At 53.0% G+C, this 364,402-nt stretch carries 314 protein-coding genes and 6 tRNA genes (1 of these 320 running past the window's edge); 159 read left to right on the forward strand and 161 right to left on the reverse strand.

Annotated elements, in window-relative coordinates; genetic code table 11:
* Both H8B13_RS10070 and H8B13_RS10075 read left to right on the forward strand, forming a co-directional pair.
* Positions 1-271: the 3' end of a glycosyltransferase family 4 protein gene (locus H8B13_RS10070; RefSeq protein ID WP_187310668.1), read on the forward strand. It extends 866 nt beyond the left edge of the window; 271 of the gene's 1,137 nt are visible here — the last part of the coding sequence; the start codon falls outside the window, past its left edge; it ends in the stop codon at positions 269-271.
* Positions 272-339: 68 nt separating this feature from the next.
* A complete protein-coding gene (locus tag H8B13_RS10075; RefSeq protein WP_187310669.1) occupies positions 340-1,308 on the forward strand; it encodes an NAD-dependent epimerase/dehydratase family protein in 969 nt (322 codons plus the stop codon).
* 166 nt (positions 1,309-1,474) lie between these two features.
* Here H8B13_RS10075 and H8B13_RS10080 read toward each other — a convergent pair whose 3' ends face one another.
* Positions 1,475-1,864, reverse strand: a complete 390-nt coding sequence (locus H8B13_RS10080) for a hypothetical protein (protein WP_187310670.1) — start codon at positions 1,862-1,864, stop codon at positions 1,475-1,477.
* Between the two features lie 465 nt (positions 1,865-2,329).
* Between H8B13_RS10080 and H8B13_RS10085 the strand changes: the two genes are divergently transcribed.
* From H8B13_RS10085 to H8B13_RS10125, 9 genes are all read left to right on the forward strand, one after another.
* A complete protein-coding gene (locus H8B13_RS10085; RefSeq protein ID WP_187310671.1) occupies positions 2,330-3,454 on the forward strand; it encodes a glycosyltransferase family 4 protein in 1,125 nt (374 codons plus the stop codon).
* Between the two features lie 71 nt (positions 3,455-3,525).
* Positions 3,526-4,623: a glycosyltransferase gene (locus H8B13_RS10090; protein ID WP_187310672.1), complete on the forward strand. Its 1,098-nt coding sequence runs from the start codon at positions 3,526-3,528 to the stop codon at positions 4,621-4,623.
* Positions 4,624-4,729: 106 nt separating this feature from the next.
* On the forward strand, positions 4,730-5,779 hold the full coding sequence (locus H8B13_RS10095; protein ID WP_187310673.1) for a glycosyltransferase family 61 protein: 1,050 nt from the start codon (positions 4,730-4,732) through the stop codon (positions 5,777-5,779).
* 246 nt (positions 5,780-6,025) lie between these two features.
* Positions 6,026-7,138, forward strand: a complete 1,113-nt coding sequence (gmd, locus tag H8B13_RS10100) for a GDP-mannose 4,6-dehydratase (RefSeq protein WP_187310674.1) — start codon at positions 6,026-6,028, stop codon at positions 7,136-7,138.
* Between the two features lie 239 nt (positions 7,139-7,377).
* Complete coding sequence (locus tag H8B13_RS10105; RefSeq protein WP_187310675.1) at positions 7,378-8,337, forward strand: hypothetical protein; 960 nt, start codon at positions 7,378-7,380, stop codon at positions 8,335-8,337.
* A gap of 294 nt (positions 8,338-8,631) precedes the next feature.
* Complete coding sequence (locus tag H8B13_RS10110; RefSeq protein ID WP_187310676.1) at positions 8,632-9,897, forward strand: lipopolysaccharide biosynthesis protein; 1,266 nt, start codon at positions 8,632-8,634, stop codon at positions 9,895-9,897.
* A gap of 12 nt (positions 9,898-9,909) precedes the next feature.
* Positions 9,910-10,833 (forward strand): glycosyltransferase family 2 protein, encoded by a 924-nt coding sequence (locus H8B13_RS10115; RefSeq protein ID WP_187310677.1) that lies wholly within the window; start codon positions 9,910-9,912, stop codon positions 10,831-10,833.
* Positions 10,834-10,869: 36 nt separating this feature from the next.
* On the forward strand, positions 10,870-12,078 hold the full coding sequence (locus H8B13_RS10120; protein WP_187310678.1) for a glycosyltransferase: 1,209 nt from the start codon (positions 10,870-10,872) through the stop codon (positions 12,076-12,078).
* 105 nt (positions 12,079-12,183) lie between these two features.
* Positions 12,184-13,257, forward strand: a complete 1,074-nt coding sequence (locus tag H8B13_RS10125; protein ID WP_187310679.1) for a glycosyltransferase family 4 protein — start codon at positions 12,184-12,186, stop codon at positions 13,255-13,257.
* Between the two features lie 55 nt (positions 13,258-13,312).
* Here the strand turns inward: H8B13_RS10125 and H8B13_RS10130 are convergent, their stop codons facing one another.
* The gene (locus H8B13_RS10130) at positions 13,313-14,671 is read right to left on the reverse strand and encodes a hypothetical protein (RefSeq protein WP_187310680.1); all 1,359 of its coding nucleotides are present in this window, start codon (positions 14,669-14,671) and stop codon (positions 13,313-13,315) included.
* A 4-nt stretch (positions 14,672-14,675) separates the two neighbouring features.
* Positions 14,676-15,920 (reverse strand): tetratricopeptide repeat protein, encoded by a 1,245-nt coding sequence (locus H8B13_RS10135; RefSeq protein WP_222841396.1) that lies wholly within the window; start codon positions 15,918-15,920, stop codon positions 14,676-14,678.
* 343 nt (positions 15,921-16,263) lie between these two features.
* On the opposite strand from H8B13_RS10135, the gene H8B13_RS10140 reads away from it, so the two are divergent.
* From H8B13_RS10140 to H8B13_RS10200, 13 genes are all read left to right on the forward strand, one after another.
* Entirely contained in the window at positions 16,264-16,944 is a 681-nt protein-coding gene (locus H8B13_RS10140) for a M20/M25/M40 family metallo-hydrolase (protein ID WP_315985122.1), read from the forward strand.
* A gap of 249 nt (positions 16,945-17,193) precedes the next feature.
* The gene (locus H8B13_RS10145) at positions 17,194-19,449 is read left to right on the forward strand and encodes a sodium-translocating pyrophosphatase (protein WP_187310682.1); all 2,256 of its coding nucleotides are present in this window, start codon (positions 17,194-17,196) and stop codon (positions 19,447-19,449) included.
* Between the two features lie 174 nt (positions 19,450-19,623).
* Positions 19,624-20,163: a phosphoribosyltransferase gene (locus tag H8B13_RS10150; protein WP_187310683.1), complete on the forward strand. Its 540-nt coding sequence runs from the start codon at positions 19,624-19,626 to the stop codon at positions 20,161-20,163.
* Between the two features lie 109 nt (positions 20,164-20,272).
* Positions 20,273-20,899: an adenylate kinase gene (locus H8B13_RS10155; RefSeq protein ID WP_187310684.1), complete on the forward strand. Its 627-nt coding sequence runs from the start codon at positions 20,273-20,275 to the stop codon at positions 20,897-20,899.
* A gap of 175 nt (positions 20,900-21,074) precedes the next feature.
* A complete protein-coding gene (gene obgE / locus H8B13_RS10160; RefSeq protein WP_187310685.1) occupies positions 21,075-22,070 on the forward strand; it encodes a GTPase ObgE in 996 nt (331 codons plus the stop codon).
* A gap of 187 nt (positions 22,071-22,257) precedes the next feature.
* Positions 22,258-22,827 (forward strand): nucleotide exchange factor GrpE, encoded by a 570-nt coding sequence (locus H8B13_RS10165; RefSeq protein WP_187310686.1) that lies wholly within the window; start codon positions 22,258-22,260, stop codon positions 22,825-22,827.
* 21 nt (positions 22,828-22,848) lie between these two features.
* The gene (gene dnaJ, locus H8B13_RS10170) at positions 22,849-23,985 is read left to right on the forward strand and encodes a molecular chaperone DnaJ (RefSeq protein ID WP_187310687.1); all 1,137 of its coding nucleotides are present in this window, start codon (positions 22,849-22,851) and stop codon (positions 23,983-23,985) included.
* Between the two features lie 227 nt (positions 23,986-24,212).
* Positions 24,213-24,728: an RNA polymerase sigma factor gene (locus H8B13_RS10175; protein ID WP_261990307.1), complete on the forward strand. Its 516-nt coding sequence runs from the start codon at positions 24,213-24,215 to the stop codon at positions 24,726-24,728.
* Positions 24,719-25,342 carry a hypothetical protein gene (locus H8B13_RS10180; protein WP_187310688.1) on the forward strand — a complete coding sequence of 208 codons (624 nt, stop codon included), beginning with the start codon at positions 24,719-24,721 and terminating at the stop codon, positions 25,340-25,342. Before H8B13_RS10175 ends, H8B13_RS10180 begins: the two co-directional genes overlap by 10 nt.
* An 83-nt stretch (positions 25,343-25,425) precedes the next feature.
* Entirely contained in the window at positions 25,426-26,364 is a 939-nt protein-coding gene (locus H8B13_RS10185) for an ABC transporter ATP-binding protein (RefSeq protein WP_187310689.1), read from the forward strand.
* A gap of 58 nt (positions 26,365-26,422) precedes the next feature.
* Complete coding sequence (locus H8B13_RS10190; protein ID WP_187310690.1) at positions 26,423-27,763, forward strand: ABC transporter permease; 1,341 nt, start codon at positions 26,423-26,425, stop codon at positions 27,761-27,763.
* 166 nt (positions 27,764-27,929) lie between these two features.
* Positions 27,930-28,802 (forward strand): ChaN family lipoprotein, encoded by an 873-nt coding sequence (locus tag H8B13_RS10195; RefSeq protein ID WP_187310691.1) that lies wholly within the window; start codon positions 27,930-27,932, stop codon positions 28,800-28,802.
* 79 nt (positions 28,803-28,881) lie between these two features.
* On the forward strand, positions 28,882-29,292 hold the full coding sequence (locus H8B13_RS10200; protein WP_187310692.1) for a hypothetical protein: 411 nt from the start codon (positions 28,882-28,884) through the stop codon (positions 29,290-29,292).
* Between the two features lie 362 nt (positions 29,293-29,654).
* Here the strand turns inward: H8B13_RS10200 and H8B13_RS10205 are convergent, their stop codons facing one another.
* On the reverse strand, positions 29,655-30,008 hold the full coding sequence (locus H8B13_RS10205) for a HesB/IscA family protein (RefSeq protein WP_084444422.1): 354 nt from the start codon (positions 30,006-30,008) through the stop codon (positions 29,655-29,657).
* A gap of 198 nt (positions 30,009-30,206) precedes the next feature.
* Between H8B13_RS10205 and H8B13_RS10210 the strand changes: the two genes are divergently transcribed.
* Complete coding sequence (locus H8B13_RS10210; protein ID WP_133273785.1) at positions 30,207-30,743, forward strand: hypothetical protein; 537 nt, start codon at positions 30,207-30,209, stop codon at positions 30,741-30,743.
* Positions 30,744-30,812: 69 nt separating this feature from the next.
* Here H8B13_RS10210 and bshA read toward each other — a convergent pair whose 3' ends face one another.
* Positions 30,813-31,949: an N-acetyl-alpha-D-glucosaminyl L-malate synthase BshA gene (gene bshA / locus H8B13_RS10215; protein WP_187310978.1), complete on the reverse strand. Its 1,137-nt coding sequence runs from the start codon at positions 31,947-31,949 to the stop codon at positions 30,813-30,815.
* 295 nt (positions 31,950-32,244) lie between these two features.
* The gene (locus tag H8B13_RS10220) at positions 32,245-35,385 is read right to left on the reverse strand and encodes a glycoside hydrolase family 3 N-terminal domain-containing protein (protein ID WP_315985123.1); all 3,141 of its coding nucleotides are present in this window, start codon (positions 35,383-35,385) and stop codon (positions 32,245-32,247) included.
* Between the two features lie 116 nt (positions 35,386-35,501).
* On the opposite strand from H8B13_RS10220, the gene mutL reads away from it, so the two are divergent.
* The 3 genes from mutL (at position 35,502) to H8B13_RS10235 (ending at position 39,269) form a co-directional block, all read left to right on the forward strand.
* On the forward strand, positions 35,502-37,436 hold the full coding sequence (mutL, locus tag H8B13_RS10225; protein WP_187310693.1) for a DNA mismatch repair endonuclease MutL: 1,935 nt from the start codon (positions 35,502-35,504) through the stop codon (positions 37,434-37,436).
* Positions 37,437-37,574: 138 nt separating this feature from the next.
* A complete protein-coding gene (locus H8B13_RS10230; RefSeq protein WP_187310694.1) occupies positions 37,575-38,351 on the forward strand; it encodes a rhomboid family intramembrane serine protease in 777 nt (258 codons plus the stop codon).
* Between the two features lie 27 nt (positions 38,352-38,378).
* Positions 38,379-39,269, forward strand: coding sequence for a rhomboid family intramembrane serine protease (locus H8B13_RS10235; RefSeq protein ID WP_187310695.1), 891 nt, complete (start codon positions 38,379-38,381; stop codon positions 39,267-39,269).
* 125 nt (positions 39,270-39,394) lie between these two features.
* Here H8B13_RS10235 and mdh read toward each other — a convergent pair whose 3' ends face one another.
* Together mdh and tilS are read right to left on the reverse strand one after the other, a co-directional pair.
* Positions 39,395-40,333 (reverse strand): malate dehydrogenase, encoded by a 939-nt coding sequence (gene mdh, locus H8B13_RS10240; RefSeq protein WP_187310696.1) that lies wholly within the window; start codon positions 40,331-40,333, stop codon positions 39,395-39,397.
* Positions 40,334-40,451: 118 nt separating this feature from the next.
* The gene (tilS, locus tag H8B13_RS10245) at positions 40,452-41,780 is read right to left on the reverse strand and encodes a tRNA lysidine(34) synthetase TilS (protein ID WP_187310697.1); all 1,329 of its coding nucleotides are present in this window, start codon (positions 41,778-41,780) and stop codon (positions 40,452-40,454) included.
* 117 nt (positions 41,781-41,897) lie between these two features.
* Here tilS and H8B13_RS10250 point away from each other — a divergent pair, with 117 nt between their 5' ends.
* From H8B13_RS10250 to H8B13_RS10285, 8 genes are all read left to right on the forward strand, one after another.
* On the forward strand, positions 41,898-43,577 hold the full coding sequence (locus H8B13_RS10250) for an OstA-like protein (RefSeq protein WP_187310698.1): 1,680 nt from the start codon (positions 41,898-41,900) through the stop codon (positions 43,575-43,577).
* Between the two features lie 82 nt (positions 43,578-43,659).
* On the forward strand, positions 43,660-44,487 hold the full coding sequence (locus H8B13_RS10255) for an outer membrane protein assembly factor BamD (RefSeq protein WP_187310699.1): 828 nt from the start codon (positions 43,660-43,662) through the stop codon (positions 44,485-44,487).
* 115 nt (positions 44,488-44,602) lie between these two features.
* Complete coding sequence (locus H8B13_RS10260) at positions 44,603-44,944, forward strand: DNA-directed RNA polymerase subunit omega (protein WP_187310700.1); 342 nt, start codon at positions 44,603-44,605, stop codon at positions 44,942-44,944.
* A gap of 24 nt (positions 44,945-44,968) precedes the next feature.
* Positions 44,969-45,520 (forward strand): flavoprotein, encoded by a 552-nt coding sequence (locus H8B13_RS21540; RefSeq protein ID WP_187310701.1) that lies wholly within the window; start codon positions 44,969-44,971, stop codon positions 45,518-45,520.
* 52 nt (positions 45,521-45,572) lie between these two features.
* Entirely contained in the window at positions 45,573-46,232 is a 660-nt protein-coding gene (locus H8B13_RS21545) for a phosphopantothenoylcysteine decarboxylase (protein ID WP_187310702.1), read from the forward strand.
* Positions 46,225-47,136, forward strand: coding sequence for a DUF4835 family protein (locus tag H8B13_RS10275; protein WP_187310703.1), 912 nt, complete (start codon positions 46,225-46,227; stop codon positions 47,134-47,136). Before H8B13_RS21545 ends, H8B13_RS10275 begins: the two co-directional genes overlap by 8 nt.
* A 232-nt stretch (positions 47,137-47,368) precedes the next feature.
* The gene (gene recN / locus H8B13_RS10280) at positions 47,369-49,042 is read left to right on the forward strand and encodes a DNA repair protein RecN (RefSeq protein ID WP_187310704.1); all 1,674 of its coding nucleotides are present in this window, start codon (positions 47,369-47,371) and stop codon (positions 49,040-49,042) included.
* A gap of 273 nt (positions 49,043-49,315) precedes the next feature.
* Positions 49,316-50,137: an enoyl-ACP reductase gene (locus H8B13_RS10285; protein ID WP_187310705.1), complete on the forward strand. Its 822-nt coding sequence runs from the start codon at positions 49,316-49,318 to the stop codon at positions 50,135-50,137.
* Positions 50,138-50,253: 116 nt separating this feature from the next.
* Here the strand turns inward: H8B13_RS10285 and H8B13_RS21205 are convergent, their stop codons facing one another.
* Together H8B13_RS21205 and H8B13_RS21210 are read right to left on the reverse strand one after the other, a co-directional pair.
* A complete protein-coding gene (locus tag H8B13_RS21205) occupies positions 50,254-50,472 on the reverse strand; it encodes a hypothetical protein (RefSeq protein WP_261990308.1) in 219 nt (72 codons plus the stop codon).
* A gap of 51 nt (positions 50,473-50,523) precedes the next feature.
* Positions 50,524-50,799 carry a hypothetical protein gene (locus H8B13_RS21210; protein WP_261990309.1) on the reverse strand — a complete coding sequence of 92 codons (276 nt, stop codon included), beginning with the start codon at positions 50,797-50,799 and terminating at the stop codon, positions 50,524-50,526.
* Positions 50,800-51,013: 214 nt separating this feature from the next.
* Between H8B13_RS21210 and H8B13_RS10295 the strand changes: the two genes are divergently transcribed.
* Entirely contained in the window at positions 51,014-51,433 is a 420-nt protein-coding gene (locus H8B13_RS10295) for a TerB family tellurite resistance protein (RefSeq protein WP_187310706.1), read from the forward strand.
* 13 nt (positions 51,434-51,446) lie between these two features.
* Here the strand turns inward: H8B13_RS10295 and H8B13_RS10300 are convergent, their stop codons facing one another.
* Positions 51,447-52,127, reverse strand: coding sequence for a metallophosphoesterase (locus H8B13_RS10300; protein ID WP_187310707.1), 681 nt, complete (start codon positions 52,125-52,127; stop codon positions 51,447-51,449).
* Positions 52,128-52,310: 183 nt separating this feature from the next.
* Entirely contained in the window at positions 52,311-53,888 is a 1,578-nt protein-coding gene (locus H8B13_RS10305; protein WP_261990310.1) for a S8 family peptidase, read from the reverse strand.
* A 159-nt stretch (positions 53,889-54,047) separates the two neighbouring features.
* Here H8B13_RS10305 and H8B13_RS10310 point away from each other — a divergent pair, with 159 nt between their 5' ends.
* The gene (locus H8B13_RS10310; RefSeq protein WP_187310709.1) at positions 54,048-54,680 is read left to right on the forward strand and encodes a class I SAM-dependent DNA methyltransferase; all 633 of its coding nucleotides are present in this window, start codon (positions 54,048-54,050) and stop codon (positions 54,678-54,680) included.
* A gap of 296 nt (positions 54,681-54,976) precedes the next feature.
* A complete protein-coding gene (locus H8B13_RS10315; RefSeq protein WP_187310710.1) occupies positions 54,977-55,456 on the forward strand; it encodes a hypothetical protein in 480 nt (159 codons plus the stop codon).
* 110 nt (positions 55,457-55,566) lie between these two features.
* On the opposite strand, the gene H8B13_RS10320 is transcribed toward H8B13_RS10315, so the two are convergent.
* The 3 genes from H8B13_RS10320 to H8B13_RS10330 all read right to left on the reverse strand — a co-directional run bounded on the left by H8B13_RS10320 (position 55,567) and on the right by H8B13_RS10330 (position 59,110).
* The gene (locus H8B13_RS10320; RefSeq protein ID WP_187310711.1) at positions 55,567-56,265 is read right to left on the reverse strand and encodes a hypothetical protein; all 699 of its coding nucleotides are present in this window, start codon (positions 56,263-56,265) and stop codon (positions 55,567-55,569) included.
* A gap of 615 nt (positions 56,266-56,880) precedes the next feature.
* Positions 56,881-57,237: a hypothetical protein gene (locus H8B13_RS10325; RefSeq protein ID WP_187310712.1), complete on the reverse strand. Its 357-nt coding sequence runs from the start codon at positions 57,235-57,237 to the stop codon at positions 56,881-56,883.
* A 61-nt stretch (positions 57,238-57,298) separates the two neighbouring features.
* Entirely contained in the window at positions 57,299-59,110 is a 1,812-nt protein-coding gene (locus H8B13_RS10330; RefSeq protein WP_187310713.1) for an ABC transporter ATP-binding protein, read from the reverse strand.
* 312 nt (positions 59,111-59,422) lie between these two features.
* On the opposite strand from H8B13_RS10330, the gene H8B13_RS10335 reads away from it, so the two are divergent.
* Complete coding sequence (locus H8B13_RS10335) at positions 59,423-60,985, forward strand: M28 family metallopeptidase (RefSeq protein WP_187310714.1); 1,563 nt, start codon at positions 59,423-59,425, stop codon at positions 60,983-60,985.
* A gap of 432 nt (positions 60,986-61,417) precedes the next feature.
* Here the strand turns inward: H8B13_RS10335 and H8B13_RS10340 are convergent, their stop codons facing one another.
* The 3 genes from H8B13_RS10340 to H8B13_RS10350 all read right to left on the reverse strand — a co-directional run bounded on the left by H8B13_RS10340 (position 61,418) and on the right by H8B13_RS10350 (position 63,064).
* Complete coding sequence (locus H8B13_RS10340; RefSeq protein WP_187310715.1) at positions 61,418-62,275, reverse strand: dienelactone hydrolase family protein; 858 nt, start codon at positions 62,273-62,275, stop codon at positions 61,418-61,420.
* Between the two features lie 131 nt (positions 62,276-62,406).
* Positions 62,407-62,778: a cupin domain-containing protein gene (locus H8B13_RS10345; protein WP_187310716.1), complete on the reverse strand. Its 372-nt coding sequence runs from the start codon at positions 62,776-62,778 to the stop codon at positions 62,407-62,409.
* Between the two features lie 19 nt (positions 62,779-62,797).
* Entirely contained in the window at positions 62,798-63,064 is a 267-nt protein-coding gene (locus H8B13_RS10350) for a Kazal-type serine protease inhibitor domain-containing protein (protein ID WP_315985124.1), read from the reverse strand.
* A 261-nt stretch (positions 63,065-63,325) separates the two neighbouring features.
* On the opposite strand from H8B13_RS10350, the gene H8B13_RS21550 reads away from it, so the two are divergent.
* Together H8B13_RS21550 and H8B13_RS10360 are read left to right on the forward strand one after the other, a co-directional pair.
* Positions 63,326-63,760, forward strand: a complete 435-nt coding sequence (locus H8B13_RS21550; RefSeq protein ID WP_187310717.1) for a YtxH domain-containing protein — start codon at positions 63,326-63,328, stop codon at positions 63,758-63,760.
* Positions 63,761-63,935: 175 nt separating this feature from the next.
* Positions 63,936-64,370 carry a YtxH domain-containing protein gene (locus tag H8B13_RS10360; protein WP_187310718.1) on the forward strand — a complete coding sequence of 145 codons (435 nt, stop codon included), beginning with the start codon at positions 63,936-63,938 and terminating at the stop codon, positions 64,368-64,370.
* A 374-nt stretch (positions 64,371-64,744) separates the two neighbouring features.
* Here H8B13_RS10360 and lysS read toward each other — a convergent pair whose 3' ends face one another.
* The 6 genes from lysS to H8B13_RS10390 form a co-directional block, all read right to left on the reverse strand.
* Positions 64,745-66,253, reverse strand: a complete 1,509-nt coding sequence (gene lysS, locus H8B13_RS10365) for a lysine--tRNA ligase (protein ID WP_187310719.1) — start codon at positions 66,251-66,253, stop codon at positions 64,745-64,747.
* A 125-nt stretch (positions 66,254-66,378) separates the two neighbouring features.
* Positions 66,379-67,416, reverse strand: a complete 1,038-nt coding sequence (locus H8B13_RS10370; protein WP_187310720.1) for a hypothetical protein — start codon at positions 67,414-67,416, stop codon at positions 66,379-66,381.
* Positions 67,417-67,658: 242 nt separating this feature from the next.
* Positions 67,659-69,812: a carboxy terminal-processing peptidase gene (locus tag H8B13_RS10375; protein ID WP_187310721.1), complete on the reverse strand. Its 2,154-nt coding sequence runs from the start codon at positions 69,810-69,812 to the stop codon at positions 67,659-67,661.
* A 346-nt stretch (positions 69,813-70,158) separates the two neighbouring features.
* Complete coding sequence (locus H8B13_RS21555) at positions 70,159-70,980, reverse strand: hypothetical protein (RefSeq protein WP_315985125.1); 822 nt, start codon at positions 70,978-70,980, stop codon at positions 70,159-70,161.
* Positions 70,981-71,183: 203 nt separating this feature from the next.
* On the reverse strand, positions 71,184-71,552 hold the full coding sequence (locus tag H8B13_RS10385; protein ID WP_187310722.1) for a hypothetical protein: 369 nt from the start codon (positions 71,550-71,552) through the stop codon (positions 71,184-71,186).
* 123 nt (positions 71,553-71,675) lie between these two features.
* Positions 71,676-72,866 carry a proline dehydrogenase family protein gene (locus H8B13_RS10390; RefSeq protein ID WP_187310723.1) on the reverse strand — a complete coding sequence of 397 codons (1,191 nt, stop codon included), beginning with the start codon at positions 72,864-72,866 and terminating at the stop codon, positions 71,676-71,678.
* A gap of 165 nt (positions 72,867-73,031) precedes the next feature.
* On the opposite strand from H8B13_RS10390, the gene H8B13_RS10395 reads away from it, so the two are divergent.
* From H8B13_RS10395 to H8B13_RS10410, 4 genes are all read left to right on the forward strand, one after another.
* On the forward strand, positions 73,032-74,126 hold the full coding sequence (locus H8B13_RS10395; protein ID WP_187310724.1) for a chorismate mutase: 1,095 nt from the start codon (positions 73,032-73,034) through the stop codon (positions 74,124-74,126).
* A gap of 260 nt (positions 74,127-74,386) precedes the next feature.
* Complete coding sequence (locus H8B13_RS10400) at positions 74,387-76,558, forward strand: S9 family peptidase (protein ID WP_187310725.1); 2,172 nt, start codon at positions 74,387-74,389, stop codon at positions 76,556-76,558.
* Positions 76,559-76,777: 219 nt separating this feature from the next.
* Positions 76,778-77,830 carry a 3-dehydroquinate synthase gene (gene aroB, locus H8B13_RS10405; protein ID WP_315985126.1) on the forward strand — a complete coding sequence of 351 codons (1,053 nt, stop codon included), beginning with the start codon at positions 76,778-76,780 and terminating at the stop codon, positions 77,828-77,830.
* A gap of 48 nt (positions 77,831-77,878) precedes the next feature.
* Complete coding sequence (locus tag H8B13_RS10410; RefSeq protein ID WP_187310726.1) at positions 77,879-79,111, forward strand: 3-phosphoshikimate 1-carboxyvinyltransferase; 1,233 nt, start codon at positions 77,879-77,881, stop codon at positions 79,109-79,111.
* Between the two features lie 81 nt (positions 79,112-79,192).
* Here H8B13_RS10410 and H8B13_RS10415 read toward each other — a convergent pair whose 3' ends face one another.
* The 5 genes from H8B13_RS10415 to H8B13_RS10435 form a co-directional block, all read right to left on the reverse strand.
* A complete protein-coding gene (locus H8B13_RS10415; protein WP_261990311.1) occupies positions 79,193-80,011 on the reverse strand; it encodes an ABC transporter substrate-binding protein in 819 nt (272 codons plus the stop codon).
* A gap of 100 nt (positions 80,012-80,111) precedes the next feature.
* Positions 80,112-81,182, reverse strand: a complete 1,071-nt coding sequence (locus H8B13_RS10420) for a M42 family metallopeptidase (RefSeq protein WP_187310727.1) — start codon at positions 81,180-81,182, stop codon at positions 80,112-80,114.
* 159 nt (positions 81,183-81,341) lie between these two features.
* Positions 81,342-82,910 (reverse strand): acyl-CoA carboxylase subunit beta, encoded by a 1,569-nt coding sequence (locus tag H8B13_RS10425; protein WP_187310728.1) that lies wholly within the window; start codon positions 82,908-82,910, stop codon positions 81,342-81,344.
* A gap of 170 nt (positions 82,911-83,080) precedes the next feature.
* Positions 83,081-85,696, reverse strand: a complete 2,616-nt coding sequence (locus H8B13_RS10430) for an ATP-dependent Clp protease ATP-binding subunit (RefSeq protein WP_187310729.1) — start codon at positions 85,694-85,696, stop codon at positions 83,081-83,083.
* A gap of 112 nt (positions 85,697-85,808) precedes the next feature.
* A complete protein-coding gene (locus H8B13_RS10435; RefSeq protein WP_187310730.1) occupies positions 85,809-86,441 on the reverse strand; it encodes a WbqC family protein in 633 nt (210 codons plus the stop codon).
* An 87-nt stretch (positions 86,442-86,528) separates the two neighbouring features.
* On the opposite strand from H8B13_RS10435, the gene H8B13_RS10440 reads away from it, so the two are divergent.
* The gene (locus H8B13_RS10440; RefSeq protein ID WP_187310731.1) at positions 86,529-87,419 is read left to right on the forward strand and encodes a hypothetical protein; all 891 of its coding nucleotides are present in this window, start codon (positions 86,529-86,531) and stop codon (positions 87,417-87,419) included.
* Entirely contained in the window at positions 87,416-88,318 is a 903-nt protein-coding gene (locus tag H8B13_RS10445) for a lysophospholipid acyltransferase family protein (protein WP_187310732.1), read from the forward strand. Before H8B13_RS10440 ends, H8B13_RS10445 begins: the two co-directional genes overlap by 4 nt.
* A 102-nt stretch (positions 88,319-88,420) precedes the next feature.
* Here the strand turns inward: H8B13_RS10445 and H8B13_RS10450 are convergent, their stop codons facing one another.
* A complete protein-coding gene (locus H8B13_RS10450) occupies positions 88,421-89,050 on the reverse strand; it encodes an L-threonylcarbamoyladenylate synthase (RefSeq protein WP_133273742.1) in 630 nt (209 codons plus the stop codon).
* 300 nt (positions 89,051-89,350) lie between these two features.
* Between H8B13_RS10450 and mltG the strand changes: the two genes are divergently transcribed.
* From mltG to H8B13_RS10475, 5 genes are all read left to right on the forward strand, one after another.
* On the forward strand, positions 89,351-90,427 hold the full coding sequence (gene mltG, locus H8B13_RS10455) for an endolytic transglycosylase MltG (RefSeq protein ID WP_187310733.1): 1,077 nt from the start codon (positions 89,351-89,353) through the stop codon (positions 90,425-90,427).
* 16 nt (positions 90,428-90,443) lie between these two features.
* Complete coding sequence (locus tag H8B13_RS10460; RefSeq protein WP_187310734.1) at positions 90,444-90,995, forward strand: acyl-CoA thioesterase; 552 nt, start codon at positions 90,444-90,446, stop codon at positions 90,993-90,995.
* 88 nt (positions 90,996-91,083) lie between these two features.
* Positions 91,084-92,079, forward strand: a complete 996-nt coding sequence (locus H8B13_RS10465; protein WP_187310735.1) for a YihY/virulence factor BrkB family protein — start codon at positions 91,084-91,086, stop codon at positions 92,077-92,079.
* Positions 92,080-92,185: 106 nt separating this feature from the next.
* Positions 92,186-92,272: transfer RNA gene (locus H8B13_RS10470), tRNA-Ser, on the forward strand.
* A gap of 25 nt (positions 92,273-92,297) precedes the next feature.
* Positions 92,298-92,382 (forward strand) — tRNA-Ser (locus H8B13_RS10475).
* A 94-nt stretch (positions 92,383-92,476) separates the two neighbouring features.
* On the opposite strand, the gene H8B13_RS10480 is transcribed toward H8B13_RS10475, so the two are convergent.
* Both H8B13_RS10480 and H8B13_RS10485 read right to left on the reverse strand, forming a co-directional pair.
* On the reverse strand, positions 92,477-93,094 hold the full coding sequence (locus H8B13_RS10480; protein ID WP_187310736.1) for a thioredoxin family protein: 618 nt from the start codon (positions 93,092-93,094) through the stop codon (positions 92,477-92,479).
* A 48-nt stretch (positions 93,095-93,142) separates the two neighbouring features.
* Positions 93,143-93,631 carry a TlpA disulfide reductase family protein gene (locus tag H8B13_RS10485; RefSeq protein ID WP_187310737.1) on the reverse strand — a complete coding sequence of 163 codons (489 nt, stop codon included), beginning with the start codon at positions 93,629-93,631 and terminating at the stop codon, positions 93,143-93,145.
* A gap of 211 nt (positions 93,632-93,842) precedes the next feature.
* Here H8B13_RS10485 and H8B13_RS10490 point away from each other — a divergent pair, with 211 nt between their 5' ends.
* Both H8B13_RS10490 and H8B13_RS10495 read left to right on the forward strand, forming a co-directional pair.
* Complete coding sequence (locus H8B13_RS10490) at positions 93,843-95,996, forward strand: hypothetical protein (protein WP_187310738.1); 2,154 nt, start codon at positions 93,843-93,845, stop codon at positions 95,994-95,996.
* 371 nt (positions 95,997-96,367) lie between these two features.
* Positions 96,368-97,645 (forward strand): zinc dependent phospholipase C family protein, encoded by a 1,278-nt coding sequence (locus H8B13_RS10495; RefSeq protein ID WP_187310739.1) that lies wholly within the window; start codon positions 96,368-96,370, stop codon positions 97,643-97,645.
* A 265-nt stretch (positions 97,646-97,910) separates the two neighbouring features.
* Here H8B13_RS10495 and H8B13_RS10500 read toward each other — a convergent pair whose 3' ends face one another.
* The 4 genes from H8B13_RS10500 to H8B13_RS10515 all read right to left on the reverse strand — a co-directional run bounded on the left by H8B13_RS10500 (position 97,911) and on the right by H8B13_RS10515 (position 104,439).
* Positions 97,911-99,299: a TolC family protein gene (locus H8B13_RS10500; RefSeq protein ID WP_187310740.1), complete on the reverse strand. Its 1,389-nt coding sequence runs from the start codon at positions 99,297-99,299 to the stop codon at positions 97,911-97,913.
* Between the two features lie 92 nt (positions 99,300-99,391).
* Complete coding sequence (locus H8B13_RS10505) at positions 99,392-102,478, reverse strand: efflux RND transporter permease subunit (RefSeq protein ID WP_187310741.1); 3,087 nt, start codon at positions 102,476-102,478, stop codon at positions 99,392-99,394.
* Between the two features lie 51 nt (positions 102,479-102,529).
* Positions 102,530-103,684 carry an efflux RND transporter periplasmic adaptor subunit gene (locus tag H8B13_RS10510; RefSeq protein WP_187310742.1) on the reverse strand — a complete coding sequence of 385 codons (1,155 nt, stop codon included), beginning with the start codon at positions 103,682-103,684 and terminating at the stop codon, positions 102,530-102,532.
* Positions 103,685-103,944: 260 nt separating this feature from the next.
* Positions 103,945-104,439, reverse strand: a complete 495-nt coding sequence (locus tag H8B13_RS10515; protein WP_187310743.1) for a ferritin-like domain-containing protein — start codon at positions 104,437-104,439, stop codon at positions 103,945-103,947.
* A gap of 186 nt (positions 104,440-104,625) precedes the next feature.
* Here H8B13_RS10515 and H8B13_RS10520 point away from each other — a divergent pair, with 186 nt between their 5' ends.
* The gene (locus tag H8B13_RS10520; RefSeq protein ID WP_187310744.1) at positions 104,626-104,988 is read left to right on the forward strand and encodes an MGMT family protein; all 363 of its coding nucleotides are present in this window, start codon (positions 104,626-104,628) and stop codon (positions 104,986-104,988) included.
* 106 nt (positions 104,989-105,094) lie between these two features.
* On the opposite strand, the gene H8B13_RS10525 is transcribed toward H8B13_RS10520, so the two are convergent.
* The 6 genes from H8B13_RS10525 to xseA form a co-directional block, all read right to left on the reverse strand.
* A complete protein-coding gene (locus H8B13_RS10525; RefSeq protein WP_187310745.1) occupies positions 105,095-105,508 on the reverse strand; it encodes a response regulator transcription factor in 414 nt (137 codons plus the stop codon).
* Entirely contained in the window at positions 105,501-106,319 is an 819-nt protein-coding gene (locus H8B13_RS10530) for a sensor histidine kinase (RefSeq protein WP_187310746.1), read from the reverse strand. Before H8B13_RS10530 ends, H8B13_RS10525 begins: the two co-directional genes overlap by 8 nt.
* Positions 106,320-106,464: 145 nt before the next feature.
* Positions 106,465-107,256: a hypothetical protein gene (locus H8B13_RS10535; protein WP_187310747.1), complete on the reverse strand. Its 792-nt coding sequence runs from the start codon at positions 107,254-107,256 to the stop codon at positions 106,465-106,467.
* 32 nt (positions 107,257-107,288) lie between these two features.
* Positions 107,289-107,669, reverse strand: coding sequence for a hypothetical protein (locus H8B13_RS10540; protein ID WP_187310748.1), 381 nt, complete (start codon positions 107,667-107,669; stop codon positions 107,289-107,291).
* Between the two features lie 174 nt (positions 107,670-107,843).
* Positions 107,844-108,176: an exodeoxyribonuclease VII small subunit gene (xseB, locus tag H8B13_RS10545; RefSeq protein ID WP_187310749.1), complete on the reverse strand. Its 333-nt coding sequence runs from the start codon at positions 108,174-108,176 to the stop codon at positions 107,844-107,846.
* Between the two features lie 158 nt (positions 108,177-108,334).
* Positions 108,335-109,747 (reverse strand): exodeoxyribonuclease VII large subunit, encoded by a 1,413-nt coding sequence (gene xseA / locus H8B13_RS10550; RefSeq protein ID WP_187310750.1) that lies wholly within the window; start codon positions 109,745-109,747, stop codon positions 108,335-108,337.
* 157 nt (positions 109,748-109,904) lie between these two features.
* Between xseA and H8B13_RS10555 the strand changes: the two genes are divergently transcribed.
* The 3 genes from H8B13_RS10555 to H8B13_RS10565 all read left to right on the forward strand — a co-directional run bounded on the left by H8B13_RS10555 (position 109,905) and on the right by H8B13_RS10565 (position 114,814).
* Positions 109,905-112,019 (forward strand): M13 family metallopeptidase, encoded by a 2,115-nt coding sequence (locus H8B13_RS10555; RefSeq protein WP_187310751.1) that lies wholly within the window; start codon positions 109,905-109,907, stop codon positions 112,017-112,019.
* Between the two features lie 166 nt (positions 112,020-112,185).
* The gene (locus H8B13_RS10560; RefSeq protein ID WP_187310752.1) at positions 112,186-114,282 is read left to right on the forward strand and encodes a M13 family metallopeptidase; all 2,097 of its coding nucleotides are present in this window, start codon (positions 112,186-112,188) and stop codon (positions 114,280-114,282) included.
* Between the two features lie 136 nt (positions 114,283-114,418).
* On the forward strand, positions 114,419-114,814 hold the full coding sequence (locus H8B13_RS10565; RefSeq protein ID WP_187310753.1) for a hypothetical protein: 396 nt from the start codon (positions 114,419-114,421) through the stop codon (positions 114,812-114,814).
* A gap of 73 nt (positions 114,815-114,887) precedes the next feature.
* Here the strand turns inward: H8B13_RS10565 and H8B13_RS10570 are convergent, their stop codons facing one another.
* The 3 genes from H8B13_RS10570 to H8B13_RS10580 all read right to left on the reverse strand — a co-directional run bounded on the left by H8B13_RS10570 (position 114,888) and on the right by H8B13_RS10580 (position 118,223).
* Complete coding sequence (locus tag H8B13_RS10570; protein ID WP_187310754.1) at positions 114,888-115,703, reverse strand: peptidylprolyl isomerase; 816 nt, start codon at positions 115,701-115,703, stop codon at positions 114,888-114,890.
* A 95-nt stretch (positions 115,704-115,798) separates the two neighbouring features.
* The gene (locus tag H8B13_RS10575; protein WP_187310755.1) at positions 115,799-116,704 is read right to left on the reverse strand and encodes a manganese catalase family protein; all 906 of its coding nucleotides are present in this window, start codon (positions 116,702-116,704) and stop codon (positions 115,799-115,801) included.
* 319 nt (positions 116,705-117,023) lie between these two features.
* Positions 117,024-118,223, reverse strand: a complete 1,200-nt coding sequence (locus tag H8B13_RS10580) for a zinc dependent phospholipase C family protein (protein ID WP_187310756.1) — start codon at positions 118,221-118,223, stop codon at positions 117,024-117,026.
* Between the two features lie 229 nt (positions 118,224-118,452).
* Here H8B13_RS10580 and H8B13_RS10585 point away from each other — a divergent pair, with 229 nt between their 5' ends.
* On the forward strand, positions 118,453-119,487 hold the full coding sequence (locus H8B13_RS10585; protein ID WP_187310757.1) for a hypothetical protein: 1,035 nt from the start codon (positions 118,453-118,455) through the stop codon (positions 119,485-119,487).
* Between the two features lie 70 nt (positions 119,488-119,557).
* Here H8B13_RS10585 and H8B13_RS10590 read toward each other — a convergent pair whose 3' ends face one another.
* Both H8B13_RS10590 and H8B13_RS10595 read right to left on the reverse strand, forming a co-directional pair.
* Positions 119,558-120,238, reverse strand: a complete 681-nt coding sequence (locus H8B13_RS10590; RefSeq protein WP_187310758.1) for a hypothetical protein — start codon at positions 120,236-120,238, stop codon at positions 119,558-119,560.
* A 138-nt stretch (positions 120,239-120,376) separates the two neighbouring features.
* Positions 120,377-121,660 (reverse strand): metal-dependent hydrolase family protein, encoded by a 1,284-nt coding sequence (locus tag H8B13_RS10595; RefSeq protein ID WP_187310759.1) that lies wholly within the window; start codon positions 121,658-121,660, stop codon positions 120,377-120,379.
* A 150-nt stretch (positions 121,661-121,810) separates the two neighbouring features.
* Between H8B13_RS10595 and H8B13_RS10600 the strand changes: the two genes are divergently transcribed.
* Complete coding sequence (locus H8B13_RS10600) at positions 121,811-122,068, forward strand: acyl-CoA-binding protein (RefSeq protein ID WP_187310760.1); 258 nt, start codon at positions 121,811-121,813, stop codon at positions 122,066-122,068.
* Between the two features lie 77 nt (positions 122,069-122,145).
* Here H8B13_RS10600 and H8B13_RS10605 read toward each other — a convergent pair whose 3' ends face one another.
* Together H8B13_RS10605 and H8B13_RS10610 are read right to left on the reverse strand one after the other, a co-directional pair.
* Positions 122,146-122,367 (reverse strand): CDGSH iron-sulfur domain-containing protein, encoded by a 222-nt coding sequence (locus tag H8B13_RS10605; protein ID WP_187310761.1) that lies wholly within the window; start codon positions 122,365-122,367, stop codon positions 122,146-122,148.
* A 104-nt stretch (positions 122,368-122,471) separates the two neighbouring features.
* Complete coding sequence (locus H8B13_RS10610) at positions 122,472-122,993, reverse strand: GNAT family N-acetyltransferase (protein WP_187310762.1); 522 nt, start codon at positions 122,991-122,993, stop codon at positions 122,472-122,474.
* A gap of 138 nt (positions 122,994-123,131) precedes the next feature.
* Between H8B13_RS10610 and H8B13_RS10615 the strand changes: the two genes are divergently transcribed.
* Together H8B13_RS10615 and H8B13_RS10620 are read left to right on the forward strand one after the other, a co-directional pair.
* Positions 123,132-123,791: a hypothetical protein gene (locus tag H8B13_RS10615; RefSeq protein WP_187310763.1), complete on the forward strand. Its 660-nt coding sequence runs from the start codon at positions 123,132-123,134 to the stop codon at positions 123,789-123,791.
* Positions 123,792-123,894: 103 nt separating this feature from the next.
* A complete protein-coding gene (locus H8B13_RS10620; protein ID WP_187310764.1) occupies positions 123,895-124,518 on the forward strand; it encodes a deoxynucleoside kinase in 624 nt (207 codons plus the stop codon).
* Positions 124,519-124,615: 97 nt separating this feature from the next.
* Here the strand turns inward: H8B13_RS10620 and H8B13_RS10625 are convergent, their stop codons facing one another.
* From H8B13_RS10625 to H8B13_RS10650, 6 genes are all read right to left on the reverse strand, one after another.
* Positions 124,616-125,284, reverse strand: coding sequence for a DUF2461 domain-containing protein (locus H8B13_RS10625; RefSeq protein WP_187310765.1), 669 nt, complete (start codon positions 125,282-125,284; stop codon positions 124,616-124,618).
* A gap of 173 nt (positions 125,285-125,457) precedes the next feature.
* Positions 125,458-125,976, reverse strand: a complete 519-nt coding sequence (locus H8B13_RS10630) for a T9SS type A sorting domain-containing protein (RefSeq protein ID WP_187310766.1) — start codon at positions 125,974-125,976, stop codon at positions 125,458-125,460.
* Positions 125,977-126,596: 620 nt separating this feature from the next.
* Positions 126,597-126,902, reverse strand: a complete 306-nt coding sequence (locus tag H8B13_RS10635; protein ID WP_187310767.1) for a hypothetical protein — start codon at positions 126,900-126,902, stop codon at positions 126,597-126,599.
* Positions 126,903-126,904: 2 nt separating this feature from the next.
* Complete coding sequence (locus H8B13_RS10640; RefSeq protein WP_187310768.1) at positions 126,905-127,189, reverse strand: hypothetical protein; 285 nt, start codon at positions 127,187-127,189, stop codon at positions 126,905-126,907.
* A gap of 275 nt (positions 127,190-127,464) precedes the next feature.
* Positions 127,465-128,283: an MOSC domain-containing protein gene (locus tag H8B13_RS10645; RefSeq protein ID WP_187310769.1), complete on the reverse strand. Its 819-nt coding sequence runs from the start codon at positions 128,281-128,283 to the stop codon at positions 127,465-127,467.
* Between the two features lie 118 nt (positions 128,284-128,401).
* A complete protein-coding gene (locus H8B13_RS10650; protein ID WP_187310770.1) occupies positions 128,402-130,918 on the reverse strand; it encodes a T9SS type A sorting domain-containing protein in 2,517 nt (838 codons plus the stop codon).
* Positions 130,919-131,139: 221 nt separating this feature from the next.
* On the opposite strand from H8B13_RS10650, the gene H8B13_RS10655 reads away from it, so the two are divergent.
* From H8B13_RS10655 to H8B13_RS10665, 3 genes are all read left to right on the forward strand, one after another.
* Entirely contained in the window at positions 131,140-133,737 is a 2,598-nt protein-coding gene (locus tag H8B13_RS10655) for a PIG-L family deacetylase (RefSeq protein WP_187310771.1), read from the forward strand.
* A gap of 5 nt (positions 133,738-133,742) precedes the next feature.
* Positions 133,743-134,441, forward strand: coding sequence for a phosphatase PAP2 family protein (locus tag H8B13_RS10660; RefSeq protein ID WP_187310772.1), 699 nt, complete (start codon positions 133,743-133,745; stop codon positions 134,439-134,441).
* A 205-nt stretch (positions 134,442-134,646) separates the two neighbouring features.
* Positions 134,647-136,353 (forward strand): sodium:solute symporter family transporter, encoded by a 1,707-nt coding sequence (locus H8B13_RS10665; RefSeq protein WP_187310773.1) that lies wholly within the window; start codon positions 134,647-134,649, stop codon positions 136,351-136,353.
* A gap of 95 nt (positions 136,354-136,448) precedes the next feature.
* Here H8B13_RS10665 and H8B13_RS10670 read toward each other — a convergent pair whose 3' ends face one another.
* From H8B13_RS10670 to H8B13_RS10730, 13 genes are all read right to left on the reverse strand, one after another.
* Positions 136,449-137,330: a DUF2911 domain-containing protein gene (locus H8B13_RS10670; protein ID WP_187310774.1), complete on the reverse strand. Its 882-nt coding sequence runs from the start codon at positions 137,328-137,330 to the stop codon at positions 136,449-136,451.
* Positions 137,331-137,393: 63 nt separating this feature from the next.
* Positions 137,394-137,963 carry a hypothetical protein gene (locus H8B13_RS10675; RefSeq protein ID WP_187310775.1) on the reverse strand — a complete coding sequence of 190 codons (570 nt, stop codon included), beginning with the start codon at positions 137,961-137,963 and terminating at the stop codon, positions 137,394-137,396.
* 160 nt (positions 137,964-138,123) lie between these two features.
* On the reverse strand, positions 138,124-139,959 hold the full coding sequence (locus H8B13_RS10680) for an ABC transporter ATP-binding protein (protein WP_187310776.1): 1,836 nt from the start codon (positions 139,957-139,959) through the stop codon (positions 138,124-138,126).
* 117 nt (positions 139,960-140,076) lie between these two features.
* Entirely contained in the window at positions 140,077-140,553 is a 477-nt protein-coding gene (locus H8B13_RS21560) for an energy transducer TonB (protein WP_187310777.1), read from the reverse strand.
* Between the two features lie 102 nt (positions 140,554-140,655).
* Complete coding sequence (locus H8B13_RS10690; RefSeq protein ID WP_187310778.1) at positions 140,656-142,149, reverse strand: sodium:solute symporter; 1,494 nt, start codon at positions 142,147-142,149, stop codon at positions 140,656-140,658.
* A 134-nt stretch (positions 142,150-142,283) separates the two neighbouring features.
* A complete protein-coding gene (locus H8B13_RS10695; RefSeq protein ID WP_187310779.1) occupies positions 142,284-143,819 on the reverse strand; it encodes a TolC family protein in 1,536 nt (511 codons plus the stop codon).
* Positions 143,816-145,204: an HlyD family secretion protein gene (locus H8B13_RS10700; protein ID WP_187310780.1), complete on the reverse strand. Its 1,389-nt coding sequence runs from the start codon at positions 145,202-145,204 to the stop codon at positions 143,816-143,818. Before H8B13_RS10700 ends, H8B13_RS10695 begins: the two co-directional genes overlap by 4 nt.
* Positions 145,197-146,213, reverse strand: coding sequence for an ABC transporter ATP-binding protein (locus tag H8B13_RS10705; protein ID WP_166074537.1), 1,017 nt, complete (start codon positions 146,211-146,213; stop codon positions 145,197-145,199). Before H8B13_RS10705 ends, H8B13_RS10700 begins: the two co-directional genes overlap by 8 nt.
* A 186-nt stretch (positions 146,214-146,399) precedes the next feature.
* Positions 146,400-147,413 carry an MBL fold metallo-hydrolase gene (locus tag H8B13_RS10710; protein ID WP_187310781.1) on the reverse strand — a complete coding sequence of 338 codons (1,014 nt, stop codon included), beginning with the start codon at positions 147,411-147,413 and terminating at the stop codon, positions 146,400-146,402.
* A gap of 124 nt (positions 147,414-147,537) precedes the next feature.
* Positions 147,538-148,116 (reverse strand): hypothetical protein, encoded by a 579-nt coding sequence (locus tag H8B13_RS10715; RefSeq protein WP_261990312.1) that lies wholly within the window; start codon positions 148,114-148,116, stop codon positions 147,538-147,540.
* Positions 148,117-148,249: 133 nt separating this feature from the next.
* A complete protein-coding gene (locus H8B13_RS10720; protein ID WP_187310782.1) occupies positions 148,250-149,470 on the reverse strand; it encodes an MFS transporter in 1,221 nt (406 codons plus the stop codon).
* Positions 149,471-149,484: 14 nt separating this feature from the next.
* Positions 149,485-151,305, reverse strand: coding sequence for a M61 family metallopeptidase (locus tag H8B13_RS10725; RefSeq protein WP_187310783.1), 1,821 nt, complete (start codon positions 151,303-151,305; stop codon positions 149,485-149,487).
* 180 nt (positions 151,306-151,485) lie between these two features.
* Positions 151,486-152,109 carry a class I SAM-dependent methyltransferase gene (locus tag H8B13_RS10730; RefSeq protein WP_187310784.1) on the reverse strand — a complete coding sequence of 208 codons (624 nt, stop codon included), beginning with the start codon at positions 152,107-152,109 and terminating at the stop codon, positions 151,486-151,488.
* 201 nt (positions 152,110-152,310) lie between these two features.
* On the opposite strand from H8B13_RS10730, the gene H8B13_RS10735 reads away from it, so the two are divergent.
* From H8B13_RS10735 to H8B13_RS10745, 3 genes are all read left to right on the forward strand, one after another.
* A complete protein-coding gene (locus H8B13_RS10735; RefSeq protein ID WP_187310785.1) occupies positions 152,311-153,030 on the forward strand; it encodes a phosphatase PAP2 family protein in 720 nt (239 codons plus the stop codon).
* Between the two features lie 119 nt (positions 153,031-153,149).
* Positions 153,150-153,231, forward strand: a tRNA-Leu gene (locus tag H8B13_RS10740).
* A 191-nt stretch (positions 153,232-153,422) separates the two neighbouring features.
* On the forward strand, positions 153,423-154,112 hold the full coding sequence (locus H8B13_RS10745) for a phosphatase PAP2 family protein (protein WP_187310786.1): 690 nt from the start codon (positions 153,423-153,425) through the stop codon (positions 154,110-154,112).
* Positions 154,113-154,140: 28 nt separating this feature from the next.
* Here H8B13_RS10745 and H8B13_RS10750 read toward each other — a convergent pair whose 3' ends face one another.
* The 4 genes from H8B13_RS10750 to H8B13_RS10765 form a co-directional block, all read right to left on the reverse strand.
* Complete coding sequence (locus tag H8B13_RS10750; RefSeq protein WP_187310787.1) at positions 154,141-156,465, reverse strand: GAF domain-containing protein; 2,325 nt, start codon at positions 156,463-156,465, stop codon at positions 154,141-154,143.
* A 131-nt stretch (positions 156,466-156,596) separates the two neighbouring features.
* Complete coding sequence (locus H8B13_RS10755; protein ID WP_187310788.1) at positions 156,597-157,196, reverse strand: hypothetical protein; 600 nt, start codon at positions 157,194-157,196, stop codon at positions 156,597-156,599.
* 271 nt (positions 157,197-157,467) lie between these two features.
* Entirely contained in the window at positions 157,468-158,088 is a 621-nt protein-coding gene (locus H8B13_RS10760; protein WP_187310789.1) for a hypothetical protein, read from the reverse strand.
* 298 nt (positions 158,089-158,386) lie between these two features.
* Positions 158,387-159,802 carry a dicarboxylate/amino acid:cation symporter gene (locus H8B13_RS10765; protein WP_187310790.1) on the reverse strand — a complete coding sequence of 472 codons (1,416 nt, stop codon included), beginning with the start codon at positions 159,800-159,802 and terminating at the stop codon, positions 158,387-158,389.
* A 201-nt stretch (positions 159,803-160,003) separates the two neighbouring features.
* Between H8B13_RS10765 and H8B13_RS10770 the strand changes: the two genes are divergently transcribed.
* Positions 160,004-161,050: a dipeptide epimerase gene (locus tag H8B13_RS10770; RefSeq protein ID WP_187310791.1), complete on the forward strand. Its 1,047-nt coding sequence runs from the start codon at positions 160,004-160,006 to the stop codon at positions 161,048-161,050.
* A 40-nt stretch (positions 161,051-161,090) separates the two neighbouring features.
* Here the strand turns inward: H8B13_RS10770 and H8B13_RS10775 are convergent, their stop codons facing one another.
* Entirely contained in the window at positions 161,091-161,870 is a 780-nt protein-coding gene (locus H8B13_RS10775; RefSeq protein ID WP_187310792.1) for a DUF3667 domain-containing protein, read from the reverse strand.
* Between the two features lie 401 nt (positions 161,871-162,271).
* On the opposite strand from H8B13_RS10775, the gene H8B13_RS10780 reads away from it, so the two are divergent.
* On the forward strand, positions 162,272-162,721 hold the full coding sequence (locus tag H8B13_RS10780; RefSeq protein WP_187310793.1) for a MarR family winged helix-turn-helix transcriptional regulator: 450 nt from the start codon (positions 162,272-162,274) through the stop codon (positions 162,719-162,721).
* Between the two features lie 50 nt (positions 162,722-162,771).
* The gene (locus H8B13_RS10785; protein WP_187310794.1) at positions 162,772-163,443 is read left to right on the forward strand and encodes a YceI family protein; all 672 of its coding nucleotides are present in this window, start codon (positions 162,772-162,774) and stop codon (positions 163,441-163,443) included.
* A gap of 55 nt (positions 163,444-163,498) precedes the next feature.
* On the opposite strand, the gene H8B13_RS10790 is transcribed toward H8B13_RS10785, so the two are convergent.
* Positions 163,499-164,056, reverse strand: coding sequence for a hypothetical protein (locus H8B13_RS10790; RefSeq protein ID WP_187310795.1), 558 nt, complete (start codon positions 164,054-164,056; stop codon positions 163,499-163,501).
* A gap of 161 nt (positions 164,057-164,217) precedes the next feature.
* Here H8B13_RS10790 and H8B13_RS10795 point away from each other — a divergent pair, with 161 nt between their 5' ends.
* The 5 genes from H8B13_RS10795 (at position 164,218) to H8B13_RS10815 (ending at position 169,970) form a co-directional block, all read left to right on the forward strand.
* Positions 164,218-164,499, forward strand: a complete 282-nt coding sequence (locus tag H8B13_RS10795; protein ID WP_084444557.1) for an ATP-dependent Clp protease adaptor ClpS — start codon at positions 164,218-164,220, stop codon at positions 164,497-164,499.
* Between the two features lie 84 nt (positions 164,500-164,583).
* Positions 164,584-165,192, forward strand: a complete 609-nt coding sequence (gene recR, locus H8B13_RS10800; protein WP_187310796.1) for a recombination mediator RecR — start codon at positions 164,584-164,586, stop codon at positions 165,190-165,192.
* A 189-nt stretch (positions 165,193-165,381) separates the two neighbouring features.
* Positions 165,382-167,352 carry a glycosyltransferase gene (locus H8B13_RS10805; protein WP_187310797.1) on the forward strand — a complete coding sequence of 657 codons (1,971 nt, stop codon included), beginning with the start codon at positions 165,382-165,384 and terminating at the stop codon, positions 167,350-167,352.
* Between the two features lie 92 nt (positions 167,353-167,444).
* A complete protein-coding gene (locus tag H8B13_RS10810; RefSeq protein WP_187310798.1) occupies positions 167,445-168,665 on the forward strand; it encodes a pyridoxal phosphate-dependent aminotransferase in 1,221 nt (406 codons plus the stop codon).
* 249 nt (positions 168,666-168,914) lie between these two features.
* The gene (locus H8B13_RS10815; RefSeq protein ID WP_187310985.1) at positions 168,915-169,970 is read left to right on the forward strand and encodes a bifunctional heptose 7-phosphate kinase/heptose 1-phosphate adenyltransferase; all 1,056 of its coding nucleotides are present in this window, start codon (positions 168,915-168,917) and stop codon (positions 169,968-169,970) included.
* Between the two features lie 64 nt (positions 169,971-170,034).
* On the opposite strand, the gene hemE is transcribed toward H8B13_RS10815, so the two are convergent.
* Both hemE and H8B13_RS10825 read right to left on the reverse strand, forming a co-directional pair.
* Positions 170,035-171,081, reverse strand: a complete 1,047-nt coding sequence (hemE, locus tag H8B13_RS10820; RefSeq protein WP_187310799.1) for a uroporphyrinogen decarboxylase — start codon at positions 171,079-171,081, stop codon at positions 170,035-170,037.
* A 163-nt stretch (positions 171,082-171,244) separates the two neighbouring features.
* Positions 171,245-171,862: a MarC family protein gene (locus tag H8B13_RS10825; protein WP_187310800.1), complete on the reverse strand. Its 618-nt coding sequence runs from the start codon at positions 171,860-171,862 to the stop codon at positions 171,245-171,247.
* 236 nt (positions 171,863-172,098) lie between these two features.
* Here H8B13_RS10825 and purE point away from each other — a divergent pair, with 236 nt between their 5' ends.
* A complete protein-coding gene (gene purE, locus H8B13_RS10830) occupies positions 172,099-172,581 on the forward strand; it encodes a 5-(carboxyamino)imidazole ribonucleotide mutase (protein ID WP_261990334.1) in 483 nt (160 codons plus the stop codon).
* 79 nt (positions 172,582-172,660) lie between these two features.
* Positions 172,661-173,818: an endonuclease/exonuclease/phosphatase family protein gene (locus H8B13_RS10835; protein WP_187310802.1), complete on the forward strand. Its 1,158-nt coding sequence runs from the start codon at positions 172,661-172,663 to the stop codon at positions 173,816-173,818.
* Here the strand turns inward: H8B13_RS10835 and H8B13_RS10840 are convergent.
* The 6 genes from H8B13_RS10840 to H8B13_RS10865 all read right to left on the reverse strand — a co-directional run bounded on the left by H8B13_RS10840 (position 173,815) and on the right by H8B13_RS10865 (position 182,061).
* Entirely contained in the window at positions 173,815-174,960 is a 1,146-nt protein-coding gene (locus H8B13_RS10840) for an FAD-dependent monooxygenase (RefSeq protein ID WP_187310803.1), read from the reverse strand. The two genes, H8B13_RS10835 and H8B13_RS10840, sit on opposite strands and share 4 nt — an antisense overlap.
* 205 nt (positions 174,961-175,165) lie before the next feature.
* Positions 175,166-177,109: a molecular chaperone DnaK gene (gene dnaK, locus H8B13_RS10845; protein WP_187310804.1), complete on the reverse strand. Its 1,944-nt coding sequence runs from the start codon at positions 177,107-177,109 to the stop codon at positions 175,166-175,168.
* A gap of 397 nt (positions 177,110-177,506) precedes the next feature.
* Positions 177,507-178,448, reverse strand: coding sequence for an alpha/beta hydrolase (locus H8B13_RS10850; protein WP_187310805.1), 942 nt, complete (start codon positions 178,446-178,448; stop codon positions 177,507-177,509).
* Entirely contained in the window at positions 178,445-179,236 is a 792-nt protein-coding gene (locus tag H8B13_RS10855; protein WP_187310806.1) for a pseudouridine synthase, read from the reverse strand. Before H8B13_RS10855 ends, H8B13_RS10850 begins: the two co-directional genes overlap by 4 nt.
* A gap of 143 nt (positions 179,237-179,379) precedes the next feature.
* Positions 179,380-179,859: a hypothetical protein gene (locus tag H8B13_RS10860; RefSeq protein WP_187310807.1), complete on the reverse strand. Its 480-nt coding sequence runs from the start codon at positions 179,857-179,859 to the stop codon at positions 179,380-179,382.
* A gap of 123 nt (positions 179,860-179,982) precedes the next feature.
* Positions 179,983-182,061, reverse strand: coding sequence for a VWA domain-containing protein (locus H8B13_RS10865; RefSeq protein ID WP_261990313.1), 2,079 nt, complete (start codon positions 182,059-182,061; stop codon positions 179,983-179,985).
* A gap of 197 nt (positions 182,062-182,258) precedes the next feature.
* Between H8B13_RS10865 and H8B13_RS10870 the strand changes: the two genes are divergently transcribed.
* Positions 182,259-182,804 carry a hypothetical protein gene (locus tag H8B13_RS10870; protein WP_187310808.1) on the forward strand — a complete coding sequence of 182 codons (546 nt, stop codon included), beginning with the start codon at positions 182,259-182,261 and terminating at the stop codon, positions 182,802-182,804.
* Positions 182,805-182,810: 6 nt separating this feature from the next.
* Here the strand turns inward: H8B13_RS10870 and H8B13_RS10875 are convergent, their stop codons facing one another.
* The 3 genes from H8B13_RS10875 to H8B13_RS10885 form a co-directional block, all read right to left on the reverse strand.
* A complete protein-coding gene (locus H8B13_RS10875; protein WP_187310809.1) occupies positions 182,811-183,482 on the reverse strand; it encodes a YiiX family permuted papain-like enzyme in 672 nt (223 codons plus the stop codon).
* Between the two features lie 247 nt (positions 183,483-183,729).
* Entirely contained in the window at positions 183,730-184,419 is a 690-nt protein-coding gene (locus tag H8B13_RS10880; RefSeq protein ID WP_261990314.1) for a response regulator transcription factor, read from the reverse strand.
* Positions 184,391-185,896 (reverse strand): sensor histidine kinase, encoded by a 1,506-nt coding sequence (locus H8B13_RS10885; protein WP_187310810.1) that lies wholly within the window; start codon positions 185,894-185,896, stop codon positions 184,391-184,393. Before H8B13_RS10885 ends, H8B13_RS10880 begins: the two co-directional genes overlap by 29 nt.
* Positions 185,897-186,103: 207 nt before the next feature.
* On the opposite strand from H8B13_RS10885, the gene H8B13_RS10890 reads away from it, so the two are divergent.
* Entirely contained in the window at positions 186,104-186,739 is a 636-nt protein-coding gene (locus tag H8B13_RS10890) for a hypothetical protein (protein ID WP_187310811.1), read from the forward strand.
* 107 nt (positions 186,740-186,846) lie between these two features.
* On the opposite strand, the gene fabG is transcribed toward H8B13_RS10890, so the two are convergent.
* The gene (gene fabG / locus H8B13_RS10895) at positions 186,847-187,596 is read right to left on the reverse strand and encodes a 3-oxoacyl-[acyl-carrier-protein] reductase (RefSeq protein WP_187310812.1); all 750 of its coding nucleotides are present in this window, start codon (positions 187,594-187,596) and stop codon (positions 186,847-186,849) included.
* Between the two features lie 95 nt (positions 187,597-187,691).
* Here fabG and H8B13_RS10900 point away from each other — a divergent pair, with 95 nt between their 5' ends.
* Positions 187,692-188,936, forward strand: a complete 1,245-nt coding sequence (locus tag H8B13_RS10900; protein WP_187310813.1) for an NAD(P)/FAD-dependent oxidoreductase — start codon at positions 187,692-187,694, stop codon at positions 188,934-188,936.
* 150 nt (positions 188,937-189,086) lie between these two features.
* Here H8B13_RS10900 and H8B13_RS10905 read toward each other — a convergent pair whose 3' ends face one another.
* Complete coding sequence (locus H8B13_RS10905) at positions 189,087-189,281, reverse strand: hypothetical protein (RefSeq protein WP_187310814.1); 195 nt, start codon at positions 189,279-189,281, stop codon at positions 189,087-189,089.
* A 221-nt stretch (positions 189,282-189,502) separates the two neighbouring features.
* On the opposite strand from H8B13_RS10905, the gene lpdA reads away from it, so the two are divergent.
* On the forward strand, positions 189,503-190,897 hold the full coding sequence (gene lpdA, locus H8B13_RS10910; RefSeq protein WP_187310815.1) for a dihydrolipoyl dehydrogenase: 1,395 nt from the start codon (positions 189,503-189,505) through the stop codon (positions 190,895-190,897).
* Between the two features lie 61 nt (positions 190,898-190,958).
* On the opposite strand, the gene H8B13_RS10915 is transcribed toward lpdA, so the two are convergent.
* Positions 190,959-191,879: a DMT family transporter gene (locus H8B13_RS10915; RefSeq protein WP_187310816.1), complete on the reverse strand. Its 921-nt coding sequence runs from the start codon at positions 191,877-191,879 to the stop codon at positions 190,959-190,961.
* Positions 191,880-192,050: 171 nt separating this feature from the next.
* On the opposite strand from H8B13_RS10915, the gene H8B13_RS10920 reads away from it, so the two are divergent.
* The 3 genes from H8B13_RS10920 to H8B13_RS10930 all read left to right on the forward strand — a co-directional run bounded on the left by H8B13_RS10920 (position 192,051) and on the right by H8B13_RS10930 (position 196,350).
* The gene (locus tag H8B13_RS10920) at positions 192,051-193,382 is read left to right on the forward strand and encodes a replication-associated recombination protein A (protein ID WP_187310817.1); all 1,332 of its coding nucleotides are present in this window, start codon (positions 192,051-192,053) and stop codon (positions 193,380-193,382) included.
* A gap of 203 nt (positions 193,383-193,585) precedes the next feature.
* Entirely contained in the window at positions 193,586-195,346 is a 1,761-nt protein-coding gene (gene sppA / locus H8B13_RS10925; protein ID WP_187310818.1) for a signal peptide peptidase SppA, read from the forward strand.
* Between the two features lie 185 nt (positions 195,347-195,531).
* A complete protein-coding gene (locus tag H8B13_RS10930; protein ID WP_187310819.1) occupies positions 195,532-196,350 on the forward strand; it encodes a purine-nucleoside phosphorylase in 819 nt (272 codons plus the stop codon).
* Between the two features lie 84 nt (positions 196,351-196,434).
* On the opposite strand, the gene H8B13_RS10935 is transcribed toward H8B13_RS10930, so the two are convergent.
* The 4 genes from H8B13_RS10935 to H8B13_RS10950 form a co-directional block, all read right to left on the reverse strand.
* Positions 196,435-197,274 carry a DUF4249 domain-containing protein gene (locus tag H8B13_RS10935; RefSeq protein ID WP_187310820.1) on the reverse strand — a complete coding sequence of 280 codons (840 nt, stop codon included), beginning with the start codon at positions 197,272-197,274 and terminating at the stop codon, positions 196,435-196,437.
* Positions 197,275-197,307: 33 nt separating this feature from the next.
* The gene (locus H8B13_RS10940) at positions 197,308-199,659 is read right to left on the reverse strand and encodes a TonB-dependent receptor (protein ID WP_187310821.1); all 2,352 of its coding nucleotides are present in this window, start codon (positions 199,657-199,659) and stop codon (positions 197,308-197,310) included.
* 221 nt (positions 199,660-199,880) lie between these two features.
* On the reverse strand, positions 199,881-200,189 hold the full coding sequence (gene trxA, locus H8B13_RS10945; RefSeq protein ID WP_187310822.1) for a thioredoxin: 309 nt from the start codon (positions 200,187-200,189) through the stop codon (positions 199,881-199,883).
* 197 nt (positions 200,190-200,386) lie between these two features.
* Positions 200,387-200,836 (reverse strand): hypothetical protein, encoded by a 450-nt coding sequence (locus tag H8B13_RS10950; protein WP_187310823.1) that lies wholly within the window; start codon positions 200,834-200,836, stop codon positions 200,387-200,389.
* Between the two features lie 281 nt (positions 200,837-201,117).
* Between H8B13_RS10950 and H8B13_RS21680 the strand changes: the two genes are divergently transcribed.
* Positions 201,118-201,438 carry an HNH endonuclease gene (locus tag H8B13_RS21680; RefSeq protein WP_410054432.1) on the forward strand — a complete coding sequence of 107 codons (321 nt, stop codon included), beginning with the start codon at positions 201,118-201,120 and terminating at the stop codon, positions 201,436-201,438.
* 75 nt (positions 201,439-201,513) lie between these two features.
* On the forward strand, positions 201,514-202,578 hold the full coding sequence (locus H8B13_RS10955; protein ID WP_187310824.1) for a DUF6687 family protein: 1,065 nt from the start codon (positions 201,514-201,516) through the stop codon (positions 202,576-202,578).
* Positions 202,579-202,584: 6 nt separating this feature from the next.
* On the opposite strand, the gene H8B13_RS10960 is transcribed toward H8B13_RS10955, so the two are convergent.
* The 5 genes from H8B13_RS10960 to H8B13_RS10980 all read right to left on the reverse strand — a co-directional run bounded on the left by H8B13_RS10960 (position 202,585) and on the right by H8B13_RS10980 (position 210,005).
* Complete coding sequence (locus H8B13_RS10960; protein WP_187310825.1) at positions 202,585-206,022, reverse strand: AAA family ATPase; 3,438 nt, start codon at positions 206,020-206,022, stop codon at positions 202,585-202,587.
* Positions 206,023-206,026: 4 nt separating this feature from the next.
* Entirely contained in the window at positions 206,027-206,512 is a 486-nt protein-coding gene (locus H8B13_RS10965; protein ID WP_187310826.1) for a hypothetical protein, read from the reverse strand.
* Entirely contained in the window at positions 206,513-207,742 is a 1,230-nt protein-coding gene (sbcD, locus tag H8B13_RS10970) for an exonuclease subunit SbcD (protein WP_187310827.1), read from the reverse strand.
* 126 nt (positions 207,743-207,868) lie between these two features.
* Positions 207,869-209,317, reverse strand: a complete 1,449-nt coding sequence (locus tag H8B13_RS10975; protein ID WP_315985127.1) for an MBL fold metallo-hydrolase — start codon at positions 209,315-209,317, stop codon at positions 207,869-207,871.
* A gap of 265 nt (positions 209,318-209,582) precedes the next feature.
* Complete coding sequence (locus H8B13_RS10980; RefSeq protein WP_187310828.1) at positions 209,583-210,005, reverse strand: hypothetical protein; 423 nt, start codon at positions 210,003-210,005, stop codon at positions 209,583-209,585.
* A 210-nt stretch (positions 210,006-210,215) separates the two neighbouring features.
* Here H8B13_RS10980 and H8B13_RS10985 point away from each other — a divergent pair, with 210 nt between their 5' ends.
* The gene (locus H8B13_RS10985; RefSeq protein ID WP_187310829.1) at positions 210,216-211,799 is read left to right on the forward strand and encodes an amino acid permease; all 1,584 of its coding nucleotides are present in this window, start codon (positions 210,216-210,218) and stop codon (positions 211,797-211,799) included.
* A gap of 79 nt (positions 211,800-211,878) precedes the next feature.
* On the opposite strand, the gene H8B13_RS10990 is transcribed toward H8B13_RS10985, so the two are convergent.
* Positions 211,879-212,103 carry a DUF2945 domain-containing protein gene (locus H8B13_RS10990; protein WP_187310830.1) on the reverse strand — a complete coding sequence of 75 codons (225 nt, stop codon included), beginning with the start codon at positions 212,101-212,103 and terminating at the stop codon, positions 211,879-211,881.
* Between the two features lie 176 nt (positions 212,104-212,279).
* Here H8B13_RS10990 and H8B13_RS10995 point away from each other — a divergent pair, with 176 nt between their 5' ends.
* The 3 genes from H8B13_RS10995 (at position 212,280) to H8B13_RS11005 (ending at position 218,092) form a co-directional block, all read left to right on the forward strand.
* Complete coding sequence (locus tag H8B13_RS10995; RefSeq protein ID WP_187310831.1) at positions 212,280-213,548, forward strand: dipeptidase; 1,269 nt, start codon at positions 212,280-212,282, stop codon at positions 213,546-213,548.
* Positions 213,549-213,657: 109 nt separating this feature from the next.
* On the forward strand, positions 213,658-216,711 hold the full coding sequence (locus tag H8B13_RS11000) for an amidohydrolase family protein (protein ID WP_187310832.1): 3,054 nt from the start codon (positions 213,658-213,660) through the stop codon (positions 216,709-216,711).
* A 67-nt stretch (positions 216,712-216,778) separates the two neighbouring features.
* The gene (locus H8B13_RS11005) at positions 216,779-218,092 is read left to right on the forward strand and encodes an amidohydrolase family protein (protein ID WP_187310833.1); all 1,314 of its coding nucleotides are present in this window, start codon (positions 216,779-216,781) and stop codon (positions 218,090-218,092) included.
* A gap of 245 nt (positions 218,093-218,337) precedes the next feature.
* On the opposite strand, the gene H8B13_RS11010 is transcribed toward H8B13_RS11005, so the two are convergent.
* Genes H8B13_RS11010 through H8B13_RS11020 form a run of 3 tightly spaced genes read right to left on the reverse strand, consistent with a single transcriptional unit; the run spans position 218,338 to position 219,852 of the window.
* On the reverse strand, positions 218,338-218,928 hold the full coding sequence (locus tag H8B13_RS11010) for a DUF1989 domain-containing protein (RefSeq protein ID WP_187310834.1): 591 nt from the start codon (positions 218,926-218,928) through the stop codon (positions 218,338-218,340).
* Positions 218,897-219,589: a guanitoxin biosynthesis heme-dependent pre-guanitoxin N-hydroxylase GntA gene (gene gntA / locus H8B13_RS11015; protein WP_187310835.1), complete on the reverse strand. Its 693-nt coding sequence runs from the start codon at positions 219,587-219,589 to the stop codon at positions 218,897-218,899. Before gntA ends, H8B13_RS11010 begins: the two co-directional genes overlap by 32 nt.
* A gap of 14 nt (positions 219,590-219,603) precedes the next feature.
* Positions 219,604-219,852, reverse strand: coding sequence for a hypothetical protein (locus H8B13_RS11020; protein ID WP_187310836.1), 249 nt, complete (start codon positions 219,850-219,852; stop codon positions 219,604-219,606).
* Between the two features lie 141 nt (positions 219,853-219,993).
* On the opposite strand from H8B13_RS11020, the gene H8B13_RS11025 reads away from it, so the two are divergent.
* The 5 genes from H8B13_RS11025 to H8B13_RS11045 all read left to right on the forward strand — a co-directional run bounded on the left by H8B13_RS11025 (position 219,994) and on the right by H8B13_RS11045 (position 225,608).
* The gene (locus tag H8B13_RS11025) at positions 219,994-220,668 is read left to right on the forward strand and encodes a response regulator (RefSeq protein ID WP_187310837.1); all 675 of its coding nucleotides are present in this window, start codon (positions 219,994-219,996) and stop codon (positions 220,666-220,668) included.
* 404 nt (positions 220,669-221,072) lie between these two features.
* Complete coding sequence (locus H8B13_RS11030) at positions 221,073-221,276, forward strand: hypothetical protein (RefSeq protein ID WP_187310838.1); 204 nt, start codon at positions 221,073-221,075, stop codon at positions 221,274-221,276.
* A 160-nt stretch (positions 221,277-221,436) separates the two neighbouring features.
* Positions 221,437-223,479: an RICIN domain-containing protein gene (locus H8B13_RS11035; RefSeq protein WP_187310839.1), complete on the forward strand. Its 2,043-nt coding sequence runs from the start codon at positions 221,437-221,439 to the stop codon at positions 223,477-223,479.
* A gap of 151 nt (positions 223,480-223,630) precedes the next feature.
* Entirely contained in the window at positions 223,631-224,548 is a 918-nt protein-coding gene (locus H8B13_RS11040; protein WP_187310840.1) for a DUF6929 family protein, read from the forward strand.
* Positions 224,549-224,759: 211 nt separating this feature from the next.
* On the forward strand, positions 224,760-225,608 hold the full coding sequence (locus H8B13_RS11045; RefSeq protein ID WP_187310841.1) for an oxidoreductase: 849 nt from the start codon (positions 224,760-224,762) through the stop codon (positions 225,606-225,608).
* Between the two features lie 85 nt (positions 225,609-225,693).
* Here H8B13_RS11045 and H8B13_RS11050 read toward each other — a convergent pair whose 3' ends face one another.
* The 5 genes from H8B13_RS11050 to H8B13_RS11070 form a co-directional block, all read right to left on the reverse strand.
* Positions 225,694-226,416, reverse strand: coding sequence for a M48 family metallopeptidase (locus tag H8B13_RS11050; RefSeq protein ID WP_187310842.1), 723 nt, complete (start codon positions 226,414-226,416; stop codon positions 225,694-225,696).
* A gap of 99 nt (positions 226,417-226,515) precedes the next feature.
* Positions 226,516-226,597: transfer RNA gene (locus H8B13_RS11055), tRNA-Leu, on the reverse strand.
* Between the two features lie 19 nt (positions 226,598-226,616).
* Positions 226,617-227,138, reverse strand: a complete 522-nt coding sequence (locus H8B13_RS11060; RefSeq protein ID WP_187310843.1) for an iron-sulfur cluster co-chaperone HscB C-terminal domain-containing protein — start codon at positions 227,136-227,138, stop codon at positions 226,617-226,619.
* A 99-nt stretch (positions 227,139-227,237) separates the two neighbouring features.
* Entirely contained in the window at positions 227,238-227,528 is a 291-nt protein-coding gene (locus tag H8B13_RS11065) for a putative quinol monooxygenase (RefSeq protein WP_187310844.1), read from the reverse strand.
* A 177-nt stretch (positions 227,529-227,705) separates the two neighbouring features.
* Positions 227,706-228,479, reverse strand: a complete 774-nt coding sequence (locus H8B13_RS11070) for an S-adenosyl-l-methionine hydroxide adenosyltransferase family protein (protein WP_187310845.1) — start codon at positions 228,477-228,479, stop codon at positions 227,706-227,708.
* 141 nt (positions 228,480-228,620) lie between these two features.
* Here H8B13_RS11070 and H8B13_RS11075 point away from each other — a divergent pair, with 141 nt between their 5' ends.
* From H8B13_RS11075 to H8B13_RS11120, 10 genes are all read left to right on the forward strand, one after another.
* Positions 228,621-229,706, forward strand: a complete 1,086-nt coding sequence (locus H8B13_RS11075; protein ID WP_187310846.1) for a PhoH family protein — start codon at positions 228,621-228,623, stop codon at positions 229,704-229,706.
* Positions 229,707-229,784: 78 nt separating this feature from the next.
* Positions 229,785-230,312, forward strand: a complete 528-nt coding sequence (locus tag H8B13_RS11080; RefSeq protein WP_315985128.1) for a GNAT family N-acetyltransferase — start codon at positions 229,785-229,787, stop codon at positions 230,310-230,312.
* 188 nt (positions 230,313-230,500) lie between these two features.
* Positions 230,501-232,741: a ComEC/Rec2 family competence protein gene (locus H8B13_RS11085; RefSeq protein WP_187310847.1), complete on the forward strand. Its 2,241-nt coding sequence runs from the start codon at positions 230,501-230,503 to the stop codon at positions 232,739-232,741.
* 149 nt (positions 232,742-232,890) lie between these two features.
* Positions 232,891-233,724 (forward strand): enoyl-CoA hydratase/isomerase family protein, encoded by an 834-nt coding sequence (locus H8B13_RS11090; protein ID WP_187310848.1) that lies wholly within the window; start codon positions 232,891-232,893, stop codon positions 233,722-233,724.
* Between the two features lie 83 nt (positions 233,725-233,807).
* Positions 233,808-234,275: a sterol desaturase family protein gene (locus H8B13_RS11095; RefSeq protein ID WP_187310849.1), complete on the forward strand. Its 468-nt coding sequence runs from the start codon at positions 233,808-233,810 to the stop codon at positions 234,273-234,275.
* A 22-nt stretch (positions 234,276-234,297) separates the two neighbouring features.
* A complete protein-coding gene (locus H8B13_RS11100) occupies positions 234,298-235,185 on the forward strand; it encodes a MerR family transcriptional regulator (protein WP_187310850.1) in 888 nt (295 codons plus the stop codon).
* Positions 235,186-235,543: 358 nt separating this feature from the next.
* Complete coding sequence (locus H8B13_RS11105; protein WP_187310851.1) at positions 235,544-236,059, forward strand: sigma-70 family RNA polymerase sigma factor; 516 nt, start codon at positions 235,544-235,546, stop codon at positions 236,057-236,059.
* A gap of 256 nt (positions 236,060-236,315) precedes the next feature.
* Positions 236,316-237,794: a phytoene desaturase family protein gene (locus H8B13_RS11110; protein WP_187310852.1), complete on the forward strand. Its 1,479-nt coding sequence runs from the start codon at positions 236,316-236,318 to the stop codon at positions 237,792-237,794.
* Positions 237,795-237,870: 76 nt separating this feature from the next.
* Complete coding sequence (locus H8B13_RS11115) at positions 237,871-238,713, forward strand: phytoene/squalene synthase family protein (protein ID WP_187310853.1); 843 nt, start codon at positions 237,871-237,873, stop codon at positions 238,711-238,713.
* 89 nt (positions 238,714-238,802) lie between these two features.
* Positions 238,803-239,273 (forward strand): hypothetical protein, encoded by a 471-nt coding sequence (locus H8B13_RS11120; protein WP_187310854.1) that lies wholly within the window; start codon positions 238,803-238,805, stop codon positions 239,271-239,273.
* Between the two features lie 16 nt (positions 239,274-239,289).
* Here the strand turns inward: H8B13_RS11120 and H8B13_RS11125 are convergent, their stop codons facing one another.
* Positions 239,290-239,757 (reverse strand): DUF2141 domain-containing protein, encoded by a 468-nt coding sequence (locus H8B13_RS11125; RefSeq protein ID WP_187310855.1) that lies wholly within the window; start codon positions 239,755-239,757, stop codon positions 239,290-239,292.
* Positions 239,758-240,030: 273 nt separating this feature from the next.
* Between H8B13_RS11125 and H8B13_RS11130 the strand changes: the two genes are divergently transcribed.
* The 3 genes from H8B13_RS11130 (at position 240,031) to H8B13_RS11140 (ending at position 244,135) form a co-directional block, all read left to right on the forward strand.
* The gene (locus H8B13_RS11130; RefSeq protein ID WP_187310856.1) at positions 240,031-240,879 is read left to right on the forward strand and encodes a 4-hydroxy-3-methylbut-2-enyl diphosphate reductase; all 849 of its coding nucleotides are present in this window, start codon (positions 240,031-240,033) and stop codon (positions 240,877-240,879) included.
* Between the two features lie 98 nt (positions 240,880-240,977).
* Positions 240,978-241,724: a fatty acid desaturase gene (locus tag H8B13_RS11135; RefSeq protein ID WP_187310857.1), complete on the forward strand. Its 747-nt coding sequence runs from the start codon at positions 240,978-240,980 to the stop codon at positions 241,722-241,724.
* A gap of 542 nt (positions 241,725-242,266) precedes the next feature.
* Positions 242,267-244,135 (forward strand): tetratricopeptide repeat protein, encoded by a 1,869-nt coding sequence (locus H8B13_RS11140; RefSeq protein ID WP_187310858.1) that lies wholly within the window; start codon positions 242,267-242,269, stop codon positions 244,133-244,135.
* On the opposite strand, the gene H8B13_RS11145 is transcribed toward H8B13_RS11140, so the two are convergent.
* The 4 genes from H8B13_RS11145 to H8B13_RS11160 form a co-directional block, all read right to left on the reverse strand.
* The gene (locus tag H8B13_RS11145; protein ID WP_187310859.1) at positions 244,116-244,853 is read right to left on the reverse strand and encodes a LytR/AlgR family response regulator transcription factor; all 738 of its coding nucleotides are present in this window, start codon (positions 244,851-244,853) and stop codon (positions 244,116-244,118) included. The genes H8B13_RS11140 and H8B13_RS11145 overlap by 20 nt on opposite strands.
* A 361-nt stretch (positions 244,854-245,214) precedes the next feature.
* Positions 245,215-245,607: a heavy-metal-associated domain-containing protein gene (locus H8B13_RS11150; protein WP_187310860.1), complete on the reverse strand. Its 393-nt coding sequence runs from the start codon at positions 245,605-245,607 to the stop codon at positions 245,215-245,217.
* 81 nt (positions 245,608-245,688) lie between these two features.
* Positions 245,689-247,995: a TonB-dependent receptor plug domain-containing protein gene (locus tag H8B13_RS11155; RefSeq protein WP_187310861.1), complete on the reverse strand. Its 2,307-nt coding sequence runs from the start codon at positions 247,993-247,995 to the stop codon at positions 245,689-245,691.
* A gap of 102 nt (positions 247,996-248,097) precedes the next feature.
* Positions 248,098-248,652: a hypothetical protein gene (locus tag H8B13_RS11160; protein ID WP_187310862.1), complete on the reverse strand. Its 555-nt coding sequence runs from the start codon at positions 248,650-248,652 to the stop codon at positions 248,098-248,100.
* Between the two features lie 284 nt (positions 248,653-248,936).
* Here H8B13_RS11160 and mraZ point away from each other — a divergent pair, with 284 nt between their 5' ends.
* From mraZ to ftsZ, 13 genes are all read left to right on the forward strand, one after another.
* Entirely contained in the window at positions 248,937-249,410 is a 474-nt protein-coding gene (gene mraZ / locus H8B13_RS11165) for a division/cell wall cluster transcriptional repressor MraZ (RefSeq protein ID WP_166074599.1), read from the forward strand.
* Complete coding sequence (rsmH, locus tag H8B13_RS11170; RefSeq protein WP_187310863.1) at positions 249,407-250,354, forward strand: 16S rRNA (cytosine(1402)-N(4))-methyltransferase RsmH; 948 nt, start codon at positions 249,407-249,409, stop codon at positions 250,352-250,354. The genes mraZ and rsmH overlap by 4 nt, the downstream gene beginning before the upstream one ends.
* A gap of 33 nt (positions 250,355-250,387) precedes the next feature.
* Positions 250,388-250,987 (forward strand): FtsL-like putative cell division protein, encoded by a 600-nt coding sequence (locus tag H8B13_RS21040; protein ID WP_315985129.1) that lies wholly within the window; start codon positions 250,388-250,390, stop codon positions 250,985-250,987.
* A gap of 91 nt (positions 250,988-251,078) precedes the next feature.
* Positions 251,079-253,418, forward strand: coding sequence for a penicillin-binding protein (locus H8B13_RS11180; RefSeq protein WP_261990315.1), 2,340 nt, complete (start codon positions 251,079-251,081; stop codon positions 253,416-253,418).
* A 22-nt stretch (positions 253,419-253,440) separates the two neighbouring features.
* Positions 253,441-254,928, forward strand: a complete 1,488-nt coding sequence (locus tag H8B13_RS11185) for a UDP-N-acetylmuramoyl-L-alanyl-D-glutamate--2,6-diaminopimelate ligase (RefSeq protein ID WP_410054433.1) — start codon at positions 253,441-253,443, stop codon at positions 254,926-254,928.
* A gap of 110 nt (positions 254,929-255,038) precedes the next feature.
* A complete protein-coding gene (mraY, locus tag H8B13_RS11190) occupies positions 255,039-256,259 on the forward strand; it encodes a phospho-N-acetylmuramoyl-pentapeptide-transferase (protein WP_133273611.1) in 1,221 nt (406 codons plus the stop codon).
* 52 nt (positions 256,260-256,311) lie between these two features.
* Positions 256,312-257,691 (forward strand): UDP-N-acetylmuramoyl-L-alanine--D-glutamate ligase, encoded by a 1,380-nt coding sequence (gene murD, locus H8B13_RS11195; RefSeq protein WP_187310865.1) that lies wholly within the window; start codon positions 256,312-256,314, stop codon positions 257,689-257,691.
* Positions 257,692-257,701: 10 nt separating this feature from the next.
* Complete coding sequence (locus H8B13_RS11200; RefSeq protein ID WP_187310866.1) at positions 257,702-258,880, forward strand: FtsW/RodA/SpoVE family cell cycle protein; 1,179 nt, start codon at positions 257,702-257,704, stop codon at positions 258,878-258,880.
* A gap of 46 nt (positions 258,881-258,926) precedes the next feature.
* Positions 258,927-260,063 carry an undecaprenyldiphospho-muramoylpentapeptide beta-N-acetylglucosaminyltransferase gene (gene murG, locus H8B13_RS11205; protein ID WP_187310867.1) on the forward strand — a complete coding sequence of 379 codons (1,137 nt, stop codon included), beginning with the start codon at positions 258,927-258,929 and terminating at the stop codon, positions 260,061-260,063.
* Entirely contained in the window at positions 260,060-261,487 is a 1,428-nt protein-coding gene (gene murC, locus H8B13_RS11210) for a UDP-N-acetylmuramate--L-alanine ligase (RefSeq protein WP_187310868.1), read from the forward strand. The genes murG and murC overlap by 4 nt, the downstream gene beginning before the upstream one ends.
* The gene (locus tag H8B13_RS11215) at positions 261,471-262,235 is read left to right on the forward strand and encodes a cell division protein FtsQ/DivIB (protein ID WP_187310869.1); all 765 of its coding nucleotides are present in this window, start codon (positions 261,471-261,473) and stop codon (positions 262,233-262,235) included. The genes murC and H8B13_RS11215 overlap by 17 nt, the downstream gene beginning before the upstream one ends.
* Before the next feature lie 104 nt (positions 262,236-262,339).
* Positions 262,340-263,713 (forward strand): cell division protein FtsA, encoded by a 1,374-nt coding sequence (gene ftsA, locus H8B13_RS11220; RefSeq protein ID WP_187310870.1) that lies wholly within the window; start codon positions 262,340-262,342, stop codon positions 263,711-263,713.
* A 104-nt stretch (positions 263,714-263,817) separates the two neighbouring features.
* Positions 263,818-265,329 carry a cell division protein FtsZ gene (ftsZ, locus tag H8B13_RS11225; RefSeq protein WP_187310871.1) on the forward strand — a complete coding sequence of 504 codons (1,512 nt, stop codon included), beginning with the start codon at positions 263,818-263,820 and terminating at the stop codon, positions 265,327-265,329.
* A 362-nt stretch (positions 265,330-265,691) separates the two neighbouring features.
* On the opposite strand, the gene H8B13_RS11230 is transcribed toward ftsZ, so the two are convergent.
* Complete coding sequence (locus H8B13_RS11230) at positions 265,692-268,235, reverse strand: outer membrane beta-barrel family protein (protein WP_187310872.1); 2,544 nt, start codon at positions 268,233-268,235, stop codon at positions 265,692-265,694.
* Positions 268,236-268,627: 392 nt separating this feature from the next.
* On the opposite strand from H8B13_RS11230, the gene H8B13_RS11235 reads away from it, so the two are divergent.
* On the forward strand, positions 268,628-269,902 hold the full coding sequence (locus tag H8B13_RS11235; RefSeq protein ID WP_187310873.1) for a voltage-gated chloride channel family protein: 1,275 nt from the start codon (positions 268,628-268,630) through the stop codon (positions 269,900-269,902).
* A 15-nt stretch (positions 269,903-269,917) separates the two neighbouring features.
* Here the strand turns inward: H8B13_RS11235 and H8B13_RS11240 are convergent, their stop codons facing one another.
* The 4 genes from H8B13_RS11240 to H8B13_RS11255 form a co-directional block, all read right to left on the reverse strand.
* Positions 269,918-270,445, reverse strand: coding sequence for an NADPH-dependent FMN reductase (locus H8B13_RS11240; protein ID WP_187310874.1), 528 nt, complete (start codon positions 270,443-270,445; stop codon positions 269,918-269,920).
* A gap of 83 nt (positions 270,446-270,528) precedes the next feature.
* Positions 270,529-271,284 (reverse strand): succinate dehydrogenase/fumarate reductase iron-sulfur subunit, encoded by a 756-nt coding sequence (locus tag H8B13_RS11245; RefSeq protein ID WP_187310875.1) that lies wholly within the window; start codon positions 271,282-271,284, stop codon positions 270,529-270,531.
* Between the two features lie 138 nt (positions 271,285-271,422).
* On the reverse strand, positions 271,423-273,357 hold the full coding sequence (locus H8B13_RS11250; protein ID WP_187310876.1) for a fumarate reductase/succinate dehydrogenase flavoprotein subunit: 1,935 nt from the start codon (positions 273,355-273,357) through the stop codon (positions 271,423-271,425).
* An 18-nt stretch (positions 273,358-273,375) separates the two neighbouring features.
* Positions 273,376-274,047, reverse strand: coding sequence for a succinate dehydrogenase cytochrome b subunit (locus tag H8B13_RS11255; protein WP_187310877.1), 672 nt, complete (start codon positions 274,045-274,047; stop codon positions 273,376-273,378).
* Between the two features lie 234 nt (positions 274,048-274,281).
* On the opposite strand from H8B13_RS11255, the gene H8B13_RS11260 reads away from it, so the two are divergent.
* Complete coding sequence (locus H8B13_RS11260; RefSeq protein ID WP_187310878.1) at positions 274,282-277,152, forward strand: gliding motility-associated C-terminal domain-containing protein; 2,871 nt, start codon at positions 274,282-274,284, stop codon at positions 277,150-277,152.
* Positions 277,153-277,351: 199 nt separating this feature from the next.
* Positions 277,352-278,236, forward strand: coding sequence for an ACP S-malonyltransferase (fabD, locus tag H8B13_RS11265; RefSeq protein ID WP_187310879.1), 885 nt, complete (start codon positions 277,352-277,354; stop codon positions 278,234-278,236).
* Between the two features lie 87 nt (positions 278,237-278,323).
* Here fabD and folK read toward each other — a convergent pair whose 3' ends face one another.
* On the reverse strand, positions 278,324-278,830 hold the full coding sequence (folK, locus tag H8B13_RS11270; protein ID WP_261990316.1) for a 2-amino-4-hydroxy-6-hydroxymethyldihydropteridine diphosphokinase: 507 nt from the start codon (positions 278,828-278,830) through the stop codon (positions 278,324-278,326).
* A 1-nt stretch (position 278,831) separates the two neighbouring features.
* Positions 278,832-279,707, reverse strand: coding sequence for an alpha/beta hydrolase family protein (locus H8B13_RS11275; protein WP_187310880.1), 876 nt, complete (start codon positions 279,705-279,707; stop codon positions 278,832-278,834).
* 149 nt (positions 279,708-279,856) lie between these two features.
* Here H8B13_RS11275 and H8B13_RS11280 point away from each other — a divergent pair, with 149 nt between their 5' ends.
* Complete coding sequence (locus tag H8B13_RS11280) at positions 279,857-280,837, forward strand: polyprenyl synthetase family protein (RefSeq protein WP_187310992.1); 981 nt, start codon at positions 279,857-279,859, stop codon at positions 280,835-280,837.
* A 16-nt stretch (positions 280,838-280,853) separates the two neighbouring features.
* On the opposite strand, the gene H8B13_RS11285 is transcribed toward H8B13_RS11280, so the two are convergent.
* Positions 280,854-281,504, reverse strand: coding sequence for an HAD family hydrolase (locus tag H8B13_RS11285; protein ID WP_187310881.1), 651 nt, complete (start codon positions 281,502-281,504; stop codon positions 280,854-280,856).
* Between the two features lie 104 nt (positions 281,505-281,608).
* Entirely contained in the window at positions 281,609-281,920 is a 312-nt protein-coding gene (locus H8B13_RS11290) for a hypothetical protein (RefSeq protein WP_187310882.1), read from the reverse strand.
* A gap of 229 nt (positions 281,921-282,149) precedes the next feature.
* On the opposite strand from H8B13_RS11290, the gene H8B13_RS11295 reads away from it, so the two are divergent.
* A complete protein-coding gene (locus H8B13_RS11295) occupies positions 282,150-283,529 on the forward strand; it encodes a cytochrome P450 (RefSeq protein WP_187310883.1) in 1,380 nt (459 codons plus the stop codon).
* A 69-nt stretch (positions 283,530-283,598) separates the two neighbouring features.
* A complete protein-coding gene (locus H8B13_RS11300; protein WP_187310884.1) occupies positions 283,599-284,147 on the forward strand; it encodes a GNAT family N-acetyltransferase in 549 nt (182 codons plus the stop codon).
* 120 nt (positions 284,148-284,267) lie between these two features.
* Here the strand turns inward: H8B13_RS11300 and H8B13_RS11305 are convergent, their stop codons facing one another.
* On the reverse strand, positions 284,268-285,458 hold the full coding sequence (locus tag H8B13_RS11305) for a TlpA disulfide reductase family protein (protein WP_315985130.1): 1,191 nt from the start codon (positions 285,456-285,458) through the stop codon (positions 284,268-284,270).
* A gap of 270 nt (positions 285,459-285,728) precedes the next feature.
* On the opposite strand from H8B13_RS11305, the gene H8B13_RS11310 reads away from it, so the two are divergent.
* Entirely contained in the window at positions 285,729-288,023 is a 2,295-nt protein-coding gene (locus H8B13_RS11310) for an aconitate hydratase (protein WP_187310886.1), read from the forward strand.
* A gap of 121 nt (positions 288,024-288,144) precedes the next feature.
* Here H8B13_RS11310 and H8B13_RS11315 read toward each other — a convergent pair whose 3' ends face one another.
* Both H8B13_RS11315 and H8B13_RS11320 read right to left on the reverse strand, forming a co-directional pair.
* Positions 288,145-288,555, reverse strand: a complete 411-nt coding sequence (locus tag H8B13_RS11315; protein WP_222841399.1) for a hypothetical protein — start codon at positions 288,553-288,555, stop codon at positions 288,145-288,147.
* Positions 288,556-288,800: 245 nt separating this feature from the next.
* On the reverse strand, positions 288,801-289,049 hold the full coding sequence (locus tag H8B13_RS11320) for a hypothetical protein (RefSeq protein ID WP_187310887.1): 249 nt from the start codon (positions 289,047-289,049) through the stop codon (positions 288,801-288,803).
* A gap of 235 nt (positions 289,050-289,284) precedes the next feature.
* Between H8B13_RS11320 and H8B13_RS11325 the strand changes: the two genes are divergently transcribed.
* Positions 289,285-289,758, forward strand: a complete 474-nt coding sequence (locus H8B13_RS11325; protein WP_187310888.1) for a LexA family protein — start codon at positions 289,285-289,287, stop codon at positions 289,756-289,758.
* A 187-nt stretch (positions 289,759-289,945) separates the two neighbouring features.
* Here the strand turns inward: H8B13_RS11325 and H8B13_RS11330 are convergent, their stop codons facing one another.
* Positions 289,946-292,795, reverse strand: a complete 2,850-nt coding sequence (locus tag H8B13_RS11330) for a S8 family peptidase (protein WP_187310889.1) — start codon at positions 292,793-292,795, stop codon at positions 289,946-289,948.
* Between the two features lie 149 nt (positions 292,796-292,944).
* Between H8B13_RS11330 and paaN the strand changes: the two genes are divergently transcribed.
* Positions 292,945-294,621, forward strand: a complete 1,677-nt coding sequence (gene paaN / locus H8B13_RS11335; RefSeq protein WP_187310890.1) for a phenylacetic acid degradation protein PaaN — start codon at positions 292,945-292,947, stop codon at positions 294,619-294,621.
* Between the two features lie 75 nt (positions 294,622-294,696).
* Here paaN and H8B13_RS11340 read toward each other — a convergent pair whose 3' ends face one another.
* The 7 genes from H8B13_RS11340 to H8B13_RS11370 all read right to left on the reverse strand — a co-directional run bounded on the left by H8B13_RS11340 (position 294,697) and on the right by H8B13_RS11370 (position 299,935).
* Positions 294,697-295,425, reverse strand: a complete 729-nt coding sequence (locus tag H8B13_RS11340; protein ID WP_187310891.1) for a LytR/AlgR family response regulator transcription factor — start codon at positions 295,423-295,425, stop codon at positions 294,697-294,699.
* The gene (locus tag H8B13_RS11345) at positions 295,422-296,498 is read right to left on the reverse strand and encodes a sensor histidine kinase (RefSeq protein ID WP_187310892.1); all 1,077 of its coding nucleotides are present in this window, start codon (positions 296,496-296,498) and stop codon (positions 295,422-295,424) included. The genes H8B13_RS11340 and H8B13_RS11345 overlap by 4 nt, the downstream gene beginning before the upstream one ends.
* A 256-nt stretch (positions 296,499-296,754) precedes the next feature.
* A complete protein-coding gene (locus tag H8B13_RS11350) occupies positions 296,755-297,315 on the reverse strand; it encodes a DUF7010 family protein (protein WP_187310893.1) in 561 nt (186 codons plus the stop codon).
* A 98-nt stretch (positions 297,316-297,413) separates the two neighbouring features.
* A complete protein-coding gene (locus H8B13_RS11355) occupies positions 297,414-298,340 on the reverse strand; it encodes an alpha/beta fold hydrolase (protein ID WP_187310894.1) in 927 nt (308 codons plus the stop codon).
* A gap of 192 nt (positions 298,341-298,532) precedes the next feature.
* A complete protein-coding gene (locus tag H8B13_RS11360) occupies positions 298,533-298,850 on the reverse strand; it encodes an outer membrane protein assembly factor BamE (protein WP_187310895.1) in 318 nt (105 codons plus the stop codon).
* A gap of 10 nt (positions 298,851-298,860) precedes the next feature.
* Positions 298,861-299,163 (reverse strand): hypothetical protein, encoded by a 303-nt coding sequence (locus H8B13_RS11365; RefSeq protein ID WP_187310896.1) that lies wholly within the window; start codon positions 299,161-299,163, stop codon positions 298,861-298,863.
* Between the two features lie 214 nt (positions 299,164-299,377).
* A complete protein-coding gene (locus tag H8B13_RS11370) occupies positions 299,378-299,935 on the reverse strand; it encodes a hypothetical protein (protein ID WP_187310897.1) in 558 nt (185 codons plus the stop codon).
* 328 nt (positions 299,936-300,263) lie between these two features.
* On the opposite strand from H8B13_RS11370, the gene H8B13_RS11375 reads away from it, so the two are divergent.
* Positions 300,264-301,073: a DUF6503 family protein gene (locus H8B13_RS11375; RefSeq protein WP_187310898.1), complete on the forward strand. Its 810-nt coding sequence runs from the start codon at positions 300,264-300,266 to the stop codon at positions 301,071-301,073.
* A gap of 109 nt (positions 301,074-301,182) precedes the next feature.
* On the opposite strand, the gene H8B13_RS11380 is transcribed toward H8B13_RS11375, so the two are convergent.
* The gene (locus H8B13_RS11380; protein ID WP_187310899.1) at positions 301,183-302,418 is read right to left on the reverse strand and encodes a PQQ-dependent sugar dehydrogenase; all 1,236 of its coding nucleotides are present in this window, start codon (positions 302,416-302,418) and stop codon (positions 301,183-301,185) included.
* A 49-nt stretch (positions 302,419-302,467) separates the two neighbouring features.
* Positions 302,468-303,130, reverse strand: a complete 663-nt coding sequence (locus H8B13_RS11385; RefSeq protein WP_187310900.1) for a hypothetical protein — start codon at positions 303,128-303,130, stop codon at positions 302,468-302,470.
* Positions 303,131-303,508: 378 nt separating this feature from the next.
* Between H8B13_RS11385 and H8B13_RS11390 the strand changes: the two genes are divergently transcribed.
* Positions 303,509-305,641, forward strand: coding sequence for a TonB-dependent receptor (locus H8B13_RS11390; RefSeq protein ID WP_187310901.1), 2,133 nt, complete (start codon positions 303,509-303,511; stop codon positions 305,639-305,641).
* 60 nt (positions 305,642-305,701) lie between these two features.
* Here the strand turns inward: H8B13_RS11390 and H8B13_RS11395 are convergent, their stop codons facing one another.
* The 4 genes from H8B13_RS11395 to H8B13_RS11410 form a co-directional block, all read right to left on the reverse strand.
* Positions 305,702-306,520 (reverse strand): universal stress protein, encoded by an 819-nt coding sequence (locus tag H8B13_RS11395; RefSeq protein WP_187310902.1) that lies wholly within the window; start codon positions 306,518-306,520, stop codon positions 305,702-305,704.
* A 156-nt stretch (positions 306,521-306,676) separates the two neighbouring features.
* Positions 306,677-307,171: a GNAT family N-acetyltransferase gene (locus H8B13_RS11400; RefSeq protein WP_187310903.1), complete on the reverse strand. Its 495-nt coding sequence runs from the start codon at positions 307,169-307,171 to the stop codon at positions 306,677-306,679.
* A gap of 257 nt (positions 307,172-307,428) precedes the next feature.
* Positions 307,429-307,668 carry a hypothetical protein gene (locus tag H8B13_RS11405; protein ID WP_187310904.1) on the reverse strand — a complete coding sequence of 80 codons (240 nt, stop codon included), beginning with the start codon at positions 307,666-307,668 and terminating at the stop codon, positions 307,429-307,431.
* A gap of 83 nt (positions 307,669-307,751) precedes the next feature.
* Entirely contained in the window at positions 307,752-308,198 is a 447-nt protein-coding gene (locus H8B13_RS11410) for a hypothetical protein (RefSeq protein WP_187310905.1), read from the reverse strand.
* Positions 308,199-308,382: 184 nt separating this feature from the next.
* Between H8B13_RS11410 and H8B13_RS11415 the strand changes: the two genes are divergently transcribed.
* Positions 308,383-308,667, forward strand: coding sequence for a GNAT family N-acetyltransferase (locus H8B13_RS11415; RefSeq protein ID WP_187310906.1), 285 nt, complete (start codon positions 308,383-308,385; stop codon positions 308,665-308,667).
* 71 nt (positions 308,668-308,738) lie between these two features.
* Here H8B13_RS11415 and H8B13_RS11420 read toward each other — a convergent pair whose 3' ends face one another.
* Entirely contained in the window at positions 308,739-309,107 is a 369-nt protein-coding gene (locus H8B13_RS11420) for a hypothetical protein (RefSeq protein ID WP_187310907.1), read from the reverse strand.
* 239 nt (positions 309,108-309,346) lie between these two features.
* The gene (locus H8B13_RS11425) at positions 309,347-309,847 is read right to left on the reverse strand and encodes a fasciclin domain-containing protein (RefSeq protein ID WP_261990338.1); all 501 of its coding nucleotides are present in this window, start codon (positions 309,845-309,847) and stop codon (positions 309,347-309,349) included.
* Between the two features lie 526 nt (positions 309,848-310,373).
* Between H8B13_RS11425 and H8B13_RS11430 the strand changes: the two genes are divergently transcribed.
* Entirely contained in the window at positions 310,374-310,853 is a 480-nt protein-coding gene (locus H8B13_RS11430) for a hypothetical protein (protein WP_187310909.1), read from the forward strand.
* A gap of 4 nt (positions 310,854-310,857) precedes the next feature.
* Here the strand turns inward: H8B13_RS11430 and H8B13_RS11435 are convergent, their stop codons facing one another.
* A complete protein-coding gene (locus tag H8B13_RS11435; RefSeq protein ID WP_187310910.1) occupies positions 310,858-311,262 on the reverse strand; it encodes a hypothetical protein in 405 nt (134 codons plus the stop codon).
* A 241-nt stretch (positions 311,263-311,503) separates the two neighbouring features.
* Here H8B13_RS11435 and H8B13_RS11440 point away from each other — a divergent pair, with 241 nt between their 5' ends.
* Positions 311,504-312,058, forward strand: a complete 555-nt coding sequence (locus tag H8B13_RS11440) for an NUDIX hydrolase (RefSeq protein WP_187310911.1) — start codon at positions 311,504-311,506, stop codon at positions 312,056-312,058.
* A 50-nt stretch (positions 312,059-312,108) separates the two neighbouring features.
* On the opposite strand, the gene H8B13_RS11445 is transcribed toward H8B13_RS11440, so the two are convergent.
* A complete protein-coding gene (locus H8B13_RS11445) occupies positions 312,109-312,636 on the reverse strand; it encodes a phosphoribosyltransferase family protein (protein WP_187310912.1) in 528 nt (175 codons plus the stop codon).
* Positions 312,637-312,941: 305 nt separating this feature from the next.
* Here H8B13_RS11445 and H8B13_RS11450 point away from each other — a divergent pair, with 305 nt between their 5' ends.
* Together H8B13_RS11450 and H8B13_RS11455 are read left to right on the forward strand one after the other, a co-directional pair.
* A complete protein-coding gene (locus H8B13_RS11450) occupies positions 312,942-313,583 on the forward strand; it encodes a response regulator (RefSeq protein ID WP_187310913.1) in 642 nt (213 codons plus the stop codon).
* Between the two features lie 188 nt (positions 313,584-313,771).
* Positions 313,772-316,141, forward strand: a complete 2,370-nt coding sequence (locus H8B13_RS11455) for a PAS domain S-box protein (RefSeq protein WP_187310914.1) — start codon at positions 313,772-313,774, stop codon at positions 316,139-316,141.
* Between the two features lie 301 nt (positions 316,142-316,442).
* Here the strand turns inward: H8B13_RS11455 and H8B13_RS11460 are convergent, their stop codons facing one another.
* Together H8B13_RS11460 and H8B13_RS11465 are read right to left on the reverse strand one after the other, a co-directional pair.
* On the reverse strand, positions 316,443-316,682 hold the full coding sequence (locus tag H8B13_RS11460) for a hypothetical protein (RefSeq protein WP_187310915.1): 240 nt from the start codon (positions 316,680-316,682) through the stop codon (positions 316,443-316,445).
* Between the two features lie 1,551 nt (positions 316,683-318,233).
* Positions 318,234-318,305, reverse strand: a tRNA-Arg gene (locus tag H8B13_RS11465).
* 134 nt (positions 318,306-318,439) lie between these two features.
* Between H8B13_RS11465 and H8B13_RS11470 the strand changes: the two genes are divergently transcribed.
* Positions 318,440-318,922, forward strand: a complete 483-nt coding sequence (locus H8B13_RS11470) for an Ohr family peroxiredoxin (RefSeq protein WP_187310916.1) — start codon at positions 318,440-318,442, stop codon at positions 318,920-318,922.
* A 140-nt stretch (positions 318,923-319,062) separates the two neighbouring features.
* Here H8B13_RS11470 and sucC read toward each other — a convergent pair whose 3' ends face one another.
* Together sucC and H8B13_RS11480 are read right to left on the reverse strand one after the other, a co-directional pair.
* Positions 319,063-320,265, reverse strand: a complete 1,203-nt coding sequence (gene sucC / locus H8B13_RS11475; RefSeq protein ID WP_187310917.1) for an ADP-forming succinate--CoA ligase subunit beta — start codon at positions 320,263-320,265, stop codon at positions 319,063-319,065.
* Between the two features lie 86 nt (positions 320,266-320,351).
* Positions 320,352-321,476, reverse strand: coding sequence for a glycoside hydrolase family 113 (locus H8B13_RS11480; protein WP_187310918.1), 1,125 nt, complete (start codon positions 321,474-321,476; stop codon positions 320,352-320,354).
* A gap of 172 nt (positions 321,477-321,648) precedes the next feature.
* On the opposite strand from H8B13_RS11480, the gene H8B13_RS11485 reads away from it, so the two are divergent.
* Both H8B13_RS11485 and H8B13_RS11490 read left to right on the forward strand, forming a co-directional pair.
* Positions 321,649-322,302 carry an ABC transporter ATP-binding protein gene (locus H8B13_RS11485; RefSeq protein ID WP_084444691.1) on the forward strand — a complete coding sequence of 218 codons (654 nt, stop codon included), beginning with the start codon at positions 321,649-321,651 and terminating at the stop codon, positions 322,300-322,302.
* A gap of 390 nt (positions 322,303-322,692) precedes the next feature.
* A complete protein-coding gene (locus H8B13_RS11490; protein WP_261990317.1) occupies positions 322,693-323,502 on the forward strand; it encodes a hypothetical protein in 810 nt (269 codons plus the stop codon).
* Between the two features lie 103 nt (positions 323,503-323,605).
* Here the strand turns inward: H8B13_RS11490 and H8B13_RS11495 are convergent, their stop codons facing one another.
* Entirely contained in the window at positions 323,606-324,763 is a 1,158-nt protein-coding gene (locus tag H8B13_RS11495; protein WP_222841400.1) for a ScyD/ScyE family protein, read from the reverse strand.
* Positions 324,764-325,284: 521 nt separating this feature from the next.
* Between H8B13_RS11495 and H8B13_RS11500 the strand changes: the two genes are divergently transcribed.
* Positions 325,285-327,249: an ATP-dependent DNA helicase RecQ gene (locus H8B13_RS11500; RefSeq protein WP_315985131.1), complete on the forward strand. Its 1,965-nt coding sequence runs from the start codon at positions 325,285-325,287 to the stop codon at positions 327,247-327,249.
* A gap of 62 nt (positions 327,250-327,311) precedes the next feature.
* Here H8B13_RS11500 and H8B13_RS11505 read toward each other — a convergent pair whose 3' ends face one another.
* The 6 genes from H8B13_RS11505 to H8B13_RS11530 all read right to left on the reverse strand — a co-directional run bounded on the left by H8B13_RS11505 (position 327,312) and on the right by H8B13_RS11530 (position 334,377).
* A complete protein-coding gene (locus tag H8B13_RS11505; RefSeq protein WP_187310919.1) occupies positions 327,312-327,743 on the reverse strand; it encodes an organic hydroperoxide resistance protein in 432 nt (143 codons plus the stop codon).
* A 34-nt stretch (positions 327,744-327,777) separates the two neighbouring features.
* Positions 327,778-328,227, reverse strand: a complete 450-nt coding sequence (locus H8B13_RS11510) for a MarR family winged helix-turn-helix transcriptional regulator (RefSeq protein WP_187310920.1) — start codon at positions 328,225-328,227, stop codon at positions 327,778-327,780.
* 231 nt (positions 328,228-328,458) lie between these two features.
* The gene (locus tag H8B13_RS11515; protein WP_187310921.1) at positions 328,459-328,755 is read right to left on the reverse strand and encodes a rhodanese-like domain-containing protein; all 297 of its coding nucleotides are present in this window, start codon (positions 328,753-328,755) and stop codon (positions 328,459-328,461) included.
* 107 nt (positions 328,756-328,862) lie between these two features.
* Positions 328,863-330,716, reverse strand: a complete 1,854-nt coding sequence (locus tag H8B13_RS11520) for a T9SS type A sorting domain-containing protein (protein WP_187310922.1) — start codon at positions 330,714-330,716, stop codon at positions 328,863-328,865.
* 68 nt (positions 330,717-330,784) lie between these two features.
* The gene (locus tag H8B13_RS11525) at positions 330,785-331,570 is read right to left on the reverse strand and encodes a PASTA domain-containing protein (RefSeq protein WP_187310923.1); all 786 of its coding nucleotides are present in this window, start codon (positions 331,568-331,570) and stop codon (positions 330,785-330,787) included.
* 56 nt (positions 331,571-331,626) lie between these two features.
* Positions 331,627-334,377: a D-alanine--D-alanine ligase gene (locus tag H8B13_RS11530; RefSeq protein ID WP_187310924.1), complete on the reverse strand. Its 2,751-nt coding sequence runs from the start codon at positions 334,375-334,377 to the stop codon at positions 331,627-331,629.
* A gap of 108 nt (positions 334,378-334,485) precedes the next feature.
* Between H8B13_RS11530 and H8B13_RS11535 the strand changes: the two genes are divergently transcribed.
* Entirely contained in the window at positions 334,486-335,682 is a 1,197-nt protein-coding gene (locus tag H8B13_RS11535; RefSeq protein ID WP_187310925.1) for a phosphoglycerate kinase, read from the forward strand.
* 62 nt (positions 335,683-335,744) lie between these two features.
* Here the strand turns inward: H8B13_RS11535 and H8B13_RS11540 are convergent, their stop codons facing one another.
* The 3 genes from H8B13_RS11540 to H8B13_RS11550 are packed head-to-tail and all read right to left on the reverse strand — an operon-like array spanning position 335,745 to position 338,297.
* Positions 335,745-336,368, reverse strand: a complete 624-nt coding sequence (locus H8B13_RS11540) for a hypothetical protein (protein WP_187310926.1) — start codon at positions 336,366-336,368, stop codon at positions 335,745-335,747.
* A gap of 35 nt (positions 336,369-336,403) precedes the next feature.
* On the reverse strand, positions 336,404-337,651 hold the full coding sequence (locus H8B13_RS11545; RefSeq protein WP_315985132.1) for a site-2 protease family protein: 1,248 nt from the start codon (positions 337,649-337,651) through the stop codon (positions 336,404-336,406).
* Positions 337,629-338,297: an HAD family hydrolase gene (locus H8B13_RS11550; protein ID WP_187310927.1), complete on the reverse strand. Its 669-nt coding sequence runs from the start codon at positions 338,295-338,297 to the stop codon at positions 337,629-337,631. Before H8B13_RS11550 ends, H8B13_RS11545 begins: the two co-directional genes overlap by 23 nt.
* Before the next feature lie 83 nt (positions 338,298-338,380).
* Between H8B13_RS11550 and H8B13_RS11555 the strand changes: the two genes are divergently transcribed.
* A tRNA-Ile gene (locus tag H8B13_RS11555) sits at positions 338,381-338,454 on the forward strand.
* Between the two features lie 199 nt (positions 338,455-338,653).
* On the opposite strand, the gene H8B13_RS11560 is transcribed toward H8B13_RS11555, so the two are convergent.
* Together H8B13_RS11560 and H8B13_RS11565 are read right to left on the reverse strand one after the other, a co-directional pair.
* Positions 338,654-338,917, reverse strand: a complete 264-nt coding sequence (locus H8B13_RS11560; protein WP_187310928.1) for a hypothetical protein — start codon at positions 338,915-338,917, stop codon at positions 338,654-338,656.
* A 162-nt stretch (positions 338,918-339,079) separates the two neighbouring features.
* A complete protein-coding gene (locus H8B13_RS11565; RefSeq protein WP_187310929.1) occupies positions 339,080-339,490 on the reverse strand; it encodes a hypothetical protein in 411 nt (136 codons plus the stop codon).
* Between the two features lie 375 nt (positions 339,491-339,865).
* Between H8B13_RS11565 and H8B13_RS11570 the strand changes: the two genes are divergently transcribed.
* The 5 genes from H8B13_RS11570 to pgl all read left to right on the forward strand — a co-directional run bounded on the left by H8B13_RS11570 (position 339,866) and on the right by pgl (position 345,891).
* The gene (locus H8B13_RS11570; RefSeq protein WP_187310930.1) at positions 339,866-341,305 is read left to right on the forward strand and encodes a PAS domain S-box protein; all 1,440 of its coding nucleotides are present in this window, start codon (positions 339,866-339,868) and stop codon (positions 341,303-341,305) included.
* Between the two features lie 7 nt (positions 341,306-341,312).
* Positions 341,313-341,708 (forward strand): two-component system response regulator, encoded by a 396-nt coding sequence (locus tag H8B13_RS11575; RefSeq protein ID WP_187310931.1) that lies wholly within the window; start codon positions 341,313-341,315, stop codon positions 341,706-341,708.
* Positions 341,709-342,089: 381 nt separating this feature from the next.
* Positions 342,090-343,598: an NADP-dependent phosphogluconate dehydrogenase gene (gene gndA / locus H8B13_RS11580; protein ID WP_187310932.1), complete on the forward strand. Its 1,509-nt coding sequence runs from the start codon at positions 342,090-342,092 to the stop codon at positions 343,596-343,598.
* A gap of 39 nt (positions 343,599-343,637) precedes the next feature.
* A complete protein-coding gene (gene zwf / locus H8B13_RS11585) occupies positions 343,638-345,152 on the forward strand; it encodes a glucose-6-phosphate dehydrogenase (RefSeq protein WP_187310933.1) in 1,515 nt (504 codons plus the stop codon).
* Positions 345,145-345,891: a 6-phosphogluconolactonase gene (pgl, locus tag H8B13_RS11590; protein WP_187310934.1), complete on the forward strand. Its 747-nt coding sequence runs from the start codon at positions 345,145-345,147 to the stop codon at positions 345,889-345,891. Before zwf ends, pgl begins: the two co-directional genes overlap by 8 nt.
* A gap of 15 nt (positions 345,892-345,906) precedes the next feature.
* On the opposite strand, the gene rpiA is transcribed toward pgl, so the two are convergent.
* The gene (rpiA, locus tag H8B13_RS11595) at positions 345,907-346,656 is read right to left on the reverse strand and encodes a ribose-5-phosphate isomerase RpiA (RefSeq protein WP_187310935.1); all 750 of its coding nucleotides are present in this window, start codon (positions 346,654-346,656) and stop codon (positions 345,907-345,909) included.
* Positions 346,657-347,381: 725 nt separating this feature from the next.
* Between rpiA and H8B13_RS11600 the strand changes: the two genes are divergently transcribed.
* The 9 genes from H8B13_RS11600 (at position 347,382) to H8B13_RS11640 (ending at position 358,036) form a co-directional block, all read left to right on the forward strand.
* Positions 347,382-348,776 carry an exopolysaccharide biosynthesis polyprenyl glycosylphosphotransferase gene (locus H8B13_RS11600; RefSeq protein ID WP_187310936.1) on the forward strand — a complete coding sequence of 465 codons (1,395 nt, stop codon included), beginning with the start codon at positions 347,382-347,384 and terminating at the stop codon, positions 348,774-348,776.
* Between the two features lie 206 nt (positions 348,777-348,982).
* Positions 348,983-349,732: a WecB/TagA/CpsF family glycosyltransferase gene (locus H8B13_RS11605; protein ID WP_261990318.1), complete on the forward strand. Its 750-nt coding sequence runs from the start codon at positions 348,983-348,985 to the stop codon at positions 349,730-349,732.
* A gap of 176 nt (positions 349,733-349,908) precedes the next feature.
* Positions 349,909-350,751, forward strand: a complete 843-nt coding sequence (gene rfbF / locus H8B13_RS11610; RefSeq protein WP_187310938.1) for a glucose-1-phosphate cytidylyltransferase — start codon at positions 349,909-349,911, stop codon at positions 350,749-350,751.
* Between the two features lie 56 nt (positions 350,752-350,807).
* Complete coding sequence (locus tag H8B13_RS11615) at positions 350,808-351,896, forward strand: NAD-dependent epimerase/dehydratase family protein (RefSeq protein WP_187310939.1); 1,089 nt, start codon at positions 350,808-350,810, stop codon at positions 351,894-351,896.
* A gap of 64 nt (positions 351,897-351,960) precedes the next feature.
* A complete protein-coding gene (gene rfbC, locus H8B13_RS11620) occupies positions 351,961-352,503 on the forward strand; it encodes a dTDP-4-dehydrorhamnose 3,5-epimerase (RefSeq protein WP_187310940.1) in 543 nt (180 codons plus the stop codon).
* Positions 352,504-352,620: 117 nt separating this feature from the next.
* Complete coding sequence (locus H8B13_RS11625) at positions 352,621-353,943, forward strand: class I SAM-dependent methyltransferase (protein ID WP_187310941.1); 1,323 nt, start codon at positions 352,621-352,623, stop codon at positions 353,941-353,943.
* 122 nt (positions 353,944-354,065) lie between these two features.
* Entirely contained in the window at positions 354,066-355,406 is a 1,341-nt protein-coding gene (locus H8B13_RS11630; RefSeq protein ID WP_187310942.1) for a DUF4910 domain-containing protein, read from the forward strand.
* Positions 355,407-355,459: 53 nt separating this feature from the next.
* Positions 355,460-356,824, forward strand: coding sequence for a glutamate-1-semialdehyde 2,1-aminomutase (locus H8B13_RS11635; protein ID WP_187310943.1), 1,365 nt, complete (start codon positions 355,460-355,462; stop codon positions 356,822-356,824).
* A gap of 6 nt (positions 356,825-356,830) precedes the next feature.
* Positions 356,831-358,036, forward strand: a complete 1,206-nt coding sequence (locus H8B13_RS11640; protein WP_187310944.1) for a glycosyltransferase family 4 protein — start codon at positions 356,831-356,833, stop codon at positions 358,034-358,036.
* An 89-nt stretch (positions 358,037-358,125) separates the two neighbouring features.
* Here H8B13_RS11640 and H8B13_RS11645 read toward each other — a convergent pair whose 3' ends face one another.
* The 3 genes from H8B13_RS11645 to H8B13_RS11655 all read right to left on the reverse strand — a co-directional run bounded on the left by H8B13_RS11645 (position 358,126) and on the right by H8B13_RS11655 (position 363,817).
* A complete protein-coding gene (locus H8B13_RS11645; protein ID WP_187310945.1) occupies positions 358,126-359,088 on the reverse strand; it encodes a GDP-L-fucose synthase family protein in 963 nt (320 codons plus the stop codon).
* 57 nt (positions 359,089-359,145) lie between these two features.
* Positions 359,146-360,258 carry a GDP-mannose 4,6-dehydratase gene (locus tag H8B13_RS11650; protein ID WP_187310946.1) on the reverse strand — a complete coding sequence of 371 codons (1,113 nt, stop codon included), beginning with the start codon at positions 360,256-360,258 and terminating at the stop codon, positions 359,146-359,148.
* A 382-nt stretch (positions 360,259-360,640) separates the two neighbouring features.
* Entirely contained in the window at positions 360,641-363,817 is a 3,177-nt protein-coding gene (locus H8B13_RS11655; RefSeq protein ID WP_187310947.1) for an Ig-like domain-containing protein, read from the reverse strand.
* Between the last annotated feature and the right edge of the window lie 585 nt (positions 363,818-364,402).

Raw genomic sequence — 364,402 nt, forward strand, 5'->3', positions numbered from 1 at the left:
TCCATTAGTATGCTTGGAGTCAGCACTAGCCAGAACGCCTATAATTTGTTTTGAAAATTCTGGTGGAATGCCCGAGTTCGTTCGCGATGATGCAGGTTTCGTAGTAGATTATCTTAGTATTGATCAAATGGCAGAAAAAACCTTACTGCTACTAGGTGATGGTTCCTTACGTGAGCAAATGGGTGCAGTTGGCCGCGAGCGTGCTTTGAACAACCATACGATTAGTAAGCTTGGACCTAGCATTCTAGAGCTAATTGAAGAGGCTCTGTAATAGATTTAGCACTCATAGCTATCTATAACTGCAGTTGAAATAATAAGTAAAAGGTCAAAACAGGAGCTATGGGTCTAGTGACGTGCGTAATTGGGGGGGGGGGCTTCGTTGGCCAGGCAGTGGTGCAAGACCTACTACAGAACACTGATCGGAACGTAGTGATAGTAGGGCGTAAACCACTGGAGTCGCAGTTGCCGGCTCGGGTGCGCTATGTGCAAAATCCATCCGGAGCTTCGGATGAACTGCTTAGTACCATATTATCCGAAGTTGACGAGGTCATTGACCTAGCTTATGCTACAGTACCGCAAACCAGTTTTCAGAATCCGGTAAATGATATTTTAGTGAATTTGCCTGAGGCTGTACGCTTGTTCGAACATGCAACGCAGTGGTCGCTTCGCAAGTTTGTTTGGGTTTCATCAGGAGGAACTGTATACGGCCACGCCCAACAAGTGCCCTTAACCGAAGATCACCCCACGAACCCAGTATCTCCTTACGGTATCACTAAACTAGCTATCGAGAAATATGCTCATCTTTACTATTGCTCCACACAACTCCCTATTGTGTGTGTGCGTCCATCTAACGCTTACGGTGAGGGTCAGCGCGTTTATGCCGGGCAGGGGTTCATCGGCACAGCCATTGCTTCTCTACTCGACCACCGAACCTTAGATCTATTTGGAGACGAGGGTACCATTCGTGACTATTTGCACATAAAGGATATGGCCCGTGGCATAGTTGCAGCGTTAACCGATGGCCATGCAGGACAAGTGTATAACATTGGTAGCGGAATAGGGCACAGCAACCGTCAGGTATTGGAAATCTTAGAGCCATTAGCCCGCACTATAGGTGTGCCATTACGCTTACATGTACACCCTGAGCGACCATTCGATGTGAAGGTTAACGTTTTAGACAGTACCAAATTATACGCCCATACCAATTGGAAGCCATTGTTATCCTTTGAGCGGGGGATACGGCAAACGTGGGAATGGTACGTTGCAAACTATAAAGGCAGATATAGTGCTGATGGGTCAAGGCCTTAAGACGGTCTGAGTATCGTGTGAGTAAAACAGTACAGCAGACTTCTATAAACTAAAAGCCTCACCATTTCACGATGGTGAGGCTTTTAGTTTATAGAAGTCTGCTGTACTAATAGCAGTGCTATTATCGTAGACAAGTATTAGGATACTTTATCAGTAGACCGAAAGCCTATTGCTTACTAGCTAGATAAAAAGTAGTCATAGTGACTTCTCCCGTGGGTTGAGTTGTCGTGTTATAGAGAAAGGTGTATGCACCGTCAGGAGTCGTGTATTCTGCTTTGTAAATCAACTTGACCGGTGGGGGGCATGCAGCATGTCCAACCCATTTGGCAATCTGACCATCAGCTGGAGTCGCTTCTTTCACAATAGTCATCAAAACAGGGCAGCTCAAGCCAGTTACTGCTTGTCCTTGCTCCCACTGGTCGCCCACGGCGAATTGATCGGTCGGGGCTGCCTTCAGCTTAGCTGGAGCAATGGAATCGGATTCCTTGGCGCAACCTGTAAGTAACGCTACTACAGTTATTGCTGCAAGACGGGAAAATGAGTAGAAAAGTGCCATAGGTTATAAGAGAAAGATGATTAATTAATGATTTATCAAATATAAGTGCAAGTTCTGTAATATGCTAATTCAAACAAAAATTATACTTAATTCCATATAGGGCTGAAATAGTTATACAAATAGCTTGCTGAACGCATAGGTATAATCAATAGATGCATAATAGATGGGAGAGCCATTGGGGGGCTTTTTTAACTTTTATACAGCCAATAGTGAATCAATCCGAGTAAAAGAGTCAAAAGGGTCCATTTGATCCAAGGCGTATGGTTTGTTTGATAGTGCAAAGGCCATTGCTAGGAACGAAACTTGATATACGGATCCAGGTTTGGCAGCCGCAGGAAAGGGGGCAGCGTATGCTTAATTCAATAATGCTGCTTCGGTCTTACCTTTGTAGCACTACAATTCCTGTTGAAGTAGTTAACAGTACTGGAGTGCTTTGTGCATAATGCCTACTAATACAACTCGTTTATGAGAATTGCTTTCGTATCATTAATGAGAGCGTTCCCGTGGGGTGGGAGCGAAGAATTATGGTTTAGAGCTGCGAGGCTTGCTTTGGCTCAGGGGCACAGTGTCTGTACGCTTACCCAAAAATGGAACAAGACACCAGATAAAATAAAGGAGTTAGAGCGCTTAGGTGCCGAGATTACTTTCTACGACGCTACACAGTATAATATTGTCGAGAAGCTAGCTATCAAGCTACACGCGAAGAAAAACGAATCTGATATCGTTCCGAATATGAATGCCGATGTGTACATCTTATCCAATGGTTCAACATGGGATTTTCTGTATAATTATTCTCTGACGCGCAAAATTCTTAGAAAGGGAAATCCTTATATATTAATCAGTCAGCACAGCTTTGAGAATGGGCATATTGTGAAGCCCGGAAGGCGAGAGGACGCCATTTCAATTATTAAAAAAGCTGAAATAATATTTTTTGTTGCCGAGCGTAATCTGCGCGCGGCCGAGCGTCAATTAGGACATTTGATAACGAACAGCCGGGTCATCAGCAATCCTATAAATATCAAGGATGTAGCTGTGAAAGCATTTCCCGCGTCAGCCAGATTGCTGATGGCTTGTATTGCCAGATTCGACTGTGATTTTAAGGGTCAGGATATATTGCTGCAAGCCCTAAGCACGGAACAGTGGCAAAAGCGCGACTTCTGCTTGAAGCTATATGGCAATGGGCCGCACTTAAGCCACCTGAAGCAGCTGATTGAAATGTATGCTCTGCATGATAAGGTTACGATAGAAGGGCATGTAGCTGATGTTGATAATATCTGGCAAATGAATCAGGTGCTGGTGCTGCCTTCTTTAAGCGAGGGCACTCCGCTGGTAATGGTGGAAGCAATGTTATCGGGCAGAGCTGTCTTGACGACCAATGTAGGGGACAACGGCAGATACGTACTTGACAATAAGACAGGTTTTTTAGCCGCTACAGCATCGGTAGAGTGTCTTAGCCAGAGCCTTGAGGACTTGTGGGGTAATAAGAATACACTCAGCAAAATGGGCGAAGCAGCGTATGCCCACGCCGTTACCCTAGTAGACTTTCAACCGGAACAAACGCTGCTGGAATATATTCGGGGAGTACACTAAACTGCTTGCAGGCCTAAGGGAGCCAGTAACAGTCTTCCAAATAATAGCCAGCCTTTACACGTTCAACGCTTATGAACCCCACCGGAGTGTCATTCTTAGTTTGTACCTACAATGGGGCTCCACGCATTGCTGAGACATTAACTTGCCTAGCGCAACAGCAGGTACCAGCCGGGGTACTGTGGGAAGTGATTTTTGTGGATAATGCTAGCACCGATAGTGTTGCGAAGATAGCCCGGCGCTTGTGGGATGAGCTGGGATCACCCGCCCCGCTACGGATACTTCTCGAGCCCCGTCCGGGCTATAAGATTGCGATGGAGCGCGCCATTAGTCAGATCCGGTACAGCTACGCCTGCATCGTAGACGATGACAACCGGCTGGCGCCCGACTACCTTGCCGTCGGCGTTGCTGTCTTAAACAGCAACCCGACTATTGGCATCCTTGGGGGGCAAAATACGGCCACATTTGATGGCCAGGAACCCAGTTGGTTTCCGGCTTTTCAGCACTGCTATGCCGTTGGTCAGCCTCTTGATCGGGCGGCTGGTGGGTTTAGTTCACTACCCGATGGCGATGTGGGCCGCAATGTATTGTGGGGCGCTGGAATGTTTGTACGTATCGAGATATGGACTAGGCTGCAGGAAGTAGGCTTCAAAAGTTTATTTACTGGTCGGCAAGGGGAGAAAGACCTGACCGCCGGCGAGGACGATGAACTATGCTATATAGCCAGATTGCTAGGCTATCAGGTCTGGTACTCGTCTAAGCTACATTTGCGGCATCATATGACTGATTCCCGGATGACTCCCACTTATCGGGACCGTTTATTTTATGCCTCCGTCCGGTCGGCTGGCCGGTTAGGAGCTTACCGTAATGCTTTGTGGGGTAGAGCGGTGAAAAGCAGTGGTGTGCGCTCAAACTTGGTTAAAGATATCTTGTACATGAGCCTAGGCCTATCTAACCGCGTGTTGAATAAAGCGTTCGTAAAAGCGTTCCTTCAGGGCGACACCTTTTACCTTATGAATTGTAAGCATCATTTCTTAACGCTCTACAACTTTATTGGTGATTTTAATCACATAAGAAAACATTATAGCAGGGTAGTGGAATTGAAAAACGAGGTTGAGAATAAATTTAAAACAATAGACCTCGAATTACAGGATGGAGTACAGCAATCCTGATAGCTTTGATAGAATAGAATAAATACCAGATACAATGAAAGACTCTCCTCTGTATAGAGTTATCAAGTCGACGTTCGATTCTATAACGAGGAGTGCATCCTTGCTAATGCCTGCCTGGAAGAAATATCAGGTTACGGAAGTCATGCCCGCTGCGCCCTCTTATTTGCCAGCGTTGCCAGTGAATCATAAAATGCTGCCGCCGCCTTTTGCTACGGCTTTCAAAAAAGAAATAGAGTTTGAGCATCATAAGATTTATGCGGTTCAGGATGTATATGTGTCTTGGGACGGAGCAGTTTTTAAAAACCTACAGATTTTTACGCCTAGCCTGGTTAAGCCGGAGTTCAGAGGTAGGTTTCAGGATACTTTTTTGTTGCGTCAGTGGTTCGGCGAAGTAGTTACGCTGCCCGAGGCAGAGCCTGGTATAGCAGTAGCGCACAATCAGTGGTCGGCAGAGAACTATTATCACTGGATGGTTGATACTTTACCTAGGCTATTAATTCTGCGAAATAAATATCCTAATTATCTGCTGTTGGTTCCGCAGCCTTTGCCCCCCAAACAGTTCCCTGACTATATTCAGAAGAGTGCCTCGGTCTTCGGTTTTACTAAATATTATCCATTGACCACCAACCAAATATTGAAGGCGGAACACCTTGTGTTAGCTGAGCTGACTGCTGAGTCACTTTTCCAAAATCCGGAATTGATGCAGAGGGTAAGAGCAGAACTCATTGCTGCGTTGTGCCCGGAGAAAACAACTCCTACGAGGCGCATTTATGCATCACGGGCTACGCAGTCTGTTCGGCGTTTAGTTAATGAGGCTGACATAGAGGAGCTACTTCAAGCGTATGGTTTTGAAACAGTGTTTTTTGAGCAACTCTCATTCCTGGAACAGGTACAGTTGATGAGGGAAACAAAGATCTTTATGGGCACTCATGGGGCAAACATGACAAACTTGATGTTTCTGCCCCATGAGTCAACAATCATAGAGCTATTAAATAAGGAAGACGGCGACCTTTGCTACTTTCGGTTGGCTTCCTGTTTCTCGCTTCCTTACTTCTGTGTTCCTTGCGAAAGCACTGATAGTAACCTATCGAACCAAGCTGACCTTAGAGTTGATCTGGAAGAGCTGAAGCAAATCATTTCAACTGTATTAAAATGAATGTAGCAGTATATTAATTGAAGGCAGATGGTTTGGTAACGTACTTGTGTGTGGTGCAAACGAAGTACTAATGTCTTGTTTATGTAACATATACAGCAGGTCTGCAACCTTTGGGCTTGACACCAAGTAAAACGCGCCTATCTTTGTCCCTCTTATTTCGGGACCGGTGAGCAAGCCATCGCTACGCTGCTCGTAATTCAAAATAAAATTGTTGAATCAGTAAGGTCTGAGTCAAATCTACTCTCTATGAAGCGTGCACTAGTAACCGGCATTACCGGTCAGGATGGAGCTTATTTAGCTGAATTGCTGCTGAGCAAGGGCTATGAGGTTCACGGTATTAAGCGTCGGTCTTCCTTATTCAATACGGACCGTATTGACCATTTATATCAGGATCCGCACGAGTCTAATGTGCGCTTCAAGCTGCATTACGGCGACCTTTCTGACTCTACTAACCTGATTCGTATCATTCAGGAAGTTCAGCCTGATGAGATTTACAATCTGGGAGCGATGTCGCACGTGAAAGTGTCATTCGACACGCCTGAATATACAGCCAACGCTGACGGTATTGGTACCCTACGTATTCTGGAAGCTGTGCGCTTGCTGGGCTTGACAAAGAAAACCCGTATTTACCAGGCTAGCACGTCAGAACTATATGGCTTGGTACAGGAAGTGCCGCAGTCGGAGCGGACGCCCTTCTATCCCCGTTCACCTTATGCAGTAGCGAAAATGTATGCCTACTGGATCACGGTGAACTATCGTGAAGCTTACGGAATGTTTGCGTGCAATGGCATCCTGTTCAACCATGAGTCGCCCTTGCGTGGCGAGACTTTTGTTACGCGTAAAATTACCCGTGGCACAGCGCGTATCGCTATGGGCCTTCAGCAGAAAATATTCCTCGGTAACCTGGATGCCAAGCGCGATTGGGGCCATGCTAAAGACTATGTAGATGCTATGTGGCGCATCTTACAGCAAGACGAACCCGAAGACTTTGTTATTGCTACCGGCGTAACGACGACAGTGCGTGACTTTGTGAAGATGGCTTTTGAGGAGGTAGGCGTTCAGCTAGCGTTTGAAGGCGAAGGAGTAAATGAAAAAGCCGTTGTGGTGCGTTGCAGCAACCCGGAGTTTCCTCTAGATGAAGGACAAGTAGTAGTAGAAGTAGACCCAGCTTATTTCCGCCCTACGGAGGTTGAATTGCTAATTGGCGACCCTACCAAATCAAAGGAGAAGCTAGGATGGGTGCCAAAGTACGACTTACCAGCACTGGTGAAAGATATGATGCAGGCTGATATTGCTTTATTTCGCCGCGATGAATATCTGCTTAAAGGCGGACATAAAGTGTATAGCTATCATGAGTAAAGCCGGCTCGGCTCATTTCTTATTGTTCAATAAAAAGGCCGGGCACAATCCGGCCTTTTTTACTAAATAATGGAGTAAAGGCTTTTGTAGCTTTTACCAACTCGATCTGGTTTATTAGTTTGAAGCTGTTCAAGACCAGCCGAATTAGATAAACAGATGCGCTCTCATGATGATAAGCCAGATAAATAATGGATATTGTTATAAAGTCATTTAACCGACCCTACTACCTAGAAAGGTGCTTGCGCAGCATCTATAGCTTCGTTTCGGGTGAATTTAAAATTCGGGTGCTTGATGATGGAACTCCGCCTGAATATCTGGATAAGATATCCCGATTATACCCGTCAGTAATAATTGCCCGTTCGCCTTTATATGAGCAAAAAGTCGCTGCATTGAAGGCACACGTAAGCGACCAAAAGAAGTATGATCAATTCTTTATTCCTACTGCTTTCTGGATTAAGGAAATTAGTAGGTGCTCCGACATATTCCTTTTATTGGAAGATGATATCTGGTTAACAGCACCATTGTCTTTGCTTGATTTTCAGGCGGAAATGCAGGCCAAGCATATTGCTATGGTCAAGCTGAGCTGGCTTGGTAATGCTACGCTGATAGGAGGAACGAAGCGACGTATCAACGATCACATGGAAGAAATAATACCAGCTATTCCATTTGTGTCACAAGCAATATTTCTTAATAAATATCGGATACGATCGGTATTATATCGGTTAGGCATTCTGCATCTGATGAAATCAGACTTTAAATTTCAATTACCATTTTACTCACTTTACTCCGTTGCTTCTGCTTTTTTCGATAAGAAATACTGGTTATATCTGTGGGATGATGCGCTAACGAAGGTGGACGAGGGTCGACAGTTGCGTAAAGCAGCTCATTGGCTTGAGTCGACAAATAGTAGGTATGCCAAGTCTACTGAGGAGGTAACAAAAACATCATTTATCACTTCCGCAACGAACGAGTTTAAGGAGGCTAATCTGGATATTATCAGGTTTAACTATCATGTGAATGAGGCGTGGCTGCAAGGCGAATTGGATGCTATGCATAACTTCCCCGCCGATTTTGAACTAGCCTATATTGGACAGTTCTTGGATGCAGCCCATGATGCGCGTAGCACGTACGCGGAGTGGCTCAAATGGATTATACAGTTTAAACATCAGTATCAGCGTATCGGATGTGAGGTAGACTAGCACTCCTATGATGGGGGCAAAATCTGTTGTGTCTCTGTTTATCGGGAATCATTAAGAGACACCCGAGAATAAGCCCGGCAAGAGAGTGTACCTTTGTAGAGGATGATAACTGCTTTTAGCAGCTGGGGGAATTTTTACTTTGTATTACGGTTAATTTTGTATCAGAAGCTTAGCCAGAGTTTTGTTCAAGCCACGCAGTCGCTACGACAAAAGGGCTCTTTTGCACAAAATTTCTTCATTACTTTCTCCGGGTCGGCATTTGTCACGGTGCTAAGCTTTCTGCTTACTCCCATCATGTCGCGCCTATATCCTCCCGCAGCCTACGGGCAGTTTGCGGTGTTCACGTCAACGGTTAGCAACCTGGCTATGCTGACAACGCTGACCTATCAGAATACACTGCCTTTACCGAAGACAAAGGAGAAAGCGTTAGCCTTAATGCAGCTTACCATTCTACTCTCCGTTACTTCCTTCGTATTAGTAACTGGACTATTGATGGTATTTGGTGACTGGTTTATCACCTGGTTGCAGGTACAGACTTTAGGGAAGTGGTTTTATACGGTACCAGTTCTGCTGTTATTCTATAATCTGAGCTTAATGATGAGCAGTTGGTACACGCGTACCAAAGAGTTCCGGACCCGGGCCGGAGTGGATGTAGCAACTACAATAGTCGGCCGCGTCTTCACTATTAGCTACGGCTGGTTTACAAGTGGCCACCCGTCAGGGTTGGTACTTGGTGATTTTATCAGTAAGCTAACGACTTTTGTAGGACTGCTGCAAAGTGGTGTACACCGCGAAATAGGGGAACTACGTCGAACCTTCTCTTGGACCCGTATCCGTGAGGTAGCGCACGAGTATAGGGAGTTTCCATTATACGTATTGCCTAGTGGGTATGTCAGTACGTTATCAGCGCAGCTTCCTATCTTCTTTCTTACCAGCGGGTTTGGAGCTACCATAGTGGGCTTGTATTCCTTCTCCGTAACACTACTCGAAATTCCGGTGCACCTGACTGGATCGGCAATGGCGCCTGTATTTTATCAAAAAGCGTCTGAGCTATATAACACTGAGCCCGGCCGACTAAAAGAGTTGACGCTAAGTATTTATAATAAGCTGCTGTACGTAGGGGTACTGCCCTTAGGTCTGATTACCATCTATGGTGACTGGATATTTAAAATTGCATTTGGCGCTCAGTGGGAAATGGCGGGGGTGTTCACTGGCTATCTGGGTTATTACTACATATTTAAACTCACTTCCCAATCAACAAGCACCTTGTACACAATACTGGGGCGGCAGCGCTACCTATTGCTGTCTAATGTCTTGCTGTTGCTTACCCGCGCGGCCGCATTGGGTATTGGTATCTACATGAATGACGTAAATATCGCCCTGCTGTTGTTTGGTTTAGGAAGCTTAGTTTGCATTTTCATAGTCGATATGCATATACTTTATTTGGTACAGTTACCAGTGGTGCGTATTGCTCTGCGTACAATTCTCATATTACTTACTACGCTGGCCCTGTTAAAGGGATTGAGGTATGGTATTGAGTATTGGTTTCCCAACTTGTAAAAGGGTGATGTTATGACTGCTAACCTGCTGTCCACTTCAGCTCCCTTTTTCAGTGTTGTTATTCCCACTTACAACCGCGCTGGCTTTATTGCCGAAACTCTACGTTCGGTGCTGGCGCAGGAATTTCAAGCCTTTGAAATTATTATTGTAGATGATGGCAGCACTGATAATACTGCGGAGGTTGTAGCACAATTTGCCGGGCCACAGGTGCGGTATTTACCAAAACATAATGGCGAGCGGGGTGCTGCTCGCAACTATGGCTTCAAGCGGGCACACGGCGAGTATATTATTTTCCTGGACTCAGATGATAAGCTGCTATCCAGTCATTTAGCTACGCTGTACGCCAAGATCAAAGAACTGGGTACGCCAAACTTTATTGCCACTAAATATAATTTCTTTCGCGATGGTGTGCTGGCTGATAGTGACATGGCTGGTATCCAAGAAGGATGGTACACCCTTGATTTGTTTGTGGGGGGCAATGCGCTGGCCTGCAACATTTGCGTGCGCCGTCAGAATCCAGCGTTACGTTTGTTTGAAGAAGACCGCCGTTATGCTGCGGTAGAAGACTGGATGTTTATGCTCCAGAATACGCAGCAAGACCGCGTCTATATCATAGATGCCGTGACGCTTACTATGAACGACCACGATACTCGCTCTATGCGCTCAGATAATACAGCTCTGATACGTAAGCTAGGCTTAGCGTTGGACTGGATGTTAAGCCATGTTGTGCTGACAGCGGAGCAGCGCCGGGCTCTGATGGGCCGAGTGTATTATCTTTGCGCCATCCATGCTTATGCCGATAATCACTGGGCAGAAGCACTCCACTACGCCCGCCGCGCAGCACCTCACTTGCCTAAAAGGCAGGCGGTAATTTTATTAGTGCGCTGCTTAGTAGGGCTACGTGCTGTGGAATGGGTAAAGACAATCCGTCGCTAAAGCCTTTCCTGTCCATCTTCCTTGTTTTTTGCCCGCATGCGTATTCTGTTTTTGAGTTATTGGGGGCTGGATGATCCGCTTACTATTTCCACCGTTTTTCCGCACTTACAGCTACTGCAGCAGCGACCTGATGTGGAGACCGTTCTACTTGTTACAATAGAACGCAATGGAATGAAACCAGGGTTTCAACCATCCTTTCCAGCACATAAGCTGACTTATGCACCGCTCGTTTCGGCACCTGGACGCAATGTGCTAATTACTAAAACTGATGATTTTCTGCGCTTTCCAAATGAGTTAGTGAAACTCGCCGCTGAGCAACGCAGTACGTTTTTGCTGGCTCGGGGGGCACCTGCGGGAGCATTGGCTTACTTGGTTTGGAAACAGAATAAGCTTCCTTTTTACGTAGAGTCATTTGAGCCTCATGCTGACTATATGCTGGAGTCGGGGGTTTGGAAAAGCTACGATCCGCGTTATCTGTTTCAACGGCACTGGGAACGGAAGCAGAAGCAGCTTGCTCTGGGCCTGATGCCAGTAGCAGAAAATTACCGCCAACAGCTTATCCAGGAAGGGGTACCAGCTGATAAGATAGTGACAGTACCATGCTCAGTAGACGTAGCTGCATTTGGTTTTGACGAAACAAAGCGCCGCCGGGTACGCCACCAATTAAGCTTTGCTCTTGATGCTCCAGTAGGTATTTATGTAGGTAAATTCGGAGATATTTATTACGACTCCGAAGCTTTTGATTTATTCAAAGCTACAGCAAACCATTTCGGTCCTGCTTTCCGCTTGATTATTCTTACACCAAATGCACAAAGCGAGGTAAGAGCCAAATTGGCTAAAGTTGGCTTAACAGAAACACAGGTATTTGTCACAAAAGCCCCCCACACTGATGTGCCGGGGTACCTGTCAGCTGCCGACTTTGCGTTTGCCCCCATAAAGCCTGCGCCGTGTCGGCTTTTCTGCTCACCTATCAAGGTAGGGGAGTACTGGGCGGCCGGCCTGCCAGTGTTACTTACGGAGGGTGTCGGAGATGATAGTGCTATTATCCGGCAAGAGGGAGGAGGAGCAGTATTTGACCTTGATCAGCCAGCTAGTATTCCCGCAGCAATTGGGCAGGTGGCCAAGCAAATGCAGAGATCTGCTTATCGACAGCAGACAGTAGGGTTGGCGCAACGCCATCGCTCCCTCGATAGGGCCCGGCAAGCTTATGCTCATTTTTTCGCTTCTACCCGGTTCTTAGGATAAGAGATGATTCTTATGACTCATCTGCTTGTTGTGATTCTTTTCTTAGGGTAAGCCTAGCACTATGGCTAGTGCATAGCTAGTGGGCTCACCACTTTAATTTTGAGTATGCATATTTTATTTATAATGCCTTACCCACATGGTCGGGCACCCTCGCAGCGCTTTCGATTCGAGCAGTATTTGGACTTTCTAACCGAAGTAGGGCATACATATGAACTAGCTCCCTTCATTTCGGAAGCGACTTGGGCCATACTATATAAGCCTGGGCATACTCTGGCGAAAGCTATGGGAATATTGGGGGGCTTTTTACGCAGGGTGCGGCTTATGTTTTCGGTGCAGTCTTACGATTATGTCTTTATACACCGGGAGGCATCACCCATTGGACCGCCACTATTTGAGTGGTTAATAGCAAAAGGTCTGGGTAAGAGAATTATCTATGACTTTGATGATGCTATCTGGATTACTAATACCTCAGAAGCTAATAAAATAGCCGCTAGTTTCAAATGGCATCATAAGGTGGAATCCATCTGCCGCTGGTCTTATAAAGTGAGCTGTGGGAACAAGTATTTACGTGATTATGCTCAGCAGTTTACACAGCGGGCGATCATAAATCCGACCACGATTGACACAGTTAATCTACACAATCAAGTGCGGGATCAGCATGCACCAGGTCGTCTGGTCATCGGCTGGACAGGCACTCATTCTACCCTAAAATATTTAAATCAGGTAGTACCTGTATTGGCTGAGTTAGAAACTCGCTACGACTTTGAATTTAGAATAATATCTAATCAGCCACCAACTCTTCCTCTTCTTTCTCTGCGTTTTCAACCTTGGAACAAAAGCACTGAGATTCGGGATTTAGCCGGTATGCATATTGGCTTGATGCCTCTGGAGGATGACCTGTGGGCTAAGGGCAAGTGCGCTTTCAAAGCTCTGCAATACATGGCATTGGGAATTCCTGCAATTGTGTCACCCGTAGGAATGAATACGGAAGTAGTTCAGCAGGGGATAAATGGTTATGTATGTACCACCCCGGCCGAATGGCAGCAGAGCTTGGAATCTTTATTAAAGGATCCAGAGCTGCGTATTCGCTTGGGAGAGGCTGCACGAGATACCGTGGTGAAACGCTATTCAGTGTTGGCCAATAAACAAAATTTTTTAAAGCTGTTTTCCGATACTTAATTCACTCTTAGGTTAGTCAGAGGCATTTTATTTGGTAGGATTAAACGATGCTAAATCAATGCGTCGCTAGTGACTTTCGACGAAGTACAGGCTTGTTTTTTGACTTTAGTGCCTGAATTTGCAAAATATAAAGAGCTGATAGATAAAATGGCATTAAAGGAATTTTGTAACGCACGAGCGTACCAAAATTTCCGCTATTAGTACCTACGCCTATACCAAAAATAATAGTAAAAAGCAGGCAAAAAGATAAGATCGGCATTGAGCTGATTAGCTGAAGGCAACGCATCAAACCAGTGCGAAATAAAATGCGAAGGGTGAGCAACGTGAACCAAAAAGCCTCGAGCGCAGAAAGAAGCATTACTGGATTACGGGCTTCCCATAAAAAGGGCCGGTACAAAGACACTACTACAGCTTGTGGAGCTACGGCTAGAATACTGCCTATACTCCCATCAATCTCGCCAATGCTATAACCAGATCCATCTTCTTTGGTGCGGTTGTAAAGTGCCGTTTGAGTGATGCGCGTACGTTCACCAATATTGTCTACGTCAAAACGCTCATCGCCTTCTGTCAGATTTGTAGCCCCAAAATAGCCTGCTGCTGCTCCTATAACGATAAAGAAAGGCTTTAAAACATTTCGTAATAAAGCACTCTTAATGCGCTTATTGTTCTCATTAAATACCCAGAATAAAGCAGGCGCTAAAAAAGACATCAGGATATATACTTTCATCATAATAAGAAAGTATGCTCCTAAGAATCCAAGAATAGCGGATAATAATAGATTTCGTTTTTCAATTAGACCGTGATAAAAACCATAGAATACCCACCCAAGTGCCCCTAGGCATAGAGAGTCCTTCATGAGACCTGAACCCCAAAAAAATACAGAAGGAAGAAAAAAAACAGCTATAGCCAGTTGCTTATAAGCGAGGGGGTAAATACGCAAGAAAGTCTGGTACATAGCCCAGATACCAGCAAAGCTAGTGCCTGCAAAAAGTAAAGCCATAATACTATATGTATTAAAGCTTAACAGACCAAATATTGCAGCAATTCTAGCTGTGAAATACTCAGGGTTATCACCAAACCAGAACATACGACTTGTATATTTCGAAATGTTAGGGTCAGGAGAAGTAGAGGTAATTAACTTTAAACCATTGGAAAATGAATCGCTAAATGCATCGTGAATAATATTAGCATGATACATGTAATTGAATGTATCACCACCCCCATAATAAAACTGGTAAATTAAACCTAATGCAATAGCACCAATAAACTTTAAGGTGAGCGCAGGAATAAAGTATTTCTTAGTAAAAGGGTTAGTTACCTTAGGGCGCACCGTATAAGCAATAGCATAAAAAATACCTAGATACAAAGGGGTTAGAAAAAGATCTTTTAGTTCCATTTTTTTGATGTTAGCCAAGAGGCTAAATTTTATTCTTCTTTAGATAAGCCTTTGCTTCGCGGTACTGCTCTGACTTGTGGTCGGCTTTGTCTCGTACGACCTCATAATAACGACGGGCAGCGGCAACATCAGGAGTTTTGGCAGCTATGCGGGCTAAGTTGAAGTTGGCGTAGACATAAAAGCCGCCACTAGTTTCGTCGGTGCTTTCCGCAAAGACAATACAGCGCTGATAGTAATCCTGAGCCTTCTCAAGGTCCTTATATTTATTTTGCATCAGCCATCCTAGAAAATAGGTGGCGTAACGGCCGCTTATGCCTTCATAGCCAGGCATACCACGATTGAGTTTGTCCAAGATATCGCGGCTTACACGCTCGCACTCCCGAAAGTCACCTTCGTTGAAGCACAACAAGGCGTAGAAGCGTTGGAAATATCCGTTGTCAGGATAGTTGCTGGCTAAGAAACGAGCAACGGGCATTGATGCAGTTGGTTTATTTTCCTCATTATTGAGGATGCGCATCAGAAAAAATTTAGCTTCTGTACCTGTGTAGAATCCGTTGTCAGCAACATTTTTTAGCTGCTGTAGACCAAGCTCTCTATTTCCTTTAGGGAAGAATAAAAGCACGGGACGCAAAAGCGGATATTCTTCGGAAATCCAGACGGCGTAGTAGTTAAATAGGGCTTGGCCAAATAGGAATTCCGGACTCAGGCCGTTTGCTTCCTTACTTTTTTCCAGATACTCAAGAGCACGCCGACTGCTCACGGTGGCTTTGCGCCAATTAGCCCGCTCCGCGTTCAGGCGAGCATCGAAGCCATAAGCAGCGGAGAGGAAAAAGCAGGCTTCGTAGTTCTTCTTATCGGCTTTATACAGCTTTTCGCCGTAGGTAATGGCCGTGTCCATGTAGGCGAAAAACAGCTTGTCGTACTGCTTCGTCTGAACGTTGGTAGGGACAATTTTCCACCATGTACTTAGACCAAGCAGGAAGTACGGCATTGGGTGCTCGGGGTAGCGCCGACGCAACGATCGAAACTGTTTCTCCGCCTTATCATACTTGAAGTTGTACAGATTCTGTACGGCACCATCGAGCTCTAGCTGAATGTCTTTGTCTAGCAGCAGCCAGCCTTTGGTATTGGCTGTAGGTAGAACATCTACATTTTCTACTTCGATCGTGCGGATGGGAGGTGGGGTACGTGTACTGTCCTTTTTTTGTGCCTGGACACCGGTCGCCAGAAAAAGTAGTAACAGAATAAATCGAAGTTCTCGGATCATGGGATATACTACTGCAATCGTCGGCTAAGCTAGGTTTGGGGGCTGTGCAGCTGACAAGAGGGCTAAAGTATGGCTTTTATCCTAGTTTTGGACAAATAACCTACTGCATATGCATCTGCTAAAAACCTTGTGTGAGATTTCGGCACCAGCAGGCAACGAAGCGCCTCTGACAGAATTCTTACTACGCTACATTAACGAAAACCAAGCGAGTTGGCGTGTGCAACCAACAGTAATACAGGGAGAAGAGTGGCAGGATTGCATAGTTCTAGTATTTGGAAAGCCTCGGACGGCGGTGTTTGCTCATCTTGACAGTATTGGATTTACGGTTCGATACGAACGCCAGTTGATACGAATCGGTGGGCCACAAGTCGAAACAGGCTATCGTCTGGTGGGCCACGATGCGCAAGGTGACATTGCTTGTACACTCGTCGTAGACGACGAAACGGGCGAACTAAGCTATGAGTTCACTCGAGACATTGAGCGGGGTACTGAGTTAACCTTTGCCTGCGACTTCCGCGAAACTGAGGATACCGTGCAATCATGCTACCTCGATAATCGGTTGGGCGTGTGGAACGCCTTGCGGCTGGCCGAAACGCTGGAGCATGGTATTTTGGTGTTTAGCTGCTGGGAGGAGCACGGCGGGGGCTCCGTAGCCTATTTAGCCAAGCATATCTACGAGACCTACGGAGTGCGGCAAGCCCTGATTTCGGATATTACCTGGGTAACGGAGGGAGTGCATGCTGGCCAAGGGGTAGCCATTTCGCTTCGTGACTCGTTGATTCCGCGCCGCTCGTACGTGGAGCGTATTCGCCGAATTGCAAAAGCGACAGGGGTTCCCCATCAGCTGGAGGTGGAAGGCAGCGGCGGCTCTGATGCCAAGGAGCTACAACACAGCGCTCAACCCTGGGATTGGTGCTTTGTAGGAGCACCCGAAGACAATGTGCACTCACCCGACGAAATTGTGGACAAGCGCGATATTGCTAGTATGCTGGAGTTGTATCAGGTGCTTATGCGGGACCTGTAGTCTTCAGCTACTAATTAGTAAGCAAAAAAGCCCCCCAGAATATTCTGGGGGGCTTTTTTGCAATATGCTGTTTGCCTAGGTTAACGAAATAGGTAAGAATTAAGAGCTGATTGTAAAATATAAGGAAGTGTCTCGGCGCACTTTTGTAAGTTCAGAAATTGAGGATTAGGTAATAAACTCTATTTTACCAACCCAAAACCTTCATTCATCAATCTTAAACCCAAACGTTTACTTCTCACCTCCGCTTCTATGATGGAAATTCTTTACGTAGCTCCTGCGCTAGGCGTGCTGGCCCTATTGTACACGTGGTTGCGCTCGGGCTGGGTGGCCCGCCAAGATGCCGGCAACGAACGCATGCGCACGATTGCTGGCTACATCGCCGATGGCGCTATTGCCTTTCTTAAAGCTGAATACAAAGTGCTGGCTTTGTTCGCCCTTATTGCCTGCGCCTTTTTGGGCTACCTGGGCACCACGGGCGAAAAGTCGAGCCCTGTTATTGTCATTGCGTTCCTGATTGGCGCTGTGTTTTCGGCATTGGCGGGCTTTATCGGGATGAAGATTGCTACCAAAGCCAACGTGCGTACGGCTCAGGCCGCCCGCACTAGTCTGGCCAAAGCCTTGAACGTGTCCTTCTCGGGTGGCTCCGTAATGGGCATGGGTGTAGCCGGCTTGGCAGTATTAGGACTCGGCTCATTGTTCATTGTGTTCTACAATATGTTTGTGCTGAGCAAAGGCGCTGGCGCCAACGGCATTGAGATGGAAACGGCGCTGGAAGTACTCACCGGCTTTTCACTGGGAGCAGAGAGCATCGCGCTCTTCGCTCGTGTGGGTGGTGGTATTTATACAAAGGCTGCCGACGTGGGGGCCGATTTGGTGGGCAAAGTTGAAGCCGGCATCCCAGAAGATGACCCTCGCAACCCTGCGACTATTGCCGATAACGTAGGTGATAACGTGGGCGACGTAGCTGGAATGGGTGCCGACTTATTTGGCTCTTATGTAGCTACTATTTTGGCTACCATGGTGCTGGGCCGCGAGGTTGCCACCACCAATGACCAGTTCAATGGTCTTTCGCCCATTCTGCTGCCAATGGTGATTGCCGGTATTGGCATCATCTCTTCGCTGCTGGGTATTCTGACGGTACGAGTAAAAGAAGGTGGCAACGTGCAAGGTGCGCTGAACTTTGGCAACTACGTTTCGGTGGTGCTGACGGCGGTTTCGTCGTACTTTCTGGTGCGTTGGATGCTGCCCGCTGGTGAGTTGGTAATCAATCGTCCTGGCTCTGTTCCTTTTGACGCGATGGACGTGTTTTATGCCATCCTAGTTGGCTTAGTGGTAGGCACGCTGATGAGTATCATCACTGAATACTACACAGCTATGGGCAAGCGGCCCGTGATGAGCATTGTGCAGCAAAGCAGCACTGGTCATGCTACTACAGTTATCGGGGGCTTAGCAGTAGGCATGGAATCAACGGTACTGCCTATTCTGGTATTGGCGGCCGGTATTGTCCTTAGCTTCGAGTTTGCCGGGCTTTATGGCGTGGCCATAGCAGCAGCGGGCATGATGGCAACTACGGCCATGCAGCTGGCTATTGATGCCTTTGGCCCCATTGCCGATAACGCCGGCGGTATTGCCGAAATGAGCGAGCTGCCCAAGGAAGTGCGTGAGCGTACCGACATTCTGGATGCGGTGGGCAACACCACAGCAGCTACAGGTAAAGGCTTCGCCATTGCTTCGGCAGCGCTTACTTCGCTAGCGTTGTTCGCCGCCTTTATGGGTACGGCTAACATTAGCAGCATCGATATCAGCAATGCCCGCGTGCTGGCTGGCTTGTTTGTCGGCGCTATGATTCCATTTATCTTCTCGGCACTCGCTATTTCGGCGGTAGGTCGGGCGGCGATGGCGATGGTGCAGGAAGTACGTCGGCAGTTCCGCGAGATTCCGGGCATTATGGAAGGTACTGGTCGGCCTGAGTACGAGAAGTGCGTAGCCATTTCCACGCAGGCTGCCCTTCGTGAAATGATGCTGCCAGGCGCTATTGCGCTTATAGTACCTATAATCGTCGGCTTTTCTTTTGGCCCACAGGTGCTGGGGGGCTTATTGGCCGGCGTAACAGTATCGGGTGTGCTGATGGCTATGTTTCAGAGCAACGCCGGTGGTGCCTGGGACAACGCCAAGAAGTCGTTTGAGAAAGGCGTAATGGTGAATGGTAAAATGGAATTTAAAGGCTCAGATGCGCACAAGGCATCCGTAACCGGTGATACCGTAGGTGACCCTTTTAAAGACACATCGGGCCCTTCTATGAACATTCTGATCAAGCTGATGAGCATTGTGTCGCTGGTAATTGCCCCCCACATCGCTGTTACCGATGATACGGTGCGCGAAGGTGTGGCGCCAGTAGGAGTGAAGCCTTCGGAGCGCTTGATAGAGCCCAAAGCCGAGTATGCCGACGTATCCGCAGCTGCTACCAAAACGACTTACGTGCTCCCACAGCGCACTCAGAAATAAGTTAGCTCGCTGAAAACCAAGTAGTAGCCAACTCGCTTTTTGATCTACTAACGGTTCATAGCGGTCCAATTCAATTGATCAAAGTCTGAAAAGCAGCCTCCTCACACGGGAGAGGCTGCTTTTTTTTGTCCTACCTTTGGACATCCCTTCGTCCGGTTTCCAACCTTGCCCGGTATGCCTCAATCCGTTATCTCTCTGCATAACAAGCAGTTTGCCCCTTACCTCACTTCAGAGCAACTGGCAGACGCCGTGCGAGAGTTGGCCGCCCGCCTCAATGCGGATTATGCCACTAAGACCCCTCTATTCGTGGCTGTGCTCAATGGCTCGTTCATGTTTGCGTCCGATCTGCTGAAAGAGCTGAGTATCGACTGCGAAATTTCCTTCGTCAAAATGGCTTCCTACGAAGGCACCAGCAGCACTGGGGCCGTGAAGGAGCTACTAGGTCTGCGCGAAGATGTGCAGGGCCGGCATCTGGTCGTGCTAGAGGATATAGTGGATACTGGCCACACCATTCGGGCCTTGCTCGATACGCTGGGGGGCAAAAATCCGGCTTCATTGGAGGTGGCCTGCCTGCTGATCAAGCCCGATTGTTTGCAGCACAAGCTGGACATTCGCTACCCGGCTCTTAGTATTCCAAATGATTTTGTGGTGGGCTACGGCCTTGATTATGATGGCTTAGGCCGAAACTACCCCGATCTGTACAAAGCGTTGTAATCTGGAGGGTTCAGCCTACTTTTGCCGCCTGCCGTATGGGGCACTTTAGTGCCGATTCGCTATCTTTCCCAAACACCGTCTTTTCTTTCCCTGCGAAAATCCTCGCTCTATGCTCAATATCGTGCTCTTCGGCCCGCCCGGTGCCGGCAAAGGAACGCAAAGTCAGAAGTTAATTGCCCGTTATAATCTGGTACACCTCTCGACCGGCGACCTTCTTCGCTCCCAAATCACGCAAGGCACCGAACTAGGTCTGCGCGCCAAAAAACTCATGGATGAAGGCCTGCTGGTGCCCGATGAAGTGGTAATAGGTATGATTGAGAGCCAATTGGCCAACAACACCGAAGCCGCTGGCTTCATCTTCGACGGCTTTCCCCGCACTGTGCCTCAGGCCCAAAGCCTCGACGAGCTGATGGCGCGCTACGACACTGGCGTATCGTGCATGATTGCCCTAGAAGTAGCAGAAGAGGAATTGACCAAACGCCTGCTGGAGCGAGGCAAAACCAGCGGCCGACCCGACGACCAGGACGAAGCCAAAATCCGTCGCCGCGTAAACGTATACAACACCGAAACTGCTCAAGTAGCTGGCTATTATGCTGAGCAGCAGAAGTTTCACGCTTTAAATGGCATCGGTGCTATTGAGGAGATTTTTACCCAAATCTGCGATATTATTGACCAGAAGCAGCCTACACCCTCGCTGTCTGATGGTCAGCAGGCTGCTGACGAAGTAAAAGCGTAACTTTGCATTCGTAATTGCCCCATCTGTCATCCTGACGAAGGAAGGACCTTATCAATCCAGAACGATGCGCATAATAACGTCTCGTTTCAGCTTGATAAGGTCCTTCCTTCGTCAGGATGACAGCCATTTTGGGGTTGTTATCTAATTCAGTACTTCTACTTCAGAATTTCAAACAGTGGCTTCTAATAATTTCATTGATTACGTTAAAGTCTGCTGCCGTTCGGGCAAGGGCGGAGCGGGCTCCTCTCACTTCTTTAGGGCCAAAGGCCTGCCGAATGGCGGCCCCGATGGCGGCGACGGCGGCCGTGGGGGGCATATTATTCTGGAAGGCGACTCCCAACTCTGGACCCTATTACACCTGCAATATCAAAAGCACGTAATTGCCGGCCATGGGCAGGGCGGCGCTGAAAGCCTGCGTAGCGGCGCTCAGGGCGAGGATGTTATCCTGAAAGTGCCACTCGGCACGATTGCCCGCGATGCGGAAACCGGTGAGAAGAAAGTAGAAATCACGGAGCATGGCCAGCGCATTATCCTCACGCCGGGCGGGCGCGGTGGCCTCGGCAACGACCATTTTAAATCGGCTACCAACCAAGCACCTACTTACGCGCAGCCCGGCGAGCCCGGCATAGAAGAGTGGGTAGTGCTAGAGTTAAAACTGCTGGCTGACGTAGGCTTAGTGGGCTTTCCGAACGCAGGTAAAAGCACTTTACTCTCCGTGGTATCGGCGGCTCGCCCCAAGATTGCGGACTATGCTTTCACGACACTGGTCCCTAACCTGGGCGTGGTAGCTTACCGCGATTATAAGTCCTTTGTGATGGCCGATATCCCGGGTATTATCGAAGGAGCAGCTGAAGGGCGAGGGCTGGGTACGCGCTTTCTTAAGCACATTGAGCGTAACTCCATGCTGCTATTCATGATTTCGGTGGATAGCAATGACATCGCCAACGAGTACCAGATATTACTGAACGAGCTGACGCAGTTTAACCCAGAGCTTCTGGAAAAGCGCCGTTTGCTGGCCATCACCAAGGCCGATCTGATCGACGACGAGCTCGAAGCCGAAATTCGGTCCACGCTACCTACCGATTTGCCAAGCGTGTTTATCTCCAGCTTAGCAAACAAGAATATTCAGCGGCTAAAGGATATGATTTGGCAGGAGTTGAACGCTAAGTAGCGCTATCTGAGTTTGTTAATCTGGAAATAAGGTAAAACGCTCGCTTCCTTCAACAGAACAGTGAAGTACCCTATTAACTGCCGTGCCACTATGGCAGCCCTTTTGCCTTTGGCAAACTCCTTGTCTTCGCTTCTTGCCAATCGGCTAAAATCAAGTGAAAAACCCGTTTCGACGAATATTCGATAAAATGGCTGACGATAATAACGTACCGCAGGACGACAACTTGACCGTTGACCCTGACCACGTAGCTGGCGAAATGGCTGATGGTGAGGCTACCGTCTCTACGGAGACTGAAAATGCCCCCCAGGCCGAGGTGAGCAAGACAGATGCTGAGCTTACCGAGCTAAAGGATAAGTACTTGCGCCTGGCGGCTGAGTTTGATAACTACAAACGCCGCACTGCAAAAGAGCGCTCCGACCTGTTCAAATCGGCCAACCAGGAGTTGATGGCGGTGTTGCTGCCCGTGCTTGATGATTTTGAGCGGGCTCGTACCCACACCCAATCATCGGAAGACGTGCAAGTGGTGCGGGAGAGCGTAGATATTATCTACAACAAGCTGGTCAAAACCCTTCAGCAAAAAGGCTTGACGGCTATGGAGACCAAGGGCGGCGACTTTGATCCGGACTTGCACGAGGCTATCACCCAAATTCCGGCTCCGAGCGAGGAGTTGAAGGGCAAGGTGGTAGATGAAGTGGAGAAGGGATATTATTTGGGTGATAAAGTAATCCGCCACGCCAAAGTGGTGCTGGGCCAATAAAAGACGCACAGATTAAAGAAAATGGCGCAGAAGCGAGATTATTACGAGGTGTTGGACGTAGCCAAAACCGCCTCGCCCGAGGAGATCAAGAAGGCGTACCGCAAGGTGGCCATCAAGTTTCACCCCGACAAAAACCCCGACGACCCCACGGCCGAAGACAAGTTTAAAGAAGCTGCCGAGGCCTACGAAGTACTGTCGGATGAGCAGAAGCGTGCCCGCTACGACCGCTTTGGCCATCAGGGAATGGGCAGCAACGGTGGCGGTCCGAACATGGAAGATATCTTCTCGCAGTTCGGCGACATCTTTGGTGGCGGTGGCTTCGAGGGATTCTTTGGGGGCGGCCGCTCTGGTGGCGGCCGTCGGATGAAGAAGGGCTCCAACCTGCGTATCAAGCTCAAGCTTGATTTGGAGGAAGTTGCTAACGGCATCGAAAAGAAGATCAAGGTGAAGCGCTACGTGGCGTGCAACACCTGCTCGGGTACGGGCGCCAAAAACGGCACCGACCTAAAGGACTGCGGTACTTGCCACGGCCAAGGCCAGGTGAAGCGCGTGGTGAACACCATGCTGGGCCAGATGGTGAGCAGCTCAACCTGCCCTACCTGTAACGGCGAAGGCAAAGTGGTGACCAGCAAGTGCGACGTGTGCCACGGTGATGGTCGCCAGCTGCAGGAAGAGATTATCCCGATCAACATTCCGGCTGGTGTGGCTGAGGGTATGCAACTGAGCATGAACGGCAAAGGCAACTACCCTGAGCGCGGCGGCGTGCCCGGCGACCTACTCATTCAGATAGAGGAGGAACCGCACGAATTCCTTAAGCGTGATGGCAACAACATCATGTTCGACCAATACATCACATTCGTGGATGCAGCTTTGGGCGCGAGCATTGAAGTTCCGACCATCGAAGGCAAGGTGAAAATCAAAGTTGACCCTGGCACTCAGCCTGGCAAGATCCTGCGTTTGCGTGGCAAAGGCATAAAGGATCTGAATGGCTATGGCCGCGGCGACCAGTTGATTCATATCAACGTTTGGACGCCGAAAGTGGTGAACAGCCAGGAGCGCGAACTGCTAGAGAAGCTCCGCGATTCGCAAAACTTTACGCCCAATCCGGGTAAGAATGAAAAAGGCTTCTTCGAGAAAGTAAAGGAGTATTTCCAGTAAGCAGAACATCAGATAGCTCTGTCTGAGTCGAGTTACTTATAAAAAAGCCCCCCAGAAATTCTCTGGGGGGCTTTTTTAATTGAAAAGTGAGTCTGTAAGCGTCTGACCTTTACAGGTTTCACGAAAAAGAAGAGGGACATAGCACCCATAAAATATTTTTCGATGCCTCTGTAATACGTCGATAATAGCCGCGATATATGTAGTGTATCCTGGCTATCTCCTCGCTCTTGGCTCCTGATCCTAATACTGCTGAATTTCTGACGCTCGTCAATGCGCATCAGGCCATGCTCCGGCGAATCTGTCGGCTGTACTGCCCCGATGCCGATGACCAGCAGGATTTGTTTCAGGAAATCGTGCTGCAACTGTGGCGGGCCTTCCCGCGCTACGAGCCCCGGGGGGCAAAAATCAGCACCTGGATGTACCGCATCGGGCTGAACGTGGCCGTGTCAGATTTGCGCCAGCGCACCCGCAAGCCCGCTCCCGACCGCCTCAACCCGCAGATAATAGAGGTGGCCCAAGCCCCCGACCTCGGGTCTGAATCAGGGGAAACAGCCGCGCTCTACCGGGCTATTGAGTGGCTGTCGGAAGTAGAGAAGGCTTTTGTGCTGCTGTATCTGGAAGAGCACACCTACGAGGAAATGGCTGACATTCTAGGGATTACGCAGAACAATGTGCGGGTCAAAATGCACCGCATTCAAGAAAAGCTACGCAAGATTTTTAGCCGCTCAGCGCAATGGAATTAAACGAACTCCGTCAAATGTGGAACCGCCAGGCCACAGATGAGCCCATTCCGCTCAGCGCGCAGAGCGTGACGCGCATGGTGGCGCGCAAGTCAGATAATGTAGTAACGAGGCTGCGCCGCAACGCTTGGTGGGAAGTCGGGTCTATCGTCTATGTGATTATAGCCTTACCTTTTGGTATTTATTACTTCAACAACCAGTTCATTAAAGGCTATCTGCTGGCTTTTGAGCTTCTGTCGGTGGCTTTTCTGTACTACTACTACCGCAAGTTTAAGCTGCTGCGCCGAATGGACCATGTAGAAAAGGATGTGCGTGGGCATTTGCAGACGCTGATTATGGGTTTGCGCGGTCTACTGGCTATTTATTTGCGCCTCTCACTCTGGGTTACCGTTGCCGCCATTATAGCTACTACCTCTTACCGGGCATATAGACTTACGCTGAAATACGACGGTGGAGAGCTGTTTTGGAGTATCGGATTGACGGTCATTATTATGTTTTTGACCGGCTCCGTGCTGTATTGGCTGATGATCAAGTTTACCAAGTGGTACCTGCAAAAGCTCTACGGTCAGCACCTCGACCGGCTCGAAGGCTACCTGCATGAGTTGCAGTCTGAGTGAAAATTTGTCCCCCAGCTTAGCAGTAAAACTGAAGCATAGCTATAAATGAATACATTTAACGTCGAAAAACCTTACTTCCAGCCGTGAGCAACATTCTACAAGCAATTGACGTGCACAAAGCCTACGATGCGCACGTGGCCCTGAACGGCGTCAGCCTCGATATTCCTGAACGCAGCATCTTCGGTTTGCTGGGCCCAAACGGAGCGGGCAAGACCTCTCTTATCCGCATCATCACTCAGATTACGGGCGCTGATTCGGGCGAAATTCGATTTCGAGGTGAGCGGCTGAATCCCAGCCATATTGCCCAGATTGGGTATTTGCCGGAGGAGCGCGGGCTGTATAAGAAGATGAAGATAGGGGAGCAGCTGCTCTATCTGGCTCAGCTAAAAGGGCTAAGCAAAGCCGACGCCACGCAGCGCATCAAAGCCTGGATTGACCGCTTCGACCTTCGGACATGGGTAAGCAAAAACGTGGAGGACTTATCGAAGGGCATGCAGCAGAAGGTACAGTTCATTGCTACCGTGCTGCATGAGCCCAGCCTGATTATCCTCGATGAGCCGTTTTCAGGCTTCGATCCAATTAATGCTAATCTGATTAAGGACGAGATTCTGGAGCTGCGCGAAAAGGGCGCTACCATCATTTTCTCCACTCACCGCATGGAATCGGTGGAAGAAATGTGCGATTCTATTGCCTTGATTAACCGCTCGCGCAAGGTGCTCGATGGCCCCGTAAGCACGATTAAGGATACGTTCAAGACTAATACCTACGAGGTAGAAGGCAAAGGCCGCCTGATGGTCATTCATCCCGACTTTGAAGTGTTGGAGCACAAAGAGCGTGAAAACGGCTACTTCTACGACCGTATTCGTCTGCACGAAGGCGTGACGCCCAACGACTTGCTCCGCTACCTCATTGGCCAAGTAGAAATACATGCTTTCCGCGAGCAGATTCCAAGCATCAATGAAATCTTCATTCGTCGCGTGCGTGAGACGATGCCAGAGTCATTGGTAGAGGAGAACGTGTGAGTAGAAAGCCGCAACCTGCGCATTTAGTGTCTTCTAATTAGTAGTCAAAGCAATACCAATGGATAAAATCTGGCTTATCGTGCAGCGTGAATACATCACGCGAGTGCGCAAAAAGAGCTTCATCATCATGACCTTTGTGGGCCCGCTACTCATGTCGGCCCTGTTTGTGGTGCCGATATTTCTGATGCAGATGTCATCGGATGAAAAGAAAATAGTAACCGTGGCCGATGCTGGGGGGCTTTTTTCCGGCAAGTTGCCTCAGGATGAAAAAAGCAGCATTCGCTACATACACGCGCCAACTGATCTGGAAACGGCTAAAGCCGAATTTAAGAAAAGCAAGAATTCAGCGTTGCTCTATGTTCCGCCATTCGACTTGGCTAACCCAACTGGTATCAAGCTTTTTGGCCGCGAAAATCTGAGTCTGACGCTTCAAACCAGCATCGAGCGGATGGTGAACCGGCAGGTAGAGGCGGCCCGCCTGCAAAAGTCAGGTATCGATCAGCAGGTGCTCGACAATCTAAAGGCCAACGTGGATGTGGACACGGTGAACCTGAGCGATGAAGGTGAGAAATCGAGCAATTCGATGGTGACGTCGGGGGTGGCTTACTTTATGGCTTTCCTGATTTACCTTTTCATTTTCCTCTATGGCGTCCAAATTATGCGTGGGGTAATTGAGGAGAAAACCAGCCGTATTGTAGAGGTGATTATGTCGTCGGTGAAGCCGTTTCAGCTGATGATGGGCAAAGTAATCGGTATTGCCGCCGTGGGTCTTACCCAATTGCTGTTGTGGGTGGCGCTGTCGAGCATTGTTATAACCGGTGTTTCGGCTGTTGCGGGAATAGATACAGTGGCTGCCTCGCGTACACAGCAACTAGAAACCGTAGCTCAGTCGGCCGGAGCCACTCCTAAAGAGACGGAAGACAAGACAGCCGTAATGTATAAATCAGCCATGGAAGGCTTTTCTAACCTGAATTTGCCGCTTATCATCGGCAGCTTTCTGTTTTATTTCCTGGGGGGCTATTTACTCTATGGTGCTCTATTTGGGGCAATTGGCGCAGCGGTAGATAATGAAACGGACACGCAGCAGTTTATGCTGCCCATCACTATGCCTCTGATTCTTACCTTCATTGTAGCCCAAAGCGTAATGATTCGGGATCCAAACGGCCCTATAGCTTACTGGATGTCAATGATTCCATTCACGTCGCCTATTGCCATGGTCATTCGCATTCCCTTCGGTGGCGTTACGGCGGGGCAATTGCTGCTTTCTATGACGCTGCTGGTATTTGGCTTTGTGGCTACTATCTGGATAGCGGCTCGCATTTATCGTGTGGGTATTCTGCTGTATGGTAAGAAGGTGACCTACAAAGAGTTGTCGCGCTGGATGTTCTATAAAGGCTAAACACTTCAAAAAGCCCCCCCAGCACTTTGCAACTGCTGAACGAACAGTTGCAGTTACACCGAAAGCCCCGTCATTTGCTACCCGGCATTAATGACGGGGCTTTTTGCGCTTTATTAGGAACAAGAAGGCCGCTAACTGACTTGCTAATACGTTACTTACTTTACTTATGCGCCGACTCTTCTTCCTGCCAATCTTGCTTAGCCTCCTCAGCTTCCGCACCGGCGACCGTCCTGCTTACCGCCTCTACACCGCCGCTGGCAAATCTGCCAGCTACGATAAGATGCTCAAGGAGCTAGCCGAAGCTGATGTCGTGCTTTTTGGCGAGCAGCACAACGACCCCATCGCGCACTGGCTACAGCTGCAAGTAGCCCGCGACTTGGCGCAGCGCAAGGCTGGCCAGCTGGTATTAGGTCTGGAGATGTTTGAGCGTGATGTGCAGCCGCTAGTGGAGCAGTACAATACCGGCGAACTGGATGATAAAGCGTTTGAAGAGCAAAGCCGGCCCTGGCCGAACTACGCTACTGATTATAAGCCCTTGCTACAGTTGGCGCGGCAAAATAAGCTGCGCGTAGTTGGCACCAATGTGCCGCGCCGCTATGCATCTCAAGTAGCGAAAGGCAGCTTGGCTGCGCTCGAAAATTTGCCCCCCGGCGAGCGGGAATGGCTGGCGCCGCTTCCTATTACCGTCGATTACACGCTGCCCGGCTATGCAAACATGGCGAAGATGTTTGGTGGCGACGCTCACGGCGGCGCGGGAGCCCAGAATATCATTCAGGCCCAAGCGCTGAAAGACGCCACCATGGCGCATTTTATTCTGAAAAATCGTCAGCAAGGCCAGCTACTGCTTCACCTCAACGGCAGCTACCACTCCGACAACTACGACGGGATTAACTGGTATCTGCGCCAAGCTGAACCTAAGCTGCGCATTCGTACGATTTCCACTGTGTCGCAGGAGCAGCTGAAGAAACTGGAAAAAGAGCATCTGCGCAAAGCCGACTTCGTGCTAGTAGTACCAGCCGATATGACCAAGACGTATTGACCGGAGCCTGTTGCTAAAAGTGTGCTGGTAAAATCGTAACTTAAGTAGCTCATAAACAAATTATTAGCTAGTCAGGGTTATGAGAATTTGCGAATGCCTACTCGGTGTATTGCTTTGTGGTTTCGGTCTGCTGATTGGCGCCTGCAGCGACAGTAAGTCGCAAATTAGCGCCCAAGCACTAGGAGATAATAACCATCCTATTACCACTGCAGATACCTGCGACGGCCCCGATACCGCTATTGCGTGCTGCTTCGTGAATATGCCCGTTTCATTAAACTCTACGCTCAAGATGGGCGGGCCCAACGAACCAGGTGACCCGCTACTAATTACCGGTACTTTGCTGCAAGCCGATGGCAAAAGCCCCTATGCGGGCGTAATCATCTATGCGTATCAAACGGACCATACGGGGCGTTACACCAAAAAAGGTGGTGAAACAGGCGTGCAGAAGTGGCATGTGCACCTGCATGGCTGGGCAAAGTCAGATAAGTAAGGTCGCTACACCATTAGCTCCGTTCGTCCGGCATCATACCCTAGCCGCACCGACCCTGCCCATATCCACGCTGTTATTCAGGAGCCTGGGGAACGGCTTGCGTATTATATCACGGACTTTGTGTTCAAAGACGACCCGTTAGTAACCCCGAAGTACCTAGCATCGATATCATCGGTATCGGTGGGTGGTACTGGCGTAGTTGAGTTACAGCGAACAGCAACAGGCTGGAAAGGTCGCCGAGACATCGTTTTGAAAAGATGATCTTACTGATTAAGCAGCTTTAAACAGCATAAGCACAAACAAAAAGCCTTGCTTACAGAACGTAAGCAAGGCTTTTCTATAAAAGCGAAGCAGTTCGTTTATTAAGCTGAGAACGACGAGCCGCAACCGCAGGTGCTTTTAGCTTGCGGGTTATTGAAGACAAAGCCGCGAGCGTTCAGGCCATCCTGGAAGTCGACTTCCATGCCTAATACGTACATCGCGTGTTTCTTGTCCATGATAAGGCGCAGGCCATCAAGGTCATACACCTCATCGTTGTCTTTGGCTTTGTCGAAGCCGAGCAGATAGCTCATGCCCGAGCAACCACCACCCTGCACGCCAATGCGCAGGCCGTATTCGGTCGGTACTTTCTTTTCTTCAATGATATTTCTGACTTCTACCAAAGCCCGCGAGGTGAGGCTAATGGGAGCAGTTTTGGTTGAAACGGCCGTTGCCATAATGAGTTCGTGGTTAAGAGAAGACTGGTGCAAAGATACGAAGACTATAGGATTCGTATAGTGTTAGAACAGCCGGTTGGCCGCTCCGGTTCACTGGTTATCTTTGCCCAAACACCGCGCCATTTGCTAGGCGGTTACAGTCAACATTTACAGCCATTTATCCTTTACACTTCGCCAAACTTGGTCTGATACTCCCGCATGGATACTACTGCCTATATTTTTGAATTGCTCAAAATCATTCTGCCCGCCATTATTGTGGCCGGCTCGGTGTTTCTGCTTATCAAGCAGTATTTTGAGAAGGAACAGCAGCGGCGCCTGATTGAGCTGCGCTTGCAGAGCAGCAAGGAAACGCTGCCCATTCGTTTACAAGCCTACGAGCGCGTAACGCTTCTGCTGGAGCGCATTACGCCCAATAATATCTTGGTGCGTCTCAGCAGCGCCGGCCAAACGGCCCCCGAGTTTCATCGCCTGCTGCTTCAAGAGATTCGCGCCGAATTTGAGCACAACCTTTCTCAGCAGCTCTACATGAGCCCCGACGCCTGGGACCATGTAAAGCAGGCCCGCGAGAATGTGCTCACCATGATTAATAAATCATATCATGCCCTGCCAGCGCCCCAGCAAGCCCGTGGCACCGAACTCGCCAAGCGTGTGCTCGAAACCTTGATTGCCGAAGAAGTAGATCCTACGGCCCGTGCTTTGAACGTGGTGAAGCGAGAGGCAGCGAGCCTGTTTTAAATTCTGTTAGTGCTCATAAAAAAGCCCCCCAGAGAACATCTGGGGGGCTTTTTTATGAGTTAATACCAACTACACTACTGCCAACTGAGAATCAATGGCTCGCTGATAACAAGCTTCGTACAGCGGGACAATCTTTTCCACAGCAAACTCTTCGGCTCGGGCTCGGGCGGCGGCTTTAAATCGAGGCAGGTTTTCATCAGCCAGAATAAAGAGGGAATTTTTTACCATCTCCTCCACATCGCCCACGGCGCTGGTAGTACCCGTTACGCCATCCACATTCAGCTCCGGAATGCCCCCCGCATTGGTACTTACTACTGGTACTTCGCAGGCCATGGCTTCCAAGGCGGCTAAACCGAAGCTTTCCTTTTCAGAAGGCATTAGAAACAAGTCGCTGATACTGAGTACTTCTTCCACAGCCTCTAGCTTGCCCAGGAAACGAATGTCGCTGAGGTAGCCGGTTTCGCGGCAGAGCTTTTCGATGCGGGGCCGGTCGGGGCCATCTCCCACGAGTAGGAGCTTGGCCGGAATTTCTTTGCGCACGCCCGCAAAAATGCGAACCACGTCTTCCACGCGTTTTACGGATCGGAAGTTAGACGTATGAATCAGTAGCTTCTCGCCCTCCGGCGCAATGGCGGCCTTAAAGTGCGACTTATTCTGCTTTTTGAAACGCTCCAGATTAATGAAGTTAGGAATCACTTCAATGTCCTTCTCGATAGCGAAGTATTGGTAAGTCTCAGCCCGCAAATCGGCGGATACGGCCGTCACACCATCCGACTGATTAATGCTGAATGTCACCACCGGCTCGTAGCTGGCATCTTTGCCCACAAGCGTGATATCGGTGCCGTGCAAAGTCGTTATGACCGGAATCTGAATGCCTTTGGTACGCAGAATCTGCTTGGCCATATAGGCTGCCGACGCGTGCGGAATGGCGTAATGCACATGCAGCACATCCAGCTTTTCGTGCTGCACAATGTCCACCATTTTGCTTGCTAAAGCCAACTCGTAAGGGGGAAACTGGAACAACGGATACGGCGGCACATACACCTCATGATAGAAGAGGTTCTCATTAAAGAAATCGAGGCGCACGGGCTGGCTGTACGTAATAAAGTGGACACGATGCCCTTTGAGAGCCAGGGCTTTACCTAGCTCCGTAGCTACTACGCCGGAACCTCCAAAGGTGGGATAACAAACGATGCCGATATTCATGGTAGGGGAGGTTTCACCAAAATTCAGGTGGGCTGTCATTGGTTGGTGAATGGTGAGAGTGGCAGTGCAATCAGCGCTGGAGTAGTGAAATAGTTCTTAAAAAAAGCCCCGCAGCAATCTTCTTGAGTGGACACAAGCCAAGTAGTTGGCCCGAACGCGGATATGATATTGCTCAACGAGTGCCTACGCAGTAGGTTGCTCTGTGTGGGGGGCAAAAAATTGGCGGTAAGCCATCAGGTAGATGTCTTACCGCCACATACGGATCAGAGATTTTGTAAAAACGACGGACAACAGGTCATGTCTTGGAAATGCTTTTGCTGAAAGACTTATAAATAACGTCGTGGATGCGTGTGCGGACGTTATTTTGAATCAATTTGTTGTTGCCCGCATCTGGATACACCCGATTAGAAAGAAAGATGTATACGATTTTGTTTTCAGGATCGAGCCACACGCACGTACCCGTGAAACCAGTATGACCAAAGGTGGCGGGCGGTGCCATACTTGATGTTGGGCCCTGGCCTGGTCCCTTTTCAGGAGTGCCGTGGTCCCAGCCCAACCCGCGACGGTTGCCCGCAATCTGTGGGCGCGAGAATTCCGTCACAACGGGCGACTGAAAAAAGCGCATACCACCGTAGCGGCCATTCTGCAGATTCATCTGCATAAGAATGGCTAAATCGTTGGAGTTAGCAAACAAACCTGCGTGTCCACCCACGCCCCCTACAATAGCCGCTCCCTGGTCGTGCACCGTGCCGCGCAGCTGGGAGCGACGATAGTAGGTATCGTTTTCGGTAGGGGCGATGCAGGAGTTTGGAAACCGCTGCAACGGATTATAAGTCATAGTATTCAGCCCCAAAGGCTGGTAAAACTGCTTGGCCAGAAACTCCTCAATCGGCTGCTGCAATAGCTTTTCGCACAAGCGCTTCACGATTACAAAGGTTAAGTCGCTGTACTCCAAAGGGTACTTGCCTTTTATCTTAGGCAACAAACCCGAGCGCATGGTCCACAACCATACAGAATCTTCGGCAGTTTTGAGACTGTAAGTTCCGGGCACTACTTCATTGGGGAAGTCAGCGGATTGGGTGCTGGCGTAGAAAGTCGGCTTCAGGCCAGTCTTGGTGACGGTGCGCTCCCACATCGGAATACCCGCCTTCAAGCCTGCTTGGTGGAGCAGTAAGTCGCGCACAATAATGTCCTTCTTGTTGGTAGTGCGCAGCTCCGGCAAATATGTCGATACCTTTTCGTCCAGACTGAGTTTACCCTGATCTTTCAGATACATGGCAGCCTGCAACGTGCCGGCCACTTTTGTGACTGAGGCCAAGTCGTAGAGCGTACTATTATTTACTGGCTGGGTCCGATCGTAGGTATTGAAGCCGTAGCTCTTATCAAATATCACGGCGCCATTTTTGGCCACCAAAATCTGGCAGCCTGGGGCCGCAGCATAAGCCACCGTTTCGAGGGCGATATTATCTATTTGAGCTAAAATACGGGAATCCAGCCCTTCACTTTCCGGAGTTGCATAGCGCAGACGACGGAAGTCAGGCGTTGGCAGGCCAGTGCCAGCCTTAAGTGTCGGCGACACAGTGACGGGCAGCCGCCCCTTAGCGGGCAAAGCCCCAAACAATACCTGTGGAGTTACCAGTTGGGAAGGGTAGTTATCCTCATAAGCACAAACCAATGTTCGGGCCGACTCCAGGTACTTGAGAGAGTAGGCATTACCCATGGCTACCACCACCGTTTTTACCCGTGGATTGGCCTGTAGCTGCTGAATGAATTTCAAGGCCCCATCACCCATACCATACTTATGCACGGGCGTACTGTTCATGCCATGCAAGCTTACCACTATCGTATTATATGGCCCGAGGCGCGATAGAATACGCGTGTAAGTGGAGTCCGGGGCGTAGCGGTTAGGTACTGAATACACCGTTCCACCCTGATATTTATTCATCAGAGTAGCGTAAGTACCGCTGGCCGGCGTACCAATGGTGACAGAGGCAATGCGCAGCGTATCAAGCCGGTGGAAAGGCAAGAGGTTATCCTGATTCTTAACAACCGTAACGGCTTGCTCATAAATCTGCTGCTGCACCATTCGGCTCAGTGGCCGGTTGAGGCTGGCCATCAAATTAGTTAGCTCAACTGGGCGGTAGCGGTTAAGTCCAGCCCAGTATTTGGCCCGCAGAATCTTGCGTATTCTGTACTCGAGGTCAGCGGGTTGAATTTTGCCCCCCGCAATGGCTTCGCGAATTCTCTGCAGGGCAACCGGCACATCTTCAGAGAAGAGCAGCACGTCATTGCCTGCCGCCAACGCCAACGCATCTACTTCCCCTGGCTTGTACAGGTTCGAGACGCTCTTCATGTTCAAAGCATCGGTGAAAACGAGCCCTCTGTACGCCATTTTCTCCTTCAGCAAACCCGTCACTAGGTTATGCGATAAGGTAGTGGTTTGAGTGCGCAGCGTATCGAAGAGTGGCATGTAAAGGTGGGCCACCATCACGCCCATCACGCCCGCTTCGAAGGACTGCTGAAAGGGATATAGGTCGACGTTGGTAAGTCGAGCCATATCGGTATTCACCACTGGCAGAGCCACATGGGAGTCCGTGTCAGTATCGCCGTGGCCAGGGAAGTGTTTGGCTACGGCAATGATGCCATGGTCCTGCAAGCCCCGGATATACGCTACCCCGCGCTTGGAAACCTGCTCTTTATCTTCGCCGAAGGAACGGTTACCAATAACTGGATTATCAGGGTTGGAATTGACATCAATAACCGGCGAAAAGCTTACATGCACGCCAAGGGCTTTCATGTTGAGCGCAATTTCGCGGCCCATCTGGTACACATACTGATCGTCGTCCATGGCACCCAGCGTCATGGCTTTGGCGAAATGCATGGAGCTGTCGAGGCGCATATCAAGGCCCCACTCAGCATCCATAGCAATGAGCAAGGGCAACTTAGCTAGCTTTTGATAACGATTGGTAAGCGCAGCTTGCCGACGCGGGCCACCCTGTAAAAACATTAGCCCCCCAATGTGATAATTGCGCACCAACTCCTCAATCTGAAGCACATGTTTGCGGTCCTTGTTGGAGTAGGCAGCCACCATAAATAACTGACCCAAGCGCTGGTCAGGGGTGAGAGAGCTATACACGCTGTCTACCCAGTTCTGCTCGGCCGGCGACATAGGTCGTACGTCTTTGTCAATCGGAGACGACGACGAGATGATCAGACCCGTTATGGCCAGCAATAGCAGCAAGAGTCTAATCGAATAATCCTTGAGCATCGGCTCTCCTGGTGTAGTCGTAACGTTGAAAACGAGCGGAATTAGCCCTACTTTTGTCCCCTTCAGGAAGCACTGGCGAGTGGGGCTGTGGTCGTTTTGGCTGACCCAGGGCACCCGGTTTTCGCACTGCTTAGGTAGCTGATTCGGCAACCCGGGACAGGGCCGCACAAACCGAATTTGACCGCGAACTTACGGATAATTTCTCGGCCTTGGACTGTTTTGGCGGTATTTAAGGCCTTTTTACTCCTGTTAACTTCTTTCTTAACCTCCTCAGTTCCCGGTCGATGGCGGACGTGATTCAATTGCTACCCGAGTACCTCGCTAACCAGATTGCGGCCGGCGAGGTGGTCCAGCGGCCGGCATCCGTAGTGAAGGAATTGCTGGAAAATGCCGTGGACGCGGGTGCTTCGCAGGTGCAGCTAATTATCAAAGATGCCGGCAAACAACTCGTGCAAGTGGTAGACAACGGAGCCGGGATGTCGCCTACCGATGCCCGCATGAGTTTGGAACGCCACGCCACGAGCAAGATTCGTTCCACCGAAGATTTGTTTCGGATTCGTACCCTTGGCTTTCGGGGAGAGGCGCTGGCGTCTATTGCTGCCGTAGCTCAGCTGGAATTGCGCACCAAACAACGCGAATACGACACGGGTACCTTGTTATTGGTAGAAGGCTCCCAAGTGATGAGTCAACAGCCCGTGGCTTGCCCCGATGGCACCAGCATTGCGGTCAAGAATCTTTTTTACAACGTGCCGGCGCGGCGTAACTTTCTGAAAAGCAACGCGGTGGAGATGCGCCACATTCTGGATGAGTTCCAGCATGTAGCCTTGGCAAATCCGCAGACAACATTTTCGCTTTATCAGAATGAACTGGAGGTGTTTAATCTGCCCGCTGGCAAGCTAAGTCAGCGCATTGTAGCCTTGCTGGGCAATGGCTACAAGGAACAGTTGGCGGCTTGCGAGGAAGTAACGCCCTTTATTACCATCAAAGGTTTTATCGGTAAGCCCGAGTCGGCGAAGAAAAGCCGGGGCGACCAGTTCTTCTTCGTTAACAACCGTTTTATCCGCTCGGCTTATCTCAACCACGCGGTGCTGGCGGCTTACGAAGGTCTGTTACCCCGCGATACTCATCCGTTTTACGTGCTGTTTCTGGAGCTTGATCCCAAGACCATCGACATCAACGTGCACCCGACTAAGACGGAAATAAAGTTTGAGGACGAGAAAACGGTGTACGCCATTGTGCGGGCCGCCGTGAAGCAATCCTTGGGCATACATAATATGGCGCCGTCATTGGACTTCGAGGGCGATGTGAACTTCGCTCCGATTCGCCCTTTGCGCAGTTCGGGCGCCAGCCACAATTCCTTTTCCGACGAATACCGCCCCGATGCGCTGTCTGCGGCTGCCGCTCAGGCTGCCTCGCCTTCGCCGCGTGAGCGTCAACCTGACCGATTTGCCCCCCAGGATCGAAATTTGCCCCCCAGACCTACCGATCAGGCCAAACGGGATTTGGAAGACTTCTACCGTTCGCTCGGCCAGACGGCCCTGCCGGACATTGAAGCCGAAGCCACCGATACGCTGCCACCCTCAGATGATGAGCTGGCATTGGTAGAAACTGCTAACCCAGAGCTGCCCTTGCGAGAAAATCAGGCGGGGCCGGGGAGCAAGGTTATTCAGGTGCATCAACAGTACGTATTGGTGCCGGTGAAATCGGGGGTGATGCTGATTGACCAACTGGCGGCTCGTGAGCGGATTTTGTATGAGCAGTATGCCCAAGCCTTGGAGCGCGAAAGTGGCGCTTCCCAAACCCTGCTTTTCCCTCGCACCGTCACGTTTTCGCCCGCCGATTTTGCCGTGCTGCGCGAAGTCACTGATGCGCTGCACGCGCTTGGATTTCGCTTCAACGAATTCGGACCCCTTACAATTGCCGTAGAAGGCATCCCGGCCGATGTGCCGGCGCGCGACGAAAAGGAATTGTTTGAAGGCTTGATTGAGCAGTTTCGCGCGCACGCCGGACCCGTAAAGCTGGATCGACGCGAGCAAATGGCCCGGGCCTTGGCGCGCCGCGTTGCGAGTGGCGCTGGCAACGCCCGCCTTTCAGAAATAGAGATGAACGCCTTGGTCGATCGACTTTTTGCCTGCGCCGTGCCGGGCTACACGCCTGATGGTCGCAAAACGTTGGTGCTTTTGGAGCTTGACCAATTGCAAGCTTTCTTCACTCGATAAGCAAGTAAATTACGCCGCTTTCAGCCTAGTTATCGTTTCCGGCGATAATACCGTTTAAGCCGTAATAATCTGCCTGACTATAGCCGCGGTTAGCTGTTACAAGCAGCGTAACTCATTTCATTTGCCTTCCCACGCTTCATGTTCAATCTGACTCCTACAGTTCGCATTCTACTGTTTATAAATATTGGCGTGTTTCTGCTCGCTACGCAGCTTGGGCTCGGCTGGCTGGCTTTGTATCCGGTAGGCTCGCAAAGCTTTCAGCCCTGGCAGTTTCTGACCTATATGTTTATGCATGGGGGCCTGGGACACATTTTCGGCAACATGTTCGGCCTTATTTCCTTCGGGCCGCTATTGGAGCAGCGCTGGGGTCCGCAACGGTTTCTAACATTTTGGTTAATCTGTGGCATTGGGGCTGGTATTCTGTATTCAGGCGTGCGGTTTTACGAGCTGAATAAAATGAACGAAGCGCGGCTGGCGTTTCAGCAGGAGCCTTCCGGCGTAGCCTTCGCCGACTTCTTCCGTGATAATGCACCGGAAGCTCGCGGCTTCGAAATAGTAGCTGCCGCGTTGCAGCGCAACCCTAATGACCCGGGTTTGATAGCCTCCGCTAATGAGACTATCGATGCTATTTTTAGTCGCAGCTTTAACTCGCCAATGGTTGGCGCTTCGGGGGCCCTGTTCGGTATTTTATTCGCTTTTGCCTATTTATTCCCTAATACGGAGCTAATGCTCTTGTTCTTTCCCTTCCCAATCAAGGCAAAATACTTCGTCACTTTGTATGGCTTCTATGAACTGTACTCTGGCTTTAAGCGAGTGCCGGGCGACAATGTGGCGCACTTTGCCCACTTGGGTGGAATATTGATTGGCTTCATTTTGTTGAAACTCTGGGAGCGGAACCGCACCCGGATGTACTAATAACGGTTAACACCTGCTGCGTTTTTCATGAGTATTGTAAACGATATCCGTACCGCCTTCAGCCGCCGCGACAATGCCCTTAATCAGCTTCTGCTGATCAATATTCTGGTATTTGTCGTGCTAATTCTGATCAAAGCGGTAGCGTTTTTGGCTGGGGGCTCGGGCATTTATGAAAGCATCGTGCGCTTGTTCAGCCTGCCTGCCGATCTGGGTGCGCTGGTTCGCCGGCCCTGGTCAGTGCTGACGTATGCTTTTCTTCACCAGGGCTTTCTGCACATTATTTTCAATCTGCTGAACCTGTACTGGTTTGGCTCCTTGGTGCGCGAGTACCTTGGCGACCGGAAGCTAGTAAGCCTATATATCCTGGGTGCCTTGGCAGGCGCGGCGTTGTTCCTGCTGGCTTATAACTTGGTGCCAGCCTACCGCAATGGCCCGCTGGCTGAAGTCTTGGGCGCCTCCGGGGCTGTTACGGCTATTATTGTGGCTGCCGCCACCTTGCTCCCCGATTACACTTTCAGCCTAATCCTGATTGGTCCGGTTAAGATCAAGTACATCGCCATTGTAATCGTTATTATTTCCTTGGCTGGCATTGATGGTGGTAATGCGGGAGGCGAAATCGCTCATATTGGGGGCGCAATCTTTGGCTTCAGCTTCATCAAGTTGCTCCAGCGCGGTACCGATCTGGGCCGTCCGGTGCAGGCGATTGGCGATTGGCTAGGGGCGCTGTTCAGCGGCCGCCCGCGCTTGAAGGTTACACACCGAAGCCAAGCTGCTTCGCCCGCTGCGGCGCGTAAAGGCACTATCGTTAAACCCGAACAAGACGAGATTGACTTGATTCTGGACAAAATTTCCCGCTCCGGCTACGAGAGCTTGTCGAAAGATGAAAAGCAGAAGCTGTTTCGGGCAAGCCAGAAGTAACATCGCTCGGTTCGTTAGAGTTGCCATTGCAATCAAATACGCGAGATGCTTCGCTCTGCATGATAGGCGCAAAAAAGCCCCCCAGACTTAGTCTGGGGGGCTTTTTTATATGTACTGAATAAAGACTAAGCAGTCTGAGTCATTTTGTCCAGTGCTTCCATTACCTCTTTCACGTGGCCACGCGAGGTTTCGAGTAACTGCTTTTCTTCATCATTGAGTTGCAGCTCGATAACGCGCTCAATACCATTTTTACCCAGAATAACCGGAGCACCAAGGTAAACGCCGTCGATACCGTATTCGCCTTCCAACTTAATGCAGACAGGGAACACGCGGCGCTGGTCGCGCACGATGGCTTCTACCATTTGCGCAGCAGCAGCACCGGGAGCGTACCAGGCCGAAGTACCCATCAGCTTCACCAATTCGCCACCACCAACGGCAGTGCGCTGCACGATAGCATCAAGCTCGGCTTTGCCGATAAGCTCGGTTACCGGAATACCGCCCACTGTAGTGTAGCGGGGCAGGGGAACCATGGTGTCGCCGTGGCCACCCATCAGTACTGCCTGAATGTCTTTGGGGCTTACGTTCAGAGCTTCGGCTAAGAAAGCGCGGTAGCGAGCGGTATCCAAGATGCCAGCCATGCCGAATACCTTCTCGCGGGGCAAGCCGGAGGTGAGGTGGGCCTGGTAGGTCATCACGTCGAGGGGGTTAGAAACGACGATGATAATGGCGTTGGGCGAGTACTTCACCACCTGCTCCGTTACCGATTTTACGATGCCAGCGTTGGTCGAAATCAGGTCGTCGCGGCTCATGCCGGGCTTGCGGGGCAGACCGGAGGTAATAACAACTACCTCGGAGTCGGCGGTACGGCTATAGTCGCCGGTGACGCCTACGGTACGGGAGTCGTAACCGATAACGGGCGACTTCTGCCAGATGTCCAGCGCTTTGCCTTCGGCGAAGCCTTCCTTGATATCAACGAGAACAATTTCGTTGGCGATTTCGCGGGTGGCGAGTACATCAGCGCAAGTTGCGCCCACGTTGCCAGCCCCAACTACGGTAACTTTCATCGGGTGAGGAATTGGGAGTGAAATATTGGATTCGCGTGGTAAAAGTAAGCGAAAACGCTTTCCATGCCGGAGGTTTTTGCAGAGGTAAAGAAGAAAACATCCAATGGACTGCTTTGTGCTACATCCGGCGCAACAACAGTACCCGTTGGGTTTCCTCCGTCACTTTATACCGCTCATCGGGTCGGAAGCCGATAACCCAGGCAATACGCTGGTCGGCGGTTATGAGCACGCGCACGTCATCTTTGAGATTGAGCGGTACTTTTTGGTCAATGAGAAAGTCACTGATTTTTTTCTTGCCCTTCATACCGATGGGCATAAACCAGTCGCCTTCCTGCCAGCGCCGCACGGTGAGCGGGAATTGAAGACGGTCGGCATCAAGCGCCGCTTCGTTTTTCTTTCGGGTCAGGCTGAATCCTTCTGCCTCCTGCAAGTCGGCCGTGAGGTGCAAGCCCTCGGCAACTAGCTTGGTTTGGCCCGCCTGTAGCTGGTGTGTACCAAAATTTGCGAGGCTTTTGCGGGTAATAACCAACTGGTCGCGGTCCTTCACCAGCGTATGCGTCGGCGACTCGAAGCGGCGGCCCGCAGTGGCTTTAAAGGCGGCCACAATCTCTTTGGTAACCGGGAAAGAGAAATTGAATGGTCGCAGCAACTCATGCAAAACCAGTGTGATGGCTGCCGTAGCTTGTAGGGTGGCGATGTTGAAATAAATTACTTCACCCTCCTTTTTCTGGGCTTGGGCAGCGGTGTCGGCTACGTAGCGGCGCACAATCTCTTCGGCTCCACCCACGCGCTCGGCCGTGTGCTCCAGGGTCTGATCGAGGTTAGGATTGATTTCGCGCAGCACTGGCAGCACATCGTGGCGGAGGCGGTTGCGCTGGTACGTAGTGCTGTCGTTGGAGGCATCCTCGCGCCACACTAGGCGGTTTTCCATCACATACTCGAAGAGTTCTTCTTTGCCAATGCCTAAGAAGGGCCGAACGACGTAACCGTTTTTGGCTTGAATACCGTGCAAACCAGCCAGCCCAGTGCCGTGCGTCAGGTTAAGCAACATGGTTTCGGCCGCGTCGCGCTGGTGGTGAGCGGTGGCAATGTAGCTAAGCTGCTGCGTTTGGAGGATGCGCTCAAACCACTCGTAGCGCAGCGCCCGGGCCGCCATTTGAGTAGAAATACCTTCTTGGGCAGCGAATTCTTTGGTTTGAAAGAACTCGGCAAAGTAGGGGACATCATATTTCTTGGCCAGCTTGCGCACAAATTGCTCATCGGCATCGGCCTCTTCGCCGCGCAGGCCAAAGTGGCAATGCGCAATAGCAAACGGCACTTCCAAACGGTGCAATACGTCGGCCAGGGCCACGGAATCGATACCTCCACTAACGGCAACTAGAAGCTGGTCGGTGGTGGGGGAGAAGAGGTTTTTTTCCTCAATAAACTGGCGGACACGGTCGAGCATGAAATGTCAATAATTTAGCAGCGGTGAAAGCTCCTTCTGGGGGGCAAAATCTACGACGAAGGCACTACGCTGCAAAGATGGGCGTTACCACCGGGCCTTCTGTACCTTTGCGGCGAAATGCGTTTTCTACGACTCCTCTTTTTTCTGTTGTTGCTGCCCCTGGCTGTGCTGGCCCAGCAACGCCCGGCCCCCAAAGGCGGCACTCCACCCAAAGGCCAACGCATTGAGCTGCTGACGGCAGGCGAGCTGGTAGGCGGTGATTTCAACGGAGTAGAAATTCGCAAGCTGATTGGGAATGTGAGCTTTAAGCAGCAGAACACCTTTATCTACTGCGATTCGGCTTATCAATATATTGGGCGTAATGCGTTGGAGGCGTTCAGCAATGTGCGCATCGTGGAAAACGATACGCTGACGATTACCGGCGACCAAGCCTTTTACGACGGCGACACGCGCAAGGCGCGTATGACGGGCAACGTAGTGATGCGCGACCCGCGCATGACCCTCATTACGCAGGCCCTCGACTACGACCTCAACCGTAAGCAAGCATATTATACTAATAACGGTCGGCTGACCGACCCCGAAAATACACTTACCAGCCAGCGAGGGTACTATAATACGGCGACGAAAGTGTTCAGCTTTCGTCGCGACGTGCGCCTTACTACCAAAGACAACCTCATCACTACTGACTCTTTGCAGTATAATACGGTGTCGAAGATTGCTTACTTCTTTGGCCCAACGCGCATTACGGGGCAGGAGGGACGCAGCCTGTACGCCGAAAACGGCTACTACAATACAATTACGCGGGTCTCCAACTTTCAGCGCAACGCCAAGATCGAGACGCCGGACTATCTACTTGGGGGCGATAAGTTGGTGTACGACGAAGCTCGGCAGTACGGGGTGGCTACTGGCAATGTGTCGATGACTTCCAAGAAAGATAACATCGTGATTCGGGGTGATGTGGGGCGTTATTGGCGGGCATTGGGTAAAGCCAAAGTGTACGGCACGCCCGTGATGCGTAATATTTCGGATCGTGACACGCTGTTTTTGGCCGCCGATACGCTGATGAGCGTGGAAGGGCAGCCAGGGCAAACGTCGGGGGGCATTATTTACGCCTTTCCGAAAGTGCGCATCTTTCGCGCCGACTTGCAGGGCCGCTGCGACTCGCTGACCTACGACCGGCAGGACTCGATTATTTACTTAAACCGCAATCCGATTCTGTGGAGCGACAAAAATCAGCTCACCTCGGATAGCATGGAAATACAGCAGCGCCGCGGCAAAATCGACCAGATGCGCCTGTATGCCAACGCTTTCATTGTGGGCCAGGATACCCTGCTCAACTTCAACCAAGTGAAGGGGCGCAACATGGTGGCGTACTTCGGTGATAACAAAATAAAAAAAGTTGATGTGGTTGGCAACGCGGAGAGCCTCTACTTTGCTCTTGAGGGTGACACCACCACGACCGGCATGAATAAAGCAGTTAGCGCCACGATGGCGTTGCGCTTTGCCGACAACAAGCTTCAAACCATCACTTTCCAAACCAACCCCGACGCCAGCTTTATTCCGCCCCACGAGCTTAAAGAGGAAGACAAGACTCTGAAAGGTATGCAGTGGCGCATCAAGGAACGCCCAACCCGCCGCGCTACGTTAGGAAAACATTTCAACCCGCCAGCCAAAGCGAAACCGAAAAAGACGAATACCAAAACCAAAAAAAGCCCCCCAAAGGTAAAACCTAAAGTTGCTCCCAACGCCAAAAAGCCCCCCAGCCGCCCAGCACCCGTACGGGCGGCCGTCAATTAAAAGAAGCGCTCTGCTACTGCTAGCGTCGCTCGCGTTTCCTGCCGTTTGATTCGGCTCCGTATTCCGTTACCTTTGCGTCCTTATGCCCTTGTTTCGTCCTACCTTCTTTCTGTTGTTACTGAGCGCTTTGCTGCTCGGCTCGTGCAGTGGCTATCAAAAGCTGCTCAAGAGCGACGACGTGAATAAAAAATATACCGCCGCCATCAAGTACTACGATGAAGGTGACTTCTTTAAAGCCGGTACTCTGCTGGAAGAGCTAATTCCGCTGTTGCGTGGTCGGCCAGAGGCAGAGAAGGCCCAGTTTTACTTCGCCAACACGAACTTCCGTCAGCGGAATTATACCTTGGCTTCGTATTATTTCAAGTCGTTTTTCGAGACGTATCCCAATTCGACTTACGCTGAAGAGGCTTCGTTCATGTACGCCAAGTCGCTCTTTCGCGACTCACCGGAGTTTGAACTCGACCAGACTAACACCTTCACGGCGCTAGAGGCTATTCAGGATTTTCTGAACCGCTATCCCACCAGCCAGTTCCGCCCCGAGACGGAAAGCATGTCGCAGGAGCTACAGAAGAAGCTGGATATCAAAGCCTTTGAGAGCGCCCGGCTGTACTATCAGCTGCGCTACTATCAATCGGCGGTAGTTGCTTTTACAGCTTTTCAGCAGCAGTTTCCGGCCTCTGTTTACAACGAGGAAGCCGCTTATCTGAAGGTAGCTGCCCAGTATTACTACGCGAAAGAAAGTGTGGAGCAAAAGCAGCGGGAGCGCTATTTGGAGGCTATTGCCTTCTACCAGAGCTTCATTGATACCTATCCGCAAAGCAAAAACCTGAAACAGGCTGAGTCATTTTATGATGATGCCCGCGCCGAGGTAGCAAGGCTCAAGCCTGCCGCCGACGCTGCCGTCAACTAATTTTAAAGGGCTAGATACCTGAAAGGTTAAATGGTTGGTCGATCATCCGGCCCCTAAATCGTCATCTAACCTTTCAGCCATTTAGCCTTAAATCAATTTAACCATTCAGTTTAAGATGAAAACTCCGAATAACGTCCCCGCTTCCATCGTAACCCGCAACCTGTCGGAATTCGCTGACCAGACTGGCAATGTATATGAGTCGCTGGCTATTATTGCTAAGCGGGCCAACCAGATTTCGGTTACGCTGAAAGAAGAGTTGAACAGCAAACTGGCCGAGTTTGCCACTACGGTTGACAACTTGGAAGAAGTATTTGAGAACCGCGAGCAAATCGAGATTTCCAAGTACTACGAGCGCCTGCCCAAGCCCACCAACTTGGCTGTAGAAGAGTTTTTGGAAGGCAGAGTACACTTCTCGACGCCCGCTGAAGGCGAAACGCCAGCCCGCGCTGCTGAGTAAACTTCGCTTCCTAACTACCGCACAATGGCGCTGCAAGGCCGTAAAATTTTGCTGGGCGTGTGCGGGAGCATTGCCGCGTATAAGTCCGCCCTATTGGTGCGGCTCCTGGTAAAGGCCGGGGCTGAGGTGCAAGTCATTCTGACGGCCTCGGCCTCGGCCTTTGTCACGCCTCTTACGCTTGGTACGCTGTCTAAAAATCCTGTTCTGATGGGTTTTTTGAAGGATGAAGCGGCCGGTGAGTGGCATAACCACGTGGATTTGGGCTTGTGGGCTGATGCGCTAGTTATTGCTCCGGCTAGTGCCAATTCCGTGGCTCAACTAGCGAACGGTCACTGTCCCAATCTGCTGACGGCCGTTTACCTTTCGGCCCGTTGCCCGGTGTTCTTGGCGCCCGCTATGGACCTAGACATGTACGCTCACCCTGCCGTAACCGAAAACCTCGCTCGCCTCCGCCGTTTCGGCAACCATGTATTCGATTCGCCTCCTGGTGAGCTGGCTAGTGGCCTTTCAGGGCCCGGTCGGATGCTGGAGCCGGAGGACATTATGCGGAAGCTGGAGGAGTTTTTTAGTACCTAAGCAGCAACTGACCTCCGAATTTAGATTAATAGCGCCCTTCTTATAAGCATTTATGCGCGTTCTCATCACGGCTGGCCCTACCTACGAACCCATTGATCCGGTGCGCTTTATCGGCAACCGCTCAACTGGCAAGATGGGCTACGCGCTGGCCGAAGCATTTGCGGCTCAGGGGGCAAATGTGACGATGATAAGCGGCCCGACGCAGCTCCATATCCAGCATCCGCGAATTGAGGTGATTGCGGTGCAGACGGCTGACGAGATGTACGCTGCGGCTGCCAAAATTGCCCCCCAGGCAGATGTGTGGGTGTTTGCCGCCGCCGTGGCCGATTATAAGCCGCGGTCAATGGCCACGAACAAGATCAAAAAGGACGGCGATACGCTGACCTTAGAGCTGGTCAAGAACATTGACATTGCCGCCACACTGGGCAAACAGAAGCGACCTGAACAATTTTCGGTGGGTTTTGCGTTGGAGACGAATGATGAGGAAACGCACGCTCGCGCCAAGCTACAGCGCAAGAACTTCGACCTCATCGTGCTCAATTCCCTGCGCGACGCCGGTGCCGGCTTCGGCCACGATACCAATAAAGTGACGCTGCTGACCGCTGGGGGGCAAATGACTATCTTTGAATTGAAGCCGAAAGCCGAAGTGGCCCGCGACATTGTGCAAACCGTTTTGGCTTCGCTCTCTGCTATACCTACTCCCCATGCGTAACCTGCTGTTCTCACTTTGCTGTCTGTTCTTGCTGCTTGCGCGCCCGTCTCAAGCCCAGGAGCTACTGGCTGAAGTAAGCGTGACCACCGAAAACGTGACCATTGCCGATCAGCAGCTCGTGCAGCAAATGCGGACGGACATCCAGTCGTTTCTGAACACGCGCACCTGGACCAGCATCACCTATCGGCCCGAGGAGCGTATTCGTTTCCGGTTGTTTATAGGTATTACCGGGATTCCTCAAACCGGCTCTTACCAGGCTACTGCCCGCATCATTACGGAGCGCCCTGTGTATGGCACCGGGTACCAAACCAATTTGCTGTCGTTTGCTGACAGAGGGTGGGTTTTTAATTACTCGCCGCAAAATCCGCTCGATTATTCCGACAATGTATTTGTGTCAAATCTGTCGTCGCTGCTGAGCTATTACGCTTATATTGTGATCGGCATGGATCAGGACAGCTTTTCGCCATTAGGCGGCTCGCCTTACTACGACCGCGCCCGAAACATACTGACTACAGCCGCTTCCCAAACCCAGGAGGGTGACCAGGGCTGGCGCAACACAGAGCCACGCAATCGCTATTGGCTGCTCAATGATTTACAGGATCCTCAATTGTCTGCTTTCCGCAATGGGGTGTATGCCTACTACCGGCAGGGCCTGGACATTTTTGTAGAGAAGCCGGAAGATGCCCGCGCCAGTATCTTTAAGGCTCTTCAGGGCGTACAAGCTGCCACCGTTCGCCGGCCAGGTACGTTGTTGGCACGTGCTTTCTTCGATACGAAAGCCGACGAAATAGCGAACATTTTCCGTACCACCTCCGACCCTCAGCAGAAAGCGCAGGTAGTAGCCCTGCTCACGGAAGTTGACCCTACCAACACCGCCAAGTATCAGGCAATTTTGAAGCGCTAGCTCAGGAGCTATAGCTAAGTGGGTGTTGCTAAATAATTTGGCTTATTTTTGTCGAATCACCGGAATCAACTAATTTTATTAGTTGTATCAAGTGTTAATGCTTTGAACAGAAGCGAAAGGCCATCTTTTGCCTCTTTTTAGTACAGCCTTTCCTCAAAAAAAGCCCCCCAGCGCAAGCGTTTCGTGTGAAGTTTCAGACTGAGCTGCTGCTGTCTTTATTATTTAAAATTGTATGCTGGTTGATCTTCGCATTCAAAACTACGCGCTGATTGAGGCGCTGGAGTTGCGGCCGTCGGCCCTTCTCAATATAATTACCGGTGAAACAGGCGCGGGCAAGTCTATTATGCTGGGCGCCATTGGCTTGCTGCTGGGCAATCGGGCCGACTCACGTATGCTGTTCAATACAGGTAGCAAGTGCGTGATTGAAGGCCAGTTTGACATTTCAAACTATCAGTTGCAGGATATCTTCGACTCCGAAGACCTCGACTACGATGCCCAGTGCATTCTACGCCGCGAAATCAGCCCCACGGGCAAGTCGCGAGCCTTTGTGAATGACACGCCGGTGACCTTGGAAACGCTGCGAAAAATTGGTGCCAACCTCATGGACATCCACTCCCAGCACGACACGCTGCTGCTGGGTGATGCCGTGTTTCAGCTCAATTTGCTTGACCTGTACGCTGGGCTGGTGCCTACACGAGGACAGTATTCCAATGCGTATCGCCAATACCGCAAGCTTGAATCTGACTTAAAAACCCTGGAAAATCAGGTAGCGCAGGCCAATAAAGAACTGGATTACCACAGCTTTCTGCTCAGCGAACTGGAAGAAGCGCGCCTCGACCAGGAAAACCAGGAGGAGTTGGAGCAGGAAATAAAGCAGCTCGAACACGCTGAGGAGATTAAATACAAGCTCAGTCAGGCGTATCAAAGCCTGTCGGAAAGTGAATACTGCGCCACGGGCAGCATGAAGGAAGCCGCCGTAATGCTGGGCCAGATTGCCGCTTACGCCGACTCCTTCCAAACTCTGAAGGCCCGGCTCGACAGTTGCCTCATCGAGCTGCACGACATTGCCGATGAAGTAGAAGCTGCCGAGCGCCGCACCGAAGGTGACCCCGCCCGCATCGACGAGCTACAAGGCCGCCTGAACGTGCTGTATAACCTTCAGCGCAAGCACCAGGTTCGCGACTTGACGGCCCTTATCGAAGTGCGCGACCAGCTACGCCAGCAAGTCGGCTCGGTGCTGAACCTTGATAAAGAAATTGCCCGCCTGCGCAAAGATACCGACGGCGCTCTGGCCACTGTGACCAAGCAAGCCGCGCGCCTCTCAGAAAGCCGGCGGAAAGCATTTCCTAAGTTTGAGAAAGAACTGGCGGCTTTGCTTTCTGAGTTGGGAATGCCCCATTCGCGCATTGTAGTGCAGCACACCACCAGTCAGCCTAGCGCCAGCGGTACCGATGTGGTGAGCATTCTGTTCACGGCCAACAAAGGGGCTCAACCCCAAACGCTCAGTAAAGCAGCCTCGGGGGGCGAATTTTCTCGCCTTATGCTCTGCATCAAGTACATGCTGGCTGATAAGACGGCTTTGCCCACGATTGTATTTGACGAAATCGACACCGGTATTTCTGGCGAAATTGCGGTGAAAGTGGGCCGCATGATGCAGCAAATGGCTAAGAAACATCAGCTTGTAGCTATTTCTCACCTACCCCAAATGGCCGCTGCCGGCGACGCACATTACTTCGTCTACAAAGAAGACCGCGCCGACCGCACCATCAGCCGCATCCGCCAGCTGAGCACCGAAGAGCGCATCCGCGAAATCGCCCACATGATTGCTGGTGCCAAGCCAAGTGAGAATGCTTTCGAAAGCGCACGGGAGTTGCTGGCTATGCGGGGAGAGGCTATGGCCGCATAAGGCGGACCAATGTCTGATAAGGCTAAAAGAGAGAATTAAATAAGGCGGTCATGCAGAGCGGAGCGAAGCATCTCGCGTGCTGATGCTGGAGTACTATTACTACTACCGCGAGCGAGATGCTTCGCTCCGCTCTGCATGACGTTCTATCTCAAAAGGCTTCATTGCAACAGCTTTGGTTTCGCTTCTGCATGATGTTGTTGAAGAGCATAGCGGTCTTTTTTATTTTTTCGCCTCTTTTGCACTTCCATAACTACTAACTCCTACACTCTCTCCATGTCCAATAACCTACTCGCTGGCAAAGTCGGCATCATCTCCGGCGCGCTCGACCATAAATCCATTGCCTGGAAAGTAGCCCAGAAAGCGCACGCCGAAGGTGCCCGCTTTGTGCTGACCAATGCCCCGCTGGCCATGCGTATGGGCGAAATCAAGCAGCTCGCTGAGGAGTGCGGCGCTCTTATCGTGCCCGCCGATGCTACCTCCGTGGAAGAGCTGGAAAACCTGTTTTCGCAGGCTACCGAGCATCTGGGGGGCAAATTGGACTTCGTGCTGCACAGCATTGGCATGAGCCCCAACATTCGTAAGAAGAAGCACTACGGCGAGCTAGACTACAAATTCTTCCAGCAAACCCTGGACGTGTCGGCCCTGTCGTTTCATAAGATGATGGCCGTAGCCGAGCGCCAGGATGCCATGAATGAGTGGGGCAGCATTGTGGCCCTGTCGTACATTGCCGCTCAGCGTGTATTCCCCGATTACACGGATATGTCGCAGGCCAAAGCCATGCTCGAAAGCATCGCCCGCAACTACGGCTACCGCCTCGGCAAGCTCAAAAAGGTGCGCGTGAACACCATCTCGCAGTCGCCGACCAAAACCACAGCCGGTACCGGAGTAGGCGGCTTCGACGCGTTCTACGATTATGCCGATAAGATGTCGCCGCTGGGCAATGCCCCCGCTGAAGCCTGCGCCGACTACTGCATCACCCTCTTCTCTGACCTGACACGCTACGTGACCATGCAGAACCTGCTCCACGACGGTGGCTTCAGCAGCACCGGTATTTCGGAAGATGTAGTAGAAGCCTTGATGAAGATGAACAGCTAGTTTCTGGTAACCAGAAATCCTGAAAAAGCCCGCTCTGTATGCAGAGCGGGCTTTTTCATGCGTTAGTAATAAGCTGGTTTCCTTCGCATCGGCGTATGAGATTGGCTCTATACAATCTACTGGCTCAGTGGTTTCGTCAGGTCAAAATCGGCCTGAAACCGCAGTTGTCCATCGCGCTTGAGAATGTAGCTGAACGTCTTGCGGTCTTCGCTCAATACCGTTGACCACTCATTGGTGGCAGCAGCAGGTATCAGTTTTGCCGTGTAGTCATCGGCCGGATAGCTCTGGCTATACAGCGTGCCGCCGGACTTGGCGTAGCCCCCGTACATGGTCACCGAATCGGGGGTGCCGTCGGGGTGGCGGTGGTCGTGCTTGAGCAGAAGGCCCTAGTCGCTTTTGGTGAATACCCAGGTGCGGGCTTTGTCCTCGCCAACCTGAAAAGGAACTCGGATTTCGGTGGGCGAACAGCTCTGCACCCGCATCACTAACGCCTTGCCCGCAAATGGATCTTTGCCGCCTTCCGGAAATACCACTTTACCCTCATACGCCTGGTTGCATAGGGTGCTCAAACGCCCAAAGAAGTCCTGCGAAGGCGTGGGGGGCATTTTGGCGGTGGTGCAGCCAAAGGCAAAAAGGACCAGAAATAGGTAGGCGTTTTTCATAAATGCTACGTAATGTTTACTGAAAACAGGTCAGGTGCCTGTAGTGTGTATTAGTCAACTCATGCCTCACCTACACTTGCAACTCTTTTTTGGAACGGGTGGCTCCATCAACATGTGGGGCCGGTAAGGTACGCGTTCTGTGCTGGAGCTGAATTGTACATGCTCATTCACTCAAGGCTAGTCGGGATTATAAAACCACCCTATTTTATTACCTATGCAAGATTATCACAACCTCGAAACGCTGCTGAATACCCAGCAAAAGAAGCTCAGTTTTTTCCAAAACCTGGTACTGATTGCCGCCGCCGACGGCATACTCGATAAGAGCGAAGGAGAATTTCTGCTGCGAATAGGCAAGAAGCTTGGCCTGACGGCCGAAGACGTGCAGCCCATTGCCGATAACCTCAGTGTGCTCAGCTTCGTGGTGGCCTCCGAGGGCATGCAGCGCACCTTGGAACTGCAAACTCTGGTGCAGATGATGTTGCAGGACGGCCAGATTGACCCACGTGAGTACGGCCTGTGCATGGAATATGCCAACCGCATTGGCTACAGTAAAGAGATACTGGATGACATGGTAACCCAGCTTGCCGGTGGCGCACCAGCAGGCGGCAACCGCAATCCGCCAACGGTGAAGTAGCGCCAAGTTCTTGTCAGCGGCCTTTCACGCCGGGGTAAAGTGTTTGAACTACATCACTTTGCACAAATTCCTTGGTGCGCACATTCATAAGACTTAGCCGCCCGCCGTAGGCCGCGCCCTGGTCCAGGTTCCACACGTTGGCGCGCTGGCAGGGTACGGCGCTGGCGGGCCAGGTAGGTGTGTGGCCAATAAAGCATTCGTGGTAGTCTTCGGCGAACATGCCATTGCGCCACAGCGTCCGGTCCCAGATAAGGCTGTAGGGGTCCTGTTCGGCTATGGGCAGGTCAGGGTCGTAGCCGCCGTGCACGTAGAGGTTGCCTACTTCGTCCTCAAAATAAGTCAGCTGCTTGCCAAAGAAGGTGCGAAAGTGCCGTTCAATCTGCTCTTTCGGTCCCCGCTCATACGATTCAAAGGTTGCCCTTCCACCCTGCTGATACCACAGCATATTTACCTCCTCCCGTGGTGACTCGTTCGCCATCCACTCGGCCGTCCACCAGTCGTGGTTGCCTTGTAGCCAGATGCTGTTGGGGATACTGAGCAGGCGCTCTACACATTCTGCCGTGTCAGGCCAGCCGTCGGATACGTCGCCTAAGTGAATCAGGCGGTCAATTCCGGGACGAAAAGGGCTGCGTTCCAATACTTGCTCCAGCGCGCGGAAGGCACCGTGAATGTCACCAAGGGCATAAGTTTCCATCCCAGTTACTACGAGCCCAACAGGAAGTAGGCTGTGGTTGAGCTGGGGGGCTTTTTTGAAATAACTAGTAAACCTGCACGATGTAGAGACGCGATACTTCGCGTCTCAATCGTTGCGGTTGTTGTTTAATTAATTCGTTGTCGGGCGTTCAACGACGAGACGCAACTATGCGTCTCTACCTCGTTATAGCGGCAGCGCACCCACGGCCGCGGCCGCATTCACGCGGCCCCAGCCGAAACTGCTGCTGCGCGCCGTGCGGTTGGAGCTGGCCGCTATCAGGCGACTCATAATCTGGGCGCGGGTTTCGGCAGGATGTTGAGCCCAAACAAGAGCCGTAATGCCAGCCATCGTAGCCGTAGCAACCGAAGAGCCCCCCACGGTGCTCGGGGCATCGCCGCTCATGGCCAGCGACAACACGGTGCGGTCGTTGCTGGGCTTTTGCATCACTACCGCAAACTCAACCTTGGCCCCTACGTGGCAATCGTCGCAGCGGGAAGTAAGGTTGTCTTGCAGACCGGTCACGGCCACCATTTCAGACAGCGTAGCCGGATAGGTAACCCCCACAAACCCCGACGACCAGTCGAAGGAAGTGCCGGCAGCACAGAAGATGAGCTTACCCTGGTTGTAGGCGAATCGGATGGCATCAGTCATTTGTGATGAGCTGGTCAGGCGGCCCATGCTCATACTGATAATGCGCACATCATCGCGTTTACCGGCCAAAATGTAAGCATCGGATACTCCTTTTACTTCGCGGCTGGCATCGAGAAATACGTCCTGAGCGGCGCGAATTGTGATGAGGTTTGCATTGTAGGCAACACCCACGGCCGCGCCATCGGTGCCGCGCGGGGCAGCAGCTGCGCCAGCCATGCTGGTACCGTGTCCGCAGGCGTCGTTGGGCGTTTCTACCGGGCCCGTGGGAATGCCGAAGATGGAGGCACGCGGCAAGGTTACCAGCCGCTCAATGGTCCGACCCTCGCTCAACCCCTGATTGAAAGCGGAGCCTAGGTTTTCCTGGGCATCCGAGGAGCCCGAATCAATAATGACGATTTTGATGCCCTGGCCTGTACTCTGGCTCCAGCTAGCCCGAATGCCGTGAAACTGATCGGCCTGATTCCAGGATGATTTGCTACCGTTGGCAAGCACCGTATAGTCAGAGCCGGCTGCCAAATCGGGGTTTGCTACGTTGTTGTCGCAGCCGCTGCTGCTCAGAATGGCCGCGCTGCTGTTGTTTGTAACTGCCTGGCGACGGTTGGGCTCATAGCCCATTGGTTCAGCGTAGCGCACCAGCCCTGAGGCCCGCAATTTCTGAATCGTGCTCAGCTCACGCACCGTGACGTCGAGCACGGGCAGCACATTTTCCTCGAAGGCTAGTACCTGCGTCTGGGTTAAGTCGGGATTGGCTTTGCGCTCCTCGCTCAAAATCAACTCCAGCACCTGCGCACGGGCGGCTTGCCAGTCCAGCGAGGAGGCAGCATCGGGGGGCAATTCGCCCGTAAAGCCAGCCGGCTTATAACCCACCGATAGTACGTAGTCGGAGCGGGTGAGGGCGCTCCACACAAAGTGCTCCGACGCCTGATTCCAGTCGAACCGTCCGGTTTCGCGCAAGCGGCTCATAATCTGCGAGTCGAGCTGCTGAGTGCTCAGCGCCTCCGTGGGGTCAGCTTTGGGCTGGGGAGTCAGTTGGTCATCGGCTTGCTGCTGACAGTTGGTTAGGAAAAATGTGAGCAACGCCGTAGAAAGAATAGCAGTAGAAGTACGCATGGCCATAGAATAAGAGTAGGGTAGGAGGAAAGCCGTCTAAAAGAATGAATATCAGCATTAAACTCAAGGAATACTAGCATTCTAAAAGCACGAAAACGAGGGCCATTCCAGGCAAAAAACGTCCTTCAAAACCGCCAGGCTCACTAGTAATTTTCAACCATGAATATTCAAGAAGCCTACAATACCTGGGCCGACAGCTACGACAACGTCCAGAACAAAACCCGCGACTTAGAAGCGCACGCCTTTCGCTCCTTGGTTCCTGGGGGGCATTTTGATGAAGTGATAGAGCTAGGCTGCGGCACCGGCAAAAACACCGAATGGCTGGCGGCCCGCACCACTCATCTTACCGCTGTCGATTTCTCTGCCGAAATGCTGCTCAGAGCTCAGGAAAAGCTTCAGCACCCACACATAAGCTTTCATCAAGCCGATATTACTCAAACATGGCACTTCGCCAGCACTCCCGCCGACCTCATCACGTGCAGCCTCATTCTGGAGCATATCCAAGACTTGAACCACGTATTTGCCCAGGCCAGAAAGGCCCTCCAACCACAAGGCCATTTCTATATTGGTGAGCTGCATCCGGTGAAGCAATACCAAGGCAGCAAAGCCCGCTTCGATATAGCCACAGGGGGCATTTTTGAGCTGGAATGCTACGTGCACCACATCTCCGACTTCACCGAAACAGCCCGGCGCCACGGTTTCAGCTGCGTGAGCCTGCAAGAGTGGTTTGATGATGACGACCGCACCACAACCCCGCGAATCGTGTGCTTTCTTTTTCGTCGGGATGGCTAGGGAAGGCGAGTGAATTGACAATTGATAAACAGGTCGTCATGCAGCACTGCGCGAAGCATCTCGCTCGCGCTCGTTGTAATAGCCATTGCATAAGGTGTGGCCAAAAGCCGCCTGTCATCCTGACGAAGGAAGGACCTTATGCCTGTTGAACTATTCGTTCTTCGGTGAGAAGGTCCTTCCTGCGTCAGGATGACAGAATGGGAAAGCAACGATTGCGAGCAAGATGCTTCGTGCTGCGCTGCATAACGTTACAATTAAACTCAAACTTGACCTTTTAACCGCTCTAGCTGAATCCAATGAAAAAGCTCGGTTTACTGATCGTATTTCAGGTAATGGGGCTAAGGGGATTTGCACAGGATGTGGCCCTGACTAGAACCAAATTCGTGGTAGGCGTATCGGGTCCGGAACTGTTGCATCTGGGCGTTGGCGTTGATGTAACTACCTACAACCAGCTGGGTTTCACCGTCGGAGTGGGGCCTACGTGGGGTGGCGTGTGGCCTACGTTGAATGCGGAGCACCGCCTATATTTTGGAAACGTGCAAGTCGGCACCAATCGCCGAAAATTATTCTTCCGCCAAGGTGTTACTTACTTTACAGAGGGCGAAGAAGGCGCTGGCGTATTGTCGTTGGGTATCGATTTGAAATCAAAAAAAGCGAACAGAGGCTGGACCATCGACGCAGGCTATTGTCTCCTGTTTCCCCGCACCAAAGACCGATACAGAGATTCATTTCCAGCACTGCGCTTTCAGTACTTCAGCTATTTCAAAAAAGGGTAAAAAGCTGGTGTTAAACTAGTCAAAAAAGCCCCCCAGCAGAGTAGAATACTCACTGGGGGACTTTTTTGCCTTCGAATATCTTGGCGTTGGTGCCTGCTTTACTTCGTTTATTAATCTTCTTCCTCTACCAACGTGTCGGCCTGAGTCGTGGCTTCGTAGGTGTCGGCGTATTTAAAATCATCAAGCCAGTAAGCGGAACTAACCACGTCAAACACGACGGATTTTTCTTCGCGCTTCAGGGGCTTCAGCTGCCAGATGATAGCCGGGGCTTCGGGGAAGCTGGTGCCGTCGAGCTGCTCGTGAAACAGGCGCTTGAGTAGGGTGCTGTCGGGCATGCCTTGGGCTAGAAGGCGCAGGAGAGGTGCTTCTGGCTGGGTGTCGAACAGAGCTATGGCTTCAGCGTCATCGGTGGTGAGCTGCACTTGAAACTGCACGGCCTCGGCCCGCGGAAACTTGCCGTTGTAGGCGGTGTAGAGCAGTTGGGTGGCTTTAAAAAAGCCTTCGTGCTGGTCTAGCTCCGGGTTTTCTTCCCACAATTTCTCGGTGAGCATCTGGTGGGCCAGGTTTTCTATCTGGCCGGCGGTGAGCTGGTCCTGGAAAAGGTGCTCTAGTACGAGTTGGGCCGCCTCGGTGGGCTCCAGGTCGGTGAGGGACATGTGGGCCATGGCTTGCAGCTCGTCGGGGGCTATTTCGTCGGGGTTGTCGTAGCCGGTTTTGAGCAGGAGAGCTTTGTAGTCCTGGGGTTGCCAGGAGTTCGGTAGCTCCGTAAGGGAATCAAAGGAGAGGCGCTCTACGGTGAATTTTTGCATGATCAGGAATACTTGGGGTGGCCAGCGTTGACCACGAGCGGGGTTGGCCCGCGTGTATCCTGTGTACGGAAGCTGGGCAGAAGCAACTAGAAATGCTCCCCAAGTGCTTGATTTAGGTTGCCAAAAGCTAAATCAGCAAAATGCCTTTTTGATCCTATTCAGACAATCAATATTACGCCGGTTAGAGGTTATATATTCCAATGTATAGGATTACCAAAAAAACAAAAGGCAGTATGCTTATAATAACTTGGGACTGTCTGTCTATTGACGAAGAAAAAATTATTCCCACGCCAATAAGACAGATAGGAATAGAAAATACGAGTAAGTATGGCGTAAGACTTAAGAACGTGCCTATTGAATAGTAATGCCAATGATATGCCTCTTGTTTTTTGGTTTATTAGTATTATTCACGGCTTTAAGTTATTCTTTCATAATACAATTAGGATCACCGCTGGCGCGAGCTTGTAGCTCGTGACCAAATATACTGGGAGGCTACGCCTCCCCCGACAGAACATTACCATTACAACGATCCCACAACCGCCTTGCCGCTACAGCGGCAGATGAGGTGCAACCTCATCGACTATGCACGAGCTACAAGCTCGCGCCAGTGGAAAGTTATTTTTTTATATCAACTGCATCCAGTGTTAAGCTAATTGGTAAATCAACTTTCTCATTCGTATAAATAAGCCACACATTCTCAGAAACTAGATCATATACCTTATTTATACCTTGTATTTTTAGATGTGAATCAAGCAAATTAATGAATTGGTCTGAGTCCCATTGAACTCCTAATCCACGTCCAGAATCTCTTATTTCTGTTTCAAGTAATAATTTCTCACCAGCTATCTGAAGCTCTACATTATAGAAAGCAAATATGGGCGCGATTCGCTTATAATCTGTTAGACCGCCCATTATCGTTTCTATATATGGTGGCTTATCAATTTTGGTGATATTAGTTAAGGTAACTTCCATCGGGTTATAGTGAGTTCGGTAGAGCAAGCATGAGATTCAATAGCGAGTATAGCTTCCATCCTCACGCCGCCGTATCCTCCACTTCATCCCCATCATCCACCATCACCCGCGCTAGCTTCTCGATATTGAGGCTGCGGGCCGAGGCGTCGAAGATCTCGCGGTAGGCGCCGCGTTTGTCGTATAGCTCGTCGTGGGTTCCGCTTTCTACCGCGCGGCCCTGCCTCATGACGTAGATGCAGTCGGAGTCCACGATTTGGGCGAGGCTATGGGAGATGATGACCACCGTGCGGCCCTGCTTGATGGCGTCGAGCGAGTTCTTGATTTGCTCGGTGGCAATAGCGTCGAGGGAGGCGGTGGGCTCGTCGAGGAAGATGATAGGCGGGTTTTTGAGGAAAAGCCGGGCAATGGCAATGCGCTGCTGCTGCCCGCCCGACAGCTGCTGGGCATCGGACTGATACTGCTGGGGCAGGGCCATAATCTGGTCGTGGAGGTAGGCCTGCTTGGCGGCCGCCTTTATCTCGTCCAAGGTCGCCTCGAAGTTGCCGTAGCGGATGTTTTCCTCAATGCTGCCCTTGAAAATGTGGTTTTTCTGGAGCACCAGCCCGATGCGCTGGCGCAGGGCGTGGGTGTCGTAGTCGGCGAGAGGGCGGCCGTCGAGGAGCATTTCGCCGCTGTTGGGCTCGTAGAACTTGCACAGCAGATTGAGAATGGTGCTTTTGCCCGCCCCCGAGAGGCCCACCAGGGCGGTGGTTTGGCCGGCTGCAATGGTGAGGCTGACATCGTGGAGGGCCTGGGTGCCGCTGGGGTAAGTGAAGTCGACGTGGCGCAGCGAAAAAGCCCCCCGGAGCTGGTCGGGCGGGGTGAGGCCGGTGCGCTCGGTTTCGGTAGTGGCGTCGAGGATATCGAAGAAGCCTTCGGAGTAGGTGAGGGCCTCGTTCATCTCGTCGTAGATGCGGTGAAGCTGGCGGATGGGCGCCGACACGTTATTGAAGAGCAGAATGTGGAACATGATGGCCCCGATGGAAATCTGCCGGTCGAGCACCAAATAGGCCGTCAGGATGATGATGAGCACCACGCCAATCTGTTCCACGAAGGTTTTGAGGCCGTCGAAGAGGAAGTTGGTTTTGCGGGTTTCGAGCTGGGTGGTTACGAGGTTGCGCTGCATGCCGGCCTGCTTCTCGCCCTCGTAGTCCTCGCGCACAAAGCTCTTAATCACCACAATAGAGTCGATGATGTTGATGAGGCCCTGGCTGCGCTGCTCGCGTAGGCCGCGCAGGCTGCGCCGCACGCCGTTGAGCTTGTCGGCCTGCCGGTAGCTGATCCAGAAGTAGATCGGGAGGATGCCCAGCGCCACCAACCCCACGTACATATTGGCCATGAACATGATGATGAGGGCCACAATGGAGTTGGCAAACAGGGGCAGAATGTCGATAAAGAAGTTTTGGACTAGCTTCATCAGGTTCTCCACGCCGCGGTCGATGCGGGTTTGGAGCTTGCCGGTTTGGTTGCCGCTGTCGGAGTAAAAGCCGAGCTGGTAGCTCAGAATCTTATCCACCGCCGACTGGTGCAAGGTGCTCGAGACGTTGATGCGGATTTTCTCGCCGTAGAACTTCTGCCCAAACTGAATGAAGGTGTTGATTACCTCCTTGCCCAGCAGCAACGCGGTTACCGCCAGCAGCAAATTTGCCCCCTGAGCCAGACCGAGCCCTTTATCCAGCAGCCCCTGCACGGTATCCACCGTGTAACGCAGCACAAATGGATTGACCTGCGCCGCCAACGACCCCACCAGCGTCAGCAGCAACGTGCTGATTACCAGGCTGCGGTACGGCAGCACGTACGGGTACAGGCGGCGAATAATTTGCCAAAGACTCATAGAAGCAGCGGAACAGTGGAGGCTGCTTCGTTAGACGAGGGAGGCGGGGGTGGGGTTATTGTCAATAAGTTATAAGACACCCACACGACCGTCATGCAGAGCACGGCGAAGCATCTCGCTCGCTTCGTTTCATAGCTAACCTTGACGACGGCACGCGAGATGCTTCGCCGTGCTCTGCATGACGGTCTGCTTATTGAGTTCGCTACTCTGACCTACCGGGATAATCCGCTCTGCATGACCGTCTTTCTGCAACTCTTGAGCTTTTCTTGGTACTTTAACTTCCAAATTATCTTTCACCACCAACCAAACCACATGACGACACTCCGACTCTTAGCCTTGGCCGGTGGCCTGGCTCTGGCCGCGCCTACCTTGGCCCAACAAGCCGAAAAAGTTGATCAGGCCATGATTGCCAAGATCAAAGATGAGGGCATGAACCGCTCCAAGGTGATGGAAACGGCCTTTTATCTTACTGATGTGTGCGGCCCGCGCCTGGCTAATTCCGATGGCTTGAAGCGCGCCAACGAGTGGACCAAAGGCCAGCTCACCAAGTGGGGCATGAGCAACGCCAACATTGAGCCCTGGGGCGACTTCGGCCGTGGCTGGGACATCGAGAAGTCGTACGTAGCCATGACCGCGCCTTACTACCACGCCATGATTGGCGCGCCCAAAGCCTGGACGCCTTCTACCAGCGGCAACGTGAAAAAGCAGGTAGTGTATGTGAATGCTACTACCGAAGCCGACTTAGCCAAGTTTCAAGGCAAATTGCGCGACAAAATTGTGCTGACGGCCGTGGCCACGCCACCCAAAACCACCTTCGAGGCAGACGCCAAGCGCTATACTGATGATGAGCTAACCAAAATGATGGAAGCTCAGCCGGCGCGCCCAACAACTGAAGACCCAGCCATGACGGAGCGGATGAACGCCCGTCGTGCTCAAGCAGCGTTGCGCACCAAGCTCAACGAAATGCTGATGAGCGAAGGCGCCGCCGCAGTGCTAAGCACCCGTGGAGGCTCGCACGGCACGTTTTTCACCAGCAACGGCGCCCCATACGCAGCGGACGCGAAGCCTGTATTGCCCGAAATAGAAATGTCGCCCGAAGATCAGCTGCGCCTGATTCGGTTGGTGGAAGCTGGTATTCCGGTGGAAGTGGAGATGGAAACCAAGACTCGTTTCCAAAACACCGATCTGAAAGGCTACAATGTTATAGCCGAAATCCCCGGCACCGACCGCAAGCTGAAAAGCGAAGTGGTGATGCTGGGGGGGCATTTGGACTCCTGGCACGCCGCCACCGGTGCTACTGACAACGCCGCTGGCTGCGCCGTGATGATGGAAGCCATGCGCATCCTGAAAGCCACGGGTGTAAAGCCTCGCCGTACTATCCGCATCGCCCTGTGGGGCGAAGAGGAGCAAGGCCTGCATGGCTCGCGCAACTACGTGAAAAATCACTTCGCCGACCCTGCTACGATGAAGCTGCTGCCCGCCCACGAAAAGCTGGCTGGCTACTTCAACCTCGATAATGGCGGTGGAAAAATCCGCGGTATTTACTTGCAGGGCAACGAAGCCGTTGCGCCCATCTTCACCGCCTGGCTCCAGCCCTTCGCCGACCTCGGCGCCACGACAGTCACGCCCCGCAACACCGGCGGCACCGACCACCTGGCCTTCGACGCGGTAGGATTGCCCGGTTTCCAGTTCGTGCAGGACGGCCTCGACTACAACACCCGCACCCACCACACCAACCAGGACACCTTCGACCGCCTCCAGGCCGATGACCTGAAGCAGGCCTCCGTTATCGTCGCTTCTTTTGTGTACCATACCGCCATGCGCGATCAGAAGCTGCCGCGCAAGCCGATGCCACAGGCGCAGCCGAAGTCGTAAGGTTTAAGTTGTTAAGATTGATAAAAAAGCCCCCCAGAACATTTCTGGGTGGCTTTTTTTGCTGGAAAGAATATTAAAGCTTATTCATTTACTATTTTTTGATTCTCTGCTTCCTTCACATCACTGAGAGTGGCCTTTGCGAAATTGAAAAATCAAGGCAAACGCAAAGACTCCAAGTACATGGGCCAATAATGCACCTACCAACCCAGTCAGCGTACCCAGGCCATATTCATCATGGCCATAATAATATTTGAAGCCTCCACTATTAAACCAGCTTACATAGCCGACTAGAAGTAAGAAGTTGAGTAAACAGAAGCCCCAGAAATAACGCCACCGATGTAGCATGACCAAGCTAGCTATCCACAATGTAAACGGAGTTATTAATAATAGCATAAATACAAGTACGTCAACCATTTGCCCTCGCGCTTTGCGTTATCCTAACTCCTTCTTAAACAACCCTAATGTCCGATCCCAAGCCAGCTTGGCGGCTTCAGCGTTATAGCGAGCCGGGGAGGAGTCGTTGTTGAACGCGTGGTTTACGCCTTCGTACATGAATTGCTGGTACTTCACATTGGCGGCTTTGAGAGTGGCTTCATAGGCGGCCGCCCCAGCATTCACGCGCTCATCGAGGGCGGCGTAATGCAGCATCAAATGCGCCTTGATTTTGGAAACGTCCGCGTCTTTGGGTTGGGTGCCGTAGTAGGCTACAGCGGCGTTGAGCTTGGGGTCGCTGAGGGCAAGGCGGTTGGCCATTGCGCCGCCCCAGCAGAAACCGACGCAACCCGTTTTGCCGTTGCTGTCGGGGCGCTGACGCAGGTAAGTGAGGGCGGCGAGGTAGTTGTTGAGCGTCTTTTGCGCGTCGAGTTGGCCGATGAGGGTGCGGCCCTGGTCTTCGTCGGTGGGGGTGCCGCCGAACTGGGACAGCGCATCAACGCCCAGCGCCAGGTAGCCAGCCTGGGCCACGCGGCGCGTCACGTCTTTGATGTGGGGCGTGAGGCCACGGTTTTCGTGAATAACGACTACGGCGCCGCGCTTCTTTTTGCCCTTTGGGTGCACTAGATAGCCTTGCATGGTAGTGCCGTCGCCGGGCCAGTTTACGGTTTCTTCCTCTAACTTAGCATCCTGCACGGGCACGGTAGCTGCGTTAGCGTAGCCGGGCTCCAGCACCGCCAATGCGGCCGTAGCCAGAGCTGCGCCGCCAGTTATTTTCATCAGCCGCTCCATGAATTCCTTGCGGGTGAGTGGGGCGTGCGTGTATTCGTCGAAGAGGTTGATAATGCGCTGGTCCATGCAGGGAATAGGAGAAAGTGAAGCGGGACTTCGGGTGAAAAATAAGTGGTGAAAAACGGCTGGGGGGCTTTTTACCGCAATTCCGGCACTGCGTCAGCCGAAGAACAGCGCAGCTAGGCAGGAGTTTAACGCTACTCCTCCCGATTCACGGTGTCCATCGAAAAGGCCGGCACGCAGATCGACCAGTACTCGCACTCCGCATCGAATGGATTGGAATAACGAACCCGTGCGCCAGCCTTAATCAACAACGACTCGCCGGCGTTCAGCTCAATGATGTCGCCATCTACCTCAAACCGCTTGCGGCCCCGTACCACGATGGTTATTTCGTCGAACTGGGGGCGCTGGTGCGGCTCGCTCCACTGGGGCGGCGCTACCATATGAGCTACACTGTACTCACCAGTATGGGTGCTGGCTAGGCCAATGTGCTCCTCAATGAGCTTGCCGTCGGTGGTGGGCACGCGGAAGGGCGCCTGCTGGCGGAAGTACTTTTTTTCTTCAGACATAAGGGTGGGGGGCAAATTCTTAGTTTTTCGGGGTAGTGGGGCACTCGCCTTTGGTGTAGGTGAGCACGCCCGCGTTGGAAGCTACACAGTCGTTGCTGTACGTCTTGCCGTTGCAGCCGCACACGGGGTCGTATTGCATAGTACAGATACCAGCCGGGTCGATTTTGGTGGAGTCGATGCAGGCGGCGGTGGTAGCTGTCGGAGTAGTAGCGGTAGACGCGGCTGGTGGCTGGCTGCACATAGCCAGCAGGGGCAGAAAGGCAGTCGCGAAAAGTAGGTTTTTCATATGCTATTAACGAAAAATAACCTGCCTGACTAATACAGGTAGGTAAGTCAAAGTACGGACTGGGGGGGCAAAACGACCTCCTCACTAACAGTATATTTTATTTTAGCTATTTTTTATTCCTTAAATATAACCCAGCTTAACAGTGTTCGTATAGGCAATCAGCTTAACAAGCCAGGCGCTCCCTCACTTCGCTGTTTCCACCTTTCGGAGCAAACGATTTTGCCGCCTGTTTTCAAGTATTCACTTTCTCTCCTTACCAACATGTCGTATCAACAAGAAGACAACTCAGGAAAAATTCTTCTCGCCGTATTAGCTGGTGCTAGCGCTGGCATCATTGCAGGTCTGCTGATGGCTCCTGACAAGGGCGCCGCCACCCGTGGCAACCTGAAGAACGCTGCTACCAAGTACAGCGGTCAACTCGGCGAGCAGCTCTCCAAATATGGCGAAGAGCTTGATTCTAAATTCAAAGGCTATGTAGAGAAGCTCGAAGATATGGGCATCACTGGCGCAGGCAGCAGCCTGAAGCTGAAAGGTGACTGGAACGAGAGCAAAGGCAAGTTGCGTCAGCAGTATGCCCAACTCACCGACGAGGATCTGCAGTATGCTGAAGGTCAAGAAGAAGATCTGATCGGCCGCCTGCAGCAGAAGCTCGGCAAAGGCAAGCGTGAAATCACCAAAATGCTGAACGATCTGTAAGCCAACTCTGGCTTTTGACGATTACTAAAAGCCTCTCCTCTGTTATAGAGGAGGGGCTTTTTTTGTGATAACCTTCGCCGCATAATAGCGTTACAACTTGCGGATCGGTCCTCAGGCCTCAGAAGCCCTCAGGGCCGATCCGGTATTCATCATTCTATTCTTACTGCTTACGTTCATGAAAGACCAAAACGGCAAAATCATTCTTTCCCTGTTGGCTGGCGCCAGTGCCGGTATCATTGCAGGCTTGCTCCTGGCTCCCGAAACAGGCGAAGAAACGCGCACCACGCTCAAGAAATCGGCTTCCAAGTTCAGCGACGACCTGACCAAGCTTTTCCAAGACAGCCTGTCTAAAATCAATGATTTGAAAGGTGGCGCAATACCGGGCGGCGAAGAATCGGTGAACCGCGCCAACGCCGATGATATCCTCAACTCGCTCAAATCGTCGGCCGGCACGCGTGCTGACCAGAGCGGCGACTTAGCCAGCGCACCGGGAGCCGGTCGTCGCGGCGGCCAAGACATTACGGGTACTGGTTCAGTAGGTAGCAGCGCCATCGGTGGCACCGATGCCGATGATATTCTGAACCAGGAAGGTCCAAATCGCGGGCTCTAAAAAACCGAAAATATTTCAGCATTCCGTAACCTTGGCTGCGCAGTGCCGTAAAAGAAGACATAACCGGCTTGAAAGAAGATCGGAGAAGTATCGAAAGTAAAATTGCCGACAGTAGGAGCTTCTGCTAAGTATTGGTCAAACAGACTTAGTAGCAAAATCAGATTGTTCATCGCAAGCTTCTTTCTATCACCCCGATTGGAAGGGTAAGTCAGTTATAAAGGAAAGCCTCTCGTGATTTTTGCGGGAGGCTTTCTGATTTTTATATCCCCTGGAACGAAGCGTGGCAAGCTGTTAGCTGCGAATTTTTTCAAATAAAAAAAGCCTCCCAAATGTGCCTGGGGGGCTTTTTTTGTTTTAGTAAATGATCTGTGCTGTTAGTTGTTCTCGGGCTTCATCTGGGGGAAGAAAAGCACATCCTGAATAGAATTGGAGTTGGTCATAATCATGCTCAGGCGGTCGATGCCGATGCCTAAGCCAGCCGTGGGGGGCATTCCGTACTCCAAGGCACGTAGGAAGTCTTCGTCCAGCACCATAGCTTCCACGTCGCCACGCTTGCCGAGTTCCAACTGATCCTCGAAGCGCTGGCGCTGGTCGATGGGATCGTTTAGCTCAGAGAAGGCGTTGCAGATTTCTTTGCCGTTGCAGATAGCCTCAAAGCGCTCTACCAAACCGGGCTTCGAGCGGTGCTTCTTCGCCAGCGGCGACATCTCCACGGGGTAATCCGTAATGAAAGTGGGCTGAATAAGCTTAGGCTCGCATAACTCGCCGAACAGTTCATCAATGATTTTGGCTTTGCCCATGCTGGGGTCCAAATGCACGTTGAGCTTCTGGGCTGTTCCGCGTAGCGCCGCTTCATCCATATCGGTAATATCGACGCCGCTGAAATGCTGGATGGCCTCGAACATGGTGAAGCGCTTCCACGGGCGCTGGAAGTTGATAAGGTTGTCGCCAACCTGCACCTCGGTTTTGCCGTGTAGCTCGAAGGCTACGCGCTCTACCATTTCCTCCACCAAATCCATCATCCAGTAGTAGTCTTTGTAGGCTACGTACAGCTCCATCTGCGTGAACTCGGGGTTATGAAACCGCGACATGCCTTCGTTGCGGAAGTCCTTGGAGAACTCGTACACGCCATCGAAGCCGCCGACAATCAGGCGCTTGAGGTACAACTCGTTGGCAATGCGCAAATACAGCGTCATGTCCAGCGTGTTGTGGAAGGTTTTGAACGGACGCGCGGCGGCACCGCCGTACAATGGCTGTAGGATAGGCGTTTCCACCTCCAGATAGCCTTTGTCGTTCAGATAATTGCGCATGGCCTGCACCAGCAGCGTCCGCTTGATGAACGTCTCGCGCACCTGCGGATTTACCACCATGTCCACGTAGCGTTGGCGGTAACGCTGCTCGGGGTCAGTAAAGGCATCGTATATCTGACCGTCTTTTTCCTTCACCACTGGCAGTGGACGCAAGGCTTTGGAAAGCAGTTTGAACTCCGTAACGTGTACCGAAGTCTCGCCCACCTGAGTTTTGAACACGCGGCCTTTTACGCCTACGAAGTCACCTAAATCAATCAGCTTTTTGAAAACGGTGTTGTATAGCTCCTTATCCTCGCCGGGACAGATTTCGTCGCGGTTAATGTAAAGCTGAATGCGGCCGGATGAGTCCATCAACTCCGCAAAAGAAGCTTTGCCCATCACGCGCTGCGACATAATGCGGCCCGCCAGCGCTACTTCCTGAAAGTTATTCAGCTCAACGTGATAGTTGTCTACTATTTCCTGAGCAGAGAAATTTACGTCGAACAGCTCGGATGGATAAGGCTCAATGCCAAGCTTATGTAGCTCGTCGAGCTTGTGGCGGCGCTGCTGTTCCTGTTCGCTGAGATGGTGCATGGTGATAGGCTTTGAAATAAGGCCGCGAAGTTACGCCCGCCGCCCGGATTATATAGAAACAAAAAGCGCCGCTCCAGGGGAGCAGCGCTTACGTGTATCTGTAGTAAGACAGTAAATAGAGCGGATTAAGCGGCAATGTTCATCTGCGCAGGTGCCTCACCGGTTAGCAGCGGCTCAATGCGGTTGCGCAAGCGGTCAGCAACGAAGCTGTGCTGTAGGTGCTTGGGCAGATCAGCAATAAGCTGCTGGTAGCGCTCCAAGCCCATAGCCTTGGCCACATAGCTCTCGTGAATACCATTGAGGTAGCTCACAATGTTGAGCAATGACTGGTGGAAAAGCTTGAAGTCAATCTCCGCCTCCACGTAGCGCTCAATCTCGCGGCTAGTCTGCGAAATGCGCAGGCGGCTCAGCAGATCGAAAATCGTCGTGTAGCCTAAGCGCCACGTAATCTGCTGCCAATGCGCAGCCGTCCATTTGTCCAGCACTTTGCCGGTCTTTTGGCTGCGGAGCGCAGTGTTGGGGTTCGCCTGCACCTGCAAACGAGTAGCATGGGCCTTCATCTTGCGCGTAGTGCGCAGGAACTGGCCAATCTGAGCCTGAGCTTCGATCTCTTTGCCTGCAATGTGCAAGCCCGCCTTGTAGCCAGCCAGCGGCAGACGGTGAATGCTGAAGTCACCGTAAGCACCAGCGGCATAGAATGACACTGGCCGCGGATAGGCATTGCGCACAACTAAGCGACCCACCTCCCGCTGAATCAGCGAAGAGTTGTTGGAGCGTACGCCAGTGGTGTACAGGAAAGCCTGCAAACCAGATAAGATGGTATGATATGCCTGCGGGAATGTCCAGTGCAGAGCATTACGCAGATAATCTTCATCGCCTAGCTCAGCGGTAGCACGCAGCGCGTACTCCGTGCTCCAGCAGGCGTGCAGGAGCTTGGTGATATTCGGAATGTCGGCGTCGGTCAGCTCAGCTTGGTGCGCCCGGAAATAGGGCAGGTGCTGCAGGCCGCCAGTAGCGTCGTCGTTCTCCTGAATGTGGTAGTTTATGGCAAAGAAGTAATTGAGAAAAACCTGGGCAGGAATCGATTTGCGCCACGTTTCCTCCGCTTGCCGCTGCTCGTCCGTAACGAGCGGAATGATGTTGTTCTCTAATATCGTCGTCATGCTAAGTAAACAGCAGAGAGCCACTCTGAGTTGCATGTTTGCTAAAAATAATTGCTAATATTTATAGATTATAAACACTTAACAAACAATAAGTTATGTTATAAAAATATCTTTAACTCAACTGTAGTTTTAGAGGCGATTTACTAATTTAATTGTCATTAGTATTGCCGCATAAAAAAAGCCCACCAGAATAACTCTGGTGGGCTTTTTTAGAAAGGATTGTCAGGTACTGCAGAAGCTGCTTAAATCTGATCCTTTACAACAGCTACAGCTTCACGCAAGGTGATGTCCTTCTTCAGGTTACGAGTAAATCGGGTAGCGCGGTTTACTTGCACTGTGTCAGAGCCTAACTGACGCAGGTCAGCAGTCAAAGGAGCGATTTTGAGCGGCTGAGCAGCTTTCTGCACTTGCTCATACTTATCCGACTCTACTTTCGCCAACTGCTGCTCAGCACGGTAAGTATCCAGCTTCAGGCTTACCATCGTATCGTTCTTCCGCTTGATCATGCGCTGCACCATACCATTGATCAGCTTGAAGCTTTCACTAGTGTCTACGCGCTTCTTGCTGGCTTCGGTTAGCTTGGCTACGGCCGGAGCACCGCTCCAAGGACGGTAGCGAGCAGGGCTAATCTCGTCCCACTTCAAGGGGTAATCCGACTCCTTTTCACCCTGGTCGAGGTAGCTGTACAAATCAGGCAGAATAATGTCTGGCACCACACCTTTAAACTGCGTAGAGCCGCCATTGATCCGGTAGAACTTCTGCGTCGTCAGCTTCAGCGAGCCAAAAGGCTTGATATTGTTGAATTCTGCTGGCATTGCATCGTCCAAGTCGAAGATGCGCTGCACCGTGCCTTTACCATAGGTGCTGGCCGAGCCCATTACGACGCCTCGCTTATAGTCCTGAATGGCAGCAGCCAAGATCTCGGAAGCGGAGGCGCTATACTTGTTCACTAGTACTACCAGTGGACCTGAGTACTGCACACGAGGGTCACGGTCGTTTAGTACGTTGGGCGCACCTTGGCTGGAGCGAACCTGCACTACCGGGCCATTCTCAACAAAAAGACCGGCCATTTCTACGGCATCCTGCAAAGAGCCACCACCGTTGGAGCGCAAGTCGAGCACAACACCCTGTACATTCTCTTTGGTAAGCTTTTCCAACTCCTTCTTAACGTCGGTAGCGCTGCTGCGGCCACCATTGTCGTTAAAGTCAGCATAGAAGGTAGGCAGACGGATATAGCCCACTTTCTTGCCGTTATCATCAATGGTAGCTGACTTGGCAAACGTCTCTTCAATAATCACTACATCGCGAATGATGGGAATGATCTGAGTGCTGCCATCAGCTTTCTTTACCGTAAGGCGTACTTCCGTACCTTTTTTGCCTTTGATCAGGGCTACAGCCTTATCTAAGCGCAAACCTTCAACAGAAACCGGCTCAGCAGCGCCTTGCGCTACACGCAAAATAATGTCGCCGGCTTTCAAATCGCCTTGACGATAAGAGGCACTGCCAGGAATAAGATCAGATACTTTGATCTGACCATCCTTTTCCTGTAAGGAAGCACCAATACCTTCAAACTGACCTGTCATTTGCTCATCGAATTTTTCTTTGTCGCGGGGAGCAAAATATTCGGTGTGCGGGTCATACGTATTTGCAATAACGTTGGCATAAAGCGCTAAACGCTCACTGTCATCCGTCTGCATCATATCCTGAAACTGGCTGTCGAAGTACTTCAGCACGCGCTTACGGGCCTCAATTTCCATTTCTGCTGGCGTGCGGTTTGGCTCGCTGGGAGCTATTACTGCAGTTTTACTGATAGACGCCGTAGGGGCCGACGCTTTCTCCTTGCGCTTAGCCTGTTCGTCCATCATCTCCGAAACCCGCGACATCGTCTGGTATTTCAGATACTTGCGCCACTCCTCACGCTGCGCCGCTTTGTCTGCCGCGTAAGTCATTTTATCGGGCTCAGTTTCGAACGACTCTTCCTTCGAGAATTCAAAGGGCTGCGTGAGAATCTCACGGTACATGACCTGCACATCTTTCATGCGCTGGTTCATGAGCTGCGTACTCAGATCCAGAAACTCGTGAGTACCAGCCTTCACTTGATCGTCGATGGACGTTTGGTACTTGCGGAGTTGGGCTACGTCCGACTGCAACAAAAACTTCTTATTGTAATCGATACGCTTTAGGTATAAGTCGAACACCCGCTTAGAGAAAGTGTCATCCACTTTTTCCGGTTGGTAGTGAGCCACAGTCAAACCCTGAAGCATGGCTTTGATGAGGACTTCATCTTTCTGCGGCGCCCGAGCATCGGTGCGCCGGTAGAGCTTGTATGAAGCAAGCACAAAGATGGCCATCACCAGCGAGGCATAAAGCCCTATTCTTAAGCGGGGAGAAGACATGGAAATCAGCGTGAAATGGAGAAATCAAAAGGAAAAAACGCGACCCGTTTATCAGGTATCTAATTTGGGACCGGTTACGAGCACAAAACGTAAGCTATTGGCAAATAAGTGCCCAAAATCATAGGAAAGGAAGGAACTTCCCCATTCAGGTTGCACGGCTATTCACAAGCGAAACTGCCCCAGATAGCTACAGATACGCAATAGAATGCCATTTAGATAAGGAAATCAAGGCATTATAGGTAAAATAAGGCGACTGTTTTTGCCTCAATTTTCATATACAACAAAAAAGCCCCCTCCAGGTTGGAGGGGGCTTTTTATAAAAGATTAGTCAGCTATAAAATAGCTACTAGTAACGACGAACGCGGTCAGCGTTGTGACGACGGAATTCCTCTTCGAAATAACGAGCATCTTCATCGTTGCGGGGCTTCACGCCCATCACGATGCCGCCTTGCTTAATGTCTTGCTCATACTCAGCAGCATGCTCCTCAGGAATACCTGAACCTACTAGCGCACCTACTAGGCCACCAGTTAGGCCACCAGCACCAGCGCCAGCCAAAGCTGCGGCGATAGGACCAGCGATTACAAGACCTAAACCAGGAAGTGCAACTGAAGTACCAATAGCGGCGATAGCACCGATAATGGCACCAGCAGTACCACCAATGGCCGAACCTACACCAGCACCTTCCATAGCTTTGTCGCCTAGGTCAGTGTCAGGAGTGTTTTCGCCGAAGTGACGCTTACGTGTTTCGTCCGACATCAACAGGTTAACGTCATCTTTGCTGTAACCACGCGAAGAAAGGGTGCTATAAGCACGCTCAGCGCTGTCACGGTCACGGAATGAGCTAGTCATCATGCCGCTACTCTTGCTAGAATCGTAAGGCTGGCCGGTTACTGCGTGTGCAGCGTGGTCAGCAGTGTTCTGTACGGCATCAATACCACGGCCTACTACGGCACCAGGCGTACCAGCAATAGCGGCACCTTTAGCAGTAGCACTGAAGTCATCACCTTCTACATTTGAGCTTCCAGTGCTGGAGTTGCCCATGTTGCCGCTTGAAGTAGTATCTCCCGAAGTACTGTTGCTCATGCCAGTACCAGCTGAGCCAGTTCCGTAGTTAGCGCCTGAGCCTGTACCAGTATTCGTGGGATTGTTGCTGTTGTTCGTTTCCATTTGGGTAGAGTAGATTAGATTGTGGTAAAGGGAGAGTTTAGCTGGCAGCAGAAACTTTAAAACAGAAAAGCGCCCGACTAGCCAGTTGAGTAGCTAAACGGCGCGCTTCGTGTGGGGGTTACAGAAATTTATCTATAGCTCCTCTTCTATCTTCAGATTCTGCTTTATTATAGTCTACAGATGAGCTAGTTGCTCAGTCAGAATCAGCCAAATTTCTCATAATTGGCATCTATTTGCCAAAATTCCCGACACTCATGCCGGAGGTTTTTTAAAAACTCCGGATCCTGTTTTAAAGTGCGCCACTCGCCCAATCCCAACCGTTCACACAGTTTAAAGAAGGTATCACCTTGCCCTTTTGAGCCAGCCACTTTTACCAGACAGCTTAGGATGGGGCGCCCATTCTGGTATTCTTTCTCCGATATCTCACTGAGAATCTCATTCAGCCGTGACTTTTCATGCGAAATCTCCAGATTGAGGCCTAACTCGGCTTCTTGTACCAGATTCAGGTAGCTGGTAGTACCTACTTGGTTACGGGCGAATCGAATAAGGTGGCTGCGGACACGAGCATTCATTGGAGCAACGGGAGTAGTCGGGCGGGAAAGGATTGGCAATGTACTGTTCAAAACTAACATATTTGAGCAGTCATGTGAGCGCAAACCAAAACTGTGCCGACGTAAGGGCTCCTTTTGTACGTCCTATTTTTTGTTCCTACGTCGAGTCATTTCTCTTTGAATAAGCGAAAACTCCCGGCTGCTTTGGCCTGCAATGGCGGTATTCTCGTCGGCTCGGCGGAGTAAGTAGGGCATAACCGCATCTACTGGGCCGTAGGGGACATACTTAGCCGTGTTGTAGCCTGCGTTTGCTAGGTTGTAGCTCAAATTATCACTCATACCGTAGAGCTGGGCAAACCAGATGCGCGTATCCTGAGGCCGCAGATTATACTCCTGCATCAGTTCCGTGAGCAGCAAAGAGCTGGCCTCATTGTGCGTGCCAGCACAAATACTGATGCGGTCGACGTGGGCCACGCAGTAACGCAACGACTCATTATACAGCTGATCCGTGGCTTCTTTGGTCGGATTGATGGGGTTCTGGTAGCCACGCTGGGCGGCAGTACGGCTTTCTTTTTCCATGTACGCGCCACGCACCAATTTGCCCCCCAGATAGTATCCTTCGCGCTTAGCTATTTCGTAGGCTTGCTGAATGGCTTCTAAACGGTCGTGGCGGTAGAGCTGATACGTATTCCAAACGATAGCCGATTCGCGGTTGTACTTAGCCATCATTTCATACGCCAGGTTATCGACGGTTTGCTGAAACCAGCTTTCTTCCGCATCCACAAACACGCGCACACCATACTGGTGCGCGCGGCCGCAGATAGCATCGACCCGCGCCTTAGAGCGTTCAAAGCTGGCTTGTTCAGCTTGGGTCAGCGTTTGTTTAGCCTGCACTTTCTCTAAGATAACGCTGTCGGCGAGGCCTGTTACTTTAAATACGGAGAAGGGAATATGGGTGGAGCGATGAGCCAGATCAATGGTGGCCAGAATCTCATCGCGTGTATGGTCGTAGCTTTTGTCGCTGCCTTCGCCTTCCACCGAGTAGTCGAGGATAGTACCGATGTTGTAGCGGCCCAACTCCTCAATTACGGGCAGGCACTCCTGAATGGTCTCGCCGCCGCAGAACTGCTCGAAGATGGTTTTCTTGATCAGAAACTTCACTGGCAGGCCCCATTTCAGTGCCACTTTCATCATGCCGCCGCCGGCTTTCACCAACGTATTATTGTTCATAGCCGCAAACAGAGCATACATCTGGCGCAGTTCGGCGTCAGACTTGGAGGCAAAGGCAACAGCGGTATCGTTGAAGGACAGGGACGGGGCGTGGGTGGCTAGCATAGAGCGGGTGGTTTTTAAACGACGCTTTTGGGTGGGCGAAGATAGGTTTTAAACAACGTTTTGACTGGTAGAGTTACCTTGCAGCCCGCTCTTTTTCCTGCACCCTTACCTGAGGAGCTGGGGGGCTTTTTGCGCCTGCTCACTATCGAACCCGCGTTTATTTTCATGAATACGTCTTCTGCCACTACTTTTTTTACCCGTCTCCTGGCCAGCAAAGGGCTGCCGCTGCTCATTGCGGGGCCATGCAGCGCCGAAACCGAAGACCAGATACTCACCACCGCCCGCGCCCTGAAGGCGATGGGCCAGGTAGACCTGTTTCGCTCGGGTGTCTGGAAGCCGCGCACCAAGCCCGGTGGTTTTGAGGGAATGGGCAGCACCGCGCTGCCGTGGTTGCAGCGGGTACAGGAGGAAATTGGCTTGCCGGTAGCCATAGAAGTAGCCACACCCCGCCACGTAGAAGAAGCTCTGCGCCACGGCATCAATGTGCTCTGGATTGGGGCTCGTACTACGGTCAATCCCTTTGCTGTGCAGGAGTTAGCCGATGCATTGGCTGGTACTGGCGTGCCCGTGATGGTCAAAAACCCGGTGAACCCAGATGTGGCGTTGTGGGCTGGTGCTCTAGAGCGGTTGGAGCGCGTGGGCATCACCAATCTGGCCGCTATTCACCGCGGGTTCAGCACGTTTGCCCCCTCGCGCTACCGCAATGCGCCTACTTGGCAGCTGGCTTTTGAGCTGAAAGCGCGCTTTCCCGAAGTGCCTCTTATCTGCGACCCCAGCCACATTAGCGGGCGCCGCGACCTGATTCTGCCCGTCTCGCAAAAAGCCCTCGACTTAGATTACGACGGCCTAATGATTGAAACGCACCCGGACCCCGATAACGCCCTTTCGGATGCCGCCCAGCAAGTAACGCCGGCTCGATTGGCCGAAATTTTAGCAGAGCTGAAATACCGTTACCGCTCCTCCAACAATGCCGATTTCCTGAATAAAGCCGAAGAGCTTCGTCAGCAAATCGATACGGCCGACCGCGAGCTGATGGAAGCTTTGGCCGCGCGCATGGCGCTGGTAGAGCAGCTGGCCGAGTACAAGAAGGAGAACAACGTGAAGATTTTGCAGATGGACCGCTGGCAGGAAATATTCACTTCGCGGCGAGACTGGGGGGCAAAATTGCGCCTGAATGATCCGTTCGTGGCTAAACTCTACGAGCTTATTCATCTGGAAAGCATTCGCAAGCAAACCGAGATTATGAATCAGCCAGAGTAAATGACGGCCTGATAATATTTATTGCTCTCTTAATTCATACGGTTCCTGTCATTGAACAAGCTTGGTGCTGTATGCAGCCATCCGCAACGATAGGATTCCCACTGCCTTTGATGGTGAACGACCACGCCGTCTTCTATATAGAGGGTCAATTTCGGAGAAAGGCTTAAAATTGTGTAATGACCACCTCACAGCCATGTTATGTGCAGCACATTGCCACGTACCGGCACAACCCTATTTGTAAGTCCTTACTCCTTCGTTTTATGAAAAAACTTCTCTTTGGCTTGCTGTGCTGCCTAGCCACTTCAGTTAGCGCACAACAGGGCGCTGAACCGGTGAAAGTGACTGACTTGTTGAAGATCCAACAAATTGGCAATATCACACTTACCCGCGATGGGCGTAAAGCCGCTTTCACCGTGCTAGGCGCGGTGCCAGATCCAAAGAATAAGGCCGATTACAAAAACGTAAGTCAACTTTATGAAGTAGGCACTGAATCGGGTGCTACGCCCCAGCAACTCACCTCCTCGATAGAGGGCGCGTCGCAGCCTGCCTGGAGCCCCGATGGGCGGCAACTAGCCTTTGTGCGAACTGTGGAAGAAAAGCCCCAGGTGTTTGTGATGGCTGCCGCTGGCGGCGAGGGCCGACAACTTACGCGCTATAAGCACGGTGCTACTGCTCCCAGATGGTCGCCAGATGGCCGTCAGGTCCTGTTTTCATCGGCTATTCCCTTACGCGAGCTGTTAAAAGACTCGTTGCTGAATGCTGCCAAGCGCCTACCACAGTGGCCCTTCGAAAAGCCTGGTTTCGACAAAAATGACCAGCTAGCTGCTACCAAAGCTAAGCCCAAACCAGACGGCTCCCTAGACGAAATCAGGGCTTACCTCGACCAGAATGAAATCGATAAAAAAGCTAAGGTGCTCACTAAGCTTAACTTTCAGGATGAGCGCGATGTGTCGGCGGAGCAAACTTTCTCGCAATTCTTCGTGATTGATGCCGCTGCCGTTGAAGCTCAGCCAGTGGCTCTCACAAGTGGGTTTTACCGCTTCAACCAAGCTGCCTTTACTCCCGATGGTAAGCACTTGCTGCTCTCGGCCGACATCGACTCGTTGCAGCACCCCGACCGCTCGCTGGAAAATGAGATTTACCTAGCCGACCGCAATGGCCGCAACCTGCGCTTATTGTTGGGCCAGGAAAATACGGTCTATTCGAATCCCGAAATTTCACCTTCCGGTAAGTGGCTCGCTTTTCAAATGGCGCCTACAATGGGAGTGAACGTCCCCGAGCTAGCTGTAATGCCACTCAATGGTACTGCTAAGGATATTATCACCATTCCTTTTGACCGCAATAAGGCCAACCTAGTGTGGAGCGACGATGATAAGTACGTTTACTTCACTGCACAAAGCAATGGCGGGGCTCCCCTTTACCGAGCCAACATTAAGACTCGCAAGGTTGAGAAGCTCTCGGCTGATGATACGGGAATTCTGAGCTTTGACATGGCCAAAAACAAGGTCGTGTTCGCTAAAACGGGCGTTCTTAACCCATCTGAATTATTTGTGACCGATGCCGGACTGAAGAAGATGCAGCGCGCTGGTAACTTCAATGAGTGGGTAAAAACCCGGCGCCTTTCACTGCCTACCAAGCACACCTTTGTAAATGAGAAAGGCCTGACTGTTGAATATTGGGTGATGAAACCCACTGCTTATCAGGCTGGCAAGAAATACCCGATGGTGCTAGAAATTCATGGTGGCCCCTCAGCCATGTGGGGACCCGGCGAGGCCAGCATGTGGCATGAGTTTCAATATTTTGCCGCTCAGGGCTACGGAGTAGTATATGGCAACCCTCGCGGTTCGGGTGGCTACGGCCAAGAGTTCCTGCGGGCCAACATAAAAGACTGGGGCACCGGTCCTAGCAGCGACGTACTGACTGCCCTTGACAAAACCGTAGCCGAAGGCTGGGCAGATCCCGCCAAACTAACCGTGACAGGCGGCTCCTATGCAGGCTACCTTGTGGCCTGGATTGTCAGCCACGACCAGCGCTTCAAGGCAGCTTGTTCTCAGCGCGGTGTGTACGATTTAGCTACCTTCTTCGGCGAGGGCAATGCATGGCGTCTGGTACCCAACTACTTTGGTGGTCATCCTTGGGAGCCAGCCGTAAAGGAGGTGCTCACCCGCGAATCACCTATTAACTACGTACAAAATATCACCACGCCTTACATCCTGTTTCATGGCGAAAATGACCGCCGTACTGGCTTTGTGCAAAGCGAGATGATGTACCGTAGCCTTAAAGTTTTGGGCAGACCGGTGGAGTACGTGCGCCATCCTGGCGGCACCCATGAGCTCACTCGCTCCGGCGATAATCGTCAGCGCATCGACCAAATGTTGCGTACCTACGAGTTTTTTGAGCGATATATTAATGCTAGAAGCCTAGTTAACTAGCTACGTGTCTGGTCATGATCAACCACGGGCACAGGGCGACTACCAATTAATGTGGCTAGGAAAGCAATAGCGTGCCACTCCCCTGGATTAGGCGTTGCTAGGCTAACTACTTGCCTAAAATATCTTGAAAGAGTTTGGTCAATACATTTCAACCTTCCACAAGTTTCGAATCCTATCTTCTCGATTCGCAATGTCTTTTGCGATATTTCAACTTCACTCGTGATTTTACAAAATACCGTTTCTATCGGTCCCCATGCTCTGATCGAACTCGCCGACTTGCTGCGCCAACCGGCGGTAAGTCAGGTGTTTGTGTTAGCCGACGCTAATACAATACGGCTTTGCTACCCGCGTCTGCGCGAGTTCCTGCCTGAGAATCACATCACTATCGAGATTCCGGATGGGGAAGAATATAAAGTGCTAGCTACCTGCGAAACCGTGTGGGATGCGCTTACTGAGGCCCGCGCCGACCGCTTTGCAGTGCTCGTTAACCTGGGCGGCGGCGTAGTCACGGATCTGGGGGGCTTTTGCGCGGCGCTGTACAAGCGCGGCATTCGCTTCGTGCAGGTGCCCACTACGCTACTGGCGCAGGTAGATGCCAGCGTGGGGGGCAAAACCGGCATCGATTTTCAGAATTTCAAAAACCAGCTCGGCGTTTTTCAGACACCGGCTGCCGTGTTTATCGAGCCGAGATTTTTGAATACGCTCGAACCCCGCCAACTCAAATCGGGCTACGCGGAAGTGGTGAAGCACTGGCTGATTGCCGACGCAGCCGCATTTGAGCACCATCGGCGCACTGGCTTTTTTGTGGACGAGTGGGGCCCAATTATTCAGGAATCAGTCCTGACCAAAGAGCGCATTGTAGCTGCCGATCCGATGGAAAGTGGTTTGCGCAAACTGCTCAATTTCGGTCACACCGTGGGCCACGCCCTCGAAAGCTACCTGCTCAGCCAGCCCGGCCGCGAAATTCTGCACGGCGAAGCGGTTGCCGTTGGTATGATTTGCGAAAGCTGGCTTTCAATGACAAGAGGCATCTTAAGCGAAGAAGAGTTGGACAAGATTGAGACTTTCCTGTTCTCCGTATTCGAGAAAGTTCAATTTGTTACGCTCGAAACCGATGCCATTGCCGAACTGGCTTTACAGGATAAGAAAAATGCCGGCTCCACCATCAACTGCACGTTGCTGGAAGGCATCGGCAATGCCATCTACGACCAGCCCGTTAGTGTAGATGAAATAGCCAGCTCCCTGCGCTACTATCATCGCCTGTTGAGCTAAAGAAACCAAGTATGCCACGCCTTGCGTGTTCCTTATTAAGCACTTTGAATGTCCGATTCAATAACGTTAGCCTGGCCCCGCGGCCCCCTGCAGGGCACCGCCCAACTGCCAGCATCTAAGAGTGAAAGCAACCGTGCCCTGATCATTCAGGCCTTGGCCGGCAATGGCACTCTCTCGAATCTTTCCGACGCCAACGATACCCAGCTCATGCGCCGCCTGCTGGCCAGTCCCGCTGCCGATACCCTCGACGCGGAAGATGCCGGCACGGTAATGCGCTTTCTCACGGCGTATTTGTCCGTCACCGATAGGCAGGTGCTGCTCACCGGTACCGCCCGTATGCGGGAGCGGCCTATTGGCGTCCTCGTCGATGCCTTGCGCCAGCTTGGGATGCAGATTGATTATGCTGAAAGAGAAGGGTATCCGCCACTAAATATCAAGGGCTGGGGGGCAAATTTGCCCGCCGAAGAAATGGCCGAGCTAACCGTACGGGGCGACATCAGCAGCCAATACATTTCAGCTTTGCTCATGATCGGGCCCCAACTACCCGGTGGCTTGCGATTGTTTCTGACGGGCAAAGTCGGTTCGCGTCCCTACATCCGCATGACATTGGCGCTTATGCAGCACTTCGGGGCCGATTGCCGCGATTTAGGCTCCGTGCTGGAAGTTCTACCCATTTCCTACAAGCCCGCCGATTACGCCATCGAGGCCGACTGGTCGGCAGCGAGCTACTGGTATAGTATGGTGGCCTTGTCGCCTGCTGGGGGGCAAATTCATTTGCCAGGTTTGCGCCGCCACTCCTTGCAAGGCGACCAGGCAATTGTCGGCATAATGGAGAAGCTTGGCGTAGCTACTAAGTTCGTGCCCGATGGCGTACTGCTTACCCAGCAGCCGCCAACCGGCGCTTTCTCCCAGGATTTCACCGATTGCCCCGACCTAGCCCAAACCGTGGCTGTAATAGCCGCTGCCCAAGGCATAAGCGTAGAAATGACTGGCCTAGAAAGCCTGCGCATTAAGGAAACAGACCGCATCTCGGCCCTTCAAACAGAGCTTTCCAAATTTGGCGCTACCCTTACCGAGGAGAAACCAGATGTATTCCGCGTAGCTGCCACCGATTTTGAGGTGAATGGGCAAACCGTAGCCACTTACCACGACCACCGCATGGCTATGGCGTTCGCCCCACTAGCCCTACGAGGTCCGCTGACCATAAATGCCCCCCAGGTTGTTCGCAAGTCCTATCCTCGCTTCTGGGATGAATTGGAACAGGCAGGGTTCAAATTTTAGATTACAAAGCGCCTACTAACAGGCGGTCATACAGCGCGGAACACGCGAGATGCTTCGCGCTGCATGACCGCCTGTTATGTTTTATGACACAATAGCCGCCCTCAACTCAGTGAAATACGCGGCTGAATGTTGGAGTCGGCTGCCATACCAGCTGAATAGTTCTCCATCAACAATCTGGATTTGGGCTGGGGGACAAATTGCCTGAAATTCCGCAATGTGCTTATCTGCAAAAGGATAAGGCTCTGACGATAAAAGAATAACACGGGGCGCGGCCGCAGCTAACTGTTCAGTTGAAATCTCCGGATAGCGTTGCTGGGGGGCAAATACGTTGGCAAAACCTGCCCGCGCCAGCATATCATCTATGAAAGTGCCCGCAGCCGCCACCATATACGGCTTGCGCCAGATAAAATAAGCGACTGGTATGGGCTCCTGGGGAGGTGAAAGCTGCGCAAAGGCAAGCTCAATATTCGCCGCAAGTTGGTCCGCTTTGACCTTAGCACCCACCAGCACGCCCACTTGCCGAATCATGCGTAAGGCATCAGCGAGGTCACTAATGTCGCTGAGCCACACCGGATAATGCGCAGCCAACTGCTCAATGCCTTCCTGATAATTCTCCTCCTTATTGCCAATAATAAGATCGGGCTTTAGGGCGGCAATCTTCTCGAAATCAAAGTTTTTGGTGCCGCCGATTACGGTGGTCTGCTGCCGCGCTTCAGCTGGGTGAATGCAGAACTTTGTCACCCCAACTACTCTCTTCCCCAAACCTAAATCGAATAACAGCTCCGTCTGCGAAGGCACCAGCGACACAATACGATGCGGCGGATACGGCACCACCACGCGCCTTCCCATTTGGTCGGTGAGCGTGAGGGGCAGAGCAGGAGAGGGAGGAAACTGAGACATAAGAAGCCAAAAACACGATAAAGCCTTTACGAAACCAAGACGCCGACCTGACAATAGCGTGTCAAACCGGCGTCTTAGCTTTTTAGTCTACCAAATGCTGCTAGCTGAAATAACGGAAATCGTGGCCGTCCTCTATTCGCAGCAAGGTTTGGTAAATCAACCGAATTACATTCTCCACATCATCCTGATGTACCGTTTCCACGGTGGTATGCATATACTTGAGGGGCAGGGAAATAAGCGCAGCTGCTACCCCGGCATTGGAATAAGCAAAAGCATCGGTGTCGGTACCAGTGGCACGGGTTGCGGAAGCGCGCTGAAACGGAATGTCAGCGGTTTTGGCGGTTTCAATGATCAACTCGCGCAAATTGTTCTGCACAGCCGGACCATAGGTAACTACCGGGCCTTTACCGCAGTGTAGGTCACCGCTGGTTTTCTTCTCGTACATCGGCGCCTGCGTGTCATGAATCACGTCCGTGATGATGGCAACGTCCGGCTGAATGCGGTGCGCTATCATTTCTGCCCCCCGCAAGCCAATTTCTTCCTGCACTGCATTCACCACGTAGAGGCCGAAAGGTAACTTTTGATTATTTTCTTTCAGGAGTCTGGCTACTTCCGCAATCATAAAGCCGCCAATGCGGTTGTCTAGCGCCCGCCCAACATAGTATTGCTTGTTCATCACCATAAACTCGTCCTCGAAGGTGACGACCGAGCCTACATGGATACCCATGCGTTCAACCTCGTCTCTGGAGGTGGCGCCACAATCCAGAAAAATGGTTTCAATCGTAGGCGCCTTATCCTGCTCTACCTTACGCACGTGGATAGCTGGCCAGCCAAATATGGCCTTTACAATGCCCTTATCGGTATGAATATTTACGCGTTTGGATGGAGCCACCAAAGCGTCTGAACCGCCATTGCGCCGCACATAGATGTAGCCTTCTTTCGTGATGTAGTTCACGAAGTAGGAAATCTCATCGGCATGTGCCTCGATAACGACTTTATACTTGGCCCCCGGGTTGATTACCCCGACTACAGTACCGTAGGTATCCACGAAATACTCGTCGATGTACGGTCTGATATAGTTAAGCCACAGCTTTTGCCCTTCCTTCTCAAAACCAGTAGGTGAAGGGTTATTTAGGTATTTCTGAAGAAAATCGAATGATTCGTTACGCATGGGTGGATCAGATTGAAATAGCTGCCATTCGGGAAGGAATATAAAATGCCCAAAAGGATACAGGTGCTTGTTGGGTAATCATAAATACTTTGTAGTCAACGCATTCAGGATGGCTAAACTAAATGCGCTTTCAACTGAAGTAAAGAGTTGAAGGCTGACCTACAACGGAATGTTGCCGTGTTTTTTTCGCGGCAACACATCTACCTTGTTCTCGAGCATTTTGAACGCGCGAATCAATTTCTGACGCGTCTGGGCAGGCAGAATCACCTCATCTACAAAGCCCCGATGTGCAGCACGGTAAGGAGTCGCAAACTTCCGCTGATACTCGTCCACCTTTTCGGCTAGCTTAGCTTCCGGATCGTCAGCGGTGGCTATTTCACGTTTGAAAATGATTTCGGCCGCACCTTTAGCTCCCATCACCGCAATTTCGGCAGTGGGCCAGGCGTAGTTCATATCGGCCCCAATGTGCTTGGAGTTCATCACATCGTAGGCACCGCCGTACGCTTTGCGGGTAATAACCGTGATACGCGGCACCGTAGCTTCGCAAAAAGCATAGAGCAGCTTTGCACCATTTGTGATGATGCCCCGCCACTCCTGATCGGTGCCTGGCAAGAAGCCCGGTACGTCTTCCAGTACTAAGAGCGGAATGTTAAAGGAGTCACAAAAACGCACAAAACGGGCGGCTTTGGTACTGGCATTGATGTCGAGTACGCCGGCCAGCACGGCTGGTTGATTGCCTACAATCCCAATGCTACGACCGCCTAGCCGGGCAAAGCCAACGACAATGTTCTCAGCGAAATTCTGGTGAACTTCCAGAAATGAGCCGACATCGATAATGCCCTCTATTACTTCCCGAATATCATAGGGCTGATTCGGGTTCTCTGGAATAATAGTATTCAGCGCGGGACGCATTTCGTCGCCTTGAGGCTCGTAGGGGAGGCTGGGGGGCGTTTCTTCGCAGTTCTGCGGCATGTAGCTCAGCAGCTGCTTAAGGTGGGTGATGCATGCTACCTCATTGGCGCAGCTGAAGTGTGTTACACCGCTCTTGGCTGAGTGTGTGCTGGCGCCGCCCAACTCTTCGCTGGTCACATTCTCATGCGTTACCGTCTTCACTACGTTTGGCCCCGTCACGAACATATAGCTCGTGTTTTCCACCATCAGAATAAAGTCGGTGATGGCCGGCGAGTATACCGCGCCACCAGCGCAAGGCCCCATGATAGCCGAGAGTTGTGGAATGACGCCCGAAGCCAGCGTGTTTTTGTAGAAAATATCGGCGTAACCACCCAAACTCACTACGCCTTCCTGAATCCGCGCCCCGCCCGAGTCATTCAAACCAATAACCGGCGCCCCATTCTTCATGGCCAAGTCCATGATCTTCACAATTTTCTCAGCATGTGTCTCACTTAGAGAGCCACCAAAAACCGTGAAATCCTGTGAGAAAACATATACTAGGCGGCCATTTACGGTGCCGTAACCTGTCACCACACCATCTCCTAGATAATACTCTTTGTCCAAGCCAAAATCCTTGGAGCGGTGCATTACAAACTTGCCGATTTCCTCAAACGAGCCTTCGTCCATCAGTAAATCTACCCGTTCTCGAGCGGTCAGCTTACCTTTTTGGTGCTGCGCATCGATGCGAATTCGCCCCCCACCAAGCAATGCTTCCGCATTTTTTCGGTCGAGGATTTCCAGTTTGCTTAGTTGGGCGTCGGCGTGAGGATCGGACATATATGGGTGGGAATTGATGTAGCTACTTAGGTTAGGAAGTCAAAGGTAACCGAAGGGCGCAAAAATGACGCACAGAACTTGGGGGGCTTTTTTAGATCTAAGCAGAAAATGATTGAAAAGTAAAAGGGCCGACCTCTGTGAAGAAGTCGGCCCTTTCGGTAATATGAAATTTACTTGCCTTTGCCCTTGTCCGTTACGTCATCGGCGTCTGGCTCGGGCGCTTCCTCTGGCCGCTCGTCGCTGGCCAGATTCGTCTTTTCACCACTCTTACTTACTGCAAAGACTAGCTCTTCAGCACCTTCCGTGAAGTCAGCGGTGATTACGTCGCCTTGAGCAATTTCTGCTTTAAGGATTTCCTCAGCAATCGGATCTTCGATATACTTCTGGATAGCCCGGTTCAGCGGACGCGCACCATACTTCGGATCATAGCCTTTGTCAGCCACGAAATCCTTAGCAGCTTCAGTCAGCTCAACTTTGTAACCCAAGGTCTGGATACGCGACAGGAGCTTCGCCAGCGAGATGTCGATAATCTTATGAATGTCTTTCTTCTCAAGAGCATTAAAGACAATCACATCATCCAAACGGTTGAGGAACTCCGGCGAGAAGGTCTTGCGCAGAGCATTAGTGATGGTGCCCTTCATGATATCATCCATGTTATCAACTCTGGCCTTAGTGCCAAAGCCGATACCTGCACCGAAGTCCTGCAAATCGCGGGCACCAATGTTGGAAGTCATGATGATAATCGTGTTGCGGAAGTCCACCTTGCGGCCTAGGCCGTCAGTCAGAATACCGTCGTCAAGCACTTGCAAAAGCAGGTTGTACACGTCGGGGTGAGCCTTCTCAATCTCGTCGAGCAGGATAACCGAGTAAGGCTTGCGACGGATCTTCTCCGTCAACTGACCGCCTTCTTCGTAACCCACGTAGCCGGGAGGCGCGCCCACCAGGCGCGATACACTGAATTTCTCCATGTACTCACTCATGTCGATACGCACGAGTGAATCCTCTTTGTCAAACAGATAAGTAGACAGCACTTTAGCAAGCTCCGTCTTACCTACACCCGTTGGGCCGAGGAATACGAACGAGCCGATAGGCTTCTTCGGATCTTTCAAGCCTACACGCGTACGCTGAATAGCTTTCACCAATTGCTTGATCGCTTTATCCTGGCCAATTACTTTGCCTTGCAACTCCTCACCCATGTTGAGCAGCTTCTGGCTTTCGTTCTGGGCCACACGCACTACCGGAATACCAGTCATCATGGCGATTACCTCAGCCACGTTTTCCTCTTTCACAGTGTAACGCTTCTTCTTGGTCTCATCTTCCCAGCTCTTTTTAGCTGAGTCGAGTTGCTCGAGAAGCTTCTTCTCTTTATCGCGAAGCTGAGCGGCTTCCTCGTATTTCTGCGACTTCACCACACGATTTTTCTCCACTTTAATATTCTCAATCTGCTCTTCGAGCTTGAGAATATCTTCGGGAACCACGATGTTGTTGATGTGTACGCGGGCACCAGCTTCATCGAGAATATCGATGGCTTTGTCTGGCAAGAAGCGGTCGGACATGTAACGGTCTGACAACTTCACGCACGACTCAATCGCCTTATCGGTATAGATAACGTGGTGATGGTCCTGATACTTGTCCTTGATGTTGTGCAGTATTTCAATCGTTTCCTCCGGTGTGGTGGGATCCACCATTACCATCTGGAAACGACGGGCCAAAGCACCATCTTTCTCAATGTATTGACGATACTCGTCCAGCGTAGTAGCACCGATGCATTGAATTTCGCCGCGGGCTAGAGCAGGCTTAAACATGTTAGAGGCATCCAGCGAGCCGGAAGCTCCACCAGCACCAACAATTGTATGCAGCTCGTCAATGAAGAGGATGACGTCGGGCGATTTTTCCAGCTCATTCATTACGGCCTTCATGCGCTCCTCAAATTGCCCCCTGTACTTAGTGCCAGCCACCAGCGAAGCCAAATCCAGTGTCACCACGCGCTTGCCAAACAGCACACGCGAAACTTTCTTCTGGATAATACGCAAGGCCAAGCCTTCGGCAATAGCCGTTTTACCAACACCGGGCTCACCGATGAGGATAGGGTTGTTTTTCTTACGGCGCGACAGAATCTGAGCTACACGCTCAATTTCTTTCTCACGGCCTACGATGGGGTCAAGCTTGTCTTCCTCAGCCAACTTGGTCAGGTCGCGACCGAAGTTGTCGAGCACAGGGGTGCGCGACTTTTCGCCAGGCTTCTTAGCAGCCGAGCTGCTACCGGAGCTGCTGCTGCGGCTAGAGCCGCCGAAAAGCTTGTCGTTGTCGTCGTCGTCGGTATCGGGGGCGCGGTCGGTGGGGGCAGGGTTGCCGTGATAGTCCAGCGAGTCGCGTACGGATTCGTAGTTCACGTTGAATTTGCTGAGGATTTGCGAAGAAATATTGTCTTCATCGCGCAGAATCGACAGCAAGAGATGCTCGGTGCCGATAATTTCGCTCTTGAAGATTTTGGCCTCTAGATAAGTGATCTTGAGAACTTTCTCGGTTTGTTTGGTCAGCGGAATAGAGCCGGTAATGCTCGTGCCTTGTGTAGCCGTGTTGCGGGTTGCTTGTTCCAGTGCGTACTTAAGCTCTTCCACCGAAACACCCAATTTCTTGAGCAGTCCGATGGCAGTGCCTTCGCCTTCGCGGATCATGCCCAACAGCAGATGTTCGGTGCCGATATAATCGTGCCCGAGCCGGATGGCTTCTTCCCGGCTCAAAGAGATGACCTCTTTGACTCGATTTGAGAATTTAGCTTCCATGCAGATAAGGTAGTGAAGAAAATATAGATCCCCGCTAAAAAAGCGGGTTGGGCCGGATCAACCTGAAAACAGGAAAGGGCGGGCGAAGGTTCGGGGGCAGCACTAAGGAAATCTACGCGAGATAGCTGCCGGCGTTGGGGCCTTGCGAAAAAAGCAGGTCCAATATGCTTAAATGAGGAACAAATTGCAGGCCAAAGGTCTGCGAATAAGGCCGCACCCGGCCCTGTTCGGACGGAGTGTCAGGTTCGGGGTGAGCAGTTGCTTTTGGTGTCAGCCAATCGCGCCGGTCGCGCACCATAGGGTCGAGGTAGGAGGGATGATATTCAGGGGTAAATGCCACCGAAATTCGTAGCCGGAGGCATCGCAGATAGAAGTGCAGTAGGTTGAGGTTGAGGTCAAAAAGCAGCGGTGGTTTTTGTACGTAGATATCGTGCAAATAGTCGGCGTAATATTCAAAATACGGACTGCCACCATAAGCGGTTTGCAGCGTACGCCAATGCTGGTGCACCCAGTTTTGCCGATAATCTATCTCTAGCTCCGCAGTTTTGACTTTCTCGCTTCGATTACCGTCTACTACAGGCACTGTTAATGGCTTCACGCCTTGGGCCGTCAGGATAAGACACCGGTTGCGATAGGTTTGCTTGCGATAGTTTTCGTGGCTTTCTAGTAACAAGGAATCAGCCCCTACTAGTTCGGCAAAAAAGGCAATTGGTGGATTATAAGGCAATTCAAATAAAACGGGCATGATGCTGGCAAGTCGGGCGCGAAAAGCGGAAACGCTGCAATAGTAAACAGATCGGAAGTACTTTTGCCCCGCCATTAATCAGCCAAAATGACAAAATCATTTGCCCTACGGCTGCTTGCCGCCTTGCTCATGTTCAGCAATGCCCTCGCAGCCCAAGCTCAAAAAACCGGCTTATTACTCGACGTAGCCCGTTTTCGGAATGAGAATGCCGTTACGAAGGGAACTGTAGTAGAACTGTACGTTACCGTGCCGGGCAATGCCCTGATTTATCGCAAGCGGGCTCCCAAAATATTTCAGGCAGCAGCTGTCGTTACGCTGGAAGCAGTTCGGGCCGATGGCTCAGCGGCGTATCAGGAGACAATCACCCTGAAACCGCCTGTGCTGAATGACACGAGCATAGCGTTGAAAAACCCGATTAGTTTTCAGAAGCGCATCGAACTTCCTGATGGGCAGTACATGCTGCGGGCTAAAGTGCAGGACCAAACGAGCAAAAAGAACCTTGCCACCATCGAGCAACCGCTGGTGTTGGACTTTAATGAACCCAAAACACGTTTGAGCGACATTGTGCTACTGGCGCAACCAGCGGGCCGCTCTGCTGTGCCAAGCGACAACTTTACCCGCGGTGGCTACAGCCTTGCCCGCACGCCCAACGGCCTCTACGCCCGCGGGGCCGACCGTCTGGCTTGGTACGCTGAACTATATGATGCTCCTGCGCCCATTGTGCTGGCCACTCGCTGCCGCATCCGGCCAGCAGCCGGCGGCGCTGATGTGCTCACTTCCGCTGGCCTGGCCCGTTCTGTAGCTAGTGGTCCGCATTTGGTACTGGGCGATATGAATATTGCCAATTTGATGGCCGGCGATTACGACTTAATCATAGAAGTGCGCGACGCCAAAGGCAAGCTCTTAACCTCACATACCACGCGCCTACAGCGCCGCCCCGACGAATACGCGCCCGCTGCGGCTGTTCTTCCTAAATGAAAAAAGCCCCCCACACTACATATCCGTGGTATTATCGCCCGCTAGAATGGTTCCTGACCAGTTTGGCTCGCTTGCCGTTGTCGGTGCTATATGTGGTGGCCGATGGGCTTTATCTGGTAATGTTGTATGGCTTGCGCTACCGCCGGCGGGTAGTGCTGGAAAATTTGCGCAATTCATTCCCTGACAAAACCGAAGCGCAGATTGAGCAGTTGGCGAAGGACTTTTACCGGCACTTTGCGGAGTTGTTGATAGAAATTCTGAAGCTGGGGGGCATTTCTGTGGCTGAGTTGAAGCGGCGAGTGTTTATGCCCAACCCCGAAGTGCTGGAAAAGCTACTGGCTAAGGGAAAGCCAGTGTTGGCGCTCGGTTCGCACGCCGGCAACTGGGAATGGATTATTACGGCCGGTGCTGTATGGCTAGGTCCGCGGGCCGATGGGGTGTACAAGCCGCTTACCAACCCGTTTTTTGAAGATTTTGTGTACCGGCTGCGTACTCAAACGGGCGCCAAACTTGTGCCCATGCGCGATACGCTCCGTCACTTGGTGCGCCACCGCAACGAAGGCCGGGTGCTGAGTATGCTAAGCGACCAAAGCCCCAGCCGCGCCGACCAGCAATACTGGACGGCTTTCCTTCACCAAGACACCGCTTTCTACACGGGCGCCGATAAGCTGGCTGCTCAGTTTCAGTGCCCAGTGGTGTACGTAAGCATCCGGCGCTTACGGCGTGGCTACTATGAAATGCGCCTCGTTGAGCTCTACGACGGTGAAACCCCTTTGCCCAAAGACGGCCACCAGATTACGGAGGCCTTCGCCCGCCAGCTAGAGGTTGACATACAAGCTGATCCGGCTGACTACCTCTGGTCGCATCGCCGCTGGAAACATAAACGCTCCGCTTTATGATGAAGCAAGAAGTGACATGATATGAGAATATTCTTCCGCAAAAAAGCCCCCAAGCTTTCTTGGGGGCTTTTTTGCGGAAGAATATTCTCACTAAGCCAAGCATCACAAATACTGCTCAATATCACCGGCACCCTGGCGGATAATGTCGAAATCATCATTGGTGCAGTCGACTACGGTACTGGCGATGTTGTTGCCAAAGCCGCCATCAATAACCAAGTCCACCAGCGGGCGATACTTCTCGAAAATCAGGTCCGGGTCGGTGGAATATTCGATCAGCGTATCCTCGTCGTGAATAGAAGTGCTGACGATGGGATTGCCCAACTCCCGCACCATGCCTAGGCAAATGTTGTGGTCGGGAACGCGAATACCCACCGTTTTGCGTTTCACGCCGCCGTAGCGCGGAGCCTTGGGGCTGGCTTCAAAAATGAAGGTAAACGGACCGGGCAGTGCTTTCTTCAGCACTTTATATACCGGCGTAGTGATGCCGTGGGCGTAGTCGGTGATGTGGGAAAGGTCGTGGCAGATAAACGATAGATTCGCTTTTTCGGGATGAATGCCCTTAATGCGGCAGAGCTTTTCGACGGCTTTCGCGTTGTGAATGTCGCAACCCAAGCCATAAATCGTATCCGTGGGATAAATAATTACTCCTCCTTTGCGCAACACTTCCACGGCTTGCAGCAAACGATTTTGGGGCGGATTATCGGGGTGGATGCGAAGCAGGGTAGCAGACATGAGCGAGCGGATATAAGGTGAAAAACGAAGAAAACCGGCGCCGGGCCGGAATCGGGCAAGATACTGCGGGAGCTGAATACCTGTCACTCGTTCGCAATTCTTTTACTGAAGGTTACTCTTTACGCTCCTTAAATCCAAAAAAGCCCCCCAATCGAACATAATCGAACACTGGGGGGCTTTTTTCGCGTTAGCAAAACCGGAAGCATAGAACGTGTACTTTTGGCCCCGAAAAATGAAACTGGCTAAAGTCGTGCTTCGCGCCGCCGGTTCTTCCTAGTGAGCCCAATCTCTCTTCTACTCATGTCTCAAATTTCCCGCGCCGAATCCAAAGCCAAAGCTCAGAAGCGCCGCAATCGTTATGCCGCCGTGGTAGCAGTGCTCGGTGTCTTGTTCGTGTCGTTCTCCTATTATTTCTACCAGGTTTTCTACACGCCCAACGTCGAGACCAAAGGCCAGCCGACCTACCTGCTTATCCGGCAGGGGCAGAGCTACAAGGCCGTCATGGACTCGATTGACGCTAAGAATGTCATCATTGATCGGCTTTCGTTTCGCTTCGTGGCTAAGCTCATGAAGTATGACGAGCTAGTGAAGCCCGGCCGCTACGAGCTGAAAGATGGCTACACGAACCGCGAAATGGTCAACGACTTACGGCGTGGTATTCAGTCACCGCTCAGCCTGACTTTCCAGAATATTCGCCTGCGTCAGGATTTGGCGAAGAAGCTTAGCACCACCATCGACGCCCGTCCGCACGAGTTCGATAGCCTGCTCAGCAGCCCTAGCTACACCCGCTCCCTAGGCTTCGACACCACGAGTATCCTGGGCATGTTTATCCCGAATACCTACGAGCTCTACTGGAATACTTCGGCCGAAAACCTCATGCAGCGCATGAAAAAGGAGTATGAGAAGTTCTGGACGCCGGCCCGTGATGCCAAAGCCAAAGCGCTAGGCCTGACCCGGGCGCAGGTAAGTACGCTGGCCAGTATTGTAGAAGCCGAGCAGCAGCAGCACGCCGACGAGCGTCCGCGCGTGGCCGGCGTATACCTCAACCGCCTAGAGCGCGGCATGCTGCTTCAGGCCGACCCGACCGTGGTATATGCCAACGGCGACTTCGGCATCAAGCGCGTATTGAACGTACACTTGGCGAAAGATTCGCCTTATAACACGTACAAATACAAAGGTTTGCCCCCCGGGCCCATCAACTTGCCCAGCATTGCCAGCATCGATGCCGTATTGAACCCCGAGAAACACCAATACATCTATTTCTGCGCTAAGGAAGATTTCAGCGGCTACCACGCCTTCGCAACCAACGAGCGCGACCATCTGCTGAATGCCCGCCGCTACCAAGCTGCTCTCACGCGGAGCGGCATTATGAAGTAACCCCTACCTTCCGTCTATGTACACTTCCGATATCCAAATCCGCGTCCGCTATGCCGAAACCGACCAGATGGGCTACGTATACCACGGCAACTATGCCGCCTACTTCGAGGTCGCCCGGACGGAAGCTTTTCGGCAATTAGGTATCCGGTACAAAGATTTGGAAGCCGACGGCGTAGGCATGCCGGTAGGGGAGATACGCACCCGATTTCGCCGCCCCGCCCGCTACGACGACTTGCTGACGGTGAGATTGATGCTGCGCCAGCCAGCGGAAGGGTCGAGGGTGATGTTTGAGTACGAAATCTACAACGAAGGCTCAGAGCTACTCACCGAAGGCCATACGTTGATGGTGTTTGTAAGCACGGCTACGGGGCGGCCAGTTCCGATTCCGGACGCTATCCAGAATAAGCTCGCTCCCTACTTTACCGAGGACGAAACAGCTGGACCGCTTACGCCTACGTCTTCTAAATTGCCCCCCGACGCTCCAGCACCCGCGGCTTTTGCTCCCAAACTTTTGCTCCCAAAAAGGATAAGTAACAGTTCTGGATTGCAAGCAGCCTCCTGTCACTGAGTTCATGTGATTGGAAAGGAAAGCAGGAAACGATGAACACCTTCTGGGGGGCAAATTGTTATGCCGATTGTACGTTGACCGTTGATCTATGAGAAACCCCGTTCGCCGCTACCACTACTCCGAGGTGCGCCGCCGGCGTTCATACCGCAAGTTCATCGTGTGGCTCAAGCGCCTGCGGTTCAACCACGGCCAAGCATCGGTGTACGACGTGCTCGACCGCATGATTCAGGAGCTGAAGCTGGACAGCATCACCAAGCGGGCCAGCTACATGGCGTTCAACTTTACTATCGCCATTTTCCCCACTATCATCTTCCTGTTCACGCTTATTCCCTACATCCCTATTCCGCAGCTGAACATTGATATCCTTCAGTTTCTGCGCGATATCATGCCCCGCGAAATGTATGTGGCTACGGCCGATACTATTGAGGACATCATCAACATCCCGCACGGCGGGTTGCTGTCCTTCGGTTTTCTGACGGCGCTGGTACTTTCCTCCAATGGTATCATGGCCCTGCTGGATGCGTTTGAGAAGAAATATCCGTCGTTTAAGCGCCGAACCTACGTGCGCAAGCGTGTCATTGCTACCCTACTGACCATTGTGCTGTCATTCGTACTCCTGTTCGCCATTGCGGGCATTTTCTTCGGTACTTACATCATCGACACGCTGGTATTCTACGAAATAGTGCCCGCTGAGTTAACAAATCAGCTTATTAGTTTGCTGAAGTATGGGTCGGTGGCCGGTCTGTTCCTTCTCGTCACTTGCGTGATTTACTATTACGTGCCGCCAGTGCATGACAAATGGCCCTTCCTGTCGGCAGGCGCGGTGGTAGCTACGTTGCTCATCTTTTTGGTGTCCTTTCTGTTCATTCTCTATATCAAGATTTTTGACAGTTATAACCACTTTTACGGCTCTATTGGTACGCTGGTGGGCTTTATGGTGTGGCTGGATTTTGTGTGCATGACCCTGATTCTGGGCTTTGAGGTGAACGTCAGTATAGATGCCGTTACGGGACGTCTGCGGACCATTGCAAACCTGCCTGTAGCTATCAGCGGGCGGAGTCTAGCCACGGTTGAAAAAGCTTAAAAGGGACAAAGCGTAAAATTTCTACTATAATTACGCTGTAGTTATTGCTAATTGTCAATTGCCTCTTACTTTTGCCGTCCCCAAACCGCCTAATTGGGGGAACGTTAGAGAGGTGGCAGAGTGGTCGAATGCGACGGATTCGAAATCCGTTATACCGGCAACGGTATCGGGGGTTCGAATCCCCCCCTCTCTGCATTAACAGTTAGTACGCGTGACCTAGAGAGCTGGCAGAGTGGTCGATTGCGGCGGTCTTGAAAACCGTTGAGGGTTAAACCTCCGGGGGTTCGAATCCCTCGCTCTCTACTAAAAAGCCCCCCGTTTCCATTTTGAAAACGGAGGGCTTTTTTACGTTAATGCTACCACCGTAAAGCGCAGCGATTATCACTGGGGGCTTTTTCTAAGCCTTCTTCCACTTGATGGTGCAGCCAACGGCTTTCGTAGAGTTGGTAGCAGCAGGCTTGCCAGCCATAATGTCGTTGAGGGCATTCTCTACGTATTTGGTTTTCACCGCAGTAGGCTCTTCAGAGTTGTCATCAATGGCACCAATGTAAGCCACTTTCAGAGCATTGCCCTGACGGGTGAGGACGTAGAGATGAGGCGTGCGCGTAGCACCATAAGTCTGCGCTACGTTCTGCGTTTCATCGAATAAGTACGGGAAGGGGTACTTTTTGCTGGTAGCCCGGGCCTGCATCTTCTCAAACGAGTCGCCGGGAGCTACGGCGGGATCGTTGGGGTTTATGGCTACCACAGGGTAGCCTTGGGGGGCAAATTTCCTGTGCAGATCAATAATGCGGCTTTCGTAGGCCTGAGCGTACGGGCAAGTGTTACAGGTAAACACCACGATAAAGCCCTTGGCCGCCTTATTATCGGCCAGCGACATGAGCTTGCCATCCACGTTTTTGAGCTTGAAGTCGGTGGCGGTGTCACCTACCTTATAGCCGCCGGAAGGCCGAACAAAAGCGCTCAGCAACACGAGGCTGAAGCAAAGGACGAAGAAGGAGGTTAGCTTTTTCATCGTGAGCCAAACAAGTTAAGAGTGAAAAATACGCACCAGACCACCTGGCTAGCGCAAAAACTTGGTGAGTTGTGTAGTAAGCTCTGCTTGGGTAAACTCTTGCTCGAAGGCAGCGCGCTTCTGCTTTTTATTATTGAGCATCAGCGTGAAAGGGATAGACCCCGACCAGTTGTCATCTACTTTGCCGAGCCATGTATTTGGGTCTGTTTCGTTGAGCAATAGTACTTCCGATTTGAGCCCGCGCTTCTGCACAAACGGCTTTACCTTTTTATCCAGCTGGGAAGCATAGTCTAGGCTTACCAGCAGCACCTTTACTTTCTGGCCGGCGTAGGTCTTGTTGGCTTGTTCAAAATACGGTAGCTCCTTTATGCAGGGGCCGCACCACGTTGCCCAGAAGTTGACCACGTACGTTGTATCGTTGGGCTGGCGCAGGCGCTTTTCTAGGGCCGGAAACTTTACAACTTCTACTTGCTGCGCCTTACTGGGCACGGCCAGCAGCAGTAGCAAGCTGGCAAAAAGAATTCTACTAAGTAACATAGGTGCGTAACGTTGATTGGGGCGCTTTGGTACGAAAGACGCAGGAAAATGAAAGTAGTGACACTTTTGCTTTTTTCTTTCTCGACTCACCTTCTTTTCCTAAATTAATACAGGATAACAGCAACACCCTCAGTCGAATAACAGCCACTACGGAGGCATGTGCTATGTAGGGGCCCGATCCTGATTTCTTGTGCCTGATAGCGCTGCTTCTATGCCTCTCCTGACCGAAGTTCAACCTGAGAAAAAGAGGCGCAAATGGCAACTATGGCTGCTTGGAGCTACTGTAGTGATCAGCGTCGTGGTGGTCGCACTGACCAAACTCGATACTTGGCTACACCAAACTCTGGAGCAGCAAGTAACGCAGGCTTCTGAGGGTTATTATAGCCTTCGAATCAGAGAGCTGCATACCAGTCTATGGAATCGCTCGCTGACCGCGAGAGGCGTACAACTGCGGTCTAGTTCGAGGGCTAATGAGCATCTTCCACCAGTGCGGGCCGATGTAAACTTGGTGCGAGTACAAGGTATAGGGCTGCTGAGCTTGCTGCGAAAAGGAGTAGTACCGCTCAATAAATTGATGGTAGAGAATATACGTCTGGAAGTAGGCAAAATGCCCCCCAGCGCTACCAGACCGTCGAAAGCGTTGTATGAGCGACTACCCCTGCAAGTAAAAGGCATCCGCCTGAATCACCTGTTTCTGGTTAACGTAGGGGGCAATTATAGACCCGATCAGCAGCCTGTATTTTCCCTGGGCCGCGGCGACTTAGAAGCCCACGACATTCTTATCAGCGCTGCCGGTGCCGCTGATTCGCAGCGCCTAGGTTATGCCCGTCGCGCTTCCTTTCATCTGACTTATGCTCACGTGGTGGCGAAGGAATATGTAGGAAGAGTAAAAGCGCTACAGTTTTCTACCGAACGCCAGCTGCTAGCACTGGATTCTGTGCGCGTGCTGGCCGTAAAGCAAAATAAAGAACGTGCAAACAACGCTGCACGCCTCACGCTCTCGTTGCCGCAGGTGCGCCTTACGGGTATTCAGGCTTACTCATTAGCCCGTAAGATGGTGCAAGCCGACTCTCTACTTCTAACTTCCCCTGACGCGACCCTTCTCGCAAGCTCACCGACCACAAAAACGAAAACACTCCCATTACACGAGCAACTGGCTCCCTGGCTGAATCGTTGCGTGTTGCGGCATGTATCTTTATCTGGGGGGCAATTTCGTCTGCCTAATATAGCGGGCGCGCCAGTGGTTCAGGCCGTTCGGTTGCAAGCTACCGACGTGCGAATAGACTCGCTGGGCGCAAGCGACCCCGCGCGAATTTTTTATGCCCGCGCTTGGAAAGTGCGCACCGGGCCAGCTACGGCGGTAGTTGATGCCCCTTTTTACCGGGCTCACTATGAGAAGCTGCACTTAGATACTCGTACTGGCATCGCTCAGGCCGATGGTTTGACTCTGATTCCCACAATGGGACCCGCCGAATTTGCTCGTCGCAAACGCCTGTCAGCATCCCGGCTGACGGCTCGCCTGACCAAACTGCGGTTGGTGGGCTTAGATTGTGCCGCGCTAGCGCGCAATGGCATCTTAGTGGCCAAAGCGCTAGAACTGCATAACCCGCGCCTGCAGCTTACCGGCGATGAAAATTACCCGCCTTCGACTGATTTGTCCGTGGTGTCGCCGGAGCAGCTGAGGCGCTTGCCTATTCGGGTAAACCTGGGGACCGCAAAAATCATCAACTTAAGTTTCCAGAGTTCCGAAATCGCTAAAGGAAGCAAAATTCCCGTTGATTTCACTATTACCCGTCTCAATGCCAACATCAGCCCATTCACGAATATTCCTGACTCTAGAATTGCGGGTTTATCCATCGGGCGAGTGTCGGGCTGGTTGGAGGGTAAGTGCTTCATGCAAGGGGTATTTAAATTCAATTTTACTGATCCGCAGGGGCGGCACAGTTTAGTGGGTTCGTTTGGGCCAACTCCTTTCGCTATCCTGAACCCGGTAAGTGAGCCCAGCGCCCGGATTCGCTTCGAGCGAGGGCAAGTGGAATATATCCAGTGCAACTTCCAATTTGATCGGCGCGGTGCTCGTGGCACAGTCTGGACGCGCTATTCTGATTTGAAAGTTTCTTTCATCAAAAGGAGTCGTGGCCCTGATAAAAAGAATATTTTCACTCGCGCAGAGTCCTTTTTAACCAATAGGCTGGTGGTGCGCGGAAATAATCCGCGCCGTCCGGGTCAAGCGTTGGAGCCTGGTAAAGTGGAAATTGGCCGCGACCTTACGCATTCCGTGTTCTGGGTATGGCGTATGGCAATGATCGAGGGTTTGCTGAGCAGCGTTGGTGTGCCTGATGCATTTACCGACACAATGGAATAAGGAAAGCTGCTGAATTATACGTGACAGCGTGGTAGCTTAGAAAGCTAAGCTGTTTATGATAAAGTAGTTTTGAGGGGTTTTAGGCAAGAATACGACTGGCGATATTCGTATTACCGCTGTTACGCAAACAGACATCAACGTTGTGGGCAGTGCTTATAAGCGGCTGCGTGTGCCTTTCTATAAGGCTGATGAATAAGCTTCGTGGCGATGTTGTTGCTCTAAGAATGAAAAAGCCCCCAGCGTTATGGCTTCGTGAGCATTGAGGCAAAATAAATCCGTAGTTTCCTATTATAACTCCGGTTGAGCTTTCACGTACTGAGTACTCTAAAAATCCAACTTCAGCATTTCACCTTTTGCTCTCCACACCTACTATGCTGAAATGGCTTTTTCCCGCTCTGGCGGCTCTGTTGTTCTGTGCGCCATCAGCTTCTGCCTACTCCGTACTAACTCACCAGGCCAACATTGATTCGACGTTTGACGTGTGCTTGGTGCCGCTTATTAAAAGCCGCTTTGGTACTGCCACCCGCCAGGAGTGGATTGATGCCAAGTCCTACGCCTACGGGGGAGCAATTATTCAGGATATGGGCTTTTATCCATTTGGCTCTAAGCTATTTACCAATCTGACGCATTACGTACGCAGCGGCGATTTCGTGCGCAACCTGCTCGATGAGGCCCACGACCGCAATGAATATGCCTTCGCTTTGGGTGCCTTGGCTCATTATGTGGCCGATATTAAAGGCCATCCGGCAGGTACCAACGTAGCAATGGCCTCCGTGTACCCCGATCTGAAGGCTAAGTTTGGTTCAGCAATTACCTACCACGAAGCGCCCGTGCAGCATACTCAGCTGGAGTTTGCCTTCGATGTGGTGCAATTGGCCAGTGGTCGCTATCGCTCGGCCGACTACCAAAGCTTTATTGGTTTTCAGGTGAGCAAACCCGTTCTGGAGCGCGCTTTTTTAAAGACATATGGCCTGGAGTTGGGGCAGGTATTAGCCAATGTGGACCTAGCGGTGGGCAGCTACCGCTTTGCCGTGCGCCAGCTCATTCCCATTGCTGCCCGTGCAGCCTGGCACGCCGAGCGCGATGAAATCAGAAAGCTGAGCCCCCAAGCCCGGCGTCGCGACTATATGTACCGACAAAGTGAGCGGGAGTATCGCCGCCAGTATGGAACTGACTACCAGAAGCCTGGCTTTGGAGCCCGGATGTTATCGCTAGTGGTGAGGGTGCTGCCCAAAATTGGCCCCCTGCAGCCTTTTGCCTTTAAACTGCCTACTCCTGAGGCACAACAGCTGTTTAAGAAAAGCGTCCGCCTCGTGATGAGGGAGTATTGCAAACTGGCGCAGCAGGAGCAAACGGCTAAATCGCCGCCGCTGCCAAATGCCGACTTTGACACAGGGCGTCCTACACGCGCTGGCGAGTATGCCCTCGCCGACGAAACCTACGGGGAATGGGTGCGCAAGCTCGCCGACAAGAAATTCGACAATATCTCGGCCCCACAGCGGCAAAACATACTGGCTTTCTTTGGTGATATGTCGAAGCTGCCTGTGGATGAAGAGGAGAAGGAAGCCAAGAACCTGGAGAAAACCCGCGAAGCACTCAAAGAGCTGCAAAACTTGCAGGCGCCCGTAGTTGAGACAGAAAAGCCCTAGAAAGCATGCAGAAGCAGCGCGTAGCCATGTAGGGTTGCTGGTATAATGATGGTGGAGTGAGTTGTACCATTTTTCACCGTAGCCCTGCTCGGAATTCCTTTCAATTTTGCCCCCCAATAGGCCTAAATTGGAAGGAGTAGACGGAAAAGCGACGCTACACAAATCGGAGCGGCCCACACAGGTATATTTTAAGCTTGGGTTAGAACCTTGACCGTTAAGCGGCTGCTCTTATTTCTATCTGGGGGCTTTTTTAGCGACTGCTTAGTTAGGGCTGAGAAGTGGCTTCCTGTACCAAATAACCGCTGAGGCGGCGCAACGTTGTTTCGGCCTGCTTAGCTTGGTAGCGAATATCCAGCAGTCGTACTTCGGCGTCGAGTTGGCTGCGCTGTGCTACGCGCAAATCCAGTGGCGTGAGCAGGCCCAGGCGATAGCGCGCCAGGGCAATATTTACGTTCTCGCGGGCCAGCAGAATGTTCTCCTCTTCCAACTCTAGAAGTTGCAGGCGATTCTGGTAGCGGGCCAGCGCCTGCTCCGTTTCGGCATCAAGGTTGAGGCGGGTTTGGTCTAGTAGCAAGCGGCTCTGCTCTTCTACTACGCGGGCATTCTGCTCTAGGCGGCGCTGGTTGAAACCGTTGAAAATAGGGATGGTAGCTACCACGCCGTAGTTCAGTCCTTGGTTGCGGCTGACGTTGGTGGCGAGCTGAGTACCAAAGAAGGCCGCGCCGTTGATGTTGCGCGTCAGGCCGTAGCCACTCGTCAGGCTTACCTGGGGCCAGCGGTCGGCCCGAATCAGGCGGCGCTCGTAACGGGCCACATCAACGCCCAAACGAGCCTGCTGCAACCGCGGATTCTTGTCCAGTACACCCTGCACAATTTCTTCGGCCCGAAGCCCGGCAGTGACAACGATAGAGTCGGTAGGCTGAAAATCAATGACCGTAGTCCGGCCAAGCAGATTGTTTAGGTTAATTTTAGCGGCCGACAGCAGTTCCTGCTGCTGCAACAGCAGCGAGCGGTCAGCATTATAGTCAACACGCGCTGTGAGCACCTCCACCTTGGCGCTCACACCTACATCTACGCGGCCCTGCGTAAGGTCGATGCGCTGCTGACCGATGTTGAGGGCCTCTTCGAGTGAGCGGATCTTGCCCGACTCCCGCACTACGTTATAGTACGCATCGGTAATGTTGGCAATACTTTCCTCGATGGTAGCGCGGGTGATTTGCTGCTGTTGCTTCTCCAGCGCCTTCAGACGGTCGTAGGCGATGAACATGCCCAAGCCGTCGAAAATAGTCCAGTTGAGCGCTACGTTTGCGTTGAGCTGATTTGATTCTGCGCCGTTGGCAATACGCGGGTCCTGGTCGCCGAGCTGCTGCCGGACGTTGTTGCGGGTGAAGTTGCGGGTGAAATTGCCATTTACGGCGGGCAGCTGCCCGGCATTACCCCGGGTCACGTTGTTGCTGACAATCTGCTCGTCGGTGCGCGCCAGCCGAATGCCATAGTTGTTTTCCAATCCAATCTGAATGGCCTGCTGCAAGGTGAGCGGCGGGGCAGGGGCTACGGATTGGGGTTTAGCAGTCTGGTCTTGTTGCCCCCACGACAGCGGCGAAATACTGAACAGCAAAAAAGAGAAAAACAGCGAACGGGAAAACAAGGACATTCTTACCAAGAAAAGGCAGACTACTAAAAAATATGGGCCATCAGGGGTGAGTATCAACCGCTACCTCAGCTGAGCAACCTGGGGGGCAATTATTAGGCAACTAAGGCCTTCTCAGTCTCTTCCTGCTTTTTGCTGTGCTTCTTAGCCGTAGCAAAATACGAGTACATGACCGGTACCACATACAGCGTGAGGCCCGTAGCAAAAAACAGTCCGCCTACTACGCCAATACCCATGGCCCGGCGGCTAAGCGCGCCCGCGCCGGTAGCTATGGCAATAGGCAGAATACCCAGAATGGCGCATAAGCTGGTCATCAGGATGGGGCGCAAACGGGCGGTAGCACCTTCCACCAAGCCTGTCATGTAATCTGCGCCACGCTCTACGCGCTGGTTCGCAAACTCAACAATCAGAATACCGTTCTTAGTCACCAATCCAATGAGCATGATGATACCGATCTGCGAGAACAGATTCAGGGTTTGGTTGAAATACCATAAGCTTAAAAGTGCACCCGACAAAGCCAGCGGTACGGTTACCATGATAATGAAGGGGTCACGGAAGCTTTCAAACTGCGCAGCCAGCACCAGATAAATAAGAATCAGAGCTAAACCGAAAGCGAAAACCAAGGAAGAAGAGCTCTCTTGGAAGTCGCGGGACGCGCCCGAGAGTTCGGTCGAAAAGGTTTCATCCAGTTGTTTGTCGGCAATGGCTTGCATAGCCGCGATTCCGTCGCCGAGGGTTTGACCAGGCGCCAGCGAAGCGGAGAAGGTTGCCGAATTATAGCGGTTGGTCCGATACAGTTGGGGCGGCGTGCTGCTCTCCGTGAGTCGAATCACGTTGTCTAGCTGCACCAGCTTGCCGTCAGCGCTTTTTACTGATAATAAGCGCACATCCAAAGGCTGGTTGCGGTCTTCGCGGGCTACCTGCCCGATAATTTGATACTGCTTGCTGCCGCGAATGAAATAGCCATAGCGCTGTCCGCTTAGGCCTGCTTGTAGGGTTTGGCTGATGCTCTGCACTGATACGCCCAGGCTTTGAGCCTTTTCCCGATCAATGGTAATGCGCAACTCCGGCTTATTAAACTTCAGGTTAACATCTACGAACTGGAACGTTGGGTCTTGGCGGGCGGCATCCAGAAACTTAGGTACTGCCGCACGCAACTTTTCGAAGTCTTGAGTCTGAATAACAAACTGAACCGGCAACCCGCCCCCGCCATTACCAATACTCTGGTCCTGCGAAACGGAGGTACGGGCTGCTGACAAGCGCTTTACACCGGCTGACAAAGTAGCTGCGATTTGATCCTGCGTCAGGGGGCGCTTATCAGGCTCAAGGAGCATTACCTGCGTTCGGCCTGAATTGCTGCCACTACCTCCAAATCCCGGTGAAGTCACGGTGAAGACGCTACTTAAGTTTTCCTTGCTGACCGAGTCGTTAACCAGTTTGGTTATGTCGGCCATATAAGCGTCCATATACTCAAACGAGGCTCCTTCCGGTCCGGTAGAACTCATTGTGACGCGGCTACGGTCTTCAACAGGCGCTAGCTCTGAGGGAATAATTTTCATAAAGCCCCAAATGCCTATGCCTGTGCCTACCACAATCAACCAGGCCATCCAACGGTTGCGAAGGAAAGTTTTTAGGCTGCTCTCGTACCCCTCAATCATGCGCACAAAAAACGGTTCGGTTTTGCGGTAAAACCAGTTGTGCTTTTCCTCGCGCTTCAGCAGCACCGAGCACATCATGGGGGTAAGAGTGAGCGATACGAAGGCAGAAATCAGTACTGAGCCTGCTACCACTATGCCGAACTCGCGAAAAAGGCGACCCGTGATACCCGTCAGAAATACCACTGGCAGGAATACCGCTGCCAGTACCACCGTCGTACTAACTACAGCCAGCAAAATTTCTTCGGAACCCTTGATGGAGGCCGTTCTAGGGTCTTCGCCCTCCTCTATGCGGGAATAGATATTCTCTAGTACCACAATTGCGTCATCCACCACCAAACCAATAGCTAGCACGATAGCTAGCAGCGTAAGCACGTTAATAGAGAAGTTGAGCAGGTACATTACAAAGAAGATACCCACCAGCGACACCGGAATGGCCACTACTGGAATAAGGGTAGAGCGCCAGTCACGTAGAAACAGGAAGATGATAACTACTACCAGCACGAACGCTTCAATGATAGTATGTTCTACTTCGGAGATGGACTGCCGGATGAAGATAGAGTAGTCAACAGCCGTCTGCAGCTTCAGGTCATCTGGAAGGTCTTTACTGTATAATTCAATGCGCTTGTTAAATTCGTCAGCAATGTCAATCTGATTGGAGCCGGGCTGGGGCACTACGGCTAGCGCTACGCCAGGCGTGCCGTTTATCCGGAAGATCGTCTGATCGTTTTCTGGATACAGCTCAGCGTAGCCGATATCAGAGAGCCGCACCAAAGACGAAGCGTCTTTACGAATAATAAGGTTGTTGAATTCTTCGACCGAAGTAAGGCGGCCCATGGTACGTAAGGTGAGCTGAGTATTCTCTCCTGTCACAGCGCCGCTGGGTAGTTCCACATTTTCGCGGGTGAGAGCCGCCTGCACGTCCACTGGCGACACACCCAGTGCCGATAGCTTCACAGGATCCAGCCAAAGCCGCATAGAGTACTTCCGCTCGCCGTAAATGCGGATCTCGGAAACGCCCGGAATAGTCTGGAGTCGCTCTTTCAGCGTGTTGTTAGCATAGTCTGTCAGTTCTAACAGGTTGCGTCGGTTGGAGCTAACGTAAGTAAGCACAATAGGCTGAGAGTCGGCGTTAGCCTTGCTCACAACGGGCGGATCAATGTCACGCGGAAGGCGACCCTGAGCACCGGATACCTTATCGCGCACGTCGTTGGCGGCAGTTTCCAGGTCAGCATCGAGGTCAAACTCTACCGTGATCTGAGTGCGGCCATCGCGCGAGCTGGAAGTTAAGTTTTTAATACCCGCAATACCGTTCAGGGCCTCTTCCAAAGGCTCCGTTACCTGGCCCTGCATTACGTCGGCGGAGGCACCCGTGTAGGAAGCCGAAACACTAATAATAGGTGGGTCTACACTTGGGTATTCCCGAATGCTTAAATACCGGAATCCAATAACGCCAAATATCACGATGACGAGGCTCATCACGATGGCGAGAACGGGCCTGTTGATACTGGTTGAGGATAAGCTCATAATGTCTTACGGAATAAAAAGCCCCTGCTTCGAAAACAGAGGTGTGCTTACTTAGTCACGAACCACGCGCACAGCGTCACCTGGCTTTACTTGTAGAATGCCGGTTTTAATTACGCTGTCGCCAATGGCTAGGCCATCGGTTATTTGAATCACTTTATCCGAGCGAATACCGATTTTTACCTTCTTGGGGACCATTTTCCCGTTTTCCACCGTGTACACGCTGTAGCCGCTGGCTTCTGGAATTACGGCCTCAGTAGGTACCTGCAAAGCGTCTGTTGATTCGCCGAGCTGCAGGTTTACTTTCACGAAAGCGCCGGGGCGCAATTCGTTTTTAGTGTTGGCGTAGCGGGCACGCACGGGCTGGGTGCGGCTGACGGGGTCAATTTGAGGATCGATGGCGTAAACCTTAGCATCATACTGCTTATTGGTGCCTTCGTCAGTTACCTTCACCACGTCGCCAACGCGTACACTATTGGCAAAGCGGCCAGGTACAGCAAAGTCAATCTTAACGGGCCGTACACGGGAAAGCGTCGTAATTTCAAAGCCAGGGCTCACATAAGTGCCAACGGTGGCCGTCGTCAGGCCCAGCACTCCATCGAAGGGAGCACGTACGAAAGCGCGGTCGAGGGTAGCACGCAGCGCTTGTAAATCCGATTGGGCTGTGAGGTATTGGTTATTCGCCTGCTCATATTCCTGAGCACTGATATATTCTTTCTCAAGCAGAGTGCGCTGGCGCCGCTCTTGGTCGCGGTAAAGCTTAATATTGTATTCCTGCTTGCGAATTGCCGCCTGCGCTTCATCAGCATTGATGCTGAAAAGCAACTGGCCTTTCTTCACCGGCTGGCCTTCCTTAATGTTCAGGCTGGTGATTTTACCTGAAAGCTCACTTTTAATAACCACCGATTCGTCGGGGAGTACGGAGCCTGTAGCGGCCACCTGATCGGATAGATTAGTGGCTTGCACCACATATACCTGCACCGGGGCTTTAGCGCCTCCACCACCCGCGCCCCCGCCGCCCCCGCCCGGAGCACTTTTGCCCCCCGGACCTCCTTTTCCACCCGCCGTGGGGGAAGGGAAGTAGCGCATTTTAACAAAAACCGCCGCTGCAATGGCTGCTACGGTCAGGACAATCCAGAGTATTCTGCGCCCGGGGCGCGACTCTTCTATCTCTTCGGGCACAAGTACTTCTTTCTCCTTAGTTTGCATGTGGTGAGGGAGCTATTCCCAACTCAGTATCAGTGTTATAAAGACCTTTGGGGCAGCGGTGTATATCAACGCCGTGGCCCCTTAGTAAGTTTAGTTGTAGCCGCCGTTGGGGGTAAATAAGTGTTTCAAACAAAGTGTCCGCAACCCGATTTTGCCCCCCGATGGTACTAGCTGCCCTTTTAAGAATGGTTCGCTTAGCCACTTATGACACAAAAAAAGCCTGCGGGTTGCAGGCTTTTTTGTAAAAATATTCAGTAAGCTTACATCGCCTTCTGGTTCAGGTAATTCTTCGCTAGGTCGTTGAGCTTGGTATCAGTCAGTTGCTCTTCCTGCAATGACTGACGGAGCAAAGAAGCAGCTTCGCTGTGGCCGAGGCGCTCAGCGTAGTGAGCAGCTGTGCCATAGCCAGCAATTTCGTAGTGCTCGATGCGCTGGGAAGAAGCAATCAGGGCGGCGTCCATTACTTCGTCGGTTGCATTCTCCGACATGGTTTCATTGCCTTCTGCAATCAGTCCTTCCATAGCCTTACAGGTGTGGCCACTCAGCTTTAGGTCCATTGCCTTGCCAATTTGCTCCAATCGGGCTACTTGGTTTTTGGTCTCCTGCAGGTGCTTCTCAAAACCTTGGCGCAAGCGGCCGTCTTTAGCTTCAGCCGCCATTTTTGGCAGGGCCTTCACTAGCTGATTTTCGGCGCTGTAAAGGTCTTTGAGTTGCATTTCTAATAAATCGTCGAGGCTTTCTAGTTTGTCGAACATAGCAGTTTGTTAGGTTGGATGGGTTGAGGAATAAAAACGAGAAACAAAACGAGGCTTTTTCTAAGCCTCGTTCTGCTATGGTACGACTGTAAGGGGAGTCGGGTTAGTATAAAAAAACGGTTTTTTGCTACAGTGGAGCTTGTTTTGCTTGCCGATTTGGATGCGGTTTTCCATTTACTTTGCTCCATGAACACACCCAAAGAACCGACAGATAGCCAGCGCAATTTTTTTCAGGATGTGCACGAAGTCGTTCGTCTGATTCCACCCGGCCGGGTAAGTACCTATGGCGCTATCGCGCACTATTTGGGTGCTCGCCATGGGGCACGTATGGTAGGATATGCCCTCATTGCTGCCGTGCCGGCCCGAGGATTGGAGCAGGTTCCGGCCCAACGCGTCGTCAATCGAAACGGTTTGCTTACGGGGCGTCACCATTTTGCTACGCCTACCGCCATGCAGGAAGCACTGGAAGCCGAAGGCGTACGGATAGCCGACGATCAGGTGCAGGACTTTAAAAATGTCTTCTGGGATCCAGCGCAGGAGTTAATCTAGTAGGTAGCGCCAGCTGTTAACCGCGCAAAATCAGCTGAGCGATCTACTAAAAAGCCCCCCAGATACTTGCTGGGGGCTTTTTAGTAAAGCAGTAATATATCCTGAATTATTTTTTAACCAGCGAAGCAGGTCGAGCTGTTTTTTGGCGAATGACAATTTCGATAGACTTACGCACTTCCTCCGGATTCGCGTTTTTAAGTAAATAGCCATGCGCGCCCTCAGCCCGCAGATTGTCGATTAATTCGGGCTCATCATGCATAGAAATAATAATGACGCGCACATACGGGTACTGAACCCGGAGCAGCCGAACCGTTTGCAAACCGTCGAGCACGGGCATCTGTAAATCCATCAGAATCACGTCGGGCACTACTCCAAAGTCCAATCGCTCAAGAAGTTCCTGTCCGTCGCCAGCTTCGAAAAGAACCTCCATACCAGTAAAACCATTGACCAAAGCCCGTAAACCTTTACGAAATAACAAATGGTCATCGACAACCGCGACGCGAATAATATCACTATTCATGGATAGATGAATTTATATTTTCTTGATAGTTAACAAGATAAGGAATTGGGAGTGTAATCCAAACCCGAGTACCATCGCCCGGAGCAGATTCATGATGGAGGGTTCCGCGCAACACAGCCACCCGGCTTCGTAAGTTGGTAAGGCCCAGTCCGGTACGTGTGCCAGGGGCAGGCATACTTTCATTGGCAATCGGGTTAAATCCTACACCATCATCGCTGTAGTGCAGGCTAAGCTGCTGCTTTTGAAAATTAACAGCAATGCGCAACGTGTCAGCTTGTGCATGTTTGAGGCCATTACCCAATAGCTCCTGCGCAATGCGGTACACAATCAACTCCAAACCAGGATCGAGGCGACGCGGGGTACCTTCCTGCTCTATAAATACTTTAGTTTGCGCATCAGGCGGCACGGTACGAGCTAGTGCATCCAGCGCGAAGGGCAGCCCGAACTTCTGTAAAGCTGCCGGTAGCAGATTACGAGAAATACGTCGCACCTCTGTAATTACCTGATCGAGCAGGTCGGTGGCTTCTTGCGTACGGGTTGGGTCGCCGAGGGAGTGCAGGTGCATTTTGGCAATGGCCAACGTAGTGCCTACCCCATCATGCAGATCGGCGGCGATGCGCTGGCGCTCTTCTTCCTGGGCAAGCAGCGCCGCTTCAAGCGCCTGCTGCTGCGCATCTTCTCGCATCATCTGCAACTCGAGCTGTTGTCGCAAGCGCCGTCGCTGATCCCGAATCACAAACGTCACGATGCCGCCGGCTAGCAGCAGCAGAATGGGTGTGATAAGCAGGAGGGCAATAAGCTCCTTCGACATAATGGGCAGCTTCACCAAGTCTCACCATCTGCTAACAGACGCGTACTTAGTGGCAAGAAAGTATTAGATTAAAACAACAGCCAAGAATATGGAGAAATGCCCCCCATAGTACGGATAAAGGTAACTAAGAGCGAATGTTAAATACCTAACACTTTCGAAGCTCCTCATTCCGTAGCTGCTCAGAAAGTGGCTGGTGCAGCAAGCGGAAGGGGCGCGGTCGCCAACTACTGTAATGCAGCCATTTAGGTAGGGCACGTCGGGGCGCAGTGCTAAGTGGATAAAAGGCGAACATCCAAGCTAATAGCGCCATAGCAATGGCAAAAAGCAGTACATCTGGCGTAGTAAAAAGCCTGTCTAAATTCAGCGTTGTATGATAGTCATAATCAGAAGTATAGATTGTTTTGACTGCTACAAAGGAGATAATTGAGCACGAACTGTATAGTAGCACCGCCACACTTAAAAAAAAGTCTGGTTGTTTTTCCAGCGCAGTATAAGGTGATGAGTTTATTAAATGGGAAATATGAACCAATGCCAAAACGATAAGGATAGTGCAGCCGAAAGAATGCGAATAGGTATTGAGATAAGTGAACAAGCCACTTAAGAAAGCGGCGTCTATGAAGGCAACTCCTGAAAAGAGAATTAAGCTTATCGGAATAGCTGCTCGAACGCGACTAGGAGGTAGCAGGCGGCGGTATGTCTGAGCTACGAAAAAAACGAGCAGAAGCGTGCCTAAGTGATAGATATATATATTGTTACGAATTGTAAGTCGACTTATTCTATCTAAAAAAAAGAAAAATGCTTCGGCGCCAATGTAGTAGTAGACTGGCTTGAGCTTATACGGAATATTGCGCCGCCTTAGAAAAGCTACTGCAAACGGCAACAAAGGCGCGGCCTCTAAAACCCGATTAACGAGATGAAGCCGCGCCCAAGAGTCCATAGTAATTTTATTAGTAGTAAATAACGGTAGTGCTACTGCATCAGCGGACTATTGGGGTCGCAATTTTCAGGGCACCCCATAGGTGTATCGCCTACTGCGCCGTCTCCGTCGTCCGGTAAAGTACCGTCACTCATACGGTGAGGCAGCAAGTCGTTGCCTTTGTCATCGACGCCAACTACTACCACCCGGCCTACGCCCAAGTCATCGATGGCCTGATAGAAGCGCAAACCGGCACATTCAGGCTTCTCATTTAGCATACCTAGCAGAAAGTCTTTGCCGAAATAGTGCGACAAAGTGGGCTTTTCGGTAGGCTCGTTATGGTCGCGGCGAAATTTCTCAGTCCAGCGAACCGCATCTCTTAGCTTCATTCGTCTGCCGGCGCGGGGGTCGAATGGGGGAGTAGTAATGTCCATAGAAGTGAGGGTGAAATAGGTGTGTTAGGAATAGAAATGAAGCCAGATACACCATAGGCGTAATGACGGATTCAAATATAGGTAGCTCCTATTGGATTAAACTGTGCCGAATCTGTAATATTTAAAAATAAGTGCTATTCGTTATTCCCCAACTTTAGGCTTGCTCACTACTGCTTAGAAAGGTAACTGGCCTGAGGCATCAGGCGGCGGGGCCATCGGACGAGGACGCAAGACGCGGCCACTGGAAACGGGCGGGGGAGGCGTCTGATCCTCATCATCTTCGTCCGTAAAATCTTCATCCAATTCGTCTTCGTCGTCTAGGTTTTCAAATACCCGGTCGATAGCCGACTCGGCGGAGCGGAGTTTTTGCTTGCACAGTCGAATCAACTCTGCGGAGCGCTGTACGCGGGCTGTAAGGTCGTCCACATCTACCGTATCCGTTTCAAGGGCTCGCAGAATGGTTTCCAGCTCTTCAATAGCTTGGCGATAAGTAAGGTCGTTGGTCATGAGGAAAGGTGTCAGGCGGCGTTTAATAAGTTAAGCAGGCCGCGGGGTAATGGAAATATAATGCAGTGCGGGGGGGCTTTTTTGACTGGTGATAGCAAAGCGTGAGGCTGTTCATTGCGTTTGCATAACGCCATATAAGCGGTGCTGCGGCCGGAAGCTTAGCCAAAAGAAGCGCCCTGCGGTGGAGAGACTGCTGCCGCGCTCGCCAAAAAGCCCCCCAGCGCTTCAGACTGAGCTGCGGGCCGCAATTGTGCCAGTCGTAGCTCGGCCCGATGCAACAGGCGCTCAGTGGCCAACTGCAATTGGTAGCGCCGACGCAGCAGCTGCAATTGGCGTCGCTGCTGATGGCGGCGAAACCGCTGGGCTAACGCCCGGCCAAACGTGCGCAGCTGTCGTTGCTGACCAGCCAGCGCCTGTTGGGCCACCCGCTGCGCTGAATGACGGGTCCGATTTAGAAGGCGGTGCTGCTGCCGCAGCTGCGCCCGCGGAGCCGCGGCCGCCTGCCGAATGCGCTGATGCAGAAGAGTGCGCTGGTCCGTAAACTGCGTTTGAGCTGCTTGGTGCGTGTAGCGCACAAGCCGGTGCAGCTGGTCGGCGGCGGTTTGAACCTGGCCTAATGATAGCTCCCGAATACGCTCTGCGTAGCCATCGAAAGCGGCATCGAGGCGGGCCAGGCGGTCTAGGAAGAAAATAGCAACGGCCGTGGGCGTTTTCAGTGCTGTATGTGCCGTCAGATCGACTACAGCCTCGTCGCGCTCGTGGCCGATGCCGGTAATAACGGGCACTGGAAAAGCGCCGATAGCGGCGGCCAGGCCATAATCGTCGAAAGCCAGCAAATCGGTTTTGCCACCACCTCCCCGAATAATGACCACCGCATCGAAGTAGCGCCGGCGGGGCCTGATATGGTCCAGTGCCGCCCGAATGCTGGCGGGCGCCTCCGTGCCCTGCATCAGAGCAGGCACCAGCGTAACGGAGAAATCAAACACCGATTCGCTCAATTGCTGCATAAAGTCCTGAAAACCGGCCGCCGTGGGCGATGAAATGACGGCCAGCCGCTGGGGACCAATGGCGAGCGGCAGCCGCTTCTGCCTATCGAGCAAGCCTTTGGCCGTGAGTTTGCGCACGGTGTCGAGGCGCTGGCGGGCTAAGTCGCCGACGGTATAAGTCGGGTCGAGGGCCAGCACATCGAGGCTCAGACCGTACTGCTCGTGGAACTTGATCTGCACCCGCAGCATGATCTTGAGTCCGGGCTGCAGCTCTTGCCCAGTGGCTTCATAAAAAGCTGGCGCCAACGCCTGATAGCGCTGACTCCAGATGGTAGCGCGGGCCTGGGCCTTCAACTCGGCGCCTCGGCCGGTGCGGTGTTGGTCGGTGAGGGTAAGGTAGCAGTGAGCGCCGTCGTGGCGGGGCGCGGTCAGCTCCGCGATTTCGGCGAGTACCCAGTATGATTCGGCAAAGTGGTCGGTGAGGGTTTGCTTTACGCGCAGCAGCAGCTCGGCCAGGGGCAAAGCCAGCGGCGGACGGCTGGGGGGCAAATTTGCCTCGGGGCGACGATTAAAGAGCGGCGGCATAGGTAGCAAAGTACGCAATTGAGGGCGGCGGGAGCAAGGAAAAGCCGTGGAGTGTATAGCTGTCTGAATTTAAGAAAGTAGAACTTAGCCCTCATCCATTTGCACGCTTTCGCTTATCTTTCTTGCCTCAACCTACTTTTTACTCATCCAAGTTCATATGAAAAACCTGAACAGTCTGACGCTGGCCGCCGTGGCCGCGGCGAGTTTTGCCTGGGCCGGGTGTAGCTCGTCGAAGACGCCGACCACCCCGGATACCGCTTCGACCACTACTACTGCAACTACCACCACTTCGGCACCCGTTGTGAAGGGCGTGGGCTTGGACCCGGCCAATATCGATACGTCGGTAGATCCATGTGAAGACTTTTTTCAATATGCTTCAGGCACTTGGCTGAAGAATAACCCTATCCCAGCCGCCGAATCGCGCTGGAGCTCCTGGAACGGACTCATTAACCAGAATGAGGCCGTGATGCGCCAGATTCTGCAAGAAGCCGCTGCCAATACCAGCGCCACAAAAGGCAGCAACCTGCAAAAAGTAGGCGATTTCTACGCCTCCGCCATGGATTCGGCCGCTATTGATGCCGCCGGCCTGAAACCTCTGCAGCCCGAATTAAACCGCATTGCGGCCATCAAAGATCTGAAAGGTCTGCAAGCCTCTTTGGCGCGGCAGCAAATGCTCCGGACTCGTTCCGTGTTCGGTGCTGGCGTAGCCCAAGACCGCAAAATCAGTACCCAGTACGCGGTGTATTTGTCGCAGGGCGGCTTGACTTTGCCCGACCGCGACTACTACCTCAAAGAGGACGGCCGCTCCAAAACCATTCGCACGGCTTACATGACATATTTGACCAATATGTTTAAGCTGCTGGGCGATAATGAAGCTACCGCCGCCAAGAATGCGAACACCGTGATGCGTCTGGAAACGCGGTTGGCAAAGGCGTCGAAGGACCGCGTAGCAATGCGCGACCCGTATGCCAACTACAACAAAATGACGGTGGCTGAGGCCAACAAGCAATTCCCAAACATGAACGTGCCCGGCCTGTTGCAGCAGTTGGGTGTAGGTTCGGCAAAAGAAGTAATTGTAGGTCAGCCCGATTTCCTGAAAGAAGCCAGCACAGCGCTCAAGTCGGAGCCGCTGGCTGACTGGAAAACCTATCTGCGCTGGCACGTGGTATCATCGGTAGCCGATGCCTTGCCAAAGTCGTTCAACGATGAGTCGTTCCGCTTCACGCAAGTACTGACCGGTGCCAAAGAGCAGCAGCCCCGCTGGAAACGCATGTTGCGTGCGACTGACGGCGCGTTGGGCGAAGCTTTCGGCCAGCTCTACGTGGACAAGGCTTTCACGCCCGAAACCAAAGAGAAGGCCATGGAAATGGTCAACAACATCCGCGAGGCAATGTCTGAGCACATCAGCCAACTAGAATGGATGAGTGCAGCCACCAAGGCCGAAGCCCAGAAAAAGCTGGATGCCTTCGTGGTGAAAATCGGCTACCCCGATAAGTGGAAAGATTATTCCGCTCTGGACATCTCACGCGATTCGTATGTGCAAAACGTGCTGAATGCTCGCCAATGGGATTATAAGTACAACGTGAACAAGTTCGGCAAGCCGATTGATCGGGGTGAGTGGGGCATGACACCGCCCACGGTAAATGCCTACTACAACTCGTCGCTAAACGAGATTGTGTTTCCGGCCGGCATTATGCAGCCACCATTCTTCGATCCGAAGGCCGATGATGCCGTGAACTACGGTGGTATGGGTGCCGTAATTGGTCACGAAATCACGCACGGCTTTGATGACCGCGGCCGTCAGTCCGATGCTGAAGGTAACCTACGCGACTGGTGGACCAAAGAGGACGCTGAGAAGTTCACGCAGCGCGCCGACATGGTAGGCGCCCAATACAGCGCGTTCTCGCCCCTCGACTCCGTATTTGTGAATGGTAAGCTGACCATGGGCGAAAACCTGGCTGACTTCGGCGGCCTGAACATTGCCTTTACCGCTTTGCAAAAGCAGCTAAAGAAGAAGTATCCGAACGGCGATGTGCCGAAGTACGACGGCTTTACGCCCGAGCAGCGCTTCTTCCTGTCGTGGGCCCAAATCTGGCGTACCAACGCCCGGCCCGAGTATCTGCGTCAGCAAGTCCTCACCGATTCGCACTCGCCAGCGCAGTACCGTACCAACGGTCCGCTGATGAATATGCCCCAGTTCTACGAGGCTTTCGGCTGTAAAGAAGATGCTAAAATGGTACGCGCTCAGAACCAGCGCGCCCGTATTTGGTAAGAAGCAGCTTAGTTAATTAGAACTTAAAAAAAAGCCCCTCAGAAACCTCTGGGGGGCTTTTTTGCGCCCTGTTGTTGTTCGCATTACTATTGCGCTCCAGCTTTTTCTTTATCTTTCTTCACTGAATTGTCTATTTCTCCCTCTTTTTTCGCATTTCCACCCACTTATGAAAAAACAGAAAAGCCTGACCCTGGCTATGGTAGCTGCGGCCGGGTTGGCCATGGCTAGCTGTGCAACCAGCACTCCGCCCGCCACCACCGACGCAACCGCCACGACTTCTACCGCCCCGTCCGAAGAGCCTATGGTAAAAGGCGTGGGAATTGACGTAGCCAACATTGATAAGACGGTTGATCCTTGTCAGGATTTCAACCAATTCGCCAGTGGTAACTGGATGAAGAACAACCCCGTGCCAGCGGCAGAGTCGTCGTGGGGCAGCTTCAATGAGTTGTTTGATAAAAACAACGCCGTAATGCGGCAGATTCTGGACGAGGCGGCTGCTAATACCAGCGCCGCTAAGGGCTCTAACGCCCAAAAAGTAGGCGACTACTACTTCACGGCCATGGATTCGATGGCCATCGAAAAAGCGGGTATGACGCCTTTGAAGCCTGAGCTGGATCGCTTGGCGGCCGTGAAGGACCTGAAAGGATTGCAAACGCTGCTGGCTCGCCATCAGATGCTGCGCACGGGTGCCTTTTTCGGCGCTTATGTTGGTCAGGATGATAAGATTAGCACCCAGTATGCTGTTAATCTGTACCAAGGCGGCCTGAGCTTGCCCGACCGCGACTATTACCTGAAGGACGACGCTCGTTCTAAAGCTATCCGCACGGCTTATCAGACGTATTTGACCAACACGTTTAAGCTCGCTGGTGATAATGCAGCCACAGCCGCCAAAAACGCGACCACGGTGATGCGCATCGAAACGCGCCTTGCCAAAGCCAGCAAAGCCCGCGTGGATCTGCGCGACCCCTACGCCAACTACAACAAAATGACGGTGGCCGAAGCGAATAAGCAATTCCCAAATTTGGGTCTGCCTACTCTGTTGGCTAATAATAAGCTGGGTGCCGCTAAGGAAGTAATCGTAGGGCAGCCTGCATTCTTTAAGGAGGCTAGCAGCCTGATGAAGGACACGCCCCTGGCTGACCTGAAAACCTACATGCGCTGGCACTTCGTGACCTCGATGACCTCGGCGCTGCCGAAGTCGTTTGTGGATGAGTCGTTCCGCTTCAACCAGGTGTTGAGCGGCGCCAAGCAGCAGCAGCCCCGCTGGAAGCGCATGTTGCGTGCTACTGATGGGGCGTTGGGCGAAGCGTTTGGCCAGCTTTATGTTGACAAAGCATTCCCTGGCGATGCCAAAGCGAAGGCTTTGGAGATGGTGAACAACCTGCGTGCGGCCTTCTCAGAGCACATTCAGAAGAACACCTGGATGAGCGCGGCTACCAAAGCGGAAGCCCAGAAAAAGCTGGATGCCTTCACCGTGAAAATCGGCTATCCTGATCAGTGGAAAGATTATTCGGCCCTGAATATCAGCCGCGATTCCTACGCTCAGAACCTTATTAATACCCGAATTTGGGCATTTAATGACAATGTGAGCAAGTTCGGGAAGCCAATCGACCGGAAGGAGTGGGGCATGACGCCGCCTACAGTGAATGCTTATTACAACCCGTCGATGAATGAGATTGTGTTTCCGGCCGGTATCCTGCAGCCGCCGTTCTTCGACCCCAACGCTGACGACGCGGTAAACTACGGTGGTATGGGCGCGGTAATTGGCCACGAGCTAACCCACGGCTTCGACGACCAAGGCCGGCAGTATGACGCTGAGGGCAACCTGCGCGACTGGTGGACGAAGGAAGATGCAGAGAAGTTTGAAGCCCGCGCCGCTATTGTAGGGGCGCAGTACAGCGCGTTCTCGCCCCTCGACTCGGTTTTTGTGAATGGTAAGCTGACTATGGGCGAAAACCTGGCCGACCTCGGCGGCCTGAGCATTGCTTACACCGCTTTGCAGAAGCAGCTGGAAGGCAAGCCCAAAACCAAGATAGATAACTTCACGCCCGAGCAGCGCTTCTTCCTGGCCTGGGCCCAGATCTGGCGCACCAACGCCCGGCCTGAATCTCTGCGTCAGCAGGTGCTCACTGATCCGCACTCCCCAGGTCAGTTCCGTACTAATGGTCCGCTCCAGAATATGCCCCAGTTCTATGAGGCGTTCGGCTGCAAGGACGACGCTAAAATGGTGCGCGCTGAAACCAGACGTGCCGTTATCTGGTAGATCTTTTGGCTCTTGAAGTATGTAAAAAAGGCGGCCCGCATGATGCGAGCCGCCTTTTTTATTGCTGGAAGAAGCAAGCCATATTAGAGTCCGTAATAGCTAGATGTCGTCATCAAATTTTGCCCCCCAGAAGCTTATGAAAAATCAATCGTCGTCGCGGCTACGGTATTTTTTGCCCAGTATTTTCGTTTGGCTAGTGCTGCTGGCTGGCTGTCAGAGTGCAGAGGAAAAGCTGCAGGATCATCTGTCCAATCCGAAGGCCGGGGACGTGTATGTGGTCAGCTACCAGCCTGCGGGCACTACCAAGCCGAGCTACTTCTACTATCAACTCGTCCGCTTCACTGCCGACAGTTCTTTCTTTCATCCTGCCCGCCGCGAGGTGCCTTCTGCTGATATAAGCCTGGAAAAGGAGCCCAACTTATTCAACTCCGATGATATTAAAAGCTTCTCCCGCCAGGAGCTACGGGAGTTTACCCAAGCTCAACAAGGCGACGCCTACAAGATATTGCTGACTGCTATTCGCCGCGAATAAGTACAGGGACATTCTAACTCCAACCTGTCATGCATTGGGGACGCGAAGCATGCCAGGCTGAAGTCAGAATGTATTACTTCTCTACTACTTCAATTTTAATTGGTACGTCTTTCAGCGGCCATTTGTAAGGATCAACGGGCTCAGCGGCTATTTTGTCAATTACCTCTAAGCCTTCTACTACTTCTCCGAATACGGTGTATTTGCCATCTAAGGCAGGCACGCCTCCTACGCTGGCGTAGGTGCGAACCTGCTCGGGAGTGAGGGAGCGCCCCGCCATTTGCCGCGACTGATCTGGCGTGAGCTTTTCTCCCTGCACAAAGTAAAAGTCGGTGGAGGAGGAGCGGCGGTCGGGGTTCTGGTCGTCGTCGTAGCGTGCCATGCCCAGGGCGCCACGCTTATGAAAACGTTGGGGCTGAAACTCAGCTGGCAGGCGGTAGCGGGCAATCCGAATGGTGCGGTTTTCGCCCCGCCCGCCCTGAATTGCAAATCCCTTCACTACACGGTTGAAGACGGTTTCATCGAACACCCCCCGGCGCGCCAGTAGCAGAAAGTTAGCTTTATGGATGGGCGTATCGTCGTAGAGGCGCACGCGCATATTGCCATGACGGGTGCGAATGATTACTTCATCGGCGGGGTATTGCTTCAGGTAAGGAGTGAGCAAGGCGGCCACGTTACTGTCGGCGAGCGACGTGAGGTCGGGGCCGGGAAGGGTGGGTGCGGTGGGTGCTTCAGCCTCGGTGGGGGGCGTTTTTTCGGCTTGGCCGCAGGCAGTCAGCAGCCAGAAGGTGAGCCAGCATAATCGTAACCCAAATCGGCTTCCTGGGGGGCAAATTCTGGAGTCAGCAAAGAATAATCGCATACCACTACGCTGATGCACGGACCAGTTCATGTCTGTAGCCCGTTGGGTGAAGCCTAAAAAAAGGTGTTGCCCTCCCAGAGGAAGACAACACCCAAATCTAAGTAGCTGGCGCTGAAAGCGAACTACTACAGTTTCATCCCCATCTTCTTGGCGATACTATTGAACATGTCGGGGTCGTAGCCATCGGCGCCGGGTGCGTTGAGCTGGGGCTCCTCCTCCAATTTAGGATACGGCACACCGGGAACACCGCCCTGAATTACCTCCAGCGGCTGACCATCCTCAGGGTGAGGACCATTCCAGATAATACCAGCCTTCATGTAATCCTCTGGGCTGAAGGTATAAAGCTTAAGGTGAAGCTTTTGCTGCTCCTCCAGCTTGCGGGCTTCGGGGAAGGCTTTGTTGCTTAGCTCGGGCACGGGTACCAATTTGGTTACTTCCACACCCGTCAGCTTTTCGAGGGCACGGGCGTAGGCCACTACGTGAACACCGCCGCGCACCAGCAAGTAGCCAATAACGGCGCGAGCTGTGGGGTCAGATACCATTTCATAGACGCGCATTTTGTTCGCGCGGGCACCACACTCAAGGAAGAAATTGTGCAGCAAATCCAGCTTAAGGTTACCACTGCTGAATACGTTTTGGCCAGTCCAGAAGTTACCCATCGAATCGACTGGTAATGCTGCTTGTCCGCTGGCAATGAAGTGGTAGGTGTTACGAGCGTCGGTAGCGTCTTTGAGGGGCGCTGGCTCGGGGTCTGTGCCGCGCACGGTAGTACCAGTGAGCAGCAGATTGATAGCGTAGGATAGGGCCTCAATGTGGCTGTATTCTTCGGCAGCAATCGAGCAAGTCAGATCGTAGAAGGGGCGAAGCCGGTCGCGGCCCCGAAAGTTGAACGACTGAAACGTGTAGTTCATGAGGGTCGACATCTCCCCAAATTTGCCCCCCAATAGCTCCTGCACAGCGGCGGCATCGTTGGGCGAAGGATTTTTGGGCTTGGGCAATTCGATAGCCAGCCGATCATAGCGTAAGATCATAGCGGTAGTGTGGTAAAGGATGAAATGAAGTGAAGGAATAGGTGCCTCACCTGGCTCAAACCCCAGTAAAGCCTACTAACCTTACGGTTCGGCCTGTCCTTAGTTCCTCATAATTAATTGAAGCTCAACCATATAATTAGTTGATTGTTGGCGCTAACTATTTGATTATAACGGTTTCCAAGAAAGGTTAGGTCGTATTTTTAAATTCAGAAATACCATCTTTCACTCATCAGAGCTTCAAAAAAACTTCCCCCAATAACTTACGTGAGCAAGCCATTGGGGAAGTTGAGAGACAACAAACGCAGCGTGGGGGGCTTTTTTACCAACCGTCGTCCGTTTTTTTGGCTTTAGCCTTTTGCTTCACATTACCCGCCTCCGTTTTTACTTTGGTCTTTACTTTTTCAGGAGCAGCGGGCGTGATGACTGGCTCTGAAGCTGGCACGACAGCAGAAGCAGGAGCAATAGCGGGCGCTGCCTCGGCAGGCGCTGCCGGCATCTGATCAGCTGAGTTTATTTCGTCGGCCTTTTCTACTACTTTTTCCTTCTGCAAGGCTAGCAGCATATTCTGTGGTACCAGCTCGTTCTTGTCCCAAAGCTTTAGCTCGGCAGCAAGCTTGGCTTTCTCTTCCTTGCCGGGCTTGCGGCTCATGAGGACGTTAAGGTCGGGCTTGCCGGCATCCTGCCAGGCGGTGAGCCACATAGAAGCCACGGCCGTCGGCGCTTGCTTGAGCCGATAGGCCACCATACCACCTACTTTATCGTGGTAAGCATCCGCGAAAGCATCGGAGTAGGAACGGCGCGTTTTGCCGTAGCGGTGCGAGAAAGTGTATTTGGTTTCGGGCGTGAAATTGCGGGTTACGGCCTCTTCCAAATCGAAAGTAGCCCCCAGAAAGCCATACGACTCCTGCACCACGGCCCAGATTGCCGCCTGCGGATCCTTAATGTATTTGGCGGGCTTGCTGTCCAGCTTGTACTTGGCAATGTGGCGCTCCGGCAGCTTCGACTCCCAGAGGCTGTGCATACCGGCCTGGCCGCTAAGCTGACCGTCGTAGTTCATAGTGGTATGCAGCGGCACGTGCGCATCCGAAATGTAGTGGCAAAGGTCGGCGGATAGGGCAATGATTGCGGTAGTATCGCGCTGGCGAAATGCCTCGGTTAGCTTCTCTTTTACTTCCAATACCGTCCACGGCACCGTGCCGTATTTGCGCAGGGTGTCGGCAGTGTATCTGGCCGCCGCGTCATCCCAGGCTTTGGGCATGTCGCCAAACGGGTCGTCGCCGAAGTGGTCCATGTCGATAAAGTGGCGCGGGGCCTCGGCGGGGTCAGCCTCGCGCCGCTCATCCGCCGCAATCGACATTTTTACTATCTCATTCAGATGGCGAAAGTAAAATGCCTGCATAGAGCCCGGCAGGGCATATACGGCTACTTGGGCAATCGTTTTGTGGGCAAAGAAGCCCCAGCCATTGGATAGCACCGGCAACACCAGCACCAATGTAAGTGTGATAAAGAGTTTTTTCATAACGGCAGTAGAAAGCCAAATAGAAGGATGCCGCGAAGTTCGGTATTTTTCGGAGGAGGTAGACGAAAAAACGGCTGGGTAAAAAAGAACGTCATGCAGAGCAACGCGAAGCATCTCGTGGGCTGATGCTGGAGCACTAATTAGACGACCGCGAGCGAGATGCTTCGCTCCGCTCTGCATGACCGTCTTCCGCCTTTTGGTAACTTACCTCATTCAGCCTCTCCCGCCCATGACTAATATCTCTAAGAAGAAAATTTACTACCCCATCGGTGAGCCGCTGCGGCGCTACCTGCATGAATTCGACCGCGAAACCCGCTTGCCCGTCACCTACAAAGACCTGACACGCTTCAGCGGAGCTTATCCGCTGCTAGATCGTAATGGCCGCGATACGCTCTGGGAGACGGTTTTCTACGAGCCCTCGGCTTTGCAGGAACTGGCGGCGGGGCTCACGGAGGTATATGCGCTGCTGAAAACCGACGGTGACCTTTCCTTCAGCGAGCATCTGCTCACGGATAGAATCGACTACTGCCGGTTTGGCAACTCTAATCCGTTTCGGGTGCGCATCGTTAATCAGTTTAATGATAACTATGATTATTTCTACGTGAAGCGTGCCGACGCCTCGCGGGTATACGGGCTGGAACTGGAGCATATTTTGTCGCCCAACAGCATCAACTACCTGGTCTGCGGCGACTCGCTGATTGAAGAGCACATTGCCGGTATTCCGGGCGACGATTTTATTCGCGACCATTTGCAGCGGCCTCACCTCAATCAGGTGCGGATTGCGAAGGAGTTTGTCAAGTTTAATGAACGCTGCTTTGCTCGCTTGCTGGGCGATATGCGCGCTTACAACTACGTGATTGACGTGACGCCCGACTTTGAAGATGAACAGTACCGCGTCCGGGCCATCGACTTCGATCAGCAGAGCTATGAGGGCAAAAAGACCATGTATCTGCCGCAATTTTTCAAGGATAATCGGGCTGTGGTGCAGTTGTGCAGCAAGCTGCTCACCGGCGAAAGCATCCGGCAATACCAAACCGAAGAGCGCACGCTCATGGCGCGCCGGGCCCGCGCTGAGCGCTACCGTCTCAAAGACCTGATGGACTGCATGCGCACCGATGAGTTGTCAACGCCCGAAAAGACGACGATTTTGCAACAAGAGTTAAATCAACATCATCACACCACGCAGTTTAACCGCTGCCGCACCATGGGCGACATCGTGCGGCTGAATTTGCGGCTCATGCTGGGCCGTCCACGACCGGAATAGAATCTCTTCCCATAAAAAAGCCCCCCAGAAACGTTTCTGGGGGGCTTTTTTATGGGAAGCTGGTAAATACTTATTGCCCTAAGCCAATACTCATACCCAAAGAGATTTCTAAACCGCCGGGGCTAACCGCGTTAACTAGATCGCGCATTTCCTGAGAGGGGCGGTAGCCGTTTGAGTACGTAACGGGGTCGCCGGTGAAGCGCACACCGTAGCCTAGCGTGCCAATAAGCCCCACACGGCCCGGCTGCCAACGAAACCCAGTGCGTAGATTAAGCACCCCGCTCGCCGACAAATTATAATACGCTTCTTCTTCGGAAGGTGTGCCTTCATTCAGTGCAATCCGCACGTCATCTATTTTTCCCGAACGAGATAAGTTGGCGCCGATATAAGGAGAAACAGCTTTGGCCGGGCTGAAGAAATGCCGCACGCCAACACCAATTTTGCCCCCCACGCCCAAGCCAAGGCCTGCATTCACGTCCGTGCCCTCACCAACCATGTGCGCGTAGTAAAAACCGATGCCTCCATACGGCCCGCCCCAGCCCAAGTCGATGCCCAGGGAAGAAGTACGGTAACGGCTAAGCATGGGACCAGCAGCGGGCGCTGGCTGTCCGGCATAGATGGTAGACCGGGTAGCAGGAGCCATGGGTGAAGATGGCTGAGCCGGCGGCTGGGTATTCAATTGCGTTTGAGCTAGGGCAGGCACCCCGGCAGACAAGGCCAATAGCGTAGCTACGGTAGTAAAAATTTTCATGCGATAAAAAAGGTAGAGAATAGATTTAGTGCAAAAGAAAACCGAGGATGAAAGGGCTATAGTACGTGCTATAGTAGCTCGTAATGGCCGATTCATTCTCGGTTTTCAGTGCCTAATTCGGTTAGGCAAGCTTCATGCCTATTCCTGCTTAAATACCATGCCCTGCTTCATGACAAAACGTACGCGCTGCATGGTGGTAATATCCTGTAGCGGGTCACCATCTACGGCTACAATGTCGGCGACCTTGCCAGTTTCGAGGGTGCCTAGCTGGTCGCTCTGGCCGAGCAGGTCGGCGGCGTAAACAGTAGCGGCGCGCAACGCTTCAATAGGCGGCATTCCAGCCTCCTCCATGTAAGCAAACTCCAGCCCGTTGGCCCCGTGGCGAAATACACCGGCATCGGTGCCAAAGGCAATCTTGACGCCCGCCTTGTATGCCCGCCCAAACGTGGCTTGCAGCTTCGGCCCGATGCTCTGGGCTTTTGGCGTCACCAAAGCCGGATAATAGCCCGCAATCTTGGCGGAATCAGCCACTGACTTGCCGGCCGTGATGGTGGGCACGTACCAGGTACCGTATTTCTTCATCAGCTTCATGGTTTCGTCGTCCATGAGGGTGCCGTGCTCGATGCTGTTTACGCCGGCCCGGATGGCGCGCTTCATACCTTCGGCACCGTGGGCGTGGCAGGCCACTTTCAGCCCCAGGTCGCGAGCCGTTTCTACGATGGCCTTGATTTCGGCTTCCGTCATCTGGGCGCTGCTGCCGTCTTTGGCTACGCTGAGCACGCCGCCGGTAGCAGTTATCTTAATGAGGTCGGCGCCGTTCTTATACTGCTGCCGCACCGCTTGCCGGCCTTCGTCGGGGCTGTTTACCACACCGTCGCTGGGGCCAGGGTTGCCCATCAAATCCTGGCGGTAGCCGTTGGTGGGGTCGGCGTGCCCGCCGGTGCCGGAGAGCGACTTGGCGGCCGTGAAGATGCGCGGCCCGACCACCTGGCCGCGGTTGATGGAGTTGCGCAGCGCCACATTCACGCCCGAGCCGCCCAGGTCGCGGACGGTGGTGAAGCCTGCCATGAGGGTTTTGCGGGCATACTCCAGCGATTCAAAAGCTACGTCGGCGGGGTTCTTGATGAACTCATCGAGCTGATTGGTCTTGCTTGTCTGGTGTTCCAGATGCACGTGCATATCCAGCAGGCCGGGCATCACGGTTTTATTCTTCAGATCAATTACCTTGTCAGTACCGTTGCCGGCCGCATATCCGTTTTGGACACCGGCCACGCGCCCTTTCTCGACTACGATAGTCATTTCGGGTTGAATGCGGCCGGTGCGCACGTCGAGCAGACGACCACACTGCACGTAGGTTTTTTGGGCGTGAGCAGAAGAGAGGCTTAACAAAAAGCCCCCCAGGAGCGCAGTAAAAAGACGCATGAGATAGGGGTTTGGTGGTGGTAAGTGGGCTAATGCAGGCTTGCCAGATACACATCCGATTCCCGCACTATTTGCAAGGTGCAGCAGAAAACTCGTAACTCGCAACTCCTACAAGATAACCCGTTACTCCTACCTCAAAACCCGACCCTCATGGCCACTACCGAAGAGTTTGAAGCTGCCGCCCAGCGTGCCCAACAACTGCCCACCAAGCCCTCCAACTTAGTATTGCTCCAGCTCTACGCCCTCTACAAACAAGCGACTGAAGGCGACGTATCCGGCGACCGTCCGGGCGGCTTCGACTTCAAGGCCATAGCCAAATACGACGCCTGGGCCGGCATCAGCGGCAAGTCGCAGGACGATGCCCGCAAGGAGTATGTGGATCTGGTGAATTTTCTGGCTGACGCATAAACTCTTGGCACTTATTCGCTAAAAAAGCCCCCCAGAATATTTCTGGGGGGCTTTTTTAGTATTCGAAAAAGGGAGCTCTATACTTTTGGAGCGGGCAGGTCGAAAGCAACGGCATCGTGCTCAAAGTGGCCTTTGTGCGAGCCGTCGCAGAAAGGTTTGTTGCTGGAAAGCCCACAGCGGCAGATGCTGATTCGTTCGCGGCCGCCGAGGCCATAGGTATTGCCTTGGGCATCAACGAGTTCGATGTCGCCCTCCACGCGGAGTGAGCCGTTGCTTAGTACAGTGAGTTTAGTGGCCATGTCTTGTTTGGTTGATGAGTTTTTTCTGGTGATGGGTATGCTATTGGGTGCCGCTAGCTCAACTAGCCATCCCCTATACGATTGAATACTGAAAACGGAAACGCTTACTTCAGCTCCTTGCGCATCACGTAGTCATTCATCCAGTAGGGCCCGATAGGAACGTCCTCCTCGCGGTGCTGCTGGAAGCCCTGCCGCTCGTAGAAGCTAATAGCTGGGTTATAACGGTTTACGTTCAGCTCCAAAGCATGGCCACCGGCCACGCGAGCGGCTTCTTCTACGGCTAGCACGAGCTGCTGCCCCAGATGCTGGCCCTGGTGAGAAGGCAAGACGTAGATTTTGTGCAGCTTAAAGATAGCTTCTGCGGGCTCCGGCAACCGCGAAAAGGAAGCGTAGCCAGCTGGGTGTCCATCGGTGCGCAACAGCAAAAACACGTGCCCCTCAGTCGTCATCTGGCGTTCCAGCGAAGCCGGCGTATAAATGACGCGGTACATGTAATCAATCTGCTCCTTCGAAATAATGAAGCGGTAAGTGGGCTCCCAGGTGGCTTCGGCCAACTGAATAATAGTCGGAATATCAGCCAAGGTGGCCGGCTGAATGCTGACGGAAGCGGTATCGGTGGCGGGCATAAGCTGCAAAAACGCAAATTTTAGGATAACAAACGTGCATTCTTGCTAGTAGGAGGCATTTTGGGACGGAAATTGTATTGTGCCAGCAATAAATTGCCCCCTGGCGGGCGTTTTTAGGCCACTCTCTACTTACTCACCATGAAAAATATTTTGCTTTCCACCCTCTTCGGAGCTGCTAGTGTAATACTTGTTCCGCTAACTGCCACCGCCCAACAGACGCAAGAGCCTGTTTCCTCCACCAAGCCAGTTTCTGCTGTGGAGCGCGACCTGCGCCGTTTCAGTGATTGGGTAAATGAGAAAGTGACCCGTGCTGAAGAAGGAGCCCGCCGTGAGTGGCCCAGCGTAATGGCCGACTATGACCGCCAAAGCGCCCGCCTCGACCGCGCCACCGATAGCTTGTCGGTGCAGTCGCGCCGCGAATATGCCGCTCAGAAACAGCGCTATCAGACGTGGGCCGCTGAGCAGCAGCGCCTCGATAGCGCTGCCCGCCAACCCGAGACAGTTGCTCAGGTTCAGAGCCGCCTGCTGGGAGAAAACGTTAACATCAACCGGGCCCGAGCCACTGAGTTGCCTGAGTTGTACGCTCGTTTGTTAGAAACCACTCGCGAGCAGCGCCGCCGCTGGACGGCCGCCGAATGGAGCCAAGCCTCCGCTGTATTGTCTCGCCTCAATGCGCGCTATGAGGAAGTGCGCACCCAGTTGCCCACCAAAGACCGCCTAGACGTGCGGTCGTGGCAAGCTGAATTTCGGACTTTGGAAAAAGCCCGCGACGTAAAAGAAATCATCGATAACCGCTAAGCTGCTATTTGAGCAAGTTGAGGCGGTTCGGGGGAGATTATAGATGGGCTTCGGTGTTGATGCGCTACTTTTGCGCCTCACATTTTAGCTGCCCACCTCGCTCATGCACATCGCCATCGTCGGAAACATTGGAGCCGGCAAAACCACGCTAGCCAATAAGCTAGCGCATCACTTCAACTGGGAAGTATTTCTCGAAGACGTTGATCACAATCCTTATTTGAAGGATTTTTATGATGATATGCCCCGGTGGGCGTTTCATTTGCAGGTGTATTTCCTGAATAGCCGCTTCCGCCAAACGCAGCGCATTAAACAAATTCAGAAGGCGAATAAAGGCGTTATTCAGGACCGCACGATTTACGAGGATGCGCATATTTTCGCTACCAACCTGCATCAATCGGGCCTGATGGCTGAGCGCGATTACGATAACTATCGTAACCTGTTCGACTCGATGATTAGCATGGTCGATCCGCCAGACTTGCTACTCTACCTGCGCGCCGATTTACCTAAACTCATTCAGCAGATTGAGCGCCGTAACCGCGATTACGAAAACAACATCAAAATAGAATATCTCAAGCATCTCAATGAGCATTACGAGCAGTGGATCGGCAGCTATAAGGAAGGCAAGCTGCTCATCATCGATGTGAACAACCTCGATTACGTGAATAACCCTGAGGACCTAGGTGTCATCATTGACCGCATCAATAGCACTTTATTTGGTCTATTCTAATAATAATTAGCCATACACAAAAAAGCCCCCCGATATAGTTGGGGGGCTTTTTTATGTATGAACAAGCGGATAACACCCATAGAGAGCTTTTACGTGCTTAGCCTTCAGTAAGTGCCTGATTCAGAAAGCGAACCAAGGGTTGGGCAGCCTTCAGAGAGATGACTACTTCTTGCGCGAAGTTCGGCTTCAGCACCTGCGCATCGGTGAAAGAGCGCGACACAAAGAAATCCTTCAGCTTCAACCACTCTAGGTCAGGGTCGTTCTTATCGTAGCCTTTAGGCGGGCGCTGTAGCCGTTCGCCTTCCAAGCCATCGGGGTAGTAGCGAACCATATCTGCCTCTTGGCGCAGCGCATGAAACGCAGGGGCGTTATAGTGAATCTCCTGCCGAATACGGGCTACTGCTGGTGTTTCGGGGCGCCACTTGCCGGCTCCCACCCAACTAGTGCCATTCGGGCCAACCGCCAGAAAGTAGCCGGCCCACGGGGAGTGTCGCCCATCGCGGGCAAAGCCTGCGCCCATATGTTTCTTGTAAGGCTCATCGCTTTGCTGAAACCGGTCGTTTTTATTGATGCGGTACTGACTGGCCGCCGCGGCGAGGCCCGCCAACTCTGGTTCAAATTGCTGCAAACCCTGTAGTACCGTCTTTACCAACTCGGTAAACTCGGCCCGCGCCCGCTGGTATTCACCCCGATGGGCATCCATCCAAGGCTTGTTATTATTATCGGCTAACTCGCGCAGAAAACTCAGAACGGGTGCAAGATTCATGGGGGGCAAATTTCAATGAACATCTGGTTGGATACGTTTTCTTCCAGATGTGAAAGTGTGTTTACGGATTACTGTCGAGCAATCAATAGTCTGTAAAGTAGTAAGGTTCCATAAAAAAGCTTCGGCGTCCTGGAGCATCCAGAACGCCGAAGCTAAAAGAAAGCGAAGCAAACTTATTGCTTGATGAAGCGCGCTTGGCGCACGCTCCGATCGGGGCTAAGTACCCGCACCATGTATACGCCCGCTGGCAGCGTGCTCACCGTAAGCGTAATGGCCGCTTCATCCGAGAAAGTCTGGCTAATTATCCGCTGACCGCGAACATTATAGATTTCAGTTGTGTGCTTGCCGGCTCCCAGTCCATTGAGGGTCAATACATCGGTAGTAGGCACTGGGCTTACCGAGAAAGCTACCACTCCCAACTGCACCGTTACCGGCTGCGAATACACCGACTTGCCATCCAGATCGATCTGACGCAAACGATAGTAGTTGTTGCCCGCAACGACCGAGCGGTCTACATAAATATAGCTATTACGCTGGGTGGTCGTCCCATTGCCCATTACATAACCCAGGTTTTTCCACTCACTATAGTCAGTGCGGTGCTCAATTTCGAAGCCTATGTTCTGCTTCTCGGAGGCTGTAGCCCACGTCAGACGCACTGCAGTATTCTCCGCTCTGCCCGTGAAGCTGATCAACTCAACTGGGAGGGGATTACGTCCATCAGCTAGGGAAAGTACTTGTTGAGATTAAGTAAACCATTGTAGACTACAGTCCGGTTTTGATTGTCATGAACGTCTGAATCTGGGTTTACAGACGCATAACCCAAAACCCGATTAGTCGACTGGTACAAGCTTAGTGATTGAGAAGCACTACTTCCCTCTAGCTCATCTGGGTTACCCGAACAATAAGTAAAGGCGAGAATGATGGTAATAGTGTTATCGTTCGAAGCGTTAATAAAGAATCGACGACGAATGGTCTTGTTGGCGGTTGGAACATTGGTGGGAGCATCAATACCAAATCCTCCCGTGATGCGCTGAACCCGCACAGAGCCAGGAAAGCTTTGGGCACCACTTGGTCAAATCAATGATAAACCGATATCGCCAAAGCTATTGGAGCCCGGCCCATTGATAATTCTAGTAGCTTCGACGGTTCCTAATAAGTATCCATTGCCTTCCAATAAATTACCTGTTGTACCTAAATCAACGCGGTAGGAACCAGTAACCAGGGTGCTCCCATTCAAAATCAATGACCGCGCAACAGTCAGGTTGTTACTAGTTAACGTCTTGGTGCCGTTGCCGAGTATCGTTAACGCCCGTTACAAGCCGCCACTAATGGTCTGGTCTTCGTTGCCCGCCAGTCGAACAGCGGCTTTGGTATCAAATGAAGCTGGATTATCGAACTGAATGTCTCCCTTAACTTCCAAGCTTCCATCTTCATTCAAGCAACGAAGAGCACCAGTCTCCAGCACATTTACATCACCAGCTACAGTAACAAGAGCAGGTGCATCCCCAAGATTAAGAGTACTGCTGCCCACCCGAAGATTGCCCTGCACGTTCCAAGTTGAAGTGCCGCCAACCCAAGTAATTAATGCGCTAGGGGTATTCAGCGTGAAGTCATACACATTTATCCCCCAAAGTCAGTGACGTTGGCTCCAGAATGCGAATAGCTGTCTAAGCTATTTGGCACAAATGCTTTCGAAGCGCTTCCGGTTGCCGTATTCAATACAGTAAAGTAGCGAACGAAATTTGCGCTAGTACCAATAATGCCTTGTGGATTTGCTATTGGTACTTGACCATAAGCGCGGCCTCCCTGGGGGTTATTATAGGCGATATATTCCAGCCAGTTAAAGTTCGTTGGTTGTCCTCCTGCGCCATTTATTATAGCCCAATGAATAGAGAATTCTCGCATCCGCGGTTGGTCGCGTGCCTCGGTGCCAACCTGAGCATATTGCCCAGGATATACAACTGGTTCTCTCCACTGTTCCGTTTCCCGATTGTAGGTCCGAATCTCACGGTAATCACTTCTGATGAAATTATATATGAAAAAAATAATCTTTAAGTACAAAAAATGATTTTTTTCATATATAATTTCTTATAATCTTTAGCTTAATAATTTTTCGTGCGCTCACTCTTATCCTTACTACTTGGAAGGAATTAGGGTGAAAGTAGATAAGAATATAGCTTCTATTTGTAGCTGACTACTGTCAGCTCATCACCAATGTGTAGCTGGCCGTAGCCGGGGCCTGTCACGTTTTGACCAAACATAACTTTGCCCCCCAGCGTGCGGTAGGAGGCAAGTGTGCGTAGCGTTTCAGGGTTCTTCTGGCCAGTATTCTGATCGATGGTTGTCACTACGCATCTACCGCATGCCTCCACAGCCCCGAAACTAAGGTCACCAATTCGGAACTCCTGCCAAGTATCCTCGGTGTGGGCAAGGCCACCACTAAATACTAGGTTGGGCCGAAAGCGATTCATTGGTACCGGCTCCGTGAGGCGATTGTTCAACTCATCTAGTGAACCTTGCCCGATAAGTAGAAAAGGATAAGCGTCTGCAAAGCTCACCACCGCGTCGGCTGAATTAAGCTCAGGATCGACGGGCCGTATGGCCATATCCGACATATACACCAAGCGACAGGTACAGTTGAGCGCATCCGAAAGCCATTCGTCGGCTGCTCGCTCGCCGCGCCAGGCAAACACAAAATCATCCCAGATAGTGACGAATAAGCTGCGCTCTGGCGTAGCCTCAAAAGGAACGAATAGCGGTAATAGATCTGGACGGTTGCGGTGCGTAATCAGGAAACCGTTATGCGCCGGCGACACCTGAAGCAGGGCCATCTCAGCCGTCTGACGCTGCGTCATAAATTGATTATGCTCATCTACAATCAGCCAGCGACGGTCATGGCGTAATCCGCGGGCTTCGATTGTAGCTTCTTGAAGACGAATGCCCCCCAACGACTTAATCGGATAAATATAAAGGTCTTGTAGGTGTAGGGTAGTAGACATGCAGCGAGGGTAAGGCAGAGTAATTTGCCCCCTAAGTTGACGAGTGAAGGCGATTATAAAAAAGCTTCGGCGCAATGGAAGCCATTGCGCCGAAGCTAGAAAGAAAACTGAAGAAAGTTTATTGCTTTATAAAGCGGGCATTTTGTGTGCTCCGATTAGCACCTAGTACACGTATCATATACACTCCTACAGGGAGGGTGCGCACCGAAAGTGCAGCTGGCGTAGAGTCATTAAACTCTTGGCGCATTACCCGCTGGCCACGAGCATTATAGATTTCAGCTACGTGCTTGCCAGCCGACAAACCGTTGATGGTTAGAACATCAGTAGTAGGTACTGGGCTTACCGAGAAGGCCATTTGACCGTTACCACCCAGCTGCACAGTTATAGGCTGCGAATACACCGACTTGCCATCCAAATCAATCTGACGCAGGCGGTAGTAGTTGTTGCCAGCACTAGCTGAGCGGTCAACATAGGTGTAGTTATTACGCTGGCTGCTCGTACCATTACCAGCCACAAAGCCCAGAGTTGTCCATTCACCTGAAACGGTGCGGCGCTCGATCTCAAAACCTTTGTTCTGCAGCTCCGAAGCCGTAGCCCATGTTAAGCGCACAGTTTTATTTTCTGCCTTACCAGTGAAGCTGATCAGTTCAACTGGTAATGGGGCATTATTGGAGCTAAGCGAGAAGTAGTTGTTATTAAAAGTCAGAGACCCGTTGAAAATAAGGGTAGCAGTGTTCGACGTACTGGGGCCAGATGCAGGAGTAACTGTTCCAACTGATGAGTAAAATCCAGTTCGATCTACTGAGCTATACAGTTGTAGGTTAGCAGGGTTGTTTCCCTCTAACTCGCTTGGGTTAGCATTTCGATAAGTGAATTCAAGGGTCCTGTTAGGTGCGGTTTCACGTGTTGAAAGGATTCTAAAACGCCGCCGAATTGTCTTATTGGAACTTGGATTAGTTGGGTCTCCATTCACGCCGAAGCCAGCTGTTATCCGCTCAACTGTAACAGTTTCTAGCTGCCCTACATTCGATCTTAAGGTTAGACCGATACCCCCAAAGTTGGAAGGCGCGTTATTGTTAATAGTTCTTGTGGTCAGAATGCTACCTAGCAAGTAGCCGTTGTTTTCTTCCAAATTAGCAGCACCATCTAGTAGCACTTGATTGGCGCCGGTAGCTAATGTGCCGTTATCTAAAGTCAAACGCGACGAAATGGTAAGGTTGCCACCAATCAGTGTTTTAATACCCGATCCTTGTACAGTTAGCGCCCGATAAGTGTCACCACTTATTGATTGCGGACCATTGCCCGTCAAATTAACTTGTGCAGTAGTTTGAAAGGAGGCAGGATCGGTAAAAATTATATCGCCACCCACGCCTAAGATGGCTCTATCGGCTGTGTTTTGGAAAGAGAATACGCCGGTGCCAATCTCAGAAACGGTAAGTATAAGGTTACGGGATATGTAGACAGGAGCAGCAGCAGGGTCAAGATTAAGGGTACTAGTAGGACCTACAACCAAGTTACCCAGAATATTCCACTCTGCGGTGTTGGGAAATATAATGTCGCTACCGTCACGATTCTTATCAGTACGAGCAATAGTAGCTCCAGGGGTATTAACAGTGAAATCATAAGCCCGAAAACTACCAAAGTTGGCTATGCTTTCACCGGTATGCGAATAGCTGTATACAGGCGTATTATCGGGACCAAGACGTGGACCAAAAGCAGTATTATCTGAACCGACTGACGTATTTAGAACAGTAAAATAGTAAGACCAGTTATAGTCGACATATTTCAGCCCCTTTTCAGGGATATCGTTCTGACGAGCACTATTTTCATTTTCTCTTGGCACTTGACCATATATTCCACCAAGGAAATCATTCGGAATATTTGGCTCTTGTTGTGGCGTATCTGGATCATCGCTACTGATTGGATCATAAGCAAAGTGGATATGTCCAAACCAGTTGAAGTTCTCTGGGCGTTTACGCGGGCTGTTAGGATTAGCAGGATCAGTAAGAACACCGATTGCTGACCAGGGAAGAGAGAACTCTTTTACCGTACCTGAGAAGTTGGTTTCTGGCCTGCATTCACTCCAATTAACATCATCACTAACACCATTCTCACAATCCTCACTACCAGTTTCTTCGCCAGTAGCATTATCAGCATACTGACCAAGGCCGTTGTATGAATTTCCATCAGCGGCGGTAATACCCCATACCTGTCTTTCACCCCATACGCCAGCCTGCCGGTCATAGCGCCGGAATTGATGCTCAAACTTCTCCGCGTAGATAACAATGTCAGCCTCAATGGGAAGATTGCCGTTGGTACTAAGGTAGTTATTGAAGCCCTTTAATCTGCCAGTGGTATTTACTGGTGTTTGAGGATCTACATCCAAGTAAAGAATGGCTCCCTCCTGAAGGTTGGCATCTTCAATGGCAACGTAAAGATTGGTGTCATCCCAAGTGATGCGCCACTTTAAATTCGGATCGTCATTAGTGGGGCTTGCATACTCGTTACCATACTCGGCGAGACTGGAGGCTCCATCTATAGTAGGCGTGCGAAACTGAGCCTGCGCGGCCTGGGGTGTCCCCAGTGAGAAAATAACGGCCCCCAAAGCTGTTAATGCAATATGTAAAGATTTCATATAGGCAGAATTGATTTTTAATGTCCTGATACGGGCAAATGTAGGTAAGAAGTTATATTATTTTGTATAATTTTTGTGTTAAAAATTAATATATCTGATTAAAGTTCTATTTGTGAGGAGTTGTTTAATCGAATATGAGTTTTGTAAATAGGCTGGATTGTGTATTTCGACTCCTTTTTTTTATCAACTACCTTTGGCTTTCTGCTGCTAACTGTCACACAATGACTTTCGTGTTTTCGCGCACTGCGCTGCTTTTGCTGTTTCTGCCGCTGTTGGCTTCAGCTCAAACTCCTAAATCATATTCAGCTGCTGACATTGCTTTGGGCTTGCGCAAACTGAATGTGCTGGGCTCGGCACTCTACATTGCTGCTCACCCAGATGACGAGAATACCCGACTAATTGCTTACTTAGCCAACGGCCGCTTACTTGAAACAGCATACCTGAGCTGCACGCGGGGCGATGGGGGGCAAAATCTGGTGGGTCCGGAGATTCGGGAGGGACTGGGCGTCATTCGGACACAGGAATTGCTGGCGGCTCGCCGTACTGATGGAGGTCGACAGTTTTTCACCCGCGCCAACGATTTTGGCTTCTCCAAAACTCCGGAAGAAACCTTTACCATCTGGGACCGGGAGCAAGTACTCGCCGATATGGTCTGGATTATTCGACAGCGCCGCCCCGATGTATTGATCACGCGATTTTCGCCCCAGCCCAGCGGCACACATGGCCATCATACCGCTAGCGCCCAACTCGCCCTCGACGCCTTCGATGCAGCCGGCGACCCCAAGCGCTTTCCAGAGCAGCTCCAGTATGTGCAGGCGTGGCAGCCGAAGCGGCTCTTTTGGAATACTTCTACCTTTTTTATTCAGCCAGGCCAGAAGTTTGACGCTACTGGTAAGATCGTGGTGGATGCGGGTAGCTACAACTCGCTATTGGGCAAAAGCTACGGTGAAATTGCGGCTACCAGCCGTTCTCAGCATAAGAGCCAGGGCTTTGGCTCAGCCGCCACGCGGGGTGAGGCCATCGAATATTTGGAGCCACTGAAAGGAGCGAAGGCACAGAATGACCTTTTGGAAGGCGTTGATCTGAGCTGGAACCGCATAAAAGGTGGCGCGCCCGTCGGCAAACTGGTGAGCCAGACTATAAAGGAGTTTGACCCCGCCAACCCCGCCGCCAGTGTAGCCAGTTTGTTGAAAGTGCGCGAGGCTTTATTGAAGGCACCGGATGATGGGTTTTGGAAAAAGGAAAAGCAGGAGCAAGTAGAACAGTTAATAAAAGCTTGCCTGGGATTGTACCTGGAGGCTACGGCTGCCGAGGCTACCACCTCGCCCGGCCAACCCGTTACCGTGACGGTGGAAGCTATCAACCGCTCTACGGTGCCCGTGACGTGGGTGGGAACTGGTTTGATAGCTTATCAGCGTGATACTACTTTAAATAAGTCTTTGGGTGTGAGTGAACTGAACCGGGTGCGGCTGCGCTTCCAGGTCAGCTCGCAGGTAGAGGCATCGCAGCCTTATTGGCTGCGGCTGCCAGGTACGGTGGGAATGTATGCGGTGCCAGAAAAGCTGCTGATAGCCGAAAGCGGTTCCTCGGCCTTGCTTGGTCCCGTGACTGGTCAGCGCATAGTACCGGCTGGAGGGCAAAAAGAACCTGCTGCCCTGCTGATCAATCGGCAAAACCTCATTGGTACGCCCGAAAACCCCGCCAGCGCCTATGTAGGTTGCCTGTTGAACGTAACAGGCACTCCTATTTTCTATACGGTACCGGTGCAGTACAAGCGCACCGACCCGGTGGAAGGCGAGCTATATCGGCCTCTGACGGTAGTGCCGCCGGTGGCCGTAAATATTGGTGGCAAAGCCTATGTGTTTGCGGATAATCAGCCTAAGCTTGTGCCCGTTACGGTGAAGGCCGGGCGGGCCGGGGTGCGGGGCACTGTCGCGCTGAATTTGCCCCCCGGCTGGGTAGCTGAGCCTGCTTCATTGCCGTTCGTCCTGCAAAACAAGGAGCAGGAGCAAACACTGGAGTTTAGGGTGCGGCCTACGGGCACTACCGAAAGCACTGGTCAGCTGCGCGTGGTAGCTACCGTGGATGGACAGGCATACGCACGTGGCTACCAGCCGATTGTGTATACGCATATCCCCACCCAAACCCTTTTCCCTGAGGCCTCGGCCCCACTTATCAAGCTGGACCTGAAGCGCAAAGGCAACGAAATCGGCTACCTCATGGGCGCCGGCGACGAAGTGCCGGATGCGTTGCGCCAGATTGGCTACCAGGTAACGACTCTCAAGGAAACCGACCTTACGCCCGCCAACCTGCGCCGCTTCGATGCCGTGCTGCTGGGCGTGCGCGCCTATAACACCGTGGACCGACTGCGTTTTTTGCAGTCGGTGCTCCTGGAATACGTACAAGGCGGCGGCAATCTGATTGTGCAGTACACCGTGAACCGGGGTACGGTGCTGCCCGAAATCGGGCCGTATCCATTTAAGCTGTCCAACGATCGGGTAACGGTGGAAAATGCCGAAGTACGCTTCCTGAAGCCCCAACATCCGCTGCTCAACACGCCGAACAAAATTACCAGTCGCGACTTTCAAGGCTGGGTGCAGGAGCAGGGCCTGTACTACCCGAGCCAGTGGGATGCGAAGTATCAGCCCATCATTAGCAGCAACGACCCCGGCGAGTCACCCAAAGACGGCGCTATTCTGGTCGCTGACTATGGCAAGGGGCACTATATCTATACGGGGCTGTCGTTTTTCAGGGAGTTGCCGGCTGGAGTGCCCGGTGCTTATCGTCTGCTGACGAATATGATTTCGTTGGGTAAGTAAGATCAATGAGCAGAAGCTTCACCTCGATGAAGGGTATCAGTCAGTATTGGCAACTGATGGTGCGCTCAACCTTCGTTGCTATTCCTCTACTATTGCTGCTTATTTTTTTAGTAGATGAGCCATTGGCAAGAGTAGTTCGTAGCTACGGCGATAGCTTAAAGCCATTTTTTGAGCTGGTAATGCGCGGTTCGGAATGGCTGCATGAACGCTTTTTCTATCATGGTTTACCCATCGGCTGGCTAGTGCTTTTACTTGCGTCTCTGATAACGCGTTTAATGCAGTACCCTACTAGCACCGTCTGGCTCGTTGCTCTGCTCACGCTAATCGGAAGCGAAGGGCTAATGAATATTCTCAAGGTGTATTTTAATCGGCCCCGGCCGTTTGAAGTATTGAGCCCGGTAGGCCCGGATGCTGGCTTCTGGCAATCGGCTGGGCAGTTTGATGCATTTCCTTCAGGTCATACGGCTTGGATAGCGGGTTTATTGATGCCACTAGCCTTGCGCTTCCCGAAGTTGCGAGTAGCAGCTCTTAGTATTATTGCGCTGGTTGCGGTGGGACGTGTCGGGCTCGAAGTACATTGGCTCAGTGATGTAGTAGCGTCCATACATCTCAGTCTGCTGCTGACTTGTGGTTTTGAACTCGGCACTTGGTGGCTGCGCGCCCGCACAGTGTATTCTGTCTCATCCGTTCCGGATGCAACCTGAACCTTTATTCCTTCGCCCTTCTCTATACCCACCCGCCCCACGTTTCACCAGTAAAAATGCCCCCCACCCCCGAACCGTTAGCCCCGCTGCTCACTGATACGAACAAACCGCCGCTTTTTGCCACGTGGCGCGGCTGGTACACGCTGGTTATTAGCGCACTAGTGATAGAGTTGATTGGGTTCACGTTTTTAACTTACTGGTTCGCGTGAGTGCACTCGATTGGCTGGTACTCGGTGGCACACTGCTTTTTATTGTAGGCTATGGAACGTGGCGCACGCGTACCGCCGGCCGCACCCTCGACGGTTACTTATTAGGTGGACGCCAGGCTAACTGGTGGGGCATTGGTCTGAGCATTATTGCCACCCAAGCCAGCGCCATCACCTTTCTGAGTACGCCCGGCCAGGCCTACGACGATGGGATGCGCTTTATTCAGTTCTACTTCGGGCTGCCGGTGGCTATGGTACTCATTGCGGCCGTGGCTGTGCCCATTTATCATCGACTGCGGGTTTTTACGGCCTACGAATACCTCGAAACGCGCTTCGACCGACGCACCCGGACGCTGGCCGCTGGCTTGTTTCTAGTGCAGCGCGGCCTGAGCAATGGCCTGTCGCTGTACGCGCCGGCGCTAGTGCTATCAGCTATCCTGGGCTGGAACATCAACCTCACCGTCTGGCTGATTGGGGGGCTGATGATCAGCTACACCGTGGCGGGCGGCACCCGCGCGGTGGCTGTCACGCAGCAGGGGCAGGTAGCGGTAATTTTTACGGGCATGGTGGTGGCGGGCTATCTGCTCGTGCATTATTTGCCCCCCGGCGTGGGGTTTAGCGAGGCCATGCAGGTAGCGGGCAATCAGGGCAAACTCAACCTCATTGATTTTACGTTTGACCCTTCCGACCGCTATAATTTCTGGACGGGCATGACTGGGGGGCTTTTTCTGGCCTTATCGTACTTCGGTACCGATCAGAGCCAGGTGCAGCGTTACCTGGCGGGCCGCAGCATCACCGAGAGCCGGCTGGGTTTGCTCATGAATGGTTTGGTGAAAGTGCCCATGCAGTTTGGGATTTTACTGATTGGAGTATTGCTGTTCGTGTTTTATCAGTTCAACCAACCACCTCTCACCTTCAACCGGCCCGTACGCGAGCAAATTGCGAAGCAGTCCGAATTTGCCCCCCAGCTCCAGGATCTGGAGCAGCGCCACGCCACGCTTTTTGAAGGAAAGCGCGCCGCCACCGAAAAGGTAGTAGCGGCACTTCAAAAAGAGAATAACGCAGGCCAATTAGCAACTGCCCAAAACCAGTTAGAAACCGCTCAAACCGCTATTCGAGAGTTGCGCACGGAAGCGCAGACCTTCTTCAAGAAGGCAGCTCCTTTAGCTGAGGCCAAAGACACAGATTATGTCTTTCTGACCTTCGTGCTTACATATATGCCCCGCGGTTTGGTGGGTTTGCTCATTGCGGTGGTGCTGAGTGCGGCCATGAGCAGTGCCGCCGCCGGCCTCAATGCCCTAGCTTCTACCACCGTCATCGACTTGTATAAGCCCGCGCGCCCGCGCTCCGATGAGCGGCATTATGTAAGCGTTTCGCGTTGGGCCACTATTACCTGGGGCGTGCTAGGCATTGCCTTCGCCCTGTACGCCGCCCGACTAGAAAACCTGATTCAGGCTGTTAATATCCTGGGCTCCCTGTTTTACGGCACCATTCTGGGCATTTTCGTGGTGGCCTTTTTTATGAAGAAAATCGGGGGAAACGCTGTTTTCTGGGCTGCTGTAGTTACGCAAGCGTTGATTTTCCTGCTATTTCAGACCACCAACATTGCCTATCTATGGTACAACATTATTGGATGTGCTCTGGTGATGCTGCTGGCTACTATAGGGCAACAAATTCTGCCTAGAGGTCCACAGGTAGGCCGGTAGCTATTCTCTCACCTACGAAATATACCTGAACTATCAACACAAAAAAGCCCCCCAGAAACTATCTGGGGGGCTTTTTTAACTTATGAAACGCAAGTTTACTTGATTGCGCCGCCTTTCTTGGCGCTGGCAATCAACTCGTCGTTCATCTTTACATAGTCATTGTTCTTGGCTTCGGTAGCCAGTTTCTTCGACTGCTCAGCGGCGGCGGTAGCACCTTTGTAATCCTTCATTTTCATACGGATTTTGGCTTCCGTGTGCACGTTCCAGAACTTAGGATCTTTCTCGTTGGCTTTCTGCATCCAGGCTAGCGCCTGCTTCATGTCCTTGTCATTGTCGAGGTAGTAGACGGCGGCAGCGGCGTAGTCGGCGGGAGTAGCAGTGGCTGCACCTTTGATTACTTTCTCGTTGATTTGAGCCATCACCTTGGAGTCAACTTCAGTGGTGATGCGGAATTTGGCACCAATATTTTCCCACTGCATATCCACATTGGCAGTGGCAGGCGTGAGGTCGCTGAAGTTGATGGTGAAGGTTTCCACCTTGTTGGCCAAGTTGTACGTTTTGGCTGAGATGGTAGCTACGTTGTCCTCATCTTTAAAGTCATCTACATTAGCTCCTTGCTTAGTGTTCTTGCTCAACACTACTGCCCAAGTGTCCTTATTAGGGATGGTGTACAGGCCATATTCGCCAGCTGGCACTTTTTTGCCTTCCAGAATCACCTCATCTGAGAACTTGATTTTTGTGGTGGCATTAGCGCCCGTGCGCCAGCGCTTGCCCATCGGAATAAGCGTGCCGGCTACCGTACGACCTTTCGCGCTGGGGCGCGAATAGGTGATAGTGATGTCGGTCAGGCCAACGCGCTGCGTAACGGTGCTGAGGGGGCTAGGCTGCGGCGTATTGATTTGAGCTTTGGCATTGCCAGCTAATAGCATGGCGCTTAGGGCTAGAGCGGCGCTCGTAGTCTTGAAAAAATTGGTCATCGGAGGGAATTGGTGGTGGTTTGAATGCCGTAAAAGTAGGCAAAACTGCATGATGGTGCAGCTTTAGAAAAAGAGAGCCGAATCCTTCATTTCCATAATAGTTGCGAAGTTGATCCTATTCACATTGTGCTGCTGCAACAGGCAAATCACACGCTGCACTTCGTGAGACTCAAGATTAGCATCAGCCCAGATGGAAAAAAAGGGGTACAGACCATTCTTATAGTGAAGAACAGAATGAGCTGCTGCTATGTATTCAGCCAATTGGTCATCTATATGATTATCAAGTCTAGATGGGATGCCTGATAGGTCGATGTTATTACGCTGATATACAGGAAGTGATAAGTATTCTGGAAGATACCTAATATCCATAGATAGAAACGGCATCTTATCTAACTCTACTAGCTGGTCAGTAGTAAAACGAACTTTGCGTCTAGCGGCAACCCGTTTAATTATTTCTGATTGATATGGTTCATCAAACGAAAAGTACAGCCGTTTCTGCTTGTCAATACTTATAACACCTAATCTCCCTTCAGGTATTTTAAGGCACCCACTGCCACTAGAACTTGTTAGTTGCACATAAGGCTCAGGCAACTTGAAACGGGCAGTAGACAGGGGAAAAACGGCAGTAACCAAAAGAAAAGCCCCCCAGATGGGTTTACGTCGGGTGCAAAAAGGCGAATACGTGATTTTCTCCTCGCCCGAGGCTTTTCTAAAATACGGTAAGTCATAAGGAGGGCATTATAGTTGGCTTCTCTTAAATATAGAAGTTAACGACTACAACCACCCTGCTAGTTTACGACAACTCGAACTGTAGCTTTAACAAATTAGCATACAGCCCATTTTCGCTGTTTGAGAGCTCCTCGTGCCGGCCTTGCTCCACAATGCGGCCACCGTCGATAACCAGAATCTTATCGACTTTGCGGATGGTACTAAGGCGGTGAGCAATGATAATACTGGTGCGATCTTTCATCAGCTCATCCATCGCATCCTGCACCAGCTTTTCCGACTCCGAATCGAGGGAAGAAGTGGCTTCGTCGAGGATGAGAATGGCGGGATTTTTCAGGATGGCACGGGCAATAGCTACGCGCTGACGCTGCCCGCCTGAGAGCTTAATGCCCCGCTCGCCCACCACGGTATCCAAGCCTTCGGGGAAGGAAGAGATGAACTGCCAAGCGTTGGCCTTACGAGCAGCTTCCGTGATTTCGGCGTCGGTGGCGTCAGTTTTGCCGTAGGCGATATTCTCGCGAATAGAGCCGCCGAAAAGCAAAGTTTCCTGGGGTACAATGCCAATGTGGCTTCGCAGTTCCGTGAGGTCAAACAGGCGCACGTCGCGGCCATCGATCAGGATTTTGCCCGCGCTCAACTCATAAAACTGCATCAGCAGCTGTACGATAGTGCTTTTACCCGCGCCGCTAGGACCCACCAAGGCAATCTTTTCGCCGGCCTGGATATCAAAGCTGATATCCTTGAGCACCGGAAGATCGGGGCGGGTGGGGTAGCTGAACGCCACGTTTTGATAATCGATATCGCCGCGCACCTGCAAAGGAGCGATACCGGCCATGCGGGGGCGGTGCGTCGGTTCCGATGGCTCGTCGAGGATTTCGAGGATTCGCTCTGAGGCACCCAGCGTCGTTTGAACTTTGCCATAAAGCTCACCCAGGCCACCTACCGAAGCGCCAATAAAGATGGTGTAAAGCGCGAATGATGTCAAGTCACCAATGGTCATCTGACCCGCAGCTACCAGCGTAGCCGCGCGCCACAGCACCAGAATAATGCCCCCGAACAGCCCAACAATCACGAACGACACAAACCCTCCACGGTAGCGGTTACTGCGCAAAGCGGCTCTGACGGTATTGGTGAGCGACGCTGTATAGCGGTTGGTTTCGAACTGCTCATTGGTAAACGCCTTCACCGTATTAATTCCCTGAAGGGTTTCCTCTACAATGACGTTGGTCTTGGCCAGCTCATCCTGTGTTGCCTTGGCCAATACCCGTATCTTGCGCCCGAAAAACATGGCTAACAGCACAATAGGTGGAAACGTCGCCAGCATAAACAGCGACAGTTTCACCGATACCATCATGATAAAAACGGTGCCCACAACCAGCGTCGTGATTTGGCGAAAAAGCTCAGCCAGCGTAAGTGAGAAGGTGTCCTGAATCTGGCCCACATCAGAAGTGATTCGCGAGGTGATGGCGCCGACGCGGTTTTTCTCGAAGTAGGGAATGGGCAGCGTTACAAACTTCCGATACAGGGCCTGCCGAATATCGCGCACCGTAAACTCACTTACCTGCGTGAAAAACCAAATCCGCCCAAAGGAGAAGATGCCCTGAAACAGAATGATCACAAACAGGCCCACCGCGATAGTATCAATGGTAAGCGCGTCGCCATTCGGCATTACAAACGGTCTTCCATTGGCCGCATCGGTTAGTTTGCCAATAACCCAGGGAAAGGCCATCACCGTGGCGCTGGACAAAGCCAGTAATACCATCCCCACGATGAATTTGGTGCGGTAGGGCAGCACATAGCGGAAAATCCGCAAACCTTGTTTGAAGCTTTCCTTGGTTAATTTCTTCTTGGGCACATCCGGATCAAGGGTCGTGCCGCTGGTGTTCATTCCACTTCTGGCCATTCTTTATATTAGAAGTAAGTAGAGGAAGCAAGGCTAAGGTGCAGGCCAATGATAGCATTGTAGTACAACCAACCTGTGCTTCTTATCTGCCTATACTCATGTCTTAATCTTCGCTACTTATTGGTATTTCATTTTACCCTTGGGCTTCTCCACTTCAATAATTGATGAATTGCCAAATGGCACGGGCAGGCGCACCTGCACGGCTACCGGCTGCCCTTTGCGGGTAGCAGGCTTCCAGGCTGGCATCTGCGAAAGCACGCGCAGCGCTTCGGCATCGCACTCCGGTGACAGGCTGGTAATAACCGCAGGTTTGCTGACGCGCCCATCTGCCTCCACGGTGAAAGTCGTCACCACGTTGCCCGTAATAGACTTGTCGCGCGCGACGGCCGGATACTTTACTTGCTTCTGAAAAAAATCATTCATTGCCTGTGCGCCACCCGGAAACTGCGGGGGTACATCCGGCCGATTGGCGGCAGGTTTGGCCTGCGCCTGCATTTGGCCAGGCTTTAACACGACGGGAGCTTTGGTAGTCTGCTGCGCCCATACAACAGCCGGCAAACTCACAAGCAGCAACAGAAGAAGAAATGTTTTCACGTGGCGAAAGGGATAAACCAGACTGGGGGGCAAATTGCCCCAACTAGGTGCGTACGGCAAAGGTACGAACCAGTTAGCGGGCTATCCTTTTTCCAACAACTATTAGCGCGCAGGGTTCAACTCCGGCACTGCTTCTGGTACCGCCGACCGCGAAATAGCCAATAACCCCAGGAACGTAATCAATCCGTTGAGCAGCAGGATTTCAAAGCCAAACTTATACCCCCCCAGCCACGCCTCTGAGTTGGCATTGATGAGTAAGGTGAGAAGCGGCGCCGCGATGCATACCGGCAGCACAAGCGGCTCGCGCAGCATCCGGGTGGTCAGAATGCCAAAGGAAAACAAGCCCAGCAGCGGCCCATATGTGTAGCCCGCCAACTTAAACACCGCCGTGATAAGGCTCTGGTCGTTAATGGCCCGGAAAATCAGGATGATAACAATGAGCACCACTGAGAAACCCAGGTGGGTGATTTGACGCAACTGCGTCTGCTTAGCCTCGGGGTACTGGCGAATGGAGAGGAAATCGACGCAAAACGAGGTAGTAAGCGCCGTAAGGGCCGAGTCGGCAGAGGCATAGGTAACGGCTACGATGCCTAGGATGAAGATGATGCCCGCAAACAAGGTGAAGTGCTCGGTAGCCAGCAGTGGGAATACGTCATCGCCGATAATTTTGCCTGCTGCGTTGGTAGGCAATTGAATGCCCTTTATGGCGGCAAACTTATAAAGCAACACGCCCAGCGTGAGGAACAGAATATTGACGAAAACCAGCACCAGCGTAAACCAGAACATATTCTTCTGAGCGTCGCCGAGGCTACGGCAGCTCAGGTTTTTCTGCATCAGATCCTGGTCGAGGCCAGTCATTACGATGGTGATGAAGGCACCGGAGGCGAATTGCTTCCAGAAAAACTTGTCGTCTTTGACATCGGAGAAGTAGATCTGCGACATGTCGCTCTCTTTCACCGTGCGCACCAAGTCAGCGAAGCCCAAATTCAACTCCGACGACACCAGATAAATGCTCACGCCCACGCAGGTGAGCATGGCCAACGTCTGGAAAGTGTCAGTCCAGAGAATGGTTTTTAACCCCCCACGGAAGGTGTAGAGATAAATAAGCATAATGCTGACAATCACCGTGACCACAAACGGCACGCCCATATCATCGAACACGGCTAGTTGCAGCACACCCGCCACCAAATACAAGCGCAAGGCCGAGCCCGCCGCCCGCGAAATCAAAAAGAAAAGCGCTCCGGTCTTGTAGCTCCAAAACCCAAAGCGTTGCTCCAGATACCCATAAATTGACATCAGCCGCAAGCGGTAATACAACGGCATTAGTACCAAACCAATGACTAGATAACCAACCAGATACCCCATGACCACGGCCATGTAGCTCCACGATTGGGACTGCACCATGCCCGGCACCGAAATAAATGTGACGCCCGATAGCGAGGTGCCAATCATGGCGAAAGCCACCATGTACCAGGGGGCATTTCGGTTGGCAACGAAGAAACTCTCACTGGTTGCTTTGCGCGAAGTAAGCAGCGCAATGACGATAAGAATGACAAAGTAGCCTGCAATCAGGCTCAGAATAAGGGTGGGCGACATAAATTGAGTTGCCGGTTAGTGGTGGTCAGGTGCCGGTTTCGGTTTGGTAGAAACCAGCAGGTGGGCCAGTAGCTAGACGCTACGGAAAACCAAAGCTACTATCTAACGGCCAACAACCGACAACTATAATCAGCTTACTCCAGGCCTGTCAGGCGGGTACCGGCATAGTAATATAGCTCGGCCAACGATTTTTCATAGTTAGCCCGCATACTTTCCTGCTTGATGCGCAGGTCAATTAGCTTGGTTTCTCGGCTGTTAATGAGGAAGATAGTGCTTTCGCCCAAGTCGTACTTTTCCAGCTCAGCCTGTAGCAGGGTGCGCTGATTGGCGATAGTGAGCGCCTGAACCGTGAGTTGACGTTCGTAGGCCCTAAGCGTGTTGTAGGCAGCCGTAAGTTGGTTGAGAATAGTGCGCTGGCTTTGCTGCTGTTCCAGCACCGTCTCTTGTACCTGAAAGCGAACCTGCTGAAGCTGGCCGCGCTGCTGCCGTAGGAACAGCGGAAACGCGAAGTCTACTCCCAGCTTATAATTATTGCGGCCAAAATCGTACGTGGGGGGCAATTCTGTGCGGTAAAAGTCGCCTTGGCTTAGCAGCGTGCCACTCACATTGATGCGGGGTTTCAGCAACTCGCGCCGATAGCGTTCCTCTATACCCAGCTGCCGGATTTCGGCCCCCAAACGGATCAGCGTTGGATGCTGCTTTGCCGCCTGATCAGTGAGCCGGCTAAACTCCTGAGCGCTTACCCCGTCGCGGCGAGCGGGCTGGGGCACAGCGCGTTCGGGAAGCTCCACGGGCTGCGCATTCTGGTTCCAGAGATGGTTGGAGAGCACAAGACGGGCGTTTTGCAGTTCCAGCTGCAACCGTTCGGCCTCTACAAGCCGGTCCTGAGCAATAATGCGGGCCTCCACGGAATCAATAGGAGCCTCGTCGCCCAAGTCTACTTTGCGGCTAATGGCTAGGAAACGAGTTTCAGCCAAATCCAGGCCCTCTTGAATAAGCGCAGCCTGCTGATAAGCATAGTACCAGCTCCAGTAATCTTTGGCTACTTGGAGCCACACTTCGTTGATTTTCTTTACGCGGTCGGCCTCGGCGGCCGTCACCAAGATGCGTGCCTGCCGCAAAGTGCTGCGTCGGGCATCAATCAATAATCCTTGTCCTAATGGTACCGACAAACCAACTCCCGCCAGCCCCGCTACCGGAGTCTTCGTTTCGGGGTTGACGTACGTGCCTACGTACCGGTCGTAGCCGGCTGTCAGGTCGATGCCGCCGGGCCACAGTGGCACCGTGAGCTCGTTAGCCCACTTATTATAATATTCAGTGCCGCCAAATACTTTGCGATTGAAGCCTGCGCCCAGTTGCGGATCGAAGCCCCCGCGAGCTTCCAGTACTTCTGCCTGCGCCTTAGCGCTCAGGAGCGCCGCCTGCTTCACAATGGGATGATGCGCAAATACTATTTCGGCTAAGTCCTGAAGCGAAAATACTTGCGCAGTATCAACGAGTTGCGGCTCAGCTAGCAGTTTGCTTTGGCTTGGGAGTGGCTGTGAGACTGGCAACTGCTGAGCCACCGCTTGCACGATAATAGTGGGCCACGCTACGATGAGCACAATCAGGAACCGAAAAAAGCCCCCCAGCAAGCCAAATAATCGGTTCGAACAGATGAAAGACCTCATGACGAACTTACCATTTCGTCGGGTGGTCCCTGAGTAGGTGTAATGTTTTTTGGCTCAGCTTGCAGGCTGGGAGGAAACCCATTGAGCTGCCGCCAGATTTCGTACCATACCGGCACCGAATCCAGAATTACCCAACCGTATACGCCTGACCCAATTCGCAGCTGCTGGGGCCAAGCGTGGTCTTTTTGGCGCGTTCGGGAGGGGCGAATGAGGAGCCGGTAACGGCCATCGGTATTGCTGACTACGTCGATTACTGCTACTTCGCCCCCAAACGTGCCAACTGCCACGGAGGGCCAGCCCGAAAATTGAATAGCGGGCCAACCATCGAACTGTATCCTGGTTTGCCGGCCCCGCTGAATGAGCGGTACATCCATGGCCCGCACGTACAACTCAGCCGCTAGCACAGGAGCTTCAGGCTGGAGAGTAGCAATAGATTCTCCCTGCTTGATGGTTTCGCCGATGCCAGCTTTGAGCGTACGCACAACATAGCCGGTTTGGGGAGCACGCACGATGTAGAGCCCGCGTCGCACTTCCACATTGCTGATGCGGTTGCGCAAGGCCGCCACTTCGCCCTCCGAGCTAGCCCGGCTAGACACGGCCGAGCTTCGGTCGGACTGCGTCTTGGCTAATGTTTCCTGGTACTTCGCTCGAATTTCCGCCAGCTCGATGCGGGCATTGCTGAACGATTGGCGGGTATTCAGCAGCTTGTTGCGCTGGGCTACCACTTTGGCCAAATCCTCTTGAAGCTTCAAGCGCCGCGTCTCAATATCAGTGAGAGAAAATAGGCCATTCTTAAACCCTTCTTCGTAGCGTGCCAGCCGATTTTGGGCAATCTGGTAGAAGTTGGTGACAGCTACCAAATCGGCGCTGTCGATGGTAACGGTGTTCCGGGCCTGCTGTACCCGGTTTCCAGCGGCGGCTAGCTGCACCGTCAAGCCGGTTTGGAGAGCTTCGATTTGCTGGTTAGAGGCAGCAATCTGGGCGGCACTGGCGGCCACATTGCCGCGCTTGGCGGCCAGCTGCTCGCGTAGGCGCTCTGGTAGGTTAGGATCGAAGTATTCGTCCTGAATTTCGGAGATTGTCAACAACGTATCCCCCTTGTTTACAAGCTCCCCTTCGCGCACGGCCCAGCGCTCAATACGGCCCGCAATGGCATTCTGTACCGCTTGGGGGCGGTCTTGGGGTGTGAGGGCGGTGAGGCGGCCGGTACCCTGAATGGTCTGGCGCCAGGGCAGAAACAGGACAATTACAAAAGCAATACCGATCACGAGTAAGACGTGGCCCAAGCGGCGCCCACTCTTAGGGTCGAGCAGCTCCTGCCGAGTAGTAAGGGAAAACTCTTCCCACGCCTTCCGGGAGATATTCTGTTTGGATACATTAAGCATGCGTTTCCGTCGTAGCGTTGTCGAGTAAGGGTAAATCGGTTACGCCCGCAAGCTTTTCCACGCCAGTCAGCATGTCGAAGATGGTACCGATACTGGTGACCAGCTTCTCAATAGCATTGCTGACTTGCACAATGATGACCTCAGCGGCTACAAACTGCCCCAGACTCATTTGCCGCGACACCACGAACAGCGTGCCGGCGATGAGCAACCCTCCAATGAGGATAGTGCGTAGGAAAATCGCGTAGCCGAAATAGTATTTCAGCACCTTGAAATGGCCGTTGCGGGAGCGCAGATACTCGGCAGTCAGCTCGTCGGTGCGCATAATGGCCGCTCGTTGCTGCTCCTTATTATGGCGAAACTCCGGCAGCCGGCTAGCTACCTGTTCCAGCCAATCGACCACTTCGTATTTATGAGCCGATTCCTGAATGCTCGTGCGCAGTGCCCGCCGGTAGTGCATAACGTAAATCAGCACAAGCATCAGGATGGTGAACAGTCCAAAGGCAATAAAAATGGGGTGGTAAAAAGACAGAACGAGCAGCCCGAAGACTATCTGGAAGGCGCCAAATATTAGGTCGATCAGCAGCTTACTTAGTCCTTTTTGAACCGTCAGAATGTCGAAAAAGCGATTGACAAGTTCTGGTGGGTTTTGACCATTCAAGGACTCGGGCTGAATGCGTGGCAGGCGATACGCAAACTCCAGGGCTGCCTTGGCAAATAAGCGCTGCTCAATGGCTTCCACCATTGTCATCTGGCCAATTAACAGGATACCGCCCAGCAGTAAGCCTAGCACAACCACGCCAATCAGAATGTACGTGGAGCCAAAGATGGCGCCCGTCGAGACGAGGTTGAAAACGGCCTGGGTTCCGAGCGGCAGCGTAAGGCTAATCAGGCCAGTGATGATGGCATAAATAAGAATAAAGCGAATAGTCTTACGTTCAGAATCCAGCATGCCGGTCAGGCGCTGCCAAGGTGTAGGGGGAGGGGCTAAGCTGGGGGAACGTGACGCCATGTACTGGAAGAGTGAAAAAGATCGGGCCGGTGAGATGAACGCAGTCCGCGAAAAACCGCATTCTGGCCACGATATAGTGGGTCGTGCCCTACTGACGCACTCAACTCACTAGGCCGTAGCTGGTGCGCGTTAGCTCCACACAACAGTCACTCAGTCGTATCTGTTTTCGCCGCTTGTCCAGATCTGCTATTCCCAGTCCTGCCAGCGCATAATTTCACCTACGGCCGGGGCATGCAACTCGCCACGCAGCATTTGGCCGTTGGCTACTTCTTGGAGGGTGCGTAGGGGCTCAGAGGCAGGCTCATCGGAGAGGTCGAAGGTGCCATGGTGCATAGGAACAACGTGGCCGGCGCGCAGAATATTGGCGGCTTTTGCGGCCTCGTGCGGGTCCATGTGGCTGAGCTGCATCATAAAGGATGGCTTATAGGCCCCGATAGGCATTATGCAGACATCAAGGGGGCCAAATTGCTTCTCTATTTCCTCAAAATGCCCTCCGAAGCCACTGTCGCCGCAGAAGTAGAGCAGCCTGTCTGCCACGCGCAGCATAAAGCTGCCCCAAAGTATGTGGTTCATATCTGTAAGGCCGCGGCGGTGCCAATGTGAGGCGGGCAAGTAGGTAATCTCTAGCCCAGAATTGCCCCCCAGATTATATTGCTGCCACCAACCCGCTTCCTGCACTGACACGTTAGGAGCCATGCCGCGCAGCAGTTTGGTCATATTAAGTGGAGCCAGAACCTGCATGTCGGGATTTTGCCGGGCTATTGTCTTGATAGAAGCTTGGTCGAGGTGGTCACGGTGACCGTGAGAGAGCAACAAGTAATCGATGCCGGTGATATCCTCGGGGCGACAAGGCAGCGCATGCCGATGCCGCAGTCCTAAAGAAGAGTACAACACGGGGTCGAACAGCAGCGTGACGCCCGCCACCCGCCACAGAAACGTAGCGTGGCCCAACCACACCAGCATGTCTTCAGTCGAGGTGAAAGCATCGGCGCAATCCACCACAGCCGGCACCCAACTATCTGCTTTCTTCTCAGCTTTCTGTGGGTTTTCGGTTAGCTGCCAGCGGATTACGTTGCTGAATTTGGGTTCGTACAGCACTTCGCCGTTGCAGAATTCACTGCCAATCATCTTGTTGCCAGGATAATTGGGGCGAATGGTTTTCAGATTCTCGTTGCGACGATACGTAGTGCGAGCGGCCATAAAAAGGCGAAATAGAAGTTGGAAGCGAGGTGGAAAGGTAAACAAACAACCCGTTCAGAAAAGCTAAAAAAGCCCCCCAACCGTGGCTGGGGGGCTTTTTTAGCTTTCTAAATAGTGCCAAGGGCTACCAACCATACGGATAGCCGGGGCCCATACCAAGGCCGGGCGTTGCACCCGTAGAGTAGCGCACACCACCCGAAACGGAAATGTTTTCCGTGATTTTGTAGTCGGCGCGCATATTGAAGCCCGAGCCCATGTTGCCGTCACTAAAGCCGCGAATACCGGGTGCGGGGGGCAAATTTGAGAAATCGCGCCAAGCGGTGCCGGTCAGCGATACGCGCGGACTCAGCGCATATTCGGCGCCCGCCTGCACTAGGTAATGATTGGTAACCATCGGCGTTGTAGCCAAGACGTTATCGGAGGAGCGGGCATAAACCGAGCCCGGCAACACGCGCAGATAGGTGAGGCCGGTAAACAAACGCAGACGGTTGTTGACTTGGTAGCTGGCCGTAGGACTGAGGTAAGTAGCGGAGCCAAAACGCCCCGCAAACGTAGCACCAGCACTCAGATTGTAAGAAACCCGCGAGCGGAGCAAGCTAGGCGTTGTCGGGGCAACCTCTGCGTCAGTAGAAGTTTGGGCCAACACGTTGCCTGTGAGGAAAAGGCAGGCTCCAATAAGGAAAGCAGATACTTTAGATAGCATAGGTCGAAACAAGAAACGCAAATCTGGGAAGCAGCTTCAAGGTACGAAGCCGCAAACTATCAGACCCTACTTAGGCCGAATTGGTTGCTCTTTCCAGCAAAGAAAAGCCCTTGGTTGTGCTTTAGATCGACGCCTAAGTTACTGGACTCAACGTCGCCCCACGGCGTGCTTGCCACGCTACCGCGCCTAAGCACAGCGCAAACCAAGCCCAAGGTAGCCGCAAATCCAGCACCGATAAACCGGCGAATATCAGGGTGGTAGCGAAGCTAGCTAACCCCTGCAACGCCTGATTCAAGCCAAATACTTCGCCCCGGTTTGCCTCAGTTGTGCGCTGAGCCAATAAGCCCTCTAGCAAGCCCTGAATAAGGGAAAGGGTAAGACAATCTAGCGTCACGAGCACATATAAGTTCACCCGCGACGAGCCCATAAGCCCGTAGGCAGCCAATACCGGCACGCCCAACGCCGCCAACCAAAAAATGGCCCGCCGCTGATTGATATGGTCGGCGAAATAGGTGTAAAACACATAGTTGAGGCCGATGCTCAAGGCCCCAAAAAACATGAAAAAGTAGGAGATTTCTTGCGCGTTCATCTGCTGCTCGCCCAAGCTCACGAAAGGCACAAAGTAGAAATAATACCCCGTGCTCAACGTAAGCGCCACTTGCATGAGCACAATGCGGCGCAGGTCGCCATTTGGAGTATCGTTGGCGCGTAGTCGGGCCCAAAGCGTCAAGGGGTTCAGACCGCGACTTAGCTCGGCGCGTAGCTCAGCCCCGCGCACAGGCGAGCGTCGGCTATGGGTTTCGGGGAGAAGAAAGTTGAGCACCACGTTCACCGCCGCCAAACTTACCGCTAAAGCCGAGACATAGGCCGCTTCTTCAACTTGCGGCACGTCCAGCGTGGTTAGGAGCAAGCCAGCGGCCATCGGGCCCAGCACGAAGCCCAAAGAGATAATTGCCCCTTCAATTCCCAGATTTTTGAACAGGTCGTCTTTGTTCGAAATATCGGTAATGGCGGAGCGAATAGTAGAGTACATACCATTAGTGAGGCCGTCACTCAGCCGATTGACGAAGTACAGGCCCGTGCGCACCGGCAGCAGTAAAGCCGTAGCCAGCAAGGTGCCCGCCGCCGACAAAATCAGGATGGGCCGCCGCCCGTAGCCATCGGAAAGGCGGCCCAAGAGTGGAGCCGAAAACAGCTGTACACCTAAAAACAGACCCGTACCCAACGATAGCCACAGCTGCGGCTGTGGTAGCGCGCGCACATACTCCGGCAGAATCGGCCCGATAGCCGAGCCCACGATCACATCGAGCAGAATAACCGCGTAAATAAGCGCGAGACGGGGATTCTCAATCAAAACAGCAAACCTCTCTACTTCGTCTTACTGCCCAGCCATGCCGCCCGAAACGCCAGTTGCTCGGGCGTAGCTGTAGGGGCTGGTACTACTTCTACCACCGGCACCTCGGCCAGCGTAACCTGTACGGTGCGCACTCCTGCGCGGGTACGAACCTCTACTGGAACCACGTCACTGGGCTTGTGTTTTTTGAGCAGTTTCTGTAGCGCCTCCTGATCCTTAAGCTTTTTGCCGTCGATCTTTAGCAATACGTCTTCCCGATCGACGCCAGCCAGGTAAAGCGGGCTGCCAACCAAGGTGCTGCTAGCAATGGTAGCACCTTGGTTGGCAAAAGTTAAGTCGAGGAGACCCAAAGTGGGCTGGCCAGGTCGGGCACGGCGCACCAACAGGCCAGCGGGAGCCAATAGCTCTTCATAATTGGGTAATTCATGCCCCGTAATATGAGTGCGGAAAAACTGACCGGCGAAGGCCGTATCGCGGGCTACTTCCCCTAAAATTCGTTGCAAATCTGGGAGCGTGTAGGGGCGCTGGGGGGCAAAATTCTGCTGGCCTTGACCGTGTTGCTGCCATACGGCCCGCATATACGCATCCAGATCCGTCTTATAGTTCTGACGCAACATCAGATCGAGCGCCAGTGCATTTGCCCCCCCGATGGTGTAGTAAGACAGGTAAGTGTTAACACGGTTGTTAGGATCGATTGCCGCCGCCGCATCTACAAATGGCGCCTGTTGGCTCATCTGCACCGGCGAGTACAAGCGAGCGCCCGGCGAGTTTGCCATGCTGTTGACGATAGTTGTTAGCTCTTTCATGTACTGCGCCTCGGTGAGAATATTGGCCCGACGCAAAAGCAAGTCGCCGTAATACATAGTAAAGCCTTCCGCAAACCACAACGCCTCACTTTGGTTGGCGCGGTCGAACTCAAACGGCTCCAAGGACTTTGGCCGAATGCGCTCCACGTTCCAAGCATGGAAAAACTCGTGTGATACGGTGCCCAAGTTGTCGATTGCTCCTTGCCCGCGCAACGGGCGGGCACTGGTAAGCGAGGTGGAGTTGCGGTGCTCCATGCCGTCGCCGCTGGTTTGGGGCAAGTAGTTGGCAATGAAAGTGTAGCGTCCGAAATCGAAGGCAGGTAACTCACCAAAAACGGCGCTTGCCTCCCGCACAATTTTTTTCGTTTGGTCGGCGTAGGCGTCTAGCTCGGCTGGTGTGCCCTCATGTAATACGGCCAGCTCAATGGTTTTTCCTTGTTCCTGCCAGGTGCGCACCTGCTGGACACCCAAGGAAGTGGGCGAGTCCATGAGGTATTGCAGGTGGGGGGCAAAATACGTGTTAGCCGCCGCCTCCGGGCGTAGTTGTGTAGCTACCTGCCAGCCGGTGGGCAGTTCAAACCGCACCTGGGCGGGGTGCTCTTCAAGCCCGCGAGCGTAAGCCAGCGTGGCCGGAATATTCAGGTGGGCGTGGCGCTCGTCGATGCCTGCGTAGGTACCGTCGGTGCGGTCGCCGAAGAGGGTATAGCTAAAGCGCACAGTGCCATCGTGGCCGGCTACGTCCCAGCCGGATGGGTCGGGGCGGCTGATGCTCAGTGGTTTGCCTTTAGAGTCGGTGGCTTTTACGGCATACACGTTCTTAGCAAACTCATGCAAGGCATAGCGGCCCGGCGAGCTGCGCGCCATGCGTACCTGCAATGAGCCAGGTTTCAGATCAGAAAAGACCACCGTCACTTGTGCTTCGTGGTGCACTGCATTCGGAAAAGCCACGCTGTACTGCACCGGCGCCTGGGCAAGCGCAGCACTGGAAATAGCAAGAATAGCGAGCAGGGAAGTAGCAATTTTCCGCATAGTAACAGGTGTGTGAATAGGTAGGTTGGAATGGTAAAAATGGGTGATTTTTCAGACCCTTCAGCGAAATATGTTTTGAGCTACCTGAATGAAAAAGCCCCCCAGCGCAACCTATATGCGCTGGGGGGCTTTTGAGGGGAGGAATTACATGAATAAATAACTTGTTTATAATGCTGTATACTATGATTGGATTGGAAGCTTGAATACTGCTGCTTCTATCATTCCTTTGAAAAACCGCTCAGAATATACACGGCTCAATCCTAGTCGCGCCAGCTCCTCGGGCCAGGGTGGCAGGCGCCGGGCCTTGATATTAGCCATAAGGCGAAAAAAAGCATACATCACCGTCAGCAACCCGCGTTGCCACCACACTTCTGTGGGGCAAAAATCGGCGACCAACCAAGTCGCGCCGGGCTTACAAACTGCTTTTAAACGCGGAAGAAGCAGCCTCAAATCCGGCAGGATAAATAAATCGAGCAGGAAAAAGGTGATAAGCGCGTCAAATTGAGCGCCGGGGGGCAAATCTGCTTCCGTACCAAGCTTGAATTCGACCTGCGCCACATGAGCCGGCGCTTGCCGTTGCAGCAAAGCCTGCGACTTGCGCAGCATAACTGCTGATGCTTCCAGGTACAAAATACGCGCCCTTGGCCGCAATTTTAGTGTTTCTAATAGCACCCAGCCCGTGCCGCCGCCCACAATCAACACCGACGGAGTACTGGGGGGTAAATATGCCAATGCGGCTTGCTGGGCCCGCTGCAAAGCCGAGCCAAACACCAAGCGGGCCAGCGGGTCGTAGAACGCCGCCACAAAATCGAAAGAGGCTGATTTGCGTTCGATAAGTATCGCGTTTGAAGTGAATGGTGTAGTTGTTGAAAGTTAGTAGCTGAGGTTGCGCCCCTCCAGAATAGCCGTGAACTGAAGCGCTGGTGCTCAAGGCATGCTTTCCTGGATTGCGTAAACATACCAAAGTCTGCAGCGTACTCACTTCAGTACCCGTACTCATCCTCTATGACTAATGCTTTGCGCCGCTTGCTGGCGGGCTTCTTATTATTCATCACCGAATTTGCCATTATGCTCACGTTGGGGGTAGTGGGCGTGGTGGTTTTTTTAGCCGTCAGTCGGGAAGTATTCGACCAGGATGCAGCTAGCTTCGATGCGCAGGCATTTCGTTGGGCGCGCGATGTGATGGGAGCGGAGCAGCAGGTGTGGGTTGAAGCCATTACGTTTCTAGCCTCACGCAATTTCATTACCACGGTGGCCCTCGCCTTGATTGGCTGGTTTCTGTTTCTGCGCCGTCACCGATGGTATTCCCTACTTATTCCGGTGGTGGCCCTAGGCAGTATTTCACTCAATCTGGTGCTGAAGAATTTTTACAATCGCCCCCGGCCCTTGCTGCCTCTCACTTCCGCGTCGGGACTTAGCTTTCCCAGCGGCCACGCCATGATTAGTGCCTCCTTTTATGGCCTCCTGATTTACTTAGTATATACCCACGTGCGCCGCCCCGTCTGGCGCTGGCTCCTGATCAGTATTCTGGGGCTTCTCATTCTGCTTATTGGCTTCACACGCGTGTATCTGCGCGTGCACTACGCTACCGATGTGCTGGCGGGCTTTACTGCCGGTATCGTGTGGCTGCTAATTGCCATTCCGGTGCTGCGGCGCGTAGAATTTGAAACAAAAAAGCGACTCCGCCGCCCCTTGCAATCCCTTGATGAACAGCCTGCAAGCTAGGCTAGAAGGGTGTTGAATAGAAATTTTTGAGAAAAGAATTGTCGGAAAGCCTCGGCTGCTCCTATCTTTGCAGCGTTAAAAGACACCTCCAACGAGGAAAGTGCCATTTAGCTTATGCTGCGCTTGTGGCGAAATTGGTAGACGCGCTGTCTTCAGGCGGCAGTTCCGCAAGGTGTGGGAGTTCGAGTCTCCCCGAGCGCACAACAAAAAAAGCTGGTTCTTCGGGCCAGCTTTTTTTGTTTTCGGGCCAGCAAAAAGCCCCCCAGAATATGTGTTTCAGGCTTTGGCTGTCATAAGAATCCGGTATATACCAAAAGGCTAAAAAGCTGCCTTTCCTATTCTTTAGAAGAGAGAATAGTGGAAAGAAAACAGTTGAAGCGCTATTTTCCGGTATGAAAAACCTCACTGCCCGATTTTTGAAGCTCTTAGGGCTGCTGACAGCGGAAATTGTGTTGGTTAGCTTGTTGTTTATAATGGCGTTCGTGGTGTTTTTTTACCTCACGCGCATCGTCTTTGAGCAGCAATCGAAGGCGCTGGATGAGGCTGCGTTTCAGTGGATAGATGCGCACCGAACCAATTGGCCCGCACTTACGCGGCTGATGCGCGGAATTACATTTTTTGCTTCTGCGCCGTTTTTGGTGGCCACCACTATCTTGCTGCCCTCAGGATTAGCTCTGCGCAATTTCCGGCGCGAAGGTTTGGAAGTGTTCTGGGCCATTGTGGGTGCGGCGCTGCTTAATCAATTGCTGAAAACGCATTTTCAACGCCTGCGCCCCGATACTGCTCTAGTTCAGCAGTATGGGCTCAGCTTTCCCAGCGGCCACTCCATGATTGGGTTAGCACTGTACGGCTGTCTGGCCTGGCTGCTGTGGCGCCATGGCCGCCACCCAGCCTGGGCAGCGGCGCTATTATTCTGGGCCTTCGTGATTGGCCTGAGCCGGGTGTATTTGCACGTCCACTATTTTACCGATGTGCTGGCAGGTTTCGCGGCGGGTTTGGCGTGGCTTATTCTGCTGCGTGCAGGCCTGCACCTGTGGTGGCGCGAGGAAGCACGATTAGATGAAGAGGAAGTATCTAATTGAGATTACCTTCACTTTATCTAACAATATCCTAGAGCTTTACCTTCACCCGAAGGGCCAATAATCCCTTCACTCCCTGCAATTCCTCTAGCTCCAGCTCTTCTACTTCCGACTCCAAAAGGCCCCGATCCTGCAAATAATCCAGGTATTCAAGATACTCATCGGCCTCGCGCTGCTGCGCATAAACAAGGGCGATGTAGCCTGGTTGCGTTAGCCGCTCGCCAGTTCCCAGCACAGTGGCCTTATCAATCCGCTTCTTGATAATTTCGTAGCGAATGTTGTAGGCGCCATCCACATCAAACTGCCGCTCATCGAGGCGGAAACGAATGTTAAGTGGCTGACCGTGAATGAGAATCAGCTGGGTGGTTTCCAGCGATACGGGCAGCTTGTCCCGAAGCTCCGCAGTCCGACGGGTAATTTCTATCATTACCAGCAACTGCCATAAGCGCAGGTTTTTCAGAAAAACCAGATCGAAAGGCTTGTTCTCTACCAGCGAAGCACCCACGTAGATATTGTGCTCTACACCATCAGTTTTGAGACGCTGAAAGTAGTGCGGAAACATCTCCTGCGCCTTTTCCTCTTCCTCATCGAGGTAGTCGCTTACGGTATCATTGAGCAGGGTTACGCTTTGCTCAAACTCCTTGCGGCGCTTATATAGAATGCCCAGATCGGGGTCCATATTGGACCAATAGTTCGCAATAACGGGCCGCAAATCGGGAGTATTCTGAGACAAATAATCGAACAGGGGCTCTACTTCCGTCTTCAGCGACTCAAAAATGCTTACTTCGTCACCGGTCAGGATGCCTTGGCGCAAGCGGCGCAGGTGCTTGGAAACATAGAACTTGAGCTCGTCCAGAATAGGTAAGGCCTGAAATTCCGAGGCCTTTTTTAGCACCTTATTAGCAAGAGTAAGATGCTCTATCAAGTCGCCCTGAATGGCGTCGTTGCGGGCAGTGCTGCTGCTGCGAATGTCGCTGGAGCCGTGTAACGGATACACATCATGAAACACAATAGGCTCAATCTCAGCGTTTTTGTTGCCTTCCTCTACTTTGGCCAGCAGGTTCAGGGCAGCATCGGTGAAGCGCCACTCCATGGTAGGATGAATGGCCGTAAACTTCTCCTTAATGATTGCTTGCACGCGTGTCTGAATCTCCTCAGCATTGCGTTTCACCGCTACCGCGAACAGGGGCACAAACTGGTTGACTTTCTCCAGACAAAACTCATCCAGATCGTTCACATTCGGCGAGCCTAATTCGAGCAAACCCACCGTGTCATCGCCGTATGGCAGCAGGGCCAGAATTGCGCTGCGAATACCGATGCCCAGAATCTGCTGGCGCAAATCTTCGGGAATGTCGGCCTGCTCAACATCTTCCAGGACCAGCGGCTGGCGGTCTTGCCAGAGCTGGGAATAAATCTGACGGAAGCCGCTACCAGCCTCCTGGTGAGCCAGTTGCTTGGTCAGAAAGCTGTGATTGATTTTGCGCCCAAAGTCTACAAACGCCTTTTTCTTCTCGTCATACGCCGCAATGCCAAGCTGCAAGAAAGGGCGTCCAAACAGCACCCGCAGCTTTTCCTGAATCTGCTCGAGGCGGTCGGAGGCTTGCAGCACATCGCGCTCCAGCAGGTCGTACTTCAGTTCCGAGAGAATTTCCTGCTCTGTGACATCCGCCAGATTCAGGATGTTGAAACCCACTAGCTCAAAGCTGCTGGGGGGCAAAAGCTCCTGCCACAGATCGGTGCGGTGCAGGTTGTGCGTGAGCGTGTCCAACTGCGCCGACGTAAGCGCGGGGCGCTCACCAATCACGCGCACATCCAGAAACGTAGAGTCGAAATCGACGCTGTAGTGACGGTATAGGCCAATGTTATAATCGGGTACTGTAAACGTGATGGAGCCCGTAATTGGCAGCTGCACGCCGTATATCTTATCCAGAATCAGGGCGTAAGCCATTCGCGCCATGTATACTTCCATGGTGCGCGAATCCACGTTCAGCGGCTGCTTGATGTTCTGCTGTGGATTGAGCAGCACCTCCGCAAAGCGTGGCGTATGATAGAAGCTGTAGCGCTGGAAAGGCGGAATAACGCCGCTGATAGCCGTTTGGAAAGATGCGGACGGAATAACGGCCAGCATGAGCGTTTCTACTAAGTCGCAGTTGCACTCAATGGTAGCATGATCGAGGATGGGGCCGCGGGCCCAATCGGCGGCGGCCACCTGCTCACCAATGGAGCGCGCGAGCAACGCTACACCCGGATTAGGATCAGTCTCGCGGGCTTGCCAGTACGCAATCAGCGGCTCCAGACTCAGAGTCGTAGCAAACGGAAAGGCCGTGGCGACGTGGGGGGATAATTCTTTCAGCATGACAAAGCGTATAACCCCGATAATGATTTTTTTTTTACAGACAGCAGCCATTTATATCTAGCCCGGCAAGGCTAGTATACGCAAGATAAATAAGTCTGAATACCGCTGGCCGCACGTTCATTGCCAATATTTTAGCGACTAAGCACAACAGTTTTTGGCTCGTCGCCTTCGGCAGGGGTTATATCCAAAATAGTGCCTGAGGTACCAGGCTTTTCGGCCTTGGTCACGCGTAGTTTTTTGCCTTCGTTCTGATAGCAGGTGCAGCACCCGTCGCCTACGAAACGGCCCGCCAGCATAATAGAATCGAGTGAGTAGAAGACGGTTTCGGGAGGAGTAGTGCTCCCTGGGAAGCGTCGAACGACGTAGAGCTGATACTTATAAGCGTCGAGCTTGCGTGCGCCGCCCGCCGTGAATGGTGCGGCAGTATTGAGTATGATCGGCTCAGCCACCAGCCCTAGGGAGCGGATAATGCGGGCAGTATCGTTGGGCACTTTCGGCGCGTTTGGTGGTAGCTGCACCAACGGATCAACATACGGGTAGCGTACCAACACAACGGTATCTACATCGGCGGGGCGGAAGCCAGTGGCGCCTTGTGAATCTTCGAGGTTGAACTGAAAGTAGATAGCATCTTCAAAGGTGTCGTTGCACTCGCAGGATACGCTGCCGCAGCAGGCACTTAACGCTAGGGCTACAAATAGCCCCAGCAGCCAGGTAAATAATTTACGCCTCATAGCCGGTAAAGATAAGTAGGCGCGTCGAGGATATCGGGAGAAAAGCCCCCCAGCGCATATGCTTAACGAACAGCTTTGCGAGAAAGTCTGCAAACTTGTTACGCGGGCGTTTTGCTGGCCTGTTGCTGTCTTTTCTGCAACCGCAATCAGTTAAAAGTGCGGCCTGGCTTGCCTAGATTAGAAGCGGGGTGGCTGGTCTTTTGGGTGGCTGTAACCGCCTAATGCTATTTCATAAAAAAAGCCTCCCAGCTACGTTGCTGGGGGGCTTTTCTTAGTTTGGGCTGGTGGCTACGGTCTGGCCCATGATTACTTCGACAGGACCACGGTTTGCAAACTCCGTTTTTAAGGCCACGGCATCTACTTCCAACTGGGGCCGAATCTGGTCGAGGGCATGGCGAAGGGCTAGTACATCGGCTAGGCGGGGGGCGTCGCTCTGAGAATAGCCATGGTACATAGCCACCCGCACCGACGATTGGCCCGTGCCGGCATACGTGCCCAGTAGCTCACCGTGAGCATCATACAACTGCACTTCGGCCCTCACCCGGCTGCAATACCAGCCGAGTGGAACGCCTATCATAGAAGGAGTAAGCAATGTCATCATCTGGAAAACCTGCAAGGCCCGACCCGGCCGGGACACGGAGGCTTCCATTATTTGCAGCTTCACATAGCCAAACTTGGTGCTGTCGCCGGCGTCGATGATGTTTTGATTTAGCTCCTGCTCAAACATCTTGCGCGCATCATCATACTCTGTGGCCTCGGTCACCATGAGCAGGCTGTTGTCAACATCGACTTGTAGGGCCGGCAGACGGCTGGTGAGGCTAGCTGACGAAGCTTTAAACAATACCTTATCCGCCGATTTGCAGCCCGACAGGATAATTCCGGACAGAAGCAAAAGGGTTAAACACCGTAGAGCGTGTTTCATAAACATTGTCATTCAGAGCGATAGGCACATGGCTATATCAAAAATAAGACAATTTTGGCACCGATTATAAGGCATAATGTATGCTTATTCAATAAATAATACATTTAGTTGAATAAATACCAGATTGGCTATGTATGAATTGAACGACGTTTTTGTATACAGAAGAGCCCTACTTATTCATAAGTAGGGCTCTTTTACTTTTTCAATAAAGCAAGAACATGCTTGGCGTTGCTTGCAGCAGCAAATTGCAGTTAAAGGTTGTAGGTTATTAGCGCGTATGCTGAGCTAAGGCGCTGTCTTCCTCAGCGAGGTCTTCAATAGGTTCGGCTACGTAGTTGTCTACAAATTCACCTTCCCAACGGGCTACCACGGCTGTTGCCAGGCAGTTACCGATTACGTTCACAGCGGTGCGGGCCATATCCATGAGGGCATCGATGCCCAGGATGATGAATACCGGCCAGGAGGGCAGGTTGAAGGAGGCCACTGTCGCCAGCAGAATTACGAGGGAAGCGCGCGGTACGCCCGCCACGCCTTTGCTGGTAAGCATCAGCGTAAACACCATTACCAACTGCTGACCAAAGCTCAGCTCCACGCCCGCCGCCTGCGCCACGAATACGGCCGCCAGCGAAAGATAAAGTGTGGTGCCATCAAGGTTAAACGAATAGCCAGTCGGCATTACGAAGGCCACAATACGGCGCGGCACCCCGATGCTTTCCATCGCTTCCATGGCCCGTGGCAAAGCAGCCTCCGAACTGGTGGTAGCAAAAGCAATGCTCACTGGCTCGGCGATAGCCTGCACGAAGCGCTTGATTGGGATACGGGCAATAAATGCAATGGGCACCAGCACAAGCAATATAAAGGCAATGAGTGCCACATAGAGGGTGAGCAGCAGCTGGAACGCGTTGAATAGGGGCGCAAAGCCCATTTTGCCCACCGTATAAGCCAGCGCACCACCTACACCCAGGGGGGCAAATATCATAACCACGTTAGTGAATTTGAACATCACTTCCGACAAGCTTTCCATCACTTCCAGCATTGGCCGGCGATGCTTGCCGTGCACCATGGCCAAACCAATAGCAAAAATGATAGCGAACACAACTACCTGTAACACTTGCCCTTCGGCTACCGACTTGGCGATGTTTTCGGGGAAGATGTGCAGAATGATGTCGGAGGTAGACTGTTCTACGGTCTGGAGCTTCTCACTCGTATCGGCCCCGGCCTGGCTGATGCCAACACCGGCTTTGCTTATATTAATGGCTGCCAGGCCGATGAATAGCGCAAATGTGGTAACAACCTCAAAGTACACCAGGGCTTTAATACCCATTTTGCCCACTTGCTTCAAATCGGCGTGGCCGGCGATGCCTACAACCAATGTGGCGAATACGAGGGGAGCAATAATGGTTTTCACCAAGCGCAGGAACACGTCGCTGAGCACCTTCAGGCTTTGGGCGAAAACCGGGTAGTCATTACCAATTTCGGCCCCCACAAACATGCTAACTACTATCCAGAAGGTAAGCGAGCGGCGCTGATACCCATACACTACCAGCGCGGCCAGTGCCAGCCAGCGGGCTATGCGGGGCACGGCGAGTGGCAGCGCCACCATATTATAAGCTGATAGCACGGTGAGCACAATGGCCACCAGCGACAAAATTAAAATGAGCGGAACAATGCGCGAAAACTTCATGCAGGATAGGGTAGGGGTTACCGGGGATTGTCAGCAAAGATAAGTTTTCAGGCAACAGTTGAAGGGTTTGAGTACTGCGCAGTTTATTAATCGTGTTGGGGGGCTTTTTATACTGCGCTGCATCGCTGATTTTAGCGCTGTATAAAAGTAGCTTTGCGCTTGGTCGTGCCATGCTGGCGGCCTGTTCCCAATATCCTTCCTATGCTCTGGACCATCGAAACGCGTGAGCTGCCGCTGCGCTATACCTGGAAAATATCGCGCAACGCCTCCACTGCCAAAACTAACCTGCTGGTGCGGGTACAGCAGGAAGCTGGCGGAGCGGTAGGTTGGGGAGAAGCAGCGCCCAACGTGCGTTATGGCGAGTCGCCGGAAGGATTACAAGCAGAGTTTGAGCAGTTAGCCGCCAAAGGATTGAGCTACGTAACATCGCTGGATGAGCTAATAGAATTTTTAGAGCATCACTCCGTAGCGCACGCCCTGAGCTTTGCCTTGGAGTCGGCCTACATACACTGGCAGGCTGCGCACACGGGGCAGTCGGTGGCAGCGGTGTTGGGTTTGCCTGAGCCAGCCACATCAGTGCCCACTGCTCTGACATTGCCCATAATGCCCCCCGGCGAGGTTGCGGCCTTTATTCAGGAGCAGGATATGGGGCGGTTTTCTATCCTTAAAATAAAAGTAGATCAAGCTAGCGGCTACGAGCTGCTGCGCGAAGTGACGCGCGCGCTCCCAGGGCGCCAACTCATTATCGACGGCAACGAAGCCTGGACGGATGCCGACGCGCTGTTGCAGTTTCTGGAAAAAATCGCCCCCCTGCCCGGTCTCGCGGTTCGGTTGCTGGAGCAGCCCCTGCCCGCCGCCTGCACCGACCACTACCGCTACCTGCGCGCCCGCTCGCCCTATCCCGTTTTCGCCGACGAGTCGGTAACCAACGACGCTGATTTTGCAGACATCGCTCAGCAGTTTCACGGTGTGAATATGAAGCTGATGAAAGCCGGTGGCTACCGCAACGGATTGCGCCTACTCAATCAAACCCGCGCCCACGGCCTCGACACGATGATCGGCTGCATGGTTGAAACGACGCTAGGCATCTGGGGGGCAATTCAGGTAAGCAGCCAGGCGCAAGTCTGTGACTTGGATGGGTTTATCATTATCCGCGACGAGCCGTTCGGGCTGGTGCAGGAGAAAAACGGCCTGCTCAGGGCTCAAACGGCCGTGCCTGATCTAAGTAAGGCTATAGTTGCGCACTGACACATTTTTGCCTTTATATAATTATTTAACAAGTTGCCTACTAGCCAAATACATACCAGCGGAACGCTATTGTATTAACAGCATAACTGCCGGCCATGCTGAGCAAAACCGATAAGAAGGCCCGCCAAATTGCCCCTGGCCAGCTAAGCTCAAAGGCGTGCTTGCCGATAAAAATCATGTAAAGTATTCCGACGACGACCTGCAAGCTGCTATTAAGATAAGTGCTAGCGGAAGCTTTCACATCCGCTAGCCATATCACCAATAAGATCACGACGGAATAGAGGTTGGCCGCGGAGCCGATGATTACGTGGACAAAGAACGATTCAGCATAATTGACGCCGCGGCTGCGGTACACCAGCCACGTAAAAAACGAGTACATGGGCAGTGCCAGCAGCAACCACCACAGGTTGTAGTATTTGCCCAGGTAGTGAAAGTACTGCACCATGCGCGCCAGTTCGGCGGGCGGCACACGGCCGGCCAGCCGCTGCTGTATTTCGAGGCCAGTGGCTTCGTAATAATGCAAGGCTACTGCCACTACGGTAGTCAGACCCAGGACCAGCAACAAAAATTGAAACGGGTTGAAATAGCGCTTACGTCGGCCGGCCAGATAATCGTCTACCACCCGGCCCGGATGGAACAACACTTGGGGGATATACCCTATAATAGTATTGTCGGCGTGGGTGAAAACGTGAAATACTTCGTGTGCCACGTGGCCTACCGTAAGGCGGTGCGGACGGCGCTGTCCGCAGTTTGGGCAAAATGAGCCAGCGGATAGTTGCTGACGGCAGTTCAGGCAGGCTACAGCAGTATCAGTTGACATGACGGACAACGAAAGAATGCTGTGGGACTAATCGGCGTTTCGTCTGTGGCATTGCGGCGCGGCATCTGTGCTTCAGCCCCGGTGGATCAAAACTTGTTACTTAGGACAAGTAATCTATTGCTGAATAGCCTGTTAAATTATCCAGTCAGCCTCAAATAAACAAAAGCACAAGTAGACCCATTAAGCTTGTGACAGTGCAACTACAAAATGGTTGCGGAGACTTTGCCTATGCCTTACCGCTTAATAATAGGCTTTCGTCCTAGCTTACTGGACACTCAGTTGATGTGAGAATAAATAATATCCGTAATAATTAATAAAAAATATTCTTGCGAACTATGTTGCAACATTAAATGTATGTACATATATTTGTAGCATCATTCGGCAAGAGTACGCCGCCGCTCATGAAAATCGAAGACGAAATCAAGCAGCCAACATTTAAAGACGAGTACCAAAAGGCCCATATCAACCTGATATACACTACGGGCTGGATACAGTTGCGTCAGGCAGCGGCTTTCCGCGAGTTTGATGTTACGCTACCTCAGTATAATATTTTACGCATTCTGCGTGGTCAGCATCCCAAGCCCGCCACCGTGAATCTGCTCATTGAGCGCATGCTCGACAAGACCAGTAACGCCTCCCGAATTGTCGATAAGTTGGTTGCCAAAAACTACGCTACCCGCACTGTGTGCCCCAGCAACCGCCGCGCCGTCGACATTCATATAACCGACGCTGGTCTAGAGCTACTGCATAATATGGAAAGCGTGGTGAGCCACCAGAATACCGGCTTACATAATCTTACTCCCGAAGAAGCCGCTCAGCTGAGCGACTTGCTCGATAAAATCCGTGACTGACGGCTTTCAGTTAACCCAAGCTTAATTCTCCATTTTTCTCTTTCCCCATCATGAAAAAAATTGCTTTGTCAGCCCTGTTCGTTGCTGCCCTGTTTACTGCTCCTGCAATGGCTCAACAGCCAGCTGTTAAGAAAACTACTCCCGGCACTGCCAAAGCTGCTGGCAACGCTTATGCAGTTCAGCCTCAGCTAAGCACCTTGGGTTGGGTAGGTAAAAAAGTGACCGGTGAGCACAGCGGTACTGTTCAGTTCAAAGAAGGTAATGTGTTAGTGCGCGGCAACCAACTTGTAGGTGGTACTTTCACAGTAGACATGAATTCGCTGAAAGTAACCGACTTGAAGGATGCTGACAGCAATGGCAAGTTGGTAGGTCACTTAAAGGCTGATGACTTCTTTGGTGTTGAGAAAAACCCAACGGCTATCTTCAAAATCACGAACATCACGCCGATCAAAGGCGCTGCTGCTGATGCCAACAATGCCACCATCACCGGCGACCTGACCATCAAAGGCATTACCAAGCCAATCACCTTCCCTGCTAAAATTGGCGTGAAGAACGGTATGGCTGCTGCTACAGGTGTTGCTACCATCGACCGCACCAAGTACGACATCAAATACGGCTCGAAGTCGTTCTTCGAAGGCATTGGCGACAAGGCCATCTACGACGAGTTCACACTGAGCTTCAACGTAATTGCCAAGAAAGGCAATGGTGTTGCTGCTAACTAAGTAGCCCCATTTAATAAGCTAAAAAAGCCCCCCAGACCAAGTCTGGGGGGCTTTTTTAGTCTGGTATTACCAGCTCTCGCGGCAGCTCGAAGCGTAGGTTTCGGCTTTTGCTGCGGTTGTGGAGTTGGGTGAGGAAATCATCTAGTTCTGATTTGTATTCCAGCCACAAGTCCTCATGCAGGTTGGTGAGCACCAGCTGTACGGCCCGGGTTGCCATACGGGCGGTGCTGACGTAAAAACCGTTGTAAGGACTATCGAACTGGCCGGTGTAGTTGTCAAAAATCAGGCGCAGCGTATAAAGTATCAGGTCAATTTCGAGGCGCTTGTCTTTGGTAATGCGGCGGGCGCGTGCGGTTTCTTTGGTGGCTTTGCTTAGCGCTTTATTGAGGCTGCGGTTGAGCAGCCGCCCCGTAACGGCCACATTGAATAGCTCGTGAATGCGGTCGGTGGTTTGCTCATACACCTGCTCCACAGTCACGTCGGGCAGCAGCTCGTAGGCAAAAGTCTCATAGAGTTCCGCGTCGCGGCGCACCGCGCGCAGCAATAAGGCTTCTTTTTCCTTATCGGGGAGTTGCTTTAGCGCTTTTTTAAAATCGGTGGAGGGAACGGGCATAGGAGGGAGGAGGGGCAAGCGGACCGCCGTGTCTGAGGCTGTGCGCTACACTATAAATGATTGTCTAAACCCCGAAACGAATCTGTCCGCGTGGTGGTTATACTAGACCGGTGCGGGCCCAAATCTGCGCCTTTTTCCTTGATAATCCGTACTTTTGCGCTATGAACACCAAGCCGCAGATTGACTATAACGAGGACGTTTTACTGCTCGAAGAAACCATTGACGTTCGCGACCTGATCGTGTACAACGATGACGTGAATACCTTCGACCACGTGATCAAAACCCTCATCGACGTGTGCGGGCATGAGCCCGAACAGGCCGAACAGTGCACCCTGCTGATTCATTACAAAGGGCAGTGCACCGTAAAGCACGGCGCCTACGATGAGCTGGCTGGTATGTGCACCGCCATTCACGACCGTGGTATCTCGGCCGATATTCTATAAATGGCTGCAAGGGTGAGTTGGTGATTATTAGTGCAATAAACATTTACCCGCTTACTCATTCGCCCGTTCACTCATTCAATATAGATGGAGTTTCCTTCCAAACTGATAGAAAACGCCGTAGCGGAGCTTTCTAAGCTGCCCGGTATTGGCCGCAAAACGGCTCTGCGCTTGGCTCTGCACCTGCTGAAGGCGGAGAGCGACAGCACGGCTTCGCTGGCCGAGGCGCTGGCCAAAATGCGTTTTGAAATAACGTATTGCCACACCTGCCACAATATTGCCGATACGCAGGAGTGCAGCATTTGCGCCAACAAGCTGCGCGACCACGCCATGGTGTGCGTCGTGTCCGACATTCGGGATGTAATTGCCATTGAGAATACCAGCCAATACCAGGGCGTGTACCACGTGCTGGGGGGCGTTATTTCCCCTATTGAAGGTATTGGCCCTTCCGACTTACAGATTGACTCGTTATTGAAGCGCATTCCTGAGTCGGAAATTAAAGAAGTTATCCTCGCGATCAGCCCCACAATGGAAGGCGATACTACCGCTTTCTACCTCACCCGTAAGCTGCGTGAGTTCCCCGATGTACACATCAGCACAATTGCCCGTGGCATCCCGGTGGGGGGCGAATTGGAGTACGCTGATGAAATAACCCTGGGCCGCAGCATTGTTGAGCGGCAACGCCAGGCTCGGTAGACGCACCGGGGGCTTTTTCGGCCGTCAGATTCATTTGAAAAGGCTTGTCGCACGCGACAGGCCTTTTTTATTTCTGCTATTCTTGCCTAATTCCGCTGAGCAACCTCCGCGATAAGTGAAATATGAATCTGGGGATGGTGTTTAGTCCGTAACTTTCCCCGGCCCCTCTTACTCCCGCTGCCGCTCGCCGTGAAGCTCTCCGTTATCATTGTCAACTACAACGTCAGCTATTTCCTAAGCCAGACGCTGTTGTCGGTGCGGCGAGCCTTACAGAGATTGGACGCTCCCGCTGAAGTTTTTGTGGTCGATAATAACTCCGTCGATGGCTCCGTAGCAATGGTGCGGGCCCGATTTCCGGAGGTCATCTTGCTGGAAAACAAGCATAACCCCGGCTTTGCCAAAGCTAATAACCAAGCAATACGGCAAGCCCAAGGCGAATATATTCTGCTCCTCAACCCCGATACTGTAGTAGAAGAAGATACCTTCCGCGCCTGCTGCGAATTTCTGGACGAACACCCCGACGGCGGCGGACTAGGCGTGAAAATGCTGGATGGGCAAGGGAAGTTTTTGCCTGAGAGCAAGCGTGGCTTGCCTACGCCGCGGGTAGCTTTTTACAAAGTTTTTGGGCTGGCGGCGCTATTTCCCGGTTCGCGCACCTTCGGCCGCTACCACCTCGGCTACCTCGACAAAGACCAAACCCACGAAGTAGATGTGCTGAGTGGCGCCTTTATGCTGTTGCGCAAAAGTGCCCTTGATGCCGTTGGCCTACTCGATGAGGACTACTTCATGTACGGCGAGGACATTGACCTCTCATACCGGCTTACCCGGGGCGGCTGGAAAAACTATTACTTCCCCGGCACGCGCATCATTCATTACAAAGGGGAAAGCACGAAGCGTACAAGTGTCAACTACGTGTTCGTATTCTACCGGGCCATGATTGTGTTTGCTCGCAAGCATTTCGCCCCTAATCAGGCCGGGGTTTTCTCCCTGCTCATTCATTTGGCCATCTGGTTGCGCGCGGGCATGGCAGTCGGGCGCCGCGTGCTCACGAGCATAGCACCTATCGTGTTGGACGCTGGCCTACTGTATGGGGGCATGTATGTCCTGAAAAACTACTGGGAGGAGTATCAGAAGCAGGGGCCAGCCGATTATCCATCTCCGCTGATGCAGGTGGTAGTACCGGCTTACGTGCTCGTTTGGCTGGGATGCGCTTACCTCAGCGGTAGCTATGATAAGCCCTTCAGTGCTTGGCGTATCATTCGGGGCATTGTCATCGGTACTGTGCTTATCTCGGCTGGCTCCAACTTTCTGGAGTCATACCGCTATTCCAACGCCCTGATTCTGCTGGGCGGTATTTGGAGTATCATTGCGCTTATTGGTCGGCGGCTGATAAGCCATTTGGTGCAGCATCGCAACCTGCGTCTCATGCAGAGCCACCAGAAAAAAATCGCCATTGTGGGCTCGGCGGAGGAAAGCCGTCGCGTGCGCCACTTGCTTGAAACGGCTAGCGTACAGGCGCGCATTGTAGGCCACGTTACTCCTGTGCCCGACCCAACAGCTCCACCAAGTCGCTATTTGCTGGGCCAACTCCATCAACTCGATGAAATTATCCGAATTCACGACTTGGATGAGCTGATCTTCTGCGGCAAAGATTTGTCGGCTACCCGCATTATTTCCCTGATGATCCGGCTACCGCAATACCCGCCGGTGGCCTACAAGATTTTGCCCGAAGACAGCGAATACATCATCGGTAGCTCCTCGAAAGATGCGCCAGGCGAGTATTACGCCCTAGATATTGCCCTGAACCTATTTCAGCCCCAACGTGCCCGCACTAAGCGCCTGCTGGATGTGCTCACTAGCTTGAGTTTGCTGTTGGCAGCGCCGTTGCTGGTATGGTTTGCCCGCGAAAAAGCAGGTTATCTGCGCAACTGCTTACGAGTTCTCTTAGGTACGCGCACCTGGGTGGGCCTGCGCCATGCCGACGCCTCGCGCCGCACCACACCGGCCGTATTTTCTCCTGCCGACTCTGCTGATACGGTCGCCGCGCCGCTGCCTGAGGCCACTCGCCGCCGCTTGGAGCTGCTTTATGCTAAAGATTACACGCCCTCCACTGACCTCAACATCTTAGTGCGCCGCTTTCGGTGGCTGGGGCAGGAATAGCTGTATCGGCCTAACGAACAGAGTTCTATAGCATTTGAAGATCGGTTCAACTCGAATCCGTACTTTCGTATATCTACAAAGCCCGTCAGTCTATGTCAGCTTCCGCTACGCTCGCTACTACATTTCTCTCTGATCGCATCAGCGCTCTGCAAGAGTCGCAGACCATTGCGATGGCCAAAAAATCGCGTGAGCTAGCCGCTCAGGGGCACAACGTGATTAACCTGAGCTTTGGCGAACCTGATTTTCAAACGCCCCAGTACATCAAGGAGGCCGCCAAGCGCGCTCTTGATGAAGGTTACACCAAGTACACACCCGTACCCGGCTACGTAGAGCTACGCCAAGCCATTGCCGATAAGCTGCGTCGTGAAAACCGCCTGGAGTACCAGTGCGAAAACATCGTGGTGAGTACAGGCGCAAAGCAAGCCTTGGCTAATGCCGTGATGAGCATGGTAAACCCCGGTGAGGAAGTTATTGTGCTGGCTCCTTACTGGGTAAGCTACGAGGAAATGGTGCGCCTAGCCGAAGGTGTGTCGGTGCGTGTGATGGGCTCGTTGGAAAACGACTACAAAGCCACGGCTGCGCAGATAGAGGAGGCCATTACGCCCCGCACTAAACTCATCATGTACTCGTCGCCCTGCAACCCTACGGGCGCTGTATTCTCGCGCGAAGAGCTAGCCGATATTGCCGCTGTACTGGCGCGTCATCCGCAAGTATTTGCCATTGCCGACGAGATTTATGAGTACATCAACTTTGAGGGCGAGCACGTGAGCCTAGCGGAGTTTGATGAAATAAAAGACCAGGTAATTACTGTAAATGGCTTTTCCAAAGGCTATGCCATGACGGGCTGGCGCGTGGGCTACTTGGCTGCACGTAAGGAAATTGCTACTGCCTGCGAGAAAATGCAGAGCCAGATCACTTCGGGCACCTGCTCCATTGCCCAACGCGCCGCGCTGGCTGCCTTGGAAGGGGGCCGCAGTTCCGCTGATGAAATGGTAACCGCCTACCACCGCCGCCGCGACTTAGTGTTGGAGCTTGCTAAGGATATTCCGGGCTTCCAGACGCCAACACCGGCTGGTGCTTTCTATGTTTTTCCGGATGTGAGTGCATATTTCGGTAAAAATGCCCCCCAGGGCGAGACCATCGAAAATGCTACCGACTTGGCGATGTTTCTGCTAAATGACGCGCACGTAGCCGCCGTCTCGGGTGAGGCGTTTGGAGCGCCCAACTGCATGCGCTTCAGCACTGCCGCTGCCGATGAGAAGCTGCGTGAGGCCTTCATCCGCATTAAAGCAAGTTTGGAAAAGCTGCACTAAAGCCACAAGTAGCAGCTTGAGAAGTCGTTGGACTAGGTGAAGCAGTAACGCTTAATATTGGGACGTTATGCTTCAGTTCGTAGCCCGTTGCGGTTGTTCGTGAAAAGCCCCCTAGCGTGTAGTTTGGTGATTTGCGAAGCAGAAGTTGAATCCCTGAAGCAACGTCTGCAACGATTGGCCGCGTCGATGATCTACGTTACATCGGGCTAGTTTCTAACTTTGCGGCTTCCTTCGTCGAAAGTCGTCAAAATGCCCCCCACCGTACCGCCTACCTCGCTGCCCGAATTATTCGCTGCCTTCAACCGCCTGACGGTGCTCATTGTGGGCGACGTGATGCTGGATGCCTACGTTTGGGGCAAAGCCGGCCGCATTTCGCCCGAAGCGCCTGTGCCCATCGTGCACGTAAGCCGCACCGAGCAGCGCCTCGGTGGAGCCGCCAACGTAGCCCTGAATGTGCAGGCCCTGGGCGCGACTCCCTTGCTGTGCGCGGTGGTAGGTCAGGATACTGGCGGCGACCAACTGCTTGGTTTGCTGGAAGATAAAAGCTTGTCGGCGGAAGGAATTGTGCGTAGCGCCCACCGGCCAACCACCGTAAAGCAGCGCATACTGGCGGCTGGTCAGCACTTGCTGCGCATTGATTCGGAGGTAGAAACGGACCTGAACGCCACCGAAGCCGCCGATTTAATTGCACGCTATGAAGCCCTGTTGCCCCAAGCTGATGTGGTCGTGTTCGAAGACTACGACAAAGGTGTCCTCAATGAAAACCTAATTCAGAATTTCATCGCGCAGGCCCGGCAGCGCAACATCCCCACTGTTGTTGATCCTAAGCGTAAAAACTTCTTAGCCTATCGTCACTGCACGCTCTTTAAGCCAAATTTGAAAGAGCTGCGTGAGGGCTTGAAGCTCGATTTTGATGATACCGACGCCGACCGTCCGCAGTTTGAGGCCGCGGTCCAGCGCCTGCGTGAGTTGCTCACGCCCGCTATTATTCTGGTGACTCTCTCCGAGCGCGGCGTGTTCAGCGATGCTCTGGCTACTGGCCGCAACTACATTCCCGCTCACTTACGCGCCATTTCCGACGTGTCAGGCGCCGGCGACACGGTTATTAGCATTGCTGCTTTGTGCGTGGCTTTGGGGTTGGAGGCGCCAGTGTTAGCTGCTCTGGCTAACCTGGGTGGCGGGTTGGTTTGCGAGCAGGTTGGGGTAGTGCCTATTGAGAAAGATCGATTGCTGGAAGAAGCTCATGAAGCAGGCTTATTGAGCGTTACGGTACAGAAAGAAGGGTCGGTTTCAATACGCGACTAAGGCATAGGTTCATAAAAAAGCCCCCCAGGTAATAGTCTGGGGGGCTTTTTTATGGATTTGAAGACTATATCGTTCCCTCGCGGGCCAAAGCGCTGAACTCCTTCACGGTTTGAATAAACACCTTTACATTAGCCGGATCGGTGTCAGGATACACGCCGTGGCCGAGGTTGGCGATGTGGCGCTGAGGACCAAACTGGCGCAGCATCTCGATGGTAGCGGCCTGCACCTGCTCGCGAGAGCCATAAAGCGCACAAGGATCGAGGTTGCCTTGCAGTGTATAATTGTCGCCGATGATGGCGCGAGCGGCGCGTGGATCCTGGTTCCAGTCGAGGCCGATAGTCTGGCAATCAAGTTGGGCAAAGTCTTCCAGCGCGAAAAAAGCGCCTTTGGCAAATACCGTCACGGGCACATCGGGCAGCGCCTCACAGATTTGGGCAATATAGCGCGTGCTGAACTCGCGGTAGTGATTGGGGGGCAAAATTCCGGCCCAGGAGTCAAATACCTGAATGAGGTTGGCGCCCGCTTGCACCTGGGCTTGCAGGTAAGCAATGGTAGTTGCCGTAATTTTCTCTAGTAGCTGGTGCGCTAATGCCGGCTCAGCATACAGCATGCGGCGGGCTTTAGAGAAGGTTTTGGAGCCGTGGCCCTCCACCATATAGGCCAGAATAGTCCAGGGAGCGCCGGCAAAACCAATGAGTGGCACCCGGCCGTTCAGGGCGCGTTTGGTTACCCGAATGGCCTCTAGCACATAACCCAAATGCTCCTCAGGATCAGCGATGCGCAGCTTCTGGACGTCGGCGGCGGAGCGGACAGTCTCAGGAAAAAGCGGCCCGCGGGCTTCCACCATCTCGTAGGTAAGGCCCATCGCATCGGGCACTACCAGGATGTCGGAGAAAATGATGGCCGCGTCTACGTCTAGCGCATCTACTGGCTGAATAGTAACTTCGGCAGCTAGCTCGGGCGTTTCAACCAATTCCTTGAAGCCGCTGAGACGGGCACGCAGAGCGCGATATTCGGGCAAAATGCGGCCAGCCTGGCGCATCAGCCATACAGGCGTACGCTCGGTTTGTTCGCCGCGGGCGGCCCGAAGTAAGAGGTCGTTTTTAATCACAGGGTTTGCTGATTTGAGCGGATGCCATGCCGGAAGGCGGCGTGAAGGCAAAGGTACGGTTAGCAACGCAGGAATGCAGCCGTAGCCAGGGCAATAGCTGCAACAACCCAGAAACTTATTAGCTGTCCAGCTTTCCGAATCTAACAAAAGCCGCTGGTTTAAGCTACTCCTGAAATAGCGCCTTGATAGCCGTAGCCATAAAATTGACCCCAATGGCCAGGGTAATAAAGCCCATAATCCGCGCCAAGGCGGCCATGCCGGGCCGCCCCAGAAAGCGCGTGAGCCGCAATGACGACATCAGAATAATATAAGCCGCCAAGGCCACCAGCACGAAGCCCACGAAAATCAGACCCATATCAAAGTAGCTGAGGCGCTCCGTGAATAAGCTGATACACACCGCAATAGAGCCCGGCCCCGAAAGCATTGGCATGGCCAGCGGGGTGAAGGAAATGTCGTTCTTGTGCATACTCTCTTCCAGCGCGGCCGGCGACACCCGGTCGCGGTTGCCGCCGGGCGTGAGCAGATCGAAGGCCGAGCGCATCAGCAAAATGCCCCCCGCAATGCGTAAATGGTGAATATTGATGCCGAAAAAGTTGAGCACATACTGGCCCGCAAAAAACGACACGGTCAGCACAGCTACCATGTAAAGGCAGGCCCGTAGTCCAATTTGGCGACGCTCCTGAGGGGAGTCTTCCTCGGTTAGGGTCAGAAAAACGGGCATAGCCCCGAAGGGGTTGACAACCGAAAACAGCGTAGTAAACGTGGCAAGCAGAATTTCCATGAAGCGCGGGGCATGGTAGAGGCGAATAAAGGTACGAGGCGGCAGGAGAGGAGCAAGGCGGGAAAGTGCTATGTTTGACGAACCAACCGCGGAAGTAATGCCGCGTACAAGTCGCATACAGCCGTTAGAGGCTCGTATCGTTTCCTTTTGTTCCTATGACCCCCAACGCACCCACTACTCCCGCAGCCCCGAGTCCTGTTGAAGAAACCCGTGATAACCCCATTGTGGGCATCATTATGGGCAGTCAGTCTGATATCAAAGTAATGATGGCGGCCGCCGAGCTGCTCCGGCAGTTCAATATCCCGTATGAATTCACCCTGGTATCGGCTCACCGCACTCCGCACCGCCTGATTGATTATGCCGAATCGGCCCGCAAGCGCGGCTTGCGCGTGCTTATTGCCGGTGGGGGCGGGGCTGCTCACCTGCCCGGCATGGTAGCCGCATTTACTACGTTGCCCGTTATTGGCGTGCCCATCAACTCTACTACTTCCATTCGCGGACTCGATTCGGTGCTTTCCATGCTGCAAATGCCGGCCGGCGTGCCTGTGGCCACCGTGGCGATTGACGGGGCAACCAATGCTGCCATTTTAGCTACTCAGATTCTGGGCCTGACCAATGCCCGCCTGGTAGATGCGCTTGAGAAATACCGTACCTCGCTGAAGGATAAGGTGATGCGCACCATTGATGAGCTGCGAAAGGGCGGTTTTAATGAAGAATAGCTAAAAATGCCCCCCGGCAGTGGCTGGGGGTATTTTTCTTTTACCAAGTAAATTTTAAATTCCGAACATTTCCCGCCCCATGCCTGACCTCGACGCGCCACTTTGGATTTTGCTTGCGCATGGCCTCGTGCTGCTGCTCTCGGTTGCGGCGCTCGTGGCCACGCTTCTTCCTCTGCTTCGCGAGGAAGCTTGGTGGATCCGGGTTTTTGATTTTCCGCGTCTGCAAATTGTTGGCCTGGCCCTACTTACCCTTGCCGCAGGATTGGTATTGGAATGGCACAAATTGCCTGACTATTGGGGCATAGGGCTGTTGGTGGCCCTAGCCGCGGCCGTGGTGTACCAACTGATTCGTATCGTGCCCTACACTCCACTGGCTAGCAAGCAAGTGGGCGATAGTACCCAGCCCGACGACGGGCGCCATCTGAGCCTGGCTGTGATAAATGTGCTTCAATTCAACAAGAAAGGGAAAGAAGCCCTGGCTGAGCTTGAGCGCATTGATCCGGATATTATAATGGCCGTAGAAACGGATAAATGGTGGCTGGAGCAACTGCGCCCGCTGGAGAAAACTCATCCTTACACTTGCCACGAGCCGCTCGACAACACCTATGGTCTGCTGTTCTTCTCGCGGCTGCCCGTCCGCGACTGTCACGTCAAGTACCTGCTCGATGATGACGTGCCTTCCCTGCATACCCACGTGCAGCTTCCCGACGGCAAAACCTGGATTCGGCTGTATGGCCTACACCCCAAGCCACCAGCGCCGCAGGAAGCCAAAACCAGTACCAAGCGCGACGCAGAGTTGTTGCTGGTGGGCAAAGAAATAGAGAAGAAAGATGAGCCTACAGTCGTATTTGGCGATATGAACGACGTAGCATGGTCACATACGTCTGAGCTGTTTCGGCGCATCAGCGGCCTGATGGACCCACGCGTGGGCCGCGGCCTGCTCCCTACTTTCCACGCCGATTACTCTCTCTTACGCTGGCCCCTCGACCACGTATTCGTGTCGCCGGACTTCAAAGTAGACGATATTCAACGCCTGAATTACGTAGGCTCCGACCATTTTCCTATCTACATCAAGCTCAGCTACGAACCGCACGACAAGCATATCCAGAAAGAGAACGCGGAGCAAGCGGATGAAGAGGACCACGAAGAGGCCGCTGAAAAGATTAAGGAGGGCTTCCAGGAGGAGCGTGAAGAGGAATTAGAGGAAGCCGGCCAAAAGAAAGAGCTAGCGACTTAAATATCAGTTTCGTATAAAAAAGCCATTTGCCGATTGTTTACCGATGCGGGCATGCGGCGCATCACGGCATTGCGCAGCCTCACCAGCCACGGCTGTTCCATTTGGGCCACTTTGCCCAACTGCCACGATTGATTGACAATGCGAGTTGTGCGCGGCCGGCGTTGGGTATCAAAGGCTTGAAAGGCCGACTCGATGCCTTTCGCTCGGGCTATACAAGTAGCTAGTACGGCGGCATCCTCCACGGCTTGGCCTGCGCCCTGTCCCATATTGGGCGTAGTGGCGTGGGCTGCGTCCCCAAGCAATAGCAAGCGGCCATAGTTAAAGCGGTTGAGCGGTTTCAAATCGATAATATCGCCCCAGATTACTTGCTCGTCCGTTGTAAGCGTCAGCAACTCGGGAATAGGGGAATGGTAGTCGGCAAAATGCCGCTGCAAATCGGGCAGCCGGAATGCGCGGTAATGTGGGTTTTGGGCTTGGGCGCTATTGATGCAGGCAAACCAATACACTTGTCCATTGCCTAGAGGCACCACGCCAAAGCGCCCGCTACCGCCCCAGGTTTCGGTAGAGCGGCCAGCAAGCAGGTTCAACTCTTGCGCTTCTATTACGCCGCGCCAGCAAGTATACCCCGCATAGCGTGGCTGACTCATCGGCAGCAATTGTCGCCGCACGCGGGAGCGAATTCCATCAGCACCAATTAACGCTTGGCCTTCAAGGTGGCTGCCATCGGTGAAATAGGCAGTTACATGGTTGCCTTTTTCCTCAAACCGTTCCAGTGATTTGCCTAGCTGCACCACGCCGGGAGGCAAATTTGCCAACAGAATACGCTGCAAGTCGGCGCGGTGAATAGCGAGGTTTTCGTAGCCAATGCGGTAGGTGAAAGGTGTTGTATCAATATCGTTGAGGATGCAGCCGTGGCGGTCCAGTAAACTGATACGCGTGATGGGAAAACCAGCTGCTCGTACAGCATCATGCACACCCAGACGGTCCAGCGCCTGCATAGCATTGGCCCCTAATACCACGCCCGCCCCAATTTCGCGTAGCTCAGCGGCGGCCTCAACTACCTGCACATCGTGGTTTTGCTGACGCAATGCCAACGCTGTAGCTAATCCCCCAATTCCTGCCCCAACGATGATAAATTTCATGCTTAATGTCTATAACTTAAAAAGAATGGTGTAGAGACGCGTATTCGTGTCTAATCGTTGAACAAGCGGAACCGCGCAAACTAAACAATCTCAGCAACGATTAGACGCGAATACGCGTCTCTACACCGTTCTGCTTATAAGAAAAATAATATGAAAAAAGCCCCCCAGCAATACGCTGGGAGGCTTTTATATACAAGGCTACAACTTACTTATTGCCGCCTACTTCTTCGTAATCAACGTCGGTCACGTTATCGGCGGGCTGGCCCTGCTGGCCGTTGCCTTGAGGTTGACCCTCGCCACCGGGGTAGCCTTGTGGCTGACCCTGACCGTCGCCACCTTGCGTAGCAGCATACATCTCTTGCGAGGCAGCCTGCCATGCAGCATTGATAGCGGTCATTGCGGTTTCGATAGCACCGAGATCTTTGCTTTCGTGCGCCTTTTTGAGGTCAGCAAGTGCATTCTCAATGGCCGTTTTGTTGCCGCCGCTCAGCTTGTCGCCGTACTCCGAAAGCTGCTTTTCAGTCTGGAAGATCATCGAGTCGGCAGCGTTTACCTTCTCAATGCGCTCTTTCTCCTGCTTGTCAGATTCTTCGTTGGCCTTCGCTTCGTTACGCATCCGCTCGATGTCGGCATCGGTCAGGCCGCTGCTGGCTTCGATACGGATTTTCTGCTCTTTGCCGGTACCCTTGTCCTTGGCCGATACGTGCAGGATACCGTTGGCATCAATGTCGAAGGTAACTTCGATCTGCGGTACGCCGCGGGGTGCTGGCGGAATGCTATCGAGGTGGAAACGACCGATGGTACGGTTCTGCGAAGCCAACGGACGCTCGCCTTGCAGCACGTGAATCTCTACGGAAGGCTGGTTGTCAGAAGCTGTCGAGAACGTCTCCGATTTCTTAGTCGGAATGGTCGTGTTCGACTCAATAAGCTTAGTCATTACGCCGCCCATGGTCTCAATGCCCAGCGAAAGCGGAGTCACGTCGAGCAGAAGCACGTCTTTTACCTCACCCGTCAATACGCCTCCTTGAATAGCAGCACCGATGGCAACTACTTCGTCAGGGTTAACACCTTTCGAAGGCTTCTTACCAAAAAACTTTTCAACCTCTTCCTGAATGCGTGGAATACGCGTTGAGCCACCTACCAAGATCACTTCATCGATATCCGAAGTGCTCAGGCCAGCGTCCTGCAGGGCTTTTTTGCAAGGCTCCATTGAACGCTTTACCAAGCTGTCGGCAAGCTGCTCGAACTTAGCGCGGCTCAATTTCACTACCAAGTGCTTCGGACCCGAAGCGGTAGCCGTTACATAAGGCAGGTTAATTTCAGTTTCAGTTGAGCTAGAAAGCTCCACTTTGGCTTTCTCAGCTGCTTCTTTCAAACGCTGCAGAGCCATTGGGTCTTTGCGCAGATCCAGGCCTTCATTGTCATTCTTGAACTGCTCAGCCAAGAAATTAATGATTACTTGGTCGAAGTCGTCGCCACCCAAGTGAGTGTCACCATTGGTGCTCAATACTTCGAACACACCGTCGCCTAACTCCAGGATAGAAATATCGAACGTACCACCACCGAGGTCATACACTGCGATTTTCTGGTCCTTGTGCTTCTTATCGAGACCATAAGCCAATGCCGCGGCCGTTGGCTCGTTAATAATACGCTTCACATCAAGGCCCGCAATGGCACCAGCTTCTTTCGTAGCTTGGCGTTGCGCATCGTTGAAGTATGCTGGAACTGTAATAACAGCTTCCGTTACTGTCTGGCCCAGATAGTCTTCAGCGGTTTGCTTCATTTTCTGAAGCACCATAGCCGAAATCTCCTGAGGCGTGTACTGACGGTCGCCAATTTTCACGGCTACCGTGTTGTTAGAGCCACGCTCCAGCGCATACGAAATGTGCTTAGACTCCTCGGTTACTTCGCCGAAGCCACGGCCCATGAAGCGCTTAATCGACTGAATCGTGTTCTGCGGGTTAGTAATGGCCTGACGCTTAGCCGGGTCACCTACTTTACGCTCGCCTTTGCCCCCGTCAAGAAACGCTACTATGGATGGCGTCGTACGGCGGCCTTCGCTATTCGGAATAACCACCGGCTCGTTGCCTTCCATAACGGCCACACAAGAGTTCGTGGTGCCGAGGTCAATACCAATTATTTTGCCCATCTGAATGGTATAGTTAAGTAAGTGGAAATGTCAGAGTGTATAGTGCGATTTGCTCGCATGCGGTGAATGACAAGCAGCGTACCAGCAGGCAAATCAGCCCATTTCCGTGACAGATTGTCATTTTTGAATATCTCAATCGGCCATTTCCCGCCGCTCTGGCTATATATTAAGCATAGAGTTGTCGGCACCTGTCAGGTAGTTGGATTGCTGGAGTAGTTCTGAATTAAAGCTAAGCCTTGCCTTTATAGTGCCACTTGTCATGCAGAACGCAGGGAAGCATCTAGCGTGCTGAGACAGTATTAGTAACCATACTGCCGCGAGCGAGATGCTTCCCTGCGTTCTGCATAACGGGCTGGTTGCATCACTTTAGAACAGAGAAAGCGGCTGGGGGGCTTTTTTATAGCATATTTCGTTGCAAAAACCGCTGAATGGTGCTGCGCCAGGCTACTTGGTGTTTGCTGTGATAAGGCTCGTGGCCCACGTCGGCAAAGTAGCGGCGCTGCTTCGGGCCACTGAGCGCGGCGTAGATGGCGTCCGTTTCCTGGCGGGTTACGCGCGAGTCGGTGAGGCCGTAGAGTAGGAGAGTGGGCGTTTGAATACGGCTGGCGTAGGTGCGGGCATCCAGATCAAAAGCCCAGAAGCCGTTTTGCACGCCGCCCCAAAATACCAACAGGTTAGCGAGCGGGAAAGCGGGCACTTGCAGCGCATGAAAGCGATTTTTGGCGGTCTGGAGCATGCTGCCGTAGGGGCATTCCAAAATAGCTGCCGTCGGCCGCACGCCCAATTCGCTTTCCGCCCGCAGGATTGCTACCGCGCCCATCGAAACTCCATACACAAACAGAGGCACCGACGGCTGCTGCGCTTTCAGAAACGCGAAAGCGGCGGCTACGTCGTCGGCTTCGCGGTAGCCCACGGTGGTTTGCACACCTTCAGAGCCACCATTGCCCGCAAAGTCGAGCAGCAAAACCGAAAAGCCTTGGTTCCGAAAAAACTCGGCCTCTGTCAGGAGCTTTGACTTGTCGCCGGTGTAGCCATGAAAAAGTGCCACCTGTCCCAGCGCGTCGGGCACAGGGCTAAACCAGGCCTCCAGTCGCCCATTAGGACTGTTTAGCAGAACGGTTTCGTAGGGAAACGTTGGCGTGGCCTGATTAACAGGCTTCGGATTCTGGATGCCCGTAAGCAGCAGCGCCGCCTTTTCCAAAGCCGAAAGCTGCTCCGGGCTAGCTTGCTTCGTGCCGGCTTCGTCGGAGAAATGGGTGAAGCGCCAGGCGTGAAAAAACGCTACCGCGTTGACCAGTACAAAGGCCAACGCACCCGCGGTCAGCCAGCGTCGCTTCATCGGGGGCGGGAGGTTTTGGAGCCACGCTTGGGCCGGGAATTACCACCTGTTGGTGTTTTTCCAGATGCTGGAGATCCGCCAAACTTGGGACCTGCCGGCGTAAAGGGCTTGCGTTTGGGCGCGCCTTCCGCCTTAGCGCCCGGTGTCGTGTTCGGTGCCGACTTTTTGGGCGCCGAGTCTTTCGAAAGCGGGGGCCGCTCGCCGGGCATTTTGGTGGCCGAAAAAGCGGCTTTCAGCTTGGCCGCTTCGGGCGCGGTTAGCTCGCGCCACTGGCCGGGGGCCAGATTTTCGACTTCCAGGTGCCCAATCTTCACGCGCACCAGGCGCAGCGTAGGAAAGCCCACAGCAGCCGTCATCTTGCGCACCTGCCGGTTAATGCCCTGCGAAATCGTGATTTGCAGCCAGGAAGCAGGAATATTTGCCCGAAAGCGGATGGGCTTGGGTCGCTCCCAGATAGCCGGTGGCTCGGGCAGTAGCTCCACTTCGGCTGGTGCCGTAAAGCTAGTTTTGATATCAACGCCCCGCCGCAAAGTAGCTATTGCCTCTTCCGTGGGTACGCCTTCTACCTGCACCCAATACGTTTTGGGCACCTTGAAGCGTGGCTCCGACAGGCGATGCTGCAAGGGCTTATCGTCAGTGAGCAGCACGAGGCCTTCGCTGTCGAAATCGAGTCGACCGACGGGGTAAATTTTGGGGATTGGTACGAAGTCCTTGAGCGTGGCGCGGCCGTTTTCGTCCGTGAATTGGGTGAGAACTTCGAAGGGTTTGTTGAGCAGGACGTAGCGCATGAGGCGGAAAGGTAAAAGCAGAGTTGGTTTCTCTGCCCTCAATCAAGATTCGCAAAAGGCAGCGAAAAAGCAAAGGTCGGCAGAACCAGCCGCTTTAGCGCTAGAACCCAGCGGAAAGGAGAAAGTAGACGGCTGGGGGGCTTTTATTCGGCCTTTATGCGGTTGGCCGGCTGTAGCGCCACCTGGCCACTGAACAGCACCACCACATCGCGCGGCGGATAAACTACGGCGTCTACACTGTCGCGATGTGTGGTTCCGTCACCGTCTTCGCTGCGGTACACGTGGCGCACGAAAAGGCCGATGCGCGACGTGTCGGCCTGCCGCGCCAGCAACTGCTGCCGCTCCTGAGCCCGGCGAGTAAAGTCAGCCGTCGGAGCCTGCGCATTATTAGCCACAGCCGTAACAGCAGCATCGTTGCGCTGATTCACTTTCACCACGTAGGCAATCGAATCCTGGCGGGTAAAGGGTTGAATATAAAAGGTTTCAGAGCGGTAGTTGCCCGTTTTGCTCATGCCCTGCTGCACGTGTTCCGATACGGCTGCTTGCGCGTGTTCGGCCGGCGATTGCTCGCAGCTGGTTAGTAAAGCGGTTAGCGCGAAGGCGTAGAAAAAGGCAGATTTCATTGGGTAAGCAAAGTAGAAGAGACGTTATAGCTGGCCATAGAGACACTTATTCGCATCTGACCGTTCCTGGTGTAGACTTGTTAAACAACGTGTTTATGGTCCAATAATGGAATTTCAGGTTGATTAAATGCCCCCCGAATACTTGCGGGCCGCCCATTCAGTTGTTACCAACGCCATCAACAAGAAAAACAGCCACTTTAGGTTTATCAGGTCCTTGATACTTTCTTGGCTGTAAATCACGGGCTTGTAATTGGCATTCTGAATATCCTGGGTGAGCTGGTCGAACTGCTGCGGATAATACAGGCGCGAGCCGCTGCGCCGGGCGAGCTGGTAGAGCAAGTTGTGGTCGGCGCGGGCGTTGAGGGCTTCGAGCTGCTGCTCCTGCACCAGCAGCTCCCCCCGATCCTGCTGATTTTGCCCCCCAAGCGTGGCGCGAGCTACATAGCGGTACACGCCGCCAGGAAGAGTGCCGAGGCGCAGCGGCGCCCCATCTTCGCTATTTGTGAAGGAGTAATTGCGGGTGCGCTGCTGCTCGTCGGTCAGCGTCAGCTCGATTTTCTGACCATAAATACGCTCGAAAATAGCGTTATATGTTTCGGCTCCAAAGGTGATTTCGTCGGCCGTAGTGAAAGCATCTTGGGTTGGATATACGTCGAGTCGTTTTTTATTCGCGTTAGCGGTAAGTAGTTGGAGCGTGCGGGTGATGAGGCGGTCGTAGGCGTCGGGGCGGTCGGCGTGGTCGGCGGCCTCCTGTAGGCGCCACTGCCAGCCGCCGTCGGTGAGCAGGGTAGCGCGGCGCTGCTCAGGCGTGCCGCCAAACACCAGAAGGGGCTTTTGCGTTTTCAACCGGCCTACCTGCTGATACAGTGCCACTTCGGCCCCGCCGCCCAAACGGTATTCGCCAAACGGTACCGGCGCGGGCGGATATGCCGCGAAGCGCCGCAAGGCATCTTCCTCAAATGAAAACCGCGAAAACGAGGTATTCAGCACGGGCGTCACCTCATCCGTCTGCTGTCCGCGAGGCGCGATGGTAAGGCCGGCACCAAGGTTATTATAGGCGTTCAAATCGGACTGAGCGCCAATGATAAAGAGCGCCGGAATGCGACGATTTCGCACCTGAGCCAGCACCTCATTGCCCACGCCCGTGCGAGCGGGCAATTGGTGCAGAATGGCCACATCATAATCCTGGGCTTTGAGGGGCTCAATGCCGGGCAAATAAATTGTCAGGTCGAAGTTGTCGTTCTGCAAAATTGCCCCCCGGAGCGCTTTTATATCTGGGTGAGGCGCAGCGCCGGCCAGCAGCACCCGCAGCTTGCCTTTTACTACTTCGATATATGCGTTTTTGGTGTTGTTGAGGGGCGTGAATTCGCCGGATTGGGCTTGAACAGCAACTTCGTAGCGACGCTTGCCGGGGGCTGGAGCAGTTAGCAAGAAGGTGGTTTTCTGCCGACGCTGACCGCGGGGCAAATTCACCTGTTTGGTTTGCAGTACGCGGCCATTTTCGCGCAGCCGCACCGTGGCGGTGCCGCCTCCGAAACCTTCATAGCCGATTTCGGCCTCAATGGGGAAGCGGTTGCCGCTGAAAGCCACACGGTTATAGTTCAGCGTAGGCACACTCAGGTCGCGCTTAGGCACAGTGTCGCCCACGGCCACGCTATAAATCGGAAAGTTAAACTCAGAGTACACCGGTGAGCGGCCCTGGTTCACCAACCCATCCGACACGAGCACCACGCCAGCCAGATTTCGCCCGTCATAGCTCTCACGTACGTACGTCAGCAAGCCATCCAGGTCGGTGGCAGGTGCCTGAAACCGCACCGAATCGGGCCGGACAGCGCGAGCCGGGCTGGGGGGCAAAATCTGCGTCTCGACCCGAAAGCCTTTGTCCTGTAATGTAGTAGCCAATTGCTGCAAGCCGGTAGTAGCCTGGCGCAACACCGCTGGCGGCGTAAAAAGCCCCACCGACTGGGAGTTGTCCACAGCCAGCACGATGGTAGGTGCTTCGGTGGTAGTGGTGGTCGTTTTGACGAAGGGTGAAAGCAGCAGAAAGCACAAAAAGCTCACGACTATGAAGCGCAACGCGGCCAGCGCGTAGTTCAGGGCCTTGCTCCAAGGCGCCTTGGCCGAGTAAAGCAGCGCCGCGTAGCCCGCGCCTACGGCCAGGCACAACAGTATAAACCAGGGAGAAGCAGCGACGGAAATCAAAGACAACAGGTTCAGATGGAATTCCAAGAACCCCGATGCGGCCCAGTTGGTTGCGCGCCGGAGTTGATGGGGAGCGAAGGTAGGTAGTTGTTAGGTTAGCGGTTTATAAATAAGAAAGTTTTATAGTGAAGGCTTGGGGCATCTTGAGGTATTATAACTTGCCGCTTAAATACTATAAAAATAAATTTTCACTTTCTATGCTGAATAGCTCATCTGTAAATAAAAAGTATGAGATTAAAATGTTGCTACTTGGAGTTATGTCTACTTTATTAGGTCTATATAGCCTGCCATATATTTTCGTTTCTAAATCATCATTAATACCGTTGAAAGGAACCCTTAATTTTGCCAAGACCTATATAACTACAGTTGAAGATCGGAAGGGAAATAAAAGTCGTAAATCAGAGCTTATTTTCTCTTTGAAAGAATATAATAAAGTGTATTCGATTGGTGAAAATATAGGAACAGACTATCGAGATGATAACCATGAAAAGATCGCGCAAAAACTAAATCAGGCAAGTTTAGTCACTGTGTGGATTAAGAAAAGCGAAATAAACTCTTCAGAACCCGAAGTTTTTCAAATTGATGGCCCCGATGATTTAATCATATTAAGTATTGCAGAGGTTAAAAATACAAAGAGGTTTATAATAACGTTTTCATTAATTTTTGGCTTGGTATGTATAAAAGTATTTTTTTGGATGAGGTTTCCAGAAAAAATGAGATCGATTTTTCTTTCAAAGAATTAAATAAAATCACCTCACCGTCACCAACTCTTTACTCTCAAACATTCGAACCGGCGAAATAACCTTTTCTGTCAGCGGAATAAGGTTGCCGTAGCGCTCCTTTAGCTTAGCCTGCACAGCAGGATGGCTCGGATCAAATTCCCGCAGTGTCTGGAGCTGCCCGATTTCACGACCAGTTGCTTGCTGATACATTTTCCAGAGTAGTTCAGAGCAGTAAATCCGTTCATCGGACCAGCCGAAGTAGAGGTCGTAGCTTTTGCCACGGTACTGCTCGCCAGCGGCTTGCAGGCGTTGGAGCGCGGCGGGCGTGAGTATAGTTTTGGCATCGCGTAGGCGCTTCACTACAAACTTTCCTTCCTTGCCCCGTGCTATCCACACTGCTAGAGATGTTTCGCTCACTGGCTGCACGGCCTCAAATACGCGCCACTCCTTGCCCTTCCGAAACAGGATGCCGCAGTGGCTGTACGGAGAGTGAGTAGCCAACTGAATAGCTTGGCTCTGCGCAGAAAGAGAAGTTTGAAAAATCAGGTCGCCATCGTGCAGCTTCGGAGCCATTTCATTCACCGTGGCCTTGACGGTGCGGGCTTGCTGAAATCGGCTGTAGCGGTGGTGCAGACGCGGATAAGCAAGAAACGCCAATAGCAGTAGCGGTAGTAGAAACAGCAGGATACGTCTGGGCATTATGAGGTCGCTAGGTAGTTGGGTATGAGATGTATAAGGAATATCAAAGTTTACAAAAAACCTCAGCAGGAGCGACGATGAAGCATGCCGCCCGCTTTATCGCTTCGCTAACTCTCATATTGACAACCATCACATCTCTATCAATTCGTTTTAGAGCAATGCTGACAACACGGTAGAGATGCGCCCGGTTGTCAGCATGACCTTCTATTGCGACGGCCACAACGAGTCGCTAAGCGAGAGCTTGACGTCACGTAATTAGTTTGTACCCTATTCCCCGGATATTCAAAATCTCGATACCTAGATCGTGGCGCAGGTGTTTGCGTAGCTTAGAAATAAACACATCCATGGAGCGAGCGGTGAAGAAATTGTCGTCGCCCCAAAGTTGTTGCAGGCAGCGCTGCCGGTCCAGCACGCGGCCCTGGTGTTGCACAAGCAGGCGGAGTAGCTCGGCTTCTCGGTGCGATAATTTGGTGATAGGCTGACCCGGGAATACAAGCTCTTGCTTGAGGGGGAAAAAAGTATAGCCGCCTAAAGCGAGGCTGGGGGATATTTCTGCTTCCACTACTGGGGTCGAGCGGCGTAGCAACTCGCGGATGCGCAAAAGCAATTCCTCTAAGCTGAAAGGCTTTTTGAGGTAATCATTACCACCCACGGTAAAACCGCGCACTACATCGGCAGGCAGCGATTTGGCCGTGAGGAAGAGTGCGGGCGTTTGCTGGTCGGTGCGGCGAATTTCGCGCACGAAGGAAAAGCCATCGAGCACCGGCAGCATCACATCCACGATGCAGAGGGCGAATGTTGTTTGGTGGAAAGCGGCCAGGCCTTGGCGCCCATCCGTGACGTGCGTAACCTGAAAACCACTGCGACCCAGGCTCTCACTTAGGATGCGGGCTAGGGGCAACTCGTCTTCAAGCAAAAGAAGATGCGGCAGGTTCATGTTGGGCCAATGGCAGAGTGATGGTGAAGCTAGTGCCGCGTTCCTCGACGCTTTGCAGCGAAATTTGCCCCCCAAGCTGCTCCACAATGGTTCTGGCGTAATTTAGTCCCAGCCCGTACCCTTTAACAGTGTGGATGTTGCCAGTTGGCACTCGGAAAAACTTATCAAACACTTTATCCTGATAAGCCAGCGGAATACCCTGGCCATTATCCGTGACTTTTAGCTCGGCCGTGCCTGCTTGCGCAGAGCAGAAAACAGAAATGTGGGGTTGGCCAGAACAGTATTTAAGGGCATTGTCGAGAAGCGTAGTTAACACGTTGGCTAGGTGGGTTTCGTCGCCAAGAATATAGATGGGCGCTGAGGGCTGGTGATAAGTAAGGTGAGCCTGAGTGAGCTGGGGGGCATTTTGGTGCAAAACCTGAGTAACAAGCTCGGGTAAATCGAGTAGGTGATTAGCCAGCGCAGGTGTAGCCTGCTCTAGCACCACATGGCGCAGAATCTGGTCAATCAAGCCAGTAAGGCGTCCAGATTGTTGACGGATAATATGGAGGTAGTCGTTGGTGGCCTCGGGGCTTAAATCGAAGCTTTGTAGGGCTTCGGTAGCCAGACTAATGGTAGCCACAGGCGTTTTTAGCTCGTGGGTCATGTTGTTTACAAAGTCGTTTTTTAGCTCGGCCAGCCGGCGTTGGCGTAACAGCGTACGCGCCGTGAAGCCGAAGCAGCCCAACACGATGAGCAGCAAAAGAAACGAGCTACCTAGCACCCATTTCATACGTTCCAGAAACACTAGATTAGGGTCTGGGAACCAAGCCCTCACCAGCTCGTCTTTTTTCATGATTCCCGTTTGGAAAGAACGGGTGCCGTAAGCTGCGCGGGGTAATTCTGTGGGGAGCTTTTTACTTTCAGTAAGCTGAAAATCGGCGTTAATATCACGCTCGCGCAAACTCGCAGTGTACAAAGTTCGCAGGCGTTGGTGATTTACTTGGCTCTGCTCAGCAGCGAGAATAAGCTGGTCGCCGAGGCGCTTGGTATGGTAATAAATGAATCCTTGATGCAAGTTCTGAGCAACGGTGCCAGTAGAGAAACGGCGGATGAAAAACTCCCTGGCTTGGGGCGTAATGGTAGTGAGCTGCTGCCTAAAGTCATCAAAGCTGACTTTAAAAGGTTTACGCTTCTCGCCAAGAAATGGGTGCTTGTCGGCCAGGGTGAAGGTCGTTGTGTGATACACCGGGTTTAGGTAACAGCCGATTACTACCTGATTGGTGTCAGCTAGCCAACCTTGGTACTGGCGCACTAATTGGCGCCGCCGCTGCGCGACCTCCTGCTGCACGGCCGTTTCTAAGGCTGCATTGGTATCTTGGCGGAAGCTGCGTGTAGCACTTCGATACGCTTGATAATTCCAGTAGAATTGGAAACCCAGCAGGCCCACTGTACAAGCTGTCATCAACCCCAATACCAAGTGAATGCTGTGCTTCATCTGCCTAAAGATAGGCGGCGCACTGCCAGCTTATCAGACTTTTAACACTAATTAACATTACTTAACGGGACTTAACAGTAAGGCATTGGGATAGAAGCGTGCTTTGTCAAAAAAGCTCCTGCCATGAAAAATCTGCTTCTTCCAGTGCTTGTTAGCGTACTGTTTTGCCCCCCAGTGCCCACATTAAGAGTACCCTTAAGGATAGTCTTGCCCATACCGACTATTGGTAATGCACCCGACAGCACCACGCTCCGCCTTACGACTGGAGCTGAGAACCTAGAGCTGCGGCATCTTATGTTGCGGGTGCTGCAAATTGAGCAGCAACGCCTCACCATCCATGACCCGCGCTTGGTGGGCAAGCAATTTCACCTCACCTTTCAGGAGTACCGCAACGGTACCCCAACTCCAGAAAAAGAACTGGTAGGTAATAAAGCTTCTCGGCTCACGCAGTTCGATTCTACTGGTACTTTCTCAGTAGAAGTTTTTAGCCGTCAGGTAAGCGAAACGAAAGTGGAAAACCGGTTCTTATTCGTCAACGGGATGACCGTTAAGGCCTTCGATGTCGTTCCGCAGAAAGGAGATTTATACAGCATGCGAACTGATATTCGCCCGTTTCGCCGAGCGCAGGGCGCGGTGGGTGGCTCCACAAACAATCCGGTTTCAGAAGCGCGTTTGCCACTAAGCGTAAAAGTGCCCTTACTTGTGTACACGCTGCCTTATAACGGTGGCGATTACCTGCAATGGTGTACGGTAGCGCAGAGTCAAGTGCCAGTGGAGCAATGGTACAAGCGGTTCAAGATACCACACTTTGTAGTGTACAATCTGCGAATCGATTTGAAGTAACCAGTTGATAAAATTCTGATAGATAGTACTGAAACAAGAGGAGTGCGAGCTTTAAGCTCGCACTCCTCTTGTTTCACACTTTCAATTTTGTGCTTGGTGCTACAGCTCTACGTCAGCATACCGCCGTCTACCTGAAGTACTTGCCCGGTGATGTAGCTGCTGTCATCGGAAGCCAAGAAAGCCGTGGCTTTGGCCACGTCTTCGGGAGTGCCGCCGCGCTTGAGCGGTATAGCTTTGCGCCACTCGTCTACTTGTTTGGGGTCGAGGGCGTCGGTCATTTCAGTTTCGATGAAGCCGGGGGCAATAGCGTTGCAGCGAATATTGCGCGAGCCCAATTCCAGCGCCACCGACTTGGTGAAGCCGATAATTCCCGATTTGGAGGCCGCATAGTTAGCCTGACCGGCGTTGCCTTTAATGCCAACTACTGACGTCATATTTACGATGCTGCCGGCTTTTGCGCGCATCATAGGCTTGATGGCGGCTTTGGTCAGGTTGAACACTGATTTGAGGTTGACGGCCAGCACTTGGTCCCAGTTCTGTTCGCTCATGCGCATGAGCAGGCCATCCTGTGTGATGCCAGCATTATTGACCAGAATATCCAGGCGGCCAAATTCAGTCATCACATCATCGACCAGCTTCTCAGCATCAGCATACACGGAGGCGTCGGAGCGGAAACCTTTGATTTTGGTGCCGTGGGCAGCCAGTTCTTGTTCGAGCTGTTGGCCTTTCTCCACGCTGGAGAGGTAAGTGAAGGCGATGTTGGCGCCAAGTTGGGCGAAATGGGTAGCAATAGCGCGGCCGATTCCTTTGGAGGCGCCAGTGATGAGGGCGGTTTTTCCGTCGAGCAGTTTTGTCATGTGGGCGAAGGTAGCAAGGCTGGGCAATTTCCGCTAACCAATCCTGGCGGCGGGGCAGCCGGCATTCAAAAGGCATTGTACCTTCGCCCTGACTTATGCGTGAAATTGATATCTGCATTCTTGGGGCCGGGCCGGGCGGTGCGACAGCAGCCCTGCACCTTGCCAACGCCGGCCAGCGCTGCCTGCTGCTCGACCGCGCCACTTTTCCCCGCGACAAAATCTGTGGTGATGCGCTCAGCGGCAAAGTAGTAAGCGAGTTGCGCCGCATCAACGAAAATTTGCCCCCCAGACTTGCCGCCGACGCCACTCAGCTGCCCGCCTGGGGCATCGACTTCTTCGCGCCTAATGGCCGCCGGCTCGGCATTCCCTTTCGGCCCAACTTTAACAAAGCCACCGACCCAGCCGCCGGCCACATCGCCAAGCGCATCGACTTCGATAATTTCCTAGTAGAAGAAGTCCGTCAACGTCCTGAAATTGAGTTGCTGGAAGGCGTGGACATCACCCAGCACGAGCGCACTGCCGACGGCCGCTGGCACTTGCGCACTTCGGATGGCGCAATAGAAATCAAAGCCAAACTGCTGCTCGTGGCTAATGGAGCTCAGTCAGCGTTTGCGCGGCAGATTGGCGGACATCAATTGGAGCCTGATCATCATTGCGCTGGCCTGCGGGCATATTATCAGGGCGTGACGGGCTTGAGCAAAGACAACTTTATCGAGCTGCACTTTATTAAAGAGTTCTTGCCCGGCTATTTGTGGGTTTTCCCATTGCCTAATGGTCAGGCCAACGTGGGCGTAGGCATGCTGAGTAAAACCGTGTCGCAGAGGAAGATAAACCTGCGCCAGCGCCTCACCGAAATTCTGGAAACGCACCCCGCTTTGCGCGAGCGATTCAAAGACGCGGAGCGCCTGGGGCCGGTGCGCGGTTTCGGGCTGCCGCTGGGCTCGAAGCGCCGCTCCCTCTCCGGTGAGGCCTATATGCTGCTCGGCGATGCTGGCTCCCTCATCGACCCTTTCTCCGGCGAAGGTATTAGCCACGCCATGGTCAGTGGCCGCCACGCTGCCGATTGGGCCGTGCGGGCATTAGCCGCGCATGATTTCTCGGCTGACTTTCTCAAAGGGTATGATGGGGCCGTGTACAATCGTCTGTGGCAGGAGTTGCGACTGAGCCGGGCTATGCAGCGCCTGCTAGCATTTCCGTGGTTGTTCAATGTGGTAGCCAATCGCGCCGCTAATAACCCCACGCTGGCCGAAACAATCAGCAATATGTTCCTAGATCTGAATCTGCGAGAGCGGCTGCGTCAACCGAGCTTCTATGTGAAGCTTTTATTAGGTAGTAAGTAATCATTCCGCTCAAATTCCAACAGGCCGTCATGCAGAGCGGGAGCGAAGCATCTCGCCAGCGGTAGCAGGATTACTACTCTATCATCAGCACGCGAGATGCTTCGCTCCCGCTCTGCATGACCGCCTTGTGTGATAACTGAGTGAGCCTATTTAAAGGGTCGAATCAGGTGGGGCGGTGCTGAGCGAATCGAGGTTGCGGGGGGCGGCGGGCTCACGCTCTATGGCCCGGCGCGCTGATGGAGTCGACTTGTACTTGGTCGGCGCTTCCTGTTCGGGCGTGGAGGCGCACTGCGTAGTGAGCAGCAGCAAGGCGGCCCCAAATAAGCAGAGTAAGGCTGTTTTCATATTACTAGAAAGTAAGGACGAAGCCCAAACCGGACCAGTTGTCACGTGGTTATATATTGTACGGTGAGGCCACGGCTGGGGGGCAAATTCACGCGCTTTTTACTTAAAACCAGCTACCCAAAACCTTATTGTTGAGAGTAACAAACGCTGGTTATCTTTGCCCGGCTCGGGCGGCTGGCCTTCCGGACGAAATTTTTCTATCTCTTCTCAAGCACAAGAATATGGCATTGCAATATGATCTGGTCGTGGTGGGTAGTGGGCCGGGTGGCTACGTAGCCGCTATTCGGGCTTCCCAGCTGGGGCTGAAAGTAGGCGTAGTAGAGCGCGAGTCGTTGGGGGGTATTTGCCTTAACTGGGGCTGTATCCCAACCAAAGCGCTGCTTAAGAGCGCCCAGGTATTTGAGTATTTCAAACACGCCGAGGACTATGGTCTGAAGGTCGAAAACCCCAGCTACGATTTCGGTGCAGTAGTGCAGCGCAGCCGCGGCGTGGCCGATGGCATGAGCAAGGGCATCAACTTCCTGTTCAAGAAGAATAAAATTGAAACTGTATCGGGCACCGGCAAACTGCTGGCTCCCGGCAAAGTTGAGGTGACGAAAGCCGACGGCTCGAAAGAAACCGTAGAGGCCAAGCACATCATTCTGGCCACTGGCGCCCGCTCGCGCGAGCTGCCCAATCTGCCCATCGACAACAAGAAAATCATCGGCTACCGCAAGGCCATGACGCTGGAGCAAATGCCCAAGCGCCTCGTGGTAGTAGGTTCGGGCGCTATTGGCGTTGAGTTTGCGTATTTCTACCGCGCCATGGGCTCGGAGGTAACCATCGTGGAATTCATGCCCCGCATCGTGCCTGTAGAGGACGAAGAAGTGTCGCGGCAGATGGAGAAGTCCTTTAAGAAAATGGGCATGACCATTCTCACCAGCGCCGAAGTAACCAACGTGGACACCAAAGGCGAAGGCTGCAAAGTGACAGTGAAAACTGCCAAAGGCGACCAGCAAATTGAATGCGACGTGGTGCTCGCCGCTGTGGGCGTGCAAACCAACCTCGAAAACCTGGGCCTCGAAGAGCTGGGCATCAAAGTAGAGAAGGGCCGCATCATCGTGGACGAATTCTACAAAACCAACGTGGACGGCATCTACGCCATCGGCGACATCGTGCCTGGCCCAGCGCTGGCGCACGTAGCATCTGCTGAAGGCATTATCTGCGTGGAAGCCATCACTGGCCACCACCCTGAGCCGCTCAACTACCAGAACATCCCCGGCTGCACCTACGCCCAGCCCGAAATTGCCAGCGTCGGCATGACCGAAAAGGAAGCCCGCGACAAAGGCCTCGACATTCTGGTAGGTAAATTCCCTTTCTCGGCCTCAGGCAAAGCCAGCGCCGGTGGCGTAAAAGACGGCTTTGTAAAAGTTATTTTCGACGCCAAGTACGGCGAGTGGCTCGGCGCCCACATGATTGGTTCGAACGTGACCGAGATGATTGCCGAGGTAGTCGTAGCCCGCAAGCTCGAAACCACTGGCCACGAAATCATTAAGTCGGTGCACCCGCACCCAACCATGTCGGAAGCCATTATGGAAGCTGCTGCCGCTGCTTACGGTGAGGTAATTCACTTATAATTCGTCTTTCTTACTAAAAAAGCCCCCCAGCAAATTGCTGGGGGGCTTTTTTAGTTAAGGGTTAATCCTGCACCGGCTCCAGCGGAACCTGCGGCCTTGGCTTGCGGCTTACCAAGAAAACACCGCCAAAAATCAAGGTGGCTTGCAGGGCCCGGCCCCAGGTAAAGTGGTCTTTGCCTAAGCTCACGGCAATAAGTACGGCCAGTACCGGCTGCAAATAAATATACACGCCGAGCAGGGCAGGGGAGGCATATTTGAGCGCCCAGTTATTAAGCAGATACGCAATAATAGTCAGGAACAGGACCATATAAATCACTTCGGCCCAGATGTATAGCGGGAAGTGTGCATAGTCGGTAGTAAATGCGTCGCGCCAGCCGAAGGGCACTGCCACCACCGCGCCCACCAGAAAAATACGAGCCAGCACGGTGAAGGCGTTGTACTTGCGCATGAGCGGCGTCACGAGCACCAGATACACACCAAACGCTGTGGCATTCAGCAGAATAAGAATATTGCCCAGCGTAGCATTTGGGTAAATGGCGTCGGTAGGGTTGCGACTGAGAATAAGTGTAGCAGCACCTATGGCTCCCAGCAAAATACCCCCCACGCGGGCTTTCGTGATTTTTTCGCCCAGCAGCACTGCCGAAGCCAACACCACCACGATAGGCGCAATGGTTTGCAGCAACGATGCATTAATGGGCGATGTGTAGTTCAGCCCCGAAAAAAACAACAGCTGGTTGACCCCAATTCCCGTGACTCCGCAGGTGATGGAGCGCACGTTGTCGGCGCGGCCCTGAATACGGTCTTGGGGGGCAATTAGGCGGCTGAGCACGGCAAAAAATAACGCCGCGCCCACAATACGCAGTGTCACGATGCCAAATGGGCCCATATACTCGGGCATAACATCCTTGGAAAGACTATAGTTGGCAGCATAAATCAGGGCTACCAGAAACAAGGCCGCGTGCACGCGCAGGGAATTTTTCATCGCCGGCAAAGGTACGTGTAGCAGGAAGCTTCTATTGTGCCTTTTGTTCAGCTAAAGTTATCTGTCCTTAGTACTGCACCATCTGCCAGCCGAAGCAGTAGCTTACTTGAAGCATTCTTCATTCGGCCGGCCCCAACGTTACATTTGGACTTCGTTTTACGTTATCCTTCCATGACTACCGGCTCCCTCTTCGATTCTGAACCTACGCCTGTCCAAACCGCAAAGCCCAACTCAAATGCTCCGCTCGCGGAGCGTCGGCGCCCACGCACACTCGCTGAGTATGCTGGCCAGCAGCACTTAGTGGGACCGGAGGGCGTGCTGCGGCGCTATCTGGCTGGGGGGCGTTTGCCGTCTATCATTTTGTGGGGTCCGCCCGGTGTAGGCAAAACAACCCTGGCCCATTTGCTGGCCGACGAGCTGAAACAGCCTTTCGTAGCCCTGAGCGCCATCAATGCTGGCGTAAAAGACGTGCGCGATGTGATTGAGAAAGCCAAGTCGCGGCCCGGTACGGTGCTTTTTATTGACGAGATTCACCGCTTCAGCAAGTCGCAGCAGGATGCATTGCTGGGCGCGGTGGAGCGCGGCGTGGTTACGCTTATTGGCGCCACTACCGAGAATCCCTCGTTTGAAGTGATTCCGGCCTTGCTGAGTCGGGCGCAGGTGTACGTGCTGGAACCGCTGAGCAAGGAAGTACTGACGGGTTTGGTTGACAAAGCCCTGACCGAAGACGAGATTCTACAGCGCAAAAAGGTGCGCGTAGCCGAGTACAACGCCCTGCTCACCATATCCGGAGGCGACGCCCGTAAGCTGCTCAATCTGCTCGAAATAGTAGTAGAAGCCAGCCCAGCAGACGTGAAAACGGGCGAAACCGTCATCACGGATGCTTTGGTGCAGGAACTGGCGCAGCAACACCTCGCCCGCTACGACAAAGGCGGCGAGATGCACTACGATGTTATTTCGGCCTTTATTAAAAGCATCCGCGGCTCCGACCCCAATGCCGCTTTGTATTGGCTGGCCGTGATGTTGGAAGGTGGTGAAGATGTAAAATTTATTGCCCGCCGGCTGCTCATTCTGGCTTCCGAAGACATCGGCAACGCCAATCCCAATGCCCTGATGCTGGCGCAAAGCTGCTTCCAGGCTGTCACGGTAATCGGCCTGCCCGAAAGTGACATTATTCTGGGGCAAACTGTTGTGTATCTGGCTACTAGTGTGAAGAGCAATGCCAGCTACAAAGGTATCCGGGAGGCGCGGGCTCTGGTGCGTGAGCAGGGCGTGCAGTCGGTGCCTATTCCGTTGCGCAACGCACCCACGCGCCTCATGAAACAGCTCGGCTACGGCCAGCAATACCAGTATTCGCACAACTACGAAGGCAATTTTGCCCCCCAGGAGTTCTTGCCCGAAGCCCTCAGCGGCACACGCTTCTACGACCCCGGCCACAACGCCAGCGAGCAGAAGCTACGCGAGCGGCTACGACAGTGGTGGGGGGCAAAATATGAGTATTGATGGTGCAACGAAGCCTCACCCCCTAGCCCCCTCTCCTAGGGGAGAGGAGGAGCTAGCTTTTAGTTTTTCTAATTTTTAGTTGATTCTAGAAATCTAGTTTTAGAGCTAGTTCCTCCTCTTCCCTAGGAGAGGGGGCTAGGGGGTGAGGCTTCGTTGACTAAACCCTTCTACATTTGTTAAGCACTCAGATAATCCCCTTTCCAATGAGACAGTTTTTTAAATTCGTACTAGCCACGCTGGTCGGTCTGATGGCATTTGCCTTCGTCGGCTTTTTGCTGCTTGTGGGCGTTCTGGTGACGGCCGCCAGCTCCGAAGATGAGGTAGAAATTGCCCAGAATTCGGTGCTGGAGCTGAAGCTCGATCAGCCTATTTCGGAACGTGAGAACCCGGAGTCATTGGGCAGCCTGATGGGCGGCGGAAGCAGTGCCAGCAGTGGCCTGGATCAGATAAAAGGAGCCATACGGCGCGCCAAAGAAGACGACAACATCAAGGGTATTTTCCTGAATGTGGAACTGGTGCAAGCTGGTATGGCCACCTTGGAAGAGATTCGTAATGAGCTGATCGACTTTAAGAAGTCGGGCAAATTTGTGGTGGCCTACAATGATCTGGCTTCTGAGAAGAGCTACTACCTGGCCTCTGTCGCCAACCGGATTTACCTGAATCCGCAGGGCACACTGGAGTTCAATGGCTTAAGCTCGGAGACTTACTACTACAAAAATCTCTTCGAAAAGCTGGGTATCGAGCCGTATATCTTCCGGGTAGGTTCATTCAAGAGTGCCGTAGAGCCTTATTTCCGGGACAGCATGTCGGATTCGGCGCGGCTGCAAACCTCGTCGTTTCTGAATTCGATGAACGACTTTATGCTCAGCCACGTGGCGAAGTCGCGCAAAATTGCCCCCGCCCGTCTGCGCGTCATCTCCGACTCCATGCTGGTGCACAACGCCGACGATGCTAAGCGTCTCGGCTTGGTTACCAACCTCGGCTACTACGATCAGGCCCTGAGCTTCATGAAAAAGAAAGTGGGCGTGGACGAGGACGAAAAGCTTGGCCTCGTTAGCCTTGGTACTTACCAACGTGGCGAAGACGAAACCAGCGGTAGCGGCTCCAAGCGTATTGCCGTCATCTATGCCGATGGCGACATCGTGACTGGCAAGGGTGGCAACAATGATATCGGCAGCACTCGTTTTGCCGAAGCCATTCGCCAAGCCCGCCTCGACGACAAAGTGAAAGCCGTAGTGTTGCGCGTCAACTCCCCCGGCGGCTCGTCGCTGGCCTCCGATATTATTTATCGCGAAGTGGTGCTGACCAAAAAAGTGAAGCCGATTGTGTGCTCTATGTCTGATGTGGCTGCTTCGGGGGGCTATTTTATTGCCATGGCCTGCGACACCATCGTGGCTCATCCGAACACCATCACGGGTAGCATCGGCGTGTTTGGCGTGTTGCCCAATATTCAGCCCTTGCTGCGCGACAAGCTCGGTATCACCACCGACCGCGTAACTACCGGTAAGTTCTCCGATTTGCCGACTATTACGCGTCCGCTCACGGCTTTTGAACAGCAGCAGCTGCAAGCGGAAGTCAACCGCATCTATGCCGACTTCACGACTAAAGCCGCCAAGGGCCGTAACATGCCTGTAGAAAAGCTGCGCGGCTACGCCTCCGGTCGGGTGTGGTCGGGCTCAGAAGCTAAGGAGCGCGGCCTCGTGGACGTGCTTGGCTCCTTTGAAGATGCCCTGCGCATTGCCGCTCGTCGCGCCAACTTAGACGAGGGCGACTACCGCCTGCAAAGCTTGCCCCGCCAGAAAACGTTTGTCGAAAACATCTTCGAGAGCTTTGGCTTGGAAGCGCGGCAGCAACTGGTAAAGCAGGAGTTAGGCCCGCTTTACCCCATGTATGAGCAGTATCAGAAGCTTATCAAGCTAGAAGGCGTGCAGGCGCGCATGCCATTTGAAATGAACATTGAGTAAGGTAACTCAACGTTTTTTTAAGAGAACGTCATGCCGAGCAGCGCGAAGCATCTCGCGTGTTTAGTGGGAGTACTAACCTGATATCAGCACGCGAGATGCTTCGCTCCCGCTCGGCATGACGTTCACCGGATTAAGCCATCTTCTTTGCATTCGTTTTATTTTAATTCTCGTTCAAAAAGCCCCCTATGCAGCAATTGCGCGAAGCCGCTGACCACATCCGCCGCCAACTCGGCGACTTCCAACCTGAATTCGGAATTATCCTCGGCACCGGCCTAGGAGCCCTGGTAAATGAGCTGGAAATTCAGCATGAGTTCTCTTATGACGACTTGCCCCACTTCTCGGCTTCGACCGTTGAAAGCCATTCGGGGAAGCTGCTGGGGGGTATTTTTGCTGGGCGGCGGGTGTTAGTGATGCAGGGCCGCTTTCATTACTACGAGGGCTACACCATGCAGCAGGTGGTGTTTCCGGTGCGCGTGATGAAGCTGCTGGGCATTCAGAAGCTCTTCGTAAGCAATGCCGCCGGGGGGCTAAATCCCGACTTTGCGATGAGCGACCTTATGCTCATTGAAGACCACCTGAATCTGCTGCCCACCAATCCGCTCATCGGGCCGAATTTGGACGAGCTGGGGCCGCGCTTCCCCGATATGCTGGAGCCCTACGATCCGTCGCTGTTGGCCCAGGCCCAGCGCACGGCCCACGACCTAGGATTCACTAATTATGTACGCCGTGGAGTGTACGCTAGCTTGCCCGGCCCAATGCTCGAAACGCCCGCCGAGTACCGCTACCTGCGCACCATCGGGGCCGATGCCGTGGGCATGAGCACGGTACCGGAGGTCATTGCCGCGCGTCAAATGGAACTGCCTGTACTGGCTATTTCCGTCATCACCGATTTGTGCTCGCCCAGCAAGCTCAAGAAGGTTGACATTGCCGATATTCTGCGCGCCGCCGCCGCTGCCGAACCTCGCCTTACAGCCCTGATTCGGGCGGTGATAGAGCGTCAGTAGATTTCGATTTAACATTTCGAAAAAAGCCCCCTAGATAATATCTGGGGGGCTTTTTCGTATCATAAGGTTTGAATTATGCCTGCTTTACGGAATTACCAAGGAGCGCCTTTCGTAACTCAGAATCGTGAATACGCCTATACCGCCCTGCACCGTGGACTGCACGGCGGCGGGCTGGCCGAAGGGGTTGCCGTTGGCATTGCGCGCATTCTGAGTCGATTGCAGAAAGCGGTAGTATGGCTCGTCGAAGTGATAAAGCGAGACAATCAGAGAGTCGCCGGGGTCGAAGATGTAACTGGTACCTAACGTCACTTCCTTGCCTTCGTTGAGGCGATCTTCAAGAGTGTAGTCTACCTCCGGTTCTTGGGAAATACTGTCGCGGTGAATCTGGAAGCGGTAGAAGTCAAGGGTTCCCAGGGGGTCGCGGAAACGAGCCAGTACAATCGCCTCCCGCAGCTGAGCCGGCCGGTCGTTGAAGTTAAACTCCACCGTATCGAGTGGCACGGGGGTGGGCATTTTAGCAGTACCCGTCACTACTCGGCCTTTCTTATCCTTTGCTTCCAGCGTAAATACATCGCCGGGCTGAATTAGAAGCCGGTTTCTGCCGCGATGCGTGTACACTTTACCGGTCACAAAGTTGAAACCGGGGTCATAAAGGAGGGTTTCGCGCTGCCGATTTGGGCCCGCAATTACCACCGTCACATCTTCCGGCACCACTGGTATGGGCGACGACAGGTAAGGCGCCGTTTCGCTCACAGTGAGCTGCGCGCGCTGGTTGGGCTCCAGGTAACACTCAATTACTAACTGAGCAGGCCCGTTAGGAATAACCACGTCGATGTCCTGCTGCAAGTTATCGCAGCTCGCAAGCCCCACTAGCAGCACCAGCGGCAATAAGCGCTGGGTGCTGAACGCCAGTATGTTTTTCAAATACAGTCCCATAGATCGAAACACAGTCAGCGGTCAGAATTTGAAATTGTAGGTTACGGAAGGAATAATCGGAAACAGCGACACCTGCCGGGCGCGGTAGCCGGTTACCTGCTCCGTATCGGGGTCCTCTACCTGGTCGAAATACACGAAGTAAGGATTGCGCCGATTGTAGGAATTGTACACGCTAAACGTCAGGTCCGACTCATCGAACCAGCGGTTGGGCTTCATATTCCAAACCAAACCTAGATCGAGGCGATGGTATGGGGCCAAACGGTAGGAGTTGCGGTCGGGGTAAATGGGCACGGCCACGGCTTCGGCACCATATACTTCCTGAAATACAAAGCGACCCTGTGGCAGGGTAGTGGGTGCCCCGGAGCTATACACGAAAGAGCCAGTCAGGTTCAAACGCTCGTTGAGCCGATGCAGCACCACCACCGTGAGGTTGTGGCGGCGGTCGTAGGTAGGGTAGAAGTCGTCGCCGTTGTTGATGCCTGTTGTACCGCGCTGGGGGGCAAATTTGCGCTGGCTCCAGGCCAGCGTATAGCCTACCCAGCCCGTAGTGCGGCCCGTTTTCTTCTCCAGATACAATTCGTTACCGTAGCTCCAGCCTTTGCCAAACAGAAACTCTTCATCCAGGTCGGAGTTCACGAATAGCTGGGCGCCATCCTTGAAGTCAATCTGATTTTGAGCCCACTTGTAGTATACCTCGTTGGTTAGCAGAAATTGTCCCCCACCGAGCAAAAAGCTCACCCCAGTAGCCACCTGCTGGGAGCGTTGCGGCTTCACCGACTTCCGCGACGGATACCAGATATCGGTGGGCAGCGAAGCTCCCGAATTGGTGACCAGATGCACGTACTGATACATAAGGGCGTAGCTGGCTTTCAACGACGTGTTGGGCGTGAGCGAGTAGCGCGCCGCCGCCCGCGGCTCTAAGCCCGCATAACCATCAGAGCCGCTTTGGAAACCGGTTAGACGCAGGCCGTATTCCAGTTGCAGCTTGTCGGTGGGCTTGAAGTTGTCGCTGGCGTAGAGAGCAGCTTCCTGACCACGGTAACTTACGTCGGAGCCAATGTCGAGGCGGCCGTCTTCGCTGCCGGCTTGCAGGCGCCCCACGCCAAAGATGTGGTCGGTGGCGGTGGCGCCAAACTTGAGCGTGTGGCGCTCATTGGGCTGGTACTCAAAGTCCGTCCGTAGGGCGATATCGCGAATATCGGAGGCGAGATTGAAGCTGAACTGGTCGATTTTGTTGGTGACATCGTACTCATAGCGCGTAAATGACGCCGTGGTATTCACAAACAGCTTCGGCGAAAAGACGTGATTCCAGCGCAGGGCACCCACCGTATTGCCCCAGGTAAAATCGAAGTTGAAGCTGCTGGCACTGTTAAAGCCGAACACGTCGCGGCCATAGTAACCCGTCAGAAAAATCTGGTCTTTATCGCCGAGCTTATAATTGGCTTTGGCGTTGTAATCGGCGAAATAGTAGTTAGGAATGGGATTGTACTCCGGATCGTCAATGTTCATTTTATTGATCTGGCGCGTAAATACATCGAAGTAGGTGCGCCGCCCCGACAGAATAAACGAGCCTTTATCCTTCACAATGGGGCCTTCCACCGTGAGGCGTGAGGATATGAGGCCAAGACCTCCGCTCACCCCCAGCTTTTTGGTGTTGCCCTCGCGCAGCTTCACATCCACCACCGAAGATAATCGCCCCCCAAACTGCGCCGGAAAGCCGCCTTTGTATAGATCCACGCTTTGCACGGCATCTGGATTGAACACCGAAAACAGTCCAAACAAGTGTGAGGGGTTGTACACTACAGCCTCATCGAGCAAATACAAATTTTGGTCGGAAGAGCCGCCGCGCACGAACAGGCCGCTGGTGCCCTCGCCGCCGTTCTGCACTCCCGGTTTGAGCTGTAATGTTTTCAGCAAATCGACTTCCCCAAACAAAGCCGGCAGCAGCTTGGCCTCGCGGGTAGTGAGGCGCTCCACGCTCATTTGGGTGGTTTGCAGCTTTTGCTCCAAGGTACCTGAGCCTTCTACTATTACCTCTCCCAACTCATTGGCTATCTGAGGCAAAACGAAAGAAATGCGCTGCGTACGATTCACGTTTATCTCCCGCGCCACCGTTTCATACCCAATAAAGGAGATAACCACTTCGTGGCGTCCCACGGGTAGGGGCAGGGAGTAGAATCCCTTCTCATCAGCCGTTACGCCAGTATTCAGCGCTGGTACGGCCACGGAGGCACCCGGCAATACGCCCTGATCGGTGGCGTCGCGCACGTAGCCGCTCAGCGTAACGGTGGCCTGGGCCAGCGCTAATTGAGGCAACGTGCACAGAATCAGTAAGAAAAGAATTGACTGGATAAAGGGTACTACTACACGCATAGCTTGACAACGAACAGGATCATAAATGTACTATGCGGGCTGGAAGGCATTTAGAGACAAAAACAAGATAACAATTGCAAAAGACAAGTAGCTGGCTCTGCGCAGGCTTACAAACGGAACTCCTCTGTCTGAAAGTGATAGCCACAAAACAAGCTAGCCCACTTTACAGCGGGATAACAGCCGGGAAGAAAAAAAGGCGGCTGGGGGGCAAATTTGCTGTGCTACTGAATCACAGACCCGATAGCCTGGCTGAGCTGCTGGGCCGGCACCACCCCCGACTGCCGCCACACGGGCTGGCCTTTGTGGAAGAGAATAAGCGTGGGAATGCCTTGCACACGGAACTGCTGTGCTGCCGCCGGGTTTTTATCTACGTCCACTTTAATCACTTTTACCTTTCCCTGGTGCTGGTTGGCTACTTGCTCCAGAATGGGCGCCATCGTTTTGCAGGGGCCGCACCAGTCGGCATAAAAATCGACCAGCACCGGCATTCCGGGGCTGCTGATGAGTTCGGCGAAAGACTTTTTAGGCATGATCTGAGGTATAAACGACGCTGAAACTATTAAAATAGGTAACCGCCAGGCGAACAAAAAGCCCCCCAGCCCGACCTATTACTACGCAATTGCCGCCAAAAAGGGACGCGTTGCTACCACAGACGCACAAAAAAAAGCCCGGCGCTGCAACGCCGGGCTAGTACTAAGTGAGGAAAGGAGAAAACAAAAAAAGCGAATTATTTGCGGTTATCCACTACCGTCACATCGTTGGCTACCGCAGGAAGCTCAAAACGCCCCCCAACAACCCGCTTTCCAGCTACCCGACACTCCCAAGCATACTTACCTGGTACGGCACGGGCGGCCTCACCTTTCTCCGTTTTAAAGTAATCGGGCTCCGAAGGCTCCGATGGGAACAGCACATCTATACCATTCTTACCCTTCTCCACTTCCTTGGTCAGCAAATACTCTCTGCCCGATGTTTGATCTACTACAATAAACGTAGCGGAGTAAGTACCCAACTGACCAAATTTATCCATTACACCTAATTTGATGTACGCATCGGTCGAAACCAACCAGGTTTGCGCGTGGGCCTTCGTCGGCGTTAGCACGATCAAAGCCAGGAAAAAACCAGCGACCCGCAGTAAAAGTGCAAAGCGCCGAGGTAAGCGAAGAGTAAGAGTTTGCATAGGGAAAGTGGTAAAAGTGGTAAAAAAGACGAAGTTTATTTTTAGGACTATTTTTATTAATTCTTGAACTTAATTTGTTAGGCAATCGGTTAATTATAGCCAAAAAAATCGAAAAATGAGTATCAGGTCAAATCTGAGAACTCGTTTTACTGTTGAGATGCTGCAACAATTTTTAGAATTTATTCGAGTATAAGCATTTAGGATGAAACTTGTTTATTACAATACGCTTCTACTGAATCTCTCTGCTATCATCGGGCCAACTTCTTACATAATTACATTTTATGTCCCGCCGACGCTTCAAAAATGTTTCTGCAAATTCTGTGGCAAGTCCTGAGTCTCAGTGTGAGTTATGTGAGCGGCATGTGCGTTTTGTATCGCGCCACCATCTCATTCCACGTGAAGAAGGCGGTCGGCATGGGCCTACAGTGGCTCTCTGTCAACCTTGCCATAGTACCGTACACCTGCTGCTCACCAACCGGGAGTTGGCTAAAAAATATTTTTCAGTTGAGGCCTTGCGGGAAGCGGAGGAACTTCAAAAATACTTGCACTGGGTGCGTCGTAGTCGTATAGAGCATATCTCCAACCGTCGCAGGCGTCGCTAACATCCCCGCATCGTTTGATGAGAGAGTTTGTTCTTGCTCTTTTATTTCCCTTTCTCCACTCAACAGGTTCTGCTTTTGGCGCATTATTTCGTTCCCTTCGCGGAGGCTAAGCAACAGCCCACCATTTTAGTCGATAGTACGGGCCTGCAGGCGGCGCTGGTATTAGCCCACTGGCGCGGAGCCGCTACGCCCGTCGCCCTCCGCGACGATACCAGCTCTGGCTCGGTACTCAGAGCTTTGCGCGCCCTCCACACGCCAGGGATGGAAGCTCAGGCCGTGAGTGCCAACCATTTTGATGTGGATGGTTTCGTAGGCGTGTGGAGTTTGCTCAATCCCGCGTTGGCCTTGCGTCATGAGCCACTGCTGCGTCTGGTAGCCACACTCGGCGACTTCCGCGAACTGGACTGGGCTGATCCGCTGGCCGATGATGCGTTGAAGCTGGTGTGCTGGCTCAATGCCAAGGAAAAGGACTTGTTTTATCCGCCCTTCGGCGCGCCAGCTCTGCGACGCAGCGAAGCCGAAGCTTCGGCCGAGAAATTCGCCTGGTTTCTGCCTGCCTTCGGCGAAATTTTAAAAAACCCGGAGCTGGGGCGCGCCGCCTGGGAACCTGAATACGCGCGGGTACGCAGGGCCATTGAGGTGATGCAAAGCCCTGCTACGCGCCTTGTTCGTTATCCGGAGCTGGGTTTGGTGGTCGTGCACACGCCCGAACCGCTGCCGTATTACGCCTTGTTTGGCCCCACAAGTGGCTTAGACATCGTGCTGAGCTGCTACAATGGTCAGCGCTACGAGCTAGAGTATAAATATACCACTTGGATTGACTTAGAATCGCGTCCCACGCTGCCGCGCCTCCCGCTAAACGACTTAGCCTCCCGCCTGAGTAGCCTGGAAAAGCCCCCCAGCACTTGGGTTTTCGATGCTATCACCGATACGGGCCCCTTACTGCGTCTGGGGGGTAAAAAACTCAGCAAAGCCCAGCGTTACGCCGACCCCGACCAGCGACCTATCGAACAATCTTCCATTCCAGCCGAGGTGTTGGAAAAGGAGGTGGTGACGTTTTTTCGCAAAGGCTACGCAGGCATTACGCCCCGCCGTTATTGGACCTGGGCTGAAATGAAGGCCGTTGGGGGTTTAGTTTAAATAGTTTTAGTCATTCTCTCCAAACCCAACCACGCGCAGCGTACTAATGCCCCCCACACCTTTGCGGACATTAATCTGCGTAGTTACGCGCTCCTTCAAGGCTTCTACGTGCGAGATAATCCCGATCATCTTGCCCGTGCCTTGCAGAATTTCGAGGGCGGTGAGGGCCACTTCCAGCGCGTCAGCATCCAAGGTGCCAAAGCCTTCGTCGATGAACAGCGTTTCGATCTGGGTTTTGTGACCCGCTAGTTCCGATAAACCCAAGGCTAGCGCCAAACTTACCAGAAAGCTTTCGCCCCCGGAAAGCGAGCTCATGGAGCGGGTGCTGTCGGCCTGGTAATGGTCTACAACCAGCAAATCAAGATACTCCTGCGGGTTGCGGGCAATGCGGTAGCGGTCGGTGAGGCGGGTGAGGTGGCGATTGGCTAGCTCCGTGAGGCGCGTGAGGGTGAGGCCCTGGGCAAACTCGCTGAACTTTTTGCCGTCGGCCGAACCAATAAGCTCCGCCAATTGACGCCAACGCCTAGCTTCCTGTTGCTGTTTTTCCAGCGTAGCCGCCAACTCGGCGTGCCGCTCCAAGCCTTGGTGGTGGTCCTGGAGGCGCTGCCGCTGCTGTCCAAGCTGCTGATGCAAGTCGGCCAGATTTCGCTCCGCCGCGCGCAATTGCTCTCGTATTGCGTCTGCTGATTCGAAGGTTAGTTCTTTGCTCTGTTCCAACTCGAGCTGCTGAAGTGCTTCTGTGAGTGCACTTTGGGTAGTGAGCAGGGCGCGCTCGTGCGTATGCAATTGTTCAGCGAGGCGACGCGCTTCGAGGTCGGGGAGAAGGCGGGCGCGAAGCTCATCCGGGCTGGGGGGCAAATTAGCGGCTTGCAAGTCAGCTATGAGCTTAGCTTGGAGCTGGTCGCGCTCCTGCTGTTCGCGGGCTGTTTCCTGGTTTAGCTGCCGCAGCCGCTCGTCGGTGCGGGATAGCTGGCTTTCGTGCTCACAGAAGGCTTGGTGGCTGCGCTCGTACGCATCCGTCAGTGTTTTTACGGTATTCATCAGCTGCTGGCGTGCCTGCGCTACATCCACGCCCGCAAAGAACTGCTGTCGCTGCTGCCGTTGCCGCTGAATTGCCTCGTGGTGGCGCACCAGCTCAGCTTTGCGGGTAGTAAGCCATTCCTGCGTTTCGGTTAGGGCTTTTTTCAATTCTTCCCCCTGCGCCTGGGCGGCGGCGCGCTGGCTTTCGGCCCTATTTAGCGCTTCTCTTTGCTGCTCATACTCAGTGGTAAGCTGCTCTAGCTGCCCCATCAGGGCCGTGCCATTATCGCCTGTGAAGGTGAGCTGAAAATACGCCAGCATACTGGTTACCTGCTCCCGAATCTTGGGAGTCCGGTCGCGGGCATCTTCCAGCTTTTCGGTGAGTTCAGTCAGTTTTGCTTCGGCCTGTCGCTTTTGCTCCGTGGCCAGCTGCTGCTCCCCGTGGGCTTTGGTGCGAAGCACCGTGGCCGCGTGGTGTTGGTCCTGCAACTCGCGCAGACGCTGAGCCAGCGCCCGCGCCTGCTTGGGGGCCATTTCTTCCTCTTCTACTGACAGCGGGCGGTGAATTTGTAAGTTCTCCGTCGAAATTTGCCCCCCAGCATTCTCCAGCATGCCCACCGCCGTCAGCAGCTTCTGCACACGGCCATTCAGGGCTCTTACTTGTTGACCCAATAATTCTTCCCGCTCTTTGTCGCGCTGCAACGAATCAGTGGTTACTCCTAGCGCACCCAAGGCAAAGGGATGCTCAGCGGCTCCACACAAGGGGCACGGCTCGCCAGCTACCAAATAACGGCGCGCTTCCTCATGACTTAAAATCAACTGCTGGGTTTGGACCAGCGTACGCAGATCAGTCAGGTGTTTTTCCTGGACAGCGTGCTGGTCCTGCAAGCCTGCTGCAAACTGTTGCAAGCGCCCCATCCAAGTGTCTCGCTCGGCTTCTGTTTGCTGCTGAGTCGTTGCTAATTCAGTCGCTTGTTTTTCAGCATCGGCCTGCCGGGCTGTCGCCTGCGCGCCTAGTTGCTGGGCTTGTTGCAGCGCCGAAGTCTGGATTTTTTGCTGCGTTGTCAGCTCTTGCAGCTCCCGGTCTACGTCGGCCAAGTCTTCTAAGTGACTGCTAAGTTGGGGCCGAATGTTGGGCAACTCCGTTCGGCGACCATGCAACGTGAGCCAAGCGGTAAGTTCTTTTAGCTGCTCGCCCAGACGGCTCGCCTGACTAATAGCCTGCTCATACTCTGCTTTTTGCCGCTTGCACTGCTCGTTGCGCTGCTCGTATTCCTGCTTTTCTTTGGTGAGCTGGGCTTCCTCTGCCTGAAGTACCGCGTCTAGCTTCTCTGCCTCCAGCAGCTTCGGATTTTGCTCCTCCTGATTCGCTATAGCCTCGTCGCGGGCTTGCTGCGCGGTAGCTCGACTAGTCTGCACGGCGTCAAGCTGCTGTTGCAACTGTGGGCGCTGCTCCCGCGCTTGGGCAGCTTCACGATGCATCCGCTGCAACCGAGTATCAGCAGCTTGCAGCAACTCCCACGGCGTGCGGAAGGGCAGCGCTTGCTCGTGCGCAGTTAGGCGCTGACGCAAAGGAGCTAACGTTTCTGCCTCGGCAGCGAGAGTAGCGAGGGTTGTTTGGGCCCGCTGCTGGCGGGTGGCTAAGTCAGCGAGTTTGGTGAGCCAGGTTAGGGCTTCCTGTAGCTTTTGCTGGGCAGCTGTGCTGGTTTGCGCCTGCTGCTCAATAGCGGCCATTTCGGTTTCGATGGCCGATACTTCTTCATTTGATAGAAGCGTAACGCCCGCCAAACCTGTCCGCAATACCTCTACCTGTTGGGCTTCCTCTTTGGCTTTGCGGAAGGCAAAAACCGAAATATCAGAGTACTTGCGCGTATCTGTAATCTTCTCCAGCAGCTGAGCTCGCTCGCCCGCAGTTGATTTCAAAAACCGCGTAAACTCGCCCTGAGCTAGCAGCACCGAGCGCAGAAACTGTCGATACTCCAAGCCACTGAGCTCCGCCACGCGGGCCGGAACCTTGGATTTATAGCTCTCTATTATGGGCCAATTGTCCTCAGCAGCATCGGTGGGGCCGCTAGGTTCTTCACTGAGCTCCATGCGCGAATCCTGCAGTTTGCCCTCAGCTTTCTTGCGCGCCCGATATTGTCCCCACTTCGAGCGGTAGCGGCGCCCATTCACCTGAAATTCCACTTCGGCCCAGCTCTCGCCCGTACCGTGGCTCATTACCTGCTCCACGCCGCCCTCATGGCGAGGCACCTGCCCATACAAAGCCAGCGTAATAGCGTCAAGAATAGTGGTTTTGCCTGCGCCCGTGGGGCCGGTAATGGCAAAAAGGCCCGCGTCGGATAGAGGCGAGTGGCTGAAGTCAATTTCGTGCTGTCCGCGCAGCGAATTGAGATTGGAGAAACGGACGCGGAGTATTTTCATGTACTTATAAGTCGTATTCTAAGCAGTAAGCTTTCTGATTCTTAGCATCATACCAAAGGATTTGATACCACCTATTTTGCTCTCCACGCCAATACATTGGTAGAGTTTCTACATCGCTAGACTTCCACCAAGATTGTTCCGTAGCTATATTAAATGGGCGCAAATCAAGAGGCTTATTAACCATTTTATTATGACGAATGATGGCGGTAATTAAAGCGGAGTCACTAGTAAAACTAAGTTGATAGGAGTGGTCAATACCCATCTCGTCAGAGTAGGCATAAATATTACTCGCTCCTGCTGATGCTGAGATACCGAAGTGTTCCTGGAAGCGTTTTTTATTGAACTCTGTATCCGGCTGATTGGCATCATAATGCCGGATAACCTTGTCTGTAAGACGTCTCCATAAAAGGCTGCTGTATCCTTGTAGCCTACCACATGAACTAAGAAATAGTAGAGAAGTACTTAAGTAAATCAAGAGATGCTTCTTCATCTATTTTGCCTCCCGCATCAGTTCCAACAACTCATCAAAAGCGCTTAGTAGCTCCGTTCGCGCTTCTTCGGGCTCTTCCTCCAACCGTTTCTCGAACACCTCGCGTTCAGTGAAATCGTGGAGGCTGCGGGTGAGCGGTTCGGGCTCGTCGCCGAGGGGCCGAAGAGTCAGCAGGCGGAAGTGGCGGCGCGCTAGTACTTCAAGCTGAGTGCGGTCAAGTTGAGTGATAACTGCCAACAGCTGTTCAGCCACTTCTAGCTGTGAAAGCTCAGAGCGCACTTCTACATCGGCCCAGGCAGGTAGCTGATAGCCAGCATTGTCGTAGGCAGCCAGGCGCACCAGCACTTCATCAAGCGGGCCATGGAAGCGAACCAACCGTCGGGCGCTGGGAACTGGCAAGGCTTCAATACCAAGGCTCTGGGGGGCAAATTCCAGCAGCAAAACCTCTTTCGGATGGTCTATTTCGGAAAAAGACAGCGGAATAGGCGAGCCCGAATAGCGGATATGCTCCCGCCCACCCACGCGCTGAGGGCGGTGCAAATGCCCCAAAGCCACATAGTCGAATACCGTGGGGAAGTGGTCGGCGGTGACTTGGCCCAGGTTTCCGACGTGAATGGTGCGTTCCGAATCGGAGGGGGAGGCGCCGGCCGCGTAGAGATGGCCGGTCGCCAGTACGGGCACGCCGGCAGCCTTTAACTGCCACACCATTTCTACCTCCGATACGCGCAAATAATGGTCGGCAATGCCTTGGCGAATTCGCGCTTCCCGCTCCTCGGCTTCTTCGCCCGGCACCGATAGGCGCACATCACGGTCGCGGAGAAAAGGAATGGCGCATACCACCAAGCCTGGCTTTCCCTCGGCGTTATCTAACACAATGACCTGATCCTCAAAGCAGTCGGGCACGCAGCCGACCACGTGCACGCGCAGGTGGCGTAGCAGCCGGGCGGGAGCATTGAGCGTAGCTGGCGAATCGTGGTTGCCGCCCACCAGTACTATGTCGCGGCAGTCGGTGGCCTGCATTTGCAGTAGAAAGGAATAATAGAGCTCCAGGGCCGCATTGGAGGGCGAACCGGTATCGAAGATGTCGCCGGCCACTACCAACACTTCTACGCGCTGCGCCTGTATGGTTTCGACCAGCCAGCGCAGAAAATGACGGTGCTCCTCGGTGCGCTCGTGGCCGCCATTGAAGCGTTGGCCCAAGTGCCAATCGGCGGTATGTAGTACACGCATAGACTTCAAAGATAAAGCGCAATCAGGAGGTTCCCACAGCACAAAAACGCTGAGGTGCGCTAAGGATCATAAAATGACCTCAGCGCACCTCAGCGTTTTACTCTAAGAGCCTCCGGGAAAGCTCGACTAATGCACGGCCTGCGACTGAAACTCCGTCACGGCTTCGCCTAAATCGAATACCTCTGCTTGAGGCAAGGCCACTTGCAGGATGCTGCTGCCCGCCGCCGAGCGGTAGCCGCCGGCGCAGTGTACCAGAATAGGCTTGTCGGTAGGCACTTCGTGGGCTCTTTCGCGCAGCTCCGGCAGCGGAATTTTTAGCGCATCCGGAAAAATAGGATGCTGGGTTTCAGCGCGGTTACGAATGTCTACGATAGTGAAGTCTTCGGACCGCTCGCGTACCCGGGCCAGGTCGAGGTCGGAGCTGGTAACCGGGAGCTGAGAGGGAGTGAGAAGCGCGCCTTCAATATTGGTTTCGTAGCCAATCTTGGCCGATTTGCGGATCACCGTGTCCAGCGCAATCTGGGTATCGGCCAGCAGATAAAATTTCTCCTTTGGCCCAACTATGGAACCCAACCAGGTTTCAAATTTGCCGCCATCCATCAGATTGATTGCTCCCGGCAAATGACCGGCCCGGAACTGGGCAGCCGGCCGCGTATCAATAATCAGGGTGCCGGGTACCAGCTCAGTGGCCGAATGCACGCGGGGTACGGCCCGCACGCTATCCTCAAAAGGCTGGGCACCGAGGCGGTTCAGCACCACGTCATGCCCGAAATACTTGGGCACAAAGGGCTGATCCTCCAGAAGTACTTTAATAAACTCCTCCTGCGACATGGGTTGCAGGGCGTAATTGGTTTTCAGCTCTTTACCAATGCTGCTGTCCAGATCGGTGCTGGTGGTTTTGCCGCAGAGCGAGCCAGGGCCGTGGGCCGGATACACGCGCGTTGTGGGGGGCAAAGTCATCAGCTTTTGGCGGGTGCTTTGGTAAAGCTGGCCGGCTAGCTCTTCGCGCTTGTGGCCACCCACAGCCTCTTCCTCGCGCAAGTCGGGCCGCCCAACGTCGCCCACAAAAAGCGTGTCGCCAGTGAAGACGGCGCGGGTTTGGCCCAGCTCATCAATCAGCAAGACAGAAATGCTATCGGGCGAGTGGCCGGGGGTATTAATAGCGTGCAGTTCGACGTTTCCCAGCGTGATACGGTCGCCGTCGTCGAAGGGCTGATGCGGATAAAGCGCTTTTACCAGCTTGCTGCAATAAATAGTTGCGTCGGTTTCCTCGGCTATTTCGAGGTGGGAGGAAACGAAGTCGGCGTGCGGATGGGTCTCAATAATGGCTACGATGGAAGCGTCGTGCTCGTCGGCGAAATCGTAGTAAGGTTGCGGATCGCGGGCTGGGTCGATAATGGCCACTTGGCGGCCGGAGCGGATAATGTAGCTAGCGTGGGCAAGGCCCTTATCATAAAACTGTTGAATCTGTACCGACCCGGTACTACTGGGCAAGGGGCTCATGGTGGTAGGTTGTGGTGGCGAGGCGACGCACTTCGTAGCGAAGATGCGGCCGGCGGTTAGGCCAGCGCTCATTTTCAAATATAAGAAGGCGCGGCCTTCTCTAACAGAAACTGCAAAAAACCAACCTAAGTTTAAGGACTAAGCAAATGATTGTCAAGCGGATGCTTGGTTAAATTAAGTATAAGATGCTGTTTGGATGAGCTTGCTTACTGGCTCAATCAGCATGTTGCCACACATCAAATGTTCTGCTTGTATTACCTTGGTACTGTTCTGGCCCGACACAAAAAAGCCCCCCAGCCAACTGACTGGGGGGCTTTTTTACTGCTATGATGCGGGCCTAGCCGCGAGCCTTCATTCTGGCTCCTCTGCGATTGGCCATGCGCTCAGTTCGCTGCTGCTCGTACTTGGCGTATTGGTCAGCCGTCAGAATAGCTTTGAGCTGGGTATCATGACGGTCGCGGGTGGCTTTGGCTTTCTGACGGTTTTCGGCATTCTTGGCTCGAATAGCATCCATTTCCTTGGCCTGGGCTAGGTTCAGCTGCCGTACTTTTTCCGTTTGCTCAGCACTCAGGCCCAACGATTTGGATAAGTTGGCGGCCCGTGCTTCGGCGCGCTGCTCGGGCGTTTTTTTAGTGCGCTGCTCCCCCAACTTTTTAGCGCGTTGGATTTGGGCTTGGTCAGGCTTGGCAGGTTGAGTTTGAGCAGAAACTACGCCGGCAGTTAAAGTGAAAGCGGCGAGCAGGATGAGCATCTTTTTCATTAGAAGAGAGTCTGTGGGTGAAATTCTGCTGCTTGGATACATGTGCCGCACTAGGGTTTAATTGGGGATAAGCGAGGAGGTATTATGCCTTCTTGCGCTACCTGAACCGGAATATCGCCTATATTCGGGCCACGCAGCCGCTATTTAAGTGCTGCTATTGCCTCTTTTCACTCCAATTCTCACCTTCTACCTCCCCTCTTTTCTTTTTCTATGGCAAACATTTTCGCCAAAAAACCCCTGGCTCAGTTGCTGGGAGAAGCCAATACTTCCGGCGAAGGCACGCTGAAGCGTACGCTGGGCGCCCTGAACCTGATGGCGCTGGGCATCGGAGCTATCATCGGAGCCGGATTATTTGTGCGCACGGCAGCAGCAGCAGCCCAGACTTCGGGTCCGGGGGTTACGCTGGCCTTCATTGTGGCCGCTATTGGCTGCGCCTTTGCGGGCCTGTGCTACGCCGAATTTGCGGCGATGATTCCGATTGCTGGCTCGGCCTACACCTACGCTTACACCACCATGGGCGAGTTTGTGGCTTGGGTTATCGGTTGGGCTCTGATTATGGAATACGCGCTGGGAGCGGCCACCGTGGCCATTGCCTGGAGCGAATACCTGAATAAGCTCTTAGAAGTCTTTGGCACCAGTATACCTTACAGCCTAAGTCACTCGCCATTAGAGAGTTCTGTGGTAAACGGTGTAACCGAGCACGGCATTATCAATCTGCCTGCTTTGCTGGTGATTGTAGCCTTGTCGCTGCTACTCATTAAAGGCACCCAGGAGTCGGCGGTGTTCAACGCCGTTATTGTAGTAGTGAAAGTAGCTATCGTTCTGATTTTTATTGCCGTAGGCTGGCAGTTTATTGACCCAGCTAACCACACTCCTTACCTGATTCCTGACAACGCTGAGCCAGTGAAAAACGCTGCTGGTACAATTGTACGGAGCTACGAAGGCTGGAATAAGCACGGTTGGGGCGGTATTTTGGGTGGTGCAGGCATTGTGTTCTTTGCCTTCATCGGTTTTGATGCGGTGAGCACGGCCGCACAAGAGGCTAAGAACCCTAAGCGGGACATGCCCATCGGTATCCTCGGCTCGTTGGCTATCTGTACTGTTCTTTATATTCTCTTCGGTCACGTGCTGACGGGTGTGGCCAACTGGCGCGAGTTTGCCGATCCAGCTTTGGGCGGCGAAGCTTCTGTAACCTATGCTATTTCGGCCCACATGCCTGGCTTCGAATGGTTGGCTACGGCTGTAACCATTGCTATTCTGGCTGGTTTCTCTTCGGTTATTCTGGTAATGCTTATGGGCCAAAGCCGCGTGTTCTTCTCGATGGCGAACGACGGTTTGATGCCGAAAGCCTTCTCCGAACTGCACCCGAAGTTCCGTACACCTTATAAGTCTAACCTAGCGCTGCTGGTGTTTGTAGGCGCTTTTGCAGCTTTCGTACCCGGCTCTTTGGCCGGCGACTTGACCTCATTTGGTACGCTGCTGGCTTTCGTGCTGGTGTCGGCTGGTGTTTGGATTATGCGCAAGTCTGATCCCGAGCAGCCTCGTCCGTTCCGTGCGCCGCTGTCGTCGCCTTCGTTCCCTTTCGTGCCATTGATGGGTATCTTGGTTTGCCTAGCCATGATTGTGGGCCTCGACGCCGATACTCTGAAGCTGGCTGTTGGATGGATGTTGATCGGGTTTATTGTGTACTTCATCTATGGCAAGCGCAACAGCAAGCTGCAGCAAGGCATTGTAGTGGTGCCCGTTGAGATGGAAGAGCAAGCGTTTATCGAGCCTGATAAGGACAACTTGTAGAAGTAGTTTTCCTGGCATAAAAAAGCCCCCCAGACCAAGTCTGGGGGGCTTTTTTTGTAGATAGGCTACGTGGGCAAACTTACTTCTTTTTTGTAGCCGTGGCGGCCGTCACCTCGCTTTGCAGCTTCACGACTTTGTCGCCGTTCTCCTGCACAATCACGAAAGCCGGGTTGTCGGCGGTGCCGTTGCGGGTAATATCGCTGCCTTTGATCTTCTTGGTGATGGATTCTTTATGAACTTCCTCGATTTTGCCGCTGGCCGTGCCAGTGCCGTATTTCCAGGTAACGGTGGTGCCTTTGCGCATGGGAATTTAGGGCTTAGTGCTTGATATATAGTGCTGAGTTTGCTATAAACTATGTACTCAGGTAGTCAGCACATTGTTGCGAAGTAAGTCAGGATAAATCTGGGGTATACATGCCATCGTTGCTGCCTTCTATTGAGTACTTTAGGCCATCAGTCCTTTCTCACTAGCTCTACTCTATGCCCAATCGCTACGTTGCCACGCTGATCTTCTTAGTTACAATCGTTGCCGTTCCGGCATCCGCCCAAACCGATGCCAAGTGGCAAGCTAAGGCCCGCAAGCTGCACGAGCGGCTTTACACAGTAGATAGCCATGAGGACACTCCCAATGAAAACCTGCTGAACCCTCGCTTCGACTTAACCAAAGACAACAACCCCGATTCCGCTCAGGTCGATTTGCCCAAAATGCGCCGGGGTGGCCTCGATGCTGCTTTTTGGGTGGTGTATATGGGCCAAGGCCCGCGCACCCAAGAGGGTACGGAAGCAGCTCGGCAGCAGGCTCAGACTATGTTTTTGGGTATCGAAAAGGCCGTTAAAGCTCACCCAACCGAACTAGCTATGGCGACTACGCCGGCCGAGGCCCTATCCTTAGAAAGGGCTGGTAAGCGAGCCATCTTTATTGGAATGGAAAACGGCTTTCCCGTGGGTCGCGATCTAAGCCAAGTGCACGCTTACTACAACCAAGGCGTACGCTACCTCACGCTCTGTCACTCCTCTAACAACGAAATATGCGACTCCGCTACCGATCCCAAAGGCCCCGAATATCAGGGGCTCAGTCCGTTTGGTGAGCAGGTGGTAGCCGAGATGAACCACCTGGGGATGATGGTAGATGTGTCGCACACCTCTGACTCGACTTTCTATGATGTGCTGCGGCTGTCACGCGTGCCAGTCATTGCCTCTCACTCTAGCTGTCGGGCCCTGGCCGACATGCCTCGTAATCTTTCCGACGATATGCTCCGCGCATTGGCCCGGAATGGAGGGGTGATCCAGATTAACTTTTATAGTCCTTACGTAAAAACGGAGGCAAAATCGTCCGAGCGACTAGCGGCCGAGCAAGCTTTCTTCGCCAAATGGCAAATCAAAACGCCACTGAATGTATACGGCCTGCCAGCTGAATCGCAACAGGCGGCGCTGGCAGAGTGGGGCCAGTTGCAGAAGCAATTTCCGGTGCCGTTGGCTACGCTTCAGGACGCCGCTAACCAAATAGACTATGCAGTGAGAGTGGCCGGTATCAACCATGTAGGCATCGGCTCCGACTTTGACGGCGGCAGCGTACTCACCGGCCTGCGCAACGTGGGTGACTTGCCCGCCTTGACGGAGGAGCTAGTACGGCGAGGTTACTCGCGCCGTGACCTCGCCAAAATTTGGAGCGGCAACCTGTTTCGGGTGATGAAAGCAGTGGAAAAAGGCAAAAGCCGCTCGGCAGCGGGCTCAGCTTCCACTCTTTAGTGCCTGAAGTACAGTTCAGTAACGGGGCTTATTTTCTACATTTGACCTGATACCCTTTATAGGGATTGGCGCGTACTTTTTTTCGTTCTTTCATCAACCCAAAACCTTAATGCATACTTCTATTCCTCGATTGGGACTGGCAGGTGGGCTGCTGCTGAGTAGCCTCGGTGCCTACGCTCAAACCAGCACATTCCCGCGCAATGGCGTGTACGACCAGCGACCGGGCCTGTACGCCTTCACCCACGCCACCATTTTCACCGATTACAAAACCAAGCTCACCGACGCTACGCTCCTGATTCGGGATGGCAAGGTAGAAGCAGTGGGAAACAACGTGAAGATTCCGGCCGGCGCCGTGGTGCAGGATCTGAAAGGCAAGTACATCTATCCTGGCTTCGTGGATTTGGCTGCCAGCTATGGCCTGCCTGAAGTAAAGCCAGCGGAGCGCACTGCCCGCCGGCCCCCGCCGCAGTTTGATAGTAAAAAAGGCGGCGCCTACGACTGGAACCAAGCCGTTCACCCCGAAACCGATGCGGCTAGCGACTTCCGGCTAAATGAAGAGCAAGCCGATGCTTATCGGAAGATGGGCTTCGGGGCGGTGCTCACCCAGCAGCCCGACGGTATTGCCCGCGGCACCGCCGCCCTCGTGACGTTGGCCACCACCGGCCGGCGCGAAAACGAGGTTATTCTGACGGATCGGGCCGCTGCTGGCTTTTCCTTTAATAAAGGCACCAGCACCCAGAATTATCCTGGCTCATTGATGGGTAGCATCGCGCTGCTGCGCCAAACGTATCTGGACGCCGAATGGAACCAGCGCAACCCCACCAAAGAGCAAAACCTGTCGTTGCGCGCTTTCCAAGAGCAGCGCCGCTTGCCCCAGCTTTTTGAGGTGAGCGACAAGCTGAATGCCCTGCGGGCTGACAAACTGGGCGATGAGTTCAAAACGCAATTCATCATCAAAGGCCGCGGCGACGAGTACCAGCGTATCGCCGATATCAAGGCTACCGGCGCACCGTTTATCCTCAACCTTAACTTCCCGGATGCCTACAACGTGGACGACGTGTACGACGCCTCGCGCATTCCGCTGGAAGATCTGAAGCATTGGGAAATGGCCCCCGCCAACGCAGCCTTGCTTGCAAAAGCCGGCGTACCTATTGCGCTGTCAGCCACCGATCTAAAAGACAAAAAGAAATTTCTGCCCAACCTGCGCAAGGCCATTCAGTACGGTCTGAGCGAGGAGCAAGCCCTGCGTGCCCTCACTGCTACACCCGCTGAGTTAATCAAGGCCCAAGACAAAGTAGGCAGTCTGAAGCCTGGCCTGACCGCCAATTTTCTGGTTTGCTCGAATCGGTTGTTTGCCGAGGATAACGTGATGCTTGACAACTGGGTGCAGGGCGAGCGTTATCAGCTTAGCAACCTGCCCGCCGATTACCGCGGCGTGTATATGTTGCAGGTAGGCAACCGCCCCGCCGTGCAAATGCGGGTGGCGGGCAAGCCCGAAGCACCTGAGTTGAAAATAGCGCTGGCACCTAAAGACACGGTTCGTGGGTCCATTGCGGTGCAGGGAGAGTTGGCGACCATTGTCTACAACCCCACGCCCAAAGACAAAACCACTACGGTGCGCCTCAGTGGCTACTTCACCCCCGAAACTCGCCAGTTTCAAGGCGATGGTCAGCTGCCTGATGCTACACTCGTAAAGTGGTCAGCTAAGCGCCAGGAAGTAGCCAGCCAGGCTGCTAAGCGCGACTCGGCTAAAGCGCCTGAAGCCATTCAACTGGGCTCTATGCTGTATCCGTTTGTTGCCTATGGGCGCGCTGCCATGCCCCAGCAGGAGACAGTACTGATTAAAAACGCTACCGTGTGGACCAGCGAAGCCGCCGGCAAGCTAGAGGGCACCGACGTGTTGCTGGTGGGGGGCAAAATTTCGAAAGTAGGCAAGAACCTATCGGCTAAAGATGCCCGCGTAATTGATGGCACAGGTAAGCACCTCACGCCCGGCATTATCGATGAGCACTCGCACATTGCTGTTATCGGTGGTGTAAATGAGGGCACGCAGGCCGTTACCTCGGAAGTACGCATTGGCGATGTGCTTGACCCCGAAGATGTAGGTCTGTATCGTGACTTGGCGGGCGGCGTGACGGCGGCTCAATTGCTGCACGGCTCAGCCAACCCCATTGGGGGCCAGTCACAACTCATTAAGATGCGCTGGGGAGGTGCTCCCGAAGATTTGAAAGTGGCGGGCGCTGATGGGTTCATCAAGTTTGCTTTGGGCGAAAACGTGAAGCAGTCGAATGCGGGCGAGGCCAACGTGCTGCGCTTCCCGCAGTCGCGCATGGGCGTGGAGCAAGTGTTTGTAGACGCCTTTACGCGGGCCAGGGAATACGAAAAAGAGTGGTCAGCTTTCAATAAGCTCAGCAAAGGCAAGCAGAAAAAAGCCGAAGCCCCGCGCCGCGACCTGGAACTGGATGCGCTGGTCGAAATTCTGAATAACAAACGCTTCATCACCTGCCACAGCTACGTGCAGAGCGAAATTAACATGCTCATCAACGTGGCCGACCGCCTGGGTTTCAAAGTGAATACCTTCACCCACATTCTGGAAGGCTACAAAGTGGCCGACAAAATGAAGGCGCACGGTGCCGCTGCCAGCACCTTCGCCGACTGGTGGGGCTACAAAAACGAGGTGCGCGACGCCATTCCCTACAACGCCGCCATCATGCACGACGCCGGCCTGACGGTGGCTATCAACTCGGACGATGCTGAGATGAGCCGCCGCCTCAACCAAGAGGCTGCCAAAACGGTGAAATATGGTGGCTTGTCGGAAGAGGAAGCCATGAAGCTGGTCACGATTAACCCAGCCAAAATGCTGCATGTCGACAACAAAATGGGTAGCATTAAGGAAGGCAAAGACGCCGACGTAGTGCTATGGAGCGCGCATCCGCTCAGCATTTATGCCCACGCTGAGCGCACCTTCGTTGATGGTCGCCAGTTCTTCGACATCGAATCAGACAAAGTGATGCGCCAGGAAATGGAGAAAGAGCGCCTGCGCATCGTGCAGAAAATGATGGCCGCTAAAAAGGGCGGCGCCCCGACGCAAACGCCGGTGACTAAAGCAACCGGCCACTTTCACTGCGATACGGTAGGGGAGGAGAAGGAAATTGATAAGTAAAAAGTAAAGCTAATTCTGTCCTCGCAAGTGGAGGAGAACTGCATTACTAACTCATAGAAACTCAATCATGAAGCATATACTTCTTTCTTTAAGCCTGCTCACTGCCGTATCAGCGGCGGCGCAGGTTCCTATGCCCGCTCCGGCGCAGGGGCGTCCCATTTTGCTGGTGGGGGGCAATTTGCACGTAGGTAACGGCACAGTGGTGCCCAACGCAGCCGTGGCCTTCGATAAAGGCCGCATAACATATGCTGGTGCGCAAAATGGCTTCACCCAACGCGAAGGCTACGAAGTAGTTGACATCAAGGGTCAAGAAGTTTATCCGGGCTTGATTTTGCCTAATACTACTCTTGGCCTTACCGAAACCGAATCGATTCGGGCGACGGTAGATGAGCAGGAAGTGGGCACGATGAACCCCAACGTGCGCTCGATCATTGCCTACAACACAGACTCCGACATCATCCCGACGGTGCGCACGAATGGCGTGCTGCTGGCCCAGGTGACGCCCCGTGGCGGTATGCTTTCCGGGCAAAGCAGCATTGTGCAGTTGGATGCCTGGAACTGGCAGGATGCCGCCGTGCGCGCCGACGATGGCATGCATCTCAACTGGCCTCAGATGGTGCTGAAGCTGAGCCCCGCTGAAGACGAAAAAGCGGTGGAAAAGCGCATCAAAGACCGTCAGACGCAGTTGCGCGAGCTGGAAGTGATGTTCACGGAAGCAGCGGCTTATAAAAATTTGCCCCCCAGCCGCCGTGAAAACCTCCGTCTATCCGCTCTGGGGGGTATTTTCGATGGCTCCAAAACTTTGTTTATTCACGCCGACTATGGCAAGGAAATCATTGAAGCGGTAAGCTTTGCCAAACGCCTGGGTGTGCAGAAAGTTGCCGTTATCGGTGCCCGCGACGCCTGGATGATGCTAGACTTTCTGAAGCAGCACGATATTGCCGTAGTCCTGTCGCGCACGCACGCGCTGCCTCGCCGCCCCGGCGACGACTACGACCTGCCCTACAAGTTGCCGAATATGTTGCAGCAGGCCGGCATCCGCTTTTGCCTCGATTATGAAGGCAGCATGGAAACAGCCGGCTCCCGCAACCTGGCCTTTATTGCCGGTACTGCCGCTGGCCACGGGCTCACGCAAGAGCAGGCCATTACAGCGGTTACGCTGAGCCCCGCTCGCATCTTAGGCATCGACAAAGACTATGGCAGCCTGGAAAACGGTAAAAGCGCCACACTAGTCGTGAGTAGCGGCGACTTGCTGGACATGCGCACCAATAATATTACCCGCGCCTACATCGATGGCCGCGCGTTCAGCCCGGAGAACAAGCAAGTGTATCTGAACCGAAAGTTCCGGGGGAAGTACGGCATGCCAATAGGAGTGAAGTAGGAGTTAAGAAGCCGACGAAAAAGCCCCCCAGATTTGTCTGGGGGGCTTTTTCTATGCGCGTCATTTAGAGGCGCAAAGCATCTCGAGCGTGCTGAAGTTGCTTTAATAAAAGCGGTCATGCAGGGCGCAGCGAAGCATCTCGCGTGCTGACACAGGATTAGTAATCTCACTTCAGCGAGCGAGATGCTTCACTGCGTTCTGCATGACGTTCGTGAGATTATACTTACTAGCAGTAAGCAGCCGAGCTAACCCTCAATTTGATAGCCAATCGGCTTGAATGCGTAGTTATTAGACATTTCTGCCGAACAAGCCGTTAGCCCTACCAGCAAGTCCATTTTCGCTTCAAGCACTACATAATCCCCGGCTTTGCTTTTAGGCGGGAGCACATCCACCTTGCCAGTATTGCCATCCACGGTTACGTGCATGAAGATATTGAAGCAGATAGGAATGGCGTCGGGGCTGATGCCGTGCTCCGCGAGGGCAGCGCTAAGGTTGCCGAAGCAGCCCCAGTGCGGCTGTTGGTGCCCGTAGATAATACGAAATGTATCGGCGCTACAGGGCGTGAGCAGAAAGTCGTGGCGACCCACCGTGTCCTCCACCATGTCGAACATGATGTTGCTGCGGTTGGAGTAGAAAGGATGGCCTTTAGTCAGGAAGATGGTTTCGGCATAATCAATAGTGCGGCCCGATGATAGATATTCGGCCTTGTCCTCCAGATTATAGCACACGAAATCAGCCACTTGTTCGCCCTGAATGTCGACTACCCGTAGGCGCTGGCCCTTTTTTACTAGGAAGGAAGTGCCGCTACGCGGCGGAATGATGGTTAGCTGCTGCATGTTGACTTAAAAATGGGCATTTCCAGGCTTGGTCGTACACCTTGCCACTGTATTGGTACACTTCCGATGCCTGGCCATAATCCTCCAGCATCGGGTTGATAGAGCCGGAAAAAGCCACATCGCGGGTGCGGATAGTGTTGCGCAATCCATCATAGCGACTATTCGCCCGAATCTGCTCAAACTGAGCGTGAGCATTGAACACCAGCGTAGGATATTTAAACCGTCGTGCCAGCCGGCTACTGCCAGGGTGCAAACCGATGATGAAAAATGCTTCCTCCTTCAGGCTAAAGCTAAAATCGGGAGAGTTGGGGTCGGACACTACACGCTTGTCGTAGCCGTAGCGCTGCGCATCCAGGTTGGATAAGGCTTGCAAACGCTGCCACAGAAACTCTTCAAACTGGGCTTCATTAGGGTCTTCCGGACCTTTAAAGATTATGGCTACGCTGTGATAAAGCTTAGTCGATTGCCGGTATTCATCCACAAAATCGTAGATGAATTGCAGAATGGCCGCATCATCTTTAGGGCAGGCCATATGATCAACCACCAAGCATTTTACCTGATTCCAGGTAAGGGCTGTTTTGGCAGCAACACATGGGAATTCTTTGGTATTTATAAAATCAAAATATTCTGATGTTATAATATTGTGCTCAGCATCAGCCATATAAACTACTTAGGTCAAACAAGACAAGCGGAATAATTAAACTCCAGGGTTTGGTTAACGGGCAGCTTATTTGAAAGGTTGAGGTTTTTAACAGAAAAAGTTAAACAGAACAGTAGCGCTTGTTTTATAAAAAAAGCCATTTGGACGGTGAGAAAGGCTTTTTTTAAAGAAAGTTTAGGTAAGTTTAGGCTTCTTAGAAAACCAGGAACGTTGCCAGTCCCTATTCCAAGTGAGGTCAAATACATGCCATTGAGGCGAGGCATATGGGCTCGTGGAATAGTATCACACTAGAAGATTTATCGTATATTTCTATCTACTGTTGCAGGCAACTTATCCGGGCATGTTGCAATCTATTAGGTGTGGTAACTGCGTAGATTGTTTCTCTGCCCGACCATTTGCGCCATATGAACGAGCTAGTATCCGAAGATTTCATTGCTGTTTTGGTGCTTGATGATCACCAGATGGTGATAGAGGGTGTCAAGACCTTGCTGAAATCCAGACCCAATATCCGGGTAGTGGCCGAAGCAAATCGGGGCGCCGATGCGCTGCAGTTGCTGGTCAAGCATCCGGAAGTGCAGGTAGTACTCACTGACCTGAATATGCCTCAAATGTCGGGGCTGGAGTTCATTCGGGCGGCGCGCGAAGTCAATAGCAAGCTGCGTATTGTGGCGCTCAGCATGTTTTATGATCAAGCTTCCGTAACTGATGTGCTTAGTGCCGGTGGCTGTGGCTACATGCTAAAAAGTCTGGGCCCGGAAGAGTTGATACAAGCCATTGAGCAAGTGGCAGCGGGCCGCACATACTTCAGCTCAGAAGTAGGCTCGATGCTGCTGCAAAATCTGGAGCTCACTGCTCTAAGGCCAGCCCCCGCCGCCGATGCTCCCGTGCCGCTGACTGTGCGTGAGCGGGAAGTGCTGGAGCTAATCAGTAAAGAGTACTCCAACCATCACATTGCCGAAAAGCTGTTTATCAGCGAGCGAACAGTGGAGACGCACCGTAAGAATATCTTAACCAAGACTAACTCAAAGTCAATTATCGGCCTGATTCGCTACGCCTTGCGTCACAGACTTATTCAGTAAATGCAACCTCTTTTAACTGCGTAGCCTCTACAGATTGTAGGGGCTTTTTTTATGCTTTTTGGTGTAAGAATTGGCCGCTACGCCGAATCGTTATTTTAGGTTACACACTAACTACCTACTTAGTCGGCGACAATAAAGGCCTTAATTAAGCTTTAAATGCACTATTCGTAGGAGGCATCCGGGCTAGTACGTAGACAGGGTTACGTACTGCCCCAGACACAAAATTACGGGCTTATACGCATTTACATTTGCCTATTAAATGATCTACCTTAGCATCGTTCAAAAAGATGTATCAATCTTCATAGTTACTAAACACAAAAGGTTAACTCATCAGTCTTCACTCTGGTAGTACTTTCCCGACAATTTCTACACACAAAATTTTCACACTATAAAGCAAACTTACCATGCCGTCCAAGATCCTCTCCTTCATTTGCCACGCGCCGGGTATGATGCCTGGGTCGTATCCATCGGTTCCGACCATGCCTAGCTCTCGCTCGGTGGATCGTAAGCCAGAGGCCAAGAGCACTGCTCCAACTGGCCACTTCGCTGCTATTTATGAGAACGACCGGTTTGTTCGCTTCAAGTACATTAACAATGCTATTAGCTAACTACTGCTTTATGGTTATGCAAGCTTAACCTTATAGATATTCATTATAGCTACTTATTATTAACCGCCGCTTTTGCCCTAGGCAAGAGCGGCGGTTCTCGTTTGGGGCTAACCAGTTCAGATTTACGCTAACTTGCGGCCCAGTCCATTCATTTGCGTGCATGCTTCCTTCGCCGCTTCGCTTTCTGCTCTTCTTATTAGCCTTCGTTACGGCTGGCCCACTTTTCGCCCAAAACGCGCCTTTTATTCCCGATGAGAAGGCCTACTACGGCATTGCCGCCCGCAGTAGCGGCCGGTCGCTGGACGTAGCCAATTCCTCGCTTGAGTCGGGAGCGGCTATGGTGCAATGGGAATTTACCCACGCCCCTAGCCAGCAGTGGCGCTTTGTGCGCGTGATGCCTGGCAGCGACTATTTCCGGATTGAAGGACGCCAAAGCGGCAAGTGCCTGACAGTAGATAAACCCGATGAAAATGCCCCCCTGGTGCAGCGGCCCTATACGGGCAGTCTGTATCAGCAGTGGCGCCTGGTGCCGGGTGGCCCGGCGGGCAGCTTACAGCTTATCAGCAAGGGCAACGACCGCTGTATTTCCGTAGCCTCCGCCGATAAGGCCAACGGAACGCCCGTTGTTTCACAGAAGCCTGCTAATCGGGCTACGCAGCAATGGCGCTTATTCAAGCTGCGCCTGAACGTGGATGCCAGCCTGCCCGGCTTTGGGCCGCCTAAGGCCTTGAATACACTGAATACATCTGGCAATGAGTTGCAACCCGTGCTGGCGCCCGACAACTCGACCTTGTTTTTTGTGCGCACCAAGTTTGCCGGCAATATGGAAGGCAACGCCGAATCGGGTGATATCTGGATGAGCCGCTCCGTGGATCAGGGCCGTACCTGGAACCCAGCCATACGCTTCGATGGCCTCAATACGCCCCAGCACAACGGCGTGATGGCTGTGGTAAAGGATGGTTACTACTTATTGGTGCGCGGCTACTATGAGCGCGACGGTACCTTCCACGATGATGGTATTTCGCGGGCTGCTCGTAATGTGGGGGGCAAAAATGGCAACCGTACTGAGCAGCTGGACATAATTAACTATTACTCCACCGGTACAGCCACTACTTTTTTTCAAACGAACGACGAGAAGGTTCTGCTGCTTTCCTTGGAGCGGGCCGAAGGCTATGGCGGCAATGATATATATATCAGCCAGCCGGCGGGCAAAGGCTCGTGGTCGGAGCCGCGTAACCTGGGCGAGGTAGTGAACTCACCGGGCTTTGAATTTGCCCCTTGGCTTTCGCCCGACGGCAAAACGCTGTATTTCTCCTCCTACGGCCACGGCGGCTACGGCAGCGCCGACATCTTCGCCAGCACCCGCCTCGACGACTCCTGGACCAAGTGGAGCGAGCCGCGCAACCTCGGACCAACTCTTAATGGTCCGGGCTTCGATGCCTACTTCAGCCTCACGCCCGATGGTAAGCAGGCTTACTACGCCGCGTCCCGCACGGCTAACGGCCCCGCTGACCTGTTTCGGGTGGACGTAGGCGTGGTGCCTCCCGACTCGGTGGTGGAAACAGTGCCGGCTCCCACCTTCGCCGTGGCCCCACCGCGGGCGCTGCTAACGGGCCGCGTTATTAATGCCAAAACCCAACAGGCGGTGGCCGCCGAAGTGAAAATTGCGAGTCTGGGGGGCAATTTCTCGTACAACGCTACCTCCCGCGTAGAGGCCGGCACGGGGACCTACCAGTTTACGTTGCCGCCCGGCCGCTACCGGCTATCAGCGGTAAGCGGAGGATTTCTGACGGCCACCGATACACTTACCGTTACGGTGCCGCTCACCCGCAACCTCCTTCTGGTGCCCGCTGGAGTCGGCTCACGACTGGAGTTGCCAACGCTGATTTTTGCCCAAGGCAAATACAATCTGCTCGGGGCATCTTACGCGGAACTGAATCGCTTGGCTGGCACTCTCACCGATAATCCCACGGTAAATATTCGTCTGGAAGGCCACACCGATAACCAAGGTAATGCGGCTCTTAACCAGAAGCTGTCGGAGGATAGGGTGACGGAGGTGAAGCGCTACCTCGTAAGTCGCGGCGTAGCCGAAGACAGGATCAGCACCGTAGGCTACGGCGGCACGAAACCTCGCGCCAGCAATGAGCGCGAAGAAACCCGTCGCCTGAATCGGCGCGTGGAGTTTACCATCACTAAAGAGTAAACCCTATTCCAACTAGATTTCTACCTCATTCTATTGGCACGTATCCGTCGGTAGAATAGGGGATGCGTTCTGTTGCGTACCAAAAATGCCCCCCAGAGGCGTATGTACGTATGCTAGCGTGAGAATAACGTTAGCCAGTGTAGCTTATCACATGAAAGCAACCATTCTGCGCCAGTTTGATTTGCCCGACCTGCCCTCGGCGTCAGGGGTAGAAGTAGTTGGCGACACAGCCTATATCATCGGCGACGACTCGCCTTTTCTCTATTGTTTCGATGCGCGGGCCCTCAAGCCCAACGGCCGCATCACCCTCTTCGAAACGGTGCATTTTAGCTCCGGTCGCTTGCCCAAAAACCTCAAGCCAGACCTAGAGTGCCTAACGGCCGTACCCGCAGCCAGCGGCGCCAAGGCCCTGCTCGTGTGCGGATCGGGAGCTACCGCGGAGCGGGAAAAGGGATTCTGGGTGACGCTACCAAAGCAAGCGGGTGCCGGAGCGGCGGTGTATCCGCTATCGTTGAGTACATTATATACTGCACTTCGTAAGGCCTTGCCTAAGAGCGTAGTGCTAAATCTGGAGGCTGCGGCCGCCACCACTACGGAGCTGCTGCTTTTTCAACGCACCGTGGGCTCGGGCGCGGGCAATCTGTTGTTTCGGCTGCCTCTGAAAGAGGCATTAGACTTCATTCAGCATCGCTCTGCCCAACTGCCGGGTATTCAAACGCAGTTTTATCAATTGCCTACCATCGCGAAGATACCGGCTGGTTTCTCTGGGGCTACCACGTACAAGGGCAAGCTGTTTGTAACGGCCTCCGTAGAAGATACCAGCGACCCCGTAGCCGATGGTGAAGTGCTAGGCAGCTTCGTAGGCGTACTGGACCTAGCGCAGCGTTCGGACCGACCTCTACAGACGCGTTTTACCCAACTAGTATTGCCCAGCGGACAACCCTACCGCGGCAAGGTAGAAAGCATTACCGTACGCCGAGAAATAGCCCCCCAGCGCTATGAGTTGCTACTCGTCACCGACGACGATGCCGGCGGCTCCACGGCGGTGCTGGTAGAACTGGCGGTATAATGGGACAGCTTGTTGAGACGCGTATTCGCGTCTCAATCGTCGCAGTTGTTGGGTATGATGGCGCGGACGATTATTGTTCAACGATTAGACGCGAATACGCGTCTCTACAACTCAAACACAATTCTCAAAACTTCAAGCCGCCTCTATTGGTTAAAGAAACCGGTCCTACTTTTTACGGTCGTTACTTATCCATTCCTAGTCTATCTGAACAATGCCAAATAACACCAAAAACTGGTTTATCACGGGCGTAAGTACTGGCTTCGGCGCTTCCCTGGCCGAATTGCTTTTACAAAAAGGCGACAAAGTAGCCGCCACCTTCCGCCAACAGCAACAAGCCGACGAATTCACCCAAAAAGCCGGCAACAATGGCCATGGCTTCGTCTGCGACGTGACGAATGAAGCCGAGGTAAAACAGGCTGTCGCTGACGCTATTCAGGCTCTTGGCCACCTCGATGTAATTGTTAATAATGCTGGCTATGGCTCACTGGGCAGCATCGAGGAAATTACCGCTGAGGAAGTCCACCGCCAATTCGACGTGAATGTATTCGGCCCGCTGCATGTCCTGCGAGCCGTGTTGCCTCATCTGCGCGAACGCAAAAGCGGCCACGTAATCAATATTACCAGCATTGGGGGGCTAAAAACCTTCCCTGGGGTAGGGGTTTATAATGCCTCGAAGTTTGCGCTTGAAGCTATTGGCGAAAGCCTGACTCAGCAGGTAGGGCCGTTGGGAATAAAAGTGACCAACATTGAGCCCAGCGGCTTCCGCACCGACTGGGCCGGCCGGTCCGCCAGCTTCGTCGATACTCAGATTGAGGACTACCGGGCCACGGTTGGTGAAAATCTCAAAGGCATCCAAAGCTATAGCGGCCGCCAACCCGGCGACCCCGACCGCGCTGCTCAAATAATGTATGACCTTGTGCGCCAAGAGAACCCGCCGCTGCACCTGCCCCTAGGCAAAGCCGCCGTGAAAGGTGCCCGCGATAAGTTTACGAGCTTAGTAAAAGAACTGGAAGGAGTTGCTGAAATCGGCAACTCGGCTGACTTTCCAGAAGGCGCTTAGTACGTTAGCCGAATACCAGAAAATGGCCCAGAAGTGTTTCGCTTCTGGGCCATTTTGGTGTTTAAGCTATAGAGGCATTGCTATGCTAATCCGCATCTGAACCCACAGCAGGGCCCGGTGTTACTTGGCTCAACTCTGCCTTATAGGTCCGCCAATCGGGCATAAACTGGTCCATGAATCCCCAGAAGCGGGCGTTGTGGTAGCGCTCATGCAGGTGCACCAACTCGTGCACTACCACATATTCCAAGCAGAGTGGGGGGCGTTTTATCAGCTCCAGATTGAGCCAGATGCGCTTTGCCTGAACATTACAGGTGCCCCAGCGCGTTTTCATTTGCTTTACGCCCCAAGTTGTGGCTTGCTTTCCTACAACTGGCTCCCACTTAGCAAGCAACGCTGGCAACTGCTCTTTCAAGCGCGCCCGATACCAAGCTGTTAGCACGCTTTCGCGCTGCTCCTTAGAAGCGTCTTGTGGTATGTATAACTCCAGAAATTGCTCATCCCGAATGGCCACGCGTGGCCGCCCCTTCGCTTCAAGTACTTGCAGTTGATATACCTTACCTTGAAAAAAATGCGCCTCGCCCGATACGTAGGCAAACGCCACGGGCCGCTCACGCGCCGCAAATTTTGCCTGATGCTTCAGAATCCAGACTCGCCGGGCTACTACAAATTCTTCGATGTTGCTGGCAGCCATGCGCATTGGAGCTGCCACGCGCACTTTGCCATCGGGGGCATATACCGTCAAGCGTAGTGTGCGGATGTTTTTTCGCACTACTTCTATTTGTAGGCCGTCGATGTGTATATGTGCCATTCGGAGTGAATGCTTTAAATCACTGAATGCAAAAAGCCTGAAAAATCGCATCCGTTTCCAGATTCTCGATTTCTCAGGCTTTTCGTTTCTGCTACTCTGTACCCAGAGCCGGAGTCGAACCGGCACACCTTGCGGTATTGGTGTTTGAGACCAACGCGTCTACCGGTTCCGCCATCTGGGCTTCACTACGTTCCCACGACTCAGGAACGGGTGGCAAACTTAGCCAGACTTTCCCGAATACGCAACAAGTATCGGCGTTTCAAATAATAGGTGCGCACTTGTTGTAGGGCTTGGGGGCGTACATCGGGGGGCAAACCGGGGTAGCCAATGAGTACTGGTTCGATGCCCGCGTCGAGGGTTGCAGCTATGGCATTCACCTCATTCTCAACACTTGCCACCACATTAGGATCGGGCTCCATCAGCTGTTCGTTCAGCTCCATTACCTCCATTAAAAAATCGGAAGGAATTTCCTGTTTGCCTTCTTCCAGCAGATTATGGCGGCCAAGAATGTAGGCCATGCGCTGATCGGGGTCGGAGAGAGTGCGGTAGGCGTTGGTGTTTTGAGTGGCCAGATGCAGAATTTCCTGCTGGCGCTCCGCTGGTGCAGTAGCGTGAAAATCGGGGTGAAACTCGCGGCTGAAGGCGTAATACTTCTGTTTTAAAGTAGCTTCATCCAGCTGAAAGGATTCGGGTAAGTCGTAGAATTCAAAGTAATCAGTCATGAATTACGGAGTTGGGAAATGGCCTGAACCCACTAGTTTAGGGTGCCTAGCTCATTCAGTAGAAACAAAAAGAAGCCATAATTGGCCCACCCAAGCTGGCTAAGGGGCAACGGGGTTTACGGAGAATGCTTGTGCTGGGGCTGCAAACAAGGCCTTAGTAGCTGGCCAAACTTCACCGAATAGCGCTGACTTACGATAAGCGTTAAGCGCTTCTTCTGATTCCCAATGGCTATAGGTGCAATAGATATGAGGCGTACTAGCATCCTGCCACAACTCTAAATGCTGGCAACCCGGCATCTGGCGAATTCGGGTTTCGGTGGCCTGAAAAAGATGTAAAAAGGCAGGGATGTTTTCTGCCGCAAACGTCATGCGCACGATTCGGATAAGCATAAATGAGGATGACTTTTTAAAAACAAGAAATGACCCCCAAAGGAAGGCATTTTGTAGTATGACACGTTGGCCGATTCAATTTAACATAACATATAAACAAAATATTGTGTGCCTTAGGAGGCTCAAATTGCCCTTTTGCTAGGTGATACTATTAGCTTTTAGTGGCTTAAATATTACTCAATTTGAGTCGAGCGCAAAGCGTATATCCACCTGCGAATCGAAATAGAGTCCCAGTAATTCGGCTGCATTACCCTGGTTAATGCCAATGCAAAGTACTTCTTGGCTGTTATAAATGCATACTGCTTCGCCAGGCGCGGTAGCTTGAAAATGGGGGGCAATTTCGCGCACGGTTTCGCGGGCGAAATGCACGGCGCAGGCTCGGCCGTGGCCTACTGCTTCAATAGCGGTGCGGGTGATATTGGTAATCAGATTGCCGTAATGATCCACATGCACCACGTGGCCCGTGATGCGGTGATCTTGGATGCGCAGCTGACGGTTGAGCAGCTGATAGAACTCTGTAGTCAGAGGACCAAGATCCTCGAGCGAACCACCCTGCGCCAAATGAACAGCGGCAGGGGCTAGAATATCGCGGGTAGGAGAGGGGGTATCCTGGGCGGGCAGGCGCACTACATCGGCTGGGCGGCCATCGGTAAGCAGTGTGAGCAGGCCGTTGTCGGCGGCCAGAAAGTAATGACCTTCAAACTGTACGGCATGCCACCGCCCCTGCGCTCCACCGTAATCATTAACTCCTAGGAGATGCACCGTGCCCAGCGGAAAATCACGAAACACCGCATTTAGAACGTGTAAGGCGTGCGCGATGTTAAAGGGTTCGATAGCATGAGTAATGTCCAGAACAGCCTGTGTGGGGGCCAATTGCAGTAGGCGTGCCTTCACCGCAGCCACGTAATGGTCGCGGTAGCCAAAATCTGACAGAAACGTAATCAACCCCATTGCCGGAAATCCTGAGTTCTTCGTACTATTGTTTGACCCCGGTATAAGCTGGGGTGGGGGCGGCAAAAGTAGGCATTTGCTCCTACCAACGCCCTATTGCTTGTTTTTTTATCAACTTCTTCGCCTTAAAGCACTCATAATTTGGTCGAGAAAATCATCACCCTCGAAAATGTCTCCCTCGTCGAGTTCCTCGGACCCGACAACCAGAACATACGCCAGCTGGCGGCTGCCTTCCCCGGCAGCAAAATCATCAGCCGCGGTAACGAAATAAAAATCCAGGGCCAGACGCCTGTCATTGCCCGCATCAACGAAATTTTATCATCGCTCATTGAGCACTACCACCAGTACGGCGCCATTACCGACCGCAACGTGACCGAGTACATTGCTGCGGCCGATGATGAGCAACAGGAGCGCATTATTGCCACGGCCTCAATAGCCGACGTTATTGTGTTCGGGGCCAAAGGCGGCGTTATCAAGGCCAAAACGCCTAATCAGCAGAAGCTGGTGGATACGGTCATGAAGCACGATTTGACCTTCGCGCTAGGGCCGGCTGGTACCGGTAAAACCTATGTGTCGGTGGCGCTGGCCGTGCGGGCGCTCAAGAACAAAGAGGTCAAGAAAATCATCATCTCGCGGCCCGTAGTAGAGGCCGGCGAAAGTCTGGGTTTCCTGCCCGGCGATATGAAGGAAAAGGTTGACCCATATCTGCGCCCGATTTATGACGCCTTGGAGGACATGATTCCGGCCGAAAAGCTGAAGTTTTATCAGGAGAATAAGATCATTGAAATTGCTCCCTTGGCCTACATGCGCGGCCGGACGCTGAACAATGCGTTCGTGCTGCTGGATGAAGCCCAGAATACCACGCCATCTCAACTCAAGATGTTCTTGACCCGTATGGGCCCGACCGCGAAGGTGATGGTAAACGGCGACCGTAGCCAGATCGACTTGCCCACCAAGCAGAAATCAGGCTTGCTGCAAGCGCTTGATATTCTGCGCGATGTGCGTGGTATTGGCTTCGTGGAGATGACAGCGGAGGACGTAGTGCGTCACCGCCTAGTGAAGGAGATTGTGTATGCCTACGACCGCTACGACATACAGACGCAGCGCGACCAGGCTACCCGCCCCGCGCGCGACTTATATCGCCCGCACCCCGATTCTCGTCCTGAGTCGGATTTTCCGCCTGTCAACAATACGCCTCTGCCCGTCAACCACGAGCAGCAGATGTAGAGCATAGTTTTTGAGCTCTATCAGCGTGAATGCTTTTAAAAAAAGCTGCTTCCCTATGGAGGCAGCTTTTTTTGTTCCGTGTACCTTCGCTTACGAAGCAGTGGTGCCCAAACTGCCATTTACTCGCACCAGCGAAAACAGCTTAAAACCGCCACCCACGTGATTACCGCCGAAAGAATTACTGACCTGCGCGACCTTGATGACGCTTTTACTATCCGCGAAACCGTGTTCGTTCACGAGCAAGGCGTGCCCCTGAACGACGAATACGACGAGCACGACCGCACCGACGCTACCCATTACTTAGCCCGTGCTGCCGATGGCACACCCTGCGGCGCTGCCCGCTGGCGCCCTACTGAGAAAGGCGTGAAACTGGAGCGGTTCGCCGTGCTCGCCGACTACCGTAACCAGCAAGTAGGCGCCGCACTGTTGCACCGCGTGCTGGAAGATGCTCACGCTGCTTATCCTGAGGCCACTCTGTATTTGCACGCTCAATTACGAGCCATTCCTTTTTATGAGCGCCACGGGTTTGAGAAAGTGGGCGAGCAGTTTACGGAATGTGATATTGAGCACTATAAGATGATTTGGCGCGGTACACCAAAGGCGTAAACCGCCGCACCGTTGCTTGCATACATTTATGAAAAGTCCTTCCCACGTAAAGTCGGAAGGACTTTTGCTTTCTGAAAAAGCCCCCCGAATGCTATAGATAATTTCAGTGGGAGATTTAAATTTTTATCAGTTATCAGTGGCCGCGGCTATCAAAATTTCTTCGTGGATTACTGCTCAATTATCTGGTCATGAAGCGACAGCTTAAGTGGGCTCCTTTGGCTTTTGTGCGGCTGGTTGTTGCGTTAGCGGCGGGCATTCTGACTTATTTGTATGTCGGACAAACGCTGCCTGAACTGCTGCCCTGGCTTCTGGGGGGCTTTTTTCTAATCGTTATTGGGCAATGGTTGGCTGCACGACGTGGTTTAGCCGGAGCAAACGATGCGGTGGGTATGCTGTCGTTGGCTGTCGTGTTTCTGGCGGGGCTTACCAGCGCCCAACTCGCTACTGAATCGCGGAGGGCCGGTCATTTAAGTCAACTGCATGGACCCGTAGAGTTTTATCGGGCAGTAGTTGATGAGAACCCAGTGGTGCGGCCGGCTACGTACGCTACTACATTGCGCGTGTCGGCAGTACGGGTAAAGGGGAAGTGGCAAGCGGCGGTGGGCGGCATTCGTGTTTCGGTGCCGCGCGAGGTGGGCATAGCCGCGCCCCGCTACGGGGAAGTGTGGCTGGTGCGCGGGCAGCCGGCGCCGGCCAAAGCGCCCCTCAATCCCGGTGAGTTCGATTATCGGCGCTATCTGGCTTACCATCAGATCTATCATCAGCAGTTTATTCATCCCGACCAATACCGTTGTATCGAATTTTTGCCTCCCAGCTATGTGCGCGCCGTTAGTTTGCGGGTGGCGCAGGTGCTCGATGGCGTTTTTAGGCGATATATCACGGCCAGACGCGAATATGCGCTTGCCTCGGCGCTGATCTTGGGCTTAAAAGATGATATTGATCAGGAAACCAAGCGGGCCTACGCCAACACCGGCACCACGCACATTATGGCCGTGTCGGGTTTGCAGGTAGGGCTTTTATTTGGGTTGATTACCTGGGCGTTACGCCGTTTGTTTGGCGCTACGCCAGGTTTTCGGTATTGGTCGGCGGGCGTAGGTTTGGCGGTTATCTGGAGCTACGCATTTGTTACGGGCTGCTCGGCATCGGTGCTGCGGGCGGCCGTGATGTTTAGCTTCATCATTGTGGCGCGGGTGTCGGAGCGACAAAGCACGATGTATAACACGTTGGCGGTAGCCGCTTTTGTGCTGCTCTGCTACGATCCTTATTTGCTGGCTGATGTTGGCTTTCAGCTCTCCTTTCTGGCCGTGCTCAGCATCGTGTATCTACAGCCGCGTATCGCTGGCTGGATAGACTTTCGGGAGTGGGCCGCCCGCCGGCAGCGCCCCTGGCAGCCCTACTTGGTTCGGCAGATGTGGCACACCAGCGGCTGGGCAGCCGAATGGATATGGCAGGCAACCGCCCTGACCTTAGCGGCGCAGGTAGCTACGTTTCCGTTGGGGTTATATTATTTCCATCAGTTTCCGCTCAGCTTTTTGCTGTCTAATCTGGTAGCTGTGCCACTGTCGTCGGGGGCGCTGTATGTGGGTCTGGGGCTGCTGACAATCACTGGCATTACACACGGCATTGGCGCACTGGTTCCGGCATTCGCTTCGGGGCTGGAAGTTGTACCGCGGGTAATCGCAGTTCTGCTGGAAAATATTATCTGGGCTTTCAACGAATACATCTTCTGGATTGGGCGACAACTACCAAACGCCCTCATCAGTGGCATTCAGCTTACGGCGCCCCAAACCTGGCTAGTATTCGGCGTTATTTCTTTAGTGCTCGTGTTTTTGGCCGCCAAACGCCTTGCCTGGCTAGGTTTGGCCTGCGCGCTGCTGGGTGTCTTTGCTGGCAGCCGCGTATGGGCCGCCCACCGCATAAGCACCGACGAGGAGCTAATAATTTACAGCATTCCGCGCCGCTCAGTGTGTGGCTTCTGGCAAGGAGCCTCCGCCGACATTGTGACTGTCGATTCGCTGCCGCTTTCTGAAACCGAGCGCACTTACCGCATTGTGCCAGGTGCTATTCAGCGGGCTGCTCGCCGCGTAAGCTATCATCAAGGCTGGCAGGCGGCACCCATGCCGGCTACTTTGCAGGCTGATGATGGACTGGTACTGGTAGTGTGGCGGGGCCTGCGGCTTGCTTTCGTGACGGGATATCTGAGCCCCGCCCGCCAACCCTGGACCGTAGACGTGGTCATACTGCGCCGCAATGCCCGCGTCCGGCCGGCTGAGCTGGCGGCGGTGTTCGGCAAAAAGCCCCCCATCGTCTTCGATTCTTCGTGCCGGAGCTGGTATGTCGCCCGCCAGGATTCGGTACTGCGTGCGGCCGGATTCCGTACTCACGATGTGACCGCGCAGGGGGCTTTTCGGCAGCAGTCGAGGCAGTAAATTCCGGAAAGCCAGCGGCGGCTTCGCTCGGTTCCGTTTCTTTTACCGCACCATTTTTGTTAGGTTTGACTACCGCGCCGGCTCTTTGGCGTCTGGGGGGCTTTTCTCAACTCCCCGGCGCCGTCCGTACACTGCTAAGCCCAACGACCATGGAAAACACACCAACCGAGGACCTGCAAGCCCTGCGCTACATTCGTTATGAGTGCCAGGAAGCTATAGGATACATCACGCTCAACCGCCCTGAAAAGCGCAATGCCCTCAACTCTGATATGGTATCGGAGCTGAAGCTGGCTTTTGAATACGCCGAAGACGACGAGAGCTGCAAAGTAGTGGTGCTGCGCGCCAACGGCGACGCATTCTGCGCCGGCGCCGACCTAGCTTATATTCAGGATCTACAAGGGTTCAGCTACACCGATAATCTGTCGGACTCTACGCATCTAATGCAGCTTTTCCATCAGATTTATACGCTCAAAAAGGTTGTCGTTGCTCAGGTTCAGGGCCATGCCTTGGCCGGAGGCTGCGGTCTGGCCAGCATTTGCGACTTTGCATTTGCGGTGCCCGAAGCCAAGTTTGGCTATACCGAGGTCAAGATTGGCTTCCTGCCCGCTATTGTGAGTGTGTTTCTGCTGCGTAAAATCGGGGAGGCACGTACCAAGCATTTACTGCTCACCGGCGACGTTGTTTCGGCCCAGGCGGCGGTTGAGTTTGGTCTGATCAATTTCCTGGCTCCCAAAGAAGAGCTGGCCGAAAAGGTGCGCACGTTTGCCCGCCGACTTTGTGTCGAGAACTCAGCGCAAAGCATGGAAATGACAAAAGAGATGCTGGCTCGCATTCCGGAAATGCCCTTGGAGGATAGCTTGCGCTACGCTGCCCAAATGAACGCTGAAGCACGCGGCTCCAACGACTGCCGCCGGGGTATTGCGGCTTTTTTGAATAAAGAGAAAATTACCTGGGAGGATGCCGATACTGATGTGAATCGTTGAAAGCATGCGAAGGTCCTCAAGCTCATCAGTTGAGGTTCAAAAGCACGTTTTAAACATCCATCCGGGTCCTCGGTTAACTCCACATGACACCACTGGCAGCCGCTGCCGTAACGACGGCCACCTTTCTGGGAATGGAATTTGTCGCTTGGTTTATGCACAAGTACGTGCTACATGGCGCATTGTGGTTTTTACACCGTTCGCACCATGTGCGCCATCCGCACCGCTTTGAGCGCAATGATCTGTTCTTTCTGTTTTATGGCTCCTTGTCCATGGGCTTTATCATGTACAGCTCCGAAACCAAAGACTGGCCTTTTTGGGTAGGTATTGGTATAGCAGCTTACGGTACCGTTTACTTCTTTGTGCACGATGTCCTGATTCATGGTCGTCTGCGATTCTGGCGCAAATCGCGCAGTGAATACCTCCGTGCTCTCAATATGGCCCATAAGATGCATCACAAAACCAGCGCCCGCGACGGTTCCGAGGAGTTTGGAATGCTATGGGTATCACCAAAGTATTTTGCATTGGCCCGCCGGAAAAAAATTAATAATTGACCGCTAATTATTAATTACTGCTGTGGGACAATTCTCAATAAGTGACCTGGAAAATCTTTCAGGTATTAAGGCGCCCACTATTCGCATGTGGGAGCAGCGCTATAATGTGCTGCGTCCTGAACGAACTGCTACCAACATTCGGACCTACTGCGACGCCGATTTGCGTCGCCTGCTCAACGTGGCTACCTTATGTAGCCGTGGCCAGCGCATTTCGCAAGTTGCCCGCCTTAGCGAAGAACAGTTGACCCAGGCCGTGCTGGCCGGCTCCGATGATCCGCATGATTATGCCCGCCAAGTAAATGCGCTCTTAGCCGCTATGCTCGAAATGAACGAGCACCAGCTAACCAAAGTGCTTACCAGCACCATTCGGCAGCTGGGCTTCGAGACGGCCATCATGTACGTGGTGTATCCTTTTTTGCAGCGGATTGGTCTTTTGTGGCAGGCAGGTAGCGTCAATCCGGCGCAGGAGCACTTAGTAACCAACCTCTTGCGGCAGAAAATGCTGGTTGCTACGGATGGCTTGCCGCTGGTAGCACCGGCCACCACGAAGCGCTGGGTGCTGTTTTTGCCCGAAGGCGAGTTGCATGAGTTGGCGCTACTGTTTATGAACCATGCCCTGCGCTTCCGGGGCCACCACGTGTTGTATCTGGGGCAGAACATGCCGCTTAACGACTTGGAGTTGGTTTATAATACGTATAAGCCTCATGCTGTATGCTGTGTAATGACAGCGCTGCCTGAGCGCGACCATGTGCAGGCGTACGTAGATGAGCTCGCTAGGCTTTGCCCCGAGAGCGAATTGTTCCTATATGGGAGTCAAGCGCAGCATCAGGAAATAAACTTGCCCCCCAGAGCAACTCGGATTCGTCTAATGACCGACTTTCTAGCTTTGGCTGATGAGCGACGTCACTAAGCGCCGACGTAGAACTTAGGCTGTACAGTACAGCTTGAAGGCGTGCAGTTTAGAAAATTTATTGCCTCAAATACACAAAAAATGCCCCGCTTTTACGGGGCATTTTTTGTGTATTCTGGTTTGAAATCTCCAACGTGAGAAAACGGGAGTTGATCCGGCAAAGTGTACAGTTCATCAGCCAAATACAGGCGAAGAGCGATTTTAGCTTTTGTAATTACCCCTGATTATCAGCGCATTCGTACATTAGGTTAATCAAAACAAGTACAGGAGACGCAGAAAAATAATTGCTTCCAAGCTATCCTACTTTCAAAACTTCTCGTATATTTGTTTAACTTTTTGCCACGAAAAGCTAAACAACATGACCTCTCTGGAATTCACAAATCAAGTACAGAAGATTTCCTATTCGCTGAAGCCCGTGGCGATGAACCTGACCCGCGACGCTGACGATGCAAAGGACTTGGTACAAGAAACTTTACTCAAGGCGTTGTTGAACAAGGACAAGTTCAAGGCTGGTACCAATTTGAAGGCATGGTTGTACACTATCATGCGCAACACCTTCATCAACAACTATAACAAGATCACCAAGCGCAATAGCAATATTGACAGCACGGAGTATTTCCAATACTTTAACACCGACGAGAACTACATCACGCACAACGGCGCTTCGAGCGACTTCGTAGTAACCGACATCAACGAGGCTATTGCAACGCTCTCGCCCGATTATCGGACGCCGTTTATGATGTACTACATCGGCTACAAGTACTTAGAGATTGCTGAGAAGCTTCAAATTCCGATTGGTACCGTTAAAAACCGTATCCACATTGCCCGCAAAGAGCTAAAGCAGGCATTGAAAGTATACGCCCCCGGTGTGTAGAGTATAGGGAGAGATAATACCGCCGCCTGGGCGTACAGCGGGCCGCAGAGTACAAAACCGAAAGGTGGCGTGTCTGCGGCCCGCTTTTTTTATCGCATATTTCGCAGAATGTCGCCGCTTTCTGGATTTAAGGGGCAATCTGATAAACCTCTGCTCAACTCAACGGTATGATAAGGCAGTCAGGAAATCTGACTTGCTTGGATGGCGAAGATTTATGGTTTGAGAATTCTCATTTGATCTGCATAATTGATAATTTGTGAGTAAACACGTTTTAGTTATTGGGGCAGGCTTCGCGGGGCTGTCGGCGGCTACTTCCCTGGCTCAGCGCGGCTACCAGGTCACGGTGCTCGAAAAAAACGAAGGCCCCGGTGGCCGGGCACGTGTATTTCGGGCCGAGGGTTTCACCTTCGATATGGGGCCGAGCTGGTATTGGATGCCCGACGTGTTTGAGCAGTACTTCGCCCGGTTCGGGCACCGGGTCGCTGATTTCTACGACTTGGTGCGCCTAGATCCTTCGTACGCCGTCATTTTCGGTGAGAACGATTTTCTGGATATTCCGGCGGCCATGCCCGCTATTCGGACCATGTTTGAGCAGCTGGAGCCCGGCAGCGCCGTGCAGCTCGACGAGTTTTTGCGGCAGGCGGCTTACAAGTATGAAGTTGGTATAAATAAATTTGTGCATATGCCCGGCCGCTCGCTGCTGGAGTTTGCCGATCCGCGCTTACTCGTTGATGCGGTGCGCCTGGATGTGCTGCAAAGTATGAGCCGGCACGTGCGTCGCTTTTTTAAGCATGAGAAGCTTATTAAGCTTATGGAATTCCCGGTCCTTTTTCTGGGTGCTACGCCCGAAAACACGCCGGCACTGTACTCGCTGATGAACTACGCTGACCTAGCGTTGGGCACTTGGTACCCGCGGGGCGGTATGCACAAAATAGTAGAAGGCATGGTGCAGGTAGCCCAGCAGCAAGGAGTGAAGCTGGAGTACAACCAGGAAGTGCAGGAGATACGCGTGGAAAATGGCCGCGCGACGGGCTTACAAACCGCTGCCGGTTTCCGCTCCGCCGACATTGTAGTGGCCGGCGCCGATTACCATCACGCTGAGCAACAACTATTAGCCCCCCAGCACCGGCACTACGACCAGAAATATTGGGATTCGCGTACAATGGCGCCTTCGTCGTTGCTGTTTTATCTGGGAGTAAATAAGCGCCTGAAAAACCTGCGCCATCACAACCTCTTCTTTGATGAGGATTTCGGACGCCATGCACAGGAAATATATGAACAGCCGCAGTGGCCGAGCAAGCCACTTTTTTACGCCTCACTGCCTTCTCAAACCGATCCCACGGTAGCGCCCGAAGGCTGCGAAAACCTGTTTCTATTGGTACCCGTAGCCCCAGACTTGGCTGATCCGGAGGAAACCCGCGAGCGGTATTATCACCTGATTATGGACCGCTTGGAGCGCCTTACCGGCCAAAGCATCCGCGACGCGGTGATTTACAAACGCAGTTACGCCCACCGCGACTTCGTGGCCGACTACCATAGCTACAAAGGCAATGCGTATGGTTTGGCCAATACACTCAAGCAGACAGCCATTCTCAAGCCTACGCTGAAAAGTAAAAAGGTAAGTAATCTGTATTTTACGGGACAGCTTACGGTGCCCGGTCCCGGCGTGCCGCCCTCCTTGATATCGGGGCAGGTAGTAGCGGGAGAAATATTTAAGGAATTCTCAATCGACTAGCCGCCCGAACAAATTGCCCCCCAGCCAACTTATAGGAGGTAATTATTCCATTTCACCTCTTCGCCTTTCAATAGCCTTGGACCACGTAGCTCTTTTTGATCAAACCAGCTTGGCGTGTAGTAAGCTGATTACGAAGCGCTACAGTACGTCGTTTACGTTGGGCATCCGTACGCTCGACCCGCGGTTTCACTTGCCGGTGTATGCCGTGTATGGCTTTGTGCGCTGGGCCGACGAAATCGTGGATACTTTCCACGACCACGACAAAGCTGCTCTGTTTGCTGACTTCCGGCGTCAGACCTACGAGGCCCTCGATACGCGCTTCAGTCTGAGCCCGGTGCTGCACGCCTTTCAGCTGATGGTGCACCGCTACGGTATTGACCGGGAGTTTATTGAGGCCTTTCTGCGGAGCATGGAAATGGACTTGGAGGATCGCAACTACAACCAGTCGCTCTACAGCGATTATATCTATGGTTCGGCGGAAGTAGTTGGGCTGATGTGTCTGCGCATATTTTGTGAGGGCGATACTGCTTTGTTTGACCGCCTGCGCGAACCCGCTCGCCGCCTGGGAGCTGCTTTTCAGAAAATCAATTTTCTGCGCGACATCCGGTCTGACTATGAGGAACGAGGCCGCGTGTACTTCCCCGGCGTGAGCTATGAGCATTTCAACGATACCGTGAAGCGCGCCATTGAGGCCGACATTCGCACTGATTTCGAAGCTGGCTACGCGGGTATCGTGCAGCTGCCGCGGGCGGCGCGCCTGGGCGTATACCTCGCGTACGTGTACTACCTGAAGCTTTTTCACAAAATCCGCCAGCTTCCAGCCACCCAAATTCTCGGCGGCCGCGTGCGCGTGCCCGACAACACGAAACTATTGCTGCTGGTCGGTTCGTACTTCCGCTACCGGCTTCGCGCCATATAGCCTTAAAAAAAGCCCCCCAGCCAGGTGTTGGGGGGCTTTTTCAGACACTTCTAAATCAGAACCCAAACCCAGCACCCCACCTACACTCTATGGATTCTTCTTACGACCTCGCTACCCTACGCAGCCATTATGAGCAAGCCGCCGCCGATAAATCGGCTGGCGAGAAGTTTTATAAGCTCATGAGCAATTACCAAGGCAACGAAGCCTTGCCGCTGGCTTATAAAGCTGCCTCCGAGGCCATTAGAGCCCGCGACGCGTCGATGTTTAACAAGCTGACTTATGCCCAGGCTGCTGCCCGCATCTTCGAGCAAGCCGCCGCTGCCAACTCAAACAATGCTGAAGTACGGTTTCTGCGTTTCAGTGTGGAAAGCAATATTCCCGCTTTTCTGGGTTTGAGCCCACACGTAGAAGAAGATAGGCAGTATCTGCTGGATGCGCTAAGGCAGCATCCGCAGTCGGGCCTAGATGCCGAGGCGTTCAATACGGTGCGTAATTTCCTGATAGGCAGGGGCCACGTGAGTGCGGAGCAGGCCCAGGAGCTAGAGCAATTAACGGCTTAATAACCAGGTATCAAGCTTAATACTTCATCGTTAGCTGCACCTTCACGCGGCTGCCGTGTACCACCACTTTTGCCTCGGCAAAAGATGGTGGACCCATAGCGGCAGGAGGATTATTGGAGAAGGCAAATCCTTCGGTAGGAATACCGATAAAGTTGGTGTCGAGGCGGCCGTTGTTGTTCTCGTCGTGGTAGGCGGCTATGGCGTAGTCGCCTTTGGGCAGCTTATCAAAGACGAAAACACATTCCTTCGCTGATAACTGTACTTTTTGGGTCGCTATCGACTTCTTGCCCGGAAATCCTTCTTTGCGATTGTAAAGTGACACATAGCAGGTGCCGCGAGCATTGCGCAGGTTGGTAACGCTGCCGCTAATGGCATGGCTGGCTGGTACATCGGGGTCGGAAGTGCCGGTACAGCAGAGCGCGGAGGCCGCCGAAACGAAAGCTATAACTTGTAGCAGCGTGATGGAAAGGAAGGAGCGAACCAAGAGGCAGTAGGAGGTAAGGAAGGTCAGTTGGATGGCAAGGGCTCACCTAAATCGGCTCCCAAAGCTACATCACCCACGGCCTTTTAACGTGCACAACCGCTTAATCTTGTTATTTTCCTTTTGAAGAAAAGCTAGGATTTTCGAAATTGTAGAACACAGATAATCAGCTTCTACGGGCCGTAAGCTGAACTACAAGCCTAACTTATTGCGTACCTTATCAGCATGACACGTTTTGGCCAATAACCTTCAGGCTATTTTCTTGGTTACCGATTTATGCCGCACCATCTGAGCGTCCGTATCGACCCTAACTCTGGCTTTTGCTTCGGCGTTATCTATGCCATTCAAATGGCCGAGGATATTCTGGAAGAGCAGGGCTACCTGTACTGCCTCGGCGACATTGTGCACAATGACGAGGAAGTAGAGCGCCTGGAAGAGCGCGGCCTGCGCATCATCGACTACGATACCTTAGCGCAACTGCGCGACGAGAAAGTGCTGATTCGGGCCCATGGCGAGCCGCCCAGCACCTACCAAACTGGTTTACAGAATAATTTGACTTTGATTGATGCCTCGTGCCCGGTGGTGCTCAAGCTGCAAAACCGCATCAAAACCAGCTACGACAAGCAGGAGAAAATATTCATTTACGGCAAGCACGGTCATGCTGAGGTGCGCGGCTTACTGGGGCAGACCAGTGGTAACGCAGTAGTTTTTGAGAACCTGGACGAGCTTCTAGGGCACGAATTGCCCCCCAACATCACGCTTTACAGCCAAACTACGAAAAGCACCAACAGCTTTTACCGCATCAAGAGCGAGCTGGAGGAGCGAGGCTACGCCATTAACGCCAATGACACCATTTGCCGGCAGGTAAGCAATCGGGATAAGGACCTGCGCAAATTTGCCGCTCAGTTCGACCAGATTGTGTTTGTGTCGGGCACCAAGAGCAGCAACGGCAAAGTGCTGTATCAGGTCTGCAAGGATACCAACCCCCAAACCCACTTTATTTCGAAGGTGGAAGAAATCTGCGCCAGTTGGTTTGAGCCAGGCCAATCGGTCGGCATTTGCGGAGCTACCAGCACGCCCATGTGGCTAATGGAAGATGTGCGCGACGCTCTGTTGGCGCTTTAAATCTATTGTGAAAGGAATTATAAACTAGTATTTGGTCTTTAACAAGCTCTGTGATTGCAGGAGCAAACATCAGGTCTACATAAATTTAGCATTGCTTAATGCATACCACCGCTACTGCTCAACCTTCCGTTACTCGTCTCAAGCCTGCTCCGGTCGGTAATAAGGGCGTACTCGTAGCGGGGGTAATTATGCTGAGCTGGGGGGCTTTATTGACGTTTCTGCTGGCTTTGTATGAGCCAGACTGGCGTACGCCGTGGCCCTATATGCTGCTGCTGCTCCAAACGCACTTGTACACGGGCCTATTTATCACCGCTCACGACGCTATGCACGGCGTGGTAAGCGCTGACAAGCGTTTGAATAACGGCTTAGGCACCGTAGCTGCGTTGCTATTTGCCTTCAACTGGTTTCCCGGAATGCTGCCTAAGCACCACCAGCATCATCGCCACGTGGGCACCCCCAATGACCCTGATTTTCATGATGGTCACCACCCTGGCTTTTTGCCTTGGCTGGCGCGCTTTGCCTGGAACTACGTCACGTGGTGGCAGGTGGCACTCATGGCGGCAACATATAATGCGCTGAAACTATTCTTCCCGCAGGCGAACGTCATTGCTTTCTGGATGATACCGGCTATCCTGGCTACGGTACAGTTATTCTTTTTCGGTACGTATCTGCCCCACCGCGGCGAGCACGCCGAGCATAATGCGCACAAGTCGCGCAGCCAGTTTCGTCATCATGTGTGGGCCTTTGTGAGTTGCTACTTCTTCGGCTACCACTACGAGCATCACGACCAACCTTATCTGCCTTGGTGGCGGCTATGGCAGGCGAAAGAAGCCGCCACGCAGTAGGTCTTAGCAAGAAATTATATGCAGAATTCATGCTTTGGCTATGATATGAAAGACGTAATCAATATTTATTTTAATAAGAATAATCACATTTTATTTTAGAATATTTTTATTGTTAATCTACTGTTTTTGTGGCTTGATTTAGTTGCAGAGCCTTTTTCCTGCAAACGGAATTTCATTAATATTTTTTTCTAACTTAAAAAATACCAACTTAGCGCTATATAGTGTTCTGAGTTGGTATTTTGATAGTTACGAACGTTTTCAGCGCTCTGATAACGACCAGCGTCCGCCAAGGACGGCTGGTGTGGGCGTGCCTGAAAATGGTGGATTTACTATCGGTAAAGAGTAAACCGAATAACTTATCGAGTCAATCTCTTAAATCTTGGGCTGCTTTATTTATTGGGGTAGTAACATGCGTTAGCGCAGCTTCAGCTGCGCCCGCCGCCAGTCCACGGTCGCTCACCTTTGCGCACCAGCACCAGCAAGCCAGCCACCCAGTTGCTATAGCTGATCCACAGAATTCATTAAAGCAAGCCAGACTTGCTTTGAAAGCTGCCACTAACGCCAAAAATGCCCCCCAGGCTGCTGCCGCGCAACTTCAGATGGGTCGCGCCTATGAAGCACTACGACGCTACGATGAAGCAGTGCCACACTTTGCCGCCGCACTGCGCTACCACGTAAGAACGCGCGATGCCTATAAAGTTGCTAGTGTCCGTTACGCTTTAGGTAGTGCCCAGTTTAGCCAAGGCGACACCGGTAAAGCACGCGAAACATATCTGCTGGCTTTAAAGTCATTCACTGTGCTCCAGAACTTGGCGGGTATGGCCCAGGGATATGAGTTGCTGGGCCATTTGTATACCAGCGAGGCTAAATGGCCCCAAGCCCTGAAAAGCCATGATCAGGCGCTGGTAACTTGGCAAAAGGCCGGCAATGAGTACCAGACGGTAGTAGCCATGAACAACATGGCGCATGTGCACCGCCAACAGCGCCATTACAGCCGCGCTCTGTATCATCTGCAACGTGCTTACCGTAAGGCATTAGAGTATCAGGATAGTGCTTGCACCGGCCAGACGCTTACCAGCATTGGGCAGGTATATCAGGCCATGAACAACCAGGAGGTGGCAATGGGCTTTTATACGCAGGCGCTCACCAATTTGCCCCCCACCACAGCCCCAGGCTATGTAGCTGACTTACTGCACTCCTTGGCCATTGCCCACGATTCTATTGGTAATCATGAGCAAGCCAGCGCTTATCTGCAGCAAGCTTTGCCCTTAGCCCGGAAGGCGCGCGCACTTGGCCGGGTCAGTAGCATTTATCAATCGTTATCCAATCTCTATCAGCGCGACAATCGCTATTCGTTGAGTCTGGAGGCGTTGCACCACTATGCGGACTTGCAGGACAGCGTGTTTGCGGAGCAGCGTTCGGCGCAGGTAGCTGAACTGCAGACTCGCTACGAAACCGAAAAAAAAGAGCGCGAGATTCAACTCTTGACTAAAGATCGGCAGATTCAGGCCAGCCAGCTGCGCCGTCAGCAACTGTTGCGTGATGTGCTCTTGACAGGAACAGTGGTACTAATAGGGCTGGCTATAGTATTGTATCGCAGTCGGCGGCGCCATCGCCGCCTCAATGGTTTGCTTCAGCAGCAGAACGTAGATATTCAGGCCCAGCGGGATGAACTTGGACGTTTGAATCGTACTAAAAATACGCTCTTCTCCGTGATTTCGCATGATTTGCGCAGTCCGCTGGGGTCTTTGTATTCCATGCTTTCCCTGCTGAATATGGGCGCGCTACCACCCGAACGGCTCGCCGTTCACTCCGAACGACTCAGTCGTATGCTGGATACTACTTTAAGCTTGCTTGACAACCTATTGAATTGGTCAGCGGCACAGATGGGAGGAGAAGCAACACGACCTGAGCCAGTATACCTCGATGAGGCCGTGGAGGAAACTCTGTCTTTGCTGCTCAGTGATGCCGAACGAAAAGGAATCTACTTGCTAAACCACGTCGAGGAGCCCTGTGTCGTGCACGCCGATTTGAACATGATTCGGCTGGTGCTGCGCAATCTGGTAGCGAATGCCATTAAGTTTACGCCCGCCGCTGGTACCGTAACCGTAGCGGCGCAGCCCTTGGGTACTATGTGGGAAATTACGGTCACCGACTCAGGAATGGGGATTTCTACTGCCGACCGGGAGAAGATCTTTGGGCAGGGCGGACCTCATACCACGCTCGGTACAGCCCGTGAGAAAGGTACTGGTCTGGGCCTGTTGCTCTGCAAAGACTTTGTGGAGCGCAACGGTGGCAAACTTAGCTTCGAGAGCGAGGTAGGGCAGGGCAGTACGTTCCGGTTTACCTTACCCGCCGCCGCAACTCAGATTCTCGGAATCAGTCGGAATACTAGTGTTGCCGCCGGATAAGCGAGCGGCCAATAACACCTTCCGTCAGGCGCTCCCGGTACGTTTGCCCTACAGGTAGGCAATGGCTGCCAACCCGCACTTCGTGAGTGCTTACCGACTCGATATGGTTGGCATTGACTAGATAAGAGCGATGGGTGCGCACGAACATGCCAGTGGGTAATTGTTCTTCCAAATTCTTGAGGTTAACCAGTGTCAAATGAGTACGTCCGTCAGCAGTATTAATCTTAGTGAAGTCCTTGAGGGCCTCCATGTACAGCACGTCGCGGTAGTGTAGGCGGACAAACTGGGAATCTGTGCGGATGAAGAAGGAGCCTGGGCGCAGAATCTGGTCGTATATCTCCGCTTCGCTCGACGAAGAGTTGCGAATTAAGCTTACTGCTTTGCTTACAGAGCGCAAAAAACGATCGAGGGAAATAGGCTTTAATAAGAAGTCAATGACGTCAAGGTTGAAAGCTTCCATCGCGTACTGCGGAAAGGAAGTCATCAGGACTACCAGCGGCGGCTGACGCAGGGCACGTACCAGATCGAGGCCACTGAGGTGGGGCATCGTAACATCGGAGAACAGCACCTGCACTTCGTGGCTGGTAAGGTAGCTGTGGGCTTCCAACGGATCGGTAAATACGGCCTTGACTTCTAGTATATCCGTCATGGCTATATACGCCTGCAACAACTCCAGCACCAGCGGGTCATCGTCGAGAAGCAGACAACTGATCTTCATAAATGGAAATTTGATAATTAGTAGGGTGTGAATATAATAAGATTTAGATAATTGGGAATAGCATTGGTATACATCATTGAGGGTTCAACCAGAAAAAGTGCTTGCTTATCTACTCTGACCCCTTCTTGATCTATTAAAGCTTGAATAAAAAAACGATAAGCATTATTTAGATATATTCTCGTTTTGTAAGTATTGCCGGAAAAGTTTCAACGTTCCCAGAGCATATATTCTGAGCCTTTTTCTATGATGGCTTATATATGAAGCTGAGATAATAAAAAGCTTATGAAGTGATTCAAAAACTCAAAGCCAGCAAAAAGCCCGGACCATTATTAGTCCGGGCTTTTTGCTGGCTCATATGTGACTAGTGCTTGGCTCCGTCGCTGTGAACAGGGTTGGTTTTTTTGCAGCAGTCCGGCAGCTTATCGTAGGCTCGGGCGTCGGCGGGCTGGGCGTCGGCGTCATATCCGGTTCGCTGTACGGCTGTGCGGAGGGCAGCGGGATTAGTCTTATCAGGACGATACGTGACTGTGAGCATCTGGGTAGGTACGTCGAGGTTGGCAGCCTGAACACCTTTCTCGTAAGCCAGCGACTTCTCAAGTCGGGTCTTGCACATGTCGCATACGGCGGAGGTTTTGAGCGCTATCTGCGCCGTAGCATCAGCTTTTGCTTTGGCAGTTGCCTTTGTTTGGGCGTGGGCCAGCGGTGCTAAGGCTACCAATAGGAAGGTGAATAGGATGGACTTAAGGCGATTCATATGAAGAGTGTTTTTTGAGTGAAAAACGAAAGTATAAGATGCTGGGGGGCTTTTTATCTGCAACAGTATTTAGCTGGGAAACTACTCCAGCCGAAAGCGAAAACCAAAGTAAGTCATTCGACCATACACTGGCCCCCAGACCATTGCTGCGTCAAAATTCGGCCCAAATGGGTCGTTGGCTCCCATGATGGGGTCGCGCTGGCGATAGTTCGTTAGGTTCTCAACCCCAATATATGCTTCCCAGTGCTTGAAGGCGCGTGTAACCTGGGTGTTGAATAAGGCGAAGCGTGGCGCTGTAGGCAGTGGCTGGCCCGGTACGTGCCCTCCATGCTGCCCACTCTCGCCGGGGCTCATAGCCAGGGGGCGTTTGCCAAAACCCTGCATCGTCAGGTCGGCGCGCCATTTATCGAAAGCGGTAGCGTAGGCTACATTGGCAAAAATACGATGGGGTGACGTGAGCGGCCTAGGCAGCAACTGGCCCGTATAATCGGTGCGAACATCCAGGTATTTATAGGCGGCTTTAGCCTCCAAGCCCTTTACTGGCTCTACCTGCACTTCGGCCTGGAAGCTGCGCGAGTAGGAGCGGCCGCCCGGCAGCAAATTGCTGATATTAAGCTGATAGGGAGAGTAATAGGCATCAGCTACTACCTGGTTCTGAAACTCAGTGTGGTAGTAGTCGGTTACGAAGGTAGCGGGCTTGCCTAGCAGCGTAAAGTATTGGGTAAAACTGCCCCCCACGTTCCAGGCTTGCTCCGCCCGCAGGTTATTCGACACTACAAAGTCGCGGGAGCTAACGAGCATGCCCGTATTTTCGGCAATGGGATTGGCCGTGCGGAAACCCGACCCGCCGGCCAGGCGCAGTACCGTATTCTTGGTAGCGTCGTACTTGATATTGAGGCGGGGCGTCAGAAACCAGCCGTACAGGTTGTGGCGGTCGAGGCGCAGGCCCCCGACTACCGTCAGGTTACGAGCGTTCTGGTACGTGTACTCGGCGAAGGCGCCCGGTACCCGTTCCTGGCGGATGCGGTTTTCGCGCTGGTAGCGCTGGGCGGGCGTTTCGGAGGGCGCGGAGGCGTAGTCAGGCTGTAGTAAAACCTCGCGGTAATTATCGTGCAGATAGCTAAGGCCCACTCGGTAGGTATGGGCGGTGTTGCCCAGTACACTTTGAAACAGCAAGGTGGCTAGACCCGTGCGTTGCCGCCCATCATAAGTGCGGCGGCCGTACTGAGAGTCAAACGCGTGGTCGGTGGCGGTTAGCATCAGGCCCAGGCTTTGATAGGGGCGGCCGGGCCAGGTGTAGGAGGTTTTGGAGTAGCCTGTGTAGCGGTCAGTCTCGAGCGAGGTGCCGTAGTACGGGTTGCCAGCTTCTTCCCGAAACCCTACTTGCCCACCCTGGCGGGTTTCGCGCAGAGCACCAAGTCCTAGTTCGCTCACAATGCCGTTGCCCGACTGGTATTTCCACTTATTGAACACGTTGTACTGGGTGGCGAGGGGCAAATCCAGAAAGCCGTCCTTATTGCGGTCGACGCGGTGGCCAAGGTGGTCGGAGTGCAGGAGCAGGGCTGTGCTGAGCTTCTTGCTGACGGGCGCTGAGAGGTTGAGGTTGAGGTCGAATTTGCCGAGGTCGTTGACGTAAGCATTGAAGAGCAGGCGGTCGGTTTTGGCGGGATCTTGCAGGCGCACATTCACTTGGCCAGCCATGCTTTCGTAGCCATTCACCACGGAGCCCATGCCCTTTATAATGTCGATACTCTCGATCCAGGGACCCGCCAGATAGCTCAGCCGGTAAGGCGTGGCCAAGCCGCGCAGAGCCGGCAGATTATCCACGGTAAGTAGAGAGTAAGCGCCATCTAGCCCCAGCAGCTGAATCTGCTTAGCGCCTGACACCGCATCGGTGGTCGACACCTCCACGGCAGCGTTGGTCTCGAAGCTCTCCGCGAGGTTACAGCAAGCCGACTTGGTCAAATCGCGGCTGGTAATGACTTGGGTATTAGTAGGTGTAAGACCGGAATAGGAGGGCGCACGCTCTTCCACGCGCACCTCGCCTAGCTCGGCCGAGCGGCGGAGCGCGATGCGCACAAAGGATTGCTCGGCGGCCCCAACAATAACAGTGTCAGGCCGATAGCCTAGTGCTTGAATGATGAGGCGATGAGAAGCCCCGCGGGCGGGCCGCAGGATGCTAAAAATGCCCCCCGCGTCGGTGTTTGTAGCGCCCGATTGATCTTCGAGCCAGCGCACTACGGCACCGGGCAGCGGCCCAGAGGCGGCAGCATCGGTCACTTGCCCACGTACGGGCAAACTGGCCGGAGTTTGAGCGGCGGCTGGTTCGCTGAGGAGTAGCAAAAAGCCCCCCAGCGCCAATAGCTTGCGCCCTGAAAAAGAATTCATAACAGTAAGAGTAGAAGTATTTCCAAAGACAATGACGGAGCCAAATGCCCCGCACGCCTGAGCCGATACAATTCAGCCAGGCCAAGTGACCAGGAGATATTTCTATACCACCAAAATGCAGCCGAAAGCGAGCAGCACGCGACCCGCGCGGGAAGGAGGCGAAGCGTCGGAGGCGAACCAGCGGCAAGCAGCTTGCGCCAGTAGGGGAGCAGCCGGAATGGGCGGCCAAACCGTGGTTGCTGGCCAAGGGCTGATAGCCGGACCAGCAAGAAATTTGCCCCCCAGCGAAGCGGGAGCAGGCGCACTCAGCTTGTGAAAATCGGTGGCAAGGTCGCAGCAGGCTTGCCTTAGCTGCGAGGCAACAGAAGCGCCACAATCAAGCGCTTCGTTGCTTGGCTGGCACGCATCAACAGCAGCACGGAAGGTGACGTTGGCCGTGCTGCGCCCACTCACGTTGCAGGTGCGCCGCTGCACCGTCAGCCCCACCGAAGCGGTGAGGATGAGCAAGGCCAGCAGACCGCTGAAAATCCGATGTGTAAGTGGGCGCTTCACGGGTGCAAAGATACGATACTGCGCTTGCAAAATGCGGCCGGAAAGGTGCAGGATATAGGGCACAAAGCCCGCGGAATTGTAAGTTGTTGTATCCAGCCGGAGCATTAGATGGGCAGCCTGAGAGCCAAGCCTTATTGAAGCAACTAAGTGCAGCAAGAAAGCTTACAATGCGCCCTAAAACAGATACTGACATTTTGGCAAAGGCTCTACCACCGCTTACCACTTTACTTACCAACACCAACATAATTCTATAAAAAAGCCTCCCAGTATCTTAAAAAATGCGTTTTTAGCTTGTGGTAGAAAATGGTAAATAGTGGTTGCCTTTTCATAGGCAATCTGTACTTTTGCTAACCTCCCTTTTTCGTGGCCTGTCGGCCTGATCTCTCCCTATGAATCTTCTCTCTGGCGAATATGAGTGCAAGCTTGACCCGAAAGGGCGCTTGGTGCTGCCCGCTAAAGTGAAGGGAAATCTGCCGGAAGCATCAGGCAACCAGCTGGTGCTGGTGCGCGGCTTTGAGCCTTGTCTGGTGCTGTACCCGCGTGCTGCCTGGCGCATCATCCACGATAAAGTGATGGCTCTCGATGAGTTCAACGAGGAGTACCGGCAGTTTCAGCGCAACTTCTTTCGCGGCATGACGGAAGTCGATTTCGACAGCATCGGCCGCTTTATGCTGCCGCGCACTATGCTGCGCTACGCCGGCATCGAGAAGGAAGCCATCATTGTGGGATTGGGCAACCGTTGCGAAATCTGGGACCCGGAGCGCTATGATGAGTTCCTGATTAAAGACCAGCAAAGCTTCTCTAAGCTGGCCCAGAAATTTTTGTCCACCGAAACGCCCCCCGGTGGGCAACTGGCCGCATGAGTACCGCGCAGCCCACAAACGGCTCGGTATATCACCGCCCCGTGATGCTGGCCGAGTGCCTGCGAGCGCTGGATATCAAGCCCGAAGGCCGCTACGTAGATGTTACGTTTGGCGGCGGCGGGCACTCCAAGCCTATTCTGGAAAAGCTCACCACCGGTCACCTCTACAGCTTCGATCAGGACGCGGATGCTGAGCACGAAGCCGCTGCTCTGGCCGGCCCCAACTTTACTTTCATCCGCGCCAACTTCCGCGACTTGCAGCAGGAGCTAGCTGCCCACGGTGCCCTACCCGTAGATGGAATACTAGCCGATTTGGGAGTTTCCTCGCATCAGTTTGATACCGCCGAGCGCGGCTTCAGCACCCGCTTCGATGGCCCGCTGGATATGCGCATGGACCCGGAAGCCGACCGCACCGCCGCCGAGGTAGTCGCTGAGTATTCGGAGGCCGAGCTGCACCGCATCTTCGGGATGTACGGCGAGGTGACCAACGCCCGTACCTTAGCCAATACGCTCGTGACGGCGCGGCGCGGCCAAGCTGTGCGGACTATCGGCGAGCTGAAAAAAGCAATTGCTCCCTGTACGCCCCGCGGCAAGGAGAATAAGTATTTAGCTCAAGTATTTCAGGCCCTGCGCATTGAGGTAAACGATGAGCTGGCGGCTTTGCAGGAAATGCTGTTGCAAACGGCTCAGGTACTGCGGCCCGGCGGTCGGCTGGTGGTCATGTCCTACCACTCTTTGGAGGATAGGCTGGTAAAGAACTTCATGGCCAAGGGGAAGTTTTTCGGCGAGGTCGAGAAGGACTTTTATGGCCACCAGCATACGCCCTTCACGGTGCTCACGCGCCGTCCGGTGGAAGCGTCGGCGGAAGAGGTAGCTGAGAATAGCCGTGCCCGCAGTGCCAAGCTGCGCATCGCGGAGCGGAGTCAGGAAAAAGCTAAGAGTTGAGTTGATATGGCTATAAATACGATCAAACCACCTGTGGCGACACCCCGCGCCAACGTGCCTCGGCCTGTAATTGCCCCCCCGGCACCCGAGCCCGAGCTACTGCCGGTGCATGAGCCGGAGCCAGAACCGGCGGAGGAAGCCCCCCGCGCCCCGCGCCCGACAAAGCCGCGCAGCTCCTGGAGCGTGTTTACGCTGCTTGAGCGCATTACGCGCATGGATGGTCTGTTTCGGGAAGGCTTGCCGGTGCGCTACCTGCCGCACGTGCTGTTCATCATGTTCCTGACCTTGCTTTACATCGGCAACACGCACTACGGCTACCGCATGAACCGCAACATCCAGAAGCTGAAGTTGGAAACTGAAGATTTGCGCGCTGACTATACAACCCTGAAATCTGACTACATGGAGGCCAGCAAGCAGAGTGAGGTAGCTCGCAAGGTGGCCGCTTATGGCTTGGTCGAAAGCTCCTCGCCACCGTTCCGCATCACTGTGCCTGCTGGTCGTCTCGACGAAGCAGAGCTTGATAAACTGCCCATCATCACAGCCGATTCATTGATGGCGCGGGCTGTGCGCGATTCATTGGCTACCGTCGCTGCTGACTCAGTAGCGCTGGCGGAGGGCGAAATCGAGGAGTAGGCAACGGCTTCGGGCTCTAGCCCAACTTATGGTTTTCGGGAGTCAAAAAATCCCCCCAGGTATTTATTCAACGCAATACACACGGAATACTTTGAAAGGCAACGTTAAAAAATCCATCGTTACCCGCGTACGGCTGGCGTTTTTGGGTGTCTGCCTATTTTCGGCGGCCATCGTGTGGAAGGTGACGCGGATTCAGTTTAAGGAAGGTGACCGGTGGCGGGCATTGGAGCAGGAGCGCCGGGTGGTATACCAGCCCGTATTTGCCACCCGCGGCACTATTCTGTCGGACAACGGCAGCATCATGGCCACCTCGTTACCTTTTTACCGCGTGGCCTGGGACCCAAGTGTGGTCGATAAGCAACTGTTAAATCGAAACGTAGACTCGCTGGCTTTGCTCCTGTCGCAATTCTTCGGTGACCGTTCGGCCAAGGAATATAAGCGCAAGCTGATGAACGCCAAAAACTCGAAAGAGACGGTGCGCTACCTGCGGCTGAATTCACGGCAAATCAATTATCAGGACAAAAAGAAGCTGGCCCAGTGGCCTATTTTCCGGTCTGGCAAGAACAAAGGCGGCGTAATTTTCGAGAAGGTTGACAAGCGTTTTCGGCCTTTCGGTGGCTTGGCCCAGCGGACTGTGGGCTTCCTGAATGAAGATAAAAATGGCGCGGGGCTGGAGTTTACTTACAACAGCCAGCTAGCCGGCAAAGACGGCGAAGCACTGTTTGAGCGGCTGCCAGGAGGCAACAAACCCATCTATGATGGTACCGAAATAAAGCCCCTGCCCGGCTACGATATCAAGACGACCATTGACATCAACTTGCAGGATGTGGCCGAAAATGCCCTCTACAAGTCGTTGGTGGATAATGATGCGCAATACGGCTGCGTGATTCTGATGGAAGTGCAGTCGGGGGAAATCAAGGCTGTGGCCAACCTGGGCAAGGCGGCCGATGGCGTGTACCGCGAGGACTACAACTACGCTATTGCTGACCAGGGCCGCACCGAGCCAGGTTCAACCTTCAAGCTGGCGTCGATGATGGCCTTGTTTGAGGACAACCCTGATTTGGAACTAACGGACATGGTGGATACCGGCAACGGTCGCATGTACATCGGCGGGGCCGTGAAAACCGACTCGCACGCCAACGGTAAGATTTCAGTGCAGAAAGTGGTGGAGCAATCCTCCAATATTGGGGTTGCCAAGCTAATAAATGACCATTTTCAGCAGAAGCCCGACAAGTACACTGATTATCTCAAGCGGTTTGGACTTGATAAGCCATTGGGTTTTCAGATGCACGGCGAGGCTCGGCCTTACGTGAAAGACCCCACCGACCGGAGTTGGAGTCGCACCTCGCTCACCACCATGAGCATCGGGTACGAGCTGAAATTAGCCCCCCTGCAAACGCTGGCTTTCTACAATGCCATTGCCAACGATGGCGTGAAAATCCAGCCTATCATCGTAAAGGAAATCAGACAGGCTGATAAGGTGATTGAGCAGTTTGAGCCCAAAATTCTAAATCCTAAAATCTGCTCGGAAGAAACCTTGCGTAAAGTGCGCGCGATGCTGGAAGGCGTAGTGCTGCAAGGCACGGCCAAAGCTATCAAATCCAACGACTTCAGCATTGCGGGCAAAACGGGCACTGCCTGGAAGTTTAAGAATGGCCAGTACACGCGCACGTATTCCACCAGCTTCTGCGGCTACTTCCCGGCCGATAAGCCTAAGTACAGCTGCATCGTAGTGGTCGATTCGCCGAAGCGGGGCCGTATTTATGGCTCTGACGTGGCGGCGCCAGTTTTCCGCGAAGTGGCCGACAAAGCCATGGCCCGCGACATTGCCAGCCAGCGCCCCTTGCTGGCTCGGGTGCCACTGAATAAAACCCAGGTGCCCGTGGTGAAAGCAGGTTTGCAGGATGAGTTGACGCTGGTATGCGAAAAGCTTGGTGTGAACCAACAGTCGCAAGCGACGGGGGAAGAATGGGTTCGGGCCGATACCAATACTCGCTCGTTGGCCTGGCATGCGCAGCCCGTGCGCCGCGGCCAAGTGCCCGACGTAAGTGGCATGACGCTACGCGACGCGCTGTTTTTGCTTGAAAACCGTGGGTTGCGCGTGCGGGCCTTGGGCAGCGGACGTGTGCACCGGCAGTCAGTAGCAGCTGGTACGCCCTTGCGGCGTGGCACTTTGGTGACTTTAGAGTTGCAGCCTATCGGCGCCATGGCGGGCACCAAGCCACAGCCCCCGCCGGCCCCCACCAAACTGGTTGAAAACAAGTTGCTTACCCCCGCCGATCCGGACCCAGCCAAAGCACGAGCTAAGCTACTGCTGCGCCAAGAGCAACTGAAAAAGAAGTTGCGAGAAGAAGAATCAGAGCCAGTAGAAGCCAAAAAGCCGGAAGTCGGCAAGAATAAAAAGAAGGTGTTAATAAGCAGCCTTCACTAGTACAAACTGCACCCAGAATACATTGACCAATTCAGCTCCCATAACGCACCAGTTAGTTGACCTGCTGCCCGCCGTAAAGGTGATAGCGCAGCATGGCCCTACCGATGTAGTGGTGCAAGGCCTTACGCTAGACTCGCGGCAAGCTGGCCCCAGTATGGTGTTTTTTGCTCTGCGCGGCGCCCAAACCGACGGCCACCAGTTCATCGACAAAGCCGTAACCCAGGGTACGGCGGTCGTGGTGTGCGAAAATTTGCCCCCCAGCCTCGACCCGGCCACCGCTTACGTGCAGGTGCCCGATAGCGCTGAAGCTATGGCCCATATTGCAGCGGCATTTTACGGCCATCCTTCGCGCCAACTACAGCTGATAGGCGTGACGGGCACCAACGGCAAAACCACCTGCGCTACGCTGCTGCATAAGCTGTTCCGGGAGTTAGGCTACCACGTAGGCTTGCTCTCTACGGTGCAAAATCAGATTGACGATGAAGTCATTCCGGCTACCCACACCACCCCCGATGCCATTCGGCTGAATGAATTGCTGGCCCGGATGCTGCGCGCTGGCTGCACTTACGTGTTTATGGAGGTCAGCTCACATGCCGTTGTGCAGCATCGAACGACCGCTTTGCGCTTTGTGGGGGGCATTTTTACCAATCTCACCCACGACCACCTCGATTATCACGGCACTTTCGATGAATACCTGAAGGCCAAGAAGGGCTTCTTCGATCAGCTCGGTAAAGAGGCCTTTGCATTAACCAATGCCGACGACAAGCGCGGTCCGGTGATGCTCCAAAACACTGCCGCCCGCCGCGAAACCTATTCGTTGCGCAGCATGGCTACGTTCCGAGCAAAGCTGCTGGAAAATGCGGTACATGGCCTGCATCTGGAAGTAGATGGGCGCGAGGTTCAGTTTCGCCTGATTGGGGTTTTCAACGCCTATAACCTGCTGGCCGTGTATGGAGCAGCCGTATTGTTAGGTGAAGACCCGACGGAAGTGCTTACCGTGCTGTCGGGCCTGACGTCGGCGCCAGGCCGCTTCGAACCTATTGTAGCTGCGCGCACCCGCATTACTGGCATTGTAGATTATGCCCATACGCCAGACGCGCTGGAAAATGTACTCTCAACGATTGCCCAGATTCGCCAGCCCAGTCAGCAGGTAATTACGGTGGTGGGCTGCGGTGGCAACCGCGACGCGGCCAAGCGCCCTGTGATGGCCAACCTGGCGGTCAAAGGCTCCAACCGCGTGGTACTCACCTCCGATAATCCTCGCTTTGAAGATCCTAATGCCATTCTAACTCAAATGCAGGCCGGCGTGCAAGCGCAGGATTTGGGTAAAGTTTTGACGATTCCAGATCGGCGCGAGGCCATCAAAACGGCCGTTGCATTGGCGCAGCCCGGCGATATTGTGCTGGTAGCCGGCAAGGGCCATGAGACCTACCAGGAGGTACAAGGCGTGCGGGGGGCATTTGATGATAAGCAGGTCTTGCAAGAGATGTTCGATTTGCTCAATAAATGACCCATGCGCTACAGTAAAAATCCTGAAAACACAACGTTTGACCTCAACCTAAAAAACTAAACCTTTGCATCTTGGCCTAATTCCACTTTCTATCCGCTGACCCCTCGCCCATGCTTTATTACCTCTTTACGTACCTCAGTGAGCACTACAATCTGCCTGGGGCGGGCGTGTTTCAATTTATCTCGTTTCGGGCGGCTATGGCCGTTATTACTTCCCTGCTTATTGCGCAGGTTTTTGGTAAAAGTCTGATCCGAATTTTGCAGAAAAAGCAGGTGGGCGAAAGCATCCGTGACTTGGGATTGCAAGGGCAACTAGAGAAGAAAGGTACCCCAACTATGGGTGGCCTGATTATCATTCTGGCGATTCTGGTGCCCGTGTTGCTGTTTGCCAAGCTCGACAATATCTATATCGTGCTGATGCTGCTGAGTACGGTATGGTTGGGGCTGATCGGGTTTCTGGACGACTATATAAAAGTGTTCCAGAAAAATAAAGAAGGCTTGAGCGGACGCTTCAAAGTACTGGGACAAATCGGTTTGGGAATTACAGTGGGATGGGTGCTGTTTTTCAGCAATGATGTAACAGTCCGCCAATACTTGCTGCCCAATGGGCAGCTTTCTGCCGTTGATGCCAGCACCGTGTATCAGGACGTGAAGCTGATGATTACCACTATTCCTTTTGCCAAGAACAATGAGCTGAACTACGGCAACCTGTTTGCATACGCCGGCCCGTACTTCAATGGCCTCTACAGCTTCCTCTACATTCCCATTGTTATCCTCATCATCACGGCCGTAAGCAACGGTGCCAACATTACGGACGGGCTCGACGGTCTGGCGGCGGGCACTTCCGCTATTATCGGTATTACACTGGCCATTTTCGCTTTCGTGAGTGGCAACGCGCTGCTGGCTGACTATCTGGACATTATGTTCATTCCGAACTCGGGTGAGCTGGTGATATTCTGTACGGCTTTCGTGGGAGCCTGCGTGGGTTTCTTGTGGTATAACAGCTATCCAGCCCAGGTTTTTATGGGCGACACGGGTTCTTTAGCCATCGGTGGCATCATTGCGGTGCTGGCTCTTATCATTCGCAAAGAATTGTTGATTCCGGTGCTGTGCGGAGTGTTTTTGATTGAAAACCTCTCGGTAATCGTGCAGGTAAGCTACTTCAAATACACGCGCCGCAAGTATGGGGAAGGTCGCCGCTTGCTGCGCATGTCGCCCTTACATCACCACTACCAAAAGCTTGGCTACCACGAATCCAAAATTGTGTCGCGCTTCTGGATTGTGGGCATTATGCTGGCTGTCTTCACCCTGGTAACCCTCAAACTTCGCTAAAGGCTACCCCGCGGTGTAAGACTACATCGCCAGATACTCAAGTTTATAAGTCATGCAAATAGTCATTCTCGGAGCAGCAGAAAGTGGGGTAGGGGCGGCGCTGTTGGCGCAAGCCAAAGGCCACGCTGTCTTCGTGTCCGACGGTGGCTCTATTAAGCCCGCTTATAAGGAGAAGCTGACCCAGGCCGGTATTCGCTTCGAGGAAAACCAGCATACGCTGGATGAAATCCTGCGCGCCGACGAAGTAGTGAAAAGCCCCGGTATTCCGGAAAAAGCGCCCATCATTCAAGCTCTACGCGCGAAAGGCACCCCTATCATTTCCGAAATCGAGCTGGCGGGCCGCTATACGCAGGCTAAATGCATCTGCATTACCGGCACGAATGGCAAGACAACGACCACGCTGCTCACGTATCATTTGCTAAAGGAAGCTGGCCTGAGTGTGGGGCTAGCTGGCAATGTGGGCCACAGTCTCGCCGAGCAGGTCATTGACGATAAGCACGACTACTATGTGGTGGAACTGAGCAGCTTTCAACTCGACGACACCCACGATTTTGCCCCCTGGCTGGCCATCCTGCTCAATATTACGCCCGACCACCTCGACCGCTATGGCTACAGCCTCGAAAACTATGCGGCGGCCAAAATGCGGGTTGCCCACAACGTAAGCCGTTATTTTATCTATAATGCCGGTGACCCAGAAACGCGGAAAGCAGTAGCAGCCTCGGGGGCTGAAAAAAATGCCTTGGCATTTGATCAGCAATTCGATGGTCATACGGGCAAAAAATTAGCTGCTTGGTACGGACAAGATGGAACGCTGCGGCTGCATTTGCCCGAATGGGCGGAAAGTCGGTTTGATAGCGTCAAGGTTGCCAACTCGCCGCTCATTGGTCAGCACAATCAACAGAACATGGCGGCCGCTATCCTCGTGGCTCGAGTCGTTGGGCTGTCGCCGGAGCAAATTGAGAAGGGCTTGGTTTCCTTCAAAAATGCTCCCCACCGTCTGCAATTAGTGGGAGAAGTCAACGGTGTTAAGTTTATCAACGATAGCAAAGCTACCAACGTGGAGGCAGCATGGTTTGCCCTTGATGGCGTGCAGCAGTCCATCGTCTGGATTGCCGGCGGTACGGATAAGGGCAACGACTACACTTCCTTACTGCCGCTGGCAAAGCAAAAAGCGAAAGCATTGATCTGTCTCGGCGTTGATAATGAAAAGCTGAAGGCCAGCTTCAGTACTGTTGTCCCACACTTGGAGGAAACCCAAAGCATAGAAACGGCCGTGCGTCGTGCCGCTGAGTTGGCCGCGCCCGGCGACGTAGTGCTGCTTTCACCCGCCTGCGCCAGCTTTGATCTATTCAAAAACTACGAAGACCGCGGGCAGCAATTCACCGCCGCTGTGGAAAAATTGACCCTAGAAAAATCAGTGCCATCAGCCTAATCTGCGATTTATGGAACCCGTAAAACTCTGGCTGCAACGCAACCTCAAAGGCGACCCCATTTTGTGGGGCATTGTGCTGTTGTTCTCCTTTATCAGCATCGCGGTTGTGTACTCAGCTACGGGTACGCTGGCCTACAAGAAAATGGAGGGCAATACGGAATATTTCTTGGTGAAGCACACGGGTTTGATCTTAGTTGGGTTGGGCTTCATGTGGCTGGCGCATCGCATCGACTATAGGTACTACTCGCGCCTGTCACTGTATGCGTTATTGCTGTCGGTGCCGCTGTTGCTGTTTACCTATTTCATGGGCTCGAACATCAACGAAGCCTCGCGGTGGCTTACGATTCCGGTCATCAACCAAACATTCCAGCCTTCCGACCTAGCCAAGCTGGCGCTGATTTCGCACTTGGCGAGTATGCTCAGCCGTCGGCAGCAGCATGTGCAGGATTTCAAAACGACGCTGCTACCGGTAATGCTGTGGGTGGGTTTGATCTGCGGCATTATCATCATGAGTAATGCCTCTACGGCGCTGCTGTTATTTGCTACCTGCTTACTGCTCATGTTTATTGGTCGGGTGCCACTCAAGCAAATGGCGGTAATGGTGCTTATTGGCGCGGTGGTAGGCGGCATTGGTCTTTCCTCCGGGCAGCGCTACAAAACGGTACTTACCCGCATTGAGAGCTTTACCGACAAGACCAAGCCGGTACCTTTTCAGCTGGAGCACAGCTACATCGCCATTGCTACGGGCGGCATTAGTGGGAAAGGCCCCGGCAAAAGCACCGAGCGCAACATTCTGCCCCACCCGTATTCCGACTTTATCTACGCCGTTATAATTGAGGAATATGGCCTCATCGGAGGCGTGGTAGTCCTGTTCCTGTATCTGGCTTTCCTCTATCGTGGGCTGAACACCGTTATTCATAGCTACGGCGCCTTTGGGGGGCTTTTATCGGCAGGGCTAACCTTTAGTTTGGTCTTACAGGCGATGGTAAATATGGGCGTGGCCGTAGGTCTAGGCCCCATCACTGGTCTGCCGCTGCCGCTGCTTAGCATGGGCGGTACCTCCCTAATTTTCACGGGTATCAGCATTGGTATTATTCTGAGCGTCAGTCGTGGCGAGCGTGAAATTCGCCCCATGACGGGCGAGCCCGAGGACACCGCTCGCATTCCGAAGAAAACCGCCTACGCTTAAAAAAACAGACTTTAACCACCCAACAGTTCGCACAGTTCAAGCTTACATGCCCAAGTCGAATCTCCAGTTTATTTCTTCGCATCCCGAGCCTTACCGCATTATTATCAGCGGTGGGGGCACGGGTGGGCATATTTTTCCAGCGGTGGCTATCGCCAACGAGCTTCGCCGTCGTCAGCCAGAAGCCGAAATCCTGTTCGTAGGCGCCAACGGTCGGATGGAGATGACCCGGGTGCCTGAGGCTGGCTACGACATTGTAGGCCTTGATATTAGTGGCTTGCAGCGCCGCCTGACTCCGCAGAATCTGCTGTTTCCGTTGCGCGTGTTTCGGAGCGTGCAGAAGGCGGGCAAAATCATTGAGAAATTTCGCCCCGAAGCCGTTGTGGGCGTAGGTGGCTACGCTTCGGCTCCTATTCTATTGGCTGCCGCTTCGCGAGGAATTCCTGCCCTTATTCAGGAACAGAATTCCTACGCTGGGCTAGTAAATAAGCTGCTGAGTAGGCGCGTAAATCGTATTTGTGTGGCTTATGACGGCATGGAAAAGTTTTTCCCCAAGGATAAGCTCGTCCTTACTGGCAACCCAGTCCGCACCGAAATAGCTTCCGGCGACCGTGCCGAAGCACTGAAGTTTTTTGGGCTTTCGCCTGACAAGAAAACCCTGCTCGTGATCGGTGGCAGCCTCGGAGCCCGCACCTTGAACGAAGCTACTGCTGCGGCACTTTCGCGCCTGAAAGCGGCTGGCGTTCAGTTGCTGTGGCAAACAGGCAAGCTTTACTACCCAAAAGCGCAGGAGGAAGCTGCTCCATTTGCCGCGGATGGCATCCGAGCATTAGAATTCGTACAGCGCATGGACCTTGCCTATGCCGCCGCCGATGTAGTGGTTTCGCGGGCCGGTGCTTTGTCCGTTTCAGAGCTGTGCCTGACCGGTAAGCCTAGTTTACTGGTGCCCTCGCCCAACGTGGCCGAAGATCATCAGACCAAAAACGCCTTATCCTTAGTTCGCCATAAAGCCGCCTTACTCGTTCCGGATGCGGAGGCGCCTGCTCGTCTATACGACGAGGCCCTGAGCCTACTAGCCGATGAGTCGCGCCAAATGAAGCTAAGCACTAACGTGCGCCAGCTTGCCCGCCCCGACGCTACGGCCGCCATCGTAGATGAACTGCTCACTATTATGGACCGCCGATGAATCCTGTAGCCGCATTTCCTTACGTCTATTTTCTGGGCATCGGTGGCATTGGTATGTCGGCGCTAGCTCGGTGGTTTCAAGCCAATGGTCACCAGGTGAGCGGCTACGACCGCACGCCAACGCCGCTAACGGAAGCTTTAGCCGCTGAAGGTATTGCCGTGCATTACGCAGATGCCATAGAGAATATTCCGGCTGAGGTACGCGAAAATGCCCCCCAGACGCTGGTAGTGCTCACGCCGGCTATTCCAGCTGGCCATCAGGAGTGGGCCTGGCTGCGCGAGAAAGGCTATGATATACGCAAGCGCAGTCAAGTGCTGGGTCTTCTTACCCAAGGTCAACGCACCATTGCTGTGGCCGGTACTCACGGCAAAACCACCACGTCGTCCATGGTGGCGCACTTGCTCCACCACGCGGGCGTCGATTGCTCGGCCTTTCTGGGGGGCATTTCTGTGAACCTTGGGTCAAATCTTCTTTTAAGTAACGGAACGGACGCAGGGACTAAGCCTGTAGTAGTAGAGGCTGATGAGTACGACCGCAGCTTCCTGACATTGCACCCTGATGTAGCCATCGTGACCAGCACCGATGCCGACCACCTTGATATATATGGCACTCAGGATGCTCTGATAGAGTCTTTCCGGCATTTTGTAGGCCAGATAAAGCCCGGCGGCACGCTGTTGCTCAACCACACTGCCGATGCGAGCGTGGCCGCTGCGGTGCCCGCTGGTGTGCAGGTCATTCATTATGGCTTGGAAGCGGAGCAGGGAGCAAATCTGTATGCTTCCAACGTGACGGCCCACGGCCACGAGTTTCGCTTCGATGTGCATAGCCCCCTTGGTAACCTGACTCACTTGCAGCTGACTGTACCCGGCTTTCACAATGTGGAAAATATGCTGGGGGCCATTTTTGCGGCTCAATTAGAAGGAGTAGGAGCGGAGAAGCTGGCGGCGGCAGTGGCGGCTTATCGGGGCGTAAAGCGCCGCTTTGAGTTTATTGTTACCACAAATAATAAGGTGTATGTTGACGATTATGCCCACCACCCACGCGAAATAGAGGCTTTCCTTCGTTCCCTACGTGCGTTGTACCCGCAGAAACGTCTGCGCGTCATCTTCCAGCCCCACCTTTTTACCCGCACCCGCGACTTTGCTCCTGGCTTTGCCGAGAGCCTGAGCCTGGCCGATGAGGTGGTGCTTCTCGATATATATCCCGCTCGTGAGTTGCCGATTAGCGGAGTTACTTCTGAGTTGATTCTGTCTCAAATAACAGCTCCAAAGAAGTCTTTGCAAACCAAGGAGCAAGTCGTAGCGGCCGCCGCTATCGATGATGATTTCGATGTGCTGGCTACCGTTGGGGCCGGTGATATTGATCAATTGGTGCCTCAGCTACGAACCATTTTAACCAGCCGCTGGCATGAAACTCAAGCCTAACGCCAAAAATTATCTGTTTGCAGCGGCTTGCCTGTTGCTGCTCACCGGCTTGGCCGTGTTTGCTGGTGTGCGCCAAGCCAACCGGCCAGTGGGTGAGGTTATCGTGACCATCAGTAATGAATTCAACAACTATTTTATCAGCGAGCAAGAGGTAACCGCCTTGCTTACGCGCAATGGCTACCAGCGCTTGGAAGGTGCCCGGCCCGAAGACTTAAACCTGAAAGCCCTCGAAGCCCGACTGAAAGCGCACAGCTTTGTGCGCGAAGCAGAAGTGTACCGCGACTTGGCCGGCAACCTGCATGCCGACGTGCGGCAGAATCGTCCCATCGCCCGCCTGATACACGCCGATACGCGCCGCGACAGCTACCTCGACGCCGAGGGCCATGAGTTGCCGCTTTCGCCTTTGTTCACAGCCCGCGTTGTGCCTGTAGCTCGTCAGGGCGGAGCCCCCATTCCGGCTACGTTTTTTCGTGACTCCACGGGGCGTCGCTACCTCGAAGTGTTGCGCTACATCGACGAGCACCCCTTTTGGCGGGCTCAAGTGGCCGAAGTATTTATTGGGCAAAACGGCAAGCTCGCTTTTACCCAGCAAATAGGAGATCAACGAGTAGAATTTGGGTTTCCAGAGAATATTTCAGAAAAATTCGCGAAACTAATGGTATTTTACCGGCAAATTCCCCCAGTTTTAGGATGGGATACATACCACCGCGTCAATGTCGAGTTTAAAGACCAGATCATTTGCGAATAACTATACAATCTCTGTAACGCCTAAAAAGGCCCTTTAAGCGCCCGAAATAGCGTTTTTTTAGATACACACTGCAACTTCCCGCAAACCCTGCCAGTACCTACCCCATGCAAAACGATAAAATTGTAGTCGGCCTCGACATCGGCACCACCAAAATCTGCGTCCTGGTAGGACGCAAAAATGAGTTTGGCAAACTTGAAATCCTTGGCATGGGTAAAGCCGTGTCGGAGGGTGTGGTGCGCGGTATTGTGTCCAATATTGACAAAACTGTAGACGCGATCAAGAAGGCAATTCGGCAGGCAGAAGAGCAGTCTGGTATCAATATCGGCGTAGTGAACGTCGGTATTGCCGGTCAGCACATCAAGAGCTTGCAGCACAATGGCAGCATCACGCGCGCCTCGCAGGATAGCGAGATTACCGTTGATGACGTGAACCGCCTGACCAACGATATGTACCGTCTGGTAACTCCGCCCGGCTCCGAGATCATCCACGTAATGCCCCAAGACTACAAGGTGGATTACGAAGAAGGTATCATGGATCCAGTAGGCATGTCGGGGGTGCGCCTGGAAGGAAATTTCCACATTATTACTGCCCAGAGCACGGCCATCAACAACATCAATAAATGTGTTACCAAAGCCGGACTTGAAATCGATAATCTGATTCTGGAGCCACTGGCGTCGAGCATGTCAGTGTTAAGCGACGAGGAAAAGGAAGCCGGTGTAGCCCTGATTGATATTGGTGGCGGTACTACCGACTTAGCTATTTTCAAGGATGGCATTATCCGTCACGCTGCGGTGCTGCCTTTCGGTGGCAACATCGTGACCTCTGATATCAAGCAAGGCTGCTTAGTGATGCAGAACCAGGCTGAGCAGTTGAAAGTGAAATTCGGGAAGGCCATTGCAGAGGAAGCTTCCGATTACGAAATCGTAAGTATCCCAGGCTTGCGTGACCGAGCTCCCAAGGAGATTTCTTTGAAAAACCTCGCCCACATCATTGAGGCGCGGATGGAGGAAATCGTGGAGTTGGTGTACGCCGAGATTCAACGCACCGGCCACGCCGATAAGCTGGCCGCTGGTATCGTACTGACGGGTGGCGGCTCACAACTCCAAAACTTAGTGCAGCTCACCGAATACGTAACTGGTCTGGATACCCGCATTGGCTATCCCAATGAACACTTAGGCAAGAGCCGTATTGAGGCCGTAAAGTCGCCAATGTATGCTACTACCGTCGGCTTGGTGTTGGCTGGCTACCGTTCGATTGATGAGCGCGTGAGCCGCAGCTACGAGCCCGAAGAGCAAACCTATCGCCCCGCTGCTCCTGAGCCGCGCATGGAAGCGCCTGTTGTTGCTGCCGTTCCACAAAAAGCCCCCCAGGCGCCTGCACCACCCAAAAAGCCATCTGGTGCCGGCAAGTTCTTTCAGGATATCATCAGCCGCACCAAAGGCCTGTTGATCGACGATTTTGACGATAAGCAATACTAAATGGGTGGATGGGTGAATGAGCGAATGGCTGATTGTTCTCATTAAACAACCGCCTATTCCCTTGTTCACCCATTCGCCCATTCACCCATTTAGCCATTCACCTCATGAATTATAAATTCGATATTCCTTCCACTTCAAAGTCTATCATCAAGGTAATTGGTGTGGGCGGCGGTGGTTCCAACGCCGTGAACCACATGTTCAGCCAGGGCATAAAGGACGTAGAGTTCATTATTTGCAATACGGATAAGCAGGCGCTGCACAGCAGCACCGTGCCTACCAAACTGCAGATCGGCGTCGACCTTACCGAAGGCCTTGGCGCTGGCGCTAACCCCGAGCGCGGTAAGCAAGCTGCCATCGAGAGCCGCGAGCAGATTCGGGAGCTACTTAGCAACGGCACCCGCATGGTGTTCATCACGGCCGGTATGGGCGGTGGTACCGGCACCGGCGCTGCACCTGTTATTGCCAAAGTGGCTAAGGAGCTAGGCATTCTGACCGTAGGCATCGTGACCGCTCCGTTCCTGTTTGAGGGCAAAAAGAAGCGTCAGCAGGCCGAGCATGGCATCAAAGAGCTAAGCGAGAACTGCGACACCGTGCTCGTGATTCTTAACGATAAGCTGCGCGAAATCTTTGGTAATCTGCCTATCCGGGCGGCTTTCGCGAAAGCGGATAACGTGCTGAGCACGGCAGCGAAGAGTATTGCGGAGATCATCACGGTAACCAGCGAGGTGAACGTGGACTTTGAAGACGTGAAAACCGTCATGAAGGACTCGGGTGCGGCCGTTATGGGCAGCAGCATCACCGATGGCGAAAATCGCGCTCAGCGCGCCGCTGAGGAGGCTTTGGCTTCGCCGCTGCTCAACAACACCGATATTCATGGCGCGCAGAAAATTCTGCTCAGCATTATGTCGGGTGACCAGGCTGAGCTGGAAATGGATGAGCTGACCGAAATTACGGAGTACATCCAGGACAAAGCCGGCCAGGATGCTGAGGTTATCTTCGGCCACGGTATCGATTCGACTTTGGGCCAGAGCATCCGCGTAACGGTTATTGCTACGGGTTTTGCCCGTGATGCACACACCATCAACACGGGTTTTGTTAATAACAAGGTTGCTGAAGAGCAAGAGCCTGATCCGCAGATCAACTTGTTTGACAAAGATCGTCAGGAAGCGCCTACTGCGCCGATGGTGCCTACGTTTGGCACGCCGGCTCCTGCGCCCGCACCGGCGCCTGCTCCGGTTGAACCGCCCAAGGTCACTTTTGATCTGGAAACGTCGGTTTCAAACTATGTGCCGCCCGTAGCTGCGCCCTCGTCGCCGGCTCCGGAACTGATAGCTGTGCAGCAGCCTGCACCGCAGCCCCAGCATCAGCAACATGCTGCGCCGCGCCCGACACTGGATGCCCGCGCCGAAGAACGTCGTCGCCGCCTTCAGGACTTAAGCAACGGGTTGACTAATGATGCTATCAAGGATCAGCTGGAAACACCTGCTTATTTGCGCCGCCACGTGAAGCTGGAAAATGTAACACCATCGAATGAGCGCGACATTTCCCGCTTCAACCTTTCCGACGATAATGAGCTGTTAGGCGACAATCGGTTTCTGCATGACAACGTAGATTAGGTTTTACTTGATACACATAAAAGACAGAAGCCGCTGGAGATTCTCCGGCGGTTTCTGTCTTTTATGTTTACCGCTTTACCTAGGGCGAGCAAGGGTGTCAACTACGGCCGAATCTTGCCGGACTGGATCTGCTTGCTCCCTATCAGGACTGAGCGTACGTGAGCCAGACGAACTTGTCGTGCTGCACGCTCCTAGTACGGATATAGTGGCCCACATAAGAAGGATAAACGGCTTTTTCATGGCTGGGGGGCTTTTTGCGCCGCCGGAAGTTAAGCTGAAACGGGAGCTACTTGTTTGCTGTGAACACAATATCGCTAACAAAAGAAGCCGTTGGTTATACGTAACCAACGGCTTCTTTTTGCTTACTGTTGGCCCTGGCCCTGGCCGTCGCCGCCCGACTTCTGGTCATCATTGCGGATGCTCTTTTTGGGGCGGCTAGCGCGGTTGTCCATTTTACCAAATTGATAGTTAAAGCTCACGCGCACCCCACGGTTGTATACGTAGTTGTTGCTGCGGGAGGTAAAGCGGGCCGCATCCAGTTCATTGCGGAAGCGAATGGTGCGGTTGAAAGGGTTATCCAGCCCCACGCTCAGGCTGCCTTTTTTCTTGAACAGTTCCTTTTTGGCCGCAATGCTGTAGTACTGATAAGCGGAGGTACGACCCTGCAACTGCACACGGGGCGAGTTCAGGAAGCCCGAGAACTGTGCACTGTAGCCCTTGTCAAATTGATATGACGAAGAGATGTTTGCGTTATACATGAAGCCATCATTGGTGGTGTTCAGGCTAGCGCTTTTGAGCGTCACATAGTACGCATTCACGTTGCCGTTTATAGTCCACTTGTCGGTCAGCTTCGTTGAGCCAAACACGCTCATGCCGTAAGTAGCATTGCGCGCCACGTTCTGGAATGTGGTGTAAATCACTCGCGCTTCCTTATCGTCAGTCGTAATCAATGAGTCGAGTGGCACCAAGCTCGACACGCTCTCAATGGCATTGTTGGTGCGACGAGAGTAAAGCGAGAAATTCAGGTTGCTCTTCTTGATAAAGGTGCTGTAGCCTAGCTCGTATGAATCGGTTAGCTCAGCGTCAAGCTCGGGATTCCCGCGGGAAAAAATGCGCGGGTCGCTGGTGTTCAGAAAAGGATTAAGGAAGTAGATGTTTGGACGCTGCACGCGTTGGGTGTAGCTGAGCTTTAGCTTCTGGTTATTGTCTTTGCCAAAATCGCGGGAGGCAACAACGCTCGGAATAAAGTTGGTGTACTGCTGGCTGATCTGGGTATCGTTAGAGAAAAAGTCACCGCCGATGCGAGTGTGTTCTACGCGGGCACCCAATTTAAACGTGTACACTTTCAGTAAGCTAAACCCATAGGTTGCGTAGCCTGAGTACACGTCTTGGTCGTAGCGAAATTGGTTGGTGCGGTCGGGAAGGAGCAGGAAACCGCGGCCATCCACGCTATCCGCTTCGATTTGGAAATCTGTGTTTACTTGGCGTAAAATGGTTTTGGCCCCCAGTTCTAATGTGCTGGTGCTGTCGATGGGCTGCACAAGGTCGGCCTGGAAAGTGGCCTCACGGTTGCGGCTGTCGTTGAAGCTTTGCTCGCGGTAATCGGGTCCGGTAAGCTCAGGCCGGAATTGGTCGAGGTCGTATTCGTTTAGGCCTTTATTTACGCTGTAAAGAGCCAAAACGCTGAATTCCTGTCGGGGCTTAGCCAGCGTTCTGGTGTAGCCGAAGTTCAGATCGAGGTTGCGATTTTGGTTGTCGACCTCAATATCCCGGCTGTAAATGTCTGGGCCAGCGCTGGTGATGTACTCCGAACTGAGCGTGCGGGGGGCATTAAAGCGAAACAGGTTGCCGCGGGCACTAATGTTAAGAGCGTCTTTGGGCGTGAGGTCGAAGTCGGCTCCCACCTGGCTGTAAATTCCGCCGCCGAGGGTACGATTGGTGCTAAGCTGAGTCAGGGTCGCTATCGTTGTGGCGCCTTCAAAGTCGCGGCGAAAAGTTTCACCCCGGCCGCGGTTATAAAAGCCAAAGGAGCCCAAGTTCGCATTCACGCCCACTTTGCCTTTGCGTGCATTCAGGCTGGTGTTCAGGTTGCTGGAGCGCGTGCCGGCCGATACGTTCACGGAGCCGTTTACGCCGGCCAGGTCATTTTTCTTTAAAATGATGTTGACAATGCCCCCTGTGCCTTCCGCATCATACTTAGCCGAAGGCGAGGTAATAACTTCTACAGTTTTGATCTGATCGGCCGGAATCTGACGGAGCGCATCGGCTACGGATGAGGCTACGATGGTGCTGGGCTTGTTGTTGATGAGCACGCGCACGTTGGACGAGCCGCGCAGCTCCACGTTGCCATCCAGGTCTACGGCCAGCAACGGTACTTTCTTGAGCACATCAGCTGCCGTACCACCGCTGTTTGTGATGTCCTTATCGGCGTTGTAAACAATGCGGTCGACTTTGTTTTCCACTAACTCCCGCTCGCCCGTCACTTTCACTTCACCGAGCTGCTGCGTGGTAGCAGCCAGCGAAATGCCCCCCAGGTTCACTTCGCCGTCAGCCAAGCGCACATTATCCAGCACCTTTGTCTGGTAACCGACAAAGCTGATGCTGATCTTATAGGTGCCGGGAGCCACTTTGCTGAAAACAAACTTGCCTTTCTCGTCACAGATACCGCCATCCACCGCTTTGTCGGTGTTCTGATCGAGCAGCGCGACGGTCGCATATTCCACTGGCTGACCGGTTTTGCTATCCATTACAGTACCGCTGAGGCCGGCGGTACCGCGTGGGGCAGTTGGCGGCGTAACCAACGCAGGCCGCGAGGTAGGAGTGGAAGGTGTAGCTGGAGTCGTTTGGGCAAGCGTGTGAAAGGACAGGCCGAGCCCGGCCAGCAACAACGGTAATGTGTGTTTCATGAAGTAAAGGTAGAAGGGCCGGAAGGCGCTTATCTTGTTTTTCGACTAATGGAGGCCGGATGGGGCCAAAACCCAGAATTTCCGGGTGGCTAGCATAAAGTACCTTGGAGATAAAGGTAAAAAGTGAGATAACGCAGCTTGGAAGAGAGGCGATTAGCGAAGAAAAAGCCCTCCAGTCGCTATCGGTAATTATCAGATTTGCCCTACAGACAAGTATTCAAGCGTGGAGTTGCTTGTTCTGTTTATGGACGAGCTAAAATTTATAAAATAAGCGTCCGAAGCTTAGAAAAAGCCCCCCAACATCAAGCCTTGGGCGTGCTAACGCGAACACGCAGGAGCTTATTGCTGGATATGTATCTTCGTCCGACTTCCCGCTCGGCCATCGCTTATTCATGTATCGTTACTTCACTGCCCTCCGCGCCGAGTACACGCCCTTGCTGCTGTTTGCAGGCCGTTGGCTGCTGATCTGTACCGTCGTCGGTGGACTTGCGGGCACGGCATCGGCGGGCTTTCTGGTAGCGCTGGATTATGTGACGAACTGGCGCGAAGCCCACCGCTGGATTATTGCCCTATTGCCGCTGGGGGGCTTTTTGGTGGGGCTACTGTACTATTATTTCGGCCGAAGTGTGGAAGGCGGCAACAACCTGCTGCTCGACGAAATCCATTCTCCCCAAGCCACCTTGCCCTTGCGCATGGTGCCGCTGGTGCTGATTGGTACGCTGCTCTCGCATCTGTTTGGGGGCTCGGCTGGCCGTGAGGGTACTGCTGTGCAAATGGGCGCCGCCCTGGCCGACCAACTCCGCGGTCTGCTGCGCCTACCCCCCCGCGACCGGACATTGCTGCTGATTACTGGCGTCAGCGCAGGTTTTGCCTCCGTGTTCGGCACACCGTTAGCGGGCGCCGTTTTTGGACTGGAAGTATTCCTCATTGGCCGGCTGCGCTACGATGCCATCCTGCCCAGCTTTCTGGGGGCCATTCTTGCCGATTATGTCACGCGTCTCTGGGGAGTGGGGCACACCGCTTATCCGCTGCTGGCGGTGCCGGCGCCGTCACCGCTCGGGCTGCTTAGCGCCGCTTGTGCAGGTATTGTCTTTGGGCTGGCTGCCCGAAGCTTTAGTTGCCTTACGCACCTGTTGGGGGGCTTTTTTAAAAAGCTGATTGCCTGGCCACCACTTCGGCCGGTAGTTGGTGGCGTGCTAGTAGCCTTGGCCGTATGGGCTTTGGGCACCACGCGCTATATCGGCCTGGGTGTTCCGGTCATTGAGGAAGCGCTTAAAATACCGGTGCCGCCCTACGATTTTTTGCTTAAGCTTGTGCTCACAGCCCTCACTTTGGGAGCCAGTTTTAAGGGTGGCGAAGTGACGCCCTTATTTTTTATTGGTGTTACGCTGGGTAATGCATTGGCGCCGGGCTTGGCCTTGCCCATGCCGCTACTGGCGGGGATGGGTTTCGTAGCGGTATTTGCCGGCGCGGCCAACACGCCATTAGCCTGTACGCTTATGGCTATGGAGCTATTTGGCCACGAATGCGGACTGTATGCGGGCTTGGCCTGCGTGGTCAGTTACCTGTTTTCGGGCCATCAGGGTATTTATGGGGGGCAAATGATTGGGCAATCCAAACACGGTTTGTGGGCCCGTCAGCAAGGAAAGCGCCTGCGTGATTTGTAGCCGATACGCTACCGCCTAAAACGCCAGCAACTGCGTCACCTGTTCTTCCAGCAACTGCTGATATAGCGGATTCGTCAGCTTTCCATCCTCACCCAAATGCTTGTCGATAGCCGGCAAGCGGACGCGTGCCGGCAGCACCGCCGTGCCCAAATACATCAGGATATCGGTCAGATGGCTAAGTGCTAAAATGCCGCCCTGCACCCCGGTTGAAACTCCAATCAACGCCGCCTTCTTGCCACGAATACCGCCAGGATAAGGTAGGCCATCAATAAATGCTTTCAACACGCCGGGGAAAGAGCCATTGTATTCCGGCACCACGAACACCAGCTTATCGGCGTTATTAGTCAGCTCGAAAAGCTCATTGAAGCCATCGTGCCGACCTGTATTCGCATACAGAGCCGAGGTAATAAAGTCGGAGGGCAAGTCGGTGAGGTCCAGAAGCTGGCAGTCGGCGCCCTGGCTCTTAAGCAAGTCAGCGTATAAAACGGCCACCCGACGGGCCCTGGAATTCGGACGATTTGTCCCGATGATAATAGTAATCATGATGTGTGAGAGCGGAAAGTAGGGGGCAAAAAAGAGGGCGAAACGGAACCCGTTTCGCCCTCTTCCACTATAACTGCACAACCCTACGCTAGGTTTTCAGAAGTAGCTTTTGCGCTAATAAACTCGCGGTTCATTAGAGCAATATTTTCGAGCGAGATGCCTACTGGGCACTCCGCAGCGCACTGACCTATGTTGGTGCAGGCACCAAAACCTTCTTTGTCCATTTGAGCTACCATGTTCTCCACACGGGTTTTACGCTCTACCTGCCCCTGCGGCAACAAGGCTAACTGAGAAATCTTAGCCGAAACAAACAGCATAGCCGACGCATTTTTGCAGGCTGCTACGCAAGCGCCACACGAGATGCAGGTCGCTGCCTCAAATGCCTTATCGGCAATGTTCTTCGGAATCGGAATCTCGTTGCCATCAGGTACACCGCCCGTGTTCACACTGATGTAGCCACCAGCCTGAATAATGCGGTCGAAGGCCGAGCGGTCTACGCTCAGGTCGCGGTTTACGGGGAAAGCGTTGGCGCGCCAAGGCTCAATCGTAATCGTGTCGCCGTCGCTGAACTTGCGCATATGAAGCTGACACGTGGTGGTGCCTTTCTCCGGGCCGTGCGCACGGCCATTAATAAAGAGGTCGCAGGAGCCACAAATACCTTCGCGGCAGTCGTGGTCGAATGCTACGGGCTCATCGCCTTTGAGCAATAAGTCCTCGTTGAGCACATCCAGCATTTCCAGGAAAGACATTTCGGGCGAAATATCCTTCACTTGGTACTCTACTATTTTGCCCTCGCTATTACGGTTGCGCTGCCGCCATACCTTAAGCGTAAGGTTCATCGGTTTTGCATTAGGGTTATTACCGGCCATCTTATATAGTAAACTGAGAGTTGAGAGGAGAGAAGTGAGAGGGAGTAGAAAGGTGAAGAAGTATCGGACTAATGTCTCACTTTCCTCATCTTACTCCCACTTCCGGGCTTACTTGTAGCTACGCTGCGTGAGTTTTACGTTTTCGAACTGTAGCTCTTCTTTATGTAGAGTTTCAGGCTGATTATCACCCGTCCATTCCCAGGCGGCTACGTAAGCGAAGTTTTCGTCGTCGCGAAGGGCTTCGTTTTCGGGCGTCTGATATTCCTCGCGGAAATGCCCCCCGCAGCTTTCTTTGCGGTTCAACGCGTCGTCTACCATTAGCTCACCGAGCTCCAGGAAGTCAGCCACACGGCCAGCAATTTCCAGCATCTGGTTCAACTCTTCGTTGGTGCCCGTCAGTTTCAGGTCAGACCAGAACTCACGGCGCAGCTTTTGAATTTCCTGCTTGGCAAACTGTAAGCCCTCGGCGTTACGGCTCATGCCGCAATGGTCCCACATAATGTGACCAAGTGCTTTGTGAAACTCGTTCGGCGTACGGGTACCCTTGATGCTGAGCAGCTTCTGAGTACGAGCGTGCACCGCCTCCTCAGCCTCTTTAAAGGCTGCGTGCTGTGTAGTAACGGGCGTGGGGGGCATTTGTGCCAAGTAATCACCAATTGTATAAGGGATTACAAAGTAGCCATCCGCCAAGCCTTGCATGAGGGCAGAAGCACCCAGACGGTTAGCACCGTGGTCAGAGAAGTTGCACTCACCGGTAGCATACAAACCTGGGATGGAAGTCATCAGGTTGTAATCCACCCACAGGCCGCCCATGGTGTAGTGCACCGCTGGGTAGATGCGCATCGGCAGTTCGTAAGGATTTTCGGCGGTGATTTTCTCGTACATAGCAAACAGGTTGCCGTACTTCTGACTCACCTTATCTACGCCTTCGCGCTTGATAGCATCGGCAAAGTCAAGGTAAACAGCCAGGCCCGTCGAGCCCACACCACGACCTTCGTCGCAGGCCTGCTTGGCGTTGCGCGAGGCCACATCGCGGGGAACGAGGTTACCGAAAGAAGGATACTTACGCTCCAGGAAATAGTCGCGCTCTTCTTCAGGAATATCTGCCACTCGAATTTGCCCCCCACGGAGGCGCTCAGCCATTTCTTTGGTCTTCGGAACCCAAACCCGTCCGTCGTTACGCAGCGACTCCGACATCAGGGTCAGCTTCGACTGGTAGTCACCGGATACAGGAATACAAGTAGGGTGAATCTGTGTAAAGCAAGGGTTAGCGAAGTAAGCGCCTTTCTTGTGCGCACGCCATGGCGCCGTTACGTTGCAATACTTAGCGTTGGTACTCAGATAGAATACGTTACCGTAACCACCCGTGGCCAAGACTACCGCGTGAGCCGCGTGCGTTTCAATCTCACCAGTAATCAGGTTACGCGTTACGATGCCGCGAGCTTTGCCATCCACTACTACCAACTCCAACATTTCGGAGCGGGTGTACATCTTTACTTTTCCGTAAGCAATTTGCCGGCTGAGGGCAGAATAGGCCCCCAATAGTAGCTGCTGACCAGTTTGGCCCCGAGCGTAGAAGGTTCGGCTTACCTGAGCACCACCGAAGGAACGGTTAGCCAGCAAGCCACCGTATTCGCGGGCGAAGGGCACACCTTGCGCCACGCACTGGTCGATAATATTAACCGAGACCTGAGCTAAACGATATACGTTTGCTTCGCGGGAACGGTAATCACCACCTTTAATGGTATCGTAGAACAGGCGGAATACGGAGTCGCCGTCGTTCTGATAGTTTTTTGCAGCATTAATACCGCCCTGCGCCGCAATAGAGTGAGCGCGACGAGGCGAATCGTGGTAGGTAAAAGCCTTTACGTTGTAGCCCAGCTCAGCCAGCGACGCGGCCGCAGAAGCGCCTGCCAGACCCGTACCCACAATAATTACGTCGTACTTCCGCTTGTTGGCGGGATTCACAAGCTTCACATTGAACTTGTGCTTCTCCCACTTTTCGGCGAGAGGCCCCTCAGGAATTTTGGAATCCAGATTCATCGTAATACGAGGTTAGGACTATTTAAAAAAGTAGAAGTACAGCGGCATTGAGGCAAAGCCAGCACACACGACGATGGCGAAAATATAGCCGATGACGCGAATGATAGGTGTATACTTGCGGTGATTCAGGCCTAAGGTCTGGAAGCCGCTACGGAAGCCATGGATGAGGTGATAGCATAAGGCTATTTGGGCGCCCACATACAGCAACACATACCACCACTGTTTGAAAGAGGTAACAACCAAAGTATATAGGTCGTCATTGTTGTTGATATCTGGATCGAGGTCACCGAAGCGGGCCCGATAGAAGAAGTTGTACATGTGCACAATCAGGAAAATGAGGATCAAAGTGCCGAGCAGCGCCATGCTGCGCGAGTACCAAGGGCTGTTTTCCGAAGGGCGGCTGTCTACGTAGCCTACTTTGCGGGCGGCACGGTTGCGCACGGCCAGGGTGTACGACTCATATATGTGAAAACCAAAGCCTAGCACCAATACCCACTCCAAGGTTCTGATGACAGGATTGGTACCCATAAAATGGGAATAAATATTGAAGGCCGCTCCACCGTCATCCTTAAATAACTGGAGGTTACCTACTAAGTGCACAACAAGGAAAGTGCAAAGAAAAAGGCCCGTGATGGCCACAATTACCTTGCGGCCAATACTGCTAGTAAACGTCTTCGTAATCCAACTCATAGGAGTTATTGGTGATTTTGGAAAGGTCGGTTGTATATGGTCAAAGGTAAGGGCCGACCAAGTACGAAACAATCGACATCCGACGTTTAGAAAAGACATGAATCAATCTAATAGCGGGGCCGTTAGAGCTTCATAGCGAATATGTAACACCATGCGCGCGTTGTTTGTTAGGTAAACAGCGCATTTTTGCTGACCTTCTGCTCTTCTAAAAATTGTCTTTAATCGCCCTTTAATATGAAGCTTCCGCTACCTCGACGCGTTAGTTGGTTATTGTTGGGGTTGGTACTAACCATACTAGCCTCTTTGGGAGTAACGCCCACTGCTGAAGCCTCCCACATCAGGGCCGGCGATATACAGGCTAAGTCAGATACCACGCTGCCTGTTAGCGCCCGCAACCCGCGGCGCATTTTCTTCAAGATGGTACTCTTCACCGACAATGAGACCTCTAAGGTCGATGAAGATAAAGTCGCTATATTTTTTGGCGATGGGAGCTGTACGGGGGTTCGTGAAATACCGCGCACCACGCTACGTCAGGTAATTCCGGGCACCCAAATCAATGTCTATTACTTTGAGCACACTTATAATGCTCCTGGCAGCTATTTGGTCAGCTACATTGGAGAATTACGCAATGGCGGAGTACGCAACATGTCGGACTCCAACACGCAAACCTTCTATATATCTACCCGAGTTACTATTGCCCCTGAGCTTAATATAAACAGGTCACCGGTACTTAATGCGCCGGCTTATGATAAAGCCGGTGTCAATCAGGTATGGCTGCATAACCCCGCCGCTTTTGATGCCGATGGTGATTCCTTGGTATTTGAGCTGCGCCCCAGCCAGCAAGTAGCCAATGGTGTAGAGGGATCTATTAACATAGATAATTGCCGTCCCAAGCCAGTTGTTACCACTAATTATATTTTTCCTAACCTAACGGAGCCGCGTGGAGTACAGGTGCCGTATCTGAATTTTCCAGGGGGCGGAGAATCCATATTTACCCAAGATCGACGAACGGGGCAGATTGTATGGAATGCACCGAATCGGGTGGGTATTTATAATTTCGCTTTCGCCGTTCTGGAGTACCGACGAAGTGGGACCGGACCAGCTCGCCTGATAGGAGAGGTGATCCGTGATATGCAGATTCTGGTAGAGCCCACGAACAACCTGCGGCCTATCATTAACATTCCGCAAGACCTTTGCGTGATAGCCGGTACGCCCATCACCCAGACGGTTACGGCTACTGACCCGAATAATGATAAGGTAACCTTATCTGCTTTCGGGGGTGTTTTCCCGCCTGCCACCTTCGTGCAGAATTCAACCGGACCACCGCAAGCTAGCGGTACTTTCCGCTGGACGCCCCAATGCACAGATGTTGCTTCCGATCCATATACCGTTGTCTTCAAGGCAGACGACCAACCGCCATCTGGTACAGTTTTAATTGACGAGAAGGCGTGGCGTATCACAGTAGTAGGGCCGCCCCCACAAAACCTCGGTGTACGTGGTGAAGGCAACAGCGCTATTCTGACCTGGGACCGGTATACATGCAGCAATGCCAGCCGCATTCTGATTTATCGGAAAGAAGGTCCATCAAACTTTACTCCTGGCCCTTGCGAAACAGGTATTCCGGCTAGTTCGGGCTTTGTGCAGGTTGGGTCGGTGCCAGTCGGGACAGATATTTTCCGTGATGACCGAGGCGGTTTAGGCCTTGAGCGGGGCAAAAACTATTGCTATCGCATCTACGCAGAGTTTCCGCGGCCAAAAGGTGGCGCCAGCATTGCCTCCGCGGAGGTATGCTTGAATCTGCAAGGCCGGAGCGCGGTATTGACCAACGTGACCGTAGATCGTACGGATGCCACCAACGGTGCTATTACGGTGCGCTGGACCAAGCCTTTCAGCCAAAGCGGTTTCATTCCACCAGTAGGCTATCGCCTGCTGCGTTCGGTCGGTACGGCTGCGCCTACCGTGGTTTTCACGACGAATAATCTGGACGAGCTGTCGTTTGTGGATACTGGCATTAACACGCTGGCTAATACTTTTACATATCGACTAGAATTCTTCAGCAATGCAGTAACTGGACCCGGCTCAGCCGTACTAACGGAAACTTCAACGGCATCCAGCGTACGATTGGAAGGCACCGCTGACGTTTCGAACCCGAGTCTTAACCGCATCACGCTGAACTGGACGTATACGGTACCGTGGAATAATGCGCTCCGGCCCACGACTATTTATAGGCGCGATGCAACACCGGGCAGTCCGTTTGTGCAGGTAGGCACCGCGACGGGCACCGCCACGGGGGGCACATTTGTCGATCAGGGCACTACGGTCGTACCCTTGCGCAAAGGGCAGGTGTACTGTTATTATGTGGAGACAAACGGCACGTACAGCAACCCCGATATACCCGATCCGTTGTTGAACAAGAGCCAGGAAAAGTGTATCGCGTTGAATGCTGTGCCGTGTCCGCCGGTGCTAACACTGGTGCAAACCAACTGCGACAGCTTGGCCGCGCTGCCCAATTTCCCGGCACCCAACCAGGTGTATAGCAACAAGCTGCGCTGGACGCTGGGCAACACCCCCGTCGATTGCAGCCGCGAGATTGCTTACTACCGGATTCTGTATCGGGAAACGCCCGAAGGACCTCTCGTTGCCATCGACTCGGTGACGCAGCAGAGCTATGTGGATCGATTGGATCGGGATCGGCCCAACCGGCCCGGCAAGGCGACTTTTGCTGGTTGCTACGCCATTCAGGCCGTAGATGCGGTAGGCAACCGGAGTGCGCTGAGCAACATTGAGTGTAAAGACAACTGCCTGTTCTTTGTGCTGCCGAATATCTTTACCCCCAACGCTGACCAGCGCAACGATACGTTCCGGCCAAAAGTAGCGAGCCCCATCCGGCGCACGCGTTTCCAAGCCTTTAACCGCTGGGGGGTGAAAGTGTACGAAAGCGACCAAAAACCCTTAATTGAGTGGGAAGGCACCAGCAACGCAACCGAAGGCAAAGGGGGCGTGAAACTCACCGAAGGCGTGTACTACTACATTGCGGAGGTTGAATTTGCCGATTTCAATAGCACGAAGCGTACCTATAAAGGCTGGGTGGAAATCACGCGCTGATTTTCCTTTCTATAATATGTTTATCAACGGGGCGAGCCAGAAGGTTCGCCCTGTTTTTTTCTAATAGGCAGTAAAAACATAGCTGGGGGGCTTTTTTGGGCTTACCGCTCAATTTGTGCAGCTTGCGCGACCGTTGAGTTGGTTGCCAAACCGCTCATTAAACCCAACCTATTCCAAATCTCGCTTCACTTCGCGCTTTATGAAAGCAGTCATTTTTCCCGGCCAGGGCAGTCAGTTTAGCGGTATGGGCCGCGACCTTTATGAGCAGCAACCAGCCGTACGCCAGTTATTCGACCAAGCCAATGACATCTTAGGCTTTCGCCTCACTGATATCATGTTCACTGGCTCCGACGAAGATCTTCGCCAAACTAATGTCACCCAGCCGGCCATCTTTCTGCACTCGGTAGCGTTGGCCGCGAGCCTTCCAGAACTAGTTCCCGATATGGTAGCCGGGCATTCGTTGGGTGAGTTTTCGGCGTTAGTGGCAGCTAAGGTGCTGAAGTTTGAAGACGCTCTTCAGCTGGTGGCGCAGCGGGCGCAGGCCATGCAGGCTGCCTGTGAAGAACAACCTGGCACCATGGCCGCGATTCTGGGTTTGGATGATGACGTAGTAGTGCGCATCTGTCAGGAAATCAGCCAAAAAGGCGACATCGTGGTTGCTGCCAACTTTAACTGCCCCGGTCAGCTGGTTATTTCGGGTACCCAACAGGGAATTACGATTGCCTGCGAGCAGATGAAGGCGGCTGGTGCTAAGCGTGCGCTGCCTTTAAGCGTCGGGGGGGCTTTTCACTCTCCGCTTATGCAATCGGCAGAGGCGGCATTAGCCCGTGCTATCGAAACGACACCTTTTGCCGCCGGCATTTGCCCCGTGTACCAAAACGTAGATGCCGCCCCGCACCGTGACCCCAACGAAATCCGCGAAAACCTTGTGCGCCAATTAACAGCCCCCGTGCGCTGGACCCAACTTATTCAGCAGATGGCGCAAGACGGCGCTACAGAGTTCGTAGAGTGCGGACCGGGCAAAGTCTTGCAGGGATTAGTGAAGAAAATTGCCCCCCAAGCGGCGGCTAGCTCGGCAGTTTAGCCGGTTTGAACTCATGATACAAAAGCGAGGACAGAAACGTGTATTCACATTTCTGTCCTCGCTTTTTAAAGATAGCAAGCCGCCGAGCTAAGCATCAGTCCACTGCTTCACTGCCAGTTTATCGGGGCAAGCTACCAGCAGCTCAGATACCGTTTGGCCCGACACTGGATGCACTGCATCAGCCGCAATTTCAGCTAAGGGCACCAAAGCAAAGCGCCGCTGGGGCAGGGCCGGATGCGGTACTACAAGCCGGGGCGAATCCAGCACCAGCGCGTCATATAGCAGAATATCAACATCCAATGTGCGCGCATCCCAGCGCACGCGCCGCTCGCGGCCGGCCAGATGCTCCACATGCAGACAGACATCCAGCAGCGCTTCGGGGGGCAAATTTGTGCGAAGCCGCACGGCTTGGTTCAGAAAGGCGGGCTGCTGCTCTAAGCCCCAGGCAGCGGTTTCGTAAAGTGATGATGTGCTAGAAACCACGCCTGCCAACTCGCTTAGCTGCTGCACAGCGGTGCGTAGCGTGTCAACTCGGTCGCCGAGGTTGCTGCCGAGCAGCAGGTAAGCCGTGTGGGTAGTCAAGTTGGCGGCCAAGCTATTTGATGCCTTGGAAAAAGGCGATGGTGCGGTCGGCTACTTCCTGCGCCAGCCTCGGTAGCTGGTCCTCATCCCAGGGGTGCTTGCCGCCAAACATATGGCCGGCGCCCGGCAGAATAACCAGCTCAGCATCAGGCTTCCAGCTTTTTAGGTCGTGGGCCATGGCTACAGGTAAGGTTTCATCTTCGTCGCCGTGCAGGATAAGCAGGGGCTGACGCAGCTTTTCGCGCACATTCGTTGGTATATCGAGGCGCTCTTTATTCGCTTGAAAGTCTTCGACGAGTTGGTAATAAAGCGGCATGCGCTGGCCGGTGCGCGTATTATCAATGTACTGCACGCCCTCGGCCTGCCACCGCTTCATTACTTCCTCCGACCAGCGCTGGTCTATGTCGCTGATAGGCGCCCAGGCGGCCACGGCCCGCACGCGCGCGTCTTCGGCCGCTTTCAGCATGGCCAGCCCGCCGCCCCGGCTATGACCCACCAGAAACAGGCGACTCAAATCCATCTCAGGGGCTGGAATAGGCGCTTCGCCGGGCCAGTAGAGACTGTCGAGCAGGGTACCCAGGTCGTCCAGTTCCAGGCTGAAGTTGTTGTTGCCAAAGGCCTCCATGTCTTCCAGATCACCGGTGCCGCCCGGCACGATGCCGTTGTGCGAGAGGTCGAGCTTGATGAATACAAAGCCCTGACGCGCAAAGTAATCGGCCAGCACATTGAAATGACCCCAATCCTTAAAGCCTTTAAAACCATGCACAAACACGACTACCGGTTTGGGCTGGCCATCGGGCAGAAAGCGGGCATCAGCGGCAAAAGGCCGGGTGTGGCGGGAGCAGGTTAATAGGAACTCAACGGCGGTAGGAGAGAGGCTGGGGGGCATTTTGTTACCGATTAAGTAGTGTAGCAAAAGTAAGCTACGAAATTTGCCCCCCACACAGTTGAAATGAACAAAGCGCAAGAACAGCCCCGTGGTAGCCAGTTAGGAAACCGGGCGGCGGCCGCGTATCATTGCAGCGCCCAATGCCCCGCATGAAAGGAACGCTCGACGTGATACAGGCCCCGATAGCGGCCGAAATGGAGGAATTTGAACGCAAATTCCGGGCTTCGATGCAGACCAAAGTACTGCTGCTTGACAAGATAATGGGCTACATCATTAAGCGCAAAGGCAAGCAGCTGCGCCCGATGTTCGTGTTTTTCACGGCCAAAATCAGTGGCGGCGATCCGCTGCCCGAAGCTACGTTTCGCGGCGCGGCCCTCATTGAGCTGCTACACACGGCCACGCTCGTGCACGATGATGTGGTAGACGAAAGCAACTACCGCCGCGGCTTCTTTTCGATTAATGCGCTCTGGAAAAACAAGATTGCGGTGCTCGTGGGCGATTATCTGCTTTCCCGCGGCTTGCAGCTAGCGCTTGAGCACGACGATTTCGATTTGTTGAAAATCGTGAACAATGCCGTGCGGGAGTTGAGCGAAGGTGAGCTGCTGCAAATTGAGAAAGCCCGCCGCCTCGACATTACGGAGGACGTGTACTTTGATATTATTCGCCAGAAAACGGCCTCTCTCATTGCCTCTTGCTGCGCTGTGGGAGCCGCTTCGGCCGGGGCGGATAAAGAAACGATTGAGCGGGCCAGGCTTTTCGGCGAAAAAGTAGGCATGGCTTTCCAGATCAAAGACGACCTTTTCGACTTCGGTACCGACGAAATCGGCAAGCCCGTGGGCATCGACATCAAGGAGAAAAAGATGACGCTGCCGCTCATATACTCCCTGCAGCAAGCCGATTGGCTGACCAAGCGCCGCGTCATTTTCAATGTCAAAAACAATGATGGCCGCAAAGACCGGGTGCAGGCTGTAATTGAGTTTGTGAAGAAAACCGGCGGCCTCGAATACGCGGTGCAGGTGATGGAGCGCTACCGCGACGAGGCGCTCACCATTTTGCGCACCTTCCCCGATTCGCCCTCGCGCGTGTCGCTGGAGCAACTCATCAATTATACTATTGAGCGGGAGAAATAAGCCTTCGGTGCTTGTCTTATAGCAGCGTTTGCATAAACGGATCGTGGAAGTCGGCAGCGAAATGGAGCACGTTATATAGCGCGTCGAACTCCGCTTTCTGATGTGTCGTGGTCAGAATCACGGTTTTCATGCCGGCATTCTGAGCGGCTTCGGCGCCCTTCGGCACGTCTTCAAACACGATGCAGTCGGCGGGCGCAACGTGCAGCTGCTGGGCAGCTTCCAGAAATGTTTCGGGGTGGGGCTTGCTCAGCGTTACATCATCGGCGCTCACAATGGCCTGGAAGTAATGCCGAATGTTCAGATTGTTGAGCACAAAGTCGATGTTGAACATAATAGCCGCCGAGCCGATGGCCATCGGAATACCCCGCTGATGGGCGGCTTCCAGAAACTCCGGCAAGCCGGGCAACAGCTGCAAATGCGGCTGATACTCTTGCTGATAGCGCTTCTCTTTTTCCAAGGATAAGCTTTCCATCTCGGCGGCCGAAAACTTGTTGGGGCCAAACATGCGCACGAGCAGCTCCTGATTTTTGCCATACATCTGCTGCTTCACCTCAGCCCACGAAAAATTGCCCCCCAGGTCGTTATTGAGGATGGATTGCCACGCACGGGTGTGAAATTCCATGTCATGGATCATGGTGCCATTGAGGTCGAAAATAAATGCTTTCATCAGCGAAGAATGGGCCGGTAAGCACCAAGCCTGACAACCGCCTTTTAAAGGCAGCCGCCAGGCTTGGTGGTATAAAAAAGTATGGTCAGATCAACAACGAGTGTTTACGCTTCGGGCTCCGCTACCTGGTAGCTTACGCTTTCGGGCTTCACTTCCGACACATCAAACTGCACACCTTCGAAGGTGCTGCGCACGGTGATAGCATGCGTCATATCGCAGCCGGGGCACTTGATTTCCTCGGTTTCAAACTGGCCGTCATCTTCCATGGAGTTGGCCAGCAAATCGGGGGCAGGTACGCCGATCAGATCGGTGAAAACTTCGGTATTGCAGTGGTTACACTCAAATTTGAGGCCTACGGTGCGGCCCTGTAATTCGTCGAGGGGGGCAGGAGTGCCGGGTTTTTGCTGAATCCACATAGGGAGGAAGTGTTTGGTTTTGGAGATAAATGGGGAGCGGTAACGGTGGCGCCACGAAGAGGGAGGCGCTAGCAAGGTGTACGCACGTTCGGGTGTTTTGTGTTGCCATTCCCCAAAAAGCCCCCCAGAACGATAATTCCAACACCTGCAAGACTGAGCGTTTTAGCTCATTTTTCTACACGTAAAAAGCCGAGGCAGATGTAATTTGAGGCCCGCTTAATTTTCTCGTATGCCACCTCCTCACGCTGCATCGTTGCCCGTAGTGCCCCGCTGGAAGTCCTTGCGTAACTCGATTACGCTGGCAGCTAATCCTATTCCGTTACTGAATAACTACCTCGATACCTATGGCGACACAATTGTGGTGTATCTGGGGGGCATTCGGCGCACCGTGCTCACCCGTGACCCTGGCCTGGTGCAGCATATTTTGCAAAAAAACCACCGCAACTACCCCAAGTCCGACTTATCACACGGCATTGCGCGCTACCTCGGCCACGGCCTGCTCACCAGCGAAGGCATCTACTGGCTACAGCAGCGCCGCCTGATTCAGCCCGGCTTTCATCGGCAGCGAATAAGCAGCTTGGTTACGCTGATGCAAGCCGAAATCAATGACTGCCTGGAGCCGCTGGAGCGTGAAGCAGCCCAGCAGGGGGGTGCGATGGAAGTAGCGGTGCACGAGCTAATGACGACCACGGCGTTTCGGATCATCGCGCGGTCCGTGTTTAGCAACAGTTTGGGCGAGGCGCAGTTGCAGCGTATGGCCGAACTGCTGACGGCTATTCAGGCCTTTTATGTGCGCACGGTGCGCCAACCGTATTTGCGGCCCTGGCAGCACGCCAGGGGGCAATTTCGGCGCCACGACCAGCTGGCAGCAGAGCTGCGCGACATCGTGCGCCAATACATCCGGCAGCGCCAGCAGTCTAGCGGCCCCGCCCCCGACGACCTGCTGCAAATGCTGCTCGATGCCCGCTACGAGGACAACGGCGAACCCATGACCGAGGAGCAAGTGCTGGATGAAACTGCCATCATTCTGGTAGCCGGCCACGAAACATCGGCCAATGCGTTGTCGTGGCTGTGGTATCTGCTGGCTCAGCATCCGGAGGTGGTGGCCAAGCTGCGCGCTGAAATGGACCAGGTGCTTGGCGACCGGCCCGCCACTTTCGCTGATTTGCCCGGTCTGGGTTATTCTCTCCAAGTCATTCAGGAAACCATGCGCCTGTACCCGCCCGCCTGGATTCTGGACCGCGTGGCCGCCGCCGATGACAGCTACAATGGCCTTGCCTTGCCCAAAGGCACGCTTATTTCGGGGTATTTGTATGGCATTCATCACTCTGCGAAGCTCTGGGATGAGCCCGAAGCTTTTCGCCCGGAGCGTTTTGGCCCTGATCAGCTGCGCCAACAGGCACCGTATGCCTACATTCCGTTTGGCGGCGGCCCGCGTCTGTGCATCGGCAATCAGTTTGCCCTCACCGAAATGCAGCTGGTGCTGCTGGAAATGCTGCGCCGCTTCGAGGTAGAGTGGGTTCAGCAGCCGCCCGTTGACTTGATGCCGCTTATTACGCTCCGGCCACGCCAGGAAATCCGGGTGCGCTTTCGGCGGCGCAAGGCGTAGTAGCTATCCCAAGGTATTTTCAACTCTATATTTACCTGCTCGCCACTATAATAATCCAGCCCCGTGTCTATGCTAACTTTACGTGATGCGCCCGCGCCGCTGGTGCCCTCGCTCGAAACGCCGGACTTACTGCTGCGCGGCCCGCAGCCCGACGATCTGCCAGCGGCCGCAGCCCTACACCAGCAACCCGACTTCTACCGCTTTCTGGGCGGCAAGCCGCACACGGAGGAAGATGTGTGGCGGCGCATGCTGGGCCAGCTAGGACACTGGGCGATGTTTGGGTACGGGAGCTGGACCATTGAGGAAAAAGCAACGGGCCAGTACGTCGGCTCGGTGGGTTTCTTTGATTTTCAGCGCGACCTGACGCCTTCGCTCAAAGGCACCCTGGAAGGCGGCTGGGTTCTCGATCCGCGCCTGCACGGCCGGGGCTACGCCTCCCAAGCCGTGCAAGCCGCTCTGGATTGGATTGAGCCCCGCTTCTCCGCCGCCCGCCTGACCTGTATTATCGACCCCGACAATGTTGCTTCCCTGAGCCTGGCCCGCAAATTCGGTTTTAAGGAGTTTGCTCGCACTATCTATCACGACGCGCCAATTGTGCTGCTGGAGCGGCAGCGGTAGTCAGCTCAGGTAACAGCAGATTACTAGCTGGCATGTTCAGCGTGATAAGTTCTTTAAAACAGTAAGAAGCCCGTTTCCAGACTAGGAAACGGGCTTCTTACTGTTCAGGCACAGCCAATTCTACTCTTTGACCAGCTGATCGATAGTCTTGTTGAAATCGGCTACAAACTCATCGTAATACTTGCCGGTGCCGGGGCCGGAAAAGCCAGTGTGAATCTTCCGCACGTCGCCTTTTTTGTCCAGAATGATGGTAGTGGGGAAGGCCAGCACTTTATTGATTTGGGGCAGCGCTTTGCCAGCCGCGTCTTTGTCGGCGATGCCGGCCACGGCCAGGTCGTAGCCTACGTCGAGGCGTTCCTTCATTTTGATGAGGCGTTGGGCGGCTTTTTTCTGGTCGGGGCTGCGCTCGAAGCCAAGGCCGATTACTTCCACGCCGCGGCTTTTGTTTTTCTCGTACCAAGGAGCCAGGAAGTTGGTTTCGTCCATGCAGTTGGGGCACCATGAGCCGAGCAGCTGCACCACTACCACTTTGCCTTTGTACTTAGGGTCGGAAGGGGAGATGGAGCCGCCTTCGTAGATGTTGGGGAATTTAAAGTCGAGCTTTTTCTCGCCGGGCTTCAAGAACGTGAGCGAGTTGGCGTCAGGGAGTTTGGCGTTCGCGTCGAGCTTGGCCGTCCAGGTTTCGTGGCCGCTTTTGCCGCTGTAGAAATCGCCGTTGATGATAGTGTTCGTGTCGCTGTTGCGCGTGGCCGTAAACAAGTAGCCGTGGTTGCCATCGAATGTGGAAAGCTGGAGCTTATTGCCGTCAACTTGCCCATCTAAGTAGCGATAATCGCCGGTAGTTGTCAGGAAAGTGCCTTTTACGTCGTTGCCATTTTGCTTGAACACGCCCACGGCAGGATACGTCTGGCCCTCATCATCTTTAAACGTCACGCTCCAGGTACCATCGAATGACTGTGGCTGGCCCGACGCGGCAGGGAATAATTTTTGCCTCCCAAGCGTGGCCGTGAACGGCACGCGATACGGCTCCGGCGCGTCGTACTTCACCCAGGCGCCTTTCAGCTTGCCTTCTCCATCGGCCCGCACGACTAAGGCCGCATCAAATACGCCCAGGGTTATGGTAGTCGAGTCGCCGGCCGTGGTGATTTCGTCGAGCTTCAGGCGCTCCTCGCCGTTGCGCAGATACACCACAGATTTGCCCCCCACGGCTTCTACGTCAAACAAAAACGGGATTTCCTGGCCCTGCGTGGAGAGCACCGCGCGCCACGTGCCGGGCTTGAGGGCGGAAGCAGCGCCGGATTCGTTTTGCACAGCAGCGGTTTTTTCAGACGAGGAATTGGATTGGCAAGCCCCCAGGCTCAACAGCAAGGCAGTAGCTAAAGCTGGGGGGCAAATTTTGAAGCGCAGCGACATAAAGAGGAGGAAATACGAAGGAAACACAGACTGAAACTGTGGGGGGCAATTTTAGGTTTTAGCAAGATAGGTTCGCAAAGATAAAATGTATGCACCGCAACGTCGGCCGCCTATATTTGCGTACTGCTTCTAAGAAGCCTACCACTTTACCCTTTTTCCCTCCCGACTATGGCGTTTGACTTAGAAATGATTCAGGCCGTGTACGCTGGCATGGGCGAGCGCATCGAAGCCGCCCGCACTGCCGTTGGCCGTCCGCTTACTCTGACCGAGAAAATCCTGTACGCTCACCTCTATGGTGGCAAAGTGCAGCAAGCCTACGAGCGTGGCGTTTCCTACGTCGATTTCGCCCCCGACCGCGTGGCTATGCAAGATGCCACCGCCCAAATGGCCTTGCTCCAGTTTATGCAGGCCGGTAAAGACAAAACCGCTGTGCCCAGCACTGTGCACTGCGACCACCTCATTCAGGCCCGCGTAGGCGCCGATGCCGATTTGGCTCAGGCCAACGAGGAAAACCGTGAGGTGTATGACTTCCTTGCTTCTGTTTCCAATAAATACGGTATCGGCTTCTGGAAGCCCGGTGCCGGTATTATTCACCAGGTAGTACTCGAAAACTACGCCTTCCCCGGCGGTATGATGATCGGGACGGACTCGCACACGCCGAATGCTGGCGGTCTGGGAATGATTGCCATTGGCGTTGGCGGTGCCGATGCCGTGGACGTAATGGCCGGCATGGCTTGGGAGTTGAAGTTCCCGAAAGTGATTGGCGTGAAGCTGACAGGCAAGCTCAGCGGCTGGACTTCGGCCAAAGACGTAATTTTGCGCGTAGCCGGCATCCTAACCGTTAAAGGCGGTACGGGTGCTATTGTCGAGTATTTCGGGGAAGGCGCCAACAGCCTCTCAGCTACCGGCAAAGGCACCATTTGCAATATGGGAGCCGAAATCGGCGCTACCACTTCGGTGTTTAGCTACGATGAGAAGATGGCGGATTATCTGCGCGGCACCAGCCGGGCCGAAATCGCGGACCTCGCCAACGGCGTGGCCCAGCACCTGCGCGCCGACGACGAGGTGTATGCCAACCCTGAGAACTTCTACGATCAGCTGATCGAAATTGACTTGAACACGCTGGAGCCCTATGTGAACGGTCCGTTCACGCCGGACGCCGCTTGGCCCATTTCGCAGTTTGCTGCTGCTGTTCGCGAGAACGGCTGGCCTGCAAAGCTGGAAGTAGGCTTGATCGGTTCGTGCACCAACTCATCGTACGAAGATATTACCCGCGCTGCCTCCATCGCTGGCCAAGCAGTGCAGAAGGGTTTGACCGTGAATGCCGAGTTCACTGTAACCCCCGGCTCAGAGCTAGTACGCTATACGGTGGAGCGCGACGGTTTGCTGGATACCTTCGCCCAAATGGGTGGCGTGGTACTGGCTAATGCTTGCGGTCCGTGCATTGGCCAATGGGCACGTCACTCCGACGACCCAAAGCGTAAAAACTCCATCATTACGAGCTTCAACCGCAACTTCGCCAAGCGCAACGACGGCAACCCCAACACCCACGCGTTTGTGGCCTCGCCCGAAATCGTGACGGCCTTCGCCATTGCCGGTGACCTTACGTTCAACCCACTCACCGACACGCTGGCTACCAAAGATGGCCAGCAGGTGAAGCTGGATGAGCCAACTGGTGTAGAAATGCCCCCCCAGGGCTACGACGTTGAAGATGCTGGCTACCAGGCTCCCGCCGAGAATGGCTTAGGTGTACAGGTAATCGTTGATCCGGAGTCGGACCGCTTGGAGTTGCTGGAGCCCTTCAAGCCATGGGAAGGCACCGATCTGAAAGGGTTGCGTCTGCTCATCAAAGCTCAGGGCAAGTGCACCACCGACCACATTTCCATGGCTGGCCCGTGGCTGAAGTATCGTGGTCACCTGGACAATATCTCCAACAACATGCTCATCGGGGCTACCAACGCTTTCAACGGCGAGGCCAATTCTGTAAGAGATCAGGTAACCCAGGGCAACCCGTATAACACGGTGCCACAGGTAGCTCGTACCTATAAGTCGATGGGTATTGGCTCGGTGGTCGTGGGTGATGAGAACTACGGTGAAGGCTCTTCGCGTGAGCACGCTGCCATGGAACCCCGTCACTTAGGCGTTCGAGCAGTTATCGTGAAATCGTTTGCTCGTATTCACGAAACCAACTTGAAGAAGCAGGGTATGCTAGCACTCACCTTCGCTAACAAGGCCGACTACGATCTGATCGAAGAAAACGACGTTATCGACATCATCGGCCTCACCACATTTGCGCCCGGTAGCCAGATTCAGGCTCGTCTGCATCACGCCGATGGCGACACGGACCTTATCAACCTCAACCATACCTACAATCAAGGTCAGATTGAGTGGTTCAAGGCTGGCTCGGCACTGAACCTGATTCGCTTGAAAGAATCGGGTGCTGCTGAACTGTCGCAGAAGTAGATTTTACGTTTAAGTTAAAAAAGGCCGCCTTTCCATTTGGAGAGGCGGCCTTTTTTGTGTCCTACAATGAGGCTCTGCTTATGATTAGGAGGATGCAGAAATTGCAAAGTTGTAGCCCGAGCTAAGTAGCGACTACTGGCTTCAAACGAGTCTCCCGTGGCTTCTGCACCAGATAGTAATACAGCAAAACCAATAGGCCTAACAGAAAAGGAATAAGCGCCAGGTGTTTGCCGGTAACGTTGCCCCACACCCGAACGGCTTCGAAGTTGAAAAACTCACTTATCATCCAATAGGAATTGGCGCTAATCCAGAACACAATAGCGAGGTTGTGAGCCAGCTCAGCCTTGATTGTGCGGGTGCGCCAGGTAATAATCAGGGCGATGCTCAGTGTTGGTACAATCATGCTGAGCGCCAATGGCTTCCAGATGATGCACCAGCCAATATCCTTGAGCAGCCAGAAAAGAATGTGCATGTTTTCCATGCGGCGGTAGGGAGCCGGAATGCTATAAACCTGATCGTTGGGTTGTTCCATGAGGGGAAATTATTCCCAAATATATTCTCAGAATGAATGCCGAAAACGCTGGCTGCAAAATGGTGTGCAAGCGAAGACGGTCTTCTGAACAAAGCAAGTTTGGTATTTAGGGATAAAAGCCCCCCAGTAAATAAACTGAGTCCGATCTGACCATCAAGTAGCACGCGAGTACAAACAAAAACGGCTGCCCCCGAGACACGGAAACAGCCGAAAGGCTAAGGTGAGTTAACGAAAATGTTGACTGATTAATTAAGCCACACCTGCGCCACCATTTCGAAGCGGTGGGGGGCAAATGCACCATAAGGACGCTCGGCGTAGAAGCCTAAAACATGGACCTGCGGCTGCTTAGTACGGGCGTTTGGAAGCACACGTACCGGATACACTTGCTGGGCCATGGGCCAGTCGCCGATGTAGTCGGCGGGGCGGCGGCTGTCATCTACGCACCGTGCGTATTGCTGAACAGGAAGCGGAGTAGGGAGCTTTACTTTCGACATATACAAAGATACTGATTTTCTTGATAAGCTAAAAATATTAGTCAATTTTGATACCTATTATCAGTACATATATAGATTCTAAATATATCTCAGAGTTTAATTTAGGCTTATCTAAATATATAAGCCTTATGCTAATCAAATTGTTTAATCAAGGTTTTAAACAAGATAGACGTAACTATTTACTAATTTATTTAGTAAATAGCAGCCCGGGCAGGTACAAGCCGCCCCCTAGCTGATGAGTGCTGTTCTGATCTATGATTTTCCGCTGGAGAGCCTGAATCTCGAGTTGCCATTTTATGCCTGTCCGGTGCCGGCTGGCTTTCCCGCGCCCGCCGATGACCATCAGGAAGCGGCCCTCGATTTGTCCCGCCATCTGTTTACCAACCCCGCTTCCACCTTCCTGGCCCGCGTCACGGGCGACTCTATGGTGGGGGCTGGTATCTATCCGGGCGACCTGATTGCTGTCGACCGTGCTATCTCGCCCACCGATGGGCATATTGTGGTGGCGGTAGTCGACGGTGAGCATACGCTGAAGCGTCTGCGCCTGCGCGACGACCGTATCTGGCTCGAAGCCGAAAATGAGGACTATGCAGCATTGGAGCTGCTGGCCGGGGCGCGCCTGGATGTGTGGGGCGTCGTGACGCACGTCATCCATGCATTGGTGAACAAGAAGTCAGCTCTGGTTAGGTCACTGCCACCGCGCTTGTAGTAGGTAGTTGGATGACGTCTTGTTGCGAGCTTAAATACCGTAAGGAGACTATTAAATGAACCCTACACAACTCCTGCCTCACGTTATAGCACATAAAAACGCCCGGTTGTGCCGGGCGTTTTATCGATGGATAGTATAAGGAACCAAACGTGATTTGAGGCTAATTATATTGCCTGTGCGGCAAAGCTTAGCGCCGCACTATTACTCGTCGCTGCAAATTGCCCCCCAGGCCACTGATTTGAACCACGTAAAAGCCGTTGGGCAGATCAGCCATATTCAGGTCTGTCACAGATTGGGTGGGAGATAGAGTTTGGTGCATAAGCTCCTGGCCGAGCGCATTGTGCACGGTCAGCTTATTGGCCCCAAAATCAGCAGGCATTTCCAAGCGCACCTTGCCGCTGGTCGGGTTTGGGTAGAGCTGCCACGCCGTAGTGGCGGCCGCCGTGCGGGTAGGCAGCACCACCATCCGATATCGGCTCTGGGCAGCCGCAGCGGCTGCTTGTATATCCCGCAAAGAATTGCCCCCCAGCAACGCAAACGTGACCTTAATGGAATCGCCGGGAGCCAGGATACCTAAGCTGGCGCCCGCAACCTGCGATACGTCGCTGCCAGCTATGGCACCGGCCGTGCGCTTGGTGGTGCCGCTGCTGAGGGCGGCATATTTTTCGGCCGTGCTGAAGCCATTAGCCATCGTTACAGGCTCATTAGTTACCACCTCGTTGTCGATAGCGTAATAAGTTGGCGTGCCACCCCCCAGATGCTTCACGCCGGTATACTGGGAAGCGGGACCAGTGGCACGTACGTACCCGAAGCTACCCGCGGCATCCCACTCCGCCAGATTGTTGCTAATGGTTGGCGGCAGGTCCCAATCAAGGTAAAGGCCGGCGTGCAGCGATTTTAACGTATCTGGCGTTATGTTGGTAAGCTTATATTCGAGCATCACATAGTCGCGGTGCGGGGCATCAGTCCAAGCCGCAGTCCGTTGCCGAATGCGCACCCCCACTGATGAAGCGCCCAATTCGCCGGTCGAGGGCAAATTTTGAAAGTTGGCCTCCGCCTCCTGCGTAGCGCGCACCGACTGAGTGCGCATGGCTATCTGATTCAGGGATTGAAAGTCTTCATCGATCCGCCACCGGCCGCCACTGCTCTGGTCATTATGAATCCGGTCGGCAACGCGGGTAGGGGAGGTGCCCACTAATAGGCCGCCTTCTGCCAACAGCGATGGGCCTTCCTGATACGTTACGCCCGCGCCCACACTGGAATACAGCGCATCGAAGGCCAGATTGCCGCGACTATTCATCGAGACATGCAGGTTGCCAGCATCGAGCACCATATAATCGGGATTGAGCACTACTTCTAATAATTGTTCATCGGTGTAGCCATCGGTGCTGGTGAAATTGTACCGCAGCGTAGCGCGGGTGTTCGGTGGCACCGAGGCCGCCACCGTCAGCAAAAAAGGCGAAGTAGTATTGATAGCGCGGCCCAGCGTGACGAGTGAGCCTACCGAAAACGTTCCGCTTTGCACGCTCAAGTAAGGCGAAAGCGACGTGAGCGTGACCGTAAGCCCTGATATTGCCCGAAGCTGGTTTTGTAGCTCTGTGGTCAGGCGCACGGCTTCGCCGGGGCGGAAATACGTGCGCTGGGGGGCAAATCGGCTGGCCACAACGCGCACTTGGCGCCGGTCGGTGAGGGCTACGGCGCGGTGCACATTCAGGCGGCCCGTGCCCAGCTTCCCACGAAAAGGCGCATTGGCCGCCAAACCATAGATGTCATCCGTGGTCTGGCGCAGCTGCGCGGCCACCTGCACCGCCGAGTATTGCGGAAAGCGCGCCCGCACCAAGGCCGCCGCGCCCGCCACAATAGGGGCAGCAAACGAGGAGCCGCGCACGGCCGCGTAAGCGCTGTCGGTCACGTAGCGGGTGGTCAGAATGTCGCGGCCTGGGGCCGATAGGGTAACGTGGTTGCTGTAGGTCGCGTCCTGAGTGTCCTGGGCAGTAAGAGCGGCGACCGAGACTACATTCTCGTAGCTGGCCGGGTAATAGTCCAGCTCACGGCCGTCGTTGCCGGCCGCGGCCACAATCACGGCGTCGCGGTTGATGGCGGCGTAGTTAATCACGTCCTGTTCGTATTGCGACTGGCCCCCCACCGAGCCCCAGGATACGTTGATAACCCGGCAGCCGTGGTCGGCGGCATACACGATTGCCTCAAACCCACCGCCAAAAGGCCCCCCAGGTCGATTCGAGAATACTTTAATCGGCATCAGCTTGCTTTTAAAGCCTACCCCCGCAATTCCTCGCTTATTATCAACCCGCCCCGTGGCAGGCCCAGCCACCAGCAAACCATGGTCGCGGGTACCGCTGATCGATGGGTTGTTGTCCTGATCGGCAAAGTCCCAGCCGCGAAAGTTGTCGATGTAGCCGTCGCCGTCGTTATCGATTCCATCAATAGGATCGGCATAATTGTACTTTATCTGGCCTTTCATGTCCTCGTGCGAAAACACAATGCCCGTATCCAGCACCCCGATCACGACGCTGGTATCGCCCTGCGTCACATCCCAGGCACGATAAGCCCGAATGTTTTTGAGGTAAAACTGACCATCGGTGCGCGTTGAATCGGCAAAGGGGTCGTTGGGTTGGCGCAGGAGGCCACGGTCGTTAAGCGGCTCGACGTATTCCAAAGTGCCCGTCTGAAGCAGGGCAAAGCGGGCTTTTTGAAGCGAAGCAGAAGGCGCAAACCAGACCTGATATACGCCTCGCAGCTCCACAGAACCAGGTTGGTAAGCAGTAGGCGGAACTGCCCGCGGAAACTTTTGCTCAACCCGTGTAGCTCCTAGCGCACGCAAGGCCGCCGCGAGCTGGGGGGCAATTTCGGGCGGCTGGGCGCCGGTAACGTTGGCCGATTTAAGTTTGAAAACCAGGGTGCCCGGCTGGGTAGCCGGCTCCCGTGTCTGGGCTCCGCCTGTTTGCGCGTTAGCCGTCAGCGTTAGCCCCAGGCTGGTATTTAGTAAAAAGATAAAAGCAAGTAATCGTGGCTTCATACGCGGGATGCAATAGGGGCTGTTCGGGGCGGATTCTGTAAATTTAGGCTCTGTAAAGTGAAAACACTTTTCATGCCGTGGTTTCACTTTTCAAGGAAACACGGCACCCAGCACCCATCTACAAGCTACGTTACTTTTTTGACCCCACAATGACTGAAACCACCCAAAAACACCAGTCCACCCTCGACACGGCCATCAAAGCCTTACACGGCCGTACCTTCTTCGCTCATTTCCCCGAAAACCCCTCGCCTGAGATTTACGGCGCCGATGCCGACCGCCTCGGCCGCGAAGCTTTCGAAGCCCGCCGCAATCAGCATTATACCGAACTTCTGCAAGGCGAGCCCGAAGCTTGGGCTGGACAGGAAGAGTCGCCTTACGAGCAGCAGTCGCTAGGCATCAAATACCCCTATTTTGCCCCCCAGACCCTGATTGAGCGGGCTGAAAAGGCTTTTGGTGAGTGGCGCAAAGTAAAACCCGCCCAACGTGCCGCCTTACTTACCGAAGTGTTGGACGGCATGAAGGAGCGGTTTTTTGAAATTGCTTACGCCACCATGCACACCACCGGGCAGGCTTACATGATGTCTTTTCAAGCTTCGGGCCCGCATGCTGCGGATCGTGCTTTGGAGGCCATTGCCGCTGGCTACGAAGAGCAGACGCGCTTCCCAGAAGAGACGACCTGGGAGAAGCCTATGGGCAAGTACAATATCACGCTTCAAAAAACCTGGCGCGCCGTGCCTAAAGGTGTTGCGCTGGTTATTGGCTGCTCTACTTTCCCAACCTGGAACACAGTGCCCGGCATGTTCGCCTCGTTGGTAACCGGCAATCCCGTCATTATCAAGCCGCACCCCAAAGCGGTGCTGCCTATCGCCATTGTGGTAGCGGAAGTGCAGAAGGTGCTGGTTGAGAATGGCCTAGATCCGAACATCTGCCAGCTAGCCGTAGACGCAGAAGACCGTCTCATCACCAAAGACCTCTGCGAAAGCCCTGCCGTGAAGCTCATCGACTACACCGGCGGCACTCAGTTTGGCGACTACGTGGAAAGCTTGAAAGGCAAAACCGTATTCACCGAGAAAACCGGCGTTAACAGCATCATCCTGGACTCCTGCGACGACCTGGATAAGGTGGCCCAAAACCTGGCCTTCTCGGTAAGTCTGTATTCGGGGCAGATGTGCACGGCTCCCCAAAACTTCTTTATCCCTGAAACCGGCGTAACCGTGAATGGCACGCAGGTTCCTTATGAAGAAGTAGTGCAGAAGCTGGCCGCCGCGGTTATGGGCTTAGCTACCAATCCGAAAGCTGGTCCGCACGTGCTGGGCGCTATTCAGAACCCTGACACGCAGAAGCGGGTAGAGCAGATGGCCCTCAATGGTGGCCGCAGCATCCTGGCTCATGGCACCGTCAACAATCCAACGTTCCAGAACGCCCGCACCTGCTCGCCGAGCATCTATGAGGTGCAGTCGAGCCAGGTGGAACAGTATAGCAAGGAGCTGTTCGGGCCGATTATGCTGGTTATCAAGACTAAGGACACCCAGGAAAGCATCCGTTTGGCGGCCCAGCTGGCGCGGGAGCACGGCGCAATCAGCTGCGGCGCTTATACCACCAGCCAGGAAATAAAGGAGCAAATTATGGATGAGATGAGCCTGGCTGGCACGCCGGTAAGCTTTAATCTCACGGGGGGCATTTATGTGAACCAGAACGCTGGCTTCTCCGATTTCCACGTGACGGGCGGCAATCCGGCCGGTAACGCTTCGTTTACGAACCCTGAGTTTGTAATCAAGCGTTTTACCTGGGTGGGCTTCCGCGAGCCTGCGCAGGCGGCGGTTTAATCCTATTCGGAAGCAAAAAGCGCCTGCTCTCGCTATAGAGAGCAGGCGCTTTTTGTGGCCGAGAATAACGTAACATCACAAGCTCATTACCTCCCGAAACCGCACCGACTGTTGGCGCGAAACCTCTACCTCTGGCCCATCTTTTAGCTTGATCTTAAGCGTGTTGCTAAACCACGGTTCAATGGTCTCAATCCATTTCAGGTTAATGATCTGTTGGCGGTTGGCGCGGAAGAAAACCTTAGGGTCAAGGCGGGCTTCGAGGTGCTGGAGCGTGCGTGGGATGAGCGGTCGGCAGTCGTTGAAATAAATCTGGGTGTAGCTGCCGTTTATTTCGAAAAGCCGGATGTCGGAGAGGCGCACAAACCAGCACCGCTCGCCATCTCTCACAAATACCTGGTCGTTGGCGGTAAGCGGAGTACTGGCGGGCTCGGTGGGGGGCAAAATGGGCGGCGCTATGCTCTGCGTGCGGGCTTTGTCCAGAGCGGCAGCCAGGCGATTTTCCTGCACCGGCTTGAGCAGATAATCCAGGGCATTTACCTCAAAAGCGCGCAGTGCGTACTCGTCGTAGGCGGTGGTGAAGATGACCTGGGGGGCAATTTCCAGGGAAGCCAACAGGTCGAAGCCGCTGCCGCCGGGCATGTGAATGTCCAGAAAGAGAAGATCAGGATCGAGCGCCTGGATTTGGGTGCGGGCTTCGGCAGCGTTTTTGGCTTCGCCTACCACAGCTACGTCAGGAAAGGCTTGCAGGAGGTGGCGTAGTTCGGTGCGGGCCAGGCGGGAATCGTCGATGAGAAGGACGTTCATGCCGGGTGCAGTTGGGTGGTGAGCGGAAGTTGGAGCTGGGCGGTTACGATATCGGGTGTTGCGGCATCGTTACTAATGGTGAGTGCGGCCTTCTGGCCAAATAAGAGTTGCAGCCGTTCGCGTGCGTTGCGCAGCCCTACGCCTTCGTGGCCGGGGATGGGCTGATAGCGGCCTGTGTTTCGCACTGTTACTAGTAGAAGTTCGTGGGCATCGTCAAGGCGGGCACTGATGGTAATTTGCCCCCCAGCGGGCCGGGGCGCGATGCCGTGCTTGATGCTGTTCTCCACCAAAAGCTGCAAGGTCATGGGCGGAATAAGCACGTCCAAAGCGGCAGGATCCACATCGAGGGAATACGTCAGGCGCTCTTCCAGTTGCACCGCTTCCAACTCTAGGTAATGCTCCACAATTTCGATTTCGCGGGCCAACGTTACCTGCTCCGTACTGTTTAGCTGAATAGAATAGCGCAATAAATCCGACAGGTGCGTAATCATCTCGCGGGCGCGCAATGGGTCTTCCGTCACCAGAGCCCGGATATTATTCAGGCCATTGAACATGAAGTGTGGATTGATCTGGGCCTTGAGCGTACGCATCTCAGCCTCGCGCACGGCGGCGGTTAGTCTCCACTTGTCAATGTCGGCCTGCTTGTAATTGTCGAGGTAATGAAAGCTGAAATACAGCCCCGACCAAAGCCAGAACACGAAGTTCATATTCAGGGTGTACAGGAGCAGATAGCTCCACCGAAACTGCTCCAAAGTGAAAACCTTCAGCCCATAAATCATCAGCACACAAACCACACATTGCGTGACCAAAGCCAGCGTTAAGTTGAGAGGCAGCAGGCGCAACAACACTTTCGGGACCGATAGCTTCAGCCAGCCGCCCCGCCGAATAAGTGCCCGCAACCCATGCGTGGTGGCGATGTAAAGGCCCATCATAAACGCCTGCGTCGCCAGCATGCCGGGCGTAATCTTCTGCCCCGTGAGCACAATAATCAAGGTGCCCAAGGCCCCAAACAGCCCCCAGCAAACAATCTGCAAGGTCCAGTAAAGCCGGCGTGGGGAGAAGGAAAAGGACATAGGAATGACATTTAAACCAAGGGCAAAGCAAGCATAACTTCTAAGTTATAGCTATTACCCGAGCAGGGTAGAGACGCGTATTGGCTTTGCCGACCTTCGGTTCGCGTCTGTCGTTGAACAACCGGTACCGCGCCGTTCGAAAAGTTTGGCTAAACATCAACCGCGACGATTAGACGCGAGTACGCGTCTCTACACCGGTTGGAAGAATGCTGTGAGCAAATTGCTCCTGTGCCACCTGATCCATTGGCGTGGAGTGCTAATATATAGCTTTGTTTTTCCGGTAAGAAACAGAAATCATAAGGCTCAGCACCACAAGTGAAACGGTGATAAAAAGCGGAATTAGATACAGGTCTTCGACAGTAACATTTAAGCCGATAAACATGCAGCCAAAGGCAATGACGCCAGCCATAACCGCGTACGCATTTACATTATAAAACCAGGCGTAAGGAAAAAAGTGAGCACCGGTTATAATGCCGTAAGTCATGATAAAGTATTGAGGCTGTTTTATGTAAACAAAAAATAGAAAAGGGAAATAAAAGAGCTGAGCAAAATTCAACCACAAGCCCAGCGGCTGCAGCGGATTGCTTTTTACCTTCCAATTGGTCTTGAATATTTTAGAAAAAGTAAGCGCCAAAGGAAGCATCGCGCCCCCAACGATTAGCGTGAATAGCGCATTGCGACCCGGCGGGTTAGGCTGCATCCAGATAACGGTAATAACTGACCACAGTATGCTGGCCGCCACAATAAAATCAATACCGTTTTTTGCCTTCACCGACAGTTCTAATCTCAGCGCTATGAAGTCTTTTTCGAGTACCATTGGCAGTTGATGTTTAGGGCTTTCTCAGTGAATAATATTATCTTCTGCCCCAGCACTCCGATACACTTCGGAGTGCCGGGGCAGAAGGAGGAAAACAGCTATTTTTTGGCAATACCGTTTTGCTTCAAAAATGCATCGGTTTGGGCAAAAAACCACGCCGTGTCGTCCCACATCAGGAAGTGCTTGCCGGCCTCCGACATTTCGATGCGATGCTGGGGCAACTTCGTGTATTGCTGGGCAAAAATGGCGCGGGTGCTCTCTTTGGTCGAGCCGTAGGCTTTGTAGGCAGTCCAGGCGCCGAGCACCAGCGCGGGTTGTTGTATGCGGCCCAAGTCGGCGCGCAGATCGGTGGTATACATATCATACATGGCCTGGGCCACGGTGCGGGCGTCGGAGGTCTGGCCCCAGCGCGTGGCCTGAGTGATGCGGGCCGTGTCGGTTATCAGGCCGGCTACCATCTGGCGCTGCGCGGCCACCGGCATTTTGCCCCCCATCATTTGCTGGCGCATTCCTTCGGCCATCGGCTTGGCGGCTTCGGCAGTAAGGGTCGGATTCTGAACGGCCGCCAGGAAAGGCAGCGAATCCACAATAACCAGCGGGCCAATGGCGTCCGGCGCGGTAGTGCTCATCCAAAGACCCAAAAAGCCCCCCAGACTGTGCCCCAGCACTATTGGCCGGTTTAATTTTTGGGTTTTGATGTAGGTGAGCAGCTCGTCGCGGACGGTTTGGAGCAGATGCTCCGGCACGGCTGCCTGTGCCGGCTGGCCCCCAAAGCCCGCCAACGATACCACATGGCACTGGTACTGCTTCTGGTAGCGCGCCACCGTTTCGTCCCACACGGCGCCGGGGCAGGTGAGACCTGGAATTAGAAGCATCGGCCGACCTTTGCCCGTTACTTTCACCGAGAATGATGGATGCGCGGCCGGATTGTCGGCGGCAAAAAGGAGAACCGGCAGGCAGAAGCTCAGCAGCAAAAGCAGAATGAGCGAGTAGCAATACTGGCGGAAGGAGGAAAAGTGGTTCACAGCTGAAAGGGTTGAGATGAATAACTGACTCAAACCTAGTCGTGGATTTGCCCCCCGAAAACGAAATTTCAGCGAACGGTAACTGCGGCGGGTTAGTGGTGAATAAATCGGCTGAATGGAAAAAGCGTATTTCACGAAAAAGCCCCCCAAGCGACTTGGGAGGCTTTTCTATAATGCTGAAACTGGCTGAGCTTAATTGCCCGTCGGGCGCTCGGAACCGGATGCTTCGGGCGCGCACTGCTTGGCTTTAACTTTACCATCGTCGCCAAACTCGATGCGGATGGGAGTAGTGTCGGTAGCGCTGCCGAAGAGGTAAGACCACGTTTGGCCCGGTTCAGTGGTGGTGTCGCGGCCCGTGGGCTCACCCATGATGCGGCGCACCTGCTCCTGCGTCATACCGATTTCTACTTCGGCACAGCTGGCAGCATTCTGATAGCTTTCCTGTGCTGTGCAGGCTGGCAACAGCAGTAGTAGGGCGGCCAAAGCAGCCAGGGAGAAGAAATTTCTCATGAATAGCAGCTTAAATCAGGTTGCGCAAATCGTCGCGCAGCGTATCAATGCCGCGCCGGATTTCATCCCAGGTGCTGGATTCGCGCTTTGTGCTGTCGGTATCCCGGCCCAGCATTTCAGCTAGCTTGGCCCGCTTTACTTCCAGGGCCGCCACATGCTCATGATAGGTGTGGTGGGAGCTGGCTGTGGTGGCGTGGGCGCGGTTTTGCAGCGTCTTGATTTTGCTATCCAACTCATCCAATGCCTGTTGCAGTTCGGCATCGGAAAGGTGGTTGGGCACGCGCACGTTTTCGGGTTTGGGAGTGTAGGACATACAGGTTCGGCAAAAGCGGCAGCCCGCGCGGGCTCACCACCGGATAATAGATTGAGGAACTGTTCCTATGTACTGTTTTTGCCAACTAAAGGATGCCCGCCAACGCCTACAACCACCCCAAATTTCGCTTAGCAAAAATATCTTCTTCTTGGTAAGGAGGGGAGTTGGGCGTCCTCCTTAGTTCTTCGTTCTTAATTTCTGATGAAGCGAAGCTTCAATTTGCCCCCCAGCGGGGCGGCAGGCCCAACTCCCGCGCCAGCGGCGCCGCACCCGATGCCCACAGGCCCGTGAGCAGCAGGTTAACGTCTTCGGCCAGCTCCAGGTGATAGTCGGGGTGGAGCTTCTCTGCTTGCCGCAACGCTTCCTGGGCGCGGCGGGCCAGGTGCTGAAGCAGCGGTTGTGTGGGGCCGTGCAGGCGAGCCACGGCGGCGGGCTGATGTTCCAGAACGCGGTTGAGAAGACGCACCGTCAGCTCTACTTCGCCAAAAGTGTCGCCCGTAATTTTGGCGTGGTAGCCAATTCGTGCCTGCAACTGCCGCACAATCACCAGCAGATCGTTGGGCGTTTGATGGTAGCCGCGAATGGGATCGTCGATCTGGGTGCGCAGAAAGGTGCGGCGGTCTTCCAGTGCCTCCGGGCCTTCCAGCAGGCGGAAAGCCAGCTGCTCAGTAAGTACCGCGTCCTGACTCACGAGGCGGGCGAGGAGCTGATCTTTCTCCTTTTGTGGCAAACTCAGCAGCGCTTTGCGCAGGTCGGGTGGGAGGGCGGCCATAGAATCCAAAGCTACAAAAGCCACTCATTTAGTGTTACGTTATACCAGTGAGCTATTTGAAGAAATAAGGCCGTCATGCAGCGCGGCGTTTATACTATACTATTGACCGTCATGCAGAGCAAAGCGAAGCATCTCGCGTGTTTAGCGGAATTACTAATCCTGTGTCAGCACGCGAGATGCTTCGCTTTGCTCTGCATGACGGCCTGGTGATATGACCAGGTCTGCATCCATAGCTTCTGCACTTTCAGCGCCGTACTAAAGGAGGAAACTTGGCTGTATCTTGCAGCATAGCCGCGCTCGGCAACCACTCCCTCTTATCTACTTTTCTATGCGTCCGTTCTCCAAATTGCTGCGCCTGGCCGCAGCTGCCGTTTTTAGTCTGCTGCTACTGGTGGGTCCGGTTCAGGCTCAGAAAGCATCGGCCAAAAAAGGCACTTACCCAGCCGCCGAGGGCTTCGACCAAGCCGGCTCCGATCCGAAAGCCATTGCCATTGCCGACAAGGTAATGACCGCCATGGGTGGCTACGACGCCTGGCGCAATACCCGCTACCTGGGCTGGAGCTTCTTTGGGGGGCAATATCAGATCTGGGACAAGTACACCGGCGATTTTCACTGGGAACGCGACACGCTGGTAGCCAACTACAACCTGAACACGAAGAAAGGCGAAGTGTACAGCCGCGGCCAGGATATTTCGGCCACGCCCGCCGGCCAAAAAGTGCTCGACCGCCTCATGCCCATCTGGATAAATAACTCCTACTGGCTTGTAATGCCCTTTAAGCTCAAAGACTCCGGCGTGACACTCACGTACAAAGGCGAAGGCAAAACCATGGACGGCGCCGCGGCCGATGTCCTGCAAATGACCTTCAAAAATGTGGGCGTGACGCCCCAAAACCGCTACGAAGTGCTGGTAAATAAAGCCACCAACCTAGTAGAGGAATGGGCCTACTTCCCGAAGGCCACCGACGAGCAGCCCGCCTTCCGCCGCCGCTGGAACGACTACAGCAAGCACGGTCAGCTCATGCTAGCCGCCGGCCGCGACGAAGCCACCAAACCCAGCCGCCTCGACAACATCGCCGCCGCCCAAACGATACCCGCCGGCGTGATGACCAGTAAAACGCCCGTTGAGAAGCTCAAGTAAGAGCAGTAACAGCAACGCCGCCGGGCAGCGGCAGAGTGGCCAGAGTAATCCGACCATTCTGCCGCTGCCCGACGGCGTTGCGTTTGAGTACACCAAGATTTGTCTGCTACTAGCGGCCTGTCTGCGTTTTCTTCGGGGATTTGCCCCCCGGCGCGGCCCCGGCATACGCCACGCGGTAAATCACGCCGTTCGCGTCGTCGGACACTAGCAGGGAGCCGTCGGCGTGCTGGGCGATGCCGCAGACACGGCCGAATTGCTCCTTGTTGTTATTCACCAGCCAGCCCGTCACGAAGTCCTCGAACTTATCGGGTTGGCCCTCGTCGTTGAAGTGTACGCGCACGATTTTGTAGCCGCTGGGCTCGGCGCGGTTCCAGGAGCCGTGCATGGTTACGAAGGCATCATTCTGATACTCCTTCGGAAATTGCCCCCCAGTGTTGAAAATCATGCCCAGCGGAGCCGAGTGAGCCGTGTAGAGCAGCTTGGGCTTCTCGGTTTTGGCCGCGTACTGCTCGTGGGTCAGGCCGCCCGGCGGCTCATCGGCGGGGTTGGCTTTGCCGTCGGCAAACACGAAGGGCCAGCCGTAATCGGCGCCTTCTTTTATCTCGTTTAGCTCCTCGCGCTGGTCTTCGTCGCCGAGCCAGTCAATGCCGTGGTCGAAGCCGTAGAGGACTTTGGTAGTGGGGTGCCAGCCGAAGCCGATGGTGTTGCGCAGCCCTTTGGCTACCACGCGCCGCCCCGAGCCGTCGGGCTTGATTTCCAGCAGCGTCGCATTCTCTTTGTTGGGCTCGTCGCAGGCGTTGCAGGTGCTGCCCACCGAGAGATAGAGCTTGCCATCGGGCCCGAAGTTGAGTGTGCGGTTGGGGTGCTGACCGGCGTCGGGTAGGTCTTTATAAAGGGTTTTTAACTCGCTGAGCGTGCCATCGGCCTTCACATCGGCGGCGTACACTTCGCGTACGGCGGCTATGTAGAGCTTGCCGTCTTTTAGGGCCAGCCCGTGCAGATTATCGCGCTGCGCTACTTGCTTGGTGAGGTCGGCTTTACCGTCTTTGTTTGTATCGCGCAGCAGCGTGACGGTGCCTTTGTCGCGGTTGCTCACGTACACGTCGCCGTTGGGAGCTACTACCAGCATCCGGGGCTTTTCGAGCTTGTCGGCAAACTTGGTAACGGCAAAACCGGAGGGTGCTTTAAGCTGCGCCACGTTGGCGTCAGTGGCTTCCACCTGGCCGGGCTTGAAGATATTGCCTTTGTAAGAAGCTGTCACGGTTTTCTGGTAATCGTTCTGGGCAGCAGCAGTGAGAGCCGAGCAAAGCGCCGCAGCCGTAAGCGTATTTTTAAGAATGGGCATAGCTGAATAGATGAGGTCGTTCTATTCAACTCGACAATACCAGGTTGGGTTACGAAAAGACTGAAGCTGCTAGCTTTCTTGCTGACATAATTACAAGTGCTAATCCTGCGATAAACCAAGGGGAGAAGTCTGACAATTGCAGGTTGTATTTGAGTATTAATTTGTCAAACGCTTCCTTAAGCGGTACAGAAGCATCAAAATATTCTCCTGTATCAGTTCCACAAGATATTAAAACGCCTCTTTGGGGTACTTCCAATACATATAATGTTGTAACAGGCGTACGCATATCTAATGTATATTTTCTCACACCAATTTCATTTAAGTAAGAAAGTGCTTTTATCATGTATTCATACTTAGCATTCTCACCAAAATGGATTCTCGTGCCGCGAACAGAATCTGCTGAATTATGGAAACTCAATATATTCTGCCTAGCTAATTGCCAGCTATACCAATCACAAAACGTATTGCCAGTTATTTGAAAATTAGTCCACTTCCGCATGCTCACTAGTTCTTGATTAGATAACCAGTACTTTCTTTCATGTTCATCTGTTGGAGGATGAAGTTTAAGTGTTGTCATTTGTAGAACGGCCTTAGTGCGTTCCTTTACAATCGGCGCAATCACCCCACACCCCAGCAACAGCAGAAACGCCAGCGCCAGCAGGCCCGGCGGAAGCAGCAATTTGCGACGGTGGCGGCGCGGGATGTAGAGCATGATTGGCGGTGGCAAGTGGCTTGCTGTAAGGTAAGAAGAAGCAAAGATTCCTTAGCTGATTTCAATTTAGAACGTCATGCAGAGCATAGCGAAGCATCTCGCGTGGGGTCGTTGCAATACTAACTGTCATGCTGAGCGAAGTCGAAGCATATCTCCCGCTTCGTTGTGATGACATTGATTACTAACCAGTAGAGATGCTTCGACTTCGCTCAGCATGACCACCTTGTAATTACCTATGTCAGCACGCGAGATGCTTCGCTGCCGCTCAGCATGACTGCCTAGTAGGTATTAGGAGGTTTTAAAATTAGTCTGGGGGGCTTTTTTCCAACCTGCCCGGCGGCTTTCCCGTTCGGGCAAGGGTTACGCTACACTTCCTCAATGCTTACTCGTTACTGCCGGCTACTGCCGCTGCTGTTGCTGCTTCAGCTTCCCCTGCACGCCCAAACTCCTGATACGGCCCGCGCCGTGCGCCTGCCCGAGGCCACGGTGGTCGGCTACGGCCAGAACCTGCCGCTGCGGCGCACGGCGGCCGGCGTGAGCGTGCTTGATGCCACTGTTATCGACCGCTTCAACCAGACTTCACTTACCCAAGCCGTAAACACGCTGCCGGGCGTGCGGCTGGAGGAGCGGGCCACGGCCAGCTACCGGCTTAGTGTGCGCGGCAGCACGCTCCGCTCGCCGTTTGGGGTGCGCAATGTGAAGCTGTACTACAATGATATTCCCTTCACCGAAGCCAGTGGCAGCAGTCCGCTTAATCTGCTTGACCCGGCCTCAATCGGAAGAATTGAGGTGATAAAGGGCCCGGCCGGCAGCGTGTACGGGGCCGGAACCGGCGGTGCGGTGCTGCTGAGTACCCGTCGGCCCTTGCCCGGCGAGGCGCGGGTGCAGGCAGGCTTCACGGCTGGCAGCTTTGGGCTGCGGCGCTACTCGGTGGCGGCCGAAACGGGCTCGGCCACGGCTACCCTGCGTGCTCAGTACACCCGCCAAACCCTCGACGGCTACCGCCAGAACAGCGCCCTGCGCCGCGACGTGCTGACTCTGGACGGGGAATTTACTCCTTCTGATAAGCAAACGGTTTCCGTTCATGCCCTTTACACCGATCTGGACTACGAGATACCCGGCAGCCTGACCAGGGCACAGTTTGAGCAAAACCCGCGGCAGGCGCGGCCAACCATAGGCACTCAGCTCGGTACCGTGGATCAGCAGGCTGGCTACGCCTCCCGAACGGCGCTGCTGGGCGTCACGCACGACTACCGATTCAACAGCCGCTGGTCGAATAAGACCACCCTGTACACCACGGCTACAACTATCAAAACGCCGTTCTTGACGGATTTGGAGCGCAATACGTCGCTCGGCTGGGGCGGACGCTCAGTATTTGGTTACCGGGCCGCACTAGCGGGCCGCTTGCTGCGTCTGAGCGCGGGGGGCGAATTTCAGAACAGCTTCGAAGATGCGCGCAATTACCAGAACCGGCGCGGTACGCCCGGCCCCTTGCGCTACGATGACGAAATCAGTACCAGCGTGGGCTTCGGTTTCGCGCAAGCCGATTGGGAATTGCCCGCCGAGTTTCTGCTAACCGCCGGGGCCAGTCTGAATGGCCTGCGCTACCGCATTGCCCGGGTATCGGATGCGGCGGCGCGGCCGGATAGCTTCGCGTTTCGGCGCAACTTTCAGCCGGTGGTGTCGCCGCGGCTGGCATTGCTTAAGGAAATTACCCCCCAGGTGTCGGCCTACGCCAGCGTGAGTAGTGGATTTTCGTCCCCCAGCGAGGAGGAAATTCGACCTTCTGATGGTAGCCTGAACCGGGACCTGAAAGCTGAGCGTGGCACAAGCTACGAGCTAGGTACGCGGGGTAGCTTGTTCAATAACCGCCTCGTCTTCGACGTGGCTTTGTTTGATTTTCGATTGAAGGAGACCATCGTCACGCGCACCACGGAGGCAGGCGTCAACGTGTTTTTCAACTCCGGCTCCACCCGCCAGCGCGGCATCGAAGCTGCCCTCAGCGGCTGGCTTTGGCGGGTGTGGCGCCCATCCGATAGTCCGGTGGACGACCCGACCTTCGACCTGCCCATGGTGGCCCGCAACGACGAAGGCCTGCGCGTGTGGGCCAGCTACGCCTACAATCATTTTCGCTTCCGCGACTACCAGCAGGGCGACCAGGACTACAGTGGCAACCGCCTCACCGGCACAGCGCCACACACGCTCACCGCTGGGGCCAATGTGGGCTTGTGGGGCCTATACCTCACGCCCACGCTCAGTCACCAGGCCCAAATTCCCCTCAACGATGCCAACACCGTAAATGCGGCCGGCTACTGGACCTTTGCCACGCGTGCCGGCTGGCGCCGGGTGCTGGGGGGCAAATTGGAAGCCGACGTCTTCGCCGGTATCGAAAATGCCACCGACCGGCGCTACAGCCTCGGCAACGATCTGAACGCGTTTGGGCAGCGCTATTTCCAGCCCGCTCCCGGTCGAAACTGGTATAGCGGCGTGCAATTAGGCTGGCGGTGGTAAGCAACCTGGCGTAGAAGCACAGCCGCTTTTCTTGACGATAAAACCCCTTCTGGCTGAAGCTTACGGCTGAGCCGGCAATACCAGCACCGGGCCCAGACTGTCACGTACCACTCGCGCCGATACGCTTTGGTAAAACATCCGTTGCAGAATGCTGTGCTGCCTTGCAATAAGAATGAGCAAGCCCGCGCCATCCTCTTCTACCGCCGCCAAAATACCCTCCACCGGGTGTAAGTGGCGCTGCCCGCGCATCGTGACGCGCTGAAAACCAGCCGTCAGGCCGCTTCTCTCTACTTGCTGACAAGCGAGCGAGGAATTGTCGTCGTCCTCGGGCTCCACCACGTGCGTAACATTTATGGCAGCGTTGAAGGCGCTCAGCAGATTCTGACCAAACGCTACTATCTGCGGGCTCAGCGAAAATGGCTGATTATCGGCTCCAATGACTACGCGACCCAGATTTGGCCTGGCTAGGGACGTAACAGGCACCACTAGCAGCGGCACAGGCGTATGGCGCAGCAGGTTCAACGAGGTAGTGTCGATGAGCTCATCGGGCTTGTTGTAATCGGGGCGGCCCAGCACTATGAGTTGAGGCTGGTGCTGGGCTACAGCTGCCGCAACGGCGTCCTCCAGCAAATCGTTGGAAATATCTACCGTGACGGGCACCGTTAGCCCCGCCGTACGACTGCTTAGTTCGGTAGCGATTTCGCCCTCACTTCGGTGCGGAATGCGGCCGCTTAAAGCTTCCGGATCGAGCAGGGAAGTGCGGCGTACGTGCAGCAACACGATGGGCGCCTGCAACTCTACGGCAATAGCGGCGGCGTAGGTCAGGGCGAGGTCGGCGGCGGGCGTAAAATCGGTGAGCAGTAGGAGAGGAGCAGGCATAAGAAGCACGTGAGGAGGCTAATGTATCTATTGCTATACGCCGCCGCTGCCCTCAAGATGCCTTCCCGATGGCAATGGGCCAGCTGGGGGGCTTTTTGGATAAGGAAGGCGCGTTCAGCGGTAAGGCAAGTAAGAGAAAGAAATTGAAACGCGGTCTTAAGCGCCTACTATAGCGCTGCGACGCTCCAGCAGCACCGTGTCGCGCCACACGCCGGTCAGCTTCCCGATGCGCTCGCGCCGACCCATCACCCGGAAGCCGTGAGTTTCGTGCAGATGAATGCTGGCCGTATTCTCGGGAAAAATACTTGCCTGCAAGGTCCAGATACCGTTTTTCTCTGACTGGACTATCAGCGCGCCCAGCAGCTGCCGGCCCACGCCCTGCCCTCGGGCGGCATCGGCTACATACACACTCACCTCCGCCACGCCCCCATACACGCACCGCCCCGACACCGGCGACAGAGCCGCCCAGCCCAGCACGTTGCTGTCGGCATCCGTAGCCACCAGCCGACTATGCGCCAGATGTCCCGCATCCCAGGTTTCCCAGCTCGGGCTTTGGGTTTCGAACGTGGCGTTGCCGGTGGCAATTCCTTGCTTATAAATGGCTTCTACAGCAGGCCAATGAGCGGCCGTAAGGGTAGATAGTGTTGACATGAGCGTGAAAAAAAGTGCACAAATTACGCATGGTCTCAATACGCTAATTATGTTGCAGTGCATTGAGGCCATGCATAATCTGTGCAAGTATACCAGTACTTCGTCTTCATCAAAAGCCTCGATTCAGCAGGCTGGATTGTTCGTGCGGAATGGGCTAATAATAAGCTTCAGTTCCTTCGCTAAACCATTATTAAAGCGCATAAAAAAGCCCCCTAAGAATATGCTGGGGGGCTTTTATGTAATACAGACTTTAGATTTTAGTCCTCATCCTCATCCGATGCTTGTTTGGCGCCGGGGTTCATGCGCTCATCCGTCATGTCAGACGTGTCCTCATCGGGCGTGGTTCCATCCAACACCTGGCCGTAGGTGGCGGCGTCGAGCATGGCGGCCGAGCCAGCGCTTTCGTCGGAGGCGGCGTCTACGCGGGGCGCATCGGTGGGCTGAGTGGCGGCGGGATTAATCTTCTGGTTGCTGGCTTGTTCTTCGGGCGTTTTCATTGGGGCGTTAGTTTCAGAGTGAAAGATAAAGCCGGGCCTCGCACCTAGCGATACCCGGCTTTTTCCGGAAAATTGGCGTCAGCTTAATTAGCGGCCGGGCGATAGTCTTCGTCCGTATCAATGTCGGCCTGCGTGGTGCGGTTGGCGGGCTCGGCGGTTTCCCAGTTGCGGGTACCGCTGCCGTAGCGCGGATCGTCGAGCTTGGCAGCCTCGCGCCGGTCGTCCGATTCGTCGTTCATGGTAGCGCGCACAGCCTCATTGTTCAGGTTTTGAGGTGCCGAGCCCCGTTGGTCGGGGGCTGGCGTGCTCGATGCGGCGGCGCCATGGTTAGCGCCCGCGGCTACCGGACCGTTCATTTCCTCATCGGAGAGGGGAGCATGACCAAAATCGCCGTAGTTAGGCGTATCCGAATTCTGGGTTGACCGCTGACCAACGGGCTTGTTGGCCAACTTGGCACCTATTTTTTCATTTTCGGCCAACGGGCGGTTGTTATTATCGTCCGTATTTGGCTCATCTGCTTGTGTTTTCATAGAAGAGGTGGAGTGAGGTGTGAAGATGCAGCAAGATACTTGGTATCAAGCAACTAGTTGGCTAGTACGCAAAAGCGAGGTTGAAGGGTCAACAAAATTCCACCCATTTGGCCTCAGCCGCGTAGGGAGTAACAAGTTGCCATACTACTCAGACTGTCTTTTCCCGTTTTAAATTTTCAATCACATGGCCGTTTCCGTCATTCATAATCAGGAAGATCAATCTTTTTACGCCACCGTTCATGGCTACGAAGCCGAACTGGCTTACAGCCTGCCCGCTGCCGATACCATTGATTTCACGCATACGTTCGTGGATGAAAATCTGCGCGGCCAGGGAGTGGGCGAAGAAATGGCCCGCACTGCTTTGAACTACGCCCGCGACCAAAATTTCAAGGTGCTGACTAGCTGTCATTTTGTGGAAGCCTTCGTGAAGCGTAATCAGGCTGAATACGAAGACTTAATATCAAAATAAAGCCTGTGGGTGGCGCGAACGGTGTAGTTCGCGCCACCCACAGGCTTTATTTCAGTAATAAGAAAAGCGGTTTACTGGTCGCGGTTATTGTCTTCTAGGCGGCTCGACTGCGCAATAACCGGGTTGATGACGCTGTCGCTGATGCCGGATTTGCCATCCGCCGCGGGCTCATCAAGAAGCTGGCCGTGGGTTTCGCGGTCCAGCATCGATGTTTCGGCGGCTGGTTCGCTGGCCGATTTGGGCTGTGGCTCCGTTGGGTTGCGGGGCTGCGGCTCCTGCATCTCGGGCAGCGTGTAAAGGTTTTCGCCGGGTCGGTGCTCATCGCCGGTGCCTGGAAACGAGGCATTTGGGTCAGCCGCGGTAGCTGGCTGATTTTGGGTTGTCCGACGTGGATGCTGCTCGTCGGGATTCTGGGGGGCTTTTTTCGAAGAGTCTTTCATAGGTTGGTAGTGGTTGACGGCCCGTTTGGGGCACTGTTCTCTTTCTACGCAAAACGCTTACTCGACAACTGTTGCCACCCGGAAAAATATTTTGTTCCATACCAAGCCAGCACAAACGATCAGGCCAAAATCGCATTGAAAAATGGCCTGACTTGCTGCTGCATGCCACCAGCCTAACGGGTTATAAAAAAAAGCCCCCCAGACGAATCTAGGGGGCTTTTCGGCGACCGTTAGGCAGCTTATTTGGATGGCATTAATACGCTGTCGATAACATGGGTCACGCCGTTGCTGGAAATTACATCAGCGGTAGTCACGGTGGCCATGCCGCCTTTTGCATCTTTCAGCATTACGCTGGTACCGCTTTTCATCACTGTCAGGGTTTCGCCCTGCACCGTGGTTAAGGTCTGACCGTTTTGCAAGTCAGCGGCGCGCACGGCACCGGGTACTACATGGTAAGTCAGAATAGTCGTGAGCTTGGCTTTGTTTTCGGGCATTACCAGCGTGTTCACCGTGCCAGCGGGCAGCTTGTCAAAAGCGGCGTTGGTGGGTGCAAATACGGTAAATGGGCCGGCGCTTTTCAGCGTTTCTACCAAGCCAGCTGCCTTCACGGCCGCTACCAGCGTGCTGTGCTCCGACGACATGACGGCGTTGTCGACAATGTCTTTGGAGGGCACCATCATGGCGCCGCCCACCATCACGCCTTCGGCGCTGCTCATGGGCAGGTCGGCGGCATTCACCATCTTTTCAGCAGCTTTGCCGGGCTTGCCTTTGGCTTTCATTTTATCGCCGGCGGCTGTTTTGCCTTTCATTTTCATCTTTCCGTCGTCGGCCATCTTGGTCTTCGACATGTTGCCGTCTTCCTTGGTTTTGATCTTGTCGGCGTCCGACTTGGTTTTGGCGGTAGTTTGGGCCAAGGCCGGCGTGATGATGCTGATGGTAAAGGCTAAGGCGAGGGTAGTCAACAATGACTTTTTCATTACACTTGAGTTAAGAAATAGTGGGAATTACCTTGCTATACGATAACGCAGCAATATTGGATTATAAAAACAAGCTCAGCAGCTAGTTAAACCTGTAGCATACCCTGCAAACTGGCTGTGCTGATAGCCAAAAAATGCTATTAAGTAAATTTTGAGGCCGTTTTAGAATCTTATAAATCAAGTAACCAGCTATTCAGCTTGAGTGTTGTAACATTTGCAGCAACACATAAAAATTATATATTTGCCCTGGCAAGACTGTCAATCCTAGCTCAATTATCAGTTAAAAGTAATGGTGGGCAGCACGCGTTATCTTGATCAGCAGAATGGTTTCCGCGAAGACCATTTTGGACAGAAAGTAGCTGAGCTGAGTGGGTTGGTACTCGTATCGGCACTGCATGATCCGCGCGTAGCCACGTATGCCCGCGAACAGGAAGAACTGCTGTACCTAAGCTATCCACTTCGCCAGATTCACTACCGCTTTTTCGACGAGCAACTTTACCGCATCGACTTGCTGGCCACTGGTAATGAGGTAATTGCCGGCCTAAGACAGGAGTTTGTTCGGCTCTACGGCCCACCTAGCAGCGGACCGCTGGGGGAGGAGTGGGTAGGCCAGCAGGTAACGGCGTCTATTCTCTCGTTTCGCACCCGTACCGAGAATGCTTATTTTACCTTAAGCAGCCAGCTACTGATGGCCAGCGCCACCGAGTACGTTTATCATCGGGGCCTGTTGGCGAGCGAAGACAATGAGAAAAGCATAGAAGGCGAGTAGTTAGCTATTTTTTTTGGAGCCACTCAGCTGCTTCCTGCACGGTGGAGAAGTAGTTATAGCGTAATGGTTGCGTGAGGCCCGTCCCAATGGAGCGCGCCGCAAGCCGACTTAGAGGTGCTTCGGCTTCTACCACAGCACATTTGTCGTAGCTCACTTCCGCAATGGCCCGTGGCACCCATTGCGTCGTAAGCCACTCCTGCACCTGCGGCGGCATAGGTGGCCGCTGCCCATGCACACTCATTAGTCGGGTAGAGCCATAATGGCGCATGGCGCGCAGTACATGCTCATAAATCGCCTGCAAATCGGCTACTGATACGGCCGTTGGCTGCCAGGTAACACATATATACCCTGGCGCGTGATAGGTAATGGCCGCAGCGGCATTGTGGAAATATTGGGCAGAACTGTTCACTGTTGGACGAAGCTATACTTTAATATAGGTAGTAGTAAGAGCTTCGTGTTGACGTGCATAATCAGCCAAGCGAATAGCAATTGCTACAATATTTTACAAGATACCCAGATACCAGTCACTGTTCTAATCCCCAAGCCAACGCGCGTCTGCCGGATGTTGTCTGCACAGCTGTAAACGCCAGTGCTTGTTCCCACTGCGGGCGCGTTTAGTACCTTGCCTATTGGTTTCTGACAGACACAGCATGACAAAAAAAATAGAGCCCTGGAAGACGCTTAAATCTGAGTTGGTCTTTGATCATCCGTGGTATAAAGTTCGTCGCGACCATGTGGAGCTGCCCGACGGGCAACAGCTCGACGACTATTTTGTGAGCGTTCGGGCCAATGTGGTGCTGGTATTTGCTGTGACCGAAGATGAGCAAGTCGTGTTGGTGCGCCAGTACAAGCATGGCTTCGGCCAAATACTCGTTGAGCTGCCGGGCGGCGTGATAGACGAAGGCGAAAAAGCCCCCCAAGAAGCAGCCCGGCGCGAGTTATTGGAAGAAACCGGCTACACGTCCGACGAAGTAGAGTTGCTACTGGAAGTCAGTGATAACCCCACCAAAGACACGAACACTATTTCCTTTTTTCTGGCCCGCAACGCACGCCTTGTAGCCACCCAACAGCTCGACCCAACCGAAAACATTGAGGTGCTGACAGTGCCTCTCGCGCAGGTAGAAAGTATGATTCTCAGCGGCCAGATTCGGGTGGCTGGCTCCGTAGCCTTATGCCTGTTGGCGCTGCGGAAGCTACAGCGCTAGACTACTTGATAGCTGAAGTCGCTGATGAAAATAGCTGCTACGTTAGAGCTTTACGGGTTAGCTGCGCGCATTGCTTCAGCTACCTCCGCATCGGTTACCGGGGGCAGCTTTTCATAACATTCCTCCACCGCTTTGGCATGTGGGGGGCTTTGTAGGTATATCACGGCATCGGCCATGGTGCGCAGGCGAGCCGTAGTGGCGGGCAGGGCTGCGGACAGTGCTAGTACCAGCAGTGCGGGCTGACGGGAACGGGCAATACGCAAGGCCGCAGCCAGTCGCGCTTCGGCGGCCGTGCCGTCGTCTACTACAATCAGCGTCTGTCCCTTGCGGGCTGATGGTGTGCGCTCAACGATGGATGGCTCTGCCAACTCGGCGTCTTCCTCCGTTACTTCACTAATCTGACCCTCCGTTTCCGACAGGAACTCCAGTGGAAAACCCAGCAGCCGCGCCAGCACCGAGCTGATAGGTACGCCGCCCCGGTCAACGGCCATGAGCAGGGCATCATCGCCGCGCAGGTGCCAAAGCCGGTCAGTTAAGCGAAAAGCGGCTGATAATCGGTCAGGTAAAATAGCAGTCATAAGCTAAGTAGTATAAAACATATTAATACTATATAGTAGAATTCTATATAATTGTGGGGCAATGAGTCGATAACGTCGATTTTCGACTTGTACGATTTGTAGTGCCTTATACTCTGACAAAAGGAAAATGGGGGGGCTTTTTTAAATTTATTTTTAGCCCCTTCCAGCTTTTGAATGACTCTCTGCTCAGAATTGTTTTTTAGCTCATTTGCAATTACTTACATTCATATACAAATGCGGGGAGATGGGCCGCTTACCAAGCTGCTCAGTAGTGCGGTTCGAAATTTTACTTACGTTTTTCTCCCATGATTCGCTTATTCTTGGTCGATGACCACTCCCTTGTTCGCGACGGAATGAAAGCCCTGCTGACGGGCGTTTCCGGCCTGCTTATCGTGGGCGATGCCAGCAATGGGCAGGAACTCCTTGACCGTCTGCCCACTACACCCGCCGATATAGTGCTGATGGACCTGCAAATGCCGGTTCTTGATGGATTCGCCACCCTGCCTTTGCTGCGAGAGCAGTTTCCGGAAATACGCGTGCTGGTGCTCACCATGCTGGCGCACGAGCGGTACGTCGGGCAGGCGTTGGATGCCGGTGCTGCGGGCTACATTCTCAAAAGCGCGGATCAGGCCGAGATAATCGCGGCTATCCGCGCCGTCTCGTCTGGCAAGCGCTTTCTGTGCAGCGACATTGGCTTATCGCTGCTGCAAAAAGTTCTACACCCGGAATCTTCCGCAGAAACCAAAAAAGTGGACGGTCTGTCGTATCGGGAGCTGGAGGTTCTGCGGCTCATTGCGGAAGGCCTCACCAACAACGCCATTGCGGAAAAGCTGTTTGTCAGCCGGCGCACGATAGAAACACACCGCCAGAATATTCTGGAAAAAACCCAAGTAAAAAATACAGCCGCCTTAATCAAATATGCCGTCGAGCACGGCTTGTTAGACTAACTCTGGCTTGCTCAAGTATTGCTTGGCTCACAAATAACACTCAAATTGAGTGTCGCATATCTGTAGAAAGCATCACTGTATGGCAGTGCCTTACTACTTCAACCCCATCATGCGCTGGGGGGCAAATTTGCCGATACTCAAACCGTTCGGCTATCAATGGCCCCATGCTGTAGCCAGCTGATTTGATTATGTGTGAATCCATTCCTTCTCCAATAGCCGCGGAAATTAGTGCGCTGCGCCAGCAGGCCCTGCAACACCTGACCGCCACCGACGCGCCCAACCTGACTGCGGAGCCGCCTACAGAATTGATTTATCAAACCATGCTGGCCTTGCAGCAGCAGGAGTTGCACCGCGCCCAAAAGCAGATAAAAGCCCTGCAACAAGCTGCTTCGGTGGCTGCTGCCCACACCACGGCTGCTGCCGACCCCACCGCCGACAAATTTCACCGGCTGTTTGAATACAGTAGCGATGCCGTATTTCTGCTACTCGATAACCTCTTCGTTGACTGCAATGCTGCCCTGCTGGCACTGATTGGAGCCACTGACAAACAACAGCTTCTGGGTCGCCATGTCGCTGAATTTGCCCCCCAGCATCAACCTGACGGTCATCCCAGCCGCGAGCGCGCCGACGATTACTGTCGCCTGGCTGTGGCGCAGGGGCGCTCTCGCTACGAGTGGCTGGGCCAGAGCTGCACTGGTGAAGAGTTTTGGGGAGAAATTCTGCTTACGCCAGTCCAGATGGACACGCACACTCTCCTGCATGCCGTTTGGCGCGATATTACCCCGCTTAAAATGGCTGAGCAGCGTCGCCGCGAGAGCGAGGATGACAAGCAGCGGGCATTGGATGCTGCCGGTGTAGGCACCGTAATGTACACCTTGGGTAGCAAGGAAGTGGTAGTTGATGAGCGCGGCCGTGCTTTACTTGGTTTGCCCCCCGGATCAGGCCCGCTGCCGCACACCGAAGTTGTCAGGCAAGTGTACCCCGAAGATTTAACCCAAGCTGGCGAGGTTCTGAAGGAATCGCAACAAACTGGTCAATCCGTTGTGCTGGAGTTTCGAGTGATATGCGCCGACAATTCGGTTCGATATATCCGATTTCGGGGCGAGACAGAAAAAAGAGAGGGACAACCGGATCGGCTGCTGGGAGTGCTGCGTGATATCAGCGTAAAGCGTCAGGCCCAACAAGAGCTAAGTTACAAAAATCGACTTCTGGAGCACATAGTGCATAATATGCCGGTAGTGTTGACTAGGCTTGACCATACGGGAGTATTTCTGGAACTCGTAGGTTTAGGTTTGCGCCCCTTGGGCATCCAGGATAATGAGCTACAAGGAGCTAGCATTTTTGATGGGTTTCCTGATGAGGCCGAGCACATGCGCCGCCTCTTAGCCGGCCATTCTATTAGTACGATAAGCCATGTTGTTTGGGAAGGCAAAGAAGTGTATTACCAGAACTTTGGCTATTTCGATCCGGCAAAGCAGGAAGCTGTCATCTTCTCCCTTGATATTACTGAGTCGGAGCAGAGGAAGAAAATACTACATGACGAGAAGGCTTTCACCAAGCAAGTAATTGACCACAGCCTTGACTGTCTGGTATCGCTAGACCTCAACCTATGCGTGACGGCATGGAATCAGAACGCCGTCCAGTATACCTCTGTGCCGGAAGAGCAGGCGTTGGGTCGGTCGTTTTTCGAGTTGCTTCCTCATCACCTCGAAACGCCCGAGATGAGGAAAGTGTTGGAGCAGGTACTTAAGGGGAAGCCCATTACATTATTTAATCAGACCTTAAGGCTCCGACCCGGTAGCTACGACATATATTATGTGCCCCTGAAAAACACTGACAGGAGCGAAGTGACCGGTATCCTGATTACCATTCGCGACATAACCGAGCGCAACCGCATGCTTGCCGATGCTGTTCAGCTTCAGCGTCAGCACCAGCAAACCATCGTGCGGGCTGTATTTGCCGCCCAGGAGGCAGAGCGCAAGCGTATCGCTGAGGCGCTGCACAACGGAGTCGGCCAACTGCTCTACGTGACCAAGCTTAACCTGGAGAATGGGAGCCAGTGTCCTCCCGATCCGGCTGTGTTGCAAGTGCTCAACGAAGCAATTCAGGCCACACGCAATGTTTCACACCAACTGACGCCTGGTATCCTCGAAGACTTTGGTTTAGAGGTGGCGCTACAAGAGTTAGTTAAGCATATTCCGCAGAGCAAGCTTAAGGTTTACTTACATCTGACTGGTCTGGATCAGCCCCGCCCGCTACTCCTTGAGCTGGCCGTATACCGCATTGTTCAGGAATTGCTGAGCAACGTTATCAAACACGCTGATGCCCACGAAGTGCATATTCAAGTGGAGCACGAGGATGATCAGATTGTTCTTAGTGTGCAGGATGATGGCCAAGGAATACTTGAACATCCACTAGTAATTTCCGACCCAGGTATGGGTATTATCAGCATTCGCAATCGTGCTGAGCTACTTGGGGGGCGTTTTTCGCTCGACTCCCATCCCGAACGGGGAACTACAGTACGTGTGGCTCTTCCTATTCCTGCCAAAAGTGAGTAATACTGCTCACCAACGGGACGCGTAAAGTTCGCTTAGTGAATGCTTTATATTAAAAGGGAGGCAATCTATCTGATCAGGTTAATCTAAGGGCAGGAATAAATCCGGTACTGCACTTCTGATGCCACCTGCATCTCTCTATTATGTATTATGCTCCAAAATGTTTATCCAGTTATTCTGGAGTCAACCTTTCAGATTATTATAGAGCACAGGTTTACGCACAAGTGAATGCATCGCTATAGATAGCACACGCCACACAGTCCCATGAGTTATAAGGCTGGATAGAAACTTACTAAATACCGACTTACTTTATAAGCGTAATCTGCTTATGCTCAGGCATAAGAATCGGAAACTCAATTTTACTACTGACAGTATACCCATAACTATTGCTAATAAAAGGTATGGTATTCCGCTTGCCCTCTTGTTGAGGAGCTACAGGTTTATCCTTACTGCTCAAAAGCCAAAAAATAATTGCACTCATAATAGCAGTGAAAGGAATAGCAGTACCTAACCATTCTCTGTTCTCAATTAAATACTCAGTCATATATTCTGGTAAAAATCACAATTATTATAAATATAGGCCAAGTTAAGAAAGTTATAATTCAATGCCAATATTTATTGAATTTACCTTAATATATATGATAAAGTCACTGCATAAGTCGTAGTAATATTCAATAATAGAGCAGGGAGATTACTACACAAAGCTCTGATTAGTAAATATATAAATTGCAACCTGTGAGATGCTAAAGCTATCTATAATACAGTTTGAACATTCATTACTGATACTAACCATCCCTTTTATGACTCAGTTCTTTGCAGCGATGTTGGCGTTAGGAGTATATAACTAATACTCTGACGTATGAGAAGAAGTATTGTCTAAATCGAAATCCGGTCGGTTACTCCCAATTGTACTGATGCTAGTATCCTTACGATTCCTCAATACAATATCTTGCCACCTGTTCAGTACAGTATTCACTCCTACAATGGAGAGGAGTATTCCAGTTAGGGCTAGCAACCAAGATTGGTGCGCAATTATCCATGTAGCCATAATAGTATAGTTACAAATGAAAAGTAGCTGTTATGAGGCTAATATACATATATAATTTGTAGTAAATAATTTAATATCAGACTTTTAAAGGCAACTAATAATCCTTTGTGTCGTCTCAGGGTTACTTAAACGTTTGCGAAAAGTACTATAAGTGAAGTGGCAAGCAAGCAGAAGAATAACTAATCCTTGCCATGTTTTCGGGAACACTTTTATTGTCAGAGTGACTCTAACCAAGATCGCCAAACAGCCGAAACATGTTGACACTGTTTCGGCGAGGCTTAGCCTAATAAAGCAGCCGGCGTACAGGTAAATGGGAATAACTGCACACGGAGCCGTACAGAAAAGCGGTAAGCAGCGTTAGCCGACCAGAATGCTTTTACACAAAACGGCGTTGGCAGCTAAAAATAAGTAACGCCTTTATTTTGCTTTTTTTTCTGCTTTTAAAGCTTTGGAGCAAACTAATGCCTCCTTGTGGAAGAGCTTGTGTTAGCGAGGCAGTTATTAAACGCAAACGTTACCTGCCTACTGTCTGGCCTATCAACGTAAGAGCGGTCCATTAGAATCTTTGCCTCCCTTTATCTGAGTAATCAATAAGTCACCATTCGGGCGGAAAATATACTTCACTTTGCGCGCTGTCTCATTATCCGTCACTACCCAATGCTGACTAGATAGCACAGCTTTATCAGCTGATTTATTACTAAGCGGTTGAGAATCTGGAGTGGTATTAAGTAGATGTACTTCCATAAAGTTATAAAGATGAGTTAGCTCCGCGAGGGGGTAGTAGCAGAGTTAGTAAGGGAGTAAACAGAATTCAAAAATGATACCCTTTACCACCTGAGAATCTCCTAATAGAGATTATTTCGAACGAGTAATATAGCTAAATGCTTCTCGATTTACTATTCGCGGCTGTATCCTAAGCTGTGCTCAACAGGGGCTATACTAGACTGAAAATAGCGAAGCAATTATAGATTTCATATTGAAAAGGTTCCATGTGAAAAGCAAAAAGGCCCTTTGCGTAATGCAAAGGGCCTTTTAAAACATTATAAGTGGTCACGCTAGGAATCGAACCTAGATCAAGAGCTTCGGAAACTCTCATACTATCCGTTGTACGACGTGACCGGAAGGTGGGCAAAAGTAGAGAGAAAAATACGCCAAGCCAAACGTGGGGGGCTTTTTGGGTAGTTCTACGGGTCAGTATAACCTTAAAGGGCTAAAATCAGTTAATTCAAACACACAATCCGAACCCTTAGCTTATGTCAACTAACGAAAAAAAAACGCTTTATACAGCCGATGCTGCGGCTGTCGGTGGCCGTAGCGGCCACGTACGCTCTGCCACGGGCATCATTGATCTGGATATGTCGGTGCCAGAGGGCCTGGGGGGCAAAAAAGGCGCTACCAACCCTGAGGAGCTATTTGCCGCCGGTTATTCCTCCTGTTTTCAGCAGGCGTTACTAGTAATAGCCCAGCGCGCCGGCGACCGTCTCGATCCGCAGAGTGAAGTAAAATGCTCCGTAACCCTGTTTCAGGAAGGCGAAGCGTATGGTTTGAGCGCCATTCTTGATGTCGATTTGAAAAAATTCGACGAGGAGAAGACCATTGATATGGTGCGTCAGGCGCATAGAATCTGCCCTTATTCAGTGGGCACCCGCGGTAATATGGAAGTAGAGTTGCGAGTGATGGGCAAAGCTATTCCGGTAGAAGCTAGTGAAAATGCTGGTGTAGCCCAACACGGCTAAGCAGAGAGTGAAAACGAACAAGCTTCAGCTTAACTGACACTACAAGCGCAAGAGCATAGTTTCCCTCCTGTATTAATTACACGTAAAAAAGCCCCCAAGACAGAATCTGGGGGGCTTTTTTGCTGAATTTCAAAGTAGAACTATGCGTTCTGAGATTCCAATACTTCTTTTACTTTTTGAGCAGCATCCTTTAGCAATACGGCCGAGAATACCTTCAGGCCCGACTCGTCGATGATGCGGGCACCTTCTTCAGCGTTAGTGCCTTGCAGGCGTACAATGATGGGTACTTTAATATCGCCGATATTCTTGTAGGCTTCTACTACGCCATTAGCAACCCGGTCGCAGCGTACGATGCCGCCGAAGATGTTGATGAGAATGGCTTTCACGTTCGGATCCTTCAGGATGATGCGGAAGCCAGCTTCTACGGTCTGAGCGTTGGCCCCACCCCCTACGTCGAGGAAGTTGGCTGGTTCGCCGCCGCTCAGCTTGATGATGTCCATGGTAGCCATGGCCAGGCCGGCACCGTTTACCATGCAGCCTACGTTGCCGTCGAGCTTCACATAGTTTAGGTTCGACTCGGAGGCTTCTACTTCCAGCGGGTCTTCCTCGTTGGTGTCGCGCAGGGCGGCAAAGTCCTTATGGCGGTAGAGGGCGTTTTCGTCGAGGGTCACTTTGGCGTCAACCGCCAAAATCTTGTTGTCCGACGTTTTCAACACGGGGTTGATTTCGAACATAGCCGAGTCGGTTTCGTCGTAGGCCTTGTACAGAGCCGTTACAAACTTCACCATCTCCTTCTGCGCCTCACCGGTAAGGCCTAGGTTGAAAGCGATTTTGCGAGCCTGGAAGCCCTGCAAGCCGACGCGGGGATCAACATGCTCGCGGTGAATCTTCTCGGGGTGCTGCTCAGCCACCTCCTCGATGTCCATGCCGCCCTCGGTAGTGTAAATGATAACGTTCTGGCCCGTAGAGCGGTCCAGCAATACACTCATATAGTATTCCTTCGGCTCGGAGTCGCCGGGATAATAGACATCTTGAGCTACAAGCACTTTATGTACTTTGCGGCCTTCGGCACCGGTTTGCTTGGTAACGAGCTGCATGCCAATAATCTGGCCCGCCACTTCCTTCACTTGGTCAAGGTTTTTGGCCAGCTTTACGCCGCCCCCTTTACCGCGTCCGCCGGCGTGGATCTGCGCTTTGATAACGTGCCAGCTAGTGCCGGTTTCTTCAGTCAGGCGCTTGGCGGCAGCTACGGCTTCCTCGGGCGTTTCGGCCACGATTCCTTCCTGAATGCGTACGCCGTAGCTTTTGAGAATTTCTTTACCCTGATACTCGTGAATGTTCATAGAGGTCAGTTCAATGGGATGATGGGGTGGTGTTCAGTGCACGAAAGTAGGCAAAAATGCGACGCGGGTTGCTACTTATCCCCAAGCTACTTGCCAAACCACTGGGCCATTACCTGCGCAGCTTCCTTGTGCTGGGGCGTAAAATCGGCGTGGCGCCGGGCGGGGCCGTCAGCAGCTAGCTTCGGATACCATTTCCAAACAAAAAGCCCCCCAAACCACCTTTTGGACCAAAATGTCTCGAACATAGCGGCGTAGCAGGCGGCTTGCGTGCCTTCATCGAGTTGCAGGAAAGCCGTGGTTCGATCAGGCCACACCCAAGGCTCTACGGCTGCATCCGGGGTGCATTTGTAGCCCATTTCGGTGAAAACTACGGGCTTGTTGAATCGTTTCTGCACCCGCTCAATAGCTTTCAGATGCGGCTGCCAGCCGGCAAGGAGCTCCGCTTTAGTGGGCTTGCTGTTTTTGGTGAGCGGAAAATAAGCCTGAATACCAATGTAATCCAGCGCGTCCCAGAAGCGGATATGCTCATACTCCCCGCTCCAGTTGGCGGCGTAGGTAAGCGGACCGTGGTACACCTGGCGTATCTGCTGAATCAGGGCACGCCACTCAGTTTCGTGAGCGGCAGTAGTGGTTTGCTCCAACTCGGTGCCAATACATAAACCATCGAGCTTTTGCTGCTCGGCCAGCTCTGCGTAGTGCAGTATAAAGGTCGTGTAGCTTTGAAACCAAGCTTTCCAGTCGGCATCGGAAGTCATGCGGATGTCGCCGGGCCAAGTACCGTCGCCGCGCACCCAAAGGTGGGGTTTGAGCAGAATATGCTGCCCGCGCTTACGAGCTAGTTGGGCTGTTTGGATCAGACCCGCGTCGCTTTCTCCCCAGTACACGCGGCCGCGGCCCGTATTCATGCCGATGGTGGGGGAGGTGGCGCCGCGCTGCCAGCCAAAGGGCGTTTGTGCTATCCAAGTCACGTTATGCTGCTGCAACGGGGCCAACTCTACATCAGTAATGGAGTCGCTGCCCACCCAACTTACACCGCGCATCCGGTTAGCTAGGTTGGCCGGGATGCTAAACCGCGCCGTAGCAGCCCTTATTGGATACGAGGGGGCCGTGCGTGGCCACCACCAGCCGGCCGCCAGCACAGTCACCAGACCCAGAATGGTTAACAAGGGAACAAGAGCCCACCAGCGGCGGAACAGCAGAGAATTTGGCATAAACAGATTATCAATCAATTATAAGCCGCTTGAAGCTAAAACGAAAGCAGCAGAATTGAAATTCGCCCCTAGCGCTGCCTCGCAAGCTAAGGAATTGAATCCGACGCCATAATCTGCGATTGATCCGTAGCTTTGTTCGTTCCCAACTGCTCACCCCCAATTCGCTGATCGTTTGCTGCAGGCCATCAATATTCGCAAAAGCTACAACACGCTGGAAGTGCTCAAAGGCATCGACCTGACGATTGAGAAGTCGGAAATCGTGTCCATCGTTGGTTCGTCGGGGGCGGGCAAAAGTACCTTGCTGCACATTCTGGGCACATTGGACAACCCGGATACGGGCGAAGTGCTGTTTGATGGTCAGTCGGTTAGCTCCCTGGGGCGCTCCGATCTGGCGCGGTTTCGCAACCGGCATATCGGCTTCATCTTTCAATTTCATAATCTGCTGCCCGAGTTCACGGCCCTGGAAAATGTGTGTCTGCCGGCGTATTTGGCGGGCCGCTCGGAGAAGGAAGTGCGGGTGCGCGCCCGCGAATTGCTGGGTATGCTGAACCTGGAGCGCCGCGCCGACCACAAACCCTCGGAAATGTCGGGCGGGGAGCAGCAGCGCACGGCCGTAGCGCGGGCGCTTATCAACTCACCCGAAATCATCTTTGCCGACGAGCCCAGCGGCAACCTCGATTCGCAGAATGCGCAGGAACTGCACCAGATTTTCTTTCTGCTGCGCAAAGAGCTGGGGCAAACCTTTGTTATCGTTACGCACAACGACCAGCTTGCCGAAATGGCCGACCGGACCATCACCATGAAAGACGGCTATATTACGGAGTAGGGTTTCATTTGTAAGTTGTTTTCTCTAGACTGTAATGCAGAGCGCAGCGAAGCATCTCGCGTGCTGATGTTGCCAAGCTAAACAACTAAACACGCGAGATGCTTCGCTGCGCTCTGCATGACCGCCTTTTGATTATTATAAAAAAGCCCCTCAGAAAGCGTTTCTGGGGGGCTTTTTTATAGCTCGAAACTTTGCCTGATCCTCTTCAGAAATGAGTGATGAGAAGGCTACGAAAGATCATTTTTTTAGTTTTCTAAAAATTTTAGGAATTTTATTTATAACTTGCTGATAGTCAGCGGGAAAAATTACATAGAAATACTGCGCTTTTTGCACCTTTCGGGCGCCTATGTAGTTATATACCCAAATAACAAAACGTACTACAGGACACTTATGGAAACCGCCATGAACGAAGTAACCAAACCCGTTAAAGACCAGGCTCGCAAGAGCAAGATTGAGAGCTACGATATTTCGCGCTCCGATGAGACGTTGCACTTGGCTACTGATCTGGCGAAGTTCATTAAAGACAACAAGCTCACGACGACAGTGCAGGGCAAAGAGTTTGTGAACGTGGAAGGCTGGCAGTATGCTGGCTCGCGCTTAGGCATCGTGCCTATCGTTGACCACGTCATCAACGTCAGCACTGAGACGGAGTTGAAATATCAAGCAAAAGTAACCTTGTTCGACTTGCGTTCGGGTCATACGGTAGGCGCTGGCTTTGCTGTATGCTCGAATAAAGAGTCGGGTAAGAAGTTCTACCAGGAGTTTGCCATCATGAGCATGGCGCAGACGCGTGCTATTGGCAAGGCCTACCGTAATATCCTCGCATGGATTATTCGCGCTGCCGGCTACGAGCCTACGCCTGCTGAGGAAATGGAGTATGGTGGCAACCAGCCTGAGGCTAAGCCCGCGCTGACTGTAGCCCCAACTGCTGCTCCCGCCGCTGTAGCTGCTGAGGCTACGCCTATGAAGGCCGTTCCCGCTGAGCCTGCCGAGGCTCCGGCACCAGCCATTGCATATGCTACGGCTGCGCAGAAGGAGGAAATCATCCGTCTGCTCAACCACCCGGTGATTACTCGCCAGGAGAAGACCAAGATGTTACTCAACATCAACCGTCTGGACGAAGAACGTGCTAATCAGGCCGTGGCTAAGCTTCGCAAGGCTATCGAAGATCGTGAGAACGGTGAGTCGGCTGCCGCTTAAGGCTTAACTTACTTTATATACAAAAAGCCCGGTTCCATTTGGAGCCGGGCTTTTTTGTTGATTGGTCTAAGAATGAGATAAACTGTTTAGCTTGCTTTAGAGATTAAAGCGTTCTGCCAAACAAGCTATTGCAGGTAGTAATATCAATTTGAAGCACTTGGCCGCCGCCCGCTGCTGCTGGGCTAAAGCCGACATTGGAAACGTAAAGCTTATTATCTGGTCCTATCGTTAGGCCGGTAGGCAAAGTAAGCCCCGATGTGATAGTTTCCCTGCTTCCTGATGGGTTGATGCGTACAACTCTACCAGTGCCAGGCGTTGGAAAGGGATTGCCTATGGTATTCTCCAGCACATACAGCCGGCCCTGTTTATCGAAAACAATACCCAGAACTGTTGTAAACCCAGTTGCATAAACATTTATTTCGCCACTTGGGGTAACCTGATAAATACTAGAGCTACCTTGAACAATTGGGAATAGCCCCAAATTGCTGACATAAAAATTGCCTCCCCGTGATGCTACTACTGTTGGGGTAATGTGCTTATTTAACTTGGCTGAGATGTCAATGACACGACTGACGGTGCCACTGGTGGTCACCTTGAGCATCTGATCCTGGTTGGGCTCTATGACATAAAGATCACCACCGACACTGATCATACTATACGGCACTCCATCAGGTTCAAATCCACCACCCTCATGTGGAATTTGAACAGGATTGGCCATTAGAAACGCACTTATGTCGGCAATCTGTGTAAATGATCCATCGGTATTTATTCTAACAACTCCGTTCGGCATGGATGTAACGCCATGCGAACAGCCGGCTCCGGAAATGAGGGCATACATTGTATTACCAATGAAGGCCACATCCGCGACACCTTGAACGTCTCCCCCAATTTCTGCCTGGGCATTACTGGATGGGAACCTATCGGTAAGAGTTGTACGGATGCCAGCAGAGCTGATTTTAGAAACGCGCCCTCCAGTCGGGCTGCCTGTGTAAGGTCCCACTGGGCCAGTTACTTGTACACATTGACCTATCGTGGAATTGGTTCCCCCTGTACCTCCCTCAGCTACGTAAAGATTGCCATCGGGGCCAAATTTTAAACCGCGGGGATTATTCAGGCCGGTGGCGAAAGTGGTGACAGGTGCAACCGCGTGGTTTACGCACTTAGGCGTGTCCTCTAATAAATCACAGCCTGCGAAAAGTAGCGCAATGGGTACTAGAATGGGTACTAGTAGGCCCATCCGCCATGTGACAGTCTTTTTCATAAAACCTGCTTTAAATATCTGGATAACCAAAGGGCATAGATTTTCCTGCTCGCTATAAAGCAGCTCTAAATTGATTATTGAATGCAGGAAACTTCAGGGTCTTTAAGGGGGATGACTTTATCCCTCTTGCCAGCGTTGGCATTGCAGCCAAGGGTCTCTTTTAATCAGTAGAACAGGGCATTGTTGCTCTGTGATATCTGCTTACTGCCAGTGTGGAGGCAAGTTGGTATCATCTCTATATAGCGATGTGGGATGGTCAATCGACTGCTGAATATACAGAGTTATCTTTTCGATTTCAATAATATTATATTATTTATTAGAATTATATAATACCTGTTCAGATTAAAGATGATTTGTTTGTAGGCTTCGCCGTGGAGGTTTTATAGTTAATATGCTCAGCATTAAATGTGAAAATAAGAAGCTTCTTTAGCTGTTCACCAGTTCAATATAACAAGTCAACTGAGAGCAAAAGAACGATTGAATAGAAGTAAGCTCACAACTGATTTGACTCAATTTCCCACGTGCCAGCCGTATCTTCGCTCTTCTACCTGCACTTTATACCCTTGCCTTTACCCACCGACGACATCCTCCACTTGCTGCGCCAGCACTGGGGCCACACGGCTTTTCGGCCGTTGCAGGAGGGTATTATTCGGTCGGTGCTGGCGGGACAGGATACGCTGGCATTGTTGCCCACTGGAGGGGGCAAAAGCGTGTGCTTTCAGGTGCCAGCGTTGGCGCGGGAGGGAATTTGTGTGGTGGTGTCGCCGCTGATCGCCTTGATGAAGGATCAGGTGGAGCAGCTGCGGGCGCGGGGCATCAAGGCTGAAGCAGTGTACGCGGGCATGAGCCACCAGGAAATCGACCAGACCCTGGATAACTGCGTGTACGGGCCGGTAAAGTTTCTGTACGTGTCGCCGGAGCGGCTGCTGACGGAGATATTTCGGGTGCGGGTGGCCAAGATGAAGGTGAATCTGCTGGCCGTGGATGAGGCGCACTGCCTCTCGCAGTGGGGCTACGATTTCCGGCCGCCTTATTTGCAGATTGCCGAATTGCGTGAGCTGCTGCCCAACGTGCCGGTCATTGCTCTTACGGCTACGGCTACTAAGCCGGTGAAAGCAGATATCATCGAACGGTTGCGGTTTGGCACCAATCACCAGGTTTTCCAGCAAAGCTTCGCCCGGCCAAACCTTTCGTATTCCGTTTTGCAAACCGAGGACAAGCTGCGGCGCTTGCAGGAAGTGCTGCGCGGCGTAGGCTCCGACAAAACGGCCATTGTGTATGGGCGCACGCGGAGGCAAGTGGAAGATGCAGCAGCGTTTTTGCAGCACCATAAAGTGTCGGCGGCGGCCTACCACGCGGGCCTGCCCAGCGAACAGCGCCACCGCACTCAGCAGGAATGGATGCAGAATAAAACCCGCGTAATCGTGGCTACCAACGCCTTCGGGATGGGTATCGACAAGCCCGACGTGCGCCTCGTTGTGCACCTCGATGCGCCTGATACGCTGGAAGCCTATTACCAGGAAGCTGGCCGCGCCGGCCGCGACGAGAGGTATGCCTTTGCCGTGCTGCTCGCCGGCCCCAACGAAGCCGCCGACCAGCGCCGCCGCGCCGAGCTGGCTCATCCGCCCCTGGATACCGTGCGACGCGTGTATCAGGCCTTGGCTAACTTTTCGCGCACTGCCGTGGGTGGCGGTGAATTGGTGGCCTTCGACTTTGACATTCAGCAGTTTGCCGAAACCTACCGCATTAAAGCGCTTGATGCGCATAACGCATTGAAAGCATTAGCCCGCCAAGGGTTGGTGCAGATAAATGAAGCCGTCAATAACCCGGCCCGCGTGCACATTCCCATTGACCACAACGACCTGTACCGCTTTCAGGTAGCCAACGCGACCCACGATAAGCTGATCAAATCATTGCTGCGGCTAAATGGGGGCGAAATCTTTGCGGGCTTCCAGAAAATATCCGAGAACAGCCTAGCCCAGCACCTGCGCCTGAGCGTGGTGGAGGTGCGCAAAATGCTGCTGTTTTTGCATCGCTCGGGCATACTTCAGTACCAGCCCCAGCATAATGCCCCCCAGGCCCTGTTCACCACCCCACGCCACGACGTAGATAAGCTCTCACTAAATCAGCCGGCCCTGCGCGCTGCGCGCGAATTGGCTCAGCACCAGACGGAAGCCGTCATTCAGTACAGCATTGGGGGCCGGTGCCGGCAGCAGTTATTGCTGGAATATTTTGGGGAGATGGATGCGCCTGCCTGCCGCGTCTGCGACTTTTGCCTGGCCAAAAAGAAGGCTCAGCAACCCGCTGCGCCTAGTCCTGTCTTGCGCACGCAACTAGTAGAATTGTTGCAAAAAGCCCCCCAGACACCACGCGAGCTACTCACCCAATTTGCCCCCCAACAGGCTGAAACCGTAACCCAGCTGCTGCGCGAACTCGTTGATACACGCGTGCTTCAGTATGAGCCGAATGGAAAACTGCGGGCGTAACATCAGCACATGAAAAGAGGGCGCAGCCAATTGGCTGCGCCCTCTTTTCATGTAACAAGCACTTAAGCGTGCGTAGTCGTCGTCAGGTTTACTTCAATATTGCCGCGAGTAGCACGCGAGTAAGGGCAGATCTGGTGCGCTTTGGCTACCAGGTCTTCGGCGTGTGCTTGCTCTAAGCCAGGAATATTCACGTGCAGATCTACGGCAATGTCGTATTTGTCGCCTACGTGGCCGAGGCTGACATCGGCGGCTACGGAGCTGCCCGCAATAGCCTGCTTTTCGAAACGAGCCACAAGGTTGAGGGCGCTATCGAAGCAGGCTGCGTAACCGGCGGCAAATAGCTGCTCAGGGTTGGTGGCACCTTCCTTACCTGGGCCGCCCATTTCCTTGGGCGTCGTCAGGGCTAAGTCAATTACATTATCGGAGGAAATTGCGCGGCCATCGCGACCACCGGTTGCTCTCGCTTTGGCGGTGTACAGTTTTTGGTAACTCATGAGTGTATTAGAAATGGAAAATACTCACTTGCCATTAAGTGAGATCAGAAATAAGTTGTTGAAGCTGAGTGCGTAATGACTCTGCCGCACTTGGCGAAAGTTGGAGTTTGCGCAACATATGCAGCGGAACGTCACAGGATTTAGCGCGCAGATCCTGACCGGCGGGCAACAGCGCTACGCGCACCGACCGCTCATCGTGCGGGTCACGGGTACGACTGAGCAGATGGCGTTGTTCCATGCGCTTGAGTAAGGGAGTAAGAGTGCCGGAGTCAAGCAAGAGTTTATCTCCCAATGACTTAACAGTAAGCTCCTGGTGCTCCCACAGCGCGAGCAGCACAAGGTATTGCGGGTACGTGAGATCCAGAGCTTGGAGGTAAGGCTGGTAGGCCTTCGTTACCAAACGGGAAAGCGCATACAGCGGAAAGCACAACTGGTTCTCCAGCTTTAGCAAAGACTCGGGTGATACGCTTGCCTCCTTAGTCATTGATTAAGAATGATTTTGCAACTTATACGTGTACAATTAAATTGTGTACAACCAAATATCTCAAATTGTTTTTAACTATTTGATAATGAGAAATAAATATTTTAAAGTCACCTAAAATTGAAGAGCATTAGCTTCAAAAAGCCCCCCAATCGCTCATTGTCGGCTGGGGGGCTTTTTGGTACTGATGCGTATGACTAAATACAAACTCAGCCGAGATTATTCGGATTCTTGTTATTGCTGATAAGCTGTGATGCCCCCAATCAGGTTGCGCACATTGCGAAAGCCATTTTGGGCTAAGAAAGCTTTGGCTGAGTTGGCTCGGCTGCCACCCTTACAGTGTACAATGACTTCACCTTCTTTAAAGTCTTCCAACTCATCCACGCGCTGGGGTAAAGAACCCAGTGGGATGTGCTGGCTGCCTTCAATACGCGATTCTTCGTATTCCCAGCCTTCGCGTACATCCAGAATGACCAGATTTTCACCAGCGGCCTGCCGCTTCTTCAACTCTTCGGAAGTAATATCGCTCATAGTATTGGGGACTGTTTGTGGGAAAGTGGCGTGGGTTTCGGAGCGTAGTTTAGGAAGAAAATTTAACTCATCCATCGCGCAACCTTTCTTTGTAGTGTCCTAGCGTATCAATTTAGTGCTAATCGCTTCGTAACAACCTGCCCTTGAGGAAGTAAAAATCGCGCCATATATACACCAGAAGGCATATTTCGTAAATCAAGCACAAGCTGGTCAGCTTGTGCTTCCGGTTGTTCCCAAACAATTCGACCCACAGCATCGAGCACCACCACGCGCAGATAGCGGCCCTGCACCCGCACCAGTCCAGCACTCGGATTAGGATAAACGCTGATGCTGGCAGCAAAGGCCGGATTGGCACCAGCCGTAACCGTGCTACCCGCCATAACCGGCCGAATCAGGGGCGCACCCGCGGGTGTCGTTGAGGTTACTGTCCAGACGTTGGCCGCATTAGTCAGCAAGTAACCTTCCGGGGCTGTACTGTTCAGGTCAATGCCAAATGGGATAAAAAAGCCTAGTGACGCCTGACCATAGCCCACATAAAAAGTGCCGGTCACATTAACAGGCTGGGGAAAAGCAATATCAACGAATGCCTGACCAGCTGGCAAGTTGGCTGGAATAGTAAAGGTCTGAGAGGCTTTCGGTTCGGCCGTGGGCAACTTAGTTTGCGGGTCCTGGTCCCACACGTTCATGGTGATAACGCGGCTGACACCCGTTGGCGACGGATAGATACGCACGCTCCGCACCCGGTCGGGGCGGTTCAGGTCGAAGCGGTAGGCGAGATAGCTGGCGGGCCCCGTAGACAGCGCCGGCAAGCTTACGGTAGCTTCAGCTGAACCATCATCGTACGCGTAATAATCGGCTAGCTCCGTAACGCGCGAAATGGTGTCGTTTGATATAGTGAGCGGGTTGGTTTCGTTGGTTTGGATAGCAATGCGGTGCGTGATACGCTTAGCCTCCGGTGTATTCGGTAAGGGAGAAGTGCGTACATCGCCCGCAATTACGTCCTGCTGCTGCCTTGCTGATAATGACTTGTTTCCGGTTAAGAATGTAGCTCTTGGGCCAGTTGGTAGTACCTGCAAGGTGCCATTCCAAGCAATAGGCGTAGGAGCGGGGCCCACATCAAAATTATTGATGGTTGTAAACGTATTGGGGTTTAGCTCTCCTGCTGCATTGGCGTTAAACTGCTCTACGGGCATAGCCGCGAAGCGCCGCAGCAGGCTGGTGAGCGGAGCACTGGTGGCAATGTCGCGATAGGAGTTATCGGTGGCAGAACGGCCCCGGTTCAGCAGGATGTAATCGAGGCTCCAAGCATCGCGGGTGTTGGCTAGGTTGCCCGTGGCCCGAAACCGAAACTGGAAAGCCGAATGCAGATATCGGGCCTGGTCGACGGCAATAAGCTGCTGCTGAAAATGGGTGCGCGCTCCTGTGCTCAGCTGTACCCACACTTGCTGCCACAGGCCTGTGTTGTCCAGCATTTCCAATTCCAGGCGCACAGGCTGGCTCCCCGTGTTGGCCTTAGGCGGACCCACAATACTACCCGATTGCCAGAAAAAGCTTAAATACACGCCACTAGCAGCCGAAAGCCCACTCAAGTCAATGGGCTGGGAGGTGAGCGTATCAGTATCGTTGTAAGCCGAAGAGCTACCATAAGGCTGCCCAGCAGCCGAAAGCCCGTCGAAGGTGACCACGCCCCTGGAGGGTGGCGCTACCGGAAAGCGGTTATTCACCAATGTGCCCCCGCCTGGCTCCCAAAACTGCGGGTTAGGTAACGCCTCGCCCTGGGGGGCAAAATCATCAAATAAAGGCAACATTACCGCCGTGCCGCGCCAGGCTACCGGAGGCGTACGAATAGAAGACTGGCGGCTGGGATCAGCCTCAAGTGGCGTAACTCCTTGCGCCTGTCCAGTCAAAGGCACCAGCAAGCCAACCGTGAATAAGACTAGTAGAAGTTTCGGGTAGATCATAGACAGCAATTTACGCAAGGTAAACGGCTGCGGATCAGAGAAATTTTGCAAGAAGCGTCCAAAGCTTTTTACTGTACCGCCTTCAACGGCTCGTTGCCTGCCACCCACAAATCGACCAGCTGGCCCATGCGAATGGTAGCACCAGGCGCAGCTACAGGGCGTTGCCTAACAATAGTGCCTTCTACCTGACCTTCCTCAGCAGCCTGATAAAAAATTTCGCCTACCTGCAAGCCCTGACCCACGAGTAAGGTAGAGGCCTCATCAGCAGGCATATTGATGACATTGGGCACCGGAAACTCCTGATTTCCCTGACCGTCGCCTACCACTAAATCTACGCGCGTGCCTTTGGCAATGGGTGAGCCTGGCGCTATTTCCTTGCCGTTCACCAGTTGCTTCAATACCGAATTCTGAGCCAGATCGGGTACCTTTTGGATTTCGCCTACTACTAGGTCATAGCTCGCTAAAATCATCTGCGCATTCTTCACAGAGCCTTCCGTCAGCTTGGGCATTTTGATAACCGGCGGGTTTTTCATGCTCACCGAAATGTAGATCTTACGGCCTTCCTTTACCTGTTGCCCTGGGGCCGGATCTTGCGTGAGCACCGTGTAAGCGGGAATGCTAGGGCTATAACTGGAGTCGTCGACGAAGTAGCGCAGGTTGCGCTCGTCAAGGTAGTCTTCTAAGTCGCTTTGCCGCATGCCGGTCACCTTCGGTACCACGATGGTTTCGCCGTGATTGGTAGTCATGGGCAAATACACGAAGAAGAAGCCGAACAGCAGCAAGGCCACCGCCAAGCCAATTACCACCAAGTGCTTTAGAACGTCGAGTGGGGTATCGGATTTAAGAAAAGCCATTGTGGTGTGCTGATGTGCTATGTTTTTAATGTGCTGACTTGAAAGCAGGGCGCAAATTAGCTTTTCGCTTCTATCTCTAGCTTCCGCTGGCGCTCCTTGCCAAATTCCAGAATCCGGTCGATGAAATCGTAGGGCGTGTAGCCGTTCAGCGCCGTTTGGTGGAAAATGCAAGTAGCGGGTGTCATACCAGGTAACGAGTTCACCTCGATAATAATTACCTCTACGGCACCGGTTTCGCGCACCCGCACGAAGGCATCAATGCGGGCGTAACCCTGAATATTTAGCACCTCGGCTACGCGGCGCAACTCTTTCTTTACTTCCTCCGATATGCGCTGCCGCTCGGCAGGGTCGGGGGCGTAGCGAGCGGGTGTGATGTTCTGTCCTTCGCCGGCTAGGAACTTCTCTTCTAAGCTCAACACCTCGCCGGTAGCCAGAGCTTCGGACGCTTCGAACACCTCGATATTCAATGTGCCATCGGAGCGCCAGTGCGTGAGCAGGCCGCCGGTTACTTCGAGGAAGTGCTGGGCGCCGTCGCGGATAATCAGGGTTTCAACCAGGAAGGCATCCTTCTGCGGGAATTCCTCTTTAAAGCCAAGGTGCAGCGTGCGGGCCGCATCGGGCAGCAAGTCTTCTTGGTCGCGGAAGATGAGCTGGCTAAAAGCTTCCAGCTCCTGCCGGTTCTTGATTTTCTTCACAGCCGAAGAGCAGCCATCGTCGGCGGGCTTGGCGATGAAGGGGTAGTGAAACTGTGTTTCCAGTGAGCGGTAGAAGGTTTCGGCGTCGGCCTGCCACTCCAGGCGGTTGGCCATGCGGTGCTCAGCTACGCGCAAACCAGCTTCGCGCAGGCGGCGGTTCGTCTCGAACTTGTTGATGGTAACGCTGCTCGATTCAACTCCGGAGCCATTGTAGGGCAAGCCAAATTGCTCTAGCTCTCTTTGCAAAGCGCCATCCTCGCCGGGCCGGCCGTGCAAGGCAATAAATACCTCATCGACCATCTGGGCCAACTCCTCGAAGGAAATACGCCGTGGTTGCGCCGTAGGCTGACCTGCGTAGGTGCCCGTAATAGCCTCGGCTTCGCGACGAATCTTGGCCAACACTGGGTGCAGCTCGTGGCCGGCTTCAGCGTACTCGATTTTTTCGCGGATGTCGTCGGCGTTATCCTTAAGCATCACGTTGATAGGCAGCACATACAGTTTGTGCTCCTGCGCCGAGCCCGTCAGAAACACTGGGATGGGCTCGTATTTTACCGAAGAGCTAAGCTTCTCGTAAATATTGCGTCCGCTCTCCACCGAAATGTGCCGCTCAGAAGAATAGCCCCCCATAATTACGGCGACTTTGGTGCGCTGCCGTTCCTGCTGCTGGCGTGAGGCTACAGCCGCATCTAGCTGCGCTAAAATGCCCCCCAGCCGCACTGGCTGCATGCCTGCGCGGCGCCGCGCGGCCAGAGAGGTGCGAATTAGATACGTTAGAAACTGCGAAGGATTCAGACCAATTTCGGCGGCCTGATGGAAGAAGAAAGAGGCTGGCAACATGCCCGACGTGGTGTTCGGGTCATTCAGGAAAAGGCTACCATCGGTGGCTTGAATGAAGCCGTCTAGGCGGGCGTAAACCTGAAAGCCGAACGTGCGGAACATTTCCTGGCAAGCCTCGCGGATTTCCTGAATCTTGTCTTCTGGCAGGTCGATGGGCGTGATTTTACGGCTCAAGCCGGGCAGGTACTTGGAGCGGTAATCAAACATCTCCTCGCCCTTCACAATCTCGGTGGGGGGCAAAGCCAGCGGCTCACCATTTGGATCTTCTACTACGATGCACGAAAACTCGCGCCCCGCCACGAAGCTCTCCACCAATACCTGCGACTCGCCATCGACATTGGTAAGCAACACCTGCTCAACGGTTTCAAATTGCTCATTAAGCGTGTGCAGCAGCTTCTCAGGATGATAAACGAGTTGCGGCTCCTGAGGCGTGGCAGCAACATCAGTTGCGCCTTGTTCACCTTTCACTTCCAGCACCACTGGCAGCCCGATGCCTTCCCGAATATCGGTGAGCTGCTGCAGCCACAGAAGCTTCTGCTCGTCGCTCTTGCCCTGCCACTTGCTGCGCGTCAGGGTTTTACGAAAAAGGCTGCGCTCGACGGCAGCTACAAACTGGGAGGCATTTTTCTCCCGTAAAATCGAAACGCCAATGCTCGAACCCTGGCGCGGGGCTTTAAACACGAGCGGCAAGCCCAACTCGCGCACCAAGTACTCAAGCGTAGCTTCCGGATCAGCAGCGTCCCACTCTTCCGTGCTGATGATGCGGAAAGCAGGCGTGGGCCGGTTCAGGGCGTGCAGCAATTTTTTCTGGGCAATCTTATTAATACCAAACGCGGAGGGCAAAATGCCGGAGCCGGAATACGGAATGCCGTACCACTCCAGCAAGCCCTGAATAGCGCCGTCTTCGCCGCCGGGTCCGTGCAAAGCGAGGAAAGCGAAGTCCATCAGTTCGCGCAGCTCATGCGGCTGCACGCGCCGGCCGACTTCGGCAATGATGCGGTCTTGTTCTTCCTGACTTAGCTCGCCCAGGCTTTCCAAGTACACCTGCAAACGGTGCTCGGAGGGCGGCAGGGCCGATACAGGAGGGAAAAAGTCCCGGATGGTGCCTTTGTAGATGTAGTGCCAGTCGAGCAAAATGAAGTTGCCCCGGCTGTCCACGAAGATGGGCACGGCCTGAAACAAGCCTTTGTCCAGGTTATCGTACACAGTGCGGCCGCCCGCAAAGGATATTTCCCGCTCACGCGACGGGCCGCCGAAGAAGATGCCTATTTTCATACGTAGCGCAAAGGTACGGGGAAAGTAGAACGGATGCGAAACACGACCACGTCAAAGCTTCTACTACATTCGTCCCGTATAAGGCCTACCAAACCCTACAAACTACTCATGCAAACCCTCGATCAGTACAACTTCGCCGGCAAAAGAGCCTTGGTGCGCGTCGATTTCAACGTGCCCCTCGACGACGAGCTGCACATCACCGACGACACCCGCATCCGGGCCGCCACACCCACTATTCGCAAGATTTTGGCCGACGGTGGCAGTGTCATCCTGCTTTCCCACCTGGGCCGACCCAAAGGGGGTCCGGAAAAGAAATTCTCCCTGCAAAGCATCGTAGCTCGCTTGCAGGAGGAATACGGTACGCCGGTACTGTTTGCAAACGATGTGATGAGCCCCGACGCCGCTAAAATGGCCGCTGAGCTGCAACCCGGCCAGATTCTGCTCTGCGAAAACGTGCGTTTCTACAAAGAAGAAGAAGCCGGTGATACTGCCTTCGCTGAGAAATTAGCTAAACTGGGGGATGTATATGTGAATGACGCTTTCGGTGCCGCTCACCGCCGCCATGCTTCCACGGCCGTGGCCGCCCAGTATTTTGCCCCCCAAGACCGCGTTGCGGGCTACCTGATGCAGAGCGAGCTGGAGAATGCCCACCGTGTGCTCACCAAAGCCGAGCGTCCGTTCACCGCCATTATGGGCGGGGCGAAGATTTCGGATAAGATCCAACTCATTGAGCAGTTGCTGGATAAAGTAGACAACCTGCTGATCGGCGGCGGCATGGCATATACCTTCGCCAAAGCGGAAGGCGGTAACATTGGCGGCTCCTTGCTGGAAGCCGACAAGCTCGATCTGGCCCTGCACCTGATTCAAAAAGCCAAGGAGAAAGGTGTAAACCTCGTGCTACCCACCGATTCGCTCATCGCCGACCGGTTCGCCAACGACGCCAACGTAGAAACGGCCCCAAATCACCACATTCCCAACGGCTGGATGGGCTTGGATATCGGTCCAGAGTCGCGCGAAAACTTCGCCAACATCATTCGCCAGTCCCGCACTATCCTTTGGAATGGCCCAATGGGTGTGTTTGAGATGTCAAACTTCTCGGCCGGTACTGAGTTCGTAGCCGCAGCTATTGCTGATGCTACCGCCAACGGCGCCTTTAGCCTCATCGGCGGCGGCGACTCGGCCGCAGCCGTCAACCAGATGGGCTACGCCGACCGCGTGAGCTATATTTCTACTGGCGGCGGCGCGCTGCTAGAATATATGGAGGGCAAAGAGCTGCCCGGTGTCGCCGCGCTGGAAGGACGATAGTAACCTATCAATCAGCGACACAAAAAAGCCCGCCAGAAGTGCTTCTGGCGGGCTTTTTTGTGTCAATTAGCATAAGGCGCTTCCAGTTCTTGGCCCATACCCAGTAACGGCGAGTTATCCATGCGGCCGGTGAGGCGGGTGGAGAGGGCGCGGGCTTCTTTATCGGTAAGAACTTCCAGCTTGTGCAACCAGCGCAGCCGCTGTAGCTGCGGCTCAATCAAGCCCAGCGGGTTAATACTGCCATAGTTCTCACGCAGGTAATCTTTGGTGCGCTGCTCCAGGGCTTCGGTGAAGGAGAAGAGGGCTTTGCGCTCATTGGGGCGGTCGGCCAGCACCACGCGGGCGTGGGTAGTGCTAAGGATAAAGTGATTCCACCAGTTGCGGTGGCCGTACCAATACAAGGCCACCAATCCCAAGCCGACACCCAGCGCCACCAGCCCATACCATGACGCGGCCTGCTTGAGCGCGTATTGCGTACAAATTATCCAGGCATATAGTACGCTTAGCAGCTGCCACCGCGAAGGCAAGCTGCGCCGCCGCTCCACGCGCACAGGCAGCGCCTCCTCGTACGGCATCTCCACTTCCAGCGTAATCAATCCACGCCGGTCTTTCCGACAGATATATAGCCCGTGGGGGCGAAGAGCCAACTGCGTGGTTTGTGTCAGTTGACGTTGTTCAAGTAGCATAGAGTAAGAAAACAAGCAACGGTGCGCCTGCCGTTTTAACCGAAGGGCGAAGGGGTAAAGCAGAGCACAAAAATAGCCAGCATTACCCAGCCCAGCACCTTACGGCCCGCGCTCAGCGGGCTTTCGTCGGGGGCGGGTGGGTGATAAATGCCCATCACGCGGCCCAGTAGCAGTCCAAATACCAGCCAGCCCGGATTACCCTCGATGCCTAGCACCGCCAGACTCAGCGCCAATTGTGCAGCCACTACGCCCAGCACCAGCATCAGCGCCCGACGCGGCGTAGGCACGGCCCGCCGGAATACCGTGAACAGATAAAGCAGATAAATCGGTCCGCCATAGAGCAACGAGTCATTTGAGCTATCAACTGTAAACAGCCCCAGACCGGCATAAAAGATAAATCCGATAAAGAGTATTGCCGATACTTGGTTAGCGCGCTGAAAACCCAGCAAACCGTACAAAATATGCCCCCCATCGAGCTGCCCAATCGGTAACAGGTTGAGGGCCGTAAAGAACAAAGCCAGCGAGCCCGCCAGCAGTACCGGGTAATGCATCAACTCATTGGGGTGGGGCAGCAGCGCCGGATCAGCCAGCCATGATTCCAGAAACTGATAAATCAGCGACTTACCCAGCACCAATCCGCCGCCGTCAGCACCTTTGTACACATACTGCGCATAATCAGCGCCGTACACGCGGTATTCGGGATGCACCTGAAACAAATACTCCAGCGGAGGCAAATGGGTGAAGCCGTACATCAGCACGGGTATGGCCACCAAAAAACCCGCCAGCGGTCCCGCCAGCCCGATATCAAAAAACTCTTTTCGGGAGAAAATCCGGTCTTTAATGCGAATGACCGCCCCAAATGTACCGATTGTATTAAAGAAGCCCGTAAAAAACGGAATGTAATAAGGTAGCGTCGCCCGTACTTTATAGTATCGCGCCGTGAAATAATGCCCAAACTCATGCACCGTGAGCACACCCAAAAACGGCAGCGAAAACCATAATCCATTCCGTATCTCAGTCTGCGAAAGCCACACGCTAAGCGAACCAACCCGCGGGTCAAAAAAGGTACGGCCCGTCATCCACTCCGCCCCGGCCAGCGTGGTCGTTATGAGCGTGATGACGAACAGCAGCAAATGCAGGGTATACACACGCCAGCGCGGCGTGGGCGGCCGGTAGGCGTTGAACTCGCCACGGTGACGACGAAAGTAGCCACGGTAGCGCGGCCGATGTACGTTATTATCGGGCTGTGGCGCCGGGGCGTCAGGTAGAGGGAGAGAAGGCACGGATAGCGGCGGGCAAGGCTTCAGTGAGCGTGAGCGGCGGGGCCAGGAAGAGCGTGTGCAAACCCAGGCGCTGCGCCGTTTCGATATGTTGAAAACTGTCTTCAATGAAAAGAGTTTCTTCGGCCTGCCAGTTCATTTCGCGCAGCACATGCTCAAAAATCTCTGGGCCGGGCTTACGTAACCCTATATCCTGGGAATAAAACACACGGTCCAGCACATCGGCAATGCCGTGCTCAAAGCCATACGCAACCTTGAGGCGCCGATTTACTTCCTCAATATGAATCACGTTGGTGTTGCTGAGCAGCGCCATCTGGTGGCCTTGCGCGTGCAGCTCGGTCAGCAGTGCCAGCCGGTCGGCGGGCACATCCAGCAGAATAGAATTCCAGGCTGCGTCCAGCTCCTCATCGGTGGCCGTAAGCTGGTAGCCAGTGCGCAAACCTTCCCGAAACTCGGCCGGCGTGATGCGCCCCGTTTCCAGCAAATCGAACAGCTCCGACTGGTTTTTTTGGTTGTACTCAATGGTGCTGCCCGCGCTGGTCAGGCGGCGCATGGCCTCAATCGGGCGCTGGTAATCGATATTAATAAGTACGCCTCCAAAGTCGAAAAGCAAGTTTGGCAGGCGGCGCGGAGTAGGGCTGGGGGGCATTTTTGAAGAATAGCGTTGCAAATTGACGGGCAAAAGTCGTAGTTTGCACCGCCGAAACCAACCTATACGGTTGCGAACGCGCCGGGCCCATAGCTCAATCGGTTAGAGCAACTGACTCATAATCAGTAGGTCCTTGGTTCGATTCCAAGTGGGCCCACAAAAACCCTACTCACAGCTTGTGAGTAGGGTTTTTGTTTTAAGTAAATACTAAGGAATAACTGAGGCTATATCTATTCAAATCAGGCCTAAGCTAAAAGGCATTTCGAAGAGTTTTCGAGCTACATACAGAATGGAGAGCCCAGCATCTGCCTAGTCTATTTATCCATACCCAAATAGAGTTTGGGTAGGCAACACTTTTATTTCACGGCTAGAGGGCTGACAGCGCCGGTTTGTTTGTCTACGTCGAAGGCGGCCTTGTTAGGCAAGCGACCGGCCCAATCAGTGCGGGGTACCAAGATTTGCCACTGGTTGTTTACTTCAATTGCCTGGGCCGAATCCAGCCGGTAGAGAGCCGCATTGGGCTGCTGCTTTACGAAGCGGGCGACGGCCGCGCGGGCTTGCGCTTCGGTGGAAGCTGCTGCATTAGTATCGGCAGGTTGCTGAGATGGAGTAGAAGACACGGGTTGGGACGGCTCGCAACTGTTTAGCCCTGCCAGAGCCGCGGATAGTAATACAAGCGAGAAGGATTTGCGCATGGCATAAGGTAGGGAAAGGGCAGACTTAGCAAGGTTAATTAGTCAACCGCGAAGTGGCCGTAATTGCCATAGTGTTGAATTTGTACGCTATCTGCCCGTCTGGCGCAACCAGGTGGCGGCGGCCATCTCGTCCTGAAATACATGATAAAATAGGCTGCCTTCCCGGGCATCGTGCAGAAGCTGTGTGGAAGATAAGCGAGCAAATACATCATCGGGCAGCAGAATTGCCGCAATGGTTTTTCGTTGCTCGTTATGAATCCATTCCTGGTTTATCAACGCCCGCTCCTCATCGGTAAAGGGCGACATGACCCGCTGATCAGTCAGTACATGGGTCCAACCCCGACGAGTTAGTAGATTTCCTATGTGGATGAGAAACGTTTTGAAGTCGCTGAATTGACGCTTGCCTGGCTTGTACTGCACCACCGCGTACGCATCTGCGTGCTCGAAGAGGCGACCAACTGCGTTTTCGTAATAAAGCGAGTGAATAGTTAGAGGCATGAGAAGCTTGGCAAAAAACAGGGCCTATTGGGTGCAAAGGCAATAATGGGTGGGTAAAGCTAAGGGCCGGAAATCTAACTGGAAATTAAAGCCAATACAACCAAAGCGGACCGACTCGTTTGGGACCGTCGAATAAAGCAGGAATTTACCCCAAGAGTGGGTTTTCAATTAAGTAAGAGCGCAATTTTTGGGCGCCACAGGATGCATAGGTGCTGTCTTCGTGGCTTACAACTTGCCAGCCGTACCCCATGCCAGAACTTCTATGGGCTATGCGCGTACTCTAGATTCTTGTTGCGAATGCACTTGAAAGGCTTGATAGTGTCTTCAAACGGCCTTGCTCTGGCATAGAAGGGCTCACGTCATCCAAAAACCACCATGAGTGAGAGTGCGCAGTTTGTAAATAGCGAGCAGAGGTTTCGGTCGCTATTTGAGAACAATCTGGACTTTATTCTTTTCCAGGACCGCAACGGAGTTATTCTGGATGTAAATGAGCCTTTTCTGCAGCTTTGGAACTGCTCCAAAGCAGATGTATTGGGTAGGGGTATTTCTGATTTTCTTCCGCCAGAACTAATTCCTGTGTTTCGGGAGAAGCTGATCCAAGCTTTTCAGGGCACGCGTGTACAGTTCAATGTAGCAGTGCAGTTCCGTGGCGCGGAGCCTAGGGTGTTGAATATCTCGAAGGTGCCACTGCGGGTGGATGGATCAGTGAGAGGCGTACATATGGTAGCACGCGATATCACGGACTTAACTGCATCTCACCAGATGATTGAGCAGCAGGCAAAAACGCTCAATACCATTTTTGAGAGTATCACGGACGCTCTGTTTCTGGTTGATAGGGATTGGTGCCTCACTTTCGTGAACCGCGAAGTGGAGCGCCTGCTGCAAATAGACCGCCAGCAGGTACTGGGCAAAAATCTCTGGACCTTATTTCCGGATGAGGTGGGCGGCGAGTTTTACCATCAGTATCATCACGCTCTTGCTATGGGGCAGGCCGTGCATTTTGAGGCCTATTATGCTAGCCTGCAACTCTGGCTGGAAGTCAAGGCTTTCCCTTCGGAAGAAGGGCTGTCCGTGTATTTTTCGGACGTTACGCTGCGTCATGAAGCCCAAGCCAGCCAGGAAAAGCTAGCTCAGGATCTGCACCGGCAAAACCAGGATCTGCAGCAGTTTACCTATATCGTTTCGCATAACCTGCGGGGGCCTTTGGCCAATGCCATGGGCTTGTCGCAACTCCTGACGGCCCCCGATCCGGATCAGGCTACGTTGCTGAGTCATTTGCAAACCAGCCTCGTGCAGCTCGATGTGGTGCTGCAGGATATGAACACCATTCTTACCGTGCGCGACAAGCAGGACGTGGCCGATGTGCCCGCGCCCACACGCCTAGCCGATGTGCTAAACTTGGTGCTGCAGGAGATGAACGAGCCGCTGCAGCAGGCTGGGGGGCAAATTATTCGCGACTTCCCGGAGGATTTGCACACGCACGGCAACCGAGCCTATATCTACAGCATTTTTCTAAATCTGCTTTCTAATTCTATTCGGTATCGCTCGCAGCAGCGTGCGCTCGTGGTTACTATTACCGGCAGCCCACATCCCGAAGGAGGTGCCCAACTCACCTTTGCCGACAACGGTTCGGGCTTCGATCAAGAGAAAGCGGGCGCCGACGTGTTTAAGCTCTACAAGCGCTTTCATACTTCGCCTTCGGGCCGCGGCATGGGCTTGTATCTGGTGAAAGCCCACGTCGAGTCGATGGGGGGCACTATTGCGGTTGAAAGCCGGGTGGAAGTGGGTACGCAATTCTTTCTATTCTTACCTTAAACAAGCTATGCATACAGTCCTGATTGACGATGATTATATCAGCATATTTCTCACCACCAGAATATTGCAGCGAGAAAACTTTACCGATACTATTACCTCTTTTCAGTTGCCTCAGGAAGCAATTCACTACCTTCAGGATGCAATGCCAGACCAAGTGCCGGACGTCATTTTTCTGGATCTGAATATGCCAATCATGAGCGGCTGGGACTTTCTGGACACCTTAAAGCCCTTGGAAGCTCAATTAGCCGGGCGGTGCTCCATTTATATCCTCACCTCGTCTGTGGCCCCTTCGGATAAGCTTAAGGCGGAAGAGTACAGTCTCGTGGCCAGCGTCATTAACAAACCCTTGGACGGTCCGAAACTGCAAGCTATTCGCACACAGGTGCTGGAAAACCGATCCTGACTCCTCGAGTGCTACCAGAAGTGCTTTTGCCGTTGACAAGTGATGCAGTTGAGGCTGGGGGCAAAGTTAACTTGGCTTAGTAGCAGTGATCCGCGTAGGAGAAGGTTTTACAGCTATTAATCTGTCCAGCTGCTAAGTGGGTGGATGCTTTCTTTTCTGTCTGCGTTTTTTTGACGCTTACCATCACGGGTACGCTGGTGTTGGTTTAGGAATAATCGGGTAATTGATGGTTGTGTCACAACGGCTCGACGCTGTGTGCCGTTTGCTTTCTGAGGAATAGCATTTCCAACTCAAGCACCACCATAGCCCCTTACCAAGAGTAATATTTCTTTAGCTTATACTTACCTGCCCGCAGGATAAGCCTAACTACCAAAAGCACAGATGATGAGCGCAACGTCAACTAAGTATTCGTTTGGAATGATTGGCCTGGGTACCATGGGCCGTAACCTGCTCCTGAACCTTGCCGACCACAATTTTGGCGTCGCGGGCTACGACAAAGACCCCAGTAAAATAACGCTGCTGGCAGAGGAAGGCGCCGGCAAACCAGTGCAGGGCTTCACCGATCTAACGCAGTTTATCGACAGCATTCAGACGCCCCGCTCCATTATGCTGTTGGTGCCTGCAGGCAAAATTGTGGATAGCGTTATCGAAGAACTGTGGCCCCTGCTGGCGCCCGGCGACATTATCATTGATGGTGGAAACTCCCATTTTTCGGATACGACGCGCCGCGCTGCTACTTTAAAAGAGGCTGGGTTTCACTTCTTCGGCATGGGAATCTCGGGTGGGGAAGAGGGCGCTCGGTTTGGCCCCAGCATGATGCCCGGCGGCGACAAACAGGCTTACCAGGTAATGCAGCCCATGTTTGAAGCCATTGCGGCCCGCGTGAATGATGAGCCCTGCGTGACGTACATCGGACCCGGTGCTGCTGGTCACTTCGTGAAGATGGTGCACAACGGCATCGAGTACGGCTTGATGCAGCTAATTGCCGAGACCTACGAAGTAATGAAACGCGGCGCTGGTCTTGATAATGCCGCCATTGGTCAGGTATTCGCGCAGTGGAATGCGGGCCGGTTGCAGTCCTTTCTCCTAGATATTACTAAGGATATCTTCGTCTTCCGCGCGCCTCACACAAATCATCTGTTGCTCGACGATATCAAGGACGAAGCGCGTTCCAAAGGCACCGGCATGTGGACCTCGCAGGTAGCTATGGAGCTGGAAGTGCCCATTCCGACCATCGATACGGCCGTTGCCATGCGCAACTTATCCAAATACAAAGGCCTGCGCGAGCAACTGGCTACGTTATACAACAATCCGGCGCCAACAACATCGGCAGCTATCGATCGGGGGGCTTTTCTTAGCAACCTGGAGCAGGCGTTTTACTTCAGCATGGTGGTTACGTATGCCCAAGGCATGCATCTGCTGGCCAAGGCATCTGCTGCCTATGACTACGGATTGCAGCTAGCTGACATCGCTAGGATATGGCGTGGCGGCTGCATCATTCGCTCGAGTTTTTTAAACGACATATTCAACGCGTATCAGCAAACCCCAGCGCTGGAGCATCTGCTGCTCGATGCGCAGGTTGCTGCTGTTGTAAATCAAGCGGTGCCTGGCACCCGCCAAATAGTAGCGGCGGCAGTGGCAGGGGGTATTTCTTTGCCAGCTTATGCTGCTTCGCTGAGTTACTTTGAGTCTTTCCGCAGCGCCCGTCTGCCCTCAAATCTGATTCAGGCCCAGCGCGATTATTTCGGCGCCCACACGTACGAGCTCATTGGGCATAAAGGCGTGTTCCATACCCAGTGGACGCCGGTGCACGAGGACGCGGCCAACAAGCAATCGGTTCAAGAGGACCCGGAAAAGAAGGCCGAGGAGCCAGTCATTCCAAACAAGTAGGCTGCGGCCATTTATCAACCCATTCGCTACACCCTACGCATGAGCTCCAGCAAAGAAACTCAGCCTACCATCTTCGTCATCTTTGGTGGCACCGGAGATTTGAATGCCCGCAAGCTGACGCCGGCGCTTTATCATCTGTATCTGGATGGCTGGCTGCCCAAGCACTTTGCCATTATCGGCAGTGGCCGCACGCCCTTATCGGATGACGAGTTTCGCACGAAGCTGTTGGACGACATCAACCAGTTTTCGCGCACAGGCAAGGCCGATAAGGATACGTGGAAGGAGTTTGCCCAGCACATCGTCTACCAGGCGGCCGATGTTAAGGATGCCACTACCTATAAGAAATTCGGCCAGCGCATTGCGGACTATGAGAAGGAGTGGAGCGTGCAGCCTAACGTGATTTATTACCTGGCCGTGGCTCCCGAGTTTTTTCCAATCATCGCCTCAAACCTGGCCAAAAGCAAGCTCGCCTCCGATACCAAATGCACGCGTATTGTTATTGAAAAGCCCTTTGGTCACGATCTGGAGTCGTCGCGGGAGCTGAACAGGCTGCTGTCCGATATTTTTGACGAGCGGCAGATTTACCGTATCGACCATTATCTGGGTAAGGAAACCGTGCAGAACATCATGGCTTTCCGCTTTGCCAATGCGCTGTTTGAACCGCTTTGGAATCGCAACTACATCGAGCACGTTCAGATTTCCGTGACCGAGCAACTGGGTGTAGGCGAGCGCAGCGGTTACTACGACGGCGCGGGCGCCATGCGCGATATGATTCAGAACCATCTGCTGCAGCTGCTTTGCCTGGTAGCCATGGAGCCCCCCGTCAACTTTACGGCCGACGAGGTACGCAACCGCAAAGTAGATGTGCTGCGGGCCATGCGCCGGTTTACGCCCGAAGACATTCGCGAGTCGGCGGTGCGCGGGCAGTATGCGGCGGGCTGGATGAAGGGCGAGCAAGTGCCCGGCTATCGGGAAGAGCCTGGTGCCAACCCCAAGTCGAACACCGAAACCTTCGCTGCGGTAAAGTTCTTCGTGGACAACTGGCGGTGGCAGGATGTGCCCTTTTATGTGCGTACGGGCAAGCGCATGCACCGCTCAGCGTCCAGCATCACAATCCAGTTCAGGGACGTTCCGCACTTTGTTTTTCCGCCCGAAACCGCGGAAAGCTGGCAGCAGAATCGGTTGGTGATCAGTATTCAGCCCGAAATGAGCATTCGCTTGCAGGTTCAGGCCAAGCGCCCCGGCCTCGACATGATGCTCAATACCGTGGATATGGTGTTCGACTACAAAGGCACCTACACCAGCCAAGCGCCGGAAGCCTACGAAACCTTATTGCTGGATACAATGCTAGGCGACCAGACCTTATTCATGCGCGGCGACCAAGTAGAAGCCGCCTGGGATTTGCTTATGCCTATCCTAAACTCGTGGCAAGGACGTGCCAGCCAGAGCTTCCCCAACTACTCAGCCGACTCGTGGGGCCCGGAAGTAGCCGAAGCCCTCATTGCCCGTGATGGATTCCATTGGTTTACACTCCCGCTCAATGGCAATGAATAAAGCCTCCCAACTCCATATTTACCCCACGCCCGAGGAGGTGCTGACTAGTTTGGCTGACTACTTTATTGAGTTGGCCAATCAGGCTATATCGGAGCACGGGCGATTCTCTGTGGCGTTGTCGGGGGGCAATTCTCCTAAGAAATTCTATGAGCTTTTAGCATCACCGTCGTATCGGCAGCGAGTAGCTTGGGAGAAGGTAGATTTCTTCTTCGGCGATGAGCGCTACGTGCCTCACACCGATCCGGAAAGCAATTACCTGCTCGCGGAGAAGGCCCTTTTTGATCCTTTGCAGATAGCGTCCGCCCAGGTTTTTGCTGTTGATACTGCACTTGCCCCCGCTGAGGCAGCTCAGCAGTACACCCAAACCATTGAGCGCTATTTCGGCCAAAAGGAAGTGCGCTTTGATCTGGTTTTATTGGGCTTGGGAGATAATTCGCACACCGCGTCCTTATTCCCACACACTGCGGTTTTGCAGGAAACCGGAGCAAGGGCGAAGGAGGTTTTTGTGGAGGAGAAGCAAGCTTATCGGATAACGCTGACTGCGCCACTAATCAATCAGGCTCAGGCTGTTGCCTTTCTGGTGTATGGGGCCGATAAAGCTGCCGCTGTGCAACGAGTTTTAACTGCGGAACGCAACATAGAGGAGTTTCCAGCCCAGCTTATTGCCCCTGCCTCAGGCGAGCTGCATTGGTTTTTAGATGCTGCCGCAGCGGCACAGCTTCCTGATAAGCGGAGGTAAAAACAGCTCAAGTATTTAAGGAAGCTCTTCAAATCCTGCTGCATCTACTGGCTCAGCGCCGAGCCGATGCACAACCAGTTTTTCGTCCTGAGCTACTATTGCAGCGCGTGCTAAACCCAGGAATAAGCCGTGCTCTACGATACCCGGAATGGCCTGAAGTTGGAGCGCAAGCTCCGCCGGATCGGGTAATGATTTGAAATGACAATCAATCAGCAAGTTGCCTTGGTCGGAAAGAGCAGGCTGGGGGGCTTTTTTCTTGTCTAGGCGCACTGTTGGATCACCTCCGAGTTGCGCTATGGCATCCAGTACCCACGGCAGCGCAAAGGGCACTACTTCGAGGGGGAGCGGAAAGTGGCCCAGCTGCGGCACTAGCTTCGAGGAGTCAGCAATAATCAACAGATAATCCGATGCTGTTGCCAGCACCTTCTCGCGCAGCAAGGCACCGCCTCCACCTTTTATAAGGGCGAGCTGTGGGCCAATCTCATCGGCTCCATCTACAGTCAGGTCGAAACGCAAGCCACGCCGGGGCTCTACCAAGGGAATGCCCACGCTCCGAGCTAAGACTTCACTGGCCAGAGAGGTAGCCGTAGCCTGAACCTGAAACTGGCCGGCCCGAAGCGCATCACCGAGCAATTGAATGAAATAAGCCGCCGTGCTACCACTGCCTAATCCTACCAGCATACCATCGCGCACCCAGCGTAGGGCCTGCGCAGCCGCACGTTGTTTTTCCTTATCTATTCGTCCCTGGTTTTCGGATGATGCCATAACAACTAGTGGCTCAAAAGCGCACGTTATAATCCACAACTGTCTGAGAAGTGAGGTCGCTGAGAAGGAATTCGGAAGTAATACATAGCAGCTAGGAAGGACGAATGTGTTTGAGCACAAGCATAGGTAGTCGTTCAGCTAAGACTACAAAGGGGATCCAACCAAACTTTCCCTTTAGTAGTCTCGGCTCAAGCTGAACATAATAGGGGCCAAAGCAGCAAAAGAGAAAATATTTTGAGCTTTTGCTACACTATTTCCAGATTCTTAAAATTTCTTTTAGCCCATCATTTCCTTAGTTACTTGATTCTTAACATCGTATATTTAATATGTTACTAATAACTATAAATGAGGGCTTTGCAAGAGAAAATATCTCCTGTATAGCCTATGTATTCCTTTTAGGTACACAACCGATCAACTCTTATAGCACTAAGATTAAGGCTTACTAACCTTGGTGGTATCAATTTTGACAGAAATAGTATGAAACCTTATAGGGAGTTGTGAGTAAAAGGACATAAAATCACTAAATAGTATAGAAACATGTGCTTTTTACTGGATTTACTAAAGTTGTGTACCGGAATATTATTGTTGTATTAACAAAATATTATCTTTTTACAACTAAAAGTTATAAAAAATATTGTTTTAACTACAGAATGATTTTACTTTGCATGCGTACAAGACCATTAAACACCACTTCCTCATTGCCTACTGCCTACTTGTACTAACTCATGGAACGCTACAAACACTACACTGATGCTTCGCGCATCATCTTGCCCGTGGTGGACGTGCTCATCATCTTTGGTGCTTTCCGTCTTACTGGCTTCTTCTTATTTGATAGCTGGGAATTCACCAGCTATTACCCTTTCTTCTTTGCTATTTTTGGGCTGCTGTGGTGGATTCTGTCGAAGGAGTATGCTAATATCTATCGGATAGATCGGCTGATTACCTATCCCGAAAAGCTCCTGTACCTGATTCGTACCTTCCTGATTCATGCTAGCCTTGTACTAGCTGGTGCAATGCTTTTTGACACGATGTGGTTGACGGTGCGCTACCTAGTATTAGTGTACAGCTTATCGGTAGTAGGTGTAGCTCTTGGTCGTTTCCTGCTGGCTTTTGGCTACCGCGTATACTGCACTCATATTGCCCGGGCTCATACCCACTTCATCATTGTAGGCACTGGCAACAGTGGTCAGGAATTACAACGCTTTCTTGAGTCTCATGACCCTAGTAACAAGTTCATGGGTTTCTTTACCGATGAGAAGGTTGCTGACAATCTGAAATCACTTGTAAAAGGCTCCATTGCAGACCTGAAGGAGTTTTGCTCTAAAACGCAGGTAGATGAGATCTACTTTGCGATGCCACTCGATCAGCGCGATCTTATCGAAGACTTATCGCGCTTCGCCGACGACCACTTCCTTTCCTTCCGTATTGTTCCCGACTTTAGTGGCACAGTTCGTCAGGATGTGAATGTGTATTTCTACGATCACATGCCCATTCTCACTATTCGGAATGAGCCCTTGGGAATGCGCACCAATCAGGCAATGAAGCGCCTGTTTGATATCTTCTTCTCCTTGACAGTTATCGTAACTGTGTTCCCTGTAGTGATGGGAATTCTGGGATTGTTGATCAAACTTGATTCTCCAGGCCCAATTTTCTTCAAGCAGCTGCGGCCTGGCAAGCGTAACCAGCTTTTCCCTTGCTACAAGCTGCGCACGATGCAGGCCAACCACGGCCAGACAGAGTTGCAGGCTACAAAAAACGACATGCGTATCACTCGCGTTGGCAAGTATCTGCGCAAGTACAATCTTGATGAGTTGCCTCAGTTCTTCAACGTATTAATGGGACAGATGTCAGTGGTAGGTCCTCGCCCTAACATGCTCTCCCAACTGGAAGAGTACTCCAAGCACATCCGTACTTATCAGATGCGTCATGCTGTAACTCCAGGTATTACAGGCTATGCTCAGGTAAATGGCTACCGCGGCGAAACCCGCGAAGCTGGTACCATGGAGAAGCGTGTTGAGTATGATCTGAAATACGTGCAGAACTGGTCATTCGGGTTGGACATGAAGATCATCTTCCAGACTGTTTGGAATATGGTTCGCGGCGAGAAAAACGCTTATTAAACCACCGCTGGGGGGCAAATTATGCCCATGTATCCAACTACTATCACTTTGCGTAAAGGCCCCTGCCACAGTTCGTACGACTATCGTCGGCAACCGTGCTAGGGGCCTTTTCTTTTAACCTTTGATCTTCGTTCCCGCCGGCCGTTGTCACTTACTAATCACAAATTACCCCATTGCCACTTCCCGCTCTACCACGCCAACTGGTCTTGGACACTCGTATTACGACGGGCAACCGGACTGACTTTATAGATACAATACTGCGGCTTGGTGCTGCACGTACATCCGCTTATGTATGCTTCGCTAACGTGCATATGTTAGTGGAAGCTCACAACGATCCTGGGTTCCGTAAGATATTGGATGGCGCTGCCATCGTATCACCCGATGGTAGCCCCGTGGCTGCGGCCGTGAGTTGGTTTCATGGGCAACAGCAGGAACGTGTAGCTGGAATGGATTTGCTGCCTGCTTTACTTGCCGAGGCCGCCCAGCGCAATCAGTCCGTTTATTTTTATGGTACCACCGAGGAGGTGTTGGCAGCCATGGTAGCCCGTGCCCGGCGCGAGTTGCCTACCCTGCGCATTGCTGGCACTCATTCGCCGCCCTTTCGTCCGCTGACCCCTGATGAAGATAATGCTGAAGTAGCCGCTATCAATGCTGTAGATCCTGACTTGGTTTTCGTGGCCTTGGGCTGCCCACGCCAGGAGCGCTGGATGGCTGCGCACCAAGGGCAGATTCGTGCTTGTATGCTGGGAGTTGGTCAGGCGTTTCCGGTATATGCGGGCATGGAGCAGCGCTTGCCCGTGTGGGCACGCAAGCTCTGGCTGGAGTGGGCTTATCGGCTGTGGTTGGAGCCAAAACGGCTATGGCGGCGCTACTTGATTACCAATTCACATTTTCTGTACCTGATGGCGCAGCGCACTGTGTTTCGAAATAATGCTACCATCAAGACTGTATCATAGCCAAAGTTGAAATGCGCCAATTTACGTACTTTGATTTGGTCAACAAATCAAAATGCAAATCGCACGTGCAATAATATAATTATATGGGAAGAAGATTAGTAAATTGGCACAGTTGATCTGTGATGGAGTAATATTTGCTGATTTCTCACTTTATCTTCCTTCTTACTTTATTTCTCATGCAAGCAGTTATACTCGCAGGTGGTTATGGGACTCGTATCAGCGAGGAAAGTGGCGTCCGACCAAAGCCGATGGTTGAAGTGGGCGGTAAGCCAATCCTATGGCATATAATGAAGATCTATGCTCACCATGGCATTACTGATTTCGTAGTGTGCTGTGGCTATAAAGGTCATCTGATCAAACAATATTTCGCTGACTATTTCCTGCATAATGCCGACGTGACATTTCGTTTGGACCGCAACGAGATGACCGTGCACCGCAACCGCGCTGAGCCTTGGACCGTGACTTTGGTTGATACCGGGGAGGAAACCATGACTGGGGGGCGTTTGCGAAGAGTCCGCGACTATCTGGATGGCAATACTTTTTGCCTTACTTATGGTGATGGAGTAAGTGATGTGAATGTTCGCGAATCTATTGCCTATCATCAGAAGCAGGGTGCTTTAGCTACGCTCACGGCTGTGCGCCCACCCGGCCGTTTTGGTGTCTTCAACCTTACGGATGATAGTAGTCTGATCTCAAACTTCACTGAGAAGCCTGAGGGTGGCGAGTCTCCGTGGATCAATGGAGGATTCTTCGTCTTGGAGCCGCAAGTACTGGATTACATCGAAACCGATGCAACGGTGTGGGAAAAAGGCCCCTTAGAGCAACTGGCGGCTGATAATCAACTGGTGGCCTATCGGCATACTGGCTTTTGGCAACCCATGGATACCTTGCGCGACCGTAACTTGCTAGAGGAAATGTGGGCCGTTGGTAAAGCGAAATGGAAAGTGTGGAACGATCAGCCTTCTAATAACCAGGCTCATGAGCTATATGCAGCTCAGCCTCCCTTACTAATTAAATAAGTTATTGAGCACCAAGCACAGTAGTACTGACTAATGCTCAATTTCTAACTTGATATATGAAAGCGCAACGCATTCTCATTACTGGTAATATGGGCTACGTAGGGCCCGGCGTCGTGCGCCACCTGCGTCGGGAGTTTCCTGCGGCTGAGCTGATTGGGTTTGACATGGGTTTCTTTGCCCATTGTCTTACCGGCGCAGGGCGTTTGCCTGAGTCGCGGCTGGACCGCCAGTATTTCGGTGACGTGCGCAACTTGCCCACGGAATTACTTCAAGGTGTTGATGCCATCGTGCATTTAGCGGCTATTTCCAACGATCCGATGGGTTCAGCTTACGAGGATGTAACTTTGGCTGTAAATTATCAGGCGGGTATTGGGGTGGCGCAACGGGCTAAAGAAGCAGGTGTGCGTTCATTTGTATTTGCCAGCAGCTGTAGCATGTATGGCGCTGGAGGCGAAGGCGCTAAAACGGAGACTTCTACACTGAATCCGCTCACAGCTTATGCACGCTCCAAAGTGTTAAGCGAGCATGATTTAGCTCCCTTGGCTGATACGAATTTTTGCGTTACCTGTCTGCGCTTCGCAACTGCTTGTGGGTGGAGCGACCGGCTGCGGTTAGACTTAGTAGTCAATGACTTTGTAGCTGGCGCAGTAGCTGCGGGAGAGATTAATATCCTTAGTGATGGCACGCCGTGGCGTCCGCTTATCCATGTACAGGATATGGCGCGGGCTATTGAGTGGGCCATCAGCCGAGAGGCCACAAACGGCGGCGATTTTCTGGCTGTAAACGCGGGTTCTGATCAGTGGAATTACCAAGTACGTGAGTTAGCGGAGGCGGTAGCGGCGGCCATTCCCGGCACGAGTGTCAGCCTGAATGCGGCGGCGCCACCTGATAAGCGTTCGTATCGTGTCGACTTCAGCTTGTTCCGACAATTAGCCCCCCAGCACCAGCCCCAGCGTACTTTGCCTGATACAATAGCCGAGCTACGGGATGGGTTGATGAGCATGGGTTTCCACGATACCAGCTTCCGCTCTTCACAACTAATGCGACTACAAGTGCTTGCTGCCCTGCGCGAAAGCGGACAGTTGACCGCCGATTTGGAGTGGGCTGATACAGCAGCTGTCGCCACCGAGTCTGTAGGCGCTTAAGCTTTCTATTACTAAGGCCTTTCAAAACAGGAGTCGTTCTGGGAGGCTTTTATTCAATTAGACGATGATTTTTACTGAAACTGAGCTAGCCGGCGCTTTTATCATCGATATGGAGCGGTTGTCGGATGAGCGAGGTTTTTTTGCTCGCGCGTGGTGTGAGGATGAGTTTGCCGCGCATGGCATTCATCAGTTGCCCCTGCAGGCAAGTATATCTTCAAACCCTAAGCGCGGCACTTTGCGGGGTATGCACTATCAAATTGCCCCCCACGGCGAAAGCAAGCTTGTGCGCTGCACAAGGGGAGGCATTTATGATGTGATCGTGGATATGCGTGAGCAGTCGCCTACGTACGGGCAGTGGGTAGGAGTGGAGTTAACTGCCGATAACTTCCGCATGCTATTTGTGCCTGAGTACTTTGCGCACGGCTTCATCACGCTGCAAGACAACACGGACGTTTCGTATCAGATATCGGCTAAATACACGCCCGGCGCTGAGCGGGCTTTGCGCTGGAACGATCCGGCTATTGGAATTGAATGGCCTTTTGAACCTGTATTGCTATCTGAAAAAGACCGTAATCATCCGGACGTTCAACTAGCCGTCCGGATGTAAAATGGAGCGGTTTTGACCGTATGCATTACCCATTGCTGTAGAGCGGCCAGCAATCCATAATTGAATTTGTGTTGCTGATTTATTTTTTTAGGCCATAAACGATTTTTTACCCACCTCATGGGAATATCTACTCCATCATCCATTGCTACTGCCTTGTCTACTTCTACCAACGCAGTTGAAGAAGCACACACTGAATTCGCTCCGCCGCCCTCTAGCCCGTGTCGGTTTTGTGGTACACCTCTCACTCACACATTCGTCAATCTAGGCACATCACCCCTGTGCCAGAACCACGTGCGGCCATCTGAGTTCAATAGGGCTGAGCCCTTCTACCCGTTGCATGCCCGCGTCTGCAACGAGTGCTTTTTGGTGCAGCTTGATGAGTTTGTTAGCCCCACGGAGGTTTTCAACGATTACGCTTACTTCTCCTCCTATTCCGTATCGTGGCTGCGTCATGCTCAGCGCTACACGGATATGGCTGCGGAGCGGTTTAACCTTGATTCAAAGAGCCTAGTAGTAGAAATTGCCAGCAACGATGGGTACCTGCTTCAGTACTTCGTGGAAAAAGGCATTCCAGTATTGGGAGTTGAGCCAGCCGCCAACGTAGCAGAATATGCGCAGGCAAAGGGCATCAACACGATGGTGCGCTTTTTCGGTCGCGACACAGCTCAACACGTAGCAACAACGGTGGGCCAGGCTGATTTGCTGCTGGGCAACAACGTGTTAGCTCACGTACCTGACATCAACGACTTCGTGGGAGGAATGCAGGTGCTGCTCAAGCCCGAAGGCGTCATCACGATGGAGTTTCCGCACTTGCTGCGCCTGATCGAGGGAAATCAGTTTGATACGATTTATCACGAGCATTTCTCTTACTTATCCTTTAACACGGTAGAGCGCATTTTCGCGCATCATGGTCTCACGTTATTTGACGTAGAGGAGGTGCCTACTCATGGGGGGTCGCTGCGCATCTTCGCCCGCCATACTGCTCACGAGGCCCAGCCGGTAACTGCGCGGGTTGCTGAGCTTCGGGCGCGCGAAGTAGAAGCAGGCATCCTTGATTTGGCTTTGTATGCGGCCTTTGAGGAAAAGACGAAGGAAACCAAGCGCAAGCTACTGGATTTCCTGATCGAGGCGGCTCGTGAGGGCAAGAAAGTAGTTGGCTACGGCGCGCCCGGCAAGGGCAATACGCTGCTCAACTACTGCGGTATCCGCACCGATTTCATGGAATATACCGTCGATTTGAGTCCCCACAAGCAGGGTAATTTCCTGCCTGGCACGCGTATTCCTATTCTCCACCCCAATCACATCAAGCAAACCAAGCCTGACTATGTATTGATTCTGCCCTGGAATCTGCGGGAGGAAATCATGGAGCAAATGGCGGAAGTTCGCAGCTGGGGGGGCAAATTTGTGGTGCCCATTCCGGAAGTTAAGGTTTACGACTAGGCTTGGTTATCATGATAGAGAAGCTGGGATGTTAGTAGGATGATATGAAAAAGCCCCCAGCTTCTCTACAATGAGCTTTCCGACTTAGGGTAGCGTTCTATTTACGTTTGCTGTTTCTGCACATGACTTCTTCACTATCCAAAAAAGCCCCCCAGGCCCCCTCAACTGCTGTAGGAAGCACTGAGCAGCCAAAAACGCCGTTTGGATTGATGGAGCGGTTGTTTCCCATCTGCCGTAGCATTACCGGCAACGGCGTGCGCGAAACGCTAACTATCCTGCGCGAGTATCTGCCCGAACTGGTAATTCATGAAGTGCCCAGCGGTACGCCCGCTCTTGACTGGACAGTGCCAGCCGAATGGAACATTCGGGATGCTTGGGTAAAAAATGAGCGAGGCGAGCGGGTTATTGATTTTCAGCAGCATAACCTGCATGTGCTCAATTACAGCACGCCCGTGCAGGGTTGGTTTACGCGCGCTGAGTTGGATGAGCACTTATTCTCGCTGCCTGACCAGCCCGACCTAATTCCGTATCGTACCTCGTATTATCAACCCAATTGGGGTTTCTGCCTTGCTCACCAAGACCGCTTAGCGCTTCCAGAAGGTCGGTATGAAGTCTGCATAGACAGCACGTTAGATCCTGCTGGTGCCTTAACTTATGGGGAGTTATTTCTGCCCGGTAGCAGCGAGGAGGAAGTGCTAATTTCCAGCCATTGCTGTCATCCGTCGCTGGCTAATGATAATCTCTCGGGTATTGCGGTGGCTACGTTTTTGGCTCGGCACTTAGCGCCGCAGCCCCGTCAGTACTCGTATCGGTTTGTGTTTATTCCTGGTACTATTGGCTCCATTACGTGGCTAAGCCGGAATATTGAAACCGTCCAACACATCCAGCATGGATTGGTTGCTACGCTGTTGGGGGGTCCTGGCAATTTTACTTACAAAAAATCGCGCCGCAGTGCTGCCGATGTTGACCGGGCTGTGGCTGTAGTGATGCGCGATTCGCGTTTACCGCACGAAATACGTCCCTTTTCGCCCTATGGCTACGATGAGCGGCAGTATTGCTCACCGGGTTTTAACTTGCCTGTCGGTTGTCTTTCACGCACACCTTTTGGGGAGTTTGCCGAGTATCACACCTCCGCCGATAATCTCGATTTCGTGCGCCCCGAGCACCTGAGCCAAGCAATAGATTTATTCAGCCAGGTGTGCAACGTGCTCGAAACCAATAAACGATACCGTAACCTAAGCCCTTATGGTGAGCCCCAACTGGGCCGTCGTGGGCTTTACAAAGGTGTTGGCGGGGGCACGGAAGGCGCTGATTGGCAGATGGCATTACTTTGGGTGCTCAACCTGTCCGACGAAGAACACTCTCTGCTTGCTGTAGCGGAGCAATCTGGCTTACCCTACGGCCTGATAGAGCGAGCCGCCACCGCTTTACTGGACTGTGGCCTGCTCGCCCGCATTGAATAGAGCAATCAGGCAAGTCTACCAAAAAAAATGCTTGTTGCTACGTGTCATTTGCTATGAACTCATCTGCTAATCCTGCCACAACGACTATAGGCCATAGTCACGCCGAGCCGAGCTTCGCCGCCTCTAAAGCACTACAGGAGCGCTTTCACGCTGTAATTCCTGGTGGTAGTCACACGTATGCCAAGGGAGATGATCAATTCCCGGAACACATGGCGCCGTACATCGAGCGGGGCGATGGCTGTAGGGTGTGGGATGTAGACGGCAACGAGTTCATCGAATACGGCATGGGGCTGCGCTCCGTCACACTGGGGCATGCATTCGTTCCTGTTGTGCTGGCGGCTCAGGCCGAGATGACACGAGGAATCAATTTTGGCCGGCCCGCCACTTTAGAGTTGGCAACCGCCGAAGAGTTTCTGGACCTGACACAGGCCGGCGACATGGTCAAGTTCACTAAGAATGGCTCCGACGCTACCAGTGCTGCCGTCAAGTTGGCTCGTGCCTACACGGGCCGCGACCTGATAGCCGTGTGTGCTGATCACCCGTTCTTCTCGGTTGATGACTGGTTTATTGGCACTACAGCCATTAGCGCCGGGATTCCCCAAGCCGTACGCGAGCAGTCACTGCACTTCCGCTACAATGATATCGCGTCTTTAGCTGCCTTATTTGCGGCTCATCCTAATAAGATTGCGGCTGCTATCATGGAAGTAGAGCGCGACGTTCCACCGCTTCCGGGCTACTTAGAAGCCGTTCGTGACCTCTGCACCCGAAACGGAGTAATTCTAATATTCGACGAAATAGTATCGGGCTTTCGCTCCCATGTAAGCGGCGGGCAAGGAGTGCATGGTGTGCGCCCCGATCTAAGCGCTTTTGGCAAAGCACTCGGCAATGGGTTTTCCATTGCCGCTCTGACTGGTCGGCGTGAGTTGATGGAATTAGGTGGCCTGCGTCAGAAAGAACGGGACCGGGTATTCCTGCTTTCAACTACGTATGGTGCCGAATCTCATTCGTTGGCAGCTGCTCGGGCGGTCATGCAGATATACCGACATGAGCCAGTGATAGCGCACCTCAACGAACAAGGCGAGCGGTTGCGACAGGGCTTATTGGCCGCCGTGCGAGATCATAATTTAGAGGAGAATGTCCCCATCTTCGGGCAAAGCTGCTGCCTTTTTTATGGTTCTCGCGATGCACAGGGACAACCTTCGCAGGCTTTTCGTACCCTGTTTTTACAAGAAACGCTGCGTCGCGGATTGTTGCTGCCCTCCTTTGTAATCAGCTATTCTCATACCCCAGCCGTAGTAGACACCACTATCGAGCGCGTGCATGAGGCCTTGGGGGTTTACCGCCGCGCTCTGGATGAAGGGATTGATAAGTATTTGGTAGGTCGCCCAGTGCAATCGGTGTATCGTGCACGCAATTAATTAGGTATGCGAATTCTTTTGCTTCATAATCGCTATCAGCAGGCTGGCGGTGAGGATGTAGTCTTTAGGGCAGAGCTAGAGCTACTTAGGGCTCACGGCCATCCTGTCGATACCTTAGAGTTTGATAACGACTACATTCAATCTGCGTGGGATAAACTGCTTACCGGTGTACGAAGCTTATATAATCCGGTCAGTGCCCGTTTATTAAAGAAAAAAATAGAGGCTTACAAGCCCGACATCATTCATCTCCATAATTTCTTTCCGGTCGGGTCACCTTCTTTGCTTTACGCTGCCGCTGCCGCCGGCGTACCCGTCGTGATGACACTGCACAATTATCGTCTGGTTTGTCCCAGCGCCATATTGTACACCGATGGGCAGATTTATGAGAAAAGTGTAAATCAAATACTACCCTGGGACGCTATCAAACGGGGTGTTTATCGAAACTCGCGCATGCAAACTGCTTCGGTAGCGGTCATGACTGGTGTACATAAGCTGCTTGGTACTTGGCGCGAGAAAGTTGACAGGTACATAGTACTTACCGATTTTGCCCGGAATATTATTGTTAATTCTTCTCTCAAACTGCGCCCTGAGCAAGTGGTTGTGAAGGTAAATTCGGTGCCCGATTGCGGAATTGGCCCGGCTCAACGCTCAGAGCAGCTGCTGTTTATTGGTAGATTGACACCAGAAAAAGGAATTGCTGTTTTACTGAATGCTGCAGAAAAGGGTAAATTCCCTTTGCATATAATTGGCGATGGTCCTCTACGATCTGAGGTAGAAGAACGGGCAGCCCGGTGCTCTTTTATCACCTATACTGGTTTCAGCACACGTGCAACGGTAGCGGCGGCCCTCCAAGAAGCTCGTGCCCTAGTTGTAGCCTCCACTTGGTATGAGGGAATGCCACTGGTTGTGCTGGAAGCATTTGCAGCTGGTACTCCCGTCATAGCTTCGCGGCTGGGCGGGCTAGGCGAACTGATTCAGCATGAAGTTAATGGGCTGCATTTTGAACCGGGCAATTCAGAGGACTTACTTGAGCAAGCCCATCGGTTGTGCCGCAACTCTGAACTAGCTGCAAAGCTTGGGCAAAATGCTCGGAAGTCTTATGACACCCGCTACTCTCCCGAGCGTAATTACCAGCAGTTGGTTTCTATTTATCAATCTGTGCTAACGGAACGTGCTGCCACAAATAAGGCTGAGAAAGCTTTGTATTCGTAGCTGCCCGGAATATCTAGGATTAAGTTTTACACACAAAAAAGCCCCCCATAAAGCATCTGGGGGGCTTTTTTGTGTGTAAAACGGAAATCTTAATTTGTTGATACCGATTCTCCCATTGATTGAGGTTCGGACTCCCATTCTGCTAAAGCATAAACAGCAGCAAGCCCTTTGTCCAGCGGAATAGAAGCGCGCCACCCCATGCCAGCTAGTTTGCTGACATCCAGTATTTTACGCGGCGTCCCGTCAGGCATTAATGCGTTAAATCGAAGCTTTCCACGGTAACCGGTTATACGCTGAATTAAGCGGGCTAAGTCGGCAATGGAGATGTCTTCGCCGGTACCTACGTTAATAGGTTCTGAGCCATCATAGCGTAGCATGAGGTGAAGACAGGCATCAGCCAAGTCATCCACGTGCAGGAATTCGCGGCGGGGCGTACCAGTACCCCATACTTCTACCGTAGGAGACTCGTTTATGCGAGCTTCGTGAAACTTGCGCAGCAACGCGGGTAACACATGCGAGTTTTGTGCGTGGTAGTTGTCGTGAGGACCATAAATATTTGTGGGAATAGCCGAGATAAACGAACAGCCGTGCTGACGGCGATATGCTTGGCACTGTTTCACCCCGGCAATCTTGGCTATGGCATACGGCTCATTGGTTTGCTCTAAAGGACCGGAAAGCAAGTATTCTTCACGCAATGGCTGCGATGCCAGGCGTGGATAGATGCACGAGGAACCTAAAAACAGAAGCTTCTGAACGTGGTGTACATAGCTCTGCTGCAACACATTAGCCTGAATCATCAGATTATCATAAAGAAAATCAGATGGGTAGGTGCTATTTGCATAAATGCCCCCCACGTGAGCGGCAGCTAAAAAAACGTAGTCTGGACGTTCGGTGGCAAAAAAATCTGCAACTGCTGCTTGGTCGCGCAGGTCCAACTCTTGGGAAGTACGCGTCACCAAATTTTGGTAGTCTGCAGCTCGCAGGCGGCGTTCAATGGCCGAGCCAACCATGCCGCGGTGACCGGCAATATATATTTTGGCAGATAACTCCATCGGAAAAACGTAAAGCGAAAGAAAAGAATGGTGAGGTAGGGTAGAAGAGGCAGTGTATTAGTTGGGTTGAAGCAGTGCTTGCAGACCAGATTTAATCAAGGACGTTTGTCGACTGAAGAGACGTAAGTCATGCTGAACCATCTCTTGCACCAACAAGGGGAGATTGTGGCGAGGTTTCCATCCTAATTGCCGCCGAGACTTGCTGGCTTCTGCCAATGATGGTTCTACGGTGTGGGCACAATAATAGGCTGAATCTATTGCAACAACAGTTTGGCCAGGCATTAAAGCAAAGTCGTTGTTATGACAAGCCGCGACGTAGCCAACCTCCCCAGCACCATCGCCCTGAAATACAAGGTCAACCCCTAGTTCGGCAAAAGCCAAGCGTACAAATTCACGCACGGTAGTCATAACAGCAGTAGCGATGACATAATCTTCGGGTGTTTCCTGCTGCAACACGCGCCATATGGCTTCCGCATAATCCTGAGAATAACCCCAATCATGACGCGCTTCAAGCGAATCAAGATACAGCGTGCCCTGCAACCCTAAGGCAATACGAACAGCCCCCTGAATAATTTTGTGAATCAGTGTTGTTTCGCCACGACGCGGAAATTCATAATTTAATAAGGAACCATTGCAAGCGTACAGCCCATTAGCCGCACGATGTTTAGCAATTAGTTCGCTACAGGAAACCTTGGTGGCGGTGTAAGGTAAAGAGGTATGCTGAGATCTAGATTTCGATTCAGCTAGCCTCTGTAATGCAGTACTTGTTTGTGGAACCGCCGCTTGATAGATGCGTACGCTGTCAACCAAATTGGTTGAGCGAATAGCTTCCAGAATTCGTAGCGTACAAAGATTATTAACTTCCACAGTATACTCCGGCGTCTCGAATGGTGCACTCATATAAGAAACAGCCCCGAGATTATATATTTCATCTGGCCGAATTTCTTGCATGAGCCGCGTGAGCGTAGTGGCATCAGTCAGGTCAGCATAGTGCAAGTTAAAACTGACATTATTCAGACAACCAGCCTGGTACGACACATCCGCTCGTTCGTAACTGAACAGGGATGCATGCTTTTTGATTCCGTGCACTTCGTAGCCTTTTTCTAATAGTAACTCAGCTAGGGAGAAGCCATCTTGTCCCTTAATACCGGTTATTAAAGCCCTTTTCATGCGCAGATGAGGAAACTATATAGCCCTGTTGTAATCATTTATCAATAAATGTACTTGCAAAATTTTATAGTGCAATAAATTAATGTAAAAATTAAATTAAATGAGTGCGTTTTTAATATCTTAATGAATGGTTAAATAGCTTGATATTAGTGCTTTATGGTCTAATGCCTCAGAGGCTATAGAAAACGCTTTAATGAATTTATCTCGCCAAAATGCATATACTTAGTTTATATATTTGGTTACAAGTTTAGTCTTGTATTTCTGCCTGATAGACTTAATCGATCCATGACTGTAATCTCAACTGCTGTCTACGCATAGCAGGTATAAAACAGAAAAGCCCGACCATTTAGGTCGGGCTTTTCTGTTAGATGAAGAAAGGAAGTTATTTGGTCAATTTGATTGTTTTGCCCGACAAACTTCCCGACATGAACATCAAATAGTATCGGCCAGTAGGCAGATTTAGCGAACTCATGTCGATGCTGCTTTGAGCAACGCCAGCACTGAAGTTAATGCTCCGTTTCTGAATTAGGCGACCAACTTGATTAAAGAGAGCAACATTCATCGTTTCAGCTGTTTTCAGTTGAGTCTGAATAGTTACTACATCTTCGAAAGGATTAGGAAATGATTGGGTAGAAACCGAGTTCGTAGTAGCTAGAGTAGTAGGTGTGCTGCTCGGAGCTGGTGTGCTGCCGGGAGCAGTCCAAACTTCGATACCGGAGATGTTAGCATCGCCACCAGAACTCGCCAGTTGAATAAATCCATCAGAAACTGTAACCGCTAAAGGACCTATTTTATCCCAATTACCAGCTGTACCACTATTATAATTAGTTAAGACAGTCTTATTGTTGAGTGCTAAGCTGTAGCGCTCTGGTTTGTTGTCTTCCCACACATACACATATATGCTGTAAACTCCGTTAGGCACATTAGCCAGTTGCACTTTTACGTTTCGCCCCCCCACTGATGAGCGAATCATCTGGGCACGAGTAGCATCAGGGTTTGACCGCAGCTTGACGTTCTGGTTAGAGAATAAAGTGCCGCTGATTTGCAGATTAGTTGCGCCAGTACTGGCTTCCCATTTATTGCCGTCCAGTGTAATTGCCCCCCCATTAATATTTATCGCCCGATACAGCTGTGCTATGGCAGGAGCGGGGGCTGGTGTAGGCGCTGGGGCAGGTGCTGGTGCTGGGGTAGGCGTTGGAGCCGGAGCGGGGGCTGGTTCCGGGGCGGGATTGACGGTGATGGTGACCGGGGCGCTTGTGGTGGTGGCCCCGGCATTGTCGGTGGCGCGGGCCGTGAAGGCGACCGTGCCGGCCGTGGCGGCCGTCCAGTTGAGCTGGTACGGCGCGGTGCTCACTTCTCCGAGCTTGGCGCTGCCCTGGAAGAACTCCACCTTCTGCACCGAGCCATCGGAATCACTGGCCGTGGCCGTCAGCAGTTGGGTTTGGCCCAGGGGCAAGGCTAGGTTGTTGGTTGGCGCCGTCAGCGCTATGCTCGGCGCCACATTCGGCGCTGGGGTAGGAGCCGGTGCAGGAGCTGGCGCAAGAATTGATTTCCATAGTTCTACCCCTGAGATATTCGCGTTGTCAGTGCCAGTAGCATTAATGGTCAACTGACCGTTGGTAACTGCGGCAGCATATGGTCCTAAGCGCGTCCAGCTACCAGCTAGCCCACTTATAACATCACTCTGAACTAATTGGCCTTGTACACTGACATTGAAACGCATGGAGAAGTTATCTTCCCATATGTATAGGTACACGAAGTAGTTGCCGCTAGAAACATTCGAAAACTCAATACCTGCATTCCGGCTTCCAATTGATGAGCGAATCATCTGAGTGCGTTCCGCATCAGTTGATGGATTGAGCGTAACGTTCTGGTTTGAGAAGTACTCTCCTGCAATGTTTACATTGGCTGCACTGCCGCTGGCTTCCCACTTATTGCCATCCAACGTAAGGGCATTACCATTAATATTGATTCCCCTATAAAAGGCAGCATTAGCCGGAGCAACGGGTGCAGGTGCAAGAATGGGCGTAGGCGTTGGAGCCGGAGCGGGGGCTGGTTCCGGGGCGGGATTGACGGTGATGGTGACCGGGGCGCTTGTGGTGGTGGCCCCGGCATTGTCGGTGGCGCGGGCCGTGAAGGCGACCGTGCCGGCCGTGGCGGCCGTCCAGTTGAGCTGGTACGGCGCGGTGCTCACTTCTCCGAGCTTGGCGCTGCCCTGGAAGAACTCCACCTTCTGCACCGAGCCATCGGAATCACTGGCCGTGGCCGTCAGCAGTTGGGTTTGGCCCAGGGGCAAGGCTAGGTTGTTGGTTGGCGCCGTCAGCGCTATGCTCGGCGCCACATTCGGCGCTGGGGTAGGAGCTTTTACAATTAAGCCAGGCGTTATATTCTGATTCTTAACCTTTTCCAGCCAAAAAGTCCATTCTGCTTGCTCCGTTTGAGGAGTGATAGGATTAGGAAGCGAGGTGTTATTCTTATTGTAGTGAATGTTACGAAACCATGTATCATTTCTGTCCTCCCAGTTGCCTTTTTTCACATAGCCAATCTGGTTATCGTGTGCCGAGATGTTGAAATAGTAGGCATCGGTGTCATTGCTACTCGTGCTGTTCCAGGTATAGATACCAACGTTGGAAGATTGAAGGTATTGACCATCAACATAGCCGCTAGAAACAACTCGGTTATTATAGATCTCAATGTCATGACCGTTTGCTACCGCTATGCCATAGTTCAGCATGCTAACTACTTGGTTGTTGTGGCATTTTACAAAGCCACTAGATTCTGCCAAAAAGCTGGGGTCACCATCACCTAGCAAAATGCCCCCACCAGAATGGTTAGTCGCAGTTGCAGGTACTGGATATCCGCCTTGGATATAGTTATTATGTATTAAGATTGGGCTGTCAGAAGTGCCGTTAGATTTATAGAGATTAATGTTGTCTTCGACATAGCTTTTATTAGGGGTATTCACTACTTCATTCCAAGCAACTTCCACCCCGCGGATGCCTTGCACCCCGTTGAATTGTAAAAATTGAACGTGTTCTTTTCCACCATTCCGGGTACGACCATCAATATTGCGTGCTTGGTTATAGAGTACCTTGATACTTTGCCTTGCGCTTTTGTCACCTACATAATTGGCTAAGTAGATGCCAGAGGTTTGCTCCATATAGTTGTGCTCTAGGTGGGCATTTTTGAAATTGTTCGCATCAAAAAAGCGCCCTTGCCGCACATTATCGATAGTAGGCGTAAGAGCTAGGCCACGCGTATTGCGAATAGTAACGTCGTTATTCTGATAGTGCGCTCTAATGAGAATTCCTGCACTCTGAATATTTGAGTTTTCAATAGTTACAGGCTCCGACGTTTCAATAGAGATGGCTGGTATTCTGGAGTCAAGGCTCCGCCAATTGCCGCTGTAGGTTCCTCCTTTAGTAATGGAGATCGGTCCATTATAAATAACCTCACTTGACTGAGCCAAGGTTATTAATGAACCTGGGCCCAGCATCAATAGAAGTACAAATGCTGAGGACAGCCAGTTGATGAAAGTTTTTGAGTAGAGCTGCTTCATTAGTTTGGGTTTTATTTACCTCTGTTATGTTCGGTGCAGAATGTAAGTTAGAAAGGATCTGACCTCATCTGTTTCTGGTTGAAATCTAATTCAAGACTGTTTTTTGTGATTCGTATAATTGTATCGTTGTTGTCATAAGGGAGTGGCGTATAGGATGAATAGTATGGTTATAGGTGCTGACAAATGATATATCTCATATTTATTTGAACAATCATCAACAACGCTTTTATAAATATAAACGATTGAAACACTGTTTTGCAATAATAGAGCCGTGTTTTATTGAACATTTTTATTACAAAGAACTATTAATTGCATCATATGACTTGGAAATATTAAAATTTTATGCTGAGATGGGTTTTAGTAATTAACGATATAAAATAAGTGCTAAATAAATTTTATATAACTATTTTAAGTAAGGTGTGATAGAGAGTGTGTTTTGATTACCACATAATATAGTAATTCAATAATATAATTATTGCTTGATACTTAATCATTGTCAATCTAGTTCGACAGTATTAATTAGAGGTTGCCTAATAAACAGTAGAAAAAAGCCCCCCACCGGCCGCGCTGTAGTATATACTACAG

Source organism: Hymenobacter sp. BT188 (assembly GCF_014333585.1).
Lineage (GTDB): Bacteria > Bacteroidota > Bacteroidia > Cytophagales > Hymenobacteraceae > Hymenobacter.

Excerpts from the sequence above, each read along its gene's own strand:
- H8B13_RS11615 (WP_187310939.1), top strand. The coding sequence starts at position 350,808 with ATGAAAGCGCAACGCATTCTCATTACTGGTAATATGGGCTACGTAGGG.
- mltG (WP_187310733.1), top strand. The coding sequence starts at position 89,351 with ATGTCTCAAATTTCCCGCGCCGAATCCAAAGCCAAAGCTCAGAAGCGC.
- murC (WP_187310868.1), top strand. The coding sequence starts at position 260,060 with ATGAATCCTGTAGCCGCATTTCCTTACGTCTATTTTCTGGGCATCGGT.
- H8B13_RS10915 (WP_187310816.1), bottom strand. The coding sequence starts at position 191,879 with ATGAAAAATTCCCTGCGCGTGCACGCGGCCTTGTTTCTGGTAGCCCTG.
- H8B13_RS10360 (WP_187310718.1), top strand. The coding sequence starts at position 63,936 with ATGAAAGACCAAAACGGCAAAATCATTCTTTCCCTGTTGGCTGGCGCC.
- H8B13_RS10660 (WP_187310772.1), top strand. The coding sequence starts at position 133,743 with ATGAGCAGAAGCTTCACCTCGATGAAGGGTATCAGTCAGTATTGGCAA.
- H8B13_RS10825 (WP_187310800.1), bottom strand. The coding sequence starts at position 171,862 with ATGGAAATTCTGCTTGCCACGTTTACTACGCTGTTTTCGGTTGTCAAC.
- H8B13_RS10595 (WP_187310759.1), bottom strand. The coding sequence starts at position 121,660 with ATGCGTCTTTTTACTGCGCTCCTGGGGGGCTTTTTGTTAAGCCTCTCT.
- H8B13_RS11370 (WP_187310897.1), bottom strand. The coding sequence starts at position 299,935 with ATGGCCGCCCTCCCACCCGACCTGCGCAAAGCGCTGCTGAGTTTGCCA.
- trxA (WP_187310822.1), bottom strand. The coding sequence starts at position 200,189 with ATGCCTAAAAAGTCTTTCGCCGAACTCATCAGCAGCCCCGGAATGCCG.
- H8B13_RS10570 (WP_187310754.1), bottom strand. The coding sequence starts at position 115,703 with ATGAACTGGTCCGTGCATCAGCGTAGTGGTATGCGATTATTCTTTGCT.
- H8B13_RS10400 (WP_187310725.1), top strand. The coding sequence starts at position 74,387 with ATGAAAAAACTTCTCTTTGGCTTGCTGTGCTGCCTAGCCACTTCAGTT.
- zwf (WP_187310933.1), top strand. The coding sequence starts at position 343,638 with ATGAGCTCCAGCAAAGAAACTCAGCCTACCATCTTCGTCATCTTTGGT.
- H8B13_RS10080 (WP_187310670.1), bottom strand. The coding sequence starts at position 1,864 with ATGGCACTTTTCTACTCATTTTCCCGTCTTGCAGCAATAACTGTAGTA.
- H8B13_RS11380 (WP_187310899.1), bottom strand. The coding sequence starts at position 302,418 with ATGCCCATTCTTAAAAATACGCTTACGGCTGCGGCGCTTTGCTCGGCT.
- H8B13_RS11035 (WP_187310839.1), top strand. The coding sequence starts at position 221,437 with ATGCTTCCTTCGCCGCTTCGCTTTCTGCTCTTCTTATTAGCCTTCGTT.
- H8B13_RS11130 (WP_187310856.1), top strand. The coding sequence starts at position 240,031 with ATGCCGCACCATCTGAGCGTCCGTATCGACCCTAACTCTGGCTTTTGC.
- H8B13_RS10120 (WP_187310678.1), top strand. The coding sequence starts at position 10,870 with ATGCGTATTCTGTTTTTGAGTTATTGGGGGCTGGATGATCCGCTTACT.
- xseA (WP_187310750.1), bottom strand. The coding sequence starts at position 109,747 with ATGCCGCCGCTCTTTAATCGTCGCCCCGAGGCAAATTTGCCCCCCAGC.
- H8B13_RS11655 (WP_187310947.1), bottom strand. The coding sequence starts at position 363,817 with ATGAAGCAGCTCTACTCAAAAACTTTCATCAACTGGCTGTCCTCAGCA.
- mdh (WP_187310696.1), bottom strand. The coding sequence starts at position 40,333 with ATGAAAGTTACCGTAGTTGGGGCTGGCAACGTGGGCGCAACTTGCGCT.
- H8B13_RS10255 (WP_187310699.1), top strand. The coding sequence starts at position 43,660 with ATGCCCTTGTTTCGTCCTACCTTCTTTCTGTTGTTACTGAGCGCTTTG.
- H8B13_RS11005 (WP_187310833.1), top strand. The coding sequence starts at position 216,779 with ATGAAGCATATACTTCTTTCTTTAAGCCTGCTCACTGCCGTATCAGCG.
- H8B13_RS11155 (WP_187310861.1), bottom strand. The coding sequence starts at position 247,995 with ATGAATTCTTTTTCAGGGCGCAAGCTATTGGCGCTGGGGGGCTTTTTG.
- H8B13_RS11390 (WP_187310901.1), top strand. The coding sequence starts at position 303,509 with ATGCTTACTCGTTACTGCCGGCTACTGCCGCTGCTGTTGCTGCTTCAG.
- H8B13_RS11250 (WP_187310876.1), bottom strand. The coding sequence starts at position 273,357 with ATGAATCTGGATTCCAAAATTCCTGAGGGGCCTCTCGCCGAAAAGTGG.
- H8B13_RS11310 (WP_187310886.1), top strand. The coding sequence starts at position 285,729 with ATGGCGTTTGACTTAGAAATGATTCAGGCCGTGTACGCTGGCATGGGC.
- H8B13_RS10490 (WP_187310738.1), top strand. The coding sequence starts at position 93,843 with ATGCCTCTCCTGACCGAAGTTCAACCTGAGAAAAAGAGGCGCAAATGG.
- H8B13_RS10340 (WP_187310715.1), bottom strand. The coding sequence starts at position 62,275 with ATGGACCAGCGCATTATCAACCTCTTCGACGAATACACGCACGCCCCA.
- H8B13_RS10285 (WP_187310705.1), top strand. The coding sequence starts at position 49,316 with ATGTCCAATAACCTACTCGCTGGCAAAGTCGGCATCATCTCCGGCGCG.
- H8B13_RS10930 (WP_187310819.1), top strand. The coding sequence starts at position 195,532 with ATGCAGCAATTGCGCGAAGCCGCTGACCACATCCGCCGCCAACTCGGC.
- H8B13_RS11095 (WP_187310849.1), top strand. The coding sequence starts at position 233,808 with ATGACACCACTGGCAGCCGCTGCCGTAACGACGGCCACCTTTCTGGGA.
- H8B13_RS11315 (WP_222841399.1), bottom strand. The coding sequence starts at position 288,555 with ATGGAACAACCCAACGATCAGGTTTATAGCATTCCGGCTCCCTACCGC.
- H8B13_RS10810 (WP_187310798.1), top strand. The coding sequence starts at position 167,445 with ATGTCAGCTTCCGCTACGCTCGCTACTACATTTCTCTCTGATCGCATC.
- H8B13_RS10205 (WP_084444422.1), bottom strand. The coding sequence starts at position 30,008 with ATGGCAACGGCCGTTTCAACCAAAACTGCTCCCATTAGCCTCACCTCG.
- H8B13_RS10310 (WP_187310709.1), top strand. The coding sequence starts at position 54,048 with ATGAATATTCAAGAAGCCTACAATACCTGGGCCGACAGCTACGACAAC.
- H8B13_RS11490 (WP_261990317.1), top strand. The coding sequence starts at position 322,693 with ATGGAAACCGCCATGAACGAAGTAACCAAACCCGTTAAAGACCAGGCT.
- H8B13_RS10415 (WP_261990311.1), bottom strand. The coding sequence starts at position 80,011 with ATGTCTCAGTTTCCTCCCTCTCCTGCTCTGCCCCTCACGCTCACCGAC.
- recR (WP_187310796.1), top strand. The coding sequence starts at position 164,584 with ATGGAGTTTCCTTCCAAACTGATAGAAAACGCCGTAGCGGAGCTTTCT.
- H8B13_RS11445 (WP_187310912.1), bottom strand. The coding sequence starts at position 312,636 with ATGACTGCTATTTTACCTGACCGATTATCAGCCGCTTTTCGCTTAACT.
- H8B13_RS11645 (WP_187310945.1), bottom strand. The coding sequence starts at position 359,088 with ATGGAGTTATCTGCCAAAATATATATTGCCGGTCACCGCGGCATGGTT.
- H8B13_RS11430 (WP_187310909.1), top strand. The coding sequence starts at position 310,374 with ATGGTGGGCAGCACGCGTTATCTTGATCAGCAGAATGGTTTCCGCGAA.
- H8B13_RS10680 (WP_187310776.1), bottom strand. The coding sequence starts at position 139,959 with ATGGCCAGAAGTGGAATGAACACCAGCGGCACGACCCTTGATCCGGAT.
- H8B13_RS10190 (WP_187310690.1), top strand. The coding sequence starts at position 26,423 with ATGGATAAAATCTGGCTTATCGTGCAGCGTGAATACATCACGCGAGTG.
- H8B13_RS10435 (WP_187310730.1), bottom strand. The coding sequence starts at position 86,441 with ATGCCCGTTTTATTTGAATTGCCTTATAATCCACCAATTGCCTTTTTT.
- H8B13_RS11535 (WP_187310925.1), top strand. The coding sequence starts at position 334,486 with ATGCAAACCCTCGATCAGTACAACTTCGCCGGCAAAAGAGCCTTGGTG.
- H8B13_RS11070 (WP_187310845.1), bottom strand. The coding sequence starts at position 228,479 with ATGGGGTTGATTACGTTTCTGTCAGATTTTGGCTACCGCGACCATTAC.
- H8B13_RS10335 (WP_187310714.1), top strand. The coding sequence starts at position 59,423 with ATGACGACACTCCGACTCTTAGCCTTGGCCGGTGGCCTGGCTCTGGCC.
- H8B13_RS11410 (WP_187310905.1), bottom strand. The coding sequence starts at position 308,198 with ATGAAAACACAAGCAGATGAGCCAAATACGGACGATAATAACAACCGC.
- purE (WP_261990334.1), top strand. The coding sequence starts at position 172,099 with ATGGGCAGTCAGTCTGATATCAAAGTAATGATGGCGGCCGCCGAGCTG.
- H8B13_RS11105 (WP_187310851.1), top strand. The coding sequence starts at position 235,544 with ATGACCTCTCTGGAATTCACAAATCAAGTACAGAAGATTTCCTATTCG.
- H8B13_RS10535 (WP_187310747.1), bottom strand. The coding sequence starts at position 107,256 with ATGGACTCTTGGGCGCGGCTTCATCTCGTTAATCGGGTTTTAGAGGCC.
- H8B13_RS10840 (WP_187310803.1), bottom strand. The coding sequence starts at position 174,960 with ATGAAATTTATCATCGTTGGGGCAGGAATTGGGGGATTAGCTACAGCG.
- bshA (WP_187310978.1), bottom strand. The coding sequence starts at position 31,949 with ATGAATATCGGCATCGTTTGTTATCCCACCTTTGGAGGTTCCGGCGTA.
- H8B13_RS10645 (WP_187310769.1), bottom strand. The coding sequence starts at position 128,283 with ATGTCTACTACCCTACACCTACAAGACCTTTATATTTATCCGATTAAG.
- H8B13_RS10780 (WP_187310793.1), top strand. The coding sequence starts at position 162,272 with ATGAAAATCGAAGACGAAATCAAGCAGCCAACATTTAAAGACGAGTAC.
- H8B13_RS21210 (WP_261990309.1), bottom strand. The coding sequence starts at position 50,799 with ATGAAAAACGCCTACCTATTTCTGGTCCTTTTTGCCTTTGGCTGCACC.
- H8B13_RS11215 (WP_187310869.1), top strand. The coding sequence starts at position 261,471 with ATGAAACTCAAGCCTAACGCCAAAAATTATCTGTTTGCAGCGGCTTGC.
- H8B13_RS11235 (WP_187310873.1), top strand. The coding sequence starts at position 268,628 with ATGTATCGTTACTTCACTGCCCTCCGCGCCGAGTACACGCCCTTGCTG.
- H8B13_RS10670 (WP_187310774.1), bottom strand. The coding sequence starts at position 137,330 with ATGACCAATTTTTTCAAGACTACGAGCGCCGCTCTAGCCCTAAGCGCC.
- H8B13_RS10725 (WP_187310783.1), bottom strand. The coding sequence starts at position 151,305 with ATGCGGAAAATTGCTACTTCCCTGCTCGCTATTCTTGCTATTTCCAGT.
- H8B13_RS10905 (WP_187310814.1), bottom strand. The coding sequence starts at position 189,281 with ATGAAAACAGCCTTACTCTGCTTATTTGGGGCCGCCTTGCTGCTGCTC.
- H8B13_RS10605 (WP_187310761.1), bottom strand. The coding sequence starts at position 122,367 with ATGGCCACTAAACTCACTGTACTAAGCAACGGCTCACTCCGCGTGGAG.
- H8B13_RS10110 (WP_187310676.1), top strand. The coding sequence starts at position 8,632 with ATGTCGCGCCTATATCCTCCCGCAGCCTACGGGCAGTTTGCGGTGTTC.
- H8B13_RS11375 (WP_187310898.1), top strand. The coding sequence starts at position 300,264 with ATGCGTCCGTTCTCCAAATTGCTGCGCCTGGCCGCAGCTGCCGTTTTT.
- H8B13_RS10870 (WP_187310808.1), top strand. The coding sequence starts at position 182,259 with ATGCTGAATAGCTCATCTGTAAATAAAAAGTATGAGATTAAAATGTTG.
- H8B13_RS10855 (WP_187310806.1), bottom strand. The coding sequence starts at position 179,236 with ATGCGCTACGTCCTGCTCAACAAACCCTTCGAAGTTCTCACCCAATTC.
- tilS (WP_187310697.1), bottom strand. The coding sequence starts at position 41,780 with ATGCTCGACCGTGTCCGCCAGTTTATTGAGGAAAAAAACCTCTTCTCC.
- H8B13_RS10345 (WP_187310716.1), bottom strand. The coding sequence starts at position 62,778 with ATGTCTGAAGAAAAAAAGTACTTCCGCCAGCAGGCGCCCTTCCGCGTG.
- H8B13_RS11470 (WP_187310916.1), top strand. The coding sequence starts at position 318,440 with ATGTCAACTAACGAAAAAAAAACGCTTTATACAGCCGATGCTGCGGCT.
- H8B13_RS10940 (WP_187310821.1), bottom strand. The coding sequence starts at position 199,659 with ATGCGTGTAGTAGTACCCTTTATCCAGTCAATTCTTTTCTTACTGATT.
- H8B13_RS11280 (WP_187310992.1), top strand. The coding sequence starts at position 279,857 with ATGAAAGGAACGCTCGACGTGATACAGGCCCCGATAGCGGCCGAAATG.
- H8B13_RS11400 (WP_187310903.1), bottom strand. The coding sequence starts at position 307,171 with ATGTCAACACTATCTACCCTTACGGCCGCTCATTGGCCTGCTGTAGAA.
- H8B13_RS10390 (WP_187310723.1), bottom strand. The coding sequence starts at position 72,866 with ATGCTAGCCACCCACGCCCCGTCCCTGTCCTTCAACGATACCGCTGTT.
- H8B13_RS10525 (WP_187310745.1), bottom strand. The coding sequence starts at position 105,508 with ATGAATAGTGATATTATTCGCGTCGCGGTTGTCGATGACCATTTGTTA.
- H8B13_RS10155 (WP_187310684.1), top strand. The coding sequence starts at position 20,273 with ATGCTCAATATCGTGCTCTTCGGCCCGCCCGGTGCCGGCAAAGGAACG.
- rfbF (WP_187310938.1), top strand. The coding sequence starts at position 349,909 with ATGCAAGCAGTTATACTCGCAGGTGGTTATGGGACTCGTATCAGCGAG.
- lpdA (WP_187310815.1), top strand. The coding sequence starts at position 189,503 with ATGGCATTGCAATATGATCTGGTCGTGGTGGGTAGTGGGCCGGGTGGC.
- gntA (WP_187310835.1), bottom strand. The coding sequence starts at position 219,589 with ATGGCTGATGCTGAGCACAATATTATAACATCAGAATATTTTGATTTT.
- H8B13_RS11245 (WP_187310875.1), bottom strand. The coding sequence starts at position 271,284 with ATGAACCTTACGCTTAAGGTATGGCGGCAGCGCAACCGTAATAGCGAG.
- H8B13_RS11425 (WP_261990338.1), bottom strand. The coding sequence starts at position 309,847 with ATGGTGAATGCCGCCGACCTGCCCATGAGCAGCGCCGAAGGCGTGATG.
- murD (WP_187310865.1), top strand. The coding sequence starts at position 256,312 with ATGCAAATAGTCATTCTCGGAGCAGCAGAAAGTGGGGTAGGGGCGGCG.
- H8B13_RS11085 (WP_187310847.1), top strand. The coding sequence starts at position 230,501 with ATGAAGCGACAGCTTAAGTGGGCTCCTTTGGCTTTTGTGCGGCTGGTT.
- H8B13_RS11505 (WP_187310919.1), bottom strand. The coding sequence starts at position 327,743 with ATGAGTTACCAAAAACTGTACACCGCCAAAGCGAGAGCAACCGGTGGT.
- H8B13_RS10210 (WP_133273785.1), top strand. The coding sequence starts at position 30,207 with ATGGATACTACTGCCTATATTTTTGAATTGCTCAAAATCATTCTGCCC.
- H8B13_RS10815 (WP_187310985.1), top strand. The coding sequence starts at position 168,915 with ATGCCCCCCACCGTACCGCCTACCTCGCTGCCCGAATTATTCGCTGCC.
- H8B13_RS10440 (WP_187310731.1), top strand. The coding sequence starts at position 86,529 with ATGACAAAATCATTTGCCCTACGGCTGCTTGCCGCCTTGCTCATGTTC.
- rfbC (WP_187310940.1), top strand. The coding sequence starts at position 351,961 with ATGATTTTTACTGAAACTGAGCTAGCCGGCGCTTTTATCATCGATATG.
- gndA (WP_187310932.1), top strand. The coding sequence starts at position 342,090 with ATGATGAGCGCAACGTCAACTAAGTATTCGTTTGGAATGATTGGCCTG.
- H8B13_RS11065 (WP_187310844.1), bottom strand. The coding sequence starts at position 227,528 with ATGCTTATCCGAATCGTGCGCATGACGTTTGCGGCAGAAAACATCCCT.
- H8B13_RS11440 (WP_187310911.1), top strand. The coding sequence starts at position 311,504 with ATGACAAAAAAAATAGAGCCCTGGAAGACGCTTAAATCTGAGTTGGTC.
- mraZ (WP_166074599.1), top strand. The coding sequence starts at position 248,937 with ATGAATCTTCTCTCTGGCGAATATGAGTGCAAGCTTGACCCGAAAGGG.
- H8B13_RS11350 (WP_187310893.1), bottom strand. The coding sequence starts at position 297,315 with ATGGTACTCGAAAAAGACTTCATAGCGCTGAGATTAGAACTGTCGGTG.
- H8B13_RS10690 (WP_187310778.1), bottom strand. The coding sequence starts at position 142,149 with ATGTCGCCCACCCTTATTCTGAGCCTGATTGCAGGCTACTTTGTCATT.
- H8B13_RS10085 (WP_187310671.1), top strand. The coding sequence starts at position 2,330 with ATGAGAATTGCTTTCGTATCATTAATGAGAGCGTTCCCGTGGGGTGGG.
- H8B13_RS11600 (WP_187310936.1), top strand. The coding sequence starts at position 347,382 with ATGGAACGCTACAAACACTACACTGATGCTTCGCGCATCATCTTGCCC.
- H8B13_RS11320 (WP_187310887.1), bottom strand. The coding sequence starts at position 289,049 with ATGTCGAAAGTAAAGCTCCCTACTCCGCTTCCTGTTCAGCAATACGCA.
- H8B13_RS11025 (WP_187310837.1), top strand. The coding sequence starts at position 219,994 with ATGAACGAGCTAGTATCCGAAGATTTCATTGCTGTTTTGGTGCTTGAT.
- H8B13_RS10640 (WP_187310768.1), bottom strand. The coding sequence starts at position 127,189 with ATGCGAGAATTCTCTATTCATTGGGCTATAATAAATGGCGCAGGAGGA.
- H8B13_RS11625 (WP_187310941.1), top strand. The coding sequence starts at position 352,621 with ATGGGAATATCTACTCCATCATCCATTGCTACTGCCTTGTCTACTTCT.
- dnaJ (WP_187310687.1), top strand. The coding sequence starts at position 22,849 with ATGGCGCAGAAGCGAGATTATTACGAGGTGTTGGACGTAGCCAAAACC.
- H8B13_RS10430 (WP_187310729.1), bottom strand. The coding sequence starts at position 85,696 with ATGGAAGCTAAATTCTCAAATCGAGTCAAAGAGGTCATCTCTTTGAGC.
- dnaK (WP_187310804.1), bottom strand. The coding sequence starts at position 177,109 with ATGGGCAAAATAATTGGTATTGACCTCGGCACCACGAACTCTTGTGTG.
- H8B13_RS10250 (WP_187310698.1), top strand. The coding sequence starts at position 41,898 with ATGCGTTTTCTACGACTCCTCTTTTTTCTGTTGTTGCTGCCCCTGGCT.
- gmd (WP_187310674.1), top strand. The coding sequence starts at position 6,026 with ATGAAGCGTGCACTAGTAACCGGCATTACCGGTCAGGATGGAGCTTAT.
- H8B13_RS11570 (WP_187310930.1), top strand. The coding sequence starts at position 339,866 with ATGAGTGAGAGTGCGCAGTTTGTAAATAGCGAGCAGAGGTTTCGGTCG.
- H8B13_RS21555 (WP_315985125.1), bottom strand. The coding sequence starts at position 70,980 with ATGGAAACGAACAACAGCAACAATCCCACGAATACTGGTACAGGCTCA.
- H8B13_RS10315 (WP_187310710.1), top strand. The coding sequence starts at position 54,977 with ATGAAAAAGCTCGGTTTACTGATCGTATTTCAGGTAATGGGGCTAAGG.
- ftsA (WP_187310870.1), top strand. The coding sequence starts at position 262,340 with ATGCAAAACGATAAAATTGTAGTCGGCCTCGACATCGGCACCACCAAA.
- murG (WP_187310867.1), top strand. The coding sequence starts at position 258,927 with ATGCCCAAGTCGAATCTCCAGTTTATTTCTTCGCATCCCGAGCCTTAC.
- H8B13_RS10860 (WP_187310807.1), bottom strand. The coding sequence starts at position 179,859 with ATGAAATCTGCCTTTTTCTACGCCTTCGCGCTAACCGCTTTACTAACC.
- H8B13_RS10755 (WP_187310788.1), bottom strand. The coding sequence starts at position 157,196 with ATGAGGCGTAAATTATTTACCTGGCTGCTGGGGCTATTTGTAGCCCTA.
- H8B13_RS10370 (WP_187310720.1), bottom strand. The coding sequence starts at position 67,416 with ATGACGACGATATTAGAGAACAACATCATTCCGCTCGTTACGGACGAG.
- H8B13_RS10950 (WP_187310823.1), bottom strand. The coding sequence starts at position 200,836 with ATGCAAACTCTTACTCTTCGCTTACCTCGGCGCTTTGCACTTTTACTG.
- H8B13_RS10425 (WP_187310728.1), bottom strand. The coding sequence starts at position 82,910 with ATGTCCGATCCTCACGCCGACGCCCAACTAAGCAAACTGGAAATCCTC.
- H8B13_RS11455 (WP_187310914.1), top strand. The coding sequence starts at position 313,772 with ATGTGTGAATCCATTCCTTCTCCAATAGCCGCGGAAATTAGTGCGCTG.
- H8B13_RS11030 (WP_187310838.1), top strand. The coding sequence starts at position 221,073 with ATGCCGTCCAAGATCCTCTCCTTCATTTGCCACGCGCCGGGTATGATG.
- H8B13_RS11230 (WP_187310872.1), bottom strand. The coding sequence starts at position 268,235 with ATGAAACACACATTACCGTTGTTGCTGGCCGGGCTCGGCCTGTCCTTT.
- H8B13_RS21550 (WP_187310717.1), top strand. The coding sequence starts at position 63,326 with ATGTCGTATCAACAAGAAGACAACTCAGGAAAAATTCTTCTCGCCGTA.
- H8B13_RS10580 (WP_187310756.1), bottom strand. The coding sequence starts at position 118,223 with ATGAAAAAACTCTTTATCACACTTACATTGGTGCTGGTGTTGCCGGTG.
- pgl (WP_187310934.1), top strand. The coding sequence starts at position 345,145 with ATGAATAAAGCCTCCCAACTCCATATTTACCCCACGCCCGAGGAGGTG.
- H8B13_RS11550 (WP_187310927.1), bottom strand. The coding sequence starts at position 338,297 with ATGCCCCCCAGCCCTACTCCGCGCCGCCTGCCAAACTTGCTTTTCGAC.
- H8B13_RS10260 (WP_187310700.1), top strand. The coding sequence starts at position 44,603 with ATGAAAACTCCGAATAACGTCCCCGCTTCCATCGTAACCCGCAACCTG.
- H8B13_RS10200 (WP_187310692.1), top strand. The coding sequence starts at position 28,882 with ATGAGAATTTGCGAATGCCTACTCGGTGTATTGCTTTGTGGTTTCGGT.
- H8B13_RS10515 (WP_187310743.1), bottom strand. The coding sequence starts at position 104,439 with ATGTTCGACAAACTAGAAAGCCTCGACGATTTATTAGAAATGCAACTC.
- recN (WP_187310704.1), top strand. The coding sequence starts at position 47,369 with ATGCTGGTTGATCTTCGCATTCAAAACTACGCGCTGATTGAGGCGCTG.
- H8B13_RS11415 (WP_187310906.1), top strand. The coding sequence starts at position 308,383 with ATGGCCGTTTCCGTCATTCATAATCAGGAAGATCAATCTTTTTACGCC.
- H8B13_RS10750 (WP_187310787.1), bottom strand. The coding sequence starts at position 156,465 with ATGCTGAAAGAATTATCCCCCCACGTCGCCACGGCCTTTCCGTTTGCT.
- H8B13_RS10495 (WP_187310739.1), top strand. The coding sequence starts at position 96,368 with ATGCTGAAATGGCTTTTTCCCGCTCTGGCGGCTCTGTTGTTCTGTGCG.
- H8B13_RS10615 (WP_187310763.1), top strand. The coding sequence starts at position 123,132 with ATGAAAAATATTTTGCTTTCCACCCTCTTCGGAGCTGCTAGTGTAATA.
- H8B13_RS10745 (WP_187310786.1), top strand. The coding sequence starts at position 153,423 with ATGAAAAACCTCACTGCCCGATTTTTGAAGCTCTTAGGGCTGCTGACA.
- H8B13_RS21540 (WP_187310701.1), top strand. The coding sequence starts at position 44,969 with ATGGCGCTGCAAGGCCGTAAAATTTTGCTGGGCGTGTGCGGGAGCATT.
- H8B13_RS11630 (WP_187310942.1), top strand. The coding sequence starts at position 354,066 with ATGACTTCTTCACTATCCAAAAAAGCCCCCCAGGCCCCCTCAACTGCT.
- H8B13_RS11160 (WP_187310862.1), bottom strand. The coding sequence starts at position 248,652 with ATGCTCCGGCTGGATACAACAACTTACAATTCCGCGGGCTTTGTGCCC.
- H8B13_RS10530 (WP_187310746.1), bottom strand. The coding sequence starts at position 106,319 with ATGTCGAAGGAGCTTATTGCCCTCCTGCTTATCACACCCATTCTGCTG.
- H8B13_RS10575 (WP_187310755.1), bottom strand. The coding sequence starts at position 116,704 with ATGATCTTACGCTATGATCGGCTGGCTATCGAATTGCCCAAGCCCAAA.
- H8B13_RS10885 (WP_187310810.1), bottom strand. The coding sequence starts at position 185,896 with ATGAAGCACAGCATTCACTTGGTATTGGGGTTGATGACAGCTTGTACA.
- H8B13_RS10600 (WP_187310760.1), top strand. The coding sequence starts at position 121,811 with ATGGCCACTACCGAAGAGTTTGAAGCTGCCGCCCAGCGTGCCCAACAA.
- H8B13_RS10295 (WP_187310706.1), top strand. The coding sequence starts at position 51,014 with ATGCAAGATTATCACAACCTCGAAACGCTGCTGAATACCCAGCAAAAG.
- H8B13_RS10710 (WP_187310781.1), bottom strand. The coding sequence starts at position 147,413 with ATGGCCGCTCGCACTACGTATCGTCGCAACGAGAATCTGAAAACCATT.
- H8B13_RS10790 (WP_187310795.1), bottom strand. The coding sequence starts at position 164,056 with ATGCCCGTTCCCTCCACCGATTTTAAAAAAGCGCTAAAGCAACTCCCC.
- H8B13_RS10075 (WP_187310669.1), top strand. The coding sequence starts at position 340 with ATGGGTCTAGTGACGTGCGTAATTGGGGGGGGGGGCTTCGTTGGCCAG.
- ftsZ (WP_187310871.1), top strand. The coding sequence starts at position 263,818 with ATGAATTATAAATTCGATATTCCTTCCACTTCAAAGTCTATCATCAAG.
- H8B13_RS11240 (WP_187310874.1), bottom strand. The coding sequence starts at position 270,445 with ATGATTACTATTATCATCGGGACAAATCGTCCGAATTCCAGGGCCCGT.
- H8B13_RS10735 (WP_187310785.1), top strand. The coding sequence starts at position 152,311 with ATGACTAATGCTTTGCGCCGCTTGCTGGCGGGCTTCTTATTATTCATC.
- H8B13_RS11200 (WP_187310866.1), top strand. The coding sequence starts at position 257,702 with ATGGAACCCGTAAAACTCTGGCTGCAACGCAACCTCAAAGGCGACCCC.
- H8B13_RS11330 (WP_187310889.1), bottom strand. The coding sequence starts at position 292,795 with ATGAAGCCACGATTACTTGCTTTTATCTTTTTACTAAATACCAGCCTG.
- H8B13_RS10165 (WP_187310686.1), top strand. The coding sequence starts at position 22,258 with ATGGCTGACGATAATAACGTACCGCAGGACGACAACTTGACCGTTGAC.
- H8B13_RS11340 (WP_187310891.1), bottom strand. The coding sequence starts at position 295,425 with ATGAACGTCCTTCTCATCGACGATTCCCGCCTGGCCCGCACCGAACTA.
- H8B13_RS11515 (WP_187310921.1), bottom strand. The coding sequence starts at position 328,755 with ATGAGCGATATTACTTCCGAAGAGTTGAAGAAGCGGCAGGCCGCTGGT.
- H8B13_RS11575 (WP_187310931.1), top strand. The coding sequence starts at position 341,313 with ATGCATACAGTCCTGATTGACGATGATTATATCAGCATATTTCTCACC.
- H8B13_RS11300 (WP_187310884.1), top strand. The coding sequence starts at position 283,599 with ATGCTAACTTTACGTGATGCGCCCGCGCCGCTGGTGCCCTCGCTCGAA.
- sbcD (WP_187310827.1), bottom strand. The coding sequence starts at position 207,742 with ATGCGTGTACTACATACCGCCGATTGGCACTTGGGCCAACGCTTCAAT.
- H8B13_RS10095 (WP_187310673.1), top strand. The coding sequence starts at position 4,730 with ATGCCTGCCTGGAAGAAATATCAGGTTACGGAAGTCATGCCCGCTGCG.
- H8B13_RS11650 (WP_187310946.1), bottom strand. The coding sequence starts at position 360,258 with ATGAAAAGGGCTTTAATAACCGGTATTAAGGGACAAGATGGCTTCTCC.
- H8B13_RS11045 (WP_187310841.1), top strand. The coding sequence starts at position 224,760 with ATGCCAAATAACACCAAAAACTGGTTTATCACGGGCGTAAGTACTGGC.
- H8B13_RS11020 (WP_187310836.1), bottom strand. The coding sequence starts at position 219,852 with ATGCCTCGCCTCAATGGCATGTATTTGACCTCACTTGGAATAGGGACT.
- H8B13_RS10420 (WP_187310727.1), bottom strand. The coding sequence starts at position 81,182 with ATGCGTAACGAATCATTCGATTTTCTTCAGAAATACCTAAATAACCCT.
- H8B13_RS10235 (WP_187310695.1), top strand. The coding sequence starts at position 38,379 with ATGAGTATTGTAAACGATATCCGTACCGCCTTCAGCCGCCGCGACAAT.
- H8B13_RS10135 (WP_222841396.1), bottom strand. The coding sequence starts at position 15,920 with ATGATCCGAGAACTTCGATTTATTCTGTTACTACTTTTTCTGGCGACC.
- H8B13_RS10145 (WP_187310682.1), top strand. The coding sequence starts at position 17,194 with ATGATGGAAATTCTTTACGTAGCTCCTGCGCTAGGCGTGCTGGCCCTA.
- H8B13_RS11520 (WP_187310922.1), bottom strand. The coding sequence starts at position 330,716 with ATGATCTACCCGAAACTTCTACTAGTCTTATTCACGGTTGGCTTGCTG.
- H8B13_RS10330 (WP_187310713.1), bottom strand. The coding sequence starts at position 59,110 with ATGAGTCTTTGGCAAATTATTCGCCGCCTGTACCCGTACGTGCTGCCG.
- H8B13_RS10765 (WP_187310790.1), bottom strand. The coding sequence starts at position 159,802 with ATGAAGTTTTCGCGCATTGTTCCGCTCATTTTAATTTTGTCGCTGGTG.
- H8B13_RS10770 (WP_187310791.1), top strand. The coding sequence starts at position 160,004 with ATGCTCTGGACCATCGAAACGCGTGAGCTGCCGCTGCGCTATACCTGG.
- H8B13_RS10715 (WP_261990312.1), bottom strand. The coding sequence starts at position 148,116 with ATGCTATCTAAAGTATCTGCTTTCCTTATTGGAGCCTGCCTTTTCCTC.
- H8B13_RS11360 (WP_187310895.1), bottom strand. The coding sequence starts at position 298,850 with ATGAGAAATTTCTTCTCCCTGGCTGCTTTGGCCGCCCTACTACTGCTG.
- H8B13_RS10500 (WP_187310740.1), bottom strand. The coding sequence starts at position 99,299 with ATGTCCTTGTTTTCCCGTTCGCTGTTTTTCTCTTTTTTGCTGTTCAGT.
- H8B13_RS11405 (WP_187310904.1), bottom strand. The coding sequence starts at position 307,668 with ATGAAAACGCCCGAAGAACAAGCCAGCAACCAGAAGATTAATCCCGCC.
- H8B13_RS10395 (WP_187310724.1), top strand. The coding sequence starts at position 73,032 with ATGAATACGTCTTCTGCCACTACTTTTTTTACCCGTCTCCTGGCCAGC.
- H8B13_RS10850 (WP_187310805.1), bottom strand. The coding sequence starts at position 178,448 with ATGAAGCGACGCTGGCTGACCGCGGGTGCGTTGGCCTTTGTACTGGTC.
- H8B13_RS11290 (WP_187310882.1), bottom strand. The coding sequence starts at position 281,920 with ATGTGGATTCAGCAAAAACCCGGCACTCCTGCCCCCCTCGACGAATTA.
- H8B13_RS11395 (WP_187310902.1), bottom strand. The coding sequence starts at position 306,520 with ATGCCTGCTCCTCTCCTACTGCTCACCGATTTTACGCCCGCCGCCGAC.
- H8B13_RS10180 (WP_187310688.1), top strand. The coding sequence starts at position 24,719 with ATGGAATTAAACGAACTCCGTCAAATGTGGAACCGCCAGGCCACAGAT.
- H8B13_RS10835 (WP_187310802.1), top strand. The coding sequence starts at position 172,661 with ATGCCTGACCTCGACGCGCCACTTTGGATTTTGCTTGCGCATGGCCTC.
- H8B13_RS10090 (WP_187310672.1), top strand. The coding sequence starts at position 3,526 with ATGAACCCCACCGGAGTGTCATTCTTAGTTTGTACCTACAATGGGGCT.
- H8B13_RS10125 (WP_187310679.1), top strand. The coding sequence starts at position 12,184 with ATGCATATTTTATTTATAATGCCTTACCCACATGGTCGGGCACCCTCG.
- H8B13_RS10880 (WP_261990314.1), bottom strand. The coding sequence starts at position 184,419 with ATGAACCTGCCGCATCTTCTTTTGCTTGAAGACGAGTTGCCCCTAGCC.
- rpiA (WP_187310935.1), bottom strand. The coding sequence starts at position 346,656 with ATGGCATCATCCGAAAACCAGGGACGAATAGATAAGGAAAAACAACGT.
- H8B13_RS10540 (WP_187310748.1), bottom strand. The coding sequence starts at position 107,669 with ATGGACATTACTACTCCCCCATTCGACCCCCGCGCCGGCAGACGAATG.
- H8B13_RS10465 (WP_187310735.1), top strand. The coding sequence starts at position 91,084 with ATGAGAAACCCCGTTCGCCGCTACCACTACTCCGAGGTGCGCCGCCGG.
- H8B13_RS11635 (WP_187310943.1), top strand. The coding sequence starts at position 355,460 with ATGAACTCATCTGCTAATCCTGCCACAACGACTATAGGCCATAGTCAC.
- H8B13_RS10230 (WP_187310694.1), top strand. The coding sequence starts at position 37,575 with ATGTTCAATCTGACTCCTACAGTTCGCATTCTACTGTTTATAAATATT.
- H8B13_RS10410 (WP_187310726.1), top strand. The coding sequence starts at position 77,879 with ATGTCCGATTCAATAACGTTAGCCTGGCCCCGCGGCCCCCTGCAGGGC.
- H8B13_RS11540 (WP_187310926.1), bottom strand. The coding sequence starts at position 336,368 with ATGCTACTTGAACAACGTCAACTGACACAAACCACGCAGTTGGCTCTT.
- paaN (WP_187310890.1), top strand. The coding sequence starts at position 292,945 with ATGACTGAAACCACCCAAAAACACCAGTCCACCCTCGACACGGCCATC.
- H8B13_RS11640 (WP_187310944.1), top strand. The coding sequence starts at position 356,831 with ATGCGAATTCTTTTGCTTCATAATCGCTATCAGCAGGCTGGCGGTGAG.
- H8B13_RS10555 (WP_187310751.1), top strand. The coding sequence starts at position 109,905 with ATGAAAAACCTGAACAGTCTGACGCTGGCCGCCGTGGCCGCGGCGAGT.
- H8B13_RS21680 (WP_410054432.1), top strand. The coding sequence starts at position 201,118 with ATGTCCCGCCGACGCTTCAAAAATGTTTCTGCAAATTCTGTGGCAAGT.
- H8B13_RS10700 (WP_187310780.1), bottom strand. The coding sequence starts at position 145,204 with ATGCTTAATGTATCCAAACAGAATATCTCCCGGAAGGCGTGGGAAGAG.
- H8B13_RS11135 (WP_187310857.1), top strand. The coding sequence starts at position 240,978 with ATGCATACCACCGCTACTGCTCAACCTTCCGTTACTCGTCTCAAGCCT.
- H8B13_RS10275 (WP_187310703.1), top strand. The coding sequence starts at position 46,225 with ATGCGTAACCTGCTGTTCTCACTTTGCTGTCTGTTCTTGCTGCTTGCG.
- H8B13_RS11525 (WP_187310923.1), bottom strand. The coding sequence starts at position 331,570 with ATGGCTTTTCTTAAATCCGATACCCCACTCGACGTTCTAAAGCACTTG.
- H8B13_RS11060 (WP_187310843.1), bottom strand. The coding sequence starts at position 227,138 with ATGACTGATTACTTTGAATTCTACGACTTACCCGAATCCTTTCAGCTG.
- H8B13_RS10875 (WP_187310809.1), bottom strand. The coding sequence starts at position 183,482 with ATGCCCAGACGTATCCTGCTGTTTCTACTACCGCTACTGCTATTGGCG.
- H8B13_RS11510 (WP_187310920.1), bottom strand. The coding sequence starts at position 328,227 with ATGACTAAGGAGGCAAGCGTATCACCCGAGTCTTTGCTAAAGCTGGAG.
- H8B13_RS10560 (WP_187310752.1), top strand. The coding sequence starts at position 112,186 with ATGAAAAAACAGAAAAGCCTGACCCTGGCTATGGTAGCTGCGGCCGGG.
- H8B13_RS21545 (WP_187310702.1), top strand. The coding sequence starts at position 45,573 with ATGCGCGTTCTCATCACGGCTGGCCCTACCTACGAACCCATTGATCCG.
- H8B13_RS11385 (WP_187310900.1), bottom strand. The coding sequence starts at position 303,130 with ATGCTCTACATCCCGCGCCGCCACCGTCGCAAATTGCTGCTTCCGCCG.
- H8B13_RS10620 (WP_187310764.1), top strand. The coding sequence starts at position 123,895 with ATGCACATCGCCATCGTCGGAAACATTGGAGCCGGCAAAACCACGCTA.
- H8B13_RS11420 (WP_187310907.1), bottom strand. The coding sequence starts at position 309,107 with ATGAAAGACTCTTCGAAAAAAGCCCCCCAGAATCCCGACGAGCAGCAT.
- H8B13_RS10775 (WP_187310792.1), bottom strand. The coding sequence starts at position 161,870 with ATGTCAACTGATACTGCTGTAGCCTGCCTGAACTGCCGTCAGCAACTA.
- H8B13_RS10305 (WP_261990310.1), bottom strand. The coding sequence starts at position 53,888 with ATGCGTACTTCTACTGCTATTCTTTCTACGGCGTTGCTCACATTTTTC.
- H8B13_RS11460 (WP_187310915.1), bottom strand. The coding sequence starts at position 316,682 with ATGACTGAGTATTTAATTGAGAACAGAGAATGGTTAGGTACTGCTATT.
- H8B13_RS10585 (WP_187310757.1), top strand. The coding sequence starts at position 118,453 with ATGACTAATATCTCTAAGAAGAAAATTTACTACCCCATCGGTGAGCCG.
- H8B13_RS10655 (WP_187310771.1), top strand. The coding sequence starts at position 131,140 with ATGACTTTCGTGTTTTCGCGCACTGCGCTGCTTTTGCTGTTTCTGCCG.
- H8B13_RS10115 (WP_187310677.1), top strand. The coding sequence starts at position 9,910 with ATGACTGCTAACCTGCTGTCCACTTCAGCTCCCTTTTTCAGTGTTGTT.
- H8B13_RS10300 (WP_187310707.1), bottom strand. The coding sequence starts at position 52,127 with ATGGAAACTTATGCCCTTGGTGACATTCACGGTGCCTTCCGCGCGCTG.
- H8B13_RS10650 (WP_187310770.1), bottom strand. The coding sequence starts at position 130,918 with ATGAAATCTTTACATATTGCATTAACAGCTTTGGGGGCCGTTATTTTC.
- lysS (WP_187310719.1), bottom strand. The coding sequence starts at position 66,253 with ATGCACCATCTCAGCGAACAGGAACAGCAGCGCCGCCACAAGCTCGAC.
- H8B13_RS10625 (WP_187310765.1), bottom strand. The coding sequence starts at position 125,284 with ATGAATCTTGCACCCGTTCTGAGTTTTCTGCGCGAGTTAGCCGATAAT.
- H8B13_RS11040 (WP_187310840.1), top strand. The coding sequence starts at position 223,631 with ATGAAAGCAACCATTCTGCGCCAGTTTGATTTGCCCGACCTGCCCTCG.
- H8B13_RS10320 (WP_187310711.1), bottom strand. The coding sequence starts at position 56,265 with ATGCAAAAATTCACCGTAGAGCGCCTCTCCTTTGATTCCCTTACGGAG.
- H8B13_RS11010 (WP_187310834.1), bottom strand. The coding sequence starts at position 218,928 with ATGCAGCAGCTAACCATCATTCCGCCGCGTAGCGGCACTTCCTTCCTA.
- H8B13_RS10375 (WP_187310721.1), bottom strand. The coding sequence starts at position 69,812 with ATGTCTTCTCCCCGCTTAAGAATAGGGCTTTATGCCTCGCTGGTGATG.
- H8B13_RS10990 (WP_187310830.1), bottom strand. The coding sequence starts at position 212,103 with ATGCGCAAAGGCACCACCGTTACCTGGAAATACGGCACTGGCACGGCC.
- H8B13_RS10900 (WP_187310813.1), top strand. The coding sequence starts at position 187,692 with ATGCGTGAAATTGATATCTGCATTCTTGGGGCCGGGCCGGGCGGTGCG.
- fabD (WP_187310879.1), top strand. The coding sequence starts at position 277,352 with ATGAAAGCAGTCATTTTTCCCGGCCAGGGCAGTCAGTTTAGCGGTATG.
- H8B13_RS10590 (WP_187310758.1), bottom strand. The coding sequence starts at position 120,238 with ATGAAAATTTTTACTACCGTAGCTACGCTATTGGCCTTGTCTGCCGGG.
- H8B13_RS10445 (WP_187310732.1), top strand. The coding sequence starts at position 87,416 with ATGAAAAAAGCCCCCCACACTACATATCCGTGGTATTATCGCCCGCTA.
- H8B13_RS11000 (WP_187310832.1), top strand. The coding sequence starts at position 213,658 with ATGCATACTTCTATTCCTCGATTGGGACTGGCAGGTGGGCTGCTGCTG.
- H8B13_RS10385 (WP_187310722.1), bottom strand. The coding sequence starts at position 71,552 with ATGAATGCTCGTGTCCGCAGCCACCTTATTCGATTCGCCCGTAACCAA.
- H8B13_RS10485 (WP_187310737.1), bottom strand. The coding sequence starts at position 93,631 with ATGTTACTTAGTAGAATTCTTTTTGCCAGCTTGCTACTGCTGCTGGCC.
- H8B13_RS10965 (WP_187310826.1), bottom strand. The coding sequence starts at position 206,512 with ATGAAGAAGCATCTCTTGATTTACTTAAGTACTTCTCTACTATTTCTT.
- H8B13_RS10520 (WP_187310744.1), top strand. The coding sequence starts at position 104,626 with ATGAACACACCCAAAGAACCGACAGATAGCCAGCGCAATTTTTTTCAG.
- H8B13_RS10995 (WP_187310831.1), top strand. The coding sequence starts at position 212,280 with ATGCCCAATCGCTACGTTGCCACGCTGATCTTCTTAGTTACAATCGTT.
- H8B13_RS10150 (WP_187310683.1), top strand. The coding sequence starts at position 19,624 with ATGCCTCAATCCGTTATCTCTCTGCATAACAAGCAGTTTGCCCCTTAC.
- H8B13_RS11285 (WP_187310881.1), bottom strand. The coding sequence starts at position 281,504 with ATGAAAGCATTTATTTTCGACCTCAATGGCACCATGATCCATGACATG.
- H8B13_RS11145 (WP_187310859.1), bottom strand. The coding sequence starts at position 244,853 with ATGAAGATCAGTTGTCTGCTTCTCGACGATGACCCGCTGGTGCTGGAG.
- H8B13_RS11295 (WP_187310883.1), top strand. The coding sequence starts at position 282,150 with ATGCCACCTCCTCACGCTGCATCGTTGCCCGTAGTGCCCCGCTGGAAG.
- H8B13_RS11090 (WP_187310848.1), top strand. The coding sequence starts at position 232,891 with ATGGAAAACACACCAACCGAGGACCTGCAAGCCCTGCGCTACATTCGT.
- H8B13_RS11120 (WP_187310854.1), top strand. The coding sequence starts at position 238,803 with ATGGATTCTTCTTACGACCTCGCTACCCTACGCAGCCATTATGAGCAA.
- H8B13_RS10610 (WP_187310762.1), bottom strand. The coding sequence starts at position 122,993 with ATGCCCGCCACCGATACCGCTTCCGTCAGCATTCAGCCGGCCACCTTG.
- H8B13_RS11345 (WP_187310892.1), bottom strand. The coding sequence starts at position 296,498 with ATGTCCTTTTCCTTCTCCCCACGCCGGCTTTACTGGACCTTGCAGATT.
- H8B13_RS11450 (WP_187310913.1), top strand. The coding sequence starts at position 312,942 with ATGATTCGCTTATTCTTGGTCGATGACCACTCCCTTGTTCGCGACGGA.
- H8B13_RS10985 (WP_187310829.1), top strand. The coding sequence starts at position 210,216 with ATGGCAAACATTTTCGCCAAAAAACCCCTGGCTCAGTTGCTGGGAGAA.
- rsmH (WP_187310863.1), top strand. The coding sequence starts at position 249,407 with ATGAGTACCGCGCAGCCCACAAACGGCTCGGTATATCACCGCCCCGTG.
- H8B13_RS11530 (WP_187310924.1), bottom strand. The coding sequence starts at position 334,377 with ATGAAAATAGGCATCTTCTTCGGCGGCCCGTCGCGTGAGCGGGAAATA.
- H8B13_RS11325 (WP_187310888.1), top strand. The coding sequence starts at position 289,285 with ATGAGTGCTGTTCTGATCTATGATTTTCCGCTGGAGAGCCTGAATCTC.
- H8B13_RS11275 (WP_187310880.1), bottom strand. The coding sequence starts at position 279,707 with ATGCCCCCCAGCCTCTCTCCTACCGCCGTTGAGTTCCTATTAACCTGC.
- xseB (WP_187310749.1), bottom strand. The coding sequence starts at position 108,176 with ATGACCAACGACCTTACTTATCGCCAAGCTATTGAAGAGCTGGAAACC.
- mraY (WP_133273611.1), top strand. The coding sequence starts at position 255,039 with ATGCTTTATTACCTCTTTACGTACCTCAGTGAGCACTACAATCTGCCT.
- H8B13_RS10350 (WP_315985124.1), bottom strand. The coding sequence starts at position 63,064 with ATGAAAAACCTACTTTTCGCGACTGCCTTTCTGCCCCTGCTGGCTATG.
- H8B13_RS10195 (WP_187310691.1), top strand. The coding sequence starts at position 27,930 with ATGCGCCGACTCTTCTTCCTGCCAATCTTGCTTAGCCTCCTCAGCTTC.
- H8B13_RS10460 (WP_187310734.1), top strand. The coding sequence starts at position 90,444 with ATGTACACTTCCGATATCCAAATCCGCGTCCGCTATGCCGAAACCGAC.
- H8B13_RS10505 (WP_187310741.1), bottom strand. The coding sequence starts at position 102,478 with ATGAGCTTATCCTCAACCAGTATCAACAGGCCCGTTCTCGCCATCGTG.
- H8B13_RS10480 (WP_187310736.1), bottom strand. The coding sequence starts at position 93,094 with ATGAAAAAGCTAACCTCCTTCTTCGTCCTTTGCTTCAGCCTCGTGTTG.
- H8B13_RS10975 (WP_315985127.1), bottom strand. The coding sequence starts at position 209,317 with ATGAGCGCTGGCCTAACCGCCGGCCGCATCTTCGCTACGAAGTGCGTC.
- H8B13_RS10325 (WP_187310712.1), bottom strand. The coding sequence starts at position 57,237 with ATGGAAGTTACCTTAACTAATATCACCAAAATTGATAAGCCACCATAT.
- H8B13_RS11480 (WP_187310918.1), bottom strand. The coding sequence starts at position 321,476 with ATGCCAAATTCTCTGCTGTTCCGCCGCTGGTGGGCTCTTGTTCCCTTG.
- H8B13_RS11260 (WP_187310878.1), top strand. The coding sequence starts at position 274,282 with ATGAAGCTTCCGCTACCTCGACGCGTTAGTTGGTTATTGTTGGGGTTG.
- H8B13_RS10705 (WP_166074537.1), bottom strand. The coding sequence starts at position 146,213 with ATGGCGTCACGTTCCCCCAGCTTAGCCCCTCCCCCTACACCTTGGCAG.
- H8B13_RS10565 (WP_187310753.1), top strand. The coding sequence starts at position 114,419 with ATGAAAAATCAATCGTCGTCGCGGCTACGGTATTTTTTGCCCAGTATT.
- H8B13_RS11050 (WP_187310842.1), bottom strand. The coding sequence starts at position 226,416 with ATGGCACATATACACATCGACGGCCTACAAATAGAAGTAGTGCGAAAA.
- sppA (WP_187310818.1), top strand. The coding sequence starts at position 193,586 with ATGAGACAGTTTTTTAAATTCGTACTAGCCACGCTGGTCGGTCTGATG.
- fabG (WP_187310812.1), bottom strand. The coding sequence starts at position 187,596 with ATGACAAAACTGCTCGACGGAAAAACCGCCCTCATCACTGGCGCCTCC.
- sucC (WP_187310917.1), bottom strand. The coding sequence starts at position 320,265 with ATGAACATTCACGAGTATCAGGGTAAAGAAATTCTCAAAAGCTACGGC.
- H8B13_RS10695 (WP_187310779.1), bottom strand. The coding sequence starts at position 143,819 with ATGAGGTCTTTCATCTGTTCGAACCGATTATTTGGCTTGCTGGGGGGC.
- H8B13_RS11495 (WP_222841400.1), bottom strand. The coding sequence starts at position 324,763 with ATGAAAAAGACTGTCACATGGCGGATGGGCCTACTAGTACCCATTCTA.
- H8B13_RS11255 (WP_187310877.1), bottom strand. The coding sequence starts at position 274,047 with ATGAGTTGGATTACGAAGACGTTTACTAGCAGTATTGGCCGCAAGGTA.
- H8B13_RS11365 (WP_187310896.1), bottom strand. The coding sequence starts at position 299,163 with ATGTCCTACACTCCCAAACCCGAAAACGTGCGCGTGCCCAACCACCTT.
- H8B13_RS10795 (WP_084444557.1), top strand. The coding sequence starts at position 164,218 with ATGAACACCAAGCCGCAGATTGACTATAACGAGGACGTTTTACTGCTC.
- H8B13_RS10510 (WP_187310742.1), bottom strand. The coding sequence starts at position 103,684 with ATGCAAACTAAGGAGAAAGAAGTACTTGTGCCCGAAGAGATAGAAGAG.
- H8B13_RS10980 (WP_187310828.1), bottom strand. The coding sequence starts at position 210,005 with ATGAAAAAGATGCTCATCCTGCTCGCCGCTTTCACTTTAACTGCCGGC.
- mutL (WP_187310693.1), top strand. The coding sequence starts at position 35,502 with ATGGCGGACGTGATTCAATTGCTACCCGAGTACCTCGCTAACCAGATT.
- H8B13_RS11150 (WP_187310860.1), bottom strand. The coding sequence starts at position 245,607 with ATGAATCGCCTTAAGTCCATCCTATTCACCTTCCTATTGGTAGCCTTA.
- H8B13_RS10450 (WP_133273742.1), bottom strand. The coding sequence starts at position 89,050 with ATGTCTGCTACCCTGCTTCGCATCCACCCCGATAATCCGCCCCAAAAT.
- H8B13_RS10920 (WP_187310817.1), top strand. The coding sequence starts at position 192,051 with ATGACTACCGGCTCCCTCTTCGATTCTGAACCTACGCCTGTCCAAACC.
- H8B13_RS11565 (WP_187310929.1), bottom strand. The coding sequence starts at position 339,490 with ATGCCTCTAACTATTCACTCGCTTTATTACGAAAACGCAGTTGGTCGC.
- H8B13_RS10960 (WP_187310825.1), bottom strand. The coding sequence starts at position 206,022 with ATGAAAATACTCCGCGTCCGTTTCTCCAATCTCAATTCGCTGCGCGGA.
- H8B13_RS10785 (WP_187310794.1), top strand. The coding sequence starts at position 162,772 with ATGAAAAAAATTGCTTTGTCAGCCCTGTTCGTTGCTGCCCTGTTTACT.